The 455,032-nt window shown below is 63.2% G+C and carries 421 protein-coding genes, 2 tRNA genes and 4 pseudogenes (2 of these 427 only partly in view); 231 read left to right on the forward strand and 196 right to left on the reverse strand.

Translation table 11 applies throughout. The features are described from left to right. A protein-coding gene (gene bamE, locus DT070_RS10905) for an outer membrane protein assembly factor BamE (protein WP_122955415.1) crosses the window boundary here: on the forward strand, window positions 1–368 show its 3' portion. 154 nt of this gene lie to the left of the window's left edge; only the last 368 of its 522 coding nucleotides appear in the window; its start codon lies beyond the left edge, outside the window; its stop codon occupies window positions 366–368. Window positions 369–437: 69 nt separating this feature from the next. Here bamE and DT070_RS10910 read toward each other — a convergent pair whose 3' ends face one another. Beyond that, window positions 438–2,108, reverse strand: a complete 1,671-nt coding sequence (locus DT070_RS10910; protein ID WP_122955416.1) for a SulP family inorganic anion transporter — start codon at window positions 2,106–2,108, stop codon at window positions 438–440. Window positions 2,109–2,405: 297 nt separating this feature from the next. Here DT070_RS10910 and DT070_RS10915 point away from each other — a divergent pair, with 297 nt between their 5' ends. Beyond that, window positions 2,406–4,244, forward strand: coding sequence for a 7TM diverse intracellular signaling domain-containing protein (locus DT070_RS10915; RefSeq protein WP_228778519.1), 1,839 nt, complete (start codon window positions 2,406–2,408; stop codon window positions 4,242–4,244). On the opposite strand, the gene metG is transcribed toward DT070_RS10915, so the two are convergent. Next, window positions 4,238–6,331: a methionine--tRNA ligase gene (metG, locus tag DT070_RS10920; RefSeq protein WP_122955418.1), complete on the reverse strand. Its 2,094-nt coding sequence runs from the start codon at window positions 6,329–6,331 to the stop codon at window positions 4,238–4,240. The two genes, DT070_RS10915 and metG, sit on opposite strands and share 7 nt — an antisense overlap. 198 nt (window positions 6,332–6,529) lie before the next feature. Here metG and apbC point away from each other — a divergent pair, with 198 nt between their 5' ends. The 20 genes from apbC (at window position 6,530) to DT070_RS11020 (ending at window position 29,982) form a co-directional block, all read left to right on the forward strand. Further along, window positions 6,530–7,621 (forward strand): iron-sulfur cluster carrier protein ApbC, encoded by a 1,092-nt coding sequence (gene apbC / locus DT070_RS10925; protein ID WP_122955419.1) that lies wholly within the window; start codon window positions 6,530–6,532, stop codon window positions 7,619–7,621. A gap of 12 nt (window positions 7,622–7,633) precedes the next feature. Continuing rightward, window positions 7,634–8,593: a LysR substrate-binding domain-containing protein gene (locus DT070_RS10930; protein ID WP_122955420.1), complete on the forward strand. Its 960-nt coding sequence runs from the start codon at window positions 7,634–7,636 to the stop codon at window positions 8,591–8,593. 112 nt (window positions 8,594–8,705) lie between these two features. Continuing rightward, a complete protein-coding gene (locus DT070_RS10935; protein WP_122955421.1) occupies window positions 8,706–9,176 on the forward strand; it encodes a formate dehydrogenase subunit gamma in 471 nt (156 codons plus the stop codon). Further along, on the forward strand, window positions 9,173–10,735 hold the full coding sequence (locus tag DT070_RS10940) for an NADH-quinone oxidoreductase subunit NuoF (RefSeq protein ID WP_122955422.1): 1,563 nt from the start codon (window positions 9,173–9,175) through the stop codon (window positions 10,733–10,735). The genes DT070_RS10935 and DT070_RS10940 overlap by 4 nt, the downstream gene beginning before the upstream one ends. Window positions 10,736–10,771: 36 nt before the next feature. Further along, the gene (fdhF, locus tag DT070_RS10945; RefSeq protein ID WP_122955423.1) at window positions 10,772–13,672 is read left to right on the forward strand and encodes a formate dehydrogenase subunit alpha; all 2,901 of its coding nucleotides are present in this window, start codon (window positions 10,772–10,774) and stop codon (window positions 13,670–13,672) included. Next, a complete protein-coding gene (gene fdhD / locus DT070_RS10950) occupies window positions 13,659–14,474 on the forward strand; it encodes a formate dehydrogenase accessory sulfurtransferase FdhD (protein WP_122957357.1) in 816 nt (271 codons plus the stop codon). The genes fdhF and fdhD overlap by 14 nt, the downstream gene beginning before the upstream one ends. Beyond that, window positions 14,471–14,695, forward strand: coding sequence for a formate dehydrogenase subunit delta (locus DT070_RS10955; protein ID WP_122955424.1), 225 nt, complete (start codon window positions 14,471–14,473; stop codon window positions 14,693–14,695). Before fdhD ends, DT070_RS10955 begins: the two co-directional genes overlap by 4 nt. Window positions 14,696–14,746: 51 nt before the next feature. After that, on the forward strand, window positions 14,747–15,334 hold the full coding sequence (locus DT070_RS10960; RefSeq protein WP_122955425.1) for a DUF3305 domain-containing protein: 588 nt from the start codon (window positions 14,747–14,749) through the stop codon (window positions 15,332–15,334). Beyond that, the gene (locus DT070_RS10965; RefSeq protein WP_122955426.1) at window positions 15,327–16,064 is read left to right on the forward strand and encodes a DUF3306 domain-containing protein; all 738 of its coding nucleotides are present in this window, start codon (window positions 15,327–15,329) and stop codon (window positions 16,062–16,064) included. Before DT070_RS10960 ends, DT070_RS10965 begins: the two co-directional genes overlap by 8 nt. Further along, window positions 15,994–18,129, forward strand: coding sequence for a 4Fe-4S binding protein (locus tag DT070_RS10970; protein WP_194965929.1), 2,136 nt, complete (start codon window positions 15,994–15,996; stop codon window positions 18,127–18,129). The genes DT070_RS10965 and DT070_RS10970 overlap by 71 nt, the downstream gene beginning before the upstream one ends. A gap of 21 nt (window positions 18,130–18,150) precedes the next feature. Then, window positions 18,151–18,768 carry a molecular chaperone gene (locus tag DT070_RS10975; RefSeq protein ID WP_122955428.1) on the forward strand — a complete coding sequence of 206 codons (618 nt, stop codon included), beginning with the start codon at window positions 18,151–18,153 and terminating at the stop codon, window positions 18,766–18,768. Between the two features lie 241 nt (window positions 18,769–19,009). Continuing rightward, a complete protein-coding gene (locus DT070_RS10980) occupies window positions 19,010–19,219 on the forward strand; it encodes a formate dehydrogenase (RefSeq protein WP_122957358.1) in 210 nt (69 codons plus the stop codon). A gap of 54 nt (window positions 19,220–19,273) precedes the next feature. Beyond that, complete coding sequence (locus tag DT070_RS10985) at window positions 19,274–22,246, forward strand: formate dehydrogenase subunit alpha (protein ID WP_122955429.1); 2,973 nt, start codon at window positions 19,274–19,276, stop codon at window positions 22,244–22,246. A 9-nt stretch (window positions 22,247–22,255) separates the two neighbouring features. Next, a complete protein-coding gene (gene fdh3B / locus DT070_RS10990; RefSeq protein ID WP_122955430.1) occupies window positions 22,256–22,876 on the forward strand; it encodes a formate dehydrogenase FDH3 subunit beta in 621 nt (206 codons plus the stop codon). Beyond that, entirely contained in the window at window positions 22,873–23,106 is a 234-nt protein-coding gene (locus DT070_RS10995; RefSeq protein WP_122955431.1) for a hypothetical protein, read from the forward strand. The genes fdh3B and DT070_RS10995 overlap by 4 nt, the downstream gene beginning before the upstream one ends. Window positions 23,107–23,120: 14 nt before the next feature. Continuing rightward, window positions 23,121–24,335 carry a formate dehydrogenase subunit gamma gene (locus tag DT070_RS11000; protein WP_122955432.1) on the forward strand — a complete coding sequence of 405 codons (1,215 nt, stop codon included), beginning with the start codon at window positions 23,121–23,123 and terminating at the stop codon, window positions 24,333–24,335. Window positions 24,336–24,367: 32 nt separating this feature from the next. Next, window positions 24,368–24,754 carry a hypothetical protein gene (locus DT070_RS11005; protein WP_122955433.1) on the forward strand — a complete coding sequence of 129 codons (387 nt, stop codon included), beginning with the start codon at window positions 24,368–24,370 and terminating at the stop codon, window positions 24,752–24,754. Window positions 24,755–24,829: 75 nt separating this feature from the next. Beyond that, window positions 24,830–25,807 carry a formate dehydrogenase accessory sulfurtransferase FdhD gene (locus DT070_RS11010; RefSeq protein ID WP_122955434.1) on the forward strand — a complete coding sequence of 326 codons (978 nt, stop codon included), beginning with the start codon at window positions 24,830–24,832 and terminating at the stop codon, window positions 25,805–25,807. Continuing rightward, complete coding sequence (locus tag DT070_RS11015) at window positions 25,804–27,342, forward strand: C13 family peptidase (RefSeq protein ID WP_228778518.1); 1,539 nt, start codon at window positions 25,804–25,806, stop codon at window positions 27,340–27,342. Before DT070_RS11010 ends, DT070_RS11015 begins: the two co-directional genes overlap by 4 nt. Window positions 27,343–27,420: 78 nt before the next feature. After that, on the forward strand, window positions 27,421–29,982 hold the full coding sequence (locus DT070_RS11020; protein ID WP_122955435.1) for an ABC transporter permease: 2,562 nt from the start codon (window positions 27,421–27,423) through the stop codon (window positions 29,980–29,982). A gap of 107 nt (window positions 29,983–30,089) precedes the next feature. On the opposite strand, the gene DT070_RS11025 is transcribed toward DT070_RS11020, so the two are convergent. Beyond that, a complete protein-coding gene (locus tag DT070_RS11025; RefSeq protein ID WP_122955436.1) occupies window positions 30,090–31,046 on the reverse strand; it encodes a MurR/RpiR family transcriptional regulator in 957 nt (318 codons plus the stop codon). Between the two features lie 149 nt (window positions 31,047–31,195). Between DT070_RS11025 and DT070_RS11030 the strand changes: the two genes are divergently transcribed. The 6 genes from DT070_RS11030 to DT070_RS11055 all read left to right on the forward strand — a co-directional run bounded on the left by DT070_RS11030 (window position 31,196) and on the right by DT070_RS11055 (window position 35,903). Next, window positions 31,196–31,972 carry a transporter substrate-binding domain-containing protein gene (locus DT070_RS11030; RefSeq protein WP_164483741.1) on the forward strand — a complete coding sequence of 259 codons (777 nt, stop codon included), beginning with the start codon at window positions 31,196–31,198 and terminating at the stop codon, window positions 31,970–31,972. Between the two features lie 66 nt (window positions 31,973–32,038). Beyond that, complete coding sequence (locus DT070_RS11035; protein ID WP_122955438.1) at window positions 32,039–32,728, forward strand: ABC transporter permease; 690 nt, start codon at window positions 32,039–32,041, stop codon at window positions 32,726–32,728. Between the two features lies 1 nt (window position 32,729). Next, window positions 32,730–33,455, forward strand: coding sequence for an ABC transporter permease (locus tag DT070_RS11040; protein WP_122955439.1), 726 nt, complete (start codon window positions 32,730–32,732; stop codon window positions 33,453–33,455). Between the two features lies 1 nt (window position 33,456). After that, complete coding sequence (locus DT070_RS11045; RefSeq protein WP_122955440.1) at window positions 33,457–34,572, forward strand: succinylglutamate desuccinylase/aspartoacylase family protein; 1,116 nt, start codon at window positions 33,457–33,459, stop codon at window positions 34,570–34,572. A 70-nt stretch (window positions 34,573–34,642) separates the two neighbouring features. Next, the gene (locus DT070_RS11050) at window positions 34,643–35,413 is read left to right on the forward strand and encodes an ABC transporter ATP-binding protein (RefSeq protein WP_122955441.1); all 771 of its coding nucleotides are present in this window, start codon (window positions 34,643–34,645) and stop codon (window positions 35,411–35,413) included. A 58-nt stretch (window positions 35,414–35,471) separates the two neighbouring features. Next, window positions 35,472–35,903 (forward strand): group II truncated hemoglobin, encoded by a 432-nt coding sequence (locus DT070_RS11055; RefSeq protein WP_122955442.1) that lies wholly within the window; start codon window positions 35,472–35,474, stop codon window positions 35,901–35,903. A 101-nt stretch (window positions 35,904–36,004) separates the two neighbouring features. On the opposite strand, the gene DT070_RS11060 is transcribed toward DT070_RS11055, so the two are convergent. The 7 genes from DT070_RS11060 to DT070_RS11090 all read right to left on the reverse strand — a co-directional run bounded on the left by DT070_RS11060 (window position 36,005) and on the right by DT070_RS11090 (window position 42,853). Continuing rightward, window positions 36,005–36,451: a nuclear transport factor 2 family protein gene (locus DT070_RS11060; RefSeq protein WP_122955443.1), complete on the reverse strand. Its 447-nt coding sequence runs from the start codon at window positions 36,449–36,451 to the stop codon at window positions 36,005–36,007. Between the two features lie 18 nt (window positions 36,452–36,469). Continuing rightward, window positions 36,470–36,799 (reverse strand): hypothetical protein, encoded by a 330-nt coding sequence (locus DT070_RS11065; protein WP_122955444.1) that lies wholly within the window; start codon window positions 36,797–36,799, stop codon window positions 36,470–36,472. 42 nt (window positions 36,800–36,841) lie between these two features. Continuing rightward, window positions 36,842–37,762, reverse strand: coding sequence for a patatin-like phospholipase family protein (locus tag DT070_RS11070; protein WP_164483742.1), 921 nt, complete (start codon window positions 37,760–37,762; stop codon window positions 36,842–36,844). Then, on the reverse strand, window positions 37,749–38,717 hold the full coding sequence (locus tag DT070_RS11075) for an alpha/beta fold hydrolase (RefSeq protein WP_122955446.1): 969 nt from the start codon (window positions 38,715–38,717) through the stop codon (window positions 37,749–37,751). The genes DT070_RS11070 and DT070_RS11075 overlap by 14 nt, the downstream gene beginning before the upstream one ends. A 103-nt stretch (window positions 38,718–38,820) precedes the next feature. Then, window positions 38,821–40,563, reverse strand: a complete 1,743-nt coding sequence (locus DT070_RS11080) for a hybrid sensor histidine kinase/response regulator (protein WP_122955447.1) — start codon at window positions 40,561–40,563, stop codon at window positions 38,821–38,823. Next, window positions 40,560–41,261: a response regulator transcription factor gene (locus tag DT070_RS11085; RefSeq protein ID WP_164483743.1), complete on the reverse strand. Its 702-nt coding sequence runs from the start codon at window positions 41,259–41,261 to the stop codon at window positions 40,560–40,562. Before DT070_RS11085 ends, DT070_RS11080 begins: the two co-directional genes overlap by 4 nt. Before the next feature lie 266 nt (window positions 41,262–41,527). Further along, a complete protein-coding gene (locus DT070_RS11090) occupies window positions 41,528–42,853 on the reverse strand; it encodes a PLP-dependent aminotransferase family protein (RefSeq protein ID WP_122955449.1) in 1,326 nt (441 codons plus the stop codon). Window positions 42,854–43,109: 256 nt separating this feature from the next. Between DT070_RS11090 and DT070_RS11095 the strand changes: the two genes are divergently transcribed. Next, window positions 43,110–44,039: a hypothetical protein gene (locus DT070_RS11095; protein ID WP_122955450.1), complete on the forward strand. Its 930-nt coding sequence runs from the start codon at window positions 43,110–43,112 to the stop codon at window positions 44,037–44,039. Window positions 44,040–44,103: 64 nt separating this feature from the next. Next, window positions 44,104–44,835, forward strand: a complete 732-nt coding sequence (locus DT070_RS11100) for a hypothetical protein (protein WP_122955451.1) — start codon at window positions 44,104–44,106, stop codon at window positions 44,833–44,835. A gap of 116 nt (window positions 44,836–44,951) precedes the next feature. On the opposite strand, the gene DT070_RS11105 is transcribed toward DT070_RS11100, so the two are convergent. Continuing rightward, window positions 44,952–45,623, reverse strand: coding sequence for a Smr/MutS family protein (locus DT070_RS11105; RefSeq protein ID WP_122955452.1), 672 nt, complete (start codon window positions 45,621–45,623; stop codon window positions 44,952–44,954). A 151-nt stretch (window positions 45,624–45,774) separates the two neighbouring features. Further along, window positions 45,775–46,452 (reverse strand): DNA repair protein RadC, encoded by a 678-nt coding sequence (gene radC / locus DT070_RS11110; RefSeq protein ID WP_122955453.1) that lies wholly within the window; start codon window positions 46,450–46,452, stop codon window positions 45,775–45,777. Window positions 46,453–46,664: 212 nt separating this feature from the next. On the opposite strand from radC, the gene DT070_RS11115 reads away from it, so the two are divergent. The 6 genes from DT070_RS11115 (at window position 46,665) to DT070_RS11145 (ending at window position 52,258) form a co-directional block, all read left to right on the forward strand. Then, entirely contained in the window at window positions 46,665–47,153 is a 489-nt protein-coding gene (locus tag DT070_RS11115; protein WP_122955454.1) for a peptidylprolyl isomerase, read from the forward strand. 89 nt (window positions 47,154–47,242) lie between these two features. After that, a complete protein-coding gene (gene ispH, locus DT070_RS11125) occupies window positions 47,243–48,226 on the forward strand; it encodes a 4-hydroxy-3-methylbut-2-enyl diphosphate reductase (RefSeq protein ID WP_122957360.1) in 984 nt (327 codons plus the stop codon). Window positions 48,227–48,272: 46 nt separating this feature from the next. Continuing rightward, a complete protein-coding gene (locus DT070_RS11130; RefSeq protein WP_122955455.1) occupies window positions 48,273–49,214 on the forward strand; it encodes a threonine/serine dehydratase in 942 nt (313 codons plus the stop codon). A gap of 38 nt (window positions 49,215–49,252) precedes the next feature. Further along, window positions 49,253–50,593, forward strand: a complete 1,341-nt coding sequence (serS, locus tag DT070_RS11135) for a serine--tRNA ligase (RefSeq protein ID WP_122955456.1) — start codon at window positions 49,253–49,255, stop codon at window positions 50,591–50,593. 35 nt (window positions 50,594–50,628) lie between these two features. After that, window positions 50,629–50,716 (forward strand) — tRNA-Ser (locus DT070_RS11140). A gap of 84 nt (window positions 50,717–50,800) precedes the next feature. Continuing rightward, window positions 50,801–52,258, forward strand: a complete 1,458-nt coding sequence (locus DT070_RS11145) for a serine hydrolase (RefSeq protein WP_122955457.1) — start codon at window positions 50,801–50,803, stop codon at window positions 52,256–52,258. 219 nt (window positions 52,259–52,477) lie between these two features. On the opposite strand, the pseudogene DT070_RS11150 reads toward DT070_RS11145, so the two are convergent. Further along, window positions 52,478–52,757 (reverse strand): annotated as a pseudogene (locus DT070_RS11150) (IS21 family transposase); the annotation flags it as partial. A gap of 326 nt (window positions 52,758–53,083) precedes the next feature. Between DT070_RS11150 and DT070_RS11155 the strand changes: the two are divergent. The 3 genes from DT070_RS11155 to DT070_RS11165 all read left to right on the forward strand — a co-directional run bounded on the left by DT070_RS11155 (window position 53,084) and on the right by DT070_RS11165 (window position 57,239). Beyond that, window positions 53,084–54,094, forward strand: a complete 1,011-nt coding sequence (locus DT070_RS11155) for a GlxA family transcriptional regulator (protein ID WP_122955458.1) — start codon at window positions 53,084–53,086, stop codon at window positions 54,092–54,094. A gap of 263 nt (window positions 54,095–54,357) precedes the next feature. Beyond that, window positions 54,358–56,217, forward strand: a complete 1,860-nt coding sequence (locus tag DT070_RS11160; protein WP_122955459.1) for an SLC13 family permease — start codon at window positions 54,358–54,360, stop codon at window positions 56,215–56,217. Further along, complete coding sequence (locus tag DT070_RS11165) at window positions 56,214–57,239, forward strand: ABC transporter substrate-binding protein (RefSeq protein ID WP_122955460.1); 1,026 nt, start codon at window positions 56,214–56,216, stop codon at window positions 57,237–57,239. The genes DT070_RS11160 and DT070_RS11165 overlap by 4 nt, the downstream gene beginning before the upstream one ends. An 18-nt stretch (window positions 57,240–57,257) precedes the next feature. On the opposite strand, the gene DT070_RS11170 is transcribed toward DT070_RS11165, so the two are convergent. Then, on the reverse strand, window positions 57,258–58,094 hold the full coding sequence (locus DT070_RS11170) for a substrate-binding domain-containing protein (protein ID WP_122955461.1): 837 nt from the start codon (window positions 58,092–58,094) through the stop codon (window positions 57,258–57,260). Window positions 58,095–58,226: 132 nt separating this feature from the next. Beyond that, a complete protein-coding gene (locus DT070_RS11175) occupies window positions 58,227–58,604 on the reverse strand; it encodes a helix-turn-helix domain-containing protein (protein WP_164483744.1) in 378 nt (125 codons plus the stop codon). 143 nt (window positions 58,605–58,747) lie between these two features. Between DT070_RS11175 and DT070_RS11180 the strand changes: the two genes are divergently transcribed. Beyond that, complete coding sequence (locus DT070_RS11180) at window positions 58,748–59,599, forward strand: XRE family transcriptional regulator (protein WP_122955463.1); 852 nt, start codon at window positions 58,748–58,750, stop codon at window positions 59,597–59,599. Window positions 59,600–59,670: 71 nt separating this feature from the next. Further along, entirely contained in the window at window positions 59,671–61,035 is a 1,365-nt protein-coding gene (locus tag DT070_RS11185; RefSeq protein ID WP_122955464.1) for a HAMP domain-containing sensor histidine kinase, read from the forward strand. Window positions 61,036–61,334: 299 nt separating this feature from the next. Here the strand turns inward: DT070_RS11185 and DT070_RS11190 are convergent, their stop codons facing one another. From DT070_RS11190 to DT070_RS11215, 6 genes are all read right to left on the reverse strand, one after another. Beyond that, window positions 61,335–61,919, reverse strand: a complete 585-nt coding sequence (locus DT070_RS11190) for a response regulator transcription factor (RefSeq protein WP_122955465.1) — start codon at window positions 61,917–61,919, stop codon at window positions 61,335–61,337. A 128-nt stretch (window positions 61,920–62,047) separates the two neighbouring features. After that, the gene (locus DT070_RS11195) at window positions 62,048–63,361 is read right to left on the reverse strand and encodes a tryptophan--tRNA ligase (protein ID WP_122955466.1); all 1,314 of its coding nucleotides are present in this window, start codon (window positions 63,359–63,361) and stop codon (window positions 62,048–62,050) included. A gap of 36 nt (window positions 63,362–63,397) precedes the next feature. After that, the gene (locus DT070_RS11200; protein ID WP_122955467.1) at window positions 63,398–64,066 is read right to left on the reverse strand and encodes a site-2 protease family protein; all 669 of its coding nucleotides are present in this window, start codon (window positions 64,064–64,066) and stop codon (window positions 63,398–63,400) included. A gap of 263 nt (window positions 64,067–64,329) precedes the next feature. After that, window positions 64,330–64,965: an L-threonylcarbamoyladenylate synthase gene (locus DT070_RS11205; RefSeq protein WP_122955468.1), complete on the reverse strand. Its 636-nt coding sequence runs from the start codon at window positions 64,963–64,965 to the stop codon at window positions 64,330–64,332. 29 nt (window positions 64,966–64,994) lie between these two features. After that, window positions 64,995–65,900 carry a DMT family transporter gene (locus DT070_RS11210; RefSeq protein ID WP_194965928.1) on the reverse strand — a complete coding sequence of 302 codons (906 nt, stop codon included), beginning with the start codon at window positions 65,898–65,900 and terminating at the stop codon, window positions 64,995–64,997. Beyond that, window positions 65,900–66,760, reverse strand: a complete 861-nt coding sequence (locus tag DT070_RS11215; protein ID WP_122955470.1) for a 3',5'-nucleoside bisphosphate phosphatase — start codon at window positions 66,758–66,760, stop codon at window positions 65,900–65,902. The genes DT070_RS11210 and DT070_RS11215 overlap by 1 nt, the downstream gene beginning before the upstream one ends. A 135-nt stretch (window positions 66,761–66,895) precedes the next feature. Here DT070_RS11215 and DT070_RS11220 point away from each other — a divergent pair, with 135 nt between their 5' ends. After that, the gene (locus DT070_RS11220; protein WP_122955471.1) at window positions 66,896–67,564 is read left to right on the forward strand and encodes a glutathione S-transferase; all 669 of its coding nucleotides are present in this window, start codon (window positions 66,896–66,898) and stop codon (window positions 67,562–67,564) included. 174 nt (window positions 67,565–67,738) lie between these two features. Here DT070_RS11220 and recJ read toward each other — a convergent pair whose 3' ends face one another. Both recJ and DT070_RS11230 read right to left on the reverse strand, forming a co-directional pair. Then, complete coding sequence (recJ, locus tag DT070_RS11225) at window positions 67,739–69,463, reverse strand: single-stranded-DNA-specific exonuclease RecJ (RefSeq protein ID WP_122955472.1); 1,725 nt, start codon at window positions 69,461–69,463, stop codon at window positions 67,739–67,741. 17 nt (window positions 69,464–69,480) lie between these two features. Continuing rightward, complete coding sequence (locus tag DT070_RS11230; protein ID WP_122955473.1) at window positions 69,481–70,509, reverse strand: hypothetical protein; 1,029 nt, start codon at window positions 70,507–70,509, stop codon at window positions 69,481–69,483. 89 nt (window positions 70,510–70,598) lie between these two features. Here DT070_RS11230 and DT070_RS11235 point away from each other — a divergent pair, with 89 nt between their 5' ends. Further along, on the forward strand, window positions 70,599–71,852 hold the full coding sequence (locus DT070_RS11235) for a lipoprotein-releasing ABC transporter permease subunit (RefSeq protein ID WP_122955474.1): 1,254 nt from the start codon (window positions 70,599–70,601) through the stop codon (window positions 71,850–71,852). 124 nt (window positions 71,853–71,976) lie between these two features. Then, complete coding sequence (gene lolD / locus DT070_RS11240) at window positions 71,977–72,651, forward strand: lipoprotein-releasing ABC transporter ATP-binding protein LolD (protein ID WP_122955475.1); 675 nt, start codon at window positions 71,977–71,979, stop codon at window positions 72,649–72,651. 494 nt (window positions 72,652–73,145) lie between these two features. Here the strand turns inward: lolD and DT070_RS11245 are convergent, their stop codons facing one another. Continuing rightward, the gene (locus DT070_RS11245) at window positions 73,146–73,985 is read right to left on the reverse strand and encodes a hypothetical protein (protein WP_153976394.1); all 840 of its coding nucleotides are present in this window, start codon (window positions 73,983–73,985) and stop codon (window positions 73,146–73,148) included. A gap of 318 nt (window positions 73,986–74,303) precedes the next feature. On the opposite strand from DT070_RS11245, the gene DT070_RS11250 reads away from it, so the two are divergent. The 7 genes from DT070_RS11250 (at window position 74,304) to DT070_RS11280 (ending at window position 78,737) form a co-directional block, all read left to right on the forward strand. Beyond that, on the forward strand, window positions 74,304–74,579 hold the full coding sequence (locus DT070_RS11250; protein WP_122955477.1) for a DnaJ domain-containing protein: 276 nt from the start codon (window positions 74,304–74,306) through the stop codon (window positions 74,577–74,579). Between the two features lie 44 nt (window positions 74,580–74,623). After that, a complete protein-coding gene (locus tag DT070_RS11255) occupies window positions 74,624–75,211 on the forward strand; it encodes a hypothetical protein (RefSeq protein WP_122955478.1) in 588 nt (195 codons plus the stop codon). Window positions 75,212–75,257: 46 nt separating this feature from the next. Beyond that, window positions 75,258–76,019 (forward strand): hypothetical protein, encoded by a 762-nt coding sequence (locus DT070_RS11260; protein ID WP_122955479.1) that lies wholly within the window; start codon window positions 75,258–75,260, stop codon window positions 76,017–76,019. Window positions 76,020–76,033: 14 nt separating this feature from the next. Further along, window positions 76,034–77,251 carry a hypothetical protein gene (locus DT070_RS11265; protein ID WP_122955480.1) on the forward strand — a complete coding sequence of 406 codons (1,218 nt, stop codon included), beginning with the start codon at window positions 76,034–76,036 and terminating at the stop codon, window positions 77,249–77,251. 202 nt (window positions 77,252–77,453) lie between these two features. After that, window positions 77,454–77,678 carry a DUF2188 domain-containing protein gene (locus tag DT070_RS11270; RefSeq protein ID WP_122955481.1) on the forward strand — a complete coding sequence of 75 codons (225 nt, stop codon included), beginning with the start codon at window positions 77,454–77,456 and terminating at the stop codon, window positions 77,676–77,678. A gap of 104 nt (window positions 77,679–77,782) precedes the next feature. Continuing rightward, window positions 77,783–78,271 (forward strand): VOC family protein, encoded by a 489-nt coding sequence (locus DT070_RS11275; protein WP_122955482.1) that lies wholly within the window; start codon window positions 77,783–77,785, stop codon window positions 78,269–78,271. Window positions 78,272–78,512: 241 nt separating this feature from the next. After that, complete coding sequence (locus DT070_RS11280) at window positions 78,513–78,737, forward strand: glycine zipper 2TM domain-containing protein (RefSeq protein ID WP_122955483.1); 225 nt, start codon at window positions 78,513–78,515, stop codon at window positions 78,735–78,737. 69 nt (window positions 78,738–78,806) lie between these two features. Here DT070_RS11280 and DT070_RS11285 read toward each other — a convergent pair whose 3' ends face one another. The 3 genes from DT070_RS11285 to DT070_RS21330 form a co-directional block, all read right to left on the reverse strand. Then, complete coding sequence (locus DT070_RS11285; protein ID WP_122955484.1) at window positions 78,807–79,511, reverse strand: SDR family oxidoreductase; 705 nt, start codon at window positions 79,509–79,511, stop codon at window positions 78,807–78,809. A 155-nt stretch (window positions 79,512–79,666) separates the two neighbouring features. Continuing rightward, window positions 79,667–80,302 carry a TetR/AcrR family transcriptional regulator gene (locus DT070_RS11290; RefSeq protein WP_122955485.1) on the reverse strand — a complete coding sequence of 212 codons (636 nt, stop codon included), beginning with the start codon at window positions 80,300–80,302 and terminating at the stop codon, window positions 79,667–79,669. 65 nt (window positions 80,303–80,367) lie between these two features. After that, window positions 80,368–80,571, reverse strand: a complete 204-nt coding sequence (locus tag DT070_RS21330; protein ID WP_153976393.1) for a hypothetical protein — start codon at window positions 80,569–80,571, stop codon at window positions 80,368–80,370. Here DT070_RS21330 and DT070_RS11300 point away from each other — a divergent pair. Then, window positions 80,570–80,752 carry a hypothetical protein gene (locus tag DT070_RS11300; RefSeq protein WP_153976392.1) on the forward strand — a complete coding sequence of 61 codons (183 nt, stop codon included), beginning with the start codon at window positions 80,570–80,572 and terminating at the stop codon, window positions 80,750–80,752. The two genes, DT070_RS21330 and DT070_RS11300, sit on opposite strands and share 2 nt — an antisense overlap. 94 nt (window positions 80,753–80,846) lie before the next feature. On the opposite strand, the gene DT070_RS11305 is transcribed toward DT070_RS11300, so the two are convergent. The 8 genes from DT070_RS11305 to DT070_RS11340 all read right to left on the reverse strand — a co-directional run bounded on the left by DT070_RS11305 (window position 80,847) and on the right by DT070_RS11340 (window position 89,052). After that, complete coding sequence (locus DT070_RS11305) at window positions 80,847–81,944, reverse strand: VWA domain-containing protein (RefSeq protein WP_206074041.1); 1,098 nt, start codon at window positions 81,942–81,944, stop codon at window positions 80,847–80,849. Between the two features lie 21 nt (window positions 81,945–81,965). Next, window positions 81,966–82,931, reverse strand: a complete 966-nt coding sequence (locus DT070_RS11310; RefSeq protein WP_122955488.1) for a DUF58 domain-containing protein — start codon at window positions 82,929–82,931, stop codon at window positions 81,966–81,968. Next, window positions 82,912–83,925: a MoxR family ATPase gene (locus tag DT070_RS11315; protein ID WP_122955489.1), complete on the reverse strand. Its 1,014-nt coding sequence runs from the start codon at window positions 83,923–83,925 to the stop codon at window positions 82,912–82,914. Before DT070_RS11315 ends, DT070_RS11310 begins: the two co-directional genes overlap by 20 nt. Window positions 83,926–83,978: 53 nt before the next feature. After that, window positions 83,979–84,923 carry a S1C family serine protease gene (locus tag DT070_RS11320; RefSeq protein WP_122957361.1) on the reverse strand — a complete coding sequence of 315 codons (945 nt, stop codon included), beginning with the start codon at window positions 84,921–84,923 and terminating at the stop codon, window positions 83,979–83,981. Between the two features lie 150 nt (window positions 84,924–85,073). Continuing rightward, window positions 85,074–85,934, reverse strand: a complete 861-nt coding sequence (locus tag DT070_RS11325) for an ABC transporter permease (protein WP_122955490.1) — start codon at window positions 85,932–85,934, stop codon at window positions 85,074–85,076. A 13-nt stretch (window positions 85,935–85,947) separates the two neighbouring features. Next, a complete protein-coding gene (locus tag DT070_RS11330) occupies window positions 85,948–86,847 on the reverse strand; it encodes an ABC transporter permease (RefSeq protein WP_122955491.1) in 900 nt (299 codons plus the stop codon). A gap of 9 nt (window positions 86,848–86,856) precedes the next feature. Next, a complete protein-coding gene (locus tag DT070_RS11335; protein WP_122955492.1) occupies window positions 86,857–87,954 on the reverse strand; it encodes an ABC transporter ATP-binding protein in 1,098 nt (365 codons plus the stop codon). A gap of 21 nt (window positions 87,955–87,975) precedes the next feature. Continuing rightward, window positions 87,976–89,052, reverse strand: a complete 1,077-nt coding sequence (locus tag DT070_RS11340) for an extracellular solute-binding protein (RefSeq protein ID WP_122955493.1) — start codon at window positions 89,050–89,052, stop codon at window positions 87,976–87,978. Window positions 89,053–89,336: 284 nt separating this feature from the next. On the opposite strand from DT070_RS11340, the gene DT070_RS11345 reads away from it, so the two are divergent. From DT070_RS11345 to DT070_RS11385, 9 genes are all read left to right on the forward strand, one after another. After that, on the forward strand, window positions 89,337–90,182 hold the full coding sequence (locus tag DT070_RS11345; RefSeq protein ID WP_122957362.1) for a TatD family hydrolase: 846 nt from the start codon (window positions 89,337–89,339) through the stop codon (window positions 90,180–90,182). Beyond that, a complete protein-coding gene (locus DT070_RS11350; RefSeq protein ID WP_228778516.1) occupies window positions 90,179–90,694 on the forward strand; it encodes a DNA-deoxyinosine glycosylase in 516 nt (171 codons plus the stop codon). Before DT070_RS11345 ends, DT070_RS11350 begins: the two co-directional genes overlap by 4 nt. Continuing rightward, window positions 90,694–91,473: a spermidine synthase gene (locus DT070_RS11355; RefSeq protein ID WP_122955494.1), complete on the forward strand. Its 780-nt coding sequence runs from the start codon at window positions 90,694–90,696 to the stop codon at window positions 91,471–91,473. Before DT070_RS11350 ends, DT070_RS11355 begins: the two co-directional genes overlap by 1 nt. A 55-nt stretch (window positions 91,474–91,528) precedes the next feature. Then, a complete protein-coding gene (locus DT070_RS11360; RefSeq protein WP_122955495.1) occupies window positions 91,529–93,331 on the forward strand; it encodes a GspE/PulE family protein in 1,803 nt (600 codons plus the stop codon). Between the two features lie 158 nt (window positions 93,332–93,489). Further along, window positions 93,490–93,978, forward strand: coding sequence for a tripartite tricarboxylate transporter TctB family protein (locus tag DT070_RS11365; RefSeq protein ID WP_122955496.1), 489 nt, complete (start codon window positions 93,490–93,492; stop codon window positions 93,976–93,978). Between the two features lie 9 nt (window positions 93,979–93,987). Further along, a complete protein-coding gene (locus DT070_RS11370; RefSeq protein WP_122955497.1) occupies window positions 93,988–95,502 on the forward strand; it encodes a tripartite tricarboxylate transporter permease in 1,515 nt (504 codons plus the stop codon). Between the two features lie 108 nt (window positions 95,503–95,610). Continuing rightward, window positions 95,611–96,591, forward strand: a complete 981-nt coding sequence (locus DT070_RS11375) for a tripartite tricarboxylate transporter substrate binding protein (RefSeq protein WP_122955498.1) — start codon at window positions 95,611–95,613, stop codon at window positions 96,589–96,591. 142 nt (window positions 96,592–96,733) lie between these two features. Beyond that, entirely contained in the window at window positions 96,734–98,344 is a 1,611-nt protein-coding gene (locus DT070_RS11380) for a gamma-glutamyltransferase family protein (RefSeq protein WP_122955499.1), read from the forward strand. A gap of 87 nt (window positions 98,345–98,431) precedes the next feature. Then, on the forward strand, window positions 98,432–99,301 hold the full coding sequence (locus tag DT070_RS11385; RefSeq protein ID WP_122957364.1) for a DMT family transporter: 870 nt from the start codon (window positions 98,432–98,434) through the stop codon (window positions 99,299–99,301). A gap of 207 nt (window positions 99,302–99,508) precedes the next feature. Here the strand turns inward: DT070_RS11385 and DT070_RS11390 are convergent, their stop codons facing one another. Together DT070_RS11390 and DT070_RS11395 are read right to left on the reverse strand one after the other, a co-directional pair. Continuing rightward, entirely contained in the window at window positions 99,509–100,555 is a 1,047-nt protein-coding gene (locus tag DT070_RS11390) for a M48 family metalloprotease (protein ID WP_122955500.1), read from the reverse strand. A 51-nt stretch (window positions 100,556–100,606) separates the two neighbouring features. Then, the gene (locus tag DT070_RS11395) at window positions 100,607–101,167 is read right to left on the reverse strand and encodes an SH3 domain-containing protein (protein WP_164483745.1); all 561 of its coding nucleotides are present in this window, start codon (window positions 101,165–101,167) and stop codon (window positions 100,607–100,609) included. Window positions 101,168–101,241: 74 nt separating this feature from the next. On the opposite strand from DT070_RS11395, the gene DT070_RS11400 reads away from it, so the two are divergent. Together DT070_RS11400 and DT070_RS11405 are read left to right on the forward strand one after the other, a co-directional pair. Then, on the forward strand, window positions 101,242–102,036 hold the full coding sequence (locus DT070_RS11400; RefSeq protein WP_122955502.1) for an SDR family oxidoreductase: 795 nt from the start codon (window positions 101,242–101,244) through the stop codon (window positions 102,034–102,036). Further along, complete coding sequence (locus DT070_RS11405) at window positions 102,037–102,423, forward strand: hypothetical protein (RefSeq protein ID WP_369973859.1); 387 nt, start codon at window positions 102,037–102,039, stop codon at window positions 102,421–102,423. It begins immediately after the preceding gene. 15 nt (window positions 102,424–102,438) lie between these two features. Here the strand turns inward: DT070_RS11405 and DT070_RS11410 are convergent, their stop codons facing one another. Further along, window positions 102,439–104,409 (reverse strand): AAA family ATPase, encoded by a 1,971-nt coding sequence (locus tag DT070_RS11410; RefSeq protein ID WP_228778515.1) that lies wholly within the window; start codon window positions 104,407–104,409, stop codon window positions 102,439–102,441. Between the two features lie 21 nt (window positions 104,410–104,430). Then, window positions 104,431–104,667: a hypothetical protein gene (locus DT070_RS11415; protein ID WP_122955505.1), complete on the reverse strand. Its 237-nt coding sequence runs from the start codon at window positions 104,665–104,667 to the stop codon at window positions 104,431–104,433. A 156-nt stretch (window positions 104,668–104,823) separates the two neighbouring features. Here DT070_RS11415 and DT070_RS21335 point away from each other — a divergent pair, with 156 nt between their 5' ends. Beyond that, entirely contained in the window at window positions 104,824–104,970 is a 147-nt protein-coding gene (locus DT070_RS21335) for a hypothetical protein (protein ID WP_153976391.1), read from the forward strand. Between the two features lie 46 nt (window positions 104,971–105,016). On the opposite strand, the gene DT070_RS11420 is transcribed toward DT070_RS21335, so the two are convergent. After that, window positions 105,017–105,916 (reverse strand): DMT family transporter, encoded by a 900-nt coding sequence (locus DT070_RS11420; RefSeq protein WP_122955506.1) that lies wholly within the window; start codon window positions 105,914–105,916, stop codon window positions 105,017–105,019. Window positions 105,917–106,055: 139 nt separating this feature from the next. Between DT070_RS11420 and DT070_RS11425 the strand changes: the two genes are divergently transcribed. The 4 genes from DT070_RS11425 to DT070_RS11440 all read left to right on the forward strand — a co-directional run bounded on the left by DT070_RS11425 (window position 106,056) and on the right by DT070_RS11440 (window position 111,119). Next, on the forward strand, window positions 106,056–107,051 hold the full coding sequence (locus DT070_RS11425) for a quinone oxidoreductase (protein WP_122955507.1): 996 nt from the start codon (window positions 106,056–106,058) through the stop codon (window positions 107,049–107,051). A 125-nt stretch (window positions 107,052–107,176) separates the two neighbouring features. Continuing rightward, window positions 107,177–108,616: a DUF1800 domain-containing protein gene (locus tag DT070_RS11430; RefSeq protein ID WP_122955508.1), complete on the forward strand. Its 1,440-nt coding sequence runs from the start codon at window positions 107,177–107,179 to the stop codon at window positions 108,614–108,616. A 23-nt stretch (window positions 108,617–108,639) separates the two neighbouring features. After that, complete coding sequence (locus DT070_RS11435; protein WP_164483746.1) at window positions 108,640–110,010, forward strand: DUF1501 domain-containing protein; 1,371 nt, start codon at window positions 108,640–108,642, stop codon at window positions 110,008–110,010. 290 nt (window positions 110,011–110,300) lie between these two features. Then, window positions 110,301–111,119, forward strand: coding sequence for an NUDIX domain-containing protein (locus DT070_RS11440; protein ID WP_122955510.1), 819 nt, complete (start codon window positions 110,301–110,303; stop codon window positions 111,117–111,119). On the opposite strand, the gene DT070_RS11445 is transcribed toward DT070_RS11440, so the two are convergent. The 4 genes from DT070_RS11445 to DT070_RS11460 all read right to left on the reverse strand — a co-directional run bounded on the left by DT070_RS11445 (window position 111,116) and on the right by DT070_RS11460 (window position 117,564). After that, entirely contained in the window at window positions 111,116–112,774 is a 1,659-nt protein-coding gene (locus tag DT070_RS11445; protein WP_122955511.1) for a Na/Pi cotransporter family protein, read from the reverse strand. The genes DT070_RS11440 and DT070_RS11445 overlap by 4 nt on opposite strands. A 328-nt stretch (window positions 112,775–113,102) precedes the next feature. After that, on the reverse strand, window positions 113,103–113,603 hold the full coding sequence (gene lspA / locus DT070_RS11450; RefSeq protein ID WP_122955512.1) for a signal peptidase II: 501 nt from the start codon (window positions 113,601–113,603) through the stop codon (window positions 113,103–113,105). Further along, window positions 113,603–116,422, reverse strand: coding sequence for an isoleucine--tRNA ligase (gene ileS, locus DT070_RS11455; protein WP_122955513.1), 2,820 nt, complete (start codon window positions 116,420–116,422; stop codon window positions 113,603–113,605). The genes lspA and ileS overlap by 1 nt, the downstream gene beginning before the upstream one ends. Window positions 116,423–116,553: 131 nt before the next feature. Continuing rightward, complete coding sequence (locus tag DT070_RS11460) at window positions 116,554–117,564, reverse strand: bifunctional riboflavin kinase/FAD synthetase (RefSeq protein WP_122955514.1); 1,011 nt, start codon at window positions 117,562–117,564, stop codon at window positions 116,554–116,556. A gap of 173 nt (window positions 117,565–117,737) precedes the next feature. On the opposite strand from DT070_RS11460, the gene DT070_RS11465 reads away from it, so the two are divergent. Beyond that, complete coding sequence (locus tag DT070_RS11465; protein ID WP_122955515.1) at window positions 117,738–118,295, forward strand: HNH endonuclease; 558 nt, start codon at window positions 117,738–117,740, stop codon at window positions 118,293–118,295. A 15-nt stretch (window positions 118,296–118,310) separates the two neighbouring features. Here the strand turns inward: DT070_RS11465 and DT070_RS11470 are convergent, their stop codons facing one another. Together DT070_RS11470 and DT070_RS11475 are read right to left on the reverse strand one after the other, a co-directional pair. Next, window positions 118,311–119,426: an acyl-CoA dehydrogenase family protein gene (locus DT070_RS11470; RefSeq protein ID WP_122955516.1), complete on the reverse strand. Its 1,116-nt coding sequence runs from the start codon at window positions 119,424–119,426 to the stop codon at window positions 118,311–118,313. A 21-nt stretch (window positions 119,427–119,447) separates the two neighbouring features. Then, on the reverse strand, window positions 119,448–120,629 hold the full coding sequence (locus DT070_RS11475) for an acyl-CoA dehydrogenase family protein (RefSeq protein ID WP_122955517.1): 1,182 nt from the start codon (window positions 120,627–120,629) through the stop codon (window positions 119,448–119,450). A 493-nt stretch (window positions 120,630–121,122) separates the two neighbouring features. Here DT070_RS11475 and purN point away from each other — a divergent pair, with 493 nt between their 5' ends. Next, window positions 121,123–121,719: a phosphoribosylglycinamide formyltransferase gene (gene purN, locus DT070_RS11480; protein ID WP_122955518.1), complete on the forward strand. Its 597-nt coding sequence runs from the start codon at window positions 121,123–121,125 to the stop codon at window positions 121,717–121,719. 210 nt (window positions 121,720–121,929) lie between these two features. After that, window positions 121,930–122,484 carry a fasciclin domain-containing protein gene (locus DT070_RS11485; RefSeq protein ID WP_122955519.1) on the forward strand — a complete coding sequence of 185 codons (555 nt, stop codon included), beginning with the start codon at window positions 121,930–121,932 and terminating at the stop codon, window positions 122,482–122,484. A 75-nt stretch (window positions 122,485–122,559) separates the two neighbouring features. On the opposite strand, the gene aceE is transcribed toward DT070_RS11485, so the two are convergent. Then, window positions 122,560–125,334 (reverse strand): pyruvate dehydrogenase (acetyl-transferring), homodimeric type, encoded by a 2,775-nt coding sequence (gene aceE / locus DT070_RS11490; RefSeq protein WP_122955520.1) that lies wholly within the window; start codon window positions 125,332–125,334, stop codon window positions 122,560–122,562. A 119-nt stretch (window positions 125,335–125,453) separates the two neighbouring features. Here aceE and DT070_RS11495 point away from each other — a divergent pair, with 119 nt between their 5' ends. After that, window positions 125,454–125,921: an Lrp/AsnC family transcriptional regulator gene (locus tag DT070_RS11495; RefSeq protein ID WP_122957365.1), complete on the forward strand. Its 468-nt coding sequence runs from the start codon at window positions 125,454–125,456 to the stop codon at window positions 125,919–125,921. Window positions 125,922–125,930: 9 nt separating this feature from the next. Here the strand turns inward: DT070_RS11495 and DT070_RS11500 are convergent, their stop codons facing one another. Beyond that, window positions 125,931–127,730: a 7TM diverse intracellular signaling domain-containing protein gene (locus DT070_RS11500; protein WP_164483747.1), complete on the reverse strand. Its 1,800-nt coding sequence runs from the start codon at window positions 127,728–127,730 to the stop codon at window positions 125,931–125,933. Between the two features lie 316 nt (window positions 127,731–128,046). On the opposite strand from DT070_RS11500, the gene DT070_RS11505 reads away from it, so the two are divergent. Beyond that, the gene (locus tag DT070_RS11505; protein WP_122955522.1) at window positions 128,047–129,429 is read left to right on the forward strand and encodes an esterase-like activity of phytase family protein; all 1,383 of its coding nucleotides are present in this window, start codon (window positions 128,047–128,049) and stop codon (window positions 129,427–129,429) included. Window positions 129,430–129,539: 110 nt separating this feature from the next. On the opposite strand, the gene DT070_RS11510 is transcribed toward DT070_RS11505, so the two are convergent. Further along, window positions 129,540–131,165 (reverse strand): peptide chain release factor 3, encoded by a 1,626-nt coding sequence (locus DT070_RS11510; RefSeq protein ID WP_122955523.1) that lies wholly within the window; start codon window positions 131,163–131,165, stop codon window positions 129,540–129,542. Between the two features lie 118 nt (window positions 131,166–131,283). Then, the gene (locus DT070_RS11515; RefSeq protein ID WP_122955524.1) at window positions 131,284–131,538 is read right to left on the reverse strand and encodes a DUF1653 domain-containing protein; all 255 of its coding nucleotides are present in this window, start codon (window positions 131,536–131,538) and stop codon (window positions 131,284–131,286) included. Between the two features lie 36 nt (window positions 131,539–131,574). On the opposite strand from DT070_RS11515, the gene DT070_RS11520 reads away from it, so the two are divergent. The 3 genes from DT070_RS11520 (at window position 131,575) to DT070_RS11530 (ending at window position 136,139) form a co-directional block, all read left to right on the forward strand. Beyond that, complete coding sequence (locus DT070_RS11520; protein WP_122955525.1) at window positions 131,575–133,443, forward strand: M48 family metallopeptidase; 1,869 nt, start codon at window positions 131,575–131,577, stop codon at window positions 133,441–133,443. Between the two features lie 44 nt (window positions 133,444–133,487). Next, window positions 133,488–134,741 carry an RsmB/NOP family class I SAM-dependent RNA methyltransferase gene (locus tag DT070_RS11525; RefSeq protein ID WP_122955526.1) on the forward strand — a complete coding sequence of 418 codons (1,254 nt, stop codon included), beginning with the start codon at window positions 133,488–133,490 and terminating at the stop codon, window positions 134,739–134,741. Window positions 134,742–134,939: 198 nt separating this feature from the next. Beyond that, window positions 134,940–136,139: an acyl-CoA desaturase gene (locus DT070_RS11530; RefSeq protein ID WP_122955527.1), complete on the forward strand. Its 1,200-nt coding sequence runs from the start codon at window positions 134,940–134,942 to the stop codon at window positions 136,137–136,139. Window positions 136,140–136,385: 246 nt separating this feature from the next. On the opposite strand, the gene rpmG is transcribed toward DT070_RS11530, so the two are convergent. The 3 genes from rpmG to trxB all read right to left on the reverse strand — a co-directional run bounded on the left by rpmG (window position 136,386) and on the right by trxB (window position 137,918). After that, window positions 136,386–136,553: a 50S ribosomal protein L33 gene (rpmG, locus tag DT070_RS11535; RefSeq protein ID WP_007863188.1), complete on the reverse strand. Its 168-nt coding sequence runs from the start codon at window positions 136,551–136,553 to the stop codon at window positions 136,386–136,388. An 11-nt stretch (window positions 136,554–136,564) separates the two neighbouring features. After that, window positions 136,565–136,798: a 50S ribosomal protein L28 gene (rpmB, locus tag DT070_RS11540; RefSeq protein WP_092128623.1), complete on the reverse strand. Its 234-nt coding sequence runs from the start codon at window positions 136,796–136,798 to the stop codon at window positions 136,565–136,567. 175 nt (window positions 136,799–136,973) lie between these two features. Beyond that, complete coding sequence (gene trxB, locus DT070_RS11545; RefSeq protein ID WP_122955528.1) at window positions 136,974–137,918, reverse strand: thioredoxin-disulfide reductase; 945 nt, start codon at window positions 137,916–137,918, stop codon at window positions 136,974–136,976. Between the two features lie 185 nt (window positions 137,919–138,103). On the opposite strand from trxB, the gene DT070_RS11550 reads away from it, so the two are divergent. The 3 genes from DT070_RS11550 (at window position 138,104) to lolA (ending at window position 141,876) form a co-directional block, all read left to right on the forward strand. Further along, the gene (locus tag DT070_RS11550) at window positions 138,104–138,781 is read left to right on the forward strand and encodes a Crp/Fnr family transcriptional regulator (RefSeq protein WP_122955529.1); all 678 of its coding nucleotides are present in this window, start codon (window positions 138,104–138,106) and stop codon (window positions 138,779–138,781) included. Between the two features lie 93 nt (window positions 138,782–138,874). Beyond that, window positions 138,875–141,226, forward strand: coding sequence for a DNA translocase FtsK (locus DT070_RS11555; RefSeq protein ID WP_122955530.1), 2,352 nt, complete (start codon window positions 138,875–138,877; stop codon window positions 141,224–141,226). A gap of 5 nt (window positions 141,227–141,231) precedes the next feature. After that, a complete protein-coding gene (lolA, locus tag DT070_RS11560) occupies window positions 141,232–141,876 on the forward strand; it encodes an outer membrane lipoprotein chaperone LolA (RefSeq protein ID WP_122955531.1) in 645 nt (214 codons plus the stop codon). 6 nt (window positions 141,877–141,882) lie between these two features. Here lolA and DT070_RS11565 read toward each other — a convergent pair whose 3' ends face one another. Beyond that, on the reverse strand, window positions 141,883–142,263 hold the full coding sequence (locus DT070_RS11565) for a nuclear transport factor 2 family protein (protein WP_122955532.1): 381 nt from the start codon (window positions 142,261–142,263) through the stop codon (window positions 141,883–141,885). A 152-nt stretch (window positions 142,264–142,415) separates the two neighbouring features. On the opposite strand from DT070_RS11565, the gene DT070_RS11570 reads away from it, so the two are divergent. From DT070_RS11570 to DT070_RS11580, 3 genes are all read left to right on the forward strand, one after another. Continuing rightward, window positions 142,416–143,729 (forward strand): replication-associated recombination protein A, encoded by a 1,314-nt coding sequence (locus DT070_RS11570; protein WP_122955533.1) that lies wholly within the window; start codon window positions 142,416–142,418, stop codon window positions 143,727–143,729. Window positions 143,730–143,901: 172 nt separating this feature from the next. Next, window positions 143,902–145,041, forward strand: a complete 1,140-nt coding sequence (locus DT070_RS11575) for a branched-chain amino acid ABC transporter substrate-binding protein (protein ID WP_122955534.1) — start codon at window positions 143,902–143,904, stop codon at window positions 145,039–145,041. A gap of 207 nt (window positions 145,042–145,248) precedes the next feature. Beyond that, complete coding sequence (locus DT070_RS11580; RefSeq protein WP_122955535.1) at window positions 145,249–146,247, forward strand: asparaginase; 999 nt, start codon at window positions 145,249–145,251, stop codon at window positions 146,245–146,247. 15 nt (window positions 146,248–146,262) lie between these two features. On the opposite strand, the gene DT070_RS11585 is transcribed toward DT070_RS11580, so the two are convergent. Further along, window positions 146,263–147,156, reverse strand: coding sequence for a LysR family transcriptional regulator (locus tag DT070_RS11585; RefSeq protein WP_122955536.1), 894 nt, complete (start codon window positions 147,154–147,156; stop codon window positions 146,263–146,265). Window positions 147,157–147,522: 366 nt separating this feature from the next. Here DT070_RS11585 and DT070_RS11590 point away from each other — a divergent pair, with 366 nt between their 5' ends. From DT070_RS11590 to DT070_RS11610, 5 genes are all read left to right on the forward strand, one after another. Continuing rightward, complete coding sequence (locus DT070_RS11590; RefSeq protein WP_122955537.1) at window positions 147,523–148,452, forward strand: branched-chain amino acid ABC transporter permease; 930 nt, start codon at window positions 147,523–147,525, stop codon at window positions 148,450–148,452. Between the two features lie 33 nt (window positions 148,453–148,485). Further along, complete coding sequence (locus DT070_RS11595; protein WP_122955538.1) at window positions 148,486–149,604, forward strand: ABC transporter ATP-binding protein; 1,119 nt, start codon at window positions 148,486–148,488, stop codon at window positions 149,602–149,604. A gap of 11 nt (window positions 149,605–149,615) precedes the next feature. Then, on the forward strand, window positions 149,616–150,383 hold the full coding sequence (locus tag DT070_RS11600) for an ABC transporter ATP-binding protein (protein WP_122955539.1): 768 nt from the start codon (window positions 149,616–149,618) through the stop codon (window positions 150,381–150,383). A 14-nt stretch (window positions 150,384–150,397) separates the two neighbouring features. Then, entirely contained in the window at window positions 150,398–151,117 is a 720-nt protein-coding gene (locus DT070_RS11605) for an ABC transporter ATP-binding protein (protein ID WP_122957366.1), read from the forward strand. 188 nt (window positions 151,118–151,305) lie between these two features. Beyond that, window positions 151,306–151,710, forward strand: coding sequence for a DUF2845 domain-containing protein (locus DT070_RS11610; protein WP_122955540.1), 405 nt, complete (start codon window positions 151,306–151,308; stop codon window positions 151,708–151,710). A 181-nt stretch (window positions 151,711–151,891) separates the two neighbouring features. Here the strand turns inward: DT070_RS11610 and DT070_RS11615 are convergent, their stop codons facing one another. Then, entirely contained in the window at window positions 151,892–152,893 is a 1,002-nt protein-coding gene (locus DT070_RS11615) for a tripartite tricarboxylate transporter substrate binding protein (RefSeq protein ID WP_122955541.1), read from the reverse strand. An 89-nt stretch (window positions 152,894–152,982) separates the two neighbouring features. Beyond that, window positions 152,983–154,023, reverse strand: coding sequence for a CDP-6-deoxy-delta-3,4-glucoseen reductase (locus DT070_RS11620; RefSeq protein WP_122955542.1), 1,041 nt, complete (start codon window positions 154,021–154,023; stop codon window positions 152,983–152,985). A 60-nt stretch (window positions 154,024–154,083) separates the two neighbouring features. Between DT070_RS11620 and DT070_RS11625 the strand changes: the two genes are divergently transcribed. Beyond that, window positions 154,084–155,010 (forward strand): SDR family oxidoreductase, encoded by a 927-nt coding sequence (locus tag DT070_RS11625; protein WP_122955543.1) that lies wholly within the window; start codon window positions 154,084–154,086, stop codon window positions 155,008–155,010. Between the two features lie 72 nt (window positions 155,011–155,082). Here the strand turns inward: DT070_RS11625 and DT070_RS11630 are convergent, their stop codons facing one another. Beyond that, a complete protein-coding gene (locus DT070_RS11630) occupies window positions 155,083–156,126 on the reverse strand; it encodes a S1C family serine protease (RefSeq protein ID WP_122955544.1) in 1,044 nt (347 codons plus the stop codon). Window positions 156,127–156,726: 600 nt separating this feature from the next. Here DT070_RS11630 and DT070_RS11635 point away from each other — a divergent pair. The 8 genes from DT070_RS11635 (at window position 156,727) to DT070_RS11665 (ending at window position 178,737) form a co-directional block, all read left to right on the forward strand. Next, window positions 156,727–158,940 (forward strand): type I secretion system permease/ATPase, encoded by a 2,214-nt coding sequence (locus DT070_RS11635; RefSeq protein WP_304608928.1) that lies wholly within the window; start codon window positions 156,727–156,729, stop codon window positions 158,938–158,940. Then, on the forward strand, window positions 158,937–160,571 hold the full coding sequence (locus DT070_RS11640) for an HlyD family type I secretion periplasmic adaptor subunit (RefSeq protein WP_228778514.1): 1,635 nt from the start codon (window positions 158,937–158,939) through the stop codon (window positions 160,569–160,571). Before DT070_RS11635 ends, DT070_RS11640 begins: the two co-directional genes overlap by 4 nt. Window positions 160,572–160,682: 111 nt before the next feature. Then, window positions 160,683–161,120 carry a hypothetical protein gene (locus tag DT070_RS21340; protein ID WP_153976388.1) on the forward strand — a complete coding sequence of 146 codons (438 nt, stop codon included), beginning with the start codon at window positions 160,683–160,685 and terminating at the stop codon, window positions 161,118–161,120. 2,157 nt (window positions 161,121–163,277) lie between these two features. Beyond that, window positions 163,278–174,545 (forward strand): putative Ig domain-containing protein, encoded by an 11,268-nt coding sequence (locus DT070_RS11645; protein WP_164483748.1) that lies wholly within the window; start codon window positions 163,278–163,280, stop codon window positions 174,543–174,545. A 10-nt stretch (window positions 174,546–174,555) separates the two neighbouring features. Continuing rightward, the gene (locus tag DT070_RS11650) at window positions 174,556–175,569 is read left to right on the forward strand and encodes a hypothetical protein (RefSeq protein WP_122955546.1); all 1,014 of its coding nucleotides are present in this window, start codon (window positions 174,556–174,558) and stop codon (window positions 175,567–175,569) included. Then, entirely contained in the window at window positions 175,566–177,854 is a 2,289-nt protein-coding gene (locus DT070_RS11655; protein WP_122955547.1) for a YcaO-like family protein, read from the forward strand. Before DT070_RS11650 ends, DT070_RS11655 begins: the two co-directional genes overlap by 4 nt. Before the next feature lie 17 nt (window positions 177,855–177,871). After that, a complete protein-coding gene (locus DT070_RS11660) occupies window positions 177,872–178,060 on the forward strand; it encodes a hypothetical protein (protein WP_122955548.1) in 189 nt (62 codons plus the stop codon). Window positions 178,061–178,227: 167 nt separating this feature from the next. Further along, window positions 178,228–178,737, forward strand: coding sequence for a 2OG-Fe(II) oxygenase (locus DT070_RS11665; RefSeq protein WP_164483749.1), 510 nt, complete (start codon window positions 178,228–178,230; stop codon window positions 178,735–178,737). 63 nt (window positions 178,738–178,800) lie between these two features. Here the strand turns inward: DT070_RS11665 and DT070_RS11670 are convergent. After that, window positions 178,801–178,885 (reverse strand) — tRNA-Leu (locus tag DT070_RS11670). A 39-nt stretch (window positions 178,886–178,924) separates the two neighbouring features. Here DT070_RS11670 and cysM point away from each other — a divergent pair. The 3 genes from cysM (at window position 178,925) to DT070_RS11685 (ending at window position 180,782) form a co-directional block, all read left to right on the forward strand. Continuing rightward, window positions 178,925–179,827: a cysteine synthase CysM gene (cysM, locus tag DT070_RS11675; protein WP_122955550.1), complete on the forward strand. Its 903-nt coding sequence runs from the start codon at window positions 178,925–178,927 to the stop codon at window positions 179,825–179,827. Between the two features lie 108 nt (window positions 179,828–179,935). Then, on the forward strand, window positions 179,936–180,469 hold the full coding sequence (locus DT070_RS11680) for an NUDIX domain-containing protein (protein WP_122955551.1): 534 nt from the start codon (window positions 179,936–179,938) through the stop codon (window positions 180,467–180,469). A gap of 85 nt (window positions 180,470–180,554) precedes the next feature. Next, the gene (locus DT070_RS11685) at window positions 180,555–180,782 is read left to right on the forward strand and encodes a sulfurtransferase TusA family protein (protein ID WP_092130867.1); all 228 of its coding nucleotides are present in this window, start codon (window positions 180,555–180,557) and stop codon (window positions 180,780–180,782) included. Window positions 180,783–180,820: 38 nt separating this feature from the next. Here the strand turns inward: DT070_RS11685 and galU are convergent, their stop codons facing one another. Then, window positions 180,821–181,738, reverse strand: coding sequence for a UTP--glucose-1-phosphate uridylyltransferase GalU (galU, locus tag DT070_RS11690; RefSeq protein ID WP_122955552.1), 918 nt, complete (start codon window positions 181,736–181,738; stop codon window positions 180,821–180,823). Window positions 181,739–181,864: 126 nt separating this feature from the next. Here galU and DT070_RS11695 point away from each other — a divergent pair, with 126 nt between their 5' ends. The 3 genes and pseudogenes from DT070_RS11695 to DT070_RS11705 all read left to right on the forward strand — a co-directional run. Continuing rightward, window positions 181,865–182,884 (forward strand): D-isomer specific 2-hydroxyacid dehydrogenase family protein, encoded by a 1,020-nt coding sequence (locus DT070_RS11695; RefSeq protein ID WP_122955553.1) that lies wholly within the window; start codon window positions 181,865–181,867, stop codon window positions 182,882–182,884. 449 nt (window positions 182,885–183,333) lie between these two features. Then, complete coding sequence (locus DT070_RS11700; RefSeq protein ID WP_122955554.1) at window positions 183,334–184,461, forward strand: HNH endonuclease; 1,128 nt, start codon at window positions 183,334–183,336, stop codon at window positions 184,459–184,461. A gap of 243 nt (window positions 184,462–184,704) precedes the next feature. After that, window positions 184,705–184,968: pseudogene (locus DT070_RS11705) on the forward strand (IS21 family transposase); the annotation flags it as partial. Window positions 184,969–185,392: 424 nt separating this feature from the next. Here the strand turns inward: DT070_RS11705 and DT070_RS11710 are convergent. The 3 genes from DT070_RS11710 to DT070_RS11720 form a co-directional block, all read right to left on the reverse strand. Further along, window positions 185,393–188,329 carry a valine--tRNA ligase gene (locus DT070_RS11710; protein ID WP_122955555.1) on the reverse strand — a complete coding sequence of 979 codons (2,937 nt, stop codon included), beginning with the start codon at window positions 188,327–188,329 and terminating at the stop codon, window positions 185,393–185,395. A gap of 114 nt (window positions 188,330–188,443) precedes the next feature. After that, on the reverse strand, window positions 188,444–188,644 hold the full coding sequence (locus tag DT070_RS11715; protein ID WP_122955556.1) for a DUF2783 domain-containing protein: 201 nt from the start codon (window positions 188,642–188,644) through the stop codon (window positions 188,444–188,446). Next, window positions 188,641–190,422, reverse strand: a complete 1,782-nt coding sequence (locus DT070_RS11720) for an FAD-dependent oxidoreductase (RefSeq protein WP_122955557.1) — start codon at window positions 190,420–190,422, stop codon at window positions 188,641–188,643. The genes DT070_RS11715 and DT070_RS11720 overlap by 4 nt, the downstream gene beginning before the upstream one ends. A gap of 389 nt (window positions 190,423–190,811) precedes the next feature. On the opposite strand from DT070_RS11720, the gene DT070_RS11725 reads away from it, so the two are divergent. The 7 genes from DT070_RS11725 (at window position 190,812) to queF (ending at window position 196,886) form a co-directional block, all read left to right on the forward strand. Beyond that, window positions 190,812–191,234 carry a rubrerythrin family protein gene (locus DT070_RS11725; protein WP_074580377.1) on the forward strand — a complete coding sequence of 141 codons (423 nt, stop codon included), beginning with the start codon at window positions 190,812–190,814 and terminating at the stop codon, window positions 191,232–191,234. Window positions 191,235–191,335: 101 nt separating this feature from the next. Next, entirely contained in the window at window positions 191,336–192,685 is a 1,350-nt protein-coding gene (locus DT070_RS11730) for a (Fe-S)-binding protein (RefSeq protein ID WP_122955558.1), read from the forward strand. Window positions 192,686–192,694: 9 nt separating this feature from the next. Then, entirely contained in the window at window positions 192,695–193,285 is a 591-nt protein-coding gene (locus tag DT070_RS11735) for a DUF3501 family protein (protein ID WP_122955559.1), read from the forward strand. 85 nt (window positions 193,286–193,370) lie between these two features. Next, window positions 193,371–194,147, forward strand: a complete 777-nt coding sequence (gene yaaA / locus DT070_RS11740) for a peroxide stress protein YaaA (protein ID WP_122955560.1) — start codon at window positions 193,371–193,373, stop codon at window positions 194,145–194,147. 24 nt (window positions 194,148–194,171) lie between these two features. Continuing rightward, window positions 194,172–195,011, forward strand: a complete 840-nt coding sequence (locus DT070_RS11745; protein ID WP_122955561.1) for a 2OG-Fe(II) oxygenase — start codon at window positions 194,172–194,174, stop codon at window positions 195,009–195,011. Window positions 195,012–195,097: 86 nt separating this feature from the next. Further along, on the forward strand, window positions 195,098–195,988 hold the full coding sequence (locus tag DT070_RS11750) for an alpha/beta fold hydrolase (protein WP_122955562.1): 891 nt from the start codon (window positions 195,098–195,100) through the stop codon (window positions 195,986–195,988). 70 nt (window positions 195,989–196,058) lie between these two features. After that, the gene (queF, locus tag DT070_RS11755) at window positions 196,059–196,886 is read left to right on the forward strand and encodes an NADPH-dependent 7-cyano-7-deazaguanine reductase QueF (protein ID WP_122955563.1); all 828 of its coding nucleotides are present in this window, start codon (window positions 196,059–196,061) and stop codon (window positions 196,884–196,886) included. A gap of 65 nt (window positions 196,887–196,951) precedes the next feature. Here queF and DT070_RS11760 read toward each other — a convergent pair whose 3' ends face one another. From DT070_RS11760 to DT070_RS11790, 7 genes are all read right to left on the reverse strand, one after another. Beyond that, on the reverse strand, window positions 196,952–197,812 hold the full coding sequence (locus DT070_RS11760; protein WP_122955564.1) for an enoyl-CoA hydratase-related protein: 861 nt from the start codon (window positions 197,810–197,812) through the stop codon (window positions 196,952–196,954). Window positions 197,813–197,826: 14 nt separating this feature from the next. Then, window positions 197,827–198,156, reverse strand: coding sequence for a hypothetical protein (locus tag DT070_RS11765; protein ID WP_122955565.1), 330 nt, complete (start codon window positions 198,154–198,156; stop codon window positions 197,827–197,829). Window positions 198,157–198,263: 107 nt separating this feature from the next. Further along, complete coding sequence (locus tag DT070_RS11770; RefSeq protein ID WP_228778512.1) at window positions 198,264–198,872, reverse strand: plastocyanin; 609 nt, start codon at window positions 198,870–198,872, stop codon at window positions 198,264–198,266. A 91-nt stretch (window positions 198,873–198,963) separates the two neighbouring features. After that, on the reverse strand, window positions 198,964–199,341 hold the full coding sequence (locus tag DT070_RS11775; protein WP_122955566.1) for a DUF6632 domain-containing protein: 378 nt from the start codon (window positions 199,339–199,341) through the stop codon (window positions 198,964–198,966). Between the two features lie 111 nt (window positions 199,342–199,452). Then, on the reverse strand, window positions 199,453–199,923 hold the full coding sequence (locus tag DT070_RS11780) for a tetratricopeptide repeat protein (RefSeq protein ID WP_122955567.1): 471 nt from the start codon (window positions 199,921–199,923) through the stop codon (window positions 199,453–199,455). A gap of 126 nt (window positions 199,924–200,049) precedes the next feature. Then, complete coding sequence (locus tag DT070_RS11785) at window positions 200,050–200,793, reverse strand: anti-sigma factor domain-containing protein (RefSeq protein ID WP_122955568.1); 744 nt, start codon at window positions 200,791–200,793, stop codon at window positions 200,050–200,052. Then, entirely contained in the window at window positions 200,790–201,410 is a 621-nt protein-coding gene (locus DT070_RS11790) for an RNA polymerase sigma factor (RefSeq protein WP_122955569.1), read from the reverse strand. The genes DT070_RS11785 and DT070_RS11790 overlap by 4 nt, the downstream gene beginning before the upstream one ends. Window positions 201,411–201,663: 253 nt before the next feature. Between DT070_RS11790 and DT070_RS11795 the strand changes: the two genes are divergently transcribed. Next, the gene (locus DT070_RS11795) at window positions 201,664–202,245 is read left to right on the forward strand and encodes a DUF3455 domain-containing protein (RefSeq protein ID WP_122955570.1); all 582 of its coding nucleotides are present in this window, start codon (window positions 201,664–201,666) and stop codon (window positions 202,243–202,245) included. 11 nt (window positions 202,246–202,256) lie between these two features. Beyond that, window positions 202,257–202,856 (forward strand): hypothetical protein, encoded by a 600-nt coding sequence (locus tag DT070_RS11800; protein WP_122955571.1) that lies wholly within the window; start codon window positions 202,257–202,259, stop codon window positions 202,854–202,856. A gap of 69 nt (window positions 202,857–202,925) precedes the next feature. On the opposite strand, the gene DT070_RS11805 is transcribed toward DT070_RS11800, so the two are convergent. The 6 genes from DT070_RS11805 to DT070_RS11830 all read right to left on the reverse strand — a co-directional run bounded on the left by DT070_RS11805 (window position 202,926) and on the right by DT070_RS11830 (window position 208,912). Beyond that, the gene (locus tag DT070_RS11805) at window positions 202,926–203,285 is read right to left on the reverse strand and encodes a hypothetical protein (RefSeq protein ID WP_122955572.1); all 360 of its coding nucleotides are present in this window, start codon (window positions 203,283–203,285) and stop codon (window positions 202,926–202,928) included. Between the two features lie 83 nt (window positions 203,286–203,368). Beyond that, window positions 203,369–203,749 carry a hypothetical protein gene (locus DT070_RS11810; protein WP_122955573.1) on the reverse strand — a complete coding sequence of 127 codons (381 nt, stop codon included), beginning with the start codon at window positions 203,747–203,749 and terminating at the stop codon, window positions 203,369–203,371. Continuing rightward, window positions 203,746–204,129 (reverse strand): roadblock/LC7 domain-containing protein, encoded by a 384-nt coding sequence (locus DT070_RS11815; RefSeq protein WP_122955574.1) that lies wholly within the window; start codon window positions 204,127–204,129, stop codon window positions 203,746–203,748. The genes DT070_RS11810 and DT070_RS11815 overlap by 4 nt, the downstream gene beginning before the upstream one ends. After that, window positions 204,126–204,665 (reverse strand): ATP/GTP-binding protein, encoded by a 540-nt coding sequence (locus tag DT070_RS11820; RefSeq protein ID WP_164483750.1) that lies wholly within the window; start codon window positions 204,663–204,665, stop codon window positions 204,126–204,128. Before DT070_RS11820 ends, DT070_RS11815 begins: the two co-directional genes overlap by 4 nt. Then, window positions 204,662–205,369 (reverse strand): hypothetical protein, encoded by a 708-nt coding sequence (locus DT070_RS11825; RefSeq protein WP_122955575.1) that lies wholly within the window; start codon window positions 205,367–205,369, stop codon window positions 204,662–204,664. The genes DT070_RS11820 and DT070_RS11825 overlap by 4 nt, the downstream gene beginning before the upstream one ends. A gap of 186 nt (window positions 205,370–205,555) precedes the next feature. Next, entirely contained in the window at window positions 205,556–208,912 is a 3,357-nt protein-coding gene (locus DT070_RS11830; protein WP_122955576.1) for a PAS domain S-box protein, read from the reverse strand. A 138-nt stretch (window positions 208,913–209,050) separates the two neighbouring features. On the opposite strand from DT070_RS11830, the gene DT070_RS11835 reads away from it, so the two are divergent. After that, the gene (locus tag DT070_RS11835; protein ID WP_153976386.1) at window positions 209,051–209,686 is read left to right on the forward strand and encodes a response regulator transcription factor; all 636 of its coding nucleotides are present in this window, start codon (window positions 209,051–209,053) and stop codon (window positions 209,684–209,686) included. A gap of 63 nt (window positions 209,687–209,749) precedes the next feature. Here DT070_RS11835 and DT070_RS11840 read toward each other — a convergent pair whose 3' ends face one another. From DT070_RS11840 to DT070_RS11850, 3 genes are read right to left on the reverse strand one after another with little or no spacing between them, the layout of a single operon-like run. Next, window positions 209,750–210,418, reverse strand: a complete 669-nt coding sequence (locus DT070_RS11840) for a plastocyanin (protein ID WP_369973861.1) — start codon at window positions 210,416–210,418, stop codon at window positions 209,750–209,752. Beyond that, window positions 210,418–210,885 (reverse strand): group 1 truncated hemoglobin, encoded by a 468-nt coding sequence (locus DT070_RS11845; protein ID WP_122955579.1) that lies wholly within the window; start codon window positions 210,883–210,885, stop codon window positions 210,418–210,420. The genes DT070_RS11840 and DT070_RS11845 overlap by 1 nt, the downstream gene beginning before the upstream one ends. Window positions 210,886–210,913: 28 nt before the next feature. Then, on the reverse strand, window positions 210,914–211,834 hold the full coding sequence (locus tag DT070_RS11850) for a DUF3034 family protein (protein WP_122955580.1): 921 nt from the start codon (window positions 211,832–211,834) through the stop codon (window positions 210,914–210,916). Window positions 211,835–212,059: 225 nt separating this feature from the next. Between DT070_RS11850 and DT070_RS11855 the strand changes: the two genes are divergently transcribed. Continuing rightward, window positions 212,060–212,464, forward strand: coding sequence for a c-type cytochrome (locus tag DT070_RS11855; protein WP_240642546.1), 405 nt, complete (start codon window positions 212,060–212,062; stop codon window positions 212,462–212,464). 18 nt (window positions 212,465–212,482) lie between these two features. On the opposite strand, the gene DT070_RS11860 is transcribed toward DT070_RS11855, so the two are convergent. Further along, window positions 212,483–213,694 (reverse strand): DNA topoisomerase IB, encoded by a 1,212-nt coding sequence (locus tag DT070_RS11860; protein WP_122955582.1) that lies wholly within the window; start codon window positions 213,692–213,694, stop codon window positions 212,483–212,485. Window positions 213,695–213,875: 181 nt separating this feature from the next. Here DT070_RS11860 and DT070_RS11865 point away from each other — a divergent pair, with 181 nt between their 5' ends. Further along, the gene (locus DT070_RS11865; protein ID WP_122955583.1) at window positions 213,876–214,394 is read left to right on the forward strand and encodes a DUF1569 domain-containing protein; all 519 of its coding nucleotides are present in this window, start codon (window positions 213,876–213,878) and stop codon (window positions 214,392–214,394) included. Between the two features lie 19 nt (window positions 214,395–214,413). Here the strand turns inward: DT070_RS11865 and DT070_RS11870 are convergent, their stop codons facing one another. Then, entirely contained in the window at window positions 214,414–215,700 is a 1,287-nt protein-coding gene (locus tag DT070_RS11870; RefSeq protein WP_122955584.1) for a DNA polymerase IV, read from the reverse strand. A 196-nt stretch (window positions 215,701–215,896) separates the two neighbouring features. Here DT070_RS11870 and DT070_RS11875 point away from each other — a divergent pair, with 196 nt between their 5' ends. Further along, window positions 215,897–216,796, forward strand: coding sequence for a c-type cytochrome (locus tag DT070_RS11875; protein ID WP_122955585.1), 900 nt, complete (start codon window positions 215,897–215,899; stop codon window positions 216,794–216,796). Window positions 216,797–216,911: 115 nt separating this feature from the next. Here the strand turns inward: DT070_RS11875 and DT070_RS11880 are convergent, their stop codons facing one another. Beyond that, window positions 216,912–217,523 carry an NAD(P)H-dependent oxidoreductase gene (locus DT070_RS11880; protein ID WP_122955586.1) on the reverse strand — a complete coding sequence of 204 codons (612 nt, stop codon included), beginning with the start codon at window positions 217,521–217,523 and terminating at the stop codon, window positions 216,912–216,914. Window positions 217,524–217,614: 91 nt separating this feature from the next. Between DT070_RS11880 and DT070_RS11885 the strand changes: the two genes are divergently transcribed. Then, window positions 217,615–218,241 carry a TetR/AcrR family transcriptional regulator gene (locus DT070_RS11885; protein WP_122955587.1) on the forward strand — a complete coding sequence of 209 codons (627 nt, stop codon included), beginning with the start codon at window positions 217,615–217,617 and terminating at the stop codon, window positions 218,239–218,241. 73 nt (window positions 218,242–218,314) lie between these two features. Here DT070_RS11885 and DT070_RS11890 read toward each other — a convergent pair whose 3' ends face one another. Together DT070_RS11890 and DT070_RS11895 are read right to left on the reverse strand one after the other, a co-directional pair. After that, entirely contained in the window at window positions 218,315–218,806 is a 492-nt protein-coding gene (locus tag DT070_RS11890) for a DUF3455 domain-containing protein (RefSeq protein WP_122955588.1), read from the reverse strand. An 85-nt stretch (window positions 218,807–218,891) separates the two neighbouring features. Continuing rightward, complete coding sequence (locus tag DT070_RS11895) at window positions 218,892–219,734, reverse strand: class I SAM-dependent methyltransferase (protein ID WP_122955589.1); 843 nt, start codon at window positions 219,732–219,734, stop codon at window positions 218,892–218,894. Between the two features lie 113 nt (window positions 219,735–219,847). Between DT070_RS11895 and DT070_RS11900 the strand changes: the two genes are divergently transcribed. Both DT070_RS11900 and DT070_RS11905 read left to right on the forward strand, forming a co-directional pair. Then, a complete protein-coding gene (locus tag DT070_RS11900) occupies window positions 219,848–220,888 on the forward strand; it encodes an AraC family transcriptional regulator (protein WP_228778510.1) in 1,041 nt (346 codons plus the stop codon). A 147-nt stretch (window positions 220,889–221,035) separates the two neighbouring features. Continuing rightward, entirely contained in the window at window positions 221,036–222,175 is a 1,140-nt protein-coding gene (locus tag DT070_RS11905) for a PHB depolymerase family esterase (RefSeq protein ID WP_164483751.1), read from the forward strand. Between the two features lie 54 nt (window positions 222,176–222,229). On the opposite strand, the gene DT070_RS11910 is transcribed toward DT070_RS11905, so the two are convergent. The 4 genes from DT070_RS11910 to DT070_RS11925 all read right to left on the reverse strand — a co-directional run bounded on the left by DT070_RS11910 (window position 222,230) and on the right by DT070_RS11925 (window position 232,968). Continuing rightward, the gene (locus DT070_RS11910; protein WP_122955591.1) at window positions 222,230–223,378 is read right to left on the reverse strand and encodes an alpha-hydroxy acid oxidase; all 1,149 of its coding nucleotides are present in this window, start codon (window positions 223,376–223,378) and stop codon (window positions 222,230–222,232) included. Window positions 223,379–223,496: 118 nt separating this feature from the next. Then, window positions 223,497–224,681: a YgcG family protein gene (locus DT070_RS11915; protein ID WP_164483752.1), complete on the reverse strand. Its 1,185-nt coding sequence runs from the start codon at window positions 224,679–224,681 to the stop codon at window positions 223,497–223,499. A 44-nt stretch (window positions 224,682–224,725) separates the two neighbouring features. Beyond that, complete coding sequence (pbpC, locus tag DT070_RS11920; protein WP_122955593.1) at window positions 224,726–226,993, reverse strand: penicillin-binding protein 1C; 2,268 nt, start codon at window positions 226,991–226,993, stop codon at window positions 224,726–224,728. Continuing rightward, window positions 226,990–232,968: an alpha-2-macroglobulin gene (locus tag DT070_RS11925; protein WP_122955594.1), complete on the reverse strand. Its 5,979-nt coding sequence runs from the start codon at window positions 232,966–232,968 to the stop codon at window positions 226,990–226,992. The genes pbpC and DT070_RS11925 overlap by 4 nt, the downstream gene beginning before the upstream one ends. Window positions 232,969–233,176: 208 nt before the next feature. On the opposite strand from DT070_RS11925, the gene DT070_RS11930 reads away from it, so the two are divergent. Further along, window positions 233,177–233,752, forward strand: a complete 576-nt coding sequence (locus tag DT070_RS11930; RefSeq protein WP_122955595.1) for a hypothetical protein — start codon at window positions 233,177–233,179, stop codon at window positions 233,750–233,752. 503 nt (window positions 233,753–234,255) lie between these two features. After that, window positions 234,256–234,705, forward strand: a complete 450-nt coding sequence (locus DT070_RS11935) for a hypothetical protein (RefSeq protein ID WP_122955596.1) — start codon at window positions 234,256–234,258, stop codon at window positions 234,703–234,705. Window positions 234,706–234,745: 40 nt separating this feature from the next. Here the strand turns inward: DT070_RS11935 and DT070_RS11940 are convergent, their stop codons facing one another. From DT070_RS11940 to DT070_RS11970, 8 genes are all read right to left on the reverse strand, one after another. Next, window positions 234,746–235,306: a hypothetical protein gene (locus DT070_RS11940; protein ID WP_122955597.1), complete on the reverse strand. Its 561-nt coding sequence runs from the start codon at window positions 235,304–235,306 to the stop codon at window positions 234,746–234,748. Window positions 235,307–235,328: 22 nt separating this feature from the next. Then, the gene (locus DT070_RS11945; RefSeq protein ID WP_122955598.1) at window positions 235,329–236,135 is read right to left on the reverse strand and encodes a DUF899 domain-containing protein; all 807 of its coding nucleotides are present in this window, start codon (window positions 236,133–236,135) and stop codon (window positions 235,329–235,331) included. Between the two features lie 35 nt (window positions 236,136–236,170). Further along, a complete protein-coding gene (gstA, locus tag DT070_RS11950; RefSeq protein ID WP_122955599.1) occupies window positions 236,171–236,782 on the reverse strand; it encodes a glutathione transferase GstA in 612 nt (203 codons plus the stop codon). A 162-nt stretch (window positions 236,783–236,944) separates the two neighbouring features. Further along, window positions 236,945–237,613, reverse strand: coding sequence for a hypothetical protein (locus tag DT070_RS11955; protein ID WP_122955600.1), 669 nt, complete (start codon window positions 237,611–237,613; stop codon window positions 236,945–236,947). 43 nt (window positions 237,614–237,656) lie between these two features. Beyond that, window positions 237,657–238,877: a helix-turn-helix domain-containing protein gene (locus DT070_RS11960; protein ID WP_122955601.1), complete on the reverse strand. Its 1,221-nt coding sequence runs from the start codon at window positions 238,875–238,877 to the stop codon at window positions 237,657–237,659. A 9-nt stretch (window positions 238,878–238,886) separates the two neighbouring features. Beyond that, window positions 238,887–239,732, reverse strand: coding sequence for a YhjD/YihY/BrkB family envelope integrity protein (locus tag DT070_RS11965; protein ID WP_122955602.1), 846 nt, complete (start codon window positions 239,730–239,732; stop codon window positions 238,887–238,889). Between the two features lie 46 nt (window positions 239,733–239,778). Beyond that, window positions 239,779–239,919, reverse strand: a complete 141-nt coding sequence (locus DT070_RS21345; RefSeq protein WP_153976383.1) for a hypothetical protein — start codon at window positions 239,917–239,919, stop codon at window positions 239,779–239,781. Between the two features lie 98 nt (window positions 239,920–240,017). Continuing rightward, window positions 240,018–240,608, reverse strand: a complete 591-nt coding sequence (locus DT070_RS11970; protein ID WP_122955603.1) for a flavin reductase family protein — start codon at window positions 240,606–240,608, stop codon at window positions 240,018–240,020. Window positions 240,609–240,730: 122 nt separating this feature from the next. On the opposite strand from DT070_RS11970, the gene DT070_RS11975 reads away from it, so the two are divergent. Both DT070_RS11975 and map read left to right on the forward strand, forming a co-directional pair. Then, window positions 240,731–240,985 carry a ParD-like family protein gene (locus tag DT070_RS11975; protein WP_122955604.1) on the forward strand — a complete coding sequence of 85 codons (255 nt, stop codon included), beginning with the start codon at window positions 240,731–240,733 and terminating at the stop codon, window positions 240,983–240,985. After that, a complete protein-coding gene (gene map / locus DT070_RS11980) occupies window positions 240,985–241,776 on the forward strand; it encodes a type I methionyl aminopeptidase (protein WP_122955605.1) in 792 nt (263 codons plus the stop codon). The genes DT070_RS11975 and map overlap by 1 nt, the downstream gene beginning before the upstream one ends. Before the next feature lie 514 nt (window positions 241,777–242,290). Here map and DT070_RS11990 read toward each other — a convergent pair. The 4 genes from DT070_RS11990 to argH all read right to left on the reverse strand — a co-directional run bounded on the left by DT070_RS11990 (window position 242,291) and on the right by argH (window position 247,745). Next, window positions 242,291–243,847, reverse strand: coding sequence for a DegQ family serine endoprotease (locus DT070_RS11990; protein WP_122955607.1), 1,557 nt, complete (start codon window positions 243,845–243,847; stop codon window positions 242,291–242,293). A 225-nt stretch (window positions 243,848–244,072) separates the two neighbouring features. After that, on the reverse strand, window positions 244,073–245,470 hold the full coding sequence (locus DT070_RS11995; RefSeq protein WP_369973863.1) for an ATP-binding protein: 1,398 nt from the start codon (window positions 245,468–245,470) through the stop codon (window positions 244,073–244,075). Then, on the reverse strand, window positions 245,467–246,126 hold the full coding sequence (locus tag DT070_RS12000) for a response regulator transcription factor (protein ID WP_122955609.1): 660 nt from the start codon (window positions 246,124–246,126) through the stop codon (window positions 245,467–245,469). Before DT070_RS12000 ends, DT070_RS11995 begins: the two co-directional genes overlap by 4 nt. Window positions 246,127–246,335: 209 nt before the next feature. Further along, the gene (gene argH, locus DT070_RS12005) at window positions 246,336–247,745 is read right to left on the reverse strand and encodes an argininosuccinate lyase (protein WP_122955610.1); all 1,410 of its coding nucleotides are present in this window, start codon (window positions 247,743–247,745) and stop codon (window positions 246,336–246,338) included. Between the two features lie 302 nt (window positions 247,746–248,047). On the opposite strand from argH, the gene DT070_RS12010 reads away from it, so the two are divergent. From DT070_RS12010 to DT070_RS12035, 6 genes are all read left to right on the forward strand, one after another. Next, window positions 248,048–249,112 carry a sensor histidine kinase gene (locus tag DT070_RS12010; protein WP_122955611.1) on the forward strand — a complete coding sequence of 355 codons (1,065 nt, stop codon included), beginning with the start codon at window positions 248,048–248,050 and terminating at the stop codon, window positions 249,110–249,112. Continuing rightward, complete coding sequence (locus DT070_RS12015; RefSeq protein WP_122955612.1) at window positions 249,109–249,849, forward strand: LytTR family DNA-binding domain-containing protein; 741 nt, start codon at window positions 249,109–249,111, stop codon at window positions 249,847–249,849. Before DT070_RS12010 ends, DT070_RS12015 begins: the two co-directional genes overlap by 4 nt. A 62-nt stretch (window positions 249,850–249,911) precedes the next feature. Continuing rightward, entirely contained in the window at window positions 249,912–250,655 is a 744-nt protein-coding gene (locus tag DT070_RS12020) for an FkbM family methyltransferase (protein ID WP_122955613.1), read from the forward strand. Then, window positions 250,652–251,815 carry an AI-2E family transporter gene (locus tag DT070_RS12025; protein ID WP_122955614.1) on the forward strand — a complete coding sequence of 388 codons (1,164 nt, stop codon included), beginning with the start codon at window positions 250,652–250,654 and terminating at the stop codon, window positions 251,813–251,815. The genes DT070_RS12020 and DT070_RS12025 overlap by 4 nt, the downstream gene beginning before the upstream one ends. 177 nt (window positions 251,816–251,992) lie before the next feature. Continuing rightward, complete coding sequence (locus DT070_RS12030) at window positions 251,993–252,775, forward strand: TerC family protein (RefSeq protein ID WP_122955615.1); 783 nt, start codon at window positions 251,993–251,995, stop codon at window positions 252,773–252,775. Further along, window positions 252,775–253,374, forward strand: coding sequence for a tRNA-uridine aminocarboxypropyltransferase (locus tag DT070_RS12035; protein ID WP_122955616.1), 600 nt, complete (start codon window positions 252,775–252,777; stop codon window positions 253,372–253,374). The genes DT070_RS12030 and DT070_RS12035 overlap by 1 nt, the downstream gene beginning before the upstream one ends. A gap of 12 nt (window positions 253,375–253,386) precedes the next feature. Here the strand turns inward: DT070_RS12035 and DT070_RS12040 are convergent, their stop codons facing one another. Further along, window positions 253,387–254,004, reverse strand: coding sequence for an ATP-binding cassette domain-containing protein (locus DT070_RS12040; RefSeq protein ID WP_122955617.1), 618 nt, complete (start codon window positions 254,002–254,004; stop codon window positions 253,387–253,389). 124 nt (window positions 254,005–254,128) lie between these two features. Between DT070_RS12040 and DT070_RS12045 the strand changes: the two genes are divergently transcribed. The 3 genes from DT070_RS12045 to DT070_RS12055 all read left to right on the forward strand — a co-directional run bounded on the left by DT070_RS12045 (window position 254,129) and on the right by DT070_RS12055 (window position 255,508). Continuing rightward, window positions 254,129–254,497, forward strand: a complete 369-nt coding sequence (locus DT070_RS12045) for a glyoxalase superfamily protein (RefSeq protein WP_122955618.1) — start codon at window positions 254,129–254,131, stop codon at window positions 254,495–254,497. Window positions 254,498–254,518: 21 nt separating this feature from the next. Continuing rightward, a complete protein-coding gene (locus tag DT070_RS12050; RefSeq protein WP_122955619.1) occupies window positions 254,519–255,004 on the forward strand; it encodes a thioesterase family protein in 486 nt (161 codons plus the stop codon). A gap of 174 nt (window positions 255,005–255,178) precedes the next feature. Further along, window positions 255,179–255,508: a hypothetical protein gene (locus DT070_RS12055; RefSeq protein WP_122955620.1), complete on the forward strand. Its 330-nt coding sequence runs from the start codon at window positions 255,179–255,181 to the stop codon at window positions 255,506–255,508. An 80-nt stretch (window positions 255,509–255,588) separates the two neighbouring features. Here DT070_RS12055 and DT070_RS12060 read toward each other — a convergent pair whose 3' ends face one another. The 3 genes from DT070_RS12060 to DT070_RS12070 all read right to left on the reverse strand — a co-directional run bounded on the left by DT070_RS12060 (window position 255,589) and on the right by DT070_RS12070 (window position 267,106). After that, entirely contained in the window at window positions 255,589–263,742 is an 8,154-nt protein-coding gene (locus tag DT070_RS12060; RefSeq protein WP_122955621.1) for a GH36-type glycosyl hydrolase domain-containing protein, read from the reverse strand. Window positions 263,743–263,746: 4 nt separating this feature from the next. After that, window positions 263,747–263,974, reverse strand: coding sequence for a hypothetical protein (locus DT070_RS12065; RefSeq protein WP_153976381.1), 228 nt, complete (start codon window positions 263,972–263,974; stop codon window positions 263,747–263,749). Between the two features lie 162 nt (window positions 263,975–264,136). Beyond that, window positions 264,137–267,106 carry a phosphoenolpyruvate carboxylase gene (locus DT070_RS12070; RefSeq protein ID WP_228778508.1) on the reverse strand — a complete coding sequence of 990 codons (2,970 nt, stop codon included), beginning with the start codon at window positions 267,104–267,106 and terminating at the stop codon, window positions 264,137–264,139. A gap of 82 nt (window positions 267,107–267,188) precedes the next feature. Between DT070_RS12070 and hemC the strand changes: the two genes are divergently transcribed. The 4 genes from hemC to DT070_RS12090 are packed head-to-tail and all read left to right on the forward strand — an operon-like array spanning window position 267,189 to window position 271,529. Then, window positions 267,189–268,190 (forward strand): hydroxymethylbilane synthase, encoded by a 1,002-nt coding sequence (gene hemC / locus DT070_RS12075; protein WP_122955623.1) that lies wholly within the window; start codon window positions 267,189–267,191, stop codon window positions 268,188–268,190. Then, window positions 268,190–269,068 carry a uroporphyrinogen-III synthase gene (locus DT070_RS12080; RefSeq protein WP_122955624.1) on the forward strand — a complete coding sequence of 293 codons (879 nt, stop codon included), beginning with the start codon at window positions 268,190–268,192 and terminating at the stop codon, window positions 269,066–269,068. Before hemC ends, DT070_RS12080 begins: the two co-directional genes overlap by 1 nt. Next, a complete protein-coding gene (locus tag DT070_RS12085; RefSeq protein ID WP_122955625.1) occupies window positions 269,065–270,219 on the forward strand; it encodes a uroporphyrinogen-III C-methyltransferase in 1,155 nt (384 codons plus the stop codon). Before DT070_RS12080 ends, DT070_RS12085 begins: the two co-directional genes overlap by 4 nt. A gap of 20 nt (window positions 270,220–270,239) precedes the next feature. Then, entirely contained in the window at window positions 270,240–271,529 is a 1,290-nt protein-coding gene (locus tag DT070_RS12090; RefSeq protein ID WP_122955626.1) for a heme biosynthesis HemY N-terminal domain-containing protein, read from the forward strand. Window positions 271,530–271,754: 225 nt separating this feature from the next. Here DT070_RS12090 and DT070_RS12095 read toward each other — a convergent pair whose 3' ends face one another. Then, window positions 271,755–274,934, reverse strand: coding sequence for an Rne/Rng family ribonuclease (locus DT070_RS12095; protein ID WP_122955627.1), 3,180 nt, complete (start codon window positions 274,932–274,934; stop codon window positions 271,755–271,757). Window positions 274,935–275,559: 625 nt separating this feature from the next. Between DT070_RS12095 and DT070_RS12100 the strand changes: the two genes are divergently transcribed. Genes DT070_RS12100 through DT070_RS12115 form a run of 4 tightly spaced genes read left to right on the forward strand, consistent with a single transcriptional unit; the run spans window position 275,560 to window position 278,883 of the window. Continuing rightward, a complete protein-coding gene (locus DT070_RS12100; RefSeq protein WP_369973864.1) occupies window positions 275,560–276,720 on the forward strand; it encodes an RluA family pseudouridine synthase in 1,161 nt (386 codons plus the stop codon). 40 nt (window positions 276,721–276,760) lie between these two features. Beyond that, entirely contained in the window at window positions 276,761–277,420 is a 660-nt protein-coding gene (locus DT070_RS12105) for an HAD family hydrolase (RefSeq protein WP_122955629.1), read from the forward strand. A gap of 17 nt (window positions 277,421–277,437) precedes the next feature. Beyond that, window positions 277,438–277,803: a Rieske 2Fe-2S domain-containing protein gene (locus tag DT070_RS12110; protein ID WP_122955630.1), complete on the forward strand. Its 366-nt coding sequence runs from the start codon at window positions 277,438–277,440 to the stop codon at window positions 277,801–277,803. A 21-nt stretch (window positions 277,804–277,824) separates the two neighbouring features. Then, window positions 277,825–278,883: a S49 family peptidase gene (locus DT070_RS12115; RefSeq protein ID WP_122957373.1), complete on the forward strand. Its 1,059-nt coding sequence runs from the start codon at window positions 277,825–277,827 to the stop codon at window positions 278,881–278,883. Window positions 278,884–278,971: 88 nt separating this feature from the next. On the opposite strand, the gene DT070_RS12120 is transcribed toward DT070_RS12115, so the two are convergent. After that, window positions 278,972–279,739, reverse strand: a complete 768-nt coding sequence (locus DT070_RS12120) for an SAM-dependent methyltransferase (RefSeq protein WP_122955631.1) — start codon at window positions 279,737–279,739, stop codon at window positions 278,972–278,974. Next, window positions 279,736–280,356 carry a Maf family nucleotide pyrophosphatase gene (locus DT070_RS12125; RefSeq protein WP_122955632.1) on the reverse strand — a complete coding sequence of 207 codons (621 nt, stop codon included), beginning with the start codon at window positions 280,354–280,356 and terminating at the stop codon, window positions 279,736–279,738. The genes DT070_RS12120 and DT070_RS12125 overlap by 4 nt, the downstream gene beginning before the upstream one ends. A gap of 25 nt (window positions 280,357–280,381) precedes the next feature. On the opposite strand from DT070_RS12125, the gene DT070_RS12130 reads away from it, so the two are divergent. The 24 genes from DT070_RS12130 (at window position 280,382) to nagZ (ending at window position 302,759) form a co-directional block, all read left to right on the forward strand. Next, window positions 280,382–280,930, forward strand: coding sequence for a DUF177 domain-containing protein (locus DT070_RS12130; RefSeq protein WP_122955633.1), 549 nt, complete (start codon window positions 280,382–280,384; stop codon window positions 280,928–280,930). Window positions 280,931–281,160: 230 nt separating this feature from the next. After that, entirely contained in the window at window positions 281,161–281,343 is a 183-nt protein-coding gene (gene rpmF / locus DT070_RS12135; protein WP_007873878.1) for a 50S ribosomal protein L32, read from the forward strand. A gap of 84 nt (window positions 281,344–281,427) precedes the next feature. Next, complete coding sequence (gene plsX, locus DT070_RS12140; protein ID WP_122955634.1) at window positions 281,428–282,540, forward strand: phosphate acyltransferase PlsX; 1,113 nt, start codon at window positions 281,428–281,430, stop codon at window positions 282,538–282,540. 3 nt (window positions 282,541–282,543) lie between these two features. Next, complete coding sequence (locus DT070_RS12145; protein WP_122955635.1) at window positions 282,544–283,521, forward strand: beta-ketoacyl-ACP synthase III; 978 nt, start codon at window positions 282,544–282,546, stop codon at window positions 283,519–283,521. A 45-nt stretch (window positions 283,522–283,566) separates the two neighbouring features. Beyond that, entirely contained in the window at window positions 283,567–284,934 is a 1,368-nt protein-coding gene (locus tag DT070_RS12150; protein ID WP_228778507.1) for an exo-alpha-sialidase, read from the forward strand. Continuing rightward, window positions 284,915–285,556, forward strand: coding sequence for a hypothetical protein (locus DT070_RS12155; RefSeq protein ID WP_122955636.1), 642 nt, complete (start codon window positions 284,915–284,917; stop codon window positions 285,554–285,556). The genes DT070_RS12150 and DT070_RS12155 overlap by 20 nt, the downstream gene beginning before the upstream one ends. A gap of 109 nt (window positions 285,557–285,665) precedes the next feature. After that, window positions 285,666–286,616 (forward strand): ACP S-malonyltransferase, encoded by a 951-nt coding sequence (fabD, locus tag DT070_RS12160; protein WP_122955637.1) that lies wholly within the window; start codon window positions 285,666–285,668, stop codon window positions 286,614–286,616. Further along, the gene (gene fabG, locus DT070_RS12165; protein ID WP_122955638.1) at window positions 286,613–287,359 is read left to right on the forward strand and encodes a 3-oxoacyl-ACP reductase FabG; all 747 of its coding nucleotides are present in this window, start codon (window positions 286,613–286,615) and stop codon (window positions 287,357–287,359) included. Before fabD ends, fabG begins: the two co-directional genes overlap by 4 nt. A 159-nt stretch (window positions 287,360–287,518) precedes the next feature. Continuing rightward, window positions 287,519–287,758, forward strand: coding sequence for an acyl carrier protein (gene acpP, locus DT070_RS12170; RefSeq protein WP_007873885.1), 240 nt, complete (start codon window positions 287,519–287,521; stop codon window positions 287,756–287,758). 82 nt (window positions 287,759–287,840) lie between these two features. Continuing rightward, entirely contained in the window at window positions 287,841–289,082 is a 1,242-nt protein-coding gene (gene fabF / locus DT070_RS12175) for a beta-ketoacyl-ACP synthase II (protein WP_122955639.1), read from the forward strand. A 35-nt stretch (window positions 289,083–289,117) separates the two neighbouring features. Beyond that, a complete protein-coding gene (locus DT070_RS12180; protein WP_122955640.1) occupies window positions 289,118–289,663 on the forward strand; it encodes a hypothetical protein in 546 nt (181 codons plus the stop codon). Next, window positions 289,660–290,304: an RNA polymerase sigma factor RpoE gene (gene rpoE, locus DT070_RS12185; RefSeq protein WP_122955641.1), complete on the forward strand. Its 645-nt coding sequence runs from the start codon at window positions 289,660–289,662 to the stop codon at window positions 290,302–290,304. The genes DT070_RS12180 and rpoE overlap by 4 nt, the downstream gene beginning before the upstream one ends. A 118-nt stretch (window positions 290,305–290,422) precedes the next feature. Next, a complete protein-coding gene (locus tag DT070_RS12190) occupies window positions 290,423–291,010 on the forward strand; it encodes a sigma-E factor negative regulatory protein (RefSeq protein ID WP_228778505.1) in 588 nt (195 codons plus the stop codon). A 36-nt stretch (window positions 291,011–291,046) separates the two neighbouring features. Beyond that, window positions 291,047–292,084: a MucB/RseB C-terminal domain-containing protein gene (locus DT070_RS12195; RefSeq protein WP_122955642.1), complete on the forward strand. Its 1,038-nt coding sequence runs from the start codon at window positions 291,047–291,049 to the stop codon at window positions 292,082–292,084. A 99-nt stretch (window positions 292,085–292,183) separates the two neighbouring features. Beyond that, window positions 292,184–293,644: a DegQ family serine endoprotease gene (locus DT070_RS12200; RefSeq protein ID WP_122955643.1), complete on the forward strand. Its 1,461-nt coding sequence runs from the start codon at window positions 292,184–292,186 to the stop codon at window positions 293,642–293,644. A 593-nt stretch (window positions 293,645–294,237) separates the two neighbouring features. Further along, a complete protein-coding gene (gene lepA / locus DT070_RS12205) occupies window positions 294,238–296,049 on the forward strand; it encodes a translation elongation factor 4 (protein ID WP_122955644.1) in 1,812 nt (603 codons plus the stop codon). Window positions 296,050–296,060: 11 nt separating this feature from the next. Continuing rightward, window positions 296,061–297,026 carry a signal peptidase I gene (gene lepB / locus DT070_RS12210; protein WP_122957376.1) on the forward strand — a complete coding sequence of 322 codons (966 nt, stop codon included), beginning with the start codon at window positions 296,061–296,063 and terminating at the stop codon, window positions 297,024–297,026. A gap of 287 nt (window positions 297,027–297,313) precedes the next feature. Beyond that, window positions 297,314–297,655 carry a DUF4845 domain-containing protein gene (locus DT070_RS12215; protein WP_122955645.1) on the forward strand — a complete coding sequence of 114 codons (342 nt, stop codon included), beginning with the start codon at window positions 297,314–297,316 and terminating at the stop codon, window positions 297,653–297,655. Continuing rightward, window positions 297,656–298,357, forward strand: coding sequence for a ribonuclease III (gene rnc, locus DT070_RS12220; RefSeq protein ID WP_122955646.1), 702 nt, complete (start codon window positions 297,656–297,658; stop codon window positions 298,355–298,357). A gap of 198 nt (window positions 298,358–298,555) precedes the next feature. Beyond that, window positions 298,556–299,512, forward strand: a complete 957-nt coding sequence (gene era, locus DT070_RS12225) for a GTPase Era (RefSeq protein ID WP_122955647.1) — start codon at window positions 298,556–298,558, stop codon at window positions 299,510–299,512. Window positions 299,513–299,657: 145 nt separating this feature from the next. Continuing rightward, a complete protein-coding gene (recO, locus tag DT070_RS12230) occupies window positions 299,658–300,407 on the forward strand; it encodes a DNA repair protein RecO (protein ID WP_122955648.1) in 750 nt (249 codons plus the stop codon). Between the two features lie 12 nt (window positions 300,408–300,419). After that, window positions 300,420–301,226 carry a pyridoxine 5'-phosphate synthase gene (locus tag DT070_RS12235; RefSeq protein WP_122955649.1) on the forward strand — a complete coding sequence of 269 codons (807 nt, stop codon included), beginning with the start codon at window positions 300,420–300,422 and terminating at the stop codon, window positions 301,224–301,226. Continuing rightward, a complete protein-coding gene (acpS, locus tag DT070_RS12240) occupies window positions 301,223–301,621 on the forward strand; it encodes a holo-ACP synthase (RefSeq protein ID WP_122955650.1) in 399 nt (132 codons plus the stop codon). Before DT070_RS12235 ends, acpS begins: the two co-directional genes overlap by 4 nt. 79 nt (window positions 301,622–301,700) lie before the next feature. After that, on the forward strand, window positions 301,701–302,759 hold the full coding sequence (gene nagZ / locus DT070_RS12245) for a beta-N-acetylhexosaminidase (protein ID WP_122955651.1): 1,059 nt from the start codon (window positions 301,701–301,703) through the stop codon (window positions 302,757–302,759). A gap of 136 nt (window positions 302,760–302,895) precedes the next feature. Here nagZ and DT070_RS12250 read toward each other — a convergent pair whose 3' ends face one another. The 26 genes from DT070_RS12250 to DT070_RS12375 all read right to left on the reverse strand — a co-directional run bounded on the left by DT070_RS12250 (window position 302,896) and on the right by DT070_RS12375 (window position 334,253). Beyond that, window positions 302,896–303,402, reverse strand: coding sequence for a YgjP-like metallopeptidase domain-containing protein (locus DT070_RS12250; protein WP_122955652.1), 507 nt, complete (start codon window positions 303,400–303,402; stop codon window positions 302,896–302,898). 132 nt (window positions 303,403–303,534) lie between these two features. Further along, the gene (lysS, locus tag DT070_RS12255; protein ID WP_122955653.1) at window positions 303,535–305,094 is read right to left on the reverse strand and encodes a lysine--tRNA ligase; all 1,560 of its coding nucleotides are present in this window, start codon (window positions 305,092–305,094) and stop codon (window positions 303,535–303,537) included. A gap of 136 nt (window positions 305,095–305,230) precedes the next feature. Then, window positions 305,231–305,893: an LON peptidase substrate-binding domain-containing protein gene (locus DT070_RS12260; protein ID WP_122955654.1), complete on the reverse strand. Its 663-nt coding sequence runs from the start codon at window positions 305,891–305,893 to the stop codon at window positions 305,231–305,233. A 124-nt stretch (window positions 305,894–306,017) separates the two neighbouring features. Then, on the reverse strand, window positions 306,018–306,890 hold the full coding sequence (gene accD, locus DT070_RS12265) for an acetyl-CoA carboxylase, carboxyltransferase subunit beta (RefSeq protein WP_092131730.1): 873 nt from the start codon (window positions 306,888–306,890) through the stop codon (window positions 306,018–306,020). A gap of 146 nt (window positions 306,891–307,036) precedes the next feature. Further along, window positions 307,037–307,855: a tryptophan synthase subunit alpha gene (gene trpA / locus DT070_RS12270; protein ID WP_122955655.1), complete on the reverse strand. Its 819-nt coding sequence runs from the start codon at window positions 307,853–307,855 to the stop codon at window positions 307,037–307,039. Further along, on the reverse strand, window positions 307,852–309,153 hold the full coding sequence (trpB, locus tag DT070_RS12275) for a tryptophan synthase subunit beta (protein WP_122955656.1): 1,302 nt from the start codon (window positions 309,151–309,153) through the stop codon (window positions 307,852–307,854). The genes trpA and trpB overlap by 4 nt, the downstream gene beginning before the upstream one ends. After that, complete coding sequence (locus DT070_RS12280; RefSeq protein WP_122955657.1) at window positions 309,131–309,856, reverse strand: phosphoribosylanthranilate isomerase; 726 nt, start codon at window positions 309,854–309,856, stop codon at window positions 309,131–309,133. Before DT070_RS12280 ends, trpB begins: the two co-directional genes overlap by 23 nt. A 288-nt stretch (window positions 309,857–310,144) precedes the next feature. Further along, the gene (locus DT070_RS12285) at window positions 310,145–312,934 is read right to left on the reverse strand and encodes a hypothetical protein (protein ID WP_122955658.1); all 2,790 of its coding nucleotides are present in this window, start codon (window positions 312,932–312,934) and stop codon (window positions 310,145–310,147) included. 70 nt (window positions 312,935–313,004) lie between these two features. Continuing rightward, complete coding sequence (locus DT070_RS12290) at window positions 313,005–314,453, reverse strand: hypothetical protein (protein WP_153976377.1); 1,449 nt, start codon at window positions 314,451–314,453, stop codon at window positions 313,005–313,007. Between the two features lie 486 nt (window positions 314,454–314,939). Further along, window positions 314,940–315,734, reverse strand: coding sequence for a tRNA pseudouridine(38-40) synthase TruA (gene truA, locus DT070_RS12295; protein ID WP_122955660.1), 795 nt, complete (start codon window positions 315,732–315,734; stop codon window positions 314,940–314,942). Between the two features lie 48 nt (window positions 315,735–315,782). Further along, window positions 315,783–318,494, reverse strand: a complete 2,712-nt coding sequence (locus DT070_RS12300) for a FimV/HubP family polar landmark protein (RefSeq protein WP_122955661.1) — start codon at window positions 318,492–318,494, stop codon at window positions 315,783–315,785. 253 nt (window positions 318,495–318,747) lie between these two features. After that, window positions 318,748–319,887: an aspartate-semialdehyde dehydrogenase gene (gene asd, locus DT070_RS12305; protein ID WP_122955662.1), complete on the reverse strand. Its 1,140-nt coding sequence runs from the start codon at window positions 319,885–319,887 to the stop codon at window positions 318,748–318,750. 282 nt (window positions 319,888–320,169) lie between these two features. Beyond that, window positions 320,170–321,240, reverse strand: coding sequence for a 3-isopropylmalate dehydrogenase (gene leuB / locus DT070_RS12310; RefSeq protein ID WP_122955663.1), 1,071 nt, complete (start codon window positions 321,238–321,240; stop codon window positions 320,170–320,172). Window positions 321,241–321,264: 24 nt separating this feature from the next. Then, window positions 321,265–322,038: a hypothetical protein gene (locus DT070_RS12315; protein WP_122955664.1), complete on the reverse strand. Its 774-nt coding sequence runs from the start codon at window positions 322,036–322,038 to the stop codon at window positions 321,265–321,267. Between the two features lie 69 nt (window positions 322,039–322,107). Further along, window positions 322,108–322,758: a 3-isopropylmalate dehydratase small subunit gene (leuD, locus tag DT070_RS12320; protein WP_122955665.1), complete on the reverse strand. Its 651-nt coding sequence runs from the start codon at window positions 322,756–322,758 to the stop codon at window positions 322,108–322,110. Window positions 322,759–322,769: 11 nt separating this feature from the next. Continuing rightward, window positions 322,770–324,191, reverse strand: a complete 1,422-nt coding sequence (gene leuC, locus DT070_RS12325) for a 3-isopropylmalate dehydratase large subunit (RefSeq protein ID WP_122955666.1) — start codon at window positions 324,189–324,191, stop codon at window positions 322,770–322,772. 68 nt (window positions 324,192–324,259) lie between these two features. After that, window positions 324,260–325,240 (reverse strand): LysR family transcriptional regulator, encoded by a 981-nt coding sequence (locus tag DT070_RS12330; RefSeq protein ID WP_122957377.1) that lies wholly within the window; start codon window positions 325,238–325,240, stop codon window positions 324,260–324,262. Between the two features lie 212 nt (window positions 325,241–325,452). After that, on the reverse strand, window positions 325,453–326,844 hold the full coding sequence (locus DT070_RS12335) for a tetratricopeptide repeat protein (RefSeq protein WP_122955667.1): 1,392 nt from the start codon (window positions 326,842–326,844) through the stop codon (window positions 325,453–325,455). Between the two features lie 35 nt (window positions 326,845–326,879). Continuing rightward, window positions 326,880–328,124 carry a class I SAM-dependent methyltransferase gene (locus DT070_RS12340; protein ID WP_122955668.1) on the reverse strand — a complete coding sequence of 415 codons (1,245 nt, stop codon included), beginning with the start codon at window positions 328,122–328,124 and terminating at the stop codon, window positions 326,880–326,882. A gap of 69 nt (window positions 328,125–328,193) precedes the next feature. Then, window positions 328,194–329,504, reverse strand: a complete 1,311-nt coding sequence (gene gltA / locus DT070_RS12345) for a citrate synthase (protein ID WP_122955669.1) — start codon at window positions 329,502–329,504, stop codon at window positions 328,194–328,196. Window positions 329,505–329,558: 54 nt separating this feature from the next. Next, complete coding sequence (locus DT070_RS12350) at window positions 329,559–329,867, reverse strand: succinate dehydrogenase assembly factor 2 (protein WP_122955670.1); 309 nt, start codon at window positions 329,865–329,867, stop codon at window positions 329,559–329,561. Between the two features lie 22 nt (window positions 329,868–329,889). Then, complete coding sequence (locus DT070_RS12355) at window positions 329,890–330,594, reverse strand: succinate dehydrogenase iron-sulfur subunit (protein ID WP_122955671.1); 705 nt, start codon at window positions 330,592–330,594, stop codon at window positions 329,890–329,892. 52 nt (window positions 330,595–330,646) lie between these two features. Beyond that, window positions 330,647–332,440: a succinate dehydrogenase flavoprotein subunit gene (gene sdhA, locus DT070_RS12360; RefSeq protein ID WP_122955672.1), complete on the reverse strand. Its 1,794-nt coding sequence runs from the start codon at window positions 332,438–332,440 to the stop codon at window positions 330,647–330,649. A 61-nt stretch (window positions 332,441–332,501) separates the two neighbouring features. Further along, complete coding sequence (gene sdhD / locus DT070_RS12365; protein ID WP_122955673.1) at window positions 332,502–332,867, reverse strand: succinate dehydrogenase, hydrophobic membrane anchor protein; 366 nt, start codon at window positions 332,865–332,867, stop codon at window positions 332,502–332,504. Between the two features lie 21 nt (window positions 332,868–332,888). Then, on the reverse strand, window positions 332,889–333,335 hold the full coding sequence (gene sdhC, locus DT070_RS12370) for a succinate dehydrogenase, cytochrome b556 subunit (protein WP_122955674.1): 447 nt from the start codon (window positions 333,333–333,335) through the stop codon (window positions 332,889–332,891). Window positions 333,336–333,455: 120 nt separating this feature from the next. Beyond that, on the reverse strand, window positions 333,456–334,253 hold the full coding sequence (locus DT070_RS12375) for a GntR family transcriptional regulator (protein ID WP_122955675.1): 798 nt from the start codon (window positions 334,251–334,253) through the stop codon (window positions 333,456–333,458). Between the two features lie 282 nt (window positions 334,254–334,535). On the opposite strand from DT070_RS12375, the gene DT070_RS12380 reads away from it, so the two are divergent. The 7 genes from DT070_RS12380 (at window position 334,536) to DT070_RS21350 (ending at window position 342,005) form a co-directional block, all read left to right on the forward strand. Then, window positions 334,536–335,522: a malate dehydrogenase gene (locus DT070_RS12380; RefSeq protein WP_122955676.1), complete on the forward strand. Its 987-nt coding sequence runs from the start codon at window positions 334,536–334,538 to the stop codon at window positions 335,520–335,522. 212 nt (window positions 335,523–335,734) lie between these two features. Then, window positions 335,735–336,520 (forward strand): trans-aconitate 2-methyltransferase, encoded by a 786-nt coding sequence (gene tam, locus DT070_RS12385; protein ID WP_122955677.1) that lies wholly within the window; start codon window positions 335,735–335,737, stop codon window positions 336,518–336,520. Further along, entirely contained in the window at window positions 336,517–337,518 is a 1,002-nt protein-coding gene (locus tag DT070_RS12390) for a CoA ester lyase (RefSeq protein ID WP_122955678.1), read from the forward strand. Before tam ends, DT070_RS12390 begins: the two co-directional genes overlap by 4 nt. 39 nt (window positions 337,519–337,557) lie before the next feature. Continuing rightward, window positions 337,558–338,235, forward strand: a complete 678-nt coding sequence (locus tag DT070_RS12395) for a hypothetical protein (protein ID WP_122955679.1) — start codon at window positions 337,558–337,560, stop codon at window positions 338,233–338,235. 49 nt (window positions 338,236–338,284) lie between these two features. Beyond that, entirely contained in the window at window positions 338,285–340,900 is a 2,616-nt protein-coding gene (locus tag DT070_RS12400; RefSeq protein ID WP_122955680.1) for a bifunctional aconitate hydratase 2/2-methylisocitrate dehydratase, read from the forward strand. Between the two features lie 55 nt (window positions 340,901–340,955). Then, on the forward strand, window positions 340,956–341,462 hold the full coding sequence (locus tag DT070_RS12405) for a BON domain-containing protein (RefSeq protein ID WP_122955681.1): 507 nt from the start codon (window positions 340,956–340,958) through the stop codon (window positions 341,460–341,462). A 54-nt stretch (window positions 341,463–341,516) separates the two neighbouring features. Continuing rightward, window positions 341,517–342,005 carry a hypothetical protein gene (locus DT070_RS21350; RefSeq protein ID WP_153976376.1) on the forward strand — a complete coding sequence of 163 codons (489 nt, stop codon included), beginning with the start codon at window positions 341,517–341,519 and terminating at the stop codon, window positions 342,003–342,005. 129 nt (window positions 342,006–342,134) lie between these two features. Here DT070_RS21350 and DT070_RS12410 read toward each other — a convergent pair whose 3' ends face one another. Then, window positions 342,135–342,518 carry a hypothetical protein gene (locus DT070_RS12410; RefSeq protein WP_122955682.1) on the reverse strand — a complete coding sequence of 128 codons (384 nt, stop codon included), beginning with the start codon at window positions 342,516–342,518 and terminating at the stop codon, window positions 342,135–342,137. 14 nt (window positions 342,519–342,532) lie between these two features. Then, on the reverse strand, window positions 342,533–343,036 hold the full coding sequence (locus DT070_RS12415; protein WP_122955683.1) for a pyridoxamine 5'-phosphate oxidase family protein: 504 nt from the start codon (window positions 343,034–343,036) through the stop codon (window positions 342,533–342,535). A gap of 246 nt (window positions 343,037–343,282) precedes the next feature. Between DT070_RS12415 and DT070_RS12420 the strand changes: the two genes are divergently transcribed. The 4 genes from DT070_RS12420 to DT070_RS12435 all read left to right on the forward strand — a co-directional run bounded on the left by DT070_RS12420 (window position 343,283) and on the right by DT070_RS12435 (window position 347,694). Continuing rightward, on the forward strand, window positions 343,283–344,308 hold the full coding sequence (locus tag DT070_RS12420) for an iron ABC transporter substrate-binding protein (protein WP_122955684.1): 1,026 nt from the start codon (window positions 343,283–343,285) through the stop codon (window positions 344,306–344,308). Between the two features lie 36 nt (window positions 344,309–344,344). Continuing rightward, complete coding sequence (locus DT070_RS12425; protein WP_122955685.1) at window positions 344,345–345,916, forward strand: iron ABC transporter permease; 1,572 nt, start codon at window positions 344,345–344,347, stop codon at window positions 345,914–345,916. 24 nt (window positions 345,917–345,940) lie between these two features. Next, complete coding sequence (locus DT070_RS12430; protein ID WP_122955686.1) at window positions 345,941–347,032, forward strand: ABC transporter ATP-binding protein; 1,092 nt, start codon at window positions 345,941–345,943, stop codon at window positions 347,030–347,032. Between the two features lie 299 nt (window positions 347,033–347,331). Further along, window positions 347,332–347,694 (forward strand): DUF1428 domain-containing protein, encoded by a 363-nt coding sequence (locus DT070_RS12435; protein ID WP_122955687.1) that lies wholly within the window; start codon window positions 347,332–347,334, stop codon window positions 347,692–347,694. A gap of 4 nt (window positions 347,695–347,698) precedes the next feature. On the opposite strand, the gene DT070_RS12440 is transcribed toward DT070_RS12435, so the two are convergent. Next, entirely contained in the window at window positions 347,699–348,532 is an 834-nt protein-coding gene (locus DT070_RS12440) for a helix-turn-helix domain-containing protein (protein WP_122955688.1), read from the reverse strand. 153 nt (window positions 348,533–348,685) lie between these two features. Here DT070_RS12440 and DT070_RS12445 point away from each other — a divergent pair, with 153 nt between their 5' ends. The 13 genes from DT070_RS12445 (at window position 348,686) to DT070_RS12515 (ending at window position 360,388) form a co-directional block, all read left to right on the forward strand. Then, a complete protein-coding gene (locus tag DT070_RS12445) occupies window positions 348,686–349,099 on the forward strand; it encodes a hypothetical protein (RefSeq protein WP_122955689.1) in 414 nt (137 codons plus the stop codon). A gap of 117 nt (window positions 349,100–349,216) precedes the next feature. Next, complete coding sequence (locus DT070_RS12450; RefSeq protein WP_194965923.1) at window positions 349,217–352,132, forward strand: aconitate hydratase; 2,916 nt, start codon at window positions 349,217–349,219, stop codon at window positions 352,130–352,132. A 102-nt stretch (window positions 352,133–352,234) separates the two neighbouring features. Then, complete coding sequence (locus DT070_RS12455) at window positions 352,235–353,428, forward strand: FAD-dependent monooxygenase (RefSeq protein WP_122957378.1); 1,194 nt, start codon at window positions 352,235–352,237, stop codon at window positions 353,426–353,428. A 761-nt stretch (window positions 353,429–354,189) separates the two neighbouring features. Next, window positions 354,190–354,582, forward strand: coding sequence for a hypothetical protein (locus DT070_RS12460; RefSeq protein WP_122955691.1), 393 nt, complete (start codon window positions 354,190–354,192; stop codon window positions 354,580–354,582). A gap of 531 nt (window positions 354,583–355,113) precedes the next feature. Then, complete coding sequence (locus DT070_RS12470) at window positions 355,114–355,371, forward strand: hypothetical protein (RefSeq protein WP_122955693.1); 258 nt, start codon at window positions 355,114–355,116, stop codon at window positions 355,369–355,371. A gap of 103 nt (window positions 355,372–355,474) precedes the next feature. Continuing rightward, a complete protein-coding gene (locus DT070_RS21355) occupies window positions 355,475–355,756 on the forward strand; it encodes a hypothetical protein (RefSeq protein WP_153976374.1) in 282 nt (93 codons plus the stop codon). A 223-nt stretch (window positions 355,757–355,979) separates the two neighbouring features. After that, a complete protein-coding gene (locus DT070_RS12475) occupies window positions 355,980–356,333 on the forward strand; it encodes an acyl carrier protein (RefSeq protein WP_153976373.1) in 354 nt (117 codons plus the stop codon). Window positions 356,334–356,767: 434 nt separating this feature from the next. Then, window positions 356,768–357,181, forward strand: a complete 414-nt coding sequence (locus DT070_RS12485) for a hypothetical protein (RefSeq protein WP_122955696.1) — start codon at window positions 356,768–356,770, stop codon at window positions 357,179–357,181. 633 nt (window positions 357,182–357,814) lie between these two features. After that, complete coding sequence (locus DT070_RS21360; protein ID WP_153976372.1) at window positions 357,815–358,192, forward strand: hypothetical protein; 378 nt, start codon at window positions 357,815–357,817, stop codon at window positions 358,190–358,192. Window positions 358,193–358,706: 514 nt separating this feature from the next. Beyond that, window positions 358,707–359,069: a hypothetical protein gene (locus DT070_RS21365; RefSeq protein ID WP_164483753.1), complete on the forward strand. Its 363-nt coding sequence runs from the start codon at window positions 358,707–358,709 to the stop codon at window positions 359,067–359,069. Window positions 359,070–359,163: 94 nt separating this feature from the next. Continuing rightward, window positions 359,164–359,553 (forward strand): hypothetical protein, encoded by a 390-nt coding sequence (locus tag DT070_RS12505; RefSeq protein ID WP_122955700.1) that lies wholly within the window; start codon window positions 359,164–359,166, stop codon window positions 359,551–359,553. Between the two features lie 85 nt (window positions 359,554–359,638). Continuing rightward, window positions 359,639–359,980 carry a hypothetical protein gene (locus tag DT070_RS12510; RefSeq protein WP_122955701.1) on the forward strand — a complete coding sequence of 114 codons (342 nt, stop codon included), beginning with the start codon at window positions 359,639–359,641 and terminating at the stop codon, window positions 359,978–359,980. A gap of 72 nt (window positions 359,981–360,052) precedes the next feature. After that, window positions 360,053–360,388 (forward strand): hypothetical protein, encoded by a 336-nt coding sequence (locus DT070_RS12515; protein ID WP_122955702.1) that lies wholly within the window; start codon window positions 360,053–360,055, stop codon window positions 360,386–360,388. 78 nt (window positions 360,389–360,466) lie between these two features. On the opposite strand, the gene DT070_RS12520 is transcribed toward DT070_RS12515, so the two are convergent. From DT070_RS12520 to kynB, 4 genes are all read right to left on the reverse strand, one after another. Further along, window positions 360,467–361,048, reverse strand: coding sequence for a recombinase family protein (locus DT070_RS12520; RefSeq protein WP_122957379.1), 582 nt, complete (start codon window positions 361,046–361,048; stop codon window positions 360,467–360,469). Between the two features lie 164 nt (window positions 361,049–361,212). Further along, a complete protein-coding gene (gene kynA / locus DT070_RS12525; protein ID WP_122955703.1) occupies window positions 361,213–362,073 on the reverse strand; it encodes a tryptophan 2,3-dioxygenase in 861 nt (286 codons plus the stop codon). Then, the gene (gene kynU / locus DT070_RS12530; RefSeq protein ID WP_122955704.1) at window positions 362,073–363,365 is read right to left on the reverse strand and encodes a kynureninase; all 1,293 of its coding nucleotides are present in this window, start codon (window positions 363,363–363,365) and stop codon (window positions 362,073–362,075) included. Before kynU ends, kynA begins: the two co-directional genes overlap by 1 nt. 12 nt (window positions 363,366–363,377) lie before the next feature. After that, on the reverse strand, window positions 363,378–364,025 hold the full coding sequence (gene kynB / locus DT070_RS12535) for an arylformamidase (RefSeq protein ID WP_122955705.1): 648 nt from the start codon (window positions 364,023–364,025) through the stop codon (window positions 363,378–363,380). A 222-nt stretch (window positions 364,026–364,247) separates the two neighbouring features. Between kynB and DT070_RS12540 the strand changes: the two genes are divergently transcribed. Continuing rightward, window positions 364,248–365,012, forward strand: coding sequence for an SDR family oxidoreductase (locus DT070_RS12540; RefSeq protein ID WP_122955706.1), 765 nt, complete (start codon window positions 364,248–364,250; stop codon window positions 365,010–365,012). 40 nt (window positions 365,013–365,052) lie between these two features. On the opposite strand, the gene DT070_RS12545 is transcribed toward DT070_RS12540, so the two are convergent. From DT070_RS12545 to DT070_RS12560, 4 genes are all read right to left on the reverse strand, one after another. Then, complete coding sequence (locus DT070_RS12545) at window positions 365,053–366,495, reverse strand: NCS1 family nucleobase:cation symporter-1 (protein WP_122955707.1); 1,443 nt, start codon at window positions 366,493–366,495, stop codon at window positions 365,053–365,055. A 255-nt stretch (window positions 366,496–366,750) separates the two neighbouring features. Then, window positions 366,751–367,410, reverse strand: coding sequence for a hypothetical protein (locus tag DT070_RS12550; protein WP_122955708.1), 660 nt, complete (start codon window positions 367,408–367,410; stop codon window positions 366,751–366,753). Window positions 367,411–367,419: 9 nt separating this feature from the next. Continuing rightward, complete coding sequence (argF, locus tag DT070_RS12555) at window positions 367,420–368,367, reverse strand: ornithine carbamoyltransferase (RefSeq protein ID WP_122955709.1); 948 nt, start codon at window positions 368,365–368,367, stop codon at window positions 367,420–367,422. Then, a complete protein-coding gene (locus DT070_RS12560) occupies window positions 368,364–369,581 on the reverse strand; it encodes an aspartate aminotransferase family protein (protein ID WP_122955710.1) in 1,218 nt (405 codons plus the stop codon). Before DT070_RS12560 ends, argF begins: the two co-directional genes overlap by 4 nt. Before the next feature lie 271 nt (window positions 369,582–369,852). On the opposite strand from DT070_RS12560, the gene DT070_RS12565 reads away from it, so the two are divergent. After that, window positions 369,853–370,173: a DUF3579 domain-containing protein gene (locus DT070_RS12565; protein WP_122955711.1), complete on the forward strand. Its 321-nt coding sequence runs from the start codon at window positions 369,853–369,855 to the stop codon at window positions 370,171–370,173. A gap of 129 nt (window positions 370,174–370,302) precedes the next feature. On the opposite strand, the gene rpsT is transcribed toward DT070_RS12565, so the two are convergent. Next, on the reverse strand, window positions 370,303–370,617 hold the full coding sequence (gene rpsT, locus DT070_RS12570) for a 30S ribosomal protein S20 (protein WP_122955712.1): 315 nt from the start codon (window positions 370,615–370,617) through the stop codon (window positions 370,303–370,305). Between the two features lie 241 nt (window positions 370,618–370,858). On the opposite strand from rpsT, the gene murJ reads away from it, so the two are divergent. Further along, a complete protein-coding gene (murJ, locus tag DT070_RS12575) occupies window positions 370,859–372,424 on the forward strand; it encodes a murein biosynthesis integral membrane protein MurJ (RefSeq protein WP_122955713.1) in 1,566 nt (521 codons plus the stop codon). Window positions 372,425–372,542: 118 nt separating this feature from the next. Next, on the forward strand, window positions 372,543–373,397 hold the full coding sequence (locus DT070_RS12580; RefSeq protein WP_122955714.1) for a SirB1 family protein: 855 nt from the start codon (window positions 372,543–372,545) through the stop codon (window positions 373,395–373,397). 81 nt (window positions 373,398–373,478) lie between these two features. Here DT070_RS12580 and DT070_RS12585 read toward each other — a convergent pair whose 3' ends face one another. After that, window positions 373,479–374,402 (reverse strand): LysR family transcriptional regulator, encoded by a 924-nt coding sequence (locus DT070_RS12585; RefSeq protein WP_122955715.1) that lies wholly within the window; start codon window positions 374,400–374,402, stop codon window positions 373,479–373,481. 75 nt (window positions 374,403–374,477) lie between these two features. Between DT070_RS12585 and DT070_RS21600 the strand changes: the two are divergent. Next, window positions 374,478–374,924 (forward strand): annotated as a pseudogene (locus DT070_RS21600) (hypothetical protein); the annotation flags it as partial. Window positions 374,925–374,977: 53 nt separating this feature from the next. On the opposite strand, the gene DT070_RS12595 reads toward DT070_RS21600, so the two are convergent. Together DT070_RS12595 and purM are read right to left on the reverse strand one after the other, a co-directional pair. Continuing rightward, the gene (locus DT070_RS12595; RefSeq protein WP_122955716.1) at window positions 374,978–375,952 is read right to left on the reverse strand and encodes a ParA family protein; all 975 of its coding nucleotides are present in this window, start codon (window positions 375,950–375,952) and stop codon (window positions 374,978–374,980) included. Window positions 375,953–376,166: 214 nt separating this feature from the next. Then, a complete protein-coding gene (gene purM, locus DT070_RS12600) occupies window positions 376,167–377,207 on the reverse strand; it encodes a phosphoribosylformylglycinamidine cyclo-ligase (protein ID WP_122955717.1) in 1,041 nt (346 codons plus the stop codon). Window positions 377,208–377,400: 193 nt separating this feature from the next. Here purM and DT070_RS12605 point away from each other — a divergent pair, with 193 nt between their 5' ends. Genes DT070_RS12605 through folK form a run of 5 tightly spaced genes read left to right on the forward strand, consistent with a single transcriptional unit; the run spans window position 377,401 to window position 382,037 of the window. Continuing rightward, window positions 377,401–378,474 (forward strand): AI-2E family transporter, encoded by a 1,074-nt coding sequence (locus DT070_RS12605; RefSeq protein WP_122955718.1) that lies wholly within the window; start codon window positions 377,401–377,403, stop codon window positions 378,472–378,474. A gap of 34 nt (window positions 378,475–378,508) precedes the next feature. After that, on the forward strand, window positions 378,509–379,195 hold the full coding sequence (gene hda, locus DT070_RS12610) for a DnaA regulatory inactivator Hda (RefSeq protein WP_122957380.1): 687 nt from the start codon (window positions 378,509–378,511) through the stop codon (window positions 379,193–379,195). Window positions 379,196–379,212: 17 nt separating this feature from the next. Next, entirely contained in the window at window positions 379,213–379,890 is a 678-nt protein-coding gene (locus DT070_RS12615) for an HAD family phosphatase (protein ID WP_122955719.1), read from the forward strand. 20 nt (window positions 379,891–379,910) lie between these two features. Continuing rightward, window positions 379,911–381,536: a polynucleotide adenylyltransferase PcnB gene (pcnB, locus tag DT070_RS12620; protein ID WP_122955720.1), complete on the forward strand. Its 1,626-nt coding sequence runs from the start codon at window positions 379,911–379,913 to the stop codon at window positions 381,534–381,536. A gap of 6 nt (window positions 381,537–381,542) precedes the next feature. Then, window positions 381,543–382,037, forward strand: a complete 495-nt coding sequence (gene folK / locus DT070_RS12625) for a 2-amino-4-hydroxy-6-hydroxymethyldihydropteridine diphosphokinase (protein WP_122955721.1) — start codon at window positions 381,543–381,545, stop codon at window positions 382,035–382,037. A gap of 6 nt (window positions 382,038–382,043) precedes the next feature. Here the strand turns inward: folK and pdxH are convergent, their stop codons facing one another. Continuing rightward, the gene (pdxH, locus tag DT070_RS12630; RefSeq protein WP_194965922.1) at window positions 382,044–382,703 is read right to left on the reverse strand and encodes a pyridoxamine 5'-phosphate oxidase; all 660 of its coding nucleotides are present in this window, start codon (window positions 382,701–382,703) and stop codon (window positions 382,044–382,046) included. 51 nt (window positions 382,704–382,754) lie between these two features. On the opposite strand from pdxH, the gene DT070_RS12635 reads away from it, so the two are divergent. Beyond that, window positions 382,755–383,312: an NTP transferase domain-containing protein gene (locus tag DT070_RS12635; protein WP_122955722.1), complete on the forward strand. Its 558-nt coding sequence runs from the start codon at window positions 382,755–382,757 to the stop codon at window positions 383,310–383,312. A 20-nt stretch (window positions 383,313–383,332) separates the two neighbouring features. Here the strand turns inward: DT070_RS12635 and DT070_RS12640 are convergent, their stop codons facing one another. Beyond that, entirely contained in the window at window positions 383,333–383,848 is a 516-nt protein-coding gene (locus DT070_RS12640; RefSeq protein ID WP_122955723.1) for a superoxide dismutase family protein, read from the reverse strand. A gap of 103 nt (window positions 383,849–383,951) precedes the next feature. Next, complete coding sequence (locus DT070_RS12645; RefSeq protein ID WP_122957382.1) at window positions 383,952–384,500, reverse strand: gamma-glutamylcyclotransferase; 549 nt, start codon at window positions 384,498–384,500, stop codon at window positions 383,952–383,954. Window positions 384,501–384,621: 121 nt separating this feature from the next. Here DT070_RS12645 and DT070_RS12650 point away from each other — a divergent pair, with 121 nt between their 5' ends. The 3 genes from DT070_RS12650 (at window position 384,622) to eda (ending at window position 387,967) form a co-directional block, all read left to right on the forward strand. Then, window positions 384,622–385,221 (forward strand): OmpA family protein, encoded by a 600-nt coding sequence (locus DT070_RS12650; protein ID WP_122955724.1) that lies wholly within the window; start codon window positions 384,622–384,624, stop codon window positions 385,219–385,221. Window positions 385,222–385,505: 284 nt separating this feature from the next. Beyond that, the gene (gene edd / locus DT070_RS12655; RefSeq protein ID WP_122955725.1) at window positions 385,506–387,323 is read left to right on the forward strand and encodes a phosphogluconate dehydratase; all 1,818 of its coding nucleotides are present in this window, start codon (window positions 385,506–385,508) and stop codon (window positions 387,321–387,323) included. Beyond that, window positions 387,314–387,967: a bifunctional 4-hydroxy-2-oxoglutarate aldolase/2-dehydro-3-deoxy-phosphogluconate aldolase gene (eda, locus tag DT070_RS12660; RefSeq protein ID WP_255416827.1), complete on the forward strand. Its 654-nt coding sequence runs from the start codon at window positions 387,314–387,316 to the stop codon at window positions 387,965–387,967. The genes edd and eda overlap by 10 nt, the downstream gene beginning before the upstream one ends. A gap of 108 nt (window positions 387,968–388,075) precedes the next feature. Here the strand turns inward: eda and gloA are convergent, their stop codons facing one another. Together gloA and DT070_RS12670 are read right to left on the reverse strand one after the other, a co-directional pair. Continuing rightward, window positions 388,076–388,486: a lactoylglutathione lyase gene (gene gloA / locus DT070_RS12665; protein ID WP_122955726.1), complete on the reverse strand. Its 411-nt coding sequence runs from the start codon at window positions 388,484–388,486 to the stop codon at window positions 388,076–388,078. A gap of 812 nt (window positions 388,487–389,298) precedes the next feature. Beyond that, window positions 389,299–389,847, reverse strand: a complete 549-nt coding sequence (locus DT070_RS12670) for a PaaI family thioesterase (protein WP_122957384.1) — start codon at window positions 389,845–389,847, stop codon at window positions 389,299–389,301. 48 nt (window positions 389,848–389,895) lie between these two features. On the opposite strand from DT070_RS12670, the gene DT070_RS12675 reads away from it, so the two are divergent. The 3 genes from DT070_RS12675 to DT070_RS12685 all read left to right on the forward strand — a co-directional run bounded on the left by DT070_RS12675 (window position 389,896) and on the right by DT070_RS12685 (window position 392,720). Continuing rightward, the gene (locus DT070_RS12675) at window positions 389,896–390,375 is read left to right on the forward strand and encodes a MarR family winged helix-turn-helix transcriptional regulator (protein ID WP_122955727.1); all 480 of its coding nucleotides are present in this window, start codon (window positions 389,896–389,898) and stop codon (window positions 390,373–390,375) included. Beyond that, a complete protein-coding gene (locus tag DT070_RS12680) occupies window positions 390,365–391,654 on the forward strand; it encodes an MFS transporter (protein ID WP_369973866.1) in 1,290 nt (429 codons plus the stop codon). Before DT070_RS12675 ends, DT070_RS12680 begins: the two co-directional genes overlap by 11 nt. Before the next feature lie 91 nt (window positions 391,655–391,745). Beyond that, on the forward strand, window positions 391,746–392,720 hold the full coding sequence (locus DT070_RS12685; protein WP_122955728.1) for a magnesium and cobalt transport protein CorA: 975 nt from the start codon (window positions 391,746–391,748) through the stop codon (window positions 392,718–392,720). A 3-nt stretch (window positions 392,721–392,723) separates the two neighbouring features. Here DT070_RS12685 and DT070_RS12690 read toward each other — a convergent pair whose 3' ends face one another. Next, window positions 392,724–393,401 (reverse strand): DNA-3-methyladenine glycosylase I, encoded by a 678-nt coding sequence (locus DT070_RS12690; protein WP_122955729.1) that lies wholly within the window; start codon window positions 393,399–393,401, stop codon window positions 392,724–392,726. An 84-nt stretch (window positions 393,402–393,485) separates the two neighbouring features. On the opposite strand from DT070_RS12690, the gene DT070_RS12695 reads away from it, so the two are divergent. Further along, complete coding sequence (locus tag DT070_RS12695) at window positions 393,486–394,112, forward strand: LysE family translocator (RefSeq protein ID WP_122955730.1); 627 nt, start codon at window positions 393,486–393,488, stop codon at window positions 394,110–394,112. An 88-nt stretch (window positions 394,113–394,200) separates the two neighbouring features. On the opposite strand, the gene DT070_RS12700 is transcribed toward DT070_RS12695, so the two are convergent. The 5 genes from DT070_RS12700 to DT070_RS12720 all read right to left on the reverse strand — a co-directional run bounded on the left by DT070_RS12700 (window position 394,201) and on the right by DT070_RS12720 (window position 399,374). Continuing rightward, window positions 394,201–394,989, reverse strand: coding sequence for an SDR family NAD(P)-dependent oxidoreductase (locus tag DT070_RS12700; RefSeq protein WP_122955731.1), 789 nt, complete (start codon window positions 394,987–394,989; stop codon window positions 394,201–394,203). A 2-nt stretch (window positions 394,990–394,991) separates the two neighbouring features. Beyond that, a complete protein-coding gene (locus tag DT070_RS12705) occupies window positions 394,992–395,630 on the reverse strand; it encodes a 2-dehydro-3-deoxy-6-phosphogalactonate aldolase (RefSeq protein WP_122955732.1) in 639 nt (212 codons plus the stop codon). A 48-nt stretch (window positions 395,631–395,678) separates the two neighbouring features. Beyond that, window positions 395,679–396,560 (reverse strand): 2-dehydro-3-deoxygalactonokinase, encoded by an 882-nt coding sequence (locus tag DT070_RS12710; protein ID WP_122955733.1) that lies wholly within the window; start codon window positions 396,558–396,560, stop codon window positions 395,679–395,681. After that, on the reverse strand, window positions 396,557–397,489 hold the full coding sequence (locus tag DT070_RS12715) for a sugar kinase (RefSeq protein ID WP_122955734.1): 933 nt from the start codon (window positions 397,487–397,489) through the stop codon (window positions 396,557–396,559). The genes DT070_RS12710 and DT070_RS12715 overlap by 4 nt, the downstream gene beginning before the upstream one ends. A gap of 145 nt (window positions 397,490–397,634) precedes the next feature. Continuing rightward, window positions 397,635–399,374, reverse strand: a complete 1,740-nt coding sequence (locus tag DT070_RS12720) for an IlvD/Edd family dehydratase (protein WP_122955735.1) — start codon at window positions 399,372–399,374, stop codon at window positions 397,635–397,637. Window positions 399,375–399,462: 88 nt separating this feature from the next. Between DT070_RS12720 and DT070_RS12725 the strand changes: the two genes are divergently transcribed. The 9 genes from DT070_RS12725 (at window position 399,463) to DT070_RS12770 (ending at window position 407,971) form a co-directional block, all read left to right on the forward strand. Then, entirely contained in the window at window positions 399,463–400,425 is a 963-nt protein-coding gene (locus tag DT070_RS12725; RefSeq protein WP_369973868.1) for a 2-hydroxyacid dehydrogenase, read from the forward strand. A gap of 143 nt (window positions 400,426–400,568) precedes the next feature. Continuing rightward, window positions 400,569–401,945 (forward strand): ABC transporter substrate-binding protein, encoded by a 1,377-nt coding sequence (locus DT070_RS12730; protein WP_122955737.1) that lies wholly within the window; start codon window positions 400,569–400,571, stop codon window positions 401,943–401,945. Between the two features lie 74 nt (window positions 401,946–402,019). Continuing rightward, window positions 402,020–402,892: a carbohydrate ABC transporter permease gene (locus DT070_RS12735; protein ID WP_122955738.1), complete on the forward strand. Its 873-nt coding sequence runs from the start codon at window positions 402,020–402,022 to the stop codon at window positions 402,890–402,892. Further along, window positions 402,889–403,740, forward strand: a complete 852-nt coding sequence (locus tag DT070_RS12740; protein WP_122955739.1) for a carbohydrate ABC transporter permease — start codon at window positions 402,889–402,891, stop codon at window positions 403,738–403,740. Before DT070_RS12735 ends, DT070_RS12740 begins: the two co-directional genes overlap by 4 nt. 122 nt (window positions 403,741–403,862) lie before the next feature. Further along, entirely contained in the window at window positions 403,863–404,933 is a 1,071-nt protein-coding gene (locus DT070_RS12750) for an ABC transporter ATP-binding protein (protein WP_122955740.1), read from the forward strand. Between the two features lie 8 nt (window positions 404,934–404,941). Beyond that, complete coding sequence (locus DT070_RS12755) at window positions 404,942–405,709, forward strand: glucose 1-dehydrogenase (protein WP_122955741.1); 768 nt, start codon at window positions 404,942–404,944, stop codon at window positions 405,707–405,709. 35 nt (window positions 405,710–405,744) lie between these two features. Beyond that, window positions 405,745–406,791 carry an L-idonate 5-dehydrogenase gene (locus DT070_RS12760; RefSeq protein ID WP_122957386.1) on the forward strand — a complete coding sequence of 349 codons (1,047 nt, stop codon included), beginning with the start codon at window positions 405,745–405,747 and terminating at the stop codon, window positions 406,789–406,791. 37 nt (window positions 406,792–406,828) lie between these two features. After that, window positions 406,829–407,212: a hypothetical protein gene (locus DT070_RS12765; protein WP_122955742.1), complete on the forward strand. Its 384-nt coding sequence runs from the start codon at window positions 406,829–406,831 to the stop codon at window positions 407,210–407,212. A 9-nt stretch (window positions 407,213–407,221) separates the two neighbouring features. Next, window positions 407,222–407,971 (forward strand): FadR/GntR family transcriptional regulator, encoded by a 750-nt coding sequence (locus DT070_RS12770; protein ID WP_122955743.1) that lies wholly within the window; start codon window positions 407,222–407,224, stop codon window positions 407,969–407,971. 10 nt (window positions 407,972–407,981) lie between these two features. Here the strand turns inward: DT070_RS12770 and DT070_RS12775 are convergent, their stop codons facing one another. Both DT070_RS12775 and DT070_RS12780 read right to left on the reverse strand, forming a co-directional pair. Continuing rightward, window positions 407,982–408,617, reverse strand: coding sequence for an NAD(P)H-binding protein (locus DT070_RS12775; RefSeq protein ID WP_228778502.1), 636 nt, complete (start codon window positions 408,615–408,617; stop codon window positions 407,982–407,984). Further along, window positions 408,559–410,298, reverse strand: coding sequence for a DEAD/DEAH box helicase (locus DT070_RS12780; RefSeq protein WP_240642547.1), 1,740 nt, complete (start codon window positions 410,296–410,298; stop codon window positions 408,559–408,561). The genes DT070_RS12775 and DT070_RS12780 overlap by 59 nt, the downstream gene beginning before the upstream one ends. A gap of 369 nt (window positions 410,299–410,667) precedes the next feature. Between DT070_RS12780 and ettA the strand changes: the two genes are divergently transcribed. Together ettA and DT070_RS12790 are read left to right on the forward strand one after the other, a co-directional pair. Next, entirely contained in the window at window positions 410,668–412,329 is a 1,662-nt protein-coding gene (ettA, locus tag DT070_RS12785) for an energy-dependent translational throttle protein EttA (protein WP_122955745.1), read from the forward strand. 14 nt (window positions 412,330–412,343) lie between these two features. Beyond that, a complete protein-coding gene (locus DT070_RS12790; protein ID WP_122957387.1) occupies window positions 412,344–412,880 on the forward strand; it encodes a DUF1415 domain-containing protein in 537 nt (178 codons plus the stop codon). Between the two features lie 18 nt (window positions 412,881–412,898). Here DT070_RS12790 and DT070_RS12795 read toward each other — a convergent pair whose 3' ends face one another. The 31 genes and pseudogenes from DT070_RS12795 to DT070_RS12940 form a co-directional block, all read right to left on the reverse strand. Continuing rightward, the gene (locus DT070_RS12795) at window positions 412,899–413,264 is read right to left on the reverse strand and encodes a response regulator transcription factor (RefSeq protein WP_164483754.1); all 366 of its coding nucleotides are present in this window, start codon (window positions 413,262–413,264) and stop codon (window positions 412,899–412,901) included. A 167-nt stretch (window positions 413,265–413,431) separates the two neighbouring features. Continuing rightward, complete coding sequence (locus DT070_RS12800; protein ID WP_122955747.1) at window positions 413,432–415,195, reverse strand: ATP-binding protein; 1,764 nt, start codon at window positions 415,193–415,195, stop codon at window positions 413,432–413,434. A 185-nt stretch (window positions 415,196–415,380) separates the two neighbouring features. Continuing rightward, entirely contained in the window at window positions 415,381–415,452 is a 72-nt protein-coding gene (locus tag DT070_RS21775; protein WP_369973952.1) for a hypothetical protein, read from the reverse strand. Between the two features lie 80 nt (window positions 415,453–415,532). Beyond that, window positions 415,533–416,063, reverse strand: a pseudogene (locus DT070_RS12805) (DUF2817 domain-containing protein); the annotation flags it as partial. 24 nt (window positions 416,064–416,087) lie between these two features. Then, a complete protein-coding gene (locus DT070_RS12810) occupies window positions 416,088–417,296 on the reverse strand; it encodes a M20 aminoacylase family protein (RefSeq protein ID WP_122955748.1) in 1,209 nt (402 codons plus the stop codon). A 56-nt stretch (window positions 417,297–417,352) separates the two neighbouring features. Continuing rightward, a complete protein-coding gene (locus tag DT070_RS12815) occupies window positions 417,353–418,468 on the reverse strand; it encodes an ABC transporter ATP-binding protein (RefSeq protein ID WP_369973870.1) in 1,116 nt (371 codons plus the stop codon). Further along, window positions 418,465–419,442: an ABC transporter ATP-binding protein gene (locus tag DT070_RS12820; protein ID WP_122955750.1), complete on the reverse strand. Its 978-nt coding sequence runs from the start codon at window positions 419,440–419,442 to the stop codon at window positions 418,465–418,467. Before DT070_RS12820 ends, DT070_RS12815 begins: the two co-directional genes overlap by 4 nt. A gap of 14 nt (window positions 419,443–419,456) precedes the next feature. Continuing rightward, complete coding sequence (locus tag DT070_RS12825) at window positions 419,457–420,374, reverse strand: ABC transporter permease (protein WP_122955751.1); 918 nt, start codon at window positions 420,372–420,374, stop codon at window positions 419,457–419,459. A 141-nt stretch (window positions 420,375–420,515) separates the two neighbouring features. Continuing rightward, on the reverse strand, window positions 420,516–422,096 hold the full coding sequence (locus tag DT070_RS12830; RefSeq protein ID WP_122955752.1) for an ABC transporter substrate-binding protein: 1,581 nt from the start codon (window positions 422,094–422,096) through the stop codon (window positions 420,516–420,518). Between the two features lie 83 nt (window positions 422,097–422,179). Further along, window positions 422,180–423,160 carry an ABC transporter permease gene (locus DT070_RS12835; RefSeq protein WP_122955753.1) on the reverse strand — a complete coding sequence of 327 codons (981 nt, stop codon included), beginning with the start codon at window positions 423,158–423,160 and terminating at the stop codon, window positions 422,180–422,182. Window positions 423,161–423,361: 201 nt separating this feature from the next. Beyond that, window positions 423,362–424,753, reverse strand: a complete 1,392-nt coding sequence (locus DT070_RS12840; protein WP_122957388.1) for a TAXI family TRAP transporter solute-binding subunit — start codon at window positions 424,751–424,753, stop codon at window positions 423,362–423,364. 122 nt (window positions 424,754–424,875) lie between these two features. Continuing rightward, window positions 424,876–425,274 carry a hypothetical protein gene (locus DT070_RS12845; RefSeq protein ID WP_122955754.1) on the reverse strand — a complete coding sequence of 133 codons (399 nt, stop codon included), beginning with the start codon at window positions 425,272–425,274 and terminating at the stop codon, window positions 424,876–424,878. Further along, window positions 425,271–425,633, reverse strand: a complete 363-nt coding sequence (locus tag DT070_RS12850; protein ID WP_228778501.1) for a heavy-metal-associated domain-containing protein — start codon at window positions 425,631–425,633, stop codon at window positions 425,271–425,273. Before DT070_RS12850 ends, DT070_RS12845 begins: the two co-directional genes overlap by 4 nt. A 53-nt stretch (window positions 425,634–425,686) precedes the next feature. Next, window positions 425,687–426,295 (reverse strand): hypothetical protein, encoded by a 609-nt coding sequence (locus DT070_RS12855; protein WP_206074042.1) that lies wholly within the window; start codon window positions 426,293–426,295, stop codon window positions 425,687–425,689. A 35-nt stretch (window positions 426,296–426,330) separates the two neighbouring features. After that, window positions 426,331–426,657, reverse strand: coding sequence for a copper-binding protein (locus DT070_RS12860; RefSeq protein WP_122955757.1), 327 nt, complete (start codon window positions 426,655–426,657; stop codon window positions 426,331–426,333). A gap of 87 nt (window positions 426,658–426,744) precedes the next feature. Continuing rightward, a complete protein-coding gene (locus DT070_RS12865; protein WP_122955758.1) occupies window positions 426,745–427,125 on the reverse strand; it encodes a hypothetical protein in 381 nt (126 codons plus the stop codon). A gap of 73 nt (window positions 427,126–427,198) precedes the next feature. Beyond that, entirely contained in the window at window positions 427,199–427,498 is a 300-nt protein-coding gene (locus DT070_RS12870) for a copper-binding protein (protein WP_122955759.1), read from the reverse strand. An 11-nt stretch (window positions 427,499–427,509) separates the two neighbouring features. Beyond that, on the reverse strand, window positions 427,510–427,986 hold the full coding sequence (locus DT070_RS12875; RefSeq protein ID WP_122955760.1) for a DUF411 domain-containing protein: 477 nt from the start codon (window positions 427,984–427,986) through the stop codon (window positions 427,510–427,512). A 27-nt stretch (window positions 427,987–428,013) separates the two neighbouring features. Then, entirely contained in the window at window positions 428,014–428,517 is a 504-nt protein-coding gene (locus DT070_RS12880; RefSeq protein WP_122955761.1) for a plastocyanin/azurin family copper-binding protein, read from the reverse strand. Between the two features lie 43 nt (window positions 428,518–428,560). Then, a complete protein-coding gene (locus DT070_RS12885; protein ID WP_122955762.1) occupies window positions 428,561–429,952 on the reverse strand; it encodes a multicopper oxidase family protein in 1,392 nt (463 codons plus the stop codon). A 35-nt stretch (window positions 429,953–429,987) separates the two neighbouring features. Further along, window positions 429,988–431,142, reverse strand: coding sequence for an RND transporter (locus DT070_RS12890; protein ID WP_122955763.1), 1,155 nt, complete (start codon window positions 431,140–431,142; stop codon window positions 429,988–429,990). A gap of 8 nt (window positions 431,143–431,150) precedes the next feature. Further along, entirely contained in the window at window positions 431,151–431,480 is a 330-nt protein-coding gene (locus DT070_RS12895) for a hypothetical protein (RefSeq protein ID WP_122955764.1), read from the reverse strand. Window positions 431,481–431,603: 123 nt separating this feature from the next. Then, a complete protein-coding gene (locus DT070_RS12900) occupies window positions 431,604–432,047 on the reverse strand; it encodes a hypothetical protein (RefSeq protein WP_122955765.1) in 444 nt (147 codons plus the stop codon). 52 nt (window positions 432,048–432,099) lie between these two features. Next, on the reverse strand, window positions 432,100–432,378 hold the full coding sequence (locus DT070_RS12905; RefSeq protein WP_122955766.1) for a hypothetical protein: 279 nt from the start codon (window positions 432,376–432,378) through the stop codon (window positions 432,100–432,102). 17 nt (window positions 432,379–432,395) lie between these two features. Continuing rightward, entirely contained in the window at window positions 432,396–433,553 is a 1,158-nt protein-coding gene (locus DT070_RS12910; protein WP_122955767.1) for an MFS transporter, read from the reverse strand. Between the two features lie 177 nt (window positions 433,554–433,730). Further along, window positions 433,731–434,375: a DUF1989 domain-containing protein gene (locus DT070_RS12915; RefSeq protein ID WP_206074043.1), complete on the reverse strand. Its 645-nt coding sequence runs from the start codon at window positions 434,373–434,375 to the stop codon at window positions 433,731–433,733. Between the two features lie 44 nt (window positions 434,376–434,419). After that, window positions 434,420–435,184, reverse strand: a complete 765-nt coding sequence (locus DT070_RS12920; RefSeq protein WP_122955769.1) for an amino acid ABC transporter ATP-binding protein — start codon at window positions 435,182–435,184, stop codon at window positions 434,420–434,422. Further along, the gene (locus DT070_RS12925) at window positions 435,174–435,854 is read right to left on the reverse strand and encodes an amino acid ABC transporter permease (RefSeq protein ID WP_122955770.1); all 681 of its coding nucleotides are present in this window, start codon (window positions 435,852–435,854) and stop codon (window positions 435,174–435,176) included. The genes DT070_RS12920 and DT070_RS12925 overlap by 11 nt, the downstream gene beginning before the upstream one ends. A gap of 130 nt (window positions 435,855–435,984) precedes the next feature. After that, window positions 435,985–436,647: an amino acid ABC transporter permease gene (locus DT070_RS12930; protein ID WP_122955771.1), complete on the reverse strand. Its 663-nt coding sequence runs from the start codon at window positions 436,645–436,647 to the stop codon at window positions 435,985–435,987. A gap of 150 nt (window positions 436,648–436,797) precedes the next feature. Continuing rightward, the gene (locus tag DT070_RS12935) at window positions 436,798–437,589 is read right to left on the reverse strand and encodes a transporter substrate-binding domain-containing protein (protein ID WP_122955772.1); all 792 of its coding nucleotides are present in this window, start codon (window positions 437,587–437,589) and stop codon (window positions 436,798–436,800) included. Further along, a complete protein-coding gene (locus DT070_RS12940) occupies window positions 437,586–438,350 on the reverse strand; it encodes a GntR family transcriptional regulator (RefSeq protein ID WP_122955773.1) in 765 nt (254 codons plus the stop codon). Before DT070_RS12940 ends, DT070_RS12935 begins: the two co-directional genes overlap by 4 nt. A gap of 206 nt (window positions 438,351–438,556) precedes the next feature. Here DT070_RS12940 and DT070_RS12945 point away from each other — a divergent pair, with 206 nt between their 5' ends. Further along, window positions 438,557–439,027, forward strand: a complete 471-nt coding sequence (locus DT070_RS12945; RefSeq protein WP_122955774.1) for a hypothetical protein — start codon at window positions 438,557–438,559, stop codon at window positions 439,025–439,027. Between the two features lie 12 nt (window positions 439,028–439,039). Here DT070_RS12945 and DT070_RS12950 read toward each other — a convergent pair whose 3' ends face one another. Then, window positions 439,040–439,993, reverse strand: coding sequence for a tripartite tricarboxylate transporter substrate binding protein (locus tag DT070_RS12950; protein ID WP_122957389.1), 954 nt, complete (start codon window positions 439,991–439,993; stop codon window positions 439,040–439,042). Window positions 439,994–440,282: 289 nt separating this feature from the next. On the opposite strand from DT070_RS12950, the gene DT070_RS12955 reads away from it, so the two are divergent. The 3 genes from DT070_RS12955 (at window position 440,283) to DT070_RS12965 (ending at window position 444,268) form a co-directional block, all read left to right on the forward strand. Continuing rightward, the gene (locus DT070_RS12955) at window positions 440,283–442,019 is read left to right on the forward strand and encodes a long-chain fatty acid--CoA ligase (protein WP_240642549.1); all 1,737 of its coding nucleotides are present in this window, start codon (window positions 440,283–440,285) and stop codon (window positions 442,017–442,019) included. A 55-nt stretch (window positions 442,020–442,074) separates the two neighbouring features. Beyond that, window positions 442,075–443,187, forward strand: a complete 1,113-nt coding sequence (locus tag DT070_RS12960; protein ID WP_122955775.1) for a mandelate racemase/muconate lactonizing enzyme family protein — start codon at window positions 442,075–442,077, stop codon at window positions 443,185–443,187. A 163-nt stretch (window positions 443,188–443,350) separates the two neighbouring features. Further along, the gene (locus tag DT070_RS12965; RefSeq protein ID WP_122955776.1) at window positions 443,351–444,268 is read left to right on the forward strand and encodes an ion transporter; all 918 of its coding nucleotides are present in this window, start codon (window positions 443,351–443,353) and stop codon (window positions 444,266–444,268) included. A gap of 3 nt (window positions 444,269–444,271) precedes the next feature. On the opposite strand, the gene DT070_RS12970 is transcribed toward DT070_RS12965, so the two are convergent. Next, window positions 444,272–444,832, reverse strand: coding sequence for a YaeQ family protein (locus DT070_RS12970; protein WP_122955777.1), 561 nt, complete (start codon window positions 444,830–444,832; stop codon window positions 444,272–444,274). A gap of 127 nt (window positions 444,833–444,959) precedes the next feature. On the opposite strand from DT070_RS12970, the gene DT070_RS12975 reads away from it, so the two are divergent. Next, window positions 444,960–445,958 carry an LLM class flavin-dependent oxidoreductase gene (locus tag DT070_RS12975; RefSeq protein WP_122955778.1) on the forward strand — a complete coding sequence of 333 codons (999 nt, stop codon included), beginning with the start codon at window positions 444,960–444,962 and terminating at the stop codon, window positions 445,956–445,958. Window positions 445,959–446,019: 61 nt separating this feature from the next. Further along, complete coding sequence (locus DT070_RS12980; protein ID WP_122955779.1) at window positions 446,020–447,063, forward strand: methionine synthase; 1,044 nt, start codon at window positions 446,020–446,022, stop codon at window positions 447,061–447,063. 3 nt (window positions 447,064–447,066) lie between these two features. Here the strand turns inward: DT070_RS12980 and DT070_RS12985 are convergent, their stop codons facing one another. Beyond that, window positions 447,067–447,738, reverse strand: a complete 672-nt coding sequence (locus DT070_RS12985; protein WP_122955780.1) for a TetR/AcrR family transcriptional regulator — start codon at window positions 447,736–447,738, stop codon at window positions 447,067–447,069. A gap of 29 nt (window positions 447,739–447,767) precedes the next feature. On the opposite strand from DT070_RS12985, the gene DT070_RS12990 reads away from it, so the two are divergent. The 9 genes from DT070_RS12990 to ppk2 all read left to right on the forward strand — a co-directional run bounded on the left by DT070_RS12990 (window position 447,768) and on the right by ppk2 (window position 454,861). Beyond that, entirely contained in the window at window positions 447,768–448,865 is a 1,098-nt protein-coding gene (locus tag DT070_RS12990; protein WP_122955781.1) for a DUF2855 family protein, read from the forward strand. Window positions 448,866–448,915: 50 nt separating this feature from the next. Further along, window positions 448,916–449,470 carry a cupin domain-containing protein gene (locus DT070_RS12995; RefSeq protein WP_122955782.1) on the forward strand — a complete coding sequence of 185 codons (555 nt, stop codon included), beginning with the start codon at window positions 448,916–448,918 and terminating at the stop codon, window positions 449,468–449,470. 167 nt (window positions 449,471–449,637) lie between these two features. After that, window positions 449,638–450,297 (forward strand): glycine zipper 2TM domain-containing protein, encoded by a 660-nt coding sequence (locus DT070_RS13000; protein ID WP_122955783.1) that lies wholly within the window; start codon window positions 449,638–449,640, stop codon window positions 450,295–450,297. A gap of 307 nt (window positions 450,298–450,604) precedes the next feature. After that, on the forward strand, window positions 450,605–450,886 hold the full coding sequence (locus tag DT070_RS13005; RefSeq protein ID WP_092127063.1) for a DUF427 domain-containing protein: 282 nt from the start codon (window positions 450,605–450,607) through the stop codon (window positions 450,884–450,886). Window positions 450,887–451,044: 158 nt separating this feature from the next. Continuing rightward, a complete protein-coding gene (locus tag DT070_RS13010) occupies window positions 451,045–451,761 on the forward strand; it encodes a class II aldolase/adducin family protein (protein WP_122955784.1) in 717 nt (238 codons plus the stop codon). An 80-nt stretch (window positions 451,762–451,841) separates the two neighbouring features. Then, window positions 451,842–452,816, forward strand: a complete 975-nt coding sequence (locus DT070_RS13015) for a tripartite tricarboxylate transporter substrate binding protein (protein ID WP_122955785.1) — start codon at window positions 451,842–451,844, stop codon at window positions 452,814–452,816. Window positions 452,817–452,993: 177 nt separating this feature from the next. Then, a complete protein-coding gene (locus DT070_RS13020) occupies window positions 452,994–453,431 on the forward strand; it encodes a universal stress protein (RefSeq protein WP_122955786.1) in 438 nt (145 codons plus the stop codon). A gap of 57 nt (window positions 453,432–453,488) precedes the next feature. Continuing rightward, a complete protein-coding gene (locus DT070_RS13025; RefSeq protein ID WP_122955787.1) occupies window positions 453,489–453,728 on the forward strand; it encodes a YdcH family protein in 240 nt (79 codons plus the stop codon). Window positions 453,729–453,958: 230 nt separating this feature from the next. Beyond that, window positions 453,959–454,861 carry a polyphosphate kinase 2 gene (gene ppk2, locus DT070_RS13030; RefSeq protein ID WP_122957391.1) on the forward strand — a complete coding sequence of 301 codons (903 nt, stop codon included), beginning with the start codon at window positions 453,959–453,961 and terminating at the stop codon, window positions 454,859–454,861. Window positions 454,862–454,987: 126 nt separating this feature from the next. Here ppk2 and DT070_RS13035 read toward each other — a convergent pair whose 3' ends face one another. Next, a protein-coding gene (locus DT070_RS13035; RefSeq protein WP_122955788.1) for an SDR family NAD(P)-dependent oxidoreductase crosses the window boundary here: on the reverse strand, window positions 454,988–455,032 show its 3' portion. The gene runs 720 nt beyond the window's last position; only the last 45 of its 765 coding nucleotides appear in the window; the start codon falls outside the window, past its right edge — the gene reads right to left on this strand; it ends in the stop codon at window positions 454,988–454,990.

A 455,032-nucleotide genomic window follows, 5' to 3' on the forward strand; every position in this document is an offset into this window, starting at 1 on the left:
TGCCCGGCGTTGCGGCCGCGCCCGGCGCCCGCACCTTTGAATACAACCGCCAGCCGCAGGGCAACGTCAATTACATGATCACGATTGGCGCCGACGGCAAGATGAGCGCGCTCCGGCAGGTGCTGACGCCGCAGAACTTTGAGAAAGTGCTGCCCGGCATGCGCATGGAGCAGGTGCGCAAGATGTTAGGCAAGCCGATGAAAGTCACGCCTTACGCACTCAAGCAGGAAACGCATTACGACTGGCGCTACCTGAACCCACCGTCAACGGCGCGCATCTTCACGGTGGTGTTTGATGCCGATCTCAAAGTCAAGGGCACGGCGTCGGTCGATGAAGAGAGCGTGAATCCCACCGGCGGCAGCCGGTAGAGCGGCTCTGAATTTTTAAGCAAAATCGGCCTCCAGCCCAATCTGTACCTTGGCTTGATGCTATATTTTTTATAGCGTCTCGATTTTTTCCAGGAACCCGGATCGCTCCATCACGGCCCGCGGCTGGGCGTTGAGCCCCGCCATCACCAGCCGGCCGCCGCGCAGCACGATGGCCTTGTGCAGCTGCTCCAGCACGTCCAGGCCCGAGGTGTCCAGCGACTGCAGCGACTGCACATCCAGCCGCACGACCAGCCCCTGGGGCGCGCTTTCCACCACGTTGAGGATAGGGTCCAGCTTGGCCACCGCGCCGAAAAACAGCGAGCCGTAGAGCTGGAAACTCGCCGCCTCGGCGCTGCGCGACACCTCCACCACCTGGAACAGGCTGCTCATGCGCCGCACGAACAGCACGCAGGCCAGGATCAGGCCGACCTGCAGCGCCACCGTCAAATCAAAAATCACCGTCAGCAAAAACGTGCCCAGCATGATCAGCCGGTAGTGGCTGCTGGCCTGGCGCAGGTTGGCAAATTCGCGCCACTCGCCCATGTTCCAGGCCACATAGAGCAGGATGCCCGACAGCACCGCCAGCGGCACGTGCACGGCCAGCGGCGCCGCCGCCAGCACGATCACCACCAGCGTGAACGCATGCACCAGGCCGGAAACCGGCGAGCTGGCGCCCGAGCGCACGTTGGTCACCGTGCGGGCAATCGTGCCGGTGGCGGGCATGCCGCCGAAAAAGGGCACGACAAAATTGGCCACGCCCTGGGCCATCAGTTCCTGGTTGGGGTCGTGGCGCGGCTGGCCCGAGATCTGGTCGGCCACACGCGCGCACAGCAGCGACTCCACCGCGCCCAGCAGCGCAATCGTGATGGTGGGCGCCACCAGCAGGCGCACCGTTTCCCACGAGAAATCAGGCAGGGCAAACGCCGGCAGCGCCCGCGGGATGCCGCCAAAACGTGTGCCGATGGTTTCCACCGGCAGCGTCAGTAAATAAGCAAAAGCCGTGAGCGTGACAAGCGCCACAATCGGCCCCGGCATGCGCGAGGCCATGCGTGTGGCCCGCTTGAGCTGCACGCCTTCCACCGCCTGCATCATGCGGATCAGGCGTGTGGTGAAGCCGCCGGCGCTGCGTGCTTGCGTATCAAACAGCCTGGGCCAGATAAAAAGGCCCAGCAGGCAGGCCAGGCCCAGCCCCAGCGCGTAAGGGTTAAAGCTGTCGAGATGCCCGCCGATCACCTTGATCTGCGAGAAAAAGTCGGCCGGCATTTTGGGGATCACCAAACCGAGCAGGTCCTTGACTTGCGACAGCACGATCAGCACCGCGATGCCATTGGTAAAACCCACCACGATGCTTACCGGCACATAACGCACCAGCGTGCCCAGCTTGAAGAGGCCCAGCCCAAACAGCAGTACGCCCGCGCAGGCGGTCGAGATCAGCAGGTTGGCCAGGCCGTAGCGCTCAAGGATGCCGTAGACGATGACGATGAAGGCGCCGGCCGGCCCGCCGATCTGCACCGCCGAGCCGCCCAGTGCCGAGATCAACGCGCCGGCGATGATGGCCGTCCAGATGCCGGCCTCGGGTTTGAGGCCGGAGGCGATCGCAAACGCCATGGCCAGCGGCAGCGCCACGATGCCCACCGTGATGCCGGAGGCGGCATCCTTGAAAAACCTCTCGCGCGAGTAGCCCGCCAGGGCTGAAAAAAGGCGTGGCCGGAAGGGTGCGAGATAGCTGGGTCGCTGCATGGGTCCCCGATTGTGGTCCTGTGCGTGGGTGGGCGGCAAATCATCCACGTGACTTTTTTCCATTGTCGTCAATGTAAAGGTTCGTTACATTAAGGGTGAAAATTAGGTCTAATTAGTTACTTTGGTGCTGCTTAGCTGACTTGAAACTTGCGGGTTTTAGGTCAGGATACGCCTCGGCATGTTTGGGGCATGTTTGGGACATGTTTTGGACCCGTTTGGGGGTGATTTCGGTCTGTTTTCCTGGGGAAGTGATTGCCTGCTTTTTCCGTTTGTTCGTGGGGGGTGCTGTTGCGGCGCTTGCCATTTCTTGCTGTCTGCCTGGCCGGCCTGCTGCTGACCCACGTCGTTGCCGTGGCGCAGGAAACGGCCGCTTCCCCGACGCAAACCCCAACGCAAATCACGCTGCAAAACCCGGACGAATCTCCAGCGCCCATGGCCCCGGTGCCTTTCAAGGCCGGGCGCGGTGTCATGGGGGAGGGCGAGGTGCTGGTCGACAGTTCAGGCACCCTGACGTTTGAGCAGGTTCGCAGCAAGTTTGATGCCGGTGAAGGCCAGCCTGTCAGGCCGCAGCGCATCATGCCCACCGGCGGCACGGCCGTGCTCTGGTACCGCCTTGCCTTGCCGGCGGTCAATGAGCCCACCACGCTGATGCTTACCGTGCCGCACCCGAACATGGACAGCGTGGACCTGTACAGCCCCGTGGCTGCGGCCTTCGGCGGCGCGTGGCGGCAACAACGTTCGGGCGACAAGGTTCCCGTGGCGCAGTGGCCGGTGCGCCACCTGACCCCGGCGTTCGAGCTGTCGCTCCAGGCCGGTGAAACCCGGCCGACCTACCTGCGTGTGGCGCATAACTATCCCATCAGCGTGCCCTGGCAGCTGTCCGAGCCGGACAGCTTTCACGAGCAATCCAAGGAGTCGCACCTGCTGCTCGGGGTGTACATCGGGCTGGTGTTGCTGATCGTGGTGTTGAGCGTCCTGCATGCCGTCTCATGGCGCGACGGCATCCACCTTCTTTTTGCCGGCTATGTGCTGGTGGTGGCTGCGGGTCAGCTGGCGCTGACCGGGCTGGCCGGCGAATTCCTCTGGCCCGGCAGCGCGTGGTGGAACGACAGCGCACCGGTCGCCCTGACGCTGGCGACCGCCGCGCTGCTGCACCTCTTTTTGCGGCAGATGGTGGTCGACCGCGACGCGCCCTGGCTGACGCGCGGCCTGCTGGCGATGACGCTGATCGGCGCGGGCATCCTGGCGGCTTTCCTGGTGATCGGCAACAAGTCGTCCTTCAACCTGGCGACGCCTTATTACGTGGGCAGCATGGCGGTCTACCTCAGCGTGGCCGGCTGGTATGTCTGGCGCCGGCCCATGGTCGGGGTCTGGGTGCTGGCCGCCATGGCCTGCCTGACGGTGGGCTCGGTGTTCCCCATCCTGCGCACGCAGGGCCTGCTGCCGCTGGGCGCGGCCACGCAGTACGGCGCCCAGATCGGCGCGGCGCTCGAGATTCCGCTCCTGCTTGTGGCGCTGTACCTGCGCAGCCGCGAAAAGCGCGACAACCAGGCCCGCGTCGGCGCCCTGACGCGCATGGACCCGCTGACGGGTGTGGGCAATCACCGGGTATTGCTGCAGCGGCTGGAAAGCCTGATGCTGCGCCAGCAGCGCGACCCCGGCGCCGGCGCCGTGATGCGTGTGCGGCTCAGCAACGCGATCGAGATTCGCCAGGACTACGGGATGGAAGCGGCGCAAAGTGCCGTCGTGCAGGCCGGCGCCTGCATCACCAGCGTGGCCCAAGAGGGCGACACCGTGGGGCGGCATCGCGACGGGGACTTTGTGCTGATCCTGCAGGGGCACCTCACCCGCGACCAGCTCAGCGGCATCGGCCAGCGCCTGATTGCCCGCGGGCTGTCTGAAAGCCCGGGCCTGCCGCCCAACACCATGCTGCAGCTCAAGGTTGCGGTGGCTGAAGCGCCTTTCCAGATGGTGGACGCCACATTGCTGCTGCAGTCGCTGGGCGCCGTGCTGGGCGAACTGGCGGGCCGCTCAGGCACCGCGATACGGTTTGTCAACGCGGCCGATACGCGCAGCGCCCCGGCCCCGGCCCCTGTCCCGCAGCGCGCTGACGAGGCCGAGACCGTAACTCAGTGAATCCGCATGCCGGGCGTCGCGCCAGGCACGGGCTCCAGCACATAAATCCCCGGCTGCGCTTTTTCATCGGCGTGGCTGGCCGCCAGCACCATGCCTTCGCTGATGCCGAACTTCATTTTGCGCGGCGCCAGGTTGGCCACCAGCACCGTGAGTTTGCCGACCAGGTCTTCAGGCTTGTAGACGGACGCGATGCCGCTGAACACATTGCGCATGCGGCCCTCGCCGGCGTCCAGCGTCAGGCGCAGCAGCTTGGTTGAGCCTTCTACCGCTTCGCAGCTGACGATCTTCGCGATGCGCAGGTCGACCTTGGCGAAGTCGTCAATCGTGATGGCGGGCGCGATGGCCTCGCCGCCGGGTAAAGCACCTTCTGCTATCAAATCAGTAGCAGACTGTCCAGGATCTGTCTGGGCTGGAGGCTCAAACAATGCATCAAGTTGCTTGACGTCGACGCGTTGCATGAGGTGCTTGTAGTCGCCGATCAGGTGGCCGGCGCCCAGGCTTTTGCCGGCATCGGCAAAGGTCAGCGGGGCGACTTTCAGGAATTCTTCCACCTGCGCCGCCAGGGCCGGCAGCACCGGCTTGAGGTAAATCGTGAGCAGGCGGAAAGCCTCGATGCAGACCGTGCAGACATCCTGCAGGCGCGCGTCCATGCCTTGCTGTTTGGCCAGCTCCCAGGGCTTGTTCTGGTCGACGTAGGCGTTCACGCGGTCGGTCAGCAGCATGACTTCGCGCGAAGCCTTGGCGAATTCGCGGCTTTCATACAGCGGCTCAATGGTTTCCTTTGCGGCGCGCAGCGCGTCCAGCAGGGCAGTGCCGTCGGCCGACACCTCACCCAGCTTGCCGGCAAAACGCTTGGCGACAAAGCCGGCGGCGCGGCTGGCGATGTTGATGTACTTGCCCACCAGGTCGCTGTTGACCCGCGCCATGAAATCATCGGCGTTGAAGTCGATGTCTTCATTCTTCGCATTGAGCTTGGCGGCCAGGTAGTAGCGCAGCCATTCGGGGTTCATGCCCAGGCTCAGGTACTTGAGGGGGTCCAGCCCGGTGCCGCGGCTCTTGCTCATCTTCTCGCCGTTGTTCACGGTGAGGAAGCCGTGCACAAAAACGTTGTCGGGCGTCTTGCGGCCGCTGAAGTGCAGCATCGCCGGCCAGAACAGGGTGTGGAAGGTGACGATGTCCTTGCCGATGAAGTGGTACTGCTCCAGGCCCGGTGTGGCCATGTAGGTGTCGTAGTTTTCGCCGCGCTTTTCCAGCAGGTTTTTCAAAGAGGCGAGGTAGCCGACCGGCGCGTCCAGCCAGACATAAAAGTACTTGCCTGGCGCGTCCGGGATCTCGATGCCGAAGTAGGGCGCGTCGCGGCTGATGTCCCAGTCGCCCAGGCCTTCGCTCTGGGTGCCGTCGGGGTTGGTGCGCACGCTGAACCACTCTTTGACCTTGTTGGCGACTTCGGGTTGGAGCTTGCCGTCCTGCGTCCACGTTTCCAGGAAGTCCACGCAGCGCTGGTCGGACAGCTTGAAGAAAAAGTGGTCAGAGCTTTTGAGGACCGGTGTGGCGCCCGACAAGGCCGAATACGGGTTGATCAGGTCGGTGGGCGCGTACACCGCACCGCAGTTTTCGCAGTTGTCGCCGTACTGGTCTTTGGTGCCGCACTTCGGGCAGGTGCCCTTGATGTAGCGGTCCGGCAGGAACATGTTCTTTTCAGGGTCAAAGAACTGCTCGATCGTCTTGGTCTCGATCAGCCCGGCTTTTTTCAGGTCCAGGTAGATCTGCTGCGCCAGCTGGTGGTTTTCCGGCCCGTCGGTCGAGTGCCAGTTGTCAAAGCTGATGTGAAAGCCGTCCAGGTAAGGCTTGCGGCCCGCGGCAATGTCGGCCACAAACTGCTGCGGCGTCTTGCCGGCCTTTTCTGCCGCGATCATGATGGGCGCGCCGTGGGCGTCGTCCGCGCCCACAAAGTTCACCGCGTGGCCCTGCATGCGCTGATACCGCACCCAGATGTCGGCCTGGATGTATTCCATGATGTGGCCGATATGGAAATTGCCGTTGGCATAGGGCAGGGCGGTGGTGACAAACAGGCGGCGCTGGGACATAGGGGTGCTTTTGTGCCTTGAAGGCTTTGGAAAGGGGGAACCCGCGATTTTAAGTCTCCGGGCCGGCGTCCGCCCTGCCAAGCCCCCATGACCCCAAGGCCTGGCTTCGCGGCGTTAGACTTCACGCCAAGCCCCTGCCGCCGCCAAGGCGCCGGCCCACCCAGCCAGATTCAACGAGATTTACCGGAGTATTCCCCCATGTCCCTGGACCAACAGGCCGTCTTGAACGCCGTGCAAACCGTGCTGGACCCCAATACCGGCAAAGACTTCGTCAGCACCAAGGCCCTGAAAAACCTGCAGCTCAGCGGCAGCGACGTCTCGTTTGACGTCGAGCTGGGCTACCCGGCCAAAAGCCAGATCGCCGGCCTGCGCAAAAGCCTGATCGCCGCCGTCAAGGGCGTGCCGGGCGTCGGTAACGTCTCCGTCAACGTGACGTTCAAGATCGCCAGCCACAGCGTGCAGCGCGGTGTGCAGCTGCTGCCCAACGTCAAGAACATCATCGCCGTGGCCTCCGGCAAAGGCGGCGTCGGCAAAAGCACCACCGCCGTCAACCTGGCCCTGGCCCTGGCGGCCGAAGGCGCCACCGTCGGCCTGCTCGACGCCGACATCTACGGCCCCAGCCAGCCCATGATGATGGGCATCGAAGGCCGGCCCGAGAGCGTGGACGGCAAGAACATGGAGCCGATGGAGAACTACGGCATCCAGGTCATGTCCATCGGCTTCCTGGTCGCGCAGGACGAAGCCATGATCTGGCGCGGCCCCATGGCCACCCAGGCGCTCGAGCAACTGCTGCGTCAGACCAACTGGAAAGACCTGGACTACCTCATCGTCGACATGCCGCCAGGCACCGGCGACATCCAGCTCACGCTGTCGCAGCGCGTGCCCATGACGGGCGCCGTCATCGTCACCACGCCGCAAGACATCGCGCTGCTGGACGCCAAAAAAGGCATCAAGATGTTCGAAAAAGTCGGCGTGCCCATCCTGGGCATTGTCGAAAACATGGCGGTGCACATCTGCAGCAACTGCGGCCATGCAGAGCACATCTTCGGTGAAGGCGGCGGCAAAAAAATGGCGGCCGACTACAAGATGGACTACCTGGGCGCGCTGCCGCTGGACATGCAGATCCGCCTGCAGGCCGACAACGGCCGTCCCACCGTGGTGGCCGACCCGGACGGCGACGTCGCCGGCATCTACAAGGCCGTGGCGCGCAAGATGGCGATCACGGTGGCGGCCAAGTCCAAGGATTTTTCCGCCAAGTTCCCGACCATCACGATTTCCAAAAATACCTGAGCTTGCCCGGCCATGAACCTGCTGGCCTCACTGCGTTACCTGGCCGCGCTTGACGAGCACAAGCACTTCGGCCGCGCGGCGCAGGCCTGCAACATCACCCAGCCGGCCTTGTCCAACGCCTTGCGGGCGCTGGAAGACGAGTTCGGCGCCGCCATCGTGGTTCGTGGGCGCAGCTTCGTCGGGTTTACAGAGGAGGGCGAACGCGTCCTCGCCAGCGCCCGGCGCATGCTGCATGAGCGCGAAATCCTCAAGCAGCAGCTCGACAGCTCGGCGGGCAGCCCGCGCGGGCATTTGACGATAGGCGTGGTTCCCACGGCGGTTTCCATCGCCGCACGTTTTGCAGCCATGCTGCATGCCCGGCACCCGGGCATCACGCCGGTGGTGCTGTCGCTCAATTCGCACGACATTGAAACCCGGCTTGAAAACCTGTCGCTGGACATGGCGCTGGGCTACACCGAACGCCTGAGCGCGCGCAACACCCGGCTGACCACACTGCCTCAGTACACCGAGCGCTACTTTCTCGTACGCCGCGCTGCCAAACCCAGCCCGGATTCCCTGCGCTTTGGCAAGCCCATGACCTGGGCCGATGCCGCCAAACTGCCGCTGTGCCTGCTCACCCCTGACATGCACAGCCGTACGCGGGTGGATGCCGCATTTGCCGCTGCCGGCGTAAACGTTGAGCCCGTGATGGAAACCAACTCCATGCTGACGCTGGCCCTGACCGTGGTTGTCGGTGAGGTCTGCAGCGTGCTGGCTGGTGCGCTGGTGTGCGCCGTGCAGGGCTACCGCGAACTCGAAGCCCTGCCCCTGACACCCGATGTGGAAACACCCGTCGGCTTCATGATGCAGGCCACCGACCGGCCCTCCCGCACGCTGGAGGCCGCGATGGCGCTGGCCGCCGAGCCTGCCTGGCTGCGACACGCCGCTGACTACAGCGCCCATCCAGAGAGCACGGGGAAGAAGTCGACCTAGGAAACGGTTTGCATACATTCAATCCTTGAATGGGACAGTGTCCCGATTCAATTGGACGTGGCCTTATCGCTTGCACATACTTTGTGCATAGACAGAGACAAGGGTCCACACGATGAATGAAGTTGCGAGCCAGGCCGTCGAACGCGTCATTGCGTCGACCCGGCAGATGCCAGGCGCCTTGATGCCGATGCTGCACGGCATCCAGGACGCGCTCGGCTACATCCCGTCCGAAGCCGTCCCTCCCATCGCCGAAGCCCTGAACCTTTCGAGGGCTGAGGTGCACGGCGTGGTGACCTACTACCACTACTTCCGCTCCGAGCCGCCCGGCCGCCACGTGGTACAGATCTGCCGCGCCGAAAGCTGCAAGGCCATGGGTTCAGACGCGCTGTGGTCGCATGCCTGCAGCAAGCTGGGCAGCGACGGCCATGGCGTCACGAAAGACGGCGCCTTCACGGTTGAGCCGGTCTACTGCCTGGGCCTGTGTGCGCAATCCCCCGCGATGACGCTGGACGACAAGGTCCATGCCCGCGTCGGGATCGAAAAGTTCGACCGCCTGCTGGCGCAATCCGGGGGCGCCGCATGAGCATCAAAATTTACGTGCCCCGCGACTCTGCTGCGCTGGCAGCGGGCGCTGAGGAGGTGGCAGCCGCTATCACCGCCGAAGCCGCAAAGCGCGGCATCGCTATTGAGCTGGTGCGCAACGGCTCCCGCGGCCTGTTCTGGCTGGAGCCCATGGTCGAGGTGCAAACCGGTGCGGGCCGCATCGCCTACGGGCCGGTGGAGGTGGAGGACGTGGTTGGCCTTTTCGACGCCGGTTTCCAGGTGGGTGGCATGCACGTGCTGCAGCTCGGCCTCACCGAAGAGATTGCCTACCTGAAAAGGCAGGAACGCCTGACCTTTGCCCGCATGGGCGTGACCGATCCGCTGTCGCTGGCGGACTACCAGGCCCACGAAGGTTATGCCGGCTTGCGCCGTGCCTTGGGGCTTCCCGCCACAGAGATCGTGCAGCAGGTGCTGGACGCCGGCCTGCGCGGGCGCGGCGGCGCGGCCTTTCCGGCGGGCATCAAATGGAAAACCGTGGCCGGCCTGAAGGCCACGCAAAAGTATGTGGTTTGCAATGCGGATGAGGGTGATTCGGGCACTTACTCCGACCGCATGACTATGGAGGGCGATCCCTTCATGCTGATCGAAGGCATGACGATTGCCGCGGTCGCCACCGGCGCGACGCAGGGTTATGTCTACATCCGCTCTGAGTATCCCCATGCGGTGGCAACCATGCGCGAGGCCATCCAGGTGGCCGAGGCGGGCGGCTTCCTGGGTGACAACATCCTCGGCTCGGGCCACGGCTTTCACCTGCATGTGCGCAAGGCGGCGGGCGCTTATGTGTGCGGCGAAGAAACCGCCATGCTGGAAAGCATCGAAGGCAAACGCGGCATCGTGCGGGCCAAGCCGCCGATTCCGGCCATCCAGGGCCTGTTCGGCAAACCGAGCGTGATCAACAACGTCATCACCTTTGCCTCGGTACCCATCATCCTGTCGCGCGGCGCCACGTTTTACAAAGACTACGGCGTGGGCCGCTCCAGGGGCGCCCTGCCCATCCAGCTGGCCGGCAACATCCGGTTTGGCGGCCTGGTCGAAAAAGCCTTTGGCGTCACCTTGCGCGAGCTGATGTACGACTACGGCGGCGGTTCGGCCTCGGGCCGGCCCATCAAGGCGGTGCAGGTGGGCGGCCCGCTGGGCGCCTATGTGCCTGAGTCGCAGTGGGACACGCCCCTCGACTACGAAGCCTATGCGGCCGTCGGCGCAGTGGTGGGCCATGGCGGCATCGTCGTGCACGACGACACGGCCGACATGGCCAGCCTGGCGCGCTATGCGATGGAGTTTTGCACGATCGAGTCCTGCGGCAAGTGCACGCCCTGCCGCATCGGCTCCACACGCGGTGTGGAAGTGATAGACCGCATCGCCAGCGGCCCGGGCGAGCAACGCCCGCAGCAGATCAAGCTGTTGCGCGACCTCTGCGACACCATGGTCCACGGCTCGCTGTGCGCCATGGGCGGCATGACGCCTTTCCCGGTGCTCTCGGCACTCGACCATTACCCGCAAGACTTCGGCATGACGGTGCCGGACCGCAAAGCCGCCTGATCGGCAGGCTCACCACAAGACGGACAGGAGACTTTCATGCTCGAACACCTCAAAGAAACCGATTACGGCACCCCCAAACGCGAGTCCACACAGGAGGTCACGCTGGAGATCGACGGCGAAAGCGTCACGGTTCCCGCAGGTACGTCGCTGATGCGCGCGGCCGTCGATGCCGGCATCCAGGTGCCCAAGCTCTGTGCCACCGACAGCCTGGAGCCCTTCGGCTCGTGCCGCCTGTGCATGGTGGAAATCGACGGGCGCAAGGGCTTTCCGGCCTCCTGCACCACCCCGGCCGAAGCCGGCATGAAGGTGCGCACCCAGTCACCGCGCCTGCAAGAGCTGCGCAAGGGCGTGATGGAACTCTATATCTCCGACCACCCGCTGGACTGCCTCACCTGCTCGGCCAATGGCAACTGCGAGCTGCAGGACATGGCCGGCGTGACCGGGCTGCGCGAAGTGCGCTACGGCATGGAAGGCGCCAACCATTTCCGGGGCGAGAGCAAGCCGGCGATCGACAACTCCAACCCCTATTTCAGCTACGACGCGTCCAAATGCATCGTCTGCAACCGCTGCGTGCGCGCCTGCGAAGAAACCCAGGGCACCTTTGCACTCACGATTAGCGGCCGCGGCTTTGAGTCGCGCGTGTCACCCGGGCAAGACCAGCCCTTCATGGAATCCGAATGCGTGAGCTGCGGCGCGTGCGTGGAGGCCTGCCCCACCGCCACGCTGCAGGAAAAAACCGTGATCATGCTGGGCCAGCCCGAGCACAACAAGATCACCACCTGCGCCTACTGCGGTGTGGGCTGCGCCTTCAAGGCCGAGATGAAGGGAAATGAAGTGGTGCGCATGGTGCCGTGGAAAGACGGCAAGGCCAATGAAGGCCACGCCTGCGTGAAGGGCCGTTTTGCCTGGGGCTACGCCACCCACAAGGACCGCATCACCAAGCCGATGATCCGCAAGAACATCAGCGACCCGTGGCAGGAAGTCAGCTGGGACGAAGCCATCCACTACGCCGCCAGCGAGTTCCGCCGCATCCAGGCCCAACACGGCAAGGATTCGATTGGCGGCATCACCTCGTCGCGCTGCACCAACGAAGAAACCTACCTGGTGCAAAAGCTGGTGCGCGCCGCCTTCGGCAACAACAACGTCGACACCTGCGCCCGCGTCTGCCACTCGCCCACCGGTTACGGCCTGAGCCAGACCTACGGCACGTCGGCCGGCACGCAGACCTTCAAGTCGGTGGAGAAAGCCGACGTCATCCTGATCATCGGCGCCAACCCGACCGACGGTCACCCGGTGTTTGCCTCGCGCATGAAAAAGCGCCTGCGTGAAGGCGCCCGCCTGATCGTGGTCGACCCGCGCCAGATCGACATCGTGCGCTCGCCGCACGTGGAGGCCGAGTTCCACCTGCAGTTGCGCCCCGGCACCAATGTGGCCATGATCTCGTCGCTGGCCCACGTGGTGGTGACGGAAGGCCTGCTGGCCGACGACTACATCGCCGAGCGCTGCGACGAAAGGTCTTTCCGCGAATGGCGCGAGTTTGTCGCCCGCCCGGACAACTCACCCGAAGCCATGGAGGCCGTCACCGGCGTGCCGGCAGCAGACGTCCGTGCGGCAGCCCGCCTCTACGCCACCGGCGGCAACGCCGCCATCTATTACGGGCTGGGCGTGACGGAACATGCACAGGGCTCGACCATGGTCATGGGCATTGCCAACCTGGCCATGGCCACCGGCAATGTGGGCCGTGAAGGCGTGGGCGTGAACCCGCTGCGCGGCCAGAACAATGTGCAGGGCGCTTGCGACATGGGCTCCTTTCCGCATGAGCTGTCAGGCTACCGCCATGTGTCCGACAGCACGGTGCGCGCCGAATTCGAAACCGCCTGGGGCGTGACGCTGAATGAAGAGCCTGGCCTGCGCATCCCCAACATGTTTGACGCGGCCGTGGCCGGCAGCTTCCTGGGTCTCTATTGCCAGGGCGAAGACATCGTGCAGTCCGACCCCGACACCCAGCATGTGGCCAAGGCCCTCACGTCGATGGAATGCATCGTGGTGCAGGACATCTTCCTGAACGAAACCGCCAAGTACGCGCATGTGTTCCTGCCGGGCTCGTCCTTCCTCGAAAAAGACGGCACCTTCACCAACGCCGAGCGGCGCATCTCGCGCGTGCGCAAGGTCATGCCGCCCAAGGCCGGCCTGGCTGACTGGGAAGTCACCGTCAAGCTGGCCAATGCGCTGGGCTACCCGATGAAGTACGTGCACCCGCGCGACATCATGGCCGAGATCGCGGCGCTGACGCCGACTTTCCGCGGCGTGACCTTTGCCAAGATCGAAAAGCACGGCAGCGTGCAATGGCCCTGCAATGAAGACACGGCCGAGCTCGGCACCGAGTTCATGCACAAGGACGGTTTTGTGCGTGGCAAGGGCCGCTTCATCATCACGCAGTACGTGGCGACCGACGAGAAGGTCACGCGCAAATTCCCGCTGCTGCTGACCACCGGCCGCATCCTGTCGCAGTACAACGTCGGCGCGCAGACGCGCCGCACCGCCAACAACCAGTGGCACAGCGAGGACCGGCTGGAGATCCATCCGCACGATGCCGAAGACCGCGGCATCAAAAACGACGACTGGGTGGGCATTGAAAGCCGTGCCGGGCAAACCGTGCTGCGCGCGGTGGTGACGGAACGCATGCAGCCGGGCGTGGTCTACACCACCTTCCACTTCCCCGAATCGGGCGCCAACGTCATCACGACCGACAGCTCCGACTGGGCTACCAACTGCCCCGAGTACAAGGTCACGGCGGTGCAGGTGATGCCGGTGGCGCAGCCGTCGGAATGGCAAAAATCCTACTCGCGCTTCAACAGGCAGCAATTGCAGCTGCTGGATGCGGCGTCCCAACCGGCGGGCGGCGCTGCAGCGGAGGCCGCTCATGCAGGTGGTTGAAGCTTGCCGTGAAGCCCCTGTCACCGGGGTACGGGCGCATTGCGCCTTCGACCGCTCGGACTGGGTGGCCGAAGAGGTGCCTGTGGCGCTGGAATACAACGGCATCTCCCACGCCGTGATGCTGGCCAGCCCCTCCGACCTGGAGGACTTTGCCTTTGGCTTTTCCGTCACCGAAGGCATCGTGGACGATTACACCCAGATCCACGACATTGAACAAAGCCGCAGTGAGCAGGGGGAGACGCTGCACCTGAGCATCGCAGCATCGTGCTTTGCGCGGCTGAAAGACCGGCGCCGCAGCATGACGGGCCGCACCGGCTGCGGTTTGTGCGGCACCGAAAGCCTGGCGCATGCGGTGCGCCTGCCGCCGCGCCTGCACGGCGGCGCGGCGTTTGAAGCGGGCGCCATCACGCGTGCCCTGGTCAACCTGCGTGAGCAGCAGTTGCTGCTGAGCGCCACCGGCGCCACGCATGCGGCCGCCTGGTGCAATGCCGGCGGCGACATTGTGGTGCTGCGTGAAGACGTCGGCCGGCACAACGCGCTGGACAAACTGATTGGCGCCTTGCAGCGCCGCCGTGTGAAGGCCCACGAGGGTTTTATCGTCGTCACCAGCCGCGCCAGCTACGAGATGGTGCACAAAACCGCCATGGCCGGCGTGACGCTGCTGGCGGCCGTGTCGGGTGTGACCGGCCTGGCGATTGATGTGGCACAAGCCGCCGGTGTGGCGCTTTTGGGTTTTGTGCGCGGGGAAGACCTTTCCGTGTACAGCCACAAAGCGCGCGTCAACCTGGAGTACATGCTGTGAACAACGACAACCTGGTGCGCATGGTCAACCAGATCGGCGCTTTTTTTGAAACCATGCCCGACCGCACCGAAGCCCTGCAGGAGCTGGCCATGCACCTCAAGAAATTCTGGGACCCGCGCATGCGCAGGGCGCTGCTGGAACTGATCGATAGCAATGGCGGCGACGGGATCAGCGACGTGGTGCGCCGCGCCGCGCTGGAGCACCGGTCCATGCTGGTTTAGGGGTATTCGGGTTATTGGGAGCACCGTATTTGCCCGCCGTACACTGCGGGCATGTCGGATTTCCTGCTGCAGTCCCCTGAAACAGACGCCACGCTGCCCCGGCCGCGCACCGCCGTGGCCGTCGTCATGCGCCGCGAGCGCATCGACAACCGCTGGCAGCCCTGGCGCTGGTCGCTGGATGACATCGTGCGGCACGAAGACGGTTTTGGCGCCACGCCGCGCCTGCTGCTCAAAGACGACAACGAAGAGCGCTGGCTGCACCCCGGCTTCAAGGTCGAGCTGTTCACCGACGACGGCGAAGGCTACTACCTCAACGTGACCACCGCGCAGCCCTGCTTCTGGGTGGTCTGGCGCATGGAAGAAGAAGCGCTGCTGGCCGAAGAACCCATTGCGATTCCGCAAATCGTCACCCTGAGTTACCACGATGCCGGGCGCTGGCTGGACGCGCAGGAAACCGTCGAGCAGGTACCTGCGCCGCCGCAAATCGTGCAGTGGCTCCAGCAGTTCGTCGACCAGCATTACGTGCCCGAGGTCAAGCGCCGGCAACGCCCGCAAAGCTTCAAGACCTTGACGGACCGTTTCGGCAACCCGGCGCGGGTGAGCACCGAAAAGAAAACCGGCGGGGGCCAGCATGGCTGACGAACCGACAGGTTTTCTGGGGCGATGGTCTCGCCGCAAAGTGGATATCGCGCAGGGAAAACCGCTGGAAGAGCCGGTGGTGGCCGCACCGCTGCCGGTGGATGCCAAGGCGCCAGCTGCACAAAGCCAGGCACCACAGGAGCCCATCGAGCCGCCGCCGGAGAAGAAGGCGCTCACACTGGCCGACGCCAAACTGCTCACCAAGGATTCCGACTTCAAGCCCTTCATGGCCGGCGATGTGACGCCCGATGTGCGCAACGCAGCCATGAAGCAGCTCTTTGCCGACCCGCATTTCAATGTGATGGACGGGCTGGATATCTACATCGACGATTACTCGAAGTCCGACCCCATCCCTGAGTCCATGCTGCGGCAGATGACCAGCGCAAAATTTCTCAATCTCTTTGACGATGAAGAAGACAAAGACAAAGACAAAGAGAAAGACAAAGAGAAACAAGCTGAAGCCAAAGCGCAGGCGCCGGGCGAGGCGGCCGCTCCTCAAGACGACCCTGGCAGCCCGCCACGGGAAAGCGCCAATAACCCCACAGGCCAAACCGTGGCACAGTCCTATGAAAATCCCGACATAGCCCCATCGCAAACGCCAGGCGCTTTATCAACCAGCCAATCCCAGCCCGACCCGGCCGGTGCCAGCCAAGAAGACCATGCCCACACTGATTTGCGACTGCAACCAGACCATGCCGCTCCAGACCCAGGCGCTGGGCGCGGCACTTAACGAAACCCTGACGCTGCATTCGGCGCTGTGCCGCCGCGAGGTGGGCGCCTTCCAGAAGGCCGCGCAATCCGGCGACGATGTCGTCGTGGCCTGCACCCAGGAAAAGCGGCTGTTTGCCGAGGTGGGCGAGCAAACCCAGGGCGTCACCTCGGTGGTGAAGTTCGTCAATATCCGCGAAACAGGCGGCTGGAGCAAAGACGCCTCCAGTGCCACCCCCAAAATCGCCGCCTTGCTGGCTGCGGCGCACCTGCCCGATGCCGAGCCGGTGGCCACCGTCACCTACAAAAGCGCCGGGCGCCTGCTGATCGTCGGCGCGCTGGACCAGGCCGAGCAAGTGGCCGCACTGGTAGCCGACACGCTGGACGTCACCATCTTTGCGCAGGGCGTGTCGCTCCAGGCGCAGGGCGGCTTCCCCTCGCAGGAGCGCAAGTACCCTGTGATCAGCGGCGAGCGGTTGGCGCTCAAGGGCTGGCTGGGCGCGTTTGAGGCGAGCTGGGACAAGACCAACGCGATCGACCTGGACCTTTGCACGCGTTGCAATGCCTGCGTTGCGGTATGCCCCGAAGGCGCCATCGACCTGAGCTACCAGGTCGACGCCGCCAAATGCACATCGCACCGCGACTGCGTGGCCGTCTGCAAGGTGGCCGGTGCGATTGATTTCAACCGCGCGCCGCAAAAACTCACCGAAGCGTTTGACCTGGTGCTCGACCTGGGCGTCACGCCCCTGGTCGCGCTGCATGCGCCGCCGCAAGGCTACTTTGCGCTGAATGCCTCCACCGGCCTGGCCTCGCCCGGCTTGCTGCCCACGGTGGTCAAGCTGCGCGACATGGTCGGCGAGTTTGAAAAGCCGAAATTTTTTGCCTACAAACAAAAACTCTGCGCCCACAGCCGCAATGAAACCGTGGGCTGCAATGCCTGCATCGACATCTGCTCGGCCGGCGCCGTCAGCAGCGAGAAAAAGCGCCAGCAGATCGTCGTCAATCCCAACCTGTGTGTGGGTTGCGGCGCCTGCACCACCGTGTGCCCGACAGGCGCGCTGACTTACGCTTACCCGCGCGCCAGTGAGCAGGGCGTTCGCATCAAGACTTTGCTGTCGGCGTATGCCAAAGCCGGCGGCACGCAGCCTGTGCTGCTGTTTCATAGTCAGGACAGCGGCCAGCACGCCATCGAAGCCTTGGGCCGCGCCGCACGGCTGCAAAAAACCGTGCGAGGTGTTCCCGCCAATGTGATCCCGCAGGCGCTGTGGCACACGGCGAGTGTCGGCCTGGACCTGTGGCTCAGTGCCATCGCTTTCGGCGCGTCGCAAGTGGCGGTGCTGGTCACGCGTGAAGAGGCGCCTGCTTACCTTGAAGGCCTGGCTGAGCAGATGCGCGTGGCGCAAACCCTGCTCAATGGACTGGGTTACCCGGGCGTTCACTTCCACCTTGTGCAAGCCGGGGAGGGCGCCGATGCCCTCGCCGGGCTGGACGCCAGCCTGCAAACGCTGGCGCGCGGCAAGCCCGCGGTACCTGCTGTCGCGGCGCGCTTTGCCGTCGCGCAGGAAAAGCGCAGCACGCTCGACATGGCGCTGGACCACCTCATGAGCCAGGCGCCCGCCGCCTTGCCCGAAGCCATCGCCTTGCCTGCCAAAGGCTCGCCCTTCGGCAGCCTCACCGTCAATGCCGACAGTTGCACGCTGTGCCTGAGCTGTGTGAGCGCCTGCCCCGCCAGCGCGCTGCAAGACAACCCGGACCGCCCGCAGCTCAAGTTCATCGAGAAGAACTGTGTGCAGTGCGGCCTGTGCGCCACCACCTGCCCTGAAGACGCGATCACGCTGCAGCCTCGCCTGCTGCTCACGCCGCAGCGCAAAGAGGCGCGCGTGCTCAATGAAAGCCAGCCTTACCAGTGCATACGCTGCGCCAAACCTTTTGGCACCCTGAAAGCCATCGAGTCCATGCTGGGCAAGCTGGCAGGGCACGCGATGTTCCAGGGTGCGGCCGCCGACCGCCTCAAGATGTGCGGCGATTGCCGGGTCATCGACATCTACTCCGCCGAGAACGAACTCAAGATCACCGACATCCGCTGAGCCTCCAAAACCAGACGCACCATGACGCAAGCCCAACTCACCGCCTCCTCCCTGGACGAAGAAACCGCGCGGGCCGAAGTCTACGGGCTGCTGGCCGCGCTGTATTACGCGGCGCCTTCCACAGAGCTGCATGAAAACCTTCGCATCGCGGTGACCGAAGCACCCGCCGCCGGCGGCCTGCTTGAAGCCTCATGGAGCGAACTTGTGGCCGCCGCCCGCGCGCTGAGCCTGGCGGAAATCACCCGCGAACACGATGCCCTGTTCGGCGGCGTCGGCAAGCCTGAGGTCTATCTTTTTGGTTCGCACTACCTGGCCGGCTTCCTGAATGAGAAGCCGCTGGCGGCCTTGCGCACCGACATCGCCGCGCTGGGCCTTGCGCGCGACGAGGCCATGCCCGAAACCGAAGACCACGTGGCCTACCTGTGCGAAGTCATGCGCTACCTGATCGCCGGTGACGATGTGGAGGTGGCCAACCTCACGCGCCAGCGCGAGTTTTTTGCACGGCACGTGCAGCCCTGGGTGCCCCTGATGTGCGACGCGATTGCGGCGCACCCCAAGGCCCGGTTTTATGCAGCGCTGGCAGCTTTCACGCAGACCTTCGTCAGCGTTGAGGCACAGGGCTTTGACATGCTTGCCTGAACGGCGCGGTACAAGCTTGCAGCAGGCTTGCAGACCCCGCCGATGCGGCAGGTTTTTCTCAAATTGAGACAGCATTGGGCGGGCCCAATCAGGTGGGCGTGTCCTTCGCACAATATGATCGCCTATCGTTTTCCCTAGCCTGTGCCATTGAGCGCCGCTAACCATTGTGGTGCACGGCGCTCTGTCGTACAGTCTTATGCAACCGGTTACATAACCAGCAAGCCTTCCCTTGGAGATCACCATGCAGGACAGCCAGCCAAAACCCTCACGCAGGGGATTCTTTTTCGGCGCAGCCGCCACCGGTGCGGCGGCCGCGGCCGTCGTCGCTTTGCCAGGCGCATCGGCGCTGCAGCAAGCCGAACTTCCAGAGCCCAAGCCGGCCCCTGAAAAAGGCGGCGGCTACAGCCTCTCCGAACACGTCAAGCGCTACTACAAGACCACCCGTCTCTAAGCAGCCCGGCCTCCCCCCGAGCCCGACCCGATTTCACCTTCTACGGAGAGCTTCATGCTGCTCACGAAAAAATCTTCCGATGTCCATCCCGTGCACCGCACCGGGTCCGCGCGTTTTGTGCAAAGCCTGTCGCGCGGCCTGTCCAACGCACTGCCCACCATGGATCGCCGCGCCTTCCTGCGCCGCTCCGGCCTGGGTGTCGGCGTCGGCCTGGCCGCCACGCAGCTGACCCTGGTCAAAAAGGCCACGGCCGCTGCGCCGGGCACCACGTCCGACGGCACCGGCAAGATTGAAGTCAAGCGCACCGTCTGCACGCACTGTTCGGTGGGTTGCGCGGTCGATGCGGTGGTTGAGAACGGCGTCTGGGTCCGCCAGGAGCCTGTGTTCGACTCCCCCATCAACCTGGGCGCCCACTGCGCCAAGGGCGCGGCGCTGCGCGAACACGGCCACGGCGAATACCGCCTGCGCTACCCGATGAAGCTGGTCAACGGCAAGTACGAGCGCATCAGCTGGGACACCGCACTCAATGAAATCAGCGCCAGGCTGCTGGAGCTGCGCAAGGAGAGCGGGCCGGACTCGGTGTACTGGGTAGGGTCGTCGAAGCACAACAACGAGCAGGCCTACCTGCTGCGCAAGTTCGTGAGCTTCTGGGGCAGCAACAACTGCGACCACCAGGCCCGCATCTGCCACTCGACCACGGTGGCCGGTGTTGCCAATACCTGGGGCTACGGCGCCATGACCAATTCGTACAACGACATGCAAAACAGCAAGTGCGCGTTGTACATCGGCTCCAACGCCGCCGAAGCCCACCCCGTCAGCCTGCTGCACATGCTGCACTCCAAGGAGGCCGGCTGCAAGATGATCGTGGTCGACCCGCGCTTTACCCGCACGGCGGCCAAGGCCGACGAATACGTCCGCATCCGCTCCGGCTCCGACATTCCCTTCCTCTTTGGTGTGCTGTATCACATCTTCAAGAACGGCTGGGAAGACAAGAAGTACATCAACGACCGCGTCTACGGCATGGACAAGGTCAAAGCCGACGTGATGGCCAAGTGGACGCCGGACAAGGTGCTGGAGGCTTGCGGTGTCGACGAGGCCACCACACTCAAGGTGGCCACCATGATGAGCCAGAACCGTCCCAGCACCATCGTCTGGTGCATGGGCCAGACGCAGCACACCACCGGCAATGCCGTCGTGCGCGCCTCCTGCATCCTGCAGCTGGCGCTGGGCAACATCGGCGTGGCCGGCGGCGGCGCGAATATTTTCCGCGGCCACGACAACGTGCAGGGCGCCACCGACGTCGGCCCCAACCCCGATTCGCTGCCCGGCTACTACGGCCTGGCAGAAGGTTCCTGGAAACACTTTGCCAAGACCTGGGGTGTGGACTTCGACTGGATCAAGGGGCGCTATGCATCGGCCGCCATGATGGGCAAGCCCGGCATCACGGTCTCGCGCTGGATCGACGGCGTGATGGAGAAAAACGAACTCATCGACCAGGATTCCAACCTGCGCGGCGTCTTCTTCTGGGGCCATGCACCCAATTCGCAAACCCGCGGCCTGGAGATGAAGAAGGCCATGGACATGCTGGACCTGCTGGTGGTGGTGGACCCGTACCCGTCGGCCACGGCCGCCATGGCCGCCATGCCCGGCAAGGCGGAAGACCTCAACCCCAAGCGCGCGGTGTACCTGCTGCCGGCTGCCACGCAGTTTGAAACCAGCGGCTCGGTGACGGCCTCCAACCGTTCGCTCCAGTGGCGCGAAAAAGTGATCGAGCCGCTCTGGGAGAGCCGCACCGACCACATGATCATGCACCAGTTCGCCGAAAAACTCGGCTTTGCCAAGGAGCTGTCGAAGAACTACAAGATGCAAAAGGTCAAGGGCATGGACGAGCCGGTGCCGGACGACATCCTGCGCGAGATCAACAAGTGCGTCTGGACCATCGGCTACACCGGCCAGAGCCCGGAGCGCCTGCAGGCCCACATGCGCACGATGCACCTGTTCGACGTCAAGACCCTGAAGTCCAAAGGCGGCAAGGACAAGGTCACCGGCTACGACACGACCGGCGATTACTTCGGCCTGCCCTGGCCATGCTGGGGCAACCCGGAGCTCAAGCACCCCGGCTCGCCCAACCTGTACGACACCTCCAAGCACGTCATGGACGGCGGCGGTAATTTCCGCGCCAACTTCGGCGTTGAAAAAGACGGCGTCAACCTGCTGGCCGAAGACGGTTCGTATTCGCAGGGTGCCGACATCACGACCGGCTATCCCGAGTTCGACCACCTGCTGCTCAAGAAGCTGGGCTGGTGGGCAGACCTGACCGACGCCGAAAAAACCGCAGCCGAAGGCAAGAACTGGAAGACCGATTCATCGGGCGGCATCATCCGCGTCACCATGAAGGTCCACGGCTGCCATGTGTTCGGCAATGCCAAGGCCCGCGCGGTGGTGTGGAACTTCCCCGATGCCATCCCGCAGCACCGCGAGCCGCTCTACGGCACGCGCGCCGACCTGATGGCCAAGTACCCAACGCATGACGACAAGAAAGCGTTCTGGCGCCTGCCCACCCTCTACAAGACGATCCAGCAGAAAAACATTGCGGACAAGGTCGGCGAGAAATACCCGCTCATCCTGACCTCGGGACGGCTGGTCGAATACGAAGGCGGCGGCGAAGAAACCCGCTCCAACCCCTGGCTGGCCGAACTGCAGCAGGAAGCCTTTGTGGAGATCAACCCGAAGACGGCATCGGATCGCGGCATCCGCAACGGCGAGCGCGTCTGGCTGAACAGCCCCACCGGTGCGCGCCTGAACGTGCAAGCGATGCTGACCGAGCGTGTCGGCCCCGATACGGTGTGGATGCCTTTCCACTTCTCGGGCCGCTGGCAAGGCGCCGACATGCTGGCCTACTACCCCAACGGCGCTGCGCCTGTTGTGCGAGGCGAAGCGGTCAATACTGCAACCACGTACGGCTACGACAGCGTGACGATGATGCAAGAGACCAAGACCACCATTTGCAATATTGAGCGAGCTTAAGGAATCACCATGGCAAGAATGAAATTTGTCTGTGACGCGGAACGCTGCATCGAATGCAATGGTTGCGTCACGGCCTGCAAAAACGAAAACGAAGTACCATGGGGCGTGAACCGCCGCCGCGTGGTCACGCTCAACGACGGTGTGCCGGGCGAAAAGTCCATCTCGGTGGCCTGCATGCATTGCAGCGACGCACCCTGCATGGCTGTTTGCCCCGTCAACTGCTTTTACCGTACCGAAGAAGGTGTGGTGCTGCATGACAAGGATGTCTGCATCGGCTGCGGCTACTGCTCGTATGCCTGCCCCTTCGGCGCGCCGCAGTTCCCGGCGTCCGGCACGTTCGGTGTGCGCGGCAAGATGGACAAATGCACCTTCTGCGCCGGTGGCCCTGAGGTCAACGGCAGCCAGGCCGAGTTTGAAAAGTACGGCCGTAACCGCCTGGCCGAAGGCAAGCTGCCGGCCTGTGCCGAAATGTGCTCGACCAAAGCCCTGCTCGCCGGCGACGGCGATGTGGTCGCCGACATCTTCCGTACCCGTGTGGTGCAACGCGGCAAGGGCGCTGAAGTCTGGGGCTGGGGCACCGCCTACGGCTCCAAGCAAGCCGGCCAGCCGCCCGCAGGAGCCAAATCATGATGCGCCTTCTTGTCTTGACCCTCGCGGTAGTGGGCCTCTCGGCCTGCGGAGAAAAACCGCAAACCCTGGGCAGCGGCGTCAAAACCGACGGCGCCGCCTATCAGGGCGTGCAAAACCAGTTCGCCGCGCCCGGCTGGAAGGCCGGCGACAAGACCAGCTGGGAGCAGGGCCTGAAGGCCCGCGCGCAAAACAGCCAGAACGAGTACAACAAGATCGGTAACTCGAAATAGTGACCGGAGGCCTTATGTTTCGTGCACGTTCAGCTATATTTTTGATAGCAGCCGGCCTCGCGGGGTTGACGGGGCTTACTGCCGCGCAGGCGCCAGCCGCCCAGCCGGCCACCACGGCGCAGGCGGCAGGCGGTGTCGCGCCCGCACCTGCAGCGGCTCCCGCAGCCACTGGCGGCATCCAGGGCCAGAATATCTTTGAGGTCAAGCCCGAAGCCAGCGCCGACCCCAACTACGCCAAGCAGACCAACGGCGAACGCGCCAAGGTGCAGCCCGGCAACAATGCGCCCATGTGGCGCCAGGTGGGCGAGGGCGTCACCGGCTACAGCAGCCTGCCCAAAAGCGAAGCGCCGGAAGCCGGCAACCTGATCCAGCCCTTTGTGCAGTACCCCGGCTCACGCCTGACCAACGCCGGCGAAGCCTGGCGCCAGGTGCGCAACAACTGGATCATTCCCTACGGCGGCTCGCTCTTTGTGATCGTGCTGCTGGCCATTGCGATTTTTTACTTCAGCAAGGGTTCCATCAAAACCCACGGTGTCGACACCGGCCGCAAGATCGAGCGCTTCACGCCCTTTGAGCGTGCCGCGCACTGGTCCAACGCGATTGCGTTTTCCGTCCTGGCCATCTCGGGCCTGGTGATGGCCTTCGGCAAATTTTTCCTGCTGCCCGTCATGGGCGGCGCGCTCTTCGGCTGGCTCACCTGGCTGCTCAAGACCGCCCACAACTTTGCCGGCCCGCTGTTCGCGGTGTCGCTGGTGATCGTGTTCTTTACCTTCCTGCGCGACAACTGGCCGCAAAAGGGCGACCTGCACTGGCTGGCCAAAGGCGGTGGACTTGTCACGGGCGACCACGAGCCGCCTTCCAACCGCTTTAACGCCGGCGAAAAGCTCATCTTCTGGGGCGGCGTGTTCTTCCTCGGCATCGTGGTGGTGTCTTCGGGTTTTGTGCTCGACAAACTGCTGCCCGGCCTGATCTACGAGCGCTCCACCATGCAGGTCGCGCACATGGTGCATGCCGTGGCCACCGTGCTCATGATGTGCATGTTCCTGGGCCACATCTACCTCGGCACCATCGGCATGCAGGGCGCCTACAAGGCCATGCGCACCGGTTATGTCGACGAGACCTGGGCCAAAGAGCACCACGAATACTGGTACGACGATGTGAAAGCCGGCAACATCCCGGCCCAGCGCAGCAAGCCTGTCGACCCGCCCGGCCAGATCGTGCAGGCGTGAAGCACAGCACACAGATTGAAGTGAGGACTCCCATGAAAAAACTCCTGATCCTGAGCTTGCTGGCCGCCGCGTCAGCCGCGTCGCTGGCCAAACTGCCGGCGCTGAGCGACGAAGCCAAGGCCAAAGCCGCCGAAGCCGCCGCCAAGACCGCCTGGAGCGGCAAAGTTGATGCCTACCAGCTGTGCAAGTCGCAAGACAAGGTCGCCGCCGCTTATTACAAGTCAGCCAAGGCCGCCGGCAAAGAGACCAAGCCGCCAGTTGCGGCGCCTGCCTGCGCCGATCCGGGCGTGTTCAGCTACACCCCGCCCGAAGCCAAGCCTATCGAAGCCGCCGGCGCCCATTCACCCGCCGGTACGGCCACCAGCCCGCCCAGCACCAAACAGCCCGATGCGGTCGTTAACCCTGCCAAGAAGTCCTGAGCGACGTTCAAACCTGTTCACTTCCCGAAAAGCCGACCCCGCAAGGGGCCGGCTTTTTTGTTGTAGTCTCCTTTCATGCCTGCTTCGACATCGACCCTTCCCCGTCTGACCAACGCCCAGGCGCCATTGACCTGCGAGGTTGATGCCGTCAACGAATACGGCGAAACGCAGAAAGTCGCCATCCCCGCCGAACGCGCGCTCACCGTGTATGTCGACAAACGCGAGCTCGTCACGCTCATGACGCTGGGCGCCAACCCCGAGCTGCTGGTGCTGGGCTACCTGCGCAACCAGCGCCTCGTCAAGGACGTGTCCGACATTGACTCCATCACGGTGGACTGGGACGTGGGCGCGGCCGCCGTCAAGACGCGCCACGGCATTGAAGACATTGAGGAAAAAACGGCGCGCCGTGTGGTCACCACCGGTTGCGGGCAGGGCAGTGTGTTTGGCGGGTTGATGGACGAGGTCGATGAGATCGTGTTGCCCGCCGATGCGCACATGACGCAGGCCCAGCTGTACTCCCTGGTCAACACCATCCGGCTCAAGGAAACGACCTACAAATCGGCCGGTTCCGTCCATGCGTGCGCGCTCTTCGCGATGACGGCGGGCGATCCTGAAATGCTGCTTTTCGTCGAGGATGTGGGCCGCCACAACGCCATAGACACCATCGCCGGCTGGATGTCCATGCACAGTGTGGCCCCCACGCTCGGCACTGACGTGTCCTCGCTGCCCCCCGAGGGGGCTAATTTTCCTAGGGGCGGCCCGTCGGAAAATTCCAATCCTTACGGTGGGATGGCGTTTTATACGACCGGCCGCCTCACCAGCGAAATGGTCATCAAGTCCGCCCAGATGGGTGTGCCTATCGTGGTCTCCCGCAGCGGCATCACACAGATGGGGCACCAGGTCGCGCAGACGGTCGGCTTGTGTGCGATTGGCCGCGCTACCAATAAGCGCTTTGTCTGCTACGCCAACCCGCAGCGGCTCAAGCTGCAACCCGAGCTGGCGGGCGCCAGGCCGGTGCATTCATCCTCTTCCTCCTCCTCGTCCTCGTCATGAGCGACACCGGCATCAGCAGCACCGACGACCAGCCCACCGTGCCCGGCTCAGTGATGGCGCACGGGAGCGCCGCAACACCCTCCACCCACCTTTCCCTGCAGAAATGGTTTGCCGAAGGCTTGCGCGCCGGTGTCTTCCTCGTGCCCCGGGTTGCCGGGCGCAGGCCGACGCCGCTGCAGGCCCTTATCCTCACCGCGCTGGTGGTGGCCATCGAAGTCGCCCTGTTCCGGATCGAGATCGCCGGCCCCGCGCGGCTGGACGTCCAGGCTTGGCTGTCGGCCTGGTGGTCGGCCGGTCTCTTCATCGGGCTGGCGTGGTGGGCCTTTCCGGCAGAGGCGGCAGGGCCGGGCGATGAAGCGCCCCAACGCCCGGTCGGTGTGGGCGCTGCATTTGTGCTGTGGGTGGTCGCCTCGCTTCCCAACACGCTGGTGTACCAGTGCCTGATAGGCGCCGTTGCCCACGGCTGGCTCAGGGGTGCGGTGTTTTCGCAGGACTGGCTGTACTGGGCGTTGTATGCCGTGTTCACCACCTGGTCGCTGGGCGCGGCCATTGTGCTGGTGTTGCGCTTTACCGGCCGTACCGCGCGCGCCGCAGTGTTTGCACTTGCCCTGGCGGCCGTGTCGGGCCTGGGCGCCTGGCAGTTCAATGCGCGCGCCTGGCAGCAAGAGGATGAGCGCGCCGCTGCGGCAGACAACCGGCCGCGCCTTTACCTGAGCCAGCAAACCTTTGAAACCCAGCAGGCGCTGTGGGAAAGCACCATGGCCGCCATCGCCCGCGAGCGCCCCGGCGTGACCGACGTGTACGGCCTGGTGTTTGCGCCTTATGCGGCTGAAGACGTCTTTCTGCGTGAAAGCACCATGGTCAGCCGCGTGCTGGCCGAGCGCTTTGACGCCGAAGGCCGCGTGGTGCATCTGGTCAACCACGCCACCACCCCACAAACCCACCTTTGGGCCACCACGCTGAACCTGCAGCGCGCCATCGACGCCATCGCCCAGCGCATGGACCGCAACAACGACGTGCTGGTGGTCTACATGACCTCGCACGGCGCCAGCGACTTCAAGCTGGCCGCCGCCCACTGGCCGCTGCAGGTGCCGCCGCTCAGCCCGGCAGAGCTGCGCGAGGCGCTGGACAACGCCGGCATACGCCACCGCGTCATCGCCATCTCGGCCTGCTATTCGGGCGGCTGGGTCGAGCCGCTGGCCGGCGACACCACGCTGGTCATGACGGCGGCCGACGCCACCCACACCTCTTACGGCTGCGGGCGCCTGTCCGAGCTCACCTTCTTTGGCCGTGCCCTGTTTGATGAGCAGCTGCGCAAGACGCATTCCTTCGAGCAGGCCTTTGCCCGCGCGGTGCCGCTGATCAAACAGCGCGAGATCGATGCCGGCAAGGACGACGGCTTTTCCAACCCGCAGATCCAGGTCGGCGCCGGCATCAGCCCGGTGCTGCGCGGGCTTGAAAAACGGCTGGACGCCTTGCCTGCTGCAGCCGCGGCCCCCGCGCCTGCACCCGTCGCCAGCGCCGCCCGCCCCTAAGCCGGCGCCCCGGGCTGATAACCCGGCTGCGAACCCGGCCATCGCTCAGGAATACGGACTTTGCGTTATGGTCGCCTCATGAACACCCTTTTCATCAAGCTCGGCTGGAAAACCATGCTGCGCGACCTGCGCGCGGGCGAGCTGCGCCTGCTCATCGTGGCCGTTACCCTGGCCGTTGCGGCGCTGACGGCAGTCGGCTTTTTTGCCGACCGCCTCAAGGGAGGCCTGCAGCGCGACGCCCGCCAGTTGCTGGGCGGCGACGCCGTCATCCGCAGCGACGGTGTCACGCCCGAGGCCTTTATCGCCAAGGCGCAGGCGCTGGGCCTCAAAGGCATCTCCACCGTCACCTTTCCCACCATGGGCCGTGCGCGCGACGAAGACGGCGGCGCCAGCAAGCTGGTCGCTTTCAAGGCCGTGCCCGAAGGTTACCCGCTGCGCGGCAGCCTCAAGGTGGCCGACAGCATGGAGGCCCCGGGCGAGGACACGCGCGATGTGCCGGCCCCCGGCACCGCCTGGGCCGACGCCTCGCTGCTCGATTCGCTGGGCCTCAAGCTCGGCCAGACCCTGCTGATGGGCGACAGCAGCTTCAAGCTCACCCGCGTCATCTTGCAGGAGCCCGACCGCGGCGCCGGCTTCATCAGCTTCTCGCCGCGCGTCATGGTCAATGAAGCCGATGTGAAGGCCACCAACCTGATCCAGCCCGCCAGCCGCACCAACTACCGTTTTGCCGTCGCCGGTACAGACCCCGCCGTGAAGGCCTATGTGAAGTGGGCCACCGACGAGATCAAAAAACCCGGCGCCGAGTCCGGCATACACGGCGTGCGTCTCGAGTCGCTCGAATCGGGCAGCCCCGAGATGCGCCAGACGCTGGACCGCGCCGAGAAATTCCTCAACCTTGTCGCACTGCTCGCGGCCTTGCTCAGCGCCGTGGCCGTCGCCATCGTGGCGCGCGGCTTTGCCACCAAGCACCTGGACGATTGCGCCATGCTGCGTGTGCTGGGTCAACCGCAGCGCACCATTGCGCTGGCGTATGCGTTTGAGTTTGTGCTGGCCGGCCTCTTTGCCAGCGCGCTCGGGGTGCTGATCGGCTTCGGCGTGCATTACGGTTTTGTGCTGCTGCTGGCCGGCCTGGTCGAAACCGTCCTGCCTGCCGCCACCTTCTGGCCCGTGGCATTCGGCATGGGTATGGGCCTGACGCTGCTGCTGGCCTTTGGCCTGCCGCCCGTGCTGCAACTGGCGCAGGTGCCGCCGCTGCGCGTCATCCGTCGCGATGTCGGCAACCTCAAGCCCGCCTCGCTCGCCGTGCTGGGTGTGGGCGTCGCCGGTTTTGCGGCCTTGCTGGTGGCCGCCAGCAGCGATTTGAAACTGGGCCTCATCGCCGTCGGCGGTTTTGCCGGCGCCGTACTGGTGTTTGCCGCGGCCAGTTATGCCGCCGTCAAGCTGCTGCGCGCCAGCGTCAATGAAGCCACCGCCCCGCGCTGGCTGGTGCTGGCCACGCGCCAGCTGTCGGCGCGGCCGGTGTATGCGGTGGTGCAGACCAGCGCGCTGGCCGTGGGCCTGCTGGCCTTGATGCTGCTCGTGCTGCTGCGCACCGACCTCATCAGCAGCTGGCGCAAGGCCACGCCGCCCGATGCGCCCAACCGTTTTGTCATCAACGTGCAGCCCGAGCAGGGCGATGCCTTCCAGCAGGCGTTGCGCGACGGCGGCGTGAAAAAGTTCGACTGGTACCCGATGATCCGCGGGCGACTGGTCGCGGTGAACGGCAAGGCCATCACACCCGACGACTTCCAAGACGACCGCGCCAAGCGCCTGGTTGATCGCGAGTTCAATCTGTCCAACAGTGCCGACATGCCCGGCCATAACCAGGTCACCGGCGGCAAATGGACGAGCGGCGAGAAAGACGCCGTCAGCGTGGAAGACGGCCTGGCCAAGACGCTGGGCCTCAAGCTCGGCGACTCCTTGCGCTTTGACATCGGCGGCCAGCTCAGCGAAGCCAAAATTACCAGCCTGCGCAAGGTGGACTGGGGATCGATGCGCGTCAACTTCTTTGTGATGTACACCGTGGCCAAGCTGCCCGCCGATGTGCCCGTCTCCTTCATCAGCGCCTTCCGCGCGCCCGAGCCGGCTGCGGCCACACCCGGCCAGCCGCGCCCGCAAAGTTTTGACAATACGCTGGTCAAAGCCTTTCCCAATATCACCAATGTCGACATGAGCAGCACGCTGGCGCAGGTGCAGCGCGTGCTCGACCAGGTCATACGCGCCGTCGAGTTTTTGTTCGGCTTCACCCTGGCCGCCGGCCTGGTCGTGCTGTTTGCCGCCATCACCGCGACGCGTGAAGAACGCGCCAAAGAGTTCGCCATCATGCGTGCGGTCGGTGCGCGCGCTTCCTTGCTGCGGCAGGTGCAGCGGGCTGAGTTGGCGGGAGTTGGCCTGCTCGCCGGCTTCCTCGCATCCATCGTCGCGCTGGCGGTAGGGTGGGGCCTGGCGCGCTTTGTGTTTGACTTCAACTGGACCGGGTCGTGGACGGTGCCGCTCTTCGGCAGTCTTGCCGGCGCACTGCTGGCGCTGGCGGCGGGGTGGTGGGGCTTGCGGTCGGTGTTGAATACGCCGGTGGTGGAGACGCTGCGCAGGGCGCAGTAGTGGAGCGGATATCGTCCAGGAACCACCGTCGGTGATGGCGTGAGGCCCCGAAATGCGTCGGCGAAATGCGACGGTTCAGGCAGCCAGGGACCGCTTGCGCAGGGCGACTACAGCCCCCGCGTACTGCGCTGCTTTTTGGGGCTGTAAAGATAGGCGGAAATCGCTTCCGTCAACCGGCCAGCCTGCTGCACATGGCCGTCGTTGCTGATCATCACGCTGGTGACCAAAGCCTCCACCACCAGCAAAGCCGACACTGAGCTGCTCGAAAGAACGGGGTGGGTGCTCGCGGCAATCAGCACCTCGTTGGCGGCAGCCGCCAATGGCGAAGCGAGCGAATCTGTCAATGCCAGTGTCAAGGCGCCGCGGTCCCGGGCGTACTGGGTAAGGCGAATGGCATCGTCCGCATACCGTGGAAACGAAATGGCGAGCAACACGTCGCCCTTGCCGATGTTCATGAGCCGGCCGGCTGCGACTTCCGTGCCGCCAAACTCCACCACATTGATCACCTGCGGGAAAAAGGGCTGCAGGTCCAGTGCCAGTATGCCGGCCAGATGGGCGCTCAGCCCAAACCCCATGACATACACACAGCGCGCCTTGGCCAGCTGAGCCGCAATGCGCGCAAGCTGCGCCGGCTCCAGGCCCTGCGCCGTTGTGCGTGCGTTGGTCAGTGCCATCTCCAGGCTCTCGGACACCACGGACTGGGTGCCGTCCTGCCGCTGGACAACGCCACGCAGTTTTTCCACCGGCTGAAGCACCGATTGCAATACTTCTGCCATTTCGGCGCGCAGTGCACTGAAGCCGGACATGCCCAGCGTCCGCGCAAACCGGCTCAGCGTGGCGGTGGAGGTCTGCGCGTTCGCCGCCAGCTCTTCAATCCCCCAGGCGGTAGCCCTGACCGGGTTGCGCAGCAGGAAGTCAGCCGTTGCCCGGTTGGCGGGGCTTGTGGCCTGGTCGGACAACACGGCGCGCAGCTTGGCGCCCAGGGGCGATTCGGCGAACGCCTGTTCGGGTGATGCCGCAGGCGACAAACTTCTAGGGGTTTGTACTTGGATAGTTTTTTTCATGTATTGATTTTATGAAAATTATGATACAAACCGGTATCGATCACCTGAATGTCCCCGCACAGGATGGTCGATCCGAAAGCCCACGTTTTTCTATAACCTCCCCGCAGGCACCTGTTGTGTCCTTCGGGATTTTGCAGATGGAGAGTTTCATGATTCGCAAATTAACCGCAGCCGTCCTGCTGCTCGTCAGCAGCGCGGCTTTTGCACAGGCTCCAGGCTGGGCCAAGATCCGCATCGGCGTGGAAGCCAACTACCCCCCATTCTCGCAAATGGGCACCGACGGAAAGTTTTCCGGTTTTGACATTGACATCGCCAACGCGCTGTGCGCGGAGATGAAGGCCGAATGCACCATGGTGGCGCAGGAATGGGACGGCATGATGCCGGCGCTGAACGCCAAAAAATTCGACATGATCGTGGCGTCCATGTCGATCACGGAAGAGCGAAAAAAAGCCGCCGACTTCAGCGACTCCTACTACGACATTCCTTCGGCGTGGGTGGCCAAGGCCGGTGCGTTCAAAGAGGTCAATGCCACGACCCTCAAGGGCAAGAAGATCATCGTGACCCGCAACACGCCGCGCGCGGCCTATGTGCAGGCCAACTTCAAGGACAACGACGTGTTGCTGGTCGCCAAGGAAGCGGATGTCACCATGGAGCTGGCTGCCGGCCGCGGTGACATTGGCTTCGGTTCTTCACTGGCTGCAACGGCCGCTTTCCTGAAATCGCCTGAAGGGAAAAACTACACCAAAGTCGGCGCGCCTGTGGTGGTGGGTGGCGCTAAAGACGGCGGCGGTGTCGGCATCGCCATGCGCAAGGGCGAAGAGGCGCTGAAGTCCAAGGTCAACGCTGCTCTTAAAACGATCACGGCCAATGGTGTCTACAAGTCGATCAACGACAAGTACTTCGACGTCAACATCCGCGGCCAGTAATTGTTGAACACGCGACCGGCGCCCATCACGGCATCGGTCGCTTAACGAAACAACCTGCAGTTCTCCATGTTTCTCCACGGCTACCTGCCTGCCATTCTGGAAGGCCTTTCGCTCACGCTGCGCGTCTCGGCGCTGTCGCTGGCGATCGCCTGTGTCTTTGGCATCATCGGCGCGATGGCCAAGCTGTCGCGCTCGCGCGCCGCGCGCTGGACCGCCGAGACCTACACCACCGTCATACGCGGCATGCCGGAGCTGGTGCTCATGCTGCTCATTTTCTACGGCGGCCAAATCGGCCTGAACATGCTGGTGGAGTCGCAAGGCCTGGACTACATCGAAATCCCGCCGTTTGTCGCGGGTGTGCTAACCATCGGCTTCATCTTCGGCGCCTACCTCACGGAAACCTTTCGCGGCGCCATCCTGGCCGTGCCCAAGGGGCAAGCCGAAGCCGCCGCAGCGTTTGCCATGCCGCCCTGGCAAATCATGTGGCGCATCGTGTTGCCGCAGATGGTCCGGCATGCCATCCCCGGTTTTGCCAACAACTGGCTCATCATGATCAAGGCGTCGGCGCTGGTGTCCATCATCGGGCTGGACGACATGGTGCACCGGGCCGGGCTGGCGGCGGCCAGCACCCGCGCACCGTTTACTTTTTACATGGCGGTGGCGGTGATCTACCTGCTGCTCACCAGCGTTTCCATCTTTGTGCTGTCGCGCCTGGAGGCGCGTTACAGCCTGGGCCTCAAGAAAGTGCAGTTCTGACATGGACTGGCAAATCATCACCGGCAGCCTGCCCCTGTACGCTTCCGGCATCAAGACCACGTTGGTGCTGCTGGTTCTCAGCCTGGCCAGCTCCTTTGTTATTTCAGTGCCGCTGGCTGTTGCACGCGTGTCGTCCAAAGCCTGGCTGTCCAGATCGGTGTGGCTCTACACCTACGTGCTGCGCGGCACGCCGCTGCTGGTGCAACTTTTCATTCTTTACCATGGGTTGGCGCAGTTTGAGGCCGTGCGCGAGAGTGCCGCGTGGGTGCTGCTGCGCAATGCCTGGTTCTGCGCCTGGCTGGCCTTCACATTGAACTCAACGGCCTACACCACCGAGATTTTCGCGGGCGCTCTCAAGGCCACGAATCCCGGCGAGATCGAAGCCGCGCGGGCGTATGGCCTGGGGGGCCTCAAGCTCTATACCCGCATCCTGCTGCCCAGCGCATTGCGCCGCGCGCTGCCTCAGTACAGCAACGAGGTCGTCGGCCTGATGCACGCCACCGCGATTGCCAGCACGGTGACGCTGGTCGACATCACACGTGTGGCGCGCGACGTCTATGCCAATCACCTGCTGGTCACCGAGTCTTTCGGTGTGGCGGCTGTCATCTACTTCATCCTGACTTTCACCCTGGTGGGCGGCTTCAAGCTGCTGGAGCGGCACTTCCTGCGCCACCTGCGCAGCGAATCGCGAAAAGCCCTTGAGCCGGCAACCCCTCTTATCGCCTGACATGCAACAACACACCATCCACCTCATGCCCGGCGTGCCGGGCGTTCACCACAGCCTGCAGGTGCTGCGCTTCGGCGCCCAGGGTGCCGGCCCGAAAGCCTATATCCAGGCAGCGCTGCATGCCGACGAGGTACCGGCCATGCTGGTGGCCCAGGCGCTTAAACGCCAACTCACCGCGCTGGAAGAGCAGGGACTTATCCGCGGCGAGATCGTTCTTGTGCCGTTTGCCAATCCCATCGGCCTGTCGCAGCAGATGCTGGGTACACACCAGGGCCGGTTCGACCTGCGCGACGGCGGAAATTTCAATCGCCACTACAGCGACGTCACGCCTGAAGTGCTGCGTCTGGTCAAGGACAGCCTGGGCGAAGACCCCGAGCGAAACATGCGGCTGGTGCGCGACGCCTTGCGCCAGGCCGTCAAGTCATTGCCGGCCGCCACCGTGGTGCAAGACCTGAAAAACCGGTTGCTCCAACTGGCAGTAGACAGCGACATCGTGCTTGACCTGCACTGCGACAACGAAGCCGTCATGCACCTGTATGCCTTGACCCCTCAGGCCAAGCCGGCGGCGGAGCTGGGGGCTTTGCTGGGCGCACGGGCCATCCTGCTGGCAACCGAATCGGGTGATTCGCCGTTTGACGAAGCCTGCAGCCGGCCGTGGTACGCCCTGCAGCGCGAATGTGCTGGCCATCCGATCCCGCTCGGCTGCTTCAGTGCGACGGTGGAATTGCGCGGTGAGTTCGACACCAGCCATGTGCTTGCCGAACAGGACGCTCGGGCGCTGGTGCGGTTTTTGACGCTGAACGGCATTGTCCGGGGCGATATCGGCGAGCTGCCGCAATTGCTCTGCCAGCCTACGCCCCTGGCAGGTTCCGAGCCGCTCACGGCCCGATCGGCCGGTGTGGTGGTCTTTCACCGCGAGCCGGGAGAGACGGTAGAGGCCGGTGACCTGATCGCCGACCTGGTGAACCCGGAAACCGGTGAAATCACCGGCGTGCACTGCGCATCCAGCGGCGTTCTGTACGCCCGCAACGGAGGGCGTTGGGCGATCCCGGGAAAACGGCTGGGCAAGATCGCGGGCACCACCCTGATCCGCACCGGAAAACTCCTCAGCCCCTGACCACCAGAAGCAAAGGCGGCACTGATGGATTTTGATTTGAAGGAAAGGAAGCAAGCCCGTGGCTGAACCGATGATTTTGCAGGCGCTTGACATTCACAAGCGCTTTGGCTCCAACGAAGTGCTCAAGGGCGTGAGCGTGCAGGCACGCGCCGGCGACGTGATCTCCATGATCGGCTCCAGCGGCTCGGGCAAGAGCACCTTCTTGCGCTGCCTGAATTTGCTGGAGCAGCCCAACAGTGGCCGCATCCTGGTCGATGGCGAGGAGCTTGTGCTGGCGCCCGACCCGCGCGACAAGGCGGCAAGCCTGCGCGCCCGGGACGCGCGCCAGCTGCAGCGCCTGCGCTCGCGCGTGGCCATGGTGTTCCAGCACTTCAACCTGTGGGCGCACATGACGGCACTCGAAAACGTCACGGAGGTGCCCGTGCACGTGCTGGGCCTGAGCAAGGCCGAAGCGCTCGAGCGCGCGCAACGGTATCTGGAGAAAGTCGGCGTCTATCACCGCAAAGACGCTTACCCGGCCCACTTGTCGGGCGGTGAGCAGCAGCGCGTGGCAATAGCCAGGGCCCTGGCCATGGAACCCAAGGTCATGCTGTTTGACGAGCCTACCTCGGCGCTGGACCCTGAGCTGGTCGGCGAGGTGTTGCGTGTGATGCGCTCGGTCGCCGAAGAGGGCCGCACCATGATTGTGGTCACGCACGAGATGAGTTTTGCGCGCGAGGTCAGCAACCACGTGGTGTTTTTGCACAAGGGCCAGATTGAAGAGCAGGGCGACCCGCGCGAAGTGCTGGGCCGTCCCGCCACCGAACGCCTTCAGGGATTTTTGGCCAATAGCCTCAAGTAGGCTGGTGCCGCTCTGGCCCGCAGGTGCAGCCGCGCCTGCCCCGGCAGATAATCCATGTATGCAGACAGAAGAGCGCCCTCCCGGAAACCCGCCGTTTGAAACCCCTTACGCCTGGATAGGCGGCGAAGAGCGCATCAAGGCCCTGGTCGAGCGCTTCTACGACCTGATGGACCTGGAGCCCGGCTACAAGGCCCTGCGCGCCGCCCATGGCAGCACGCTGGAAAATGCCCGCCAGCGCCTCTTCTGGTTTCTGTGCGGCTGGATGGGCGGGCCGCAGTACTACACCGACCGCTTCGGCCACCCGCGCCTGCGCATGCGCCACATGCCGCAGCAAACCGGCGGCGGCTCCATCGGCATTGCCGAGCGCGACCAGTGGCTGGCGTGCATGGACCAGGCCATGCGCGAGACGGGGGTGGATGACGATTTGCGCACGCGGCTCAATGCATCGTTCTTTCAAACCGCCGACTGGATGCGCAACCGCGGCGAATAGCAACGCGGTTCAGTGAACATTATGAGTCAAATCGGCCTCTGGCCCAATGACTGCCTTGGCTGTTCGCTCCTGAATTGATAGCAATTGCGACGCGTCGCCGGCTACTGCCGCACGCCGCGCAGGTACTTCACCAGGATGGTTTCATCACGGGGATGGTGTTCACGAGAGACGGGTGTCAGTTGGGCCAGCACACACAGCCATTCATTGCCCACGCGCACATAGGTGTCGGTGTAGCAGGTCATTCCATGTGTCTCTACGCCGCCGATCACGCGGACCCATTGGTTGGTCGCGCCCACGAGCGCGACATCGCCGTACACGTTGATGCGCTGGTCCCTCATGTCCCAGTAGGTGATGACATCAGGATCGAACCCCTTGGCCCAGTGCCCAAGGTAGGTGGCACGGTCAATGTGATTGCCTGCGCTGTAGACAGCCCTGAATCCGGGATGAAGCATGGCGTCGTGGGACGCCACATCATTGGTGACGAAGTTGTGGATGAAGCGCTTGTTGAGGGCGCTCAAGACGTCGAGGTCCTGTAAATTTTTCTGCATGGCATAGAGGGGAATTGCTCAGTCGGCCTGCGGGCCCACCATGTTCATGAGAAAGCTCGCGCCGGTACGGCCGGCCATGGCCGCCTGCATGAACAGTTCACGCGCCTTGGGCACGTTACGCTGCACCTGCTTTCCAAAGACATCCTCGCCGTAGAAGAGCATGAAGCCCGCGCGCTCGGCGGCTTCGGCGTCGCCGGCCTCGGCCAGCTGGCGGTACAGGGTGAGCGAACGACCGTACTGGCCGGTGTAGTACGCCTGATGCGCCTGGGCGAGGGTCACGCTGTCGGCTGCGAGGCTGCTGGTGTGAAGGGTCACGGCCAATGCCGCGAGGGTGAGGGCTTTCAGCATTCGGGTTCCTGGTTGCTGGGGGGGGGTGAACAAAAAAGAAAGTCAGATAGCGAGGGCAAATTGCGCTGCACCCGCGCCCGAAAGTGGCGAGGGGCCGACACAAGCGCCTTCCAGCGCAGCGACGATCTCCGGCAGCTCGCGCTCACACGCCTGCCAGCCGGCATCAAAGAGGTAGGGCATGGCCGATGTGTCCCACAGCCCGACGTGCTGGTCCAGCTGCAGATCGATGCTGATGAGGCGTTGCCCTGAGGCGCGCGCCACGGCGATGCGCGCATCCATCAGGTTGTTGATCAGCGTCGTGCTGGTTTGCGCCACCATGCGCGAGAGCCTGTCGATGCGGCGTGGCATGGCGCCGGCAAAACCCAGCGTGATGACCACGCGCGCATCGGCCGCTGCCGCCAGCGGCAGCGGGTCGGAGATGACGCCGTCCACCAGCCGCCGTCCGTCGATTTCCACACTCGGAAAGATGATGGGCAGCGCCATGCTGGCGCGCACGGCGTGCGCCACACGGCCGGTGGTCAGCACCACCGGCTTGCCATCGGCGGCGTTGGTAGCGGCCACACGCAGCGGCGTTGGCAGCGACTCCAGCCGCGCATCACCGAATGCGGCTTGCACCCGCTGCGCGATCAGCGCGTCATCGCGCATGGCAAAGCCGGTGCCGAAGCCGGCAAGGCTGGGCGCGATTACCTGCAGGTACGAGCGCCAGCGGCGCTGCTGCGTCAGTTCGGGGGACCATAGGGCGGTGGCGGCGCGCAGGGCTTCATCGCCTTCCATGCCCATCGCAATCTGCGCGCCGAACAGCGCGCCCGAACTGCAGCCGGCCACCAGGTCCGGCCGGATGCCTTCACGCGCCAGCCGCCCGGCAATGCCGATGGCGGCGATGCTTCGAACGCCGCCGCTGCCCAGGACCAGCGCCAGCCCGTGCCCGCGGCCCGCATGGGGCAGCGTGTTACCGGGCCGCATGGCCTTGGGCCTTGCCGCTGACAAAGTCCACCACATGCGTGATCACGGCCGCGTTGCGCACCACCAGCTGGTGGCCCAGGCCGCGTGTTCCGCGAAAGCAGGCGCGCGGCGCCGCCCCGGCCACGGCCAGCCCGTGTGCAACGGGAATTTCCTTGTCATCCTGGTCGTGAATCACGAGCAGCTCAAGGCCGGCGTTGCGCGCCATGTCCACGACGGACATGCGGCTCCAGTCCAGCCGGCCCCCGTAGCGCTGCACCTGCATGTCGCGCACGCGCTGCATCACCGCGGGGCTCAGGCCCACCTGATCGGCAAACGCATCCAGAAACCAGTTGAAGTGCTCAAAGGTGCTGATGAGGACCATCTTGCGTGTATCGACACCCCAGTCGCGGGCCGCATAAAGCGCCATCGCGGCGCCGAATGAGTGCGCGACGATGGCGTGCAGCGAACCCGCGTTGGCGGCCACAGCGGCTATCGAGCGCGCGAATTCAACGAGGTCGGTGGTCCGGCCCGACGAGAACCCGTGTGCGGGCGCGTCAAAGGCGATGACGCGGTAGCCTGCATCCACCAGCGGCTGCACCATGCGGCCCATGTGGGTGGCGTGAGAGCCCCAGCCATGCACCAGCAGGATGGCGGGGCCGTGACCCCATTCATACACGGACAGCTCATTGGCGCCGCACGTCAGTTTCCGGTGAAGTGACCGCTTGCGGAGCAGCACATGCCAGTCGCGCACATCGGGGCGGGGTGGGCGTGCCAGCAATCCGAACGCCAGGTGCGCCGCCACCGTGGGGGCGTACTTGCACAGGCCTGCAAAGACGGCCCGCATGGCGCGCGTTTTCCGCGTCTGGGCAAAACGTCCCACGCGCCGCGGTACGGGCGTGGATGCAGATTTGGATGTGGGTGATGCGGCCGCAAGAGCGGCGGGTGTGCCGGTTTCAGGGGAAAGCTCATAGTTCATGTCGTGTCCTTCAATGGGTTCGTGCGCAGGCCGGGGTGTAGGGGTACGGTGAATTTACCGGCGCGAACCCGAAAGTGACATGTGAAATTGGTAATGCCGGCGGCTACAGGCCCTGCAAGGCGGCCAGCAAATGCGTGCTGGACACCGGCTTTGTGAGCAGCGCAAGCTGGTGCTGCTGCGCGGCGGCGCGCAAGGAGGCATTGGTCTCGCCGCTGATCAGCAGAACCTTCTTGCCGAGTTCGCGCATGGCCAGTGCCACGTCCAGCCCCGAGGCGTTGTGGGGAAGCCTGGCGTCGCAGATGGCGACCTCGCCGTAGCCGGCCTGGTTGTGCGCTTCGGCGGCCGTCTCGACATGCTGCACCTGCAGGCCCCACGAGCGCAGCAGCTGCGCTGTGGCGCTGGCCACCAGGGAGTCGTCTTCCACCAGCAGCACCTCGCGCATGGCCAGTTCGGGCAGCGCCGGTGCGGTCATGTCATCGGGCAGCGGCAGGAGCTCTCCGGGCGCCGACTCCAGGTAACGCAGGCCCTCATCAAGGAGCAGGACCGGCTCCGGCGCAGCGGTCTTTTTCAGCTTGACGCTCATGCAGCAACCGCGGCCCAGGGCCGAGCGGACTTCGATATCCGCCTCCATCAGCAAGGTGAAGCGCCTGGCAATCGCCAGGCCCAGCCCCAGGCCTTGCCGGCGGTCGCGCGAGTCATTGCCGATCTGCACGAACTCTTCAAAGATTTTTTTCTGCGCGTCGGCGGCAATGCCGACGCCGGCATCGCGCACCTGCAGCAGCCACTTGTCGCCGCTGCTGCGCACGGCCACCACCACAGATGCGCCCGGCGGTGAAAACTTGATGGCGTTGTCCAGCAGGTTGGACAGCACGCGCATCAGCATCAGGTCGTCGGCCATGGCATGGCAGCCGGGTTTGACCAGCGCGACGATGCGAACGCCCGCCAGCTCGGCCGTGGCGCTGTGCTGCATGACCAGTTTGGAAACCAGGGGCGCGAGCTCGCAGGCCCGCATGTCGGCCTGCACCACGCCCGAATCCATGCGCGTGAGGTCCAGCACCTGGGACAACAGGTCGTCCAGCGCCCGCCATGACTGGCTGATGCCCTCGACCGCCCGCTGGGCCACGATGTCCTGCGACTTCTGGCTGAGCCTGGACAGCGGGTCCAGGTAAAGGCCGATGGCGTGCACGGGCTGGCGCAGGTCGTGGCTCACCGCGGCAAAGAAGCGCGATTTCGTCAAGCCCATGGCGGCCACCGCATCGGTGGCCGCCTCGGCGCGGCGGCGCTGCTCATACTGAAAGCGCACGCTGGCGTCCTGCGCGCGCGACATGAACACCATGGTCACCGCCATCATCATCCCGCCTATCCCCATCAGCATGAGCAGGGTGTTGTCCTGCGCGCCTTCGATGACGAAGCGGATCGATGTGGGGAAGATCGCCAGGAACAGCGCAATGGCCGTGCGCGCCGGGTCACCCGTCAGCCGCACGGTGATCATCGTGCCGTTGCCCAGCAGATAACTCATGAGCACGGCCTGGATCGGCAGGTTGCCGGGCACATATAAAAAGTAGCAGGAGCTGCCGACGAAGGCCATCAACACCCACATGTAGATGCGGTAGACGCGCTTGCGCTGCTCCCGCGGCCGCGCCCTGAACAGCGGCCTCTGCACGTGCCAGTGGCGAACCGCGCTGATGGCGGCGATCACACCAAACCAGGCCACCGCCTGCTGCCACGGCAACACGGTGGAAAACATCACCGCGCACAGGATCTCGCAGCAGCGCAGCGCGACAAGAGAGGTGGTGTGCTGTGCGCTGTCTTCCGGGTCCGGCCGCTCGTCCTGCGGCTGTGTCATAGCCGGTCGGTGTCCAGCTGCGCGGCCTGCGTGCGGTTGGACACCTGCAGGGCCTTGAAGATCTCGCTCATGTGGTTCTTCACGGTGCCTTCGCTGATGCCCAGCGTATTGGCGATCTGCTTGTTGCTCATGCCCTGCTGCACCAGGCGCCGTATTTCTTCCATGCGGGGGGTCAGCGTCACGTCGGGGCGACCGGGGCTGAAGATGGACTGGACATATGGCAGCTTCAAGCCCTGCAGCGCCGCTTCGATGGCTGCGCAGGTATGCGCCTGCGGCGCGCTCTTGGGGATGAACGCATGCACCGTGGGGATGGCCATCGTGCGCCTGACGACCTCGGGCGAGGTGAGTGCCGAGATCACGACCAGCGGCAGCTGCGGCCGCTGCCGCGCCAGCTCGGCAAGCCGGTATCCTTTTTCCATGCCCGGCATGTTCAGGTCCACCAGCGCCAGCTTTGCGCCGGCATGCTGCGCGGCAGCCCGCAATAGCGAGTCGCCGTCATGCGCGTCGACGATCTCTGCGCCATGCAACATGTGGCCGACCAGCAAGCGGATGCCGTCGCGCACCAATGCGTGATCGTCGGCGACGATCACGCAAGGCCGCTGCGAGGGCGCGTCCGCGGGCTGTGCCGTGGAAGGTGAGTGGCTCGATGCGGCGAGCGTCTCGCCGTCCGCGATGTTGTCCTTGAGTTCGTACTGCATGGGATGTGTATCTGTTAGTGCGCACCGGGGGCGCAGGTGCATCGGTGCACCGGGCGTGGAGCTTAGTCGCGCCATGCACAGCACACAAGTTATTGTTCTAGATACAATCCGCCGCCCACCCATCGCTGCCCCTCAGGGCGGGTTGCAGATTCAGGTAAAAAATACCCAAAACCAGATGCGCGGAATCAGGGCAACTGGCGCCCGGATATCTTCATCGCGCCCTGCCGCAGCGCCAGCCGCCGTGCGGGCACAGGGTCCGGTTTAACTCAGTTCGCCGCCGCGCGGCGTACTTTCTCCAGGGCGCCTTTCAGGGTCTCCAGCGGCACCGAGCAGATCATCAGGCGCAAGGCCTGCGGCACATGGCGGGTTGCTGCGAACGGCTCTGCGGTGACCACCAGGACGCCGTCGTCCTTGAGCTGGGCGGCCACCTCATCGGCGCGCAGTCCCTGGGCCAGCGTGATCCAGACAATGTAGGACGACGGGTAGGCGCTGATGTCCAGGCCCCGCAACACACGCCGCGCCAGTTGCTGGCGCTCCCGCGCATCGCGGCGCTTGTCTTCTTCGAGCGCGTCGACCACGCCGGTTTCAATCCAGCGGCAGGCCAGGGTGACGGTGAGTGTGGGGGCGCTCCAGGCCGTCAGGCGGATGGCGCGCTCCAGTTCCGGAACCAGCTCCGGCGGCGCGGCCATGTAGCCGATGCGCAGGCCGGCGGCCACGCTTTTGGAGAGGCCGGTGACGTACACCGTGCGCTCCGGCGCCAGCGTGAAGACAGGCACCGGCGCCGGCTCCACCAGGAAGGCATAGGTGCCGTCCTCGATGATGAGGAAGTCGTGGCGGCGCGCCAGCTCCACCAGGCGCCTGCGGTCCTTGAGCAGCATGACGGAGCCGAGCGGGTTGTGCAGTGTCGGCATCACGTAGGCCGCGCGTACGCGGCGCCGCTTGCACAGGCGCGCCAGCGCGTCCATGTCCATGCAGCCGTCCACCGACGGCACGGGCAGGAGCTCCAGCAGGTACTCCTGCGCCAGGGCCATCATGCTGGAGAAAGTCAGCGCGTCCACGGCCAGCGCGTCGCCCGGTTTGAACAGCGCCATCACGCTGGCCGACAGGCCCTGCTGCGCGCCGCTCACGACCAGAACCTGCTCGGCCGGAACGCGGATGCCCCGGTTGCGCAGGTGCCTGGCCAGCGTGGCACGCTCATGCGGCCTGCCGCCGGGCGTGCCGTAATGGAGCAGTGCGTCGATGTCGCCAGAGGTGGCCAGGCTGCTCAGACCTTCTCGCAGCAGCGGTGCCAGGCCCGGCAGCGAGGGGTAGCCGTAGGTCAGGTCCACCACGGCGGAGGAAGCGTCCTCGACCACCATGCCCGGCGAACGCGGCAGGCTCGCATCACGCACAAACGTGCCACGGCCTGTTTCCCCGACGACGAGACCGCGCAGCTCCAGCTCGGCATACACACGCGAGGCGGTGGCCAGCGCCAGCCCATGCGCCTGCATCAGCGCGCGCACGGTGGGCAGTTGCGTGCCGGGGGTGAGCTTGCCGCACTGGATGTCGGCGGCAATGCCGTCGGCGATGGCGTTATAGCGGGTAGTGGGCATGGCGTGATTCGGGTTCAGGACATTTCATTCTTTGTACCAGACAGGTGGGCCGGTCACGCCTGGGGTATGACCAATTTCACATGGCCGGAAAAGTCGCCTTCACCAATGATGGGCGTCTTTTCTCCTGATGTAAACCATTCATGACCCAACCATGCCCTCTTTTCACCATCCCTTCCCCCCGCTCTTTTACCGGTATGCGGACATCGGGCGGGAGCCGATGAGACCCGCAGCCATCACCACACTTTCAAAATCAAGAATGACCACGACATCCACACCGGCCGACCCCTATGCGAAATGCATTGCAGCGTCCAGACGCATCCGCTGGGACATTGACCGCGACGTGATCCGCGGCCGCGAGTTCGACTTTTCAAAGCGCTTCCTGCCCGACGGGCTGTCGCGCGTCAGCCGGCTCGGCTTTCTGACGCTGCAGGAGGAATTGCGCCTGAGCCAGGTGCAAGGCCGTACCTACGCCAACATGTTTGGACTGGTCGAGCGCTTCATCGCCATCAAGATGCTGGAGGTCAGCCGCCATCACTGGTTCGGCGACCAGGTGGCGCTCGAAGCGCTGGTGCGCTTTACCGACGAAGAGCTCAAACACCAGGAGCTGTTTCGCCGCATCGAGCACCTGGCCGGGGCGGGCATGCCGGGCGGTTACCAGTTCAAGCCCACGGCCAACGACGTGGCCGCGCAGGTACTGCAGGCATCCACCTGGGCCGTGCTGGCGCTCACCTGCCATATCGAGTTGTTCACGCAAGTGCACTACCGCTACAGCATTGACCCGGACGAAGAAATTTCGGAGCTCTACAAGGACGTGTTTCTTTTTCACTGGAAAGAAGAGTCCCAGCACGCGCTGCTGGACGAGCTGGAATGGGAGCGCGAGAACGAGCGCATCTCGCATGTAGAACGGAACAAGGCGGTGGACGACCTGATCGCGCTGGTGCTCGCGGTGGACGGAATTGTGCAACTGCAGTCGCGCGCCGATGCCGACTACTTCATCAGTACCTGCGACCGGTCGCTGACTGCCCACCAGGCCGCAGAGGTAGCCGCCGGCTTGCTGGACGCCTACCGCTGGCAGTACATCGTCTCCGGCATTCAGGACCCGCGCTTTGCCCGCATCCTGGCGCAGATGGTGACCACGGACCAGATGAAGCGCATCGAGTCTGCCCTGCAACCCTTGACGAGGTGAACAGCCCCGGAACATTTCGTTTTTTCTTTCTTTCCTCCTTCTTTTTTTACTTTTTCTTCACCCAATGAAACCCGTACTCAAGCACATCTTCCTGCACAAACGCGACTACGCAAAACTGCCCTTTTTTGAGTTCCTGCGCGACGACAAACTGTCTACGCGCGAACGCCTGGCCTTCTTCCCCTGCATGGCGTCTTTCATCATGAGTTTTGGCGACCTGAACCGCCTGGTCTTGCGCATCGAGCCTACCGACGACCCGTGGCTCAAGATGATCAATGCCCACACCTATGAAGACGACCACCACTGGCCCTGGTACCTGGAAGACTTCACCAAGCTGGGCCATGACGACGCGAAGCAGGCGCCGGGCGACACCCTGCGTTTTCTCTACAGCGACGCCACCATTCAGAACCGCCTGCTGGCCCACCGGCTGGCGCACCTGATCTGGGGCGCCGAGCCCGTGGTCCGGCTGGCCATCATCGAAGCCATTGAAGAAACCGGCAACATCCTGTTTGCGCTGACCTCCAAGATCGCCGCGCAATACCAGCAGGAAACAGGCGTCGAGCTGCGCTACTGCGGCGAGTTCCACTTCAACCTGGAATCGGGCCATGCCATGAACAACGACCATGCCGAGCTGGCTGAAATTACCCTGAGCGCCTCTCAGCAGCAGGACGCGCTGCAGCGCGTGGACCTGGTGTTTGAGTGGTTTGCGCTCTGGACGCATGAGCTGCTGGCGTATGCCAAAAGCGCCGCCCAGGGCGCGACACACAGCGCACAGCCCGAGCTGGAGTTGACCGCCTGATCTTTGGGCGGCGTGGCTTTGGTTGAGAAAGTTTGATCAAATCGGCCTACAGCCCAATAACTATATGGCCAGGAAGCTCCTGAATTGATAGCAATCGGCGCAAGCTCGCGCCGTCTTCAGCTTTGCGTGAGCAGCACCACTAACGCGCCCGCGCCGCCCTCGGCCGGGCGCGCCTGCACAAAAGCCAGCACTTCCTGCTTCTGGATCAGCCAGCTTTGCACCTTTCCCTTGAGCACCGGTGTTTTGCCTGGTGAGCCCAAACCCTTGCCGTGCACCACGCGCACGCAGCGCCAGCCGACCTTGTGCGCATCCTTGATGAAAAGCGCCAGCGCTTCGCGCGCATCTTCGCGGCGCAGGCCGTGCAAGTCGAGCTGGCCCTGGATGCTCCAGCCGCCGCGGCGCAGCTTGCGCACCACGTCAGGCCCCATGCCCGGGCGCCTGAAGCTCAGCGCCTCGTCGGTGTCCAGCAGCGTCTCCACATCAAACTCGTCGGAGATCGCTTCGCGCATCACCGCCAGTTCGTCGCGCTGCTGCTGCACCGGGATGGGCGCGGCCTGCGTGGCCGGCAAGGCGGCCTTGTGGCCGGGCAGGTGTTTGGCGGGCAGGGCCTTGACGGGGCCGACGGCGCGCGAGAACAGTTCTTTCTCGGCTTTGGCCTTGGCGGCGGCTGCAATGCGGGCGGCCTCCTGTTCTTTCTCCAGCCGGGTGCGGGCCTCGATGGCCTGCTTCACGGTCTTGAGGTCTTTGAGGTCCTTGAGTTTTGGCTTGCCGGCCGCCTGGGTGTTCATGAGGCCAATGATAGGGAAGTCTTGCGGGGCGCCGGGCGGCGCCGGCGGTTTTTACCGGATTACAAGCAAAATCGGCCCCCAGCCCAATCGGTGTCTTGGCTTATAGCTATCAAAAACATAGCAAAAGCCGAAACCTCAATCCCCCCAAACCCTACAGCAGCCCCAGCTCGGCCATCGACACCGCCAGGTTGCTGGTCACCACAAAATGGTCCAGCACGCGCACATCGACCAGCGCGAGCGCCGCCTTCAGCGTCTGCGTCAGCGCCTCGTCGGCGCGCGAAGGCTTGGCCGTGCCGCTGGGGTGGTTGTGGGCCAGCACCACGCTGGCGGCGTTCAGGGCCAGTGCGCGCACAACGACTTCGCGCGGGTACACCGAGGTTTGCGTGAGCGTGCCGCGAAACAGCTCTTCCAGCGCAATCAGGCAGTGCTGGCTGTCCAGAAACAGCACGGCAAACACCTCGTGCTGGCGGCTGCCCAGCTGCAGCTGCAAATAGTCGCGCACGGCCCGGGGCGTGTCGAACACCGGTTTTTCCTTCAGCGTTTCAGCCAGCGCGCGGCGCGCCAGCTCCAGCACGGCGATCAGCTGCGCCCGCTTGGCGGTGCCGCCCAGGCCTTTGATGCGCTGCAGGTCGCCGGCCGTGGTGTGCAGCAGCCCGGCCAGGCCGCCAAAGGTGTCCAGCAGCTCCTGGCCCATTTGCAACACGTTTTTGCCGGGCATGCCGGTGCGCAGCAACAGGGCCAGCAGTTCGGCGTCGCTCAGGGCGGCGGGGCCGCGGGCCAGCAGTTTTTCGCGCGGGCGGGCGTTTTCGGGGAGGTCTTTGAGGATCATGGGGCCGCAGGCTAGCGGGGGCCGGGCTACCGAAGCGTTACGGACGGGGCAATGGCGCTATCTATATGAGGGCCGGACCGGCGCCTGGGTTAAAAACCCGGAAAGCCGGGGTTTTGCCCCGTTTTTGGCCCGGCCAGGCGGTACTTTCTACAATAGAGGCTCATTACCCGTTTTACCAACAGGCCTGCCGCCCGGCCGGCCCCGAAAGCCCTATGCCCACCGTGGAACTCTCCGCCGCCCCGCTTGTCCAGCAGGGCTCCTTCCTGACCCTGCATTACCGCATGGCAGGCCCCGCTGTGGATGGAAAACCGGGCGCCGACATCATCAACACCTTTGACGGCAAACCCGCCACGCTGAGCCTGGGCACCGGCGAGCTGTCGCCGGCCATTGAGCAGCGCCTGCTGGGCCTGGCCGAAGGCACACGCACCATGTTTGAGCTGCCCGCCGGCGAGGCCTTTGGCGAGCGCAACCCCGAGCTGGTGCAGTGGGTGGCGCGCAAGCTGCTCAACGAGCTGGGCGACCCGGACGAGCAGTACAAGGTCGGCGATGTGGTGCAGTTCCCCACGCCCGACGGCATGGGCCAGTACGCGGGTGCGGTGCAGCAGATCAAGGAAGGCGGCGATGCCGTTCAGTTCGACTTCAACCACCCGCTGGCCGGCCAGCCCGTGGTGTTTGAAGTGCAAGTGATTGGGGTTCTATGAAAAAGGCCCCCACGCTTGTCGCTTCGCGTACTACGCTGCCCCCCGAGGGGGCTGTTCCGCCTAAGGGCGGCCTGTCGGCGGAACGGTCTGTGCTGCCCCAGGAAATCCTGCTGGCTGAGCCCCGCGGCTTCTGCGCCGGCGTAGACCGCGCGATTGAGATCGTCGAGCGCGCCCTGACGAAATTCGGTGCCCCGATTTACGTGCGCCACGAGATCGTGCACAACACCTACGTCGTCAACGACCTCAAGGAAAAAGGCGCGATCTTTATCGAAGAGCTGGACGACGTGCCCCCCGGCGCTACGCTGGTCTTCAGCGCCCACGGCGTGAGCCAGGCCATCCAGAAAGAAGCCGAGCGCCGCGGCTTCCAGATTTTTGACGCCACCTGCCCGCTGGTGACCAAGGTGCACGTTGAAGTCGCCAAGCTCAACAAAGAGGGCTACGAGTTCATCATGATCGGCCACAAGGGCCACCCCGAAGTCGAAGGCACCATGGGCCAGCTCGACAGCGGCATCCACCTGGTCGAAGACGTGGAAGACGTCTGGCGCATCAGCCCGCGCCAGACCGAGCGCCTGGCCGTCGTCACACAAACCACGCTGAGCGTGGACGATGCGGCCGAGATCAGCGCCGCCGTGAAAAAACGCTTTCCGCAGGTGCGCGAGCCCAAGCAGCAGGACATCTGCTACGCCACACAAAACCGGCAGGACGCCGTCAAGGTGCTGAGCCCGCAGGTTGATATCCTCATCGTGGTCGGCAGCCCGACCAGCTCCAACAGCAACCGGCTGCGCGAGCTGGCCGCCAAGCTGGGCACCGAGGCCTACATGGTCGACGACGCCAGCGAGCTCAAAGAAGAATGGTTTGAAGGCAAGGGCCGCGTAGGCCTGACGGCCGGCGCGTCGGCGCCCGAGATCCTCGTCAAGCAGGTGATAGACCGCATCAAGGCGCTAGGCGCGGTGTCGGTGCGCAAGATGGAAGGCATCGAGGAAACCATCAAGTTCCCGCTGCCCAAGGGCCTCAAGCTGGATGCGCAAGGCCATGTGCTGGAAATGAGCGACAGCCAGCTGCACCAGCTTTGATTCGTCTCGTTAACGTCGCCTTATTTTCCTTTTTCGTTTCCCGGACATGACCAATCGCTATCAAATTGAGAGCTGCCTGCGCACGTTTGATGCGGGCTACAGCCACTTTATTCATAAAACCCCGCTGTGGAAGATGCCCGGCAAGGCGCTGGGCGTGAACTGTGCGGAAGTCTGGCTCAAGCTCGAGCACCTGCAAACCGGCGGCAGCTTCAAGGCGCGCGGCATGCTCAACCGCCTGCTGTCCAACCCGATTCCGGCCAGCGGCGTCATCGTCGCCTCCGGCGGCAACGCCGGCATTGCCACCGCCGCCGCCGCGCGTGAGCTGGGCGTGCGTTGCGAAGTGTTTGTGCCTGAAGTGTCGACCCCGGCCAAACGCGCCAAGCTGGCCGCGCTGGGCGCCGAGGTGGTGGTGACAGGCGCGGCGTACGCTGATGCATTGAAGGCCTGCCTCGCCCGCCAGCAGGAAACCGGCGCGCTGCTGACGCATGCGTATGACCAGCCTGAAGTGCTGGCCGGCGCCGGCACCATGGCCGCAGAGATCGAACAGCAGGGCGGCTTGCCCGATTCCGTGCTCGTCAGCGTGGGCGGCGGCGGCCTGATAGGCGGCGTGGCCAGCTGGTTTGAGCAGCGCTCTAGAGTCGTGGCGCTCGAGCCCGAGCTGGCGCCCACCTTGTACAAAGCCCGCGAGGCCGGTGAGCCGGTCGACGTGGCCGTCAGCGGCATCGCCGCCGACTCGCTCGGCGCCAAACGCATCGGCAGCCTGGCCTGGGACGCCACGCAGGCGCACGTGCGCGACGCGCTGCTGCTCACCGACGAATCCATTCGCGCCGCACAGCTGTGGCTGTGGAAAGAACTGAAACTGGCCGTGGAGCCCGCCGCGGCCCTGCCGCTGGCCGCGCTGCAAAGCGGCCGCTACACGCCGCGTGCCGGCGAAAAAGTCTGCCTCATCATCTGCGGCGCCAACCTGGACCCGGCCAGCCTGAATTGAGCCCCTGAGCCGGTGAGCCCCACAAATACAATCAAGCCATGCTAGACATCAACCTGCTCCGCAAAGACCTGCCCTCAGCCATCGCCCGGCTGGAAACCCGCAAAACCCCTCAAACCTTTCTGGACGTGGGCGCCTTCCAGGGCCTGGAGGCCGAGCGCAAGGCGCTGCAGATCCGCACCGAAGAGCTGCAGAACCAGCGCAACACGCTCTCCAAACAGATCGGCCAGCTCAAGTCCAAAGGCGAAGACGCCAGCGCCGTGATGGCGCAAGTCAGCGCCTCCAAAGCCGAGCTTGAATCGTCCGCCGCCCGCCTCGAGCAGATCCAGGCCGACATGCAAGGCCTGCTGCTGGCCGTGCCCAACCTGCCGCACGAAAGCGTGCCGCAGGGTGCGGGCGAGGCCGGCAACGTTGAAGTGCGCAAATGGAGCCCGGTCGAAGGCCTGGGCGGCGCACCCGCCGCGTTCGCGTTCGAGGTGAAAGACCACGTCGACGTCGGCCAGCCGCTGGGCCTGGACTTTGAACTCGGCACGAAGCTCACCGGCTCGCGCTTTACCGTCATGAAGGGCCCGCTCGCGCGCCTGCACCGCGCGCTCGCGCAGTTCATGCTCGACGTGCAGACGCAAGAGCACGGTTACACCGAGTGCTACACGCCCTACATCGTCAACGGCGATTCTTTGCGCGGCACCGGCCAGTTGCCCAAGTTTGAAGAAGACCTCTTCGCCGCCAAAAAGGGCGGGCAAGAAGGCGCCGCCGAAGCCGAAAGCACCGCGCTGTACTTGATCCCCACCTCGGAAGTGCCGCTGACCAACTTCGTGCGCGACGAGATCGTCGCCGAGGCTGATTTGCCGCTGCAGTTCACCGCCCACACGCCGTGCTTCAGGTCAGAAGCCGGCAGCTACGGCCGCGACACCCGCGGCATGATCCGCCAGCACCAGTTCGACAAGGTCGAGATGGTGCAGATCACCCACCCCGACAAAAGCTACGAGGCCCTGGAAGCCATGACAGGCCACGCCGAAGCCATCCTGCAAAAGCTCGGCTTGCCCTACCGCGTCATGCTGCTGTGCACCGGCGACATGGGCTTTGGCGCCACCAAAACCTATGACCTGGAAGTCTGGCTGCCTGCGCAAAACACGTATCGCGAAATCAGCTCCGTCTCCAACTGCGAAGCCTTCCAGGCCCGCCGCCTGCAAGCCCGCTTCAAAAACGCCCAAGGCAAGAACGAGTTCGTCCACACCCTCAACGGCTCAGGCCTGGCCGTAGGCCGCACCCTGGTCGCGGTGCTGGAGAACTACCAGCTGGCCGACGGCTCCGTCGCCGTGCCGGAAGTGCTGCAGCCGTATATGGGCGGGATCAAGGTCTTGGCCCCGGCCGGAAAGTAGGCCGTCCACAGCTGTTAGAATTGTCAGTCCACACTGGAGAGGTGGCAGAGTGGCCGAATGTACCTGACTCGAAATCAGGCGTACCGCAAGGTACCGTGGGTTCGAATCCCACCCTCTCCGCCAGATACGTGAGGCCCTTAAAGATCTTTGATTTTTAAGGGTTTTTTCGTTTGGCTCATCTGACTTTCACCGCAGGTTGTCGTTCTGATGATCATGCGAACTTCCTCCGCTGAGTCGCAGCCTTCAGAAGCAATAAATATTGGTTTAAGGGGGGCGCCGCTGTGCGTTAGCGAAATGAACCTGAACTATGAACTGATCAACCAATGCAGAACACCAAAGGGCGGTTGGACTAAACGTCAATTAGAGGCCCTCAGAGTTGTTGACCCGTTCGTCGATGACATATGCTTGACAACCTGCTTCTCTCAGCCGAAGCCACCTACTAATGAACAGCCAAGGGAATGGATAGTGAAACGCAGATCATTCAACTCTCTCGCACTTGGCCTCATGTCGGCAGGATCGGCCCCAGCTTTTTCACAGACCAACGACTGGGGAGCGTCTGCTGGGTATCCGACTGGATGGGGCTCGCCCCAGCGCATGTCTTGGCATAAACATACAAGGGTAGGCAACTACTCAGGTGGGTTTGAGGCCATGCTGCCCAATAATAAGATTCAAGCCGGTGCTGAGTCTCCATTGATTGAAGCGACCCGCGACATACGTTACCAATGGGGCCTCAGTAGCAGAGGAGCTGCGGACTATATGGCGGGATGGCCCGTGACTGGGCTGCTAATCGCTCGTCGCGGCAAGGTCTGGTTTGAGCGCTATGGCTACGAGCGCGGCGCTGAAATGCGGATGAATGGCTGGTCAATGTCAAAGGGGGTCACATCCCTTTTGCTGGGCATCGCCCTTGATCAGGGGCGGGTCAAGTCCCTAGAGGATCGAGCTGACATCTACGTTCCGAGTCTGAAAGGGACGCTTCACGGTGAAACGACCCTACGGAATCTGATGAACATGTCCAGTGGTGCCGCAGTGGTTCATGCGGAGGGGAACCAAACAATTTATCCAGATGGTCTCATCCGTAAAGACTCAAGTATTGAGAGCACTGTGAAACTTTGGAACGCCCGCCAAGAGCCGCAAGGCGCACGGTTCAACTACAACGAGTTGTGCCCGCTCACCATTGGGATGGTATTGCGCGCAGCAACAGGGACTAACCTTTCTGAATTCGCTCAAGAGGCACTGTGGAAGCCGATGGGGGCCGAAGGAAACGCAACGTGGCTCACCGATTCGCACAAGAACGAGTTTAATTGCGTGGGCTTCGCTGCTCGCCTTAGAGATTGGGCACGTCTAGGCCAATTAGTTGTACAGCGTGGATATATGAACGGAAAGCAAATCGTTAGCCAATCTTGGATGGAAAGTTACAGCCGCTGGGAGCCGAACGAAGCACAGGTTCGTCCCGGAGGAATGCCCAACAACGGTGGTGGATATAAAGCCTTTCTATGGCATGCAAAACCGGATGGATCCCGTCTCGTTTTCAGTGGCGCCGAGGCCCAGCAAGTTCGTGTCCATATCCCAACGGAAACTGTTTTAGTTCAAACTGCGGTAGACGATGCTGGCCCTTGGCGTAAAGAGCTTGACGCGCTGTTTGAGGCAGCTATAAACGCTTCATAATTCAGCCGTACATCAGGCCGCTACACCGAGCGGCCACAGACAACGACCAGTGCGATGGTATCAATTGGGGACGTAAAGCTTATGAATTCCATTCCTAGTAATCTGATCAGTCTGCATCTGTTGAATTCGACTGAAGTCTGACCCGAGTTTTCCATCGACCTTGACCCACACCCTTTGTGAGCCGAAGGTGCTCACGATGTGGATAAGCTCTTGATCTTCTCCTTTTTGTGTTGAGTCTGTGTGGATCTGCCTCAAAGTGCGCCGCTGTTTCCGCGATTTTTGTTGCCTCGATTCCTAGCCAGGTGGCCAGCTTCTCGGCGTAAGGATCGAGCTTGCTGGAGCTGACCGGCCTTGGGTACTTGGGCTCGCTCTCTTCCGACCGCGGGTGCTTCTTCACTGTGTTGCGAGCCAGGCCTGTACGCCTTGAGATCTCGCGGATGGACATCTGATCCCTCAATGCCCACCGTCTGATGACATTCAATGTCGCCACGTCTATCACTCCTAATTTCCGTCTTCCTTTTAAAACAAGCAGGGTAGTGCCTACGTGGGTCAGCTTTGGATGGAAATTACTGCGCTAAGTGGGTCAGATTTCGACGGAATTCGAGCAGAGCGGCATCCACTGCTTGAACTGGCAAACTGTAGTCATGATCGAAACTGCTGAGTTCACTGGGCAGACCCCCTTGTAGAGACCTCAGGCTTTCGCAACGGGCAGGTGCTCTCAGCATGTCGTTGGAAGGTCATGGACGACCTGAGCAAAGCCGGGATGACTATGGAGGCTGTTAGTGCAGCTGTTTCTATCCCGGTAGCCTTTGCTACCATCCCCCGATGAAAAAAATCTCCGTGGGCATGTTGCTCTTTCCGGGCTTCCAGTTGCTGGATATCGCCGGGCCGCGGGATGCTTTTGCTGAGGTCAAGATTCTCAGCGGCGGGGACTGCCAGTACGAGATCATGACGGTCGGCTCTACTCGCAGCAGCATCTCTTCGTCGAGCGGCATGACGGTGGTGCCTGACCGGACCATCTTTGACCCTTGCCCCAAGTTCGATACGGTGATCGTGCCTGGCGGGCTGGGCATTTTTGAGGTGATGAACGATGTGGCGCTGAGTGCCTGGCTGAAGGAGCAGCGCCGCAGTTGCCGCCGGCTCGCCGCCATCTGCAATGGGGTGTTTGCTTTGGGGGCTGCGGGGCTTCTGGATGGCAAGACGGTGAGCACGCACTGGATGGATGCGGCGCATCTTTCGAAATCGTTTCCGCGCGCGCAGGTGCAGGCGGACCAGATCTACATCAAGGACCAACAGCTCTACACAACGGCCGGTGTCACGGCGGGCATTGATTTGTCGCTGGTGATGGTGGAGGAAGATTTTGGTCGGCCCCTGGCGCTGGGGGTTGCCAAGTTCCTGATTGTGTATTTGCGCCGTTCGGGCGGCCAGTCGCAGTTCAGCCCCTTGCTGAACATGCAGGCTGAGCGGGACACCGATGTTGAAACGGTGCAGCGCTACATCCTTGAAAACCTGCAACTTCCGCACACGCTGAACTCGATTGCCAGCCGCGTGCACATGAGTGTGCGCAATTTGTCGCGGGTGTTTGTGCGTGAGTGCGGCGTCAGCCCGATGGCGTTTTTGAATGACGCACGCATCGATGCGGCGCGCCGCATCCTGGAAAAGACGGACCAGTCGATGAAGGAGATCGCCGCGCATTGCGGCTTTGAGACACCTGAAGCCATGCGCCGCGCTTTCCGCCGGCGGCTTCAGCTGACGCCGCCGGAGTACCGCCGCCGTTTTCATTCGGGCGAGTTATGGCAATCGGAGAAGGCGGCCCTGGGCGGCGAGGAAGACTAGCGTTCCGGTAAACGTGGCCCAAAGCGTGCTTGAGGTGGTGAGGACGCTGCGGGCCGCCATTGCACTCCTGGTTTTCCGGGGCTGACTTTTTGGCTGGAACTGTGTTTAATACTGGTGAAATAGTGCTCTGGCCCAATAAGGACGTGGGCAAGCAGCTATACATTCGATAGCAAACATACAACAGGAGGGCCGTGGATGAGAAGCGCCGGTATGGATGTCTGCGTCAACACGCTGTGCCCGAGGGCGCCTGATTCGCGAATCTCATGGCCCATCCTGTGACATCGGACGCTGAACACGTGGCGCTGTTGCGCCGGGACGCGCTTTTTGCCGACCTCTCCGGCAGCCAGGTGGCGCGGCTGCTGGGCAGCGTGCACACGGTGGAGCTTGCCGCGGGCGACGCGCTGTATCTCAAAGACACGCCGGCGAAATTTCTTTACCTGGTTGAATCGGGTGAGTTGCAACTCACCACGCCGAGCGGGCGAGGCGTCGCGCTCACCAGCCTGCGCTGCGGCGAAGAAGCCGCCAGCGATACCGCCAATTACCTGTGCAGCGTCACGGCCGCCACGCCGGTCAGGGCGCTGCAGATTCCGCGTGACGCCCTGGCCGAGTTGGCCGCGAAAACGCCTTCATTGCGCAGCAAGGCGTTGCTGGCGTTGATGGGCTATGTGAGTGGCGAGACTTTCCTCAAACCTGCCGATACCGGGAAGGACAAAAAGAAGGCCGCCAAGCCGGTATCTACGCGCGAAGTGGTGGGCTGGCTGGGTGTGGTGCTGGTGCCGCCGGCGATCTATTTCCTCTCGAGCATGAACGGGCTGGTGGTGGAGGCGGCGGTGTTCCTGGCCATTTTGTCGGCCACGGTGCTGATGTGGCTGTTCAACCTGGCCGATGAGTTTGTGCCGCCGCTGGTGGCGATCACCGCGGTGCTGATCGTCGGGCTGGTGCCGTCCGAGATTGCGCTGGCCGGGTTTTCGTCGCGCACGCTGACGACGCTGGTGGGGGTGTACGCCCTCGCGGCGGTGATCTCGGCGTCGGGCCTGAGTTACCGCTTCATGCTGTGGCTGCTGATACGCCTGCCCGATACACCGTTCTGGCACCAGACGGCGCTGCTGCTGTCGGGCTACATCCTGTCGCCCATCATGCCGTCGGGCAATGCGCGCCTGTCGCTGGTGCTGCCGTTTTACCGGGACATGATCGACGGCCTGAACCTGCCGGCGCAAAGCAAGCCGGCGACGGCGCTGATGGCCGCGACGTTCTCGGGCGCGATGCTGTTTTCGCCGATGCTGCTGACCAGCAAGTCGTCCAACCTGACGGCGTTCAGCATGCTGCCCGTGCAACTGCAGGACCAGTTCCAGGGGCTGTTCTGGTTGGTGGCGGCCGGCGTGGCGGCGCTGACGGTGACAGCGGCGCATCTGCTGGTGGCGCGGCTGTGTTTTGGGCGCAGCGTGCAGGCGGCCTTGCCCAAGGCGCGCCTTGAGAAGCAGCTGTCGCTGCTGGGCCCCGTCACCAAGCCCGAGAAAGCCGCGTTGACGGGCTTCCTGTTTTTCCTGATGGGGGCGGGCACGGCGGGCTGGCACCAGATTTCGCCCGCCTGGCTGGCGGCGTTTTTGCTGGTGGGGCTGCTGGTGATGGGCTTGCTGAGCAAAAAAGACTTTCAGCAAAAAATCGACTGGCCGATGATTTTCTTTTTGCTCAGCCTGGATGGCCTGAGCCGCGCCATCACTTACCTGGGGCTGGACACGGCGCTGGCGCGGTCGGCGGGCAACCTGTTTGATTTTGTCGATGGCCGCATGGTCTGGTTCATCCCGGTGGCACTGATCGTCACGCTGTTGCTGCGCCTGGTGTTGCCGATCACGGCCGGCATGATTGTGGCGGCGGTCATCCTGATTCCGATCGGGCAGGCGCAGTTCATCAACCCGTGGGTGGTGGTGTTCCTGACGGCCATGTTCAGCGACATCTGGTTCTTGCCGTACCAGAGCTCGCAGTACCTGCAGGTGCAGGGCAGCGGGCTGGACCGCTACTACAAACACACGGATTTCCTGCGATATAACCACTGGATGAATGTGTCGCGGCTGCTGGCCGCCTATCTGTCGATCCCGTATTGGGAATGGTTGGGCCTGGTATGAAAAGCGGAATCCTTGCCGTCCTCACGGGCGCGGCGCTCCTCGTCGCGCTGCTTCTGCTGGGGGCTTTTAACCTGGCCAAGCCGCGCATCCTAGTGCTGCACAGTTCAGACCGCAGCTCCTCCACCGTGATGAGGATGGATGAAGGCATCCGCCAGACGCTGGACAAGAACCGGCAGCCGATGTCTGTGCGCTGGCATTACCTGGGCATCGACGGCATGCCCGACGAAGATCATCGCCAGGATGCGGCGAAGGCGGGGCTGCGCACGATTGAACAGTTCGATCCCGATGTGGTGATCGCGGTGGACGACGAGGCGCAGGAATATGTGATGCGCCGCTTTGCCGGGCTTGAGCGGCCCAGGGTGATCTTTACCGCCATTGATCACGAGTCGAAAGAATATGGCTATGTGGGGGCCGCCAACGTCACGGGTGTTGGCGAGACCCTGCCGCTGGCGGCCATCCGCGACATGCTGCAGTACGTCAGGAAGGGCCAGCCGGTGCGGCTGGCGATTCTGGGTGACGCCGGGCCGACCGGCAAGGGGCAGGTTCAACAGGTAGAGGCCTTTAATTGGGCGCCGCACAGCGTGGTGGGCGTGCATACCCTGGGCGATTTCGCCGCCTGGCAGGCGGCCATCAAAGGCATGGACGGCAAGGCGGATGCGGTGCTGCTGCTGTCGGCGGGCGGGCTGCCGGCCAGCCCCGCAGAGAAGGCCGTGGTGCCGCACCCGGACATCGTCAAATGGATGGAAGCCCACGCCAAACCTTTGCCCATCGGCGCTGACATTGACTATGTCGAGCACGGCGGCGGGCTCAGCGTGGCGCCATCGGCAAAAGCCATGGGGGAAACTGCCGCGGCCGACGCGCTGGCCTGGGTGAAGGCCGCGCCTGCCGGGCCGGCGCCGCCGGCCACCCAGAACACGCGTTACAGCGTTGGCATGCGCGAGGCCGCCCTGCGCGCCCGGGGCATCACCTTGCCGTCGATTTACGTCGAGGCCTCACGGCTGGACCAGCTTTATTACCCGTGATGCGCCCGGCTTCAAGCTTCAAGGGCGCGTGAGGGGCTCCAGCCCCGTCTGGGTGATGACGGGGGCGGCGGCTGCGGATGTGAAAAATCGGATCAAGGCTTTGGCGGCGTCGGGCTGCGCCGCGTCAGCTGCGATGCCGGCTGAAAACACCGTCACGCGCTGCACCTCGGCGGGGAGCGGCCCCACGTAGTCAGCGCCCGGAACCGGAAGCAACTCACTGACCTGCTGAAAACCCAGCTCGGCTTCTCCGCGCGCCACCACCGCAGCAACCCGCTCGCTGAGGATTCGTTTGCTCTTGCCCGAGACCTGCCCGGCGATGCCCAGGCGCTGAAACATCTCGGTGGAGATGTAGACGCCGCTGGCGCTGGCCGAGTAGGCGATGGACTGCGCATTCAGCAGCGTGCGCCGCAGTGCATCGACGCTGCCGATGTCGGGCTTGGGCGCGCCCGAGCGGACGGACATGCCGATCAGCGAGCGCACCAGGTCGACCTGGCTGCCTGGCGCCACTATGCCTTGCTTGACAAGGTCTTCCAGCGCCGGCGCCGCGAGGATCACGACATCGACCCGCTCCTTGCGCGCCAGGCGGTTGGGGATCGCGTCGGGTGCGTTGCCCATCGAAGCGCCGTAGGCGGTGATGACCTTGTGCCCGGTGGCGCGTTCAAACTCCGGGACCAGCTGGTTGTAGGCGGCGGTAAAACCGCCCGAGGTCATGACGTGAATGTCCGCCGCCCATAGCGCCTTGCCTGGCAGTGCAAGGACCACCAACAGCAGCAGGAAAAATCCGAGAGACGGGATCCGCGAAGGGATGAAGGAAGGGTTGAAAAAAGGCCTGAAAGATTTCGTCAGAGCTTGCATGCCGCGCCTTCCTTTCTTGCAATGACTGACTATAAGCCGTCACCCAGGCTGCGCAAGTGCCTGCTCACACTCAAGAGGGAGCAGAGGGAGCGGGAAGGGCCATCTTGCCTTGCCTGCCGGAAAAGCTTTGGCTCACTTCGAGCGACGGGGCGCCGGCTCGGGCGTTGCGCCCGCAGGCGGGACCGGGCGGCTGGCTTGCGCTTCCGGCGGTACATCGCAGGGCGGGGCGCATGGATCGGTCAATACAATACGGCGGGTCTGCCTGAAGGCCAGCCTGCGGTCGTCGGGGTTCACGTAGCGCGAAGGCCACAAGTCTTCGGGGCGTTTGTCCAACGCCTTTGCCACCAGTTGCTCGGCCGCCAGCCAGGGGCTGGTGAGCACCCGCTGTATATGGCTGTAGCCGTTTTCCATGGCGATTTTTCGAAGGCTGGTGCCGCGTTTGCGCAGCGCGGCAATCACATCCGCAGGATGCATATCTTCTTGTAGTGGCGTCGATTTATTTGTGATCATGCCCAATATTTTGAGCGTTGATTTCTCAAAGTCAATTCAAGATGACCTGTTAAATAAGCATAACTCCATGAGAATTAATACTCACCCACGTTTTTTACGCCGTGTGTTTGCTTTTCTGTGTTCATTCGCACAAAATAGTGTTCATGAGCACAAAAGAAACAGCGCCAGATTTGCCGGTTGACGCCCGGGCCTATGCCTTGAGTGCGGCGACGCCCGCCAAAGCCGAAGAGCCGATTGCCTGGTTTCTCCAGCAGTCGGCCACCGTGGCCGACAAGGCCGGCCTGAAGGTGGTGCGAACGCAGGCGCGCACGGCTTTCATGCGCCAGTTTGGCCAGCGCTGCAGGGCGGCGCGGGGCGCCCGTGAGATCAACGACGTCGCGGCCGCTGTCGGCGTTCACCGCAACACCATCTGGAACATGGAGCGGGGCGACAGCCTGCCCGATGCGTTTGAGCTGCTATTGCTCGCCCGGGAATACAACACCACGCCGGCCAGCCTGCTGGGCGAGGGGCTGGCGGGCCCGGCGGGAAGCTCCCCCGTGCCAAAGAGCGTGCGCGCACTGCAGGCGGGCGAGCTGATTCACGTGCCGCTGTTTGATCCGGGGTTCCCGGCCGGGGAGGATGCGTTTGACGACATCGCTTCGGTGCTGGCCATGCGCCCCTTCGACGCGCGGTTCATCCGCCATGAGCTGGGCATTGCCCACAATGACCTGGCGCTGCTGTCGGTGGTGGGGGTGTCGATGGAGCCGTGGCTGCACGCCAGGGACGTCGTGCTGGCGGACTTGAGGGACTGCGACGCGCTCACGGAAGGCGTCCATGTGGTCAGGCTCGACGGCGCCTTGCTGATGAAGAAGCTGCAAAGGCTGCCGGGCAAAGTGCTTCGTGTGAGCAGCCACAACCCGGCGTATGAGCCGTTCGACATCCAGGGGCACGAACCGGCGGACCGGGACTTTGCCGTGCTGGGCCGGGTGCGGTGGGCCGGCGTGACTTTCAGCTGAAGTCAATAGTCTTTGCGCAGCGTTGCCCTGCGGCGCTTGCCCGGGAGGGGTTGCGACGTAAACTCGGCCCCATGGACTCCTTCTCAGCGATCGGGCCTTCCCCCAGCGCGCCAGAGCTGTCGCGTGAGGAGTGGGTGGAAATGCGCCTGACCCATACCTTCATGCGCTATGCCCGCCCGGCCCTGCATGCCGCGCTGGTGCTGGTGTTGACCATGGTGCTGGTGCTTTACCGCCACGTCGATCCGATCCCCCTGGGGCTGTGGGCGACGGCCGCGGCGCTCGTCACCCTGGCGCGCTATCGCGTCATCGGCATCTACCAGCAAACCCTGGTGGGTGTCAGCGGGGCGCCGCTGCGGGCCTTCATGGCGCGCTACAGCTGGACCTGGCCCGTCAGTGCCATCGTCTGGGGCGCGTCCATGTTTGTGTATTTCCTCAAGGCGCCGGTTTACGACCAGTTCCTGTGCATGGTCGTCCTGGTCGGCATGGCCGGTTTTGCGGTGGGCACCTTTTCTTCCAGCCTGTCCTGCTTCAAGGGCTATGTGAACGGCCTCGGCCTGAGTGTCGTCGCCGTGCTGGTCTACCAGCTGGTCCTGGAGCGCGGGCTGCCTTCCACCTTCAACACCTACGCAATGATCGCGCTGGTGCTGATCTACTGGGCCGTCATCCTCGTCTCCGGCCAGCGCTTTCATGAGGTGCAGCGCGTCAACCTCGAGTTGCAGTTCGACAACTCCCAGCTCATCCGGTCGCTGACGGAAACCAACCTTGCCGCCGTGGAGGCCGTGCAAACCAAGAACCGGTTTATCGCCAGCGCGGCGCACGACCTGCGCCAGCCGGTACACGCGCTCGGCCTTTACGCCGACTGGCTGGCGACGGAGCCCGAGTTCGTCGAGCAGATCGCGCCCAAGATCGTGCGCTCCACCAAGGCGGTCAATGATTTGTTCAACTCGCTGTTTGACCTGGCCGGCCTGGAGGCAGACCCCTTGCGGGTCCACCTGCAGGACATCGACCTGGCGGGCCTGATCCAGGACCTGGAAGCGCAGTACACGCCCTTTGCGCGGGAGCGCAACCTGCTGCTGCGCACGCGCGCCGCGCCATGGCACGTCAGGTCCGATCCGGTGCTGCTGCAGCGGCTGGTCGGCAACCTGTTGTCCAATGCCCTGCGCAACACCTACCGCGGCGGCGTGCTGCTGGCCTTGCGCAAACGGCGCGGCGTTCCGTGCATCGAGATATGGGACACCGGCGTGGGCATCGCCAAGGAGCACCAGAAGGCCATCTTCCAGGAGTTTTACCGGGTGCCGCTGCAGGGCACCGAAGAAGGCTTCGGGCTGGGCCTGGCGATTGTTTCGCGCCTCAGTGAAGTGCTGGGCCATCCGGTGGGGTTGGCTTCCCGGGGTGGGCGGGGGAGTGTTTTTTGGGTTGAGTTGCGGCAGGCCTGAGGGGTTGGACTGGGCTTGGATCTGCTGGCCGGGAGTCGCCCGGCATGCGACTCACTTTTTTGCTTCGCCAAAAAGTAAGCAAAAAAGGCGACCCTGCTGGCTGCGTCCCTTCGCTTCGCTACGGGCAACCTGCGGTGCTCGGTCCAGCCGGGGTCAAAAACAACTCGCTTCGCTCGGACAAGTTTTTGCCCTGATCCGTCTGGTCCTCCGCTCCTCGGCGCATCCAGAAGGGGGTGGGGACAGGAATACCGATACTGGGTACCCCCAAAAACAAAGACACGCCTTGGCGTGTCTTGGGGTTAGAGCAGGCCCTGGGTTCGGGCGAGGTGGCTGGCCTGGGAGCGGCTTTTGACGTTCAGGCGCCTGAAGAGGCGCCACAAATGCACTTTCACCGTGTGCTCGCTGATCTGGAGCTCCTCGGCGATGTCGCGGTTGCTCATGCCCTTGTCGAGCATCACCAGCAACTGCTTTTGCCGTTTCGACAGCTTTTCCGTCGGTGTGGAGGGTTCCGGGTCCAGCTCTTCGCTGAGGAAGACCCGCAGCACGTTGGAGATCTCGGTGGCGCCCGCGGACTTCTGGATGTAGGCGTCTGCGCCGGCCTCGATCGAGAGGTCCTCGTAGTCCTGCGCCGGTGCGGCCGACAGCACCACCAGGGGAACGTGGGGAAATTGCTGCTTGAGCTCCCGCACGCCCGAAACACCGTTGGTGTCCGGCAGTTTGAGGTCAAGGCAAATGAGTTCGGGCACGCCCTGAAGTTGCACGGCGGGCATGACAGCGGCCAGCCGGTCGAGCTCGGTCACCGTGGCCTTGCTGCTCAGGCGGCGGATCAACATGACAACCGCTTCCCGCATCAGCGGATGATCATCTATTACAAAAATACTCATTAATTGAAGTCTGAAGTATTGTTCCGATTAGCTATTGAGCATAACTGCTCAATGTCAACTTTGGGGCATAAATAAACTTTGGATTGCGGTATTTTTTAAGATTGCTGATCCAAAAAAACAACAAGCCCTCAGGCAGCAGTGTCGGCGAAAAATTGAAGTGCTGCAGCGACCTCGCCGGGCTCAATTCCGGGCAAAGTTTGAACCTTTGTTTGCAATGTGGCCAGCGCTACTGGCCCGTCTTTTTGCAATGTGGCAATCATCTGCGCGGCATCCCGCGGTGAATCGAAACCTTCGCTTTGCAGCAGCACGCGGGCGTCGGCGTCCTGCAGCTTGAAATAAAAGCGACCGTCTTTTTCGCGGTATTGCTTGAAGGCCGGCGCGGCACTTTTGGATGCTTTGGTTTTCGCCGGCGCGGCGGGCTTGGCCGCCAGGTTACGCAGGCCCACCGCATGGCGCAACTCGGCCATGAAGGGAGTGGCCTCGGCACGGGCTTTTTGCGCGCCCGCCTGCAGGATCGCTTCAATCTTGCCGGGGTCGGAGATCAGGGCGTGGTAGCGCTCGCGCATGGGGGCGACTTCGCGGTCTATGCGTTCAAACAGCAGCTGCTTGGCGTCGCCCCAGGCGATGCCTTCGGCGTAAGCCTTGCGTAACGCCGCCGTTTCATCGGCGCCGGCAAAGGCCTGGTAGATCTGGAACAGCGCCGAGCCTTCGATGTCTTTGGGCTCGCCGGGCGCGCGCGAGTCGGTCACGATGCCGGCGATCAGCTTGCGCATCTGCTCGCGCGGGATGAACAGCGGGATCGTGTTGTCGTAGCTCTTGCTCATCTTGCGCCCGTCCAGGCCGGGCAGCAGGGCGACGGATTCTTCAATCACCGCCTCGGGCAGCACCAGGTGCTCGCCGTAGAGGTGGTTGTAGCGCTGGGCCATGTCGCGCGCCATCTCGATGTGCTGGATCTGGTCACGCCCCACCGGCACCTTGTGGGTCTTGAACATCAGGATGTCCGCGCCCATCAGCACCGGGTACATGAAGAGGCCGGCCGTGACGTCGGCATCCGGGTCGTTGCCGGCGGCTTCGTTCTTGTCGACCGAGGCCTTGTAGGCATGGGCGCGGTTGAGCACGCCCTTGCCCGTCACGCAGGTCAGCAGCCAGGTGAGCTCGGGGATTTCGGGGATGTCGGACTGGCGGTAGAAGGTCACGCGCTCCGGGTTCAGCCCGGCGGCCAGCCAGCTGGCGGCGATCTCCAGCGTGGACTGCTGGATGCGCGCGGGTTCGTCGCACTTGATCAGCGCGTGGTAGTCGGCCAGGAAGTAAAAGCTCAGCACATCGCTGCGAAAACTCGCCTGGACGGATGGCCGGATCGAGCCGACGTAGTTGCCCAGGTGGGGTGTGCCGGTTGTGGTGATGCCGGTAAGGAAGCGGGTGGTGGTGTTGGAAGGCGTCATGGTGTTTCAGGGAGGGAATCGCTGTGTGGCCGGGGCTTAGCGAAGCAAAAGCATGAGGGGTGTCAGCAGCAGGCCGATCACGGCGTAGCCGACGGACATGAGCGGGCGCAACCAGACGGTTCCGACCACCCCGATCACGGCCAGGCCCAGCACGATGAAGAAGCCCCAGGGCTCGACGCGCGAAAGCCACATCGCCTGCTTCATGGGCAAAAACCCCATCAGGATGCGTCCGCCGTCCAGCGGCGGCAAGGGAAAAAGGTTGAACGCCCACATCACCAGGTTGACCTGGACTCCGGCTTGCGCCATCTTGAGGAAGAAAGGCTCTTCAACGCCGAAGGCCCGCATCGCGAGCAGGCTGAGCCCCCAGATAAACGCCTGCGCAAAATTGGACATCGGGCCGGCCAGCGAAATCCAGATCATGTCGCGCTTGGGGTTGCGCAGGCGGCTGAAATCCAGGGGCAAGGCCTTTGCATAGCCGAACAGGAAGGCGCCGCCGGTGGCGAAGTACAACAGCAGCGGTACCGCGATGGTGCCTATCGGGTCGATGTGCTGCAACGGGTTGAGGGTGATCCTTCCCATCTCTTCGGCCGTCGTGTCGCCGAAGTAGCGGGCGGCTTCGCTGCGCGCGACGCCGTACATCGTGATGGCGAACAGCACCGGCAAGGCGTAAATGGCAATGGTTTGAATGATGTTCGCGATGTCCATACACAGATTATCGCCCCCACGCTTTTCACTTCGCCTTCGGCTCCGTGTAATGCGCTGCCCCCCGAGGGGGCCGCCCGCCTGCGGTCTGGCAAAGCCAGTCCCGCGGCTCATGCTGGTTGAAGAGTTCTTTGGGCGCGACCGGCGGGGGTATTTCACCAGCAGGGGCCGCGGAACCGGCTTCGCGGGCCGCAGGCGCCGTCCCCTGCCAGGGGAAAAGGGCTACACGAAGTGAGCCCGATAGGGGTGTGCCAATGTTCCGGCCGCTAAAGCCCCAGCGCAGCCAGCTCACCCCGGCCCTGGCGCACCACGACCGGCTCGCCGCCTTCGCCCATGGCGGTCAGGTCGATCACGGTGGTCGGCTCCTGGTGGCAGGCGCCGGCGTCGATCACGGCGGCCAGTTCGTGCTCCAGCAGTTCGCGGATGTCGTGCGCGTCGTTCAGCGGCTCGGTGCCGTCGCGTGGAATCAGCGTGGTGGCCAGCAGCGGCGCGCCGTGCAGCTCCAGCAGCGCCTGCAAGACCTTGTGCTCGGGCACGCGCAGGCCGATGGTCTTGCGCGACGGGTGGCTCACGCGGCGCGGCACTTCCTTGCTGGCTTCCAGGATGAAGGTGTAGGGCCCGGGCGTCGCGGCCTTCAGGAGCCGGAACTGCTTGTTGTCGACCCGCGCGTAATTGGCCAGCTCGCTCAGGTCGCGGCACAGCAGCGTCAGGTGGTGCTTGTCGTCGACCCCGCGGATGCGGCGCAGGCTGTCGGCTGCGGCCTTGTCATCCAGGTGACAGACCAGCGCGTAGCTCGAGTCCGTCGGCACGGCCGCGATGCCGCCGCGCTCCAGCAGCGCCACGGCCTGCTTGAGCAGCCGGGTGTGTGGGTTCTCGGGGTGGACTTCGAAAAACTGGGCCATGGTGTCAGATGCTTCTTAAAGCGGCAGATTCAAGACTCGACGGGCTCGATGGCGACCCGGCTTTCCCGCACGGCCAGCCAGGCGCCCGCCGCGCCGCAGACGGCGATCATCGCCATGCCCACCATCGACAGGTGGTCCGGAACATGCGAGAACACGATCCAGCCGCCCAGCATCGCAAAGCCGATCTGCGCATACAAAAACGGCGTGAGTGTGGAGACCGGCGCGCGGCCGTAAGCCAGGATCATCATGAAATGGCCGACCGTGCCCATCAGGCCCATCAAGCCCAGGGCGGCCCATAGCGTCCAGGAGTCCAGCCATTGCCAGACAAAAGGCAGGGCCAGCGAAGCGGCGAGCGTGCCCACCCAGCCCGTGTAGAAATGCATGGTGAAGGGGTCTTCCGTGCGCGCCAGCCGGCTGGTGAGGATCTGGAACCAGGCATTGCAAATCACCAGCCCCAGCGGCAGCAACATCGTCAGGTTGAAGTCGTCGCGGCTGGGCCGGATGATGATCAGCGTGCCGGTAAAACCGCCCACCACCAGCACCCAGCGCAGCCACGACACCTTCTCGCCCAGCGACAGCGAGGCCAGCAGCGTGATCACCAGCGGCGTGATCATCACGATGGCGGTGAACTCGCCCACCGGCATGTACTTGAGGCTGAAGAAAGCAAACATGCTGGTGCCCAGCAGCAGCAAGCCGCGCAGCAACTGGTACCGCGGGTGGGCCGTGCGCAGCACCGACAGGCCCCGCGTGGGCAGCACGGCAACCGTGGTGGCAATCGCCTGAAAGGCGTAGCGAAACCACAGCGCCATCAGCACCGGCACGCTGGTCGAGATGAATTTGGTGGTGGTGTCCAGCACCGCAAAGCAGGCAACGGCTGCCACCAAAAGCGCAATGCCGGCCGGAGCGTGGGAGGTGGTTTTAAGCGCCGCCGCCATCACTGGATGCGGTCCGCCAGCAGTTCCCATACGGGCGTCAGCTCGCCCGGCAGGAAGGGCAGGGTGCCCAGGTCGGTGTGGCTCTCGTCGGGGCTGTGAAAGTCGCTGCCGCGCGAGGCGGCGAGGCCGAATTCTTTCGCCGTTTCGGCGTACTTGAGGTATTCCTGCGGCGTGTGGCTGCCGGTGACCACCTCCACGCCCCGCCCGCCGTGGGACTTGAACTCGGTGAACAAGGCATATTCCTCGTTGGGGGTGAACTTGTAGCGGCCCGGGTGGGCGATCACTGCAATGCCCTGGGCCTGGGTGATCCAGGTCACGGCGTCGCGCAGGTTGGCCCAGCGGTGGGGCACGTAGCCTGGCTTGCCTTCCGTCAGGTATTTGCGAAAGACTTCCGGCGTTTCGCGGCACACGCCGGTTTCGACCAGGAAGCGCGCAAAGTGCGTGCGTGAGATCAATTCGGGGTTGCCGACGAACTTCAGCGCGCCTTCATATGCGCCCTTGATGCCCACCTTGGCCAGCGAGTCCGACATTTCCATCGCGCGCTGCTCGCGCCCGCCGCGGGTGTTGCGCAGGCCTTGCTGCATGTCAGGGTTGTCGGCGTCAAAGCCCAGGCCCACGATGTGCACGGTTTGCCCGGCAAAGGTGACGGAGACTTCGGTGCCTGTGAGGTAATGCATGCCCTGGGCCTTGGCGGCGGCTGCGGCGCGGTGCTGGCCGCCGATCTCGTCGTGGTCGGTCAGGGCCCAGAGTTCGACCCCGTTGGCCTTGGCCCGTTCGGCCAGCGCCTCCGGTGTCAGCGTGCCGTCCGACACCACAGAGTGGCAGTGCAAATCGGCATTCAGGATGTTTTTCGGGGTCACAGGGTCATTTTAGGCTTTATGCCTCCCGGCTGCAGTGCGCGCTCACATACCCTGTCCCGGCGGTGTCCATAACAGGGCCCGTGTTGACCTACTATTCGATGGTGACGCCTGATTTCCCCCCCTATGGAGCCGCCCTTGATCACCCTGCACCACCTCAACAACTCCCGCTCGCAACGCATCCTCTGGCTGATGGAGGAGCTCGGTTTGCCCTATGAAATCCAGCGCTACCAGCGCGACCCCAAAACCATGCTCGCGCCGCCTTCGCTGCGCGCGGTGCACCCGCTGGGCAAGTCGCCGGTGATCACCGACGGCGAGCTCACGCTGGCCGAATCGGGCGCCATCATTGAATACCTGGTCGCGCGCTACGGCGCCGGCCGCCTGGCGCCTGAGGCCGGCACGCCGGCCCACCTGCGCTACACCTACTGGATGCATTACGCCGAAGGTTCGGCCATGCCGCCGCTGCTCCTCAAGCTGGTGTTCGACAAGGTCGAGAACTCGCCCATGCCGTTTTTTGTCAAGCCGATCGCGCGTGCGATCGCCGGCAAGGTCAAAAAGACCTTTATCGAGCCGCAACTGCGCCAGCACCTGGACTACCTCGAAATGTCGCTGGGCCCCAGCGGCTGGTTTGCCGGCAGCGAGTTCAGCGGCGCCGACATCCAGATGAGCTTTCCGCTCGAGGCGGCTGCCGCACGCGGCGGGCTTAACGAGAGCCGGCCGAAGTTGATGGATTTCCTGGCACGCATCCACGCGCGGCCTGCGTACCAGCGTGCGCTGGCGCAGGGCGGGGAGTTTGCGCTGCGCTGAGGTTCTTGCTCCTTGCCCCTCTGGGGGAAGGTGCGGTTTAAGGGGCTTGAGCCAGATCGGTGGGGTGGTTTTGGCCAGCGCCTGAACGCCACGCCGAAAACCCTTTTTGCTACCAATTCAATAGCACATACCCAAGGTGCTGATTGGGCTGGAGGCCAATTTGGCTTAAAACCCTCAGATCTCGGCGCCTTCCACCAGAAACCGCACCCGCTTCACCCCCTGCCACTCATCCGCATCCAGCCGGAAGGCCAGTTTCACCCGCGCCGGCAAGGCCTCGGTGTGGCCAAACCAGATGCCGTCCACCGGCTGGCCCTGGTGCTTGAGCTTGAGCGCCAGGTGCTTTTCACCCACCAGGCGCTGCGACACCACCTCCACCTCTTCGCTAAAGGTAGGCGCGGCAAAACCCTGGCCCCAGACCTCCTTGTGCAGCGTGTCGACCAGGTCGGCGCGCCGGTATTCAGGCGCCAGCGGGCCGTCGGTTTCCATGCGGCGCGTCAGCGTGGCGGCATCCAGCCATTCATGCGCCACCTGCTGCAGCGCCTGCTCAAACAGCTCAAAGTTTTCTTCGGCGATGGTGCAACCCGCGGCCATCGCGTGGCCGCCAAAACGCAGCAGCACGCCGGGGTGGCGCTTGGTCACCAGGTCCAGCGCGTCGCGCAGGTGAAAGCCGGGGATGGAGCGGCCCGAGCCCTTGAGCTCATGCTCCTTGCCGTCGGCCTGGCTGGCGGCAAAAACAAAAGTCGGGCGGTGCAGGCGGTCCTTGATGCGTGAGGCCACGATGCCGACCACGCCTTCATGAAACTCCGGGTCAAAGATGGCGATGGCCGGCGGCGGCGCTTCGTCCTCGTCAATCATCGCGTCGGCCGCCAGCTGCGCTTGTTCACGCATGCCGGCCTCGATGTCGCGTCGCTCGCGGTTGATGCCGTCCAGCATCTGCGCCAGCTCGTCGGCGCGCGCGGCGTCGTCCGTCAGCAGGCACTCGATGCCCAGCGTCATGTCGCTGAGGCGCCCGGCGGCATTGATGCGTGGGCCCAGGGCAAAGGCAAAGTCAAACGTCGTCGCCACCGGCGCCTGCCGGCCGGCGGCCTTGAACAAACCCGCCACGCCCGCCGGCATATGGCCCGCCCGAATGCGCTTGAGGCCTTGCGCCACCAGGCGGCGGTTATTGGCGTCCAGCTTCACCACATCGGCTACGGTGCCGAGGGCGACGAGCGGCAGCAGCGCATCCAGCTTGGGTTGGTTGGCTGCGTCAAACGCGCCGCGCGTGCGCAACTCCGCCCGCAGCGCCAGCAGCACATAAAACATCACGCCCACACCGGCAATCGACTTGCTCTCAAAAGTGCAGGCCGGCTGGTTCGGGTTGACGATCACGTCCGCCTCGGGCAACACCACCGCGCCGTCTTTCAGCGCGGGCAGGTGGTGGTCGGTCACCAGCACCTGCATGCCCAGTGCGCGCGCGCGCTCCACGCCGTCGATGCTGGCGATGCCGTTGTCCACCGTCACCAGCACATCGGCGCCGCCGGCTTTCACGCGCTCGGCAATCGGCGGCGTCAGGCCGTAGCCGTCGGTCACGCGGTCGGGCACCAGGTAGCTCACATGCTGCGCGCCCAGCAGCTTGAGGCCGCGCAACGCCACGGCGCAGGCGGTGGCACCGTCACAGTCGTAGTCGGCCACCACGCAGATTTTTTTGCCGGCAGCCATCGCGTCCGCCAGCAACTGCGCTGCGGGCTGCACACCGAGCAGTGAGCCGGGCGGCAGCAGCCTGCCCAGGCCGTCGTCCAGTTCATCGGCCGTGTGCACGCCGCGCGCGGCATAGAGCTGCGCCAGCAGCGGGTGAATGCCGGCCTGCTGCAGCGCCCAGACGCTGCGCGGGGGGACATCGCGTACCTGAATTTTCATGTTGGTTACTATCTTTTTTATAGCTGTATGCCCAGGTACCATGCTGGCTGAGGCACTAAAAGGCTTAAGAATTTGGCGGCGAACCCTTGTGGCGCCGTTTCAAAGGTGGTGGCACCGCGCTCACCGCACAAGGTCAGCCGCACAGCCTCACCCGCCTGCTGGCGTGCCAGCAGCGCGGCGATCTCGCCCGCGTCCAGTGCCGCCCAGGCCTGCGCATAGGCTTCCCAATCATCGGCAAACACGGCTTGCGCCAGGCTGCGCGGCACGCTCGGCGCAGCACTGCCGGCCACATGCCCGCTGGTAAGGGCGCCCGTGCCGCTCAGCCAGAACGAATTCACCGGCAACTGCCGCCGCCCCGCGCGCTCGTCATTCAGCGCGTGGGTGTATAGCAGCATCTGCATCTCGTTCTGCAGCAGCTTCATCTTGCGCGCCGTCGCGTGGGCGTCGTTCTTGTCCTGTTTGGGCAGCCAGGGGTCGACATTGCGGCCCAGCACTCTGTCCAGTGAAGCGGTGGGCAGGTTGCGAAACACCTCACCCTCCGCCAGCCAGCGCGAAGGCCCCAGTGCGGGCACATAGTGAATCGTGATGCCGTCGTCATCAAAGTAAGGCTGCATGGCCGCCAGCAGCGTGCGGGATTCGGCTTCCGTCAGGCCCAGCGCGGCCGGGTCCGTCAGGGTCGCGTGTTCGCGTCCCATCGCCCAGTGGCAGGGCGTGATCCAGGCCCAGGCTTTGCCAGCGGAGGTTTCGGCGGCGGCTTGCAGGTGCTGCGCGGCGTCTCGTGCCGCCCACGGGATCAGGCCGTCAGCCGTCTCGGGGCCCGCAATGCCCAGCGCTTGCGCGAGCGCGCGCTCATGCGGAGGCGACAGCGTGTGGGCGTCCGCCACATCAGTACGCACTGACTTCATGCCCTTAAGCAACTGGCTCAGGTTGCGTGTGCCGCCAGCCGGCAGCGCCTTCATCGTGGGCAGCCAGGCCTCTGCACTGCTGGCTGCAAAGGGAATCACCAGCTGCGGGCCGTTGAAAGGAGTGGGGGAATTGGCTGACATGGGGCTATTGTCCGGGATGCCACAATTGGCGCTGTATAAAAATCGTTCGGGCGGGCCACCGTTGGCCCGCTGCGACTAACAGGTCAAGTATGCAAATCCCTTATGAGCTGATTTTGGGCTGGCGCTACACCCGCGCCGGCCGCGCCACCCGGCGCAACGGCTTTATCTCTTTTATTTCGGGCGTGTCCATGCTGGGCATCGCGTTGGGTGTGGCTGCGCTCATCATCGTGCTGAGCGTGATGAACGGCTTCCAGAAGGAAGTGCGCGACCGCATGCTGGGCGTCATCTCCCACATTGAGGTCTTTGCGCCCGGCGGCGTGGCCCTGCCAGACCCGGCCAAAACGCTGGCTGAAATCAAGGCCAACCCGCAAGTCACCGGCGCCGCCACCTTCATCGCCGCGCAGGCCCTGCTGGCCCGCGGTGAAGACATGAAGGGCACCATCGTGCGCGGCATTGACCCGGCGCTCGAAGGCCAGGTCACCGACCTTGCCGCAACCTCCGCCCCCACACTGGCCAAGCTGGTGCCCGGCAATTTTGGTGTGGTGCTGGGCGGTGAGCTGGCCCGCGCCATGGGCGTGCGTGAAGGCGACACCGTCACCCTCATCGCCCCCAGCGGCCAGGTCACCCCGGCCGGCGTGGTGCCGCGCTTAAAACAAATGACCGTGGTCGGCACCTTTGACTCCGGCCACTTTGAATACGACTCGGCGCTGGTCATGATGCACCAGGAAGACGCCGCGAAAATCTTCCGCCTCGAAGGCCCCACCGGCATCCGCATCAAGCTCAAAGACTTGCACCAGGCACGCGAAGTGGCGTTTGAGCTATCCAGAAGTCTGAGCGGCGACCTGCTGATTCGCGACTGGACCCGCCAGAACAAAACCTGGTTCGCCGCCGTCCAGCTTGAAAAACGCATGATGTTCATCATCCTCACGCTCATCGTTGCGGTCGCGGCCTTCAACCTCGTCAGCACGCTGGTGATGACGGTGACCGACAAGCGCGCCGATATCGCCATCCTGCGCACCCTGGGCGCCAGCCCCAAAAGCATCATGAAAATCTTCATGGTGCAGGGCGCGCTGGTCGGCGTCATCGGCACGTTCTCAGGCCTCCTCCTCGGCCTGGGCATCGCCCTCAACATCGACGTCATCGTGCCCGCCATTGAGCGCGCCCTCAACGCCAGTTTCCTGCCCAAAGATATTTACCTCATCAGCCGCATGCCCAGCGAGCCCCAATACGCCGACATCATGCCCATCGTCGTCATCTCTTTGGTGCTGGCCTTCCTCGCCACCATCTACCCCAGCTGGCGCGCCAGCCGCGTCAACCCCGCGGAGGCACTGCGCTATGAGTGAACTGAAAAAAGATATGACCCCCACGCTCCCGACTTCGTCTGGTTGGCTGCCCCCCGAGGGGGCTGTTCCGCCTAAGGGCGGCCTGTCGGCGGAACGTTCTACTCCTTCTGACGCCGGCAGCGAAGTGGTGCTCAAGGCCAGCGGCCTCACCAAACGCTTCCACGAAGGCATGATCGACCTGACCGTGCTGCACGGCGTAGACCTGCAAGTCCACGCCGGCGAAACCCTCGCCATCGTCGGCGCCTCAGGCTCAGGCAAAAGCACACTGCTGCATTTGATGGGCGGCCTCGACGCCCCCACGAGCGGCCAGGTTGAACTCAAAGGCCAGACGCTGTCAACGCTGTCGCCCCAACAACAAGGCGACCTGCGCAACAAACACCTCGGCTTCGTCTATCAGTTCCACCACCTGCTGCCCGAGTTCAGCGCACTCGACAACGTCGCCATGCCCCTGTGGATTCGCCGCGAATCCCCCGCAGAATGCGCCCGCGTCGCCACAGCCATGCTGGCAGCCGTAGGCCTCAAAGACCGCATCCACCACCGCCCCGCAGAACTCTCAGGCGGTGAGCGCCAGCGTGTCGCGATTGCGCGTGCACTCGTCACGCAACCGGCCTGCGTGCTGGCCGATGAGCCCACCGGCAACCTCGACCGCAGCACGGCCGATGGTGTGTTTGAGTTGATGCTGCAACTTGCACGCGACTTCGGCACAGCCTTTGTGCTGGTCACGCACGATGAAACGCTGGCCTCGCGTTGCGGGCGGCGATTTAGGTTGGTGTCGGGGCGGTTGTCGGAGTGGGGTTAAGCGTCATCACGAATTTGGCGGAAACGGAGGAGTTCGAACCCTGCGGCGCCCCAAAAATAAAACCGGCAAATGCCGGTTTTATTACGCCCTCAACAATAGAGAACTCCATCAATTCAATGCAATTATCTTTTGAGCGTCGCTAATTGCCTGCTGAGAGTCTTCAGCTCCAACCACTTCGCTCAATTCATAGTCTGAACAAATTCGCAGTGCATGTAGCACTTTCAAGACGTACCCACGCTGTTTTGATCGCACCTTGCGATCCGCATGAAGGGTTGCGTCTGGATTTGCAAGCCTATGACACAACTGGGAATGCATCCCGCCCGCGAACTGCGCAGGTAGAAATCCGGGTACAGGCAACTGAGAATGCCACACGTCCGAATCGTGATACGCGGCGTAATAGGCTCGACTCACCGCGCCGCGATAAGAAACCTCTGTAGCATCTGACGCGGCAGCGAGTTGAGCCGCAAGCCCCAGCAAATCAGTAGGAGTGATGCTCAACGCCTGGTACCCACAAAACTGACGAAATACGGTAGTCCGTCTAGATGACGCTCGATCAACTTATCAGCGGTCTCCATAGTCATGTCCGCCGCCTCAGCCGCAGAGACATCCACCCAAAGCCGGACCGCAACGGTTTGCTCTTTTCTATTGACGACATAACGCGGCTCTGACCCTTGCCAAAAGACCCGCCGAGACCGCATCACCTCACCCGCTGCGTCTAAGACTTTCGCGCAATCATCATCGCTGATGCCTTGCATTCCAAGTACAGAAGCAGCTTCAGGAAGGATAGTAGACATGCCCTCTTTCAACAAATCAAGCTTAGCCATCTCGGCTTGCTTAAGAAGATACAAAGAATGTTGGAATCCCCCGCAACTGAGCGCGAGTTGAATATGACTTCCAATGTTCTGATACTTTATATCGATGCCAGCTCTAAAAACTTTTAGGGCCTTCGTCGCAAAAAGCAAGTTACAACACGAAGTTAGCGTGGCATTCACTATTGGTTGCCTAGGAATACCCTTTGCAACAGCGTAGGACAAATGACTTTCAACTGCCTCGATATCACCCATCATGTGATCCAAGTAGGCTGCGCACAAAGCAGCCATACCAGGTTGAGTAATCGACAACTTATCAATTTCCTCTTTCCATCTAAGAACGGTAAACTCATCCGCGCTCAGAAACGCCGTCATCTGCAGAATGCGAACCGACATCTGATCAAAGACGCGGTGAAAGATAGATTCGGGTTGAATTGCCGGCATTTGTATGGTGCCGCCCCCTTGCAGCTTGATCGGGGATTTTAACGACTTATAACAACTAAGGCCCAGTAGAGGTTGTTCCACAAAAACAACACTACCGCAGTGAACTGTGACCGGGTTTAGTAACTCGATAAATCGCGCTTATCACCGCAGATTCGCTGAAACCGTAAATGTTACCTAGTGACTTATACAAATATCACCGTCATCTCGGGCCACCTGCGGCCCTAGCTGCTGACGACAAGAGCCAAGCAAGGTTATTTGCCGGCCGCCAGCCTGCCGGCACCAGACGGGCATAATCCTTGCTCGCTCCGCTACGCGCGCAGGCGCATCCCCCTCAGTACTTGAGCCCTTCAACATGCCGTGCAGCTCCCTGCCTGCGGTCCAGGACACAGCCAGCTTCGCATGACCGATCACTACACCGCCCTCGGGCTGGACAGCGCCGCAACGCTGGCCGATATCAAAAAAGCCTTTCGCCTGAAGGCCTCCTTCTGGCACCCCGACAAAAATGCCAGCCCCGAAGCGCCTGAGCGTTTCAGGGCGGTGCAGCAGGCCTATGAGGTGCTGTCGGATGCGGACAAGCGCCAGGCCTATGACGACAACCGCCGGCGCAGCCTGCTCGACAGCCCGATCGACACGGCGCGTGTCATCTGGGCCGATTATTTCAACCCTCTCCTCTGACCCTGCTGACCGAAAGAACACCACCCCATGAAAAACCCGGCAGCATGAGCGTCTCTCCTTATTTCCTCGACCTGGGCTCGGCCTACCAGTCCGAGATGGACGACCTGCGATTCGACTCCGAGGGGCAGGACGTGTTGCATCAGCGCCTGGCCGGCAAACGGCAGGAGATGGCCTTTCTGGTCCAGATGATGGACACCAGCCCCGAGATGGTGGCGGTGGTGTTTCACCAGGGTTTTGATTTCACGGAAAAAACCGTGATGGAGCACCTGCTCACCCACGATGTCGATGCCGATGGCTTTCCGGCGTGGAGTAGTCTGGCAAATGGCCTGGTGCTGGCGCCCTGGGCGCAGGACCTGGCGCACATCGTTCTGCAGGCGCCCGGCGGGGACAAGTTCCTCACGCTGACGGCGGGGCTGGAATACATGGCGGGTCTGCCGGTGGCCGCGTCCATTGTGAGCGCCGAAGAGGGCGATGACGATGAAGATGAAGATGAAGACCGTGATGAGAACGGCGACAACCCGCTGGTGGTATTTGAGGGCGATGACGAGCGTGAGCAAAGCGGCGATGCCCGGGCGCGCCATGAGGCCGGTTCCGACTGGCTGGTCCAGCAGGGCTTTGACGCCAAAGACTGATGAAAGCAAGCCCCCAAGCAGGCATGAACTGGAAGGTAAAACACTGATGACAACGCATCTCGCCCTGATTGAAAAAACCCAAAGCCTGATTGCGGCCGGCGACATCGTCGGCGCCGAGGCTGCGCTGGTCGGGCTGGCCGACGACGAAGGTGATGCAGCGCTGATGGTGGTGCTGGAGCAGTTGCCGCCCAAGGACGTCCTGGCCGTCATTCGCGAGTACGACAACTCCAAAGCGTCGGTGGTCAGCCTGCTGCTGACGCCCGCGCAGTTTGCCCGCGCCGTGGTGATTGAAAAGCTCTACAAGGACCTGACCCGCACGCACCTGCGCGGCATGGTCAATGCGGTGATCTTCCGCGAGGACGCGGACCCGGTGGAGTTTCTCACCGCCATCGGCGACCTGGAAGGCGGCAGCGAAGCCCTTGCCGATTATTTTTCGGACCAATGGAGCCGTGTCGAGGGCTTTGCACGCAGCGGCAGCTTTGATCCGGCCGACGAGTACGGCAAGATGCTGTCCCAGTCCGCACTGCTGGCCTCGGCCTACGAAAGGCCGCGTGTCCAGCAGGATGAAATCGCCGACAACGACTGGATGCAGCTCGCCTGGCTGCTGCGCTATGAACTGCCCGACCTGTTCATTGAAATGCTGATGGTGCTGCGCGCCAAAGGCACTGCGCACAGGTCTTCCGATGAGGAGGACGAGGACGATGCGCAGGAAGATGTGCAGGACGATAACAAGGTCGAGACCGGCGACACCGATCGCGGCAAGGCCACACCAACGGCGCGCGAGTCCGACGAGGAATCGGCGATCTGAACCTGCAAACGCCTATGTCATCACCTTCCGCCATCTCGCTGTACGATGCGCGTCCTTTTTTCGAGAAGGCGCTGCAGTACGGCGTGCAGCACGGCATCCTCAGTGCCGAAAAAATCGAAGCCATGCGGGCCGATGGACCCAAGGGCATGGTGCAGATCGCGCGTTATTTCGGCAATGAGAATTTGCGCCCGGAGCTTGAAAAAGCCCGTGACCGCATGGTGAACCTGATCAGCCTGTACCTCGAGCATTCCTGCCACGGCGACCTGCAGCAGGCGGCTGAATCGCTGCGCGATTTCTCGCTGCTGTCGCGCTCCAAGGGCGGATCGGACATGCTCAAGGCCCTGATCACCATGCCGCAAAACAGCCACTTCGGCATGAATGAACGCGGCGGCTTCACAGACGGGCACATTCCGCTGCTGGCCAAATGGTCGCTGCGCAACCTGGCCGACTACCAGGCTGAACTTGCCCGGCGCAGCCACGTGGCCCAGGTGATGGATGCGGCCGTCTGGCTGGCCGGCGAGCTTGGCATGGACGCAGAAGAACTCGAAGAAGCAGGCAAGGATGCCGAGGCGGTGATTCGCACCGCCTTGCTGGTGCTGGCGGCGGGCCGCACCGAGGTGCCCGACTGGGTTGCGTTCGAGAAGATGATCGCTGCCTTGCGCAAAAAACACGGGGCTGCATCGTCTGCGGCTGCGCTGCCGCTCGCCGTTCCGAAAAAGCTGCCCGCCCACCTGCGGGAGGTGGTGGAGGCGGTGCGGCTGTCCGTGATGGCCGACGCGCCCAAAATACTTGACTCAGCCCTGCCGCCGCGCCAGCTGTTTGACCGCAGCCCGGCCTTCATGGGCCGGTATTTCTGGGTGGAAGACGGCCTGAACGAAGTCGATCACCATGACCGTCAGGCATCCGCTGTGTGGAGCAAGGTCACCGGCGGCAATGCGGACGATGGTTCGCTGTTAACACTGTTCCTGTGCGTGGCCGCCGGCTCCGCACCCAAAACCCTGCTGACCGAGAAAAGCGCTGGGACCCTGCTGCGCAAGATCCGCAAATCCGGCTTCAAGCCCGCACTGGCCCACGAGTACATCGTGGCCCACGCGCCGGTGCAGCACCAGGACGCCTACGCCAGTTTGTGGGATGACTTTGTGGAAGAGGCGCAGGCCACGCTGCAAAGCGATGCCGTTCATGCGTTCGACGACGCGCTGGCCTTGCTGCGGCGGGAATGCCACGTGCAATAGGCCTGGGCAAATAGGCCCAGCACCAGGCAACAGGCGGTTTGCGCCTGTTCAAGCCGACGGCGGCCGGGCACAGGGCGGTAATACGAGCCGATGGAGAACCTGGTGGCCTCGTTGCTTCCTCCTGGCTCCGGAGCTCCGTAGAAACTGTCCTACAGCGAAGCTTGAAAAGCGGTCAATACGATGTTCTTTTAAAGGAGACCGTATGGACAACTACCACATCAAATCGCACGACGGCCATTGGGACCTGACACGCCAGGGGGCAGACCGCGCCTCCATCAGCAAGCCCACCAAAGCCGAAGTGCTGGAAGCCACGCATCAGTTCATGGCCGGCAAAACCGGCTCGGTGAAAATCCATCGCGCCGACGGGACGATTGAGGAAGAGCGGACGTATCCACGCTCTGCGGACCCGTCCACATCCAAGGGTTAGTTCGACATCCGAGCCTGGATTCAATGAATACGATAGGGCGCTCTTCGCGCCTGCATCCGGGCGGCTGCCGGATGCAGGGCCTTTAACGCTTCAGGAGACATGACATGACCCCAAAAATCAGCAAGAACACCATCTGCCTCTGGTACGAGCGCGATGCCCTCGATGCCGCGACGTTTTATGCCAAAACATTTCCGGACAGCGCCGTCGGCGCCATCTTCCATGCACCGGGCGACTACCCGTCCGGCAAGCAGGGCGATGTGCTGACGGTCGATTTCACGGTTGCAGGCATTCCCTGCATCGGCTTGAACGGCGGGCCGGCCTTCAAGCAAAGCGAAGCCTTCTCTTTCCAGATCGCGACCGACGACCAGGCCGAAACCGACCGCCTGTGGAACGCGGTCGTCAACAACGGCGGCCAGGAAAGCGAATGCGGCTGGTGCAAGGACAAATGGGGCGTGTCATGGCAGATCACGCCGCGCGTGCTGACTGACGGAATTGCCGACCCTGACCCCAAGGTGGCCAGGCGCGTGTTCGACGCGATGATGACTATGAGGAAGATTGACGTGGCAAAGATAGAGGCGGCGCGGCGGGGTTGAGCGCCGTACGAAATTTGACTCGCCCAGATCGGAATGGGTCGTCAGCGATATGGGCCTTAGTCCTACAGATCGGATTATTCAGCTGCCTAGCATGAAGACACCAGCAATGAAAAGCTGTCGCCATGGTCTGCATTCATTGGCACCACGACAGACGGCAATTCATTCTCGTGAAGAAGGGTTGGATGGCGTGATCAAGCGGCATTTGCTCTTCACACCTTCATCAACTTTCTAGGAGATTGACATGATCAGCATCAAACGAAACGCACTTGGCGCAGTGGTTGTCGCAGGCTTCTTGGGCCTGGCCGGTTGTAGCGGTATGTCGGCGCAAGACAAGAGCACCGCCATCGGCGCCGGCGTAGGCGGTCTGGCCGGCTCGGCCCTCACCGGCGGCAGCGCCCTGGGTACCGTGGGCGGCGCCGCGGTCGGCGGCGTGATCGGCCACGAAGTCAACAAGCCGAAACGGTAAGCTGCAAACGCAGCCACGGCTCGAACGGGCCGCCCCGCGCATGCGAGGCGGCCCGTTAACGTTTCAGACTCAAGCTGCCTGCGGGAGGTAGCTGGGCCGCGCGGCCGTCAGCCCGGACTTGACCTGCTGGGTGAGCTCATCGGCCAGCACTTCGTCAGCGCCCGCTTCAAGCCCGTCGAGCGCACGCTTGACGATGTCCTCGGGGCTGGTCTTGGGCACGTCGAAGTCGCGGATCAGGTCGGTGTCGACATAGCCCATGTGCAGGCCCAGCACCTGTGTCTTTTGCGCTGCAAGTTCGTGGCGCAGCGAATTGGTCAGCGACCAGGCGGCCGACTTGCTGGCCGCGTAGGCCGCCAGCTCACCGCCGTTCACCCATGCAACGATCGACAACACATTGAGCAGACCGCCGCCGCCATTGGCCTTGAGGGTCGGCGCAAAAGCCTTGCTCATGCGCAACACGCCGAAGAAGTTGGTCTCCAGCATGCGCTGGGCAACGGCTTCGCTGTCGGTTGCGAGAAAACCGCCTGGCTGGCCAACGCCGGCGTTGTTGATGACGAGCGTCACGTCGGACGCCAGTTTGGCGGCGGCGGCCACTTCTTCGGGCTTGGTGACGTCAAGCTTCAAGGCATGAACGCCGGGCAGGGTGATGGTGGCCGGGTCACGTGCGGCGGCGTAGACCTTGCGAGCGCCGCGGGCGAGCAGTTCACGCGCGAAGGCCAGGCCGATGCCGCGGTTGGCGCCGGTGACGAGGACAACAGAATCTTTGATTTTCATAAGGATCTCCAGGGGTAAGAAACAACAAACAGAAAAACAGGACAACCGGATTCAGGCGAACGCTTCCAGGGGAGTTCCTGCTTTTGCAGATTTCGCATGATGATTGTCATATGTAGGGACGAACGGAAAGATCAAGAGCGTGCGTCTCGATAAATTCAGGCGGCGGTGGAAGGGGCGGCGGCCGGGGCGGGCGCCAGGTGCTTTAACGCGGCCTCGCGCAGGCTGTCGGCGAGTGCGGGCTCGTCGACGGCGCGGGCCAGCAACATGGCGCCCACCATGGTGGCAAGGGTCACCATGGCACGTTCGTGCGCGCCGGGCTGTCCCCAGTCGGGTGACTGGCGGGCGATCAGGTCAATCGTTTCCTTGATGTGCCGGGTGGTCACGCGGCGTATCTCGGGCGACTGGCGTACCGTCTCCGAGCCCAGCGCCACCAGGGGGCAGCCCATTTCGATTTGCTCCACGTGCTCTTGCGAGAGATAGCCGCGAAGCATGGCTTCCAAGGCATGGTCTGCGGGCGCGCCGGCCACAACGCCTGCGGTGAGGGCCGCTGCCTCCGCGCACGCCCGGCTTGCCGCCTCGGCCAGCATGGCCTCGCGCGATGCGAAGTGGGCGTAGAACGCGCCGTGCGTCAGCCCGGCTTCTTTCATGATGTCGGCGACGCCCGTGCCCCCGTAGCCGCTGCGGCGGATCGCCCGCGCGGCGACCGACACGATGCGCTCGTGGGAGGCTTCTTTGGCGGACGTCCTGGCGTTGACTTTGGGGTGGCTTCCGTTTCGCATGATGAATATCATACATCATTGCGTAAAAAAAGCCACTACGGCGGTTTTGGCGATGCCGGCAGCCCGGCCAGAACGCGCTACGGCAGCAAGCCCAGCAGCCGCAATCCCAGCAGGGCGACCTGCCACACCAGGTGCACAGACAGGAGCGCGCCCACGCCCATAAGCAAGCCGAGCAGCAGTTCGCGGGTGCTGGACTCGCGCCCGGCTTCGTTCTGGGCAGGCTCGCTGTCCTCGTCGCTGAGGGGAAGTTCAATCAGGGGAATCTGGATGGAGGTATTCATGCGATCCATCTTGGAAGCGGGCCTACGGAATGATGTCGGCGACAACCTTTTTCTTACTTCGGCGGCCGCCTACAAAAATATCCTGCAAATGAAGGAGGTACCGCTCAAGGAGGGGTCAGGGCAGAAAAATGGCTTTCCGGTGGAGACCGGCAGCCAGATGGGTTTGCTATCAAAAAAGTAGCAATCCGCCCAGGTGCTTATTGGGCTGCAGCCACTTTTTTCTTAAATTCTGGTTGATTCCCCGTCTCGTGCGAGTGTCCGGCGCGGGGGGGGGCTCAAAGAATCCGGTTAAACCACAGCAGCGACAAGCTGGCCGACACCAGCGCCAGCGCGGCGGCGACGAGGGCGAGCAGGCCGGAGATTTCGGTTTCTTTTTTCTCGATAGCCAGGCGTGAGCTGAGGGTTTCGTAGACCTTTTTCAGGTCGGCCGCGGTGCCGGCATAAAAGTACTCGGCCTGGGTGGTGCGGGCGATGCCTTTGAGGGTTTCTTCGTCGAGCTTGACGCGCATGGACCAGCCTTCAAAGCCAATCGTCTCGCCATCGACCGTGCCCACACCGACGGTGTAGACGCGCACACCGCGGTCGGCGGCGGCTTTGGCGGCGTCCAGGGAATCCACGCCGGTGGTGCGCTGGCCGTCGGTGAGCAAAATGATGGCGCCCGAGGTGTAGGAGCCTGGGGCGACGGGGGTGAATTCTTTTTTCGCGCCTTTGTCGGGGTTCAGGGCCTGGTCGATGGAGGTGCCCCGCGGTTTCTCGCGGCCGTACTGCATGGAGGCCAGGTCAATGCCGGCATCAGGGAAGAGTTCAGCGAGCGAGACGACGATGCCGTTGCCGATGGCCGTGCCGCGCTGCAGCTGGAATTTGTCGATCGCGACGACCAGGTCTTCGCGGCTCAACGTGGGTTGCTGCACGACAGACGCGGTGCCGGCAAAGGCGACGACGCCCACGCGCACATTGCGCGGCAAATCGGCCAGGAATGCCTTGGCGGCGTTTTGCGCGGCGACCAGGCGGTTGGGCAGCACGTCGCTGGCGCGCATGCTGCCCGAGACGTCCATGGCCAGGATGATGGTCTCGCGTTGCGACGGCAGGCTGATGACGGCGAAGGGGCGCGCCGCCGCAATCAGCATGGCGGCGATCGACAGCAGGAACAGCAGCGGCGGCACATGCCGGCGAAAACCCTGGCCGCGCCCCATGGCTTCGCGCACGATGGACAGGCTGGCGTAGCGCAGCACGTTTTTCTTCTTGCGGCGCAGCAGCCAGATGTACACCAGCACCAGCAGCGGAATGGCCAGCAGCAGCCATAAAAATTCCGGCCACAGGAAAGTCGGCAAAGGCAGTTTGGACATCGGGGTAGTAAGCCAGCTGAAGTTCATGGTGAAGAGTCCTTGGCAGCGTCAGGCCGCGTGCTTCAGGTGGGCGGGCAGTGCGCTTGCACCGGACGTGCGGCTGCGGCGCTTGCGCAGGTCGGTGAAGCGCATGATGGCGTCGACCAGGTTGTCGTCGGTCGACAGCTCCAGCGTGTCGACGCCGGCGCGCGCCAGCGACTGCCGCAAGTCGGACTCGCGTTGCGCCGCGATGCGGGCAAAACGTTTGCGAAAACCCGCGTCATGCGTGTCAACCAGCAACTGCTCACCGGTTTCCGCATCGCGGATCGGGATCAGGCCGAGGTCGGGCAGGTCCAGCTCCAGCGGGTCGAGCAGGCGCACGGCCACGACTTCGTGGCGGCGGGCGAGCTGGCCCAGCGGCTTTTCCCAGCCGGGCTCGGTGATGAAGTCGGACACCACAAACACGGTGGAGCGCCGGCGCACCAGGTTGGCGGCAGACTCCAGCAGCTCGTGCAGGCGGGTGGGGCGGAGGATGGCGCTTTCAGGCCGGGCCTGCAGGGTGTGCAGCAAATGCAGCACATGGTGGCGGCCGCCGCGCGCAGGGATGACGGCGTCGACGCCGGAGCCATAGAGCATGGCGCCCACCCGGTTGCCGTGGCGCGTGAGCATGCGCGCCAGCACGGCGACAAACTCCGCCGAGACATTGCGCTTGCGTTGCTCGCTGGAGCCGAAGTCCATCGACGGGCTCAAGTCGAGCAAAAACCAGGCGCTCATTTCGCGGTCTTCGGTGAACACGCGCACATGGGGTTGCTGCAGCCGCGCCGTCACGTTCCAGTCGATGTGGCGCACGTCGTCGTGGTGCTGGTATTCGCGCAGGTCGGCCAGGTCCATGCCGGTGCCGCGCAGCAGCGTGCGGTAGTCGCCCTGCAGCAGGCCGTCGAGCCGGCGCAGGACAGTCCACTCCAGCCGGCGCAGCAGTTGCTCTGCGTTGGCGGTGGGCGTTGGCGCTGGGGGGCTAGGCGGCGAGTTTTTCATGTTCCAGCGGTTTGGCCGGGGGTGGAATTTTGGCCATGATCTTTGCCACAAGACCGTCAGCGGTCAGCCCTTCGGACAGCGCCTCATACGACAGCACCAGCCGGTGACGGAACACATCCGGCACCAGGTCCGTCATGTCTTCAGGCAGCGCGTAACTGCGGCCGCGCAGCAAGGCCAGGGCGCGTGCGCCTTCGGTCAAATTGATGGTGGCGCGCGGGCTGGCGCCGAAGGTGATGAAACGCTGCAAGTCTTTCAGCCCATGTTTGGTCGGGTTGCGCGTGGCCGACACCAGGCGCACGGCGTATTGCACGAGGGATGGGTCGACATAAATGCGGCGGCACTCGGCCTGCAGCGCGGCCAGTTGTTCGGTGGTGGCCACGGCGCTGACGGCGACGGCCGGGCCGGTCACGCGCTGCACGATGACGAACTCTTCTTCGTCAGTGGGGTAGTCCACCAGCACCTTCATCATGAAGCGGTCGACCTGGGCCTCGGGCAGCGGGTAGGTGCCCTCGGTTTCAATCGGGTTTTGTGTGGCCATGACGAGAAAGGGCTCGGGCACCTTGTGGGTGGTGCCGGCAATCGTCACCTGCCGCTCCTGCATCACTTCGAGCAAGGCGCTTTGCACCTTGGCCGGTGCACGGTTGATTTCGTCGGCCAGCAGCAAATTGGTGAAGACAGGGCCCAGCGAAGTGCTGAACTCGCCGGTTTTCTGGTTGTAGATGCGTGTGCCCACGAGGTCGGCCGGCACCAGGTCGGGCGTGAACTGGATGCGCTTGAAGTTGCCGCGCACGGTGTTGGCCAGCGTCTTGATGGTCAGCGTCTTGGCCAGGCCCGGCACGCCTTCGACCAGCAGGTGGCCCTGGGCCAGGATGGCGACCATCACGCGTTCCAGAAAACGGTCTTGCCCGACCACCACGCGTTTGACCTCATAGAGGATCTGCTCCATGAGCTGGGCGGTGTCCTGGTTGGCATTTTGGGGCGTGGTCTGTTCCATGCGGCGGGGTCCTTGAAGGGGAAGGTCAGGAGATATTGAACGGTGGAAGGTGTTCAGAACGGCGGCATGCCGGCGGCCGAGGCGGCGTTTTCAATCGGCACCGCAAAGCCGATGCCGACAAAGGTGCGCTGCTGGTTGGGGTTGAAGATGGCGGTCACGATGCCGATGACCTCGCCGTCCATGGTGACCAGCGGGCCGCCCGAGTTGCCGGGGTTGGCGGCGGCGTCGAACTGGATCAGGTTGCTCATCATCTGCTTGCCCTCGGGCGAGCGGAAGTTGCGCTTGAGCCCGGAGATCACGCCGGCCGAGGCCGAGGGCCCGATTCCGAAGGGGTAACCCACGGCCATGACCTGGTCGCCCGGCGCCAGGTCGGCGGTCGAGCGCATGGTGGCGGCGATCAAATCGTCGGGAATCTTGTGGGCCTGCAGCACGGCCAGGTCGTTTTCGGGCTGCACACCGGTGATGCTGGCGGTGGACTCCAGCCCGTCGGCAAAGGTGACCTTGATGGTGGTAGCGTTTTGCACCACATGCAGGTTGGTCAGGATGATGCCCTTGTCGACAATGACCACGCCCGTGCCCACGCTGCGCTCGCCGTCTTCCTTGCCGTCCTTGTCTTTGCCCTGGCCGACGATGCGCACGACAGACGGGATGATGGTGTCGTAGGCCCGCGTGCCGGGCGAGGGCAGGATCGTGGTTTCCAGCGTTTTGAGCACGGCCGCGTTGATGTCTTCCTGCGTCAGCTTGCGGGCCGGGTTGCGCAGCGGCGACGAGAAGCTGATGGCCAGCAGCAGGGCCAGCAGGCCGACGACCGACCAGAGCAGGTAAAGCTGGTTTTTGGCCAGGCGTTTGGCGAGGCGGGAGGCGCGGGGAAAGCGGGGAGGTGGGGTGTCTGGAGCGGCGCCGGCTAGATCGCTGGCTTGCCCGGGCGGCTGCGCGCCGGCATCACCCGCGCCCTGCGCCGGACGGTTTGAACTGCTGTAGAGGGCTGGCCTGCGCATCCGTTCACCTGTGAGGTCAAAGTCAAAACCGGGCTGATACAGCTGCACCGTATCACGATTTCTGACTCCATGCACGCGATTTGGCTATCTGCGCAGAGGGCTTTGTAAAGCGGGCGTTTGATCCCGGTTTTGGGGCGTGGTTCCGGGGCTTTAGCGCTCGTGGCTATCGGTGGGCTTGCGCAGCAGGGTGAGCGCCAGGGCGGCCGACGCCAGCATCAGAAAGAGGCTGACCGCATTGAGCACCGGCGTGGCGCCTTCGCGCATGCGGCCATACATCATCACGGTCAGCGGCGCGTCCGAGCCGACCAGCATCAGCGTGGTGTTGAAGTTCTCAAACGACATCAGGAAGGAGATGGCGGCAGCCCCGACCAGGGCGGGTTTGAGGTAGGGCAGCGTGATGGTGGTGAACACCGCCGCGCGGGAAGCCCCCAGGTTGTAGGCGGCTTCTTCCAGGGTGACGTCAAAACGCTTCAGGCGGGCGGAAATAATGAGCGTGGCAATGGAGACGATGTAGGAAAACTGGCCGATCACCACCAGCGGCAGGCCGGGCCGCAGGAAGTCCAGCTCCAGCCCCCACATATCGTCGGCCAGCTGCGCCAGGCGGCTGGCAAAGGCCAGGATGGAAATCCCCAGGATCACACCCGGAATCACCAGCGGCGCCAGCATCAACATGGAAAGCGCTGCCTTGCCCGGAAAGCGGCTGCGCTCAATCAAAAAGGCGTTGGTGGTGCCGACCAGCACTGCCAGCAAAGTGACCCAGCCAGCCACCACCACGCTGGTCCAGAGGCTGGCCAGCATGGGCCCGTCGGCAAACAGCCCGGTGCGCCCGGCTTTGCTACCGAAGAACCAGTCGAGCGTGAAGCCGCGCCAGGGCGGCGCGGGGTAGGGTGCGTCGTTAAAGGCAAACACCGCCACCACCACCAGCGGGAGGAACAAAAAGGCGAAGAAGGCCAGGGCATAGGCCACTGTGCCGGCGCGCAGCCAGGCGGGGCGGGGCAGGGAGGCGATCATGCGGTGGCTTTCTTCATGAGCGTCGCATGACCTCGCCGAATTTTTGGCCCGTGAGTTTTAGGCCTGCCCACACGATGGCAGTCGACAAACCCAGCAGCAAAAAGCCAAACGCCGCACCCTGCTCCCAGTTAAAGCGCGTGATGAACTGGGTATAGATCTGCTCGGTAAACCACAGCGAGTTTTTGCCGCCCAGCAAGGTGGGTGTGAGGTAGTTGCCCAGTGTCAGCATGAAGACCACGATGCAGCCGGCCAGGATGCCGGGCGCGGCATGCGGGATGACGATCTGCCGCAGGATGGACGGGCCGTTGCCGCCCAGGTCATAAGCGGCTTCAATCAGCGTGTCGTCCAGGCTTTCGAGTGCGCTGATCAACGGCACCACCATGAAGAGCATCGAGGTATAGACCAGGCCGACCAGGATGGTGGCGTCGCGATATAGCAGCTCGACCGGCGCTGCAGTGATGCCCAGTTGCACCAGCACGGCAGGCATCACGCCGGACTCGCGCAGCAAAATCATCCAGCCCAGGGTGCGCACGGTTTCGCTGACCCAGAACGGGATCAGGCACATCACCAGCAGCAGCGACTTGGCGCGGCCGCGCACCAGCTTGGCAATCGTCCAGGCGATGGGAAAGGCCAGCAACAGCGTGATGAAGGTGGCCAGGATGGACATGACGGCCGTGCGCACAAAGGTGTGCCAGTACAGCGGCTCGTCGATAAAGGTGCGGTACTGCGCGATGCTGGGTGCGTACTGCCGGGGCGCGATGCGTTCGCGCAGCGACAGCACGGCCAGGTCGATATGCGGCAGCACGATCAGCCCGACCAGCCAGACGAGCGCCGGCGCCAGCAGCAGGAAGAGGATCAGCCGGGCCTGCGTTGAAGCGGGGCCCGGTGCTGGCAATGCGGCCGCGGCTTGCATGGTGTGCCGCTACGCCGTGCCGAAGCAGACAGCCTGCTCCGGGTCAAAGCTGAAGGCCACCGTTTCACCGATGCGCAGGTCGGCAAAGCGGCCGGTCTGCGGCAGGGCGATGCGGAACTCGGTGCGGCTGGCGGTTTCGCGCAGCAGCACGGCCGAGTTGGCGCCGTCAAACAGCAGGCTTTCGACTTCGCCCGCATACATGGTGTGCATGGCCGGCAGTTCGGTGGCGTCGCGCGCCAGGCTGATGGCCTCGGGCCGCACAAAGGCCTGCACCGCCTGGTTGGCCTGCAGCCGCCCGGCCGCGCGTGCGCGCATGGCCAGGCCCTGGCCGGTCGTTACCGCCGCCACGCTGCCGGCTTCCGCGCCCGTGGCGGCGCTGCCTGCCAGCTTGTTGTTGGCACCCACAAAGCCCGCCACAAACGGCGTTTGCGGCTGGTAATACAAATCCTGCGGCGTGCCGACCTGCTCAAAACTGCCGGCGTTCATCACGGCCACATGGTCGGACAGCACCAGCGCTTCGGACTGGTCGTGCGTGATGTAGACAAAGGTGGTGCCGAAGGCCGCCTGCAGCTGCTTGAGTTCGACCTTCATGTGCTCGCGCAGTTTCAAATCGAGCGCGCCCAGCGGCTCGTCGAGCAGCAACAAAGTGGGCTCCAGCACCAGGCTGCGCGCGATTGCCACGCGCTGGCGCTGGCCGCCCGAGAGCTGGTCGACGCGTTTGTCCTGCATGCCGGGCAGGCTCACGCGTTCAAGCATGGCGCCGACCTTGGTGGCAATGTCGGCGCGAGAAAGGCCGCGCCGCGCCAGGCCGTAACCGACGTTTTCACCGACTGACATCATGGGGAACAGCGCCAGGTGCTGGAACACCATGTTGACGGGCCGCTGGTTGGGCGGCACGCCGTTCATGGGTTTGCCGCCGATGTGGATCTGGCCCGCATCGGGCGTCAGGAAGCCGGCGATCATGCGCAGCAGCGTCGTCTTGCCGCAGCCCGAGGGGCCGAGGATGGAAAAGAAGCTGCCGCGCTCCACGGAAAAGGACAAGTCCTTGACCGCGGGCTGGCCGGCGTAGGTTTTACCGACGTGTTCGGCTTGAAGGTCTGCGTGCACCGGTGATGGGCCGGTTGCTGTTTACTGGGCTGCCTTGACGCGGTCGAGGACGCGGCCTTCGATATCTTCAATGCCGGCGGGCACTGCGGGATACCACTTCACGTTTTTCAGCGCGGCTTCAGGGAAGCTGGCAGCGAACTGGGCCTTCAACTTGGGATCGGCCAATTGATCAGCACCTTTGGACGCGGTGAAGTTGCCGGCGGAGCCTGCGACCTTGGCGGCGATCTCGGGGCGCATGTTGAAGTTGATCCAGGCGTAGGCAGCGGCGTCGTTGCGGCCCTTGGCGGGAATGGCAAAAGTGTCTATCCAGCCGAGCGCGCCCGATTTAGGGGCGATGAACTGGATCTCGGGTTTTTCGGCGTTGAGCTTCCAGCCGCCGGTGTCCCACATCATCGCGCCCACCACTTCACCGGCGCGCATGCCGTTGAGCAGCTGGTCCTTGTTGTCCCAGTAGAACTTGATGTTGCTCTTGCAGGCGATCATGGTCTTGCCGACTTCGTCCATCAGCGCGCCGTAGGCTTTCGGGTCCTTGTACAGGGCAAACGGGTCTTTGCCCGAAGCGAAGGCAAAGGCCAGCAGCGTGGGGCGTTTGAGGCGCACAGCGGTCTTGCCCTTCACGTCGGCTTTGCAAAGGTCAGGGTAGTCGGCCATCTTGGCCAGCTTGGTGTTGACGACCAGGCCGTCGGTGCCCCAGATGTGCGGCAGGCCGTAGACCTTGCCGTCCAGTGTGGTGTTCTTTTTGGTGGCGTCCAGCATCGAGGGGATGAAGAGCTCGGACTTGATCTTGCTCAGGTCCATGGGCTTGTAGATGCCGAACTCCTGCTGTGGACCGGTAATGCGGTCTTGCGAAGGCTGGGCCAGGTCAAAGCCCGCGCCGCCGGTGGCACGCAGCTTGGAAATCATCTCTTCGTTGTTCGAGAGGGTCAGCTCGACATCAATGCCGGTTTCCTTCTTGAACTGCGCCACGACATCGGCCGGTACGTAATCGGCCCAGGTGATCAGGCGCAGCTTGTTGTCTTGCGCCCAGGCAGCGCCGGACAGGCTTGCAGCCACGAGACCGGCGCCGAAAATCTGGCTTATCAGGCGGGATAATTTCATTTGGCTTTCCTTGTTTTTTCAGGTTGACGAGAACTGGCGAGAGAAGGTCCGTTTAAAACGAACCGGAAACGAACAGGGTCAAACGGGGAAACGAAAAACAGGCGGCGAAAATGCAGGCAGCATTTCCCCCCAAAAAAAGCATAGCGTGTCCCGATTTCATTTCTGTGTCAACATCTTCAGCAGGCCTGGCTGGTTTCCGGATGTTCATGCTTTACGCGTGTGCCGGCTTCCTCATTTCTCCTTCTTCCTTTCTGTTCGACTTCTTTCCTGGCGTACTTCACCGCATGACTTTCTGGATAGACACGCATTGCCACCTGGACGCCGGGGAGTTGTCCGCCGATGTGGCCGACGTGCGCGCGCGGGCGCATGCCAACGGCGTGTCGCATATCGTGCTGCCGGCGGTGGGCGTCTTTAATTTCGAGGCGGTGCGGGAGCTGGCGCACCGCTTTTCAGACAGCTATGCGCTGGGCATACACCCGCTGTGTGTGCCCCAGGCACAAGACGGCGACTTGAAGGCGCTGGATGAAGAACTGGCATTGAGGCGTGGCGACCCTCGGCTGGTGGCGGTGGGCGAGATTGGCCTGGACTACTTTGTGCCTGCGCTGCTTGAAAGCCCGATGCGCGAGCGCCAGGAATTTTTCTACCGCGAGCAGCTCAAGCTGGCGCGCAAGCACGGCCTGCCGGTCATCCTGCATGTGCGGCGCTCGGCCGACAAGCTGCTCAAGCATTTGCGAGACCTGGCGCCCGAAGGCGGCTGGCGCGGCATCGGCCATGCCTTTAACGGCAGCGAGCAACAGGCGGCGGAGTTCATCAAGCTGGGCTTCAAGCTGGGCTTTGGCGGCGCGGTCACGTTTGAGCCGGCCCTGCAGCTGCGGCGCCTGGCCGCCGAGTTGCCACTGGATGCGCTGGTGATGGAGACGGATTCGCCGGACATCCCGCCGCACTGGATCTACAAAACCGCGGCGGAGCGCCAAGCGGGCCAGGCGCAAGGCCGCAATGAGCCGGGCGAGTTGCCGCGCATCGCGCAGCAGGTGGCTGAGTTGCGCGGCATGACGCCCGAGGCGCTGGCTGCCGCCACCACGGCCAACGCGCTGCATGCGCTGCCCGGGCTGAAGGCGCTGCTGGCGTGAAGACTGACCCGCTTCTGTTAACGGGTTTGCCGCCGCTGGTGTCCAGCCGCACGCGGCTGCTCATCCTGGGCAGCTTCCCGGGTGTGGCTTCGCTGGCAGCGCAGCAGTACTACGGCCATCCGCAAAATCACTTCTGGAAAATATTACAAGCCATTTGGCCCTCCAGCCCAGGCGATATAAGGACGAGTAGCTATCAAATTCGTAGCGAATGGCTGTTGTCGAAAGGCCTGGGCGTGTGGGATGTGTATGCCGCCTGTGAGCGGGAAGGCAGCCTGGACAGCAAGATCCGCAATGCCGTGGTGAATGATTTCGCCGGGTTGAGGCAGATGTGCCCGAAGCTGGAGGCGATTGCGCACAACGGCGGCGAAAGCTTCAAGCATTCGAAGCACACCTTGCTGCTGGGTTTGCCGGTTTATAAATTACCGTCTACCAGCCCGGCCAATGCTTCGTGGAGCTTTGAGCGCAAACTCGCGGCCTGGCGGGAAGTTTTTGAGAAACACGGATTGGTTTGATGCAAAGAAAAGAAACAGAAAAGGAAATGGCGAAGGCGGCCGCTGAGTTGCCGGAAGTCAATTTCTCCGACTATGGCGATGTGCGCTTTCTGCATTTGGGCACCGAATGGGTGCAAGGCTCGATGCTGCGGGACGCACCGTACGACATCGAACTGGAGTATGTGCAGCGCATGATGGCCGGCCTGCTTTTCATGGACGCTGCGGGCGTGTCGAAAAAGCACGCCATGCAGTTGGGCCTGGGCTCAGCGGCGCTCACCAAGTTTTGCTACAAGAAGCTGCGCATGAAGGCCACGGCGGTCGAGATCAACCCGCAGGTCATCACCGCCTGCCGGCTCTGGTTCAAGCTGCCGCGCGACGACCTGCGCCTGCATGTGATCAACGCCGACGCCGCCGCTGAAATCAAAAAACCGGCGCACCAGGGCACGGTAGATTTGCTGCATGTCGACCTGTACGACCACGAGGCGGCCGCGCCGGTGCTGGACAGTGCGGAGTTTTATGAACACTGCCGCGGGCTGCTGACGGAGGAGGGCGTGATGACGGTGAACCTCTTTGGCCGTGACTCCAGCTACATGCAGTCGCTGACAAAAATCGCGGAAGCCTTTGGCCCCGAGTCGGTCTGGGCGTTCACGCCGACGCGTGAAGGCAATACCGTGGTGCTGGCCCAGCGTGAGCCCACGCGGCCCGAGCGGGCCGAGCTGCTGGCGCAGGCCGGCATCATCGAATCGCGCTGGGACCTGCCGGCCAAAAAGTGGCTTCGGCTCTTCAAACCGGTGGCCTGAGTCCGGCCGCCGCCATGATGGCGAAAGCCATGATGGATGGGGTACAGTGCCACCCATGAGCGCCGTGACCCACCCCAAACCCCACCGCGAATCGCAGCCGAAAAAAGGCCATGCCGGCCCGCTGGACTGGCGTACGTTGGTGGAGTGGCTCAGTGAAGACGGCGTGATCAGCGCCGCCGAGGCCCAGCGCACCATCGCGCGCTGCTCGCAGGTGCAAAGCGCGCAGCCGCCGTTGACCCGCCTGGCCAGCGTCGGCATGAGCCGCGTGGCCGACGGCAAGCCGCTGGACATCGAAACCATGACGCAGTGGCTGGCCGGCCGCGCGAACCTGGGTTATATGCGGATCGACCCGCTCAAGGTCGACGTGGGCAAAGTGGCCGACACCATGTCCGCCATGTATGCGGAGCGGCACAAGGTGCTGCCGGTGCAGGTCACACCGGGCGAAGTGGTGATCGCCACGTCCGAGCCTTTTATTACCGACTGGGTGCAGGAAGTGGAACGCCAGGCCAAGCGCAGCGTGCGCCTTGTCGTGGCGAGCCCGCTTGAAATCACCAAATTCACCGCCGAGTTTTTCGCGCTCGCCAAATCCGTCAAGGCCGCCGTCAAGTCGGGCGGCTCGTCGGGCTCGGCGAGTTTTGAGCAACTGGTTGAACTTAACAAAAGCAACAAGCAGCTGGACGCCAACGACCAGGGTGTGGTGCAGGTGGTCGACTGGCTCTGGCAGTACGCTTTTGACCAGCGCGCCAGCGACATCCACCTGGAGCCCCGGCGCGAGCAGGGCGTGATCCGCTTTCGCATCGACGGCGTGCTGCACCCGGTTTACCAGTTGCCCATGGGCGTGCACAACGCCATGACGGCGCGCATCAAATTGCTGGGCCGCATGGACGTGGTGGAAAAGCGCCGGCCGCAGGACGGCCGCATCAAGACCCGCAACCCGCGCGGCGATGAAATCGAAATGCGGCTGTCGACCCTGCCCACGGCCTTCGGCGAAAAAATGGTCATGCGTATTTTTGACCCCGACACCACGGTCAAGAACCTCGATGCATTGGGTTTCTCGCAGCATGACGCCGACCGCTGGGAGCAGCTCGTCAAACGGCCCTACGGCATCGTCCTGGTGACCGGGCCGACCGGTTCGGGCAAGACCACCACGCTGTATTCCACCCTCAAAAGGCTGGCCACCGAAGAGGTCAACGTCAATACGATTGAAGACCCGATCGAAATGATCGAGCCGGCCTTCAACCAGACGCAGGTGCAGGCGCACCTGGATTTTGATTTCCCCGAAGGCCTGCGCGCACTGATGCGGCAGGATCCGGACATCATCATGGTGGGCGAAATCCGCGACCTGCAAACCGCCGAAATGGCGGTGCAGGCGGCGCTCACGGGCCATCTTGTCTTCAGCACGCTGCACACCAATGACGCACCCTCGGCGGTCTCGCGCCTGATGGAGCTGGGTGTGCCGTCCTACCTGATCAACGCCACGGTGCTGGGCGTGCTGGCCCAGCGGCTGGTGCGCACGCTGTGCAGCAACTGCCGCGAGCCCGACGAAAGCGCCGCGCGCGAAACACTGGCCGATATGGTCAAGCCCTGGCAGATCAGCGGAGGCTACCGGCCCTACAAGCCGATGGGCTGCGTGGATTGCCGCATGACGGGTTTCCGCGGGCGCATGGGCCTTTATGAATTGCTGACCGTGACCGAGGGCTTCAAGGAGAAGGTTTCGAAAGAGCCCAACATTGATGCGCTTCGCCGCCAGGCGGTGACCGAAGGCATGCGGCCGCTGCGGCTGGCCGGCGCCCTCAAGGTGGCCGAGGGACTGACAACGATTGAGGAAATTCTGGCGTCCACCCCGCCGCTGTCCTGAGTCTGCGGGTTTCTACCAAGTTCACGGCGCTTGGGTCTTGCTGTCAGTGACTGGTAAGAAAAAATACAGACGAAAGGTAAGTGAAAGCCACATGCTGAATTCCCATGAATAAATGCACAATCCACCGATTCATTCTTTATGTATAGAGGAGACAAGCCGTGAATATCAAGAGTCAAAAAGACTTCTTCTCCGGCCTCATGTTCATGGGCGTCGGCGGAGCGTTCGCATGGGGGGCAACAACCTATAACGTAGGCGAGGGCGCCCGCATGGGCCCGGGTTATTTCCCGCTCATGCTGGGCATCCTGCTGGCCATTATTGGCGCCGCCATCACCTTCACCGCATTGGTGGTTGAAGCCGAAGGCGGCGGAAAAATCGGCAAATGGGCCTGGAAGCCGCTGTTTTTCATCATCCTGGCCAACGTGGTATTCGGCATTTTGTTGGCAGGCTTGCCCAGCATCAAGCTACCCGCCATGGGCATGATCGTGGCCATTTATGCGTTGACCTTCATCGCCAGCATGGCCGAAGCCGGCTGGAAGTTCAAAACCACGTTGATTCTGGCCACCGTCCTGGCGGCCGGAAGCTACCTCGCTTTTGTGGTGGCGCTCAAGCTGCAGTTCCCGGTGTGGCCTGCCTTCATCACGGGCTAAGGATAAAAAATGGATCTCGTCACTAATTTGTCCCTGGGCTTTAGCGTTGCCTTTACGCCCATCAACCTGCTGTACGCCTTTATCGGCTGCGTGCTGGGCACCCTGATCGGTGTGTTGCCCGGCATCGGCCCGGTTGCCACCATCGCGATGCTGCTGCCGGCCACTTATGCGCTGCCGCCGGTGTCGGCCCTGATCATGCTGGCCGGTATTTATTACGGCGCGCAATACGGCGGCTCGACCACCGCGATTCTGGTGAACCTGCCGGGCGAATCGTCTTCGGTCGTGACCTGTATCGACGGCTACCAGATGGCGCGAAAGGGACGAGCGGGCCCTGCGCTGGCGGCGGCTGGGCTTGGCTCCTTTTTTGCCGGCTGCGTCGGCACGCTGATTCTGGCGGCCTTCGCACCACCCCTGACCGAGCTGGCTTTCAAATTCGGCCCTGCGGAATACTTCGCCCTGATGGTGCTGGGCCTGATCGGCGCCGTGGTGCTGGCTTCCGGTTCGCTGCTCAAGGCTGTTGCCATGATCGTGCTGGGCCTGCTGCTCGGCCTGGTCGGCACCGACGTGAACTCCGGTGTGGCGCGCTTTAGCTTTGACGTGCCCGAACTGACCGACGGCATCGGCTTCGTAGTGATTGCCATGGGTGTGTTCGGTTACGGTGAAATCATCAGCAACCTGGCGCAGCCCGAGCATGAACGCGAAGTGTTTACCGCCAAGGTGACAGGCCTGTTCCCCACCAAGGAAGACTTCAAGAACATGGCGCCTGCCGTGCTGCGCGGTACTGCTTTGGGTTCTGCGCTGGGCATTTTGCCGGGCGGCGGCGCCTTGCTGGCGGCTTTTGCGGCCTACGCGCTGGAAAAGAAAGTCAAGATGAAGCCGGGCGAAGTGCCCTTCGGCAAAGGCAACATCCGCGGTGTGGCGGCGCCTGAGTCGGCCAACAACGCCGGATCGCAGACCTCCTTCATTCCGCTGCTCACGCTGGGTATTCCTCCCAACGCCGTGATGGCCCTGATGGTGGGCGCGATGACGATCCACAACATCCAGCCCGGCCCGCAGGTCATGACCAGCAACCCCGAACTGTTCTGGGGCCTGATCGCCTCGATGTGGATCGGCAATGCGATGCTGGTGATCCTGAACCTGCCGCTGATCGGCATCTGGATCAAGCTGCTGACGATTCCCTACCGTTTGCTGTTCCCCGCGATTGTGTTGTTCTGCGCCATCGGCGTGTACTCGACCAACAACAACACCTGGGACATCTGGATGGTGGCGATTTTCGGCTGCATCGGTTACCTGTTCATCAAGCTGGGCGCCGAACCCGCGCCGCTGCTGCTGGGCTTTATCCTGGGCCCGATGATGGAAGAAAACCTGCGCCGCGCGCTGCTGCTTTCGCGCGGCGACTGGAGCGTGTTTGTCACGCGTCCGCTGTCGGCCGGCCTGCTGGGCGCCGCTGTTCTGTTGCTGGTCATCGTTTTGTTGCCGGCGGTCAAGAACAAGCGGGAAGAAGCCTTCGTCGAGGCTGATTAAGCAGTGAAACCCTGCAAAAAAAGGCACCTTCGGGTGCCTTTTTTTGTTTGGCCTCTTTTGCCTGTTTGCACCATAGTCGGCACCTGAAAATCGTTGCACAATGGCCCAATGAAACGTAAACATATGATTTCTCTGGCCGCAGCTTTGGCTGCCGCTTTTGCCGTGGCGTTTGCCGGGCCTGCCCTGGCCCAAAGCTACCCCACCAAACCCATCCGCATGATCGTGCCCTTCCCGGCGGGCGGCGCGACCGATATCCTGGCGCGCGCCCTGTCGCAAAAGCTCGGTGAAAAAATCGGGCAGACGGTGGTGGTCGACAACCGCCCGGGCGCGGGCGGCACCATAGGCGCCGATGCGGCTTCCAAGTCGCCGGCGGACGGCTACACGCTGCTGCTGGCCACGTCCAGCACACACAGCATCGGGCCGGCCATCAACCCGAAAATCCCGTACAACGCCGAGACCGACTTCACGCCGATTGCCTACGTGGCAAGCTCGCCCAACGTCGTGCTGGTGCCCAACTCGTCGCCGTCCAAAACGATGCGTGAGTTCATCGACTATGCGCGCAAGAACCCGGGCCGCCTGAACTACGCGTCCAGCGGCAACGGCACCATCGTCCACCTGACGAGCGAGTACTTCAAGGCGCAATCGGAGACCTTCATCCTGCACATCCCTTACCGCGGCACCGCGCTGGCCATGCCGGATCTGATCAGCGGCAAGATCGATGTGCTGTTTGACTCCTTTGTCACCGGCATGCCGCATGTGAAAGACGGCAAGCTGCGCGCGCTGGCCGTCACCACCCTCAAACGCACGGCGCTGGCGCCGGACATGCCGACGGTGTCCGAAGTCCTGCCTGGGTTCGAGTCTGTCACCTGGTTTGGCGTGTACGGTCCCAAAGGCATGCCGCAAGACCTGGTGGGCAAGGTCAACCAGGCGATCAACGCCGCGCTGGCCGATGCCGATGTGAAAGACCGCTTCGCCCGGCTGGGCGCAGAGCCCACGGGCGGCACGCCGCCGGCCTTTGCCGCCATGGTCAAGGCCGATACCGCCAAGTGGAAAAAAATCATCGCCGAGCGGAAAATCACGACGGATTGAACATTCTTCGCATGCTGTGACATGCCCTGGCAGCCACGCCGGCGCGTCCTGGCCTAATCCGGGTTAACCCGGCGATTCGTCCGCAGATGGCGCTGGCGCCAGCTCCCTTGTTTTGCCTCGCCTTCAACAGGTAACCCCTTTCATGAACTTCAATTACAGCAACCCCTACACCTCCACCCGCCTGCCGCTGTTTGCCCGCAATGTGGTGTCCACCTCGCACCCGCTGGGCGCACAGGCCGGCCTGCGCATGATGCTCAAGGGCGGCAACGCAGTCGACGCAGCGATTGCCGCCGCCGCGGCCATGACCATCGTCGAGCCCGTCAGCAACGGTTTGGGCAGTGATGCTTTCTGTATCCTGTGGGACGGCAAAGAGTTGCACGGCCTCAATGCATCAGGCCGCGCGCCGCAAAGCTGGACGCCCGACTACTTCAGCCGCAAATACGGCGCCGATGCACAGACACCGCCCAAGCGCGGCATTGATTCCGTTACCGTGCCCGGCGCGGTGGCCAGCTGGGTGGCCATGAGCAAGCGCTTCGGCAAGCTGCCCTTTGCCGACCTGATGGAGCCGGCGATTGAAATTGCCGAGCGCGGCTATTTGCTGCCGCCGGTGGTGCAGCAGAAGTGGGCGGCCGCGACGGCCGAACTGCAATCGCTGCCGGGCTTTGCGAACTCTTTCCTGCCCTGGGGCCGTGCGCCCAATGTGGGTGAACTGTTCCAGTTCAAGGCGGCGGCCAAGGCGCTGCGGGCCATCGCCGAAACCAAAGGCGACGCGTATTACGGCGGCGCCATCGCCCAAGCCATCGAAAAGTTCTCTGCGCAAAACGGCGGCAGCATCACTGCCAAAGACTTTGCCAGCTACCAGCCCGAATGGGTCAAGCCCATCGCCAAGGACTACCGGGGCTACACCCTGCACGAGATCCCGCCCAACGGGCAGGGCATTGCCGCGCTGATCGCGCTGGGCATCCTGGATAAATTCGACGTGGCCGGCCTGCCCGTTGACGGTGTGGATTCGCAGCACCTGCAGATCGAAGCCATGAAGCTTGCCTTTGCCGACATTTACAAATACGTGGCCGAGCCCTCGTCAATGGAGGTGACGGCCGAACAAATGCTCGATGACGCCTACCTCGCATCCCGTGCCAAACTCATAGACATGAAAAAGGCACAGGACTTTGGCGCGGGCAATCCCGTCAAGGGCGGCACCATCTACCTCACGGCGGCCGACGAAGACGGCATGATGGTGAGCTTCATCCAGAGCAACTACATGGGCTTCGGCTCGGGTTGCGTCGAGCCCGAATTCGGCATCAGCCTGCAAAACCGCGGCCACGGCTTCAGCCTGCAGCCGGGCGCCAACCAGGTCGCGCCGGGCAAGCGGCCTTTTCACACCATCATCCCGGCCTTCCTCACCAAAGACGGCCAGCCGGTGATGAGCTACGGCGTGATGGGCGCCAACATGCAGCCGCAGGGCCACATGCAGACGCTGGTGCGCATGCTGGACTACGGGCAGAGCCCGCAGGTGGCGTGCGACGCGCCGCGCTGGCGCTACAACGCCGGCCTTGAGATCAACGTCGAAGCCGCGATGGACCAAGGCACCGTACAAGGGCTGGCAGATCGCGGCCACCGCATGGAAGTCATCAACGACTCCTACCAGGACTTCGGCGCCGGCCAGTTCATCTGGCGCGCCGGCAACCCCAAGACCGAAGGCTACGTGGCCGCCAGCGATGCGCGGCGCGACGGCCAGGCCGTGGGTTTTTAAGAAGCGACCTTGAGCGATACGCCCGAAAAATTTGATCAAAAAAGGCCTCCAGCCCAGACGGAGCCTGGGCAGGCAGCTACAAAAAGCATAGCGTCCGGCCTGTTGCTCGCCACCTTCGGCGCGATTGCCTTCAGCGGCAAGGCGATCATCGTGAAGCTGGCCTACCGCTACGGCGTCGATGCCGTCACGCTGATCATGTACCGCATGCTGTTTGCGCTGCCCATCTTTGCGCTGATGGCCTGGTGGGCCAGCCGCGGCAAGCCGCCGCTCACGCGCAAGGATTGGCTGGGCGTGCTGTGGCTGGGTTTTACCGGTTATTACCTGGCCAGCTTCCTGGACTTCGCGGGCCTGGCCTTTATCAGCGCGTCGCTGGAGCGGCTGATTCTTTACCTCAACCCCACGCTGGTGCTGCTGCTGGGCCTGGTGATGTACAAGCGCCGCGTCAGCGCGCCGCAAATCATCGGCATGGCCATCAGTTATTGCGGCGTGGTGCTGGTGTTCGGCCATGAGATCACATTGCAGGGGGCAGACGCCGCCTGGGGCGCGCTGCTGGTGTTCCTCAGCGCCGTCAGCTATGCGCTTTACCTGGTCTACAGCGGCGAGATGGTCCGGCGGCTGGGATCGCTGCGCCTGGTGGGCCTGGCGACCTCCGTGGCCTGCCTGCTGTGCCTGCTGCAGTTTGTCTTGCTGCGGCCCATGAGCGCCGCCGCCGTCGCGCCTGAAGTGATCTGGCTGTCGCTGCTCAATGCCACGCTGTGCACCGCAGTGCCGGTGCTCATGGTGATGATGGCCATCGAACGCATAGGCGCCGGCATGGCCGCGCAAACCGGCATGGTGGGCCCGATGTCGACCATCCTGATGGGGGTGCTGATTCTGGGGGAGCCGTTCACGGCCTGGGTGGCGGCCGGGACGGTGCTGGTGATTGCTGGGATTTTTGTGTTTACCCGTGGCAGATAAGGGCCCCCACGCTCCCCCACTGCGTGTGGGTCGCTGCCCCCCGAGGGGGCCGCCCGCCTGCGGTCTGGCAAAGCCAGTCCCGCGGCTCATGCTGGGTTAAGGATTCCCGCGTGCACCGAAGTTGCTTTGGCATCAAATCGGCCTCTAGCCCATGCTCAGCATGCACAGACAGCTATCGATTTGATAGCAAATGGCGTTCAGGCGCTGCTACTTCTTGGCTGGCGTACGCCCAGGCGCCTGCGCCGTCGGCCGGCGGTTCGCGCTGCTCATGCGCTGCGCCACCGTCACGGACGGCTGCACCGCATAGGCATCCAGCCGGTTGCCCATCGCCAGCTCGAGCTGGTTCAAGCGCGTCTGTGCCGGCGGGTGGGTGCTGAGCGACAGGGCAAACAAGGCGTCATCCGGCGCTGCGGTGCGCAGCTGCTGCAGCACGGCGACCAGGCCATACGGGTCAAAACCCGCGCGTGCCGCCAGCGCCACGCCGGTGCGGTCGGCGTCAAACTCGTCCTGCTGGTCCAGGCCCTTGGTGTACATGTTTTTGCCCAGCGCCAGCAGTTGCGACGACACCAGGCCGCCCAGGTCGTTCTTCAGCTGCGAGCTGATCACTTGCGTCAAAAGGCCTGCCCGTGCCGCCTTGTTCATGGCGATCAGGTGGTGCTTGGCCGTGACGTGGGTGATTTCATGGGCCAGGATGCCGGCCAGTTCGGCCTCGTCGGTCACGCGGTCCATCAGGCCCTTGGTGACAAAGACATAACCGCCCGGTGTGGCGAAGGCATTGAAGCCGGGGTCGTCGAGGATGGCGAATGTCCAGGGCAGGTCGGGGCGCGACGATTGCAGGCTGATCCAGCGGCCCAGCTGGTTGATGTAGCGCTGCATGGCCACGTCGGGGTAGAGCGGCTTGCTGCCCAGCAGCACGGCGGCCAGTTGCTGGCCGATCTGGATTTCACGCGGCTCGTCGATCTGGTCCAGCGACTGCGAGAGCAGCTGGAACAGGTCGCCGCCTTTGGCCGCCTGCGCGCCCTGCGGCGCGAGGCTGGCGCCCAGCAGCGCGCCGGCCAGGCCGGCCGGTGAATTGGGCTGCTGCGCGGGTTGTGCGGGCTGGTTGGGTTTGATCAGCGACTGGAACAGGCCGCCCAGCGCCTTGCCGGGGTCCTGGGCCTGGGTGGCGAGCGGGCTCAGGCCGGCCATCAGGGCGAGGGCGCAAGCCGCGTGGCGCGCCGGCTGCTGCAGCTTGAAGAGGTGTGGAAAATTCATGGCGTGCCTCGTTGATTTTTCTTGTCGTTGTTGTTGTCGTTGTTGTGGTGCTTAGCGGGTGTATTGGTCCGGTGCGGCGCTGGGGGCAGCGGCCGGCGCCGCGGGCACCGGCAGGGGCTCGACCTGCCGGCTGTTCAGCGAGGCACTGCCCGCGAACTGCCGGGCCTGCGCGGCATTCATGCGGTTGCCGTCGGCCTGCGCCACCGCCGCCAGGTTGGGCAGGGCGTTGGCAAGGTCTTCAGCGCCCAGGCCGCGAATACCGACGGTGGAGGTGGCCACCGTGCTGCCGGGCGCCTGTGCGCTGCCCTTGTTGAAAAAGCTCGAGAGGCTGCGCAGCGCGCCGGCGCCCGAGCCGCCGCTCTGCGCGCTGGCCGAGGTGATGTCAAACATGTGCACCCAGCCGGTGGCGCCGTCGGCCGTGCGGACCTTGATCCACGCGCCCTGGCGATCGCCCAGCCGCGTCACCGGCGTTTGCACCGGCAGCGGCGCCAGGCTGCGGGAGGCATCGCCCGGGGCATCGCGCAACTGCGCCTCGCGTTTGATCAATGCGGCCTCGCCCTGGGGCTGGGCCTGTGCCAGGGGGCTGGACGCCAGTACGGCAGCGATAACCATCCCCGCCTGAAATTTTGATTTACTCAGTATCATGAGCCGCTCTCCCCCTCTGTGGTTGTCATCAAGGAATTATTATGGATTTGGGTATTGCAGGCAAATGGGCGCTGGTGTGCGGTGCGAGCAAGGGTTTGGGCCTGGGCTGCGCCGAGGCGCTGGTGCGTGAAGGCGTCCATGTGCTCATCGTGGCGCGCGGCGCCGAGGTGTTGCAGGCGGCCGCCGCCAAACTGCAGGCCGACCCGGCCCGGCCCGCGAGTGCGAGCGTCCAGTTCGTCGCCGCAGACATTACCACCGCGGAAGGCCGCGCTGCGGTATTCGCGGTGCGCAAGGACTTCGACATCGTGGTGACCAACGCCGGCGGCCCGCCGCCGGGCGACTTCCGCGATTGGGACCGCGACGCCTGGATCAAGGCGGTTGACGCCAACATGCTGACCCCGATCGAGCTCATCAAGGCGACCGTCGACGGCATGGCAGCACGCGGCTTCGGGCGCATCGTCAACATCACGTCCAGCGCCGTCAAGTCGCCCATCGACATCCTGGGCCTGTCCAACGGCGCGCGCAGCGGCCTCACCGGTTTTGTGGCGGGCGTGGCGCGCAGCAAGCTGGCGGCGCAGGGCGTCACCATCAACAACCTGCTGCCCGGCGCCTTCGACACCGACCGCCTGCGCGGCACCATGAGCGGCGCGGCGCAAAAAACCGGCCAACCGATTGAAACCATCATGGACGCACGCCGCAAGAACATCCCGGCCCAGCGCTTCGGCACCTCCGCAGAGTTCGGCGCCATCTGCGCTTTCCTGTGCAGCCAGCATGCCGGCTACATGACGGGGCAGAACGTGCTGGCCGACGGCGGGGCCTACCCGGGCACCTACTGATTGCCCGCGTTCATGGGCCTGCGCTACCTCAACTTCGATCACAGCGAGGACGGCGATGGCGTGGGCACGCTGGAGGCCATGGCCTCCGTCTGGCCTGAGCAGGTGCAGGCCGTGCATGCCGAGGTCGTCCAGGTGCTGGACTGGGTCCATGCGCAATTTCCCGGGCGGCGCGGCCCGCTCGATGAAGGTTTTGACTGGGACTATGACCTGCACGGTGTGCAGGAACTGACGGCACCCGAGGTTTTGCACTACGACGAACAGGCGCGCCGCCTAAGCGTAGAGGCCGGTGCGCCCGGCAAGCCACGGCACACGCTGACACTCTCGCTGAGCGGAACGCCCGCGTTTTGCGAGGCGTTCATCCAGCAATTCGGCTTGAACGCTGACTGAGCCGTACTTGCGGGCTCACGACATCACAGCCTCGCCGCGCACCCGCCGCATCAGCTCGTGCTGCATCCCGAAGACCCGCAGCTGCTCCGCATAGGGCGCGAGCATCTGCTCTTCCTTCGCGATCGCCACGCCCAGCAGGCTGGCCATTTTTTCTTTGCCCACCTGGCCGTGCGCCAGCAGCTCGTCCACGATGCCCAGCAGCAGGGCCGAATCGGCTTTGAGGATTTCCTGCGCGCGCGCGTAGGCCTGCGCCAGCAGGGCCTCGATCTCGGCGTTGGTGGGCTCCACGTCGGTGTTGAGGTTTTCTTCAGTGCTGTCGGTCACGTCGATGCGGCTGAGCCGCTTGCCAAAACCGAAGTGGCGCACAAAACGCGCGGCCAGGGCCGTGGCATTCTTGAAGTCGCTTTCGCTGCCGGTGGTGCAGGCATCGTCGCCGAACACCAGGGCCTCGGCGGCGCGGCCGGCCAGGCTCACGCAGATGCGGTCCAGGCAGCTTTGCCGTGACTCGGCCTTCATGCGCACATAGCTGTTGTAGCCGCCCTCAAACGACGCCACATTGATCTTGACCTCCTGCGGCGCATGGCCGAACAGCCGGCCATAGACCAGGCCGTGGCCGGCTTCATGTACGGCCAGCAGGGCCCGGAAGTCGGGGCTGGCGCGCTGCTTGAGCTGGTTGAGGTCCAGCGGCACAGGGTAGGCGATGCTTGCGCCCCCGTTTTTGCCATGGCTGACGTGCAGGGATTGTGTGGTGGCGTCCAGCCTCACGCGCAGCGTTGCGCCTTCGGCGATGCCGTGCTCAAGGGCCCACAGTGCGGCGTTGACCAGCGGCGCGCTCAGGATGGCGTGGATCGACGAGAACAGCGGGCGCGTCCCCTGGGCGGGGAAAACCGCGTTGGCGTAAATCCCCTGGTACACCGATTCGTGCAGGTCAAAAACCAGCCCGGCGCTCGCCTGCATTTCGTCGACATACCGGGCACAGGTGCTGCGGATCAGCCGCTCATACGTGGACTGGCTCAGCGACGGGTAGATCACGTGGTTGTTCCCCAGCCGGGCGATCTGCTCGGGCTTGAAGCGCTCTCCCAGGGCTTTCTTGACGTCGATCACCGACAGCTTTTTTGTCAGCGCATGAAAGATATCGGCGTCGGTGTCGCAGTCTTCCACGCGTTTGGCGGTGCCTTCGTACATCTCGTCCAGGTTGCCCGAGACGAAGATGAGTAGCCGGCTGTAATCCGTTTCCCACGAGTCGGTCGAGGCCCGGAACGCCAGCATGCGCTCCTGCAGTTGTTGGGGCGTCCAGGTCATCACTTCCTGCAGCGGCTCCTTGAGCTTGAGGCTTTGCCGGAACTCCTGCGCCTGGTAGGGCGAGAGGGCGAATTTCAGTTTTTTGGGCAGTGCGCCGTCTTTCTCAGGCTTTTCATCTGCTTCCTCGCGTTCGTGGTCGTACAGCGAGAAGGCCAGCGACGATTCAAGCTCCTGCAGAAAAGACAGCGACGGCGGCAGGCGCCCGTCGGACAGCAGCTGCCAGACGTCCTGGTAGCGCTTGACCGCCAGGTCGCCGCCTTTTTCGTTGACGGTGCGAAAGCGCTGGAACTCGTCCAGCACCAGCATGCCGGGCTCGCCCTCGGCTACACCGGACTCGGCCAGCATCGCGCTGATGGAGTCGGCGCTGCGCCAGCTGCCGCCGTTGCTGAAGCCGTCCATCTGCACTTCGACAAAGCGGTCGTAAAAGCCCAGCTTTTGCGCCAGGCGGCGCGTGAGCTGGGTCTTGCCGGTGCCGGTCAGGCCCCACAGGCACACAATCACCGGGCGGCGAATGATGTGCGGCAGCACATACCAGGCGCGGATCGACTCGATCACCCGGTCGATGATCCCGTCAATGCCGAACAGCTCGGTCTTCAGCTCGGCCGCGACCAGGGCCAGGTGGGCACTGCGTTCGCGCATGAGCCCGGGCGGCACGCGGGCTGCGGCAGCCGTCTCGGTTGTCATATCGTTTTTCATGTCAGTCAATCAATCAATCAGTTTTTTAAGGGCCTTGTGTAAGGCCACGGTTTCAGCACGGCGATGCGCGCCGGTGCTGCGAATATGTTTGCCCGCGCCGGACGTGATGGCGCGACGGGCCAGCGCCTGCACCACGGGGTTGCGCGGCGCGGGCAGCTGCACGGTCAAGGCAAGCGGCTGCTTCATGCGCCGCAAATGCTTGACCTTGCCTGCGGCAAAGTCACGGGAAAAAGTTTTGGCACTCATGTGCACGCTCCAGAAAGCAAAAAACCCCGGCGAAAAATCAGCCTGGGGTTTGCGGAGCGCGCTTCACACGTGAAGGCGCGGCACCGACTGCCCGCAGGGCTGGGTATGGTGGGCACCACATCCAGCCGGGGGCAGTGGAGGGTGCGTCAGGTGTGAGTGAACAAAGTCATGGGTCTTGGTGGCTTCAAGGGTTGGCTGCGCAAGGTTATTCGTTGCGCAGCGGCTCAAAGCAAGGAACGGATTCTGAAGAGCCCGCGCGGGCTTGGCAAGTTTTATGCGAGGGTTTTTGATGAGGTGTTGTGAAAATCAAACCAACACCGCGCCATGACGCCGGTGTTTGCCAGGCGCCTCAGCGCCGCGACGACACCACGATGCCGCCCACGATCAGCACAAAAGCGACGGCGTGATAAAGATGCGGCAGCTCACCCAGAAACGCCGCCGACAGCAGCGCGGCGAACAGCGGCGTGAGGTTGGAAAAGAAGCCCGCGATCGCCGGCCCGACCCGCTGCACGCCCATGCCCCAGCAGCGATAGGCGATCACCGCGGGCCCGACGGCCACGTACAGCAAGGCCGCAGCCAGCGGCCAGCCCCAACTGATGTGCGCATCGGTCAGCGCCCACTCACCCGCTGCAAAAGCGCCTGACCAGGCCAGGCCGAAGACGATTTGCGCAAGCAAAAAAGCCGCCCAGTCGCGGCGGATTTCGCCGGGCTCTTTGGGTTGCGACAGCAGCCAGCTGTAGAACGCCCAGGACAACGTGGCCAGCAGCACATACAGGTCGCCGGGCACCAGTTGCACCTGCATCAACAACTCCCACTGGCCGCGCGACAGGACCACCAGCACGCCGGCAATCGACAGCACGGCGCCGGCGACCTGGCGACGGGACACGGCCTGGCCGAAGAACAGCGCGCCCACGACCAGCATCCAGATCGGCACGCTGGATGCGACCAGCGTGACGTTGAGCGGCGTGGAAGTTTTCAGTGCCAGGTACTGCAAGGCGTTGTAGCAGCCCACACCCAGCAGGCCCAGCACCGCAAAGCGCTTCCAGTGCGCCCACAGGCCGCTGCCCGGTTTCAACACCTGCCAGGCCAGCGGCAGCAGAATCACAAACGCCAGCGCCCAGCGCAAAAAATTGAGCGTCATGGGCGGCACCAGGCCGGTGACCAGGCGGCCGACGACGGCATTGCCGGCCCAGAGCATGGGAGGGATCACCAGCAGCGTGGCGGTGGCGGGCGTGAGGCGTTGGGTCATGCCAGCGACTTTACCAAGCGGCGCTGTTTTCCGACGAAGGGGACGTGTTCAACCCTCGAGCCGTGCGGCCCATTGGGATTCATGGCACCATGACGGCCGAGCTTCTTTCCCACCCACCGCAACCTTTGCAAGGAACACCATGGCCTCCTACCCCTCCAAAGCCGTCCGCATCGACAAGCACGGCGGCCCCGAAGAACTCAAACTGGTGGACGTGACGGTGGGCGAGCCTGGACCGGGCGAAATACGCATTCGCCACAAGGCCATCGGCCTGAACTACATCGACGTCTACCAGCGCAGCGGCGTCTACCCGTTCACCATGCCGCTGCAACTGGGCATGGAGGCGTCGGGCGTGATCGAGGCTGTGGGCGAAGGCGTCACGCACCTCAAGCCGGGCGACCGCGCCGCCTACGCCAGCCAGCCGCCGGGCAGCTACTGCGAGCTGCGTGTGATGCCGGCCAAGTGTGTGTGCAAGCTGCCCGATGTCATCTCGTTCGAGACCGGCGCGGCCATGATGCTCAAGGGCCTGACCGCGCAGTACCTGCTGCGCCGCACGCAGCCGCAAGGCGGCCTGCAGCCCGGCGACTTTGTGCTGTTTCACGCCGCGGCCGGTGGTGTCGGCCTGATCGCCTGCCAGTGGGCCAGGGCCATGGGACTGCAGCTCATCGGCACGGCGGGTTCCGACGAAAAATGCGCGCTGGCCCTGTCGCAGGGCGCAGCCTTCGCCATCAACTACGCGAAAGAAGACTTTGTGGCCCGCGTCAAAGAGATCACCGGCGGCAAGGGCGTCAAGGTCGTGTACGACTCGGTGGGCAAAGACACCTTCATGAAGTCGCTGGATTGCCTGCGGCCTTTCGGCCTGCTGGCCAACTTCGGCAATGCCTCAGGCAAGACGCCGCCGCTGGACATCGGCCTGCTGGCTTCCAAGGGCTCGCTCTATGTGTCAAGGCCAACGCTCTTCACCCACATCGCCACACGCGAAACCACCCAGGAGATGGCCGATGAACTGTTCGGCATGCTGACCAGCGCCAAGCTCCACATCCCGATCGACCAGCACTTCGCCCTGGCCGACGTGGCAGAGGCGCACCGCGCGCTGGAGGCTCGCAAGACCACCGGCTGCACTGTTCTGACGGTGTAAATGTGCCGGGCAGGCTCGCTGCGCAACGGTAAACCTGTGTAAAGCCGCAGGCTGCGTTCAACGCAAGGTATTGCCTATGCGTTAAAAAGGGCTGGGCCTTGTGAACAGGCCCGAGGAGAACACCCATGCCCTCAGCGACAGTGATCACCCGGGCTAGCGCGCTGGCCTTCCTGGCTTGCCTGGCCGGTCCCGCAGCGTACGCGCAAGCCGACGCCGCACCCCCTTCGGCCAATGCCGCGGCCGCATGGCGCGCGACGTCGCGACTGGGTTATGCGCCCACGCCGGCCTCCGCGCAAGCCGCAGATGCAACGCCACGCGCCTGGGCCTTGCAGCAGATCGACGCGGCCTATGCCGCCAGCCGCCGCCCACCCGCCATACCCGCAGAGCTTGCCGGCATCAACGCCCCGCTGGGTGATATTGCCCGCGGTTTTTACGCGGAGCGGGAGGCGCGCAAAACCCGGCGTGAAGCAAACAAGCCCGGCGCCGTGATGCAAAACGCCAATGCAGGGCCGGAGAAATTCAGCCGTGAGATGGCGCAAGACGCCGCCGCCTGGCGGCTGATGTCCTGCAGCGACCCGGCACTCGAAAACCCGCTGCTGGCCCGCATGACCGAGTTCTGGTTCAATCACCTCAATGTGTTTGTCGGCAAGGGTCCGGTGCGCCCCTTCGTCGGCCACTATGTCGTCAACGTGATTCGCCCCAACGCCCTGGGCCGGTTTGAAGACCTGCTGCTGGCCAGCGCCCGGCACCCGGCCATGCTGCTGTACCTGGACCAGGCGCAAAGCAACAACCGCGGCATCAACGAAAACTACGCGCGCGAGTTGATGGAGCTGCACACCCTGGGCGTGAACAGCGGCTACACGCAGAAAGACGTGCGCGAACTGGCGCGCATCCTCACGGGCTGGACAGTCAACCTGCGCGACGGCGAAGGCTTTCGTTTTGCCGAGCGCCTGCATGACAAGGACGGCAAGGTGCTGCTGGGCCGCACCTTCGGCAGCGAAGGCGTTGCAGAAGGCGAGGAGGCGATTCGTTACCTGGCGCGCCGGCCTGAGACGGCGCGGCGCATATCCACACGGCTGGCCAGCTTCTTCGTGGCCGACAAACCTTCACCCGCGCTGGTTGACCGGCTGGCCGCCACCTTCACCGCCACACAGGGCGACATCCGGGCGGTGATGCGCACACTGGTCGAATCACCGGAGTTCTGGGCCAAAGACAACACGCTCTTTAAAACCCCGCTGGACTTTGCCTGCTCGGCACTCACCGCAGCCGGCGGTGTGAAGGAGCGCCGCGACATCGTGCAGACCCTGGGCTTTTTAGCGCAAGCCGGCCAGCCCATGCACGGCTGGCAAACGCCCGACGGCTATAAGACCGATGCCGGTACCTGGCTGGCACCCGAGGCCTTGACGCGCCGTGCCGACTACGCACTGGCGCTGGCCCAGCGCACGCCGGAGCCTTCCTACCTCAACGCTTTTTTCAGCACTGCGACACGCGAGCGGATTGCTCGCGAGCCGGCGCAGCTGCGGGCCGGCCTGATGCTGGCCAGCCCTGATTTCATGCGCAAATGAGCAAACCTACACAGGAGTTTTTCATGCACTCAAACGCTTCATCGATTCCTGGCCTGTTGCAACGCCGCAGCCTGCTGGGCCTGGGCGCGTTGTCTGCGCTGTCGCTTGCGGCCGGTGTACCTCGCGTGTGGGCGCAGGCCGTCCCTGCGGGCCGGCAAGGCCTGGACAGCGGCCGCCTTGTCATCGTCTTTCTGCGCGGCGCCTACGACGGCCTCTCTGCCTTCGTGCCTTATGTCGACAGCGACTACTACGCCATGCGGCCCAACATCGCCATTGCCGCACCCGATGGCACGGCGCAAACGGCGCTCAAGCTCGACAAGACCTTTGCCCTGCACCCGGCGCTCAGCCTGTTGCTGCCGCTGTGGCAGCAGGGCGTGTTGGGTTTTGTGCCGGCGGCAGGTTTACCTGCGCCCAACCGTTCGCACTTTGATGCGCAGTACCAGATGGAGATCGCGCAAAGCGGCAAGACCAGCAGCTCGCCCGGGTGGCTGAACAACACGGCCGCGCTGGCCAAAACCAGCGCGGGCAATGCCGCTGCACTCGGTGTGGGCGAGGCCAACCCCGCCATCCTGGGTGGGCAGGCCGCCGTGAAGCTGATCCCGCGCGGGCAGTCGGCCGAGCGCACCGGCGTGCTGGCCAACGACAGGACCCGCCAGGCCCTGCTGGATTTGTATGCCGGTGACGACAAGATCAGCGAAGCCTTTCGCCAGGGCGCGGGCAGCCGCATGCAGAGCGCGCAGGAGCTCACGATGCAAAGAACACAAAGAGCTGAAATGGCGGCAGAAAAAATGGCCGGTAAAAGCCTGGACCGCGACGGTACCCCCGCCAGCCCGCAGGCCCAGACCGCGCAGATGCTGGCGGCCAGCAACGGCGCGGCCGACCCGGTGGGCCTGCAGCTCGACGCCCAGCACCTGGGCACGCTGATGCGCAACGACCGCAGGCTGCGCCTCGGCTTCCTGTCAGCCGGCGGCTGGGACACGCATGCCAACCAGGGCGCCGTGAACGGCCAGCTGGCCAATAACTTCGGCAACCTGGCGCGCGGCATTGCGCAGCTGCGGCAAGACTTTTCGGAGCCCGGCGACGTGATCGTGGTGATGAGCGAATTTGGCCGCACCAGCGCTGAAAACGGCACCCGCGGCACCGACCACGGTTTCGGCAACGCGATGTGGCTCATCGGCAACCGCGTGGCGGGCGGGCGCTGGCACGGCCAGTGGACGGGCCTGGCGCGCAGCAACCTCAACGAGGGGCGCGACCTGCCGGCCCACCATGACTACCGGGCGGTGCTGGCGCAGGTGATGCGGGGGACGTTTGCGTTGGGTGACGCGCAGCTGGCGGATGTGCTGCCCGGGGCGAAGTGGGACAAGCGGCTGGACGGCATGTTTCACAAGGCCTGACGTTTCACTTGCTGGGGTGATCCTCCCGCCGGATTGACCCCCCTCCCGTTCGGGCTGATCCTTCGACAGGCTCAGGACAGGGTACACCTGACGGCGTATCGAAGCCCCTGCTTGTTCGGGATACCCAGGTGTTTTGCGCGGAGCGGTCAGCCACCTCTGCAAGCGCATGCACCTGCGGGAGAAAAAACCGGCTTCGATACCTCAGCCCGAACGGTTGAAAAGCAGGGCGCCATAAAACCCGGCGAAGGTAAACTGACATTCGCCCCAGCTCCAGGCCACCCGCAAGTCCCATGACGCCGCTTAGTTACGACCCCCAATGGCTGCAAACCCTGCGCGCCGGCGCCATCGTGCCGCCGCTGCGACCGCGCGTGCCGCTCTGGGCCGGTGAATCCGTCATCGGCTCGGTCGAGCCCGATTTTTTACATCAAATCGCCCTCCAGCCCTTGTTGGCTATGCACCACCCGCTATTAAAAGAGGAGCACCCGGAGCGGCTGGGCTGGCGCCTGATGGGCGATGTGACGACGAGCCTGAACCAGATCGCAGTGGCGCTGCACGACGCCGGCCTGGCCGGCGCCTGGCGCAACGAACAGCTCGCCGTGCCCGACCAGTTCGGCCACCGCAAAGGCACGGTAGAGCGCGCGGCCGTGCGGCCTTTGGGCATCACCACGCTGGCGGTGCACCTGGTGGGCCAGGCGCCTGATGGCCGCTTCTGGGTGCAGCAGCGTGCCTTCAACAAATCCAACGACCCGGGCCTGTGGGACACGCTGATGGGCGGCATGGTGTCGGCCGCGGACACGGTGGACACGGCGCTCACGCGCGAGACCTGGGAAGAAGCCGGTCTGCATGTGGCCGAACTGCAGGGCATGCGCTACGGCGGGCGCCTGACGACGCGGCGCCCGGCCACCGACGGCAACGGCGCGGGCTATGTGGTGGAAGACATCGACTGGTATGTGTGCACCGTGCCCGACGGGCTGGTGCCCGACAACCAGGACGGCGAGGTCGAGCAGTTTCGCCTGATGGGCGCTGAAGACTTGCTGGCGGCGCTGCAGCGGGGCGAGTTCACTACCGAAGCGGCGCTGATCCTTTCGGACGCGATGGTTTTGCCCTAGGCCTGGTCAGTCAGCGCCGGCGAACGCAGCCGGTTGGGCGCCAGCGCCCCGGCCGAATCGAGGATCGGGTAGGCGATCGAGCAGATGTGCGAATTGATGCGCTTGAGCTCACTGATCAGGTCGATGTGCAGCGAACTGGTTTCCAGGCTCTGCACCGTGTTGGCCGACAGCCGGCCCAGGTGGGTGGTGGCATAGGCGCGTTCCAGGTCGCGAAAGCGGGCTTTTTCTTCCAGCAGCTTTTGCGCATCGCGCACCGTGCCGTTCAAAAACACGCTCATGCCCAGGCGCAGGTTGGCCACCAGGCGCTCGTGCAGCTCGACGATCTCGGCCATGCCGGCTTCCGAGAAATTGCGGCCGGGCTTGATCTTCTTGTCTTCGATGTCGATCAGCACGCGCTCGATGATGTCGCCGATCTGCTCCATGTTGATGGTGAAGCTGATGATGTCCGTCCAGCGGCGGCTTTCTTCCTCGGCCAGCGCCTCGCGCGAGATCTTGGTCAGGTAGTACTTGATCGACGAATACAGCTCGTCGACGGCATCGTCCATCTTGCGCAGGTCTTCGGCGAGCTTCAGGTCGTTCTTCTGGATGACCTCCAGCACGCCCATCAGCATGGTCTCCACCACGTCGGCCTGGTGCATGGCCTCACGCGCGGCGCAAGAGATGGCCAAGGACGGCGTGGCCAGGGCCGAAGGATCCAGGTGATGCGGCCGGCCGCGTGCCTGGCTTTTTTCGGGCTTGGGCAGCAGCTTTTCAACCCAGCGCGCAATCACCTGCGTCCAGCCGATGAAGACAGCGCCCACCAGCACGTTGAAAGTCAGGTGGAACAGCACCACCACGGTCGCCGGCTCGCCCAGGTAAGGCCGGACATGGCGCAGCCACAGGCCGATAAAGGGCGCCGCAATCGCAACCCCCAGCAGCTTGAACAGCAGGTTGCCCAGCGGCACCTGCCGCACTTCCACCGTTGAGCGCAGCGTGGTCAGCACCGCCAGCATGCCGCTGCCCAGGTTGGCGCCCAGCACCAGGCCCAGCGCCACGTCGAGCGGAATGACACCTGACGCGGCCAGCGTGGCGGTCAGCAGCACGATGGCAAGGCTGGAGTAGGACACCACGGCCAGGAATGCGCCGGCGGTGATCTCCAGCAGCAGGTCGCTGCTGAGCGAGCCCAGCAGCGCCTTGACGGCCGGCGCCCGTGTCAGCACCTCGGTGGAGTCCGTGACCAGCCGCAGCGCCAGCAGCATCAGGCCCAGGCCGATCAGCACGCGGCCAAAGCGGCCGACATTGCTGTCTTGCCGCGAGATGAACAGCACCACGCCGACAAAGATAAACAGCGGCGAAAGCCAGGAGAGGTCAAAGGAAAACACCACGGCCATCAGGCTGGTGCCGATGTCCGCGCCCAGCATGACGGCCAGCGCCAGCGGCAGCGTGACCAGGCCCTGGCCGACGAAAGAGGAAACGATGAGGGAGGTGGCGGTGCTGGACTGCACCAGGGCGGTGACGCCTATGCCCGAGACGGCGGCGGCGAGCCGGTTGCTGATGCTGACGGCCAGCACGTGGCGCAGATTGGCCCCGAACACCCGAAGGATGCCGGTACGTACAAGGTGGGTGCCCCAGACAAGCAGCGCAATGGCCGCCAAAAGATTCAACAGATGCTTCATAACTTGAGGGGGCCACTATACCCCTGAAGTGGCCCCTAAGAACCCGTCTACGGTCTAAACGGGGCCGCGCAAACACCTTCTCGGGATGGGATGCAAGGCGCGGTGCGACGCTCATAGTTCACCTATGGGCTAGCGCCGCAACGCCGCAGACCGCCCGAGAAGGGACTTGCCCTCCGGGTTGGGGTGAAATCGGGCGATTGAGCCATCCAGGCCCTTGCATGGGAATTAGCCCATGCGGCGTTCCCGGTCGGCCCACTCATCCCGATTGCACCCCAACGCGGCCCCGTTTAGACCGTAGACGGGTTCTAAGCCCCGGGCGCAACCCTGATTACCGCGTGTGGCGCACCCGCAGCAATTCGTCCAGGATCAGGCAGATCGCCCCGATGGTGATGGCGCTGTCGGCGATGTTGAAGGAGGGGAAGTACCAGCCGGCCCAGTGGAACTGCAGGAAATCCACCACATAGCCGTGCAGGGCGCGGTCAATCACGTTGCCCAGCGCGCCGCCCAGAATGCAGGCCAGCGCGAAGGAGAACAGCTTTTGCCCGGAGTGCGAGCGCAGCAGCCAGAGGATGAACAGCGCCGCCGCGATGCCGATGGCGGTGAAGAACCAGCGCTGCCAGCCCGAGGCCGAAGCCAGGAAGGAGAACGCCGCGCCGGTGTTGTGCACCCGCACGACGTTAAAGAAGCTGGTCACATAGGTCGAGTCGCCCAGGCTGTAGTAGCCCAAAATCAGCACCTTGGTGAACTGGTCGGCAATCAGCAGGATCAGCGCCAGGCCCAGCCAGGGCAGCACGGAGTTGGACGATTGGGTGAAAGTCGTTTTTGCCATTACGCGTATTTCCGGTCTTCGCCCGTGCCGAACAGGTTGCTGGTGCAGCGGCCGCAAATCGTCGGGTGGGCCGGGTCGTGGCCCACGTCGGCGCGGTAGTGCCAGCAGCGTTCGCATTTTGTGTCAGAACTGGCTGTAACCCGCGTTGCGCTTGCACTTGAAGCTATTAAATCAATAGCGGACGTGATGAAGACGAACTTCAGGTCTTCGCCCAGAGAGGCCAGCAGCGCGTGGTCTTCGGCCGCCACTTCCAGCGCCACGTTGGCCTGCAGCGACGAGCCCACCTTGCCGTCGGCGCGCAGGGCTTCGATGTCCTTGTTCACCGCATCGCGCACTTCGCGGATGCGCGACCATTTGGCCAGCAGCGCCGCGTTGGGCGCGGGAAAGTCCGAGTAGGTTTCCATGAAGATCGATTCAGACGAGCCGAACACCTTCCAGGCCTCTTCCGCCGTGAAGCTGAGGAAAGGCGCCATCCAGCGCAGCATCGCGTGCGTGATCTGCCAGAGCGCGGTCTGCGCGCTGCGGCGGGCCAGCGATTTGGGGCCGGTGGTGTAGAGCCGGTCTTTCAGGATGTCGAGGTAGAAGGAACCCAGGTCCTCGCTGCAATAGATCTGCAGTTTGGAGACCACCGGGTGGAACTCATACACCTCGTAGTGCGCCAGGATGTCGGCCTGCAGCTGCGACGCGCGGCTCAGCGCGTAGCGGTCGATTTCCAGCATCTGGTCGAACGGCACGGCGTCCTTGGCCGGGTCGAAGTCGCTGACGTTGGCCATCAGGAAGCGCAGCGTGTTGCGGATGCGGCGGTAGGCGTCGACCACCCGGGCCAGGATCTTGTCGTCGATGCCCAGGTCGCCCGAATAGTCGGTCGAGGCACACCAGAGGCGGATGATTTCCGCGCCCAGCTTGTCGCTGACTTCTTGCGGCACCACCACATTGCCTTCGCTCTTGCTCATCTTGCGGCCCTTGCCGTCCACGGTAAAGCCGTGCGTCAGCAGGCCCTTGTAGGGCGCATGGTCGTACATCGCGCAGGCGGTGAGCAGCGACGAGTGGAACCAGCCGCGATGCTGGTCATGGCCTTCCAGGTACAAATCGGCCGGCCAGGTCGATTGCGCGGCGTGGCTGTGGCGCAGCACGTGGTCGTGCGTGGTGCCGGAGTCAAACCAGACGTCGAGGATGTCGGTGCTCTTGATGTAGTCCGGCGCATCGGCGCCGATGATGGATTCGGCCGTGGCCTTGCTCCAGGCCTCGATGCCGCCGGCTTCGACCATGGTTGCGGCCTGCTCCATGATTTCCATCGTGCGCGGGTGCAGCTCGCCCGTGGCGGTGTGGATGAAGAAGGGCAGGGGCACGCCCCAGTTGCGCTGGCGGCTGATGCACCAGTCGGGCCGGCCGGCGATCATGTCGCGCAGGCGGGCCTTGCCGTTTTCGGGGTAGAAGCTGGTTTCCTCGATGGCGGCCAGGGCCAGCTTGCGCAGGGTTTGCGGCGCCTTGTCTTTGGTGAAAACGCCTTCGCCCTCGTCCATGCGCACAAACCACTGGGCTGCCGCGCGGTAGATCACCGGCGTCTTGTGGCGCCAGCAGTGCGGGTAGCTGTGCAGGATGTCTTGCGTGGCAAAGAGGCGGCCGTGCTCGCGCAGCTTGTCGATGACCAGCGGCGCGGCCTTCCAGATATTGAGCCCGCCGAACAGCGGCAGCTCATCCACATAACGGCCGTTGCCCTGCACCGGGTTGAGGATGTCGTCATAGGCAATGCCGTTGGCCACGCAGGAGTTGAAATCCTCTACGCCGTAAGCGGGCGACGAGTGCACGATACCCGTGCCGTCGTCGGCTGTGGCGTAGTCGGCCAGGAACACCGGGCTGAAGCGGCGGTAGCCAGGGTCCACGTCGTAAAACGGATGCTCGAAGTTGATCTTCTCGAGGTTTGCACCCTTGGTGACGGCGATGACGCGTCCTTCCAGCTGGAAACGCTCAAGGCATTTTTCGACCAGCACCGAGGCCAGCACCAGCAAGCCGCGCTCGGTGTCCACCAGCGAATACTCGAGTTCGGGGTTCAGGTTCAGCGCCTGGTTGGCGGGGATGGTCCATGCCGTCGTCGTCCAGATGACGGCAAAGGCGTCCTTCTGCAGCGCAGCCTGGCCGAAAGCCAGCGCCAGCTTTTGCGGCTCGGCGCATTTGAAGCCGACGTCCAGCGTCTGCGATTTTTTGTCGGCATATTCGATCTCGAACTCGGCCAGCGACGAGCCGCAGTCAAAACACCAGTACACCGGCTTCAGGCCGCGGTAGACAAAGCCGCGCTCCATGATGCGTTTGAGCGCGCGGATTTCATTGGCTTCGTTGGCGAAATCCATCGTGCGGTAGGGGTTGTCCCATTCGCCGAGCACGCCCAGGCGCTTGAAGTCGGCCATCTGGCCGGCGATCTGCTCGGTGGCAAAAGCGCGGCTCTTGGCCTGCACTTCGTCGCGTGGCAGGTTGCGGCCGTGCAGTTTTTCGATGGCGTTTTCGATCGGCAGGCCGTGGCAGTCCCAGCCGGGCACGTAGATTGCGTCCAGGCCCTTGAGCTGGCGCGCCTTGACGATCATGTCTTTGAGGACCTTGTTGACGGCGTGGCCGATGTGGATCTTGCCGTTGGCATAAGGCGGGCCGTCGTGCAACACGAACTTCGGCTTGCCGGCGCGCACGTCGCGCAGCTTTTTGTAGATGCCTTTTTCGTCCCACTCTTTGGTCCAGCCGGCTTCGCGCTTGGGCAGGTCGCCGCGCATGGGGAAGGGCGTGTCGGGCAGGTTGAGGGTGCTGCGGTAATCGGTTTTGGTTTCGGACATGGGATGCTCTTGGAATGCTTTTGGAATGCTTTGTGAGGGCAGCCTGAAGAGGCCGGCCCGCCGGAAATACGGTGGGGATAAAGCCGCTCGCCGGGCGGAAGGCAGGGCGAGCGCAGAGGCGACGAGATCGTCTAAATTCGGTCGCGCGTGGTCTGGCGGCTGGTTTCCGTGTGCATGGAGGCAAAAAACGCCCGCGCCTCGTCGCAGTCCTTGGCGATGCCTGCTTTCAGGCTGTCCAGGCTGTCGTACTTCAGTTCGTCGTGCAGTTTATGAAGCAGTTCCACGCGGATGATTTTACCGTATGCCCCCTCGGGCCCAAGGCTGGCGGGCCATTCGAGGCAATGGGTCTCCAGCAGCACCCGCCCGCCATTGACGTCGGCCGGGTCCAGCGAGGGCCGGATGCCCAGGTTGGCCACGCCGGGAAGGGGCTGGCCGGCCAGGCCGTGCACCTGCACTGCAAAAATCCCGCTGGCGGCCGGTTTCCAGTGCGAAAACCGCAAATTGAGGGTGCGAAAGCCCAGGTCGCGCCCCAGTTTGCGGCCGTGCACCACATGCCCGGAGATGCTGTAAGGCCGCCCGAGCAGGGCGGCTACCCGGTCCATCCGGCCTTCGGCCAGCGCCTCCCGCACGGCGGAGCTGGACACCCGAAGCCCGCGCACTTCGTAACTGTTCATGCGGGCGACATCAAAACCCAGGCGGTCGCCGGCGGCGTCCAGCATGGCATAGTCGCCCGCGCGCTTGGCGCCAAAACGGAAATCGTCGCCCACCAGCACGTATTGCACGCCCAGGCCTTTGATCAGTACATCTTCGATAAACGCTTCGGCGGGCTGTGAGGCCAGCGCGGCGTTGAAGGGCAGCACCACACACTGGTCGATGCCGCAGCGCGCCAGCTCGGTGAGCTTGTCGCGCAGCGTGGCGATGCGGGCGGGGGCCAGTTCGGGTTTGTGGGCCACACCGGCAAAGTAGTCGCGCGGATGGGGCTCAAAACTCATCACGCAACTGGGCACGCCGCGGTGCTGGGCTTCGTTCTTCAGCAGGGCCAGCATGGCCTGGTGGCCGCGGTGCACACCGTCGAAGTTGCCGATGGTCAGGGCGCAGTGCGCCGCCAGCTGGGGATGGTGGTAGCCGCGGAAAATTTTCATGGGGCAATTATCGTTTTTGTAGCGCCCGGGCCCGGTCGGCTGGGGCCTGAACGTGGTTAATGCGGGATTTGGGCCGCTTTGTCATCATTTCACTGTATATTGATACACAGTCAGCCCACCCAGTCAGCCGAACGCTGCGTTTCACGCGGCATCCACCATGATGGAGGTTCGTTTTGAAGGTCTTGAAGCTCTCAGCCCAGGGATTGCCGCAATCCTGGATCAGCCTTGAACAAGCCGTGTTGCACTACGCGGCCGACGAGGTTCGCTGGGAGATGGGCGCTCGGGTTGTCACCTTCCATGGCGGCCACAACGCCATCACCGGTGAGCAGTCGATCATCACGGTCAACAGCATCATCGGCACCAAGGGCGTGCCCAACATCAACCCGTTTGACCTGAAACCAGGCCTGACCAACGGCAAGCTGTTCGCCCGCGACCGCAATGTGTGCGCCTACTGCGGCGGGCACTTCCATGAAGAAGACCTGACGCGCGAGCACATCATCCCGTTTGCCCAAAAAGGCATAGACACCTGGATGAACGTGGTGACCGCCTGCCGCGCCTGCAACCACCGCAAAAGCAGCCGCACGCCCGAACAGGCCCACATGCCGCTGCTCTACACCCCTTATGTGCCCAGCCTCTGGGAAGACTTCATCCTGCGCAACCGCCGCATCCTGGCGGACCAGATGGAGTTCTTGATGGCGCATATCCCGAAAACGTCACGCCTGCACGGGTGACGTTTCGGTAACGGTTCAGGCAAAGACGCCAGCGGTCTCCTGCATCCGCTCCGACACCTCGCCCAGGTGGTGCAGCGTATCGCCAAACGTCATTTCCAGCTGCGTCAGCTTCTTGAAGTAGTGGCTCACGATGTATTCATCCGTCACGCCGATGCCGCCGTGCAGCTGCACCGCCTGCTGGCCCACAAAGCGCATGGACACCCCCAGCTGGTACTTGGCGCGCGCCAGCGCACGGGTGCGCTCGTCGGCCGGGGCGTTGAGCTTGAGTGAGGCGTAGTAGCTCATCGAGCGCGCCAGCTCCAGCTGCATCTTCATGTCGGCCACGCGGTGGCGCAGCGCCTGGAAGCTGCTGATGGCCACGCCGAACTGCTTGCGGGTGTTCATGTACTCGACGGTGATGGCCAGCGTCTTGTCCATCACGCCCACGGCTTCGGCGCAGGCGGCGGCGATGCCGATGTCGACGGCGTGCGCCAGGGCCGTCAGGCCGTCCAGCGTGATCAATGCGGCCGGTGCGTCTTTCAGCGTCACTTCCGCGGCGCGGCCGCCGTCTTGTGTGCCGTAGCCGCGGGTCGTCACGCCGGCTGCCGTGCGCTCAACGAGGAAGAGCGCCAGCTTGCCGTTGGCCATGGCCGGCACGATGAAGGCGTCCGCCTGGTCACCCGCCGGCACTATGCTTTTTGTAGCAGTCAGTGCATATGCACCCTGGGCTGCAGCCGCTTTTGCTTCACATTTTTCAAAGTCGTAACGGGCGGCGCGTTCCTGGTAAGCCAACACCACCAGCGCTTCACCCGCGGCGATTTTCGGCAGCCAGGCGGACTTGACGGCCTCCGGTGCGTAGCCGGACAGCACGGCGCCGGCAATCAGCGTTTGCGCAAAAGGTTCCAGCACAATGCCGCGCCCCAGCTCTTCCATCACGACCATGCCCTCTACCGGGCCCATGCCCAGGCCGCCGTCGGCTTCGGGGATGTAGAGGCCGGTCAGGCCCAGTTCGGCGATCTGGCCATAGGCCTCGCGCGAGAAGCCGCCCGCCTTGGCGATGCCGCGGCGGCGTTCAAAGTCGTAGCCCTTGTCGACCCATTTGCGCACGGCGTCGCGCAGTTGTTCCTGGTCGTCGGTGAAATCGAAATCCATGATGCTTTCCTTTAAACCGGTTTAACCGAGAACGACTTGCGAGACGATGTTGCGTTGCACCTCGTTGGAGCCGCCGTAAATCGTGGTCTTGCGCATGTTGAAGTAAGTGGAGGCTAGCGGTGCATCGCCGGGCAGGCCGCCGGGGAAGTCGCCCTGCCAGCCGGCTTCCATGGCTTCTTCGATAAAGGGCAGGCTGAAGGGGCCGGCGGCCAGCATCATCAGCTCGCTGTAGCGCTGCTGGATCTCGCTGCCGCGAATCTTGAGCAGGCCCGCGATGTCCAGCGAGTTCTTGCCTGATTTCTCGGCCGACAGCACGCGAAGCACCAGCATTTCCAGCGCCACGACGTCGACTTCGAGCTTGGCGATTTCGTCGCGAAAGCGTTGGTCGTCGTACACGCCTTCAGCCTTGGCGATGCGCTTGAGGCGCTCGAGCTCGCGCTTGGCGCGGTTCACGTCGGCAATATTGGTGCGCTCGTGGCTCAACAGGTGCTTGGCGTAGGTCCAGCCCTTGTTCTCTTCACCGATCAGGTTTTCGGCCGGCACTTCGACGTTGTCGAACCAGACCTCGTTGACCTCGGCCTCGCCGTCGAGCAGCACGATGGGGCGCACCGTCACGCCGGGCGACTTCATGTCGATCAGCAAAAACGAAATGCCGGTTTGCGGTTTGCCTTCGGTGCTGGTGCGCACCAGGCAGAAAATCCATTCGCCGTACTGGCCCAGCGTGGTCCAGGTTTTCTGGCCGTTGACGATGTATTTGTCGCCCTGGCGTTCAGCCCGGCATTTGACGGACGCGAGGTCAGAGCCCGAACCCGGTTCGCTGTAGCCCTGGCTCCACCAGACTTCGCCGCTGGCGATGCCGGGCAAAAAGCGCTTTTGCTGCTCGGGGCTGCCAAAGGCCATGATCACGGGCGCCACCATCACCGGGCCGAAGGGCACGACGCGCGGCGCGCCGGCCAGCGCGCATTCTTCTTCAAACAAATGCTTTTGCACGGCGTTCCAGCCCGGGCCGCCGAATTCCTTGGGCCAGCCGTGGCCCAGCCAGCCTTTTTTGCCGAGGATCTTGGCCCAGCGCTGCATATCGTCACGCGTCAGCCGCAGGGCGTTGTGCACCTTGTGCGAGATGTCTTTGGGCAGGTTGGCGTGAACCCAGGCGCGTATCTCGTCGCGAAAAGCCTGTTCTTCAGGGGTGAAAGCTAAATCCATGGCGGGTTTGTCTCCAGCGGTTGGCAGGGCCCAGGGCGGGTGGCCTGCAATGTTTTATTTTTAGCACGGTCGTTCGGAATTTTATGTCTCAGGTGGGACATTGGGGTGGGGACCGCCGCAGAAGCCCCGAGTGTCGGTGGCGTTAAGAACCTGCTCACGGTCTAAACGGGGCCGCGTTGGGGTGCAATCGGGATGAGTGGGCCGATCGGGAACGCCGCATGGACTAATGTCCATGCAAGGGCCCGGGTGGCTCAATCGCCCGACCGCCCAGCCGGCCGGCTGGGCGTCGTGCGGCTGCCCCAATGGGGATGCAAACGCGACCGCGTTTGCGTCACCCCAACCCGGAGGGCAAGTGCCTTCTCGGGCGGTCTGCGGCGTTGCGGCGCTAACCCATAGCGGTGCTATGGGCAGCGCGCCGCGCCTTGCACCCCATCCCGAGAAGGCGCTTGCGCGGCCCCGTTTAGGCCGTGAGCAGGTTCTAAACTAGAGGGCTATGCCAAGCGCGAATAAAAACATCGTCATCCTGATCTCGGGCAGCGGCTCCAACATGGCCGTGATCGCCCGGGCCGCCGACAAAGAAGACTGGCGCAGCCGCTGGGGCGTGCAGGTGGCGGCCGTCATCAGCAACAAGCCGGAGGCCGCGGGGCTGGCGCTGGCTAAAAGCCTGGGCATTGCCACCGCGGTGGTGCCGCACACCGCGTTTGACTCGCGCGAGGCCTTTGACGCCGCACTGATGGCGCAGATCGACGTGCACACGCCGGCGCTGGTGGTGCTGGCGGGCTTTATGCGCATCCTGACGCCCGGCTTTGTGCAGCACTATGCGGGGCGGCTGATCAACATCCATCCGTCGCTGCTGCCGGCTTTTACCGGCCTGAACACGCACCAGCGCGCCATCGACGCCCGCTGCACAGTGGCGGGTTGCACAGTGCACCAGGTGACGGCCGAGCTGGACCACGGCCCCACGCTGGCCCAGGCCGTGGTGCCGGTGCTGCCGGGCGACACGGCCCAGACGCTGGCCGCACGCGTACTCACGCAAGAGCATTTGATTTATCCGCAGGCCGTGCGCGCTTTCTTCGAACGCGCCGCCTGAGGTTTTTTCCGCCCGTTCGTGGGCGTTTCTTCGCGCGTGCTTACGCTTTGTTGCCAGCAATGCGCATGCAAAAGTGTTGAGGCTGCATCTGTTTTGAATCCAGCGGGGCTGCACTGCCGTATTCATTACAGCCGCTTGAATCATCCTGATTTCGGCTCACGGCACGACTTCGTTCGGCCTTTTGCTTCAACACGTTTAAAGGAAATTCACATGCAGACAAAACACAAACTCGCGTCCATCGGCGTTGCCATCGCACTGTCGTTCGCGGCCATTCCGTCTTTCGCACAAGTCATGGTGGGCGGTGCGCCCATGCTCGCCAGCAAGGACATCATCGACAACGCCGTCAACTCCAAGGACCACACCACGCTGGTCGCCGCCGTCAAGGCTGCCGGCCTGGTCGACACGCTCAAGGGCCCGGGCCCGTTCACCGTGTTCGCACCGACCAACGCCGCTTTCGCAGCGCTGCCTGCCGGCACGGTCGACACCCTGCTCAAGCCTGAAAACAAGGGCATGCTGACCGGCATCCTCACCTACCACGTGGTGGCCGGCAAGATGGACGCCGCCGCACTGACCAAGGCGATATCCGATGGCAAGGGTTCTGCCTCGCTGAAAACAGTGGCCGGTGGCACGCTGACGGCAAAGGCCATGGGCGGCAAGGTCATGGTGACGGATGAAAAAGGCGGCTCGGCCACCGTGACCATCGCCGACGTCTACCAGTCCAACGGCGTGATCCACGTCGTCGACAAGGTGCTGTTGCCCAAGTAAACAGCGACTGCTTCTTGCCAGGGCCCGTGCGTGGTTTGACCGCGCACGGGCTTTTTGGCGTTTTCGCGTTCTTGCCTACTTTTGATGGAGCATGTGCAGCGCCGCCTTCACGATGCTGTGCGCATCGACGCCGAAAAATTCACGCAGCGCGGCGCGCGTGTCGCTGCGGCCAAAGCCGTCGGTGCCCAGCGTGAGGTAACGCCGGCCTTCGGGCACAAAGGCGCGGATGCTTTCGGGCACCGCGCGCACGTAGTCGGTGGCGGCGATGATGGGGCCGGTGCTGGCTTGCAACTGCTGCGCGATGAAGGGCACGCTTGCCGCGCCGCCGTTGATCGCCTGCTGCTGCTCTGCCGCGCCGTCGCGTGCAAGCTCGCTCCAGCTGGTCACGCTGTACACCGTGGCCTCAATGCCTTGTTCGGCCAGTTGCTGCGCCGCCTTGATCACTTCGGTGAGGATGGCGCCCGAGCCCATCAGCGTCACCGCCAAACCTGATTTTTTAAGCATTTCAGGGCTCTGGCCCTTATCTTGTATGGGCATGTAGCTATTGAATTGATAGCAGCCACGGATAATGTCGGCTTCAACGCCCGCGCGCAAATCAGGCTGCGCGTAGTTCTCGTTCATCAGCGTGACGTAGTAAAAAACGTCTTTCTGCTCAACCATCATTTCCTGCATGCCGCGGTCCAGGATCACGGCCAGCTCACCGGCAAAGGCCGGGTCGTAGGCCTTGCAGTTCGGGATGGTCGCCGCGATCAGATGGCTGGTGCCGTCCTGGTGCTGCAGGCCTTCGCCGCCCAGCGTGGTGCGGCCCGAGGTCGCGCCCAGCAGGAACCCGCGGGCGCGCTGGTCGGCTGCGGCCCAGATCTGGTCGCCCACACGCTGGAAGCCGAACATCGAGTAATAGATATAGAAGGGCAGCATGGCCAGGCCGTGCACGCTGTAGCTGGTGGCCGCGGCCGTCCAGCTGGCCAGTGCGCCGGCTTCGCTGATGCCTTCTTCCAGTATCTGCCCGTCGAGCGCCTCGCGGTAGCTCAGCACTGAGCCGATGTCTTCAGGCGCATAACGCTGGCCCACGCTGGAGTAAATGCCCACCTGCTTGAACAGGTTGGCCATGCCGAAGGTGCGCGCCTCGTCGGCCACGATGGGCACGATCTTCGGGCCCAGCGCCGGGTCTTTCAGCAGGCCGCCCAGCATGCGCACAAAGGCCATGGTGGTGCTCATCTCCTTGCCGTCGGCCGCCAGTGCAAACTGCGCGTAAGACGGCAGGGCCGGGATGTTGACGACCTCGGCCGCCGTCTCGCGCCGCGGCAAATAGCCACCCAGCGCCGCGCGCCTGGCGTGCATGTACTGCATCTCGGCGCTGTCGGCAGCGGGTTTGTAGAAGGCCAGGTTTTTGGCCTGTTCGTCAGACAGCGGCAGGTTAAAGCGGTTGCGAAATTCAATCAGCTCTTCGCCGTCGAATTTCTTCTGCGAATGCGTGGTCATCTTGCCCTGACCCGCGCTGCCCATGCCGTAACCCTTTTTGGTGTGCGCCAGGATCACCGTGGGCTGGCCCTGGTGGTTGGCGGCTGCAGCGTAGGCAGCATGGATCTTCACCAGGTCGTGGCCGCCGCGTTTGAGGCGGTCGATCTGCTCGTCCGTCATGCCCTGGGCCAGGCGCGCGAGTTCTTCGCTCTGGCCGAAGAAGTTGTCGCGGTTAAAGCGCCCGTCTTTGGCGGCAAAGGTCTGCATCTGACCGTCTACCGTCTGCGCAAACGTTTGCGCCAAGGCGCCCGTCAGGTCGCGCGCGAAGAGGCCGTCCCAGTCGCTGCCCCAGACCAGCTTGATGACGTTCCAGCCGGCGCCGGCAAAGAGCTTTTCCAGCTCGTCGATGATGCGGCCGTTGCCGCGCACCGGGCCGTCCAGGCGCTGCAGGTTGCAGTTGACGACCCAGACCATGTTGTCCAGCCCCTCGCGTGCGGCCAGCGTCAATGCGCTCATGGATTCGGGCTCGTCCATCTCGCCGTCGCCGAACACACCCCAGACTTTGCGGCCCGTGCAGTCGAGCAAACGCCGGTGCGTGAGGTAGCGCATGAAGCGCGCGTGGTAGATCGAGCTGATCGGCCCTATGCCCATGGAGCCGGTCGGGAACTGCCAGAAGTCCGGCATCAGATACGGATGCGGGTAGCTGCACAGGCCCTGCGCGCCCTGGCCGGGGGCGGTCAGCTCCTGGCGGTAAAAGCCCAGGTCTTTTTCATTGAGGCGGCCTTCCAGGTAAGCGCGTGCATACACACCGGGCGCGCTGTGCGGCTGGAAGAACACCAGGTCGCCCAGATGTTGCCCCCCACGCTCCTCCACTGCGTGTGAGTCGCTGCCCCCCCGAGGGGGGCTCTCGCCGCTTGGGGCGGCCCGGCGCGGCTCGGCTGGCCCCTTCTGTCGTGCGCGAAAGAAATGGTTAAAGCCGGTTTCAAACAGATCGGCCGCGCTGGCATAACTGGCGATGTGGCCGCCGAGCTCGGCCGAGCCGCCGGTTTCGGCCTGGTTGGCGCGCACCACCATCGCCAGCGCGTTCCAGCGCATCAGCGAGGCCAGGCGCTCTTCCATGGCCAGATCGCCGGGGAAGACGGGCTGCTCGTCGACGCCTATGGTGTTGACGTACGGCGTGGCCAGTTCGGGCTGCCAGCCGATGCGCTGCTTGCGCGCGACGCGGCTCAGCTCATGCAGCATCTCGCGGGCGCGGGCAGGGCCTTGCGTCAGCGCCAGGGCTTCAAACGCCTCGCGCCATTCGGCGGTCTCCTGCGGGTCGGGGTCAGCGGAGGGCGCGGCGTGAGAAGCGGCTTGCATCAGTAAATGGTGGGGTGTGGAGTCGTTCATGGCATCCGTTTGGTGACCGAACCACTGTACGCAGGTTTGCCCGAAAGGTGTAGCTTCAATATCGGGCATAGGCCATATTCAGAAGCATAAAATGCTGTGAATACTGGATTTAAAAGATGATGCAGCTGGATAACCTCGATTTAAAGATTCTGGATGAGTTGCAGCGCGACGGCTCGCTCTCCAATGTGGAGCTCGCGCGGCGCGTGCACCTGAGCCCTTCGCCCTGCCTGGCCCGCGTCAAGGCGCTGGAGGCCGGCGGCGTGATCGACCGCTATGTGGCGATTGCCAATGCGGCGGCGCTGGGCCTGGGCCTGAATGTGTTTATCTCCATCAGCCTGCGCACGCAAAGCAAGGCGTCACTGGCCGACTTCGAGAGCCGCATCGCCGAGCATGACGAGGTGATGGAGTGCTACTTGATGTCGGGCGACAGCGACTACCTGATCCGCGTGGCGGTGGCCGACATCGGCGCGCTGGAAAAATTCATCCTCGAGCAGCTGTCGCCGATTTCAGGGATTGAAAAAATCCGCTCGAGCTTTGCGCTCAAACAGGTGAGATACAAGACAGCGCTGCCGCTGCCGGTGCGCTAACCCTGAACATCAGCGAACGCTTGGCTCGCCGGCCAGCGAGGGATGCGAGGTCTCAATTGCGTTGATCTTGGCCAGCAGGTCTTCACGCCGGCTGCCGTCGCCGCTCGCGGTGCTTGCGGGCTCCAGCGGCGAGTCGACAAACTGCACCGGGCGTTTGGTGCCCGAGGCCATGTGGTGCAGGCGCACGGTGAGCAGGTCCATCACGTCGCCGGCGGCTTGTGTGCCGGGTGTGTCGTGCCAGACGGCGATGTGCAGGTTGAAGGCGCCCGGGTCGCCCAGCTTTTCGCAGGCGCGTATGCAGTCCGCCAGGATTTTGGTGGAGACCTCCGAGAGGGCGGCGCGGCTGATGGGGCCCTCAATCAGCATGAGGAAATGGTTTTCGTCGTGGCGGGCCACCGTGTCCACGTCGCGGGCGGCCCCGCGCAGGATTTCGCCGATGCGGGACAGCGCCGCGCCGCGCTTTTGGTCGCTGGCCTCGTCATGGCTGGGCGCCTGGTTGAGCCAGTGCACCATCAACACGCCGCATTCGATTTTTTGCTTGCGTGCGCGCAGCAGCATTTGCGGCAGCCTGGCTTCCACGATGCGGGGCAGCATCAGGCCGCTGGCCGGGTCGTAGGTCGACAGTGCCGCGCCGCGGTGGTTGGAAAACAGCGCCGCCCGGCTGCGCCAGGCCAGCACGAAGAACACCCAGAGCAGGCCGGCCATCGCCGAGATGACGCCGGCGGCCTGCGCCGATTCGACGTTGAACATCCAGCCCATGTTGTACGAAAGCCGGGCCAGCGCGGCCAGGCCGATCGGCCCCGCGCCCAGCAGCAGCATCAGGTTCCAGGCCTGCCCCCGCACCGAGATCCAGACCAGGCTTCCCAGGATGGCCAGCGTGCTCACTGCCAGCCAGAAATTGCGAAAGCCGCGCGGTACCAAGTCCAGGCTGACGGCCATCGCACAGGCCATCAGCAGGCTCACGCCCGCGACGGTGGCCAGCAGGCGGTGAATGCGCGGGTGGCCGTCCCGGGTGTAGCTGGCCTGGGTGCAGAACCACGCGGCGGCGGCCATGCTGACCGTGGACGAAACCCAGCCCATGACCTGGTTGAGGTGCACGCTGTGCGGCCAGATGCGCCAGCCGCCATAGCCGATCAGCACCAGCTGCGTGAACATCAAGGTCACCACGACGACGCCGAACCACAGGAACACCTTGTTGCGCGCCATCGCGAACGCGCCCAGGCAAAGGCCCGTCAGCAGGGCAAAGATGCCCCACATGAGGCCGATCACCACGCCCACACGCGAGGCGCCGTCGATGTATTCAATCGGCGTGAGCAGCATGGGCCGCTCGGTGATGGGCCGGCGGTTTTCAAACCGCAGGTAGTAGCTTTGTGGGGATTCGCTGTGCGACTGCAGCTCAAAACTGGGGACGCGTGTGCGCAAGTTCCAGTTGGCGGGTGCAATCGCCTCACCCGCAGACTGCACCTGCCAGTTGCCCTGCGCGTCGCGCGCATACAGGCTCACCTTGTAGAGGACCTGGCCCGGCAGGCGGATGTACCAGGTCTGCAGCTTGTCGGTGGCGGGGAGGGCAAAGCGGGCCCAGGCCTCCTGTGTGGCGGAGGTGGGAAGAATGGTGTCGTCCGTGTAGGGCTGGAAGTCCGGCTTTGGCGCCGCACCGGTGGCGGCCGCGCTGAAGGCGTCTGGCGAGGCGATGGAGCCCATCGGCGCCGCCACCCATTCCAGGGGCTGGGCCAGCACAATGCTCAGGCTGTCCGGATAGAGGCGGTCAAAGACCTGGGCATGGCCAACGCCGAAAAAAGCCGAGAGCAAAAGCCCGAAGAAAACGCGCGAACAAGCCTTTTGTAACATTCGTATAGCTTATGGCAAAAGTTCCAGCGTGCGAAGGACAGCGGGAATGAGGGCTACGGTAAAGGCTACGGTAAAGGCGGCGAGGGCATGAGCAGTTTCATGCTGTTTGAGCGTTGTGTGGAGGGAAGGTGGAACCCCACTGTACGGAGTTGAGACATCTTGTAACGGATGGGGGCCGTGTTTTTGTCGGGGTTTTCCGCAACGGGATGAGCAGGCATGTCATCGCCCCGTCACACCGGCTGGCGACCATGCGTCTTCCTTCAACCCCGGATGACACATGCCTTCATTTGACCTGGGCGGCCGCACTGGCCTGCTTTCTTCCTTCACGCTGGCCCTGCTGGCTTGCTCTTTCCCCGCAACGGCACAAACCGCCGCACCCACCGCATTCCCCGCCACGCTGGCCGGCCACGTGGTGATGCCCGCCAGATCATTTATCGCCGCACCCAAGGACGCGCCGCAAGACCTGCAGGTCAGCGGCAAGTTCACCAACGGCAAGCGCACGGAAGCGCTGGGCACGGTGGAAGGCCTGTCTGCCGGCCGGCCCACCGGCGTTTCCGTGCCCTTCAAGGGCCAGCCACTGCAAGGCCACTCCGGTATCAAAAAAATGCCAGACGGCAGCTTCTGGATCCTCACGGACAACGGCTTCGGCGCCAAGGCCAATTCGCCCGACTCGATGCTGTACCTGAACCGCTACAAGGTCGACTTCAAGGGCGGCTCCATGAAGCGGCTGGAGACGGTTTTTCTGCACGACCCCGACCTGAAAGTGCCGTTTCGCATCGTTCATGAAGGCAGCAAAAAACGTTACCTCACCGGCAGCGACTTCGACACCGAGAGCTTCCAGTTTGCCGGTGGCGCGCTCTGGATCGGCGACGAATTCGGCCCCTTCCTGATCAAGGCCGACCTCAAGGGCAAGGTGCTGGCGGTGTTTGAAACCCAGGTGGACGGCAAGGTCGTGCGCTCCCCCGACCATCCGGCCGTCACCACGCCCGGTGCGCCCGGCGGCGCTGTGGACTTCCAGGTCAAGCGCTCCAAGGGCTTCGAAGGCATGGCGTCGTCCAAAGACGGCAGCAAGCTCTACGCCCTGCTCGAAGGCCCGGTGTGGAATGCCGAGGCCAAGGACTACGAACGTGTGGCCGGCAAGGAGGCTTTGCGCGTGCTGGAGTTCGACGTGCAGGCCGGCAAGTGGAGCGGCCGCTCATGGATGTACCCGCTGGAGGCCAACGGCAACGCCATCGGCGACTTCAACATGATCGACGCCACCACCGGCCTCATCATCGAGCGCGACAACGGCGAAGGCACGGCCGACAAGGCCTGCCCCGAAGGCCAGAAGCGCGCCGACTGCTTCCACGACATTGCCAAATTCAAGCGCGTCTACAAGATTGAGATGACGGACGCCAATGTGGGCGGGCCGGTGCGCAAGGTCGGCTACATCGACCTGCTGAACATCGCCGACCCCGCGAAACTCGCCCGCAAGCCGCTGAACGACGGCGTGCTGAAGTTCCCCTTCTTCACGATTGAAAACGTGGACGTCGTGGACGCGACGCACATCGTGGTCGGCAACGACAACAACCTGCCGTTTTCGACCAGCCGCGAGCCGAACAAGGCCGACGACAACGAGCTGATCGTGCTGGAAGTCGGCGATTTCCTGAAATCGAACTGAGCCGCCGGGAAGCGCCGGATGCGCATATCGCTATAAATTTGATAGCGATATGCCCAGGCGCTGATTGGGCTGGAGGCCTAAAACGCTTGAATTTTCGGGCAGGCCTGCGCCTACATCTTTGACTGGAAGACCAGCCCGGCGTGCTCACGCAGCGCATGGAACTTGATCTTGGGCCACTGCTGCTCGACAGCACGCAGGGTGGCGCTGTGGTCGACCAGCAAGGTGGGCGCATCGACGGCGTCCAGCGCCACACGGTGCGCGTTGGCGTCCATGAATTTCTTCAGCTCGTTGGCGTCGTCGCTGGTCACCCAGCGCGCCAGGTTGAAGTTGCTGCCCATGATGCGGGCCTTGACGCCGTACTCGTGTTCAAGGCGGTGAGCCACCACTTCAAACTGCAGCTGGCCGACGGCGCCCAGCAGCAGCAATGAGCCGGCAATCGGCCGGAACACCTGGATCGCGCCTTCTTCACCCAGCTGCGTGAGGCCGGCGCGCAGCTGCTTGCTGCGCAGCGGATCGGCCACTTCGACGGCGCGAAACATTTCAGGCGCAAAGAAGGGCAGGCCGGTGAACTGCAAGGCTTCGCCTTCGGTCAGCGTGTCGCCCAGCTGCAGTACGCCGTGGTTGGGGATGCCGATGATGTCGCCGGCAAAGGCGGTGTCGAGCAGCTCGCGGCGCTGGCTCATGAAGCTCACCACGGTGTTGGGCCGCAGCTCCTTGCCGCTGCGCACGACCTTCAGGCGCATGCCGCGGGTGAACTCGCCGCTGGCCACGCGCAAAAACGCAATGCGGTCCCGGTGGGCGGGGTCCATGTTGGCCTGGATCTTGAAGACCACGCCGGAGAATTTTTTCTCTTCGGGGTGCACCACGCGCTGGATGGCCGGGCGTTCCGCCGGCGCCGGTGCCAGGTCGACCAGCGCGTCCAGTACTTCCTGCACGCCGAAGTTGTTGATGGCCGAGCCGAAGAACATGGGCGTCTGTTTGCCGGCGAGGAATTCCTCGCGATTGAATTCGGGCGTGGCGCCGGCCACGAGCTCGATCTCGCCCTGGGCTTGCGCGTACTCGGCGCCAAAGCGTTTGGCCGCTTCGGCGTTGTCGAGACCCGCCAGGATTTCGTCGTCGCCGCCGGCTTTTTCTTCGCCGGGGCTGAAGACGCGCATGCGGTCTTCGCGGCGGTCATACACGCCGTGAAAGAGCTTGCCCATGCCGACAGGCCAGGTGAAAGGGATGACCGTCATGCCGAGCTCGCGTTCGATCTCGTCCATCACGCTCATCGGGTCCTGCACCTCGCGGTCCATCTTGTTGACGAAGGTCAGGATGGGCGTGTTGCGCGCGCGGCAGACCTGCAACAGGCGGCGGGTTTGCGGCTCGACGCCGTTGGCCGCGTCGATCACCATCAGCGCGGCGTCCACGGCGGTCAGCACGCGGTAGGTGTCTTCCGAGAAGTCCTGGTGGCCCGGTGTGTCGAGCAGGTTGATGACGCAGTCGCGGTATTCCATCTGCATGACCGAGCTGGCCACCGAGATGCCGCGCTGCTTTTCAATCTCCATCCAGTCGGAGGTGGCGTGGCGCGCGGCCTTGCGGGCCTTGACGCTGCCGGCGATCTGGATCGCGCCCGAGAACAGCAGCAGTTTCTCGGTCAGCGTGGTTTTACCCGCGTCGGGGTGGGAGATGATGGCAAACGTGCGGCGGCGTTTGACCTGTTTTTCGATTTCGCTGGAGGCTTGGGTTTCGGACATAACCCACCATTATCGGTGAGATGGCCCCCACGCTCGGCCGCTGCGCGGGTCGCTGCCCCCCCCCGAGGGGCTGGGCTTGCTTGGGGCGGCCCGGCGCTGCGGCCGGTCGCTGTTGGGGCTATGCCTCTTTTTTATCGGGTTGCCGGGCAAACCGCGGCTGCTTTACACCGCCGATCACGACTTCTTCATTGAACATCGCCGCAGGCCGAACCCACAGGCCTTTTTCGCCGTAGAGCGCACGGTACAGCGTCATCGGCTCCAGGCTTTCGCTGTGGCGCACGGTGCCGACCACCTCGTACAACATGCCTTTGTAGTGGCGGTACAGGCCCGTCGGGGTTTCGATCAGGGGCGGCAGATTGGGGTCTTGGCTCATGGGTAAGATTGTCGCCAATAAAAAAAGGGAGGATCGATGGACCGCGCAGATTTCATCCATTTGGTGCGCCTGAGCGAACACGCCAGCGCCGACGACAGCAAAGGCTACCGCCGCAGCGTGGCGGCCTTTGCGGCCCTGGGCTACGCCTGGGTGGTGGGTTGCCTGCTGCTGTCTGCCGGGCTGCTGGTGTGGGTTGTCAGCGCCATGCTCCACGGGCGGTTCAAGGCCGTTTTTATCGGGTTGCTGGTAGCGGCCGGCGGCTTGCTGTGGACCAGCCTCAAGGCGCTCTGGTGCCGCTTTGATGAACCGGAAGGTGTAGAGCTGCAGGCCGGCGACGCGCCTGCGTTGTTTGAATCGCTGGAGCGCATCCGCAAAAAGATCAAGGGCCCGCCCATTCACCGCGTGTTCCTGGATGCGGACTTCAACGCCAGCATCCGGCAGCATCCGCGTTACGGCCTTTTCGGCGGCGGCGTGAATTACCTCAGTATCGGTTTGCCCCTGCTGATGGCGCTGGACCGCCCGCGCTTTCTGGCCGTGCTGGCGCATGAGTACGGTCACCTGCGAGGTGACCACGGCCGCTTTGCCGCCTGGATTTACCGCACGCGCCTGAGCTGGGCCATGCTGAACCACGACCTGCGCCACGACGAAGGGCCGGTCGCTGCGGCCACGCAGGCGTTTCTGCGCTGGTATTTCCCCCGTTTCTCGGCCAAGACTTTTGCGCTGGCGCGCCAGGATGAGTACGAGGCCGACCGCATCGCCGGCAAGCTGCTGGGCAAGGACGTGGCAGCGGCGGCCTTGACGGAAATCGCCGTCAAAAGCGATTGGGTGGCCCGCGAGTTCTGGCCGGATCACTGGAGCGCCGCCTCGGCCCAGGCCTTGCCGGTGGGGCCTTATGTGTCCATGCGCGCCTTGCTCGGCCTGGCGCCCCCGGGGGACTTTGCCCGCGAGTCGCTGCGGCAGGCCCTGCGCCGCCTCAGCGACGTGGATGACACCCACCCCGGCCTGCGCGACCGGCTGGAAGCGCTTGAAGCGGCCAAGAGCCTGCCGGCATGGTCGTCTTCGTCGCGGTCCGCGCTGGACCTGCTGGGCTCCAGCGCTGCGAAATGGATCGCCCATTTCGACAAGCAATGGTGCAAGGACAACGCGAGCGACTGGAAGCAGCACCATGCTTACCTGGGGCGGGTGCGGGCCCGCGCTGCCGAGCTGACTGCCAGCGAAAAACGCAACAACGCCGAAGAGATGGTTGAACTGGGTAACCTGCAACGCCGCCTGAACGCGCGAGCCGACGTCCGCGGCTGTTATGAGCGCGCACTGCAGATCACGCCCGGCCATTCAGGCGCCTTGCGCGGCCTGGTGCAATGCCTGCCACCCGCCGAGCGGGCGTTGCGCCTGGAGTGCCTCGGGAAGTTGTTTGACCAAAGCGCGGCCAACCGCTGGTGGGCCTGCCGGGTGGCCGTCGCCGACATGGAAAAGCCTGCTGCGGACGGCAGCCTCGATGAAAAGTCGCTTGCGCTCTGGCGTGAAAGGCTCAAGCACGCCGACGAGGCGGAGGGACGCGCCTGGGAAGAGCTGACGGAGACGCCGTTCTTCCAGGCCATTGAGCGACACGACCTGAACAATTTTGAAAAAGGCGAACTCCAGGCGCAACTGGCACGCTGCAAACCGGTGGCGCGGGCCTGGCTGGTGCGCAAAACCTTGAAGGAGTTTGCGCACAGGCGTTGCTACCTGCTCTTTGTGGAGCTGCCGGCGCTGGACGACGAATCGCGCTACGACCTGTGCCGGCACCTGGAGCGCTCACTGGACCTGCCTGGCCCGGTGCTGGCCTTGTGGGCCGGGTATTCGCCGACCGTGGCGGATATTCAGCGCAATGCCTTCGAAGCCGTCTACGTTCGCACGGTGACGTGACGTGCCGCGATAAGGGCTGAACGCAAGGGTGGGACAATGGGCCCATGCACCCCAAAGCCTTACTCGACAGTTGTTCCGAGCTTCTCAAGCTGGTCCTTAAATTTGATCACCCCGCCGACATGGTCGTGTCGCGTTATTTCCGCGACTACCGCCTCGGCCCGCGCGAACGCGCCACCGTGGCCGAAACGATTTACGGTGTCCTGCGAAAGAAAAACCTCTACACCTACCTGGCCCAGCACGGCAGTGGCCCGCCCGAGCGGCGCCTGGCCATTCTGGGCTTTGCCGCAGACCGCGACTTCCTGCTGGGCGCGCTGACCGACCAGGAGAAAGACTGGTTGAGCCGATGCGACCAGGTCAAGCCAGCCGACCTGATGGAATTGCACCGCCACAACCTGCCGCAGTGGCTGGTCGAGCCGCTCAAGGAGCAACTCGGTGACGATTTCTGGCCGCTGGTGGAAAGCCTCAATGCCCCGGCGGGGCTCGACTTGCGCGTCAATACCCTTAAGGATAAACGGGCTGAAGTCCAGAAGGAGCTTGGGAAGTTCGCTATCAAAACAGTAGCAACCCCGTACTCGCCCTGGGGTTTGCGTATCGCCGACAAACCCCAGCTGGCCAAGCTGGACGCCTTCACCCGCGGTGCGATTGAAGTGCAGGACGAGGGCTCGCAACTGCTGGCCTTGCTGGTTGACGCCAAGCGCGGCGAAATGGTGGTGGATTTTTGTGCCGGCGCCGGCGGCAAGACCCTGGCCCTCGGTGCCTCGATGCGCAACACCGGCCGGCTGTATGCCTTTGACACCTCGGGCCACAGGCTGGACGCGCTCAAGCCCCGCCTGGCGCGCAGCGGCCTGTCCAACGTCCATCCGGTCGCAATCGCCCATGAGCGGGACGACCGCATCAAGCGCCTGGCCGGCAAGATTGACCGGGTGCTGGTCGATGCGCCGTGCTCCGGCCTGGGCACCCTGAGGCGCAACCCCGACCTGAAATGGCGGCAAAGCCCCAAGGCCATCGAAGAGCTCACGGCCAAGCAAACCGCCATCCTGCAGAGCGCTGCGCGGCTTTTAAAGCCCGGCGGCAGGCTGGTTTATGCCACCTGCAGCGTTTTGCGCGAAGAAAACGAGGCGATTGCAGAAACTTTCAGCGCCGCCAATAAAGAGTTCAACGTCCTTGAAACGGGGCCTTCGTTGACCCATCTAGGGGTTGAACACGCCGAAAAACTCTGCCGGGGACCCTACCTCCGGCTCTGGCCTTACCTGCATCAGACCGACGGTTTTTTCGCGGCAGTATGGCAAAAGTCGTGATATTTTTGACGACAGAAGACGGCAAATAGTCGGAAGTTACATATTTGATCGTGATTTTTCGCACTGATTTAGCCTAAGACCCTGTGCCGAAAGTGACTTGGTGTTTATGGGGGATCGCCTTACAATAAGGGGCTTTTTCTTGCAGCGCCGGAGACACATTGAAATGGGCGACTGCTGCAGACCGTTTAAAGGACTTTTATGATCTTGTTTGATGCCGCCCTCGACTGGCTGGCTAATGGATTGCTCGCCGCCAGCTGGTGGCAGATCGTGCTCTACACGTTGGTGACCACCCACATCACCATCGCCAGCGTGACGATTTACCTGCACCGCCATCAGGCGCACCGCGCCATGGACCTGCATGCAATTCCCTCGCATTTCTTCCGTTTCTGGCTCTGGCTGGGCACGGGCCAGGTGACCAAGGAATGGGTTTCCATTCACCGCAAGCACCACGCCAAATGCGAAACGATTGAAGACCCGCACAGCCCGCAAGCCCACGGCATCAAGAAAGTGTTCTGGCAAGGCGCCGAGTTGTACCGTGCCGAGAGCAAAAACAAGGAAACCATGAGCAAATTCGGCCATGGCACGCCGAACGACTGGATCGAGCGCAACCTGTACACGCGCTACAGCTGGCAGGGCGTGGGCCTGATGATGATCATTGACCTGGCCTTGTTCGGCGTGGCCGGCCTGGCAGTCTGGGCTGTCCAGATGGCGTGGATCCCCGTGACGGCGGCCGGCATCATCAACGGCATCGGTCACTACTGGGGCTACCGCAACTTCGAGGCGCCTGACGCCAGCACCAACATTTCGCCCTGGGGCATCATGATTGGCGGCGAAGAGCTGCATAACAACCACCACACCTACCCCACGTCGGCCAAGTTCTCGGTCAAGCCTTATGAATTCGACATCGGCTGGATCTACATCCGCGCCCTCGAAAAGGTTGGCCTGGCTTCCGTGAAGAAGGTTCCGCCCAAGCTGCAACTCGGTTCCATCCAGCCTGTAGCCGACGAGAAGACGCTGGAAGCCCTGATTGCCCACCGCTACGAAGTGATGGCCGGCTTTGCGCGCGAATTGCGCCGCGCCGGCAAGGCCGAGATCGAAGTATTGAAGGCGAAAAAGGCCGATGTGTCTGTTCTGCGCGCCGCCAACCGCTGGCTGCACCGCGACGACGACAAGGTGCCCGCCGCTGCCAAGCCGCAGATTGCCCAGGCCCGCGCCGAGCACCCGGTGCTGGACAAGATGGTCACCATGCGTGAAGAACTGCGCCAGATGTGGCTGAGCACCTCGGCTTCCCGCGAGCAGCTCGCTTCCGATCTGCAGGGCTGGTGCCATCGCGCAGAAGAAAGCGGCATTGCCGCCCTGCGCGAGTTCTCCATGAAGTTGCGTGCTGCCCGCGCTTGATCTGATCCCTCTCTCTCTCTTTAAAAGCCGCCTCGCGAGCAATCGCCAGGCGGCTTTTTCATGGGCCGTGCAAGAAGAGGGGTGACGGGGCGACGTGGGTCGATACGCTTATCTCTCTCTGCCGCAAGCCGGTGCTAGCTAGCGGCGTCGAAATCGACGCCGGCAGCGATCGGGCATAAAAAAACCCGCTGGGGTACAGCGGGTTTTTTCGCAGCACACGGGGCGCTGCAGGTGTCAAAAACTGAATTACTTCAGCTTGATTTCCTTGTATTCGACATGCTTGCGTGCCTTGGGATCAAACTTCATGATCAGCATCTTGTCGGGCGTGGTCTTCTTGTTCTTGGTGGTCGTGTAGAAGTGACCGGTGCCGGCAGTAGATTCCAGCTTGATTTTTTCGCGTGCGCCTTTAGCCATGATGGTGCTCCTTAAGCTTGGCCGCGTGCGCGCAGGTCTGCGAGCACGGTATCAATGCCCTTCTTGTCGATCAGGCGCAGTGCAGCGCTCGAAACGCGCAGGCGTACCCAGCGGTTTTCGGTCTCGACCCAGAAGCGGCGGTATTGCAGGTTCACGAGGAACCGGCGCTTGGTTTTGTTGTTGGCGTGGGAAACATTGTTGCCCACCATTGGGCCTTTGCCCGTGACTTCACATACGCGTGCCATATTGCACTCCAGTATTTTCAACAGCAGTCATGTCGTGCAGCACTTTCGTGCCTTCGTCATTCCTGCCTCACCTCGCCAGAATAGGGTGGCGGTAACCCGAGACTGCCAAATCGGGCCTTTGGAGGATCCCAAAGGGCAAATTTAGCAAAGCCTTGAATTATAAGGGATTTTTGGCTTACTCTGCCTGCTCTAGAAAACGCTGTGCGTCAAGCGCCGCCATGCACCCTGTTCCGGCACTGGTAATGGCCTGGCGGTAGATATGGTCCTGCACGTCCCCGGCAGCGAAGACGCCCGGCACGCTGGTCATGGTGGCAAAGCCCTGCAGGCCTGTTTTGGTGATGATGTAGCCGTCTTTCATCTCCAGCTGGCCGGCAAAGATGTCGGTGTTGGGCTGGTGGCCGATGGCGATGAAGCAGCCTTTGAGGGTGAGGTCTTGCGTCGCGTCGCTTTGCGTGCTTTTGAGCCGCACGCCCGTCACGCCTGACGCGTCTCCCAGCACCTGGTCCAGGGTATGGTGCAGCTTGAGTTCGATCTTGCCCGCCTTCACTTTGTCGTGCAGCTTGTCGATCAGGATGGCCTCGGCCTTGAACTTGTCGCGGCGGTGCACCAGCGTGACCTTGCTGGCGATGTTGGATAGATACAGCGCTTCTTCGACTGCGGTGTTGCCGCCGCCCACGACACAAACCTCTTGTTCACGGTAGAAGAAACCGTCGCAAGTGGCGCAGCCTGAGACGCCACGGCCCATGAATGCGGTTTCAGATTCCAGTCCCAGGTATTTTGCCGAGGCGCCGGTGGCGATGATCAGCGTGTCGCAGGTGTAGGTGCCGCTGTCGCCGGTGAGGGTGAAGGGGCGCTTGCTGAAGTCGACCTTGTTGATGTGGTCGAAAATAATCTCGGTCTTGAAACGTTCTGCGTGCTCGAGGAAACGCTGCATCAGGTCCGGCCCCTGTACGCCATGCACATCCGCCGGCCAGTTGTCGACTTCGGTGGTCGTCATGAGCTGGCCGCCTTGCGCAATGCCGGTGATCAACACCGGGTTGAGATTGGCGCGCGCCGCATACACGGCGGCGGTGTAGCCGGCAGGCCCTGAACCGAGGATAAGAACTCTGGAATGTTTCATGTTGAAAAAGGGATTGGGAAAGTGTAAGAACTCATGTAGAGTCATGCCGCATAAGCGCAGCGTAAGGTAAAACGGCTCGCCAGTGCTTTTGTTGCATCTATTGCGGCATTTGGTTTTATAAATTACCTGCCATTGTAAGAACTCACGCGACTTGCCGTCGTATGTGAGGTTGGGAGATATCTGATATGACGACGATGGTGTCCAACCTGGAATTGATTCGCCGGGTGCCCCTTTTCTCTGTATTGACAGCCGCCCAGGCTGCCTCCGTTGCCGATACCGTGGTCAAGCGCCGTTTCAAGCGCGGCGAACCGATCGTCGAGCAGGGCAAAAAATCCAATGCCCTGTCCATCATCCTGACGGGACGGGCCCGCGTCGTCACCACCGACTCCCGCGGCCGCGAAGTCATCCTGGCCACCATGCACCCGGGCGACTATGTGGGGGAGATGAGCCTGATCGACAACGAGCCGCATTCAGCCACGGTGCGCGCCGAGATCCAGACCGACGCCCTGATCCTGGGCCGCCTCGAATTCGCACGCTGCCTGCCCGAGAACAGCTCCATGGCGTACGCCGTGCTCAAGGGCCTGGTACAGCGCCTGCGCCACGCAGACCGTCAGATCGAATCGCTGGCGCTGATGGACGTATACGGCCGCGTGGCAAGGGCATTGCTGGAGTTCGCCAATGAAGACGGCAGCGGCAACGCCGTCATCCGCGACAAGGTGTCGCGTCAGGATCTGGCCAAAATGGTCGGCGCTTCACGCGAGATGGTCAGCCGGGTGATGAAAGACCTCGAAGAGCGCGGCTTCATCGAAACCCGCGAGGACGGCTCTGTCCTGGTCAAGGAACGGTTGCATACCCTGGGTTAAACCGCCGCCACTTCAACGACCGCCCGCCACCTGCTGGCGCCCGAGATGCCCTTCGAAGCTCTGCCCAACTGCGGTTAAGCTTAGCGCCGGGCCATGACTTACTCACTCGACACCCTGAACTCCCGAAACACCCCCGCCGCCGGCGCGCCCGGCGGCATCAAACGCTTTGCGCACGAAGTCAGCCTGATTCTGGGCCTGCTTGGCCTGGTTTTCTGGCTGGCCGCCTTGCTCAGTTATTCCCCGCAGGACGCCGCCTGGTCGACTTCCGGCACGGCCGAGGTTGCGGGAGCCGCCCAGGCCGCGGCCCGCAACTGGGGTGGGCGGGTGGGCGCCTGGCTGGCCGATGCGAGTTATTTCCTGCTCGGTTTTTCTGTCTGGTGGGCACTCGCAGCGGGTGTCCAGGTGTGGCTGTCATCGCTGGCGCGCTGGTTGCGCGGCAACCCGCTGGCAGCGGACGACGGTGAAAGGTCTTCGGGCCGTATCCGTTTCTGGCTGAGCCTGCTGCTGCTCTTGGCAGCCAGCGCGGCGCTGGAGTGGTCCCGGCTTTACCGTTTTGAGTTCAGGCTGCCAGGCCACGCCGGCGGCGCACTCGGCTACCTCGTCGGCATGTTTGGCGTGAAGTGGCTGGGCTTTGCCGGCTCGGGCCTGGTGTTCATTGCGCTCGGCGTCATCGCCGTGTCGGCGGTGTTTGGTTTTTCATGGGCGCATGTGGCGTTGCGCGTGGGCGCGTGGATCGACAACCTGATCGATTCGCGCCGTGAAAAACGCGAGATCGCGGAAGACCTCGCCTTCGGCAAGCTGGCCGCGCGGGAGCGTGAAGAAACCCTGATCGACGAACGCATTGAAATAGAAGAGCACCACCCGGTGCCCGTCCTGATCGAGCCCACGCTGGTCGACATTCCCAAAAGCGAACGCGTCGCCAAAGAACGGCAAAAGCCGCTCTTCAGCGAAATGCCCGACTCCAAGCTGCCTCAGGTCGACTTGCTCGACGGCGCGCTGACGCGCCAGGAGACCGTGGCCCCCGAGACGCTGGAGATGACCTCGCGCCTCATCGAGAAAAAGCTCAAGGACTTCGGCGTCGAAGTGCGTGTGGTGGCCGCCGCGCCCGGCCCCGTCATCACCCGCTATGAGATCGAACCCGCCACCGGCGTGAAGGGCTCGCAGGTCGTCAACCTGGCCAAGGACCTTGCCCGTGCCCTGAGCCTGGTCTCCATCCGCGTGATCGAAACCATTCCGGGCAAGAACTACATGGCGCTGGAGCTGCCCAACGCCAAGCGCCAGTCCATCAAGCTCAGCGAAATTCTGGGCTCGCAGGTCTACAACGAGGCCAAGTCGCTCCTCACCATCGGCCTGGGCAAAGACATCGGCGGCAATGCCGTGGTGGCCGACCTCGCCAAGATGCCGCACTGCCTGGTGGCCGGCACGACCGGCTCCGGCAAGTCGGTCGGCATCAACGCCATGATTTTGAGCCTGCTCTACAAGGCCGATGCACGCGACGTACGTTTGCTGCTGATCGACCCCAAGATGCTGGAAATGAGTGTCTACGAAGGCATTCCGCACCTGCTGGCGCCGGTGGTGACCGACATGCGCCAGGCCGCCCATGGCCTGAACTGGTGCGTGGCTGAAATGGAAAAGCGCTACAAGCTCATGAGCAAGCTGGGCGTGCGCAACCTGGCCGGCTACAACGCCAAGATCGACGAGGCCAAGGCCAAGGGCGAATTCATCTACAACCCCTTCAGCCTCACGCCCGAGCAGCCCGAGCCGCTGGAACGCCTGCCCTACATCGTGGTGGTGATCGACGAGCTGGCCGACCTGATGATGGTGGTCGGCAAGAAAATTGAAGAACTCATCGCCCGCCTGGCGCAAAAGGCCCGCGCTGCCGGTATCCACCTGGTGCTGGCCACACAGCGCCCCAGCGTCGATGTGATCACCGGCCTGATCAAGGCCAATATCCCCACCCGGCTGTCCTTCCAGGTCAGCAGCAAGATCGACAGCCGCACCATTCTTGACCAGATGGGCGCCGAGGCTTTGTTGGGAATGGGTGACATGCTTTACATGCCGAGTGGTACAGGCTTTCCAATCCGGGTGCATGGTGCGTTTGTGAGTGATGACGAAGTGCACCGCGTGGTGGCTTACCTCAAGCAGCAAGGCGAACCCAATTACATCGAAGGCGTGCTGGAAGGCGGCACGGTCGATGGCGAAGACGGCGACCTGCTGGGTGATGGTGGTGGTGGTGGCGGCGGGGAAAAAGACCCGATGTACGACCAGGCTGTAGAGGTCGTGCTGAAAAACCGCAAGGCCAGCATTTCACTGGTGCAGCGTCATCTCAAGATCGGCTACAACCGCGCGGCGCGCTTGGTCGAAGACATGGAAAAAGCCGGGCTGGTCAGTGCCATGAGCGGAAGCGGCCAGCGCGAAATCCTGGTGCCCTCACGGGCGGAGTGACGAACATGAAAAAGTATTTTGCTACCCTTTTGATAGCTGCCAGTGCATACCCTGCCTGGGCTGGAGGCCTGGAAAGCCTTGAAACCTTCGTGAAGACGGTGACCAGCGGCCGTGCCGAATTCAGCCAGGTGGTTACCGCCCCGGCCAAAGACGGGCAGGCCGCGCGCAGCAAAACGTCGACGGGCACGTTTGAGTTTTCGCGGCCCAACCGGTTTCGCTTTATCTACAAAAAGCCTTTTGAACAAAGCATCGTGGCCGACGGCCAGACCTTGTGGCTTTACGACACGGACCTGAATCAGGTGACCTCGCGCAAACAATCCAGCGTGCTGGGCTCCACGCCAGCCGCCCTGATTGCCGCTGCGCCGGATTTGCGTGCCCTGCAGGCTGACTTCACGCTGGCCGATGCGCCGGATGCCGGCGGCCTGCAGTGGGTGGTTGCCACGCCCAAGAGCAAAGACGGCCAGTTGCAGACGGTGCGCGTGGGTTTTCGCCCCGGTGAAAAATCTGCAGGCCTGGCTGCGCTTGAAATCGTCGACAGCTTTGGCCAGCGCTCGGTGCTCACCTTCAGCAAGGTCGAAGTGAATCCCAACTTGCCGGCAGACACCTTCCGCTTCACGCCGCCCAAGGGCGCGGACGTGATCCGGCAGTAGCCCGCTTCAGTTCGACGCAGGCTGGGGAACCCGCTGCGCCGGGTCGTAGAAAAACGTTTCCTCGGCGATGCGTTCGCCCTCCCAGCGCTGCCAGGCGAGCTCTTCCATCACGGTGCGGCTGCCGTCCTGCCATTCAAAACGAAAAATCCAGCGGATCACCACGTGGTCACCCTGGAGCAGGGCGGGGCGCACGCAGGTCGATGTCAGCGACTTCGCCCTTTCCATGACCTTCTGCTCACCTTTGACCAGGTTGCTGCGTCCCACACGTGGCGCAGACTGGTTTTCCTGCATGGACGCGTTCTCGGTGTAGAACTCTTCAATGGCTTCGGCATGCGCGTTTTGCTCGACGCGGGCGATGAACCGTTCCAGTGTTTCGGGGCTTGGCATGGGCTTTCCTGTGGAAGTGGGTGGCAGTAAGGGCGGGGGCACCGCTTTCGCGTTGTACACGACTGCCAGAAACCCTGCTGAGGCCGCCGTCGCCGGCCGCGCCCGGCCCGGCGCGAGGCGCCGTCCGATAAACTGGGGCGGCACAAGCATCTATGGCCACTTCGACTTCCACCGCGACATCTTCCCACCAACCGCTCGCCGAACGCCTGCGCCCGCAAAACCTGGGCGAAGTCATCGGCCAGCAGCATTTGCTGGGCGAAGGCATGCCACTGCGCATTGCGTTTGAATCCGGTCAGCCGCACAGCTGCATCCTCTGGGGCCCGCCCGGCGTGGGCAAGACGACGATCGCGCGGCTGATGGCCAGCAGCTTTGACGCGCACTTCATCACCATCTCCGCCGTGCTGGGCGGTGTCAAGGACATCCGCGAAGCCGTGGAGCAGGCCAGTATCTGGCAGGCCCAGAGCGGTCGGCGCACGATTGTTTTTGTCGACGAGGTGCACCGCTTCAACAAAAGCCAGCAGGATGCTTTTCTGCCGCATGTCGAAAGCGGCCTTTTCACCTTCATCGGCGCGACCACGGAAAACCCCTCGTTCGAGGTGAACTCGGCCCTGCTCTCGCGCGCCGTGGTCTATGTGCTGCAACCGCTGGGGGAAGCGGATCTTAAGCAAATCGTCGCCAAAGTCCTTGCGGAGCGTGCACTTCCTGCTATCGAAACCATAGCAAACGATGCCGCCGACCGTCTGGTGGCCTATGCCGACGGCGACGCCCGGCGCCTGCTGAACACGCTGGAATCGCTCAGCGTGGCGGCCAAGGCCGAGAAAGTCACCGAAGTCACCGACGCCTGGCTGCTCAAGGTGCTGGGCGAACGCCTGCGCCGTTACGACAAAGGCGGCGAGCAGTTCTACGACACCATTTCCGCCCTGCACAAGTCGGTGCGCGGCTCCGACCCCGATGCGGCGCTGTACTGGTTCATGCGCATGCTCGACGGCGGCGCCGAGCCGCGCTACATGGCGCGCCGGCTGGTCCGCATGGCCAGCGAAGACATCGGACTGGCCGACCCGCGGGCGCTGCGCATGGCGCTGGACGCCGCCGAGGTCTATGAACGCCTGGGCTCACCCGAGGGCGAGCTGGCGCTGGCCCAGTGCGTGATTTACCTGGCGGTGGCGCCCAAGTCCAATGCCGTCTACAAGGCCTTCAACCAGGCCAAGGCTTTTATCGCCAAAGACGGCACCCGCCCGGTGCCCCTGCATTTGCGCAATGCACCAACAAAGCTCATGAAACAGCTGGATTACGGCAAAAACTACCGCTACGCGCATGACGAGGAAGACGGCTTCGCTGCGGGGGAGAATTACTTTCCCGAGGGCATGGCCGCCCCCGGTTTCTACCGCCCCGTCAATCGGGGCCTGGAAATAAAAATTGCCGAAAAACTCGAGAAGTTGCGGACAAAAAACGAAACGAAAGAATAAGCCCCGTGCAGCCGGCGATGTGCGGATCGTCGCGCACGTGATGCATCAGCCCTGGGCAGGCAAGCCCTGAAACAGCGCATACGCTTTCTGCATGGCATGCCTCGTTTACGCATGCATCAAGGTGCAAACCCCGTTTGATACTACCGACTCATCAATTCACCAGGAGTCAGGTATGTCGTCAGGTTATTGCGTAAAAAGCGTTCTTTCTGTGCTGGCAGTTGTTTCGGCAACCTCGGCGCTGGCTCAGGACAAAGTCAAAATCGGCATCGCCGGCCCGCTGTCCGGCCCGGCGGCGCACTACGGCAAAGACAACGAGCGTGGCGCGCAGCTTGCCATTGAAGACCTCAACGCCAGCCAGTTCAAGATCGGCGGCAAGGCGGTCAGGTTCGAGCTGGTCTCGGAGGACGACCAGGCCGACCCGAAGCAGGGGACAGCCGTTGCGCAAAAACTCGTCGACGACAAGGTCAATGGGGTCGTGGGGCACAACAACAGCGGCACCACCATCCCTGCCGCCCGAATCTACAGCGAAGCAGGCCTTCCGCACATCACGCCGGCAGCTTCCAACCCCAAGCTCACCCAACTGGGCTACAAGACCACGTTCCGCACCATCGCCCACGATGGAATGATCGGCAGCGCGCTGGCTGTGTATGCAGCCACCAAGCTCAAGCTTCGCAATGTCGCGCTGATCGATGACCGCACGGCGTATGGCCAGGGCCTGGCCGACGAGTTTGAAAAGACCTTCAAATCGTTGGGCGGCACTGTTGTCGCACGGGAATTTACCAACGACAAGGCCACTGATTTCTCTCCCATCCTGACGACTATCAAGGGCAAAAGGGCGCAGGCGATCTTTTTCGGCGGCCTTGACGCGCAAGCTGGCGCGATGCTTCGGCAGATGGTTCAGCTGGGCATCGGCCAGCTGCCTTTCATGGGGGGCGACGGCGTTTGCACGGGTGATCTGCCGAAGCTGGGTGCACAGGCGGTCGGTACAAACGTGATTTGCGGTGACGGCGGTGAGGCCTTGATGGACATGAAGGGCGGCCCTGGTTTTGCCCAGCGCTACAAAGCCGCTTACAAAAGCGACGTCGTGGTTTATGCGCCGTACGCCTATGACAACGTCATGATTTTGGCCAATGCCATGCAGGCTGCCGGCTCGGCCGAGCCCGCCAAATACCTGGCCTATGTCGGCAAGACAAAGTATGAAGGCATCACTGGCCTTATTGAGTTTGACGGAACGGGCCAGCGCAAGAAAGCCGCGGTCACCTTGTCTACCTACCCGTCGGGTGTCAAAACCACGCTTGTCACGATGAAGTGATGGCAAGTGGCTGGGCTTCGCGAATCATGTGATTCGCAAAGCCCACAACGCTGCGCCCGGTCCCCCGGCAGGGCCGCAGGCCGCAGGGCAAGCGGCGACACCTGCAGCTGTCGTTCAGGGCCAAGCTGTACTTTGCAGAGGCAGCGGCTCCGCCATCTTTAACGCTTTAACGCCTTTAACGCCTTTAACGCGATTGTTGAAACATTGATGCGAAAAATAAAAATTGCCGTCCTGGGCACCGGCGGCACCATCGCGGGCGAAGCCAGCTCTGCGTCGGATGTGCTCAGCTATCAGGATTCGCAGCTTTCCGCCGCCGACACCTTGATGCCGCTGAAGCCCCATTTGCCCGGGAACGTCGAGTTGCGGGCCGTTCAGATCAGTCAACTGGGCAGCGAAAACTTTTCTACCGATACATGGCTTCACCTGGCTGGCGCGATTGCGCGGCTCGACAAGACCGAAGAGCCGGATGGGTTTGTGCTGACCCAGGGAACCGACACGCTGGAAGAGACGGCTTATTTTTTGCACCTGGCGCTCAAGACGGCCAAGCCGGTCGTGGTGGTGGGCGCCATGCGTCCCGCAACCGCCATCAGCGCCGATGGACCGCTCAATCTTTTGCGGGCGGTGCAGCTGGCCGCAAGCCCGCAGATGTCGGGATTCGGCGTGATGGTTGTTGCCAATGAGCGGATTTTCTCCGCCCGCGAAGTAACCAAATCCCACACTTCGTCGATCGACAGTCTTGCAAGCCCGGAGTTCGGCTGCGTCGGTTACATGCAAAACGGCGAGGTCAAACTTCACCGGATGCCGTCCAGGCACCATACGCTGAATTCGCCTTTTGATGTGTCGGGCCTTCAGGGCCTGCCCAAGGTCGATATTGTGTACGCCTACCCAGGTGCGGGCTGCGAAAGCATCCGGGCATTCCTGGGCGCTGGTGCACGCGGCCTGGTGCACGCGGGCACCGGAAACGGATCGATCTCCAGCATTCACCAGGCGGCCTATCGTGAAGCGATGCTTCGCGGCGTCGCCGTCGTCAGGAGTTCCCGTACCGGAAGCGGGCTGGTGTCGCGCAACGGCGCTGTGAACGATGATGCTTTCGGCAGCATAGGCGCTGACACCCTCAGCCCGCAAAAAGCCCGCGTGCTGCTGTGCCTGGCACTGACCTTGACGCAGGACGCCGGGGAGCTGCAGCGTTACTTCGACACCTACTGAGCGGGATACGCCATGTCAACCAGCGTGAATCAGGCGGGCTTGGGCCGCGAAGTGCTCAATGAATTTCTTTTCGTGCAGCCCGGCCTGATGCGTGACAAGGCGCATCACGGCAACCCGTATGGGTACTTCCGGCGTAAAGGGCAAAACCTGGGCCCCGTGCCCCTTCCCCAATGCGCCTGTCAGGGAGTCCACCAGCGCGACGCCCATTCCCTGCGCAGCCAGGTGCATGGCAACCACGCTGGTTTCGACCGAGACGTTGCGGGTGAGCGCGATGTCCGCCATTCCGTCCGTCTGGGCGATCAGCGAGGCAACCAGGTCATCCTTGCTCAGCCCGATGATGTTGCAGGAGGCAAGATCCCTAATGGAGATGGAAGTTTTGCTTTTCGAGAAATAGCCTGATGTCGATACCGAACAAAAGAAGGCCTGCAGCAGGTCTGTGGTGTCGAGCGCCGCATGCGCCACCGGTTCATAAACGAACCCGATATCGACGTGCCCCGCCAGGAGCGCATCAACAAGCGAGTCGTAGTGATAGGTTTCCAGCGTCAGCTTGCATTTGGGATATTGCTCAATGAACGATTTGACAGCTTTGGGCAGGACGGCTGTGGCCAGCGAAGGGACGGCTGCGATCCTTAACTGCCTGTCGCCGCCGTTGCGCAGCCCTGCCGCCAGCGAAGACGCGTGGCTCATGGATTCCATGATTTTCAGGATCGCCGGGCGTAGCTGCCGGGCTTCGTCAGTGGGTGCCATTCGCCCCTGCTGGCGATCAAACAGGAGGAAACCGAGCTCAGTTTCTGCGCTTGAAATCAGGCGCGAGACGGCCGGCTGTGAAAGATTGAGCATCTTTGCCGCGCCTGTGACGGTGCCGCAAAGAAAAACCGCGTTGATGGCCTCGTATTTATGAAACCGCATATTGCAATCTAAAAACGAATGAACGTCCCGGCATCAGCGGCCGGCCAGGAGCGGCGGCAAGGTGCTGCGGGCTTGTGCATCGCATTAGATGAAATTTTCAAGGTAAAAGAAGTATAAGGAAAGCTAATGAAAAATTAAAGTTCTACGTTTCGGAGAATGTTAAGGGTAAACCCCGCGAAAACCGCCCACTTGGCCCGATTCTCGCTTAAGGCCGATGGCTACAATTTACGGATTAGCTCGCCATCTTCACCAGCCATCCGGCTTTGATAGGCGGGCTTTTTGTTAACTCGCGCCAGCCGCCGGTGATCCCGGCAGCGGGCGGCCGCCAGGCAGGGTTGGCAATTTATTTACACGGGAGAGTGAGTTATGGAAGTATTGCTACAGCAGATCATCAATGGTCTGGTGCTCGGCAGCATGTATGCCCTGATCGCCCTGGGCTACACGATGGTGTACGGCATCATCAACCTGATCAACTTCGCGCACGGCGAAGTCCTGATGGTCGGGGCTTTAACCAGTTGGACCATCATCGGCCTGATGCAGAGCTCCATGCCGGGCACGCCGGGCTGGGTTATTTTGCTGATATCGCTGCTGATCGCCTTTGTCGTTTGCGGGGCCCTCAACTTCGCGATCGAAAAAATCGCCTACCGGCCACTGCGAAACTCCCCCAAACTGGCCCCGCTGATCACCGCCATCGGCATGTCGCTTTTGCTGCAGACGCTGGCCATGATCATCTGGAAGCCCAACTACAAACCCTACCCAACCCTGCTGCCAAGCGAGCCTTTCCAGGTCGGCGGCGCCGTCATCACCGTGACCCAGCTCTTCATCCTGGGCGCCACGGTAGTCTCCCTTTCTGTACTGATGTGGCTGGTTCATTACACCAAGCTGGGCCGTGCCATGCGCGCCACTGCCGAGAACCCGCGCGTCGCCGCCCTGATGGGTGTGCGCCCCGACACCGTCATCTCGGCCACCTTCATCATCGGCGCCGTCCTGGCGGCGCTGGCCGGTGTCATGTACGCCTCCAACTACGGCACGGTGCAGCACACCATGGGCTTCCTGCCGGGCCTGAAAGCCTTTACGGCCGCCGTGTTCGGCGGCATCGGCAACCTGGGCGGTGCGGTGCTCGGCGGCATCCTGCTGGGCCTGATCGAATCCATCGGCGCCGGCTACATCGGCCCGCTGACGGGCGGCGTGCTGGGCAGCCAGTACTCCGACATCTTTGCCTTCATCGTGCTGATTTTTGTGCTCACGCTGCGTCCTTCGGGCCTGCTGGGTGAGCGTGTAGCGGACCGGGCGTGACGCCGCGTCCATCCGGTACACAAGGAGAACCTCATGAATTCCGTTAAATCGAAAAAACTCATTACCTTCCTGATCGTCGCGGCGGCATTGCTGGTGCTGCCCCTGATCCTGCAGCAAGGCGGCAACGCCTGGGTGCGGATTGTCGACATGGCTTTGCTGTATGTGCTGCTGGCCCTGGGCCTGAACATCGTGGTCGGCTACGCCGGCCTGCTGGATTTGGGCTACGTCGCCTTCTTCGCCGTCGGTGCGTATCTTTTCGCGTTGCTCGGCTCGCCGCACCTGGCCGATGCCTTCCCCTGGATTGCGGCGCAGTTCCCGAACGGCCTGCATTTGCCGATCTGGGCCATCATCCCGATGGCCGCGGCGCTGGCCGGCTTCTTCGGCGTGATCCTGGGCGCACCGACCCTCAAGCTGCGCGGCGACTACCTCGCCATCGTGACACTGGGTTTCGGTGAAATCATCCGCGTGTTCCTGAACAACCTGGACCGCCCGATCAACCTGACCAACGGCCCCAAAGGCATCAACCAGATCGACTCGATGAAGTTTTTCGGGTTCGACCTGGGCAAGCCGCATGAGTTTTTCGGCTTCGAGGTCAACTCGGTGTCGATGTACTACTACCTCTTCCTGGTGCTGGTGATCGTTTCGGTCGTGATCTGCCACCGCCTTGAGAACTCCCGCATCGGCCGCGCCTGGATGGCGATCCGTGAAGACGAAATCGCCGCCAAGGCCATGGGCATCAACACCCGCAACCTGAAGCTGCTGGCCTTCGGCATGGGCGCTACGTTCGGCGGCGTGTCCGGCTCCATGTTTGCCGCCTTCCAGGGTTTCGTCTCGCCGGAATCCTTCAGCCTGATGGAGTCGGTCATGATCGTCGCCATGGTGGTGCTGGGCGGCATCGGCCATTTGCCCGGCGTCATTCTGGGCGCCTTGCTGCTCGCCGCCTTGCCTGAGGTGCTGCGCCACGTGGCCGGCCCGCTGCAAGCCATGACAGACGGCCGCCTCGACTCCGCCATCCTGCGCCAGCTGCTGATTGCGCTGGCCATGATCGTCATCATGCTGATGCGTCCCCGCGGCCTGTGGCCAGCGGCTGAGCACGGCAAATCACTGAACAAGGTCCCCGGTAAGGACCCCATTCAGTCAATCAATCCTTAAGGAGAATGGATATGAGCGAAACCATTCTTAAAGTCTCCGGTGTTTCCAAGCGCTTCGGCGGTCTGCAAGCCCTGAGCGATGTTGGCATCCACATCGAACGCGGCCAGGTCTACGGCCTGATCGGCCCCAACGGCGCCGGCAAAACTACTTTCTTCAATGTGCTGACGGGCCTCTACACACCCGACAGCGGCACCTTCGAGCTGGCCGGCAAGCCCTACAAGCCCACGGCCGTGCACGAAGTGGCCAAGGCCGGCATTGCCCGCACCTTCCAGAACATCCGCCTCTTCGCCGACATGACGGCGCTTGAGAACGTGATGGTCGGGCGGCACATCCGCACGGCTTCCGGCTTGATCGGCGCCGTGTTTCGCACGCCTGGCTTCAAGCACGAAGAAGCCGCCATCGCCAAGCGCTCGCAAGAGCTGCTCGACTACGTCGGCATCGGCAAATACGCCGACTTCAAGGCGCGCACGCTGAGCTACGGCGACCAGCGCCGCCTGGAGATTGCCCGGGCGCTGGCCACCGACCCGCAGCTGATCGCACTCGACGAGCCGGCCGCCGGCATGAACGCAACGGAAAAAGTGCAGCTGCGCGAACTGATCGACCGCATCCGCAAGGACAACCGCACCATCTTGCTGATCGAGCACGACGTGAAGCTGGTCATGGGCCTGTGCGACCGCGTGACCGTGCTCGATTACGGCAAGCAAATCGCCGAAGGCGCGCCCGCGGATGTACAAAAAGACGAAAAAGTGATCACGGCCTATCTGGGCACGGGTCATTGAAGGAAAGCAAGAACATGGCAGCAAACACACTCCTGAAGGTGACCGGCCTGAAGGTCGCCTACGGCGGCATCCAGGCGGTCAAGGGCGTTGACTTCGAAGTCAACGACGGCGAACTGGTCACGCTCATCGGCTCCAACGGCGCCGGCAAGACCACCACCATGAAAGCCATCACCGGCACCCTGCCGATGCTGGACGGCGACATCGAATACCTGGGCAAGAGCATCAAGGGCCGCGGCGCCTGGGACCTCGTCAAGGAAGGCCTGGCTATGGTGCCGGAAGGCCGCGGCGTTTTCACCCGCATGACCATCACCGAAAACCTGCAGATGGGCGCTTACATCCGAAGCGACAAGGCGGGCGTTGCCGAAGATATCGAAAAGATGTTTGTGTTGTTCCCGCGCCTGCGTGAACGCAAAGACCAGCTGGCCGGCACCATGTCGGGCGGTGAGCAGCAGATGCTGGCCATGGGCCGCGCGCTGATGAGCCGTCCCAAGGTGCTGCTGCTGGACGAGCCGTCGATGGGCCTGTCGCCCATCATGGTCGACAAGATTTTCGAGGTCGTGAAAGATGTGTCCGCCCGCGGCGTGACGGTGCTGCTGGTCGAGCAAAACGCCAGCCGCGCACTGGGCATCGCCAACCGCGGCTACGTCATGGAATCGGGCAACGTCACCATGAACGGCGACGCGAAAGAGCTGCTCAACGACCCGCGCGTGCGGGCCGCCTACCTGGGCGAATAAACAAAGACGGCGGCGGGGCGCTGCGTGCGCCCGCTGCCGCCGCGCATTTCAGCCGTAACTTTTGCGGCCGGGCGCCGGGGCCTAAAGGCCTTGCGGCGCCATTTTTTTGCGCATAAAGTGCCAGTCAGGAAATGCGCAGTTCGCGCATCCACACGTCCCGCCAACACACCCGAGCAAAGGGAATTTCCATGAGCACCCACCTCGTTCGCACCGCCGCCGTGATCTTCGCCTTCCTGGCTTCGTCCTTTTTCACCGGCGCCTCGGCCCAGTCGCTGCGCTGCAAGGGCGACCTGGCGCAGATCGGCAACTCCAAAGGCACCATCCTGCAAAAGTGCGGTGAGCCCGTCATGAAAGACACGTTCTGCAAACCGGTGCAAAACACCAGCTCGACGACGACGCCCATCGTCACGCCGGCCGCGCCTGTGACCACGACCGGCAACTCCGCCAGCACCACCACCAATGTCACCGTCAACACCTGCCAGCAGGTCGAAGAGTGGACTTACAACCCGGGTTACGGACAGTTCATGACCATGCTGCTGTTTGAAGGTGGCTCGCTGGCCAGCATCCGCTACGGAGACCGCGTGACTCGTTGAGTCTCACAGCCGTTCAACAAAAAAGGCCGGTTCCCGCAAGGGACCGGCCTTTTTCATGGCTTGCCATGGGCGTGGAAGGATGTTGTGATTCAGGGAGGATGCTACATATTTGATAGCTGCTTGCCCATGCCCTTATTGGGCTACAGCCTCAAAACGCTTATAAAAACCGAAACAGCCAGCGTCAGTCAACTCTCGCCCCAGACGCTTTTACGACCTTCTCATACTTCACCAGCTCGCTCTTCATGAAAGCGCCGAACTGCTCAGGCGTGTTGCCTACCGGCTCGGCCATCAGCGTGGCGAAACGGGTTTTGGCTTCGGATGAGTTCAGCGCGGCCACAAAGGCCTGGTTGAGTTTGGCGACCACGTCTTTGGGTGTGGCGGCCGGTGCCACCAGGCCCCACCAGGTGTCGATCTCAAAGCCTTTGAGGGTTTCGGCCACGGCCGGCACGTCGGGCAACAGGGCGCTGCGTTTGGCGGTGGTGACCGCCAGGGCCTTCAGCTTGCCTGCCTTGATGTTGGCCGACGCGGTCGCGAGGTTGTCGAAGTTGAAATCGACCTGGCCGCTGAGCAGCGCCAGCTGCGCAGGGTTGCCGCCGTTGTAGGGAATGTGCAGCGCAAAGATGCCGGCCTGCGCCTTGAACATTTCGCCTGCCAGGTGACCGGCACTGCCGTTGCCGCCGCTGGCGTAATTGAGTTTGGCCGGGTTGGCTTTGGCGTAGCTGATGAGGTCGCCCAGCGAGTTGATGTTCAGGCGCCGCGCGGTGTCGGCGTTCATCACCAGCACATTGGGTACGCGCACCATCTGCGTGATGGGCGCGAAGTCGGTGGCCGCGTTGTACGGCATCTTGCTGTAAAGCCAGGGGTTGATGGCATGCGTGGCCACGGCGGAAATGCCGATCGTGAGGCCGTCGGGCTGCGCCTTGGCGATCGCGTCGACGCCGATATTGCCGCCGCCGCCGGGCTTGTTTTCAATGATGACGGTGCCCAGCGAATCCTTCACGCGTTCGGCCAGCAGGCGTGCGGTCACGTCGATGGGGCCACCGGCCGCGTAGGGCACGATGATGCGCATGACCTTGGGCTGGGCCAGCCCCAGGCTGGAGGAAAGGGCGAGTGCGGCGACGGCAAGCGTTTTTGCCAGGTTTTTCGCCAGGAAGGAGGGTGAGGGGGCGGTTCGGGTGTTCATGCCCCGATTGTTGCAAGAATCGCCGCTTTTGCCCCTAAGGCATTCCATTACCGGAGCGCGTGGCTCCGGCTCTGGTTCAGCGCGCCAGCTCAGGCCGTAGCCTGGGCTTTTTCCTTTTCGGTCACGAACGAGTCGGCATAAAACTCGTCTTCCGGCAGGCCCGCGGCGGTGTACGCCGCCTGGGCTGAGTCCACCACAATCGGCGCGCCGCAGGCATACACCTGGTAGCCCGACAGGTCGGCAAAATCTTCCAGCACCGCCTGGTGGACAAAACCTGTGCGGCCCGTCCAGTTGTCTTCAGGCAGGGCGTTGGAGATGACGGGCACATAACGCAGGCTCGGCATCTCGGCCGTCTTGGCTTTGACCCATTCGTCCATGTACAAATCGGACGGGCGGCGGCCGCCCCAGTACAGCACGGCCGGGCGCGTGATGCCCTTGAACTGCAGGTGCTCAATCAGCGCCTTGATGGGCGCAAAGCCCGTGCCCGAGGCCAGCAGCACCATGGGCTTGTCGCTGTCTTCACGCAGGTAAAAGCTGCCGAAGGGGCCTTCGATGCGCAGGATCTCTTTTTCCTTCATCGGGCCGAACACGTGCTCGGTGAACTTGCCGCCGGGCATGTGGCGGATGTGCAGTTCCACGCCGGGGTTGTCGGCCTGGGTGTGCGGCGCGTTGCCCATTGAATAGGCGCGGCGGTCGCCGTCGCGCAGCAAAAACTCCACATACTGGCCGGCGTGGTACTTGAAGACATCGCTGGCCGGCAGCTGCAGCCGCACCACCATCACGTCGTGCGACGCCTTGGCCAGGCTGTTGATGCGCACCGGCATCTTCTTGATGGGGAAGGCGCTTTCGTCGGTCACGTGGCGCGACTCGATCACGACGTCGGTCTGCGCCTTGGCGCAGCAGGTGAGGATGAAACCGGCGGCTTCTTCTTCAGGCGACAGGGCCTTGACCTGGTGCGTGCCGTGGATCACCGTGCCTTCGAGCTTTTTCGATTTGCAGGAGCCGCAGGCGCCGTCTTTACAGCCATAGGGCAGGCCGATGCCCTGGCGGATGGCGGCGGCCAGCAGGGCTTCGTCCACCTGGGCGACGAAAGTCCGGCCGCTGGGTTGCACGGTCACGTTAAAGCTCATATTCGGTATCCTTGGGGTATCTGTTCTCGACTCGGCCGGTTTCCCCGGCAACCCCCAATTTTGCCCTCAAACACGAACCCCTTAGGCGCGCTGCCTTTTCGCTTCCGCCGCGAGCGGATTTTGATCGTCGGTTGCGGCGATGTAGGCCTGCGCGTGGCCCGGCAGCTGCCGCGCAATGCGCGGGTCATGGCCCTGACGTCGTCAAGCGGCCGCGCGCCCGCCCTGCGGGCCGAAGGCATCACGCCGCTGCAGGGCAACCTGGACAAGGGCGCCAGCCTGCGCCGCCTGGCCGGGCTGGCCACCCGCGTGGTGCACCTGGCGCCGCCGCCCAACGAAAACCCCGACTGGCGCACCGACCCGCGCACGCTGGCGCTGCTGCGCGCCCTGCGCCTGCGCAGCCTGCCGCAGTCGCTGGTGTACGGCTCCACCAGCGGGGTGTATGGCGACTGTGCCGGCGAATGGGTCGGCGAAACGCGCCCGCTCAAGCCCCACACGCCGCGCGCCTGGCGCCGCGTGCATGCCGAAGCGCACCTGCGCCTCTTTGGCCGCGCCACCGGCACGCACGTGCACATCCTGCGCATCCCCGGCATCTACGCGCCCGACCGCGAAGGCGGCACGCCGCGCGGGCGTTTGCTCAAAGGCACGCCCGTGCTGCGCGCCGAAGACGACGTCTACACCAACCACATCCACGCCGACGACCTGGCCCGCGCCTGCCTGGCGGCGTTGTGGCGCGGCAAGCCGCAGCGCTCCAGCAATGCCAGCGACGACACGCAGATGAAGATGGGTGATTACTTTGACCTGGCAGCCGACCTGTATGGCTTGCCGCGCCCGCCGCGCCTGGCGCGCGACTCTGCGAAGGAGGAGCTGCCGCTGATGCTGCTGAGCTTCATGAGCGAGTCGCGGCGCCTGGACAACACGCGCCTGAAGCGCGAGCTGCGCGTGGAACTGCGCTACCCCACCGTGGCCGAGGGGCTGGCGTCACATTAGGTGAATTTGCTATAAAAAGTATAGCTAGAAGCCAATGAACTGCCTGGGATGGAGCCCGATTTCATTCATAAATCAAATGCCGGCGGGTTTCTTCAGCGTCAGCATGCGGTCCTGCGGCTTGAGCACGATGGTCTTGATGTCGGCGCCCTGCAGCACCGTGAGCCGGACTTCCGCATCCGGCGTGGGCCGGTCCCAAAGCTTTTTGTAGAACGCTTCCAGCGTGCCGACTTTGGCGTCGTCCACCGCCAGCACCACGTCACCCGCGCCCAGGCCCGCCAGGTCGGCCGGGCTCTCCTTGCTCACGCGCAGGATCTGTATGCGGCCGCCCTGGTCGTTGGAGGTAATGCCCAGCCAGGGCCGCCGGCTTTGTGCACTGGAGCCCGAGCGCTGCAGCTCCGAAAGAATGGGGCGCAGCAAATCCACCGGCACAAACATATTGCCCGGCAGGCGGCGGTTTTCGCCCGTCGCGTCCGACACGAAGAGTGAGCCAATGCCCATCAACTCGCCCCTCTGGTTAAAGAGCGGTGCCCCGCTGTGGTTGCCGCCGCTGGCCATTACCGGTGGGCTGGTGAAGAGCGCCGATTCGATGTGGTATTCCCAGCTGCCTGAAAACGCGCGCCGGCTGATCAGCCGCGTCATGCTCACGTCGCCGTCATCGTCGGCCTGCGGGCCCGTCATCGCCATCAGCGGCTCGCCGGCTTGTAAATCGCGGCTGCTGCCGAGCGGCGCCACGCCCACACCGCGCAGCGGCAGCAGCGGGCGCAACAGCCCAAAGCCGGTGGCCAGGTCGTAGGCCACAGCGCGCGCCGGCAGCGTGCGGTTGTCCTGGGTCACGACCTCGATCTGCTCGGCTTCGAGCATCAGGTAGCCGATGGTGAGGATCAACCCGTCGGGCGCGATCTGCACGCCTGAGCCGACGCGGTTGAGTCCCAGTGTTTCCGCAGAGCGCGCGCCGTCTGTTGCGGTGACCTTGACGCCGACCACCGCCGTGGTGGCGCGGGTCAATGCATCCATCATGGCCTGCGCTGCGGGTGGCTGCGCAGTGGCCGCGTGGGCGGTGCCGAGCAGCAGCGTGCTTGATAAGAGGAGGCAGAGCCAATGACGCAAGGTGCACATGACGGACTCCAGACGCGGCTGGAAGAACATACACACCCAGCAAGAGCCATCAGCCGCGAATCAAGAATGCGCCTTATTAAATGGCGTTGCAAGCGGCAGGGTCAAAAAACTAGCCGGAACCAACCACGACTAGCCTCGACGAGGTACGACGAAGCACAAATGCATTGAATCCTTTTGTGTGACATTTTGAAAACCAAAAATGCGGAAGCAGCTTTTAGATTTAAATGCCGCTTTTTACGTGACTGTCTTCATCCATTTAGAGGATTTTTCGATGCAAATTTTCGATGCGTCACGTCGAAATTTCAAAGGCCTCTAAGCATATTCCGTATTGCCAAATCAATGCAGAAAATAAGCGCGCTTTCGATAATTTTGAAGACTGAATGAGATACAGTTCGGAACAAATTCAGAGGGATTGCGCCTTGCACTTTAGGCGCTTTTTTGGATGCAAAACAACAGCAACAATTGGGGGGACTTGGTGCGCGGCATGCATGCAGCCGCGTGCGTGCCGTCGGCATCGCCTTCGATGCCGAACCCGGTTGAGCTGCAAGGCCGGAGCTTCAATTGACAGCTGCCGGCGCGGTGCCCCAGGACGTTTCCCCGCTGCTGGCCGCACCTGCGCCGGGAGGCGAGCAGCCTGCCGCCCCTGCCGCACACCATGCGCTGGCGGCCCTGTGCCTGGTGGCGCGCTTTCACCAGGTCGCGGCAGACCCCCAAACACTTGCCCATCAGCTGGGCGTATCGCCCAGTGACAACGTAGACGCGAGCATCCTGCTGCGCGCCGCCAAGCACCTCGGCCTCAAGGCCAAGCTGTCAAAGTCCAAACCTGATCGCTTGAAGCTGGTACCGCTGCCGGCGCTTGCCTTCCTCAAGCCTGCGGACGATGCCGGCGGCGACGCGCAGATGCGCACCGTGATCCTGGCGCAATGCGACGGCCAGCGGGTGCTGTTCCAGGATCCGGCCACACCCTCGAACCGGCCGACGATTGAATCGGTCGATGTGTTTGCCGGCCAATGGACGGGCGAGCTGATCCTCATCACCAGCCACGCCGCCCTCGCGGGTGAGCTGGCCAAGTTCGACTTCTCCTGGTTTGTGCCCAGCCTGGTGAAGCACCGCAAGCTGCTGGGCGAGGTGCTGCTCATCTCTTTCATGCTGCAACTCTTTGCGCTCATCAGCCCGCTGTTCTTTCAGGTCGTGATGGACAAGGTGCTGGTGCATCGCGGCCTCACCACGCTCGATGTGCTGGTCATCGGCCTGGTGGTCGTTGTCATGTTTGAAAGCCTGCTCAACGGCTTGCGCGCCTATGTGTTCAGCCACACCACCAGCCGCATCGACGTAGAACTGGGCGCGCGGCTCTTTCGCCACCTGGTGCAGTTGCCGCTGGCGTACTTTCAGGCGCGGCGCGTGGGGGATTCGGTGGCGCGTGTGCGCGAGCTGGAAAACATCCGCAGCTTCCTCACCGGCAACGCGCTCACCGTCGTGCTCGATGTGTTGTTCTCGGTCATCTTTATCGCGGTGATGCTGTTTTACAGCGTGCCGCTCACGCTGATCGTCATGGTCAGCCTGCCGCTGTACTTTGGCCTCAGCCTGGCGGTGGTGCCCATCCTGCGCCAGCGGCTGGATGTGAAATTTGCGCGCGGCGCCGAGAACCAGTCCATGCTGGTGGAGACCATCACCGGCATCCAGACCGTCAAAGCCAGCGCGCTGGAGCCCAGCTTCGGCAAGCGCTGGGACAACCAGCTCGCCGCGTACGTGAGCGCCAGCTTCAAAACGCAGAATCTCGCCACGTGGGCGCACGAAGGCATCAACCTCATCGGCAAGCTTGTGAACGCCGCCACGCTCTGGTACGGCGCGCACCTGGTGATGAACAACGAGCTCACCGTCGGCCAGTTTGTGGCCTTCAACATGTTTGCCCAGCGCGTGGCCCAGCCCATCATGCGCATGGCCCAGTTGTGGACGGACTTCCAGCAAACCGGCATCTCCGTCGCGCGGCTGGGCGACATCCTCAACACCCGCACCGAAGTGCCGCCCACCAGCGCCGCGCAGCTGCCGCCCGTCAAAGGCCGCATCACGCTGGACAACATCGTCTTCCGCTACCGGCCCGAGGCCCCGCCCGTGCTCCACGGCATCAGCCTGGATGTGAAGCCCGGCGAGATCATCGGCATCGTCGGCCGTTCAGGCTCCGGCAAAAGCACGCTGACCAAGCTGGTGCAGCGCCTTTATTCCCCCGAAGGCGGCCGCCTGCTGGTCGACGGCATCGACATCAGCCTGATCGACGCTGCCCAGCTGCGCCGGCAAGTGGGTGTGGTGCTGCAGGAAAACCTGCTCTTTAACCGCAGCGTGCGCGAGAACATCGCCATCACCGACCCGGCCGCGCCGATTGAAGCCGTGGTGCGCGTGGCGCAGCTGGCCGGTGCGCATGAATTCATCAGCGAGTTGCCCGAAGGCTACGACACGCATGTGGGAGAGCAGGGCTCATCGCTCAGCGGCGGGCAGCGCCAGCGCATCGCCATTGCGCGTGCGTTGTTTACCAACCCGCGCATCCTGATTTTTGACGAAGCCACCAGCGCGCTTGATTACGAGAGCGAAGCCATCATCCAGCGCAACATGGCCCACATCTGCAAGGGCCGCACCGTGCTCATCATTGCCCACCGCCTGAGCGCCGTGCGCCATGCGCACCGCATCATCGTGATGGACAAAGGCAAGATCGTCGAAGCCGGCCCGCACGATGCGTTGATCCAGAAGCCGCAAGGCCTGTACGCCCACCTGTGGCAGATGCAGGACGGCAAGCAACCGACGGAAGGGGCCTCGGCATGAGCCGCCCTGAAGACAACAAGCCGTCCGCACTGGAAGGCGTGCCGGCGACCGTCAGGGCCGAGGCCCCGTCCACGGCCGGTCCCAGCACCCATCAGATGGAGCAGACAGCCGCCAAGGTGGAAGACGTCACCGCCAAAGGCGAAGCGCCCGCAGCCGCACCCGAGGCGGCTGCCGTGCCCGACAAGCCCGTGCATCCCGTCATCGCGCTGCTCGCCCGCTACCGCGCCATCTTCGCCGCTGCCTGGGCGCACCGTGACGAACTGGCCGGCCCGCGCCGCCTGAGCGATGAAGCCGCCTTTTTGCCCGCCGCGCTCAGCCTGCAAGACACGCCGGTGCACCCAGCGCCGCGCCGCCTGGCCTACACCATCATGGCGTTGTTTGTGATTGCGCTGGTCTGGTCCATCTTCGGCAAGATCGACATCGTGGCCGTGGCCCCGGGGCGCGTGGTGGTGAGCGAACGCACCAAACTCATCCAGCCGCTGGAGAACAGCGTGGTCAAGGCCGTGCTCGTTAAAGACGGCGACCATGTGGTGGCCGGCCAGCCCCTGGTGGAGCTGGACCCGACCGCCGCCAGCGCCGACAAAACCACCGCACACGACCAGCAAAAAGCCGCCTTGTCCGAAGTGCTGCGCACCCGCGCCATTCAGCAGGCGCTACAAAATTTGCAGCAGCATACCCAGGCAGGACCTGGGCTGCAGGCCAAATACATGCCTGAGTTTCCCAAAGAATGGTCTGCGGCCGAGACTGCCGCCGCGCAGGCACAGTTGCAAGGCGAATGGGGCGACGTGACCGCCAAGCTCGCCAAACTCTCATCCGAGATCAGCCGCCGCCAGGCCGAGATCGTAACCGCGCAGGCCGTTGTTTCCAAACTCGAAACCACCGTGCCCATGGCCCAGGCGCGTGAGACCGACTTTAAAAAGCTGGTTGACCAGGGCTACATCTCAGGCCACGCCACGCAAGACAAAACCCGCGAACGCGTTGAGCTTGAGCGCGACCTGGCTACCCAGCGCGCCAACCTCCTGCAAACCCAGGCCACCCTGCGCGAAAGCGAAAACAGCCGCGCCGCCTACCTGGCCGAAGTGCGCCGCACACTGTATGAACGTGAAGCCCAGGCCGACCTCAAACGCCAGCAAGCCACACAAGAACAAGCCAAAGCCACCCAGCGCGAAAACCTCACCACCCTGAAAGCGCCCGTCGCCGGCGTGGTGCAGCAGCTAGCCATCCACACGACAGGCGGCGTCGTCACCGAAGCCCAGGCCCTGATGATCATCGTGCCCGAAGCCGCGCAAGTCACCGCCGAAGTCACGCTAGAGAACAAAGACATCGGCTTCGTAAACGCCGGCCAGGACGTCGCCGTCAAGCTCGAGACATTTCCCTTTACCCGCTACGGCACGGTGCCCGCCACGGTAAAGCTGGTGACAGCCGATGCAGTCAACGACGAAAAGCGCGGCGCAATTTTCCCCGTCACGCTGACCCTAAATACCAAACAGATCGACATAGACGGAAAGATGATCCAGCTCGTCCCCGGCATGAACCTGACCGCAGAGATCAAGACCGGGCAGCGGCGCGTGATTGAGTATTTGTTGAGCCCGATTCAGAGGGCTGGTAGTGAGAGTTTGAGGGAGAGATGAGCATGAGTACGGCGATGAAAAACGGCTGTTTCAAGGCAGAGCTTAAAAGGTCTGACCTACGCAGGCGAAGCAGTTTTTCGGTAAATACGTCATCGGTTTTTGGGTAGCTTAATGAAGTTATTTGAAGATATAAAACCGGGGCATGGAAACGGCCTAGATGCAGACCAACTGTTCCGAAAATTTCGCGCAAAAGAAACCGTGGCGCTGCTATGTGGGTGCTTGGTTATATGCGCCGCTGAAGTAATCCACAGAATTTACTTTTCGCAAGCGTTCAGTATTTGGAAGGTGCGGGGTGCTTTCATTCCGCTCATATCGATTCTCTCGATATCAAGCATGCTGATGTCTAGTTCACTGCAAAAAGAGCTGAACAAAAAGAAATTTCCGAATCCAGTAGAGCAACAGGTACTTTGCATCCGTCAGTTAATTGATCGTGACGATCCTGAGGCATGGAGACTTTTTTATCTAATTGCTCGAATGGCCCGGGTGTTCATGTTCAGCTTTGGATTAATCGCAACTATTTGCGTGTTTTCGATATTTTTTTCGTATTAATAGTTAGGAGCGGAAGTGGCTATTCCAATATCTAAGTCTCCCTCGGCGAACGCCGCCAACAATTTCGTGGAGTCCTTTAAGGGCTTCTACGATATTTGGGTAAATCCCAACTCCTCTGCTATCGAGAAGCAAGCTGCAGCAACTGCTCTTGCTAGTTCGTTGGTGGCGGCCGCAGGAGTTGTCAGCAAGCACCCGGCTTTGACCTTTGGCGGGGGGTTTTTAGCGGGCGCTGGTTTGGCGAGCTCCGTTATTCAGCTTCGAGAGGCAATAGATCTTTGGGTGGTGGCCAGAGGAGGCGTTGATCAGGAGGCGCGTGAGAAAGCCTTTATGAATCTGTTGGATAAGAGCGTGGCTACCGTTGGGAGCTTTGGTGGCGCGGTCGCCGCCGTTCCCGGTCTACAGGTTGTGGGATTAACGGTCTGGGGTGTCGCTGTAGTTGGTCAAGAAATTTTGGGCGAAGTGAACGGTACGGGTGGACCCGTCGGAAACGCTGCGAGGGGGATGATGGATTGGGTTGAAAAGCAACTTACATACACCAATCCGTATGATTCTGTTGGGACAATTCCCTATTACGGTCTAGGTGGAGCTGTTGGCGAGGGACTCATTTACAACACCATGACAGCCAGCCAATACATAGCCATGGGCTTGTCTCCTGGGGGGTATCGAATTGAGCCCGGCAAAGCAACGGAGTCTTGGGCTCGCAATGCTGATGGGACTATTGATAAGAACACTCGAATAATTGCCAGCAAAGACGGCAATGGAAATTATGAGACGTGGAGAATTTCGGGAAACCTAGATGCTGGTACGTTTCGCGCGATTAAATTCATTCAGGACGCCAGCGGAAAAGTAATTGATGCCGAAATTCAGTATCAAAAAGTCCCCGGGGGTCAACTAGTCAGTACTGCCAACGTTAGTGGTGCTCCAGTTGCCCCTCCAATACCCGTCAAAACCTATTACATCCAAACTGACCCTGTGCCAGGCATGCAAGGGTGGAGTACCGCAAGTACTCTCGACAACCAGACTGGGGCTTCAACATCGCGTGTGTTGAATGTCTCTGGGGATGTTGTGCTCTCCCAAGGCGTTGGACAAACGTTGGTCCGTGATCCTGCTACCGGTGTGTTTGTATTGACCACCACAAGTACAGGCGCGCAGGAATTCTATGACCCTTTCAGCGGCCAACGTGTCTTTGTGCAGGGTGATGGCTCGGGGATGGTGGTAGGAAAAGGGGTTGATGCCAACGGATATCCGAACGCCGACATATATTTTGGTGCGGGGGAGATGATTAAAAATAGTGACAACAGTGTCACTATTACCCGTGGCGGTGGAAGTGCGACGATCACATTGTTTGCTCCCGATGACACTCGGGCTGTTTCGGCTCTCACCAACAGTGGTGCAGTTGTCACCGAGACATACACCCGTGCAGGAGCCTTGGTCAAAACATCGATACAAGACACGTTCTATGAAAATGACGGAAGTCATTCCACCTCAACAATCGTGGATTTCGCTGGAGGTTTGAGGGTACTTCAGGCGACGATTTATGACAAAAATGGTGCTCAGACAGATTTTCGACAACAGGAAATTGCCGCTCAAAACGCGGCATACACCGCGCAACAACTTCAAGATGCGTTGTATGGTGATGCGGCGAATTTTCTGATTGCACTTCACGCTAAGAACAAGATCGGTGTATTACTTGCGGGCGCCAAGTTGGCCGTGGATTACGGCCGAACAGATCCACAGCAGGCTACAGAGTTCGACAACTTTTTGGGTGGTGTGGGTAGCGCAGTGGGGGTGCTCGGTGCCTTGCGAGGCTTGAAGTCCGACAACGTTCTGACGCAGGTCAACAGTGCTGTCAATCTGCTTAGTAGCGCTAATGCATTGGCCGGGCAATTAGGAGCAACCTACGGCTCAGGTGCTGCCGCTGTTAAAGGCTTTTTGAGCCCAGACTCCCTTCGTTTAATGGGGCAGATCGGTGCCGTGCTGAGCATCGTTAATTTAGTCAACCTGGGTGACATGCTCGAGCATGGTCAGTATGGATCAGCTGGTGCCGCATTAGCTGGTGCCTATAGTGCTCTGGGTTCATTTGGTGGCACCGCTGCAGTGAGTGGAGTCGGTGGAACGCCAGGACTTTTTGGAATTGTTCCGTTTGAGCCCTACACAATGGCAATCATTATTGTTGCGTCCATTGTTATTGACGGACTCCTTGCCGACGACGAAGAGCCGCCTCCGCCGCCGCCCATCGGTGAGGCCGTCTTCAAACGCCTGGCCGATGGCAGCTTGGGCTACGAGATTCTCAACGCCGCCAACGGTGGCGTCGAGATTTTGACGGTCAAAATGGATGCCTTACTGGCCAAGTTGAGCGTGCAGATTGGCCAAGCCAACAACGGTAATACCGATCCCGATCTTGCGCTCGCGTTGATTGCAAGCCGAATGCCCAAGATCAGCATCCAGAGCTGGCCCAGCAAAACCGACAATTTGGTCAGCAACTTCTTCTTTGTGCTGGAGCAGATTCACCCGCAGACGGGTGAAAAAATGTACAGCGGTGTGGCGCGGCAAGATATCGTGGATCACTACGCTGAAGCGCTGGTCACGCCCGAGGCGATTGCCAACCAGTGGCAAATCAACCACCTTACGGCCAAGTTTGGTTCCGACGAAGCCAACTGGAAGACTGAGGGCCAGTGGCTGTCGGCCATGAGCCCCATCGAGCAGCAGCGCCGTGCTCTGCAGCAGGCGCTCTCGGAAGCCAATGCGGCGCTCGAAAGCGCGAAGAAATCCAATCTTGTGCTTGGCAGCTGGGTGTCTCTCGGTGCCGTTACGGGCAATGTGGCAGAGGGCGCAGCCAATCAGCCTGGCGTGGCCAGTGCGGCCGAAGCTGCTCTGGCTGTCGCCATGGCGGCGCTGAAAGCTTTTGAAGTGCAGAACCCGAGCGGCCCGCAACTCGCGGCGCACATTGTGGATGCCGGCATTACTGATCCGGCATTGCGTGCGGCTGCCATTGAAAATGCCTCGCGCCAGTGGCTCAAAGTCATTGCTGTTGACCTTGGCGGTGATGGCGTTACCAAGACGGCGTTGCCCAATGTCGTCAAACAAGACTACGACAGCCTGCAAAGCGACGGCGTGGCGCGCTTTGATGCGGACAACGACGGCTTCCGTGAGGCGACTGAATGGATTGCACCTTCGGAGGCCATGCTGGGCATTGACCGCGACGGTAACGGCTTGATCGACACGGCCAGCGAATTGTTTAACGGTGTGAGCACACCGTTTGACCAGCGCGGCCTGGCCAGCTTGAAGTACTACGACAGCAACAACGACGGCAAGATTGATGCGTCGGACCCGGTGTACAAGCTGCTGCGTTTGTGGATCGACCTGAACGGCGACGGCAGTGCCGGCAGCATGGAAATTTATGACCTGCAGATGCGCCACCCGGGCGTGGACATGGCGGCATTGCGTGCGCGGCTGGATGCGGCGGGGCAGGCTGCCATGGACGCGCTGGCTGGCAGTGCTGTGCAGTCGATTGACCTGACGACCTTCAAGCTGCGTATGGCGGATGGCACCGATGCACAAGCCAACGACGTGGGCCTGCAAGCCCAGACAGAAGGCATTGCAGTGGTGGTGGACCAAGCCACGCAGAACGTCAGCATCCTGCATGAAAACGGCTTGCGTGAAAACTACATCACGCTGGTGCAGGACATGAGCGTGCTGCTGGAGTTGCAGAACGCCAACATCACTGCGGCACGCCGTGCAGAGCTCGAGGCCCTGGCTGTGCGCTACGGGCTCAACACGCAATCGGCTGATTTCATCAATGTGGTGAAGAGCCTGCGCGCGGGCGGCGAGAACATCGGCGCCAGCGGCATGGCGATCTACATTGGCGACAGCGATGTCTGGGTTGACCAGAACGTCCGCCAGCGGCTGGAGCAGATGCGCTTCAGCTTTCATGCGGCTTCGACAGTGGGCGGATCCGACGTGTTTGGCACGGCCCATTTCAGCCCGCCGGTGTGGGCTGGACCGAGCACCGACACGCCTGTCTTTAACGACCAGTGGGCGCTGAGCCATCACGTCACGAGCGGCGAGGTCACCAGCGACACGGCCACCGCAGGCCCACCCACGCCGCCAAACCCCGAGCAATGGGTGCTGCCTACCGACGTCTACACGCTGGACTACGTCGTCAAGGGCGCGCAGCTGGGCGGTTTGGTGACGCAGCAGGCGGTGATTGCCAGCAATGCCGCCACGCCCGGCGCGCCGGCGCAGACCATCCAGGTCTACACCACGGCTGCGCCCACTTCATCCCTGGGTACCGTTACGGTGGCGGGCCGGGAAGACGAGCAATTCGCTTTTGGCTATGAGCAGCTTGAGCAAGAAGCGCGCACGCTGATTGCCGGCGCCACGCCTTACACCACGGTGCGCCTGCTGGGCGTGCGCGAGGTTCGCCACGGCTATGTCGAGGTCGACGACGTAACGGGGCGCATCCGCTTTATTGGCGATGCCAATTACTTCGGCACCGAGGCGGGCTTTAGTTACGCCGTCATGGACGGCCAGGGCCAGGTGATGGAGCGGCGCATCAATTTCAACCTGACCGAAGTTAATGACGCACCGACGCTGCTTGGTGAAACCATCCAGGCGCAAGAAGATGTGCCACTGCTGCTGGATGCAGCCACCTTGCTGGCCAACGATACGGACCTGGAAGGCGACACGCTCACCATCATCGGTATTGGCCGTGTGGGCATGGGCCGCGCCGAGCTGCTGGCCAACGGCCAGATCAGCTACAAGCCGCCCATGGACTTGTATGGCGTTACCGACACCATCGAGTACATCGTGCAAGACTCGCGCGGCGCAAGCGCTGTGGCGGTGATCAAGATCAAGCTGACAGCGGTCAACGATGCGCCCACGGTGGTCAGCGAAGTGATCCGCAATGCCAAGGAAGACACCAACCTGCGCATCGACGCAGCTTTGCTGCTGGCAAACGACTTTGACCCCGATTTCAATGCACAGGCCGGCGCTGCGCCGCTGCGCATTACGGCAGTGGGCAATGCCGTCCATGGCCAGGCCTTTGTCGACAGCAACGGGCAGATCATTTTTGTGCCCGATGAAAACTTCAATGGCACAGCCACGTTTGAATACACAGTGACGGACGATACCGGGCTGTCGACTGTCGGCAAGGCTGAAGTGGAAATCGACGCCGTCAATGACGTGCTGCGGGCCTTTGGGGAAGTCATTGCCAGCAATGAAGACGAGAAGCTCGTCATTGATCCGGATTTGTTGCTGGCCAATGAAGAAGACGCCGACATCCAGCGCGGCGAGCAGCAACGCCTGATGGTGGTGGCGGTCGACCAGGCCGTCAACGGTACGGTGTCGCTCGAAGGCGGGCACATTGTCTTTACGCCCACTTCCAATTTCTCGGGCGAAGCCAGCTTCCGCTATACCGTCAGCGACGGTGCGGGTGGCCTGGCGCAAGCCATAGCCAAGGTCAATATCGCGGCCGTCAACGATGCGCCAACTTTGCTCAACCGTGCCTTCCAGGGCACGGAAGAAACGCCTCTCAATATTACCGTCGACCAGTTGCTCGCGGGTGTGGTGGACGCAGAAGACGGCACAACCGGCCTCAGCTTCGTGGAGGCCCGTAACGTGGTGGGCGGCACGCTGGAGAGGACCGGCGATACCTTCACCTTCACGCCGGGCGCCAACTTCACGGGCGCGGCGCATTTTGACTACGTGGTGCAGGACGCCCAGGGCGCCGAATCCGTGGCGGTCGTGACGATGAGCTTTAACAACGTCAACGACGCACCGGTGTTTGTGGCGGGCAGCCATCTGGCGAAGACTGGCCAGGAGGACCAGGAGGTTCGCATCTCGCTGTCGGCCCTCAAGCAGATGTTTGTGGACGTGGATGGCGATGCCATCACGGTGGACACCGCCAACCTGGTGGCTGTCAACAGCGGCGACACCATCCGCTTTGACGCGCAGACGCAGGAGATCGTGTTCAAGGCCAAGGCGAACGCCAATGGCACGCGCCAGTTTGACGTACGGGTGCAGGACTCGAACGGGGTTTACAGCGCCTACGAGCGGCTGGACATCGGCATTCAGGCCTTGAATGACGCGCCCATCGTCAACGCCGTGGGCTTCCAGATGCTGGAAGACGGTGGTTATAACGACCCCGGCCTGCAGGCCTGGAGCTACATCTCGTACAGCAGCCTGCTCTCGGGCTCCAGCGACGCGGAAGGCGACGTGCTCAGCATCCTGAGTGCCGCCAATGGCCGTACCCTGGACGGCCGCCTGGTGAATATTGTGAACGATGCGGCCAACAACCGTGTAGGCATTCTGGCGCCGCTGAACTACAACGGGGCCATCACCTTCGACTTCGCCGTCAGTGACGGCCACGGTGCGCAGGTGTCCCAGAAGGCTTACGGCAATGTGGTTGCCGTGAATGACTTGCCGACGGCGAGTATTTCCTTTCTGACGAGTGGCGGCTGGACCATTCCATTCGGCCGCGCGTATTACCGTCTTGACACCTACGATGTAGAAGACGGGTATGGCAACTCGGCCGTGACGATTGAGCGCCACCCCTTGTGGGGTAACGTGGCTCAGGGCGTGACGCTGGGTTATCAGGACACGGTGCTGGACGAAAACGGGATGGTGTTGACGGAAGGAGGCTGGATAGAGACGGCGGCCGCCGCCAACTATTTCTCGCTCCCCGCCATCATCGTGGGGCAGAGCCAAAACGATTCGGTCACATTCCGCGTCACGGATTCCCAGGGCGGGTTCAACTTCAGGTCGGTGAGCTTCGCCCTCCAGGGCTACGACCCGGTGGTGATTGACCTGGGTGGGGACGGACTGGAGTTTCTGGACATCGATGAGAGCAATGTCTCCATCACCCGAGACGGCGTCGAAAAAAATGTGGCGTGGATTGGCGCTCAGGAAGGCATCCTGGCCTGGGACCATAACCACGACAACCAGATCAACCAGCCCGACGAAATTGAGTTCTGGTCGCACGTGAATCCGCAGGATCCGGCCCGGACCGATTTGCAAAGCCTGGCAAGGGTGGAGTTCGACGCCAACCAGGATGGGAAGTTTGATGCGTCGGATGCGAAGTGGTCCGAGTTCAAGCTTTGGCGCGACTTGAACGGCAACGGTGTCAGCGATGCAGGCGAGTTGCAAACTTTGGGAGAGGCCGGCGTGAAGGCCTTGTACCTGAACGCGAACGTGCTGAATCGCCGCTATGGTGAAGATGTGCTGGTGCGCGGCTACACCCGGGTTGAGATGACCGACGGCCGCATGTTGCAGGCCGGTGACGTGCAACTGGGCATTGAAGACCCGGACGAGATTTCCGGAACCAACCCGCCCGCGTCGGGGCAGGATGCCGAGGTCATTCCCGTGTCGAACGCGCAGGCCCTGGCGCAACAGCAGCAGCAAGCCCAGGCCGCAGCAATGCGTGCCGGCTCGCCCGAGTTCAGCGGCGCCCTGCATGACCACAAGGTGCTGACCGGCCAGGCCTACCGCTACGTGCTGCCGGAGGCGCTTTTCGCCAACCTGGCTGCCGGTGCGCAATACACCGTCAAGCTCGCCAGTGGCCAGCCGCTGCCGGCCTGGCTGCATTTTGATGCGGCCACGCGCACGCTGAGCGGATCACCCACTGAGGGGCAGCTCGGCGAGTGGACGATCAAGGTTGTCGGAACGGACGCCAGCAATGCCACCAATGCCGGCGTCATGACGCTGGAGGTCGCGCAGTTCAACCAAGCGCCTGTTGAGTACGGCCATGTGCCGACGCAGTATGCCGACGAAGACCAGCCGTTCAGCCTGGAGATTTCTTCCAACTTCTTCATCGACAAGGACGTGCGTGACCAGTTGCGCTTCAGTGCAACGCTGGCAGACGGCTCTGCCTTGCCTTCCTGGTTGCACTTTGATGCGCAGAGCATGCGCTTCTACGGCACGCCCGGTGGCAGCCAGGCCGGCGCCATTGAAATCAAACTGACCGCTGCTGACGAGGCCAATGCCACGGCAAGCACGCTCTTCAAGATCGTGGTCAGCGGTATCAACGATGCGCCCTACCTCGCGGGCACCGTGCCCACCATTGGCCTGACGGCGGGCATCGCCAACAGCTTCGTCCTGCCGCAAGACCTTTTCGCCGACCAGGATCTGGGTGACGTTCTGCAAGTCGCGGTATCCGTTGCCGATGGATCGTCGTTGCCGGCATGGCTGGTCTATGACGCCGCCACAAGAACTTTCTCGGCGAACCCAACCGCGGAGCAGATTTCGGCGCCGCTGCAACTACGCGTGACTGCTACCGATCTGGCGGGCGCAACGACGTCGACTTTGATCACCGTGGCTTCGATGATTCGGGGCACGGGCGGTAATGACGTGCTGGTCGGTTCTGCCTACAGCGAATACGTCTGGGGAGACGACGGCAACGACCTGCTGGACGGTCAGGCCGGCGCCGACCGGCTGATTGGCGGCCTGGGCAATGACAGTTATGTGGTGGATGCGCTCGACACCGTGGTGGAGCGCGCCAACGAAGGTGTCGATACGGTCTTCTCTGCGGGAAGCTGGACTTTGGGCGACAGCCTGGAGAACCTGACCCTGACAGGCAACGCGGCCGTCAATGCGACCGGCAACAGCCTGGCCAATGTGTTGACCGGCAACAGGGCCTCCAATATCCTGGCAGGCGGTGCAGGCGACGACGTCTATATGTTCGGTTTTGGCAGTGGACAGGACACGCTGATTGAGCTTGCCGAAACGGGTGTCAGCAATGACATCGTTCAGTTCACCGCCGGAGTGACGGCCGACAAGGTGTGGGTGAGCGCTGACGCCGACTACGTGTATTTGAATTTGGTGGACGGCACAAACCGCCTGGCCATCCAGCGCGTTGCGGATGGCGGCATCGGGATCGAATCAGTTCGTTTCGTCGACGGTACCCAGTGGGACCAGGCCTCTGTGATGTCCAGGATCGTGCCCAATCCGGCGCCTGTGTCTTCCGCACCCACGCACCAACGGGTGGCAACCGAAGACCTGCTGTTTGAAGACACATCTGCCTGGTTCAGCACCAGCTCGCCAGGCTTGACTTACTGGGCGACGCTGGCCAATGGTGGCGCCCTGCCTGCGTGGCTGGTGCTCGATGCGGCCACCGGAAAATTCAGCGGCCTGCCGCAGAATGCGGACGTAGCGGCCTTCGAGATGCGGCTGTATGCCAAAGATAGCTACGGCGCCGTCAGCAGCACCTTGATCCAGTTCTCGGTCGCCAACGTGAATGACGCACCGACGGCGCAGGCCTTGCTGAATCAGCAGCGTGCAAAGAACCAGGCGTTTACCTACGTGCTGCCAGTCGATACTTTCGTCGACGTGGATGCGGGTGACGTGCTGTCCCTCGAGGCGACTCGGTCCGACGGAACACCCTTGCCGTCATGGCTGGCATTCAATGCCGCAACCCGGACTTTTTCGGGAACACCGCCCGCCAATGCCGACGAGACGATTAAGTTGGTGATCAAGGCGACCGATCTCGCGGGGGCTTCGGTGGCGACAGGTTTGCAGTTCGATATCGGAAACAGCATCGCGGGGACCGCTGCGGCCGAAACACTGACGGGCACCGCAGAGCGCGACCTGATCAACGGTCTGGCCGGAAACGACGTGCTGAATGCCGGGGCAGGGAACGACTTGCTGGATGGCGGTGCCGGTGCGGACACGCTGTATGGCGGCGCGGGCAATGACGTCTATGTGGTCGACAACGCCGGTGACGTGGTGGTGGAAACCACAACGACGACGACCTATGTTGACCAGGGGCAATACGTCACGACCTACGTCGACCATGGCCAATACACCACCACATACGTGCCAACAGGGAGAACTTTGTATGCCGTTTACTACGATGAAAGTGGAACCCCGACTTATTACTATGAGCAGGTACGTGACATAGAAGGAAACCCCATCGGGGTACTCATCGGACCTGAAATGGTTGCACAAACAGTGTGGGTGCCCAATGTAGTGGCGCAAACCGTGTGGGTACCCAACGTGGTGCCGCAGACCACAGTCTCCGACTCCGGGGGTGTGGACACGGTGAACAGCTCGGTGGCCTTCGCTTTGGGCGCTAATCAGGAGAACCTGAACCTGACCGGTGATGCCGCCATCGGCGGCGCGGGCAACGCCCTGAACAATGTGCTGACGGGCAATGCAGCCGGCAATTCGCTGATGGGCTGGGGCGGTGACGACACGCTGGACGGCGGCGCCGGTGACGATGTCCTGGCCGGCGGTTTGGGCAATGACCGCTACATCTTCGGCCGCGGTTATGGGCACGACATCATTTCGGATGTCGACACAACGGCGGGCAATATTGATACGGTGGTGATCAAGCCGGGCATCGCCGCCAGCGAGGTCACGGTGTCGCGCACGGCGACCCAGATGGTGCTGAGCCTGGGCGCCTCCGACCAGTTGTCAATCGACTGGAATGTGGCCACCGGAAACCGTATCGAACGGGTAGAGTTTGCGGACGGAACGGTCTGGACTGCCGACGACCTGCTGCGCATGAGCAACCGCGCACCGACGGTGGGTACGCTGGCCGGCCAGAGTGCAACGGAAGATGCTGCATGGAGCTTCACGGTACCCATGGGCACTTTTGCGGATCTCGATGCGGCCGACGTGCTGAGCTACACCGCAAGCCTGGCCAGCGGCGCTGCCCTTCCGTCATGGCTGTCGTTCAATGCGGCGACCCGCACCTTCAGCGGAACACCTCTGAACGCCAACGTGGGTGTGCTGGCGCTGAAGGTGACGGCGACCGACACGCAGGGGGCTGCGGTCAGCGGCACGTTTGACGTGACAGTGGCCAACACCAACGATGCGCCGACAGTGCTCACCGCTTTGCAGAACCAGCAGGTCAACGAGGACGCCGCCTTCAGCTATGTTGTGCCGGCAGGAACATTTGGCGATGTGGATGCGGGCGATACGCTGAGCTATAGCGCCAGCTTCGCCAATGGTGCCGCACTGCCTTCCTGGTTGGCATTCGACGCGGCGACGCGTACTTTCAGCGGTACGCCGCTGAATGCCCATGTCGGCACGCTGGCGCTCAAGGTGACTGCTACCGATACGGCAGGCGCGACGATCAGCAGCGCATTCAACGTGACGGTGACCAACACCAACGACGCGCCGACGCTGCTCGCCGCTCTGCAAAACCAGCAGGTCAACGAAGACCAGGCCTTCAGCTATGTTGTGCCGGCCGGAACGTTTGGTGATGTGGATGCGGGCGACGTCTTGACATACAGCGCCAGGCTGGCCGATGGCTCCCCACTGCCTTCATGGCTGGCGTTTAACGCGGCGACCCGCACTTTCAGCGGTACGCCGCTGAATGCCCATGTGGGCACCGTGGCGCTTCAGGTGACTGCCACGGACACGGCAGGCGTGGCGGTTAGCAACGCCTTCAACCTGACGGTGGTCAACACCAACGACGCACCGACGGTGCTCGTTCCCTTGCAAAATCAGCAGCTGGCCGAACTGCAGGCCTTCAGCTATGTTGTGCCCGCAGGCACCTTTGGTGATGTGGACTTGGGCGACACCCTGAGCTATAGCGCAACGCTGGCCACCGGATCGGCATTGCCTTCATGGCTGACCTTCAACGCGGCGACGCGAACGCTGTCCGGGACACCACCGGATACGGCGGCAGGCATTCTGGGTGTATCGATCAAAGCAACCGACAGCGCTGGTGCTTCCGTCAGCGCGGGATTGTCATTGGACATCGCCAATGTGATCACCGGGACCGCTTCCGCAGAGACCCTGACCGGCACAACCGGCCGGGATTGGCTCTATGGTCTGGTGGGCAACGACACGCTCAAGGCAGGGGCAGGCAACGATATGCTCGATGGCGGCGTGGGCGCGGACGTGCTCGACGGCGGCTCGGGTGATGACGTGTATGTCGTCGACAACGCGGGGGATTCCGTGGTTGAAACCACGACAACGACGACGTATGTTGACCAGGGGCAATATGTCACCACCTATGTGGATCAAGGCTATTACGTGTACACCGAAAGCGGCTACGACGAAAGCGGACAACCGGTGTATGTGCAGAGCTGGGTCTCCGTCATGGTGCCGCAGACCTACTGGGCGCCCAATGTGGTGGCGCAGACCACGGTGTCCGATTCGGGAGGCATCGATACGGTCAATGCTTCCATCGCGTATGTGCTGGGAACCAACCAGGAGAACCTGACGCTCACGGGAACCACGGCCATCAATGGCACCGGCAACGCGCTGAACAATGTGCTGACCGGCAACGCCGGTGCCAACACGCTGGACGGCGGCGCCGGCGCCGACACGCTGGCAGGTGGCGCGGGCAATGACCTTTATCTCGTCGATGCTTCGGACACCGTTGTCGAAGCGGCCGGCGAAGGCACGGACACCGTCAACGCAAACTTCAGCTACACGCTGGGCGCTAACGTGGAAAACCTGGTGCTCACAGGAACTGCGGCCATCAACGGCACCGGCAACGCCCTGGACAATGTGCTGACCGGCAACTCCGCGGCGAACACGCTGAACGGAGGCGTCGGAGCCGACACGCTGATTGGCGGCGCCGGCAACGACATCTATATCGCCGATGCTTCCGATACGGTGGTCGAAAACGCCAACGAAGGCACTGACACAGTCAATGCCGACACCAGCTTTACGCTGGGTGCCAACCTGGAGAACCTGACACTGACGGGAACGGCCGCCGTTAACGGCACGGGCAACACGCTGAACAATGTGCTGACGGGCAACACTGCCGCCAATGTGCTGGACGGCGGCGCGGGGGCCGACACTCTGGCCGGCGGCGCTGGCAACGACACCTATGTTGTCGATGCTTCGGACACGATTGTCGAAAATGCCAATGAGGGCACGGATACCGTCAACGCAGGCTTCAACTACACGCTGGGTGCAAACCTGGAGAACCTGACGCTGACGGGCAGTGTGGCTGTCAATGGCACGGGCAATGCGCTGAACAACGTGTTAACGGGCAACAGTGGCAACAATAGCCTCAACGGCGGTGCTGGCAACGACACCCTGGACGGCGGCTCGGGCACCGACACGCTCGAAGGCGGTACCGGCAACGACAGCTACCTGCTGGGACGCGGCTCGAACGTGGACACGATCAACGAGAACGACGGCACGGCCGGAAATACCGACTCCGTGACCTTCCTGTCCTCGGTTGCCATCGACCAGATCTGGTTCCGCCAGGTCAATAACGACCTGGAGGCCAGCATTGTGGGCACCGACGATAAATTCGTCATCTCCAACTGGTACCTGGGTGCGCAGTACAGGGTGGAAGAGTTCAAGACTACCGACGGAAGCAAGACGCTGTTGGCCAGCCAGGTGCAGAACCTGGTGAGTGCGATGGCTGCTTTCTCTCCGCCGGCGGCAGGGCAAACAGGCCTGCCTGCCAATTATTCAACCGCGCTCGCGTCGGTGATCGCCACCAACTGGCAGTAATTTCCGACCCATGACTTTTATCTCGATCACCCTCAACCACATGCGGGCTGTCAAAGCCTGGGCAGACAGCTGCGATGCCAGCGTGAACCTTGATCTGCGGTCTTTCCATCTGGAGGTCAAGGCCCGCAACCGTTACTACATCCTCAAGCCCCGGTTTCTGGTGGATGACAAAGGCAAGCTGGCTTACTCGACCCGCCTGGTCAAGGATGTGACGGGTTTTATCGGCTGGCTTCCCTATGACGTCCTTCAGTGGAAGCTCTCCATGGACAAGCTTCTGTTCAAGGCCTTTCTCGAAAAGGCGGGGCTCAGGTCGCCGGCCACATGGAAGTCCGAGGCGGAGGTGAACCATCCTTTCCTTGTCAAACAATCTGCGGGCTCATTTGGCTACAAGATAGGTGGGCCATACCGCAATGCCGGTGAAGTCAAGCCTTCTCAGGACGCGGGTGGAGCGAGCCCGGCTGCGGGGACGGACTTCGCGGAGCAGTTTGTCGTTGGAACCAATCTCAAAGTCTGGTTCTGGGGAGAAAAAGCCATTTATGCGCATGTTCACCCGTATCCCACTCTCGTGGGTGATGGGGTGTCGACGGTGCAGTCGCTTCTTGACGCGCGCTTCAGGCGGCTTGGGAGGCAGGCTGGTGAACAGGCCGACACGGCCAACATCATCTCTTCACTGGCATTCCAGCAGGTCCGGCTGAGCGACATCCTGAAAGCAGGACAAGAGGTGTGGTTCGATTTCCGGTATGGCCGGCTGTATGCGCCTGCTTCGTCGAGTACGGACTCCGACAATGATCTTGACAAGATCAATCCGGCGGTGAGGGCCCAGGTTGACGCTGTCGGCGTCAAGCTTGCAGAGGAATGCCTTAGTCGCTTCAAGGCGCCCGTGCTTTATTCGATGGATGCGGTGGTCGACGATGCGGGTGATGTGTGGTGGCTGGAGGTCAACTCCAACCCCGTCTTGCCGCCCGATGCTTACCCGACGGTGTTTCGTTCGCTTTTCGGTCCACTTGAGGCGCGGGCGAAATGAGCGCTGCGCCGCTCGCTTCCATGAATTCGGTGCTGAACGACAAGACGCCGGAAGACGTGCTGGCCGCTTTTGACGATCCCGGCCGTCTCTCGCCGATGATGGCGGGCGCCAGCCGCCTCGAAGGCTCTCTCCTCGTGGTGCGCACTGCGGCGCAGGATGTGGAGGTGCAGGCACCCGCCAACATGCTCGCGCAGGTGTTCAAGCTTTGCGACGGCACCCGGACCGTCAACGAAGTTCTTCAAGCCCTTCCCCAAAGCTTTGATGCGGGAGAGTTCGGTGACTTCATCGGGTTCCTGTTTGGGCAGGGTGCCTTGATCGACGCCAACCTGGCGAGTGCACATGCGGCGCGCTATGCCTTTCAGGGCAGTCCGTTCGGGCTTTCTTCCCCGTCTGCGGTGACCAACCAGATTTGCCGGCGCTTTCTCTGGAACAAAAAAGGAGCGGCAGCAAAGCCACCGCAAGGCCTGAAGAAGGTGACGGCTGTCCCGCTGAAGGATTTTCTGGCGGAGCGCGTATCCACCTACACATTTGCGGAAACAGGAATTTCCGAGCGCGCCCTGCTTGGCCTGGTGTGGTCTGTCGCCGGCGTCGTCAACCTCAAGCATGAGCGCGTCGGGTACGTCACGCCGAAACGCACCATCGCTTCGGCAGGTGGCATGCAGCTTGTGCAGGTGTTTGTCGCTTTGCAAAAGAAGGTGGGCTCGTATGAGCCCGGCGTCTACCGCGTTCGCTATCCGGATGAACAAGCCGTGGTGCTGGAGTTTCTCGGTGCTGGGCATGAATTGATGCCCAGGGCGTTCGGCAAGCCCTGGGAGGTGACCTACGCGACGGGCGCGATCTTCCTGGCGGCTGATGCCCAGGTCGCGGCGATGCGTTACCGCAACCGCTCGGTGCAGTATTTGTTCATGGAGGCCGGCGCGGCTTTGCACAATGCGGGCCTGAGCGCACCCCGGCTCGGCATGGGTTTCGCGACGATAGGCGGGTACTACGAAACCACCGTCGCCAGGATGTGCAGGCTTGGCGATGAATTGATCCTGGGCTCGGCCATCTTTGGCGCCAAGCCGACGCCGGAGCAGATCAAACTCATTGACCGGTCCCCTGATCTGGACTTCGCCTGGGTAGATTCCGAGGCCGCGCGGTTCTCGATGCCGTTTCACCTGGCGCGTGCCAAAGTCATGACGGCCGACGATGACCGGCCGCACACCTGGGGCCGCGACACCGACCCCTGGCTGGCGTTTCGCAAGGCGGCCGCAGAAGCCATTGAGCGCGAAGGCTTCAGGGAGCCGCGCCGGCTCACGTCGGGCAGCCTGGCCTCCCTGAAAAATGCGATTGATCCTGCGCAGTTCGTGCAGTACAGCGACCGGCAGTATGCGGACCCCGCGTTTCCTTACCAGCGCTTTGATCCCAAGGCGACCCATCTCTGGACGGGCGGGACCGACTTGCTGACAGGGCGTGCGGTCCGCGTGCTGGCGGAGCTGGTCTATCCCCGTTCCAGGCTCGCTGCGCACGGCGCGATGCCGGTGCGGGCTTTTTCGCAAGTGACCTCTTCCGGATGCGCCGCAAGCACATCGGTGGACGACGCGACGCGCAGGGCCCTTCTTGAAGTGATTGAGCGGGATGCTTTCATGCGGCATTGGCTCGCGCAGACGGGTGGTTGCGTGGTGGCGCCGTCCCGTTTCAAGGCGGATATTCGCAGCCGTATCGAGGCGCTCGAGCAAACCGGATGCCGGATCGTTGTCCAGAAGCTGGATTCACCCTGGGCGCAGGTCTGCCTGGTGGCGGCACAGCATGAAGCACAGCACTTCACCACCATGGGAACATCGGCTCACGCAGACTTCAACGTGGCGTTGAGTGGCGCGCTGGATGAAACCGAGGCACGTGTTTATGCCTGGATCCATGGGCACAAGCCGGAGGTCGGCGCGCCCGATGAGGTCGGAACCACCGAACACCACTTTGAGCTCTACGGCCTGAAACGCTATTTCAGGCGCGCGGACCGTGTGTTGTTTCCTGAAGGTGCGCCCAAGGCGCGGCCGCCCCAACTGGCACCGCTGAACGCCGGCACTACGCAAGAGCTGGTCGATCGTTTCGCTTCCGCAGGCCTCCACCCCGTCATGGTGGACATCACACCCAAACTCTGCTTTGTGGACCAGGGCAGAACACGGCTTTCAGTGGTAAAAGCGCTGGTGCCCGGCCTGTTGCCAATTTCTTTCGGTTATCAACGAGAACCTTTGGGAATGGTTCCTCGTGTCCATCCTGGATCAAAATTCCCGCATCCCTTTCCTTAACCCTCAGAGGAGCTTCCATGAAAAAACCCACCACCACCAAACCCCAGACGGCCAAGGGCATGCCTGATCGCGTTCATGACGTTGCCGCTGTGGGCAACCCGCTGAACTCGAACAGCAAATGGAGCGCCGTCCAGCGCGTGCGCCTGCCGCACAAAGTCGGTTTGCCTTTGGGCTCCGGCGGCTGCGGCGATCGCATCGAGCGCTAAGTCAGGCGGCCCGGTGATGGCAGGCTCCGGCTTGCGTCACCGAAGCCCGCAGTTTTGCTTTATTTCAAGGCTTATGTATGTTTTTAGGATCGAATGTCAGGGTCGCTGACGGTCTTTTCCCGGGCGACTTTCAGGACCGGTTGATCGAAACGGTTTCGTGGATGCCCATGCATTTCCTGAATCGCTGGGAGCGTTTCAAGTCGCACGAACTGGACATGCATTGGTATTACCCCATTGCATTTGCCGAAGAGCCTTTCACGGAAGATGTGGAGCCCAAGCTGCTGGCGCTCGACGAGAGCCTGCAGGCCATCACAGAATGCTGGACGCGGATCAAGGAGAACCTGGGGTATCCGGTCCGCCTTTATGAATGCATGCTGAGCGCCAACACCTTCGGCACCGAAGGACGGGTGCATCAGGACATCGCGGAAGAAGACGCCCGCGCCAATCACGTGACCGTGCTGGTGTACTGCAACAGGGAGTGGAATCTTGCCTGGGCCGGGGAAACGGTCTTTTTTGACGACCAGAACGAAATCACAGGAGCTGTCATGCCCAAACCGGGCCGCATTGTGGTTGCCGACGGTGACCCGGCGCATGTGGGGCGGTCCGTCTCGCGGACGTGCCCGACCGACAGGCGGGTGCTGGTGTTCAAGTTGTGGCGGCTCGAATCCGCTGCGTGAGCATTGGCCGACCGGGAACAAAAAAGCCGCCCATGACGAGGTCATGAGGCGGCTTTCGGGATGTGGTGCCCGGGGCCGGAATCGAACCGGCACGCCTTGCGGCGGGGGATTTTGAGTCCCCTGCGTCTACCAATTTCACCACCCGGGCGCAAATGAGCGAAGCCTCAAATTATGGCACAGTGTGACTATGAATTACCCAACCATTGAAGACGCGATCGGCAAAACGCCGCTGGTCGCATTGCAACGCATTTACGCCGCCGAAAACGCCGCCCGCGGCAACGTCATCCTGGGAAAGCTGGAAGGCAACAACCCGGCAGGCTCCGTCAAGGACCGCCCGGCGCTCTCCATGATCAAGCGCGCTGAAGAGCGCGGCGACATCAAGCCGGGCGACACGCTGATTGAAGCAACCTCCGGCAACACGGGCATTGCCCTGGCCATGGCCGCCGCCATCAAGGGCTACAAGATGGTGCTGATCATGCCGGAGGACCTCAGCATCGAACGCGCCCAGACCATGAAGGCGTTTGGCGCCGAATTGATCCTGACGCCCAAAAGCGCCGGCATCGAATATTCGCGCGACCTGGCCGACCAGATGCAAAAAGAGGGCAAAGGCCGGGTGCTTGACCAGTTCGCCAACCCGGACAATCCGCGCATCCATTACGAGACCACCGGGCCCGAAATATGGACAGATACGTCAGGCAAGGTGACACATTTTGTCAGTGCGATGGGCACAACCGGCACGATTACCGGCGTTTCGCGCTATTTGAAAGAGAAAAACCCGGCCATCAAGGTCATCGGCGCCCAGCCCAGCGAGGGTTCGCGCATCCCGGGCATCCGCAAATGGCCGCAAGAGTACTTGCCCAAGATTTATGACGCCAGCCAGGTCGATGAGCTGGTGCTGGTAAGCCAGGCCGACGCGGAAGACATGTGCCGCCGCCTGGCGTGCGAGGAAGGCATTTTTGCCGGTATCTCGGCTGCCGGTGCGCTCTGGGTGGCGCAGGAAATCGCCAAAACCGTGAAAGACGCGGTGATTGTGTTTGTCGTCTGCGACCGCGGCGACCGCTACCTGTCGACGGGCGTGTTTCCGGCCTGACGATTTTCTTAAGCCAAATCGGGCTGTAGCCAGCATGGTACATGCACATGCCGCTATAAAAAATATAGCAAACTGGCCTGGCTCACGTCCTCCCCCTCTATCTCCACCATGACCCACGAATTCCGGTTTTGCCCGAACTGCGCCACGCCCCTGGCTTTGGTGTCCCAGATGGAAGACGGGGGCGAAAAGGCCCGGCTGCGCTGCCCGGCCTGCGGCTTTACCCACTGGAACAACCCCACGCCTGTGCTGGCGGCGGTGATCGAATACCACGGCCAGGTCTTGCTGGCCCGCAATGCCGCCTGGCCGGGCAAGATGTATGCGCTGATCACCGGCTTCATGGAAGCGGGCGAAACGCCGCAGGGCGGGATCGAGCGCGAAATCAAGGAAGAAACCAACCTGGAGACCAGCTCGCTGGACCTGATCGGCGTTTATGACTTCCAGCGCATGAACCAGATCATCATTGCCTATCACGCGGTCTGCACGGGCGAGGTGAAGTTGTCACCTGAGCTGGTGGACTACCGGCTCTATGACCTGGACAAACTCAAATGCTGGCCCGCCGGCACTGGTTACGCGCTGGCCGACTGGCTGCGCACGCGCGGGCATGAGCCGGAGTTTGTGGAATGGGCCAAGCAGACGGAATGAGTCGGGCCGGCCCCGGCTCACTGGGGTAGAGCCGGATGGAGGGGCTTTGCGCTTTGCTTAAAATCGCAACAACCCAAGGATTTTCATGAACATCGACAAAGAACTCGACACCCGCGGCCTGAACTGCCCGCTGCCTATCTTGAAGGCCAAAAAAGCGCTGACCGAAATGCTCAGCGGCCAGCTGCTTCGTGTGGTGTCGACCGATTCAGGCTCCACCCGCGACTTCCAGGCGTTTGCCAAACAAACCGGCAATGAACTGGTTGAGCAGCAAGTCGCCGGCAGCGACTTCATTCACGTGCTCAAGCGCAGGTAATGCCTGCCGGCCCGCCGCCAGTGCGGGCCATCAAGCCTTTACGCCTGCTTGCGGCGTTCCCGGCCCGACCAGCCGATCTGCAGGTTTTCAAGGTAATTCCTGAAATGAGCGCCCACTTCGGGGTGGTCCAGCGCAAGCTCCACGGTCGCCTCCAGAAAGCCTTCCTTGCTGCCGCAGTCGTAGCGTTTGCCTTCGTACTGGAAGGCATACACCGCTTCTTTGCCCAGCAGGCTTGAAATGCCGTCGGTGAGTTGCAGCTCGCCGCCCACGCCCGCCTTCTGCTGGCGGATGTGCTCAAAAATCGCCGGCGTCAGGATGTAACGCCCGGCCACGCCCATGCGCGAAGGGGCCACTTCAGGCGCCGGTTTTTCCACGATTTTTTTGACTTTCATCAGACCCGTGCTGGCGCCGTCGGTGGCAACGATGCCGTAGCGTTTGGTCTGGTCTTGCGGCACTTCCTGCACGGCCAGGATGGATTGCTGCACTTCTGCGAATTGCTCCGCCATCTGGGCCAGCACCGGCTTTCCGCCCTTCAGTCCCACCATCAAGTCGTCGGCCAACAAGACCGCGAAGGCCTCCTGGCCGACCAGGTGTTCGGCGCAAAGCACCGCATGGCCCAAACCCAGGGAGCGGGGCTGGCGGACATAGGAAAAGTTCATGTCGTCAGGCTGAACGGAGCGCACCAGCTCAAGCAGGGCATGCTTTTGAGCTACTTCCAGCTCGTTCTCAAGTTCGTAAGCAGTATCAAAGTGGTCTTCTATGGCCCGTTTATTGCGTCCAGTGACGAAAATCATGTGCCGGATACCAGCCGCATAGGCTTCTTCCACCGCATATTGGATCAGCGGCTTGTCGACAACGGGGAGCATTTCCTTGGGCTGGGCCTTGGTGGCCGGTAGAAACCGGGTGCCAAGACCGGCAACCGGAAAGACAGCTTTATTTAATGTAAATTTTTGCATCGACTTTAATCGGAGAAAAGGCTAAAGTGTTGCGTTGTTGAGACAGCGCGCGAGTGGGACAAAGGCTCGAATTGATGTGCGCAAATCACGCAATCTAAGTGGTCTGCAGGAAAAAGGACTGACTGGGTGGATATCTTACTTCTTGACGCGCTGGTGCCGGAGGCAATGACCTGGCTCGAAAGCAGGCATAGCGTGGGATACCATCCCGAGTTCGCCGACGACCTGACTTCCTTGCGCAAGGCCGCCTACAAGACCAAAGGCATCGTCTTTCCACGTCAAACCGTGGTCACACGCGAATTCCTCGACTTCCTGCCCAAACTCAAGGCCGTGGGCCGCCTGCATGTCGGCACCGACAACACCGACCTGGAAGCCTGCAAAGAGCGCGACATCAAGGTCGTGCACGCCAGCAGCGCCAATGTGCGCTCCAACGCTGAATACCTTTTAAGCAGCCTGCTGCTGCTGTATCGCCGCGGCCTCGTGTCTGCGCTGATGGGCCGCCGCCACCCCACCACGCAAATGGGCCGCGAGCTGCACGGCAGTACGGTCGGCATCCTGGGCCTGGCCCCGACGGCGCATACGCTGGCCGGCATGCTGAGCGGTCTCGGCGTGCGCCTGATCGGCTACGACCCCGCGGTTCACCACACCGCCCCCATCTGGGAGCGCCTGCGCATCCAGCCCGTTTCGTTGCCCGAACTGATGAGCCAGGCCGACGCGGTGTCGGTGCAAATGTTGTACGCCACGCGCTTTCGCGGTTTCGTGAATGAAAAACTGCTGGCCGCCTGCAAACGCAACCAGTTGTGGGTAGGCATCAGCCGCAGTGAGCTGTTTGACGAGGGCGCGCTGGCTGCAGCGCTATGCGACGGCCGTATCGAAGCCTGCATCCTGGACGGCGCCGAAGCCAGCTTCCTGGGCGACACCTCGCCGCTCAAGGGCCTGAAGAACCTGTTTGTCACGCCTCGCCTGGGTTCGCATACGCGTGAGGCGCGCCTGCGTTCGAGCTGGTATGTGGCGCACCGCATGCACGAAGCCATCGGCACTGCGCAGCACAGCGGCATGGACCAATTGCCGAGTGCGCCCATGGACCTGGAGTTGCCGGGCGCGGTGTCTCCGTCGCAGTGGTCCGAACCCGAGTTCATGATCCGATGAGTGGAGCCCCCACGGTCGCTCACTTCGTGTAGCTTCCTGCCCCCCGAGGGGGCCGCCCGCCTGCGGTCTGGCAAAGCCAGTCCCGCGGCTCATGCTTGAAGGGAGTCTTCGGCGACAAGCATAAAAAAAGCCCCGTTCAACGCGAGACGTTCAACTAAAGTGTTGAAACCCAAGACCCCTCTGGAATTCCAGGGGGGTTTTCTTTTGTCACTCGGTCAAGTGACTTGCTGAGTGACATCAGGCATTAATTGACAACTGGACTCGTGCGCCTGCGGGCTCGAACTGTTAGGCGAGGGATATACGGTTGCCGCGGCACGGAATAGCCATGAGACCGATGCCGCGTGTCTGTTAATCCATAAATTATTTTGAGTTTTGCTTTATTTTTTGTCCGCTTGCACCTATATAGAAGGTGGGTAGCGATAGGCGCCGCCCCGCCAACGGAGCCTTTCATGGAACTCAAAAAATGCATTCTCACCGGTGAGGACATCACCGCGGCCAACGATTCGCGTGGGCACGTCATCCCCAGCTCGCTGGGCGGCCGTCTCAAGCCCAAGGGCCTCGTCACCAAAGAAGCCAACACCACACTCAATGACCGTCTCGATGCGCCGATGGTGCGCGCGCTGACACCTTTCATGGCCCTGCTGGGGGGGAGTCGCGACGGCGGCACCACGGCACCGATCGAGATGACCGATGCGGATGGGGTGGCATACCGGGTCTCAGCGGGCAAGCCGATGACGCTCGCCCGGCCAGGTTACGACGAAACACCACTTGGCGAGGGCACGCGGGTCGAGATTCGCGCTCGGACCATGCCGGAAGCGCGGCACCTGCTGCAGCGGGCGAAAAGCGCGTTCCCACAGGTCGACGTGGACGCGGCCATGAACCACGCGAAGATGGGAAGCCGTTACCTGCAGGACATGCTCCGCCATCAGGTCGAGCTTGGGCCAAATCGGCTTTTTCCAGGGACCTTTGGTATTGCCAACCTCTATGCTGCACACCTTGGCCAGCCGACGCATCCCGATTTCAAGTCCTATGTGGAGACAGTCCCGCCCAGGACCGGTGCCACCAGCGACCACATTTCAGTGCCGATGCCTCCTGACACCTTCTACTGGATCCCGGGGCAGCTACCGGTCGTAGCGCCCGCCGGCATCCACCACCAGCTGGTCTATGTGTCCGATCGAGCGAATCGGCGCGCGTTGGTCTACGTGTCACTTTTTAACCTGCCAGCGATCGCGGTCACGCTTCCTTTTAATGGCAATCAGGACGTTGAGGCGCATTACGCAGTCGACATCCTGAGTGGCGAGCCACTGACCTTGGCTGTGGACGCACCAAGTATTCGGGCGATCCCATGGAAAAGCAGCCATGAGGACACGCGGGTCTACATTGACCTAGTGCCGGCGGCCGTGGGGAGGATCCTCGAGGTCGCGGTGAAGAAAAGCCAGGATCTGGAATTGGAACGCATCATCACCGAGGAGTTGGGTGATGCGCCCGTCATTGACGCTGCGGCGATCGGTCGCATCAGCACGCGCGTTGCTCATATGCTCGCGGCACAGATCCTGACAAGACACCGACAGCGATAGGAGCGGCGTTCGCAGCGCGCTTGGCTTTTACCAAGCTACGTACTCAATCGCAAATGATTTCCCATGTCTTGCGCCTTCTTGGAGGTACCTAGAGGCTCTCATCGGGCGACTCGATTTTTTCAAACGAGTACTGCCCGTGTTGAATGCCGTCGAAATCTGACCCGGTTAGAGCAGTAATTTCCATCGAAACCTGACCCACGTAGGCACTACTCTGCTTGTTTTAAAAGCAGAGGGAAATTAGGAGTGATAGACGTGGCGACATTGAATGTCATCAGGCGGTGGGCATTGAGAGATCAGTTGTCCATCCGCGAGATTGCAAGGCGTACAGGCCTGGCTCGCAACACAGTAAAGAAGTACCTTCGGTCCGATGAGGCTGAGCCCAGGTACGCAAGGCGGGTCAGCTCAAGCAAGCTCGATCCCTACGCTGAGAAGCTGGCCACCTGGCTGGGAATCGAGGCAACAAAATCGCGGAAACAGCGGCGCACTTTGAGGCAGATCCACACAGATCAAGAACTTATCCACACCGTGAGCACTCTCTGCTCACAAAGAGTGTGGGTCAAGATTTGATGGAAAGATCGGGTCAGGCTTCAGCGGAACTCAACAACGCTGGCCCACGTTTTCAGCGCCAAGCTGTGGATGTTCCTGCTGTGGCCCCTGCGGATGCCCGTCTTGCTGTTTAAGCTGACGGTAAATAGTTCGCTCTAGAGCGAACTGCCCGCGTTGCGCCCTGCGGCCTGCACCGCCACGGGCGAGGCCGTAGCGGTGCTGAGCCGCGGGACATTTATGCTCCCAGGAAACTCTGGGCGACTGCTACTGAAAAGCGCTTGGAAACAAAAAAGCCCTCCCGTTTGCGGGAGGGCTTTTTAAAGATTCAACACTTTAGTTGAACGTCTCGCGTTCAACGGGGCTTTTTTGTGGGCGACGGTTTTCGTTATTTCAACCGGGCCAGCTGCTCGCGGATCTTGCTCAGGGCCGCCTGGTTGTCGGTCAGGCGCTTGCGTTCCTGCTCCAGCACGGCCGGCGGCACCTTGCTGACGAAGGCTTCATTGGCGAGCTTGGTCTCGGACTTGGTGATCTCTCCGGCAAGGCGTGCCTCTTCCTTTTGCAGGCGAATCTTTTCGGCCGCCAGATCGACTTCCATGTAAAGGCACAGGCGCGCTTCGCCGACGATGGCGACAGGTGCGGACTGCGCTGCAGCAGCCCAACTGGCCTGGTCGTCAAACACTTTCACTTCGCTGAGCTTGGCCAGCGACTTGAGCACCGGCGAAACGTCTGTCATAAAGGCACTGTCGCCGACGACAAAAAGCGGCAGGCGCGTGGCCGGCGACACTTTCATCTCGCCGCGCAGGTTGCGGCAGGCATCGACCAGCGTCTTGAGTTTGGCGACATGCGCTTCGGCTTTCTCGTCAATCTTCTCGGGCTGGCTTTGCGGGTAGGGCGCCACGCCGATGAACTTGCCCGTCTTGCCGGCGATGGGGGCTACGGTCTGCCAGAGTTCCTCGGTGATGAAAGGAATCACCGGATGCGCCAGGCGCAGGATGGCCTCGAGCGTGCGAATCAGTGTGCGGCGCGTGGCGCGCTTTTGCGCGTCGGTGCCGGTCTGGATCTGCACCTTGGCAATCTCCAGGTACCAGTCGCAGAACTCGTCCCAGACAAACTGGTAGATGCTGCCGGCCACGTTGTCCAGGCGGTACTCGGCAAAGCCCTTGGCCACATCGGCTTCCACGCGCTGCATGGTCGATGAGATCCAGCGGTCGGCCTGCGAGAAGCTCAGGTAGTTGTGGAATTCGCCGCCGGGCGCGCATTGTTCCTTGGTGTGCTCTTCCAGGCCGCAGTCCTGGCCTTCGCAATTCATCAGCGTGAAGCGCGTCGCGTTCCAGAGCTTGTTGCAGAAGTTGCGATAGCCCTCGCAACGTTTGCTGTCGAAGTTGATGCTGCGGCCCAGGCTGGCCAGCGCTGCAAAAGTAAATCGCAGCGCATCGGCCCCGTAGCCCGGAATGCCGGCCGGGAATTCTTTTTCGGTGTTCTTGCGAACCTGCGGCGCGGTCTCGGGCTTGCGCAGGCCTTGCGAGCGTTTTTCCAGCAAAGGCGCCAGCTCAATGCCGTCGATGAGGTCGACCGGGTCCAGCACATTGCCTTCGGACTTGCTCATCTTCTTGCCTTGCGCGTCTTTCACCAGGCCGTGGATGTACACGTGCTTGAACGGCACCTGGCCGGTGAAGTGCGTCGTCATCATGATCATCCGGGCGACCCAGAAGAAGATGATGTCGTAGCCGGTGACCAGCACGCTCGAGGGTAAAAAGAGGTCGAGTTCTTTGGTCTTCTCGGGCCAACCGAGTGACGAGAAAGGAACGAGCGCCGACGAGTACCAGGTGTCCAGCACGTCTTCGTCACGCGTGAGCTTTTTGCCCGGCGCCTGCTTCTGCGCTTCTTCTTCGCTGGTGGCGACATAGACCTTGCCGTCTTCGTCATACCAGGCCGGGATCTGGTGGCCCCACCAGAGCTGGCGCGAGATGCACCAGTCCTGGATGTTGTTCATCCACTGGTTGTAGGTGTTCACCCATTGCTCAGGCACAAACTTCACGTCGCCGCTGCTGACGGCATCGCGCGCTTTTTGCGAAATCGATTTGCCGGTGGGGTCCTTCTCGCTCACCTTGCTCAGCGCCACAAACCACTGGTCGGTCAGCATGGGCTCGACCACCGCGCCGGTGCGCGCGCACACCGGCACCATGTTTTTGTGCGGCACGGCTTTTTCGAGGAAGCCTTGCTCTTCGAGGTCTTTCAGCACCGCCTTGCGGCAGTCGTACCGGTCCAGGCCCTGGTACTGCTTGGGCCCGTTTTCGTTGATGTGCGCGTCCAGGGTGAAGATGGTGATCAGCGGCAGATCATGGCGCAGGGCGACCTGGTAATCGTTGAAGTCGTGCGCGCCGGTGATCTTCACCACGCCGCTGCCGAACTCGGGGTCCACGTAGGTGTCGGCGATCACCGGGATCTTGCGGTCGCACAGCGGCAAGTCGACCATCTTGCCGAGCAGGTGTTTGTAGCGTTCGTCGTCGGGGTGCACTGCCAGTGCGCCGTCGGCCAGCATGGTTTCGGGCCGCGTGGTGGCAATGTGCAGGCCGCGCAGCGGCGAGCCGTCAGCGGCTTTTTGCGGGCCGTCGCTGAAGGGGTACTCGATGTGCCACATGAAGCTGTCGCGCTCTTCGTTCTCGACTTCCAGGTCGGACACGGCGGACTTCAGGATCGGGTCCCAGTTCACCAGGCGCTTGCCGCGGTAGATCAGGCCCTGCTCATACAGCTGCACAAAGGTCGAGGTCACCACCGTCGACATCTTCGGGTCCATGGTGAAGTACTCGTGCTTCCAGGCCACCGAGTCGCCCATGCGGCGCATCTGGCGCGTGATCGTCGTGCCGGACTCTTCCTTCCACTCCCACACTTTGGAGACGAAATTTTTGCGGCCCAGGTCGTGGCGGCTTTTGCCTTCGCCCTGCAGCTTGCGCTCCACCACGATCTGCGTGGCGATGCCGGCGTGGTCGGTACCGGGCACCCACAGCGTGTTGTGGCCGCGCATGCGGTGGTAACGCGTGAGCGAATCCATGATGGTCTGGTTGAAGGCGTGGCCCATGTGCAGCGTTCCCGTCACGTTGGGCGGCGGCAGCTGGATGGAAAACGAGGGCTTGGCCGCGTCCAGCGTGGGCTCGTACTGGCCGCTTTGCTCCCACTCGGGGCCCCAGCGGCTTTCAATCGCGGCCGGCTCGAAGGACTTGGCCAGGCTGTCCAGCCCCGGCGTGGCGACTTTTACGGCCTCAGGAGCGGTGTTGGCGGCGTCGGAAGCGTTGGAAGGGGCAGGGGCGGCAGCGTTGGTCATGGGGCAATGAAAAACGGCATCGAAGGGATGCCGCCTTGGGTTGGGTGAAACACCCCCGATTTTATTCGACTGGGCGGCTGCCAGCCCCCGGCGCCCCGGGAAGCCCGCCCAGGCTCAGGCTTTGCGCGCCGCCGCCACGCACGCCTTCAGCACCGCGGTGTCGCCCAGCTGGTTGGCCATCAGCAGGATCAGCCGGGCGTTCAGCAGCTCGGATTCCTCCCGGCTGAGGCCCTGGTGCGCGTCCAGCAGGCACTCGTAAAACGCGTCCGCGTCCTGGAAATGCAGGCGTGACATCAAGGGGGTGTCGGGTTTCATACGGTGCCCTTTGCGATCTGTGTGCCCAGCGCGGCCGCCACCGCATGGACCACCGAGGCGTCCACGCTTTCGCCAGTGGCCGCGACATGGCCGTCGGGCCGCAGCAGCGCCCAGGCATGGCCGAAGACATGGCACGTCGCCTGCAGGTGGCCGTCCCGGTCCACCACGTGTTCCACCGCTGCGGTGCGCTCGTCGGGCCCCAGCACCTGCACGCAGCGGATGCCGGCCTCTTTCGACAGCGCCGCCAGCCGCGCCAGCCCGGCGCCGGAGACATCGCCAAACACCAGCAACAGCAGCCGCCCGTGCGCCCAGGCCAACAAGTCCAGCAGCTCGCCGGGGCTGCCGTCGGTCCAGGCAAAGCCCACGTTCTGCGTGGCCCGCCCGCCGGCCGGCCCGCAAATGCCTGAGCGTGTGTAATGGTTGGGCGCCGACATGCGCCCGGTGTTGACGAGCTGGCGCGCAAACAGGTGCTCACGCGCCAGGCCCAGCGCCGCCGTGCGGAACAGCCGCTCCGCACCATCGGCCGGCCGCAAAAAACGCGCAGTGCGGTTGGTCACCAGCACGTTGTGTTTCGCCGCCTCGTGCCTTTCTTGGTGATAGCTGTCCAGCAGGGCGGGTGCGGCGCGCCCCTGCAGCACCGCCGCCAGCTTCCAGGCCAGGTTGTCGGCGTCCTGCACGCCCGAGTTACCCCCGCGCGCGCCGAAGGGGCTCATCACATGCGCCGCGTCACCGGCAAAAAACACCCGGCCGTGGCGCAGGCTGTCCAGGCATTCGCTGCGGTAGGCGTAGGGGCCGACCCAGACGATCTCGTAGTCGGCGTCGTCCAGATCGTGGCCCGCCTGGCTTTTGAACTGCGCCTTCAGCCGGGCGCGCACCACCTCTTCGCGGCTGACTTCTTCGGGGTTGGCGTGCGGCGGCATCTGGTAGTCGATGCGCCACACGCCGTCGGCCATCAGGTGCTGCCACACGGCGCGCCCTTCGTTGAAGGGCGCCTCTATCCAGGTGTGGCGCTCCACTGGCGGCGGGTTTTTAAAGCGCACATCGGCAATGCACCAGCGGTCGTCGCCTTTTTGCGCGGTGACACTCGCGCCGCACCAGGCGCGAAACGGGCTGCGCGAGCCGCTGCAGTCGATGACATGCTCGGCCTGCAGGGTGTAGTTGCCGGCAGGCGTCTCCAGCTGCAGCGTGGCGAACTCGCCGTTTTGCGCCAACGCCGTGACGCGGTGGCTCCAGCGGATGTCGACGAGGCGGTCTTCGGGTGCGGGCTGGTAGAGCTGCTCGACCAGAAAGCCCTCGACATAGAACTGCTGGATGTTGATGAAGGGCGGCTGCTTGCTCAATGAATGCGTCTGCTGCTGGCGCAAGTCAAAGGCATACACCTCGTCGGCGCCGGCAAAGGTGCGGCCCACGCTCCACTGCACGCCTTTGGCGGCGATGCGTTCGTAAATGCCCAGGCGTTTGAAGATCTCCAGCGTCTTTTGCGCGTAGCAAATGCCGCGCGACGACGCGCCCTTGACGCCCACCGTGTTGTCTTCGTCCAGCAGCATGGCCTTGATGCCGTAGTCTGCCAGCGCACAGGCCAGCGTCAGGCCGGTGATGCCGCCGCCCACGATGACGACGGGGTGGCGTTTGATTTCGCCGGTGCGCAGCTCCGGCGGCGCCACAAACGGGTATTCGGGCAGGGTGTAGCCCGTGCCCTGGGCGAACTCGTAGCCGTTGGTAAAGGCGGTGCTCAGCGCGGCCGGCGCTGCGCCCCGAATCGTGTTTGTCTCCAGCATGGTGTTCCTGCGGGTTTAAGCATGTTTTGGCCTCTAGCCCATATGCTGTCTTGGTATGTTGCTATTAAAAATATAGCAATTTGGCATGGGCATCAGAGATTGTCATTCACCTATTCGTAATGAATTTACCATAACGTAATGATGGAACGACGCCTGATCCGTGGCTTTGCGTCTCTGAAAGCTATGACAGCCCCGCGCTCAATTGAGAATGGTTATCAACTAGGTCAATTAAATAGCTTTTGTTAATTCAGTGCATTGATTCCAGCAATTAGACGTAGCCGCCCAACAGGTCTATCGTCTTTGAGTCTTCAGTCCTCGCGCTGGACATCTGCGGCTTGGCTTGAAGCATTGGCGATTTGTTCGTTCATCAACCCACGAAGGAGATTTCCATGGCTGCTCTCAAAGGCTCCAGGACGGAAGAGAACCTGAAAGCCGCATTTGCCGGCGAATCACAGGCCAACCGCCGCTACCTCTATTTCGCGAACAAGGCTGACGTTGAAGGCCAGCCCGATGTCGCAGCGCTGTTCCGCTCCACGGCGGAAGGTGAAACCGGCCATGCCCACGGCCACCTCGAATGGCTGGAGCAGTGCGGTGACCCCGCCACCGGCCTGCCGTTTGGCGGTACGCGCGACAACCTCAAGTCCGCCGTCGCCGGCGAAACCCATGAGTACACCGACATGTACCCCGGCATGGCCAAAACTGCCCGCGACGAAGGCCACGACGAAGTGGCCGACTGGTTTGAAACCCTGGCCAAAGCCGAGCGCTCGCATGCCAATCGCTATTCGAAAGCATTGGCTGAGTTGGTCGACTGATCCATCCCTCGCCGCGCCGCAAGGCACGGCGGGTTTCGGAAAAGATTCCGCACGAGAGTCTTTTCTCAAACCCCACGTGAGATTCACAAGAAGAGGCAAGCATGGCCACAGAAGGCAACCTCCAGGCGCCCACGCGCCACGCGATCGACTGGAAAAACCCCGACTTCTACAACGAAGAGGCTGCCGTCCACGAGATGGAGCGCATCTTCGACATCTGCCACGGCTGCCGCCGCTGTGTAAGTTTGTGCGGCGCCTTCCCCACGCTGTTTGACCTGGTCGACGAAAGCAAGACCGGCGAAGTCGACGGCGTGGACAAAAAGGACTACATGAAAGTGGTCGACCAGTGCTACATGTGCGACCTTTGCTACATGACCAAGTGCCCCTATGTGCCGCCGCATGAGTTCAACCTCGACTTTCCCCACACCATGCTGCGCGCCAAGGCCATCAAGTTCAGGAAGGGCGAAGTCGGCGCGGGCGAAAAGTTTTTGTCGTCCACCGACGTACACGGCCAGTTCGCCGGCATTCCCATCGTGGTCCAGGTGGCCAATGCCGTTAACAAGACCAAGCCGGCGCGCGCCATGATGCAAAAGGTGCTGGGCGTCGACAAAAACGCCTGGCTGCCAGACCTGGCCACAAAAAAATTCCGCTCCGGCGCACCCGAGTCGCCGCCACATGCAGTCAAAGACGGCGCCAAGACGCCCGGCAAGGTGGTGATTTTTTCCACCTGCTACATCAACTACAACGAGCCCGGCATAGGCCACGATTTGCTAAAGGTGCTGGACCACAACGAAGTGCCTTATGTATTGGTCGAAAAAGAAAAATGCTGCGGCATGCCCAAGCTGGAGCTGGGCGACCTCGCTTCGGTCAACACCAGCAAAGAGGCCAACATCCCCGTATTGCTGAAGTACGCCAGAGACGGCTACGCCATCCTCAGCGCCGTGCCCAGCTGCACGTTGATGTTCAAGCAGGAGCTGCCGCTGATGTACCCCGACGACGCCGACGTGCAGCTCGTCAAGGAGCACATGTGGGACCCGTTTGAATACCTGATGGCCCGCAAACGCGACGGCTTGCTCAAGACCGAATTCCCCACACCGCTGGGCAAGATCAGCTACCAGATCCCCTGTCATGGCCGTGTACAGAATATCGGCAAAAAAACCGAGGAAATGCTCAAGATGGTTCCCGGCACCAGTGTGCACACGCACGAGCGCTGCTCGGGCCACGCCGGCACCTTCGGCGTGAAGGTGCCCTACCACCAGCAGGCGATGAAGATCGGCAAGCCGCTTTTCAAAGCCATGGCCAATCACAAGGACGGCGGCCTGCCCGATGTGATCAGCAGCGACTGTCCGCTCGGCGGCCACCACATCGCGCAGGGCTTTGACGTCAACAGCCTGGGCGCGCCGCCGCAACAGCACCCGCTCACGCTGATACGCACGGCCTACGGACTGAAATGAGGCCACACCATGAAGACCACCGGAAAGATCACCCGCGAATCCTTGATGACGCTGGAGGCCTACAGCAAGTACCGCAAGGAAAACAAGCCCGCCATCATCGCCCACCGCAAGCTGCGCAGCGTACGCCTGGGCGAACACATCAACCTGCAGTTTGAAAGCGAAACCAGCCTCCGCTACCAGATCCAGGAGATGCTGCGCATCGAGAAGATTTTTGAAGAAGAAGGCATTGAACAGGAAATCGAAGCCTATGCGCCGCTGATGCCCGACGGCAGCAACTGGAAGGGCACATTGATGCTCGAGTACCCCGACGTCAACGAACGCAAGCGTGAACTGGCCCGGCTCATCGGTGTGGAAGACCGCATGTTTGTCGAGGTTGAAGGCCACGAGCGTGTTTACGCCATTGCCGACGAAGACATGGACCGCGAGAACGACGAAAAAACCTCGGCCGTGCACTTTGTGCGTTTCGAGCTGGACCCGGCCATGTGCGCGGCCGTCAAGGCCGGCGCGAGCGTCAAGCTCGGCTGCGACCACACGCATTACCCGGCCCACACCACGATTGCGGCCGAAACGCTGGCCTCCCTGGCCAGCGATCTGCACTGAGCCGGGGCTTTGCGGGCATGCACGCCGTGGCGGCACGCGCCTGTCGTAAAGTGGGGGTTTCGCCTTCCTCCCATCACACCCATCCATGCTGTTCCTTATCTCGCCGGCCAAGTCGCTGGACTACGACACGCCGCCGCACGTCGCTACCCACACCCAACCCCTTTTCACCCGCCAGTCGGCCGAATTGATTGACGTGCTCAAAACCCAAACGCCGCAGCAGATCAGCGAGTTGATGAAGCTGTCGGACGCGCTCGCCGGCCTGAACGTGGCGCGCTACCAGGCCTGGTCGCCCAAATTCACCGCGAAGAATTCCAAACAGGCCGCGTTGGCCTTTGACGGCGATGTGTATGGCGGGCTCAATGCCAGCACGTTGAGCGAAGCACAACTCAATTGGGCGCAGCAGCACCTCTGCATCCTGAGCGGCCTCTACGGCGTGCTGCGCCCGCTGGACCGCATGCAACCTTACCGGCTTGAAATGGGCACGCCGCTGGCCACGCCCCAGGGCAAAAACCTCTACCAGTTCTGGGGCTCGCAAATCTCGGCCTACCTCAACGAACGCGCCGCTGCCGACACCACCCCCGTCATCGTCAACCTCGCCAGCGAGGAATACTTCAAGGCCGTGGACCGCAAGGCGCTCAAGCCGCGTGTGGTGAGCTGCGTGTTTGAGGAATACAAAGCCGGCAAGTACAAGGTCATCAGCTTTTTTGCCAAGCGCGCCCGCGGGCTGATGGCGCGGTATGCGATTGAAAAGAAGATTGCCACGGTGAAAAAACTCGAGGGCTTTGACGCCGAAGGTTACCGCTTCGATGCGAAGGTGTCTGAACCCGACCGGCTCGTGTTCCGGCGCAAGCAGGCTGCCTGAGCGCTGACCTGGCAGGACGATCTGATGAAGCCCGGCGCTGCGCAAAAAAACCAGGTCCCGGGCCAGGCCATCACCCGCGAGATGCAGGTCTGGGTTTCAGCGCAGCTTGCCGCCGGGCAAAGACCGGAAGAAATATTCAAGGCGCTGCTGGAGGCCGGCTGGCAGGCGGCCACCGCAAGCCAGGCGCTGGCCGTACCTGCGGCCGCGCCGGCTGTGCCTGTGGTGAAGGCCGATGCATCGGGCACCATGGTCGACGCCGGCGACAAATGGGTGGAGGTGCGCGAACACCGTGATGCGCCCGACCTGTGGGTGTTCAGCAACCTGCTCAGTCCAGCGGAATGCACGGCGCTCATGGATGCCGCCGCGCCGCGCCTGGCGCGCTCACGCACCGTAGACACCCGCACCGGCGGCGAAGAACTCAACCACGACCGCACCAGCCACGGCATGTTTTACGCACGCGGTGAAACGGGGGTGGTGCGCCGCATCGAGGCCCGCATCGCCAGGCTGCTGAACTGGCCGGTGCAAAACGGCGAGGGGCTGCAGGTGCTGCGCTACCGGCCCGGCGCCGAATACAAACCCCACTATGACTACTTCGACCCCAACGAGCCCGGCACGCCGAAGATATTGAAGCGGGGCGGCCAGCGCGTGGGCAGCCTCATCATGTACCTGCAGGAGCCCGAAGAGGGCGGCGCCACGGTGTTTCCGGACATCGGCCTGAAGGTGCGGCCACAGCGCGGCAGTGCGGTGTTTTTCAGCTACCCCCGGGCGCATCCTTCAAGCCTGACGCTGCATGGTGGTGAGCCTGTGACGGCCGGCGAAAAATGGATTGCCACCAAGTGGCTACGTGAAAAAGAGTTTGTGTAACCCCCTGTCTAGACGCACGAATGCATCGTGACGCATGGGCGACGCTGTGATTGACCCGCTTCAGAGGGCGCGGACCATAATGGTTTATGAAGATCAAAGCCAACCACATTGACATCGAAGTTGAAGACACCCATCCCGGCGACGCAACCGGCCGGCCGGTGGTCTTGCTCATCATGGGCCTGGGCATGCAGCTCATTGCCTGGCCGCCGGCCATGGTGCAGGCGATTGCCGATGCGGGCTTTCGCGTCGTGCGTTTTGACAACCGCGACATTGGCCTGTCTCAATTCTTTGACCACCTCGGCTCGCCCAGCCTGCTCTGGGAGGGGCTGAAGTTCCGCCTGGGCTGGCGCATCCGCCCGCCCTACAGCCTGGAAGACATGGCGGCCGACACCGTGGGCGTGCTGGATGCGCTGAAGATCGCCAAAGCGCATGTGGTCGGCGTCAGCATGGGCGGCATGGTGGCGCAGCGCGTGGCGGTGCTGGCGCCTTCGCGGGTGATCAGCCTGACCAGCATCATGAGCTCCAGCGGCGCGCGCGGCCTGCCTGAGGCCAGCCCGGCCGTCACGCGGGTGCTGCTCAGCCGGCCCGGCAAGGGCGTGCAGGCGGCGGTGGACCACACCGCGCGGCTGCTCAAGGCCATCGGCAGCCCGGGCTTTCCGACGCCGGACGCCGAGCTGCGCGAGAAAGTTGCCGCCGCGGCGCAGCGCAGCTTTCATCCGCAAGGCGTTGTGCGCCAGATGGTGGCGATTGCCGCCGACAGCGCGCGCGCCGCAGCGCTGGCCAAGGTCACTTCGCCCACGCTGGTGCTGCATGGCCGGGCCGACCCGCTTGTACCCATGCCCTGCGGGCAGGACACCGCCAAACGCATTCCTGGCGCGCGTTTTGAAAGCATTGAAGGCATGGGGCACGATTTGCCGCCGGGTGTCGTTGATCGCTTGCTGGCGTTCATGATTCCTCACTTCAAGGCTCACGCTTAAAACCCCTACCGGTAGGGCGTCGCTTGCTCGGGGCGGCCCTCCGCAAGACGTTAGCTGCGAAAATGGGTGCATGAACACCCCAGAACAATCCCAGCTCGGCAAGCAGTCGGCCTACATCGACCAGTACGACGCCTCGCTGCTTTTCCCCATCCCGCGCGAAGGCAAGCGCGCCGAAATCGGCGTGACGGGCACACCGCCGTTTTTCGGCGCGGACATGTGGACGGCGTTTGAGCTCAGCTGGCTCAACATGCGCGGCAAGCCGCAGGTGGCGCTGGCGCACATCACCGTGCCTTGCGAATCACCCAACATCGTCGAGAGCAAGTCCTTCAAGCTCTACCTCAACAGCTTTAACAACACGCGTTTTGCCGACGCGCGCGATGTGCGTGAGCGCATACGCGCCGACCTCAATGCCGTGGTCGGCATGGGCGTGGGCATCAAGACGCTGGGCCCCGAGCTGTTTGATCGCGAGCCGGTGCATGAGCTGGACGGCCTCAACCTGGACCGGCTGGACGTGGAGTGCATCCACTTCCAGCCCGCGCCCGAGCTGCTGTTTGCCGAGTTCGATGAGCCGCCGGTCGAAGAGACGCTGACCAGCAACCTGCTCAAAAGCAACTGCCTGGTCACAGGCCAGCCCGACTGGGGCAGCGTGCAGATCCGCTACGCCGGCCCGCAGATCAACCAGGAAGGCCTGCTGCAATACCTGGTGAGCTTTCGCAACCACAACGAGTTCCATGAGCAATGCGTCGAGCGCATCTTCATGGACATCTGGACGCGCTGCAAACCGTTCAAGCTGTCGGTGTATGCGCGCTACACACGCCGCGGCGGGCTGGACATCAACCCGTTTCGCACCAGCCACCCGCAGGCGCTGCCGGTGTCGGTGCGTACGGCGCGCCAGTAAGGCCGCCTCGCCATCTACGCTTTTTGCTATTAAATCAATAGCGATAGGCCAAGATGGGGATTGGGTTAGAGCCCGAATTCATTAAAATTTCTGATCGATGAAAGCGAAGGGAATTGCGCCGCGCGCTTTTCCTTCATCGCCGTCACCGACTCGCGCACATGCGCGTTGCTCCAGATCGCGCCCTGCAGCCAGCCCATCTGTTTGAGCGCGTCGTCCACCGAATGGTCGCGTGCGTAGTGAATCGCCTGCTTGGTGCCCCAGATGGCCACCGGCGGCTTGCTGGCGATTTCGCCGGCGCATTGCATGGCGGCTGCCAGCATGGCCTCGGCGGAGTCAAACACCTCGTTGACCAGGCCGTAGCCCAGCGCCTTGGCTGCCGGCAGGCGGCGCCCGGTGTAGGCCAGCTCTTTGACGACGGCCAGCGGCACCAGCTTTGGCAGGCGCTGCAAGGTGCCCACGTCGGCCACCATGCCTATGTTGATTTCCTGGATGCAAAAGAAGGCGTCTGCCGTGGCATAGCGCAGGCAGCAGGCCGTCACCATGTCCACCGCGCCGCCTATGCAGCCACCCTGGATGGCCGCGATCACCGGGATGCGCAGCGTCTCCAGTTTGGTGAAGGTGGCCTGCATGTCGCCCAGCATGTCAAAGATGGCGGCGCGGCCTTCGGGGCTGCTGTCGTCCAGCGCGATCTCGCTGCCGAAGGTCTCCAGCGCCATGCCGGCGCTGAAATGTTTGCCGGTGCTGGAGATCACCAGCGCGCGCGCCTCACCGGTTTTGTGAATGTGCGTCAGCACCGCGTCCAGCTCGCGCCAGAAGGTCGGGTGCATCGTGTTCATCGCCTCGGGGCGGCTGAGCACGAGGTGGGCGACGTGGCCGGTGGTGGTGAGGGTGAAGCAGGTGAGGGAGGGTGGGGTGGTGGCGTTCATCCCGCCACTCTAAGTCAGGCTACCAGTTCAAGCCAGTCACACCTGAGACGCCCCGCCGCATGCGCCCATGCCCGCGCATATACATACAGACGCGGCGCCAGGATGCCCAGCAGGCACAGCGGGTAGGCCCACACCGCCTCAAAGGTGTAGGCAGGCAGGCAGCCGGCCCAGCCCATCAGCCACGCCGTCAACACCGCTTCCCAGATCTGGCATTCAAGGGGGTGCGCCGCCCGGTGCGCCTCGCGCCAGTCCTTGATGCGCTGCAATTGCGCCAGTGTGATGTGGTGCCAGTGCGGCGACCGGGCCGATGTTGAAGGGCTGGAAGGGTCAGAGGGGTCAAACATAAAGCCTCCGTGCGGAAGCTTCAATGTAAGTTTCGTGAAAGCTTCTGTCAACGCCCGAAGTTGCCCTCGAAACGTGAAAGAAGCGTCAAACCGTCAGGTAGCCGGGTTCAAATCCGGCGGCGGCGCGGCACCACGCTCAGTTGCAGCGTCAGCTTGCCGGGCGCGGCGGTCACGGTATAGGCCTGTGGCGCGATGTCGATCAGCTGGTCGGCATGCCAGACCCTGATCTGCGCCGCGCCCTCGGGCAATTGCTCAAGCTGCGCAACACCGTCGGCGCCCGTCAGCACGGCCCAGGGCGACTCGCTCACGTACACATGCCCGCGCATGGAGCCGTGGATGTGGCAGCCCAGCAGCACGGCGCCGGCCTTGGTGAAGGTGGCATCGGCAGTTTTGGCCGGCTTGCCTTCAGGCTTGCCGTCCAGGCGCAACTCAAAGCCTTCGCCCGCCGCCGCATTGAACTGCGCTACGCCGGCCGCCGATGCGCGCACATGGTGCTCCCACGGGTCGTTGTTCACAAACTGGGCCTTGGCGCCCACCGCCACCACACTCACGGCCGGCACAAAGCGCATCTTTTCCTGGTAAATCGTCACCTGGGTCGGCAGCGGATTTTTGGGCGCACCGGTCTTGCTGGAGGGCACGACCACCACCACCGCGTCGGGCGCCGGTTTGCCTTCCTTGTCGAGCACCTGTATTGAGAGATTTCCGGCTGCAGCCAAGGTGGATATTGAGCCGATTGCTATCAAAAACAGAGCAGATTGCCAAAACCTCGAAGCGGCGTGTGTCGGGGTGGTCATGGGATTTTCTTTCTCAGGTTTCACGCGGTGTCAGGAAAGCCAGCACCGCCGCCACAACGAACAGCGCCAGCACATCGCCCCAGAGGTGGCCCATGTTGTGGTGGCCCTGAAACGACTGCACGGCCATCACCCCGCCGTGCACGATGCTGGACCAGACGACGAACCAGATGAGGCTCAAGTGTGCGATGGGGTTGCGGGATGCCAGCAAGAGGAAGACGCCGAGCGTGGCGTACAGCGCGAGGATCATCTCAAGGTAATACGAGCGCCCCTCCGTGTGCCACGACCAGCCGGAAGGCCAGACGACGGTGAGCGGGTAGAGGGCAAAAACGAAAATCAGCCCGACCGCCATGAGGGCGATGCGCAGGTATTTGATGCGGCTTGATGCAGTCATGGTTGTTGTCCTTGGAGTCATCCGGGGTCGCGCATGGCGGGCCTGGCGGCCTGTAACGGCAATCGCACAACCATTGCAGCGCACAGCGCCGCAATGGAAGCCGGTCACTGCTTACTTGGCGGCCGGTTTGTACTCAGCCACGGCCTTGGCCAGGTCGCGGGTTTCTTCGCAGGTCGCGCAGATGGACTGCAGCTTGGCCAGCTGGGCGTCGGCTTTGGCTTTCTGGTTGGTCTTCAGGTAGGCGACACCCGAATACTCCAGCGCACCCTTGTGTTTGGGGTCCAGCGCCAGCGCCTTGTCGTAGGCGGCAAAGGCTTCGTCGTACTTGCCCAGCCAGCGGTTGGAGTAACCGAGGTAGTTGTAGGCGTCGGCATTTTTCGGGTTCTTGGCCACGACCTTGTTGAAGCTGCTCACGGCTTCAGACCAGTTCTTGGCGTCAATGGCCTTTTTGCCGGCGGCGAAGTCGTCGATCTGGGCGTTTTGCACCGGCGTGGTCTGGATGTCGGCCGCGATGGCTGCACCGGCCAGGGCCAGGGCGATCACGGGCAATGCGATGAAATTGCGGATGGAAAACGTCGTCATGTCGGGCTCCTTGAATGTTTGCTTGGGTTAAATGCGCTGTAGATCAGCACCTTAGACAAACGGCGTGACAGGGAAATTGGATGCGGAGAATTCGTATTTATTTGTAATACGGCCACGCTGGCCCGTTCACCACAGCTTGGCGCAGTTGCCGCTGAACACGACCGTCTCGCCGGGCTTGGCCGGGTTGGCGTCTGTCTCCAGCGTCACCACCAGCTTGCTGACTTTGGACAACAGCTTTTCCGAGGTGTCAGGCAGCATGGACACCGCCGAGCCGCTGGTCGGCACCGCGCCCAGGGAGAACGCCGGGCCGCTGGCCGGCACCGCCCACAGCACCAGGCGGCCGGTGGCCGGCGGCGTGATCGGGCCTATGACCTTGACCGTCATGGTCTTGCCGTGACGCAGCGAGCTCACCAGCAACTTGCCGTTGCCCTGCGCGTCAGTCAGCAGGCCCACATAACTTTGCGGCAGCCGCTCGCCTGAACGCATGGCGAGCTGGTCGCTGGTCATGAACAAGGTGGGCATGGCGACAAAAAAGGCGCTTGCCGCAATCACGCCCGCTGCCAGGCCGCCAAAACCGAAACCTGCCGGCTTCACCCAACCCGTCCTGCCCAGCCAGGAGGTTCTGGCTTCGACGGGTTTCGCGGGCTGCGTGCGCGCCGCAATCGCGGCCCACACTTTGGGCGAGGGCGTGTGGGCCGGCACGGACACCGCCAGCTGGCCCAGCCGCGCCTCCCACTGCGTGACCAGCACGCGCACATCGGCGCGGTCGCGCTGCAGGCGTTCAAAGCGGCGGCGCGCGCCGTGGGCCAGCGTGCCCAGCACATAGCCCGATGCGAGATGCTCCAGAACGACAGGGTTGGTGTATCTCATGCGACCACCCCTTGCGCCGCCAGGCAGCCCTTGAGCTTCTCCAGCCCGCGCCGTATCCAGGCTTTGACCGAACCGAGCGGCGCGCCCATTTGCGCGGCCACCTCGGTGTGCGACAGGCCCTGGTAATAGGCCAGCGCCAGGCTTTGCCGGTGGCTGCCTTCCAGCGCGTTCATGCAGCCTTCTATATGCAGCGCCTGGGTGGCCTGCTCAAACAGCTGCGCGGCGCTGGGGGCGGGCGTGGCCGTGGTTTCGGTGTCTTCTTCGTCGACTTCGCCGATCTCACCTGAATTGGGCAACCCGGTTTCTTTTCGGCGCGCGCGTGAGCGCCAGGCGTCAAGCGCCTTGTTGCGGACGATGGCGATCAGCCACGTCATGGGTTGAATGGTTTGGCCGTCTACTTCGCTGCGGTAGCCGGCTGCGCTTTTCCAGATACTCACATACGCCTCTTGCAGCACATCTTCGGCCGCCTGTCCTTGTCCCAATATACGAACGGCAACGCCAAACAGATGCGTGTGGGTGCGCTCATAAATACGGGCGAAAGCGGCGTGGTCGCCCCGGGCCGCGCCGGCGATCAGCGCCTGCAGGCTGAGGGTGTCTGCGTCTGGGTCCGGTTTCATGCGGCTGAGTATAGGGAGTTTAGGGAGTTCGGCTTGTACGGCCTGTGCCGGGCCGGCAGAGACTTTTTTTGCGAAAACCTGCATCCGGTTTGTCCCGGCCGGCGTTTGTCCCCGGTAGGCCGCACCCGTATCCGTACAGGCACCGGCCCGCACCCCCTTCCGTCCATCGGATGGCGGTTTTTTTCCGTCTTTTTTACTTTTTTTTAACCCGGAGACCTGTCAGTATTGACAGCGCTCCTCCCAGGAGATCGCCATGACATCGATTCAAACTGTCGCCCAACCCAAGCTCACCAGGCTCAATGCCGGCCTGCTGGCCGCCCTGCTGTGCACGGGCTTGCTGGGCGCCTGCGCCACCGGCCCGGCCGCCGATGCCGGCAAGCCGGCGCCCGCCGCGCTCAAGCCTGCCGACAACGAACGCGCCGCCTTCACCTGGCATGCGGTGGGCTCGCAGATTTATGAATGCCGCGCCAACGACAAGGGCGGCTGGGCCTGGGTGTTTGTCGCACCCGAGGCAGACCTCTTCAACCAGAAAGACGAAAAGGTCGGCACGCACGGCGCCGGCCCGCACTGGACGGCGCTGGACGGCAGCAAGACCGTGGGCACCGTGAAGGCCCGCGCAGACGCCGAACGTCCTGCCGACATCCCGCTGCTGTTGCTGACGGCCAAATCGGCCGGCACGCCCGGCAAGATGGCCAGTGTCACCAGCGTGCAGCGCCTGAACACCGAGGGCGGCAACGCCCCGGCCAAAGGTTGCGCCGCACAAGCCGATGCAGGCAAACGCGTCAAGGAAGGCTATACCGCCGACTACGTGTTTTTTACCGCCAAAAACACCTGAGCGAGTCCATCATGTCCGTCCTCAAAAACCTCTTCAGCGCCAGCAAAAGCCCCCCGCATGCACCCAGCGGGCCTGAAACCGGCCCGGTCAAGATGAACCTTGACGAGCGCATGGAGTTCAGGCGCGAGATGTTGTATGAGGCGATACGGGTGACGATGCAGGCCCACGGGATTTTGTCGGCAAGCTACAAGTTTCGCGTGGTGCGAAACGACAAGCGGGGCCACCAGTACATCGTGCTGGTGGACCTTTCCACCGACTTCCTGCACAACCGCGAGGGCAGCCCCGAGCGGCTGGTGGCGGTGGGCGCGGCCATCGTCAAAAATGCCGCCGCGCGTTACCACCTGCTGGTCAGCGGCGTGTACTGGCAGGTCAATGAGCAGATCCAGGGCTTTGAGGCCAGCCGCCCGGGCGCGCTGCGTGGCGGGCAAGACCCCGCTGGGCCCGCGGTGCCGCCGCAGCCGCAGCGCCGCGAGCGGGCGACTGCGGAAGAACTCGCCGCCTTTGAAGCTGCCTGGGAACAGGGGCGGGCGATGCAAATCGGTGACCGCGTCTATTCGTCCGACCTGGCGCCGCTGGAGCCGGACCCGCACAAGGACGACAGCCGGCGATAAGCCGGCCCGGAGCGTGCATGTCAGGGCAGCCACCGCAGGATGCTGGTCCTGCCGTGGCCTGAGCCGCCATCACACCACCAGGTCTTTTTCGACTTCCTGGGCCTTGCGGCGGGCCATTGCCAGGTTGGACTTGCCCTTGTCCAGCACCAGGTAGATGAACAGGCCTTCCTTGCGCGCCATCGGGCGGATGATGTGGTAATGCTTGCCCAGCGTGATCAGGATGTCCTCGATCACGTCGTTCAGGCCCAGCGCCCTCATCGTTTTGATCTTGGCGCGTACCACCTCGGTGTTGCCCGCAGCCGCAACTTCCATGTCCACACCCGTGCCGATCTGTCCCAGGATCATTCCACTGGATGAGTCCACCAGTGCGGCGCAAAGCGCGCCGTCGCAGACCATCAACTCGTCCATTCCCTGTTTGATATTTGCCATTTGCCTTGCCTCTCTGCTGACGCCGGATGAAAGGCCTTGCTGCCGCGGCGTCAGAAGCGGCAACTGCCTGGAAAAAATAGCCTTTACGGCCCGCTGACGACCTCGCTCGCCAGTACCTTTTTTAATGTCAGCGCGCTTTCGCCCCAGTGCGCCCAATCCACCCCCTGCCTGGAGGCGATGCAAACCAGCACCAGGGGACTGGGAAGACAGGGAAACAGCGCAATCGTGCCGCTGACAAATGCGCAGGCCGCAGAGCGAAGGGCGCCCAGCGTCGCAAAGTGGGACGAGAGCCTGGACTGGACACGCCAGAACTCGACAGCCGCCTCGCCGGTTCGCTCGATGTCGGGTAGCTCGCCTGCGTGGTACCAGACCATGCCGGTGTCCGGATCCACCAGCGCGCAGCCCTGCACGCCGGGCTGGCTGGCCAATATGCCTAGCAGGCGGTTGATTTCCACCTGGCTCATGCCTGCTCCAGTGCACGGGTGGCCTGGGTCGCAAAATACAGAATCTGTCCCATGATGGCGTCCTGGCCCGCCACCACGCTGAGCACGAGCGAGATGTCGGCACGCTGGGCCTGCACCATGACAATGTGGCCGCCCGCGGCTTCGATGATGACTTTCTGGCATGCGCCCAGCCGTCCTTCTTCTCCCACGATGGCGCCCAAGGCCGCCATGGAGCTGGCCAGCGCCGAGAGCCTGGCAATCTCCGTGGTGTTTTCGATGCGTGAGGCGACTTCGAAGCCGTCCTCCGTCGATACCACGGCGGCCCTGGCGCCTTTGACCTGGTCCATCACCTCGTTGACCGCCGTCAGCGCGGCGTTCTTCACTGCGGGTTCCACGTTCATGACAAAGCTCCGGTTTTTGTTTCGAGTTGAAGCAGGAGCAGTTCGAGCAGCTGGATCACCTCTACCGGCTGCCGTACGTCCGTTTTCAGGACGGGGCAGAGCACATCCCGCGATTCCAGATGTTTGGCATAGGCCTCCATATCGGGTTTGGGATGGGTGTCGGTGCGGCCCACCGCCACCACGCAGCCGGCGTCACTGATGAGCTGCGCGAAGCCGGTCAGGTAGATGTCCAGTTCGGCGAGCGGATCCGGCCCGCTGTTGTCGATCAGGATGATCAGCCCGAGTGCGCCGCGCGAGAGGACCTTCCACATGAAGTCAAAGCGTTTCTGGCCCGGCGTGCCGTACAGCCGCAGCTTTTCCCCGTTGTCCAGCGTCAGCTCGCCATAGTCCAGGCCTGCCGTGGTCAGCGCCTTGGATACATTCGGGTCGGTATTGCGCACGTCCGTACGGATAGGCGGGACTTCGCTGACCACGCCGATGGCGGTGGTCTTGCCCGCACCGGTGGTGCCGGTAAAAAGTATCTTGTGTTCGATCACGTGCGCCCCGCGGAAAACAGGCCGAGCCGGCTGCGTATGCGGGATATCAGCCCGGGCTCGATATGGGCTGACTGCACGCAATGCGTGTCCTTCACGACGGTGTCGTGAGCCGCATGGGCGTCAGAAGAAATCGGTGCGTGTGCGGCTTGTGTGGCCGCTGCGAGCAGGGCCGCGTGCTGCAGGTCGGCGACAAACTGCAGGCAGACCTGCATCGGAACACCCGAGCGCTGGTGCAGGTCGGCCAGTGTGGTCCATTTGCCGGTCATCAGGGCCGCGAGGCGCATATGGTCAGAAGACGTCAGCAGGTTGGCGGGCGGCCAGCGCAGCAGGCGAAACTGGGCGGCCTGCGCGTGGACTGCCGGGCTGCTCACCCTGAGATGCTTTTCGGCTGCGACGCAGGTCCCGAGCTGGTTGAGAACCTGTTCCAGCGCATCCGCATGAAAAGGCATGTGGACGAAATGCGTTTCGCCCTGATGGACACCGCCGACAACAAGGGTTTTCCGGTCGGCAGGCATGTTGTGCGCGGCGTCCTGCGCGGCCACGCAGATGTCGGCGTCCTGGGGTGCGAAGGACCATTGCTGAAGGGTGCGGTGCGCCAGCAGCCTGACGAACGATTTGAAGAGGGTTTCGTCGCGCGCCGACAAGCCGTTCAGGCTGAAAGTCAGGGCCTGCCGGTCATTGCCCGTCACGATGGGCGTTGTCATCGCACGCCCTCCCTGCAGCAGAAACCGCCTGCGGCGACGGTACCCGCTGCGGGGCGCTCCTGCGGCGTCAGCCCTTTGCCGATTTCAGTGGCCGCCGGTGGGTGGTTTGCTTTGCACATGGGCCCACGATATGGCCTGTGTCCGCTCCCGCCTATCCGTGATGTATGCAGGTATCGCTAGGTATGATTACGTAACAAGTCGTAAATTTGCGTGTTTGTCCTGACGGGCGACCGGCCACTGGATGGTCAAGCGGGTGCCGCGCTCACGCAGCGTGTCAAAGCGGAGCGTGCCTCCGATGAATTTCGTGCGTGCGGTCATGGAACGCAGGCCCAGGCCGTTGCTGCCGGCATTGGTTTGCCCTTTGAAGCCGCTGCCGTTGTCGCTGATGGACATCGCATAAAAGTCCTCATGTTTGAGAAGTACTACTTCCAGTTGCGTCGCCTTGCCGTGGCGCACGGCATTGGCCAGCGCCTCCTGCGCGATCCGGTAAAGATGGTTGCCCACGCTGACCGGGATCGCATCGACCTCTCCCCCGGTGCTGAAATTGCACATGACGCCCTTGATGACTCGGTAATCTTCCGTGAGGCGCTCCAGGGCGCGCCAGAGCCCGCCAGGCGTTTCGCTCACGGGTGTCAGTCCGCGCGCCAGCCCGCGCGTGACGTCGACCGCTGTCTTCACCTGCTCCAGGGCGATGTCGAGTTGACGTGTGACGTCGGGCTCCCGGTCCGCCGCGGTCCTGGCACCGCCCAGCACCAGCGCAAGCCCTGCCAGCTCGGAGCCCAGCGAATCGTGCAGTTCACGTGCGATGTGCGACTGCTGCGCTTCCAGTTCGCTGATGAGCACCCGCTCAAAACGGCTCTGGCTGGCGCGTATCTGCGCCTCGAACATTTCCTGCTCCGACAGGGGGGTGCCCGTGGTGATGTAGTGCGGCCGCCCGTTCCACATCACCATGGACGTGTTCATCATCGTGCGCAGCGTGCCGCCGTCCTTTTGCCGCAGGTCAGACAGCGTCACGGGCACCGCAATCCCTTGTTGCAGGGAGTTGCGCCGCAGCATTTTTTGCGCGTAACTCTCCGCTGTGTAAAGGTCGCTAACCAGTGTGCCGTGCAGGCTCTGCGCGGCATGCCCGAGCATGCGGTGAAGGCTGGCATTCATGTAGATGATGTGCTCGTCGTCGGAAATCAGCACACCGATGTCTATGTTCTCCACCATGGCCTGCAGGAAGTTGTGCTGGTCCTGCATGACCTGTCTTGCATCCATCTGCGCGGAGATATCCATCACCACACCGGCATATTGCAAGGACTCACCCTGGGACGCATTGCTGACCATGCGTCCCCGGCTGCGCACCCACACCCAGCTGCCGTCAGCCTTGCGCATCCGGTATTCGGCTTCGTCGAAATCCGAGGCGCCGGCGAAATAGCGGTCCATGGTGGCCAGCGTCGCCTCAAGGTCGTCCGGGTGGATCAGCGATTTCCACTCCTCAAAGTTGGCCGGAGGCGCTGCATATCCAAACATCTCCCAGCGCTGGGCATGTGTGACGCGGCCCGTCGGCACATCCAGAACCCACAGCGCGAGCTCCGCCCCGCGCAGCGCCAGGCTGAGCCTTTCGGATGTCCGCCGCTGAAGCGTCCAGGTCAGCCGCTGCGCCTGCTGGGCCGTTTTTTGCAGCGTAATGTCCCGCACGATCGCCGTGCGTTTGACCAGCACATCGCCTTGCATGACCAGGCTGCTCTTGGAATGCACCCAGAAGCGGCGGCCACGGGCAGTGACCATGACCAGTTCGAGGTCATGCGAGAGGCCTTCGCGCTCTTCTTTTTCCAGCGCCTCTTTCATGATGGCGGTGTACTCCGGCGCCACGAACTGGAGCGCGCTGCCGCGGTCGGGGGTGTAGGTGGCCGGTTGCACGTCGAGCAGCCGGTACATCTGTTCTGTCCAGTAGACGCGGCTGCCGGATGCGAGGTCCTCTTCCCAACCGCCTATGCAAGCGAGTGACTGGGTGGCGTCGAGGAGCTTCTTTGAGCGCAGAGATTCCCTTTGCGCTTTCTGCCAGGGGCTGAGGTCGCGCAAAAAGGCGGCAAAAAAGCGCACCTTGCCGATGCTGACTTCCGTGAACGAAATTTCAAGCGGAAACTCCGTGCCGTCGCGATGCAGACCTGTGGTCTGGACCCGTCGCCAGTCGATGGATTTCACCGAACTGGAGATGTAGCGTGCAAACCCCTGGGCGTGTGCCGCCCGCAGAGCTTGAGGCTGCAGTATCTCAATCGTCTGCCCCGCCAGCTCGGCCGGCGTGTAACCAAAGACCTGTGCCAGAGCCGGGTTGGCAAAACTGATACGCCCATGCTCGTCCAACACCACAATCACGTCGCTCGCGGCCTCAAAAATAGCGCTGCGCAATTCCTCGCTGAGCTTCCATGCCCGCTCAGCGCGAATTTCCTTGGTGATGTCGGTGAGGGCGCCGCTGAAGCGGAGCACAGAGGCATCGTCCAGGTGGCTGAAGCGGCCGCGCGCGTGGAACCACCGGTACTCGCCGTTGACGTTGAGCCGGCATTTTTCGCTGAAGCTGCCTGCACGTCCGGCCAGGTGGTCGCGAAATGCCTTTCTTATCCGGCCGAGATCGCGCTGATGCGTCCTTTCCCATACCTGCGCCAACCGGCTGATGGTTTCGCCCTCCGCCAGGCCCAGCTGGCGTCTGAGCTGGGGCGACATCAGCAGCTCGCCACCGGTCATGTTCCAGTCCCACAGGCCGTCACTGGAACCCTCGTTGGCCAGTTGCAGCCTGCGGCTGGCTTCTCCCAGTTTTTGCGATGCCGCGAAGGACTGTGCCACCACGCGGCGGGATATCCGCCTGCCGATCCAAAGGAGTGCCAGTGCAACCAATGCCTGAAAGCCGAAGATGATGGAGGAGACTTCACGCGCCGCGTCTGAAATGGTGGAAGAAAATGCGTTTTCCAGCGGCGTCAGGCTGCTGTTGAGCGCCAGTATCTTTTTTCGGTAGACCTCGTCGCCGTAATTTCCCGGTGCGGCCGTGTACTTGCTTTGCAATTCGTTGGCAACTTGCTGCAGCTTTGCGATCTGGACGTCGCCTTCAGCCCAGAAACTGATGGCTTTTGCAAAATTGGGGTAACCGCGAAACCACCGATACAGAGCGATCAGCCCGCCAATGTCCGAAGGATGATTGCCGCCCGCCAGGAAGCCTGCGCGGGCCAGATCCGCGTCGGGCCTTTTCGCATCCAGCGCCAGGCGTGCCTGTTTGTCCCCAAGGGTGATATTGATGGACGACTGGAAACGCGCGAAGTGCTCCGGGTCGCCGTTGTCTACATACTGAAGCAACTCGATGACGGCATCTTTTTGCGCCTTGGACCATATCCCTTCGCCGGCCACATACGCCCTGACCCCGGAGAGCAGCCAGATGCTCAGCGCGCCCAGAAGCAGCAGCACCGCACAGGCTGCCAGCTGCGGCCAGATGACCGACGCCAGGTTAAGGCGCGGGACCTGATCAGGCAATTGCTCCGGACGCTCTTCATCGTATGCAGAAGCTCCCATGCGTGACACCCCCTTGTTCGGCCGGTGCGCTGGCTAGGTAGAGATACCTAGCCAGTGCGTCTGTGGCGTTTTGATTTACCGGCGCTCTGTTGCTATGCTGTCCTGGCTGCACATCTTGTTTTGTATTGGCTGCCCGACATGAAATCAGTTTATATCCTCGATGACCATGACATCATCCGTTTTGGCCTTGAGACATTGATATCGGCAAGCCCGCACTTCCGCCTGTTGGGTTCTTCACGAAATCTTGCGGACGGCCTGGTGCAGATCGCCGCGCTCAAGCCGGACATCCTCATCAGCGACATGTCCATGGACGATTCGAAGGGGCTGGACACCATCCGGGCCGTGGTGCAGGCGCAAGCAGAGCGCGCGGTGCTCGTCGTGTCGATGCACGACGAGATGCTTTACGGCGAGCAGGTGCTTGCCTTGGGGGCGCGTGGTTATGTCATGAAGGAAAGCGCTCACGCCAACGTGGTGCCTGCCGCCCTGGAGATCGCCGAAGGCCGCACCTGGGTCAGCCCCGGTCTTCGCGAGCGGCTGCTCGGCAGGTTGCGCGGCCAGGGCGCCAGGCCGCAGCCGGATTCGTCAGACGCCGTCCTGACCCAGCGCGAGATACAGGTGATGGAGCGATTGGGAAGAGGCCAGAACACCAAGCAGATTGCGTCCGAGCTGGACCTCAGCGTGCGTACGGTGGATATCTACCGCGCCAACCTCAAGCGCAAGCTCGGCCTTAGAACAGGAGCGCAGTTGATCGCTTTTTCACTGTCGCGCACCTAGCGGCCGTGATCGGGCTCGCGGCCGGTCTGGCGTGGCGCAGGCGGCCAAAGTCATCGCAAGGTGTCAGGACCTGCGCCGCCGCGGCACCACGGTGAGCTGCATCACGTTTTTGGCCAGCACTGCGCCCACTGTGACCTGCTGCGGTGCGATGTCCACCAGCTGGTCGGCATGCCAGACTTTCAGCTGCGCCGTGCCTTCGGGCAAGTCCTCAAAGGTGGCGATCCCGTCGGCACTGGTTTTGGCCGCCCAGGGCGATTCGCTCGCATAGATATAACCGCGCATCGAGCCGTGGATAAAGCAGCCCAGCAGCGTGGCGCCGACCACGCCGGCCTTGTCCAGCGTGACCTCTGTCGACTTGGCCGGCTTGCCATCGCTCTTGCCTTCCAGCCGCAGCTCAAAGCCCGCGTTCGTCGCGCTGAACTGGCCCATGCCGGCCGGCGAGCTGCGCACATGGTGGTCCCACGGGTCGTTGTTGACGAAGCTCACCTTCGCGCCCACGGGCACCACGGTGACCGCCGGGATGAACTGCATCTTTTCCTGGTTGACGGTGGCCTGCGTGGCCATGGGCGTTTTGGGCAGTGCGCTTTTGTTGGCGGGCACGACCACGACCACGGCGTCCTGCACCGGCTTGCCGTCCCTGTCGAGCACCGACACCACCAGGTTGCCCGCGCAGGCCGCTGCGCCCCACACCAGGAGCGTTGAGGCCGCTGCGAGTTGTGTCAGTGTTTTCATCATTTGGCGGCCGTGTCGGGCGGTGTGATGATGTCGCGGTTCATGGGCGCCAGCAGGGCCAGCATCTCGTTTTGGCGGCGAAACGGGATGCCTTTGGCGTCCATGCTTTGCTGCAGCACCTCTACCAGCGCATGGAAGTCGGATTTTTTGATGTCCAGGTTGGCGTGCGAGCTTTTCATGTCTGCGCCCTTGTACACGCAGGGGCCTCCGCTCAGCGCGCAGAGCTGGTCGACGAGCTGCTCTTTGACGCGCTGCTGGTTGGCGGGCTTGAAATGCGGGCCGGTGCGCGGGTCGGCCAGCAGCCGCACCATGAAGTCGTCCATCAGCGCGACCAGGCCGGTCTTTTCACCAAAGGCTTTGTAGAGCTGGTCGTTTTGCGGGGCGGTTTGTGCTGCGGCCGGAATTTGCGCCAGCGAGGCGCAGGCCGCGAAGGCGATCGAAGCGAGGCGGGTCAGTGTTTTGTTCATGACGGTTTCCTGGAATTGATGGGGGGTTTTAGAAAGCGACCTGGGCCGAGACGTAGTAGCCGGTCTGCTTGCGGTTGACGGTGGTCGCCGGAACGATCACGCCCAGGTCCACATAGGCCAGCGTGAGCGAGAAGTTTTTCGTCGGCGCCCAGGCGATGAAGATGTCCTTCCAGTCTTCCGAGCGCAGGCCGTTGCCCAGCCCGGCTGCGCGGCCCGCGCCTTCCAGCTTGTTGCGCATGAAGCGGTATTCGGCGCCGATGGCAATGTTCTTGCTCACCAGGTAGGCGATCGAGAACTCGGGCTGCAGCGAGTATTTGTCTTCCTTGCCGCCCAGCGTGGCGCCGTAACCCAGCAGGCCGTTCTGGTTGGCCTTGGTCGCGCGCAGTGTGCCGTTGAGCAGCAGGCTCTGGCCCAGGAAGAGTTTGGTCGCGCTGACATACACGTCCACGCCGTGGCGTTTGGCGCCCAGTGCATCCAGCGTAGGGTTCAGCCCGGTAGAGCCCAGGGTTTTGTACTGCACACCCACCGCGACCTGCGGCATCAGGGTGTCGCTGTCCAGGATGGCGTCTCCCAGCACACGCACCTTGGCGCCCACGATGGTCTGCTTCAGGTGCAAGCCCGGCAGGCCCAGCGCCACGCCGGTGCCGCGGGTGTTGAAGTCCTGCTGCGCGATCGACAGCTCATAGCGGTCGTGGATGCCGACGGCAGCGCCATACACATTGAGGCCGTAGTCGTTGGTCCCGGCATGGGTGAGGTAGGCCGAACCGCCGATTTCGTCTGCCGTGGCATTGCTGCCGATGACCGCCCAGGGCGTGAGGCCACCGCCGGCCGCGCCTTCGATGGTGCTGACGCCGCCGGTCAGGAGGAGTTTGCCGGTGTCGGCCTGGGCGCCTGCCGCCAGGAAGAGGCTGGCCAGCAGGGAGAGGGGGTAGAGGAGGGTGTTGCGCATGGTTTGGGTGGGTTGAAGGTTTTTGGAGGGGGGTAAAAATGTAAACAAATGTGTGCTTATCAGTTTGGAATACGGTGCCTGGAGCGGACTGGATTCAACTTTCTTTGTACAAAGCGAAATACAGGACGCGCTGAATCCGGGCCCTGACCTGCCGCGTATCAACCCCATGCGCGCCGAGCCTCGCTGTGCGGCGCATTCTCAATACCCCAACAGCGAGACGGATCCATGCCTCTTTTCTCTTGGCCCGCCATGTGGCTCCTGTGTGCAGGCGCCGCCGTCACTTCGGCCAACGCGCAACAAGCCCCTCCCCGCGAATGGCTGACACCGCCGCCCGGCGATGTGGCGCGCGGCATGGCGCTGTACCAGGAGCGCTGCACCGCCTGCCACGCCGTCGACAGCAACAAGATAGGCCCCGCCCACCGCGGCGTGATGGGCCGGCGTGTGGGCGGCTTGCCGGGCTACAAGTATTCAGACGAGGTGGCGCGCTCACGGCTGCGCTGGACGCCGCAAACCCTCAATGCCTGGCTGGAAGACCCCGAGCAACTGGTGGCCGGGCAGCGCATGGGTTTCCAGGTCGAAAGTGCTCAGGAGCGTGCCGACCTGATTGCCTACCTGGCGACGTTGAAGTAAATAGGAGGTGCAGCAGGGTTAGCCGGCGGGTTTCGATTTCTTCGGCGCCTTGCCCGAAGCCTTGCCGGCCGCCCGCGCCTGGGTTTTCAGTGCGCGCTGGTGTTTGTCAAGAAAGCCCATCAGCCGGTGTTCGGCCGCATACAGCCGGCGCAGCTTCTTGCCGGACTCCAGCTGCGGCCACAGCTCGCCCATCGCGCCCGCGTCCTGCGCCAGGCTGCCGCCCAGCGCCATCACGGCCGGGTGGATGTAGGACTTCTTGCAGACGGCCGGGGTGTTGCCGAGCAGGCGGGCGACTTCCTGCAGCACCGCCTTGGCGCTGTAGCCGCCGGCCTTGGGGTCGTCGCTGGTGCTGCAAGCCAGCCGCGTCAATTCCAGCGCCTGCACGGTGCCGTGCCAGGTGCGGAAATCCTTGGCGGTGAAGTGATCGCTGCTGTCAGGGCTGGCGTTTTTGCTCCGGGTGATTTCCGCGAGGTAGTCGTTGACGTCGCTCGAACCGACGGCACGGAGTTCGGTGGCTTCGCCTTCCACGCTCTCATACTGAAACAGCAACTGCCCCGGCAACTGCTGGCAGCGCCGCACCACGGCCGCGACTTTTGGGTCGTCCACCTTCAGGTCTTGCATCACGCCGCTTTTGCCACGAAAGCGCAGCTGCAGCGTTTTGCCGCGCACGCCGGCGTGCGGGTTGCGCAAGGTGGTCAGGCCGTAGGAGCCGTTCTCGCGCGCGTACTCGTCGTTGCCGACGCGCACAAAGGTGGTGTCCAGCAGGCGCACCAGCGTGGCCAGCACCAGGCTGCGGCTCACCGGTGCATTGCGGCGCGGCGCCAGGTCGCGTGCCACACGGGCGCGTATGCGCGGCAGGGCATGGCCAAAGGCCTGCAGCCGCTCAAACTTGCTGTCGTTGCGTCTTTCCTGCCAGTCGGCGTGGTAGCGGTATTGCTTGCGGCCGCGCGCGTCGTAGCCGGTGGCCTGCAGGTGGCCGTTTGGCTTGGGGCAGATCCACACGCGCGTATAGGCCGGCGGAATCGCCAGCTTCTGGATGCGGCGGATCTCGTCCGGGTCCCTGATCGCCTGGCCGCCGGCGTTGCGGTAACGAAAGCCCTTGCCGCTTTTAAGCCGGGTCAGCCCGGGCATGTCGTCGCTCACATACACAAGGCCGCTGCCCTGCAGGATGGGCGGTGCTTTGGTGGAAAAAACTTTGGCAGAAGACGAAGTGGTGCGTGCGCCTGGCATGGGGGAGGGGGCTTGTGGTGCTGTATTGAAGGGTGACTGTGGACGCGCCATTGTGGAGACGCCCGCAGCACAGGGCCTGTAGGACTCAACCTTTTGATGACCCTGCCCGGGTTCTGATCTTCACCTTGCGGCCGGTGCGCAGGCCGGTGCTTCATGAGGCGCCGCTGCTACCATCGCAGCCATGAAACGCCGCGACTTTCTTGCCGCCACCACGCTGGTTCTGACCGGCGGTTTTGCCATGGCCGATGTGCCCAAAGTCCAGTCGCTGGATGACGCGCTGCGCTGGCTGGACAGGCTGGACCAGGCCGCCGGCGCCAAAACCACCGGCCAATGGCCCCTGGTGTCGGTGCTGGAGCACATGGCGCAGAGCGTCGAGATGAGCCTGGACGGGTTTCCGCAGCCGAAAAGCGCGATGTTCCAGAACACAGCCGGTGCGGCGGCGTTTGCTTTTTTCAAATGGCGCGGGCAGATGAGCCACAGCCTGAGCGAGCCCATCCCGGGCGCGGCGGCGCTCAGCCGTGACGGCGACTGGCATGCCGCATCGGCGCGCTTGCGCGCTGCCATCGCGCGTTTCACCGCGCACCAGGGGCCGCTGAAGCCGCACTTTGCTTATGGCGCGCTCAGCAAGGCTGATTTTTCACGGGCCCACACTTTTCACATCGCCAATCACCAGGATGAAATTGTCCTCGTGGCGCGTTAAGTGGCGCGGTCATGATGCGCTAGAACAGCTGGTCAGTTGCTATCGTTTCAGGAGCGCCTTGCCCAGGCGCCATCTGGGCCGCAGGCACTTTTTGTTCATAAACGCCTTCTTCGCCGGCTCGCGCCAGCGTTGAGGCCCGCACCCCCAGCAAACGCAGCTTTTTCTCCAGCGGCACACGCTTGAGGCAAAGACCCGCGATCTTGCGGATGGTCGGGCCGTCCGAGGTGTAGGTCTCCGCGGTCTGGTCGCGTGTGGCGATCTTGAAATCGTCATAACGCAGCTTGATGCCGATGGTTTTGGCGACATAACCTTTGCGCTGCAGGTCGTCGCCCAGGCGCAGGCACAGGTCGGTGAAGATGGCGCCCAGCGCGGCCTTGTCGCGCACCGCATGCAGGTCGCGGTCGAAGGTGGTTTCGCGGCTCATGCTGACCGGCTCGCTCTCCGTCACCACCGGGCGGTCGTCGCGGCCCCAGGCGGCCTCGTGCATCCAGGCGCCGGTGGCCTTGCCGAAGTTGTCGACCAGCCAGCCCGGGTCTTGCGCGGCCAGCTCGCCAATGGTGTGCACATGCAGTTTGGCCAGCTTCTCGCCGGCCTTGGGGCCGATGCCGTTGATTTTTCGCACATGCAGCGGCCAGATTTTTTCCTGCAGGTCCGACTCGTAAATGATGGAGATGCCGTTGGGCTTGTTGAACTCGCTCGCCATCTTGGCCAGCAGTTTGTTGGGCGCCACGCCGACCGAGCAGGTCAGGCCGGTGACGTCAAAAATCGCTTTCTGGATCAACCGCGCCAGCACGCGCCCGCCTTCGCGCTGGCCGCCGGGCACGTCGGTGAAGTCGATGTAGACCTCGTCCACGCCGCGGTCCTGCATCAACGGTGCGATGCCGGTGATGGTGGATTTGAAGAGCTGCGAGTACTTGCGGATCTCCGCAAAATCCACCGGCAGCACGATGGCCTGCGGGCAGAGTTTGGCGGCCTTCATCATGCCCATGGCCGAGCCCACGCCGAACTGCCGCGCCGCATAGGTGGCCGTGGTGATGACGCCGCGGCCCACATAGTCCTTGAGCAGCGGAAAGTTTTCGACCGGGATAAAACGCAACGCCCGCTCGCCCTGTGCGGCGAGCAGTTCTTCATCGACCCTGCGCCGCCCGCCGCCTATCACCACCGGCAGGCCCTTTAACTGCGGATAGCGCAGCAGCTCGACGGACGCAAAAAAAGCGTCCATGTCGAGGTGGGCAATGCGGCGGATTTTGGGTGGGGTGGAAGGGGGCGGGGCACTCACCCGGCAAGCATAGCAATTCGAGCTCATTGGCACTGCAGGCCCGACACGATTTGGCCCTATTTGGTGCCCTCTCCCTCGCTCGCCCAGGCAAATATTTCCGCTGTCATTTTCTTGGGGGGCTTCTAAAATCCCGCCTTTGCCAAAAAACAGCACAAGCGTGCGAATGTGATGCGGGGCTTCGGCATGCAGGCCCGCACTCCATAACAAGACAAGGAAAGATGCGATGAAGCGATGGATCAAATGGACCGCGGGCCTGGTGAGTGCGGCGGTGGTGCTGGTGGCCGGCGTGGCCGTGGTCGGCAGCCAGATGGCCGAGAGCAAAAGCCAGCGGCAGATCAAGGTAAGCGTGTTGCCGGTGGCCATCCCGGCCACGGCCCAGGCGCTGGAGCGCGGCGCCTATCTCTACAACTCGCGCGGTTGCGCCGATTGCCACGGCGCGGCCGGCGCCGGCCGTGAATTCATGAACGACGGCAAGATGCGCCTGGCCGGCCCCAACATCACACCGGGCGAAGGCAATGTGGTGGCGCGCTACACGCCTGAAGACTGGGTGCGCACCGTGCGCCATGGCGTCAAGCCCGACGGCCGTCCGGTCTTTGTCATGCCCAGTGAGGACTACAACCGCCTGACCGATGAAGACCTGGGCGCGTTGGTGGCGTACGTGAAAAGCCTGCCGCCCAAGATGGGCGGGGCCGCCGTCATGGACTTGCCCCTGCCGGTGCGCGTGCTCTACGCCTTTGACGCGATCAAGGACGCCGCGCAAAAAATCGACCACACGCTACCGCCGGCCAAGCCGATTGCCGAAGGCGTGACGGCGGCGCACGGCGCTTATGTGGCCAATATGTGCATCGGCTGCCACGGCGCCACGCTGGCCGGCGGCAAGATCCCCGGCGGCCCGCCCGACTGGGCGCCCGCCGCCAACCTGACGCCCGGCGAAGGCAGCGTGATGCCGCGCTACAAGGACGCCGACGCCTTTGTCGCCATGCTGCGCAACGGCAAACGCCCCGACGGCACGGTGATCACCGTGATGCCGTTTGAGTCGCTGCGTGCGCTCAACGATGTGGACGCGCAGGCGCTGTATGCGTATTTGAAGACGGTGCCGGCCAAGCCGTTTGGGCAGCGATAAAGTAGGGATGAAGAAGGGCCGTGGTAATAGTCAAATTGGCCTCCAGCCCTTTATCCGCATGGACGGTTAGCTATTAAAACCATAGCAATAGCCGGGTGAAGGCCGGCGCCACCGTCTAGGCTGCCACTTCAACCTTGCTGGATTCGAAAATTTCCCGGCCAACATTCCGCGCGGTTTCCAGGTCAGCAGCCCGTGCTGAATCGTCCAGGCCGATCAGAAGCGTCGATGTCAGCACCTTGGCGCCGCAGTAGTCGAAGATTCCTTCGTCGATCTGTTTCTTCATCGCATCCTGGTAGCCGTACTTCTGGTAGGTTTTCAGATCGGCCGCGCCGTGGGCGACCAGGTGAACAGGCAGGCGCCGCAGCTTCTTTACCACCCGGAGGTCTGCGCCATAGTCGTACGCCCAGCCGTTGGTGAGCACGCGGTCTATCCAGCCCTTGAGGAGCCCGGGCATGGACCACCAGTACACCGGGTAGACCAGCACCAGCGAGTCTGCGCGGTCAACCCTTTTCTGCTCGGCAATGACGTCATCGGCCGGCAGCGCCTCCTTGTTGCTCACGTCAACGTCGTTGCGGGTAAAGCGCGGGTCAAAACCCTCCGCGGCGAGGTCGGCGATCTCGGCCGTGTGGCCGCTGTCATTCATCGCCACGCCTTGCGCGACCTGCGCGGCAATGCCGTGGCTGAAAGACTGGGGATTGGGATGTGAGAGGACAATCAGCGCGTGCATACAAAAAGCTCCTTGATCGAGAATGGTGAAATGAAAGTGGCGAGACGATGAATCCGGGATGCCTTTCTTTATATACCTTTAGTACATAACCATGTCGACGAGCAGGAAATCCGATGCAGGCGCGGCCGCGCCACAGCGCCGCCGCCTTTTGCGCGACGACCGTTACCGCCAGCTGATAGACGTGGCCTGGCAGCTTGTGCGCCAGGAGGGCACCGACGCGCTGACGCTGGGCCGCCTGGCCGAGAGCGCCGGCGTTACCAAGCCGGTGGTGTACGACCATTTCGCCACGCGCAACGGCCTGCTGGCCGCGCTCTACCGCGAGTTTGACGACCGCCAGACTGCCCTCATCGACGTTGCCCTGGAGGCGAGCGAGAAGACTTTGGCGGGGCGTGCCATGGTGATTGCCGAGTCTTATGTGAACTGCGTGGTCGCGCAGGGGCGCGAGCTGCCGGGCGTGATCTCGGCGCTGGCCAGTTCACCGGAGCTTCAGCTGGTCAAAAGCGAATGCGAAGCGGCCTTTATGGAAAAGTGCCGCGCGGTGCTGGCGCCTTTTGCCGAACAGGGCCAGGTCGGCTTTGCCGGGCTCAGGGCCATGCTGGGCGCGGCCGAAGCGCTGTCGTTTTCAGCCACCGCAAATGAGATCAGCGCCGAGGAGGCCAAGGACGAGTTGTCACGGACCATTGTTGACATGGTGTCGCGGCCCAAGGTAGGGCGCTGAGAAGGGACCACGCCCCATCTCGGTGATGCAGGCCTGACTGCAATTCACTGCATGCCGTGCAGTGAAAACCTCCTTAAAGACGGGGTACGTGCAAAACGTAATCAGCCCGGTACGCGATGTTCACGCGCTGGCCCAACGCGCCAGCACTGCAGCCATCGGCCGGCGGCTGCCCGCCCACGGTCTCAATCCGCTGCACGCTGCTGACGCGTGCGAACGCGCCGGCAGGGCCGTCGTTCTTCGCCGTCAGCAGCAGCCAAGGGATGGCCCCGGCTCGCGGCGAATCCATCCGGCTGCGCACGGTGCCGGTAAAGCGGCTGCCGTCTTCATGCTGCCAGAAGGGGCCGGCGCCGTGTTTGCCGATGCGGCGTCCGGTGCCGTCAAACAGGTCGGCCTCGGGTGCGACAAAGGCCCACGCCGGTGCAGCACCCTGCGCGGCGCGGCACTCATAGATCTGCACGCCGTGGGCGGCGAGCGTCATCAGCGGCACTTCATCGGCAGGCGTCAGCGCGGAGGTACTGGCGCAGCCTGTGGCGGCTGCAGCCAGGGCCGAGGCGATGAGCGCCATGAAGGTGCGAGGGAGCCGTGCAAAACGCCCGAAACGCGCACCACGGCTAACGGTAGGAATTTTTCTCATCATTGGATTCACCCCATCAGCCCACGGTGATCACGGTTTCAGCGTATTCGCTGGGCACCACCAGGCCGCGGCCCTTGCCGACATCCAGCTCGTTGAGCAGTGCCAGGATGTCGCGCTCCAGCGCTGCCTGCCCGCCCGCATCCAGCGCGCCGAAGGCCTTGTGCGTCGGGCCGTAGTAGTCGCGAAAGATCTGCACAAAGTGCGCGGCCGAGCGGTAGCGGAAGTGGAACATCTTGCGCTTGACCTGGATGTCTTTGGCGCGCGGGCCGAACAGCGAAACGAGATGCGCCTCGGTGCCCCAGAGCGCCGGCGAGCGCACGCCTGCGGGCGGCGCCACGTGCGTGCCGATGATCTTGAACAGGCGGCCGATAAATCCCTCAGGCGTCCAGTTGGCCATGCCAATGCGGCCGCCGGGGCGCACCACACGGATCAGCTCGCGCGCGGCGCTGGCGTGGTCGGGCGCGAACATCACGCCGAAGGTCGACAGCGCTATGTCGAAGCTGCCCGCCTCATAGGGCAGCGCTTCGGCGTCGGCGACTTCGAAGTGCACGTCCAGGCCTTCGGCCCTGGCGCGGCCGCGGCCCTTGTCCAGCAGGGCCTGCACATAGTCGGTCGAGGTCACGTCGGCAAAGCGGCGCGCCGCGGCCAGCGTGGCGTTGCCGTTGCCGGCGGCCACGTCGAGCACGCGCTCACCGGATCGCACGTCGACGGCTTCAGCGAGTGTCTCGCCCACGATTTGCAGCGTGGTGCCGACGATGGTGTAATCCCCGCTGGCCCAGGTGGCCTGCTGGCGCTGCTTGATGGCGGCGTAGTCCGGCGCAGCGGCCGTTTTTTCGGGGGTGGCAGTGATGGATGTCATGTTGAGTACCTTTGGATTTAAGTCTGAATGGAATGAATGCCGGCATATCGTTTGCCGGTATGCCAATGATCGGCAGCAGCGCCTTTTGCCGCTTCACCCGTTGTCGCCGCGGCTTGACCGAAAGTCCGCCGCCGGGCGGTATTAATGCCATGAGCGAGCTGGACCCGCTTTCCGACGTGCTGCGCAGCGTGCGACTGCGCGGCTCGGTTTTCTTCCACGTCAGCTGCCGCGACCAGTGGTCGGCCTACGCGCCCCATTCAAACGAGATGGCCCCCATCTTGATGCCCGGGGCCGAGCACGTCATCGAGTACCACCTCTTCGTCAAGGGCGAGGGCTGGGTGGCCGTGGACGGCGAGCCCCCGCTGCGCATGCGGGAAGGAGACATCGTGATGCTGCCGCACGGCAATGCGCATGTGGTCTCCAGCGCGCCCGGCGTGGAGCCGGCGCCTGAAGGCGACTGGCTCTTCAGGATGCGCGACGACCCGAAACCCATTCCCATCACCTACCGCGGCGGCATGTTCGAGGCAGGCACCGGGCTGCCGCCCGATGATGCGAGTACGGTCATCCTGTGTGGCTTTATCGCGTGCGACCTGAAGCCCTTTAACCCGCTGATCAATGCCTTGCCCAAGCTGCTGCACCTGTCCGCTGAAGCCGTTGGCGACTGGGTGGCGCCCATGCTTCAACAGGCTGCCTCCGAATCCCTTGAGCGCCGCCCCGGCCGCGCGGCGCTGTTGCAGCGCGTCAGCGAGATGGTGTTTGTCGACGGCGCCCGGCGCTACCTGGACTCGCTGCCGGAGGAGGCACAAGGCTGGCTGGGTGCCCTGCGCGACCGCCAGGTCGGCCGCGCCATCACGCTGATGCACAGCCACCCCGCCGAGCCCTGGACGCTGGAAGAACTCGGCCAGCGCGCCGGCATCTCGCGCTCAGCCCTGCACGAACGCTTTGTTGCACTGACGGGCCTGGCGCCCATGCAGTACCTGACCAACTGGCGCATGCAATGCGGCGCACGCCTGCTGCGCGAAGGCCATGCCAGCGTTGCCGCGGTGGCGCTTGAAGTGGGGTATGACTCGGAGGCGGCGTTCTCACGCGCTTTCAAGCGCGCGACGGAGATGCCGCCCGGGGCATGGCGGCGGGCGCAGCTGCAGACGGCGTGATCGCCGTGACCGGCGCCAAAGGCAGGCGCTCCATGCGGCCTTGTGCAGGCTGATGGGTTGGTTCAGGGGTACAAAGTTACGTTTCGCCCCCATTGCTAAAGCGGTACCGTGCCCAATATGCTGCAATGCAACATAAATGGAGCATTGATGGCACTCTTTCCTGACTTTCTGGCCAAAGCCAAAGCCCTGACGACCCAGGGCAAATTGATGGAGGCGACGCGCGCCATCCAGCAAGGCCTGGGCTTTCGCCCCCAGACCAGTCCTCGCCCGGCGCAAGCCGCTGTCTATCGTGAGACGCTTGAATCACCCGTGCAAACCCCGCGCGTGTTCACGCCGGCGCATGCCGATGAAAACGCCACTGACGTGGCGTTTCGCGAGACGGTGCGCCACACGCCGGAAACCGAGGCACCCACCCGGCCTTCACGTGGCCCGTCCTCATTTGACCTTCACGTTTTTGAACAGGGGCAGACCCGGTACGCCTACCGCCTGTTTGTTCCTGCAAGGGTCGACGACTCCCCCATCCCCCTGGTGGTGATGCTTCATGGGTGCAAACAGGATTCGGCAGATTTCGCCAACGGGACAGCGATGAACGAAATCGCTGAACGCGAAAAATTCATGGTCCTGTATCCGGAGCAGCCCCGCACGGCCAACAGCATGGGGTGCTGGAACTGGTTTGATCCCGCCCATCAGTCCCGGGGCCAGGGTGAGCCCGCCATGATTGCTGCGCTGACAAGGCAGGTGGCTTCTACCCACGGCGTGGACCCGGCAAGAATCTACGTTGCCGGGTTGTCCGCCGGCGCCGCGATGGCCGCTCTCATGGGGCAGCTCTATCCGGAGATTTACGCGGCGGTCGGCGTCCACTCCGGTCTGGCCCCGGGCGCTGCGCACAGCGTTGCGTCCGCTTTCTCCGCCATGTCGAAAGGCCCGGGGCCTCGCGCAAAAACGGCGGCCATCGGTATCCCCGTGATCATCTTCCAGGGCTCGGGCGATTCCACCGTAGCGCAGTCGAATGCAGACGCCATCATTCAATCCGAACTCGCGGCGTGGTCATCGAAAGGATCTGCGTTGGCCCAAAACGAGAAGGCCATAGAGGCCGCGGGCCAGCGGCTGTCAACCGCCACCGTATGGTCAGACGGGACAGGAAAACCCATCGTCGAGTCCTGGGCGATTGACGCCGGGCCTCATGCCTGGGCGGGTGGCCATGCCAGCGGGTCGTTCACGGACCCCAAGGGCCCGAACGCCTCGCGCGCGATGGTGGCGTTTTTCCAAAGGCACACCAAGGCGTAAGCGCGGAGTCTGGCTGTGATTGCCGCAGCGCGTCCTGCTGCAGGACGGCCAGGCTCAGTAAGTCCCCGGCACAAAAATGCTGGTGTCCACCGACTTGATGTCGGTGCGCCCGCAAAAGGCCATGGTCAGGTCCAGTTCTTTGTGGATGATCTCCAGCGCTTTGGTGACGCCTTCTTCGCCCATGGCGCCCAGGCCGTAGAGGAAAGCGCGGCCGATGTAAGTGCCTTTGGCGCCGAGGGCGATCGCTTTGAGTGCGTCCTGGCCGGAGCGGATGCCGCCGTCCATGTGGACTTCGATCTGGTTGCCGACGGCGGCCACGATTTCGGGCAGGCACGAGATGGAGGACATTGCGCCGTCGAGCTGGCGGCCGCCGTGGTTGGAAACGACCAGCGCATCCGCGCCTGAGTTGACGGCGAGTTTGGCGTCTTCCACGTCCTGGATGCCCTTGAGGATCAGCTTGCCGCCCCAGCGCTTCTTGATCCATTCCACGTCACCCCAGTTCAGGGCCGGGTCAAACTGCTTGGCTGTCCACTGTGACAGCGAGCCCATGTTTTCGACGCCCTTGACGTGGCCGACGATGTTGCCGAAGCCGTGGCGTTGGGTGCCCAGCATGCCCAGGCCCCAGCGCGGTTTGGTCATCAGGTTGAGGATGGTTGAAAGGGTGGGCTTGGGCGGCGCGCTCAGGCCGTTCTTCAAATCCTTGTGGCGCTGGCCGAGGATCTGCAAATCGAGCGTGAGCACCAGCGCCGAGCAGTTGGCGGCCTTGGCGCGGTCGATCAGCGCTTCGATAAAGGCGCGGTCTTTCATCACGTAAAGCTGGAACCAGAAGGGGTGGCGGTCGGTGCCGGCGGCCACGTCTTCGATGGAGCAGATGCTCATGGTCGACAGCGTGAAGGGGATGCCGAATTTTTTGGCTGCGCGTGCGCCCAAAATTTCGCCGTCGGCGTGTTGCATGCCCGTCAGGCCCGTGGGTGCGATCGCCACCGGCATGGCCACCGGCTGGCCGATCATGGTGGTGGCCGTGCTGCGGTTTTCCATGTTGACGGCCACGCGCTGGCGCAGCTTGATCTTCTGGAAATCGCTTTCGTTGGCGCGGTAGGTGCTTTCCGTCCACGAGCCGGAGTCGGCGTAGTCGTAAAACATGCGGGGCACCCGCTTTTTGGCCAGAACGCGCAGGTCTTCGATATTGGTGATCACGGGCACGGTGCTTGTCTCCTAGGTTCCCAATCCTAAGGGTTTGGGCTAGCCGGCGATTGAATAAATTTTGGCGGGCCACAAATTATTTCAATCTGGCCGCTGCGGCCACGGCACGGCTCGACTCCTACCAACTGCCTGAAGAGCCGCCGCCGCTGCTGGAGCCGCCCGACGAACTGCGGCTGCTGTAACTGGAGCTTGAGCTGGAACTGCTGCCCGATGAGCTGCTACCGCCGCGCCCGCTGCTGCCGCTGACGCCGCCCGGGAAGAAGCCGAACAGCATCGCCAGCCCGAATGCCAGGCCTGTCGGCAGCCAGGATTCCCAGTCAGTGAAAAGCAGGTCTGGCGGGTTTTGAAACGCCACATACCCCACGACGCCGGCCACCAGTGCGCTGCGCACGCCGAGCTCCACCAGGCTTCGTTGGCCGGCCATGCGGATCCCCATGCCAATCAGGCCGAGCAGCAGGCAGGCGATGCCGCCCCCTGCGGCGTAGAGCAAGCCCAGGCCGACCTTCTCGGCGCCCACCTCATACGCAATGCCGACCAGAAGAGCGACCACAACCACAAAACCCGCCGTAGCAAGCCGCACCGAGCGAAAGCGGCCACAGCAGAAGCCCCACGCAAACATCAACGGAGCCGGGAAAGAAAATAGAACCAACCCCATGACAGGGTCCCTCAGGACAATCCCAGCCACTATAGGCATGGCGGCGAGCACGCCCACCGTCACCGGCCACTTCCAGGGGTAGCGCGCGCGAAGTACGCCCACCCCAAAACCCCACAGCATCGCAGCAAAAAACGCCCAGCCAAAAGCCGTGACGTAGCCATTGCGCGGCTCGATCGGTGGCACATCGCCACGCACCAGGGCGCCGATGCGGCTGATAGCCGCTTCCAGCCCGCCGGCATAGTCCTTGGCCTGAAAGCGCGGCTTCATGTCCTGGTCAATGATGCGGCCCGCCAGCACGTCGGGCACGGTGCCTTCCAGGCCCTGGCCCACTTCGATGCGCATGCGCTTGTCCTCCAGCGCCACCAGGATCAGGATGCCGTCGTCGCGCTGGCTGTCGCCGGGTTTCCATTTCTCGAACACGCGCGTGGCGTATTCCTCGATGGCGTCTTCGCCGGTGGTCGGCAGCATGAAGACGGCCACCGCCGTGCGCGTGTCGGCCTCGAGTGCCAGGATCTGTTCGTTCAAGGCTGCGGCCTGTGCTGCGCTCAGTGTGCCGGTGGTGTCGAGCACGCGCGCGCTGTAGGGCGGCACGGGCACGGGTGCGGCCATCGCAGCGCTCGCCAGCACGCACAGCGCGGCCCCTAGCAAAGCCAGAGTCCTGAAAAGGCGCTGTATGGTCGGGCTTGTGCAGGTCAACGGACGGCCGCTCCGCTGCCACGCACACTGGCCTCCCGCACACCGGCGCCGCGCACTTCCAGCTTGATCTCGTCGGCCACCTTGCCACCGGCATCGACCAGTTGCACCACATGCCGGCCCGGCCAGGGCATCCACTGCGCCTGCGGGCCGCGGGCAAACTCCTTGCCGTCCATCAGCCAGCGGGTGCCGCGGCCCTCAGCGCTGAAGCTCACGCGCTGGTGTTTGGGCGGGATGTCCGGGTCCAGCGCAATGATGGTGCCCGAGGCGGGGGCGGTGATGCGGGGCGGGGCGTCGGGCTCGGCAGCCGGTTTTCTTGAGGATTTTTGGCCTCTAGCCAAGGTGGCGCCTTGGGTTTCTGCTCCTGAATTGATAGCAAAAACCGTTTGCTCGGTGCCCTGCAGGAACCACTCGCTGCGCGCCGCCTCGAGCGGCTGGGCGCCCTGGTTGCCGAATTGCGTGCGGCTTTGCACCAGGCCGGCGGGCGGCGCGGGCGCGCGGCTGCGTTCGGTTTTGTGGAGGTAATTCATCACGGCTGCCCAGATGGGCGCTGCGCCGCTGGTGCCGCTCACGTCCCACATCGGCGCGCCGCTGGCGTTACCCACCCACACGCCCACGGTGTAGCGCTGTGAGAAACCCATGGCCCAGTTGTCGCGCATGTCTTTGCTGGTGCCGGTTTTCACGGCCGTCCAGAAGCGGGTCGCCAGGATGCTGTCGGTGCCGAAGGTGCGGGCGCGCGCCATCGGGTCGGCCATGATGTCGGTGGCGATAAAGGCGGCGCGCGCATCCAGCGCCGGCGTGAAGACAGGTTTCGGGTTCTTCGCCAGCGAAGGCGCGCTGTAGCGCCCGCCGTTGGCCAGCGTGCGGTAGGCGTTGGCCAGCGACAGCAAGGACACCTCACTGCTGCCCAGCGCCAGGCTGTAGCCGTAGTAGTCGCCCGACTCCTTCAGCGGCAGGCCGACGGCCTTGAGCTGGCGGTGGAACGCGTCGGGCGACACCATTACCAGCGTGCGTACGGCGGGCACGTTAAGCGAAGCGCCCAGTGCGGTGCGCGCCGACACCAGGCCCTTGAACTGCCGGTCGTAGTTTTGCGGAATGTAGAGGCCACCGGCCGTCTGGATCTGCGACGAAGAGTCTTCCAGCAAAGAGGCGGCGGTGATGCGCTTTTCGGCAATCGCCTGGGCGTACAAAAAGGGTTTGAGCGTAGAGCCCGGCTGGCGCAGCGCCATCACGCCGTCGACCTCGGCTGCGCCGCTGAGTTCGCCTGACGAGCCGACCCAGGCGAGTACCTCGCCGGTGGCGTTGTCCAGCACCACGACGGCGCCGTCTTCGACGTGGCGGCCGCGCAGTTCGCGCAGTTGCTGCTGTAGCGTTTGTACGGCGAAGCGTTGCAGCGGCGCACGTGCGGTGGATGTGAGGGTACGCGGTGCGTTGGGGCCGCCTTTGGTTCCTGCAGTCTGTGCTGTTTGCGCTGCCACCAGCCTGCGCGCCAAATGCGGTGCCACCCCTTCACTCGCATCAAAGGCCCTGCGCTGCAACGCGGCCGCTGCATACAAATCCAGCCCCTCGCAATCGGCCTTGGCCGGTGCCTGCATGGTTTTGAGCACACCGCAAGCCCGCTGTGATACCTGCGCGGCCTTGGCGTTGGGCGCTCGCACCAGCGCCGCCGCAATCGCCGCCTCGCGCTCGTCCAGCCCGTGCGCGGCCTTGCCAAACAGCGTGCGGCTCAGCGCATCAATGCCCACCATCTCGCCGCGAAACGGCACGAGGTTGAGATACGCCTCCAGAATCTGGTCCTTGCGCCAGCGCGCTTCCAGCACCTGGGCCGACACGGTCTGGCCGACCTTCTGCACAATGCTGCGACCACCCGCGCCCGCACGCCAGTCTTCATCGAGCAAACCGGCCAATTGCATGCTCAGGGTCGAGGCGCCACGGGTTTTGGTGTTCCACAAATTGCCCCAAGCCGCGGCCGACACAGCCCGCCAGTCCACGCCACTGTGTTCGTAAAAACGTTTGTCTTCACTCAGCACCAGCGCCGTGCGCAGGGCAGGCGAGACATCCGGCAGCGCCACCCATTGGCCACGCCGCACGGCGCTGTCGGTGCGCAGGCGCTGGATGACTTCGCCGCTGCGGTCGAGGACGAGGGTGTCGGAGGGGCGGTAGTCGCGTTTTACTTCATCAAAAGTGGCTACAGCCCAGGCAGGACGTGCGCAAGCAGCTATCAAAAATATAGCGAAAAGGCTTGTCCTGGCAAGGCGTACTCTCACTTCGCCGCCTCCACCTTCACCCGCGCATTCGGCGCCTCGCCAAACATCTCGGGCGCGTACATCGCCTCCACCCGGCTGGGCGGCAGCGCGAAGTCGCCGACGTTGTTCAGGCGCACGGTGTATTCCATCTTCACCACGCCTTTGGGCAGGTATTCGTAATAGCTGCGGAAGGCTTCGAAGCTGCGTTCTTCAAACGCGGGCCAGCCCGTGCCGGTTTTCTTTTCGCCGCTGGTGGCGATTTCGGAGTCACGGCCCAGGCCGCCGCCCAGGATGGTGGCGCCGCCGGGCACCGGGTCGCTGATGACGACCCAGGTCATGTCGGCGCTGGCATTCACTTCCAGCGAGATGCGAATCACATCGCCGCGCGTGTAGATGCCTTTGACGGCCTGCTCCACCGGCGTGATGGTCTTCTTGATCTGGTAGCCGGCGTTGAACGGTGCCTTCAGCTGGATCGCCGCGATGGACTGCAGCGTGAGCCAGGGTTTGCCAGCACCTTGATGCGTCACTGTCAGCGTGTCTTTGGCCGCGCTTCCCCAAGGCAGGAACATGCTGTTGTTGCGCAGGTTGCCGGGCGAGGCTGGTGCGCCAAAGAAGGTGGTCTGGTTGGGGGCGCCGGCTGCGTCGGTGGTTTTGACGCGGTCGACTTTGGCCCAGTCCACGCTTGCCACACTGGCGGCAGCGGCGGCCAGCGTTGCCTTGGTCACGCCGGCGACGGGCGTGGCTTCAAACTTGGCGGAGAACTTGTCCAGCGCCAGGCCGCCCCACAGGTTGGCGGTGGTGGTGTGCCACGCGCCCTTTTGCTGGCGTGCGATAAAGCCGTTGGCGAGGCGCCCCATGTCGTCCTTCCAGGCCGGGTCGTCCATCACGGCCAGCATCAGGCGCGCGGTGTTGACGTCGCCATTGGTCATCAGCCACCACCAGTAATCATCCTTCTCGGTGCTGAAGATCAGCTTGGTGCCCTGAAAGGACAGGCGTGAACGCAGCACCTGGTTGGCTTCGGCGATGCGCTGCTCGCGCTGCGGCACGTCGGCCACGCGTTTGAGGATGTTGAGCCAGTCGATCACCGCGTGCGTGGGCCATTGGTTGGGCGCGATCGTGATGCTGCCCAGCATGCGGCCTTGCGCCTTGCCGTAGCGCGAGAGCGCCTCCAGCGCGGCCAGCTTGCGCACGTCCAGGTCTTTGCGCGGGCTCCAGAACTCGCGCTGGATGCGGCCTTCCACAAACGCGATCAGGCCGCGCTCCATGGGCGCGCGTGCATCGTCGGGCAGGGCAAAGGCCGGGTTGATGCCCGAGGCCTCATGCGTGGCGGCCAGCAGGTAGGCCGTCAATGCATCGCTGCCGCGGCTGGCTTCACCGTCGCGCGGCGGGAAGTAGTTGGCCAGGCCGTCGCTATCAAGGTAGCTGGGCAGTTGCGCCAGCACGTTTTGCCACAGTTTGCCGTCCCGCAGGCCAACGGATTTGCTGGTCTTTTGTTCCAGGCAGATAAAGGGGTAGTTGGCAAACCAGTCGCGCACGCCGTCCATGCCTTCGGCCAGCTTGGGCTGCAGCGACATCTTCAGGCCACCACGGCCAGGCAGGGCGTCGGCCGGCGGGTTCACGTCGATCGTGAAAGTGCCGTCGACTTGCATCAGCGTGGCCTGCTGCACCGTCAGGGGCACAGCCGGGATGATGCGCTGGCGGGCTTTCAGGCCGTCGCGCGCGCCGCTGATGGTGTCTTTGGCTTCGATCTCCCACAGGATGGCCTCGGCACGCGTCAGTGCAAGTTGCGCCGGTGCCGTGACCATCCAGGCCACTTCGCGTGCTTCACCGGCAGGGATGTCCACCGTTTGCGGCTTCAAATCGAGCAGCGTGGCGCGCGGGCTCACTTCCACTTTCATCGCGGCCTTGGTGGTGTTGCGTACCGTGATCTGCGCGCGGAACTGGTCGTCCTCGCGCACCAGCGGCGGCAGGCCGCTGATGATCTGCAGGTCTTGCGTGGCCTTGATGCTGGTCTGGCCGGTGCCGAAGAGGTTGGTGCCGCTGTCGGCCACTGCCACGATCTTGAAGGTGGTCAGTGCGTCATTGAGCGGCACCGTCACCACCGCCTGGCCGTTGGCGTCCAGCACGATGTTGGGGTTCCACAGCAGCAGGGTTTCGAGCAGCTCACGCGTGTTGCTGCGCCCGCCGCCGCCGCCGGCCGCCACGGCCTTGCGGCCATAGTGCCTGCGGCCGATGATTTCCATCTGCGCGGTCGAAGTTTCCACACCCCATGACCGGCGCCGCAGCATGGCGTCCAGCAAATTCCAGCTGTCGTTGGGCATCAGCTCCAGCAGGGCCTGGTCCACGGCAGCCAGCGCCACTTCCGCATTGGCGGCAGGCTGGCCGTTGGGCAGCCTGGCGGTGATGGTCACCTTGGCCTGGCCGCGCACGGCGTAGCTTTCTTTGTCGGCCTTCACGCTCACGTCGAGCTGGTGTGCCTTGGTGCCCACGCGGATTTCGGCCAGGCCCAGGCGGAAGGCGGGTTTGCTCAAGTCCACCAGCGCGGTGGGCGCCACGTATTCGCGGCCTTCGTACCAGAAGGAGGTCCACCATTCACGCGGCGCCTTGTAGCCCCAGGTGAAGAAGCTGTACCAGGGCACTTCACGCAGGCGGCCGCGCAGGGCCAGCACGCTGACATACACGTTCGGGCCCCAGCCTTCCTTGATTTGCAGGTTGATGGTCGGGTCCTGGCCGTTGAGCTGCACCACCTGCGTTTCGATGATGCCTTCGCGTTCAATCGCCACCAGCGCGGTGGCAAAACGGAAGGGCATGCGCACCTGGAACTTGGCCATCTCGCCGGGCTGGTAGCTCTTCTTTTCAGGCAGCACGTCCATGCGGTCATGGTCTTCACCGCCGAACCAGAGCTCGCCCTGGCGCGTGACGTACACATTGCCGGCGGCCTGGATGGTGTTGCCGTCCTTGTCTTTGGCCGTCACGATCAGTTCGACCTCGCCCGGCTCGCCGAGCTTGGTTTCGCACAGCAGCAGGCCGCGCGAGTCGCTCTTGCCGCTGCAGACGCTGCCGAGGTCTTTGGTCTCGGTCTTGTTGTCGTAGGTGTAGAAGCCGCCCACCATGCGCTTGCGGCTGGTGGTGGTGATGCGCGCCACGGCCTTCACCTCGAGCGATACGCCTGGGGCGATCTTGCCCGTCAGGTCCAGCGCCAGCGCCTGGAACTTGATCTTCTGGCTGCTCGACACCCAGCCTTCGGTCTTGATGCCGGCCACCACAGCGGCCGGCCAGACGGTCGAGACACTGCGGATGGTCTGTACCTCGCCGTTCGGGTCGGCGTAGGTGGCTTCCATCAGCAGCTCTTGCGGCTGCTTGTGTACGGGGATGTCGTTGATGGTGAGCTTGCCCGCGCCGTTGCGGTCCAGCGTCAGCGGCAGCTTGTCGGCGATGACGCGCTGGTCTTGCGAGGAAGTGGCCTCTTCATCGTCTGATCGGGCCGCCTGGTCGCGGTTGATGCGCGGCGGATTGAAGTTGAATTCCTCGAAGTCGCTGTAGCTCAGGTTTTTGGCGCGCACCAGGGCCGACACGCGTACCGGCAGGTTGACGGCGCCGCCGCCCGAGACGTAGTTGATCTGCACGTCAGTGGGCACAGCCTGCACATTGACCAGGGCTTTTTTCTCGGACGGGCTGATGCGGCCTTCGAGCACCGGCAGGCGGAACTCTTCGACGCGGAACTGCCCGCTGGCAAAGCTGCGGTTGCGGCCGCCCCGGCCCTCATTGCCGCTGTCGCCGCCGCCTTTGAGCTGCACCTCATACACGCCCAGCTTGGCCGCCGGCGGAATGGCAAAAGTGTTCTCGGCGCTTTGCCCGCCGGTGGCCGTCTTGCGCCAGGCGATGGGCTGGGTGTATTGCTGGCCGCTGCCCACGTGGGTGACGACGAAGGTGGCAGGTGCGACGTCCGGCAGGCCAAAGCCCTTGCTGGTCTCGGTGCGCAGCAGGTGTTTCATCGACACGGTTTCGCCGGCGCGGAACAGTGTGCGGTCAAAAATCGTGTGGGCTACGGCGTCGGGCATGGCGTCGCGGCTGGTCGGCACATTAAAGCGCCAGGGCTCAATGCCCTTGTGCCAGTCGCTCCAGGAGAAGGCCAGGTCTTCTACCCCGGCCACGGTGCTGCGTGCACTGACAAAGTAGGCGTTGCGGTAGTCCTCGCCCGAGCAGCGCGGCGGCTCTGACGACAGGCCGGCGAAGTTGGCAATGCCCTGTGCGTTGGTCACGGCCTTGGCCACCTCGGCGCCGCTGCAGCTGGAAACACGCACCGTGGCGCCCGCCACCGGCGTGCCTTTGTCCAGCGTGGTGACCCAGGCCAGCGAGTTCTCGCGGCCCAGCTTGAAGTGCACGCCGATGTTGGTGACCAGCGCCGAGGTGCGCACATACATGGTCCGGCTGTTGCCGTGGCGCTCATCGAGCAGCGAGCCGCCGAGTTTTTGTGAAGCGATTTCGACCACATGAAAGCCGGGCGCCAGCGGAATGCCGACAACCTCAAACGGCCGCGGGTCATTGCTCACCGGTTTGGGCAAGTCCAGCGTCTTCACGCCGGGCTGGCCGCCCAGCAGCGACACCATGCGCGACTGCACATAGTCCTTGTCCTGGTCCAGCGGCTTTGGCAAGGGGCCTTTCACGTCGGCTGCGGCCGCCTTACGGGAGACCTGGTACTCGTCATAACGCTGCACCTTGCGGAACCAGGCAATGATGTCGGCGTCGGTGCGGGGCTGCAGGTCGCTGACCTTGCCGGCCGGGGCGGCGCCGGGCAAACCAGGTGTAAGGCCCTTGATCGGCAATTGGGCTTCCACATTGCGCAGGGTGACGGGCAGCAGGGCCGGGTCGCCCGGCTTGGTGTTGGGCTCGGCATAGCGCTCAACGATGCCGAAGGGCGAGGCAGCGAACTTGGCCAGCGGCGGCATCGCGCCCGTGGCCACCTTCAGCGGAAAGTTCTCGGCGTTGCGCAGCGTGCGGCCCGAGGCATCCTTGAAGTCCCTGGGCAGCTCGATCGTGAATTGGGCTTGTTCGGGGAAGATGGGTTTGAAGGTCACACCGGTGACCACGTTGTCGCCGTCGGCGCTGCCTTCTTCAAACGTTGGTTTGAGCGTGTCTTTGTCACCCTTGAGGCGGATCGCCTCGGCCACCTTGCGCGGCACGGGCGCGTTGAAGTTCAGGCTCATGGGGCGCATCGGCAGGCAGGCGGCCTGGGCGTTTTCACGTTCGCAGTTAAAGCTGGCAGAGAACGGCTCGCGCACCTGGAAGTTGTAGCGCTTCTCGACCGAATTGGCGATGCCGCTGGGCGTGGCCACGCCCTTGCCGTACACCAGTTGCACCTTGGCTGCGGACGTCAGGCGGCGGTTGCAGGTCAGCGTGACATAACGCAGCGGGTCTTTGGCTGCGGCCTTGTCCAGGTTTTGGGACTTGAGCAGCTCGTCACGCTCCTTGCCCTCAATCAGCTTGACGGGCACGCGCTCGCCCAGGCCTTCGACATTGCACCAGACGTTTTCGCGGATGCTTTGCGCCGTGGCCGCGCCGTTGAGCTGCAGCAGGAAATACTGATCTTCGTCAATGCGCTGGTAGCTGCCCGGGCGCACGTTCTGGACAAAGGGGCCGCCGGTGTTGAACTTGTAGCTGGCCTTGCCGCTGACGGGCTGGCTTTTGGGCGACTGGAAGGTGCTGACCACATTGACCGTGCAGCTCACGCCGGGCGGCAGGTCGTTTTCAAATTCAAAAGCCCATTCGCGCTCGCTGATCCAGCGGCCCGAACCCTTGGTGGCTTGCGCGTCGCTGCAACTCAGCGAGAGTGGGGCGGGCGCTTTGGGGTCGCCGAAATTGACGGCACCCTCATCGAACTTGGCCACCAGCTGCCGCACACGGGCGATTTCGCCCTGCGGCGAGAGACTGATGATTTGCAGTGCATGGGCGTGCAGCGAGACCGCCGCGATCAGTGCCAGAGCGGCTTTTTTCATGTTGTGGCTCACGTTTCCTTCTCCTTGGGAAGGGCAAGGGTAGCCGATTTATATGTAACAAAATAGCTGCGACCCGGGGAAAAATCTCCCAACCAAGGGCCTGGGGCTTTAGTTGACGGCCGAATGGTTTTCCGGCTTTCATTTCATTGATTACGATGCCCTTGCCGTTTGGCTCAAACATCAGGCTCTCAAGGCCGTGGAGTGATTCATGAAAATCGTCAAGGCGAGCCTTTTGCTGCTGCTTGCTGTCCTCAACTTCGCCTGCTCACCCGGCAAGCCGACCTTGGTCACCTATGAAAAAAGCGGAGTTTCGTTCGCGCATCTTTCAAACTGGAAGGTCACGAGCGATACCACCAGCCAGGAAGGCACCGGATTTCGGACTATCGACCTGGAAGGCCCGCATTCGGCGCTTGTGTCGGTCTTGCTTTTGCCGGCATCCACCGGCTTGACACTCGACGCTTTTGCGGCCTCGATAGAACGTGAACGCGCCAGCGCCGTCAAGGAAAGCCTGTCTGTTGGTTCTTTCAGTGCGGCCAAGGTCAGCCCCGGGTCGTCACAGGCGATCACTGGTGAGGTGGGAGGGCAGAACCAGAATGGCATACAGCAGAAGTTCAGCGTCCACTTGCTGGGCCAGGAGGTCCCGCACGAGGCCAGGTTCTTTCTGGTGTCAGATCAACACAAAAAGGCGTTCATCCTGGCGCAGGTGGCTAGTGAGCATGTCAACCAGGTGGCGCCGGATTTCTCTGCCGTGCTCAGTTCGTTTCGACTTGCGAACCCAGGATGAGCGCTTGTTCGTCAACCTGCCGCCACTTGTTCAGTGCGGCGCGTGCAGGGCTCTGCAGGTCGGTCGCTACCGCGGCGAAGCGAATGGGAAACTGCTCGATGGATACGTCGCCCGTCAAATTTGAGCAAATTCTGAAATAGATCGAGGCAGTACTTTTTGCTTCAACTCGCGGAGTGCCGGGCATTCCCGCCGCAATGCGTCCACCGGCGATCAGGACCGACTGGCCTGGCGCATCTGCCTCTTGCAGCGCATATGCAGCGATGTCATTTCTCCCGGGGCCAGGCAGCCCACGCTGTGTGCGCTCTCATGACCGCTGAGCGTTGAAGCCGCTAACTTTCTTCTACATACGCAATCGATACACCGCTTCACGCGCCCGCCCGACTGTGTCCCAGCGAACAGACCCGAGGCCACAACTCACCTACAACCAACGCGGGTGGATCACGGGCCAGGGCCGCCGGTCCAACGGATCGACTCAACCTGCTCGTTGTCACAAGGCTTTGGTCATGACCCAAATTGCTCCCCATAGATCACACAAGATCAACCTATTGGCGCATACAGCCTTGGCTTTGCTGGACTCAGCCGACCCCATCCAGCGGCCGCTGAATCCGATTTCTGAAGCCAGCAGGGCCGCACTGAGGGTTCTGGAAATCGTGGCCTGGGAGCAAGAGCACAGGCCGCACCATGACAATCCCCTGGAAGTGGAAATTGAAGACTGGGACGTCTTGTTCTGCGCGGTGAAGTACCGCTTGCTCGTTGCCATAGACGCACAGCTGTCCACACCCACAGCCCGGGCGCCAGATGCCGCAGAACGCACAAAGGCCATCGTTCGGGAATGCGTCGCGGCACTTCAGCAGCTTCACCGGGCGCTGACTCTGGAGCGGCCGGAGTCCTGCCGGATCCCACTGGCCGGCCTGGGCACGCACGTGACACTGCGGGCGCCTGGCTACGACTGACGGCCGTATAACGTCATGCTGGTGAGCATTGTTGAGAGCTCTATTGCTTCATGCCAAAACGGCCGCAGGCTTTCAAGCCACGGCAAACTCCGCTGGCGATGAGGCCGGTGACAAAGAGCATTGCCGCCGTGTGAACGCCTAGCGCTGCGATTGCAGTTGCCAACGGTGCCGATCCAGTTATTTCCAGAGCTGATCCATCCCCCGCGCAAAGCGGAACCAGCGCCGGCACCAGCATCAGGCCCGCACCATGCGCGGTGGACATCATGAAAGACCATAGCGCCAGGCCGGCGTGCCCTGCAGGTACGCGCACCGCATGGGGCAGGCGACCAGACAGGTGAGCGATGACGGCAACGGCAAACAGCCCACCTGCCAGCGCCTGCAGCCATGTGCGGTCCATGGCCAGGCCCAACGTCACCGCACCGGCCACCAGCGCGACCGATGCAAGATGCCCCACGGCGATAGGCAGCAAAGCTCGCATCGCCTGTGCCCTGTCACCCGAGCGTACGCCCCAGGCGGTGGCCCAGATCCAGCCGGTGGCAGGGTTCAACCCGTGAAGGGCGCCCAGCCCTGCCACCACCAGCCATGGCCAAAGGTCCGACATGATGTTCGTCTGCTCAGGCCGGTCAGGCCTTGTCGCTGCAGCACGAGTGGGCTGAAGGGGCGGAGTGGGCGACAGGCGCGGGGGTGAATACCGCCTGGGTCTCGTAGCGGTCGTGGTGGCGCATCCACTCCATCTTGTAGAACACGTCGCGCTCGTCGCGGCCTTTGGGTGCGAGGTCGAGCATGTGGTACGTGCCGATCATCACCTCCACGCCGCGCCCGTAGGTGGAGTAGGTGTGAAAGACCTGGCCTGCGCTGTCTTTGTAGAACAGGCTGATGCCGGGCGCCTCGTCGGCCGGGAACTGCTGCAGGGTGTAGTTGTAGGGAACATCGCCCCTGGCGCGTTCTTCCGGCGTAAAGCTGACGTGGAAGTCGTAGTTGAAATCGTTGGCGTTGGATGACACCCACTTGAACTGCCAGCCCATGCGCTGGCGGAAGTGTTCTATCTCCGGCAGTGTGGCGCGTGAAACGGCGACGAATGTGATGTCGCGATGCTCCAGGTGAATCTTCATGCCGTCGGTGTGGTCGGCCATGAAGGAGCAACTCGGGCAACCCTGTTCCCAGCCGGGGCCAAACATGAAGTGCTGCACCATCAGCTGGCGGCGGCCTTCAAACAAATCGGCCAGCGAGCGCTTGCCTTCGGGGGTGTCGAACACATAGTTCTTGTCAACATGAACCCAGGGCAGGGCGCGGCGCTGGCGGGCGATCTGGTCGCGCAGGCGTGTCAGTTCTTTCTCCTGCGCCAGCAGCGTCTTGCGCTCGGCCAGCCATGTGTCTCTGGGTACGACGGGGTGGTTCAGGGTGGATGCTTCGGTCATGGTGGTGGTCATGGTGTTCTCCTGGGTGGGTGACGGAAAGTTTTTGCTCAGGCGCTTGCAGGCTGTTCGCGGCGCAGCGCCGCCTGCACGGCCGGCCGTGCAGCGATGCGCGCCTGGAAGGCCAGCAGCCTGGGGAAGGCCGACAGGTCGAGCTTGACGAACTCGGCCCAGCGCGTGACCACAAACAGGTAGGCGTCGGCCACTGTGAAGCGGTCGCCCAGCAAAAATGGTGTGCGGCCCAGAGCGGCTTCTATCAGGCCGTAGTGTTTGTGCAGGTAGGCCATGCGGGCGCTGCGAACCTCGTCGCTGCAGGCCGGGTTGAAGAGCGGCATGTAACTTTGGTGCAGCTCTGAATTGATGTAGCCCAGCATCTCCTGCAGGCGGTAGCGCGCCATGCTGCCGTTGGCGGGCGCCAGCTGTGCGTCAGGTTTCAGGTCAGCGAGGTATTGGAGGACGGCAGGACCCTCCGTCAGCACAGTGCCGTCGTCCAGTCTGAGCGCGGGAACCAGTCCCTTGGGGTTGATGGCGAAATAGTCCTCCCCGTGTTCGGTGCGTTTGGTGGGCACATCGAGTTTTACGAGTTCAATGGACAAGCCCAGCTCATGGGCGGCAATGTGCGATGCCAGCGAGCAGGCGGACGGACTGTAATAAAGCTTCATGGTTTTCTCCTTGGTTCGATGGTCTTTTGGGCGATTTGCCTGGGTTTGTCTTGCGAGAGTCAAAGCGCTGCCCGACCTGTGCTGGAAACAGGCGCGCTCGTTAACGGTCCTATGACCGAATGGGGTGGTCAGCGCAAGGGCGTCATGCCTTGCGCGCGAGGGTTAGCTGGCCTTGGGACGCCGCACGGCGCGGACTTTGCCGCTCTTGCCGCCGCCTGCATAAAAGAGGTCCGCGCCGTCGGACTCCAGCCCGCTGACGCCGGCGCCTTGCGGCATTTCGAGCCGCTCGATCACGGCGCCGTTCTTCGGGTCGATGCGCCGGATTTCGCTCTGGTCGCCCTCCCAGGTGCCGTGCCACAGCTCGCCATCCACCCAGGTCACACCGGTGACGAAACGGTTGGATTCAATCGTGCGCTGGATGGCGCCTGTCTTGGGGTCGACCTGGTGAATCCGGCGGTCGCGGTACTGGCCTACCCACAGGCTGCCTTCGGCCCAGGTCAGGCCCGAGTCGCTGCCGCTGCCGGGCGCCGGGATGGACGCCACGACCTTGCCGGTGGCGGGGTCGATTTTGTCGATGCGTGTCTCGGCGATCTGGTAGAGGTGCTTGCCGTCAAAGGCGGTGCCGGCGTCGCAGGCGCGCTCCAGTGTGCGCGTTTGTTCGCCGCTGGCGGGATCAAAGGCAATCAGTTTGGCGCCGGTGGCCGCCCAGACGCGCTGGCCGTCGTGGGTCACGCCAGCGATGTCGTCAACGCCGGGGAAGCTGTATTCGCGCACGATCTCGGCAGGGCGTGCCTTGGGCTCGGAGGTTTTCTTGAGGACCTTGCTTGTCATTGCTGCTCCTGTTGCACCGTGAATCGATGCGATGGAGTCAACTCTATCCAATCGGCAGCGAAGCGGGGAGTAACAAGATCGTCGTGAATCCGGCCAGCGGCGGCGCCAGCCAGCGCTGCGCACGCGCCTTGCCGATGGAGCGCACCCGCCCTTCGGCCTCCAGGTCGGCCAGCGCCCGCTGCACGGTACGCTGGCTTGCGCCCAGGGCCAGCGCCAGGGCGGAGGTGGACCAGGCCGCGCCGTCCGACAGCAGCGCCACCAGCGAAGCCTGCTCGCCGTCAATCGGTGGCGCCAGCACGGCTACATCTCGGCCGGCCAGCGGCTTCAGGATGAAACCCCGCTCGGTCGCCTCGATGGCCGCGAGCGGTTTGACCAGCGCGCGCAGGCGGCCGATCTCCACCCGCAGGCGTGCCCTGTGCGTTTCGTCGGGGTGCCGGGTGCGAAAGGCGGTTTCGATCAAGGCTTCGCGGCTGGTATCGCCCGGCCATGCTTCGGCCAGCGAACGCGCCAGCGTAAACAGCACAGGCCGGCGCGCCAGCGGCCGCCACTGGTCAGCGGCACCCAGCCCGCGGCGGCAGGCGTCGACCACCAGCGCGTCCGAAGCCAGCAGCGCTGACACCTCATCAAGGCGCAGAGCGTGCTCACGGCCGACGGCAAGGCGCCGGGCGGCCGGTCTGTCGAGGGCCGCACGCGCTTCCGTCACCTCGGCCAGCAGCGCCGGCACTTGCGCACGTTCGGCCGCCGCGTGTGCACGCGCCAGCGCCATGCGTGCCTCGCCCACGCGCAGCGATCGCAAGGCCAGCTCGGCTGAGGTCAGTTCGGCCACGGCTCGCAGCGAAGGCGGCAGGCCGCGCGCATCCAGCTTTGCGAGTGCTGCCGCCGCTTCATCCAGCCGGCCCAGCAGCAACTGCCTGCGCGCCGTGATGAGCCAGGCCTGCAGCGCGTTGGCCGTGTCGGCATGTGCTTCCAGCGTCGCCGCCGCCGCTGCCAGTGCGCGGGGCGAACCGGCAAAGTCACGCATGGCCATGGCCACTTCGGCTTCTGCCACTACGCAGCGCGCACGCGCCAGCGCTTCATGGGCGCCAAAGCCGCGCGCCGCGCGTTTGAGGAGTTCACGGGCGCGCGGGTGTTCACCCAATTGGGCCATGGCGATGCCGCGCAAGGCCAGCGCGGGCGGGTCGTCACGCAGGGCGACAAGTTTGAGGGCGCCCAGTGCATCGCCCGCAGCCAGCGCACGGGCGGAGGCGGCAATCAGCGAGTCCATGGCCTCAGCTTAGGCCCGCGACAAACGCCGCGCCGGCTGCGACCCGCCACGCGGCAAGCTGGCGCTGACCAGCGCCGCAGCCAGCGTGACCAGCCACGAGTAATACACCCACACGAGGAAGGCCAGCAACGGCGCGAAGGAGCCGTAGATCGTGCGGTAGGTGGGCACATTGGCCAGGTAAATCGCAAAGCCGTATTTGCCCAGCTCGAATGCGATGCCGGCCAGCAGGCCGCCGGTGATCGCATGACGCCAGCGCACGCAGGTGTTGGGCACAAAGCGGAACAGGCAAGTGAAGCCGATGGCGCTCAGAATGGCCGGCCCCAGGTTGATGGCATGCGGCACCCAGTCCGACCGTGCGCCCACCAATCCGTTGGAGGCGGCCACCAGATATGACGCAGCCCACAGGCTTGCGCCTATGAGCACCGGGCCGGTAAGCAGCATGCCGGCGTACAAGGCCAGGCGGCGCAACACCGGGCGCGATTTTTTCACCTGCCAGATGCGGTTCAGCGTGTTCTCCATGCTCAACAGCAGCGTCAGCGCCGACACCATCAGCACCGCAAAGCCCACCAGCGTGAGCCCGTTGGCATTGCCTGCGAACTGCGCCAGGTGTTTGAGCACGGTTTTGGCGATGCCCGCCGGCAGCAGCCCGCGCAGCAGGTGTTCGCGAATCGCGTCACCGGTGGCGTGCAGGGCCGGCGTGCGCGAGAACAGCGCAAAACTGACCGCCAGCATCGGCACCATGGACATCACCATCGTGAAGGTGAGCCCGCCCGCTGCCTGCGCCAGGCGTTCTTCACGGCCGCGTTGAACGAGGCGGGTGATCAGGTTGCCCTGGTTTCGGCTGGTGGTGGCCATGGGGTCGGAACGCTCGCGTCGCGCTTGTCAGGAGGTACTGCTGCGCTCAGCCCAGCAGGCGAAACAGGCCATAGAGGGACAGCAGTGCGGATGCCACGAAGAGCGCGGTCCGCGCCGCGCGCGCACCGACCAGTGCGCCGATGATGCTGCAAGCCAGGATGGCGCCGAGGATGTAGGTTGTTTTCATGGCCGCAATGGTAAAGCTTTGGACGGTCCCGCCGATGCTGTGCGACGAAGCTTGTGGAGTGATTGTGGGGCGAAACCAACTCCTGGTTGACGATAGCCTCAGGACGTATTTTTCGCCGCATCACCGGCATAAAACATTCCCGCCGGGCGCACGAAGTTGCCACCGCCCAGATGGTGAATCGTCTGCAAATCGACGTTGTCGTCAGTGAAACGCCAATGCCCGTTCTGGAACACACGCTCATCGGCAGCAGCGGCAACCACTTCCGCAAAGCAGGTGTCGTAAGCGTCCTCGGTGTGCGGCTCGCTGAGGAGCCGGCACTCCAGCCATGCCGCACAACCTTCTTCCAGCAAGGGCATGCCGAGCACCGGCCCGGTGCGGGCCTTCAACCCGTACTGTGCAAACTTGTCGACGGTGCGGCCCGATTCACTCCCGACGGCATGCGTGACACCGGCCAGCGTGGTGCAGGGAAGGCAGATACCGAACCCGCCGCTGGCGGCGATGAGCTCCCGGGTGTAGGTTTTCTTGTCAATCACGATGGCAATACGCGGCGGGGTGAACTCCACCGGCATCGACCAGGCAGCGGCCATCACGTTGCGCGCCGCGCCGTGCGCACTGGTCACCAACACCGTTGGCCCATGGTTGATCAGGCGGCTGGCGTGCGCGAGAGCGACTTCCTTGAAGTGGGTCATGTCGTGACTTTCCTAGGGATGGCGATGGTGCCGATTATGTCGAGGTCAATGCAGCTGCATGAAAAATATCGGGCCATATGATGTATATATAATTCATATACATTACGTATAGAAGGCCAGCCATGGGTATTGTCAAAATTTCAGACCTGATGCATGAGAACCTGCGGGTCGCGGGCAACGCCCTGAGCCGCTCCATCAATGCGCAGGCCGAGCACTGGATGCGGGTCGGCATGTTGACCGAGATGCACCCGGATCTGGACCACCGGGAGATCTGCCAGCTCCTGGTGCGGGCTGAACTTGCGGGAGGGCTGGACATCACCGTGGCTGCTGCCGCCCAGGCGGCCAAGCCTCGCACGAGCGCGGCTGGAAAACGCTGATGGCCCGCACCGTTACCCTCAAGTCCCCCGGCGACATCGAGATGGCGCGGCGCGCCGGCCAGCTTGCGGCGGAGGTTCTCGCCATGATCGGGCCGCACGTCGTTCCGGGCGTCAGCACCGATGCGTTGGACCAGATCTGCAACGACCACATCGTGAAGGTGCAGGGCGCCATCCCGGCCAACGTGGGCTATCTCGGCTATCCAAAGACCATCCTCACCTCCGTCAACCAGGTGGTATGCCACGGCATTCCTTCGCCCGACAAGATTTTGAAAAAAGGCGACATCGTCAACATTGATGTCGCGGTGATCAAGGACGGCTGGTTCGGTGACACCAGCCGCATGTTCTTCGTCGGGGAGCCCAGCGTGCTGGCGCGCCGCCTGGTGGAGACGACGTACGAAGCCATGCTGGCCGGCATCCGCCAGGTCAAACCCGGCGCCACGCTCGGCGATATCGGCCACGCCATCCAGTCGGTCGCTCATCGCGAGCATTTCAGCGTGGTGCGTGAATACTGCGGGCATGGCATCGGGCAGGTCTACCACGAGAAGCCGGACGTGCTGCACTACGGCCAGCGCGGCGAAGGGCTCAAGCTTGAGGTGGGCATGGTCTTCACCATCGAGCCGATGATCAACGCCGGCAAACGCGACACCCGGCAGTTGGCCGATGGCTGGACGGTGGTGACCAAGGACAGATCCTTGTCTGCCCAGTGGGAACACATGGTGGCGGTGACGCCCGAGGGCTATGAGGTGCTGACGGCCTGGCCGGGCGGCACGGGGGCTTACGCGCCGGTTTGATCTCTTGTCAGATTTACTTGATGGCCTGGTGAATGTTGATTGGCCAACGAAAGCGGGCCTGAACCAGCCATGGGCCGGAGCGGCCCTTGCTCAAACCATTGCGGATGGGCCGACCTTCCTGCTCCATCGCACATTAAGAAGGGGCAAGTACACCTCCGCAATGTTCTTGTTGGCCTTGAACTCTTCGATCTGACGGCATTCCAGAAGGTACTGGGCCCAGAAAGCGTCCCACTTTCGCTTTTTGCGGGGCGCCGGTACGTGAAGTTTCCACGGCACACAAATGCTTTCCACTTTGCAAACAGGGCAGAAGAAGTGCTCCGTCAGCTGGTTTCTTCGCTGGAGTTTTCTGCATCCAAGACAGGCAAATGTTCGATTGCTCATGGGGTTCCGGATTAATGTTCACGGCTGGTTGTCAGCTGTCATCGTACCGGACGCATCCGTGAAACTCCACCCAACAAAAACGGCCTCCGGCAAGAAGCCGGAGGCCGCGTGTTGGACGGACTTGCCTAAGTGATCAACCCAGATTCACCGGCACAAAAATCTTGCTGTCCCCACGCTGGATCAGCAGCGCCACAGATTTCTCCGCCTTGGCCACGGTCGCCCGCACCTGGTCGATGTTTTTCACCGGCACGCCATTGATGGACAGCAGCACGTCGCCGGGCTCTACGCCGGCCAGGGCTGCGGGGCCGGTGGCTTGTTGCACGACCAGGCCGTTGTCGACACCGGCTTCCTGCTTTTCATCCGGTTGCATCGGGCGCAGGGCCAGGCCCAGCTTCCCCTGGCTGGCGGCGTCTTTTTTGCCGGCTTCTGCCTTGGCCGATTTCTCGTCGGCGCTGCCCAGCCTGGCGGTGACTTCTTTGGCTGCACCCTGGCGCCACACGTCGAGCTTGACGCTGTCGCCGGGCGCTGCCAGGCCGATGATGGCGGGCAGGTCGCCTGAGGAGACGATGCGCTGGCCGTTGACGCTGCGGATCACGTCGCCGGACTGCAGGCCGGCCTTCTCGCCGGGGCCGCCTTTCTCCACCATGGACACCAGCGCGCCCTCGGGCTTGTCGAGCTTGAAGGAGTCGGCAAAAGCCTGGTTGACTTCCTGCACCGCCACGCCCAGGCGCGCGTGCTCGACCTTGCCGGTGGCGACCAGCTGGTTCTTGATGCGGGCCGCCACGTCGATCGGGATGGCGAACGAGACGCCCTGGTAGCCGCCGCTGCGGCTGTAGATCTGCGAGTTGATACCGACCACTTCGCCGCGGGTGTTAAACAGCGGGCCGCCGGAGTTGCCGGGGTTGACGGCCACGTCGGTCTGGATGAAAGGCACGGCGCTGTCGTCGGGCAGCGAGCGGCCCTTGGCGCTGACGACGCCGGCGGTCACGGTGTTTTCAAAACCGAAGGGCGAGCCGATGGCCAGCACCCATTCGCCGACTTTCAGGTCGGCGACTTTGCCGAGCGTGACGACGGGCAGGTTTTTGGCGTCGATGCGCAGCACGGCGACATCGGTCTTGGGGTCGGCGCCCAGCACCTTGGCGCGGTATTCACGCCGGTCGGTCAGCTTGACGGTGACTTCCTTGGCGTCTCGTACCACGTGGGCATTGGTCAGGATGATGCCGTCGGAGCTGACGATAAAACCCGAGCCCTGGCCGCGTGTGGGCATTTCCTGTGCATTGCCGCGGCCCCCGGGGCGGCCCTGGCCTTGCTGGAAGCGTTTGAAGAATTCAAAGAAGGGGTCGCCCGACGGTGTGCCGTCGTTGTCGTCATCGTCACCCTGGGCCATGGGCGAGTCGTTGCGCACCTTGGTCGTGCCGGTCACGCTGATGTTGACGACGGCCGGGCCGTAGCGCTCGGTGATCTGCGAGAAGTCGGGCAGGGCGACCGGCACGCCGGGGAGGGGCGCCAGCGTGCCTGCGCCGGCGCCCGCGTTGGCCGTGATGGCGGCAGGAGAGGCGGCGGTGGCGGCGGTGGCGGCGGTGGCGACGGAGTGCGCGGCGTTGAAGGCGCTGACTCCCGCGCCGCCGACGGCGCCCGCGGCCAGCAGCGCAAGAACCAACTGGGTGTTTTTCAGTGCAGCGAATTTCATGGGTTGCTTCCTTCGGTTAGGGCACACCAGTGGTGCCGTTACCCACAACTATGAGGATGCTGTCTTAGGCTGGGCTTAAAGGATGCCTGCATTTCGCCCGGATCCGGATGCCTGGTATTTATGCGTCAAATAGGGCTATAGCCCAGGCGTAGCATGGATGTATTGCTATCAATTAAATAGCAATCCGCGAAAGAGAAGCGGGCAGGCAGGAGGACGACGGAAAACTCAGGCAGCGGCCGGGGCCGCGGGAAACCGCACCTCGACCTTGAGCCCGCCCAGGCGCTCCGACGTGCCCAGTTGCAGCGTCGCGCCGTGCCGTTCGGCAATCGTGTTCACAATGGCCAGCCCCAGGCCGCTGCCGAAGGTGGGGGCATCTGCGGATTCGCCGGCCTGGCCGGTGGCGCCAGTCGCGCCGCTCGCGCGGAAGAAACGGTCGAACACGCGGCCTCGGTCTTCCTGTGCAATGCCGGGGCCACTGTCTTGCACCACCAGCACCGGCAAGCCGTCTTGCGCCTCAAGCGAGACATCCACGCGCCCTGCTGCCGGTGTGTACTTCACGGCGTTGTCCAGCAGGTTGCGCAGCAGGATGCGCAAGGCTTCTTCGTGGCCGCTGACCTGCACCGGCCCTTCAGGCAAGCCGCCCGCCACGCCCAGGTCGATCTCCTTGTGGTGCGCGTGCGGCAACACGTCGGCGACTGCCAGCTTCACGATGTCCCGCAGGTCCACCGGCATGGCGGCGCCTGCGGCCGGGCCTTCCTTGGCTTCTTCCCGCGCCAGCACCAGCAGTTGCTCGACCAGCCGTATCGCCCGGTCAATGCCCTGGTTGAGCCGGGCGATATTGGCTTCCCGCTCTGCAGGGGATTCATCGCTGCGGCGCAGGGCCTGCGCCTGCAGCTTGAGCGCCGTCAACGGCGAGCGCAGCTCGTGCGCCGCATCGGCCACAAAATGCCGCTGCGCTTCAAAGGCGGTGCGCACGCGGCCAAACAGCAGGTTGAGTTCGTCCACCAGCGGGCGCACCTCGTCGGGCAGCCCGGTGTCGGCCAGGGGCGACAAATCGTCGGCCCGGCGGCCGGCCACCTGGCGGCGCGCGCGCTCAATCGGCGCGAGTGAGCGGCTGATGACCCACCACACCGCCAGCATCAGCAGCGGCGTCAGCAGCAAAAAGGGCAGCACCGCGCGCAGCGCCAGCGCCCGCGCGCGCGCCGAGCGGGCGTCCAGGTCCTGCGCGATCTGCACCGTTTGCAGCGCGGTCTGCAGGGTGTAGACGCGGTAGCGGTTGCCGTGGGCTTCCACATCTGAAAACCCCAGCACCGCGCGCGGCGGCAGCGCCGAGCGCGTCGAGCGGAAGATCTGCGTGCCGTCCTGGCCCCAGATCTGCACATAGACCTCAAAGCGGTCGTCGCTGTCGGCTTCGTCCAGCGGCGAATTGAGCGGGACGCCGCTGCGCAGCGAACGCGCCATTTGCTGCAGGTGCTCGTCGAACATTGCGTCGGCCTGCTGCAAGGCGCCGCGATAGGCTGTGGCGGCCTGCATCAAGGCGGCAAGGAAGATCGCGGCCAATATGAACCACAGCAGGCGTCCGCGCAATGAGTGGGTGGCTGGGTACTTGACGTTGGCCATCATTGTTTAGGTACCAGATAACCCAGCCCACGCACGGTCTGGATGATGTCGTTTCCGAGCTTTTTACGCACGCCGTGGATATAGACCTCGACCGCGTTGCTGCTCACGTCGTCTTTCCAGCTGAAGAGTTTTTCTTCAAGCTGTGCACGCGACAGCACCACGCCCGGGCGGGCAAGCAGGGGTTCGAGCACCGCCCATTCACGTGCCGACAGCGACACCGGCTGGCCGTTCAGGCTGGCCTCGCGGGTGGCGGGGTTCAGGCTCACGCCCTTGTGTTCAAACGCCGGCTCGGCCCGGCCCGCGCTGCGGCGTATCAGCGCGCGTATGCGGGCCAGCAGCTCGTCGGTGTCATAGGGTTTGACGACGTAATCGTCGGCACCGGCGTCCAGCCCGGCGATGCGGTCGCCCACCGCGTCACGCGCTGTGGCCACCATCACCGGCGTGGTGTTGCGGCGCGCGCGCAAGGCCCGCAGCACGTCCAGGCCGTCGCGCTTGGGCAGGCCCAGGTCCAGCAGCACCAGGTCGTACTGCGCACTGCGCAGGGCCTCGTCGGCCATGCTGCCGTCGCGCACCCAGTCGACGGCATAGTGCTCGGCGCGCAGCACCCGCAGCACGGTCTCGCCGATCATGGCGTCGTCTTCAACCAATAACAGGCGCATTAGTTGAGCCCCCACGGTCGCTCACTGCGTGTAGCTCCCTGCCCCCCGAGGGGGCCACCCGCCTGCGGCCCGGCAAAGCCGGTTCCGCGGCTCATGCTGGGTTGAAGAGCCCCAGCGGCCTCTGCGGGTGTGGGGCTGCTAATTGGCGGTAGTTGCATTGCTGAGTCCGTCGCAGTTACTGACTCTACAAAGCACACCTTAGCGGGGGCTTAACCCAGCCGCGCGCGGTGCCGCGCGATCTGCGCCTTCACCTGGGCCGGTGCGGTGCCGCCCAGGATGTTGCGGGCGTTGAGGGAGCCGCGCAGGCTCAGGCAGTCGTACACGTCTTTTTCGATATTCGGATTGAATTCCTGCAGCACGGACAGTGGCAGCTCCGACAGGTCGACCGCGTGCGAAGTGGCGGCCTTGACGGCGTGGGCCACGGTTTCATGGGCGTCGCGGAAAGGCAGGCCTTTTTTCACCAGGTAGTCGGCCAGGTCGGTGGCGGTGGCGTAGCCGCGCAGCGCGGCCTTTTCCATGGCCTCGGGCTTGACGGTGATGCCGGCCACCATCTCGGCAAAGATTCGCAGCGTGTCTTTGAGCGTGTCGACGGTGTCGAACAGCGGCTCCTTGTCTTCCTGGTTGTCCTTGTTGTAGGCCAGGGGCTGGCCCTTCATCAGGGTGATCAGGCCCATCAGGTGGCCGACCACCCGGCCGGTCTTGCCGCGGGCCAATTCAGGCACATCGGGGTTTTTCTTCTGCGGCATGATGGACGAGCCGGTGGTGAAGCGGTCGGGGATGTGGATGAAACCGAAGTTCTGGCTCATCCACAGGATCAGCTCTTCGCTCATGCGGCTGATGTGCACCATCGAAAGCGACGCCGCCGCCGTGAACTCGATCGCAAAGTCGCGGTCGCTCACCGCGTCCAGACTGTTCTGGCAGACCTGCGGCTTGCCGGCTTCGTCGACCATGCCCAGGGTTTTGGCCACACGTTCGCGGTCCAGCGGGTAGCTGGTGCCGGCCAGCGCGGCGGCGCCCAGCGGCAGGCGGTTCACGCGTTTCCTGATTTCCTGCATGCGCTCGGCGTCGCGGCTGAACATCTCGACGTAAGCCAGCATGTGGTGGCCAAAGCTCACCGGCTGGGCCACCTGCAGGTGGGTAAAGCCCGGCAGGATGACCTCGGCGTTGGTCTCGGCGATGTCGACCAGGGCCTGTTGCAGGTCGGTCAGCAGTCCGGCGATCAGGTCGATCTCGCTGCGCAGCCACAGGCGCACATCGGTGGCGACCTGGTCGTTGCGGCTGCGGCCGGTGTGCAGGCGTTTGCCGGCGTCGCCCACCAGCTGGGTCAGGCGCGCCTCAATGTTGAAGTGCACGTCTTCCAGGTCCAGCTTCCATTCAAAGGCGCCGGACTCGATTTCGCTGGTGATCTGGGCCATGCCCTTCTGGATGTCGGCAAAGTCGGCTGCCGGGATGATTTTTTGCGCGGCCAGCATCTCGGCGTGGGCCAGTGAGCCGGCGATGTCGGCCTGCCACAGGCGTTTGTCAAAAAACACGCTGGACGTATAGCGTTTGACCAGGTCGCTCATGGGCTCGGAAAAGAGGGCGGACCAGGCTTGGGATTTTTTGTCGAATTGGTTCACGTCAGGCTTTCTTGTCGGGCAGGTGCTGGCCGGGATTCAGGGGGCCAGATGCGCTGTTTCGGGCGGATCTGCGGCCTCAGGGAGCTGTTTGGCTCACAAACCGCTTCCGGGAGGCTGAAATAGTGTTTCAAGTCATGGCCGAATGGCAGTGACCGGTGCAATACTCTTCCCTGCGATTTTATCTGCGCGCAGGGCTGGCCCGGAAATCCGGGCCGAAGCGCCGGGCCCGGCCCGCCTTTGGATCGCCAGCAGGTTCCAGACCACCATGACCCGAGCATGACCGAACAACTTCCGATCTGCGTATGAAACCCATGCCTGTTCCGCAAAATTTCGGCGAATCCACGCTGCTCGGCAGCCAGAGCCCGGTGGAGGACGAGGCCGCACCGCACCGCGCACCGCGCGCCAGCGTGTTTGACACCTGCCAGGTCGGGGTGATCCTGCGCGTGGTGCTGTTCATCGAAACCGTGGCCGGCGTGGGCGCCATGTTTGAAGCGCGCGCGCCGCTGGACTGGATGCTCCGGTTTTCGCTGCTGACGGGGGGTGTGCTGCCCGCCACGCTGGTCTGGCTGGTGGTGGTGTGCTCGCTGAAGGCGCGCCTGAACCGGCTGGCGGCGTCGCGCCAGTGGTTGTCGGGCCTCTTGCTGGGCGCTGCCGCCGGGCTTTACGGCTGCGGTCTGCTGGCCATGATGGGGCTGCTCCAGCCGGCGCCCTGGTGGGCCAGTGCGGCCGCGGGCACATTGCTTTCGGGCGTGGTGCTGGCGGGGCTTTTCTGGCGCGCCAAAGCACGCACGCCGGCCGCCACGGCAGCCCGGCTGGCCGAGCTGCAGTCGCGCATCCGGCCCCACTTTTTGTTCAACACGCTCAACAGCGCCATCGCGCTGGTGCGCGCCGAGCCGGCCAAGGCCGAGGCGGTGCTGGAAGACCTGAGCGAGCTGTTTCGCCACGCGCTGGCCGACCCGGCGGAATCGGTCACCCTGGGCCAGGAAATCGCGCTGGCCCAGCATTACCTGGCCATCGAGCAGGTGCGTTTTGGCGAGCGCCTGCAGGTGCAGTGGAGCCTGGATGAGGGCGCGAACGAGGCCAAGCTGCCGCCGCTGCTGCTGCAGCCCCTGGTGGAAAACGCCGTCAAGCACGGGGTGGAGCCCAGCGCCAGCGGCGCGCAGGTCAAGATATCGACCCTGAGGCGCGGCAGCACGGTGGTGGTCAAGGTGACCAATTCCACGCCCGCCGGCGTGGGCGAGCGCGGTAACGGCCTGGCGCTGGCCAATGTGCGTGAGCGCCTGGTGTTGCTGCATGATGTCGAGGCGAAATTCAAGACTGTGTACAAGGACGGCGTGTTTCAGGTCCGGCTGGAGATTCCCGCATGAAGCTCAAAATACTGGTGGTTGACGATGAAGCGCTGGCGCGGTCCCGCCTGCGCACCCTGGTGGGTGACTGCACGGCGCCTGCCGCGGTGGTGGCGGCCGAGGCGGCAGACGCGGCCGAGGCCACCACGGCTTTGCAGCGCGAAGCGTTTGACGCGGTGCTGCTCGACATCCGCATGCCGGGCGCCGACGGCCTGGCGCTGGCTGCCACCATTGCCGCGCTGCCGCAGCCGCCTGCCGTGGTGTTTGTGACGGCTCACTCCGAGCATGCCGTGCAGGCTTTCGAGCTGGAAGCGGTTGACTACCTGACCAAACCCGTGCGCCTGGAGCGCCTGCAGCAGGCGCTACAAAAAGTAGAGCGCCTGGCCAAGAAAACACGCGGGCTGCAGGCCAATTCGACTGAAGAAATGCTGATCATCCAGGATCGCGGCCGGACCGAGCGCGTGCCGTTGGCCGAGGTGCTGTACTTCAAGGCCGAACTCAAATACATCACGGTGCGCACTATCCAGCGCAGCTACATCCTGGACGGCTCGCTCAGCGAGCTTGAGGAGCGCCATGCCCCGCAGTTCATGCGTATCCACCGCAACGCGCTGATTGCGCGGCGCGCGGTGCGCGCGCTTGAAAAGCATTTCGACCCCGAAGAAGGTGAAGGCTGGGCCGTCCGCCTCAACGGGGTGGACGAGCTGTTGGCCGTGTCGCGGCGCCAGCTCAGCGCCGTGCGAGAAGCGATTTCCGGCTGACCCATCCTTTCAAAATTCCTGCTCATTCCTGCTCATTCCTGCTCAATTCAATAACTGCCTCCATGCCCAAACACGCCGACTTCACGCAACGCCACGTCAACCGTTTCAGCAATGAACCCGCCGTCGAGCGCCAGATGGTGCAGGAATTCTTCGGCCCGAAGCCGGGCTTTTATGTCGATGTGGGCGCCAACGACCCGGTGCTGGACTCCCAGTCGCAGCACCTTGAGGTGCTGGGATGGACGGGGCTGCTGGTGGAGCCCGACCCGGACTGCTGCGAGTTGCTGCGCCAAAGCCGCAAGGGCGTGGTGATCGAGATGGCCTGCTCCAGCCCCGAAAACGCCGGCAAGCAGCTGCAGCTCAACCGTGCCGGGCCGCATTCGACGCTGGAGGACCGGCCCATCGCGCTCGGCGCCGTAGTGCGCTCTACCGTGGCGGTGCGCTGCGAGACGCTGGATGCCATGCTGCGCCAGCACAACGCACCGGTGGGGTTTGATTTGCTCTCCATCGACATCGAGGGGCATGAGCTGGTGGCGCTGTCGGGTTTTGACTTCGGCTATTGGCAACCCCGCCTGGTGCTGATCGAGGACCACGTCACCCATCACCACAAGCATGCCCTGATGCGCAAGAGCGGTTACCAGCTCATTTTGCGAACCGGCCTGAACAGCTGGTACGTTCCGGCGAAAGCGTCCTACACCTTTTCCTGGGCGGCGCGGTTTGAATATCTACGTAAGTACTATCTGGGGCTTCCGACACGCAAGCTCCGCTATTCGCGGCCGGCAGCAACCATTCAAACGCAAAACACATGACACAAGAAGAAGCAGTTTCTGCGCCGCCCGCAGAGCCCGTCCAGGCCGCGGATGCACAGCGCGTGCTGCTTCACATGCCGGTCGACATCCGCAGCATGTCACTGGTCGTGCTGGCCGGCCTGGCCTTTTTGTTTGTGCTGCATTGGGCCAAGGCGGTTTTTATTCCGGTGATGGTGGGCGTGCTGTTCAGCTATGCGTTGTCGCCCGTGGTCAACTGGCTGGAATGCAAGCGCGTGCCGCGCTGGCTGGGTTCGGCGGTGCTGCTGCTGGCCATCCTCGGCAGCCTCGGCACGACCGCCTATGCGCTCAGCGATGAGGCGGCGGACTTCGTGGAGGCCTTGCCGGCGGCGGCGCAGAAGTTCCGCCAGGCCGTGAAGGCGCGCAGCGGCCGCTCCGACAGCGCGCTGGATACCGTGCAGAAAGCGGCCGCGCAAATCGAGCAGGCCACACAGGACAGCGGCGTGCCCAGCACCTCGCGCGGGGCGATGCGTGTCGTGATCGAGCCTTCGCACTTCAACATCAAGAACTACCTGTGGTCGGGCACTATTGGCCTCATCGCCCTGATCGGCCAGGCCACGGTGGTGGTTTTCCTGACCTATTTCCTGATGCTCTCTGGCGATACCTTCCGGCGCAAACTGATCAAACTGGCGGGCGACAGCCTCAGCAGCAAAAAGATCACGCTGCAGGCGCTCAATGAAATCACCGACCAGATCCAGCGCTACCTGCAGGTGCAGCTGCTCACCAGCGCGCTGGTGGGTGTGCTGACCTGGCTGGCCTTTATGGCCCTCGGCCTGGACAACGCCGCCGTGTGGGGTATTTTTGCCGCCGTGCTCAACCTGGTGCCCTATGTCGGTTCGCTGGTGACCGCGGGGGGCGCGGCGCTGGTCGCCTTCATGCAATTCGGCTCGCTCAACATGGCGCTGGCCGCGGGCGGGGCTTCGATGTTCATCCACACCATCATCGGCAACCTGCTCACGCCCTGGCTCACCAGCCGCGCCAGCCGCATGAACCCGGTGGCGGTGTTTGTCGGGCTGCTGGCCTGGGGCTGGCTGTGGGGCGTGTGGGGCTTGCTGCTGGGTATTCCCATCCTCATGATGGTCAAATCGATTTGTGACCGGGTGGATGACCTGAAACCCATCGGTGAGTTTTTAGGAAGTTGAGCCCTCACGCTTCCCCCACTGCGTGTGGGTCGCTGCCCCCCGAGGGGGCCGCCCGCCTGTGGCCCGGCCCTTCGACAGGCTCAGGACAGGCCAAGGCCGGTTTCACGGCTCATGCTGGTATAAAACCCCAGCGATCGTTTCTGATTTCGCCGTGTTTAAAAAGATGAGGAAAAAGCCATGATGGAACTGCTGACCGACCCGCAAATGTGGATCGCCTTTGCCACGCTGACCGCGCTGGAACTGGTGCTGGGCATCGACAACATCATCTTCATCTCCATCCTGGTCGACAAGCTGCCCAAGGAGAAGCAGGAGTTGGCGCGGCGGCTGGGGCTGTTTATGGCGATGTTCATGCGCATCGGCCTGCTGTTTGTGCTGTCATGGATCATCGGGCTGGTGGAGCCGCTCTTCACCGTCTTCAAGGAAGAAATCTCCGGGCGCGACCTGATCCTGATCGCCGGGGGCCTGTTCCTGATCTGGAAAAGCACCGGTGAAATCCACCAGTCGATGGAAGGCGAAGAAGGCCACGCCTCCAGCGCCGTCAAGGCTACGTTCGCCGCCGTGATCGTCCAGATCATGATTGTGGACATGGTGTTCTCGCTCGACTCCATCATCACCGCTGTCGGCATGGTCGACAGCCTGCCGGTCATGATTGCCGCCGTCATCGCCTCGGTGGGCTTGATGATGCTGTTTGCACCGGCCATAGGCCGTTTCGTGTCCGACCACCCGACCATCAAGATGCTGGCCTTGTCCTTCCTCGTCGTGGTGGGTGTGGTGCTGATCGCCGAGGGCCTGGACCACCATGTGCCCAAGGGCTATGTGTACTTTGCGATGGCGTTTTCTGTGGCGGTGGAGATGCTCAACATCCGCATGCGGCGCAAGACGGCCAAACCGGTGCAGTTGAGAACCGCTTACAAGAATGGCGACCACGACGGCAAGGCCGACGCAAGCCATAAGCCCTGATCGGGTTGCCGCCCGTGACGCGCCCGCGCTGCGCCGCGTGCCTCAGGCCGCAGAGTGTCTGTATCTGCGCGTGGGTTACGCCCATCGCGCATAAGGCCGACGTATTGATACTCCAGCACCCGCTGGAGGTCGACCACGCCAAAAACAGCGCCCGCCTGCTGCACCTGAGCCTGCCGCGCAGCCGAGTGCTGACGGGTGAGGCCTTTGACGAAGGCATCTTGCGTGATGCGTTGGCGGGGCCGAAGTACACCGTGCTCCTGTACCCGCAAACGCCGGAAGACGAGGCACCCGTTCCGGATACCGCACAACTCAAGGACCCGTCACGCGTACGGCTCGTCGTGCTGGACGGCACCTGGCGCAAAAGCCGCAAGATGCTGCACCTGAGCCCGCTGCTGCGGCAGCTGCCGCGCTTGTCGCTCGACGATGCGCCGGCGTCGAACTACCTGATCCGCAAGGCCCACAAGCCAGGGCAGCTCTCAACGCTGGAGGCGACCTGCGCGGCGCTGGCGCAGCTGGAAGGTGATCCTGAAAGATACCAACCCTTGCTCAAGGCCTTTGACGGCTTTGTCGCGCAGCAACTGGCCTTTGTGCCGAAGTAGCCAGGCTTCAGTTCAATCGCCCAGGTCGATCACACCGGCCAGTGGCACCCCGCTGGGCGCCGCATAGTCCGCAATCACCGCCGCGCGCCCCGCATGCGCGGAGATGCCCTGAAGCTGCGCTTTGACAAACGCAATCGAAGGCGCATCCAGCGCGGCAAAAGGCTCATCGAGCAACAACAGCGCCGCGCCAGACGCAAACGCCGCCGTCAACCAGACCTTGCGCTTTGAGCCGGTAGAGAGCATGAACAGCTGCTTTCCCATGTGCGGTTCCAGCCCCAGGCCTTCGACCAGCGGGGCGATCAAACCCGCATCAAAGCCTGGGTAGCGATCACCGACGGTTTTGAAAAACTGCGCCGGCGTGAGCTGGTCAAACGTGTCGGTACGCGGTTCCATCCAGAACAGCTGCCGGCGGTAGGCGTCGGGCTCTGCCTTGAGCGAGATACCGTTAAGCCGCAATTGCCCTTGGTCTGCGGGCAAGGCGCCCGCCAGCAAACGCAGCAGCGTGCTCTTGCCGCGCCCGTCACCGCCTTGCACCAGCGTGACACCCGGCAGGATCTCACCCGACCAGTTGGCGAGGATTTCGACCTGGGGGTTGGGGTAGCGGAACCACAGATTTTCAATGGTGAGCATGGCGGGGTGTTTGATGGATGACCTGATGGTCGCAGAGGTAAATGCCAGAGTCTGGCCAAATGTTAATCTGCAATTTTGGGTCTTGGGCCGGTCCACTGTTCAATTCGACAAGGAGCTTGTATTTATGAGTTTTGGAAAAACCACTCCCATCCTCCGCATCTTTGACGAAGCCAAAGCACGCGAGTTCTACATCGACTTCCTCGGCTTCAAGGTCGATTGGGAGCATCGTTTTGAACCCGGCCTGCCGCTCTACCTGCAAATCTCCAGGGGCGGCTGCGTGCTGCATTTGTCGGAGCACCATGGGGATTGCAGCCCGGGCGCGGCGATGCGGATTGAAACGGATGAGCTGGATGCGTTCCACCAGCAGCTCCTGGCGAAGAATTACAAACACGCCCGGCCCGGGATTGAAGACACGCCGTGGGAAAGCCGGGACATGTCGGTGCACGACCCGTTCGGCAACCGGCTCACATTCACCAATGCGATCAGCACCTGAGAGGGCCCTGCCGTGTCCGGCATGATCCGAAACCTGTTCACGCTGCTGTGGGCAATCTTCAGGGGCGCTGTCGACCCGGCTTCACGCGTCGCCGCTCATTTCTGGATCACCCCTTTCGACGCGGGCATCCAGGTCCTGAAGAGTGACAAATACCTGCAGCTGGCGGAAGCGGCCCAGCTGGACTACCTGATCCGAACCCGGCTGATGGGGACTTTGCTCAGCCGCCGTCTGAGCTTCGTGAATGCGTCCCAGCTGGTCAAGTTCGCCCGGCCCATCCCGATGTTCCGGCGCGTGCGTGTGGAGACCGCCATCGTCTTTGCGGATGCGAAGTGCGCGTACTTTTCGCACACGTTGTTTCTGGGCGGCCAGCAGCATGCCGAGGTGCTGGTGAAGATGAAGTTCAAGAAGGGCTCGCTCACGGTGCCGCCTGGCGAGGTCATTGCACAACGCTTTACCGTGAAGCCGCCCCACCTGGAAGCCTGGGACAGGGCGCTGGACGCGATGTGAGGTGGTTCCGGCAGAGCCCGGCACTTTGCCTTTGTTCACGAATCGCCGCGCCAAATGCCCAAAACTTGACCGCCGTCAAGATTGCACCGTCAGGTGGAGGTTTGCTCTTGACCTTCGTCAATGGCGACCGGGGGATCACAGGTTCACCATGGGTGCTGCCCGAAGGAGACACCCATGACCTCGCCCACGCTCCCAAGCCTCGCCTCACGCTGCTACCGGCTGACCGCCCGGGGCCGTGCCTGTGTGGACCTTGTCAATACCCAGGCACAAACCGCAGGCTCGCTCTCGCGTTACCTGCACGATGTGCTGGAGATGTGCGGCACAGGGGTGTGGTTTGAGCAGTTGCAGCAGTTCATGCCGCCACGCTCGCTTGATGAATCCCTGCGATCGCTGCTGGAGCTCGGTTTGATTGAAACCGTGGAGGGAATTGAGGCGCCGGTTTACCTGCTCCCTGCGACTCGGCGTCGCACGCCGTCGAGGTTCGGGGAGCTGACCAGGGTATAAGGCTGGGTTTTAAGTAAAAAAGGCCTTCAGCCCATATTCTGCCTAGGTAGGATGCTATCAATTAAATAGCAAAACGTGCTTCAGGCTGCGGCACCCTGCACCAGCAACGCCGCCTGCACCGGCAGCTCAGCCAGCGCCACCACTTGCCCCGGCGTGATCACCTGATCGGGCTTGAAGCCATCTTCCAGAGTCAGCCCCGCACGTTGCCAGCGCAGCGTCACCACACGCTCCTGCAAACGCAACGTAATCCCAAACGATGGCCAGTGCGCGGGCACGCAGGGAGAAAGCGACAGCGCGCCTTGCTCGATCTTCAGGCCCAAAATGTTTTCGATCGCCGCGCGGTGCAGCCAGGCGGCAGAGCCGGTGTACCAGCTCCAGCCGCCGCGGCCCACATAGGGTGCAGCGCCGTAGATGTCGCCGGCCATCACATAGGGCTCCAGCTCGTACACCGGCCCGCGCACCGGGTGGTCGCTGCGGTGGGCGGGGCTGAGCGCCTTGAAGCTTTCCCAGGCCGCTTCGGCGTCGCCGGTGGCGGCCTGGGCCATCATGGCCCAGACGGCGGCGTGGGAGTATTGGCCGCCGTTTTCGCGCACGCCGGCCGGGTAGGCCTGGATGTAGCCGGGGTTGTTGGGCGATGCCTGCAGCGGCGGGGTGAGCAGGCGCAGCAGGCCGGCTTCATGGTCAATCAACTGCTCGGTCATGGCCTGCAGCGCGGGGCCGGTGAACTCAGCCGTGGACGCACCCGACAGCACCGACCAGGCCTGCGCGATCAGGTCGATGCGGCATTCGACATTGCTTGCGGAACCCAGCGGTTCGCCGTTGTCAAAAAACGCGCGGCGGAACCAGGCGCCGTCCCAGCCGTCTTTGTGCAGCGCGCTGATCCAGCCTTCCCGTGCGGCAAGCCATTTGCCGGCGCGCGCGGATTCGTTGCGGGCGCGCGCCAGCGGTTCGAAGTCCTGCACCACGCGGCACAAAAACCAGGCCAGCCAGACCGATTCGCCCCGGCCTTCGTGGCCCACGCGGTTCATGCCGTCGTTCCAGTCGCCGGTGCCCATCAGGGGCAGGCCGTGGCTGCCGGTGGGCAGGCTTTTGTCCAGCGTGCGGGCGCAGTGTTCAAACAGCGTGGCGGTCTGCGTGCTGGTTTGTGGCGCGTAGTAGGCGTCTTCCGCGCCTTCCGGAATCGGCGGGCCGTCGATGAAGGCGACCTGCTCGTCCAGGATGCTGCCGTCGCCAGTGACCTGCACGTAGTACGCACAGGCATACGGCAACCACAGCAGGTCGTCGGAGAAATGCGTGCGCACGCCTTCACCGCCGGGGGCGTGCCACCAATGCTGCACGTCGCCTTCAGGAAACTGGCGCGAGGCGTTCAACAGAATTTGCCGGCGCAAGCGGTCGGGCTCGATGACGGCAAAAGCCATGGCGTCCTGCAACTGGTCTCTAAAACCAAAGGCGCCGCCGGCCTGGTAGAAGCCGGCTTTGGACCACAGGCGTGAGGCCAGCGTCTGGTAGAGCAGCCAGCGGTTGACCAGCGCATCGAAGAGCGGGTCGGGCGTGCGCACCTGCAGCTTGCCCAGCAGGCCGGTCCAGTAAGTCTTGACCTGCTCCAGCGTTTGCGCGGCATCGCGCGCCTGCCAGCTGCGGGCCAATTGCTCGGCAGCTTGCGGATCGGCGGCGTGGCCGAGCATGAAGGTCAGCGAGGCGCTCTGGCCGGGGGCAAGTGTGAAGTCACCGGCCAGCGCGGCGCAGGGGTCCGCGCCGCCGGTGGCGCTTTGGCCCAGCTGGGCGGGAATCACGAGCTGGCCCGCGCTGTCAAAAAATTCGCTCCGGTCGCAGGTCCACTGCAGCGGGCCCGTTAAACCAGCGACTGACAGGAAGGCCGTATTGCCGCCGAAACCGGCGCGGCTTTCACGTTGTTTGGCAAACACGGCTTTGACGGCAGCGTCGTCGGCTTTCCAGGCGCGCACGGTGCGGCGCTCGTGGCGCCCACCGCCCAGTTGCCACTCGACCATGGCGAGCGCGCGCAACTGGCGTTCTTCAGTGCCGCGGTTATGCAACTGCAAGTGCACCAACTTGACGGGCTCGTTGATGTCGGCGAAATACGTGGTCTCTACTTTGAGCGCGCCGTGCAGGGACTCAAACGCGCTGTAGCCCTGGCCGTGGCGCACGCGGCACGATGCGCCGCTGTCGGCGGCGGCGCCCAGGGGAAGCAGTGTTTGCGTGTCCAGGTCCTGCAGCAGGTAATGCTCAAAGCAGGGGTCTGTCACCGGGTCGTTGGACCAGGGGGTGACCTGGTGCATCCGGCTGTTGACGGCCCAGGTGTAGCCGGCGCCGGCCTCAGAAACCTGAAAGCCGAAGCCGGCATTGGCGATCACGTTCACCCACGGGCGCGGCGGGCGATGGGCTGCGTCGACCACAAACTGGAACTCGCCGGTGGCGACATCGAAGTGGCCCTGCGGCGGCTGCGTAGCCCCGGCCGGGTGGGGTGCAGGCAGCAGCGGCCTCGCAGGCGTGCCGGCGCGCTGCGGGCTGACGATGGCCTGCAGTGCCGCGGCTTGCACCTCCAGCGGGCGGCCGTCGGCTGCCAGGATGACGCGCGCCAGGCCGGTGAGCGCGGCTTTTTCGGAAGGCACGATCTCCTGCTCGCGCAGCAGGAAAAAGCCACCGGCGTCGCGGCCAGGAAAGCTGTTGGCGGCCTGCTGCAGCGTGCGGTCGCGCAGCGCCAGGATGTCGCGCTGCAGCGGCATCAGGTAGGAGTTGACCTCGCTGTTGAGGATCACCACGTCGGCGGCCAGGCCGCAAAAACTCCACCACGGCTGCGCCTGCAGCAGCGAATGCACCAGCGCCATGCCGTTGCTCGTGTGGATGAGCACCAGCACGATGGGCTTGTCGCCCGAGATGCCGAAACGCCAGAGCTGGCGCTGGTCCACCAGGCCGCGCTCGCCCACGGGGCGGGTGCAGCTGTACATCAGCGCGGTGTTGAGGTCTTGCAGCGCGGCGTTTTCTTCCGGGTTCACGCCCAGGTCACGCAGGCGCACCTGGGCCAGCGTGGCGGCCATGCGGGTGGCGCGCTCCACATGCATGGGCTGCAGGTATTTGTCGATGCGTGCGGCCAGCTCGTCAACATGGGCAGCCGCAGCGGTGGCAAAGCTGAGCCTGGCCATGCCGCCGGCCGGGATGCGTATGCGCACGCGCAGGCCGGCCACCGGATCCAGCCCGTTGATGGGTGTGCCGCCTTCGGCGCGGGCTTCGGCCTGCAGCGCGGGTTCTGCGGCGCTGCGGTTGCGCCCGAGGAAGCTGCGGCGGTCGGCGATGAAGTCGATGGACCGCACATTGGCCTCGGAATCGGCCAGGAAGTGCGCCACCGCCATGGCCGGGTCGCCGTGCAGCCGGGCCTTGCGCGACAGCAGCAGGGCGCGCCACTCGGCATGCCACTGCGTATCGATAAACAAATTGGAGAAAGCCGGGTGCGCCTCGTCGGCGCGCGGGTCGGTCAGCACTGCCTCAAAACACGACACGACATCGAGCGTGATCTCGGCGCTGGAGATGTTGTGCAGCGTGACGGTGCGAATCTCGGTGTCGTCTTCGGGGCTGACGAGGACGGTGGTGCTGGCTTCGAGCTGCTCCGATGTGGCGTCGAATTGCACGCGGTCGGCCAGGAAGGTGGCCTTGTAGCGCCAGTCGGGGTGCGGCGCGGGGTGCAGCGTGAGGGACGAGAGCCGGTCTTGCCCCGTGGGGCGCACATAGAGGAAGGTTCCGCAGGCATCGCGCAGCAGGTCGTCGCGCCAGCGGGTGATGTTCCATGTCTTGTCGCCGCTGCGCCAGCGGCTGACGCCGGCGCCGTTGGCGCGCAGCGCCACGCTGTAGCGCCCGTTGGACAGCAGCTGGGTGGGTTGCCAGCCGGGCGCGGCGGGGTCGAGCTCACGTGAGTGGTAAAGCCGGGCCTGGGTCGCGTCGTCCGGCTCGGGCAGGGCGCGGGGATCGGCGCTTTCGATGATCTGGCGCGGAGTTTTTTCATGCAGCAGCGATTCAAAGGCCTGCATCAGCGGCGCCGACGAGAACCAGCGCCGCGGCGCCTCATCGCACAGCACATTGCACAGCGCCACCAGCGACATGCCCTGGTGGTGCGCCATGAAGGTGTTGACCAGGCTCAGCGCCTGCGCGCCGGGCTGCCGCGCGACGGTGAAGTCCAGGGCATCGGCAAAACCGTATTCGCCGCGTGCGCCCCATTGCTCGAGCTGGCGCAGGTTGGCCATGGCCGGCTGCGGGTCAAACTGCGTCGCCATGATGGTGGCGTAGGGTGCGACCACGCGGTCGGTGGGCGGTGTGCGGCGCAGGGCCAGCCGGGGCACGCCGAAGGGCGAGTACTGGTAGGCCAGTGTGTGGTCCTGCGCAAAATAGGCCGACTCCGAAACGCCCCAGGGCAGGCCTTGCGCCTCGCCATAGGCTTGCTGCTCTTTGACCGCCGCCAGGCCCGAGACATGCAGCAGGCCTTCGTCGGGTTCCATCATGACCAGCGAAGGCATGAGGTACTCAAACATCGAGCCGGACCAGGATTTGAGGCCCGGTGTGACGCCCACCGTGAGGAATGAGCGGCCCAGCGCCTGCCAGTGGCGCCGCGGCACATCGCCTTTGGCAATCGCCAGAAAGCTGGTGAGGCGCGACTCTGATGCCATCAGGTCGTAAAAACTCGCGTCCAGCGCCTGCTCATGCACGCGCAGGCCGATGTGAAAGAGGTGGCGCTTGCTGCTGTACAGGCCGCTGAAGTCCATGGCCATGCAGAGTTTTTCGCAGCGCTCGCCGAGCGCCAGCAGGTGGCTGACCTCGGCCGGCGTGGTGCCCGGCTGCGCCGCCAGCTGGCGAAGCGACTGCGCCACTGCCAGCAGGTGGCCGGCGAGGTTGCCGCTGTCGACCGTCGAGACATAGGCCGGCAGCAGCACCTGCAGCGTGCGCGTTTCATACCAGTTGAGCAGGTGGCCGTTGTGCTTGGGCAGGGCTTCCACGGTGTCCAGCGTGGCGGCGATGCGCCTGGCCATTTCGGTGCCGGTGATCCAGCCGAATTCACGCGCGCAGGCCACGGCCAGCAGATACAGGCCGATGTTGGTGGGCGAGGTGCGGTGCGCCAGCGTAGGCTCGGGCTCCATCTGCAGGTTGTCGGGCGGCAGGTAGTTGTCTTCAGGGCCGACGCAACGCTCAAAGAAATTCCAGGTCTGGCGCGCCAGCTTCAGCAGGTAGTCGCGGTCGCCGGCGTTCAGTGCACTGTGAGGCGCGCGCACGGCCGGCTTGCTGCCCCACCAGGCGATCACCGGCGCCAGCGCCCACAGCAGGAAGAGCGCGGGTCCGGCCACGGGATGGGGGCTCCAGAGGGCGGCCACGGCCAGCAGGACGCCTGCGGCGGAAACGGTGGCATGGCTGCGCAAAAAGGTGTCGAGCGTGTATTGGGCGGCGGCTTGCGCCTGGGCGGCGGTGGTCCACTGCAGCAGGCCGCGGCGGCTGATGGCCATGCGCCAAAGGGCGCGTGTGATGGCGTCCGCCATGAGCGCGGCCTGCACCGCCAGCTGGCTGAATTGCCAGGCCGCCTGCGCCAGGCTGCGCCCCACATCGCGCATGCCGACATCAAAAAAGTGCAGCCAGGCAATGCCGCGGCGTGTGGGAATCAGTCCGGCCAAGGCGCCCATCAGCGGCCCGGCCAGAAACGCCATGAAGGTGAACGCCACGGCCGTTGAAAGCGGCAAGGCGCCGGTAAACACCACCCAGGCCAGCAGGGCGAAGCCGGCGGGTGCAATCAATGAACGGCGCAGGTTGTCTGCCATGCGCCACAGGCCCAGGGCGTCGATGCCGAAGCGCCCGGGGCGCAGCATGAGCGCAAGCAACTGCCAGTCGCCGCGCGCCCAGCGGTGCACGCGCGATGCGGCCACACCGGCGTGATGCGGGTGGTCTTCCATCAACACCACATCGCCCACATAACCGCAACGCGCGACGCTGCCTTCCAGCAGGTCGTGGCTCAGGATGGCGCCTTCGGGCAGGCGGCGGTCCAGCACGGCGTGCACGGCTTCGACATGCAGCAGGCCCTTGCCGGTGAAGCTTCCCATGCCGAACACATCCTGGTAGAGGTCGGAGGTGCCGCTGCTGTACGGGTCCAGCCCGCGCTGGCCGGCAAAGAGGGTATGGAATATCGATCGCTCGTGGTGTGCCGACAGCGGCGTGGCCACGCGCGGCTGCAGGATGCCGTAACCGGCCGTCACGCGCCGGCTGGCGCGGTCGACATGCGGGGTGTTGAGCGGGTGCGCGGCAATCGACACGAGCTCGCGCAGTGAGCCTGCGGGCAAGGTGGTGTCGCTGTCCAGCGTGACGACGTAGCGTGTGCCTTCGGCCAGTTTCATGTCGGCGCCGACGGGCAGGAAGCCGGGCGCGGTGCGTTCGGCCAGGTGGCGCAGCAGCATCTCGAGCTTGCCGCGTTTGCGCTCCCAGCCTATCCAGCGGCGCTCGCTGGCCGACCAGGTGCGCGGGCGGTGCAGCAGCACAAAGCGCGCGGGCGCGCCGTGGGCCACGGGGTAGGCCGCGTTCAATGCGCGCAACCGGGCCAGTGCATCGTCCAGCAGCGCCTGGTCGTTGGGGGTGCTCTCGGTGTCAGCGTCGGACCAGTCGGTGAGCAGGGCGAATTGCGCGTTGGCTTCGCGGCTGGCCAGCCAGTGCAAATGCAGGCGGTGCGCCAGTTCGCTGTTGGCTTCGACCGACGACAGCATGGAGGGAATCACCACCAGCACGCGGTGCTCGGGCGGAATGCCGGCGTTGAAGTCCAGGCGTGCCAGCGGCTGTATGCGGGTGGATTCGGCAATCAGCCGGTGGATCAGCGCGACGACGGCTTCCGACGCAGGCCAGGCCATGAGAAAAAAGCCGACCCAAGCCTGCCAGGTCAATGCGGTCAGCGGATGCAGGCCCCACGTCAGCAGCGCGGCGGTGCCGGCAGCCCAGGCTGCGGCAAACAGAGGCAAGCGCCAGCTGCGCGGCGTTTCGGTGGCGGGCAAAGCCCGGCGTGCGCCCGTCGAGGGGCGCAGCGCGGCCTCGAGCAGCGGGCGGCCGGGGCCTATCAGGTAGTAGCCCGCGGTGCGCGCGACCATGGCATTGTTGGGCTGGCGCGCGGCAGCCAGCACGGCTTCGGCGACGGCGCGCTCGGATTTGCCGGTCTGCTGGGCCAGCCTTTCCATGGCGCGCGTGATCTGCTGGCGCGTCATCTCGCTTTCACGCGAGAAGCTCGGCAGGCGGCGCAGCACCTGCAGGGAATGGCTGACGGGCTCAATCAGCTCGACCCATTCCACCTGGCCGATCAGCCGCAAGGTGGTGATGATGTTGCTGACGGTCAGGTTGGCGGCCACCTGCACGGTCTGGCCTTCGCCGATCATGCCCAGCGCGTCGGTGCAGTGCTGCGCCGTCCAGCGTGTCAACAGCAGGGCAGGGTGCAGGTCGGGTTCCGTGCTCTCCACGGGCATGCGCTGCCACAGTTGCGTGAGGTAGCTGCGTTCCAGGCCGTGCGCCTGCATCAGGGCGAACAACTCGTCGAGGTCGCGCAGGCTGAGTGCGTCGGCCTTGTCCCAGGCGGCATGGGCCACTTCACGCGCGACCTTGTTCCAGGCGATGCGGTCGGCCATGCGGCGCAGGTTTTCAAGCAGCACCACACGCAAGGTGGTGGGCAGGGCCCAGAGTTCGCCCAGGTTGAGTTCGCTCACCTCCTGGTAGGCATGCAGGAAGGCGGTGAAGAGAACTGGGTCCAGCACGCTGTCGGTGTGCGCCACATAAGCCCAAGCGATGCCGTAAACGCGCGGCAGGCCCTGCAGCGGTTTGTCGGCCAGCTTGGGCAGGTCGGCGTAGTAGCGGTGGGGCACGCCCTCTTCGATCTGCTGGAGCTGCGCTTCGACCAGGTGGAAGTTATCGAGCAGCCATTCGGCCGCGGGCGTGACGTAGTGGCCGCTGAGCGAGGTCAGCGCAATGTAGTCGTAGGCCAGGCGGATGGCGGCGATGTTTTCCTGGACACGCGGGAAAAAGGGTGGGCCGCTGTCGGCGCTGTCGGCGGCGCGCACGGCCTGCGCGGCGGCCAGGCTGCGGCCGTGTTCTTCAAAGCGCTGGGCGCCAAACAGTTCGGCGCGTATGGGCTGCTGTATGTCGCTGCGGCGCGTGGCAAGAAGTTGCCGGGCGTAGTCGCTTAACGTGTCCAGCCGGTCGATGACGCCGGTAGTCACCCGATCAGGCTACCGCGAGAAGGCAAAGGCAAATAGCCACAATGGCGGCGACCGTGACGATGCGCGGCGACATCACGGAGTGCGCGGACTGCAAGCCCGTCTGCAGGCCGAAAAACCGGCCGCGCGAATGCGCGCACTGGTCCATGTGCGACGCCAGTTCGGCGGCGTCGGTAGAAACAAAATCGTCGTGAATGGCCGACGGTCTGTCGGCCATGATCTCCATAGTGGTCATGATTTTGCGCTCCGGGGTAGCTGGTTTGGGCGGTGCGATGCGTGGCTTTGGCCTGCATCGCTGCCTATGTAAACCATGCTACGCACCGACAGCTGCCGGTGCCATCAGAAGACGCTGGAGTTTGTCTAGGACACCGCCTACAGCAGCGCCCTCCGTTGGCCGTCAGCCCGTATTGCGCAAGCCCGCGGCAATGCCGTTGATCGAGATATGGATACCTGTCTGCACCTTCTGGTCGGACTGGCCGGCGCGGTAACGCCGAACCAGCTCGACCTGCAGGTGGTGCAACGGGTCGATGTAGGGAAAACGGTGGCGGATGGAGCGCTGCAGCGCGGCGTTGCCGGCCAGGCGCTGCTTCTCGCCGGTGATCAGGCTCAGCGCCTCGGCGGTGCGGTGCCATTCGGCCTCGATGGCGGTAAATATTTTCTTGCGCAGGCGCACGTCGCCCACCAGCTCGGAGTAGCGCGAGGCCAGCGCCAGGTCGCTCTTGGCCAGCACCATGTCCATATTGCTCAGCAGGGTGCGAAAGAACGGCCACTGCTTGTACATCTTTTGCAGCAGGGCCAGCGCCTCTTTGCGGCTGGCGCTGGTGCCGCCCTGGGCCAGGATCTGCTCGATGGCTGAACCAAAGCCGTACCAGCCGGGCAGCGTGAGGCGGCACTGGCCCCAGCTGAAACCCCAGGGGATGGCGCGCAGGTCTTCGATTTTTTGCGAGGCCTTGCGCGATGCCGGACGTGAGCCGATGTTGAGCTCGGCAATTTCGCGGATGGGGGTGGCGCCGAAGAAGTATTCGGTGAAGCCGGGGGTTTCGTACACCAGCGCGCGGTAGGCGGCCATGCTGGCTTCCGACAGCTCGGCGGCGGCTTGCAAAAAGGCTTTGGTCGCGGGCTTGGTGGGCTGCAGCAGCGTGGCTTCGAGTGTGGCGGCCACTAAAGTTTCGAGGTTGCGCCGGCCGATTTCGGGGTTGGCGTATTTGGAGCCGATCACCTCGCCTTGCTCGGTCAGGCGGATCTGGCCGCGCACCGTGCCCGGCGGCTGGGCCAGGATGGCCTGGTAGCTCGGGCCGCCGCCGCGGCCGACGGTGCCGCCGCGGCCGTGGAACATGCGCAGTTGAATATTGTGCGTTTCACGAGCCCCCACGCTTTTCACTGCGTGTAATGCGCTGCCCCCCGGGGGGGCTGCCTGGTCTTGGGGCGGCCCGGCGACCCGGCCGGCCATCACGTCGAACAGTTCGACCAGCGCGATCTCGGCGCGGTAGAGCTCCCAGTTGCTGGTGAAGATGCCGCCGTCCTTGTTGCTGTCGGAGTAGCCGAGCATGATGTCCTGCTCGGCGCCGCTGCGCTTGACCAGCTGGGCGATGCCGGGCAGGGCGTAGAACTCGCGCATGATGGGCGCGGCATTGCGCAGGTCTTCGATGGTTTCAAACAGCGGCACGACGATCAGGTCGTTGGTGGCGTGGCTGTCCAGCGTGCCGTGCATGAGGCCGACTTCTTTTTGCAGCAGCAGCACCTCGAGCAAGTCGCTCACGGTTTCGGTGTGGCTGATGATGTAGTGGCGGATCGCCTCTTTGCCGAAGCGGGCGCGCGCCGTGCGGGCGGCTTCAAAAATCGCCAGCTCGCCGCGTGCGTGGGCCGAATACGCGGTGCCGACCACACGCAGCGGCCTTGCGTCGTTGAGCAGGCCGACTAGCAGCGTGCGTTTGGCGGCTTCGTCCAGGCTGGCGTAGTTGGCTTCGATGCGCGCAACGGCCAGCAACTCGGCCACCACTTCTTCGTGTTTGTCGGAGCTCTGGCGCAAGTCGACCGTGGCGAGGTGAAAACCGAACACTTCGACCGCGCGGATCAGCGGGTGCAGGCGCTGGGCAATCAGCGCTTCGCCGTGGTTGGCCTTGAGCGAGGCCTCGATGGTGCGCAAATCAAACAGGAAGTCTTCTGATTTGAGGTAGGCGTTTTGCGGCGCCACGGCATGCCGCGCGGCTTCGCCGCCGGTCAGGTCTTTGAGTGTGGCGGCCAGGCGGGCATACACGCCGGTAAGGGCGCGGCGGTAGGGCTCGTCCTTGCGATGTTCACTGGTGTCGGGCGAGCTTTCGGCGAGCAGCCGCATCTCGGGGCTGAAGTCGACCAGCATGGCCGAGAGCGAGAGCTCGCCGCCCAGGAAGTGCACCTCGGTAAGGTAATGGCGCAGCGCCACTTCGGCCTGCCGGCCGAGCGCGTAATTGAGGGTGTCGGCGCTGACATTCGGGTTGCCGTCGCGGTCGCCGCCTATCCACTGGCCCATGCGCAAAAAGCTGTGCACCGGCTGGTTGCCGAGTTCTCGCTCCAGGTTGGCATAGAGCTTGGGAATTTCGCGCAGGAAGGTGGCTTCGTAGTAACTCAGCGCGTTTTCAATCTCGTCGGCCACGGTGAGCTTGGAAAAACGCAGCAAACGGGTTTGCCACAGCTGCATGACGCGGGCGCGCAACTGCGCCTCGTTGGCGGCCAGCTCGCGTGGCGTGATGGCGTCCTTGGCGGCGTTGTGGGCCAGCGCCAGCGCCTTGATGTCGTCGCGCGCTGTGAGCAGCTGGGCGATGTCGCGTTCGGCGTCCAGGATGCTTTTGCGCTGCACTTCCGTCGGGTGGGCGGTGAGCACCGGCGAGACAAAGCTGTGCGCCAGCGTGTTGGAGATGGTGCGGGTCGAGATGCCGGCCCAGCGCAGGCGGGCCAGCGCCACGTCGATGCTGCCTTCCTGCGTGTCGCCCGCGCGCTCGTGCACGGCGCGGCGGCGGATGTGGTGGCGGTCTTCGGCCAGGTTGGCCAGGTGGCTGAAATAGGTGAAGGCGCGGATCACGCTCACCGTCTGGTCGCCCGACAGGCCCTTGAGCAGCTTCTTGAGGGCCTTGTCGGCCTCCTGGTCGGCGTCACGCCGGAAGGTGACGGAGAGCTTGCGCACCTGCTCGATCAATTCATAGGCGGCAACGCCTTCCTGTTCGCGGATCACGTCGCCCAGGATGCGGCCGAGCAGGCGGATGTCTTCCACCAGCGGGCGTTCGTTGTCCCGCGAACGGGTTGAGGCTTTGGCAGTACCCGCCGCGGCAGCGTCTTTGGCGCCTTCGTTGACGTTGTGTTTGACCTTCTTGGCGCGCGCGGAAGTGACCATTTCTACCCTCTAGTTCTGGAGTCTTGTCTTGAGCCTTGCATGCTAGCATTCACTTCCCCCAAGTATTACGAACAGGTTACGAGTGTCAGCATCGTTTCAGCCAACCAGTCCCCCTGATGTCAAGAAGGTGGTCATCGCCACCCGCGAGAGCCGCCTCGCCATGTGGCAGGCCGAGCATGTCAAGGCACTGCTCGAGTCGCGCCTGGGCTGGCGGGTCGAACTGCTGGGCATGACGACCCAGGGCGACCAGATCCTGGACCGCTCGCTGAGCAAGGTCGGCGGCAAGGGCCTGTTCGTCAAGGAACTCGAGGTGGCGCTCAGCGAAGGGCGGGCCGACCTGGCCGTGCATTCGCTCAAAGATGTGCCCATGGACTTGCCCGAAGGCTTTGCGCTGGCCTGCGTGCTGGAGCGCGAAGACCCGCGCGATGCTTTTGTCTCTAACCAATTTGCCTCGCTGGCCGCGCTGCCGCAGGGCGCGATTGTGGGCACGTCCAGCCTGCGCCGGCTGGTGCTGATCAAGGCCTTGCGGCCCGACCTGGTCATCCACCCATTGCGCGGCAACCTCGACACACGTTTGCGCAAGCTTGACGAAGGCCAGTACCACGCCATCGTGCTGGCGGCTGCGGGCCTGAAACGACTGGGGCTGGAGTCGCGCATCCGCGCCACCTTTGAGCCTGGAGAAATGCTGCCGGCGGCCGGCCAGGGCGCGTTGGGGATTGAAGTGCGTGCCGACCGCGCCGACCTGATAACCGCGCTGGCCGGGCTGGCGCACCAGCCGACCTGGCTGGCGGTGACGGCCGAGCGCACGGTGTCGCGCGCGATGGGCGGCAGCTGCTCGATGCCTTTGGCGGCCTTTACGCAAGGGCCGAAAGGCGAGGCGCCGATGCAGCTCAACGCCGCCTGGGGCGACCCGGCGACGGCCGAAACGCCCTCCGCCGCTGCCAGTGCGCTGGCGCCGCTGGTGCAAGTCCACCAGAGTGCCATGGTGCGCAACTTTGCCGAAGCAGAAGCCTTGGGCGAAGCCGTGGCGGCGCAATTGCGCGCCGGCGGCGCCGTGTGGGCCGGCAAGGCCCCGGACGCCTGATGCCGCAACTGCCGGTGCCTTCGCCTGGCGCCGCGGCCCGCGTCATCGTGACGCGGCCCCTGCAAGACGCGCAGCACTGGGTGCAGCAGCTGCAGCAGGGTGGTTTTGCGGCCGAAGCCCTTCCGCTGATTGATATTGCGCCTGCTTCGGACCTTGAAGCCGCCGGACGCGCCTGGAATGCGCTGGGCGACTACGCGGCCTGCATGTTTGTCAGCGGCAATGCCGTCGATTATTTTTTTAAACAAAAAGTGCCCGCGGCCCAGGCGGTACATACGCCTGCAGCTATCAAAAAAATAGCAAATGATGGTCGCAGCCTGCCGCCGGCGCTGCGCCTGATGGCGCCCGGGCCGGGCACGGTGGCGGCTTTGCTGGCTGCCGGTGTTCCCGCCGGGCAGATCGATGCGCCGCCAGCCGATGCCGCGCAGTTTGATTCCGAGGCCTTATGGGCCGTGGTGGGCCGGCGCGACTGGCAAGGCCGGCGCGTGCTGGTGGTCCGGGGTGAAGGCCAGGAGTCGGGCGGCGTGTCTTCGGGCCGCGACTGGATGGCCCGCCAATGGAAAGCCGCGGGTGCGCAGGTGGATTTTGTGGGGGTTTACCAGCGCCGCGCGCCGGTGTTCACCGCCGCGCAACTGGAGCGGGCACGCGCCGCCAGCGCCGATGGATCGGTGTGGCTCTTCAGCAGCTCGGAGGCGGTGGCTAACCTCGTGGGCTTGCCTGCTTTGGCCGGGGTGGATTGGCGCCGCGCCCGCGCGATCGCCACGCACCCGCGCATCGAGGAAGCCGTGCGTGCCGCGGGCTGGGGTGTTGTTGTGGCGTCACGGCCTGCCCTGAAGGACATCAGGGACACATTGGCCTCGATAGAATCTCTTTATCCATGAGTGACAGCCCCAACGCCCAGCCCCCATCCCCCACGCCTGACAACGAGCCGGTGCTGGAGCGCGCGCTGGTGCCGGTTTCCACGCAACTCCCTCACGCAGACGCCTGGCTTGTGCCCCGCAAATGGGCCTTGCTGGTGGCCGCGCTGGCGGCCGGCGGTTTGCTGGTGAGCGGCCTGCTGTGGCAAAAGCTCGGCAATATCCAGGAAGAACTCGCCCGCCGCAGCATTGATTCGGGCGCGCAGGCGATTGAAGCGCGCACGCTGGCCCGCCAGGCGCAGGAAGGCACGCGTGAGCTGTCGGCGCGGCTGGCCATCCAGGAAACCCGCATCAGCGAAGTCAGCCTGCAACGCACCCAGCTTGAAGAACTCATGCAGAGCCTGTCGCGCTCACGCGATGAAAACCTGGTGGTCGATGTCGAGTCGGCCCTGCGGCTGGCCCAGCAGCAGGCCCAGCTCACCGGCAGCGCCGAGCCCTTGCTGGCCGCCCTCAAGTCGGCCGACCAGCGCCTGTCGCGCGCCGCCCAGCCGCGGCTGAACCCGCTGCAGCGCGCCATCGCCAAAGACATGGACCGCATCAAGGCCGCCACGCTCACCGACGTGCCGGTGCTGATGCTCAAGATAGACGAGCTGGCCCGCCTGGCCGACGAGCTGCCGGTAGGCAACGCCATGGTGGCCAACAATGCCACCCGTGTTGTGCAGCCCGCCCCCGCCCCCGCACCTGCCCGCACCAGCAGCGCGCCGGCCGCCGACAAGCCCTCCATGCTGGTGTTCGACAAACTCTCGCTCAGCGCCTGGTCGCAGCGCACGATGGACAACCTGCGCGAAGAAGCGCGCAAGCTGCTGCGCGTAAGCCGCATCGACCAGCCCGAGGCGGCGCTGCTGTCGCCCGAGCAATCCTTCTTCCTGCGCGAGAACTTCAAGCTGCGCCTGCTCAATGCACGCCTGGCCCTGCTGTCGCGCCAGACCGATTCGGTGCGGGCCGACCTTGCCAGCGCCAACGCCTGGCTGGTCAAGTACTTTGATCCGTCTTCGCGCAAGACGCAGGCCGCCGCGCAGCTGCTGGCCCAGGTGCAAAGCCAGCTCAAAACCAGCGAGCTGCCGCGCCTTGATGAAACCATGGCCGCACTGGCCACGGCGGCCGCGGGCCGCTGAGCAAAAAGCAGGACACACGCATGCGCGCCGCTCTCTGGCTGTTGGCCCTTTTTGGCGTGGCGGTGGCCGTGGCCCTGTTTGCGGGCAACAACCAGGCCGTGGTCACCGTCTTCTGGCCGCCGCACCGCGTCGACATTTCCTTCAACCTGACGGTGCTGCTGCTGGCGGGGCTTTTTATGGTTTTGTACCTGGCGCTGCGCGCGGTCTCGGCCGTGTTCTCGCTGCCGGCTGAAGCCCGCCGCTGGCGCGCCCAGCAAAAAGAGCGCGCCATGTACGGCGCCCTGATGGACTCGCTGGCGCACCTGCTGGCCGGGCGCTACATCCGCTCCACCAAGTCGGCGCAAAACGCGCTGGCGCAGGAAAAAAGCCTGGGCCTGCTGGCCGACCAGACCGGCCACGTGACCGGCCACAGCGCCAGCCGCGGCAACCAGCTGCGCTCGCTCGCCCACCTGCTGGTGGCGGAAGCTGCGCAGTCGCTGCAAAACAAAACCCTGCGCGACCAGCACCTGCAGCTGTCGCTGCAAAGCTCGGCGCCGCGCCATGCACAGGAAGTGCGCGAGGGCGTGCAGTTCCGCGCTGCACGCTGGGCGCTGGACGACCGCGACGCCGGCGCCGCACTCGAATGGCTGGCCCAGCTGCCGCAAGGCGCATCACGCCGCACGCTGGCCCTGCGCATGAAGTTGCGCGCCTCGCGCCAGGCGCGCCAGACATCGCAGGCGCTGGAAACCGCGCGCCTGCTGGCCAAGCACCGCGCGTTTTCGCAAGCCGCAGCGCAAAGCATTGTGCGAGGCCTGGCGCTGGAGCTGCTCAACGACGCGCACGACCCCGCGCAGTTGCAGCAAGCCTGGTTTTCACTCGACGAAAGCGAACGCGCCATGCCCGAACTGGTGGTGCATGCCGCATCCCGGCTGATGGCTCTGCATGGCGATGCCGAACTGGCGCGCAGCTGGCTGCTGCAGGTCTGGGACCGCATGATGCAGCCGCGCTCGGACCTGGGCGACAACCTGCGCATCAAGCTGATCACCGTGCTGGAAGCCGGCCTCGACTCGATCGACGCCGCCTGGCTCGCCCGCATCGAGACGGCGCAACTGAGCCGCCCCCGCGACGCCAACCTGCAGTACCTGGCCGGCATGGCCTGCCTGAGCCGCCAGCTTTGGGGTAAATCGCGCCAGCTGCTGACGCAGGCGGCCCCGGCCCTGCAAGACGTGACCTTGCACCGCAACGCCTGGCGCGCCCTGGCGCTGCTGGCCGAGCAGCGTGAAGACGAGGCTGCCGCGGCGCAGGCTTACAAGCGCGCTGCGCAGCTTTAACCAAGCAGCCAGGCGCCGGGCCATCACAGGCCCATCGCCCATTTGCTATATTTTTTATAGCTGCCGGCCAAGGCGATGATTGGGCTGGAGCCACTTTTCTTATAAATCTCCCCGAGTCCTCGCGCCAGCAGTGTGGACTTTCGTTCAGGCCAAGAAAAAGGCCCGCATCTGCGGGCCTTTTTGATGGCTTGCCGCTGGTGCGGCAGAGCTTGGGGCTTACCAGGCTTACTGGCCGGTCGATTGCTCGAAAGGCAGCTTCACGGCGCCGAGGTCGCGCTTGGTCTCGACCAGCACCAGCGGGCCTTCGTCGTCGACCACCAGCGCTGGGCGCTCGCGCGGCACGTGGGCCGGCTTGACTTCAGCGGCGATGGCGGCCTGGGCTTCGGCGATCTTGGCGGCGTCGGAGTTGACCCACTGCAAACCCGAAGACTGGGCAACCTGAACCAGGTCTTGCAGCGGCAAGTCATAGGACTGAACCTTGGGCAGGCTGGCCGCGGCCGGCGCAGCGGCCGCAGCGGCTTGGACCGGTGCGGGTGCTGGCGCTGCAACCGGTGCGGCCACAGCGACAGGTGCCACATAGGCGGGAGCCGGCGCCGCGACAGGCGCGGGAGCCGGCGCTGCCGCAGCCGTGTCTGCTACAAATTCAGGAGCAGCATGTGCATGCTGTTCCTGGGCTTGCGGCTGATTTGGCTCAAAAAACTCGCCTTGGGGAGCGGGTGCGCCGGCTTCTGGAGCCTGCTCGTTGCGCTCACCGTTTTCACCGCGTTCGCGGCGGTCACGGCCATAGCGGTCGCGGCTGCGGCGTTCGCGCGGCTGGCGTTGTTCGTCGCCGCCCTGGCCGTTCTGCACGGGGGCGATCACATTGCCGGCGTCGTCCAGCACCGGGGCGGCTGCCGCTTCAGGGTTGAAGCCTGCTGCGCCTTCAGCGCCAGCGTTCTGGCCTTCTGCTGCGCCTTCAGGGCGGTCGCCACGGCGGTCATTACGGCGGCCGTTGCGGTCGCCGCGGTCACGGCGGCCCTCACCACGCTCTGCGCGTTCGCCACGCGGCTCACGGTTGCCTTGTGGGCGTTCGCCGTCTTGCGGCGCGCGTTCCTGGCGCGGCTCACCGGCGTCGCCACCCATGGCGGCTGCCATCGCGGCCTGGTTGGCCAGTGCAAGGTCCTGCTCGACGGCATCGCGCTGGATGCGCTCGCCGCCGCGCTCACCACCACGCTCGCCACGTTCACCGCGCTCGCGGCGGCCGCGGCCTTCGCGGCCGGCGTTTTCGCTGCGGGGCTGGCCGTCGCCGGCGTTGTCGGGACGGGCTTCGCCGCGGGTTTCACCGGCGGGGCGCTCCTGGCGGCCGCCTTCGTTGCGGCCTTCAGGGTTGCGTTCGCGGCGCTCGCCGCCACGGCCTTCACCGCGGCCGGGGGCTTGCCCTTCCGGGCGTGGTTCGCGCGGTTCGCGGCCTTCGCGGTTCTCGCCGCGGCCTTCACCGCCGCGTCCTTCGCTGCGGCCACGGCCACCACGGCGGCCGTCACGGCCTCCGCGTTCACCGCCGCGCTCCGAACGTTCACCGCGTTCGCCGCCGCGGCCTTCACCGCCACGGCCTTCACGACGACCTTCGCCGCGCTCGTCTTTTTTCACTTCTTTGGCAACAGGCGCCGGGGCCGGGGCTTCCGCGCCGCCGAACAGGCTCTTGATCCAGCCGAAGAAGCCTTTTTCAGCAGGCGCTGCGGCAACGGCCGGTGCGGTGCGGGCTTGCGGCTTGGGTGCTGCTGCCTGCGGAGCAGGTTCCGGCTTGGGCGGGGCCACAGGCGCGGGTGCATCGGGCAGCACGCCCTTGATGATGGGCTCCTGCTTGTTGTGCTTTTCCTGGCTGCGGCGCGTGACGGTGGTCGGGTCCTCGATTTCGTCGGCCATCTTGTAGCTGGCGGCGATGTTGTCCAGGCGCGGGTCGTCGTGCTTCAGGCGTTCCAGGCGGTAGTTGGGGGTTTCCAGCGTCTTGTTGGGCACCAGCAGCACGTTGATGCGCTGCTTGACTTCGATCTTGGCGATTTCGGAGCGCTTTTCGTTCAGCAGGAAAGACGCCACGTCGACCGGGACCTGGCACAGCACCGAGGCCGTGCTGTCCTTGAGGGACTCTTCCTGGATGATGCGCAGGATCTGCAGCGCCGAGCTTTCGGTGTCGCGGATGTGGCCGGAGCCGCCGCAACGCGGGCAGGGGATGGACGCGCCTTCGCTCAGGGCGGGGCGCAGGCGCTGGCGGCTCATTTCCATGAGGCCGAACTTGCTGATGGTGCCGAACTGCACGCGGGCGCGGTCTTGGCGCAGCGCGTCGCGCAGGCGGTTTTCGACGTCGCGGCGGTTGCGCGACTCTTCCATGTCGATAAAGTCGATGACGATCAGGCCGCCCAGGTCGCGCAAACGCATCTGGCGCGCGACTTCGTCGGCGGCTTCGAGGTTGGTGCGGGTCGCGGTTTCTTCGATGTCGCCGCCCTTGATGGCGCGGGCCGAGTTGACGTCGACCGACACCAGGGCTTCGGTGTGGTCAATCACGATGGCGCCGCCGGAGGGTAACTGCACGGTGCGCGCGTAGGCCGACTCGATCTGGTGCTCGATCTGGAAGCGGCTGAACAGCGGCGCGTCGTCGCGGTAGCGCTTGACGCGGTGCTCGTGCTCGGGCATCACGTGGGCCATGAACTGCTTGGCCTGTTCGTAGACGTCGTCGGTGTCGAACAGGATGTCGCCGATGTCGCTGTTGAAGTAGTCGCGGATCGCGCGGATCACGAGGCTGGATTCCTGGTAAATCAGGTAAGCGCCCTTGCCGCCCTTGCCGGCGCCGTCGATGGCGGTCCAGAGCTTGAGCAGGTAGTTCAGGTCCCACTGCAGCTCAGGCGCGCTGCGGCCGATGCCGGCGGTGCGCGCGATGATGGACATCCCGTTGGGGTACTCCAGCTGGTCCATGTTTTCCTTGAGCTCGGCCCGGTCTTCGCCCTCGATGCGGCGGCTGACGCCACCGCCGCGCGGGTTGTTGGGCATCAGGACCACATAGCGGCCTGCCAGGGAGACGAAGGTGGTGAGGGCTGCGCCCTTGTTGCCGCGTTCTTCTTTTTCGACCTGGACCAGCAGTTCCTGGCCTTCTTTAATGACGTCGTTGATGCGCGCCTGGCTGACCGGCACGCCCTGGGCAAAGTATTGTTTGGAGATTTCCTTGAACGGCAAAAAGCCGTGGCGGTCTTCACCGTAGTCGACGAAGCAGGCTTCCAGCGAAGGCTCGACGCGCGTGACGACGGCCTTGTAGATGTTGCCTTTGCGCTGCTCGCGCCCTTCGATTTCAATTTCGTAGTCGAGGAGTTTTTGTCCATCGACGATCGCCAGGCGGCGTTCTTCAGCCTGTGTGGCGTTTACCAGCATCCGTTTCATGGGTAGCCTTCCTTATCGTTCTTCGTTCTTGGTGTTGTCTCAAACACCAATCAACATGCCCAAAATGGGCTAACGACGCCGGAGGGACGCAGTGCGAACGTGGAGGAATTGCCGGAGAGCTTTTGACAGCGCGCGGCCGACCGAAATGAATCGGTCAGCGACGTGGTCTGGGCGTAGGCGCGTGGATGGAGCGAGCAGGGGTCAAACGGGTGGGTGCTACAAAAAATATAGCTGCTTGCGCCCACTGCACAAGGGCTGGCGGCTGATTTATGCCAAAAACAGGGCTCACGAAGGCCGTGAGGCGCTGCAGGCACATATAAATCAGACTGACCAGTGTTGTCGTCAATGGGCTACCCGTTAAAGGACTTGATCTCGGCTGGATCCGCGTGCAGCCTTTTGTTCGTGACTTGGGCTGCACACATGGTATTCCGTAGTGTTGTTCGCAAAACGTCGACTCGTCTACCGTGCAAAGAGGCTCGCCGCGAGGTGCCTGGCACTCGTCGCTTGCGGGCAATTGCCGGCGTGGGCATCGACCTTCCAGCGAGACTGCTTGCTTGCCTTTTGGGGGCCGGGGACTTGTGTGGACTAAACTCCAGACAAATCAACCACTTACAGCGCATCGCTAGTGAAACACATTATAGGGTCAGTGAAGGGCTTGGCAAGGAAACCCGGGAAAACACCGGTACGGCCACCTGCGGCCAGGCCGGAGCCCGTGCGCGCAACCCCCGCGCAGCCTGTGGCGGCCGCGCCGGCGCCCCAGGCCACTTTGGTGACGGTGGATGAGGACTACGCCGGTCAGCGGCTGGACAATTTCCTGATCCGCCAGCTCAAGGGCGTGCCCAAAACCCATGTCTACCGCATCATCCGCAGCGGCGAAGTGAGGGTGAACAAAGGCCGGGCGCAGGCCGATACGCGGGTGGAAACGGGCGACATCGTGCGCCTGCCGCCGGTGCGCACCTCTGAACGGGCCGGGCAAAAGGCCGAAGCCATGGCCCAGGAAATCGCCCGGCACGGCGCCAGCTCGACCACCGGCGGCTACGCGCCGTCGCGCGAATTCCCCATCCTGTTTGAAGACGACTTTGTGCTGGCCATCGACAAACCGGCCGGCGTGGCCGTGCACGGCGGCAGCGGCGTGAGTTTTGGCGTCATCGAGCAGCTGCGCATGGCGCGGCCTGAGGCCGACTTCCTCGAGCTGGTGCACCGGCTGGACCGGGAAACCAGCGGCATCCTGCTGATCGCCAAGCGGCGCATGGCGCTCAAGCTGCTGCAGGAGCAGTTCCGGGAGCGTGAAACCGACAAGGTTTACCTGGCGCTGGTGGGCGGCGACTGGCCGGCCAACCACCGCGTGATCGACAAGGCGCTGCACAAGTATTTGCTGCCGGACGGCGAGCGGCGCGTGAAAGTGGTGCCCAACGAGCATCCCGACGGCATGCGTTCGGTGACGCTGGTCAAGGTGAAGTCGGCCTTTCCCGCCAGCCCGCTGGCGCCCGCGACGCCTTTTACCTTGCTCGAAGTCACCATCAAGACGGGCCGCACCCACCAGATCCGCGTGCACCTGTCCAACGAAGGCCACCCGATTGCCGGGGACGACAAATACGGTGACTTCGAACTGAACAAGGCGCTGCAAAAATCCGCCGCCGGCGCGGTATCGCTCAAGCGCATGTTCCTGCATGCCTGGAGCCTGAAGTTCAACCATCCCAAACTGCGCAAGGTCGTGCACCTGCAGGCGCCCTTGCCACCCGAGTTGCAGCAATTCCTGCCTGCGACATCTGAGGACATCGCTTAGCGCCACTGCAGGTGATGCCACCCCCAGCGACAATAGGCCGATGCAAACCCGAAATTTTGATCTGATTGCCTTCGACTGGGACGGCACGCTGTTTGATTCGACCAAAATCATCGTGCGCTGCATCCAGGCCGCGGTGCGCGACGTGGGCGGCACGGTGCCGACCGACAAGGAAGCCGGCTACGTCATCGGCCTGGGGCTCATGCAGGCGCTGGCCCACGCCGCGCCGGACGTCCCGCCTGAAAAATACCCACAGCTCGGTGAGCGCTATCGTCATCACTACACGGCGCACTTCAACGATCTCAGCCTTTTTGAGGGGGTGTTGCCCTTGCTCGATGCCCTGAAAGCGCGCGGCCACCTTTTGGCGGTGGCCACCGGCAAGTCGCGCCGCGGGCTCGACGAAGTGCTGCGCACAGTCGAGCTCAAAGGCGTGTTCGACGGCTCCCGCACCGCCGACGAAACGGCCGGCAAGCCCGACCCGCTGATGCTGCGCGAATTGATGGCCGAGTTTGATGTGGCCCCCGCGCGGGTGCTGATGGTGGGTGATACCACGCATGACCTGCAGATGGCCGTCAACGCCGGATGCCCCAGCGTAGGCGTGAGTTACGGCGCGCACGAGCCCGACGCATTCGCTGTGCTGTCGCCGCGCCATGTCGCGCATTCGGTGCAGGAGCTGCACGACTGGCTGCTGGCCAACGGCTAAGCCCTGGCGATCAAGGCATGGACGAACGGCAAGCCCTGTGCAACACCCGCGACCTGCTCGAAGGCGGGCTGGCGGTGCCGTTCGACGTGGTCTACGCCGGGCAGACATGCCGGGCATTTGCCGTTCGTTACGAAGGCGCCGTCCATGCGTACCTCAACCGTTGCACCCATGTTGCGATGGAGCTGGACTGGCAACCCAACCGGGTGTTTGACGACCAGGGGCGGTGGCTGCTGTGCGCCAGCCACGGCGCCGCCTACCGCCCTGATACCGGCCAATGCGCTGGTGGGCCATGCCAGGGCGGCTTGATCAAAATTGAACTTTCGGAAGCCGGGGGGGTTGTTTATTGGCATTCTGCTTACAACCTGAAGCCGCTACAGTTCTAATACCTCTCTAAACTAGTGAACATGAACGATCCTCACCGCCCCGACCCCCCGATGGACCCAGATTTGTTGCGCGAGTCGGACTTTCGGCCCAACCAGCCTGAATCCCTTCCCCCTCACACCTCCTCGAAAAAATCCGCCGCAGATCCGACCGGCGCCCCCGGCTGGGAGCGCGCCACGCTCGAGAAGCTGGCATTTGCATCATTGAACGAGCAGAAGGCCACGCGCCGCTGGAAGACTTTTGTGCGGCTGGCCTGGCTGGCATTTTTTGTGGCGCTGGTCTGGATGGCGCTGCACCGCGGCACGCCCGCCAGTGACGCGACCGTGCCGCACACCGCCGTGGTGGAGATCAAGGGCGAGATCGCCGCAGGGGCGGACGCCAGCGCCGAGTTCGTCAATGCGGCGCTGCGCGCGGCCTTTGAAGACGACGGCGCCAAGGCGGTGGTGCTGCTCATCAATTCCCCCGGCGGCAGCCCTGTGCAGGCCGGCATGATGAACGACGAAATCCTGCGCCTGAAGGCCAAGCACAAAAAACCTGTTTACGCCGTGGTGGAAGAAACCTGCGCATCGGCGGCGTATTACATCGCCGTGTCGGCCGACAAGATTTATGTCGACAAGGCCAGCATTGTGGGCAGCATCGGCGTGCTGATGGACGGCTTCGGCTTTACCGGCCTGATGGACAAGCTGGGCGTGGAGCGCCGCTTGCTCACGGCCGGCGAAAACAAGGGCTTCCTCGATCCGTTCAGCCCGCAAAACGACAAGCAGCGTGTGTTTGCGCAGGCCATGCTCGACCAGATCCACCAGCAGTTCATCACGGTGGTGAAAGCCGGCCGCGGCAAGCGCCTGAAAGAAACGCCCGAGATGTTCAGCGGCCTGTTCTGGAGCGGCCAGCAGGCGGTGGAACTCGGCCTGGCCGACCAGCTCGGCAACCTCGACTACGTCGCCCGCGAAGTGGTCAAGACCGACGAAATCATCGACTACACCCGCCGCGACAACGTGGCAGAACGCCTGGCCAAGAAGTTTGGCGCAGCCATGGGGGAGGGCGCGATGAAGGCCTTCAAGTCGATTCCCGCGCTTCGCTAGGCGATGGATGGCCGGCCTAGATGGCCGATGAAAAAAGCCCGCAGCAAGCGGGCTTTTTTGTGGGCGTTTTCTGCGCTGTTCTGGGCTTCTAGCGGCCGATGCAAAAGACGGTCGGCAAATCCAGCGGTGCCTGGAGTTTGTCCCGCTTCCACGTGCTGACCTGCGCACTGCGCGACCAGCCTGTGTTCATCGTCAGGCCGCAGCTCAGCGCCAGCCGGGTGTTGCCCTGAAGTGTTTGCAGCAGCGATTGAAGCAGGGCCGCATTGCGATACGGCGTTTCAATGAAGAGCTGGGTCTGCCCGGATTTGAGCGCCAGGGATTCGAGTTCGCGGATGCGTTGCACCCGCTCGGCCGGTGTCTGGGGCAGATAGCCGGCAAAGGCAAAACTCTGGCCGTTGAGCCCGCTGGCGGCCAGCGCCAGCATCAGCGACATCGGGCCCGTCAGCGGCACCACTTCCAGGCCCAGGTCGTGCGCCGCGCGCACCACGGAAGACCCCGGGTCGGCAATGGCAGGCATGCCGGCTTCGCTGACCAGGCCCATGTCGTGGCCCTCGAGAGCCGCTTTCAGCAAAGGCCGAGCATCGAAGTTGCCCGTGTGGTCGCCCTTCTTGTGAACCTCACGCGGCAGCTCCTGGATTTGCTGCGACTGCAGCGTTGCGCTCAAGGGTTGTAGCGCGTCAATCCGCTTCAGGTAGGCGCGTGTGCTTTTGGCGTTCTCGCAGATCCATTGCGACAGCCGCGAGGCGACTTGCAGTGTCTGCAGGGGCATGACGTCCTGCAGCGGCGCCTGGACGTCGCAGCCAAAGTCCAGCGGCGCGGGTACGAGGTAGAGCTTGCCCTTTGCTGCGGCGTTCATGGCCGGCCTCCGGACAGCAGCTTCACGCCCGCCGCCTGAATCATCCGGCAGGTGCGGATCAGCGGCAGGCCGACCAGTGCGGTTGGATCATCGTTCTCTATCGATTCCAGCAGCGCGATGCCCAGGCCTTCGCTTTTGGCGCTGCCGGCACAGTCGTAAGGTTGTTCGACGCGCAGATAGTGTTCGATTTCGGCGTCGCTCAGGTCGCGGAACTTCACCTTCACGGGCGCCAGGCTTTGCGCTTCAAACCCGGTCTCGAGGCACACCACGGCCACGGCGGTCTGGAAGATGACGGTGTGCCCGCGCATCTGGCGCAACTGGGCGACGGCCTTGTCGTGGGTGCCGGGCTTTCCCAACGGCAGGCCGTCCAGGTCGGCCACCTGGTCGGAGCCGATCACGACTGCGCCGGGAAATTTCGCGGCAACAGCCCGGGCCTTGGCCAGGGCCAGGCGTTCGGCGAGCGCCTGGGGCAGTTCGCCCGGTTGTGGGGTTTCATCCACATCGGGGGCAGCCACTTCGAAAGGGATGTGCAGCCGTTCCAGCAATTCGCGGCGGTAGCGTGAGGTCGAGCCCAATACGAGAGGGCGGCTGGCGGCGGAGTCGGGGGCAAGGGTCATCCCCCGATTCTCTTACACTGCATTCATGTCCAGACCCCTTCAAGCCAAGCGGCTCAACATGAAAGCGTTCGCCCAGGATGGCGTGGCGCTCACCGAAACCACTTTGCTACAAAATATGGAGCGCCTGGCCCAGGAAACACAAGGGCTGCAGCCCGATTCGGCTGTGAAATGGCAAGCCAGCGCCGAGCTCCGTCCGCGTGCCGGAGTGGAAGACGACGTGTGGCTGCACCTGGCCGCCCAGGCCACCGTGCCTTTGACCTGCCAGCGCTGTATGGGGGTGGTTGAAACCCCCGTCGAAGTGGACCAGTGGTACCGCTTTGTGGCCAGCGAAGACATCGCCATGGCGGAAGACGACCAGTCCGAAGAGGATTTGCTGGTGATGGAGCCCCAGTTTGATTTACTGGCGGTGCTGGAGGACGAACTGCTGATGGCCTTGCCCCTGGTGCCCATGCACGAGCAATGCCCGGTGGCGCCCACGCTGCAGGTGGGCGAGGTCGACGCGGCCGGCGAGCCCGATGCCGGCAAAAAACCCAATCCGTTTGCCGTTCTTGCGCAGCTCAAGGTCAAAAAGTAGTAATTTAGAATTACTTTTCTTGGTAATAAGCGTGCAGATTTGCCGACATTTGGGCCCCTGAGACTGAGGGGGTGAAAATGATTCCGCATCAAGCTATAATCAAAGGCTTCGCGTACCAATGCGGTGATACGGCTTATAGGATTGCTATGGCCCGATATCCAGGTCCAGCTATCTGAACTCAAGAATTTGGTGCGTAATTTACCAACCTCACACCCCATCAGGAGCGGATCATGGCCGTCCAGCAGAACAAAAAGTCACCTTCGAAGCGCGGTATGCACCGCTCGCACAACGCACTCACCGTGCCAGGCATCGCCGTGGAATCCACCACCGGTGAAACCCACCTGCGCCACCACATCAGCCCCACCGGTTTCTACCGTGGTCGCAAGGTGTTGAAAACCAAATCCGAAGCGTAATTCACGCTTTAAGCACTGGCCCGCACTCATCCTGCGGGCCTTTCTTTTGCCTGAATTTCACACTTTGACTGCACCGGTCGCCTCATGATCAGGATCGCTGTCGATGCCATGGGCGGGGATATCGGCCCTGCCGTCACCGTTCCCGCCAGCCTGGCTTTCCTGGAAGGCCATCCGGGCGCCTCCGTGGTGCTGGTCGGCCAGCCCGAAGTGCTCGCGGCGCAGCCGCTGTTTGCCCGGCTTCAATCACATGAACGCTGCCTGGTCGTTCCGGCCAGCGAGATCGTCACCATGGACGATCCCATCGAAATTGCCCTGCGGCGCAAAAAGAATTCCTCGATGCGGGTGGCGATGAACCAGGTCAAGGACGGTGTGGCCCAGGCGGCCGTATCGGCCGGCAATACCGGTGCGCTGATGGCGATTGCCCGTTATGTGCTCAAAACCCTTGAAGGCATAGACCGCCCGGCGATTGCCACCCAGCTGCCCAATGCCCTGGGTGGCGCCACCACAGTGCTGGACCTGGGCGCCAACGTCGATTGCACCGAAGATCACCTGCTGCAGTTTGCCGTGATGGGCTCTGCCCTGGTGGCCGCCATTACCGACAATCCTGCGCCCAGCGTCGGCCTTCTCAATATTGGGGAAGAAGCGATAAAAGGCAGTGAAATTATCAAAAAAGCAGGCGAATTGTTGCGATCTGCCTCTAACTCCGGTGATTTGAATTTTTACGGAAATGTCGAGGGAAACGATATTTTCAAAGGGACAACCGATATCGTCGTATGCGACGGCTTCGTCGGCAATGTTGCCTTGAAGGCCAGCGAGGGCTTGGCCAGCATGATTGGCGGCTTTATCAAGGCCGAATTCTCCCGCAATATTTTCACAAAAATTGCCGCCATCATTGCTTATCCGGTGTTAACTGCATTTAAAAACCGCGTTGATCACAGGCGGTACAACGGTGCAGCCCTTCTTGGCCTGCAGGGTCTGGTCTTCAAGAGCCACGGTTCGGCAGACGCCTTTGCTTTTGAGAGGGCGCTCAATCGGGCTTATGATGCGGCTCGGAACAATTTGCTTGAGAGAGTCCGCGAACGCATTGCCCATGCGGCCCCCTTGCTGGTTGCGGCGCAGGCCGCACCACTTGCCGATGCACCGGCCGAGGCCTCCTCAATGCCAGTTGACTCAATCGTTTCAACACCGGCACACTAATTAATGACCCGTTATTCACGCATCACCGGCACCGGCAGCTATTTGCCGCCGCGCCGACTGACCAACGCTGACCTGGCTGCCGAACTGGCCACCCGAGGTGTTGAAACTTCCGACGAATGGATTGTGGAGCGCACCGGCATCCGCGCCCGCCACTTTGCCGCTCCAGACGTGACCAGCAGCGACCTGGGCGTCGAGGCCGCCAAAAACGCCTTGCAGGCCGCGGGCCTGCAGGCGAGTGATATCGACCTCATCATTGTGGCGACCTCTACGCCGGACATGGTGTTTCCCTCGGCTGCCTGCATTTTGCAAAACAAGCTGGGCATTGCCGGCTGTGCGGCCTTTGATGTGCAGGCGGTGTGCAGCGGATTTGTTTACGCGCTGACTGTGGCCGATGCGATGATCCGCACCGGTTCGGCCAGCAAGGCGCTGGTGATTGGTGCAGAGGTGTTCTCCCGCATCCTGGATTTTTCGGATCGAACGACCTGCGTGCTTTTTGGCGATGGCGCCGGCGCAGTGGTGCTCGAAGCTTCGGACACGCCCGGCATCCTTGCCAGTGACCTGCATGCCGACGGCAAGCACGTCGGCATCCTGTGTGTGCCCGGCAATGTGTCGGGTGGTCAGGTCCTGGGGGACCCCCTGCTCAAGATGGATGGCCAAGCCGTTTTCAAGCTGGCTGTGGGCGTGCTCGAAAGCGCCGCCCGCGCCACGCTGGCAAAAGCCAATCTGACGGACTCCGACATTGACTGGCTGATTCCGCACCAGGCCAACATCCGCATCATGCAGAGCACGGCGAAAAAATTGAAGATGCCGCTCGAGAAGCTGATCGTCACAGTGGATCAGCACGGCAACACCTCCGCTGCGTCCATCCCGTTGGCGCTGGATGCGGCGGTGCGCGGCGGCAAGATCAAGAAGGGGGACACCCTGATGCTCGAAGGCGTGGGCGGCGGATTCACTTGGGGTGCGGTGCTTCTCAAGTACTGAGATGGCTCGTACCCATCTGCCAGGCTTTCACAGACAGGTGGGCATTTGAACTTCAAACCGTCCGGCACATTCGACCGACTTGCAGCTGTCCTGCTGGTGCTGGCCTTTGCCGCGGGTGGGTGGAAAATTCTTTCGCGCGATCCTGCAGCCTCCTTTGCAGTGCCACAGCCGGCCGCACCTTCGGCGGAATCCCTCAAGCCCCGGCCGGGCGCGGGCCTTGCCTCCCAACAACTTTCGCCCGATGGCCGGTTCCGGTTTGACGCGCAGTTTGTTTCTTCTTCCCCCGGGCAAGCTGTGCACGCCGCTTCCGTGGTCGAGCTTCTCGACGGGCGCTTGCGGGCGGTCTGGTTTTCAGGTTCGCGCGAAGGCGCCCGGGACGTCACCATTCAGACTGCCGTCATGGATCCCGCCAGTTTGCGCTGGAGCGAAGAAAGCACGCTGTTTGGACGGCAACAACTCCAGCAAGGGCTTTGGCGCTACGTCAAGAAGCTCGGCAACCCGGTCATCGCTCGCGCGCCAGATGGAAGCCTTTGCATCTGGATGGTCAACGTGTCGCTGGGCGGCTGGGCCGGAAGCGCCATTAGCTGGGCCCGTTCCACCGATGAAGGCGCAACCTGGAGTGCGCCTCGCCGGCTGGTGACCTCGCCTTTCCTGAATATCAGCACCCTGGTGAAAGGGGCTCCGGTGAGTTTCCAGGATGGACAGATTGGCTTGCCGGTCTATCACGAGTTCATCACGAAATTCGGGGAGATGCTTCGAATCAACACCCTGGGCCAGGTGGTCGACAAGGTTCGCATTCCAGGCAGCCAGACCAGTCTTCAGCCGGTCGTGCTGGTGACCGGGCCTGAGAAAGCGGACGTCTACATGCGCTCAGGGAATGCCACTGCGCTCATGGCCTCCCAGACCAGCGACGCGGGCAAGACGTGGTCTGCCACCCATGCCGGCAGCTGGCCCAATCCCGATTCCGCACTGGCCGGCGCTGTGACGCATGCGGGGGTTCGCTGGCTGGCTTTGAATCCGGCGCCCCGAAACCGTGAAGTGCTGGCATTGCTTCAGGCAGACTCTGCCGGATCTTTTGACGGCGTCACGCCGTGGGTCGTGGAGTCTTCTGCCACCCCCCAGACGCGCACGTCCCTTCAAGACTACGAGCGCTTGCTGACGCAGGAACTTAAGGCGCGCGGCGCCAGTGAAGACCAGGCCCGCGCCTACGTGGCCAGTGCCCGGCGCCAACTGTGCGGCGAGCAAAGCTGCTCCCAGGAGTTTTCCTATCCGTACTTGCTGCAAAGCCGTGACGGCTACCTTCACCTTGTCTATACCTGGCACCGAACGCGGATCAAGCACGTTCGTCTCGACCCCCTTCAACCTTTTCAGGCCGCGCAAGCGGTAACAAGCCGTGTTGCCCCCGCTCCATGATCTGATCGCCTTGCTATGCATCGCGCTGGTGTTGTCGGCCGGCTGCTTGCGGCTGCTGAGCTGGCGGTATGGTGTAACGCTGTGGGTGAAATGCATGACCGCAGCCGTTTTTGTGCTGTTGTGGTGCCCGGCCGGGGATGCCCAATTGCCGCTTGTGGCCTATGTGCGGGGAATCAGCTCCGACTTGAGTATTTCATTGGTGGCCATCGCGTGCCTTGGCATGTATCAACGCTTGTCGGGCGCTCGTCTGATCGATGCACGCGAGCGTCATGCGGCGAGCTTGGCGTTTGCCGCCTTCGCCGTGTTTCTGTATCCCCTGGCGCTGGGTTGGGGCGACTGGGATTCTTATCGCCTGGGCTGGGGCTCGCCTGGCCTTTGGGTGGCCCTGTTGGTGCTGTCGCTGGCCTGCTGGGGCCGCGGTTTGCGGTTGTTGCCGGTGCTGATTGCCCTCGGGTTGTTCGCTTGGGCAATCGGCGTGCTGGAGTCAACCAATCTTTGGGACTACCTGATTGACCCATGGCTTGCCGTGGGGGCGATTTTTCAGTGTTTGAAAGTCGCCGCAAGCCTGCTTGTGGCGCGATGCAAGCCTGCACGCGGCGGTGCTGCCAATCTGCCGTCGTGACTTGCGGCAATTGAGGGCAAAAAGCGGCAGCTCATGTTCTTAAAATGGCGCCAGATCTAAATGAAGATGCTTTTCAAGACCTGAAGAGCCGGACCTATGGAGTAATCGTTTGAAATCGTTCGCTTTTGTTTTTCCCGGCCAGGGCTCGCAGTCCGTCGGCATGCTGGACGCCTGGGGCGACCATCCGGTGATTGCGCAGTCGCTGGCGGAAGCCTCGGACGCGCTGGGCCAGGATGTCGGCCAACTGATCAAGGAAGGGCCTAAAGAAGCGCTGGCGCTGACCACCAACACGCAACCCGTCATGCTGGTGGCCGGTGTTGCCGCCTACCGTGCCTGGATCGCTGAAACCGGCGCCGCGCCGGCCGCTGTGGCGGGCCACTCCCTGGGTGAATATTCTGCGTTGGTGGCTTCGGGCGTGCTCACCTTGGCGCAGGCTGCGCCGCTGGTGCGTTTTCGGGCGCAGGCCATGCAGGATGCCGTGCCTGTCGGCGTCGGCGCGATGGCTGCCATTTTGGGCATGGACGCGGCCCGGGTGATTGAAGGCTGCGCCGAAGCGGCGCGCACGTTCGGGCCGAATACGCTTGAAGTTGTTGAAGCGGTCAACTTCAACGATCCCATGCAGACCGTCATCGCGGGCAGCAAGGCAGCGGTTGAAAAGGCCTGCGAGGTGCTCAAGGCCAACGGTGCCAAGCGCGCGTTGCCCCTGCCGGTGTCCGCTCCCTTTCACTCCAGCCTGATGAAGCCTGCCGCCGAGAAGCTGCGTGAAAGACTCGCCGCTGTCGACTTTGCAGCTCCGAAGATCCCGGTCATCAACAACATTGAGGTTGCCGTCGAGACCGACGCCGATCGTATCCGGGCGGCGCTGTACGAACAGGCTTTTGGCCCTGTGCGCTGGGTGGAGTGCATTCAGGCGATCAAGGCGCGAGGCCTGACGACGCTTGTTGAATGCGGCCCCGGCAAGGTGCTGGCCGGCATGGTGAAACGCATTGATCCCGAACTGACGGGTGTTCCCTTGTTTGATCCCGCCTCGCTGGCGGAAGTGAAGGAGTTGCTGGCATGAGCGAAGTAAAGTTTGAAGGCCAGGTCGCCCTGGTCACCGGCGCGTCGCGCGGGATTGGCGCAGCTATCGCACTGGAGCTCGCCCACAAAGGCCTGAAGGTCATCGGCACCGCCACCAGCGATGAAGGTGCGGCAAAAATCAGCCAGGCGCTCTCGGCGTTTCCCGGTTGCAGCGGAAAAAACCTGAATGTGAACGATGTGACGGCCGCGGAATCGCTGATTGACGGCATCGTCAAGGAGCATGGCGGGCTGCAGGTGCTGGTCAACAATGCGGGCATCACGCGCGACATGCTGGCCATGCGCCTGAAGGACGACGACTGGGATGCGGTGCTGGACACCAACCTGAAGGCGGTATTCCGCATGAGCCGTGCGGTGATGCGCACCATGATGAAGCAGCGCTACGGCCGGATCATCAGCATCACTTCGGTGGTCGGTGCGTCGGGCAATGCGGGTCAGTCCAATTACGCGGCGGCCAAGGCCGGTGTAGCCGGCATGACGCGCGCGCTGGCGCGCGAGCTGGGCTCGCGCAACATCACGGTCAATTGCGTGGCGCCGGGCTTTATCGAGACCGACATGACGGCCGGATTGCCCGAAGAGCAGCAAAAAGCACTTTTGGGGCAAATTCCGCTGGGGCACCTCGGCAAACCGCAAGACATTGCGCATGCCGTAGCTTTTGTGGCCAGCCCACAGGCCGCGTATATCACCGGCCAGGAGATTCACGTCAACGGCGGCATGTATATGTAAGCCAGGGTGCCGTTAACCTGACGGTTTCATGAAACCGCAGGTTGACAGTGGTAAAACACGGGAAATCGAAGCCGGTTTTTATCCGTCCGGCGCGGTGCTTAGGGAAACGACTCTAACGCGGTAAAATCACGGATTAATTTACAACCCTCAGAGGGAACTATGAGCGATATCGAAGCACGTGTTAAGAAAATCATTGCCGAGCAACTTGGCGTGGAAGAAGGCCAAGTCACCAATGAAAAAGCCTTTGTGGCCGATCTGGGCGCTGACTCGCTTGACACCGTAGAACTGGTTATGGCTCTGGAAGACGAGTTTGGCATTGAGATTCCCGACGAAGACGCCGAGAAAATCACGACCGTCCAGAACGCGATTGACTACGCAAACACCCATCAAAAGGCCTGAGGCCAGGTTTTTACCTGTCTCAGCCGTCATCAAGCCTGGAAACCCGCTCAGGGCTTTTCAGGTTTCTTCTCAGGATTTCTGAATGAGCCGTCGTCGTGTCGTCGTGACAGGTCTGGGCTGCGTCAGCCCGGTAGGTAATACCGTGGCCGAATCGTGGTCCAACCTCGTTGCCGGGGTGCCTGGCATCGATCTGATCACGCAATTTGATGCGGGCAACTTTGCCTGCAAGTTTGCCGGTGAGGTCAAGGGTTTCAATATCGGGGATTACATTCCTGAAAAGGAAGCCCGGCATATGGATCGATTCATCCATCTGGGCCTGGCGGCCGCCTTCCAGGCGGTCGCCGACAGCGGCCTGCCGACCGGTGACGCGCTGGGTGAGATGGCGACGCGCATCGGTTGCAATATCGGTTCGGGTATCGGCGGCTTGCCGATGATCGAAGACATGCACTCAGAGCTGGTCAACCGCGGCCCGCGCCGGGTTTCCCCGTTCTTTGTGCCTGCATCGATCATCAACATGATCTCCGGTCATGTCTCCATCAAGTTCGGTTTCAAGGGCCCCAATATTGCCGTCGTGACGGCGTGCACCACCGGCCTCCATGCGATCGGCCTGTCGGCGCGCATGATCGAGTACGGCGATTGCGACGTGATGATTGCCGGCGGCGCAGAGTCCTGCGTTTCTCCTTTGGGCATTGGCGGCTTCGCAGCGGCCCGTGCGTTGTCTACCCGCAATGAAGACCCCAAAACGGCGTCCCGTCCCTGGGACAAGGACCGTGACGGCTTTGTGCTGGGTGAGGGCGGCGGTGTGCTGGTGCTCGAAGAGTACGAACACGCCAAGGCGCGCGGTGCCAAAATTTACGCCGAAGTGGTCGGGTTTGGCATGAGCGCCGACGCGTACCACATGACCGCTCCTGACGTCGACGGCCCGCGCCGCTCGATGGCCATGGCGCTGAAGAATGCCGGTGTCAATGCCGATCAAGTCCAGTACCTCAACGCGCACGGCACCTCCACGCCGCTGGGCGACCTGAACGAAACGAATGCCATCAAGGCGGCATTCGGCGATCACGCCAAAGACCTGGTCGTGAGCTCCACCAAGTCCATGACCGGGCATTTGCTGGGTGGCGCCGGCGGGATCGAGTCGGTGTTTACCGTGCTAGCGCTGCATCACCAGCAAATTCCTCCCACCATCAACATCTTTAACCAGGATCCGGAATGCGACCTGGATTACTGCGCGAACACTGCGCGTGATGCGAAGATCGAGTTTGCCGTCAAGAACAACTTCGGATTCGGCGGCACCAACGGCTCGCTGGTGTTCAAGCGCGCCTGATTTCCCGCCTTTACCCCGCTCACGCACAGACTGCCTTGACCTCGCACAACGCCCCACCGGTTGTTTATCCGTTGGGGCGTTCGCGTTTTCTGGGTGCGCTGTTGCTGGGCCTATGGCTTTGTGGCCTGCTTGCCGTCGTGCTTTGGCATGTTCAAGGCACCGGGCAATTCGATTGGCGCTTTACTTTCATGGCGGGATCGGTGTTGGGAGCGGGCGTGGCCGCTGGACTGGGATGGCGAAATACCCTGATGGGCCGGCTGGCCTGGGACGGCCAGGCCTGGCGCCTGGAAAGCCCGGGCTACCAGGCCGGCGCTGTTGAGTACGAGCTCTGCGTCCTCGCCGATTTCCAGCATGTGCTGCTGCTTCGGCTCGAAGGCCCCGGCCGTGCGCGCTTGTGGCTCTGGGTGGAAAGGCATGCCATGCCTGAGCGCTGGCTGGATGTGCGCCGGGCGGTTTACTCACCGCGCAAATCGCCGTTTTCGCCATGGCAGCATGACTCGCAGCACCGGGAGCCGTTGCCGGCTGTGGCAGTATCGGGGGCTATGCAGCCTGTAGATACCGCCACGCACAAAATTCCATGAGCGCCGATCTGCCCCCTTTTTCTGCCGAAAAAGCGACCGACAGCGACGCCATGCTGGTCGAGCGCACGGTGGCGGGCGACCAGAAGGCCTATGAACTGCTGGTGATCAAGTACCAGCGGCGCATACAGCGGCTGATAGGGCGCATGGTCCGCGATGTCGACCTCGTGGAAGACATCGCGCAAGAGACTTTTATCCGGGCCTACAGGGCGCTGGCGCAGTTCCGGGGTGAGGCCCAGTTTTATACCTGGCTCTACAGGATTGCGGTGAACACAGCCAAAAAGGCGTTGATGGACCTCAAGCGGGATCCGACCGTCTCTGAAAATGCCTTTAAATCCGGCCAAAGCGACGAAAACGATGAAACTTCCCCGCTGGAAAACGAACTAACAAGCTCGGAAACGCCGGATGCCGTGCTGGCGAGCAAGGAAATCGCCGAAATTATCAATGCCGCCATGGAAGCTTTGCCGGAGGAGCTTCGCCAGGCCATCACCCTGCGTGAAATAGAGGGTTTGAGCTATGAAGAGATTTCGGAAGCCATGGATTGCCCAATAGGCACGGTGCGGTCCCGGATTTTCAGGGCGCGCGAGGCAATTTCCCAGAAGGTCAAGCCCTTGCTGGAAAACCAGAGTGGCAAACGCTGGTAAGCGGCGCCCCCAGAAGCCCAGGAGCCCAGGAGCCATTCATGAACCCACGAGTCCGACCCGGTATTTTCAGCCCCCTTCAACCACAGCCTTGCCGCCCACGAACATCATGAAACCGTCCATGCAAACCAGCGAACTCATGTCTGCCCTGACCGATGGCCAATTGGGCGGAGAAGACTTTGCGGCCGCGCTCCAGGCTTGCCGGCAGGATGACTCAGCCGCCGCCAGCTGGGATACCTATCACCTGATCGGTGAAGCCTTGCGCGCTCCTGCGTTACCCGCGCTGGGTGCGGACATGGCATTTGTGGCGCGCCTGAACCATCGCCTAGCCGGGGAATCGCTGGCCGGCCCCGCTGCCGGCCTTACCCATGTTCCGGCGCCGGATGTGCCCCGACACCACGCGGCGGCCGCCAACGACAGCGATTTCCGCTGGAAGCTGGTCGCGGGCATTGCTTCGCTGGCCGCCGTATCTGCCATCGCATGGAATGCCGCCGGCCTGCTGCAACCCGCCGCAGCGCCGCAACTGGCCCAGGCGCCGGTTTCCCAGCAGGTGTTGGTCGCTTCGCCGCAGGGCCCGGTGGTGCGCGATGCGCGGCTTGAAGAACTGCTGGCCGCGCACAAGCAACTGGGCGGCACCTCGGCCTTGCAGGAGCCGTCGGGGTTTTTGCGCAATGCCACCTTTGAACCCCCCCGCAATGCCGGGCGCTAAAAGGGCGACAGACCGCACACGGTGCTTCGCAATACCATGAGTTTCAAGCCTTTTCGCCTTCTAGCCCTTGCTGCATATGCGCTTACTGCTATTAATTATGTAGCAGCACAGGCGTCGCCACCCGCTGCTGCCGCGACACCGGCGGAGTCCCGCAGCATCAACGACTGGCTGGTGCGCATGCATGAGGCCTCCCGCAAACGCTCTTATATCGGCACCTTTGTGGTCTCGTCGGGCGGCGCCATGTCCAGCGCCAAGATCTGGCATGTCTGCGAGGGCGACCAGCAGATCGAACGGGTCGAGACGCTCACCGGCGCGCCGCGCTCCATCTTCCGCCACAACGACCAGGTCGTCACCTTCATGCCCGACCACAAGGTGGTGCGCAGCGAGAAACGCGAATCGCTGGGCATGTTCCCCCAATTGCTGCAGTCCACCGACAGCCGCATCGCCGATTACTACAAAGTCCGGCAAGAGGGCACCGAGCGGGTGGCCGGCGTCGAGGCCGACATCGTGGTGCTGGTTCCCAAGGACAGCATGCGTTTCGGCTATCGCGTCTGGACCGAGCAGAAAAAAGGGCTGGTCGTGAAGCTGCAGACGCTGGACACGGACGGCAAGGTGCTCGAGCAGGCGGCGTTCTCCGAGCTGCAGCTCGATGCGCCGGTGAAGATGGACAAGCTCCTTCACATGATGGGCAAAGTGGACGGCTATCGCGTCGAAAAACCCGTCCTGGTCAAAACCACGGCGAGCGCCGAAGGCTGGGTGCTCAAGGCGCCCGTCGCCGGCTTCAAGCCCATGAGTTGCTACAAGCGGCCTGTTTCCGCGGCGGCCCCGTCCGGCCCTGCAGGGGCTGTAGCCGGTGAGGAACCGCTGCAATGGATCTTCACGGACGGGCTGGCATCGGTCTCCATCTTTGTCGAGCCTTTCGACCGGCAGCGCCACGACAAGGAATCCAGCCTGTCGATGGGGGCCACACAGACGATTACCCGCCAGCTGGATGCTTATTGGGTGACCGTCATGGGCGAAGTCCCCATGGCGACCCTGAAGCTCTTCGCCAACGGCCTGGAGCGCAAGAAATAATACGCAACCGGAATGCGCAGGCACTGCAGGTGCGGCAATCCCTGCAGTGACAGCGAGCCTGATTGCCTGACGACCCACATTTTTATGACGAGGCTGACGATGCTTGAATTGAACTGGAAACCCCTGCGCTCCTGCCTGACTGCGGCGTTGGTGGCCGCTGCTGCCGTCTCCACGCTGGTGCCGGTGGCGCCTGCCTGGGCGCAGAACCGCACCCTGCCGGACTTCACCGACCTGGTCGAGCAGGTCGGGCCGTCGGTGGTCAATATCCGCACGCTTGAGAAAGTGAAGGCTGCGGCCTCCGGCAGCGCCGACGAGCAGATGCTGGAGTTCTTCAAGCGCTTTGGCATTCCGGTCCCGCCCAATATGCCCCGCGCGCCCCGCCCTGATCGCGGCGCCCAACCCGACGAAGACCAGCCTCGCGGCGTAGGGTCCGGCTTCATCCTGACGGCAGACGGATTTGTCATGACCAACGCCCACGTGGTGGACGGCGCAGATGAAGTCATCGTCACCTTGACCGACAAGCGCGAATTCAAGGCCAAGATCATCGGCGCCGACAAACGCAGCGACGTCGCTGTCGTCAAGATCGAGGCCACGGGCCTGCCGGCCGTGAAGATCGGCGACATCAACCGCCTCAAGGTCGGCGAGTGGGTGATGGCCATCGGTTCGCCATTCGGGCTTGAAAACACCGTGACCGCGGGCATCGTGAGCGCCAAGCAGCGCGATACCGGCGACTACCTGCCTTTCATCCAGACCGACGTGGCCATCAACCCCGGCAATTCGGGCGGGCCGCTCATCAACATGCGCGGCGAGGTCGTGGGCATCAACAGCCAGATCTACTCGCGCTCCGGCGGCTTCCAGGGCATCTCTTTTTCGATCCCCATTGACGAGGCTGCCCGCGTATCCGACCAGCTGCGCAGCACCGGCAAAGTCACCCGGGGGCGCATTGGCGTCCAGATCGACCAGGTGACCAAAGAGGTGGCCGAGTCCATCGGCCTGGGCAAGGCGCAGGGCGCGCTGGTCAGGGGCGTGGAAAGCGGCGCACCCGCCGAAAAGGCCGGCATAGAGGCCGGCGACATCATCATCAAGTTCGACGGCAAGGCGATCGAAAAATCCAGCGATCTTCCGCGCATGGTGGGCAATGTGAAGCCGGGCACAAAGGCAGTGGTGACCGTGTTCAGGCGCGGCGCCAGTAAAGACCTCTCCGTCACCATCGGTGAGGTGGAGCCTGAAAAGCCAGCGCGCAAGGCTTCGGGGCCCGAGCCCAAGCCGCCGGTGGCCGGTGCCGCCCAGGCGCTGGGCCTTGTGGTTGGCGAAGTGACCGATGCGCAGAAGAAAGAGCTCAAGATCAAGGGCGGCGTCAAAGTCGAAACGGCGGATGCGGCGGCTGCACGCGCCGGCCTTCGCGAGGGCGACGTGATCGTGGCGATCGCCAACGCCGAAGTCGGCAGCGTCAAGGAGTTCGAAGCGGCCCTGGCAAAAATCGACAAGTCCAAGCCCATCAATGTGCTGTTCCGCCGCGGCGAATGGGCGCAGTACGCCCTGATACGCCCATCGCGTTAAACAGAAAAGAGCGCCCTGGGCTCAGCCTCTGGCTTACAGGGGTGATACCCGAGCGGGCCCTCCCATGGGACTTTTGCCATTCAAGGCCCCCATACCCTGCCGGATTTGGGGGCTTTTGGCAAATTGGGTCTGATTTTGTATCCACGCAAAAATATATTTTGAGGCGGATCCAGCGCCTCATTTGTTAGTGACTGCTCACAAAAAAACGGACCAATAACAGATTTCGGTAGAATGGGGGCTCGCCTCTGTGCCTTTTGGATATATCGGGATACATAAAGTCCCGCTTTCGATCTTAATTTTGGGTAATACCCATCGATCCACAGATCACCCACAAGTTGTCCAGAGACAAGCAGTTTAAAATTGTGAATAAGTTGTGTATAAGATTCTTGTTGCTAGGCTGCAACGACAAAAATATGGCCATTTTGGGACTGTTCGGCTCTGGCTTTTTGCCTACAATGAAGTTCCAACTATCGCAGTTGCCATAGATTGTTGGTTCAGGGCGCGTCGCTACTCGACGCGCCCTTTTTTATGGTCCCTTGCGAATTGAGTCCAACCTCTTCGCAATACTTTCAAGTACTTAGGCGTTCTCGTTGATGAATCACATCAGAAATTTTTCGATCATTGCGCACATTGATCACGGCAAATCCACGCTTGCTGATCGGCTCATCCAGCGCTGCGGCGGTTTGCAGGACAGAGAGATGAGTGCGCAGGTTCTGGATTCGATGGATATCGAAAAAGAGCGTGGGATAACCATCAAGGCGCAGACCGCTGCGCTCAAATACAAGGCACTCAACGGCGAGGTCTACAACCTCAATCTGATCGACACGCCGGGCCACGTCGACTTTTCCTATGAGGTGAGCCGCTCGCTGTCCGCATGCGAAGGCGCGTTGCTGGTGGTCGATGCCAGCCAGGGTGTGGAAGCGCAGACCGTTGCCAACTGCTACACCGCGCTGGATCTCGGCGTCGAGGTCGTGCCGGTGCTCAACAAGATGGATCTGCCGCAGGCCGACCCGGAAAACGCCAAGCAGGAAATCGAAGAAGTGATCGGCATCGATGCGACCGATGCGATTCCGTGCAGCGCCAAGACCGGCATGGGCATCGACGAAATCCTCGAGGCCATCGTCGCCAAAATCCCGTCGCCCAAAGGCAACCCGGACGGCCCGCTGCGCGCCATGATCATCGACAGCTGGTACGACGCCTATGTGGGCGTGGTCATGCTGGTGCGCGTGGTCGACGGCCGGATCGCCAAGGGCGACCGCATCAAGCTGATGGCCAGCGAGGCGACGTACAACGCCGAACAGCTGGGCGTCTTCACGCCGCACACCGAGCCGCGCCAGGCACTGGAGCCCGGTGAGGTGGGCTTTGTGATCGCCGGCATCAAGGAGCTGCAGGCCGCCCGTGTGGGCGACACGATCACATTGATCAAGCCCGGTACCGGCGGCGCGGCGTTTACCGCCACGGAGGCGCTGCCCGGCTTCAAGGAAATCCAGCCGGCCGTGTTTGCCGGCCTTTATCCGTCCGAGGCCAGCGAGTACGAGTCCCTGCGGGATGCGCTGGAAAAGCTCAAACTCAACGATGCGTCACTGCATTACGAGCCGGAAGTCAGCGAAGCGCTGGGATTTGGCTTTCGCTGCGGCTTCCTGGGCCTGCTGCACATGGAGATCGTCCAGGAGCGGCTGGAGCGCGAGTTCGACCAGGACCTGATCACCACGGCGCCTAGCGTGGTGTATGAAGTGCTGAGGACTGACGGCGAAACCATCAAGGTCGAGAATCCGTCCAAAATCCCGGACGGCGGGAAAGTCAACGAGATCCGCGAACCCATCGTGACCGTGCACTTGTATATGCCGCAGGATTATGTGGGCGCCGTCATGACGCTGGCCAACCAGAAGCGCGGCATCCAGCTGAACATGGCCTACCACGGCAAACAGGTAATGCTGACCTACGAAATGCCGCTGGGCGAGATCGTGCTGGACTTCTTCGACAAGCTCAAGTCCGTTTCACGCGGCTACGCGTCCATGGACTACGAATTCAAGGAATTCCGGGCCTCCGACGTGGTGAAGGTCGACATTTTGCTCAACGGCGAGAAGGTGGACGCACTGTCCATCATCGTCCACCGCAGCCAGTCGGCCTACCGTGGGCGGGCGGTGGTGGCCAAAATGCGCGAGATCATCTCCCGCCAGCAGTTCGACGTGGCGATCCAGGCGGCCATCGGGGCCAACATCATTGCGCGTGAGACAATCAAGGCACTTCGCAAAAACGTGATCGCCAAGTGCTACGGCGGCGACATTTCACGCAAGCGCAAGCTCCTTGAAAAACAAAAAGCGGGTAAAAAACGCATGAAACAAATCGGTTCCGTGGAAGTGCCCCAAGAGGCTTTCCTGGCCATCTTGCAGGTAGAAGACTGATGCGCGGTGCAATGAGCTCAATCACGGCGGCGGTGCTGGCGGCCTTTGTCGGCTACGGTGCCGCCTGGTACTTCGGCATCGTCGAAGGCAACTTCTCACTGCTGCTGTTCCTGGCATCCGTGGTCACCGGCATTTACTGGCTGGCCGAGCGGTTCTACTTTTTGCCCCAGCGCCACCAGGCCGTCGCGGCACTTGAAGAAGCCACCGCCAAACGCCGCGCGGAACTGGCGGAAAAGGGAATCAGCCAGGTCGACAACAATCTTGATGAAGCCAAAACCCGGCTCATCATGCAGCCGTGGTGGCTGGATTGGACTGCCGGCCTCTTCCCGGTGATCGTGGTGGTCTTCCTGCTGCGCTCCTTCCTGTTCGAGCCCTTCAAGATTCCATCGGGCTCCATGATCCCGACCCTGCTCATCAACGACCTGATCCTGGTCAACAAATTCCACTATGGCGTACGCCTGCCGGTGCTCAACATCAAGGTGCTGGACAACAACAGCCCGCAGCGCGGCGATGTGATGGTGTTTCGCTACCCGCCCAAGCCAAGCCTGGATTACATCAAGCGTGTGGTGGGCGTGCCGGGCGATGAAGTGGCCTACCTGAACAAGAAGTTGACGATCAATGGACAGCCCGTGAGCAAGACGGCCTTGCCGGACTTCTTTGATACGGACACGCTGAGCTACTCCAAGCAGTTTGAAGAGGCGCTCGGCAGCAAGACGCACCGCATACTTAACTATGCCAATGCAGCGCCCTTCATCAACTCCACCTACGACTTTCCATTCAAGACCAACTGCCGCTACAGCATCGAGGGTGTGGTCTGCAAGGTGCCGGAAGGCCAGTATTTCATGATGGGCGACAACCGGGACAACTCCGAGGATTCCCGGTATTGGGGCTTTGTGCCAGAGAAAAATATCGTGGGCAAAGCCTTTTTTGTCTGGATGAATTTCGGCAACCTCAAGCGCATCGGTTCATTTAACTAGAACAACGAACCGGGGCAGGGCCGGGATAGCCGGCTGGCCGGATTCACGCACAAGGCAATGAAAGCATCGCCCGCCCGGTCAGGACGGGGCCTTTTGCTCTTCCGTTCCTGGTGCGGGCGCTTTCCATTCAGGCTTAATTGCCGTTACAGTAGCGGGGGCGTTGTGGGAAGGCGTGTGCTTCGCGTACATGTGGGAACCCCACCCATTAATTTTTCCGGATGGCCGTCTGCGCAATCTCCATTGTGAGTCGCGGGCCGAGGGCTTATTTTGTTAGTGCAGGAGTAAAAATGAAACATCAGCAACGTGGCATTTCCTTCATCGGTCTTCTGTTTGTGTGCGTCGTCCTTGTATGCGCCGGCATTTTGGCCGCCCAAGTGTTTCCGACACTCGTGGAGTTCCAGGCCATCACCAAGGCCGTCGCCAAGGCCAGGGAAGGTAATACCGTGGCGGAAGTGCGGGCCATTTTTGACAAGGCTGCCGCCATTGACGACATCAAGTCGATCCAGGGCAAAGACCTGGAAGTGACCAAAGAGGGTGACAAAACCGTGGTTTCGTTTGCCTACAACAAGGAAATCCATATGGCCGGCCCCGCTTTTTTGCTGCTGAAGTACACCAATAAATCCAAATAAGTGCGAACCGGCGCTACATCCAACCCGGGTCTGCCGGCGCTGCAAAAGCGCCTGGAGCATGAGTTCTCCAATCCCAAGCTGCTGCAGCAGGCACTGACGCACCGCAGCTTTTCCGCAGACCACAACGAGCGCATCGAGTTTCTGGGCGACTCCGTCCTGAATCTGGCGGTTGCCGGCCTGCTTTATGAGCAATTGAGCGAACTGCCTGAAGGCGACCTGTCGCGCGTGCGCGCCAACCTGGTCAAGCAGGACACGCTGCACAAGCTGGCCGTGGTGCTGGGCCTGCCCGACATGGTGCGGCTCGGAGAGGGCGAGGCCAAATCGGGCGGCCACAAGCGCCCGTCCATCCTGGCCGATGCGCTGGAGGCCGTGATCGGCGCGGTTTACCTGGATGCGGGTTTTGAAACCGCCAACCAGCTGGTGCGCCGCCTCTTCAAGGACGTTGAAATCAACCCCCAGATGCAGGCCATCGGCAAGGATCCGAAGACCGAATTGCAGGAGTGGTTGCAAGGGCGCAAAATGAACCTGCCCATCTACCGGGTGGTAGGCACCATGGGCGCCGCCCACAAGCAGACATTCGACGTGGAATGCGAAATCGCCGAGTACGGCCGGGCCGAGCGCGGCATCGGCGGCTCGCGCCGCGCCGGGGAGCAAGCCGCTGCGGCGGCCATGCTGATGTTTGTCAAAACGCTGGATTCCTGACTCCGCGCCGGTGCAGCCGCCCTACGGCTTGCAGGCCAACACACCAAGATTATGAGTACAGGTAAAAAAGACCCCCAGGCGCCGAAAAAACCGGCCGCCGCCCCCGCCGCCAAACCACAGGCCAGGCCCGCTGCCAAGCCCAAAGCGGGGCCGGCGAAAGCTCTGGATGCCGCCCAGCCGCCCGATGCGCTGGAAGCCATGCTGGCGCAGGCCCTGTCTTCGCGCGGTGCGGCCGTGCCTGCCGCAGCCGGTGCTGCGTCGGCGCCCCCGGTGGGCGAGCAGCGCTGCGGCCTGATCGCCATCGTCGGCAAGCCCAATGTGGGCAAATCCACCCTGCTCAATGCCCTGGTGGGGCAAAAGATCAGCATCACCTCGCGCAAGGCCCAGACCACGCGTCACCGCATCACCGGCATGCGCACTGTCGAGGCGACGCAGTATGTGTTTGTCGACACGCCGGGCTTCCAGACCCGGCACGGCAATGCGCTGAACCGCTCGCTGAACCGCACGGTGGTGGGCGCCGTCAACGACGTGGACCTGATCGTTTTTGTGGTGGAAGCCGGCCAGTTCAACCAGGCCGACGCCAAGGTGCTGGCCCTGCTGCCCGAGAAAACGCCTGCGATTTTGCTGGCCAACAAGTTCGACCTGATCCACCGCCGCGCCGAGATCGCGCCCTGGCTCAGGGAAATGCAGGAACGCCACAACTTTGCCGAGTTCGTGCCGATGTCGGCCAACAACGCCAAGGACATCGAACGCCTGTTCGGCATCTGCGAAAAATACCTGCCGGTCCAGCCCTGGATGTACGGCGCCGACGAGCTGACCGACCGCAGCGACCGCTTCATGGCCGCCGAGATCATTCGCGAAAAACTGTTTCGCCTGACCGGCGACGAGTTGCCCTACACCTCGACCGTCATCATCGACCAGTACGAGGAAGAGGGCGCCTTGCGCAAGATCGCGGCCACCATCGTGGTCGAGCGCGACGGCCACAAGGGCATGATCATTGGCGAGAAGGGTGAAAAGCTCAAACGCATAGGCACCGAAGCCCGCCATGAACTCGAGACGCTGACCGGCGGCAAAGTGTTCCTGGAGATCTGGGTCAAGGTCCGCTCCGGCTGGGCCGACGACGAAGCCAGAGTGAAAACGTTCGGCTACGAGTGATGTCGCCCCCACGGTCGCTCACTTCGTGTAGCTTCCTGCCCCCCGAGGGGGCCGCTCGCCCTGCGGCCCGGCAAAGCCGGTTCCGCGGCTCATGCTGGGTTGAAGAACCCCGCAGTTCCCGCTGTGGCTCCATTCCCTGACGCCCATGGCCAACAAACGCATAGGCGATGAGCCGGCCTACGTCCTGCATCGCTACGACTGGAGCGAATCCAGCCTGATCCTGGAAGTGTTCACGCGCAAGTACGGGCGGGTGGCGCTGGTGGCGCGGGGGGCTAAAAAGCCCAGTTCCAGTTTCCGGCCTATCCTGCTGCCTTTGCAGCCGCTGCACATCGCCTTTGGCGGCGACGCCGAAATCCGCACGCTCAAGAGCGCCGAATGGCAGGGCGGCCACGTCATGCCCACAGGGGATGCGCTGCTGTCGGGTTACTACCTCAATGAGCTGTTGATGCGCCTGATGGCCCGCGATGATCCGCATCCGGTGCTGTTTGACGCCTACGCCGCCACGGTGCAGCTGCTCGCGGCGCAAAGCGCGGAAACCCTGCAGCTGGCGCTGCGCGCGTTTGAGCTCCGGCTGCTGCGCGATATCGGCTTTTTGCCGCTGCTCGATGTTGAAACCGCCACCCTGGCGCCGTTGGATCCGGACACGCGTTACGTGCTGGTGCCCGAGGCCGGCCTCAGGCAGGCGCACGACGACGACCGCGTCAGCCTGCCCGGCGGGCAGTGGCAGGCGCTGCAGCAGGCGCTGGGCGAAGAGGCCCTGTTTTCCGACACGGTGCGGGCCTGTATCCCCGGCTTCAATGAGCTCAAGACCCAGTTGCGAGGCCTGCTGCACTACCATTGCGGCGTCAAGGTCCTGAAAACCCGGCAGATGATGATGGACCTGCAAGCTTTCTAACGAGCCACCGCCATGAAAATCCTTTCTCCCGCTCCTCTGGTGTCCCATGTGTATGACAAGACCGCGCTGTCGGTCAACGTCAACAAGGTCGCCTTGCTGCGCAATTCGCGCCACCTGGACATCCCCAGCGTGCGCCGCGCCGCCGAGCTGTGCCTGGAGGCCGGCGCCCAGGGCATCACGGTGCACCCGCGCCCCGACGAGCGCCACATCCGCCCCGACGACGTCTTTGAACTTGCCGCGCTGATGAAAGACTGGCCCGATCGCGAGTTCAACATCGAAGGCAACCCCTTCCAGAACCTGATGGGTTTTGTGCACGACCTCGCCGCCCGCGGCCTGCCGCTGCACCAGTGCACCTTTGTGCCCGACAGCGAAGACCAGTTCACCAGCGACCACGGCTGGAATTTCCCCGAAGACGCCGAGCGCCTGGCGCCGCTGATTCAAGAGGTGCATGACCGCCGCGTGCGCGTCAGCCTTTTCATGGACCCGGTGCCCGAAGCCATGGCCGCCGCCAAAGCCGTGGGCGCCGACCGCGTGGAGTTCTACACCGAGACCTATGCGCGCGCCTGGGGCACGCCTGAAAAGGCTGAAGTCCTGGCCCGCTTTACCCGCGCAGGCCAGGCCGCCGCGGCAGCCGGCCTGGGCATCAACGCCGGCCACGACCTGAACCGCGACAACCTCACCGAGTTTGTGCGTGAGGTGCCCAATGTGCTCGAGGTGTCGATAGGCCACGCTTTTGTGGCCGACGCGCTGGAGCTGGGTTACGCCGCCACCACCCGCCGTTACCTACTTAGCATTGCTCAAGCTTTTGCCCCGGCATGATTTACGGTATCGGCACTGATATCTGCGACGTGCGCCGCATCCGCGCCAGCCTTGAACGGCATGGCGAGCGCTTTGCCCGCAAGATTCTCGCCGACGGCGAACTCGCCACCTGGAAGGACCGCAGCGCGCGCTGGCCGGATCGCGGCGTGGCCTACCTGGCCACCCGGTTTTCCGCCAAAGAGGCCTTCAGCAAGGCCATAGGCACCGGCATGCGCATGCCCATGACCTGGCGCTCCTGCGAGATCGCCAAGGCCCCCAGCGGCAAACCTGAAATCGTTTTGCATGGCGCTCTCAAGACCTGGTTCGAGGCGCGCCAGCTCACCGCGCATGTCACCGTGACCGACGAAACCGACTACGCCGCCAGTTTCTGCGTTGTAGAGAAAATGGGGCTGTAGCCCTTATCTTTACTGCACATGTAGCTATCAATTTAATAGTAAACAGCCCCAGGCCAAGAGCAACTCCCGGATTCCTTTTATGACCCAGCACGCCCCCCTCATTATCGACATCGCCGGCACCGCACTCACCAAGGCCGACCGCCGGCGCCTGAAACACCCGCTCACCGGCGGCATTATTTTGTTCGGCCGCAACTGGAAAGACCGGCGCGAACTCAGCGAACTGTGCCTGGAGATCAAAGACATCCGTGAAGACCTGCTGATCTGCGTCGACCACGAAGGCGGCCGTGTGCAGCGCTTCAGGACCGACGGCTTCACCCACCTGCCGCCCATGCGCGAACTCGGCAACTTGTGGATGAAAGACCAGCTGGCGGCCACCAATGCCGCCACCGCCTGCGGTTATGTGCTGGGCGCCGAGCTGCGCGCCTCGGGCGTCGACTTCAGCTTCACGCCTGTGCTCGACCTGGATTACGGCGAAAGCGGCGTCATCGGCGACCGCGCTTTCGGGCGCGACCCGCGCGTCGTCACCTTGCTGGCCAAAAGCCTGATGCATGGCTTGCTGCAAGCCGGCATGGCCAATTGCGGCAAACACTTTCCCGGCCACGGTTTCGTCAAGGCCGACTCCCACACCGACATCCCCGTGGACAAACGCAGCCTCAAAGCCATCCTGGCCGACGACGCCGCGCCTTACGAATGGCTCAACACCACGCTCAGCAGCGTGATGCCCGCCCACGTGATCTATCCCAAGGTAGACGCCCGCCCGGCCGGCTTTTCAAGCCAGTGGCTGAACTTCATCCTGCGCAGCCAGCTCGGTTTTGGCGGCGCGATTTTCAGCGACGACCTCAGCATGGCCGGCGCCCGGCTGATCGACGGCAAAGAGGTGAGCTACACCGAAGCGGCCGTGACGGCGTTGACCGCCGGCTGCGACATGGTGCTGCTGTGCAACCAGTCGGTCGGCGATGGCCAGCCGGTGGACGAGCTGCTCGACGGCATGGCCGAGGCGCTGCTCAAAGGCCAGTGGGAGGCGATGGAAGCCAGCGAGCTGCGGCGGCTGGCCTTGCTGCCGCAGGGCAGGGCGTTCGGCTGGGACGAGCTGATGGTGCAGCCGGCGTACATGCATGCGCTGGGGCTGGTTCCCTGAGTCCCTTAGATTCGAGTTAAGAGTGTTTTGGGCCTCCAGCCCATATCCCAACTTGGTTTGTAGCTCCTGAATTGATAGCAAAATATCCGGGTTTTCATCTGAGTAAATCTGCGTAATCTGCGGATAAATTCAGATCCTATGCCCCGGGCCACGCCAGCTTCCCCACCTCATCCAGGTGCGTGAGGTACACCCGCAAATCAAACTCATACTGGTGATACTGCGGCTCCATGTAGGTGCACAGCTGGTAGAAGGCCTTGTCATGCGCCTTCTCCTTGATGTGCGCCAGTTCGTGCACCGCAATCATCCGCAAAAACTCCACCGGTACGTCCTTGAACAGCGTGGCCACGCGAATCTCGCGTTTGGCTTTGAGTTTGCTCCCCTGCACGCGTGACACGGTGGTGTGCGTGCCCAGCGCGTGGGCGATCACGTGGAGCTTGCTGTCGAACGCAACCTTGGAGAGGGGCTCCGAGTTGCGCAGGAAGTCGTTCTTCAGGCCCATCACGTAGTCGTACAAGGCCTTGTCCGTCCGCACGCCGTGGGCCTGCGGGTATTTGGCGAGCAGCACCTCGCCCAGCCGGCCTTGCGTGAGCAACTGCTGCACCTGTGCGGTGAGATTTTCCGGGTAACCGGCAAGGTACTTCAATACCACCCCCGTCCAGGCTCACTGCGTGTAGCCTGTTCCCCCCTCAAGGGGACGGCGCCAGCGGTCTGGCAAAGCCAGTCCCGCGGCCCCTGCTGGTGTGGAATCGGGGATGGCGAAGCGCCCGGTCGTGGGCTAAACCTCACGTCGCAATGCAGGAAAGAGAATCACGTCGCGAATGCTGGCGCTGTCCGTCAACAGCATCATCAGGCGGTCAATCCCCACGCCGCAGCCGCCGGTGGGCGGCATGCCGTATTCGAGGGCGCGCACAAAGTCGTGGTCATAGAACATGGCTTCGTCGTCGCCGCTGTCTTTGGCGGCCACCTGGGCGTTGAAGCGGGCGGCCTGCTCTTCGGCGTCGTTCAGCTCGCTGAAGCCGTTGCCGAATTCGCGGCCGGTGATGTACAGCTCAAAGCGCTCGGTCACTTCGGGGCGTGTGTCGTTGGCACGCGCCAGCGGCGAAATCTCCGTCGGGTGCTCCATGATGAAGGTCGGCTGCCAGAGCTTTTCCTCGACCAGCTCTTCAAAATACAGCACCTGCAGGCTGGCCAGCGAGCGGGTTGAGAGGCGGTCTTTTTCCTCGTTCATGCCCAGCTTGCGCAGCGCATTCGTCAGCCAGGCGGCGTCGTCGACATGCTCGCCGGCTTCGGTGTGCTTGAGGATGGCTTCGCGGATCGTCAGGCGGGCAAAGGGTTTGGCGAGGTCGACCTTTTCTTCCTTGCCGCCGTAGCTCAACTGCAGCGTGCCCACAGCCTTTTGCGCGGCGTCGCGGATCAATGCCTCGGTGAAGTCCATCAGGTCGTTGTAGTCCCAGTACGCCGCATAGAACTCCATCATGGTGAATTCGGGGTTGTGCCGCACCGAGATGCCCTCGTTGCGGTAGCTGCGGTTGATCTCGAAGACGCGGTCAAAACCGCCAACGATCAGGCGCTTGAGGTAGAGCTCCGGCGCGATGCGCAAAAACATCTCCTGGTCCAGCGCGTTGTGGTGCGTCTTGAAGGGCTTGGCATTGGCGCCGCCCGGGATGGGGTGCAGCATCGGCGTTTCGACTTCGAGGAAGTCGTGGGCGACCATGAATTCGCGGATCGAGCTGACGGCCTTGCTGCGCGCGGTGAAGCGCTTGCGGGCCTGCTCGTCGGTGATCAGGTCGACATAACGCTGGCGGTATTTTTGTTCCTGGTCGGCCATGCCGTAAAAATCGCCGGGCAGGGGGCGCAGGCTCTTCGTCAACAGGCGCACGCTGGTCGCGTGGATGGACAGCTCGCCGGTCTTGGTCTTGAAGACCTTGCCCTCGGCCGCGATGATGTCGCCCAGATCCCAGTGCTTGAAGGCGGCGTAGAGCTCTTCGCCGATTTCGTCGCGCGTGAGGAAAATCTGGATACGCCCGGTGCTGTCTTGCAGGGTCGCAAAACTCGCCTTGCCCATCACGCGCTTGAGCATCATGCGGCCGGCAATCTTGGCGGGAATCGCTTCCGCGGCCAGCGCTTCGCCATCCTTGTCGCCGTGGGCGGCGTGCAGCTTGCCGGCGTGGTCGGCGGGCTTGAAGTCGTTGGGAAAGGCCACGCCTTTGCCGTCTGCCTGGTTCTGGCGCAAGACCTTGAGCTTTTCGCGGCGCTCGACGATCAGCTTGTTGTCGTCCTGCGGGGCGGGGGCGGTGTTGCTTGCGGCAGTGGGCGGAGTCGGCTGGTTGGACATAAGGTCAGGGTTCCGGAAAGGGTCGAAAAGGTGTCGGGCGCCGCGCCCACGAGAGGTGGGCCTGAAAAGCGCCGAATTGCCGATTTTAAGTGACGCGGGCGTTGTGCCGCAGGTGCCTGAAAAGGCGTATTTGGCGTCAGAGCGCGATGCCGGTGCGCTCGAGGATATCGCTCACCAGCTCCAGCCGCGCCAGGGGGTTGTCCAGCGCCATCAGGCGTTGCTTGAGCTCCAGCGGGATCGGCAGCAGCTCGCACCAGCGATTGGACACCCAGCCGCAATCGTCCAGCCGGTAGGGCGCCAGCAGCGGCATCTGGGCCTGCGGTATGTCGCGCACCTGCAGGCTTTTGATCAGCCTGCCCAGGGCGTCGGCTGTGCCCTGCAGGTCGGGCGGAACAGCGACGGACTGGTCGTCTTCGAGCCGGGTGACATCGGCGATCCACAAGCCGTGCTTGAGTTTTTCACGGCGGGATATTTCAAAGCGCTGCGCACCGGTGCAGCGGATGACCATCAGGCCCGGCTGGGGAATGGAGAATTCGGTGATGGTGGCAAGGGTGCCCACGGTGCTGAAAACTTCGTTCGCAAAGCCGTCACCCGTGGGGGAGCCGGCGTCTGCCGGCCGGCGCACCTCGGAGCCTTCGGTGAGCGACACCACGCCGAAAGGCGCGCCGGCCTTGTGGCATTTGCCGATCATGTCGAGGTAGCGGACCTCGAAGATGCGCAGCGGCAGCAAGCCGCCGGGATACAACACCGCGCCCAGCGGAAAGAGGGGAAGGGAGCTCAGCGTCAAGGCTTCTGGCATGGTCTCATCGTGCTTTGGAGTGCCGTGAACCACATCATCCCATGTGACCCGAGCGGTGAAATTTTCGGGCGGCTAATACGCTTTGCTTCAGGGGCTTTTCGGGTTTTCAGACCTTGCCGGCTTTTCAGCTGACGGCATCGGCCGGCTGGCGCAGCAGCATGGCCAGCGAGTTGGCCACGGTCTTGCGCAGTTCCCGGCGGTCGCAAATCAGGTCGACAGCGCCCTTGGTCTGCAGGAACTCGGCACGCTGGAAGCCTTCCGGCAGCGTCACGCGCACGGTGGACTCAATCACACGCGGGCCGGCAAAGCCGATCAGGGCCTTGGGCTCGGCAATCACAATGTCGCCTACGAAGGCAAAGCCGGCGCTCACACCGCCCATGGTCGGGTCGGTCAGCACGCTGATGTAGGGCAGGCCTTTTTTGGCCAGGCGGGTCAGGGCGGCGTTGGTTTTGGCCATCTGCATCAGGCTCAAAAGGCCTTCCTGCATGCGCGCGCCGCCGGTGGCGGTAAAGCAGATAAAAGGCACTTTTTGCTCGATGGCCGCGTGCACGCCGCGCACAAAGCGCTCGCCCACCACGCTGCCCATGCTGCCGCCCATGAAGTCGAATTCAAAACAGGCCACCACCACGCCGATGCTGTGCACCGCGCCGCCCATGACCACGAGTGCGTCGGTCTCCTGGGTGTTTTCGAGGGCTTCTTTCAGGCGCTCGGGGTACTTGCGGCTGTCCTTGAATTTGAGGGCGTCGACGGGCAGAACTTCCTGCCCCAGCTCATAACGGCCTTCCGGGTCCAGAAAAGCATCCAGCCGGGCGCGTGCGCCTATGCGGTGGTGATGGCTGCACTGCGGGCAGACGTTCTGGTTTTTTTCCAGGTCGGTCTTGTAGAGCACGGCCTCGCAGCTCGGGCATTTGATCCACAGGCCTTCGGGCACGCTGCGGCGCTCGGTCGGGTCGGTGGGGCTGATTTTGGGCGGGAGGAGTTTTTCTAACCAAGACATGTGTGTCAGTCCTTATGGTGTCGGGCGGCGCCTGGGCGCTTTTCAGCTTTTGGCCTTTTGGGCCTTCGGGCTCTTTGCCGGGCGAAAAGCGCAATTATGCGCCGGGTTCAAGCCCTTATTTTGCCCAGCAAAAGAGGCCTCCAAAGTCAGTCCAAAGCAGTACGGATTTCCTTCAAAAAGTCATGCGCAACCGCGGCAACCTTGTCCCGCGGCTGGTTTTCAATCAGCTGGATGATCTTGCTGCCGATCACCACCGCGTCGGCCACCTTGCCGATAGCCTTGGCCGTGGCGGCATCGCGAATGCCGAAGCCGACGCCCACGGGCACGTTCACATGCTTGCGGATGCGCGGCAGCATGGCTTCCACGGCGTCCACGTCCAGCGTGCCGGCGCCTGTCACGCCCTTGAGCGAGACGTAGTACACATAACCGCTGGCCACTTCGGCCACCTGGGCCATGCGGGTGTCGGTGCTGGTGGGGGCCAGCAGGAAGATCAGGTCCATGCCATGGGCACGCAGCCGGGCGGCGAATTCCACGCATTCTTCCGGCGGGTAGTCGACGATCAGCACGCCGTCCACGCCGGCCTGTGCGGCGTCGCGGATGAAGGCGCTTTCGGTTTTGCTGCCGCCGTGTTTGATGTCGTAGCGCTCGACCGGGTTGGCGTAGCCCATCAGAACGATGGGCATAGTGCTGTTTTTGGTGCGGAACTGGCGCACCATCTCCAGTACCTGCGCCAGGCCAATGCCCAGCGACAAGGCTTTTTCACCGGCCTTCTGGATCACGGGACCGTCGGCACTCGGGTCGGAAAACGGCACGCCCAGTTCGATCACGTCGGCGCCACCGGCTACCATCGCGTGCATCAGCTCGGGGGTGACGTCGGCAAACGGGTAGCCCGCCGTGACGTAGGGAATCAAGGCCTTGCGGCCCTGGCTTTTGAGCGTGGAGAAGGTGGTCGCAATGCGGCTCATGACTGCACCCCGCTGCCCTTGGCGCCGCTGGCGTCGAAGGAGGCCGCGGATGCCGGGCCGCCCTTGACGGAGAGGCCGCGCATCGAAGGCCGGTCGTAAAACTCGGCACCGGACAGGTCGGCCACCGTGCCGATGTCCTTGTCGCCCCGGCCTGACAGGTTGACGAGCAGGCTTTGGTCGGGGCGCATGGTACGCGCCATCTTCATGGCGCAGGCCACGGCGTGGCTGGATTCCAGCGCCGGGATGATGCCTTCGGTGCGGCACAGGTAGTGAAAGGCCTCCAGCGCCTCGGTGTCGGTGATGCCGACGTATTCGGCGCGGCCTATGTCTTTGAGGAAGGCGTGCTCGGGGCCCACGCCGGGATAGTCGAGACCCGCGCTGATGCTGTGCGTTTCGGTGACCTGGCCATCGTCATTTTGCAGCACATAGGTGCGGTTGCCGTGCAGCACGCCCGGCAGGCCGCGCTGCAGCGACGCCGAGTGCTTGCCGCTGTCCAGGCCCTCGCCGGCCGCCTCGACGCCGATCAGGCGGGTTTTGGCGTGCTGGATATAAGGGTGGAAGATGCCCATGGCGTTGCTTCCGCCGCCCACGCAGGCGATCACCGCGTCAGGTTGCTTCGTGCCGATGAACTCCGGCATCTGCTGCAGGCATTCGGTGCCGATCACGCTCTGGAAGTCACGGACCATCATCGGGTAGGGGTGCGGGCCCGCCACCGTGCCGATGATGTAGAAAGTGTTGTCCACATTGGCAACCCAGTCGCGCATGGCTTCGTTGAGCGCGTCTTTCAATGTCTTGCTGCCGCTTTCAACCGGCACCACCGTGGCGCCGAGCAAATTCATGCGGTAGACATTGGGGCTTTGGCGCTTGACGTCTTCGCTGCCCATATAGACCACACATTCCAGGCCGTAACGCGCGCAGATGGTGGCTGTGGCCACGCCGTGCTGGCCTGCACCGGTTTCGGCAATGACACGCGGCTTGCCCATGCGGCGTGCCAGCATGGCCTGGCCAATGGTGTTGTTGATCTTGTGCGCGCCGGTGTGGTTGAGGTCTTCGCGCTTGAGGTAAATCTGCGCGCCGCCCTGCTCACGGCTCATGCGTGCGGCGTGGTAGATCGGGGAAGGGCGGCCTACAAAATGCGCCAGCTCAGAGTGGAATTCAGCGATGAACTCCGGGTCGTGCTGGTATTTGGCGTAAGCGTCTTTGAGCTCGTTGATGGCGTGCGTCAGGGTTTCTGAAACAAAACTGCCGCCGTAAATTCCGAAATGGCCTGAAACGTCAGGCTGGTGGTACTCGTACATGGTTGGGACTCTTTGCAAGTAGTTCGTCGGCGGCGCGAACGGCCGCTACAAACTGGTTGATCTTGTCGGCGCTTTTGATTCCTTTGGAAATCTCGACGCCCGAACTGACATCAACGGCCAGCGTTGTGCAACGCGGCCTGACTTGCAAAATGCCATCGATCACATTTGCAGGCGTCAATCCACCAGACAAAACGAGGTGAGCGCTGACGTTTGGAGGAAGAAGTGACCAATTGAATGTTTTCCCGCCGCCGCCATAACCTTCGACATGAGCGTCGAGCAGGATGGCTTGTGCGGCCTTGAAGTCTTGCGCGTATTTTACGAGATCGAAGCCGGCAGGCGTTCCCGGCGTGTTTTCAGTGGTTTTTCCACCTAATGGAATGCGTGCGGCGCGCATGAAAGGCCGGCCGGCCTCCAGGCAGGCTTCCGGCGTTTCATCACCATGAAATTGCACTAAAGCCGTTGGTATGTCTGTACAGGCAGCTATGATTTTTGTAGCAGGCGCATTCACGAAAAGCAGCACCGGGGTGACAAAAGGCGGCAGTCGGCGGGCCAGCTCGGCGGCGCGTTCGGCGCTGACGTAACGCGGGCTGGCCTCATACATCACAAAACCGACCGCATCGGCCCCCGCAGCCACGGCCGCATCCACATCTTCCTCACGGGTGAGGCCGCAGATCTTGATTCGGGTGCGGGTGGCGGGTGTCATGGAAACCAATCATAGGCGACCGGGGGAACCGGTTGGCCGTAGTGGTTTTCGTCCATGGAAACTGAAAGTACGGGCCATTCGACGAAAAATCGGCGCGGACACCCCGACGCCGCGCTGCGCGATCACGCTCTGTGGCGTTTCGGGGTAACGGGACACTGCCGGGCGAGCCAATGGTCAGCCTAATCCGTTTTCGGGGTGCCGATCCGGAGCGATTTCCCCGAGGAGCTGAGCTTCATTGCGCACCCATCGGGGCCCCCAGGCGGGAGCCCCGGGGTCACACAGCGATCGTTACTGTGCGCAGCCAGGTGTGTAGTCAATGCCCGTGATGTGAAATGCGTTTGGCACTGTTACAGGCGCCGCTGCCAGGTAGTCGGCCGACTCTGCCTGCTGTACCGTCAGCGAAAAATCGGCGCCTAGAAGATTCTTCCCGGCATAGTGATTGGGATGGGCGCCGTATAGGCTGGCCTGGTCGTAAGCGGCCCCCGTGCCAAAGGTCATCAGGAAGGGATTGCTGAACGAGTAAGTGATGGCACCGTCGCTAGTGGAGCTCAGTTCAGCGGTGCTGACCACGGCCGCGCCTGGGACAGACGTTATCCGTAACCCTTCATTGAGCCGCGGCATACGCACTGCCAATGTGTCGTTGGCGCACGCATTTTGCTGCAGCTGCGCGGGCGTTGTGCTGGCGTAGGACAGAGTCGGCAACGCTTTGTTCACCGTGATGGTGGTGGTAGCTGTGCTTGTACCTTGCTTCACGGTCAACGTTGTTACGCCGGCGTGCAGGATCCCGATGCGAATCTTGTCGCCTTCTACCACGGCGGACGCGACCGCACCCTTGGAACTGGGTGTGATGTCGTTGAAGCTGAACGTGATGGTTCCACCCACAACCTGATCCGGGTTGAATCCAATTGTTGGCAGGGGCATCAGAACGTCAACTTCGCCGTAGGTCCGCGTGATATTGGGCAGGAAAGCGGTGATAGGCGGGGCACCGGCGTTAACCGTGATAGAAATCGATGTCGAGCCTTCCGCGTAGTTGCCAGTTGCCGCCTGGGTGATGGTGAGGGTGGTTGTGCCTGCGGTGCCTACGGGTTCGATGTAATACCTTCCCGCCTCGGTCACCACACGTGCAATGGTGCTGCCGCTGCCGGCAATCTGGTAGGTGAAGGTCGCTGTGCCGGGGCGTGAAGATTGGGGCGGAAGCACTTCCACGCGTCTAGAGTCTGTTGCCAGCGTAAGAGGCTGCAACGCGCTCAGCGTCGTCGCTGCCGGCTGCACTTTCACGACGGTGCTCGTCTGGCGGTCCTTGTTGGCCCCGTCCCTGATCGAGCCCTTGAGCGTGTACTCACCGACGCCGACAGGGACAAGCTTGTAAGTCTCGCTGGTTTGGGTGGCCGTCACAAACTCCAACTGAGCGATATCGGTTCTCACTGTGCTGTCGTCGATACGGAACCCGGAGGGTAAGACGGAGTCGCTGAGAGACGGCGAAGTACCGTAGGTGAGGACATAAGGGTTTCTGGCGCCAGGGAACGCGTCGAGGAACGAGATTTCCGGGCCACTTATCACACGACTCAGAGAGGTCTCCCCAAGAGGCCACTGAAACTCGGGCTGCTCGATAAAGCCCGGATAGCTCCAATACTGGGGCGCGGCCAGCAGGGGCTGCACGCGAATGTCTGTGTTGTTGGGGTTGTTAAATGTGACCACATACACGTCTTCAATGTTCGGCCCGCGCGCGGAAGGCGCTGATGAGGGTACTTCTCTCCAGTAAGCGGGTGTCTCCATAAACTGCTGGTAATCCAAGTTAAACATTCCCAGCGGCAGCCTTTCCGGAGAGTTGGTCAGCACCCTGATTGTGTATTCCTGGTCGCGTAGCACCGTGCCGGGTAGTTGCTGCTTGACCTCCACCCACGGCAGTGCTTGTCCATTAATGTTGAGTGTCAGCTCGGCAGTCGCTGCTTCGTGGTTGGCATCTGCAACCTGCGTGGCGGTGAATTTCACTGTACCGCCTTGGGCGATCCACACGGTCTTCCCGTCACCGAGAAGCTTGATCGCGTTGGTGTTGGTGGTGGAGGTCACAGCGTAAGTCACGGAGGCGGTACGGGAAAGGCCGGTGGCGAGGTCGACCGACCCAGCCTGGAGTTCAAACGGCTTGTCGTTGACGGTTTTGGTGAGCGTCGACGATGAAAAACTGAGCGTGGGCTTGCCTATTCTCACTGTCACGGAGCCTCTGCTCACATCGACACCGTTCTGCATCGCGAACAGTGTGGTGGTGCCCACGCCTGTGGCCTTGATAGTGAGGCCGTTGACTGTGGCTACAGCGGTGTTTTCAACCCGGTAAGTTACAGGGCCGGCTGCGCCGGACACAGTCGATCCCAGCGTCTGACTTGCGCCGTAGGTAAATTCCACCGCGGGAACTGTGTTGGGCAATGCGCTGATGGTCAATGTAGATTCAGTGCTGCCAGCCGCGAACTGCGGGGTGGCGGCCTGCTCAGCCACCAAAATGATCGTGCCCGTGTTGAGGGGCTTCACGGTTGTGACGTTGTCCAGCGTGGTGACAGTGGCGATGGTCGCCATGGCTGGGTCTTTCAAACGATAGGTGATGGCCCCATTGCTATTGAGTGACTGCGCCGCCGGCAGATCGTTGCCGATGACATAGGCGGCTCCTGCGACATAGGTTTTAGAACCCAGTGTCCAGGTCTGGAAGACCGGGACCTCGCCAGTCAGCTGTACCTTGTACTCGGCGGTGGCGGCAGCGAAGGGCGTTGCGGCTTGCTGGGTCGCCACGATGCGGGTTTCGCCCACCTTCTTGGGTGTCACCTCGCCTGTGCTGGCATTGACACTGGCTACGTCGGGTTGGGTGCTGCTGTAGCTGATGGCGCCTCTGCTATAGGGGCTGGTGGCCGTTTGCGTGAAGGGCGTCACGTTGGTGGCCAGCCGCTGTATCTGCGCCTGGGCAAACTTCAATTGAGGCACGGTGGTGACGGACAAGCCCTGGATGGAGGGGGAAATGGCCCAAATCAAAAGGGGCGCCGCGCATAGCAGCAGCACGAGCAGATTGCGGACTCGGGTAAACAGTGTCTTCATGGGGGACGGCCCTTTCGCGGTGAAGGGGTAGGTAAAGGGATATGGAAGGGCTTTGTGGCGGCGCAGAAATTTATCGGCCGACCACGTTAAAGGTGATGACTGACGTTTGACCCGGCTGGACCACGACCGCTTCGACGGGCTGGGTGACCCCGGCGCCCGGATTGGCGAAGGCCCGTATCGCGATGCGTACGCGGCCATCAGGCGTGACGGACACCAGCCGCTCGCCGTTCAGGCCGGTGGCGTCGGGGCCCACCGGTACGCCGTTGATGGAGAGCGAGAACAAGGCCAATGCCTGCGGGCCGGACAGTGTGACCAGCAGCCCGTCTGGCGTAGCGCTCACCTGCGCGCCGTTGAGTGCAGTTTTGTCGATGCTGGCGAGCAGGTAGGGCTTGGCTGTCATGTCCACGCGTGCGAGCACGGTGGTGGGCAGCTCTATCGGCCGGCGGAAGACCTCGTCAAGCCGGTTGATGCCCCGGCCCGTGGCCGTTTGGGCCGGTGCACATGATGACGGCGAACGGCCGCCGAGTGGGACGGAGTAGGCCATCACGATCTGTGTGCTGCTGGGCGCGCTGTCGCGGCCGTTGTTGCGGGTCAATCCGACGGACCAGGGGCCGCGGCCCACGGCGAGCTGAAATCTTTCGCCGCTTACGCCGATGTTGAAGCCAGCGTCGAGGCGCCAGCAACCGGACAGCTGTTGCTGCAGGTCGGCGCTGATGTTCGCGCGGCGGTCGCGCGAGGAACTGCCGTCTTGAAAGTTATAGCGAACGGACTCGGAACCCAGGCCGAGCTTGAGCCGGGAATTGGCCCAGGGCTGCAGGCCCAGTGACACGCCCATCCCCATGAGCTGGCCGGGTGCGATGCGCCGTGGATCGATCAGGAAGCGAAGCTCGGTCGCCGTGTCCTCGGTCATCATTTTTTGGCTCATCTCCGGTGCCCGGGCCCGTGCCGTGTAGAGCCGCACCCCGGCATCGGTGATGGCGCCCATGTCCTGGAAGTCGCGTTGCAGGTTGATCCGGAAACTGCCCTGACTGACTGTGGCCTTGTCGGGACCCGAATAGAACGCGTAGGTGTCGGTGCGGCGCAGGTAACCTGCGGACACGCCGAGGTACCAGGGCTTGGGCAGTGAATACAGGCTGTTGACCACGATATCGAGCTGGTCCGAGCCCTTGACGGCGTTGATGCCCCAGGCCCAGTTTTCGTCGATCACGCGGGCGTAGTCGACGCCCACGTTGCCGCCGGTCTGGCTGTCTACGCCCAAGCGCACATCCATGCGTTCTTCGGTGTTGTCCCGGCGATACCGGATCTCGCGCTCGCCAACTGCCACGTTGCCGATCTGCAAGCTCGGCAAAGCCGGCCGGGGCCGGCTGTTGGGAAACGATGGGCCGCCATCCGCAGGCACTTCGGGCCTGCCGGCAACGGAGGCCGGAGACCGTGTGGCGGAGGTGGTTTGGGCAAGGGCAACTGGAAGTTGCGCTGCGCTGCAGGCAAGTGCCCAGCAGAAGACGGGAATGGGTCGCATGGATCGCTGTAGGCCGGAGGTTTCTATCCACAGCAGACTAAAACAGGGGCTGTTACCAATGCGTTACGCATGTAATGTGCATGTTCCCTTTCGACGTAGCGTGAGGTTTTTTCAGCTTGCGCGCCGCCTTGCACGTGCCCAAACCAGCTTCGGTCTGGCCTGGTTGGCGAAGCGCATATCGCCAGGCCCGTCGATTTGACGCTGCGTCTTCACCCAGGGCGGCTTGGAGCTCACGCCTTGATGGTCATTCGCAGGCCGTTTCAGCTGCGGCTGATTTCACGATCGGGTGAGGCGGATTACTAGCATGAAGTTGGCCTGCAACCGTTGACCTGCTTGAACATGTAGCTATGATTTTTATAGCAAGGCGTTCGAGCCATGTGCAGAGTGCTTGGCCTCGTACATCACGAAACCGACGCATCTGCTCTTGCGGCCACCCCATCCTCGCGGATGAGGCCGCGCATTTTTAGGGGAGTGCGGTGGTGAGTGTCATGGCAGCCAGTCGTAGGCTGCAGTGCGGGTGGGCAAGCCGTAGCGGGCTTCGTAGACAGGGCCCAGAAAGTACAGGCCATCCGGTGAAAAGGTGGGTGCGGCGGCATCGCGGCTGCGCGCGTCCCTCACCTCGGCCAGCCAGCCAGGCGGGTAATTGCCCTGGCCGACGGCTACCAGGCAACCCATGATGTTGCGGATCATGTGGTGCAAAAAAGCGTTGGCCTCGAACTCGAAGCGCCAGTACTTTGAGCCTGTTCCGGCGCGCTCGGAAATGTCGATCCGGCTGATGGTTTTGACGGGAGACTTGGCCTGGCACTGCGCGGCCCGGAAAGAGCTGAAGTCGTGTTCGCCGATGAGGTGCGTGATCGCCTCGCGCATGGCGGCGCCGTCCAGCGGCCGGTAGACCCAGCCGACACGCCCGGCTTCGACGCTGGGGCGCACCGGCGATTCCAGCACGACATACGCGTACCGTCGTGCGATGGCGCTGCCGCGGCAATGAAACTCGTCGGGGACTTCCCGCGCCCATTGGACGGCGATGTCTGAAGGCAGGAAGGTGTTTGTGCCGCGCACCCATGAAGCGATATCGCGCTGCAGGGGGGTGTCGAAGTGCACGACCTGCATCAGCGCATGCACGCCGGCGTCGGTGCGGCCGCAGCAGAGGGTACGGATCGGCTGGGCGGCAAATTTTGCGAGGGCGAGCTCCAGCTTGTCTTGTACGGTGTTGCCCGAGAGCTGGCTTTGCCAGCCCTCGTAAGCACTACCGCTGTAGCTGACGCCGAGTGCAATCCTCACGGTTGGACCCTGCTGGCGCGCAGTGAACGCAGTGCGTTCAGGCTGCGCTCAAGACAAGGCGTTCAGGAACGCCTGCGCCTTGACTTTCAGGGGACCGCTGGCTTCGGCCAGCACTTCCTCTGCCAGCGACCTGGCGCCATCCGTGTCGCCCAGCGAGCGGAACTCTTCAGCCAGCAGGAACTTGGTTTCCAGCGGGCTGTCGGAAGAGGCTTCCATCGCCACCGGTGCCGGGCTTTCAGTCGTGGGGCCGTTCAGGTCGAGCGACAGCGAGCCGAGGTCGAACTCCAGCATGCCGCTGTCGGCAACTGCAGGCGCAGGTGCCGGGGCGGGCGCCGCCTTGGCGGCTGCAACCGGCTTGGGTGCAGGCGTGAAAGGTTCGGGTGTGAAGTTCAGGCCTTCGGACAGGAACGAAGCGTCGGGTTCCGGTGCTTCGGGAGCTTTGGCCGCTGCCGCTGCCGGCAGTGCGACGGTGGCGCTTCCAAAGTCCATGTCCATTGACGGCTCAGGCTGGGGCTTCATGGCAACCGTAGGCTCAGGTGGCCGGGGAGCGGGTGCAGGGGGAGGGGCTGAAATCGCCACCGGGGCCACTTCAGGCTCGTCGCCAAGCGAAAAGTCCAGGTCGAGGTCCACATCCACAGAAGGCGCCGGCGGTGGCGCCGATGGCGTGATGGGAGCCGGCTGGGTCGCCATGGACAGGGTGCCACCGGGGTTGAACGATGCGCCGCCGGGCTGGCCGCCTGGCTGGTACATCGGGTTGGCGGGATCCAGCTCGCGGCCCATCTCGGTGATGTAAGCCCATTCAGGGCCGTTGCCATGGGTGAGGTTGAAGGCTTCGACGGCTACCGTTTCAAACGCCTTACTGTCCCGGCGTTTGGCATAGATTTCCATCAACTTGGCATGGATGGCCACGCGCATCGGGCTGGTGCGCATCGCTTCCTTGAGGATTTCTTCGGCTTGCAAGTCACGGCCGTAGGCCAGGTACACATCGGCTTCGGCTACCGGGTCGACGTCGCCAGCGGCGTCAAGCTGGCTAGGCGAATACACCAGTGAAGAGCCCGTGACGTTGCTCTCATTGGTGTCTATGCGCTGGCCGCCGCTGGCGCCGAAAAAAGAATCCGGCTGCAATCTGCTTTCGAGGAAAGAACTGTCAACCTGGGCCGAACTGCCGCGCTGGCGATAGCGGTAGAAACCGAATCCGGCCAGCAGCAGCAAGAGGCCGCCTGCAATGGGAAGCGTCAGCGGGTTCTCGAGCAACTCGTCAACCAGGCTGAGCTCCGGAGGAGGCGGCGGCGGGGTGACGGGTTTTTTCTTGACGACCGGTGGAGCGGCGACAACGGGTGCCGCCTCGCTGGCTGCGGCAGCGGGCTGGGATGCGGCTGCAAGCGGCGCAACACTTGAGGGTGCCGCAAGTTCAGGGGCTGCGGCGGCTGGTACGCTGCTGCTGGCGGCTTGCACAGCGGGAACCGCTGCTGTTGCCGCTGGCGCTGCGGGTGCTGTAACGGGTGCGGGGCTGGCCGGTGTCGCGGGGGCAACAGGCGCGGCGACGCTGGAAGGCGCTGTCACGGCCACGCCCGGTGCCTTGGTGGTGCCGGTTCCTGCTGCGGGTGCCGCGGCGGCGGGCGATGCAGGCGCTCCGCTCAGCTTGTTGAGGTCGCTGATGTTTTTGGACAGTTCGGCCACCCGTGTGGAGGCTTCCTTGGCTTGCCGTTCCTTGGCAATCTTGTCTTCGGCAGCCGTCGCCGGCTTGCCTTGCACTGCGCCTTTGGAGAGCGTCAGCTTGTCGGGGGTGGTGCTGGCGGGTGCGCGGTCTTCGACCTTGGCTTGCACCTTGCCGCCGGCCTGGCGGTCGGCGCCGGCCATTTGCGTTGCCGGCACGCCTTCGGCGAGTTTGCGGCGGAAAGCGTTGAAATCCTTGCTTTGCGCGACGATGGTCTGGCTGGCTTCGCTGGCGGAAATGGCGCTTGCCGTTTCGGCGCTCGGAATGTCCAGCACCGCGCCGGACTTGACCCGGTTGACGTTGCCGCCGATGAAGGCGTCAGGATTGCTTCTGAGCAGGGCGACCAGCATCTGGTCCAGCGATACGCTGGCGGGCTTGTTCTGGGCGGCGATTTTGCCGGCGGTGTCACCCGCTTTGACGGTGACCTGCTTGTCGCCGCCTGCAGGCACTTTTTCAAGGCTTGCCGCGGGCGCCTTGGCCACAGGGGCTGGGCGGGCGGGTGCGCCGGAAGAGGCGCTGGGGGAATAAGGAATGGAGGCGATGCCTTTGGCCGGCGGTGCGACAGGCAGGGGCCTGGACAGGATGGGCGCTGTCGGGGCTACGGCCGAACCCGCACCGCTGGATCGCAGCGCCGGCGGGTCAAACAGCATGGTGTAGTCGCGTGTGATGCGTCCGTTGGCCCAGTTGGCCTCAAGAATCAGGTCGACAAACGGTTCGGTGACAGGCCGGCTGCTGCTCAGGCGCAGGTAGGACCGGCCGTCGGCGCGGCGTTGCAGGCTGACCTCGACGCCGGCCACGACTGAGCCGTATTCGAGCCCTGCCGCCTTGAAGACGGCGGCGGGTGCCACGCCGGCCTTGAGGCTGGAGGCCTCATCGGGTTTGATGTCTGCGATGTCAATTTCCGCACGAAGGGGCTCGCCCAGTGCCGATTGAACCGTAATCCGGCCCAGCGCTAGCGCGTGGGCCTCCAGACTTGCCAGGCTGCCCAGAAGTGCAATGGCACTCGCCAGGGCGCCGATACGCCAACGACCGCGATTATTCATGGGGTTGTGAGCCTCCAGTGCTCGGTCTGCATGTAACTTTATTCTGCTTAAGCGCACAAAAACCTCGATGCGAATTTTCGAAAAACAACCTTAACATCAAGGCATTAGGCTGACAAGCTAAGACACCACTTAAGTTTTGACACAGCGAGTTAGCGTCAACTTACAAGTTTCGGATGTTGTCTGACGACAACGTCTTGTCACAAGTGGTTACGGGTGAGCGGCTACATGTTGGCAGCCACTCACCTCAATTAATTCAGGCTTGCAGCAGGATGCGCAGCATGCGGCGCAGCGGTTCGGCCGCGCCCCACAGCAACTGGTCGCCCACGGTGAAGCCGCCCAGGTAGTCGGGGCCCATGGCCAGCTTGCGAAGGCGGCCCACCGGGATTTGCATGGTGCCCGTCACTGCCACGGGAGTCAGATCCTTGATGGAGGCTTCACGCGTGTTGGGCACGACTTTGACCCATTCGTTGTCGGCGGCGATCATCGCCTCGATATCGGACAGGGGCACGTCCTTCTTCAGCTTGAAGGTCAGCGCCTGGCTGTGGCAGCGCATGGCGCCTATGCGTACGCAGAAGCCGTCGACAGGGGTTTCGGCCGTGCCGAAGCTGGCGCCCTGGCCGAGGATCTTGTTGGTTTCCGCGCCGCCTTTCCACTCTTCCTTGCTCATGCCGTTGCCGAGGTCCTTGTCGATCCAGGGGATCAGCGAGCCGCCCAGCGGCACGCCGAAGTTGGCGGTCTCGTCGCCGGTCAGGGATTGCTGCCTGGCAAGCACGCGGCGGTCAATTTCCAGGATGGCCGATTTGGGGTCGTCCAGCAGGGCGCGGACTTCGCTGTTCAGGGTTCCGTACTGGGTGAGCAGCTCGCGCATGTGCTGCGCGCCGCCGCCTGACGCGGCCTGGTAGGTCATGCTGGTCATCCATTCGACCAGGCCGGCCTTGTACAGCGCACCCACGCCCATCAGCATGCAACTGACGGTGCAGTTGCCGCCTATCCAGTTCTTGCCGCCCTTGGCCATGGCGTTCTGGATGACCGGCAGGTTGACCGGGTCCAGGATGATGATGGCGTCGTCGTTCATGCGCAGGGTGGAGGCCGCGTCAATCCAGTGGCCCGTCCAGCCGGCTGCGCGCAGTTTGGGAAAGACTTCAGAGGTGTAGTCGCCGCCTTGCGCCGTGATGATGATGTCGCATTTTTTCAGCGCTTCAATGTCAAAGGCGTCTTTCAGCGTGGTTTCGTTCTTCGCCTGGGCGGGGGCTTTGCCGCCGGCGTTGGAGGTCGAGAAGAAAACCGGCTCGATCAGGTCGAAGTCGCCTTCGGCCTGCATGCGGTCGATCAGGACCGAGCCGACCATGCCGCGCCAGCCGACGAGTCCCGTGAGATTGCCTTTGAGTTTCATTGCGTTGCCCTTCAAAAAGTCAAAAATAAAGCTTTTTGGCCCGGCTCATCGAGCCGGCAGGGCACGACGAACCAGGCTTGCTAGCCTTTAATGGTGGTCGTTTTGGTGATCTGGGCAAAAACCGGCGCAGCGCTGATCGCGCGCGAAGCGGCGATGAAGCGGGTGAGTGCGGGATTCTTGCGCATGGTCTTGATTGTAGCCAGACCAGCCTTTACCGGGGCTGACAGCTGCCAAAACCGCCGGCAAAGCGCCGGTTTTGGACGGTTTTGCGGCGAAAAAACGTCAGCTTAAAGCCTTCACTACGGCGTTGCCCATCTCCACCGTGCCGACTTTTGTCGTGCCCTCGCTGTAGATATCCGGCGTGCGCAAACCCTGGCTCAGCACGGCATCCACGGCTTTTTCGATGCGGGCGGCGGCTTCGGGCTGGTTCAGGCTGAAGCGCAGCATCATGGCCGCGCTCAAAATCGTTGCCAGCGGATTCGCCACGCCTTTGCCGGCAATGTCGGGTGCGCTGCCGTGGCTGGGTTCGTACAGGCCCTGGTTTTTGTCGTTCAGGCTGGCTGAGGGCAGCATGCCGATGGAGCCGGTCAGCATGGCCGCGGCGTCGGACAGGATGTCGCCGAACATGTTGCCGGTGACGACCACGTCAAACTTCTTGGGCGCTTTCACCAGCTGCATGGCGGCGTTGTCCACATACATATGGTCCAGCGCGACGTCGGGGTATTCCTTGCCGACTTCGGTGACCACGTCTTTCCAGAGCTGGAAGGTTTCCAGCACGTTGGCTTTGTCGACGCTGGTGACGCGCTTGTCGCGTTTGCGGGCCGCCTGGAAGGCGACATGGGCGATGCGCTCGATTTCAGGGCGCGAATAACGCATGGTGTCAAAGGCTTCTTCCGAGCCGGGGAAGTGGCCGTCGGGCGAGACGCGCCGGCCGCGCGGCTGGCCGAAGTAGATGTCGCCGGTCAGCTCGCGGATGATGAGGATGTCCAGGCCGGACACCAGCTCGCGTTTCAGGCTGGAGGCGTCCACCAGCTGCGCATAACAAATCGCCGGACGGAAGTTGGCAAAAAGGCCGAGGTTTTTGCGCAGGCCGAGGATGGCCTGCTCCGGGCGCAGCGGGCGGTCGAGCTTGTCGTACTTCCAGTCGCCGACGGCGCCGAACAGCACGGCGTCGGCGTCTTTGGCGAGCTTGAGTGTGGACTCGGGCAGCGGGTGCCCATGGGCCTCATAGGCGGCGCCGCCGACCAGTGCGCTTTCGGTCTCAAATTGGAGGTCGAGCGCCTTCAGTACCTTGACGGCTTCCGCGACGATTTCGGTGCCGATGCCGTCACCCGGGAGAATTGCGATTTTCATGAGATTGCCTAAAGGAGTTAAGGGTCAGAAATTGAGCTGCTTCCTGATGTCCAGGTACATGCGATCTTCGGGTGTGGTTTCCCAGTCGTAGTGTTTCCCCGAACAGGACAGGTTTAGATTGAAATAGGAAGATGCCCAGGAAACAACGATGGGCCGTGCTGCGGGCTGATCGAGCATTCGGGAGGCCAATTCGAGGGTTTCCTGCTCATGCCAAGTCGCCAGCCAGTCAGCGCGTTCCATTACGGATTCTTCAAATGCCTTTGTTCCCGGCGCGGCCAGGTTGCCCAAAGGTGCCCCGCCATCGATTTGCGCAGCCAGCGTGGCCTTGTTCTGCAGGTATTTTTCTGAACCCCAATATTCCGGAGAGCGCGGCACTTCGTGACATTTCCAGATGGCGACGCCGAAGTGACGCAAATAGGCTTTGTGGACGTCCTGGTGCATTTCGATTTTTTTCGCAAGTTCCATTCGCTTGGCCCAGGTTGGATCAAGTCGATGCCGTTCGTTTCTCTCGAGGACATTTCTCTCATGGAGAGCTTTCGCATCGGCCCTGACTGACTCCGAGAAAGCGCGGGCCGCCGCCGCGCGTGCATCCACCGGCTCCTGCGCCGACGCAAACAGAGCCTGCAACGCAAGACCACAAAACAAGGCGTTTCGCCCCAGAGCAGAAAAGTTGTAATCCGTGCCCGGCCATGAACCACGAATAGTGCGGTTGAACCATGACTTGAGCCCCGGCAGCCTGAGTTCGAAAATCTTGAATTTGTCGTCGGTGCTGTCACCCGGGAAAGTTGCGACTCTCATTTACTATCTTTTTTATAGCGGCTAGCCAAGGTGGTTATTGGGCTGGAGCACGATTTTGTTGTTAATCAGTCAGCCGGCCACGGTGTGGTTCAGCCACGGTTTGGTCGCCAGGCGCTCGGCCTCAAAGGCCTTGATCTTGTCGCTGTTGCGCAAGGTCAGGCCGATGTCGTCCAGGCCGTTGAGCAGGCAGTACTTGCGAAACGCCTGCACGTCGAAGGGGAGCTCTTCGCCTTGCGGCTTGACGATGACTTGCCGCTCCAGGTCGACCGTGAGCTGGTAGCCGGGGAAGGCCAGCGCTTCGTCAAACAGCTGGGCGACTTGTGCTTCAGGCAGCACGATGGGCAGGAGGCCGTTCTTGAAGCTGTTGTTGAAGAAGATGTCGGCGTAGCTGGGCGCGATGATGGCGCGAAAGCCGAACTGGTCGAGCGCCCAGGGCGCGTGCTCGCGCGAAGAGCCGCAGCCGAAGTTCTTGCGCGCCAGCAGGATGGAGGCGCCGGCGTAGCGCGGCTGGTTGAGCACGAAGTCGGGATTGGGTTTGCGGCTGGCCGGGTCCTGGCCGGGAAAGCCCGGGTCCAGGTAGCGCCATTCGTCAAACAGGTTGGGGCCGAAGCCGGTCTTGCGGATGGACTTGAGGAACTGCTTGGGGATGATGGCGTCGGTGTCGACGTTCTCGCGGTCCATCGGGGCGACGAGGCCCTTGTGTACGGTGAATTTCTGCATGGTGCGGCTCTTTAGGAGAATTTTCTGATGTCGACAAAGTGGCCGTGTACCGCCGCGGCTGCGGCCATGGCAGGGCTCACCAGGTGCGTACGGCCACCGGCGCCCTGGCGGCCTTCAAAGTTGCGGTTGCTGGTCGAGGCGCAGCGCTCACCCGGCTCCAGCCGGTCGGCGTTCATGGCCAGGCACATCGAGCAGCCTGGCTCACGCCATTCAAAGCCGGCGGCCACGAAGATCTTGTCCAGGCCTTCACGTTCGGCCTGTTCTTTCACCAGGCCGGAGCCCGGCACGACCATCGCCAGTTTCACGTTTTTGGCGACCTTCTGGCCGATCTTCTTGACGATGGCGGCCGCTTCGCGAATGTCTTCGATGCGGCTGTTGGTGCAGGAGCCGATGAACACCTTGTCGACATACAGGTCGTTGAGCGCCTTGCCCGGCTGCAGGCCCATGTAGGTGAGTGCGCGCTCAATGGCGCCGCGCTTGTTGGCGTCTTTTTCCTTGTCGGGGTCAGGCACGCGGTCGTTGATGGACAGCACCATCTCGGGCGAGGTGCCCCAGGTGACCTGCGGCAGGATCTGGCTCGCGTCAAGCTCGACCACGGCGTCGAATTTTGCGTCGGCGTCGGAGTGCAGCGTGTTCCAGTACTTGACGGCCATGTCCCATTCAACGCCGGTGGGCGAGAGCAGGCGGCCTTTGACGTAGTCGATGGTCTTCTGGTCGACGGCGACGAGGCCCGCGCGTGCGCCGCCTTCGATCGCCATGTTGCAGACCGTCATGCGGCCTTCCATGCTGAGCGCGCGGATGGCCGCGCCGGCAAATTCGATCGTGTAGCCGGTGCCGCCGGCCGTGCCGATCTTGCCGATGATGGCCAGCACGATGTCTTTGGCGGTGAGGCCGGGCGCCAGCTTGCCTTCGACCTTCACGAGCATGTTTTTGGCTTTTTTGGCCAGCAGGGTTTGGGTGGCCATCACGTGCTCGACCTCGCTGGTGCCGATGCCGTGCGCCAGTGCACCGAAAGCGCCGTGGGTGGAGGTGTGCGAGTCGCCGCAGACGACCGTCATGCCGGGCAGCGTGGCGCCGTTTTCAGGGCCGATGACATGCACGATGCCCTGGCGCTTGGACATGAAAGGAAAGAAGGCCGCAGCGCCGAATTCCTTGATGTTGCTGTCCAGCGTGGTGATCTGCTCTTTGCTCACCAGGTCGGTGATGCCGTCGTAGCCGAGCTCCCAGCCGGTGGTGGGCGTGTTGTGGTCGGCGGTGGCGACGATGGAGCTGATGCGCCAGACCTTGCGGCCGGCCTCGCGCAGGCCTTCAAACGCCTGCGGGCTGGTGACTTCGTGCACCAGGTGGCGGTCGATGTAGAGGATGGAGGTGCCGTCTTCTTCGGTATGAACGACGTGCTCGTCCCAGATTTTGTCGTAGAGGGTGCGTCCCATGGTTTTCCTTCGTGGTCTCTTGTTGTGGCTGTCGTTGTGTCGTTGGCAGCGTGTCGCGGTGGGTGATTCTAGGCGGCTGCCCCGGCGGGGGCGGCTGCGTTTTTGGCGGGTTTGGCGGCGGCGATGGCTGCCTGCGCCGTGGGCAGCGTCAGGTGTTCGACCAGCAGCCGGGCCGTCAGCGGCAGGGTGGAAAAGTCGCGCGCCACCAGCTGGATCTGGCGCTCGGCCCAGGCGTCGAGCAGCGGAACGGATTCGAGCTCGCCGACGCCATGCATGAGCTCAAAGGCGCGCTGCGGCATTACGCCTACGCCCAGGCCGTTGTGGATCATGCGGCACATGGCGTCCAGGCCGGTGACGTGGATACGCAGCTTGATGGTGCGGCCCAGCCGCGCGGCGGCTTCGCGCATGGCCAGGTAGATGGAGCTGTTGGAATGCAGGCCGACCTGGTCGTAGTCCAGGGCTGCTTCAAATTTGATAGCGCCCTGTGCACACAGCGCGTGGCCCCTGGGCACAATCAGCACCAATTTGTCATTGCGGTAGGGCAGCACCTGCAAATCACCCGCGCCGTCGGCGGTGTTGCAGATGCCCAGGTCGGCCGCGCCTTCCTGCACTGCGCGCACGACCTCGGTGCTCAGGTGCTCTTCCAGGTCGATCTTGATGCCGGAATGCTCGCGGGTGAAGGCGCCCAGGTCTTCGGGCAAAAACTGCACGATGGCCGAAATGCTGGCGTGCACGCGCACATGGCCGCGCACGCCGTCGGCGTATTCGCTGAGCTCGCTCTGCATTTTCTCGAGGCTGAACAGCACCGAGCGTGCATGGTGCAGCAGGCTCTCGCCGGCGGGCGTCAGGTCGACGCCGCGGGTGTGGCGGTACAGCAGCGGCGTGTCCAGCGTGGCTTCGAGGTCGCTGAGGCGCTTGCTCACGGCCGAGGCGGCGATGAACTCGCGCTCGGCCGCCTTGCCGATGCTGCCCAGCTCGCACACGGCCACAAAGAGCTGAAGCGAGGTCAGGTCAATGCGGCGGGCGAAATTGCGTTCGGAGCTTTTGATGGACATGGTGGGCCGGTCATCGCCTTTGACGACGGTGAATACCGATTTTGCTACGATAAATTGAGATTTGCCATCGCAATACGCGATGACTGACTTGCCGGAATGGGGGCTGGGGTGCAGCTTTGCACCGGCGCCGGTTTAACCCTGTTTTAGGGCTCCAGCCCAATCTACACCTTGGGTATGCGCTATCAAAAAAATAGCAAAACCCCGGCTTAAACCCTTTTGGGCAGGCGCTGCAGGTCTGCCGCGACGCGCGCCAGGACTTCCGCCCAGTCGCCCAGCGCCTTTTGTCGGTACAGGCGCATGCCGGCGTACCAGGGCGTGGTCTCGCCCGCCACGCCCCAGCGCCAGTCGGCCGCGGCGCTCAAAAGCAGCCAGGTCGGCACGCCCAGGCTGGCCGCCAGGTGCGCCGGCAGGCTGTCGACGCTGATGACCAGGTCCAGCTCGGCCATCAGGGCGGCGGTGGCCTGCAGGTCGGTGAACGACGCGCTGTAGTCGAACACGGCCGGCAGCGCGAAGGCCTGCAGTTCCGCGTTGCGCTCGTTCTTCTGCACGACGTACCAGTCCACGTCCGGCAATTGCTGCAGCAGGGGCAGCAGGACCGGGGTGGCGATGGAGCGGTTGTGCTCATAGAGGTTGTTGGCATCGCCGCTCCAGGCCAGGCCAACTTTTTTGCGCGCGTCGCCGGCGGGCAGCCGCGCCTTCCAGCCGGCCCGGAGCTTTTCATCGGCCGAAAAGTAGGCGCCGCTGGAGGCCAGCTCGGCCGGCTCGAGGCCGAGAACCGCCGGCAGGGCGGCGGCCGGCACCCAGGCGTCATGCCGCGCAAGCAGGTCAAAAAAACCGGTTGCGCCTTCATGGGAAAACGCCGGGTAAGCCCAGCGGTTGCCGCTGAAAAACGCCGCGTGGTGGAAGGCGTGCAGGGCGACTTCTTTGGCGCCGCGCCGCGTCAGCTGTTCCATCAGCCTGGCGAACATGATGAGGTCTCCCGTGCCGCCCCAGCCCGTCACCAGGATGGACTTGCCCTCCACAGGGTCGCCCTTTTTCAGCAGGGGCCGGGCGGTGGCCAGGGCCCAGGGCGAGTGCGTTTCCAGGCCTTGCGGGCTCCAGTACCAGCTCAGTTCCTGCCAGCCCTCGTGCCAGTGGCCCAGGCGCAGCAAGGCATAACCCAGGTGGATATGAAAATCCAGGTCGTCCGGCTTCAGGGCGGCGGCTTGGCGGTAGTGCGGCAGCGCGCGGTCAAACTGCCCCAGCCGGTCCAGCACCTCGGCCAGGTTGAAGTGGTGGCCTGCGTTGCCGCTGTCGGCGGCCAGCAGCTTTTCGCGCGATGCCAGTGCGACCTCATGCAAGCCCAGCTGCTGTGCGACGGTGGCGATGTTGAAGTGCACGGCCATGTCGTGCGGCGCCAGCGCGGCAGCCTGGAAGCTGGCGTCCAGCGACGCCTGCCTGGCGCCCAGAATGTAATGCACGTTGGAAAGCTCCAGCCACGCCTGCAGGCTGCCGGGGTCGCGTTGCACGCAGGTCTCGAGCACGGCGCGCGCCAGCGCGGGCTCACCCTGCGACAGCAGCTCACGGGCAACGGCAAGGAGTGCGGGGAGTTTTTCCATGCGCAGGTTTCAAGCGCCGTGCCTGTGCGCCGGCATCAAAGCTTTTTCAGGACGAACTCGATGCCGCATTCGGAGAAGGCGGTGCGTGTCTGATCAAAGCGAACATAGCCGGGCAGAAAGGTGTGGTTGAGCTGCTCGATTTTTTCGATGCCGACTTCGGTGTCGAAGGATTGCAGCAGCTCCAGCATGTTGATCGAGACGGGCGACCAGCTATGGCGTTTGAAAATGGTGAAGCTGTGCTTGTGGTCGTCGTTGAAGCTTGAGGGCCACACGCCCTGCTCGTACAGGTCTTCGTCGGGAACGGTGACCACCATGTAGCCGCCCGGCTTGAGCACGCGCAGCCAGTGCCGCAGGGCGATGCGCGGGTCCACCACGTGCTCCAGGCAGTGGGCCGAGTAGACGAAGTCGAAGCTGGCGTCGCGCACATTGGCCAGGTACTGGGCGTCGCCCTGCGCCCAGTCATAGACCGTGACGCCCAACATGCGCGGAAAGAGGCCCCTGTACAAACCGATGCTGTCGGGCCCGCCGCCAATATCGATGCCGTGGCCCACCAGCCAGCGATTGCCGAAACGCGCGTCCTGCAGGCGCCGGTTGAGGGAGGTGGACGTGGTGCCGGGCACGCCAAGCTGGAGCTCCTGAGCGCCGGTCTGGTCGCCGGGAAGCACCCACGGGTGCAGGTCGTAAGCGCCCCATGCCAGCGGCCAAAGCACCGCGTAGCCGGTGTCGTCGCCGTACCAGTGCAGGCTGTGGGTGGCCGAAAAGCTTTCGAGCAAGGCCACAAAGGCGGCCTCCTGGTCCCAGGCGTTTTCAGCCCAGTCGGGGTTGGCCCCTTGGGCCACCTTGAAATCACGCCGGTAGATGCGCACGTCGTCGACGACGACAAGGGCGTTGGCCGCCTGGCCGCGGATCGCGGCGATCTCGGCCATCAGCGGCAGGCGCTCCTGGGGCGGCCGCGTGGTGTCGCGGTAACTTTGCCCGCCATGGTCGGCGCCGGGGTAATGGGCATCCAGGAACACCAGGCAGCGGTGGGACTGCAGGGCGGCTGCGGTGCTGTCTGCCTGCAAAAAACCGAGGCTGTCTGCCAGCATCACCTGCAGCTGCGGGCCCTGCACGGCGCGTGCGTGCAAGGGCGCAAAGATCTCGCAGGACAAAGCCTGCTGAAAGCCCGCGGCCAGCGCGGCCCTGCAGGAGCCGCCCTCGCCATAGCCTGTCTCGATCAAATGGGTGACCTGGTGGTCAGCCACCAGGCGGTCCAGCCGGAAGCGGTTTAACGCTCCCATGCGGGTTGAAAAGACGCAACAACGGGAAAGCCCATACTGGCGCTTTTCAATCCAGCTGCGGGGTGGCGCTTAGCGCTTGGCCAGCGGCGTGACCTGGCGGGTCGTCGAGCCGGTGAACAGCTGACGCGGACGGCCGATCTTGTACTCGGGGTCGCCGATCATTTCATTGAGCTGGGCGATCCAGCCGACGGTGCGGGCCAGGGCGAACACAGCGGTAAACAGCGGCACGGGGATGCCGATGGCGCGCTGCACGATGCCGGAGTAGAAGTCCACGTTAGGGTAGAGCTTGCGCGAGACGAAATAGTCGTCTTCGAGGGCGATCTTTTCCAGGGCCATGGCCAGCTTGAAGAGCGGGTCGTTTTCCAGGCCCATTTCTTTCAGCACTTCCTTGCAGGTTTCCTGCATGAGCTTGGCGCGCGGGTCGTAGTTTTTGTAGACGCGGTGACCAAAGCCCATCAGCTTGACGCCGGAGCTCTTGTCCTTGACCTGCTTGATGAACTCGCCGATTTTCTCAACGCCGCCCTGCTTCTGGATGTCGCCCAGCATGTTGAGGGCTGCTTCGTTGGCGCCGCCGTGGGCCGGGCCCCAGAGGCAGGCCACACCGGCTGCAATCGCGGCAAACGGGTTGGTGCCGGACGAACCGCACAGGCGCACGGTAGAGGTCGAGGCGTTCTGCTCGTGGTCTGCGTGCAGCATGAAGATGCGGTCCAGGGCGCGCTCGAGTACGGGGTTGACCTTGTACTCTTCGCACGGCGTGGCGAACATCATGTGCAGGAAGTTGCCGGCGTAGCTCAGGTTGTTCTTGGGGTACATGTAGGGCTGGCCCACGGTGTACTTGTATGCCATGGCGACCAGCGTCGGCATTTTGGCGATCAGGCGGATGGCCGAGATGTCGCGATGCTCAGGGTTCGTGATGTCGGTGCTGTCGTGGTAGAAGGCCGACAGGGCGCCGACCAGGCCGGTCATGATGGCCATCGGGTGCGCATCACGGCGGAAGCCGCGCAGGAAAAACTGCATCTGCTCGTTAACCATGGTGTGGTTGGTCACGCGGCTGACGAAGTCCGTTTTCTGGGCGGCGTTGGGCAGCTCTCCGTACAGCAACAGGTGGCAGGTTTCCATGTAGTCGCAGTTGGTGGCCAGCTGCTCGATGGGGTAGCCGCGGTACAGCAGTTCGCCCTTGTCGCCGTCGATGTAGGTGATAGCCGACTGGCAGGAGGCTGTGGACAGGAAACCGGGGTCATACGTGAACATGCCGGTCTGGCCGTAGAGCTTGCGGATGTCGACGACGTCCGGGCCGACATTGCCCTGGTACACCGGCAATTCGATGCTGGGGCTGCCGTTGCTGAAGGACAGGGTGGCTTTGTTGTCAGCTAGCTTCATTTCTTGCTTCTTTCTTTCGTATCAGTGTCGATGGGTGACGGGCTCGTAATCAAGTCAGGGAGCCGGCGCTGCGGGCTGCAGCAACTTTAAAACCTCATGGGCCTCAGAAGTAGAGGCACTTGCCTTGGCCGCTTCATCGGGTAGCTGGCCGGCGACTTTTCTTTTTAACAGCAGGTCCAGCAAATCGTTGTCGGACAACTCCATTAAATCATTCAACCCTTTAGCCTGCCTGACGGTGAGCGTGGCTTCATGGCCCTGGAAGAAGCGCTCTATCAGAAGGTCGTTTTCGAGCAGGCCGCGCCGGCAACGCCACTTGAGCTTGCTCAGGGCACGCTCGTCGAGCAGGGCGTCGGCGGTTTCCATATCGTCGTGAGTCAGGGAACGGTCAGACCGTCCTGAGGACCATCATTTCCTTGATCTTGCCAATTGCCTTGGTCGGGTTCAGACCCTTGGGGCAAACGTCGACGCAATTCATGATGGTGTGGCAGCGGAACAGGCGGTACGGGTCTTCCAGGTTGTCCAGGCGCTCGGCCGTGGCTTCGTCGCGGCTGTCGGCGATGAAGCGGTAGGCCTGCAGCAGGCCGGCCGGGCCGACGAACTTGTCCGGGTTCCACCAGAAGCTGGGGCAGGACGTGGAGCAGCTGGCGCACAAAATGCACTCGTAGAGGCCGTTGAGCTCATCGCGCTCCTCGGGGCTCTGCAGGCGCTCTTTTTCGGGCGGCACGTTGTCGTTGATCAGGTAAGGCTTGATCGAGTTGTACTGCTTGAAAAACTGCGTCATGTCGACGATCAGGTCGCGCACCACGGGCAGGCCGGGCAGCGGCTTGAGGATGATGACTTCGGGCAGCGTGCGCATATTGGTCAGGCAGGCCAGGCCGTTCTTGCCGTTGATGTTCATCGCGTCGGAGCCGCAGACGCCTTCGCGGCACGAGCGGCGAAAGCTGATGGTCGGGTCCTGCGCCTTGAGCTTCATCAGGGCGTCCAGCAGCATGCGCTCGTGGCCGTCAAGCTCCACCTCGATGGTCTGCATGTAAGGCTTGGCATCGGTGTCGGGGTCGTAGCGGTAGATCTTGAAGGTGCGTTTGGTCATGGGGTTCTCGCTTCTTGTGGGGTCGCAGGGCCGTCTGTCGTGTTCGTCTTTTTTAGAACGTGCGGGTCTTCAGCGGCACGGACTCGACGGTCAGGGGTTTCATCTGCACGGGCTTGTAAGCCAGGCGGCTGCCTTCGCTGTACCACAGCGTGTGCTTGTGCCAGTCGGTGTCGTTGCGGCCGTTCGGGTGTTCGGGCGTGTCGCCGTAGTCGTCGACCGAGTGCGCGCCGCGGCTTTCCTTGCGGGCGGCGGCCGACACGATGGTGGCCTGCGCGGCTTCGATCAGGTTTTCGACTTCGAGCGCTTCGATGCGCGCGGTGTTGAAGATCTTCGACTTGTCTTTGAGGCCGATGCTGTTGACGCGATCACGCAGGGCGGCGATCTTGGCGACGCCTTCGTCCATGATGGCCTGCGTGCGGAACACGCCGGCGTGCTGCTGCATGGCGGCGCGCAGGTCGTTGGCCACGTCTTGCGCGTATTCGCCGTCGGTCGCGTTGTCCAGGCGCGCGATACGGGCCAGGGTTTTGTCGGCGGCGTCAAGCGGCAGCGGCTTGTGGGTGGTGGTCTTGGCGAATTCGACGATGTGGTTGCCGGCAGCCTTGCCGAATACCAGCAGGTCGAGCAGCGAGTTGGTGCCCAGGCGGTTGGCGCCGTGCACGCTCACGCAGGAGCACTCGCCCACCGCGTACAGGCCGTTGACGACCTGGCTGTGGTTGTTGGCGTCTTGCGTGACCACCTGGCCGTGGATGTTGGTCGGGATGCCGCCCATCTGGTAGTGGATGGTGGGCACCACGGGAATCGGTTCCTTGGTGATGTCGACGTTGGCAAAGTTGTGGCCGATCTCGAACACCGAGGGCAGGCGCTTCATGATGGCGTCCACGCCCAGGTGGGTCATGTCCAGCAGGATGTAGTCCTTGTTGGGGCCGCAGCCGCGGCCTTCCTTGATTTCCTGGTCCATGGAGCGCGAGACGAAGTCGCGCGGTGCGAGGTCTTTCAGCGTGGGCGCATAGCGCTCCATGAAACGCTCGCCGTTGCTGTTGCGCAAGATGGCGCCTTCGCCGCGGCAGCCTTCGGTCAGCAGCACGCCGGCGCCGGCCACGCCGGTCGGGTGGAACTGCCAGAACTCCATGTCTTCAAGCGGGATGCCGGCGCGCGCCGCCATGCCCAGGCCGTCGCCGGTGTTGATGAAGGCGTTGGTCGATGCGGCAAAAATGCGGCCCGCACCGCCGGTGGCCAGCAGCGTCGTCTTGGCTTCAAAAATGTGCACGTCGCCGGTTTCCATTTCGAGGGCGGTCACGCCCACGACATCACCGGCGGCGTCGCGGATCAAATCCAGCGCCATCCACTCGACGAAGAAGCTGGTTTTTTCCTTGACGTTTTGCTGGTACAGCGTGTGCAGCATGGCGTGGCCGGTGCGGTCGGCCGCGGCGCAGGCGCGCTGCACGGGTTTTTCGCCGTAGTTGGCGGTATGGCCGCCGAAGGGGCGCTGGTAAATCGTGCCGTCGGGGTTGCGGTCAAACGGCATGCCCATGTGCTCGAGGTCGTACACGACCTTGGGCGCTTCGCGGCACATGTATTCGATCGCGTCCTGGTCGCCGAGCCAGTCGGAGCCCTTGACGGTGTCGTAGAAGTGGTAGTGCCAGTTGTCTTCGCTCATGTTGCCGAGCGAGGCGCCGATGCCGCCCTGGGCCGCGACGGTGTGCGAGCGGGTGGGGAACACTTTGGAGAGTACGGCCACGTTGAGGCCGGCGCGCGCCAGCTGCAGCGATGCGCGCATGCCGGAGCCGCCGGCACCGACGATGACGACGTCAAATTTGCGCTTGGGGAGTTTGGATGTTGCTGTCATGATTTTGTGTGGGGTGTCGGTCTTCTTGTCGGGTCTTCAGGTGTGGCGGTGGCTTAAAGGCTCAAAGCCGCCACAGGACCTGGATGCCCCATCCGGCGCAGGCCACCAGCCAGACAATGGTGAAAACATTCAGAACGAGCTTGATGGAGGCGGGCTTGATGTAGTCCATCCAGATGTCGCGCATGCCGACCCACACGTGGTAGAGCAGGGCGACGATGACCACAAACGTCAGCGTCTTCATCCACTGGGACGAGAAGATGCCAGCCCATTTGTCGTAACCGATGGGGCCCTTGCTGAAGATGACCTGGGCCAGCAACAGCACGGTGAAGAGCGCCATCAGGGCGGCGGTGATGCGCTGCGCGAGCCAGTCGCGCAAACCGTAGTGGGCACCGACAACGATGCGCTTGGAGCCGTAGTTAACTGCCATTTTTTTGTGCTTCCATTGTGATCAGTAGAGGCCGAACAGCTTGGCGCCGAGGACGAGCGTGAGGACGATGCTCAGGGCCAGCGTGACGAGGGCGGAAGATTTGCCGAATTCCTTGCTGACGGCGGCATGGCTGACGTCCATCCACAGGTGGCGCAGGCCGGCGATGAAGTGGTGCAGGTAAGCCCAGATCAGGGCCAGCGCCGCCAGCTTCCAGAGGAAACCCGGGAGGCCGAGCATGCCGACATTGAAGGCGGCCTTGAATTTTTCGAAGGAGATTTCCGAGGAGATCGAGGTGTCGAACATCCAGATGATGAAGGGCATCAGCAAAAACATGATGAAGCCGCTGATCCGGTGAAGGATGGAAACCCAGCCAGCAGGTGGCAAACGGTAGGTGGGGAGGTCGGTGAGCGCGTTGATGTTGCGGTACTCGGGCCGCTGGGGACGCTGTTTGGATGCCAGCTCTGTCATTTTTAGCTTTCGTGGGATGTAACTCGGTGGTAACCAGGGATGCAATTACAGCTGAGACTCAAATTCTATTGCAATGCAGCAAATAAGCTTACAACCGCTTGCAGCTTCCGATGAATCCCGTCAACTAAGGTCGTTTTTGTAGTGGTGGGTATCGGTGCGGTACAGCCCGCGGCGCAATTCCATGGGCAGGTCGTTATAGGTATAGGCAGTGCGCTCCACGCTCAGCAAGGGCTCACCCACCGGCACATCGAGCAGGCCGGCCGACGCAGTATCGGCCGCAATGGCACGGATTTTTTCTTCGGCGCGCACCATGTGCACGGCAAATTCGGTTTCAAACAGCGCATACATGGGGCCGCGGTAGTCGGCCAGGCGCTCGGCCGTCAGGCCCTTGAACGGGCCGCCGGGCAGCCACACGTCTTCCAGAATGGTGGGCGTGCCCTGAAAGGCCAGCACGCGGCGAAGCTGCAGCACTGCATCCCCGGTGCGCAGCGACAGCGCGCGGGCGATGTCGGCCGGCGCGCGCAGGCGCTTGCAGTCGATGATCTGCCGCTCGGCCGGGCCTTCGCTGGTGGTGTCGCCGCTGTCGGGTATCAACCGCAGAAAACGGTATTGCACATGCTGCTCGGCATGCGTGGCCACAAACGTGCCTTTGCCCTGGCGGCGCATCACCAGGTTCTCGGCGGCCAGCTCGTCGATCGCCTTGCGCACCGTGCCCTGGCTGACGCGAAAGCGCGCGGCCAGGTCCATCTCGCTGGGAATGGCCTCACCCGGTTTCCATTCGCCGGCCTGCAGGCTTTGCAGGATCAGCACCTTGATCTGCTGGTACAGCGGGCTGAACGCCGGCGCAACGCCTGAACCCGCCAATGCATCGTGGGTGGGCGCGGCTGTGTCGGTCAGTGATGAAGGGGTGATGGCCATGGGGCAGCAGGTTAAAACGGCGCCGCGGCACGCATGCGGCCTTCCGGAAAACCAGTCCGAATAAAGTCTGAATCATATCTTATATAAGACATAAGACAAATTGACGCCAGTCGCTTTTCAAGCGTAAAATCTTGGGCTGAGCCAGTGCATGGCCTGCTGTTTTGCGGTGATTTTGAGGGGCGAAAACCCGTCCTGGCCACCCTGAATATCCCAGGCTCACGCCGGACATCTCACATCACACCCCTCATTCACCCGATTTTCAACTTCCTGGAGCCCTCCATCATGAGCAAAAAACCCGTCCGCGTTGCAGTTACCGGTGCAGCAGGCCAAATCGGTTACGCACTGCTGTTTCGCATCGCCTCCGGCGAGATGCTCGGCAAGGACCAGCCTGTCATTTTGCAACTGCTCGAAGTGCCTGTTGAGGGCCCGCAAAAAGCGCTCAAGGGCGTGATGATGGAACTCGACGACTGCGCCTTCCCGCTGCTCGTCGGCATGGAAGCCCACAGCGACCCGATGACCGCCTTCAAGGACGCCGACTACGCGTTGCTGGTCGGTTCGCGCCCACGCGGCCCCGGCATGGAGCGTGCCGAACTGCTGGCCGTCAACGGCGCCATCTTCACGGCGCAGGGCAAGGCGCTCAACGCCGTCGCCAGCCGCAACGTCAAGGTGCTGGTGGTCGGCAACCCCGCCAACACCAATGCCTACATCGCCATGAAGAGCGCGCCTGACCTGCCGCGCAAGAACTTCACCGCCATGCTGCGCCTGGACCACAACCGCGCTGCCAGCCAGATCGCCGCCAAGACCGGCAAGGCCGTGGCCGACATCGAAAAACTCACCGTCTGGGGCAACCACTCGCCCACGATGTACGCCGACTACCGCTTTGCCACCATCAAGGGCGAAAGCGTCGCCAAGATGATCAACGACCAGGAATGGAACGCCAACGTGTTCCTGCCCACCGTCGGCAAGCGCGGCGCCGCCATCATTGAAGCCCGCGGCCTGTCCTCGGCTGCCTCGGCCGCCAACGCCGCCATCGACCACATGCGCGACTGGGCCCTGGGCACCAACGGCAAGTGGGTCACCATGGGCATCCCGTCCGACGGCCAGTATGGCATCCCGAAGGACGTCATGTTCGGCTTCCCCGTGACCTGCGAAAACGGCGAATACAAACTGGTCGAAGGCCTGGAGATCGACGCTTTCAGCCAGGAACGCATCAACAAGACCCTGGACGAGCTCAAGGGTGAGCAGGACGGCGTCAAGCACCTGCTGTAATCCTGTACTAGTACTGCAACCCGAAAGTATCGAAACATGAAAGCGCGTCTTCGCACCCATGGCGGCGTTGCAATCCTTGCGAAGGCGTTCGGCCTTCGCTGCGGCTCGCGCCTTGCCCTGGGCGCGAATCCATCACTTTCATTTTGTTTCGCTACTTCCAGCTTGCAGTACTAGAGGCCCCAAAACACCTTGCCCGCACACCACCGCCCCTCATGAGCGACTGGAACCCCGCCCTCTACAGCCGCTATGAGGACGAGCGCACGCGCCCGGCCCAGGAGCTGCTGGCGCGGGTTCCGCTGGTGAAGGCGGCCAGGGTGTTTGACCTCGGTTGCGGCCCCGGCAATTCCACTGAATTGCTGGCCCGCCGCTTCCCCGATGCGGCAGTCACCGGCACCGACAACTCCGAAGCCATGCTGGCCAGTGCGCGCAAGCGCCTGCCGGCGGCGGCGTTCGAGCTCAGCGATATCGCCAGCTGGCAACCCGGCACGGGCGATGCCGCCCCCGAGCTGATTTATGCCAATGCTGCCCTGCAATGGGTGCCCGACCACGCGGTCCTGATCCCGCGGCTCTTCGCCGCGCTGGCGCCCGGCGGCGTGCTGGCCGTGCAGATGCCGGACAACCGCGACGAGCCCACGCACCGCCTGATGCGCGAGCTGGCTTCCGAGGCGCCCTGGAAAGACGCCATCGGCGATTACTCCAAACTGCGCACCGAGCTTTTTTCCATAGACCGTTACTACGACCTGCTGGCCGACAAGGCCGCGCATGTCGACGTCTGGCGCACCGCTTACCAGCACCCGATGGATTCGGCCGCGGCGATTGTCGAGTGGGTGCGGGCCACAGGCCTCAAGCCTTTTGTCGACCGGCTTCCGCCCGAATTGCAGGCGAGTTACCTCGCCGAGTACGAGCGGCGTGTCGCCAAGGCCTACCCGGTGCGCACCGACGGCAAATTGCTGCTGGCCTTCCCGCGCATGTTCATCGTGGCGCAGCGCAAGCCATGAGTACCACCGCCGTTCATCCCGCGCAAGTGCTGCTCGGCGCCCAGGCCGGCGCCATGCTGCTGCCCGTCTGCGACCACTACAGCGGCGTCGAAGCGCGCATGCGCAAAAGCCTGCAGCTGCAGGCCGAGATGATCGAAGAATTCGGCGCCTGCGTGTTTGACGTCACGCTGGACTGCGAAGACGGTGCACCCGTGGGCGGCGAGGCCGAGCATGCCGCCATGGTGGTGGCGCTGGCGGCTTTGGCCAGCGACAAGGCCCGCGTCGCGGTGCGCGTGCACGCCGTTGATCACCCCGCGTTCGATGCCGACATGGCGGTGATCGCCGGCAAGCTGGCGCGCCACCTGTCGCACATCATGATTCCCAAGGTCGAGTCGGTGGCCGACGTCGTGCGTGCCGAGAAGGCGCTGCTTGCCGCTTCGGCCGGCGATTTGCCGCTGCATGTGCTGATCGAGTCTCCGCTGGCGGTGCGCAACGCCTTTGAGATCGCCGCGCACCCGCGCGTGCAGTCGCTCAGCTTTGGCCTGATGGATTTTGTCTCGGCCCATGCCGGCGCCATTCCGGCCGACGGCATGAGCAGCCGCGGCCAGTTCACCCACCCGCTGGTGGTGCGCGCCAAGCTTGAAATCGCCTCGGCCTGCCACGCGTACGGCAAGGTGCCTGCGCACTGTGTTGTCACAGAATTCAATGACACTGCGGCCATGACCACTGCCGCCCGCCATGCCGCCCGCGAACTGGGCTACACCCGCATGTGGAGCATCCACCCCAACCAGATCCGGCCCATCCTGGAGGCCTTTGCCCCCAGCGGTGAAGAGATCGAGGATGCTACAAAAATCATAGCGGCAGCCCAAGGTGCAGATTGGGCTCCCATCAGTTTTGATGGGAAACTCCACGACCGCGCGAGCTACCGTTACTTCTGGCAGGTGCTGGAGCGTGCACACCGCACCGGCCGCCCGCTGCCGCCCGAGGCGCAAACTTATTTCCAGACCGCGCTCCACTGAGCGCCAAAACTTTTTACCGCACCACTGCACGAAAGCCCCATGAAAAACTCCTTCACTTCTCTTGCTGCCGCCCTGGGCGCCGTCACATTGCTGGCCGCCACCAGCCTGGCCACGGCGCAAACCGCGCCAGCCAAGCCCGCCGCAAAGCCCGCGGCGGCTGCCGCAAAACCCGCTGCCGCCAAACCTGCCGTCAAAAAGCAGCCCACCATCAACCCGTCCAGCCGCACCAACCTCAAGAGCGCCGCCAAGAACGTCGCCGCCGGTATTGAAGCCGCCGAGGCCGCGCTGTCGCCCGCCGAGCTGGCCATTGCCGAGCGCGTGCACCTGGGCAACCTGCCGTGTGAGCTCGGCGCTTCCGTCAACCTGACCGCCGACACCAAGAACCCCGGTTACTTCGACGTGCAGGGCAAGAACTTCAAGTACCGCATGTTCCCCGTGGCCACCACCACCGGCGCGATTCGCCTGGAAGACCAAAAGGCCGGCGCCGTCTGGCTGCAACTGGCCAACAAATCCATGCTGATGAACCAGAAGCTGGGCATCCGCCTGGCCGACGAATGCATGAGCGCCGACCAGATGAAAGTGGCCGAAGCCATCAAGCTGGCCCCGCCTGTCAGCGTGCTGGACGCGCCCAAGCCCGTGGCTGCCGCGTCCGCCCCGGTGGCCGCAGCGCCTGACGCCGCACCGGCTGGCGCGCAACCTGCTTCAGCAGCAAAGTAATACCCGCATATTTTTAGCCCCACGATTTTTGAATACAGGAGTAACCAGCATGTCATCCGAGTTCTTGCAAACCTACCGCAACCACGTCGCCGAGCGCGCTGTCATCGGCATCCCGCCGCTGCCGCTGTCGGCCAAGCAGACGGGTGAGGTCATCGAGCTGCTGAAGAACCCGCCCAAGGGCGAAGAAGCCTTCCTGGTCGAGCTGATCACCCACCGCGTTCCCGCCGGTGTGGACGACGCCGCCAAGGTCAAGGCCAGCTACCTGGCGGCCGTGGCCCACGGCACCGAAAAGTGCTCGCTGATCTCGCGCGAAAAAGCCACGCAGTTGCTGGGCACCATGCTGGGCGGCTACAACATCAGCCCCATGGTCGAGCTGCTCGACGACGCTGAAGACAGCGTGGCCACGCAGGCGGCCAACGGCCTGAAGCACACGCTGCTGATGTTCGACCAGTTCCATGACGTGCAGGAAAAGGCCGGCAAGGGCAACAAATACGCCAAGGCCGTGCTGCAAAGCTGGGCCGATGCCGAATGGTTCACCAGCCGCCCTGAAGTGCCCCAGTCCATCCAGCTCACCATCTTCAAGGTCGCCGGCGAAATCAACACCGACGACCTCTCGCCCGCGCCTGACGCCTGGAGCCGCCCCGACATCCCGCTGCACGCCATTGCGATGCACAAGAACGCACGCCCCGGCGTCACGCCGGAAGAAGACGGCAAGCGCGGCCCGGTCAAGTTCATTGAAGACCTCAAGTCCAAGGGCAACCTCGTGGCTTATGTGGGCGACGTGGTCGGCACCGGTTCCTCACGCAAGTCGGCCACCAACTCCGTGCTGTGGTGGACGGGTGAAGACATTCCTTACGTGCCGAACAAGCGCTTCGGCGGCGTCTGCCTGGGCGGCAAGATCGCCCCGATCTTCTACAACACCATGGAAGACTCCGGCGCGCTGCCGATCGAGCTCGACGTGAGCCAGATGGCCATGGGCGACGTGATCGAGCTGCGCCCCTACGACGGCAAGGCCCTCAAAGACGGCAAGGTGATCGCCGAGTTCAAGCTCAAGAGCGACGTGCTGTTTGACGAAGTGCGCGCCGGCGGCCGCATTCCGCTGATCGTCGGCCGCGGCCTCACGGCCAAGGCACGCTTTGCGCTGGGCCTGCCGCTGTCCACCCAGTTCCGCCTGCCCGTCAGCCCTGAAGACAACGGCCGCGGCTTCACGCTGGCGCAAAAAATGGTCGGCCGCGCCGTCGGCCTGCCGGAAGGCCAGGGCGTGCGCCCCGGCACGTATTGCGAACCCAAGATGACCTCGGTCGGCTCGCAAGACACCACCGGCCCGATGACGCGCGACGAGCTGAAAGACCTGGCCTGCCTGGGCTTCAGCTCCGACCTGGTCATGCAGTCCTTCTGCCACACCGCGGCTTACCCCAAGCCCGTCGACGTGAAGATGCACCACGAGCTGCCGGACTTCATCAGCACGCGCGGCGGCATCTCGCTGCGCCCGGGCGACGGCATCATCCACAGCTGGCTTAACCGCATGCTGCTGCCTGACACCGTCGGCACAGGCGGCGACAGCCACACCCGTTTCCCCATCGGCATCAGCTTCCCCGCAGGCTCCGGCCTGGTGGCTTTCGGCGCCGCCACCGGCGTCATGCCGCTGGACATGCCGGAGTCCGTGCTGGTGCGCTTCAAGGGCGAAATGCAGCCCGGCATCACGCTGCGTGACCTGGTCAACGCGATCCCGCTGTACGCCATCAAGGCCGGCCTGCTGACGGTCGCCAAGCAGGGCAAGAAGAACATCTTCTCGGGCCGCATCCTGGAGATCGAAGGCTTGCCTGACCTGAAGGTCGAGCAGGCGTTCGAGCTCTCCGACGCGTCCGCAGAGCGCTCTGCCGGCGGCTGCACGGTGCACCTGAACAAGGAACCCATCATCGAGTACATCAACAGCAACATCACGATGCTGAAGTGGATGATCGCCACGGGTTACTCGGACGTGCGCACCATCAAGCGCCGCATCCAGGCGATGGAAGCCTGGCTGGCCGACCCGCAATTGCTCAAGGCCGACGCCGATGCCGAATACGCTGCCGTCATCGAGATCGACCTGGCCGACATCCACGAGCCTATCGTCGCCTGCCCGAACGACCCGGACGACGTGAAGACGCTGGCCGAAGTCGCCGGCAGCAAGATCGACGAAGTGTTCATCGGCAGCTGCATGACCAACATCGGCCACTTCCGCGCGGCCTCCAAGCTGCTTGAAAACAAGCGCGACATCCCCGTCAAGCTGTGGATGGCGCCGCCCACCAAGATGGACGCCAAGCAACTGACCGAAGAAGGCCACTACGGCGTGCTCGGCTCGGCCGGCGCCCGCATGGAAATGCCGGGTTGCAGCCTGTGCATGGGCAACCAGGCGCAGGTGAAAGAGGGCGCCACGGTGTTCTCGACCTCCACCCGCAACTTCCCCAACCGCCTGGGCAAGAACTCCAACGTCTACCTCGGCTCCGCCGAGCTGGCCGCGATCTGCTCCAAGCTGGGCCGCATCCCCACCAAGGCCGAATACATGGCCGACATGGGCGTGCTGACCGCTGCCAGCGCGCAGGTCTACCAGTACCTCAACTTCGACCAGGTCAAGGACTACACCGACATGGCCGACACCGTGAAGGACGGCGTGACCGCTTAAGTGGACAGCCTGCCTGCGGCTTGACAGCCGCAAGCTGAAATGGAAGGATGAAGTGATGAAGCAACCGTCACTTTTTTCCTTCCTTTTTTTTGGCCTGTTTTCGGCAGCAGCTACTGGTGCCAGCGCCCAGGAGGCCCGCACCAACGCCTTCAACGACCCCTTCCTGCAGGTCACGTCGGCCATCAACCCGTGCCCTGTGCCCGAGGGGCCGCTCTACACCGAGCAAGAGGTGCGCGATGTGGCCCATGTCCGCGCGCAGCACGGCGGCAGCTGCTACCGCGTGGGGCGTTGCCGCCTGGCCAACTCCTATTGGTATGACCAGGAGATCATTCCACGCGTGTCGCAGTACATCAAGCTGGACGGCCGCTTTGACGACACCAGCGTCTGGGTGCAGGGCGAGCGGCGGCTGGTGTTTCTCAAGGGTTGTGTCAAGACACGCGAGCAGTCGGAGGCGCTGGAAAAAGCCGTCTGGCTGGTCGATGACGTGATGGGCGTGGTGAACTATTTGCGGGTGGGTGACGAGCCCGTGCGTTATGTGCCGGCGCAGGCTGAAAAGAAATAACTCGATTCACTCAAACTTCACTCATCGCCAATTGCTTTATTGGAAATTCTTTGCATGAGTTCGCATCACACAATCAGTCTGAATTTGAGTATTAAAAATGAGTTGAGTGAGCTGGAGCACGGCATTTTGAATTACGTGGTAAACGGCCGCGGTTCTTCTCCATCGTCATGGCCTGCTCACAGCTATTTCTCGACCCGCATCAAAGTTGAGTCTTTGATAAATATGTACCGTGATTTTGTGGCCGATGGGCAATTCGTCTCGCGCTTCTGGTGCAACGATCGATTGGCCAGCGGTCGTGTCAATGGAGTGACTTTGCTGCTTCCATCGATCACAAGTCCCTATAACTGGGAAATGTTGGCGTTTATTGACTGGATGGCTTCTCTAAGCGATGCCAATGGATTTGTTGGAGCCATGGTGGATGACCTTCCAAGCCAAACTATCACTCTTCTGAGCGTATTTGAAAAAAAGCTGTTTATTGGCAATGCAAAGAATATTGAAGTCGGCGCTTACAGTACCAACGAGAAACGGACAGCAGGCTATTGATCTCAGGGCGGCCCTCAATTGTCCTTGGTTGGTAATTGCAGATGTTCAAACATTCTTCCAGCGTAAAAAAGCCCCGCAAGAGGCTGCAGGGCTTTTTGTTGAAGGATGCTGAACGGTATCGAAGGGCCGCTACAGCCCCGACGGCAGTGGATCCATTACCCGAAGTTCCGATCCGTCGACAAACTTCAGGTACCAGAACTCCGGCGACAGCGGCAGGTTGGGCCGGATGTAGCTGATGTTGGCCGGCAGCACGTAGACGGTGCTGGCGCCATCGTCGGGCGGGGGCGCCAGGTAGTGGCGTTTGACGGCCACCAGGCCACCGATGGACGACACCACCGTGCCGATCGTTTCGGTAACGGCATTCACCATGCTGCCTTGGCCGAGCATGTGGATGGTGGTTTGCCCGACCAGGTCGGGCCGTGAAGCTTCCACATACAGCACGCTTGCGGTGTTGATGCGCAGGTCGTCCGGTGCGGCCGGGTCGGTCGCTTTGTTGAAGGAAATAAAGGGCATGGAGCTGGCCCTGTTCAGGACAGGTTCAGTTCTTTGTGCTCGCCCAGCCGGGGCGGCGTGTCGCCGGTCAGTGCGGCCTTGGCCATCTTGGCCAGCTGCACCATCTTGCTTTCCTTCACGTCCCAGTATTCGGCGTGGTGGATGTGCACTTGCAGCAGGGCCAGGTCGGGGTCGTTCACGCCGGCCGGAAACCAGGCGCGTGCAATCTGCGACCAGAGTTCTTCTTTCTTGGCCTGGTCTTCCGAAATCGTGGCCTGGCCCGACAGCGACACATAGCTGTCGTCGCCCGGGTCTGCATAGGACACATTGACATTGCCGTCCTTCATCAGGCTGTGGGCCAGCTCGCTCTTGCGCGAGATGAAGAAATACAGCTGCGAGCCTTCGTCGATGGACTGGTTCTGGGTCGTCAGCGGGTGGGCGTGCATCATGCCGTTGGCATGGCGGTGCGTCAGCATGCCGTACTTGATGTCCTTGATCAACGCCCAGAGGGTGTCGTGGTCTGATTTGGCTGCGCTCATGAAAACTCCGTTGTGTGGTTGATGTTTCAAGCCTAAGCAATGGGCCACAAAGAGCTCATCAGCGGGCGGCGCGGCCAGCTGTCAGCAAGTGCCGACAGCGCCGGCTGGTCACAGGCCTGTGTAAATCGTCGCGATGCAGGGGAACTAATGGCGCGGGCGGTTACCATATAGATGAGAGTAATTCGCATTTGCATGACGGGTTTCTTACAGCCTGCCTGCGTGTCCGTTCCCTTGTAAAGGTGTTCCATGAAACTGTTGTCCTTCTCCCTGGCCGGCGCCGCGCTGGCCGCCGGCCTGCTGGCCGCGCCCCTGGCTTCCACTGCCCAAACCGTCAAACCCAGCGCCGAAGGCATCGTGGTCTACAACGCCCAGCACGCCAGCCTGACCAAAGCCTGGGCCGATGCGTTCAGCAAGGAGACCGGCATCAAGGTCACGCTGCGCAACGGCAGCGACACCGAGCTGGGCAACCAGATCGTGCAGGAAGGGAAGGCTTCGCCTGCCGATGTGTTCCTGACGGAGAATTCGCCCGCCATGGCGCTGGTCGACACGGCCGGGCTGTTTGCCCCGCTGGACGCGGCCACGCTGGCTGAAGTGCCTGCCAACTTCCGCCCCGCGCACGGCCGCTGGACGGGCATCGCCGCGCGCAGCACGGTGTTTGTCTATAACAAGGCCAAGCTCACGCCGGAGCAGTTGCCCAAGTCCATGCTGGACCTGGCCACGCCTGCGTGGAAAGGCCGCTGGGCCGCGTCGCCCTCCGGCGCCGACTTCCAGGCCATCGTGAGCGCGCTGCTTGAACTGAAGGGCGAGGCCGCCACTGCCGCCTGGCTCAAGGCCATGAAGGAAAACGCCACGCCTTACAAAGGCAACGGCACGGTGCTCAAGGCCGTCAACGCCGGCCAGATCGAGGGCGGCATCATCTATCACTATTATTACTACGGCGACCAGGCCAAGACCGGCGAGAACAGCAACAACGCCCAGTTGCACTACTTCCGCAACCAGGACCCGGGCGCGTTTGTCAGCATCTCCGGCGGCGGTGTGCTGGCCTCCAGCAAGCACCAGCCCGAAGCCCAGGCGTTTGTGAAATGGATCGCCGGCAAGGGCGGCCAGGACATCCTGAAGACCGGCGACGCGTATGAGTACGCCGTCGGTACGGGCGTGGCCTCCAACCCCAAACTGGTGCCGCTGGCGGAGCTGCAGGCGCCCAAGGTGCAGCCCTCCAAACTCAACAGCAAAAAAGTCAGCGACCTGATGACCCAGGCCGGCCTGCTGTAAACGTTCGCCGTTGTCAGATTTGCGGACCGACTTCTCTTGACTGCCTTGCCCCTTGAAGCCGGCGCCGCCGTGCGATTGACGCCGGCGGCGCGCAGCGGCTGGCGCCTGTCGTGGGTGGCCGGCGCAGCGCTGGTCGTCTCGCTGCTGGCCTTGCTGCCGCTGGGCTTTGTCTTGTGGGTTGGCGTGCAAACCGGCTGGGACACGGCCTCGGCCCTGATCTTCCGGCCGCGCGTCGGCGAGCTGCTGGTCAACACCGCGCTGCTGGTGGTGCTGACAGTGCCGCTGTGCGCGGTGCTGGCCGTGGCGCTGGCCTGGCTCACCGAGCGCAGCGACCTGCCCGGCGCGCGCACCTGGGCCTGGCTGTTGGTGGCGCCGCTGGCGGTGCCGGCCTTTGTGCACAGCTACGCATGGATGACGGTCGCGCCCGGCCTGCACGGACTGCCCGCCGGCGTGATGGTCTCGGTGATTGCCTACTTTCCGTTTTTGTATTTGCCGGTGGCCGCAGCCTTGCGCCGGCTGGACCCGGGCATGGAAGACAGCGCCGCTTCACTGGGGCTTGGCCCCTGGGCGGTGTTCTTTCGCGTGGTGTTGCCGCAGCTGCGGCTGGCGGTGTGCGGCGGCTCGCTGCTGGTGGGGCTTCACTTGCTGGCCGAATACGGCCTGTACGTGATGATCCGCTTCGACACCTTCACCACCGCCATCGTCGACCAGTTCCAGTCCACCTACAACGGGCCCGCGGCCAACATGCTCTCGGGCGTGCTGGTGGTGTGCTGTTTTGCGCTGCTGGGGCTGGAGGCGGCCGCGCGCGGCAAAGAGCGCTATGCGCGTGTCGGCTCCGGCGCGGCGCGCATGCCTTTCAAACGCCAGCTGGGCGAGCTCAGCGGGCCGTGCCTCCTGCTGCCCGCGCTGCTTTGTGTGCTGGCGCTGGGGGTGCCGCTCGTCACGCTGGCGCGCTGGTTGTGGGCCGGCGGCGCGTCGGTCTGGCGCTTCGATGAAATCGGCCCGTCGCTTTTTCAAACCCTGGGCCTGGCCGCGGCCGGCGCGGTGCTGACCACCGTGGCCGCTGTGCCCATGGCCTGGCTGTCGATCCGCTCGCCGGGCCGGCTTCAGCGTGTGCTGGAGGCCTGCAACTACATGGTGGGCTCGCTGCCCGGTGTGGTGGTGGCGCTGGCGCTGGTCACGGTCACGGTGCGTTTGCCGATTTACCAGACGGCCATCACGGTGCTGCTGGCCTATCTGCTGATGTTTTTGCCGCGCGCCCTCATCAGCCTGCGCGCCGGCATCGCGCAGGCGCCGGTTGAGCTCGAGCAGGCCGCGCGCAGCCTGGGCCGTACGCCCGCACAGGCGCTGTGGGCCATCACGATGCGGCTGGCCGCGCCGAGTGCGGCGGCTGGTGCGGCGCTGGTGGGCCTGGGCATCACCAATGAACTCACGGCTACCTTGATGCTCGCGCCCAACGGCACGCGCACGCTGGCCACTTCTTTCTGGGCCTACAGCAGCGAGATCGACTACGCCGCTGCCGCGCCTTACGCGCTCATCATGGTGCTGCTCTCGCTGCCCATGACCTGGCTGCTTTACCAACAATCCAGACGCACGGCGGGACGATGACGCCATGACGATTGATGCCGACTTATGACCACCTCTCTTGAACTGCAGGCCATCCGCAAACACTATGGCGCCGTAGCGGCGCTGGGCGGCGTCGATTTGAGCGTCGCGCCCGGCAGCCGCACCGCCATCGTGGGCCCCTCGGGCTCGGGCAAGACCACGCTGCTGCGCATCATTGCCGGCTTTGAGGCGCCAGACGCCGGCCGCGTCACCCTGGGCGGGCGGCAATTGGCCGACGGGCCCGATGCTGTGCCCGCGCACGAGCGCGGCATCGGTTATGTGCCGCAAGACGGCGCGCTTTTTCCGCACCTCACGATTGAAGGCAACGTCGGCTTTGGCCTGCCGCGCAATACGCCCCAGCGCGCCGAACGCATCGCCGAGCTGATGGATATGGTCGCGCTGGACACCGCGATGCTGGCGCGCCGCCCGCATGAGCTCTCAGGCGGGCAGCAGCAGCGCGTGGCGCTGGCGCGCGCACTGGCCCAGCGGCCCAGGCTGATGCTGCTGGACGAGCCCTTTTCAGCGCTGGACACCGGCCTGCGCGCCAGTACCCGCAAGGCGGTGGCGCAGTTGCTGGGCGCGGCCGGCATCACCACCATCCTCGTCACGCACGACCAGGCCGAGGCCTTGTCGTTTGCCGACCAGGTCGCCGTGATGCGCGGCGGGCTGCTGGTGCAGGCCGGCCGCCCGCTGGATGTGTATTTGCGCCCGCGCGATGCGGCCGTGGCCGGCTTTCTGGGCGACAGCATCGTCTTGCCCGCTCAGTTGGCCGGCGGCTGGGCCGACTGCGCGCTGGGGCGCATTGCCGTCAACGACAGCGCGCGCCAGGGCGCGGCGCACATCATGCTGCGGCCCGAGCAGTTGCAGGTGGCTGAGGTGCCGGCCGAAATGGCGGTGCGGGGCGCTCAGACAGACGCCTGCTACGGCGCGGTGACTGACACCGACTTCGGCGGCTCGGTGTGCGTCCTGTCGGTGCGGCTGGTGCGTGGGGCAGGGCAGGCGCCTTTAACCGGCGGGGATGAACCCCTGCTGGTGCACAGCACAGGCATGCATGCGCCGGCGCCGGGCGCCATGGTGCGCATCACTGTGGCCGGCCAGGCGCATGTGCTGGTCGCCTGAAGTTCGCGCCCGGCTGCGGATTTTTTAAGGAAAAAGTGCCTGCAGCCCAGGCGCTGTCTGGGCCACCCGCTCCTGAAAAGATAGCAAACCGGTGCTTCGTCAGCGCGCAGGGTTTTGCCGCCACCTCGGCGGAAGAAGCTTTGTTACGTCTTTTCAGCGACATCACTGTCTTTTTTCCGGGATATTGTGTACGCTGTACACAAGCTGCCAGACACCTTCAAAAAAACCCACAGCAGCTGTTCCCCTCCTGCCGTCATCCCGGCTTTTTTGATTGACTCACCTCGCAAGGAGATTTCCCCATGGCCCGTTATGTAGATGGATTCATCGTCGCCGTTCCCGCCAAAAAAGTAGAGGACTACCGCAAGCTCTCCCGCAAGGCCGGCAAGCTCTGGAAGGAGTACGGTGCGCTCGAGTACACCGAATGCGTTGCCGACGACGTGAAACCGGGCAAGGTCACGTCCTTCCCGCAAAGCGTCAAGCTCAAGGCCGATGAGGTGGTGGTGTTCTCCTGGATCACCTACAAGTCGCGCAAACAGCGCGACAGCATCAACAAAAAAGTCATGTCCGACCCGCGCCTGGAAGCGATGATGGACCCGAAGAATCTGCCCTTCGATGGCAAGCGGATGATCTTTGGCGGCTTTAAAACAATCGTAGAACTTTGAGTGCCTAACCCTGCGCCGCCAGCGCATGCAGCGCCTGGCGCGTGAAATCATCGGCCGGGAAAAACGTCTCCATCGCCAGCTCCTGCAGCGTCACATCCACCGGCGAGCCGAAGATCGTGGTGGTGCTGATAAAGCTCAAAACGCCTGAGGGCGTGTTGAACTTGAAGGGCATCACCACGCCCGGGTGCTCGCCTTCCAGATTCGGGCCTTTGGCTTCTTCTGGCACCGGGTAAGCCTTCAGCTCTTCCAGCAGGGCGACCAGCGCCGGGTCGGCCGTGGCGGTGATCTGCTGGCGCAGGCGCTCAAACAAATGGTCGCGCCACTGCAGCAGGTTGGCGATGCGCGGCGCCAGGCCCTTGGGGTGCAGGCTCAGGCGCAGCACATTGACGGGCGCCTCCAGCAGTGACGCATCGGCGCCCGCCAGCAGGTGCGGCACCATGCGGTTGGTGGCCACGATGTTCCAGTGGCGGTCCAGCGCCAGCGCGGGGTAGGGCTCATGGCTTTTGAGCAGCAGCTCCACCGCCTGGCGGGCCGAGGCCAGCGCCGGGTCATTCAGCGGCCGCTCGCGGTACATGGGCGCGTAGCCGGCCGCCACCAGCAGCGCATTGCGTTCGCGCAGCGGAATGTCCAGCCGCTCCGACAGCCGCAGCACCATCTCGCGGCTGGGCACCGAGCGGCCGGTTTCCACAAAACTCAAATGCCGCGTCGAGATGTCGGCCTCCTGGGCCAAATCGAGTTGGCTCAGGCGCCGGTGCTGGCGCCAGTGGCGCAGGTGGTCACCAAAGGGTTGCTGTGCGCGCGGCGCGGGGCGGCTGGGGGGGTGAATGCTGGCGGTCATGGCGCCATCGTAAAGGGCTCGGGCCAGTTTTCCATTACCTGCCAGGTTATCGACGGGCCGCCACTGCGCAGGAATGATGAGCCCCCATGCGCACCGACCCGGCAGCCCGGCGCGCTGACCCACATTCCGGCTGCCGCTTTCAGGAGTTTTGCCATGTCTTCGAGTTCCATCCTCTCGTCCCCCAGCTTCCTGCGCCATGTGCTGCGTGTGGACGCGCTGTCGTGCATTGCCTGCGGCGCGCTGCAGGTCGCCTTTCCGGCCGCGATGGCCCGCCTGCTCAACCTGCCCGAAGCACTCATCGCCTATACCGGCGAGTTCCTGCTGGTCTACGCGGCCGTCGTTGCGTTTGTTTCAACGCGTAATCCCTTGCCGCGGCCCATCGTCTGGGCGCTGGTGGCGGGCAATATTGGCTGGGCGCTGGCCTGTGTGGCGCTGCTCGTCAGCGGCAGCGTGTCGCCGTCCATGCTGGGCGTGGCCTATGTGGTGGTGCAGGCGCTGACGGTGGCGGTGCTGGCCGAGCTGCAGTACTTCGGCCTGCGCCGCGCGGCGCCCCAGCCGGCCTGGTGAGCGCGCACCAGACTGGGCACAAGACTCGGTAGAGGGGCAGGGTATGCGGGCGCGGCCTCCCACAGGGCCGCTGTGCCTGCCAGAATGGGGGCTGCCGTCAATAAAAAGGAGTCCGCCATGGCCAAACCGCCTCCCCACGCTTTTTCCTCCACGCTCAAAAGCTTCAAGACCGCCTCCGGCAAAACGGGCAAGTTCTACTCCCTGCCCGAGCTCGCCAAACAATTCCCCAAAATCTCTCGCCTGCCGGTGTCCATGCGGATCGTGCTGGAGTCGGTGCTGCGCAACTGCGACGGCAAAAAAGTCACGGCCGAACACGTGGCGCAACTGGCCAACTGGCTGCCACAGGCTGAGCGCAGCGATGAGATCCCCTTTGTCGTCTCACGCGTGGTGCTGCAGGATTTCACCGGTGTGCCGCTGCTGGCCGACCTGGCCGCCATGCGCAGCGTCGCGCTCAAGCTCGGCAAGAACCCCAAGGCCATCGAGCCGCTGGTGCCGGTCGACCTGGTGGTCGACCACTCCATCATGGTCGACTACTACGGCAAGAAGAATTCGCTGGACCTCAACATGAAGCTCGAGTTCCAGCGCAACCGGGAGCGTTACGAATTTATGAAATGGGGCATGCAGGCCTTCGACACCTTTGGCGTCGTGCCCCCGGGCTTCGGCATCGTGCACCAGGTCAATCTTGAATACCTCTCGCGCGGCGTGCACAAAAGCAAGGACGGCGTGTACTACCCCGACTCGCTGGTGGGCACCGACAGCCACACCACCATGATCAACGGCATCGGCGTGGTCGCCTGGGGCTGCGGCGGCATCGAGGCCGAGGCCGCCATGCTGGGCCAGCCGGTCTACTTCCTCACGCCCGACGTGGTGGGCTTTGAGCTGACCGGCCGCCTGCGCGAAGGCGTGACCGCCACCGACCTGGTGCTGCGCGTGACCGAGCAATTGCGCAAGGAAAAAGTCGTCGGCAAGTTTGTCGAATTTTTCGGCGAAGGCACGCGCACGCTGGCCTTGCCGGACCGCGCCACCATCGGCAACATGGCGCCTGAATACGGCGCCACCATGGGCTTCTTCCCGGTCGATGAAAAGACGATTGACTACTTCAAGGGCACCGGCCGCACCAAGGAAGAGATCGAAGCCTTCGAGGCCTACTTCAAGGCGCAGGGCCTGTTCGGCGTGGCCAAGCCCGGCGAGATTGATTACTCGCACGTCGTCAGGCTCGACCTGGGCGACGTCACGCCCAGCCTGGCCGGCCCCAAGCGCCCGCAAGACCGCATCGAGCTGGGCAATGTCGCCGGCCAGTTCAAGTCGCTGTACAGCAAGCCGATTGCCGAGAACGGGTTTAACCAGCCTGCCGGCATGCTCAACACCCGCCACCTGGTGCGCCGCACCGACGAAGGCCGGCTGGACACGCTGCCCTCCGCACCGCCCACACCGGCGGGCGCTGCACGCCCCGTGATGGAGATGGAGGGCAACCGCCCCACGCTGGCCCACGCCCGCGCCAGCAACACCACCGATGCACCCGCCAAATCGCATACCGAAGTGGTTCACTCCGCCCCCGGCATCACCGTGGGCAACGGCGACGTGCTGATCGCCGCCATCACCAGCTGCACCAACACCTCCAACCCCAGCGTGCTGCTGGCCGCGGGCCTGCTGGCCAAGAAGGCGGTCGAAGCGGGCCTGAAGGTGCAGCCGCACATCAAGACCTCGCTGGCGCCCGGCTCGCGCATCGTGACCGAGTACCTCACCGAAACCGGCTTGCTGCCTTACCTGGAGAAGCTCGGCTTTGCGCTGGCCGGCTACGGCTGCACCACCTGCATCGGCAACGCCGGCGACTTGACGCCCGAGCTGAACGAAGCCATCAGCAAGAGCGACCTGGTCTGCGCGGCCGTGCTGTCGGGCAACCGCAACTTCGAGGCGCGCATCCATCCCAACCTCAAGGCCAACTTTTTGGCCAGCCCGCCGCTGGTGGTGGCGTATGCCATTGCCGGTACGGTCATGCGCGACCTGATGACCGAGCCTGTCGGCAAAGGCAAGGGCGGCAAGGACGTCTACCTGGGCGACATCTGGCCGACCAGCGACGAGATCTACAAGCTCATGAAGTACGCCATGAACGGCAAGGCCTTCCGCGCCAACTACGCCAAGGTCAAGACCGAGCCCGGCAAACTCTGGGAAAACATCAAGGGCGTCAAAGGCACGTCTTACACCTGGCCTGCCAGCACCTACATTGCCGAGCCGCCGTTCTTTAAAGACTTCACCATGAAGGCGGGCGAGGCCGGCAGCGTCGACGTCAAGGGCGCGCGCATCATGGCGCTGTTTGGCGACTCCATCACCACCGACCACATCTCGCCGGCCGGCTCCATCAAGGCCAGCTCGCCCGCAGGCCTGTGGCTGCAGGAAAACGGCGTGCAGAAGGCCGACTTCAACAGCTACGGCGCACGCCGCGGCAACCACGACGTGATGATGCGCGGCACCTTTGCCAATGTGCGCATCAAGAATTTGATGATCCCTCCGGATGCCGAAGGCTCGCGCGAAGAGGGCGGCGTCACCTTGTTCCAGCCTAAAGCTGGAACCAGCAGCGCAAGCGCAGCTGGCGAGAAGATGTTCATCTACGACGCCGCGATGAAGTACATGGCCGAGGGCACGCCCACCGTGATCTTTGCCGGCGAGGAATACGGCACCGGCTCATCACGCGACTGGGCCGCCAAAGGCACGCAACTGCTCGGCATCAAGGCCGTGGTGGCGCGCAGCTTTGAACGCATCCACCGCAGCAACCTGGTGGGCATGGGCGTGTTGCCCCTGCAGTTCAAGCCGGGCGATTCGTGGCAGACCCTCAAGCTCACCGGCAACGAAGTCATTGATGTGATTCCGCACCCCGAGCTCAAGCCGCAAAGCGAAGCCAAACTGGTCATCACGCGCGCTGATGGTTCGCGTGAAGAAGTCACTGTGATCCTGCGCGTGGATACGCCGATTGAGGTCGATTACTACCGCAATGGCGGGATCCTGCCGTTCGTGCTGCGGCAGTTGCTCGCTTGATGCGCGGCAGCGGATCAATTTCCCGCCGGGCTGCCCCAAGGGAAATTAGCCCCCTCAGGGGGCAGGGAGCTACACGCAGTGAGTGAGCGTGGGGGCCATGCTATTCGGCAGGCTCTGATAGCCGGCGGCGGCATCGGCGGTCTGGCCGCTGCGTTGGCTGCAACGCGTGCCGGTTGGGATGTGCGTCTGTTCGAACGTGCGAACGCGTTCAGTGAAGTCGGCGCCGGTATCCAGCTCGGACCCAATGTCGTCAAGGTGCTGCATGGCTGGGGCCTGGCTGATGCGCTGAAGACCGTGGCCGCGTTTCCCGAGCGCCTGCAGGTGCGCAGCGCCGTCTCGGGCCAGGTGCTGGGCGAGTTGCCGCTGGGCGCCACCATCGCCCAGCGTTATGGCGCGCCCTATGCCACCTTGCACCGCGCGGATCTGCACCGCCTGCTGCTTGAAGCCGTGCAACAGCATGCCGACGTCAAGCTGCACCTGAGCCGCCCGCTGCAGTCCTTCAGCCAGACCGCGCAAGCCGTCATGGTGCAGGCAGAAGACGGCCCCGGCATTGAGGGCGATGCGCTCATAGGCGCCGACGGTCTGTGGAGCATGGTGCGCCAGCAACTGCTGGGCGACGGCCTGCCGCGGCGCACCGGCCACCTGGCCTACCGCGCGCTGGTGCGTCAGTCCGATTTACCCCAACTGCTCAGGACCCAGCACGTCACCGCCTGGCTGGGGCCGCGCATGCATGTGGTGCAGTACCCGGTGCGCGGCGGTGAATGGCTCAACGTGGTGGCTATCGTGCAAGGCGAGGCGGCCGCCGAAGCCGACCTGTGGGACCACAGCGCCAATGCCGCCGATCTGGCCGCCGCCACGGCCGGCTGCTCAGCGGCGCTGCGCGAGGTACTTGAGGCCGTCGAAGGCTGGCGCCTGTGGGTGCTGCACGACCGCCCGCCCATGCAAGGCGCCCACCAGCACGCCGTCGGCCGCGTGGCTTTATTGGGCGATGCCGCCCACCCGATGCGGCCCTACCTCGCACAAGGCGCCGGCATGGCGATCGAAGACGCCGCCGAACTCGGCCACGCTTTAGCGCAAGCGCTGGACCCGGCCTTTGACGTGCCCACCATGCTGCAGCGCTACGCGCTCAACCGCTGGCAACGCAATGCACGCGTGCAGGCGCGCGCGCTGCGCAACGGGCAGATCTTTCATGCCGACGGCCTGCTGCGGTGGGGGCGTGATGCGTCCATGAAGCTGTTGGGCGAGAGGCTGCTGGATATGCCCTGGCTCTATGGCGTCACGCCAAAAATATCCTGACGTGGTCCTCGATGTAGCTGCTTTGCTACAAAAATAATAGCTGTAAGCCCATGTTCTATATGGGCTGTGGCTATTATTTTCTTAAATTTCTTATGTTTCCGTCTCCGCCAAGACTACCGACTCTCTCCGCAAGGGGGGGGCGGTTTTTCATACGAAACGCAGCAATAGGGGAAACGGTCTCGGTAGCAACAGCAGTCATATGAATCTCCAAAGGAAGTTGATGAAGGAGGGAAGTTAAAAAACATCCTCTCGCTCGGGCTTCCTCGTTCCCCCGAGTAGGGGGCGGAGGGGGGTGCTGGTAGTTCAACAAGAAAAAACCGGGATGACCCGGTTGCCGCTGTATTAAAAATCCCCCCACAAGTGCCCCTCACACCGGGACGGGGTCTTGTGGGGGGATTCAGCTGCTAACGGGGCAGCCCGGTTTTTTCACAGCGGTAGGCCTGGCGCCCGCAGCCGACGTGACACAAAGCGCAGCGACTGGCTCCAAAGGGTGCAGCCGGGCCGGGTTATAGGGAGCGATGGTCAAACGCAACGGAATCGGCTGTTTGGGCTGCGCTCGTCCATATTGAGGCGGCGGTAACTACACTGTCCACCTAGAATCACTTGCGGGGTTTGGTCCCTTTTTTATCGACCTGAGTGAAACTCAAAATGAGCAATAAGTCTTTTAATAACAAGCACTTGGCTGGGTTTTCAGCGACCGCGTTATACCGCAGGCCCGATGTTATACCGCAGACCTTGCGGTATACATTACGTTAGACCTCATGAATACCGCTCTGCCAGATCAGGAGAAGGCGTTTCAGACAGCGCTCTCGCTGGACGAAGAGGGACGCTCGTCCGAGGCGTTGAAGGTTCTGGAGCCGCTCGCACTTCGCCGCGACAATCCGCGCTACCTCCTTGCCTACGCGCAGTGCCTAGTTCGCTCAGGCGCCGATTGGAAGGCCGCTGTAGATTGTTTGCGCGTGGCGCTCTCAATCGAACCCAAGTACCTTGAAGGCCCGTCGCGGCTTTTCCTTGCGGACCTTCTCGTTCAGAATGGGCGCAAGAAGGAGGCCCTTGAGCAATGGCGAATCGTCGCAAAGATGCCACCGGACGGGACTGGGTATGCGGCTGTACCCGACGAGGCGATCATTCGGTTGCGCGAACATGAGGTCTAACAGGTCGTTCGACTCGGACACGCACCGGCATTGCGCCGCGAAGCGTGCTGGTGAGCTTACGCCTCGCGGCGCAATGCCGGTGCGCGCCGGTCAACTCCGACGTTATGCAGCACCCTAAAGTGTCTCGGTTTCTGTACACCGCCTGGTTTCAGGACGCTCTCGTTGAACCAGACGACGAGGATTTCGAATGGCCGGCATGTTTTCTGGTGACGGCATCTTCGATGGAAGCCGCGCAACACTGGGGAGACCACCTGTCGGATTCGTTCAGTCGGCGCCGCGAAAGCGAGAGGTTCCTTCGGTCGAGCGTCGAGATTGCGACTGCGAGCACGCAAGATCTACCGGTAGTGGTCGATGGCTATGAGGCGACTGACGGAGAAATCGGGTGGTAGTCGCAGGTCCCAGCCACTCTCTGGCTGCGTTAGTGGCGGAATGGCATAACATGTCGCTCGACACGGAAACACACCCACAGAATGCGGCTTCGCCGCAATGTGTTGTGGCCCGGTCATCTTCACGTTAGACCGCACAAGAGCCATGTCCATTTCGCTCCTTCTTGCCATAGCCGGAACGCTCTGCGGGTTCTACTACTTCGGCCTGGGAATCGCCGCGGGAGGCCACTTACTCGATAAGGAGCGAAGTAAGTCGCCCGGCGAGCGGCTGCTCCTGACGACTTTCTTGTGGTCGATGACGCCTAGCGAGTTTTCGGATGAGGGTAAGAAAATATGCGTGCGCGCCAATTTCGTTCTCGTGGCGGCCTTGGCATGCTGGGTTGCGTGGGCGGTGTTCAAATGAGGAGCCGGCCTAACTGGTCGGTCAACGCGGACCCGCAGCTGAAGTTCGCGGCTTCGCCGCTTATGTTGCGGTCCGGTTACCTCCAACGTTAGAAGCATCGAGTATGGTTGCTGAAATCGCAGTATTTCTTCAGTGCTTAGCGCGTGTCGCGATGGTATTTTTGGCGGCGTTCCTGGCTACTTCTTTATTAGGAGCGGATGTTGGAACAGTTTCTATAGTTATCGCATTAACCTTATCAGTCGCAGTTGTGTTCTTAACCATCAAAACCAAGCTGCCAATCTACCGTCAATTTGAACCTCATCGGGCGAGGCGCCTACTTATCTTTTGTACGGTTAGCGCTGTTGGTTGGGGGGTCTTTTTTGTGAAAGCCACGGGATGGTTCTAACATGCCAATCGACACGGACCCACAACGCAATGAAGGCGGCTTCGCCGCGCATATTGTGGTCCGGTCATCTTCACGTTAGATTGCACGTATGAGCATGGCGTTAGTCGTCCTTGGCTTGGTGGCGTGCGTTGCGGCCGTGGCTTTCGTTCGCCGTAGCAACCGGGCTAAGATTTTGCGGTACTTACGTGGGCGTGAGCCGTTGACGAATGAGCAGTTCGCTTCGATGTTTGCTTCCGCCCTCGAAGGCGAAGTGGGTGTCTCGCTACGTCGGCTCCTGGCGCCGTGGGTTAGCTTCGATGTTGCGCTGGTGCGGCCCTCGGATAGGTTTTGCGCCGACTTACTGCTTGCGGTGGAAGATGGAATGGACTCGAACGAGTATGTCGCATCCGTCGAGAAAGAATGGCGGATCGAACTGCCGGACGAAGAGGCCGCGAAGTTGCTCACCATTGAGCAACTTGCGAACGCAGTAGCTCGCCGCCTGAGTGGCCTGCAATCTAACTTGTCGCTCAACGCGGACCCGCAATTGAAGAAGGCGGCTCCGCCGCTCCAGTTGCGGGCCGGTTATCTTCAACGTTAGGTCTCCTATGTCAGCGATCTCTATGCGCCGTGTCCTGACCGTTACGGGCCCCATCGTGTTTGGGATGTGCATGGCCGGCCTTTCGTTCGTCGTCGCTACTTCGGAGTTGGAGGCGAGCACGGCGGATAAAGCAAAGCTCGTTCTGATTGGGAGCTCCTGCATCACTGTGTTTCTGCTGGCGTGTGTCATTGCCGTGTGGGCCTTTGCACGTATGTTCTCTGGGTTGGCGGCTGAAGACTGGACGCGGCTGCGTGAGGGAGGTGCCAGCTCACAGCCCAAAATCAGCGGGAGAATCCTTGCTGATGGAGCGCTCTTTGTCGCGGCCTGTCTCGCTGGGATAGTGGCCTTTGAGGTGCTTAAACGTGCAACGTAGACCTAACAGGCCGCTGCATCCGACCGCCTACGGCGTCGGCTGAGCGTCGGCGTTATATCTCATGAAGATCGCAGCGCACGGTTTGGGGCTTGAGCTCAGTCCGGTGAACGCCTTGGACGGAGAAGACTGGTGCTGCGTTCGTGTTCTCGCCGAGGTCGCCGGCTTTGAAGCAGACTTCGTGGCCTATCTGCAGGGAGCAGATCTAGTCAGATTCCGGGACAGCATCAATGCGGTGTACGAAGCGGTAGGGCAACCCGGTGAAGCAGTCCTTGGTAGTGCAGAGCCTGGGGTTTTGATCGTTCTTTCCATGGCGCGCCTCGGTGGTATCAGTGGCAAGTACAAGTTCGAGGGCGAATTCGTCGAAGGCGGCGCGCCGACCTTAATGGGTGGTTTTGAAATGGACCAAAGCTACTTGCCCGCTCTGTCGGATGGCATAGACCGCCTACTCGCGGAGTTGAAAGGCCATGAGACATAACATGTCAATCGACACGGATCCACAGCAGCACAAGGCGGCTTCGCCGCAATGTGTTGTGGCCCGGTCATCTTCACGTTATCCAGCAAAGGATGCGCTGTGCTGAGTGGCTGGCTCCGTAATTTGCACGCGGCACTCCGAGGTGGCACCCCGGGATTCAGCGCTGCCGAGAGCAGAGTTCTTACCTTCGTCTTGGATCGTTTGGCCGAGCCAGATCGTTCCACCCTCGCGGCCCAAATTGGCGCGGTAGCTTTGGTTCAACGGCAGCACCCCGGTCGATTGGTTGTCGTGTACTACCGTCGCTCCAACACTGTTCCCACGCTTCCTTATCCTGGGTATGAGTACTGCCTTGCGAAGGTGAAGTACATGTCACGCGGCCGATCGCGCATCACTTCGCTCGTCCTGCATGATGGAAGGTTCATGACCTTCGAGCGAAATGTTCCTGAACTAGAAAGCGACATCGAATCTCTTGTTGCAGTCGAAATACATCCTGGAATCCAGCCCTCTGTGGCGGAGGAAATTGATCATGCGGAGCATGCGAGCACTGCCGGATAACATGTCAATCGACACGGAGCCACAACAGAAGGCGGCTTCGCCGCAAGGTGTTGCGACCCGGTCATCTTTACGTTAAAGAGCATGACAGACCCATTTCTCGTTAATCGACCGTTTCTTACTGACGTCTGCCCAGCCTTCGCGCGCGCGGTGGCGAATGGCTGCAGGGTGATCGGTCGATCGGACCTTGCGGAGGAAATAGTGCGCGTGGTCCTCCCACCTCAGCTGATTGCGGGAGCTCCAGATTCCTATTCTTTTCTGGCGTATCCTGTTCCTCGTCTTACGCTTGAGCAGCGCCAACTTCTCGAAGTCCGAGACTTCGAACGTATTCAAGTGCCGGTCGGAGCAGGCACAGTCAGCCTAGAGCTTGATGTTTTCGGAAAGATCGGATGGTTCTACGTAGACATGCTCTCAGAGCATTACGAGGCCGTTGCAAGTGGAGCGCAGCAGCATGCACTTTAACCCGTCGGCCCACACGGACAAGCAACTTCAGGTTGCCACTTCGCGGCGGGTGTTGCTTGCCGTTGGCCTCCAACGTTAAACCGCGATGAGAACGAGCACTGCACGCAAGCCAAGTACCGGGAGGTGGATCGCGGCGTTCGTTGCGCTAGTCGCCTTTGCGCTCGTGCCCTCGAAGGCGTGCGCCTGCCTTGAGACATACCAAATTTCACAGCTGCGCATCGTGCTTTCGGTCTTATTGCTTTTGATACTCGCGGTAGTTGCACTTTCCCCGCCTGGACGGAGCGCAGTCTGGGGTGCGGGAGCTGGCCTCGTAGCGTGTGTCTCAAGCGCTGTAGCCTTGGCCATTGGCTCCTATAGCCTGCCGATTGCAGCCGTAGTTCTTGTGTTGCCGCTTCTGGCTGTGGTCTTGTTCGCCGCGTGGCATCGGCTTCGAGCTGGGAGGAGTGCGAGGGTGGTTTAACATGTCATTCGAACGGACCAACAACGGCGTTCGCCCACTTTCACATTAACCATTATGAAGCGCTGCCCCGAGGTCGATCAGCTCAATGGGTTCTTTGGAGGTACACACGTTCAGGTGTACCCAGATGCGCCGGAAGAGTACAACACCCACCGTTTTGAGCGCGTTGCAGGCAATGAGCGGATAGTCTGTGAGGTACTTCCGGCGGAATACGAACTTCGGTTCATGTGGTGGGTGTCTGGCCGCCTCACCCTTGACCTTAAACTTCAAGGCGTGCAGTCCTTAGACATTTCGCGTTCTGCTGGAGATGAGACACTTATTGGGAGCGTTGATGCTGATGGTTTGCGTCAACTATTCAAACTTCAGGTGAGTCCAACTGTATGCCTTCAATGGTCGTCCTCTTCCTACTTCGGCCAATGATGGTTAACAGGTTTCTCGTCACGGACAAGCAGCACCAAAATACCGCTTCGCTGCCAATGCTGCCTGCCGGACAGCGCCAACGTTAGAGATCAGGATGCAGCGCTACACGAAAGCCGCGCTTGCCCTTCTGGGCCTCTTGGTTCTCGGCTGGGGCGCAGTAAAGCTTGTCTATGAGCCTTTCATGACCAGGCAGCTGATTGCCCTAATGGCGGAGGAATCGCGCAAGATCGAGGCCTTCAACGCGGTTGGAAGGCTTGAGACCTACGATTCATTAAGCACTCTTCTTCAAAAGGGGTGTTTACGCGAAGCGGCGCAGCTCATCGAGATTCAGCAGAGCCTCCTTTTGACGGGTATCGCGCACGACATGGAACAAAGCCCGGAGGTGTCCAAGGTTGTTTCCGGCCGAAATGCGCAAGTAGCCGAACGCGCGCGTGCTGAGGCTACCAACCGAAACCCACCCCGGGGGTACACGCCATGCCGCTGATCTCTAGCTTGGCAGTCGATGCGGACGTCCTCGCTGCGCGCTTTCGCGCGCCATCGGCCCGCCGGTCACTTCTACGTTTGACCTCATGATCTTTGCCGTTGCCACCGATGAATGCACGCTAACCGCCTTCGAAAGCGAGGCCGCCGCGGTCGTCGCGTGCGAAGGCCTCGACGTTGAAGCTGCAGACTGGCTCTTTTGGGACGACTGTGGCAGGCCGCTTGAGCCACTGTTCTCCATCCCAAACAAACGAGGATTTTTCATGGTGCAGAACGGCGTCTACTCCCTTGTGCCGGCCACGCCAAATCACCACGCAGATCTCGACGAAGCGCTAGACGAAGTGCGCAATTTCGAGTCACCCGCACCATTCAACAGTGCCGAAGGTGTGCGCGCATACCTCGCCCGCAAAGGAGGCAGCAATGAGGTCTAACAGGTCGTTCGACGCGGACACGCAGCAGCATCGCGCCGGTCAACTCCAACGTTAGGCGCCAGGGCCTCGCTTATGTTCGAAGTCATCGCGTACATAGCCATCCTTGTGGGGTTGGCGGCTGGCTTCCTGTGGGGCATTGAGCGCATTGCTAAGCGCATCGGCGGCCGCAATACATGGTTGCTGTTTCTTGTCGGCCTTCCTCTCGTTGCAGGTGTGATGGTCGCATGGCTCAACAGAACTGAGTTGGCCTGGTGGCAGTTAGTTCTGTACCCACTGGTGGCGCCATTCGTTGCCTCAGCTGTTCTGCTATTGGCATACGCTGCTGTCAATCCGTACGCGCTCATCGCCTTGGTCGGGGCGTTGTGCCGGCGCGCACGCGAACGAATCTTTCACGCGGGTAAACGGTAGCATGGCGCCTAGCATGTTGGTCAACCGAACACGCTCTGGTCGGCCTCGCCTCCTGGCGCGTGCCGATTACCGCCAACGTTAGTGCTCTGAAAAGATCTCGCATTGTCCGTTGGCTCTATGCAAGGCACGTTTAATGCTGCTTATGTGAGTTCCAAAGCGCCGCGCGACTGCAGACTTCGTGGCTTGTCCGCTTAGAACCAAACGCACAGCCTCACTTTCTTCCGCTGGCGCCATAGCCCTAGGCCTGCCGGGCTTAGAGCCTCGTCGCATCGCCGCGTGGAGTCCGGCCCTTGTGCGTTCACGAATCATTTCCAGTTCGAACTCGGCGAAGGCGCCAACGATCTGCATCATCATCCGACCCGCTGCGGTGCTGGTATCGATGGTTTCGGTAAGACTGCGAAACTGGGCGCCTTGGGCATTTATCCGGTCGAGAATGATCAGTAGATGTTTTAGAGACCGTGCAAGGCGGTCCAACTTGTAGACAACCAAGATATCTCCGGGTCGAAGTAGCGTTAGCAGTTTCTCTAACTCAGCGCACTTGGTGTCGCCCCCTGATCGTTTCTCTTCAAAAATATGTTGAACCCCCGCTTTTCGCAAAGCGTCATATTGGGTGTGGAGTTCTTGTTCTTGCGTGCTAACACGCGCATATCCGTAAATCAATCTCTCCCTCTCAGACATTTTTTATTTGCCTACAAACTGTAGAGAGATGCCGCCTAGGCAGGCTTTAACCCCTGTAAAACCTGACAGGGATGAAAAGCGTGTGGGCGAAAAAAAACCGGCATTTGCCGGCTGCGATGGCATCTGAGGTCGGTCGGAAACGTCCGTTACAGATCCGTGCGCAGCTTCCATATCTCCGGAAACAGCACCACATCCAGCATCTTGCGCAAATAACTCACGCCACCAGTGCCGCCGGTGCCGCGCTTGAAGCCGATCACGCGTTCCACGGTCGTCACGTGACGAAAGCGCCAAAGCCGGAAGGCATCTTCCAGGTCGGTGAGTTCTTCGCCGAGCTGGTACAGGTCCCAGTACTTCTTGGGGTCGCGGTAGACCACCAGCCAGGCCTGCTCGACGGCGTCGCTTTCTTCATAGCCTTGGGTCCAGTCGCGCTGCGTGTGGCTGGCGGGTACGGCCAGGCCGCGGCGGGCCAGCAGGCGCAGGGCTTCGTCATAGAGTGATGGCGCTTCGTATGCGGCTTGCACCTGCGCGAGCAGGTCGGGCCTGTGCGCGTGGGGTTTGAGCATGGAGGCGTTTTTGTTGCCGAGTGCAAATTCAATGCAGCGGTACTGTGCGCTTTGAAAGCCGCTGGAGTTGGCGAGGTAGGGGCGGATGGCGCTGTATTCGGGCGGCGTCATGGTGGCCAGCACGTCCCAGGCGTGCACCAGCTGCTCCATGATGCGGCTCACACGGGCCAGCATCTTGAAGGCGCCGCCGAGCTCGTCTTTCGCCACGTTGGCAATCGCGCCGCGCAACTCGTGCAGCATCAGCTTCATCCAGAGTTCACTGGTCTGGTGCTGGATGATGAAGAGCATCTCGTTGTGGTCGGGCGAGAGCGGCTTTTGGGCGCTGAGGATGGCGTCGAGCTGCAGGTAGTCGCCATAGCTCATGGACTTGCTGAAGTCGAGCTGCGCTTTTTCATCGCGCACGATGTCTGCGGGCGCTTGGGGTTTGTTGTTGTCGTTGTTCATCAGGTGACCGCGTGCTTCTGGTTGAATTCGGGTTTTTTCCATTCGGCGGTTTCAAGCACCTGCTTTAATTGTTCGACGGCGTTCCAGACGTCTTCAAAACCGATGTAGAGCGGCGTGAAGCCGAAGCGCAGGATGTCGGGCATACCCGTTCGTCCTGAGCCTGTCGAAGGATCACCCGCGCGGAAGTCGCCGATCACGCCGCGTGCGATCAGCGCCTGCACGATGGCGTAGGCGCCTTCGGTTCTCGTTAAGCAGACCTGCGAGCCGCGTTGGGCGTGTTCGCGCGGTGTCGCCAGGCCCAGGCCGTGGCCCGCGCAGCGTTCTTCGACGAGCTGGATAAACAGGTCGGTGAGCGCCAGCGATTTTTTGCGCAGGGCCTGCATGCCGCCCAGCGGCTCTGCGGCCAGCACGGTGTCCAGCCCGCACTCCAGCGCCGTCATGCTCAGGATGGGCTGGGTGCCGCAGAGATAACGTGAGATGCCGGCTGCGGGCTTGTAGTCGGGCGTGAATTCAAATGGCGCGGCATGGCCCCACCAGCCGGCCAGCGGTTGCCAGAAGCGGTCGGCGTGTTTGGGGTTGACCCAGACAAAGGCCGGCGCGCCGGGGCCGCCGTTGAGGTATTTGTAGCCGCAGCCGATGGAGAAATCCGCCTTGGCGGCGTTCAGCGCCACCGGCACGGCGCCTGCGCTGTGGGCCAGGTCCCAGACGGTGAGTGCGCCGGCTGCGTGGGCTGCGGCGGTGACGGCGGCCATGTCGTGCATGGCGCCGGTGCGGTAGTTCACGTGGGTCAGCATCAGCACGGCGACCTCGGCGGTGAGCGCCGCGGTAATCCCTTCGGGCTCGACGAGCTGCAGGCGATAACCGCGCTCGCGGCACAGCGCTTCGGCGATGTAGAGATCGGTCGGGAAGTTGCTGCGTTCGCTGACGATGATTTTGCGCGCGGGTGCGTCCTGCGCGGCGATGTGCAGTGCGGCGCTCAGCACCTTGTAGAGGTTGATGGAGGTGCTGTCGGTCGCCACCACTTCGCCGGGGGCTGCGCCTATCAGCTGCGCGATCTTGTTGCCCAGACGCTGCGGCAGCTCAAACCAGCCGGCGCTGTTCCACGAACGGATCAGGCCCTGGCCCCATTCGGCCGTGACCGCCTCGGCGACGCGGGCGGCGGCGGTGGTGGGCAGCACGCCCAGCGAGTTGCCGTCAAGGTAGATCACGCCTTCGGGCAGGGTGAATTGCTGGCGCAGCGCGCGCAGCGGGTCTTGCGCATCCAGGGCGCGGCAGTCTTGCAAAGTGGTCATGGGTTTTTGTCTTCAGGAAAGTTCGCGCAGGATGGCGCGCACGGGGGAGGCGTCTGCACGCATGAGCTTGAGCGGCAGGGCAATGAGTTCGTAGTCGCCTTCGGGTACCTCGTCGAGCACCAGGTTTTCGAGCACGCGCAGGCCGTGCGCCAGCAACTGGTGGTGGCTGGGCAAGTCCTGGCTGGTGGCCGGGTCCACGCTGGGGGTGTCTATGCCGATCAATGCTATGTTTTTTGTAGCTAGAAGTGCAAGCGTATCCTGGGCTACAGCCGTAAATGACTCCCAACTCTGGCTGGCGGTATGGGAGGTGCGCAGCAGCACGCGCGGCGGCAGGTCGTCGAGCGCATGGGCAATGTGTTCGGGCAACACCAGCGGGCCGCAGTCCATGCAATGGATCACGCGGCAAGGCCCCAGGTAGGCGGGCAGATCCACCTCGCCGATGCTGGCCTCGCCATTGGCGTAGTGCAGCGGGGCGTCGGCATGCGCGCCGGTGTGCGGCGACAGCGTGATGGCGTTGACGTTGACCGGGCAGCCCGGCTCCAGTGAGAAATGCAGTTGCTGCGAGTAGGCGGTGTCGCCGGGAAACACGGCGGCGTTTTCGTCGACCGGCGGCGAGATGTCCCAGAGCTTGCGCGGTGTTGAGGGGGTGGAGGCAGGCATGGGTGCAAAGGTAGCACCGGCAAAAAAGCCGTGGTGTCGGTTATTTCCAACAATCCGAAAAATTGTTGAAACCTAAAGTACCTGATGAAAGCGCGAAGCAGGCGCGTCAGGATCTCCCTGTGCAAATCGCCAGCCTGGGGCACAATTCGCGCTTGTGGCGCTTATCGCTGCATCGATTTACCAACCCTCCAAAAAACCTTCCATCAGAGACAAAGGCACACCATGAATTCCGAGAACAAGTCCAACGGCAAAGTCGCACTCGTCACCGGCGCGGGCACCGGCATCGGCAAGGCGGTGGCGCTGGCCCTGCTGCGTGAAGGCTATAGCGTCGCGCTGGTGGGCCGCCGTGCTGAGCCGCTGAATGACGTCGCCAAAGAGTCGGGCACCGACCGCGCGCTGGCCGTGCCGACCGACGTGAGCCAGCCCGAATCGGTGGCGGCGGCGTTCGCGAAAGTGAAGGAAAAGTTCGGCCGGCTCGATTTGCTGTTCAACAACGCCGGTGTGGGCGCGCCGCCGATCAACCTCGAAGACATCAGCTTTGAGCAGTGGACCAATGTGGTGAACATCAACCTGACCGGTTCTTTCCTCTGCGCGCAGGCGGCCATCCGGCTGATGAAAGACCAGACTCCACAGGGCGGCCGCATCATCAACAACGGCTCGATTTCGGCCCACGCGCCGCGGCCCAACTCGGCGCCTTACACCGCTACCAAACACGCCATCACGGGTTTGACGAAATCCATCTCGCTGGATGGCCGCAAGTACAACATCGCCTGCGGCCAGATCGACATCGGCAACGCCATGACGGAGCTGGCCGCGCGCATGGCCAAGGGCGTGCCGCAAGCCAACGGCGAGATCGCCATTGAGCCGATGATGGACGCGAAGGAAGTGGCCGAGGCGGTGGTGCACATGGCTTCGCTGCCACTGTCGACCAATGTGCAGTTCATGACCATCATGGCCACGAAGATGCCGTTTGTGGGGCGCGGTTAAGCGGTTAAGCGGTTAAGCGCTGCTGCGGCCCCGCACCGCGTCACACGGCCTTGCGGGGCCTCATCATCGCCAGCACGTAATACACACCGCCCCCGATCGCCACGCCGAAGAACCAGCCGTAAATGCCCCACCACGAGGGCAACAGGCTGGTGAAGTTGGGCAGGATGCTGGAGAAAAGGGCGCCGATGGCGGTGGCGATCAGCGCGTTGGCGTTCCAGCCGCCCTGGTAGCGGTATTCGCCGTCCTCGTGGTAGAGCGCCTCGACGTTCACTTCACCCTTGGCGATCAGGTAGTAGTCGACCAGGATGATGCCCAGCAGCGGCCCCATGGTGGCGCCTATGGCACCTACGAAAGTCGCCGCATTGCCTTCCCACGGCGCGAAGGGATACAGCACCAGCGCGATGCCGGCGGCGATGTAGCCACCGGTCTTGAAGCTGACCTTGCGCGGGAACACGTTGGCAAAGTCAAAGGCGGGGGATACGAAGTTGGCCACCACGTTGATGCCCAGTGTGGCGACCGCGAAGGTGAGCGCGGCCAGCAAGGCGAGGAACCAGCTGTCGAACTTGGCGGAGATCTGCTCGGGGTGCAGCAGCACCTCACCGTAGACCTTGAAGGCGGCGATGGTGGTGACGCCGGCCACCAGCGAGAACAGCACCAGGTTGATCGGCAGGCCCCAGAGGTTGCCTTTGCGCACGGTGGCCTTGTCTTTGGCGTAGCGCGAGAAGTCGCAGAAGTTGAGGTACAGCGCCGCGAAGTAGGTGATCCACGTCGCGCCCACGGCCATCAACGCCCAGAACGAGCCGGGCTCGCCTGGCACACCCGCGTCTTTGGTCTTGGCCAGCAGCACGTCTTGCGGGATGCCGTGATCGAACGAAAAACCGCCGGCCTTCACGCACAGGCCCACGGCCAGCACCAGCATGGCGATCCAGACAGCGGGGCCGGCCCAGTCCTGGAATTTGCGCACCGTTTCCATGCCGTTCTGGATGATCAGCAGCTGCAGCGCCCACACCACGACAAAACAGATCACCTCCAGGCCCGAGTGGCCCAGCAGGTGCGTCGATTTGTGGAAAGCCATGATGGCGTCGGAGCGCGTGAGCAGCGCCACGATGGCGCCCGAGGCGGCGGCCGTTTGTGCGCCATACCAGAAGCAGGCCACCACCGCGCGCACCAGCGCCGGCAGGTTGGCGCCCCAGATGCCGAAGGAGGCGCGCGCCAGCACGGGGTAGGGCACGCCGGTTTTCACGCCCGCGTAGCCAACCAGGTTCATCAGCAGAAAGATCACCATGGAGCTCAGCCCGATGGCGATGAGGAAGTTGGTGAAGCTGCCGCACAGCAAAAACAGGCTGGCCGCGAGGTAGTAGCCCCAGAGGCTGTGCACGTCGGAAGTCCAGACGTTGAAGATGCTGAAGGTGCCCCAGTTGCGCTCTTTGGCGGGCGCCAGGTCTTCGTTGTACAGATCGGGCGACGGGTTGCGAATGTCCACGTGTGATCTCCGGTTGATGGGCGTTGCCCCTGGCCAGGACTCCATCAGGATGGCTTCAATCGCATGGCCTGATGGAGTGTTCAGTTTTGTATACAGGAACTGTACTCACCGACGCGGAATTCAATTTGCGGGTTTACCCTTGCCTCGCTGGCTTGGGTCGAACGGCTTTGAATCCTGTTGTTGTGAGCACCGTCGGGGTGCGGGTTGCAGGTTTCGTGCCATTGGCGGGGCCACGGCGCCGCTGTGGCTGCACGTTCAATAGAGCTGATTGCGCGACAGTGCGCCCAGCGCGGCCTGGAGGTTGCTCCGGGCGCCGGCCTCATAGCGCTCAAAAAACCAGGGCGTGCTGTAGATGCGGGGGCGGTCCAGAAACGACTGCAGCACCGCGCTGCGCCCCGCAACGTAGCGCGGCCAGCGCACCCAGCGGTATTCGCTGCGTACGTCGCGCTCAAACTGCCGGTAAACCGCCTCGCGCTGCCCGAGGATGGCCAGGTCGATGTCGACCACCCACTGTGCGTCGCCCGGCGAGGGCACCGCCTGGTGGCGGGTGTCCAGGATGTGGCGGCTGACGGTGGCGACCAGCGTGGCGTTCAGGCCGGCCGTGCGCAGAAAGCGTTCGGCCCAGAGCGCACTCTTTTCTTCATTGAGCGGCCGCCAGGGCCAGTAAATGGCATCGTGAAACCACAGCGCAAGTTCAACCGCGACGGCATCCTCCAGCTGGCTGCGCACATCATCAAAGTGGCGCAGGCAGGCCAGCAGGTGCGGTGTGTTGTGATAGCGGCGCGGCCAGCGCCCCCAGCTGCGGATCAGGCGCTTGCCTTCACGGCGCCAGGCGGCGCCGCTTTGATGGAGTTGCGCGCCGAGGGCTTCCCAGCGCGCGAGCAGTTCGTCGTAGTGGGCCGGGGCGAACCACATCGGCGCAGGTCAGGCGCCGAGCTGGCCCAGCAGAAGAAACTCCATCAACGCCTTTTGCGCGTGCATCCGATTCTCTGCTTCATCCCAGACCACTGACTGCGGACCGTCAATCACATCGGCTTCAACCTCTTCACCGCGGTGCGCCGGCAGGCAGTGCATGAAAAGGGCGTCGGGCTTGGCCGCAGCCATCATCTCGGTGTCCACGCACCAGTCGGCAAAGGCTTTTTTGCGTGCTTCGTTTTCGGCTTCGTAGCCCATGCTGGTCCACACATCGGTGGTGACCAGGTCGGCGCCGGCGCAGGCCTGCATCGGGTCTTTGAAGACCTTGTAGCTTTCGGCCGAGCGGATGCCGGCGATGGACTGGTCGACTTCGTAGCCGCCCGGCGTGCTCAGGTGCACCTTGAAGCCGAGGATCTCGCTGGCCTGCAGCCAGGTGTTGGCCATGTTGTTGCCGTCGCCCACCCAGGCCACCGTCTTGCCCTTGATGGAACCGCGGTGCTCGATGTAAGTGAAGATGTCAGCCAGGATCTGGCAGGGGTGGAATTCGTTGGTCAGGCCGTTGATGACGGGCACGCGCGAGTGCTCGGCGAAGCGGTCTATCTTGGTCTGCTCAAAGGTGCGGATCATCACCAGGTCGACCATGCGGCTGATGACCTTGGCGCTGTCTTCAATCGGCTCGGCGCGGCCCAGCTGGCTGTCGCCGGTGGTCAGGTGCACCACGCTGCCGCCCAGTTGGTACATGCCGGCTTCAAAGCTCACGCGCGTGCGCGTCGAGGCTTTCTCGAAAATCATCGCCAGCGTGCGATCGACCAGCGGCTGGTGTTTTTCGTAGGTCTTGAATTTTTTCTTGATGATGGCGGCGCGCTCGAACAGGTAGGCGTATTCGGCCGCGTTCAGGTCGCTGAATTGCAGGTAATGCCGCACCGGGGCGGGCGTGGAGGGGATCGCAGTGGTCACGCGTTTTTCTCTTTCAACAGCTGTTTGATCAGCGGCACCAGGATGGCCACCGCTTCGTCGGCCTCGGCCGTCGTCATGATGAGCGAGGGCACCATGCGGATCACGGTGTCGGCGGTCACGCTCAGCAGCAGGCCATTTTCGGCGGCGCGGCCCAGCAGCTCGCCGCAAGGCACCGTCAGCTCAATGCCCAGCATCAGGCCGCGGCCGCGGATTTCTTTCAGGCCCTTGACGCCTGCCAGTTCGCGCGTGAGCGCCGCGCGCAGATGGTCACCCACCTTCACCGCGTTGGCCAGCAGGCCTTCTTCTTCCATGATGCGCAGGGTTTCGACACCGGCGCGCATGGCCAGCGGGTTGCCGCCGAAGGTGGTGCCGTGGTTGCCGGGGCCAAAGATGTGCGCGGCCTTGGGGCCTGCAACCACGGCGCCGATCGGCACGCCCGAGCCCAGGCCCTTGGCCAGCGGCATCACGTCGGGCTTGATCCCGGCCCACTGGTGCGCAAACCATTTGCCGGTTCGGCCCATGCCGCATTGCACTTCGTCGATCATCAAGAGCCAGTCGCGCTCGTCGCACAGCGCGCGCACGTCGCGCAGGTAGTCGTCTTTCATGCTGTTGATGCCGCCTTCGCCCTGGATGGCTTCAAAAAACACTGCGACCACATTGGGGTTGTTGGCGGTGGCGGCTTTCAGCGCGTCGATGTTGTTCAGCGGCACGCGGATAAAACCTTCAACGAGCGGGCCGAAGCCGGCCTGCACCTTGGGGTTGCCGGTGGCGCTCAGCGTGGCGATGCTGCGGCCGTGGAAGGCTTTTTCGTAAACCACGATTTCCGGGCGCTCAATGCCTTTGTCATGGCCGAACTTGCGCGCCAGCTTGAGCGCGGCTTCGTTGGCTTCGAGGCCGGTGGAGCAGAAAAACACGTTTTCCAGGCCCGACAGCTCTACCAGCTTCGCGGCCAGGGTTTCCTGCAGCGGCACATGGTAGTAATTGGAGCTGTGGATGAGCTTGCCGATCTGCTCTTGCAGGGCGGGCACCAGCTTGGGGTGGTTGTGGCCCAGGGTGTTGACGGCGATGCCGCCCAGCGCGTCGAGGTAAGACTTGCCGTTGACGTCCCAGACGCGGCAGCCCTGGCCGTGGTCCAGCGCGATGGGCAGGCGGCCATAGGTGTTCATCACGTGAGGGGAGGCGGCTTCGATGTGCTTGGGCAGGGCTGCGGTCATGGGGGAACTCCGGACAAGGGATGTAACAGGGCTGAAAATCGCAGGCCCGCAGCGGTTGATGCGGGCCTGAAGTGATTTTAGGCGCAGACTTTGCGGCCTTTTGTGACGATCCTGCATCACTGCAATGAGGGCGCCAGGGGCTCACCGTTGTTGAAAATCGGGCAGCAAGTCTTATATAAGAGTCACAAATAAGATAGAATTGTTGTGCGGTGCAGCATGGGGTGAATACGATCCCTTTCCCACGTCAGGCGCCGCAAAAACCCTCCATCCGATGGTCTCCAACTCCGCCAAAGAAGTCTTTATTCAGGGTATTACCCGCGACGGCAAAACCTTCCGGCCCAGCGACTGGGCCGACAGGCTGTGCGGTGTGATGAGCCATTTCCGCCCCGGCGGCCCCCAGCCCGGCAGCCACCTGACGTACTCGCCGTGGTGCGTGCCCACCGTCATCAACGGCGTCAAATGCGTGGTCGTCAACGCCGAATTGCGCGAGGCCGAACCCATGGCCTGGGATTTCGCCATCAACTTCGCCAAGGACAACGATCTGCAGATGGCTGAAGCCTGCTTGATCCCCGACCCGCCCCGAAAAGACTGAAGTCACCGACATTTTTGAAGCGCCAACAAAAAAGCCGTCTTTCGACGGCTTTTTTGCTTTGCTGCAGCGCACCCTACAAAACGGCGGACGGTATTTTCAAAATGCCGTCCGGGCGATTTGCCTAATTGCTTAGGCGGCGGCCTTTGCGGGGGCCAGTGCCAGGGCTTTCACCTTGGCGGACAGGCGGCTCTTGTCGCGCGCTGCCTTGTTCTTGTGGAAGATGCCCTTGTCGGCAACCGTGTCCACAATGCTTTGGGCCTTGGCGAACAGGTCCTTGGCTTTGTCTTTGTCACCGGCTGCAACGGCTTTTTCGACGTTCTTCACAGCGGTGCGGTATTTGGAGCGCAGCGAGGTGTTCGCAGCGTTGAGTTTGACGTCCTGGCGGACGCGTTTGCGGCCCGACGCGAGGCGGGGGTTCTTTTTCTTGGGTTTGGCGGTAGCCATATATAAATTCCTTTAATCCTGGGGAGGAGTCTGTGGATGTTGCAGCAAAGCCCATGATTATATACCCCCACGGTCGCTCACTGGGTGTAGCTCCCTGCCCCCCGAGGGGGCCGCCCGTCTGCGGCCCGGCAAAGCCGGTTCCGCGCCTCTAATTTGGTTTTTAGGGCTCGCTTCGCATCGCGGGGTCTAACTGGCTGCAACTTTACGAGGGGCGTCCTCTTTACCCGAATAAACTCCGAGGGTGTCACTTTTCAAAGCCGCCTCCACCGTTTCCCTTTTGACGCTTGTCTCCCGAATCACCGGTTTGGTGCGGGAACTGCTGATTGCCTCGACTTTTGGCGCCAGCGCCATGACGGATGCCTTCAATGTGGCGTTTCGCATTCCCAACCTGTTCCGGCGGCTGTTTGCGGAAGGCGCTTTCAGCCAGGCTTTTGTGCCGGTTTTGGCGGCCAGCAAGGCGCAACACGGGGAGGAGCAGACCAAACTCCTGATTGACCGCGTGGCCACGCTGCTGGCCTGGGCGCTGCTGTTGACCTGTGTGGCCGGTGTGGCGGCGGCGCCGGTGCTGGTGTGGGCGATGGCCAGCGGGCTGAAGCAGGATCCGCGCGGCTTTGAGGCCGCGGTCTTCATGACGCGCTGGATGTTTCCGTACATCGGCTTCATGTCGCTGGTGGCGTTGTCGTCGGGCGTGCTCAACACCTGGCGGCGTTTTGCCGTGCCGGCTGCCACGCCGGTGCTGCTCAACCTTTCCATGATCCTGGCGGCCTGGCTGGGCGCGCCCTGGTTCAAGACGCAAGGAATTGAGCCGGTCTATGCGTTGGGCGGGGGTGTCATGCTGGGAGGCATTTTGCAGCTGGCGGTGCAGGTGCCGGCGCTGTGGCGGCTGGGCCTGTTGCCGCGCATCGGCCTGGGCTGGGGCTCGATCAAGGCCGCCTGGGCCGACCCGGCCACCCAGAACATCGCCAGGCTGATGGTGCCGGCCCTGCTGGGCGTCAGCGTGGCGCAGATATCGCTGCTGATCAACACCCAGATCGCCTCGCACCTCACACCCGGCAGCGTCAGCTGGTTGACGTATGCCGACCGGCTGATGGAGTTCCCGACCGCCATGCTGGGCGTGGCCATCGGCGTGGTGCTGATGCCGCAACTCTCCGCGGCCAAGGCCGCCGGCGATTCCGCCAAATACTCGGCCATGCTGGACTGGGGCCTGCGCCTGGTCGTGCTGCTGGCCGTGCCTTGCGGCGTGGCGCTGCTCACCTTTGCCCAGCCGCTGGTGGCCACGCTCTACCACTACGGCGCCTTTACCGACCGCGACGTGCAGCAGACCACCACGGCGCTCATGGGCTACGGCGCGGGCCTGCTCGGGCTGGTGGCCATCAAGGTGCTGGCCCCGGGTTTTTACGCCAGCCAGGACATCAAGACCCCGGTGCGCATCGCGATCGTGGTGCTGGTCGTTACGCAGTTGCTTAACCTGGCTTTCGTGCCCTTTCTGCAGCATGCCGGGCTGGCGCTGGCCATCGGCATCGGCGCGCTGATCAATGCGCTGTGGCTGTTGATCGGCCTCAAGCGCCGCGGCAGCTACACGCCCGCACCCGGCTGGGGCGTGTTTGCGCTGCAGGTGGTGGCGGCCAGCGCCTTGCTGGCGGTGTTTTTGCTGTGGGCTGCCGGGGCTGTGAACTGGATCGCCCTCAAAGGCCACTCTCTTGAACGAATTGGGCTGCTGGCCCTTGTCCTGCTTGCATCGGCTGCTCTTTATTTTGTAGCGCTATGGGTGTCGGGTTTAAAGGTCAGAAAACTTCTGAAACATTGAGTTGCCAGGATCAGCCACGTTGGGTTGTGGCTTTTTTCAGACTCATGCAGACTCATTCAGACTCATCAAGGGCAATCCTTGATTCCCTTTTTTCGGCGGTTTATGAGAAAGTAGCGTCATGCAATTAAATCTGACCGTGCCGTCACCGTTGCAGTACTTTTCCAGCCTGGTGGAAAGCGACGAACACTTTCCCCTCCTGGAAGCTGCGATCAGCCTGGCGCAGGACGAATACCCCGACCTGGATGTGCAGCAGGTGCTGGGCGATGTCGACCAGTTGCTCGCCCGCCTCAAGCGTCGCCTGCCGGCCGATGCCCCCGCGCTGCAGCGCCTGCGGGCGCTCAACCAGTTCTTCTTCCATGACCTGAACTTCGGCGGCAACGTCAACGACTACTACGACCCCGACAACAGCTACCTGAACGCCGTACTGCGCACGCGCCGCGGCATCCCGATCACGCTGGCCGTGCTGTGGCTGGAGCTGGCCCTGGGCCTTGGGCTGAATGCGCGCGGTGTGGCGTTTCCGGGCCACTTCATGGTCAAGGTCAACCTGCCCAAGGGCCAGGTGGTGATCGATCCTTTCAGCGGCCAGTCGCTGAGCCGTGAAGAGCTTTCGGAGCGGCTGGAGCCTTTCCGCCAACGCGGCGGTAGTGTGGGCGATGAGTTTGAGGTGCCCATGGGCCTGTACCTGCAGTCGGCGGCGCCGCGCGAGATCATCAACCGCATGCTGCGCAACCTGAAAGAAATCCACAAGACCCAGGAAGACTGGCAGCGCCTGATCCCGGTGCAAGACCGCCTGATCGTGCTGCAGCCCGAAGCCTGGACGGAGTACCGCGACCGCGGCCTGGCCTGGGCCGCCCATGGCGAGCCAGAGCGTGCGGTGGCCGACCTCGAGATTTACCTGGCCAACGCCGAAGACGCGCTTGACATCGACGCGATGGCTGAGCGCTTGGCCCAGCTGCGCCAGAGCCGCCATTGATCTTTCGGGGCTGGGCGACCTTCTGCTATCAATTCAATAGCTATCAGCCCAGGTAGGTCATGGGCTGGAGGCCTGTTTTGCTTATAAAAGCTCAATCTCGCTGAGTGTTAAAAAGCAGCTCTCGCGCGTGATCGCCACAAAGTCCGCCAGCCAGGGCCGGGCTGATGTGGCCTCGGTGCAGGCCACATACAGGCGGCCCGTCAAACCCTTTTTGCCCACCGGCCGCGCCGTGACGTAACCCCGGTCCAGGTAGCTTTGCACCGCCCACTTGGGCAGTGTGGCGACGCCGCGTCCGCTGGCCACCAGTTGCAGCATCGCAATCGTCAGCTCGGTGGTGCGGCGCGCGGGCCGCACGCCGGCCGGCTCCAGCACCTGGCGCACCACATCCAGCATCTCGTCGGGCACCGGGTAGGTGATGAGGGTTTCGTTGGCGAAATCCCTGGCGGTGAGGTGCGTCCTGGCCGTCAGCGCATGGTCGTTGGCCAGCAGCGCCATGATTTCAAAACGGAACAGCGGATGGAAGTCGACCGCTTCTTCGGCATCGGCCTCCGACACCACCGCGATGTCGGCGCGGTCTTGCAGCACCAGCGCGATCGGGTCCGGGTGAAAGCCCGAGACGATGTCGAGTTCCACCTCGGGCCAGCGTGTGCGAAAAGAGTCCATCGCCGGCATCAGCCAGTCAAAGCAGGTGTGGCACTCGACCGCGATGCGCAACTGGCCGGTTTTCCCGGTGGCCAGGCGCGCCACGTCGCGCTCGGCTTCTTCCACCTGCGGCAGCACCGCATCGGCCAGCGCCAGCAGCCGCAGGCCCGTGGTGCTGAACTGCGGCGGCACGGATTTGCGTTCAAACAGCGGCGTGGCGTAGCGCTCTTCCAGCAGCTTGACCTGGTGCGACAGCGCCGACTGCGTGAGGTTGAGCAATTGCGCCGCGCGCACCAGGCTCCCGCTGTCGCGCAGGGCCGTCAGCGTGCGCAGGTGGCGCAGTTCAAGGATGGAGGGGTTCATGGCGTGATAAAGGATCTTGTGTGTGAATCAATTATTTTCATGTTAGAAGAAAATATCTTTCGTTTGAATAATAGTCCTTGCCAGGAATGGGCGACGCGCGCCTTTCGCATCAGCGCCAGCGGCGTGGCCGACGAAACGCAGATCCACACCCACATGTGCTATTCGGAGTTCAACGACATCCTGCCGGAGATCGCCGCCATGGATGCCGATGTGATCGCCATCGAAACCAGCCGCTCCGGCATGGCGCTGCTGCGCGGCTTTGGCGACTTCAAGTACCCGAACGAGATGGGCCCCGGTGTGTACGACATCCATTCGCCGCGCGCGCCCTCGGTGGACGAGAGGGTGCGGCTGCTGCGCAGGGCGGCTGCGGCTGGGCAATATGGCGCAGGCCGCGCGGGAAGTGCGTGGGGGAACTGGCGGCCTGAAGACGGCCTGAATGAGGTCCAAGGCCGGCGGCCCTGGCTTTCGGCGGTCGGCAACCGCCACTGGTTTGCTATTGTGTTAGGAGCTGCTGGCGTATGACTCGCCTGGGCTGGAGCCCATTTTGGTCATCAACCCTCGGGCGGCGGCGCGTTTCAGGTCGCGCGTTTGAGGAACTGCGGTATCCGCAGGTCGTCGGTTCGCGCCAGTGTGGGGGCGCTGCTGGCCGGTGCGGGCCGGGCCGTTGCGCGTGCCGCGCTGTGGGCGGTCAGGCGCGAGCCGTGCACCATCGATTCCTGCGCAGGCATCAGGCTGCTGGACAGCGAGCTGCCCACCCGCGGCGTGGCGCTGGCCGGAGCCGGGTTGAGCGGGCGGGCGCCCAGCGTTGCGGCGGTGGAGGGCAGGGGCGCGATCGCCCTTGCAGGCGTCTTGGCCAGTGTTTTAGCCGCCGCCGGCGCTTGCCCTTTCTCAGCGGGGGCGTCATTGGCCGCTTGCGGCGGGTACAGCGTGGGCCTGAGCCAGTCGAGGATGGGTTGCCACTGCTGCAGGTCTTGGGCGGCGGTGCTGGCCGGCAAATCAAACATGGTCATGCCGCGCTCCAGGCTGCGCACGTAAAGCTGGGTTTCGCGCAGGGCGCCCAAAAAAGGCATGCCCAGGCCTTCAGACCATTCCGCCAGGGTTTTGGCGGCGCTGGTGCGCCCATCGATGCGCATGCCCACCGTTGCCAGGCGGCAGCGGCCGCTGGCCACGCGCGGCAGCGCCATCAGCTCGACCTGGCATTGCGCGGCCGATTCGCGGTCAAACATCGAATTGCACACGGGCATGATGATGGCGTCGGCAAACATCACGACGCGGGCCAGTTCAAAGCCGTGCATGCCGCCGGGGGTGTCAAGCACCACATGGGTGATGCCGGTGGGCACGCGCAGCATGTTTTTCTGGTCGACGGCCCAGGGGGCTATCGCGGGGAGTTCAGCGGCGCGGCGCTTGAGCCAGCTGCGCGCCGATTGCTGCCGGTCCACGTCGCCCAGCATGACGGAGCTGCCATTGCGGGCACACCAGGCGGCGATGTGCGCGGCCAGCGTGCTCTTGCCACTGCCTCCCTTGCGGTTGACGACTGCGATAACCGGCATGACTGCTCCAAAGACGGGTCGATGGAACAGTTTGATACATAAATAAGCAAAAGTCCAGTCGCCCCAAGCGCCATGGGCGCAGGCAGCTAGGGTTTTTGTAGCAAAACCACTTCAACAGGGTAGAAGCAGTCGCCTTGGCAATCGGTTATCAATCGGTTGCCGGCAATGGCTTAGGAGCGGCGTGAGTGTTTGGCTTGCCGCACCTGCCGGACGCTTAGCTGACGGTGACGGCCGCGCCGTCGCCTTTGGAGGCGATCATGCCGATCTCGTAGACCTGCTCACCTGCGTCGCGCAGGGTTTTGGCCGTGGCCTGGGCGTTGGCGGCGTCTACCACCACCACCATGCCGATGCCGTTGTTGAAGGTGCGGTTCATCTCGAAGTCGTCGATGCCGGCGGTTTCTTGCAGCCAGGCGAACAGCTCGGTTTGCGGCCAGCTGCCCTTTTTGAGGTGGGCGGCCGTGCCTTCGGGCAGTACGCGGGGGATGTTTTCGAGCAGGCCGCCGCCGGTGATGTGGGCCAGCGCCTTGATCGGGTGGGCAGCCAGCGCGGCCAGCACGTTCTTGACGTACAGGCGGGTGGGCTCCATCAGGGCTTGTTTGAAGGGTTTGCCGTCCAGCGTGGCGGGGGCGTTGCCGGCCGCGCGTTCGATGCATTTGCGCACCAGGCTGAAACCGTTGGAATGCACGCCGCTGCTGGCCAGGCCCAGCACCACGTCGCCGGGTTTCACGTCCTTGCCGGTCAGGATCTTGGATTTTTCAACGGCGCCGACGGCAAAGCCCGCCAGGTCGTATTCGCCGGCCGGGTACATGCCGGGCATCTCAGCGGTTTCGCCGCCGATCAGCGCGCAGCCGCTGAGCTCGCAACCCCTGGCGATGCCGCCGACCACGGCCGCTGCCGTGTCCACGTCCAGCTTGCCGCAGGCGAAATAGTCAAGGAAGAAAAGCGGCTCGGCGCCCTGCACCAGCACGTCGTTAACGCTCATGGCCACCAGGTCGATGCCGACGGTGTCGTGCATCTGCCATTCAAACGCCAGCTTGAGCTTGGTGCCCACGCCGTCGGTGCCGCTGACCAGCACGGGCTCTTTGTAGCGCTTGGGCACTTCAAACAGGGCGCCAAAGCCGCCGATGCCCGCCAGCACGCCCTCGCGCATGGTTTTTTTGGCCAGCGGCTTGATGCGTTCGACCAGCGCGTCGCCCGCGTCGATGTCGACGCCCGCGTCTTTGTAGCTCAGGGGGGAGGGGGAAGAGGTGGTCATGTGGTGTCGGCTTTGCTGCGGGTAGGGCGGATGAAGGTCTGGGAAGCGGGTTTGTAGCCCGGAAGGGGCCTGCAAGCCCGATAGAATTCAGCCTGAGATTCTAAAGGGTACCCATTCGGGCCCTGTTCGGCCCTCTTCAGGCCTTCTGCAGGCCCTGAGGGGGCTTCTTCCGGCAAGCTCAACCCAAGGCTTTATGCAATTCACCACCACCCAAAAACGCGCCGCCGCCTGGTGCCTGATTGCTGCGTTGATCGTTCTGGCGCTGTGGCTGCTGGGGCCGGTGCTGGCGCCCTTTGTCATCGCCGCCGTGCTGGCCTATGCGCTGACGCCGCTGGTCAACCGGCTCGACCGCATGGGCAAGGGCCGCCTGCCGCGCGTGGTGGCGGTGGTGCTGGTGGAATTTCTCTTCATCGTGGTGCTGCTCAGCCTCTTTTTGCTGATCGTGCCCATCATGGCCAAGGAACTGCCGGTGCTGCGCGAGCAGGTGCCGCTGCTGGCCGACAGGCTTAACACCAGCCTGGCGCCGTGGCTGGCGCAATTCGGCATCCATGTCGCTCTGGACGTGGCCAGCATCAAGGCCTTTGTCCTCAAGTACCTCAACGCCAATTTTGAAGACCTGTTCGGCTCCCTGATGTCCTCGCTCAAGCTGGGCGGCAGCGTGGCGCTGGCCGTCATCGGCAATGCGGTGCTGATCCCGGTCGCGCTGTTTTACCTGCTGATGGACTGGGACAAGTTTGTCGCCCGTGTGCTCGAGCTGGTGCCGCCGCACCTGCGCGCCGGTTTTGACAGCTTCACTGAAGAGGCCGACTCCGTGCTGGGCCAGTACCTGCGCGGCCAGTTGCTGGTCATGCTGATCATGGCGGTGTTTTATGCGGTGGGCCTGGCGCTGTTTGGGCTGGACCTGGCCTTGCCCATCGGTGTCTTCACCGGCCTGGCGATGTTCATCCCCTATCTTGGTTTTGGCCTGGGCCTGATGCTGGCCGTGCTGGCCGGCCTGCTCGAATTTGCCTCGCTCAAGGCCCTTGTCATGGTGGCCGTGGTCTACGGCGTGGGGCAACTGGTGGAAAGCCTGTACCTCACGCCGCGCCTGGTCGGCGAGCGCATCGGCCTGCACCCGCTGGCGGTGATTTTTGCCTTGCTGGCTTTCGGCCAGATGTTCGGTTTTGTCGGCGTGCTGGTGGCGCTGCCGGCCAGCGCGGTGCTGCTGGTGGGCATACGCCGCATCAAGGCCAGCTACATGGCCAGCCGGCTGTACAAGGCCGGATAAGACTGAGCAAGGCCGGAACAGACATATGGCGGGCATGAAACAGATTGCGCTGGACATCGGGCTGGCTTCCGCCCCGTCGTTCGCCAATTTTTTTGGCGGGCCCAACGAAGCCGCGCTCAAACACCTGGAGCTGTGGGCCGGCAACACGCTGCGCTCGCCCGTGCCCACTTACCTCTGGGGAGAAGCCGCCAGCGGCAAAACCCATTTGCTCAAGGCGGTACGCGAAACGCTGCGCGAGCAGGGCGCTGCGAGCGGCTGGATGGACGCCTCCTTGCTCGAGCCGCCCGAGTTCAACGAATCCTGGGCCGCCGTCATCCTGGACGACTGCCATCTCTACACCGCGGTGCAGCAGCAGGCGGCCTTCAACTGGTTTGTGAACGCCCTCAGCGCACCGGACGGCCGCCCGCGCTGGGTGCTGGCCGCCGGCCAGATGCCGCCGGCCGACCTGGCGCTGCGTGAAGACCTGCGCACCCGCCTGGGCTGGGGACATGTGTTTGCCCTGCAGGCCCTGACCGAACCCGAGCGCCGCGCTGTGCTGCGGCGCGAGGCCGATGCCCGCGGCGTGTTTTTGAGCGATGAGGCCATGGACTTCATGCTGACCCGCTTTTCGCGCGACCTGGGCAGCCTCATGCAACTGCTGGACCAATTGGACGCCTATGCCTTGCAAACCAAACGCGCCATCACGATTCCCCTGATCAAGTCGATGATGGAGAGCGAATAAGTGACTGCGACTGCGAAATGACTGTCCCCCAAAAGATTGCGCTTTTTGACCTGGATCACACGCTGATCCCCATCGATTCCGACTACGAATGGGGCGAATTCACCATCGCGCTGGGGTGGTGCGACAGCACCGAGTTCAAGCGCCGCAATGCCGAGTTTTTTGAGCATTACCGCGCCGGCACGCTCGACATCCACGAATATGTGCGCTTTGCCACCGAAGCCATCCGCAAGCAGGGCGCTATCAATTCAGGAGCGGGTCATGCACGTTTCATGCGGGACGTGGTGCAAAAGGCTATTACAAAGCAGGCGCTGGCGCTGGTCGACGGCCACCGTGCCGCGGGCGATGAGCTGGTCATCGTCACCGCCACCAACGAGTTCGTGACGCGGCCGATTGCCGAGGCATTCGGCGTCAAAGAGCTGATCGCCGTCGAGCTGGAGCGCGACGCCCAGGGTTGGCTGACCGGCGAAATCCAGGGCACGCCCTCGGCCCGCGAGGGCAAGGTCACCCGCGTGGAACAATGGCTGGCGGCCCGAAACCTCGGCTGGAGCGACGTGGAAACCACGTTCTACACCGACTCCATGAACGATATTGCCTTGCTGGAGAAGGCCACCCACCCCGTTGCGACCAACCCGGACGCGCGCCTGCGCGCCCTGGCGGCAGAGCGCGGATGGCGCATACTTGACCTGTTTATCTAGGGCAGCAGACCCAACTTTTCATGATCAAAAAATTTATCGACAAGCTGTTCGGCAAATCAGACAGCACGGAGCCCGGCGCCAAGCGGGTCAAAAAATCACCTTTCGGCCAGCGCCAGGATGTCACCGTCAAGGAACACGGCATTGACGTCTCATTGGTGGACGACCGCGCCATGGACGTGGTGCGCACCCTGAAAGACGCCGGCTACGAGGCTTATATCGTCGGCGGCGCGGTGCGCGACCTGCTGGTCGGCCTGCGCCCCAAGGATTTTGACGTCGCCACCGACGCCACGCCCGAGCAGGTCAAGTCGCTGTTCCGCCGCGCCTTCATCATCGGCCGGCGCTTTCGCATCGTGCACGTCATCTACGGCCGCGGCCGCGAACATGAAGTGATCGAAGTTTCGACCTTCCGCGCCCACCTCGACAGCAGCCTGGCCGAGCAGGTCGGCGGCAACGAGCGCACCAGCAAGAGCGAACTGGCCGGCATGAAGCATGCGGTCGATGCCTCCGGCCGTGTGCTGCGCGACAACGTCTGGGGCCCGATCGAGCAGGACGCCGCGCGCCGCGACTTCACTATCAACGCGATGTACTACGACCCCGAGACGCAGGTCGTGGTCGACTATCACAACGGCATCAAGGACGCCAAGAAAAAGATCATCCGCATGATCGGCGACCCGGCCGTGCGCTACCGCGAAGACCCGGTGCGCATCATCCGCGCCGTGCGTTTTGCCGCCAAGCTCAGCGCGCTCGGCTTCAAGTTTGAAGACAAGACCGTGGCGCCGCTGCGCGAGATGAAGGGCCTGTTGGCCGACGTGCCGCAGTCGCGCCTCTTTGACGAAATGCTCAAGCTGCTGCAGACCGGCCATGCGCTGGCCAGCATCGCGCAGCTCAAGTTCCTCGGCCTGGGCACCGGCATCTATCCGCTTCTGGATGTGGTGGTGGAAAACGCCGACGAGCCCTTCCTGAAGCTGGCCTTGCAAGACACCGACCGACGCGTCGGCGAAGGCAAGCCGGTGGCGCCCAGCTTTTTGCTGTCGTGCGTGCTGTGGTTTGACGTGCGCGAAGGCTGGGAGCGACGCAAGAAGCGTGGCGAGCACCTCATGCCCGCGCTGCAGGACGCGATCGACGACGCCTTCAACGCCAAGATCGGCGACGTGTCGGGCCGCGGCAAGCTCGGCACCGACATGCGGGAGATCTGGACCATGCAGCCGCGCTTTGAAAAACGCGTGGGTAGCGCGCCGTATTCCCTGCTCGACCAGCCCCGCTTTCGCGCGGGCTTTGACTTCCTGCGCCTGCGCGCGCAGACCGGCGAGATCGAGATGGAACTCGCCGAGTGGTGGGAAAAGTTCAGCACGGCCTATGACGACGAGCGCCACGCCATGATTGAAGAGGCGCGCCAGGCCCAGCAGAACAAACCGCAGGCGCCGCGGGTTCGCGTCAAGCGCCCGGATGCCGAGCCAGGTTCAGCGAATGCCGAACGCACCACGCCCGATGCGGCGGATGCGTCCGGCGAGCAGGGCGATGCCGCCCCCGCCAAAAAACGCCGTCGCCGCCGCAAGCCGGCCAATCGCGGTGGCGCAGGTGGTGCCGAAGGCGCGGGTGGCGAGGCTGCAGCTTCGCCTTCATCGGACAGCACTCACAACTCCTGAGGGCGTATGGTTTGCGCCTACGTTGCCCTGGGCGCCAACCTCGGCGATGCCGCGGCAGCATTGCGGCAGGCCGTTCAGGCGATAGGCCAGTTGCCGCTCACGCAGGTCCGCCACTCTTCCAGCCTCTATCAAACAGCACCGCTGGACACCGATGCCGGCCAGGAATCTGCGGCCCCCGGCAACGACTACCTCAACGCCGTCATCGAACTCGAAACCGGTTTGACCGCCCCGGGCTTGCTGGATTATTTGCAACAGATCGAGCAACAGGCCGGCCGCGAAAGACCCTACCGCAACGCCCCGCGCACCCTGGACCTGGACTTGCTGCTCTACGGCAGCGCCCGCATCGAATCAGAACGCCTCACAGTGCCGCATCCTCGCATGATGCAGCGGGCGTTTGTGCTGGTGCCGCTGGCGGAGATTGCGCCGAACTTCGTCAGCGCAAAGCAGCTTGAGGCCGTCGCGCACCAGCCGATTGAGCGGCTGGCCAAGCTGGTTGGCTAGCGGTTTCTAGGGCGCAAGCCGCTCACGCAACCACTCACTATCCCCCTGCAGCGTATACCGCAGCCGGTCGTGCAGCCGGCTCTTGCGCCCCTGCCAGAACTGCCAGTTGTCGGGCTTGAGGCGGTAGCCGCCCCAGTGCGGCGGGCGGGGCGGTTGCAGCAAAAACTTGGCGCCGTATTTGGCGGCGTTGGCCACCAGCACGCTGCGCCCTGAAATCACTTCGCTTTGCGGGCTGGCCCAGGCGCCAATGCGTGAATCGAGGGGGCGGCTGTTGAAGTAGGCGTCGCTTTCTTCGGCTGAGACTTTTTCCACCACGCCTTCGATGCGCACCACGCGCTCCAGCTCGACCCAATGGAACTGCAGCGCCGCGTACGGGTTGCCGGCCAGCTCTTGCCCCTTGCGGCTGTCGTAGTTGGTGAACCAGGTGATGCCGCGTTCGTCATATCCCTTGATCAGCACGATGCGGGTGGAGGGGCGCAGGTTGCTGGCGACGGTGGCCAGGGTCATCGCATTGGGCTCGGGCACTTCGGCGGCGATGGCTTCTTTGAGCCACTGGTCGAACTGTTTCAGCGGGTCGGCTTGGGACGCGTCTTCGTTGAGTTCGGCGCGTTCGTAGCTTTTGCGCAGGTCGGCGATGGACAGTTTGGAGGGGGTGGGCTCTGACATACTGCCAGTATAAAGAGCACGCCGTTTTCAAGCCCCTGGATGCCATATCGCATGTCCCTGTCCGGTCTTCCTGTTGTGATTGTCCTGGCCGCCGGCCGGGGAGAGCGCTTTGCGGCGTCGGGCGGGCAAGTGCACAAGCTTCAGGCCCTGCTGGCCGGCAAGCCGGTGCTGGACCATGTGCTGCACGCCGTTCAAGCCAGCGGCCTGCCGCATCACGTGGTGCGGGCGGATGCGTCCCGCCCAGGCATGGGCGACTCCATCGCGGCGGGCGTGCGGGCCATGCCCGAGGCTGCGGGCTGGCTGGTCCTGCCGGGCGATTTGCCGCTGGTGCAGCCCGCCACGCTGCGCGCGGTGGCCCATGCGCTGGCGCAGCATGCGGTGGTGGTGCCGATGTTCAAGGGCGCGCGCGGGCATCCGGTGGGTTTTTCGGCCGGGTGCCGTGACGCCTTGCTGGATTTAAAGGGAAATCAGGGCGCAGCCCAGGTGGTGCATGCACATGTTGCTATCAATTCTGCAGCGTACCTGGATGTGACTGATGAAGGCATCGTCACCGACATCGACGCGCTGGACGATCTGCGCCGCGCTGAAGAATTGTTCAGGCGGCGCTGAATTTCGCTGAGCGCTTTCTCTCAAGCCCGCGCGATCACTGCGCAGGCCAGCCGCGGCCCGGCGTTGCCGGTCGGCTGGGTTTTGTAGTCGTCCGGGTCGCGGTGAACGATCAGCCCCTTGCCCACAATGTCGGTCGCGCCGCTGCCGACCGTGATGGTTGTTGATTCAAAGCTGAACTTCGCATTGCCGCTGGCGTCGGCCTTCAGGCTGGGCAGGTCGCCGGTGTGGTGCGTCATGTCGGCGTGGTTGCCGTGCGGCTGGCCGGTGGGGTTGAAATGGCCGCCGGCGCTCATGCCGTCGCCGCTGGAGCAGTCGCCTTTTTCATGCACATGAAAGCCGTGCTCGGCGCCGGGCTTGAGGCCGCGTATCTCGCCCGAGACGAGTACCTTGCCTGCGCCCTGCACAAAGCTGACGGTGCCGCTGGCGGTATTGCCGGTGGTGCTTTGCAGCTGGGCGACGGCGCGCGGGCCGCTGGGCGTGGATGCGCAAGCCGCCAGGACAAGTGTTGCGGCAAGCGGGGCCAGAAAGTGGTTCATGGTGCGGTCTCCGGATGTGTTGGTTGGGATGAAAGGGAAGGCCCACTGTAGGCCGCACGGCGCCTGCTGGCAAGGCCGGCAGGGGAAGATATGTAAGCGTCTCTTATCGGCTGACCAACGCCAGCAGCTTGCCCAGCGCCCGGTCATGAATGCCCAGCGTGCGCAGCTTGTCGTAAGTCAGTTGTGCGTACTCGCGCGTCGTGCCGTAGCGCCCGCACGAATCTGAAAATATCTGCCGGTAAACGTCTTCACTCAGCACGCCGGTGTGGCTGGGGCTGCGTTTGGAGAGCGTGAAGGCCAGCGCCCGCACTTCTCCTTTGTCGGTCTGGCATTGCAGCCACTTGGGGTCGTACACGCCGTTGGGCATTTCACGCTCCCACAGCGCGGGCAGCGCGCTGGCGACCTGCGCGCGCGGGATGCGAAAGACCATGCCCTTGCAGCTGCCGCCATGCAGCAGGCCGAACACCAGGCCCGGGCAGTCCGGCGTGCCGCGGTTCAGGCGGCTCCACATCTTCAATGCGCGGTGGTAACCGTGGATGGTGGCAAAACGTTCCTCGGCGTGCTCAAACTCCGGCCGCCAGATGAGGGAGGCGTAGGCAAAGACCCAGAGGTCACTTTTGCCGCCCCATTCGCGGATGACGGTTTCCAGCATGTGCGCCGGATTGCGCGAAACGATGACGCCGGAGCCGGCGAGTTGTTTGGCTGAATTTTCCACAGCCGCACTTTACAATGGGCCGAGGTTTTGTGACGGCTTATGTGATGGGAGTGGGGCAATGTTTTCTCAGGACGATGAGGGCCAGCAGGGCCTGGTGTTGGCGGTCGTTCTTGGTCTGATCGCTTTTGTCGTGACCTTGGTCATCGGCATCAGCTTGCACCGGCTTCACCGCGGCCAGCCACCTGCGCCGCCGGCCCCTCTTGCCACTGCCACCGGTACCGCCGTTGCGGCTCCGGCGCCTGCGCCTGCGCCCATCGATTCTGCGCCGCTGCCTGCCGCTGCGGAACCCCCGGCCAACCTTCTGAGCACCCGCCAAGCCGCGACCGATGCCGCAACCGTGACGGTCGAGCAGGGTGTGGTCCGGTTTTATTTCGCGTCCGGCAAAGCCGACCTGGCGGCCGGCGCCGGTGACGCGCTGGGCGATGTGGTGAAGGCCGCCAAGGCGGGCCGTACGCTGGTGATCTCGGGCTTTCATGATGCCACCGGCGATGCGGCAAAAAACGCGGCGCTGGCCAAGCAGCGCGCCGTCGCCGTGAAAGACGCGTTGAAGGCCGCAGGTGTTCCCGAGCGGCAGATCGAGCTGAAAAAGCCCGAGCAGCTGGCCGCCGGCGCGGGCAGCGACGCCGAGGCGCGGCGCGTCGAAATCACGCTGCAGTAAAAAGCGCCGCGCTGACAGCGGCAGGGGCGCTGCGCCGACGCCGGCCGAACTGCGCTTCTTGGAGACTCGTTCCCTGGATTGCGCCGGGCAAGTTTGGTAACCAGCCCGTAACCACAATGGCGTGAAATGTGCCGGTAACCCGTTACCATAGAGTCAGTAATAAAGTTACATTACGCGCATGGCGTGAGTAGCAAATAGCGAACGCCGGACAGCCTGAAATCCAGCCACGCAATCCCCCGCCAATCTGTACCCAGATTCAAAGCCACCCGACCTAAAGCTCCACCATGGCCCTCCATTCCAAAGTTTCAGACATCACGGCCCGCATCACCGAGCGCAGCCGCCCGTCGCGCGATGCCTACCTGGCCCACTTGCGTGCCGCGTCGACGCGCGAGCCCGGCCTGGACCGCATGGGTTGCGCCAATGTGGCCCATGCCTTTGCCGGCATGCCGCTGGACGACCGCTTCAAGGTCGTCACCGAGCGCAAGCCCAACATCGGCATCGTCACCGCCTACAACGACATGCTGTCGGCGCACACCCCGCTGCAGGCCTATCCGGCCTTCATCAAGGACGAGGCCCGCAAGCTGGGCGCCACGGCGCAGGTGGCCGGCGGCGTGCCCGCGATGTGCGACGGCGTGACGCAAGGCACCAGCGGCATGGAGCTCAGCCTCTTCAGCCGCGACGTGATCGCCATGAGCACGGCTGTCGCGCTGTCGCACGACATGTTCGACGCCGCGCTGATGCTGGGCGTGTGCGACAAGATCGTGCCGGGCCTCTTGATCGGCGCGTTGCAGTTCGGGCACTTGCCCACCGTGTTTGTGCCCGCCGGGCCCATGCCCTCGGGCATCCCGAACAAGGAAAAAGCCCTGGTGCGCGAGCAGGCCGCGCAGGGCCTGGTCGGCCGCGACGCCTTGCTGGAGTCGGAGTTCAAGTCCTATCACAGCCCCGGCACCTGCACCTTCTACGGCACGGCCAACAGCAATCAGTTGCTGCTTGAAGCCATGGGCTTGCATGTGCCCGGCACCGCCTTTGTGAACCCCGGCAATGCCCTGCGTGAAGAACTCACGCGCGAGGCGGCGCGCACCGTGCTGGGCATCATCAAGGCCAGGCGCTTTGCACCCATCGGGCAAATCGTCGATGAGCGCGCCATCGTCAACGCGATGGTTGCCTTGTTGGCTACGGGCGGCTCCACCAACCACCTGATCCACTGGGTGGCGGTGGCGCATTCGGCCGGCATCGTGATCGACTGGAATGATTTTTCCGACCTCTCCGATGTGGTGCCGACGCTGGCCCATGTCTACCCCAACGGCAGCGCCGACGTGAACCAGTTCCAGGCGGCAGGCGGTCCGGGCTTCATCATTCGCGAGCTGCTGGACGCGGGCTTTATGCATGAAGACGTGCTCACGGTGCGCGCAGGCGGCATCCGCGAATACACGCGCGAGCCCGCGCTGGCCGGCACGGCGCTGGCCTGGCACGACGTGGGCGCCTCCAAAGACGAAGCCATCGTGCGCACGCCTGCCAAGCCCTTCAGCGCCACCGGCGGGCTCAAGCTGCTGCAGGGCAACCTGGGCCGCAGCGTGATCAAGGTCTCGGCCGTGCCCGACGACCGCCATGTCATCGAAGCGCCTGCGCGGGTCTTTGATTCGCAGGAGGCCTTGCACATCGCCTTCAACGCCGGCGAACTCCATCGCGACGTGGTGTGCGTGGTGCGCTGGCAAGGCCCGCAAGCCAACGGCATGCCCGAGCTGCACAAGCTCACGCCGCCGCTGGCCGTGCTGCAGGGCAAGGGTTTTAAAGTGGCGCTGGTCACCGACGGCCGCATGAGCGGCGCCTCCGGCAAGGTGCCGGCCGCCATCCATGTGTCGCCCGAAGCGGCCGCCGGCGGTGCGCTGGCCAAGGTGCGCGACGGCGACGTGATCCGTGTGGACGCCGTCACCGGCGAGTTGAAAGTTTTGGTGGCCGATGCAGAATGGGCCGCGCGGCCCGTTGATGCCATGCCTGCCGACCTGCGCGCCGCCAACGGCATCGGCATGGGCCGTGAATTGTTTGCCGGTATGCGCCGCCACGCGCTGACGGCTGAAGAAGGAGCTTTATCGTGGATGTGAACTTGAATGTCAGCGGCAAGCTGACGGCACTGCAGGTCATGCAGGATGCGCCGGTGATTCCCGTCATCGTTTTGAGCGACGTGAAGCAGGCTGTGTTGCTGGCGCGCGCGCTGGTGGCCGGCGGCATCCGCATGCTGGAAGTGACGCTGCGCACGCCGCAGGCGCTGGCCTGCATCGAGGCGATCGCACGCGACGTGCCCGAGGCCGTTACCGGCGCAGGCACCGTGCGCAGCGCCGCCGACGCCCAGGCCTGCGCCATGGCCGGCGCGCGTTTTGCCGTGAGCCCGGGCTACACCCACGCCGTCGGACAAGCTTGCCGCGATGCCGGCTTGCCGCTGTTGCCCGGCGTGGCCACCGGCAGCGAAATCATGATGGCGCAGGAAGACGGCCTGACCGAACTCAAATTTTTCCCCGCGATGCAGGCGGGCGGCCCGGCCATGCTCAAGGCCTGGAGCGGCCCGTTTGGCGATGTGCGGTTTTGCCCCACGGGTGGAGTCTCCACCGCCAACGCCGCGGAGTTTCTAAGTTTGCCCAACGTGGTGTGTGTGGGCGGCTCGTGGCTCACGCCCGCTGATGCCGTGGCGCGCGGCGATTGGGCGCAGATCACGGCGCTGGCGCAGCAGGCTTGCCAGCTGGCGCGTTGAGCTGCCTGGGCAGGCCGGCGCAATTTTTTAAGCGAAATCGGCCTCCAGCCCAATCACTGCCTTGGCAGTGTGCTCCTGAAAAGATAGCAGGCCGAAGGCTCGGCCGGGTTATCGCAAGCCCGCGCCGCCGCCGCTTTCATCACGCTGGATCAGCTCGATCTTGTAGCCGTCCGGGTCCGTCACAAAAGCGATCACGGTGGTGCCGCCCTTGACCGGGCCGGCCTCGCGCGTGACATTGCCGCCAGCCGCCTTGATCTTGTCGCAGGCTGCGTAGGCATCAGGCACGCCCAACGCGATGTGGCCGAAGGCGGTGCCCATGTCGTAGCTCTCGGTACCCCAGTTGTAGGTCAACTCAATCTCGGCCTGCGCCGGGTTGCCTTCATAGCCGACAAAGGCCAGGCTGTATTTGTACTCAGGGTTTTCCGACGTGCGCAGCAACTTCATGCCGAGCACCTGGGTGTAAAAATCAATGGAGCGCTGGAGATTGCCAACGCGCAGCATGGTGTGTAGGAGTCGCATGGGCGGATTATCGTGCGGGTGGGGAAAGTTTGCAGGCCAGCGGTGCTCCCTAGACCTGGTGTGCATGGACTAAGTTGCCTAAGAGGGCGGGGTGGAGATAGGTAGTCTCATTTACTGGGATGGAAATTGGAGAAATTGTGGGCGCTAGCTTGATACCTACGTTCATACGCCAGTGTGTGAGGCCTTCGACGAAATCTTTCCATTTGTGCGGTGGCTCCGCCTTGTGAGGAAATACAAGGAAAAACCAATAGCAGTTAATCGCAACCATGCGAACCACAAAGCGGCGCGACAGCGGACCATCGTATGGAATTTCAGCGCATCGTAGGTGTTTTGGCTCTAAAAGCTTCTCTGTTTTTTCGTCCAGATTGATTGCCCTCGACGCTGTTACTACTTGGAGACGAAGTTGAATCGGTGGGCAATAGCCGCCGTGAAGAATGAAATTGATAGAACTTTCATGCGCTTTCACAACCTTTTCGGGAGCGTCTACTCTGGCCGAGTTGTAGGAGATTTTCAGAAGCGCCCTAAGTAGTATCTGGTAGTCATATGCGATGCTTGTTTGCTCTCCAGGAAGCAGGATTCTCTCGAGGTGCGCGTCGTAAAGAGAAGAAAGATAGGAGTCGAGTTTGCTTAGAAGAACGTTGTTGCAGGGGCCACAAACGTCTTTGATCGTCGGGTCCCCCTTATAGAGCTTGGCTGCTCTCTTCGAGTACGTGAGCAAGCTCTCATACTTTTCAATTAAGCAGTTGGGCCAAATATGTTCTCGCGTAAGCGGAGCACTTTTGCGGCAGTATGAACAGGTGTTCATTTGCAGGCTACTTCTGCGCAGGCACCTCAAACACCAGACAAGTCGTTGTCGCATGCGCATACAGCTTCCCATCAGGCCCCACGATGCGGCCTTCAGCGGTGGCCAGCTGGCGGCCGCAGTGGATGACGGTGCCGATGGCGCGCAAGGGCCCGGTCTTGTGTGAGGCGGCACGCACGATGTTGATGCTGAGTTCAGCCGTGGTGTAGGCCCGGCCCACCGGCATCATGGTGTGCACGGCGCAGCCCACGGCCGAGTCGAGCAGCGTGGCGTACCAGCCGCCGTGCACGGTGCCCAGCGGGTTGTAGTGCTTGAGCTGGGGTGTGCCCTGGAAGATGGCCTTGCCGGGCTCGACTTCAACCAGGGCGAAGTCCAATGTTTCTGCAATGTGGGGGTAGGGCAGCTCGCCCGCCAGCATGGCCTGCATCACTTCCAGGCCGGTTTTGTTGGCCACGTCCTCGGGCCGTGCCAGCCCGGGTTTGCCGCCGCCGTCCGTCATGCGGGCGCGCACCGCGGCGCTTTGTTCCATCCATTGCGTCAATGTGTCTTGTGGGGTCATGGCATCCATAAATGTTGCATATACAATAGTTGTAGGTACAATTAAATTATGAACGAGAAAACCCGCCTGTCAACCCAGGCTGAACTCAAAGTGCAGGGCTGCACCAACCTCAAGCTGCGCCAGCTGATGCGCCGCGTTGCCCATCACTACGACCTGGAGATGGCGAAGGTGGGGCTGAAGACCACGCAATACTCCTTGCTGACCTATGTGCTCAAGATGGGTCCCATGCGCCCTGGCGAGCTGGCGCGCGGCATGAAGGTCAGCGCATCGACCCTCACACGCAACCTCAAGCCCTTGATCGATGCCGGCTGGATTGAGCTCACCGCAGGCAGCGACGCGCGCAGCCGCACCGTGGTGTTGACCGACGCGGGCCGCGCCAAGCGCGAAGAGGCCCGCTCGCGCTGGAGGGCGGCACAAGAGCAGCTCAACGCGTTGCTGGGTAACGGGCGTGTGCTGGCCCTGCACAACCTGATCAATGAGTCCTTGGCGCTTTTGTCCCCCATCGAATCCGGAGTTGATGATGAGTAATCCCGAGCCTTCCCCATCCCCTTCCAGTGCTGCGTCTTCCGCCGCGTTGCCTGTGCACCGCATCGCGATGTGGCTGGTGCTGCTGGCCGCCGGCGGCACCTTTGCCCTCACCATGGGCGTGCGCCAGACCATGGGCCTGTTCCTGTCGGCGCTCAATACGTCCACCGCACTGGGCATCGGCAGCATCAGCCTGGCGTTTGCGTTTGGCCAGCTCTGGTGGGGGCTGACGCAGCCTTTTGCCGGCGCGGTGGCCGACCGCATCGGCACCGGCCGTGTGATCTTTCTGGGAGTGGTGCTGGTGGCGATCGGCACCATCATCACGCCGCTCATGACCAGCACGGCCGGCCTGATCTTTGCCATCGGTGTGCTGGCCGCGGGCGGCGCCGGCATGGCCGGGCCTTCGGTGCTGATGGCCGCCAGCACGCGCCTGGTGCCGCCGGAAAAGCGCGGCCTGGCCACCGGCATCGTCAATGCCGGCGGCTCTTTCGGCCAGTTCGCGATGGCGCCGATTGCCATCGGCCTGACGGCCGCTGTCGGCTGGGCCAGCGCCATGCAGTGGCTGGGCGCGCTGGTGTTGCTGGCCGTGCCGGCGGTGCTGGTGCTCAAGGGCAACTCCAAGGCGCTGGCGGCGCAGGCGGCCGCCGCGTCGGGCACCAAAGCGCTCAGCGCGCGCCAGGCGATCAGCCAGGCCATCGCAACGCCGAGCTACCGTTACCTCGCTGCGGGCTTCCTGGTGTGCGGTTTTCACGTGGCGTTTTTGGCGACTCATCTTCCGGGCGTGGTGGCGGCCTGCGGTTTGCCGCCTGAGATCGGCGGCTGGGCGCTGGCGATGATCGGCCTCTTCAACATCGTCGGCAGCCTGGCCATGGGCTGGGCGGTGGGCCGCTGGCGCATGAAGTCCTTGCTGGCCTTGCTGTATGCGACGCGCGGCTTGGCGGTGCTGATCTTTCTGCTGGCGCCCAAGACACCGGCGGTAATGCTGATCTTCGCCGCCGTCATGGGCGTGACCTTCCTGTCGACCGTTCCGCCCACGGTGGGGCTGGTCGCCAAGATGTTCGGCACGGCCAATATGGCCATGTTGTTCGGCGTGGTGATGTTGTCGCACCAGGTGGGCGGCTTCCTCGGCGCCTACCTGGGGGGTTATGTTTTCCAGGCCACCGGCAGCTACGACTGGGTCTGGTACATCGACATTGTGCTGGCGGTCGGCGCTGCGCTGGTGAACCTGCCCATCCGCGAGGCGCTGCTGCCGCGGCAGGTGGCCGCCAAGGCCGCGGCCTGAGTGCTCACCAGGCGAGGGAAATCCGCGCCGTACTCCCTGAGGGCTGCTGTGCCAGAATCCCTGCAAGCAGCCAACTTGCGGGATACATCAGATGCTTATCAATTGTGTGGTCTACCAAAACGGCACCAAGCTTGCCGACATCCCGGTCACCGAGATCAGCGACTACATTTGCCGGCCTGACGCGTTTGTCTGGGTGGCGCTGCAAGACGCCACAGCGGAAGAGCTTGAGGAAATGCGGCATGAGTTCGGCCTGCATGAGCTGGCGGTCGAAGATGCCCGGCACGGCCACCAGCGGCCCAAGATCGAGGAGTACGGTGCCTCGCTGTTCTCCGTGCTGCACCTGATCGAGCCCTCTACCGACAAGCCGGGCGAACTCAATGTCGGCGAGGTGGATGTGTTCACCGGCAAGAACTATGTGCTCTCGGTGCGCAACCGCAGCCAGAAAGGTTTTCTGGGCGTGCGTGACCGCTGTGAGCAGGAGCCCGAGTTGCTGCGCCACGGTTCGGGGTTTGTGCTGTACGCCCTGATGGACGCGGTGGTCGACCGTTACTTTCCCATCCTTGACGATCTTGAGACCGAGCTGGAGCTGATCGAGAAAGAAATCTTCACACCCGGCGCCGCGCGCAAAAACATCGAGCGTCTGTATGAGCTCAAGGGCAGCGTCATGGTGCTCAAGCATGCGGTGGCGCCGCTGCTGGAAGGCGCCAGCAAACTGTATGGCGGCCGGGTCCCGCAGATCTGCAACGGCGTTCAGGACTATTTCCGCGACGTGGTCGACCATTTGTCGCGCATCAACGCCTTGATCGAGAACATGCGCGACACGATCGGTACGGCCATCCAGGTGAACCTGGCGATGGTGACGATCGAGGAGAGCGAGGTGACCAAAAAGCTCGCGGCCTGGGCCAGTATCTTTGCGGTCTGCACCGCCTTTGCCGGCATCTGGGGCATGAACTTTGAAGCCATGCCCGAACTGAAATGGCGCTACGGCTACCTGATGGCCATCAGCATGATTGTGGTGGCGTGCTCGCTGCTGTACTGGCGCTTCAGGCGCGCCAAATGGGTCTGACGCTCAGGGGCGCGGCGGGGTAAACGCCTTGCGCGCTGCCAGCGCCTTCTTGCGGCTGGCGCAACCCTCAATGTGGTCGTTCACCAGGCCCATGGCCTGCATAAAGGCGTACATCGTCGTCGGGCCCACAAACGTCCAGCCGCGTTTCTTGAGGTCTTTGGACAGGGCAATGGAGGCAGGCGAAGTCGGCATGGCCTTGACGGCCTCGTGCGTGATGCGCGCCGGCCGGCTCTTGGCGTCGGGCTCCAGCCGCCAGACAAAGGCCCCGAGTGAACCGAATTCCTTGCGCAGCTCGATCACCCGCTGTGCGTTGTTGATGGTCGAGGCGATCTTGCCCGCGTGCCGCACGATGCCTGCGTCGGCCACAAGGCGCTTGACATCACGCGCGCCAAAGCGGGCTACCTGCTCGGCGTCGAAGTTGGCAAAAGCGCTGCGAAAGGATTCGCGCTTGTTCAGGATGGTCAGCCAGCTCAGGCCTGCCTGAAAGCCTTCGAGACAGATCTTTTCGAACAGGCGGCGTTCGTCGTCCACCGGAAAACCCCATTCCGTGTCGTGGTAGTGGCGGTAGAACGGCGTGGCCTGGCACCAGGCGCAGCGCGTGGTGTGGGTGTCGTCAATGAAAAGGCCGGCAGCGGGCGATGCCGCAGCGGTGGGTGGTTGGCGTGGGGTGGCGGAAGGCATGGGCGATTTTAGGCAGAGGAGGGCAGGCGACGCTATCATGAAGCACGACGTTCTCACCGGCCCACCACTTCGGAAACACGCACCATGTCCATCCAGCTTTGGCTCGCTTTTGTCGCCGCAACCGCCGTCTTGCTCATCATTCCCGGCCCCACCATCCTCACTGTCATCAGCTACTCGATGGCGCATGGCAAGCGTGCCAACGTTCCGCTGGTGGCGGCCGTGGCGTTGGGGGATTCCACGGCACTGGTCGTGTCGCTCTTCGGCCTGGGCGCGCTGTTGGCAACTTCGGCTTTCTGGTTCACGGTGGTCAAATGGGCGGGCGGCCTGTACTTGCTGTACCTGGGCATCAAGCTGTTGCGCGCCGGCATTTCACCCCTGCAGGCGGCTGCGCCCGATGCGCCCGGCTCCTTGTGGAAATTGTTCGGCAATACCTACCTGGTCACCGCCCTCAACCCCAAGGGCATCGTGTTTTTTGTGGCCTTCCTGCCTCAATTTATCAACCCGAGCGCCGACGTGACGCGCCAGCTCTGGGTGCTGGCGGTGACCTTTGTGGTGATGGCCAGCCTGAACGCCACGCTGTACGCGGTGTTTGCCGCATCGGCCCGCACGTTGCTGGCCTCGCCGCGTGCGCAGCGGCGCTTTAATTTTGCGGGCGGGTCGCTGCTGTCGGCGGCCGGTGTGTGGGCGCTGCTGGCCAAGCGCCCTGCTTAGGCCAAAATTTCGTCGATGAGGGCCTGGTCCACGTCATGAATCCAGCATTCTGAAAGCTGGCCGTCCCTCACGATGCAGCGCAGCAGTGTTAAACCGGAACCGTGTAATTCAGCGTCATGCGCCCGCCATCGACCACCACGATTTCACCGGTGATGTAGCTGGCCGCATCGCTGGCCAGGTAGGCCACCGTGTCGGCGATCTCGGAAGGCTCGCCCAGGCGCTTCATGGGCGTGCGGCTCATGATTTTGGCTTTGGCTTCGTCGCTGGTGAGCACGGCCTTGGCCGCCAGCTCGGTGGCGATGGTGCCGGGCGCAACCGCATTGACGCGCACGCCCTGGCCGGCGAGCGACAGGGCCATCACGCGCGTGAGCTGGTTGATGCCGCCTTTGCTGACGTTGTAGCTGGCGATGGTGGGAATGGCGAGCACGCCGTTGACCGAGCTCATGTTGACGATGCTGCCCTTGCCGGCGGCGGCCATCACGCGTGCCACGGCCTGGCCGGCCAGGAAGGAGCCTTTGAGGTTGATGCGCAGCACGGCGTCAAAGTCGGCTTCCGTCACCTCCAGGAATTCGGCGGCCTTGAAGATGCCGGCGTTGTTGACCAGCACGTCGATGCGGCCATGCGCAGCCATGACCTGGGCGACCAGCGCATCGACCTGGGCCTTGTTGCCGACGTCGCAATGCACGTAGAGGCCGCCCAGCTCGGCGGCGAGCGCGCCGCCGCGCGCGTCGTCAATGTCGGCGATCACCACTTTGGCGCCTTCACGCGCAAAGCGGCGCACGCAAGCCTCACCGATGCCCTGGGCGCCGCCCGTGACGATGCAGACGCGGCCGGCGAGGCCAAATGAAACCGTCGAGGAGTTTGAGGATGAAATCATGCTTAAGTCCTTATGGTTCCTTGGTATGCAGCTATAAATTTCATAGCGCTTTCGGCAACGTTGGCTGCCGTCATGCCGGGCTTGTACAGCGCCGAGCCGATGCCAAAACCGCTGGCGCCGGCTGCCAGGTACGCGCCCATGTTGTCCGGCGTGACACCGCCCACCGGCATCACCACGGTGGAGGCGGGCAGCACGGCGCGCAAGGCTTTCACCACGGCGGGTGTGATCATCTCAGCCGGGAAAATCTTCAGGCCGGTGGCGCCTGCGTCCAGTGCGCCGAAGGCTTCGCTGGCGGTCATCACGCCGGGCAGGCAGATCAGGCCGAGGCGCGCGGCTTCGCGCACCACCGCAGGGTTGAAGTTGGGCGACACGATCAGCTGGCCGCCGGCGGCCTGCACATTGCGCACATCTTCGGGAGTCAGCACGGTGCCTGCGCCTATCAGGGCTTGCGGGTAGGCGCCGGCCATGGCGGCGATGCTGTCCAGCGGCTGCGGGGAGTTCAGCGGAATTTCAATCAGCGTCCAGCCGGTGGAAACGAGCGCCTGACCGACAGGCAGCGCCTCGGCGGGCGACAGCCCGCGCAAGATGGCCACCAGCGGAAGGGTGGTGAGGGCGTTGGAGAATTTTTGGTGTGCGTTCATGGTGTGGGGTTCATGGGAGTGCGCGGCGGTGCGCACGGTTAGCCCAGGTCAATTGAGGGTATCGGCAATGGCGCGCAAACCGCGCCAGGTGGCGCCCGCGCCTACGCGCTGCACGGGCACCCCGAGCTGCGCAAGCGCCTGTTCGTAGCGGGCGGTGAGCGCTTCGGCGCCCATCACCACCACGGCTTCGCCGCGCGGAAGTTGTTGGGACTTGAGCTCTTCGCCGATGACCAGGCCCGACAGGTAGCTGGGCAGGGCTTCGGCGGCCATGCGCTTGAACAGCGAAAGTGTGCGGGTGCTGAAGGCGGTGTTGAGCAGGCCCGGGCCCGCCAGCGCATGGGCCACGCCCTGGTCAAAGGCGGCTGCGTCGTGTGCCGGGTCGGCTTCGGGCATCATGCGCGCCAGCAGGGAGTGCCGGCGCAGCAGGGCATAAAATTCGCCGGTCATCCAGGTCGAGAAATCGGTGACCCTGGCGTCCGTCACGGTGACCCATTTGCTGTGCGTGCCGGGCAGCACCAGGCGGGCGCTGTCCAGGCCCAGCAACTGCAGGGCGCCAAAGATCTGGGTTTCCTCGCCGCGCATCACGTCGGGCACGCCGCCGCGCTCAATGCTGAGGCCGGGCACGATGGCAATGCGGCCCGCTTCCACCCATTCCAGCTGGGCCGCAATGGCGTCAAAGCCCGCCGGGCAGGCGCAGTAGGGAGCCTCGCGCCAGCCTTGCTTGCTGCCGGCCATCCCCGAAATCAGGCACAGCGTGCCGGGCGTCATCCAGTCGCCAAAGCACGCCTGGAAAGCTTCGGGAAACCCACCTGCGGGCACCGTGAGAATGCCGCGCGCAAAAGAGCGCTCTTCCAGCACCGCACCATCGCTGCCCAGCAGCGCACCTCGCAGGGAAGACGTTCCCCAGTCAACCGCAACGATGCGGCTCACAGCAAGGCCCTGACCTGCTCGGGACGCGGCAGCGGCGCCACGGCGCCGTAGCCCTGCACGGTGAGGGCGGCCGCCGCATTGGCATAGCGCGTGGCGTCAAACACCGTGTCGCCTTTGGCGATGCGGGCCAGCAGGTTGCCGCAAAAGCAGTCGCCGGCGCCGGTGGCGTCAACCAATTTGACGCGGTGCACCGGCACGCGTTCGCGCCGGGTGCCGTCACTGACCAGCGCGCCGTCGCCGCCGAGCTTGAGCACGACGGTTTTGGCGCCCAGGGCATGGCCCCAGTCCACCACTTCGTCAGGGTCCGTCATGCCGTTGAGGGCGGTGATGTCCTCCAGGCTGGGCAGGAAAATGTCGCACAGTGAAATTGCATGGCGGGTGCAGGCCAGGGCCCGGTCCAGCGGCCAGAGCTTGAGCCGCAGGTTGGAATCAAAAGACACCAGGGTGCCGGCTTCTTTGGCCAGCTTCATCGCGGCAAAAGCGGTGTCGCAGGCGCCGGCGGAAATGGCCAGTGAAATACCCGATACGTGCAGGACCTTGGCCTGGCGCACGGCATCTGCCGCACCGGCTTGTTGCAGCCAGGCGGGGGTCATGCGGCTGGCCGCGGAGCCTGCGCGCAGGTAGCTGAACTCGTGCCCTTTGGGGCCGTGCGTGACGAAGTAAAGGCCGGTGCTGGCTTCCGGGTCTTGTTGCACGGCTGCCGTAGAGACGTCTTCGGCGGCCCACAAGGCCATCAGCGCCTGGCCGAAGGTGTCGCCGCCCAGGCGTGTCAGGTAGGCGGTGCTGGCGCCGGCGCGCGCGGCGGCGATCACGGCATTGCTGGTGTCGCCGCCGAAGCCTTGCAGGTAGTTGGGTTGGCCGGCGGCGGTCTGGTTGAACTCCACCATGGCTTCGCCAAGTGCGACGACATCGAATTTTCTGGCTTGCATTGGATTTCCTGGCTGCTTCGGGCGTCCCGGCGTGGGCCTTTCCGAAAGAGGAAAACCAGGGAAAACACGCCGCGCCTCAAGCCCTCAATGGTACCCCCCGCCGGGGCGGGGCTTCGTACCCGGGCTGTACCCCGGCATATCCGGCTCAGTGGTTGTCGCGCGGCACAAAAGAGCCGCGTTTGCCCACCAGAAAATCCAGGTCCGCACCTTCGTCGGCCTGCAGCACGTGGTCGATGTAAAGCTTCCAGTAGCCCGACGACAACGGCGGCTGCGGCGCCGTCCAGCCGGCCATGCGTTTGGCCAGCTCCTCGTCGCTCACATGCAGGTGCAGGCGGCGATTAGGCACATCGAGTTCAATGATGTCGCCGTTTTGCACCAGCGCCAGGGGGCCGCCAGCCGCCGCTTCAGGTGCGGTGTGCAGCACCACGGTGCCGTAAGCGGTGCCGCTCATGCGCGCGTCGCTGATGCGCACCATGTCGGTGATGCCTTTTCGCAGCACCTTGGGCGGCAGCGGCATGTTGCCGACTTCGGCCATGCCGGGGTAGCCTTTGGGCCCGCAATTCTTCAGCACCATCACGCAGTTTTCGTCGATGTCCAGGTTTTCGTCGTCGATGCGCGCGTGGAAGTCTTCAATGGTTTCAAACACCACGGCCCGGCCCTTGTGCACCATGAGTGCGGGCGTGGCAGCGCTGGGCTTGATGACGGCGCCGCGCGGCGAGAGGTTTCCGCGCAGCACGGCGATGCCGGCCTTGTCCTTGAACGGCGCGCTGAGCGGCTTGATCACATCGGTGTTGTAGTTCTCCGCATCGGCGATGTTCTCGCCAATGGTTTTGCCGTTGGCGGTGATGGCGCCGGTATGCAGGTGCTGCGCAATTTCTTTCATGACCACCGGCAAGCCGCCGGCGTAGCAGAAGTCTTCCATCAGGTATTTGCCTGAGGGTTGCAGGTTGACGAGGCAGGGTAGTTCGCTCGCCAGCCGATCAAAGTCGTCCACGTTCAGCTTAACGCCGATGCGCCCGGCGATGGCAATCAGGTGAATGACGGCGTTGGTGGAGCCGCCGATTGCGGCCAGTGTCTTGATGGCGTTCTCGAAGGCTTCGCGTGTGAGGATTTTTGACAGCGTGAGGTCTTCATGCACCATCTCGACGGCGCGGCGGCCGGCCATGCGAGCCAACACATTGCGCCGCCCGTCCACCGCAGGATAAGCCGCGTTGCCGGGCAGGCCTATACCCAGCGCTTCGACCATGCTGGCCATCGTTGAAGCCGTGCCCATGGTCATGCAGTGGCCGTGGCTGCGGTGCATGCAGCTTTCGGCTTCAAAAAAGTCCTGCAGTTTTAACGTGCCCGCGCGCACCTGCTCACTCATGCTCCACACGCCGGTGCCCGAGCCCAGCTCCTGGCCGCGCCATTTGCCGCTCAGCATGGGTCCGCCGCTGACGCCCACCGTGGGCAGGTCGACGCTCGATGCGCCCATCACCAGGGCCGGTGTGGTTTTGTCGCAGCCCATCAGCAGCACTACGCCGTCGATAGGGTTGCCGCGAATGCTTTCTTCTACATCCATGCTGGCGAGGTTGCGGTAGAGCATGGCTGTCGGGCGCAACAGGGTTTCGCCCAGCGACATCACCGGGAACTCGAGCGGGAAGCCGCCCGCTTCGTAAACGCCTATCTTGACCTGCTCGGCAATCGTGCGGAAATGCGAGTTGCAGGGCGTCAGTTCGCTGAAGGTGTTGCAGATGCCGATGACCGGCCGGCCGTCGAACTGGTCGTGCGGAACGCCCTTGCCCTTGACCCAGCTGCGGTAGGCAAAGCCGTCACGGTCCTGGCGGCCGAACCATTGCTGGCTGCGGAGCTCATGGGCGGGTTTCTTCTTGGGAGGTGTGCTCATGCGGGAAAGTCCTTAATTCTTCAAACATATTATCGTCATACCATTGGAATCAATATCTCAGTGAAAACCATGACCCCAGGAGTTGCCCTTGTCCAGCCAGCCGCCGCGCCCCCACATCCTTGCCGTTGCCAGGCTCCCGCCGTTTTTGATGGAGCCGCTCCAGGCCACTTTTGAAGTCCATGACCGGCTCCATGAAAGCGACCCGGCGGCGTTTGCCAAAGTGGCTCCGCTGATTCGCGGCATCGCCGGGGGCGGGGAGTCCAAAGTGCCGCGCGCGCTGATGGACCAGTTGCCGGCGCTGGAGGTCGTTTCCATCATGGGTGTGGGCTATGACGGCGTGGATGTGGCCGCGGCACTGGAGCGGCGAATCCCCGTGACGCACACGCCCGGTGTTCTGAATGACGAGGTGGCGGACCTGGCCATCGGGCTCATGCTGTCTGTGGCCCGCCGCATCCCGCTGGCTGACCGCTATGTGCGCGCCGGGCGTTGGGCCAAGGAGGGCCCCATGCCGCTGGCGCGCAAAGTTTCCGGCGCGCGCCTGGGCATCGTCGGGCTGGGCCGTATCGGCCAGGCCATTGCCGACCGGGCCGAAGCCTTCGGCATGTCGGTCGCCTATACCGCCCGCAACGCCAAGGCGGAGCTTGCTTACACCTTTTACCCCTCGGCACAGGCGCTGGCCGCGCAGGTGGATTTCCTGGTCGTGATCACGCCCGGCGGCGCCGGCACACGCCATTTGATCAATGCCGATGTCTTCAAGGCCCTGGGCTCTTCGGGCTACCTCATCAACGTCGCGCGAGGCTCGGTGGTGGATGAAGCGGCGCTGGTTGATGCGTTGCAGCAAGGGGTGATCGCCGGTGCGGCGCTGGATGTGTTTGAGCAGGAGCCGCATCCGGCCGAGGCCTTGTGGTCCATGGACAACGTCGTGCTGACGCCGCATATGGCCAGCGCCACCGTGCAAACGCGCCATGCCATGGCCAACCTGGCGGTGAACAATTTGCGGGCCCATTTCGCCGGTCAGCCCCTCTTTACGCCGGTGCCGGAATGGCATTGAATCGGGGCGGATTCAGGCCTTTGCGCTTCGGGTTTTCCATAGAAAGCCTGAAATTTAATCATCATATGATAACAACGCGTTAAGGAACGCGGACTCCGAGTTTGTGCCAGTTCAACAATCAACCCGTAGAGGAGACAAGCCAAATGAGACTCAAGACAATCCTGGCCGCCGCGATGGTCGCGGCAGGCCTCATAGCGACCGGGCAGGCCGCCGCGCAGGAAAAACTCACCGTCTGGTGGGTCAAGGGCTTTTACAAAGCCGAAGACGACGCGCTGTTTGCCGCGATCAAAAAGTACGAGGAAAAACACAAGGGCGTGAAGATCGACCTGTCGCAGTATCCCGTGCAGGACATGATTCCGAAAACCGTTGCGGCGCTCGACTCCGGCAATCCGCCCGACGTGGCCTATGCGGACGTCTATGACTTCCAGGTAACCGGCAAGTGGGCTTTCGACGGCAAGCTTGAAGACCTGAGCAGCGTCATCAATCCGATGCGCGCCCGCTTTGCGCCGAACACGGTGGAAACCGCTTTCCTGTACAACGACGCGGCCAAGACGCGTGCCTATTACGCGTTTCCGATCAAGCAGCAGACCATGCACATCCAGTACTGGGTGGACATGCTGAACGAGGCCGGTTTCAAGGAGTCCGACATCCCGACCGGCTGGAAAGACTACTGGTCCTTCTGGTGCGACAAGGTGCAGCCGGCCCATCGGCAGAAAACCGGCAACCGCACTTTCGGCATCGGCCAGCCTTTGGGCGTGGATTCCAGCGACGCGTTCTATTCCTTCCTGACCTTCATGGACGCCTACAACGTCAAACTGGTGAACGACAGCGGCAAGCTGCTGGTCGATGATCCGCAGGTGCGTGCGGGCCTCATCGGCGCGCTGACGGACTACACCCAGCCGTATGTGAAGGGTTGCTCGCCACCGTCTTCCACCAGCTGGAAAGACCCGGACAACAACGTCGCCTTTCACAACAAGACGACCGTCCTGACCCACAACGCGACGATTTCGCTTCCCGCCAAATGGCTGGACGACATGAACAATCAGGCCCTGAAGCCGGAAGAGCGCGAAACGGCCAGGAAGAACTACACCGAGCGCATTCGCACGGCCGGTTTCCCGAACAAACCCGACGGCGGCAAGATGGTTTACCGCGCAGCGGTTAAAACCGGCGTGGTGTTCAGCCAGGCCAAGAACAAGGCGCGCGCCAAGGAGTTCGTCGCCTTCCTGCTGCAGGAGGAAAACCTCACGCCTTATGTGGAAGGCTCGCTGGGCCGCTGGTTCCCGGTCACCAAGGCCGGGCAGCAACGTCCGTTCTGGAAAGCCGATGCGCACAGGCAGTCGGTCTACAACCAGTTCACCGCCGGAACCGTCAACTTCGAGTTCACCAAGAACTACAAGTTCACCATCCTGAACAACGAGAACGTCTGGGCCAAGGCGGCTAACCGCGTGATCAATGAAAAGATCCCGGTGGACAAGGCGGTTGACGAAATGATCGCCCGTATCAAGACCGTGGCGAATTGAGCGAGTACTGACTGAAGAAAGCCGCGCCGCCAGTCGCAATCCCGGACGGGCGGCGCGCGTCAACAAAGCAAAGCATGAGCACTGCAACCATTGACCAACCCGGTCCTTCCGTGCGTGCCGAGCGCGCCGCCATGACTTCGTGGGAGAAGTGGGGGCTCGCGCTGGTCGTTCCCTATTTGCTGATTTTTGTGGTGTTCGTCATCTACCCCGTGGGCTACGGCCTGTGGCTGGCGCGGCACCCGGAAAGTTACGTCAGGCTGTTTGCCGACCCGATTTTTTTCCGCACGCTGATCAACACGGTGGTGTTCATCGTCGTGGCGGTCAACGTCAAGATGGTGATCGCGCTGTTTCTGTCGGGCTTTTTCCTGAACACGCGCTGGTGGATCAAGGCGCTGTCGGTGGTTTTTATCCTCCCATGGGCGGTGCCTTCCATTCCGACCATTTTGTCGATGCGCTTCATGCTCAATCCCGAGTGGGGCGTCATCAACACCCTGATTTTCAAGATGACAGGCGTTGATGGGCCCAACTGGCTCAATGACCCGACACTCGCCCTGTCTTTCTCCATGCTGGCCCATATCTGGAAGTCGCTGCCGTTCTGGACGCTGATCCTGCTGGCCGGGCGCATGGCAATCCCCGCCGAGCAATACGAGGCCGCATCCGTGGACGGCGCGACCATCTGGCAGAAGTTCCGCTTCATCACCTGGCCGTCGATGCGCTCGCTCTATCTAACCTCAACCATCCTGTCGATGATCTGGACCCTGGGCGACTTCAACAGTGTCTACCTGCTAACGGGCGGCGGGCCTGCCGACCTGACACATGTGCTGGCCACGCTGGGGATCCGCTATTTGCGGCTGGACCAGGTGGACCTGTCGCTGGCGTCCATCGTCGTGGCCTTGCCGCTGGTATTGCCGCTGGTGTATTTCATGATGAAAAGGTTGTCCAAATGAGCCGGATCACACTGCGCACGGTGAGCCGCGAAGCCCGGCTGCTGTTGATCGGCATCCCGGTCCTGCTGTGGACATTGATCCCGATTTACCACATGGTGCTGTTCGCGATTTCACCGCGGAACGAAGCGACTACCGGCCGGCTGTGGCCCAAAAAGCCCACGCTCGACAACTTCGAGACGGTGTTCTGGCAAAAGCATTTCTACCTCGACCACTTCTGGGTGCAATTGGGCAATTCGCTGGTGATCGCGCTGTCGGTAGGCGTGCTGACGCTGGTGGTGTCCACCACGGCCGCATTTGCCATCAGCCGCCTCAAGGTACGCGGCGGCCGCACGGTGATGAACCTGGCGCTCTTTACCTATTTCATTCCGGCCGCTTTCCTGGCCGTTCCCATGTACAAGACCATGGGTAACTACGGCATGCTGAACCACCAGTGGTCCTTAATCCTGGCCATGGTGACCATCGCTTCGCCTTACTGCATCTGGGTGCTCAAGCAGGCTTCCGACAAGCTGCCTTATGAGCTGGACGAAGCGGCCCGCATGGACGGCGCGACAGCCATGCAACTGTTCAGGCTGGTCTACCTGCCGCTGATGGTGCCTTCGCTGGTGGCGGTCGGCACGTATGCCTTGCTGCTGGCCTGGAACGAGTACCTCTATGCCTTCCTGCTGCTCTCCAAGGACACCAGCGTGACCCTGGCCGTGGCGCTGGGCAACTTCCTGGCGGCTGACGATTCACCGTGGGAACTGCTGATGACCACCGGCCTGATTTACGCGCTGCCTCCGGCGGCAATCTATTACGCATTCAAGCGCTACATGGTGTCGGGCCTGACGGCCGGCGCCGTCAAGAGCTAAAAATATGGCCCCCACGCTTGTCACTTCGTGTAATGCGCTGCCCCCTGAGGGGGCCGCAGCCGGCTTGGGGCGGCCCGGCGCCGGCTGGGGTTCGGTCTTTATCAGGAAATAACGGGAATCTCATGGCTTCTGTATCGTTTCGCAATATTGAGAAGGCCTTCGGCAAGGTCAAGATCATTCACGGCATCAGTTTTGACATCTCGGACGGCGAGTTCGTCGTGCTGGTGGGGCCTTCAGGCTGCGGCAAGTCCACCTTGCTGCGCATGCTCGCCGGGCTCGAGGAAATCAGCGGCGGCGAAATGTCGATCGACGGCAAGGTCATCAACGACCTGGATTCCAAGGACCGAGACATTGCGATGGTGTTCCAGAGCTATGCGCTTTATCCGCACATGACGGTGCGCGACAACATGGCCTTCAGCCTGAAGCTGCGCAAGGCGCCCGCCGAGCTCACCGACAAGCGCGTGGGCGACGCCGCCCGCATCCTGAACCTGGACCCGCTGCTGGACCGCTTCCCGCGTGAACTTTCGGGCGGGCAGCGCCAGCGCGTGGCCATGGGGCGGGCCATTGTGCGTGACCCCAAAGTCTTCCTGTTCGACGAGCCTCTGTCCAACCTGGACGCCAAGCTGCGCGTGGCCATGCGCGCCGAAATCAAGGCCCTGCATCAGCGCCTGAAAACCACCACGGTCTACGTCACGCACGACCAGATCGAGGCCATGACCATGGCCGACCGCATTGTGGTGATGCACGACGGCATCATCGAACAGATCGGCACACCGCTGGAACTGTTTGACCGGCCCGGCAACCTGTTTGTGGCGCAGTTCATCGGCTCGCCGGCCATGAATGTTTTCAAGGGCACCTTGCGGCAGGACGGTGGCAAGGCCTGGGTTGAAGCACAGGGGCACCAGTGGCCGATCGGTGCGATTGCGCAGGCGAAGGACGGCCAGCCGGTGCACTACGGCGTGCGCCCCGGCGACTTGTCCTTGTCGGCGACGGGGCAGGGCATTCCGGCCAAGGTCATTGTGGTGGAGCCCACCGGGGCCGAGACCGAACTGCTGCTCGACGTGGGCGGTGCAAAGGTGATCGTGGTGATGCACGGCCGCACGGCGGTGCGCCCCGACGACATCGTCCACCTGGAAATCGCGGCCGGAAAAACCCATGTGTTTGACGATGCCAGCGGCGCACGGCTGGATTGAGGCCGCCCATGGTTGTGGATACTTTCAGGCTCGACGGGCGTCTGGCGCTGGTGACGGGCTCTTCGGGCGGCATTGGTTTTGCACTGGCGCGCGGCCTGGGGCAAGCGGGCGCCGCCCTGGTGCTCAACGGCCGTGAAAAGGTGCGGCTTGAGCAGGCGGCCGGTGTATTGCGGGCAGAAGGTCTCACAGTCCACACCCGCTGCTTTGACGTCACCGACGCAACTGCAGTGCAGGCAGCTGTCGAGGACATTGAGTCAACACTCGGCAGCATCGACATCCTCGTCAACAACGCCGGCATGCAGCGCCGCATGGCCTTGCAGGATTTTCCCGCGCAAGACTGGCACGAGCTCATGCGCACCAATGTCGACAGCGTTTTTTTCACCGGGCAGGCCGTCGCGCGGAAAATGATTGAACGCCGCAGGGGAAAGATCATCAACATCTGCTCGGTGCAGAGTGAGCTGGGGCGCCCCAACATTGCCCCCTATATGGCCAGCAAAGGCGCGGTGAAGATGCTCACCAAGGGAATGGCGATTGACTGGGGGCCTTACGGCATCCAGGTCAACGGCCTGGGCCCGGGTTACTTCAAGACCGAATTGACCGAAAAACTGGTGGCGGACGAGCAGTTCAGCGCCTGGTTGACGGGACGCACGCCGAGCAGGCGCTGGGGCGATGTAGCCGAGCTGGCCGGCGCGGCCGTGTTCCTGGCCAGCGATGCCTCCAGTTTTGTCAATGGCCATGTTTTATATGTCGATGGCGGGGTGACGGCGACTCTGTGAAGCCGCCGCTGGACCTGCGCAACAAGGAGAACATCATGCGTGGACTGGTTTGTCATGCGCCACTCGATTTGCGCCTTGACGCCCTGGATGTCGAACGCCTGGGCCCGCAGCAGTTGCGGGTGCGGGTGGCCTTCGGGGGTATTTGCGGCTCAGACCTGCACTACTTTCAGCACGGCGGCTTCGGCACGGTGCGCATCAAGGAGCCCATGGTGCTGGGCCATGAGGTGTCGGGCGTGGTGGAGGCCGTGGGCAGCGAGGTCAACGGTATTCGCGCTGGCCAGCGCATCGCGATTTCGCCGTCTCGGCCTTGCGGTGTTTGCCGCTTTTGCCAGCAAGGCCTGCAGAACCACTGCATGGACATGCGGTTTTACGGCAGTGCGATGCGCTTTCCGCACATACAGGGCGCTTTTCGCGAGACCCTGGTCATCGATGCGGCGCAGGCGCATCCCGTGGCTGATGGCCTGCCGCTGTCCGAGGCCGCGCTGGCCGAACCCTTGTCGGTGGGCCTGCACGCCATCGCGCGCGCCGGCTCGGTGTTCGGCAAACAGGTGCTGGTCACCGGCTGCGGCCCCATTGGCGCCTTGCTGATCGCCGGCCTGCGCCGGGCGGGTGCGGCCCGCATCGTCGCCGCCGATATTGCCGATTTGCCGCTGGCCTGCGCCAAACAAATGGGAGCAGACCAGACCATCAACCTGGCGCAGGAGCCCGACGGCCTGGCGGCGTTTGCCGCGGGCAAGGGGCAGTTCGACGTAATGTTCGAAGCATCGGGCAACGAAAAAGCCCTGGTCGCCGGCCTGGACGTGGTGGCGCCGCGCGGCATTATCGTGACGGTGGGCCTGGGCGGCAATGTTGCGCTGCCGCTCAACACCCTGGTCGCCAAGGAGCTTGAGCTGCGCGGCACCTTCCGTTTTCATTCCGAGTTTTCGGTGGCGGTGGTATTCCTGAACCAGCGGCTGATCGATGGCCGGCCTGTCATCACCGACATCGTCGCCTTCGACCAGGCTGCGCATGCCTTTACACTCGCCGGCGACAAACGCCAATCCATGAAGGTGCAAATTGCCTTTGGCGGCGAAGCCTCATGATGCAGCTGATTCTCCCTTTCAATAACCGGAGTCCCTTGTGACCGTTTTTTCCAAAGTCATTCTTTACACCGATACCGACGGCCGCGCGAAATTCCGGGAGGAAGAGATCGCGCTGGGTGAGGGCTCGCCGCAGAGCATGCTGTCGGAGTTGTTCGCCTCGGGCGGCTACCAGCTGCGGCACAGCCCGGTGGGCTTTCGCAGCCAGTTCCATTGCACGCCGAATCCGCAGTGGGTGTTCATCCTGGGCGGTGAAATGGAAATTGGCCTGCAGGGCGGCGTCTCCCGTGTTTTCAAGCCGGGCCAGCATTTTTATTCGGCCGACGTGCTGCCGGCCGGCGCCACTTTTGATCCGGCCTTGCACGGCCACTGGAGCCGCCAGGTGGGGCCGGATCCGCTGGTCACGCTGTTTGTGCGAGGCTGAAAGCGCGCCATGGCCACCATGAAAAACGTCCACGGCAACACGGTTGACCATATTGGGGAAGCCATCGTCGCTGGCCGTTATGCCGCCGGCATGTCCATGCCGCCGGAACCGGTGCTCTGCGAGGAATTGGGCGTGAGCCGCACCGTGGTGCGCGAAGCGGTCAAGTCGCTGATCGCCAAAGGCCTGGTCACCACCGGCCCCAAGGTGGGCACGCGCGTGTTGACAGAGGAGCACTGGAACTGGTTTGATCCCGACGTCATCGCCTGGAAGGCCAAGGCCGGCATCACGCCCGAATTTTTGCGCGACCTGCTGGAGTTGCGGCGCCTGGTAGAGCCCGCTGCCGTGCGCATGGCGGCCGAACGGGCTACGGCCGAAGAGATCGCTGAAATCGAGGATGCTTATGCGGGCATGAAGCGGGCAGTGGAAGGCGGCGGCGATTACGTCACCTACGACCTGCGCTTTCACCAGGGACTGCTGCGCGCGGCGCACAACCGCATGCTGATCCAGATGAACAAGGCGTTGAGCGCCTTGCTGCGTACCAGTTTTGAAATCTCCACCAGCCGCAAGGACGGCCCCAAGCGCTCGTTGCCGCTGCACCGGGCGGTGCTTGACGCGGTGATTGCCCGCAATCCGGTCAAGGCCGAAAAAGCGATTCTGGTCTTGATTGACGGCGCGCGCGAGGATATCGAACTGGTGCTCGGCTCGCGGCGGCGGTTGCCGAAACTGAGCGAGCCGGCCAAGCAGCTCAAGGCTGCCTGATCGCGATTGCTTAAAGCGCCTCCCGGCGCTGCATCTCGCCGGACAGGATCACGTGATGGCCGTGGCGGACCGCCATTTCTTCCACCAGCGTTTGCGCGACGCGTTCTGCCGAAATCGACTGGTAGTTGGCCGGTATCAGGCCGCCGAGCAGCCTGCTGACGCCCAGCGCCAGTTTTTCCCCGGCGCGCGGCGGCTGGCCCAGGGATTCCCGTTCGCCTGAAAGGAATGAAGGGCGCACCACCACCAGCGTGGAAAACCCCAGGTGAGAAAGCGCCTCTTCGGCTTCGCCTTTGACCCGGGTGTAGAAGAGGGCGGAATGGGCGTCCGCGCCCATGGCGCTGACCAGGCCAAGGCGCGTGGCGCCGGCGATGCGGGCGCTGCGGGCGACGGCCAGCACGGCATCAAAATCCACCGCCCTGAATGCCTCACGGCTGCCCGCGGTCTTGATGGTTGTGCCAAGGGCGATAAAGACATCGTCCACGGGCGGCGCCTTGAAGTCGGCGAAGGAGCCGGCCAGGTGCACGGTCAGCCGGGCATCCCGCTGGGCCGGTGTGCGGCGGCCCACGCAGTGGACCGCCGAATAGCTTTTATCGGCCAGTAAACGGGCCAGGACCGCCCGGCCGACGAGGCCCGTTGCCCCGGCCACCAGCGCCACCCGAGCCGCCGCCACCGGAGCGGTTGCCGCGGTAGTTGCCCCGGTTGCCGCCTGTGGGCTGGCCGGAGGAGGGGAAGCCTGAGGAGGCATGGCTGGCGGGTTGCTGGTTGTCGAAGTCATTGCGTGGCTCCCTGGACTCGTTGCGGGGTGCGCGGGGCTGCTGGTCGTCGCGGTGGCGCGGCGCCTGGGCTTGCCGTGGCGGCTGGCCGTTCTGCGAATAACCGGAATTCTGGCGTGGCTGGCCTGGGTTGGGCGTACGGGGACCGCGTCCGCTGCCGCCGCCATTGCCGCCACCGCCACCGTTGCCGCCACCGGCCGGGCCGCGCCCGCGGGCGCCGCCATTGCCACCGCCGTTACCGCCACCTGCGCCACGCGCGGGCTGTGCGCCCTTGGTGTCGCGGATGCGCTGCATCATCTCGGTGCGGGCGGCCTTGGCCGCTGCCTGCATCACGTCGCGGCTCGGGGGCTTGCCCAGGCCGCCCCAGATGGTCTGGCGGCCCATGGCAAGGGGCTCGGCGCGCTCACCGGGTTCGGCTTCAAAACCGGGGACGGTAACTTTTTCGATGTTCTGCTTGGTGAAGCGTTCGATGTCCTGCATGAAGCCTTCTTCATCCAGGCAAACCAGGCTGACGGCTTCGCCGCTGTTGCCCGCGCGGCCGGTGCGGCCGATGCGGTGCACATAGTCTTCGCTGACATTCGGGATTTCGTAATTCACCACGTGCGGCAGTTCGTCGATGTCGATGCCGCGGGCAGCGATGTCGGTGGCCACCAGCGCGCGGATGGTGCCGCTTTTGAAGTCGGCCAGTGCCTGGGTGCGTGCAGTCTGGCTCTTGTTGCCGTGCAGCGCCATCGCGGGGATGCCGTTTTTGGTCAGGTGCTCGGCCACGTTGTTGGCGCCGAACTTGGTGCGGGTGAACACCAGCACCTGGCTCCAGTTGTGTTCGTTGATGATGTGGGTCAGCAGCGCTTTCTTTTTGCTGCGGCCCACGGGGTGGATGGTCTGCGTGATGCGCTGCACCGTGGTGTTGCGCGGTGTGACCTGGATCGATTCGGGGTTCTTCAGCAGGCCGTTGGCCAGTTCGCGGATTTCGTCGCTGAAAGTCGCGCTGAACAGCAGCGATTGCTTCTGCTTTGGCACCAGGGCCAGCACCTTCTTGATGTCGTGGATGAAGCCCATGTCCAGCATGCGGTCGGCTTCGTCCAGCACCAGTATCTGGACCTGGCTCAGGTCCAGCGTGCCCTGGCTCGCGTGGTCCAGCAGGCGGCCGGGGGTGGCGACCAGGATGTCCACGCCGCGGCGCAGTTTTTCAATCTGGGAGCCCATGCCGACGCCGCCGAACATCACCATGGAAGTGAGGTCGGTGTATTTGCCGTAGGTGCGGACGCTTTCTTCGACCTGCGCCGCGAGTTCGCGGGTGGGGGTCATGATGAGGGCGCGCACGGCGTTGACGCCGCGGCGGTTTGTCAGGCGCGCTTCAGTGGAAAGACGCTGCAGCAGGGGCAGCGTGAAGGCTGCGGTCTTGCCGGTGCCGGTCTGGGCGCCGCCCAGCAGGTCAATGCCCTTGAGTACGGCGGGGATGGCCTGGGCCTGGATGGGGGTGGGAGTGTCGTAGCCCTGCTCAAGCACGGCCTTAAGAATGGCCGGAGCCAAATTCAATTCTTCAAATGTCATGATGGTGCGCCGCTTGGGCGCTTTAGATCGGCCTGTTGGGCGCCTTGATTGAAGGCAACCCGCCAGTCAAAGGCAGATGGGATCAGAAAGTGGGCCGAAAACATCGTAAGCAGCCGCTTGTTGCGGTACCTGGATGTGCCCAAATGTTGAAGGCAACTGGAGCCAGCAACCCCTGTATTGTCGCACAGCAACGATAATGGGGCATTCACGCAGAAAAGCACGCTTTGTCAAAAAGCGTTTGCGCCCCGGGCGCGGCGTGTCGTTCCAGCCCGCAAGAAAGCCTGCAGATAGCCTGTAAAAATAGCATTTACAGGCGGCAAGCAGCCCGTTTTCCTGCATTGTTTTTTCATTTTTACCAAAGTAATCCTGATGGCTCAGTACGTTTTCACCATGAACAAGGTCGGCAAAATCGTGCCGCCCAAGCGCCATATCCTCAAAGAGGTGTCGCTCAGTTTTTTCCCGGGCGCCAAGATCGGCGTGCTGGGCACCAACGGCTCCGGCAAGTCCACCCTGCTCAAGATCATGGCCGGCCTGGACACGGAAATCGAAGGTGAAGCCACCCCCATGCCGGGCCTGAACATCGGCTACCTGCCGCAGGAACCCAAGCTGGATCCCGAGCACACCGTGCGCGAAAGCGTGGAAGCCGGCATGGGCGCGGTGTTCGCCGCCAAGGCCCAGCTCGAAGCCGTGTACACGGCCTATGGCGAGCCCGATGCCGACTTTGACGCGCTGGCTGCCGAGCAGGCCCGCCTGGAGGCCATCATCGCCACCGCCGGCACCGATTCCGAGCACCAGCTTGAAATCGCTGCCGACGCGCTGCGCCTGCCGCCCTGGGATGCCAAGATCGGCGTGCTGTCGGGCGGTGAAAAGCGCCGTGTGGCGCTGTGCGCCTTGCTGCTGTCCAAGCCCGACATGCTGCTGCTCGACGAACCCACCAATCACCTGGATGCTGAATCCGTCGACTGGCTGGAGCAGTTCCTGCAGCGCTTTGGCGGCACTGTCGTCGCCATCACCCATGACCGCTACTTTTTGGACAACGCCGCCGAATGGATCCTGGAGCTCGACCGCGGCCACGGCATCCCCTGGAAAGGCAACTACAGCAGCTGGCTGGACCAGAAGGGCGAGCGCCTGGCGCAGGAGCAAAAGGGCGAGGAAGCCCGCGCCAAGGCACTGAAGAAAGAACTGGAATGGTCGCGCCAGAACCCGAAAGCGCGCCAGGCCAAGAGCAAATCACGCCTGGCCCGTTTTGAGGAACTCTCCGACTACGAATACCAGCAGCGCAACGAAACCCAGGAAATCTTCATCCCCGTGGCCGAGCGCTTGGGCAATGAAGTCATTGAGTTCAAGAACGTCAGCAAGTCATTTGGCGACCGCCTCCTGATCGACAACCTGAGCTTCCAGGTGCCGGCCGGCGCCATCGTCGGCATCATCGGCCCCAACGGCGCGGGTAAATCCACGCTGTTCAAGCTGATCGCCGGCAAGGAAACGCCGGACAGCGGCGAAGTCGCGATCGGCAAGACCGCACGCATGGCCTTTGTTGACCAGCACCGCGACGACCTGGCCAATGAAAAAACCGTCTGGGAAGACATCTCGGGCGGCCTGGACATGCTGACCGTCGGCAAGTTCACCATGCCCAGCCGCGCCTATGCCGGCCGCTTCAACTTCAACGGCGCCGACCAGCAAAAGCGCGTCGGCATGCTGTCCGGCGGCGAGCGCGGGCGCCTGCACCTGGCCAAGACCCTGATCGCCGGCGGCAACGTGCTGATGCTCGATGAACCCTCGAACGACCTGGACGTGGAAACCCTGCGTGCGCTTGAAGACGCGCTGCTGGAGTTCGCCGGCTCGGTGCTGGTGATCAGCCATGACCGCTGGTTCCTGGACCGCATCGCCACCCACATCCTGGCCGCCGAAGGCGACAGCCAGTGGACCTTCTTCAACGGCAACTACCAGGAGTACGAAGCCGACAAGAAGAAGCGCCTGGGTGAAGAAGGCGCCAAGCCCAAGCGCGTCCGATTCAAGGCATTGCACTAGGCTTGGGCACTGTCATGACAGACCAGGAGGTTCTGGACAAAACCCGCTTGTGGCTCGAAAAAGCCGTGATCGGGCTCAACCTGTGCCCGTTTGCCAAGGCGGTCTACGTCAAGAACCAGGTGCGCCTGGTGGTCAGCCAGGCCAAACATGCGGATGGCCTGCTCGAGGAGCTTGACCGGGAACTGGATTTGCTGGCGGCGACGCCGGCCGATGAGATCGACACCACGCTGCTGATCCATCCCACGCTGTTCGACGACTTCCTGGACTTCAATGATTTCCTCGAAATCGCTGAAGGCGTGGTGGATGAGCATGGGCTCGAGGGCGTGATCCAGCTGGCCAGCTTTCACCCGCAGTTCCAGTTTGACGGCACCGGGCCGGACGACATCGGCAATTACACCAACCGCGCGCCGTTTTCCATCCTGCATTTGCTGCGCGAAGAAAGCGTGGAGCGGGCCGTTGAAGCCTTCCCGGAGGCCGAGGCGATCTTCGAGCAGAACATTCAGACGCTCGAAAAACTCGGCCACGCGGGCTGGAAGGCGCTGGGCCTGTAACGTTGCGGCGCAGCGGCCTTATTTGGGCAGGTGCTGCTTGAGCACCGCCTGCAACTGCGCGAAATTAAAAGGCTTGGTCACATAGCCGCTGGCGCCCAGGCGCAGCGCCTCCTCGAGCCGCTCGGACTCCGCGCTGGCAGACAGGAAAACCAGCGGGACATGCTTGAGGGCGGGCTCGGCCTGCAGTGCCGCCAGCACTTCCATGCCGTTCATCTGCGGCATCATCACGTCGCAAAAAATCAGGTCCGGTTGCTGTTCGCGGGCCACTTGCAGGCCGGCGTTGCCGTCAGACGCTGACAGGCCCTCGTGGCCCTCCAGCCGGACAAAGCGCAGCAGGTTGTCCCGGATATGGGTCTCGTCTTCAATCACCAGAATGCGCGCCATTTTTCTTTCGCAGTGAGCCCCTGTTTTCATGTTGGCGGGGCGGACATCCCTGAACCCCCGGCAGCGGACTGCGCCGCTGTTCCGGCCTGGTGGCCCATCTTATAGCCTTGCCCCGTTTTCCCCAACCCGCTGCCGTGCCGCGCCGGCGTAAAGCAGGTTTTCGGGGCTCAGATTCTGACGGTAAAGCGGGTGCCCTGGCCCACGGTGCTGGCGACTTCGATGTGGCCGCCGTGCAGGTCGATGGAGTTTTTGACGATCGCCAGTCCCAGGCCCGTTCCCTGGATCTCGCCGACGTTGCTGGCCCGGTGGAACCATTCGAACAGGTGAGGGAGTTCTTCGGCCGGGATACCAATGCCCTGGTCGGCCACTTCAAAGGCCACCCGCCCGTCCAGCGAAGAGACGCGAAACAGGACTTTTCCGCCCTGTGGCGAATACTTGATGGCATTGGACAGCAGGTTGCCGAAAATGTGCCGCAGCAGCTTTTCGTCGAAGAGCCCCACCGCCGGCCGGGCCTCGAACTCCAGGGCCAGCTCGCACCCTGTCTGCGAATGCTGGATGCGGGCGTCTTCCACCAGGTTCTGGCAAAGCGTTTGCAGGTTGATCTGCTCCGGCTTGAACTCCAGCATCTGCGCTTCGACCTTGCCCAGCAGAAGGACGCGGTCCAGCATCTGGGTCATGCGCTGCACGCCGGTTTCTATGGTGTTGATCACCTCGGCTTTTTCGGGCTCCGGCAGGCGGTCCCCGTAATGCTTGAGCAACTCCGCCGAAGACAGGATAAAGGCCAGCGGCGTGCGGAATTCGTGGGAGGCCACCGAGATGAAGCGAGATTTCATGTCGTTGAGTTCGGTCTGCCGCTGCAGGGTCTGGCGCTGTGTCAGCTCGGCCTGCAGCCGTGCCGTGGCATCGACCACGAAGATCAGCGTTGCTTCCCGCTTGCTCCATTCGATCTGGACGGCGGAAAGCTCCAGCGAACGCACTTCGCCGGCCTGGGTCACGACGCGAAAGCCGTACATCGATTCCACCTCGTCACCACGCTGCCGGCGCTCATGGCGCTCGCGCATGACCGGCAGGTCGTCCGGGTGGACCGTCGCGGTGTAGGGTTGTGACAGCAGGTACTCCCGCGGGTGGCCCACGATGCGCTCCAGGCTGGGATTGACGAACACCATGCGCCCGTCCTGCACTACCACCACGCCGACACCGACGTTTTCAATCACCGTGCGGTAACGCTCTTCCGATTTGCGCAGCTCGTCGAGCGCCTGGTAACGTTCGATGGCGCTGCTGACATGGTTGGCCACAAACGAAAGGATGTCGGCATCCGCCGCGCTGTATTGCACGCCAGGCTCATACCCCTGCACCGCCAGCACGCCGCCTATGTCGCCACGGATGTGCATGGGTACGCCCAGCCAGGAACTGAAGGTCATGTCACCGCTACCCTCCGTCACCAGGCCTGCCGTTTCCAGGTCCTTGAGGCGCGCGGCATCGATGATCTGCGGCCGGCCCGTGTTCAGCACAAACTCCGTGAGGCCCCGCCGGTAGGGAACGTTGCTGCGCTGCAGCGCGTTGCCGTCGCGCTCGTCCACGTAATAGGGGAAGTCCTTGCGCTGCTTTTGCGCGTCGTAAAGGCACACATAGCAGTTCTTCGCATACAGCAGTTCGCCCAGCAGGCCGTGCACCGACTGCAGGAAATCGTAGAAAGAAAGATCTGCCGCTGCACGTTCGGCGATGCGGTAGAAAACCCGCTGCAGGGTCTCGGCCTTTTTCTGCTCCCGCGCCTCGGCCTGGAGTTCGCGGGTGCGTTGCTCCAGCCACAGGTTGGCGGATGTCTCCTGCTTTTGTTTTTCAAGCTGCAGGTCCCGGTAGTCGGCCTGCAGCGCCTGGTGCTGTTGTTGCAGCTGCTTGAGCTGGGCATGCAGGTCGGCGTCAGAAGGCATGGCGCGGCTTTCGTGCTCGGGAGTTTGGGAAAGGGCTGCCGAAACGGCGCCCTCAAGCCATTATGCGGCCTTGGGCTGCCCGCCTGAACGCCGATAAGGTGGCGGTTTCCCTTGGTTCAGGGGGTGTTCAGCCCGTCCGCCGTCTGGAACATGGCCTCGCGCGCCTGCGCCACGACCTGCGTGCGTCACTCGTCGGTGTCGACGTAAAACGCGTCCATCATCTGGCGCCTGACCATCGCCCGCTGCTCAGCCGGCACCCCGGGGTGCTTGTGCTGCCAGTGGTCGGCGCGCAGCCGCCAAAGAACATGCCGTCGGCGTACTCATGCTGCCCTTGCGACACGGCCGCCTGGTAGCGTGCCACGCCATGAGTGTCTATGTAGGCCGCGATAGCCGCTTCGTTTGCGGCCGTGGGGGGCCACTGCGCCGGCAACAGCAGGTCGTGAATCTCCCGGTAGACCTCATTGACGGGCAGGGGCTGGCTGAAGTCATGAAAATTGCGGTTCAGGTCCACATTCTCGTGCGTGGTGCGCCTTGCGTGGGAGAACCCGTAGGGATTGAGCGCATGAATGTAGAGCACCGCGACGCCGCTCGCGCGGGCCTTGGCGCGCCATTCGGCGTCGTGTGCGGCATGCACCTGCACACCCGAGCCGCAATAGCCCTCCACGCCGTGGCAGGCGCTGCTGACGATGAAAAGCTTTTCAGCGTCGGGCGGGCCGTCCAGCGCCGCGTCCATGGCCAGCGTCTCGCCGTCGCGGCCCTTGAGCGGATGCTCGTAGCAGCGCAGGGTCATGCCGGCGGCGACGGCCGCTTCAAGAAATTTCGCGCGCGCAACCGCATAGCTGGCCGAAAAAGCCGCGTGTGTATTCATGGTGTTTTTTTGATACGTTGACGCTCAGGCCTTGGCCTTGGTTCCCAGCCAGCGTGTGGCCAGCTGCACCCAGTAGGTGCCGCCCAGGGGAATCAGGTCGTCGTTGAAGTCGTAACTCGGGTTGTGCAGCGTGCAAGGCCCCCCGCCGTGGCCCATCTCACGGTGCGCACCGTCCCCGTTGGAGATAAAGCAGTAGGCGCCCGGCTTGGCCTGCAACATGTAGGCGAAGTCTTCAGCGCCCATGGTGGGCTCCTGCGCCAGCACGTTGCCCTCACCCACGATGTCGCTCATCACCTGCCGCGCAAACTCGGCCTCGGCGGCGCTGTTGACGGTAGGCGGGTAGTTGCGCGTGAACTCGAACTCGCAGCGTGCTTCAAAAGCCGCGCAGGTGTGTTCGGCCACTTCTTTCATGCGCTTTTCAATCATGTCCAGCACTTCAATGCTGAAGGTGCGCACCGTGCCCTGCAACTCGCAGAAGTCGGGCACCACATTGGTCGCCTCTCCGGCGTGGATCATGGTCACCGAGATCACGCCCGCATCGACCGGTTTTTTGTTGCGGCTGATAATGTTTTGAAACGCCTGCACCATCTGGCAGGCAATGGGCACCGGGTCGATGCCGTTGTGCGGCATGGCGGCGTGGCTGCCCTTGCCGCGTATTGTGATTTTGAATTCGTTGCTCGAAGCCATCACAGGGCCCGCACTGACGGCGAAGGTGCCGACGGGCGCACCGGGCCAGTTGTGCATGCCGAAGACGGCCTCCACCGGGAATTTCTCAAAGAGCCCGTCCTTGATCATCTCGCGCGCACCGCCGCCGCCTTCTTCGGCCGGCTGGAAGATCAGGTAGACGGTGCCGTCAAAGTCGCGGTTCTTTGCAAGGTGGTGCGCCGCCGCCAGCAGCATCGCGGTGTGGCCATCGTGGCCGCAGGCGTGCATCTTGCCGGGGTGGGTGCTGGCATGCGCAAATTGGTTGAACTCCTGCATCGGCAGGGCGTCCATGTCGGCGCGCAGGCCGACGGCGCGGCCGCTGGCGCCGCCGTCGCGCCCGTGCACGATGCCCACCACGCCGGTGGTGCCCATGCCGCGGTCCACGGGGATGCCCCAGGACGCCAGTTTTTTGGCCACCACGTCGGCGGTGCGCACTTCCTGGAAGCACAGTTCCGGGTGGGCGTGGATGTCGCGGCGCACGGCCGCGATTTCGGCAGTTTCTGCCAGGATGGAGTCAATGATTTTCACGGTGTTCTCCGGTAAAAGTTCATGTTAACCAAGCACGCGCGGGTTTGCAGCGGGCCCTAAATCCGACCCTCTTGAACCGCATGGCAGGCCACGCGAACGCCGGCCAGTTGCAGGAATTGCGGCCTTTCGCTCTCGCAGCGCGCGTTGGCGTGCGGGCAGCGCGGGTGGAAGGTGCAGCCGCCCGGCGGATTGAGCGGGTTGGGCACTTCCCCCGACACCGGGGTGCGCGCCTTGCCGGTGTCGTGCATCTTGGGGATGGCATCCAGCAGCATGCGGGTGTAAGGGTGGCGTGGTGTATCAAACAGTGTGCGTTTGTCGGCCAGTTCGACCAGCCGGCCCAGGTACATCACGCCGACCTGGTCGCTCACGTGGCGCACCACTGCGAGGTTGTGCGAGATAAAGAGGTAAGTCAGCCCCTGCTTGCGCTGCAGGTCTTTCATGATGTTGAGCACCTGCGCCTGCACACTCACGTCCAGCGCTGACGTGGGCTCATCGCAGACCAGGAACTCGGGCTCCGTGGCCAATGCGCGTGCAATGGAGATGCGCTGGCGCTGCCCGCCCGAGAACTGGTGCGGGTATTTGGGCATGTCCAGCGGCGACAGGCCGACCGACTGGAGCAATTCGCCCACGCGTTCCTTGAGGGCGGCGCCATCGCTCAGGATGCCGTGCTCGCGCAGCGGCTCGGCAATGATGTCTTCGATCGTCCAGCGCGGGTTCAGGCTGGCATACGGATCCTGGAAGATCATCTGGATGCGGCTGCGCAATTGCTGCCCGGCCGGCGTCTTGAACACCGCATGGGCGTTCTGGCCGTCAAAGGTCAGGCCGCCGCGGGTCGGCTCATAGAGACCCACCAGCAGCCGCGCCACCGTGCTTTTGCCGCAGCCTGATTCACCCACCAGCGCCAGCGTCTTGCCTTTTTCAATCTCAAAGCTCACGCCGTCAACCGCCTTGAGCAACTGCCGGGGCTTACGTTCGAGCACGCGGTTGAGCCAGGGCGGCGACACGTCGAAAGTTTTTGCCAGGTCATGGGCCTGAACCAGCGGAGTTAACTGAGCCCCCACGCTCGTCACTTCATGTACTTCGTTGCCCCCCGAGGGGGCTGATTTTCCTTGGGGCGGCCCGGCGGGAAATTCTTCCGCCTTCGCTTGAGATGCACGTGGTTTGTCGCTCATGTTACGACCCCCGCATGCGCATCGTGCAGCCAGCAGGCGGCCCGCGTGGCGCCGGCCGGCATCAGGTCAGGCCTGTCCTGCCGGCAGCGGTCAAAGGCCTTGGGGCAGCGCGGGTTGAAGGCACAGCCCTGCGGGATGGCGTTCAGGCGCGGCATGGCGCCGTCGATCTGGTAGAGGCGCTCGCGCTCTACGGTGATGTCGGGAATCGCGGCCATCAGGCCTGCGGTGTACGGGTGCGATGGCTGGTTGATCACCTGGTGCACCGGCCCGATCTCGGCGATGCGCCCAGCGTACATCACGGCCACACGGTCGCAGGTTTCGGCGATCACGCCCATGTCGTGGGTGATCAGCATGACCGCGGCGCCGCGGTCCCTGCAGATGGTTTTGAGCAGCGTGATGATTTGCGCCTGGATGGACACGTCCAGTGCCGTCGTCGGCTCGTCCGCCACGATCAGCTTGGGTTCCGCCGCCAGCGCCAGGGCGATTACCACCCGTTGGCGCATTCCGCCTGAAAACTGGTGCGGGTAATGGTCGATGCGCTGCGCCGCCGCCGGTATGCCGGTGTCGTTCAGCAAATCGATCGCTCGCCGCCTGGCCTCTTGCGCCGTCACCGGCAGGTGGGCCTGGATGGTTTCCACCAGCTGCCGGCCTATGGTGTAGAGCGGGTTGAGTGAGGTCAGCGGGTCCTGAAAAATCGCGCCGATTTTGCGTCCGCGGATATGGCGCATGCGCCCATAGGGCAGGTTGTCGATGCGCTCACCCTCCAGCAGGATCTGCCCACCCGCGACGCGGCCCGGCGGCTCCAGCAGGCCGATGATGGCCGCGCCGGTGAGCGATTTACCCGCGCCCGATTCACCCACCACACCCAGGATTTCACCGGGCGCGATGTCAAACGAGATGTCGTCCAGCGCGCGCAGCGTGCCGCGCCGGCCGGGGAACTCCACGACGAGATTCTTGATTTGGAGAAGACTCATGTTCGGATTCACTGTTACCGCAGCCGCGGATTCAAGGCATCACGCAGCCAGTCGCCCAGCAGGTTGACGCTCAGCGCAATCAACACCAGCATCAGGCCCGGAAACACCGTGATCCACCACTCGCCGGAAAACAGGTAGTCGTTGCCCACGCGGATCAGCGTGCCCAGCGACGGCGAGGTGGGCGGCACACCGACCCCCAGGAAAGACAGCGTGGCTTCGGTGATGATGGCGGTCGCCACCTGGATGGTCGCCAGCACCAGCACCGGCCCCATCACATTGGGCAGAACGTGGCTGCGCATGATGCGCAGGGGCGCCACGCCTGTGACGCGTGCGGCCTGCACGTACTCCTTGCCGCGCTCCACCATCGTGGAGCCGCGCACCGTGCGCGCATATTGCACCCAGCCCGACTGGCCCATGGAGATCGACAATATCAGCACGCCCATCGCCAGCAGCTGGCTGGCATCCGGAAACACCGCGCGGCCGACACCGGCGATCAGCAGCGCGACCAGGATGGGCGGAAATGACGACATCACGTCGCACACACGCATCAGGGCCGCGTCGATCCAGCCGCCGCGAAACCCCGCCAGCAGGCCCAGCGACACGCCCACCAGCGTGGAGAGGATGACAGACGCCACCCCCACCACCAGTGAAATGCGGGCGCCATACATCAGCGCCGACAAGATGTCGCGCCCCTGGTCATCGGTGCCCAGCAGGTATTTGCTGCTGCCCTGCGCGTTCCACGCCGGCGGCAGGCGCGCATCGCCCAGTTCCAGCGTGGCCAGGTTGAAGGGGTCATGCGGCGCCACCCAGCCGGCAAACACCGAACAGAAAATGCAGACCAGCGCAATCGCAGCCGCCACCATCGCCACCGGCGAGGTGCGAAAGCTATGGCCCACATCACTGTCAAGCCAGCGTACAAGAATCTTTTTCATCAATGAACTAACGGTGGGGTTTTCCTCAGCAAGCGCAGCGAAGCTTGTTCCAGCAAACAGCGCGGAACTGGCTTTGCCATGCCGCTGCTGTTGTCCCCTTTAGGGGAGGGGCCGCTACGCGAAGCGAGAAGGCAGCAGGGGTTATTTAATAACCACCCACTTGAAGAACATGAAGTTGTCGGCGAGCTGAACCACGTCGACCTTCTTGCTCGTGCCCCAGGCCAGCGACTGCTGGTGCAGCGGCAGGGTGCCGATGTCTGCGCCGTGGATGTCGAAGGCTTCCTTGATCAGCGCGTTGCGCTTGGTCTTGTCGGTTTCCGACTGGATCTTCTTGGTCAGCTCGTCGACCTTGGGGTTGCAGTAAGCGCCCAGGTTGAACTGGCCGGCGCCCTTGTCGTCCACGCAGGCGATCAGCGCATTGAGGGCGTTGTGCGCGTCATACGTGGCCGGCGTCCAGCCCAGCATGTAAAAGCTCGTGTCGCGGCGAAGGATCTTGGGGAAGTAGGTGCCCTTGGTTTCGGCCTGCAGGTTGATCTTCACGTTGATGCGCGACAGGTTGGCGGCCACGGCCTGGCAGATGCGGCTGTCGTTCACATAGCGGTCGTTCGGGCAGTTCATCGAGACTTCAAAGCCGTTCGGGTAGCCGGCTTCCGTCATGAGTTTTTTGGCGGCTTCCGGGTCGTAGGGCAGGCGTTTGTTCTGCTCCTGTTGAAAGCCATTGATGCCGGGGCCGATCAGCAGGGCCGTTGGGCTCGAGGCGCCGCGCATCACCGTCTTTTTGATGCCTTCAATGTCGATGGCCTGGTAGAAGGCCTGGCGCACGCGCTTGTCCTTGAACGGGTTCTTGCCCTTGATGTTCGAGTACTGCAGTTCGTCGCGCTTCTGGTCCATGCCCAGGAAGATGGTGCGCAGCTCGGGGCCGACCAGCACCTTGGTGGCCGCGTTGGCGTTGACGCGGTCGATGTCCTGCACCGGCACGGGTTCCATGATGTCGACCTCACCCGACAGCAATGCCGCGACGCGGGTTGCGTCGTTGCCGATCGGCGTGTAGATCACTTCCTGGACGTTGCCCTCGATCTTGCCCCAGTAGCTGCCGTTGCGGACAAAGGTGGTGCGCACGTTGGGCTGGCGCTCGCGCACGCGGTAGGGTCCGGTGCCGTTGGCGCGGAAGGAGGCGGCGTTTTCAATGCCTTTGCGGCGGTCCACCGGGCGGGTGGCCTGGTTGGTTTCGCACCACTTCTTGCTCATCATGTAGACCAGCGAAATCACGTCGGGCAGGATGGGGAAGGGCGTCTTGGTTTCGATCTCGACCACATGGTCGTTGATCTTGCGCACTTCCTTGAAGTCGTTGGTGTAGCTCTTCATGTCCGAGCCGTCGGCCTGCGTGCGGTTGAAACTGAACACCACGTCGTCGGCCGTGAACGGCGTGCCGTCATGGAACAGCACGCCCTTGCGCAGCTCAAAGCGCCAGACGGTGGGCGAGGTCTGCTTCCAGGAGGTGGCCAGGCCCGGCGCCAGGCTCAGGTCCTTGTTGCGGATGACCAGGCCTTCGTAGGCGTTGCCCGTCACGCTGAGCTGCAGCGATTCGTTGAGCGAGTGCGGGTCCATCGACAGCGAATCGCCCTGGTTGGCGACGCGCAGCGTTTGCGCGGATGCTACAAAACTTGTAGCGGCTAGTGCACACACCACGCCGGCTGCGAGCAGATTAGGCTTGAATTTCATCAGGAACTCCTTAGGGAAGCTGTGGACGTTATGGGAAAAGGCTGGGGACTTGGCTTGCGGGTAAAAAAAGGCTTGGCGGCGGCTCAATGGCCGGCCGCGCTCGTCATGCGCAGCCGGGGGTCGACCGCGAAGTACAGCAGGTCGACAACCAGGTTGATGACCACAAAGATCAGCGCGATCAGGCAGAGGTAGGCCGCCATGACCGGGATGTCGGCAAAAGTCACGGCCTGGATGAACAGCAGGCCCATGCCGGGCCACTGGAACACCGTCTCGGTGATGATGGCAAAGGCGATCAGCCCGCCCAGCTGCAGGCCGGTGATGGTCATCACCGGCACCAGCGTGTTGCGCAGCGCATGGCCGAAATGGATGACCCGGTTGGGCAGGCCGCGGGCGCGGGCGAACTTGATGTAGTCGGTGCGCAGCACTTCCAGCATTTCGGCGCGCACCAGCCGCATGATCAGCGTGAGCTGGAAAATCGCCAGCGTGGTGGCCGGCAGCACGATGTGGTGCCAGCCTTTGGCCTTGAGCAGGCCGGTGGTCCACCAGCCGATCTGCACCGTCTCGCCGCGGCCGAAGCTCGGGAACCAGCCCAGGCCCACGGCAAACACGAGGATCAGCAGGATGCCGATGAGAAAAGTCGGCAGCGACACGCCCAGCAGGGAAACCGTCATGAACACCTGGCTCAGAAACGAGCCGCGGCGCAGCGCTGAATAAACCCCCATCGGGATGCCGATCAACAGCGCCATCAGGGCCGCCACCGCCGCCAGTTCAAGCGTGGCCGGAAAGCGTTCGGCAATAAGACGTGAAACCTTCGCGCCCTGACGGAGGGACAGGCCGAATTCGCCCTGGGCGGCGTTCATCAGAAAGTGCCAGAACTGCACGATGAAAGGCCGGTCCAGGCCCAGGTCGGCGCGCAGCTGCGTGATTTGCGCGGGCGTCGCGTCCTGTCCCAGCAGGAACACCACTGGGTCGCCGACATACTGAAACAGCATGAAGGCAATCAGGGCGACCACGACCATGACGATCGCGGCCTGGATCAGGCGGCGCAAAACAAAAGCAAGCATTTCGCTTCTTAGAAGTCAAGGAAAAAAGTATCGGGCCATGCTAGCAGAGCAATTGCCGTGCCGACACAGGGTTTACTTCAGGGTTAAAGAAACCCGGTGCCGAGGGTATTTTTCCCCTGGGCCGACCGCGCACGCCCCAAGCCGGAGCCTTTCAGCCTTTTTCAGTGCGGGAAGCGGCGGCCGCGTTGCCGCGCCAACCCGTCAAAGCCGCAGCAGCTTTTTGCGCACCAGGTTGATGTTGGCGCGCAGCGCATAGAGCTCATCGGTGTACGACAGCGGCACGGTGATCTTCTCGGCCCGGTTCTCCAGGTTGTTGAGTTCCTCCAGCAGCTCCTTGTTCGCGCTGCTGCTGTCGCCGCTGCTGTCCACGCGGTTTTCAATGTCGCGCAGCTGGCCGTACCAGCGAAAGATGCGCGAGCGCACACGAAAGGCATACAGCGGCGGGATGATGCGCGACAGCGGCAGCATCACCGCGATGATGATGCCCATCACCAGCCACATGCGCTCGACCAGGTTGGCCACCCAGAAATTCAGGTAGCGCTGCAGCACCGGCGTGCCGTTCTTGATGGCGCGCTCGGCCTCTTTGCCGATGGGCAGTTCGCTGTTGTCGCGGTTGGGGAATTCGCGGGCGCTTTTGAACCAGCCGGCGCCGCCATGGATGTCGTTGCCGGCCTGGGCCAGCAACTGCTGCAGCGCAGGGTGCGTCGTGGTGCGCGTGATGAGGGAGGTGGTGGGCGCCACCAGCTGCACGTCGTCGGGCGGGATGTTGGCCGCCAGGTCGACCACGCCGCGCGGCAGCCGGGTGGGCGTGAGGAAGGCAAAGCGCCTGGAGTACGCCTCGCTCTGGGAAAAGTTCATCAGCTTCACGCCGGGCGTCTGCAGCAGCATCTGCACCATCAGCGATTCAGGCGCCGAGGCAAACACGATGGCGTCGAGCTCGCCGCCCAGAAAGGCCACCGTGGCGGGCGTCTGCTCCAGCTGCGAGACCTTCAGCGATGCCGGGTCAATGCGGTTGCTCTCGAGCAGCTTGCCCATCAGGCTGGGCACCCCGCTGCCGGGCGTGCCGAAGTTGACGCGCAGGCCCTGCAACTGCGTGAGCGCGCTGAGGCTGGCGTCTTCCGCTGGGTCGGTTTTGCCAGCGGTGCGTGCGCCGGGCGCCTTGGCCGCGCGCGCGGCGGCAGCCACCTTGCGCGCGGCGTCTTCCCGGTAAAACAGCCACAGCGGCTCCACAAACAGGCTGCCCAGCGAGGCCAGGTCTTCCTCGTCCTGGCCGGTGTAGTCGCTGGTGCCGCCTTGCACAAAACCCACGTCAACCTTGCCTTCGCGCAGCAGTTGCAGGTTGGCGGCCGAGCCTTCCGAGGGTTTCAGGACGACTTCGATGCCCTCGACCGCCAGCGCCTTGGCGTAACGTTTGCCGAACTCCTCATAAGCGCTTTGGGCCGGGCCGGTGGCCAGCGTCACGCGCTTGGGCGGGTTCGGGTCCAGCCACCAGTAGGCCAGCGCCAGCAGGGCGACGGCCAGCAGGATGAAAGGCCCGGCGGAGACCCACAGATCGCGCAGCGACAGCAAGGTGTAGCGTATGGTTTTTGGCATGCGCTGAACCATAGCATGCGGCCATGAAGGCTGGAGCTGTAAAGCTTTTCTATTGGTAAAAATGGCCTCCAGCCCAATCGTTACCTGGGCTGGAAGCTATCAAAACCATAGCAAACAGGTTCTTACAGCCAGGGCTGCACAAAGGCAAACCAGCCACCGATCGCATAGACCGCCAGGCTGGCCAGGTAAATCCGGGCCGAGGCCTTGCGGGTACGAAGGCAGGCATCGCGCAGGGCAGGGTCGACCGGGCAGGGCGCAAAGCGGTTTCGCCACTGCAGCGTGCCGCTGGCCGCGAGCATGAGGCCGGCAAACACAAAAACTTCCGCCTTGTATTCGCTGACCCACACAAGCCCCGGCACGGCCGACACCAGGCCGGCCAGGGCCGCGCCGGCGCCAAGCGCCACCAGCAGGGCCGGCAGCGCGCAGCAGATCAGCGTGCCGGAGCTGGCAAAGAGCGCCAGCCAGGATGACCACGCTGCCCAGAACCCCGCGCGTTGGCCGTCCCCGGGCACCCCGCTCATTTGGCCGCCTTCACGCCCGCTTTGATCTCGGCGACCGACTGTTGCACCGTTTCCAGCTTGACCACGTCATAGCCTGCATCGGTGATCTCGGCCGTGATGGTTTTGCCGTCCAGCGTCTGGCCTTCTTTAGCTTCGACAGCCACGACTTTTTTCTTCAGGTCCACAAACACCGCCTGTGTGGCGGGCAACTTTGACAGGCGTTTTTCAATGCCCTGCGCGCAAAAGGCGCAGACCATGCCGTTGACGGTGACCTTGACGCTTTCAGCCGCCCATGCAGAAGAAAAAAGGGCCGTAGCCATTGTGATGCTTGCGCTGATAGCTATTAATTTGAGAGCAGATGGGGAGGTGAGTGGTTTCATGGTGAAGTTCCCTGCGGTAGATAGGTGTTGATGTAAATGACGGCGCGGCATCTTCAAAAGATGTACATGAAGTTCAAACGGCCCTGCTTCATGTTGTTGATGCCCAACTCGACGAAATAGCGGTTGTGGATGAGCCGCAGCATCGGTGTGATTTCGGTTTTCCCAGACAGCCCGCGCATGCGCCGCGCCTCAACAATCAGCCAGGGCTGGGTTTCGTCGTAGTCGACCTCGTAAAACGAAAAGCCGGTACGCACCGACGCATAGTCGTGGTTGATGCCCGGCGCGCGGTATAGCCGCACCGAGCCCGACGCGTAAAAGCGCGTGGTCTCATAGTCGACCGAGACGCCCGGCGCCAGCATCGTCTTGCTGCCGCCAAAGTCGTTGCCACGCAAATTGCCGGCGCCGCCCACAAACCAGAAGTTGGCCTGCGAATGCTCCCCGTTGATGCGGTGCAGCAGCCGGGTGTAGGTCAGCTCCGCGAACTCGCGCGTCAGCTTTTTGTCGTCCGAGCGCATGTACAGCCCGCCGGCGCCCAGGGCGTCGCGCGGCGTCAGCGCATGGTTGACCCAGGCTTCACGCCAGTTGGGGCTGAAGTCGCCCATGGCCATGGTGCTGTCCTTGAAACCCATGGGGCCGGCATATGCCAGCGACGCTGCGGCCATGAAGACGGTCGCCAATATTAAGCGCAGCCGGTGCTTCATTTCGCCACCTGAATGCGGGTGACCACCAGCTCGTCGTCCACAGTGGCCACCGAGAAAGTGACCTTGTCGCCGGCCTTGATCGCTTCAAGCAAAGCTGCGTCTTTCACCTTGAAGGGCATGGTCATCGCTTCCATCCCGATGCTCTTGATGGGCGCGTGCCTGAGTGTCACTTTGCCTCGGCCCGCGTCCACTTTCACGACTTGGGCCTTGACGACTTCAGTCTTGCTGTCTGCCGGGTTTGCGGCATGTGTGTTTGCCGTCAGGCCCAGCAGGGCGGCCATAAAAACGGCGACATGGAGCCGCGCTGATAAAGAATTCCTCATTTCGATCTCCAGAAGGCGGGCGGCACAAGGGCTGCCCCGATTCAAAGCGCCTGCCGGCAAGCGGCAGACGCACCTTGGGCGTGGAGATCAGAAAATGGGTGGTTTGAAGCTGGAGGTGCGCTCGGCGCTGGTGAAAAGCGTGCCGCCGGCCAAAGGCTCGGCATGCGGTATGAAGCCGGCTGGCTGAAGGCCGGGCCAGGTAAAAGAAGCGAGGGCCAGGCACAGCTCGCAGGTGTTGCAGCCATTGCAGTGGGCGACGTCTGCCGCGGGCGTTTCTGCCTTGCTCGCCTGTGCAAACATGGGGCAGTCTTCCGGCATGGCCGATGCCTCGGCGCCGGCTTCGGCGACAAGGGCGGCCTGCGGAGCCATCGCCACCTGCTGCGCGGCCATGTCCACCGCCATGGCATTGCCCACCCAGCCGCGCACCGGCAGCAGGGCGATCATGAGGGCAAGGAGTAAAACGCGCATCAGTGAATGATAAGTTGGCGTACGGAAAGTTCCATGCTTTCCGTTGGGAGATACATGGAACCGGCCGGGCCGGCTATTTTCGCGGCTCTATGGTCAGCACCGTGTAGGCGCCGTTGACCTTGTCCGCCGTGAAGCTGACCGGGTCGCCGGCCTCGACCTTGTCCAGCAGGGCACGGTCTTTCACCTGGAACACCATGGTCATGCCCGGCATGTCCAGGTTCTTGATCTCGCCGTGCTTGAGCGTGACTTTGCCGGCCTCCTTGTCGACCTTGCGGACTTCGCCTTCGGTGGGCGGCAGGGTTGCTTGCGCGAGCGCCAGCGAAGTTGCCAGTGCGGCCAGGAGGATTGCCAGGATGTGGTTGATGCGTTTCATGGTGAATCCTTTCAGCCGCGGTGGTAGCTTTGGTAAACGCGGCTGCCGCCGTCCTGAAGGACGAGCAGCACGTCATACGGGTCCTTGCGCCCGCCATAAACCGGCGCGTCCATGCCCGGCGAGCCGACCGGCATGCCGGGCACGGCCAGGCCAATAGCCTGCGGGCGCTCCTTCAGCAGGCGGCGGATCTCGCGGGCCGGCACATGGCCTTCCAGCGCATAACGCTTGCCCTGCACGCCGACTTCCGCGGTGTGGCAAGAACCGAGCTTTTGCGGAATGCCCAGGCGGGTGCGGGCCGCCGTGTTGCCGCTGTCGTGCACGCGTACCTGAAAGCCGTTGGCCTCCAGGTGCGCCACCCAGTCCTTGCAGCAGCCGCAGTCGGGGTCTTTCCAGACTTCGACGGGCACTTTGGTTTGGGCCCACAGTGCGGGGGCGACGGCTGTGCCTGCCAGAGCGGCCATTGCCTGCATGAGTTGTCGTCTTTGCATCAAGTGTTCTCCTTGTACGGTATGAAATCAGCGCGCCGCGACGGTGATCTTGCCCACCATCCCCGCCTGGTAGTGGCCGGCGATCAGGCAGGCAAAGTCAAAATCGCCCGCGCGGTTGAAAGTCCAGACCAGTCCGCCTGACTTGCCGGCAGGCACGTGGGCCATATACGGCTCGTCATGCTCCATGCCCGGAAATTTCACCATCATCGCTGCATGCGCGTCGAGCTCCGCTTTCGTGCCTATCACCAGCTCGTGCAACAGCTTGCCCTGGTTCTGGATCACAAAGCGCACCGTCTCGCCCTGCTTGAAAGAGAGTTTGTCGGATGAAAAGCGCATGTTGTCCGTCATCGACAGCGTCACGGTGCGCGTGACCGCTTTGGCATCGCCGGCAATGCCCCAGGGCTTTTGTTCCTTCTTGACGGCGGCGGGCGCTTTTGCTGGGCGGGCCCCATCTCCATGAGAAAAAGCGGCTGCAGCCCATATGGATATTGTGCAGGCAGCTATCAATTTAAGAGCAGATTGAAATTTCATGATGTTCCTTGATCGGTGATAAACGCAGGGGAGATGAACCGGGTCAATGGCTGCCATGGCCTGAAGGCTTGCGGATTTGTACTTCGGCCGCCGGTGCGGCTGCGGCGCCGCCCGCCTTCGCGCGCTCCGGCTCCGGCAAGCCGCCTTTCCATTCAAAGGCCTGCGTGCCGGGCGGTTGCCGGTACCAGCCGGGGTTGCTGTAGTCGCCGGGCTTCTGGTCTTTGCGCACCTTGAGCATGCTGAACATGCCGCCCATCTCGACGCCGCCGTAGGGGCCTGTGCCCGTCATCATGGGCGCGGTGTTGTCGGGGATTTGCATCTGCATCTCGCCCATGTCGGCCATGCCGCGCTCGCCCATCACCATGTAGTCGGGCGCGGATTTCTGGATCTGCCTGATCAGGCCGCGGTGGTCCACACCGATCATCGTAGGCACGTTGTGGCCCATGGCGTTCATGGTGTGGTGGCTCTTGTGGCAATGAAACGCCCAGTCGCCTTCTTCGTCGGCCAGGAACTCAAGCTGCCGCATCTGGCCCACCGCCACATCGGCCGTCACCTCGGGCCAGCGCGACACCCGGGGTGTGGGGCCGCCGTCGGTGCCGGTCACGGTGAACTCGTGGCCGTGCAGGTGGATGGGGTGATTGGTCATGGTGAGGTTGCCCACGCGAATGCGCACCTTGTCATTTTTACGCACCACCAGCGGGTCTATGCCCGGGAAGATGCGGCTGTTCCAGCTCCATAAATTGAAGTCCAGCATGGTCATGATTTTGGGCGTCATGCTGCCGGGCTCGATATCGTAGGCGTTGAGCAGAAACACAAAGTCGCGGTCCACCTCGTCAATCAGCGGGTGTTTTTCTTTGGGGTGCGTCACCCAGAAGCCCATCATGCCCATGGCCATCTGCGTCATCTCGTCGGCATGCGGGTGGTACATGAATGTGCCCGGGCGCCGGGCGGTGAACTCATAGACAAAGGTTTTGCCCACCGGGATCGCCGGCTGGTTCAAACCCGCCACGCCGTCCATGCCATTGGGCAGGCGCTGGCCGTGCCAGTGGATGGTGGTGTGCTCGGGCAGCTTGTTGGTGACGAAGATGCGCACGCTGTCGCCTTCCACCACCTCGAAGGTGGGGCCGGGGCTCTGGCCGTTGTAGCCCCACATATTGGCCTTGAAGCCAGGCGCCATTTCGCGCACCACCGGCTCGGCCACCAGGTGAAACTCCTTGACGCCCTTGTTCATGCGCCAGGGCAGGGTCCAGCCGTTAAGCGTCACCACCGGGTTGTAGGGGCGGCCGTTGGGCGGAACCAGCGGCGCGGCGGTGTTGGCATGTGTCATGGCGGCCGGCTCGGGCAGGGCAGCCATCGCCACCTTGCTGACGGATGCCGCCGCAACGGCGCTTATGCCCGCCGCTGTCGCCCGGTTGAAAAAATGTCGTCGATTCATGGGAAGTCCTTGGGATTCGTGGGTGAGGGCGCGCATCAGTGCGCGGCTGCGCCGGAAGCGCGTTGTGCCGAGGCACCGGAGGCAGCGCCTGAAGCGGCCTCCAAAGGCGCGCCGGCCAGCACGGTTTGAAGGTCTGCGTCGGCCAGCCAGAAGTCGCGCTGGGCTTCGACCGCGCTGCCGGCGGCCTGCGCCTGCGCGCGCGCCTCGGCCAGCAGTTCAAAGACGCTGGCCAGCATGCCGTTGTAGCGCAGCAAGGTCTCGTCGTTGACGAACTGGTAGAGCGGCAGCACCTCGGCCTGGTAGTGCCTGGCCAGGTCGTAGCTTGAGCGATAGGTGTTGTAAGCCTCGCGTGCTTGGCTGCGCGCCTTCACGGCCAGTTCGCGCACCCGGGCCGCGTCGCGCATCGCGTCCCACAGCGCGTCGGCGCCGGGTTCGCGCCTGGCGGCGCGTTGCCCGGCCCATTGCGCGTTGGCCAGTTGCAGGTCCAGCCGCTGCTGCAGCACGCGGCTTTCCACGTCGGGCAATTCTTGCGGCTGAGTGGGCAAGTCGGGCAGGCGCTCCGGCAGCGTGAAGCCGGTTTGCGCGCCCCACAAGCCCATGGCCACGATGAGCTTTTCGCGTTCGCTGAAAGCCGTTTGCTGAGCCCGCGCCAGCTGCGCCGCCGCGTCGGCCAGCAGCAGTTGCTCGCGCGCTTGCTGCAGCTTGCTCCAGTTGCCGGCGCGCGCCATGCGGCGGGCCAGCTCGCCGCCGGCTTCGGCGCTTTCTTTGGCTGCTGCCAGGTGGCGGGCGATTTGCGCGGCCGCCACGGCGCGCGTCCAGGCCTTGCGCACCTGGGCCGACAGCACCGTGATGTCCTGGCTGGCCTGGCGTTTGGCCGGGTTGCGGGCCGCCACCGCGTCCGAGACGTTCACGCCTTCGCTGGCCAGTGAAAGTTGCAGGCCGGGGTTGTTAAGCAAGGCGATGCGCACAGCCGCATCGGCGCTGAGCGGGCCCGCTGCCAGCAGGGGCGCGATGGCCGCATCGGAATCTACCCCCGGCCGCGCGATGGCGATGGGGATGGTCGCCTGGCCCTGGGCCAGGCCTTGCAGGCCGCTCACGCCGCCGTCGGGCGGCGTGGCCGCGCCGGCTGTGAGGGTGATGAGCAGCAGCGCCAGCGCGCCAGCCTGGTGAGGAATCAAAGAGTGGTTCATCGCCGGCCTCATGGTTTCGAAGCGGCCGGTGCCGCTGGCTGGGCGCCCTGGGACTGTTCCCACTTCAAAAGATCGGCATGGCCTCTTTTGAACTGGCCGGCGTCGGCATTCGATTTCTTCCAGTCGATGTTCGCCTGTTCGACACCGGCGGGCAGGCCTGCAAATGCTGAGCGGTACAAGGCGGCGGGGACGGGCGTCGCCGGATTCGCCGCCTGCTCGGTGGGGCGCGGGTCAGGCTGGGGGTAGGGGCTGGCCTGCGCAAAGGCGGCGGCTGAACCCATCGAAAGCAGCACGGCCACCGGCCATGCGCGCGGGTTGGAAATGACGCGAGTGTTCACAAAAATCTCCTGAAATACATGCGGGTGCGATGGCGGGCATCGCGTGATCCGGCGCTGTCAGCCGCCAAAAAGACGGCTTAAGACGAACCGGGGGCAAGTACAGACCCACTACGGGCCTGGAGATCAGGAAATGGGTGGTTTTTGGCGCAGTGCGGCGTCGGCACTGGCAAAGTGGTCCGCTGCCGGCAGGGGCAGGGCCAGGGACTTGAAGACGGGGCTCAGGTCTGGCCCCGCCAGCGACAGCGCCACCGTGTTGCAGGCCTGGCAAGCCGCGCAGGATTCGCAGTGGCCGTCGGCCGTGTGGGTGCTTTCGCCGCTGCTGCGGCCTGCGCAGTCCGGCTCGGCTGCCGGTTGCGCCTGTGCCATATCTTCATGGTCAAAATGGGCTGCAGCCAAGGTGTGGTCTTGGTGTTCAGCTATCGTTTTGGTAGCGCCGTGGTGCTCGCCGGGCTGTTGGGACTGCGCGTGCTGTACCTGCCCGGCCGCCATCTGCGTGGCCATCGCATCGCCCACCCAGCCGCGCAAAGGCAGCAGGGCGATCAAAAGGGCGAGGAGCAAGTGGCGCATGGTGATGATGGAGGCGCGTGGGGCTGAAAAGTTCCTGGGCTGCCGGTCCCGCTCAGCCCTTTTGCAACTGCAGCCCGGCCTTGTCAATCCACAGCTGCAGGCTGTCCAGCAACTCCGTCTGGCTGAACGAGCAGCTTTCTTCGGTGAACAACGCGCTGGACTCCAGGCCGTTCAGCAACTGCGACAACACGTCATTAAAGCGCCCGGGCAGGGCAGCCGCCAGGCTTTGCTGCTGCGCCGCCAGTTGCGAAAACGCGGCGGCGCCGAGCTGGCCGCTGCGCAGTTGTTGCAAGGAGGTGTGTATGGCGTCGAGTTGCTGTTGAGGTGTCATGGCCCTATTGTAAAAACTTAAGCCGCCGCCGAAGCCGGCACACGCGCCGGCTCGCGTTCAAACACCAGCGTCAGCATGGCCATCAGGCCAAACGGCACGCCGACCCAGCCCAGCCGTGCAAAGCCCACTTCGCCCAGCAGCGAGCCGCTGATCACCGCCCCCAGCGCCGTGCCCACGTACAGCATCGAGCCATTGAGGCTGAGCAGCAGCGGCGCCTGCGCGGGTGACAGCATGGCTAGCCGGCTTTGCTGCGGCGCCATCAGCCCGAAGCCGGCGATGCCCCAGGCCACCAGCACGGCCAGGGTGGCAGGCACATTGCCGCCGGTGAGCGGCAGCAGACACATCATGGTGATCAGCACCGCCAGCTGCACCCGCATGGACCGCAGCGCGCCAAAGCGGTCGGTGGCCCAGCCGCCCACCAGCGTGCCGGCCACGCCAGCCAGGCCAAAGACGGCCAGCGTGATGGACAGCTGGGTCGACGTCATCGGGTTCAGCGCGTGCAGCACCGGGCCCACATAGGCGAACACGCTGAAGATGGCGATGAAGTACAGCAACGTGCGGCCCCACACGCGCAGCACGGCAGGCTGGCGCGCGGCGCTGCGAAAACCCGCAAAGCTGGTGCCGGCGCTGGCCATGTTGGCCGGGATCAGCCAGCTGGCGGCCACCAGCGCGGCGACGCTCGCTGCTGCCGAGAGCCACACCGGCACACGCCAGCCAAACTCAAAACCCAGCCACGCGCCAATCGGCAGGCCGACGGCGTAGCTGATGCTCATGCCCAGGAAGGTGATGGACAGCGCCCGGCCGCGCTGCGCCGGCGCCACCATGCTGACGGCCAGTGCCGACGCGGCGGCGGTAAACATCGCACCCGCGCCCATCAGCACGCGGCCGAGCAGCAGCAAGGTGAAGTTGGGCGCCAGCGCGCAGACCAGGCAGCCCAGCGCAAACAGCGAAAGCGCCAGCTGCACCGCCCGCTTGCGCGGCCATTTGGCCGTGACGATGATGAGCACCGGCGCGAGCACGGCTGTGGCGATGGCGTAAGCCGTCATGGCCTGCCCGGCGGCCGCCACGCTGATGCCCAGCGACACACTCATGGGCTGCAGGATGCCGCCGAGCACAAAAGCGCCGCTGCCGATCACGAGGTTGCACAGGGCGAAGAAATACAGAATGGGCGGCATGGTGTTGTGAAATGACAGGGCAGGGGCAGTTGATGCCCAAATAGACCTCCAGCCCAATAAGCACATGGGCAGCCAGCTATCAAAATGAGAGCAAGCGGAGGCGCGTCCCTGTCATTGTGCGGGAAGCCGCCCAACCCCTGCCGGGCTGGGGGGAACGGCGGGGCGCGCGGCTGGGCGTCAGGCCTGCGGAACCCAGGGCCCGTTGACCGGCAGGCCGGGGGCGCTGCTCAAAATTTCCAGGTCGGCCGGCTTGGGCGTGTTGTCGCCCGCACCCTGGATTTTCACGATGTCTTGCGGGCAGGCGGAAAACGCCACAAAACAATCCATCTCGGCGCGCAGCGTGATCGAGTCGCCCGCCTTGGTCACCGTGGGCAGCGTTTTGAGCGTGATGCCGTCGGGCTGCACCTGGATGTTCATGAAGATGTTGAAGGAGGCGAGGATGGCGCGCGGCGGCGTCAGGCCCAGCGCGAACATGCCTTCAAACATGTTGTCGCAGCAGTTGCGGTGGTAGCCCTTCACGCCCAGCAGCTCATAACGGCGGCGGTCGCAGGCGGCCATGAAGGTGTCGTGCACGCCGGGTGAGGTGTCTTCGACCACGGTGAGGATGGGGTGGCGCTGGTTGGTGACGAAGGAGTCGCCGACGAGGGGGTTCAGGCGCTGGTTCCACACGCGGGTGGTTTCCATGCACATGAATTCATTCAGGTCATAGGCGTTGAAGGCCCAGCAATCGACCACCTGCGTGCCATGGGTGTTGACCACCTTCACGGCCTGGCCGGCCTGGAGGCGCACGGCCTTGCCGTGGCCGGCGGGAATGTGGAGCATGCGGTTCGAAACAGTTGCGGTCATGGCGTCACGAGCTAAGGGGCTTACTGGATCATGCCGAGGAACTGCTTGAGCTCGGCGGTTTGCGGGTTGGAAAACACTTCATCGGGCGGCCCGATCTCATGCACACGGCCCTGGTGCATAAAGACCACGCGGTCGCAGACCTTGCGCGCAAAGTTCATCTCGTGCGTCACCATCAAGAGCGTCATGCCTTCGGCCGCCAGGCTTTCGACCACCTGCAGCACTTCGCCCACCAGCTCCGGGTCCAGCGCAGACGTGATCTCGTCGCACAGCAGCACCGAAGGCTGCATGGCCAGTGCGCGCGCGATGGCCACACGCTGTTGCTGCCCGCCCGAGAGCTGGTCGGGCCAGGATTCGAATTTCTCGGCCAGGCCCACGCGCTGCAGCAGGGCGCGCGCATGTTCGGCCGCGGGAGCGCCGGCCGTTTTTTTCACCAGCGTGGGCGCCAGCATGATGTTCTTGCCGACGGTGAGGTGCGGAAAGAGGTTAAAGCTCTGGAAGATCATGCCCACGCGCTGGCGCAGCTCGCGCATGACCTGCGGGTTGTCGTGCAGCAGGTGTTTGCCGTCCACGCGCAGTGTGCCGCTTTGAAAGACTTCCAGCCCGTTGATGCAGCGCAGCAGCGTGCTTTTGCCTGAGCCGCTTTTGCCGATGATGGCGATCACTTCGCCGGCCTTGACTTCAAGGTCTATGCCTTTGAGAACTTCGTTTGTCCCAAAGCTTTTACGCAGCTGGTTGATTTCGACAAGCGTGCGGTCAGAAACGGTTGTTGCGGCATTAGCGTCCATGGCGGGCTTTCCTCTCAAGCTTGCGTGCATACAGGGAGACGGGGAAACACAGGGCGAAGTACATCAGCGCGACGCAGCTGTACACCAGGAAAGGCTTGAAGGTGGCGTTGGTGATCATGGTGCCGGCCTTGGTCAGCTCGATAAAACCGATCACCGAAGCCAGCGCCGTGCCCTTGATGACCTGCACCAGGAAGCCCACCGTGGGCGGCACGGCAATCCGCACGGCTTGCGGCAGCACGATGTACTTCAGCTGCTCGCCGAAGTTGAGCGCCAGGCTTTGCGCGGCTTCCCATTGGCCTTTGGGAATGGCGTCGACGCAGCCGCGCCAGATTTCGGCCAGGTAGGCGCTGGTGTAAAGCGTCAGCGCCACTGCGGCCGCCACCCACGCCGGCACATTGATGCCAAAAAGCGCCAGGCCGAAGTAGGCCAGGAAGAGCTGCATCAGCAAGGGCGTGCCCTGGAACAGCAGCACATAAGCGTCGAGTGCGCGGCGCGATATGCGCGCCGCCTTCTGCGCGCCCGGCACCGCGCGGGTGGCGGACAGCCGGCCCACCAGCAGCAACATGCCGACAATGCCGCCGCCTATGAAGGCGACGAGCGAGAGCACGACCGTCCAGCGTGCTGCCAGCAGCAGGTTGCGGAAGATGTCCCAGACGGAAAATTCAATCATGGCGATTCCTTTTCGAACGTTGAGATCTTCATGCCAGCATGAGCCGCGGAACCGGCTTTGCCGGGCCGCAGGCGGGCGGCCCCCTCGGGGGGCAGAGAGCTACACGAAGTGAGCGAACGTGGGGGCATATTTATCGCCCGAACAGGAACTTGGGCCCCATCCAGTTGAGTAACTTGCGCACCGCGATCGACAGCACCAGGTAAATCAGCGTGGCGATGATGAAGGCCTCAAACGCCCGGAAGTTGCGTCCCTGGATCAGGTTGGCGGCGTATGACAGCTCCTGCGTCGAGATCTGCCCGCAAACCGCCGAGCCCAGCATCACGATGATGATCTGGCTCACCATGGCAGGCCAGACTTTCTTGAGCGCCGGCGGCAGTACCACGCGGGTGTAGATCTGCACCCGGTTCAGCGCCAGGCTTTCGGCCGCTTCAATCTGGCCGCGCGGCGTGGCTTCAACACCCGCGCGAATGATTTCGGTCGCGTAGGCCGAGAGGTTGATCACCATCGCCAGCACCGAGGCCGTCTCGGGCGAGAGCTTGAAGCCCGCAGCCGGCAGGCCAAAGAAGATAAAAAACAGCTGCACGATAAAAGGCGTGTTGCGGATCAGCTCCACATAGGTGCCCACCACCCAGCGCAGCCACGTCGGCCCACTCGCGCGCGCCCAGGCAAAGGCCATGCCCATGAACATGCCCAGCACCGACGAAATCGCTGTCAGGCCCAGCGTCCAGGCGACGCCAGTGGCCAGCAAAGGCCATTGTGACAACACCGCCATAAAGTCGAGTTCAATGCGCATAGATATTCACACCCCTGTTGCGGTTCGCTTCGCGTAACCGCCTCTCCCCTTGCAGGGGACGCCGCTGGCGGCCCGGCGAAGCCGGTTCCGCTGCGGCCTTGCAAGGATGGAGAAAGCGGTCACGGCCTATGCCTTGCTTGGTCTACGCGATCACTGGGGGAGATTCCCTGCCGGACGACCTAACCACTTGACGGCCATCTTGTCCAGGTCGCCATTCTTCTTGGCCTCGGCAATCACTTCATTGACCTTCAGGCGCAGCTTGTCTTCACCCTTGGCCACGCCAATGAAGTTGGGGCTGTCGCTGAGCAGCAGCTTGTATTCGGTGTTCAGCTGCGGGTTCTTGGCCATCATGTTGCCGGCCACGGAGGCGCCGGTGGCGATCAGCTGCACCTGGCCGGCGGTGTAGGCCGACACGGTGGTGTTGTTGTCTTCAAAGCGTTTGATGTCGGCGCCGCTGGGCGCGACTTTGGTCAGTTCCTGGTCTTCCAGGGCGGCACGTGTCACGCTGATGGTTTTGCCGCTGAGGTCGGCAAAGGATTTGATGCTCAGGCTCTTGGGGCCGAACACCGCCTGGAAGAAAGGCGAATAGGCGGCGGTGAAGTCGATGACTTTTTCACGGTCGGGGTTTTTGCCCAGCGTGGAGATCACCAGGTCGGCCTTTTTGGTCTGCAGGTAGGCGATGCGGTTGGCGCTGGTCACGGGCACCAGCTCAACTTTTACGCCGAGCTTTTGTGCGATGTAGCCGGCCATTTCCACATCCAGTCCCTGGGGCTTCAAGTCAGTGCCGACCATGCCGTAAGGCGGAAAGTCGGTCGGGATGGCGATCTTGATTTCCTTGGCCTTCATGATGTCGTCCAGCGCGGTTTGCGCATGGGCACCGGTGGCGCCCAGCACCGCGGCTGCGGCAAGGGCTAAAGAGAAAACGCGTTTGCTGGACTTCATAGCAGGGCTCCAAGGTAGGTTGAGGAATCTTCAGGTGGTTTGGCCGAAGCACGGCCGGCTTTGCGAACACGGGCGGGGGAATCTTTGGACGCCGCGAGCGGGCTCAAGGCGCTGCGCAGGTGCGACAACGGGTCGCCCGCGCTGGTCTGCAGCTTGAGCGCGGCCTGCACACTGCCGATATGCGCCTGCATGAGTTTTTCGGCTTTGTTGAGGTCGCCTTTTTCCAGCGCCTGCACGATCTGCACATGCTCTTCACACGACTGCGCCGCGTCGTGCGACGACTGGTAGAGCATGGCGATAAGGGTGGTGCGCGCGGTGAAGTCGCGCAGCGTGTCGGCCAGCAGGCTGTTGCCCAGGCATTCGGCCAGGCACACATGAAAGTCGCCCAGCAAGAAACTGCGCAGGCCCACGTCGTCGCCCTTCACGGCGGCTTTCTCGCGCGTCAGGTGGCTTTTGAGTTGTTTGATGGCGGCCTTGCTCACGTCGCCGGTGCAGCGGATCAGGCCCATCTCGATCACCCGGCGCGCCTCAAAGGCCTCACGTGCTTCTTCCTGCGAAGGCTCAATCACATACCAGCCGCGCCGGCTGCTGACGGTCACGATGCCGCGCACTGCCAGCCGCGTCAGGGCCTCGCGCACGATGGTGCGGCTGCAGTCAAACAGCATGGCCAGCTGCTGCTCGCCCAGGCGCGCGCCGGGCGCAAGCTTTTGCGCCATCACGGCTTCAATGATGCGGTTGCTGATATCTGCTGCGGTGGCCATGCACCCGGTAGTGCATAAGCCGTGCCAGCCTGGCTAACTGGTTTAACCAGCTGGTATACAAGTTTTGCGCACCTTGGCGGTGTGCCGGTGCATCAATTTGCGGCTTTGCGTTTCGCATGCACCAAACGCAGGCGCACTGCCGGGAGGCCCGGTGGAGATAATCCCCTCGGCGCTACAAACATCGAATTAATTTCCGGGAGGCCGAAATGAGGGAGAAAAGCTTGATCCTGTTGTTGGCGGGGGTGTTCACCGGGCTTCTGGCGGGCTGCGCTGCCGGACCGAAATATCCTCCCTATGCCGGCAAGGATGCGGCTTGCGTCAGGGATGACGTCAGGTTCACGAATACCTTCAGCCCGACCAAGGCGCAGGTCACCATTAAAGAGATCGATGGCGTACCGACGGACGGCCCCAGGGATGAGCCTTACTGCATGCCTGGCGGCAAGCACCGCTTCGGCGTCAGGGCATCCACCGACTTTTACGAGAGCCAGGATTACGTCGATATAGAGCTGGCACCCGGCCGTAGCTACCAGCTGAGGGCCAACATCCGGGGCATTTCCCATGTTTTCGAACTGATGGACGTGACTGAAAAAACCGAGGTGAAGGCGTTCGAGTTTTCGTTAAAAGCGCAGTCCGGCGGGCAACAATTGATGGTGCCCATTTTTGTTCCCCGCAGGTAAGGGTGCTTTCTTTCAGTCCAGCTTGGCGCCCGAAGCCTTGACGGCTTGAGCCCAGCGGGGCAGTTCTGCCGCCAGGAACTGCGCGAACTCGTCGCTACCCATAAAGGCCGGGTCCGCTCCTTGCGTGACCATGCGGTTGCGGATGTCCGGGCTGGTCATCACTTGCTTGAAGGCGTCGCTGAGCTTGGCGGTCACGTCCTTGGGCAGGCCGGCGGGTGCGAGGAAGCCGTAAAAGCCCACTACCTCAAATCCCTTGATGCCCGATTCAATGACGGTCGGGATGTCGGGCAGGGCCGGGTTGCGCTCTTTGCTGGTCACGGCCAGGGCGCGCACCTTGCCCTGCTTGTGATAGCTGGCGGCCTGTGGAATCGACTCGCCCATGAACTGCACCTGGCCGCCCATCAGGTCGGTGAAGGCCGGCGCGCTGCCGCGGTAGGGGATGTGCACCATGTAGAGCCCGGCAGCATTTTTAAACATCTCGGGCACGAGGTGGCTGATGCCGCCGTTGCCGGCCGATCCGTAATTGACCTGGCCGGGCCGGGCCTTGGCATAGGCGATGAATTCCTTGAGGTTGTTCACCGGCAGCTTGGGGTTGACCAGCAGCGCCAGCGGCTGCATCGCGGTGCGGGCAATCGGGGTGAAGTCTTTGAGCGTGTTGTAGGGCAGCTTGCTGTAGAGCGCGGGGTTGATCACCATCACGCCGGTGTTGGCCAGCATCAGTGTGTAGCCGTCGGGTGCGGCTTTCATCACGTCTTGCGCGCCCACGGTGCCGCCGGCGCCGGATTTGTAGTCGATCACGATGGGCTGGCCCAGCACGGCCTGCAGGCGCTCTGTCAGCAGGCGGGCATGCTGGTCCAGCGGGCCGCCGGCCGGGAAGCCAATCACCACGCGGATCGGCTTGTCGGGAAAGGCCGCGAAAGCGGAGGTCGAGGCCAGTGCGGTGAAGGCCAGCGCGCAGGCCGACATCAGGGTTTTGCGGCGAAGGTTGAAAGAAGTGAACGAAGGGGTCATGCTGTCTCCTGGAGGTGTCCTGTTTTTGTTTCGGCGTGTAAGCGGTAAGGGGGCAATGATTCCGCCATGAAAGAGGAATGCATGCGCTCTCACGCGGGCTGCCGGGCGGGTGCAGCTTCATCATAGTGAGCGCGGGTCGCTCAAGTGACAGTGTTTTATCGGGAGCTTCCCGGATGTGAGCCCTTCGATCTCAGGGTAGGCTGTGCCGGAGTTTGTCATTGCCTCGCGCCTCCTGGAGTCCTTCTTGTCTACTGTTCCCACAGTTTCCCCTGCCGCTCCCACGCCGCACAACCTGCACCACCAGGTCTGGCCCAAGCGCCTGCCCTACAGCATCACGCCGCCGGCCACGTCGCTGTGGCACAACCTGGCGGTCAGCGCACTGCGCTTTCCGGACAAGCCCGCGCTGGTCTTCTTCAACCGCGTGCTGAGCTATGCCGAAGTGATGCGGCAAGCCGAGCGCCTGGCGGCCACACTGCATCGCCTGGGCGTGCGCCAGGGCGACCGCGTGGTGCTCAACATGCAGAACTGCCCGCAGTGGGTGATCGCGCACTTTGCCATCTTGCGGGCCAACGCGGTGGTGGTGCCGGTCAACCCGATGAACCGGGCCGAAGAACTCAAGCACTACATCACCGACCCGGACGCCAAGGTCGCCATCACCACGGCCGACCTGGCGCCCGAACTGGCCAGGGCCAATGCGCAACTGGCGCCGGCCGACCGGCTGGCGCATATGGTGGTGACGCATTACAGCGACGCCTTTGACCTGGCCGGCGATGCGGCGATGCCCGAAGCCTGGCGCGATTGGCTGGGTACGCGCCACGCGCTGCCCGTGCTGGAAGGCGGCACGGTGACGAGCTGGGAGGACGCGATCGCAAGCGGGCAAGCGGACGGGCTGCCCCCACACACCGCCACACCGCAAGACCTGGCCGTGCTGCCCTACACCAGCGGCACCACCGGCCTGCCCAAGGGCTGCATGCACACGCACGCCAGCATCATGCACAACGCGGTGGCCAGCTGCCTGTGGGGCAACAGCACGTTTGAGAACGTCACGCTGTCGGTGGTGCCGATGTTCCACATCACCGGCATGGTGTCGGTCATGCATGCGTCGATTTACGGCAGCGCGACGCTGGTCATCATGCCGCGCTGGGACCGCGAACTGGCCGGCAAGCTGATCTCGCACTGGGGCGTGACGCACTGGACCAACATCCCGACCATGGTGATCGACCTGCTGGGAAGTCCCAACTTCGCAAATTTCGATTTGAGCAGCCTGGTCTACATCGGCGGCGGCGGCGCGGCCATGCCGCAGGCCGTGGCCCAGCGCCTGTGGGAGCAATACGGCCTGCGTTTTGCCGAAGGCTACGGCCTCACGGAAACCGCGGCGCCCTCGCACAGCAACCCCTATGACGCCACCAAGCAGCAATGCCTGGGCGTGCCCTTCATGAGTTGCGACGCGCGCATCATCGACCCGATCACGCTCAAGGAAGTGCCGCAGGGCGAGCAGGGCGAAATCATCATGAGCGGGCCGCAAGTCTTCCAGGGTTACTGGAAACGCCCCGACGCGACGGCTGAAGCTTTTATCGAACTCGACGGCAAACGCTTTTTCCGCTCCGGCGACCTGGGCCGCATGGACGAGCAAGGCTATTTCTTCATCACCGACCGGCTCAAACGCATGATCAATGCCTCGGGCTTCAAGGTGTGGCCGGCCGAGGTCGAGGCGCTGATGTTCAAACACCCGGCCATCCAGGAGGCCTGCATCATCAGTACCCAAGACGCCTACCGCGGCGAGACCGTCAAGGCTGTGGTGGTGCTGCGCGCCGCGGCCAAAGGCCAGACGACGGAAGACGACATCATCAGCTGGTGCAAGGACAACATGGCGGCCTACAAGTACCCGCGCGTGGTGCAGTTTGTCGACGCGCTGCCCAAGAGCGGATCGGGCAAGGTGATGTGGCGCGCGCTGCAAGAGGCGGAGCAGGGCAAGAAGTGACGTGTTCTGGCACGATGGCGGTTCTGAGCCTTCTGAGTGCCACCCGGAGACAAGCTTGAAAATCGCCTCGGTCAAACCCTTCATCCTGCATGTGCCCGTCACCGGCTCGCAGATTGCCGACAGCACCCACACCATTTCGCACTGGGGCGTGGTGGGCGCGCAAATCGACACCGACACGGGCCTCTCGGGCTACGGCTTTACCGGCACGCATGCCCACCTGCCGAGCGACCAGCTGATCACGCGCTGCATTGAAACCTGCCACGCGCCGCTGTTGATCGGCGAAGACGCGGCGGACATCAACCGCCTGTGGCTCAAGCTCGCGCGCAACCCCGCGCTGCAATGGGTAGGGCGCGCCGGCATCACCACGCTGTCGCAGGCGGCCATCGACATCGCGCTGTGGGACCTGAAGGCCAAGGCCGCCGGCGTACCGCTGTGGAAGCTGCTGGGCGGCCAGGTGCGTGAGAAAGTGCGCGCCTACAACACCGACATCGGCTGGCTCAGCATCCCGGATGACCAACTGGTGGCCGGCGCGAAGCGCGCGGTCGATGAAGGTTTTACCGGCATCAAGGTCAAGGTCGGCTCCAGCGTCGACCGCGACCTCAAGCGTTTGGAGGCCGTGCGCCGCGCCATCGGCCCCGCCATCACCATGGCAACCGACGGCAACGGCAAATGGGACTTGCCCACCTGCCAGCGCTTTTGCCGCGCGGCCGAGGCGTTTGACCTCTACTGGATTGAGGAGCCGCTTTGGTATGACGACGTGAAAGGCCACGCGCAACTGGCGCGCAGCACCAGCATCCCGGTCGCGCTGGGTGAGCAGCTCTACACGCACGATGCGTTTGCCGAGTTCTTCCACCAGGAGGCCATCCACTGGGTGCAGCCCGACGTGACGCGCATGGGCGGCATCACCGAAGTGCTGCGGGTGTGCGACACGGCCCACTCCTTCCGGCTGCCGGTGGCGCCGCATGCGGGCGACATGAGCCAGGTGCATGTGCACCTGAACCACGCGCACCCGGCCTGTACGGTGCTGGAATACATCCCCTGGATCAAGGACTGCTTCCTGGAGCCCGCGCAGGTGGTGGACGGCCACTTCAGCCTGCCGCAGCAGCCGGGCGCCAGCACCACACCGACGGACGCTGCCTGGGAGAAGTTTCGTCAGGCGACATCCTGAAGGCTTAAGGAATGCTTCATCTTTCTTAAGGAAAAAAGGCCTCTAGCCCAATCACCCTATAGGCCTATAGCTATCAAAAAAATAGCAAATCCTTGAAGCAACGCCGCAGGCGCCCCAAGTCGGTTATCGTGCGGGACTACTCGCCACACGCATTCTTTTACCCATGGCCAAACCCGCTCCCCCCACGCTGCAAGACTTTGGCGACAAACCGCTGGCCGGCTGGCGGCTGCGCCTGTACACCATCATCTTTGAAGCCGACACGCGCGCCGGCCGGCTTTTTGACAAAGCGCTGATCGTCCTCATCCTGGTCAGCATCGCGGTGGTGATGGCCGACAGCGTGCAGGCGATCCATGCCTCGCACGGCCGGGCGTTCGCGGTGGTCGAATGGATTTTCACGCTGCTGTTTACCGCCGAATACATTGCGCGACTGGTCTGCGTGAGGAGGCCGCTGCAGTACGCGACCAGCTTCTTCGGCATCATTGACCTGATCGCCGTGCTGCCGACTTACCTGGCGCTCTTTTTCCCGGAGCTGCATGCGCTCATCGACGTTCGCGTGCTGCGCCTCTTGCGGGTGTTCCGGATTTTCAAGCTGGCCGCGTACGTGGCCGAATACCAGTCGCTGGGCCGCGCGCTGGCCGCCAGCGGCCGCAAGATCCTGGTGTTCCTGTCGGCCGTGGTGATGATGGTGCTGGTGATGGGCACCGTGATGTATGTGGTCGAAGGCCCGTCCAACGGCTTTACCAGCATCCCGACTTCGGTCTACTGGGCTATCAGCACCGTCACCACCGTGGGCTTTGGCGACATCACCCCCAAGACCGACCTGGGCCGGCTGATCTCGTCATTCATGATGCTGCTGGGCTGGGGCATCCTGGCGGTGCCCACCGGCATCGTCACCGCCGAGATGGCGGCCGAGCGGCGCATGCAGCGCCTGCCGCGGCCGACCACACGCACCTGCCATGAGTGCCTGACGGAAGGCCATCTGCCCGAGGCGGATTTTTGCTATCACTGCGGGGCGGAGCTGCCGGAGTATCAGCACCAGGAGCCCAAGGACACCAAGGATGCGCCTTCCCAGGCGCCCTGATTTTTAAGACTCTGGCGCCGTCAACCGCCGCGGCGTGATCTCCACCGAGCCCAGCGCCGTGCTCATCCACACGGTACCGTCCTGCACCGTCACCTGCAACTGCATGCTGCGCTCGGCGAGTTTGGCCAGGGCCTGGCTTTCGGCGGCGTCGATTTGCCAGACCACCAGGTTGGACGCGCGCGTCAGTTTGGTCTCAATGTTTTTCCACCAGACCGGGGTGCTGCTGGCAAAGCTGTAGACGCTGACTTTTTCGGCTCGTCCCGCAGCCTTCATCAGGCGTTTGTCGTCGGGCTGGCCGACGTCGATCCAGTGCAGGATCTGCTCGGTGTAGTCCTTGTGCCAGAGCGCGGCTTCGTCCACGTCCCACAGGTCTTTGGCGAAATCGAGATTGCCCTTTTTGTCGTCAGCCGGCACGTTGAGCGCAAAGGCCAGCAGGCGGATCATCATGCGTTCGTCGGCCTCCGACGGGTGGCGCGCAATGGTTACGCTGTGGTCGGCATAGATGCTGCGGTCCATGTCGGACAACGCAAGCTGGGCTTTGTAAATGGTGGCTTTCAGTGCCATGTTGTGTACTTCTTTATCTCGGATCTGGACGGGAGCGAACCCTGTATTGGAACAGAGCGGGAACACAGCCGCCCGGGGTAACCCCCGCCAAGCGGGATTTAAGCCGTCTGGCTATAGTGATCCGACCATGCAACTCTCCGTTCTCGACCAGTCCGTCGCCGTCACCGGCCGCACGGAAGACGCCTCCATCCGCGAAACCCTGCAACTGGCGCGCCACTGCGAGGCGCTGGGCTACAAGCGCTTTTGGGTGAGCGAGCACCACAGCCACCCCAGCATCGTCGGATCCGCACCCGAGGTGCTGATGGCCGCGATTGCCGCCACCACGAGCCGCATCCGCGTGGGCAGCGCCGGCGTCATGCTGCCGCACTATGCGGCGCTCAAGGTGGCCGAGCAGTTTCGGGTGCTCGAAGCCATCGCACCGGGCCGCATTGACCTGGGCGTGGGCCGCGCGCCGGGCTCGGACATGCGCACGGCGCGTTTGCTGAGCAGCGACCCGCGCCAGTCGGCCGAGAACTTTCCCATCCAGGTGCGTGAGCTGCAGGCCTGGCTGGCTGGCATTGATTTGCCGGAAGGTCACCCGGGCCGCGGCGTCACGGCCAACCCCATGGGCCCGACCACGCCAGAGATGTGGATGCTGGGCAGTTCTGACTATGGCGCGCAGCTGGCCGCGCATTATGGCTTGCCGTATGCGTTTGCCTGGTTCATCACCGACGGGCAGGGCGCTGAGCAGGCGCTGGATATTTACCGCTCTACCTATCGGCCCAGCCCGCGCCACCCTAATCCGCAGGCGGTGCTCTGCGTCTGGGCGCTGGCGGCCGACACCGAGGCCGAGGCCTGGCACCACTTCTCAGGCCGAGAGCGCTGGAAGATAGACCGCAACCGTGGCGCGCTCGCGGCTTTGCCGTCGCCCGAAGAAGTCGCGCTGCGGCCCTACACCGCAGCTGAGCAGGTAGAGGCCGACAGGCTGCGGGCCAACGCATTGGTCGGCAGCGGCCCGCAAGTGGCCGCCAAATTACGGGCGTTGGCTCATACACTAGGCGTTGACGAACTGGTCGTGATCACCTGGACGCACGACCCCGCTGCCCGCAGGCGCTCGTATGAGTTGCTGGCGCGGGAATTTTTCTGAATGTAAGAACAGGTTCTAAGAGCCGGCTACCCACAACAATCACTGAGACAAGGACTCCACCATGCAAACCCCTCCCGCCACACCGCTTTTCAGCGCCGTCATCGCCGGCAGCCTGCCCAAACCCGGCTGGCTGTCTGAAACCCAGAAGCTCTGGCCGCAATGGAAGAGCGAAGGCGACGAACTCAAGCAGGCCAAGGCCGACGCCACGCTGCTGTGGATGAAGATGCAGGAAGACGCGGGCCTGGATGTGATCGGCGACGGTGAGCAGTCGCGCCAGCACTTTGTGCACGGCTTTCTGGAGCAGGTCGAGGGCATCGACTTCGAGCACAAGGTCAAGATGGGCATACGCGACAACCGCTACGACGCCATGGTGCCGCAGGTGGTGGCCCAGCTCAAGCTCAAGGGCCGTGTGCATGCCGCTGAAGCCCGCCTGCTGCGCGCCCACACCACCAAAAAGATCAAGTTCACCTTGCCCGGCCCGATGACGATTGTCGACACCGTGGCTGACCAGTTTTACGGCGACAAGGTCAAGCTGGCCATGGCCTTTGCCGAACTGCTGAACCAGGAAGCCCTCGCCCTTCAGGCCGACGGCGTGGACATCATCCAGTTCGACGAGCCCGCCTTCAATGTCTATATGAAGGATGCCGCCGACTGGGGTGTGAAAGCGCTGGAGCGCGCCGCGCAAGACCTGACCTGCACCACCGCCGTGCACATCTGCTACGGCTACGGCATCAAGGCCAACACCGACTGGAAGGAAACCCTGGGCGAGGAATGGCGGCAGTATGAAACCGTGTTTCCGGCGCTGGCCAAAAGCACCATCCGCCAGGTCAGCCTGGAGTGTTACCACTCGCATGTGCCGCCGCACCTGATGGCGCTGCTGGAAGGCAAGGACGTGATGGTCGGCGTGATCGACGTGGCCAGCGACGAAATTGAAACGCCCGAGCAGGTGGCCGACACCATCGGCAAGGCGCTGAAATACGTGCCCAAGAACCGCCTGTTCCCCTGCACCAACTGCGGCCTCGCGCCCATGGACCGTGAGGTGGCGCTGAAGAAGCTGCAGGCCCTGGGGGCCGGTGCGGCGCTGGCGCGTGAGCGCTACAAATAAGGCCTATTCAGTCTTGAGCAGCGCCAGGCACATGCGCTCCGTCTGGCGTGCCCAGCCGGCGCTTTCGGCTTCGTTCAGGCCAATCAGCAAGCCATAGCGGCGCCCACCCCATACCGCCAGGTGCATGGCCTGGATCGCTTCTGGGCATGGCCGCCGCGGCAGGTCGGTGCAGGCATCGAGCACGCGGGTCCACGCCGCCAGCAGTTCTTCATGCACGCGACGGTGGTGTTTGCCTTCTGCGATGTCTGACTCCAGCGCCAGCATGCCGGCGTCAAACCAGGGCAGCTCGGGTGTATCGACGCCGCAGGCCAGGCGTATGAGCGTGCGCAGCCTGTGTTCGGCGCCAAGCCCGGTGGGCGCCACCGCTTGTTGCTCAATGGCCTGCAGCAGTTGCTCCATGCAATGCCGGACATAGCCCGACAGCAGCGCGGCCTTGTTCGGGAAGTAGTCATACAGCGTGCCGACCGAGATGCCGGTCTCCAGCGCCACCGCGCGCGTGCTCACGCCCGCCCAGCCGTCACGCCGCCAAATCCGAACAAAGGCGTCGTAAATCGCCTGCACGGTGAACACCGCCCGCGCCTGGGTGGGGCGTTTAAGGGGCTTGGCGGTAGCCTTCGCTGGCGCTGCGGCGGCTTGCGGTTTTCCGAACCCGGGAGGCGGTTGGCGGCTATACATTGGTTGCTACTTGTTCGAAGGAAAACACCATGCTGACACGACTGCTCACACGCAAAAATGCATTGAATCACACCAGAGTGGACGAACTGAAGCCCCAAAGCGACACGACGGGTGCGCAAGGTGAGGCGGTCCTGAAGATCCGCCGCGTGGCCGTGACCACCAACAACATCACCTACGCCGCTTTCGGCGACGCCATGCAGTACTGGGACTTCTTCCCGACGGGCGAGGCTGACTGGGGCCATATGCCGGTCTGGGGCTTTGCCGATGTCGAAAGCTCCAGCGTACCGGGGGTTGAGGTGGGTGAACGCTTTTACGGCTACTTTCCCGTCGCCAGCCATTTGCGCGTGCAGCCCGAGCGCGTGACGGAGCGCGGCTTTTACGACGGCGCTGCGCACCGCAAGGTGTTGACCTCGGCCTACAACCAGTACATGCGCTGCAGCGCCGACGCCGCCTACCGGGCAGAAGACGAGAACTACCAGATGCTGGTGCGGCCGCTCTTCATCACGTCTTTCATGCTGGCTGATTTTCTGCAGGACAACGCGTTTTTTGGTGCGGTGCAGATGGTGGTGTCCAGCGCGTCGAGCAAAACCGCTTACGGAACGGCGTTTTGCCTGGAGGCTTATCCGCACGTCAAGCGGATTGCGCTGACCTCGGCGCGCAACAAGGGCTTTGTTGAAGGGTTGGGCTGCTACGCAGAGGTGGTGGGCTACGAGGACTTGCAGCACATTGATCGCAGCAAGCCCACGCTGTACGTCGATTTCTCAGGCGACGAAGGCCTGCGCATGGCGGTGCACAAACACTTCGGCGAATCGCTGGTGTATGACTGCTATGCCGGCTCGGCGCAGAACACGCAGTTCTTGCGGCCGCAGGATATGCCCGGCCCCGAGGCGACGTTTTACTTTGCACCGGTGCAGATCAAAAAGCGCAATGCCGAATGGGGCCATGCCGTGGTCAACCAGCGGTTTAACGAAGCGCAGCTGGCTTTCATCCGCCGCGTGAGCGATGCCAAAGACCCATGGATGCGGGTGCGTGAGCATCGCGGCTTTGGGGCGGCGCAAACGCTGATCGACGACGTGCACGGCGGACGCATCGACCCGCAGCAGGGGCATGTGGTGGTGCTGGACTGAGTCTGGACTGAGTCTGGACGGAACATGCTGCGCTGGTGTACGCTGCCGGCATGAGTAAAGACCCCACGCTTCCCCATCACCCGCACGACCACGACCATTCCCACGGGCCAGGGCACGCGCATTCGCATGCGCAAGGCAAGCAAGACCCGCCGTGGAAGCATGACGGCGTGCGTGTGGTCCCCGGCAACCAGCTGGACGGCAACACGGCACAAACGCCCGGCATGGACAGGCGCGCCGCCATCAACTTTGCCCGCGTGGGTGCGCAAAAGCTGTGGGCCGGCACGGTGACCATTCACGCCGACGCCAAGACCGGCGCCCACCACCATGGCCACCTGGAAAGTGTGATCTATGTGATCCGCGGGAGGGCCCGCATGCGCTGGGGCGAACACCTTGAGTTCACCGCCGAGGCGGGGCCGGGCGACTTTATCTATGTGCCGCCTTATGTACCCCACCAGGAAATCAACGCCAGCCCGACCGAGGTGCTGGAGTGCGTGCTGTGCCGCAGCGACGGCGAGGCGGTGGCCGTCAACCTGGACATCGAGCCGGTCGAAAAGCCCGATACCGTGCTCTGGGTGGACCCGACGCACCCGCACGGGGGTGTGTAAACCCTCGGTCAAGGCCGTGTGAGTGGCGGGTGAAGGCCCTCGCAAGCGAGAAAAACCACACGGTTTTCACCGTTTGAGGAAAGCTTTCCTTACGAATGTCACGTCGTCCTACACCATGTATCGGATGGCTTGGTTACAACTGGGGCTCACATAGAAGGAGTTCCAACATGGACACCAATAATCAAGTTCCCAATCCATCCCCTGCCCAGCCTGGCTTTGGCCAACGCCTGCAGCACAGCAAGGCACTCGTCGCCATCGTGGCAGTGCTCGGCGTGACCGTACTGGCACTGGCCGCGGCGCTCGTTGTCAACACCTCCGGCGCGCAACCCGGCTCACCCGAGCAGCTCGCCGCAGCGGAAAAAACCTCGCAAACTTCCAAACTGGCTGCGGACACATCCAAAAAGCCCGTGACCACCACCACTAAAACCACGACCACCCACCCTGTCGTGGCGCAATCAAACCGCACCAACGTTTGCGCGACCTGCGGCACGGTTGAGGCCGTCACGCCTGTGCAGCGCCAGGGCCAGGTCAACGGCGTGGCCGTTGGCAACCAGACCATAGGCCTGGGCACCGTGGCCGGCGGTGTGGTGGGCGGCCTGCTGGGCAACCAGATGGGCGGCGGCGACGGCAAGACGGCGATGACCGTACTCGGTGTGGCAGGCGGCGCGTTTGCCGGCAACCAGATCGAAAAGAACATGAAGAAGGTCACCGTGTATGAAATCCGCGTCCGCATGGACGACGGCTCAACGCGCAACATGGAGCTGTCGAGCTCGGTGCCTGTGGGCTCCAAGGTGATTGTTGAAGGCAAGAACCTCCGCTTGGCCTGAACGTAGCCCCCACGGTCGCTCACTTCGTGTAGCTTCGTGCCCCCCGAGGGGCCGCCCGCCCTACGGCCCAAAGCCGGTTCCGGGGCTCATGCTGGCATGAAGATGGGCCTTACTAAAAAAGCGCTGGTGTTTGTCACTGGCGCTTTTTTTTGGCCGTCACTCTTGTCGGGCAAACTTCATAAATCCCCGGGCCGGCCAGGGCCTGTGTGGAGGGTTAGCATGGAGTCCTGTTTCTTCCGAATTCCCGATCAACCGATCGATTTCCACATCCCGCCTCAACATCAACATCGAGCAGAAAGAAAGACCCATGAAAGCCATCTGGAACGGCGCAGTGATTGCGCAAAGCGACGACACCGTGGTGGTGGAAGGCAACCACTACTTTCCTGAGAGTTCGCTCAACCGCGACTACGTGACCTTCAGCAACCACCACACCATGTGCTCCTGGAAGGGGCAAGCCAGCTACTACTCGCTGCTGGTCAACGGCGAGATGAACACCGACGCCGCCTGGTATTACCCCGACCCCAAACCCGAAGCCGACAACATCAAGGGCCATATCGCGTTCTGGAAGGGCGTGAAGATCGAGCCGTGAGGCGGGGCCGGAAACCGGTGTCGGCCGGATTTCCGCGAGAGGCGGGTTTACCCTTTGGTTTTGCGAAGAGGGTGTCTGGCAAATGCCATAAGTGATATGTATACTTACTAAAAATAGCCGACCCCGGCGCCCCTGAAAAAAGACAAACAGGAAACACCATGACACTTGCCGCCGCCGACCCATCCCTTGTTGAAAAACTGGTGATTGCCAACCGCATCCTGTACGACCAGGGTGTTGTCGACGGTTTCGGCCATGTGAGCGTGCGCCATGACAAATCGCCTGATCACTTCCTGCTGTCGTGCAACCGCGCGCCGGGCCTGGTCAAGAAGGCCGACATCCTCACCTACGACCTCAACGGCGACCTGGTGGGTGAGTCCACGCTGCGTTCCTATCTGGAGCGCTTCATCCACGGCGAGATTTACCGCGCGCGGCCCGACGTGATGGCGGTGGTGCACAGCCATTCGCCCAGCGTGATTCCTTTCGGCGTGACCGGGCAGCGCCTGCGCCCGATCTTTCACATGAGCGGTTTCCTGGGCAGCGGCTCCTCGCTCTATGAAATCCGCGAAAACAGCGGCAACACCGATTTGTTGATCCGCGACATGGGCCTGGGCAAGGACCTGGCCAAGGCGCTGGGCCAGCACACCTGCGTGCTGATGCGCGGCCACGGCTCGACCGTGGTGGCGCCTTCGCTGGAGCGTGCTGTGTACCGCGCCGTCTATGCCGAAGAAAACGCCAAGCTGCAACTCACTGCCAACGCGCTGGGCCCCATCGAGTTCCTCACAAAAGAAGAAGCCGACCTGGCCATGAACACCAATGAAGGCCAGGTGATGCGTCCCTGGGAGCTCTGGAGCCGCAGCATCGGGGCGGTGGAGTAAGCGCTTCATTCCCGTCACGTCCTTCACTCTTGTCACCCTCGTCACCCTCGTCACTCTTGTCATTACCGAAGAGGCAACCCATGAAATTCCCCAAACTCCTAGCCCTGGCGGCCGTGATGTCCCTGAGCTGCCTGACCGCCACGCAGGCCCTGGCGCAGGCCTATCCTTCGCGCGCCGTGCGCATCATCGTGCCTTACGGCACGGGCGGCGGCTCCGACATCCTGGCGCGCCAGATCGGCGCGCGCCTGCAGGCCATCTGGGGGCAGGGTGTTGCGGTTGATAACCGCGCCGGCGCCTCCGGCAACATCGGCACCGAAGCCGTGGTGCACGCCCCGGCCGACGGCTATACGCTGCTGCTGCAAAACAGCACCATGGTGGTCAACCCGGCCGTCAACGGCAAGCTCAACTACGACCCCGAAAAAGACCTGACGCCCATCATGCTGCTGGGCCTCACGCCGATCGCGCTGGTGTCGCACCAGAGCACCAACCTCAAGACGCTCAAGGAGGTGGTCGAGTATTCCAAGGCCAACCCGACGGCGCTGAACTACGGCTCCTGCGGTGTCGGCACACCCCAGCATTTCGTGATGGAGCTGGTCAAGCAGAAGTCCGGCATCAACGCCACCAACGTGGGCTACAAGGGCTGCGCGCCGGCCCTGACCGACGTGGTGGGCGGCCAGGTGCAGCTCGCCATCCTGAGCGCCAACCTTGCCGCGCCGCACCTCAAGACCGGCAAGCTCAACGCCATCGGCGTGTCCACTGCCACGCGTTACCAGCTGATGCCGCAAGTGCCGACGTTTGAAGAGCAGGGCCTGAAGCCGCTGGATTTTTCGATCTGGTATGCGCTGATGGGCCCGGCCAAGATGAAGCCGGAAGTGGTCGCCAAAATTTACGCCGATGTGCAAAAAGTGCTGGCCGAACCCGCCGTGAAAGAAAACCTTTCCGGCGCGGGTGTCGAGCCTTTGTCCGGCAATGGCGCGGCGCTTTCCAGGCTGATCCAGGTCGACCTGGTGCGCTACGCCCAGCTGGCGAAGTCGGCCAATATCAAGGCCGAGTAATTCGACCCGGCAGGCGCCGGGCCTTTTCCTCGGCGCCTTGTCTGACGCGCGCCCAAGGCGCAATCTTTTATAAATGATGCATGGTGACGCCCCACCCCCGGGCTGCCATGGCCGGCATTTGACCCGTCGAGGGCTGGTGCCGCAGAATCTGTCCATGGCTTTCAAGGAGATTCCATCATGTACAAACACATCCTGGTTCCGGTAGACGGCTCTGTCACATCGCAAAAGGCCATGGGCAATGCGGTGGCGATCGCACAGGCCTTCAAAAGCGAGGTGACGGTCATCTACGTCATTGACCCTTACGCCTTTACCGGGGTGGGCACCGACTTTGCCTATGGCCAGGCCGAATACCTGGGCGCCGCCACGGCCGAAGCCAATGAAGCCATCAAGGCCGCCAAAGAGGCTTTCCAGGGCGTGGGCATCACCGTGACCGGCTCGGTCGTCGAAGGTCACGCCATCTACCGCGGCATTCTCGACACCGCCGAATCCATCAACGCCGACCTCATCGTCATGGGCTCGCACGGCCGCCGCGGGCTGGAGAAGCTGGTGCTGGGCAGCGTCACCGCGCAGGTGCTGTCGCACGCCCACTTGCCGGTGCTGGTGGTTCGGGACTAAGCTGTTCTTTCGCCGCGGAGTTTTCGCGGTGTTGACCGGCCATACAAGGAGCTTCCCATGGACTTGCTGAATCACGACCTGGCGCACGAGTTTCCGCAATACCTGCAGAAAATGCGCAGCCTCAAGGTGTCCGATCCGCACTTTGCATCTCTCTTTGCCCAGTACGACGCGGACAACCACGCCATCATCAAATACGAGCAGGGCGTGGGCGCCATCACCGACGAGGCGCTGGAAGACCTGAAAAAAAGGCGGCTCAAGGTCAAGGACGAGATCTACCAGCTGCTCAAGAAAGCTTGATGCCGCTGCGGAGAAATTTAAGTAAAAAAGGCTTGCAGCCCATTATTGGCTTTGGTCTTTAGCTATCAAAAATATAGCGAACCAATTGCCGGAAAGATGCGGGCACCCAGCACCCATGCGGGCTGGCGGGGCTTTTTTCATCAAACTGCCATGTGGGTGGCGTAGGCTGCACGTAGACCGGCTTTCGGTTCCTGCAGGAGAGACCCTTGGATTCAAGCGACGAAGAACTGATGCGGCGTATCCGCAATGACCTGATCGACAGCTACGACGAAGAGCTGGAGATGGAGCTCGAAGACCGCACCGTGGCCGAGCTGACCGGCGAGGGCGACGGCCGCAGCCCCGAAGATGCGGTGAATGAAAAAGAATACCGCCGCCAGTACTTCCGCGAGTTGTTCCGGCTGCAGGCCGAACTGGTGAAGCTGCAGGACTGGGTGGTCGCCACCGGCCACAAGGTCGTCATTTTGTTCGAAGGCCGCGACGCCGCGGGCAAGGGCGGCGTCATCAAGCGCATCACCCAGCGCCTCAACCCGCGCGTGTGCCGCGTGGCCGCGCTGCCGGCGCCCAACGACCGCGAACGCACGCAGTGGTACTTCCAGCGTTATGTGTCGCACCTTCCTGCCGCCGGCGAGATCGTGCTGTTCGACCGCAGCTGGTACAACCGCGCTGGCGTCGAACGCGTCATGGGCTTTTGCACCGACGAGCAGTACGAAGAGTTTTTCCGCACCGTGCCAGAGTTTGAAAAGATGCTGGGTCGCTCCGGCATCCAGCTCATCAAGTACTGGTTCTCGATTTCCGACGAAGAGCAGCACCTGCGCTTCCTCGGCCGCATCCACGACCCGCTCAAGCAGTGGAAGCTCAGCCCTATGGACCTCGAGTCACGCCGGCGCTGGGAGGAATACACCAAGGCCAAGGAAATCATGCTGGAACGCACGCATATTCCCGAAGCGCCCTGGTGGGTGGTGCAGGCCGTCGACAAGAAGAAGGCGCGCCTTAATTGCATCCACCACTTGCTCGAACAGATGCCGTACCAGGAAACCGAGCATCCGGCCATCGTGTTGCCCGACCGTGTCCGCCACGAAGACTACGTGCGCAACCCCGTGCCGCAGAACATCGTTGTCCCGGAGATTTATTGAACATCCCACTGGTTAGGCCAGTGAGCTCTTCATGCCAGCATGAGCCGTGGAACCCGCTTTGCCGGGCCACAGGCGGGCGGCCCCCTCGGGGGGCAGCGACCCACACGAAGTGGGGGAGCGTGGGGGCTAGTCTCTGACGTCAGCAACTGGGTTCGTTCCAAAATCTGGCCG

The sequence above is a fragment of the Polaromonas sp. SP1 genome (genome assembly GCF_003711205.1).
Classification (GTDB): Bacteria; Pseudomonadota; Gammaproteobacteria; order Burkholderiales; family Burkholderiaceae_C; genus Polaromonas.

Excerpts from the sequence above, each read along its gene's own strand:
- DT070_RS11050 (WP_122955441.1), top strand. The coding sequence starts at position 34,643 with ATGATTTTGCAGGCGCTTGACATTCACAAGCGCTTTGGCTCCAACGAA.
- fabG (WP_122955638.1), top strand. The coding sequence starts at position 286,613 with ATGAGCGAAGTAAAGTTTGAAGGCCAGGTCGCCCTGGTCACCGGCGCG.
- DT070_RS12145 (WP_122955635.1), top strand. The coding sequence starts at position 282,544 with ATGACCCGTTATTCACGCATCACCGGCACCGGCAGCTATTTGCCGCCG.
- DT070_RS21350 (WP_153976376.1), top strand. The coding sequence starts at position 341,517 with ATGAGTTCGCATCACACAATCAGTCTGAATTTGAGTATTAAAAATGAG.
- DT070_RS12460 (WP_122955691.1), top strand. The coding sequence starts at position 354,190 with ATGAATACCGCTCTGCCAGATCAGGAGAAGGCGTTTCAGACAGCGCTC.
- DT070_RS12485 (WP_122955696.1), top strand. The coding sequence starts at position 356,768 with ATGAAGATCGCAGCGCACGGTTTGGGGCTTGAGCTCAGTCCGGTGAAC.
- fdhD (WP_122957357.1), top strand. The coding sequence starts at position 13,659 with ATGCAGGTGGTTGAAGCTTGCCGTGAAGCCCCTGTCACCGGGGTACGG.
- DT070_RS11955 (WP_122955600.1), bottom strand. The coding sequence starts at position 237,613 with ATGACAAGCAAGGTCCTCAAGAAAACCTCCGAGCCCAAGGCACGCCCT.
- DT070_RS11710 (WP_122955555.1), bottom strand. The coding sequence starts at position 188,329 with ATGACCAACGCTGCCGCCCCTGCCCCTTCCAACGCTTCCGACGCCGCC.
- metG (WP_122955418.1), bottom strand. The coding sequence starts at position 6,331 with ATGTCCCAGCGCCGCCTGTTTGTCACCACCGCCCTGCCCTATGCCAAC.
- DT070_RS11995 (WP_369973863.1), bottom strand. The coding sequence starts at position 245,470 with ATGATGGCCAACGTCAAGTACCCAGCCACCCACTCATTGCGCGGACGC.
- DT070_RS12795 (WP_164483754.1), bottom strand. The coding sequence starts at position 413,264 with ATGGCGCGCATTCTGGTGATTGAAGACGAGACCCATATCCGGGACAAC.
- DT070_RS11315 (WP_122955489.1), bottom strand. The coding sequence starts at position 83,925 with ATGGAACAGACCACGCCCCAAAATGCCAACCAGGACACCGCCCAGCTC.
- DT070_RS12650 (WP_122955724.1), top strand. The coding sequence starts at position 384,622 with ATGTTTTCTCAGGACGATGAGGGCCAGCAGGGCCTGGTGTTGGCGGTC.
- DT070_RS12915 (WP_206074043.1), bottom strand. The coding sequence starts at position 434,375 with ATGCTCCACATTCCCGCCGGCCACGGCAAGGCCGTGCGCCTCCAGGCC.
- DT070_RS12855 (WP_206074042.1), bottom strand. The coding sequence starts at position 426,295 with ATGGCCGCAGCGTCGCTGGCATATGCCGGCCCCATGGGTTTCAAGGAC.
- DT070_RS12685 (WP_122955728.1), top strand. The coding sequence starts at position 391,746 with ATGCTTATCAATTGTGTGGTCTACCAAAACGGCACCAAGCTTGCCGAC.
- DT070_RS13015 (WP_122955785.1), top strand. The coding sequence starts at position 451,842 with ATGAAATTCCCCAAACTCCTAGCCCTGGCGGCCGTGATGTCCCTGAGC.
- DT070_RS12380 (WP_122955676.1), top strand. The coding sequence starts at position 334,536 with ATGAGCAAAAAACCCGTCCGCGTTGCAGTTACCGGTGCAGCAGGCCAA.
- DT070_RS12015 (WP_122955612.1), top strand. The coding sequence starts at position 249,109 with ATGAAGCTCAAAATACTGGTGGTTGACGATGAAGCGCTGGCGCGGTCC.
- DT070_RS12790 (WP_122957387.1), top strand. The coding sequence starts at position 412,344 with ATGACAGACCAGGAGGTTCTGGACAAAACCCGCTTGTGGCTCGAAAAA.
- DT070_RS11230 (WP_122955473.1), bottom strand. The coding sequence starts at position 70,509 with ATGTCAGCCAATTCCCCCACTCCTTTCAACGGCCCGCAGCTGGTGATT.
- DT070_RS11205 (WP_122955468.1), bottom strand. The coding sequence starts at position 64,965 with ATGGCCCAGTTTTTCGAAGTCCACCCCGAGAACCCACACACCCGGCTG.
- DT070_RS12415 (WP_122955683.1), bottom strand. The coding sequence starts at position 343,036 with ATGAGCGCAGCCAAATCAGACCACGACACCCTCTGGGCGTTGATCAAG.
- kynU (WP_122955704.1), bottom strand. The coding sequence starts at position 363,365 with ATGACCACTTTGCAAGACTGCCGCGCCCTGGATGCGCAAGACCCGCTG.
- DT070_RS12315 (WP_122955664.1), bottom strand. The coding sequence starts at position 322,038 with ATGAGAGTCGCAACTTTCCCGGGTGACAGCACCGACGACAAATTCAAG.
- DT070_RS11370 (WP_122955497.1), top strand. The coding sequence starts at position 93,988 with ATGGATCTCGTCACTAATTTGTCCCTGGGCTTTAGCGTTGCCTTTACG.
- DT070_RS11290 (WP_122955485.1), bottom strand. The coding sequence starts at position 80,302 with ATGATATTCATCATGCGAAACGGAAGCCACCCCAAAGTCAACGCCAGG.
- DT070_RS12375 (WP_122955675.1), bottom strand. The coding sequence starts at position 334,253 with ATGGCCATCACCCCTTCATCACTGACCGACACAGCCGCGCCCACCCAC.
- DT070_RS12090 (WP_122955626.1), top strand. The coding sequence starts at position 270,240 with ATGCGCGCCGCTCTCTGGCTGTTGGCCCTTTTTGGCGTGGCGGTGGCC.
- DT070_RS11070 (WP_164483742.1), bottom strand. The coding sequence starts at position 37,762 with ATGCGGCCCGGTAACACGCTGCCCCATGCGGGCCGCGGGCACGGGCTG.
- DT070_RS11360 (WP_122955495.1), top strand. The coding sequence starts at position 91,529 with ATGAGCGCCGTGACCCACCCCAAACCCCACCGCGAATCGCAGCCGAAA.
- DT070_RS12025 (WP_122955614.1), top strand. The coding sequence starts at position 250,652 with ATGACACAAGAAGAAGCAGTTTCTGCGCCGCCCGCAGAGCCCGTCCAG.
- DT070_RS12635 (WP_122955722.1), top strand. The coding sequence starts at position 382,755 with ATGTCCCTGTCCGGTCTTCCTGTTGTGATTGTCCTGGCCGCCGGCCGG.
- DT070_RS12515 (WP_122955702.1), top strand. The coding sequence starts at position 360,053 with ATGTTCGAAGTCATCGCGTACATAGCCATCCTTGTGGGGTTGGCGGCT.
- DT070_RS12215 (WP_122955645.1), top strand. The coding sequence starts at position 297,314 with ATGAAACATCAGCAACGTGGCATTTCCTTCATCGGTCTTCTGTTTGTG.
- DT070_RS12605 (WP_122955718.1), top strand. The coding sequence starts at position 377,401 with ATGCAATTCACCACCACCCAAAAACGCGCCGCCGCCTGGTGCCTGATT.
- fdh3B (WP_122955430.1), top strand. The coding sequence starts at position 22,256 with ATGGCAAGAATGAAATTTGTCTGTGACGCGGAACGCTGCATCGAATGC.
- DT070_RS11160 (WP_122955459.1), top strand. The coding sequence starts at position 54,358 with ATGGCCCATCCTGTGACATCGGACGCTGAACACGTGGCGCTGTTGCGC.
- DT070_RS12235 (WP_122955649.1), top strand. The coding sequence starts at position 300,420 with ATGAAAATCCTTTCTCCCGCTCCTCTGGTGTCCCATGTGTATGACAAG.
- galU (WP_122955552.1), bottom strand. The coding sequence starts at position 181,738 with ATGCAAAAATTTACATTAAATAAAGCTGTCTTTCCGGTTGCCGGTCTT.
- DT070_RS21340 (WP_153976388.1), top strand. The coding sequence starts at position 160,683 with ATGAAGTTATTTGAAGATATAAAACCGGGGCATGGAAACGGCCTAGAT.
- DT070_RS11890 (WP_122955588.1), bottom strand. The coding sequence starts at position 218,806 with ATGGCGCTCATCGCCTCGGCCCTGGCTGCAGCCGCCACAGGCTGCGCC.
- DT070_RS12930 (WP_122955771.1), bottom strand. The coding sequence starts at position 436,647 with ATGCGCATTGAACTCGACTTTATGGCGGTGTTGTCACAATGGCCTTTG.
- DT070_RS10910 (WP_122955416.1), bottom strand. The coding sequence starts at position 2,108 with ATGCAGCGACCCAGCTATCTCGCACCCTTCCGGCCACGCCTTTTTTCA.
- DT070_RS12980 (WP_122955779.1), top strand. The coding sequence starts at position 446,020 with ATGCAAACCCCTCCCGCCACACCGCTTTTCAGCGCCGTCATCGCCGGC.
- DT070_RS12435 (WP_122955687.1), top strand. The coding sequence starts at position 347,332 with ATGGCCCGTTATGTAGATGGATTCATCGTCGCCGTTCCCGCCAAAAAA.
- sdhD (WP_122955673.1), bottom strand. The coding sequence starts at position 332,867 with ATGGCAGTTAACTACGGCTCCAAGCGCATCGTTGTCGGTGCCCACTAC.
- DT070_RS12335 (WP_122955667.1), bottom strand. The coding sequence starts at position 326,844 with ATGGAAAAACTCCCCGCACTCCTTGCCGTTGCCCGTGAGCTGCTGTCG.
- DT070_RS11660 (WP_122955548.1), top strand. The coding sequence starts at position 177,872 with ATGAAAAAACCCACCACCACCAAACCCCAGACGGCCAAGGGCATGCCT.
- leuB (WP_122955663.1), bottom strand. The coding sequence starts at position 321,240 with ATGAAAATCGCAATTCTCCCGGGTGACGGCATCGGCACCGAAATCGTC.
- DT070_RS12800 (WP_122955747.1), bottom strand. The coding sequence starts at position 415,195 with ATGCCTTCTGACGCCGACCTGCATGCCCAGCTCAAGCAGCTGCAACAA.
- DT070_RS13025 (WP_122955787.1), top strand. The coding sequence starts at position 453,489 with ATGGACTTGCTGAATCACGACCTGGCGCACGAGTTTCCGCAATACCTG.
- DT070_RS12680 (WP_369973866.1), top strand. The coding sequence starts at position 390,365 with ATGATGAGTAATCCCGAGCCTTCCCCATCCCCTTCCAGTGCTGCGTCT.
- purM (WP_122955717.1), bottom strand. The coding sequence starts at position 377,207 with ATGACCACCTCTTCCCCCTCCCCCCTGAGCTACAAAGACGCGGGCGTC.
- apbC (WP_122955419.1), top strand. The coding sequence starts at position 6,530 with ATGTCCCTGGACCAACAGGCCGTCTTGAACGCCGTGCAAACCGTGCTG.
- DT070_RS12985 (WP_122955780.1), bottom strand. The coding sequence starts at position 447,738 with ATGTATAGCCGCCAACCGCCTCCCGGGTTCGGAAAACCGCAAGCCGCC.
- DT070_RS11605 (WP_122957366.1), top strand. The coding sequence starts at position 150,398 with ATGGCAGCAAACACACTCCTGAAGGTGACCGGCCTGAAGGTCGCCTAC.
- DT070_RS11435 (WP_164483746.1), top strand. The coding sequence starts at position 108,640 with ATGCACTCAAACGCTTCATCGATTCCTGGCCTGTTGCAACGCCGCAGC.
- DT070_RS12065 (WP_153976381.1), bottom strand. The coding sequence starts at position 263,974 with ATGACCACTATGGAGATCATGGCCGACAGACCGTCGGCCATTCACGAC.
- ileS (WP_122955513.1), bottom strand. The coding sequence starts at position 116,422 with ATGTCCGAAACCAAAACCGATTACCGCAGCACCCTCAACCTGCCCGAC.
- DT070_RS12860 (WP_122955757.1), bottom strand. The coding sequence starts at position 426,657 with ATGAGGAATTCTTTATCAGCGCGGCTCCATGTCGCCGTTTTTATGGCC.
- DT070_RS12865 (WP_122955758.1), bottom strand. The coding sequence starts at position 427,125 with ATGCGCGTTTTACTCCTTGCCCTCATGATCGCCCTGCTGCCGGTGCGC.
- DT070_RS11025 (WP_122955436.1), bottom strand. The coding sequence starts at position 31,046 with ATGAAAAAAACTATCCAAGTACAAACCCCTAGAAGTTTGTCGCCTGCG.
- DT070_RS11235 (WP_122955474.1), top strand. The coding sequence starts at position 70,599 with ATGCAAATCCCTTATGAGCTGATTTTGGGCTGGCGCTACACCCGCGCC.
- acpS (WP_122955650.1), top strand. The coding sequence starts at position 301,223 with ATGATTTACGGTATCGGCACTGATATCTGCGACGTGCGCCGCATCCGC.
- DT070_RS11280 (WP_122955483.1), top strand. The coding sequence starts at position 78,513 with ATGATCAGCATCAAACGAAACGCACTTGGCGCAGTGGTTGTCGCAGGC.
- DT070_RS11085 (WP_164483743.1), bottom strand. The coding sequence starts at position 41,261 with ATGCAGTACGAACTCAAGGACAACATCGCGGACGGCGAGACGCTCGCC.
- DT070_RS11575 (WP_122955534.1), top strand. The coding sequence starts at position 143,902 with ATGTCGTCAGGTTATTGCGTAAAAAGCGTTCTTTCTGTGCTGGCAGTT.
- DT070_RS11630 (WP_122955544.1), bottom strand. The coding sequence starts at position 156,126 with ATGTGCACCTTGCGTCATTGGCTCTGCCTCCTCTTATCAAGCACGCTG.
- DT070_RS11775 (WP_122955566.1), bottom strand. The coding sequence starts at position 199,341 with ATGACTGCATCAAGCCGCATCAAATACCTGCGCATCGCCCTCATGGCG.
- DT070_RS11645 (WP_164483748.1), top strand. The coding sequence starts at position 163,278 with ATGGCAATCATTATTGTTGCGTCCATTGTTATTGACGGACTCCTTGCC.
- acpP (WP_007873885.1), top strand. The coding sequence starts at position 287,519 with ATGAGCGATATCGAAGCACGTGTTAAGAAAATCATTGCCGAGCAACTT.
- DT070_RS12900 (WP_122955765.1), bottom strand. The coding sequence starts at position 432,047 with ATGCGCCACTTGCTCCTCGCCCTTTTGATCGCCCTGCTGCCTTTGCGC.
- DT070_RS12705 (WP_122955732.1), bottom strand. The coding sequence starts at position 395,630 with ATGAACGCACACCAAAAATTCTCCAACGCCCTCACCACCCTTCCGCTG.
- DT070_RS11045 (WP_122955440.1), top strand. The coding sequence starts at position 33,457 with ATGCAACAACACACCATCCACCTCATGCCCGGCGTGCCGGGCGTTCAC.
- DT070_RS12510 (WP_122955701.1), top strand. The coding sequence starts at position 359,639 with ATGATCTTTGCCGTTGCCACCGATGAATGCACGCTAACCGCCTTCGAA.
- DT070_RS11265 (WP_122955480.1), top strand. The coding sequence starts at position 76,034 with ATGTCATCACCTTCCGCCATCTCGCTGTACGATGCGCGTCCTTTTTTC.
- DT070_RS21360 (WP_153976372.1), top strand. The coding sequence starts at position 357,815 with ATGACAGACCCATTTCTCGTTAATCGACCGTTTCTTACTGACGTCTGC.
- DT070_RS12690 (WP_122955729.1), bottom strand. The coding sequence starts at position 393,401 with ATGCCTTCCGCCACCCCACGCCAACCACCCACCGCTGCGGCATCGCCC.
- lspA (WP_122955512.1), bottom strand. The coding sequence starts at position 113,603 with ATGGCAAAAACGACTTTCACCCAATCGTCCAACTCCGTGCTGCCCTGG.
- lepA (WP_122955644.1), top strand. The coding sequence starts at position 294,238 with ATGAATCACATCAGAAATTTTTCGATCATTGCGCACATTGATCACGGC.
- DT070_RS11805 (WP_122955572.1), bottom strand. The coding sequence starts at position 203,285 with ATGGCAAATATCAAACAGGGAATGGACGAGTTGATGGTCTGCGACGGC.
- trpB (WP_122955656.1), bottom strand. The coding sequence starts at position 309,153 with ATGTACGAGTACCACCAGCCTGACGTTTCAGGCCATTTCGGAATTTAC.
- DT070_RS11325 (WP_122955490.1), bottom strand. The coding sequence starts at position 85,934 with ATGATCGCCTCCCTGCCCCGCCCCGCCTGGCTGCGCGCCGGCACAGTG.
- DT070_RS11725 (WP_074580377.1), top strand. The coding sequence starts at position 190,812 with ATGGCTGCTCTCAAAGGCTCCAGGACGGAAGAGAACCTGAAAGCCGCA.
- DT070_RS11810 (WP_122955573.1), bottom strand. The coding sequence starts at position 203,749 with ATGAGCCAGGTGGAAATCAACCGCCTGCTAGGCATATTGGCCAGCCAG.
- DT070_RS11445 (WP_122955511.1), bottom strand. The coding sequence starts at position 112,774 with ATGAAGCATCTGTTGAATCTTTTGGCGGCCATTGCGCTGCTTGTCTGG.
- DT070_RS11550 (WP_122955529.1), top strand. The coding sequence starts at position 138,104 with ATGACGACGATGGTGTCCAACCTGGAATTGATTCGCCGGGTGCCCCTT.
- DT070_RS12440 (WP_122955688.1), bottom strand. The coding sequence starts at position 348,532 with ATGACCGCCAGCATTCACCCCCCCAGCCGCCCCGCGCCGCGCGCACAG.
- DT070_RS21355 (WP_153976374.1), top strand. The coding sequence starts at position 355,475 with ATGGTTGCTGAAATCGCAGTATTTCTTCAGTGCTTAGCGCGTGTCGCG.
- DT070_RS12045 (WP_122955618.1), top strand. The coding sequence starts at position 254,129 with ATGAGTTTTGGAAAAACCACTCCCATCCTCCGCATCTTTGACGAAGCC.
- DT070_RS12750 (WP_122955740.1), top strand. The coding sequence starts at position 403,863 with ATGGCTTCTGTATCGTTTCGCAATATTGAGAAGGCCTTCGGCAAGGTC.
- DT070_RS11340 (WP_122955493.1), bottom strand. The coding sequence starts at position 89,052 with ATGAAATTATCCCGCCTGATAAGCCAGATTTTCGGCGCCGGTCTCGTG.
- DT070_RS12995 (WP_122955782.1), top strand. The coding sequence starts at position 448,916 with ATGAGTAAAGACCCCACGCTTCCCCATCACCCGCACGACCACGACCAT.
- DT070_RS11460 (WP_122955514.1), bottom strand. The coding sequence starts at position 117,564 with ATGAAAATTTTCCGCGGCTACCACCATCCCCAGCTGGCGGCGCACTGC.
- DT070_RS12565 (WP_122955711.1), top strand. The coding sequence starts at position 369,853 with ATGGTCTCCAACTCCGCCAAAGAAGTCTTTATTCAGGGTATTACCCGC.
- DT070_RS12830 (WP_122955752.1), bottom strand. The coding sequence starts at position 422,096 with ATGAAATTCAAGCCTAATCTGCTCGCAGCCGGCGTGGTGTGTGCACTA.
- DT070_RS12285 (WP_122955658.1), bottom strand. The coding sequence starts at position 312,934 with ATGAAGACACTGTTTACCCGAGTCCGCAATCTGCTCGTGCTGCTGCTA.
- DT070_RS12580 (WP_122955714.1), top strand. The coding sequence starts at position 372,543 with ATGCAATTAAATCTGACCGTGCCGTCACCGTTGCAGTACTTTTCCAGC.
- DT070_RS12880 (WP_122955761.1), bottom strand. The coding sequence starts at position 428,517 with ATGAAATTTCAATCTGCTCTTAAATTGATAGCTGCCTGCACAATATCC.
- DT070_RS11270 (WP_122955481.1), top strand. The coding sequence starts at position 77,454 with ATGGACAACTACCACATCAAATCGCACGACGGCCATTGGGACCTGACA.
- recO (WP_122955648.1), top strand. The coding sequence starts at position 299,658 with ATGGCCAACAAACGCATAGGCGATGAGCCGGCCTACGTCCTGCATCGC.
- DT070_RS11020 (WP_122955435.1), top strand. The coding sequence starts at position 27,421 with ATGAACACCCTTTTCATCAAGCTCGGCTGGAAAACCATGCTGCGCGAC.
- DT070_RS12430 (WP_122955686.1), top strand. The coding sequence starts at position 345,941 with ATGACCACCTCTCTTGAACTGCAGGCCATCCGCAAACACTATGGCGCC.
- DT070_RS11155 (WP_122955458.1), top strand. The coding sequence starts at position 53,084 with ATGAAAAAAATCTCCGTGGGCATGTTGCTCTTTCCGGGCTTCCAGTTG.
- DT070_RS12585 (WP_122955715.1), bottom strand. The coding sequence starts at position 374,402 with ATGAACCCCTCCATCCTTGAACTGCGCCACCTGCGCACGCTGACGGCC.
- DT070_RS11300 (WP_153976392.1), top strand. The coding sequence starts at position 80,570 with ATGCGATCCATCTTGGAAGCGGGCCTACGGAATGATGTCGGCGACAAC.
- DT070_RS11330 (WP_122955491.1), bottom strand. The coding sequence starts at position 86,847 with ATGCAAGCCGCGGCCGCATTGCCAGCACCGGGCCCCGCTTCAACGCAG.
- fabF (WP_122955639.1), top strand. The coding sequence starts at position 287,841 with ATGAGCCGTCGTCGTGTCGTCGTGACAGGTCTGGGCTGCGTCAGCCCG.
- DT070_RS11715 (WP_122955556.1), bottom strand. The coding sequence starts at position 188,644 with ATGAAACCCGACACCCCCTTGATGTCACGCCTGCATTTCCAGGACGCG.
- aceE (WP_122955520.1), bottom strand. The coding sequence starts at position 125,334 with ATGAACGACTCCACACCCCACCATTTACTGATGCAAGCCGCTTCTCAC.
- DT070_RS10975 (WP_122955428.1), top strand. The coding sequence starts at position 18,151 with ATGACGCAAGCCCAACTCACCGCCTCCTCCCTGGACGAAGAAACCGCG.
- accD (WP_092131730.1), bottom strand. The coding sequence starts at position 306,890 with ATGTCTTGGTTAGAAAAACTCCTCCCGCCCAAAATCAGCCCCACCGAC.
- DT070_RS11075 (WP_122955446.1), bottom strand. The coding sequence starts at position 38,717 with ATGAACTATGAGCTTTCCCCTGAAACCGGCACACCCGCCGCTCTTGCG.
- DT070_RS12050 (WP_122955619.1), top strand. The coding sequence starts at position 254,519 with ATGATCCGAAACCTGTTCACGCTGCTGTGGGCAATCTTCAGGGGCGCT.
- radC (WP_122955453.1), bottom strand. The coding sequence starts at position 46,452 with ATGATCCTCAAAGACCTCCCCGAAAACGCCCGCCCGCGCGAAAAACTG.
- DT070_RS11665 (WP_164483749.1), top strand. The coding sequence starts at position 178,228 with ATGCATTTCCTGAATCGCTGGGAGCGTTTCAAGTCGCACGAACTGGAC.
- DT070_RS11745 (WP_122955561.1), top strand. The coding sequence starts at position 194,172 with ATGAAGCCCGGCGCTGCGCAAAAAAACCAGGTCCCGGGCCAGGCCATC.
- DT070_RS11530 (WP_122955527.1), top strand. The coding sequence starts at position 134,940 with ATGATCTTGTTTGATGCCGCCCTCGACTGGCTGGCTAATGGATTGCTC.
- DT070_RS11065 (WP_122955444.1), bottom strand. The coding sequence starts at position 36,799 with ATGCTGAAAGCCCTCACCCTCGCGGCATTGGCCGTGACCCTTCACACC.
- DT070_RS11040 (WP_122955439.1), top strand. The coding sequence starts at position 32,730 with ATGGACTGGCAAATCATCACCGGCAGCCTGCCCCTGTACGCTTCCGGC.
- DT070_RS11790 (WP_122955569.1), bottom strand. The coding sequence starts at position 201,410 with ATGAAACCGGACCCAGACGCAGACACCCTCAGCCTGCAGGCGCTGATC.
- DT070_RS12990 (WP_122955781.1), top strand. The coding sequence starts at position 447,768 with ATGCTGACACGACTGCTCACACGCAAAAATGCATTGAATCACACCAGA.
- DT070_RS11580 (WP_122955535.1), top strand. The coding sequence starts at position 145,249 with ATGCGAAAAATAAAAATTGCCGTCCTGGGCACCGGCGGCACCATCGCG.
- DT070_RS12560 (WP_122955710.1), bottom strand. The coding sequence starts at position 369,581 with ATGACCGCAGCCCTGCCCAAGCACATCGAAGCCGCCTCCCCTCACGTG.
- DT070_RS12825 (WP_122955751.1), bottom strand. The coding sequence starts at position 420,374 with ATGAAAAAGATTCTTGTACGCTGGCTTGACAGTGATGTGGGCCATAGC.
- DT070_RS12290 (WP_153976377.1), bottom strand. The coding sequence starts at position 314,453 with ATGCGACCCATTCCCGTCTTCTGCTGGGCACTTGCCTGCAGCGCAGCG.
- DT070_RS12350 (WP_122955670.1), bottom strand. The coding sequence starts at position 329,867 with ATGGAAACCGCCGACGCCCTGCTCGACGAGCGTGCCCTGAGCAAGCTC.
- DT070_RS12020 (WP_122955613.1), top strand. The coding sequence starts at position 249,912 with ATGCCCAAACACGCCGACTTCACGCAACGCCACGTCAACCGTTTCAGC.
- DT070_RS12390 (WP_122955678.1), top strand. The coding sequence starts at position 336,517 with ATGAGTACCACCGCCGTTCATCCCGCGCAAGTGCTGCTCGGCGCCCAG.
- serS (WP_122955456.1), top strand. The coding sequence starts at position 49,253 with ATGCTAGACATCAACCTGCTCCGCAAAGACCTGCCCTCAGCCATCGCC.
- DT070_RS12925 (WP_122955770.1), bottom strand. The coding sequence starts at position 435,854 with ATGATTGAATTTTCCGTCTGGGACATCTTCCGCAACCTGCTGCTGGCA.
- DT070_RS11870 (WP_122955584.1), bottom strand. The coding sequence starts at position 215,700 with ATGAGCTCGAATTGCTATGCTTGCCGGGTGAGTGCCCCGCCCCCTTCC.
- DT070_RS11380 (WP_122955499.1), top strand. The coding sequence starts at position 96,734 with ATGAACTTCAATTACAGCAACCCCTACACCTCCACCCGCCTGCCGCTG.
- DT070_RS12965 (WP_122955776.1), top strand. The coding sequence starts at position 443,351 with ATGGCCAAACCCGCTCCCCCCACGCTGCAAGACTTTGGCGACAAACCG.
- DT070_RS11865 (WP_122955583.1), top strand. The coding sequence starts at position 213,876 with ATGAAACGCCGCGACTTTCTTGCCGCCACCACGCTGGTTCTGACCGGC.
- DT070_RS11250 (WP_122955477.1), top strand. The coding sequence starts at position 74,304 with ATGACCGATCACTACACCGCCCTCGGGCTGGACAGCGCCGCAACGCTG.
- DT070_RS11355 (WP_122955494.1), top strand. The coding sequence starts at position 90,694 with ATGCAAAGAAAAGAAACAGAAAAGGAAATGGCGAAGGCGGCCGCTGAG.
- DT070_RS11585 (WP_122955536.1), bottom strand. The coding sequence starts at position 147,156 with ATGCGGTTTCATAAATACGAGGCCATCAACGCGGTTTTTCTTTGCGGC.
- DT070_RS11945 (WP_122955598.1), bottom strand. The coding sequence starts at position 236,135 with ATGACCACCACCATGACCGAAGCATCCACCCTGAACCACCCCGTCGTA.
- DT070_RS12400 (WP_122955680.1), top strand. The coding sequence starts at position 338,285 with ATGTCATCCGAGTTCTTGCAAACCTACCGCAACCACGTCGCCGAGCGC.
- DT070_RS11510 (WP_122955523.1), bottom strand. The coding sequence starts at position 131,165 with ATGTCCGAAACCCAAGCCTCCAGCGAAATCGAAAAACAGGTCAAACGC.
- DT070_RS11620 (WP_122955542.1), bottom strand. The coding sequence starts at position 154,023 with ATGAGCTTTAACGTGACCGTGCAACCCAGCGGCCGGACTTTCGTCGCC.
- DT070_RS12000 (WP_122955609.1), bottom strand. The coding sequence starts at position 246,126 with ATGCGCCTGTTATTGGTTGAAGACGACGCCATGATCGGCGAGACCGTG.
- DT070_RS12715 (WP_122955734.1), bottom strand. The coding sequence starts at position 397,489 with ATGCAAGCCAGAAAATTCGATGTCGTCGCACTTGGCGAAGCCATGGTG.
- DT070_RS11175 (WP_164483744.1), bottom strand. The coding sequence starts at position 58,604 with ATGATCACAAATAAATCGACGCCACTACAAGAAGATATGCATCCTGCG.
- DT070_RS12340 (WP_122955668.1), bottom strand. The coding sequence starts at position 328,124 with ATGGGAGCGTTAAACCGCTTCCGGCTGGACCGCCTGGTGGCTGACCAC.
- queF (WP_122955563.1), top strand. The coding sequence starts at position 196,059 with ATGAACACCCCAGAACAATCCCAGCTCGGCAAGCAGTCGGCCTACATC.
- DT070_RS12920 (WP_122955769.1), bottom strand. The coding sequence starts at position 435,184 with ATGGACGCTAATGCCGCAACAACCGTTTCTGACCGCACGCTTGTCGAA.
- rpsT (WP_122955712.1), bottom strand. The coding sequence starts at position 370,617 with ATGGCTACCGCCAAACCCAAGAAAAAGAACCCCCGCCTCGCGTCGGGC.
- DT070_RS11305 (WP_206074041.1), bottom strand. The coding sequence starts at position 81,944 with ATGAACTTCAGCTGGCTTACTACCCCGATGTCCAAACTGCCTTTGCCG.
- DT070_RS12820 (WP_122955750.1), bottom strand. The coding sequence starts at position 419,442 with ATGAGTCTTCTCCAAATCAAGAATCTCGTCGTGGAGTTCCCCGGCCGG.
- DT070_RS11475 (WP_122955517.1), bottom strand. The coding sequence starts at position 120,629 with ATGGATTTAGCTTTCACCCCTGAAGAACAGGCTTTTCGCGACGAGATA.
- DT070_RS12845 (WP_122955754.1), bottom strand. The coding sequence starts at position 425,274 with ATGAGCGGGGTGCCCGGGGACGGCCAACGCGCGGGGTTCTGGGCAGCG.
- DT070_RS11885 (WP_122955587.1), top strand. The coding sequence starts at position 217,615 with ATGTCGACGAGCAGGAAATCCGATGCAGGCGCGGCCGCGCCACAGCGC.
- DT070_RS11850 (WP_122955580.1), bottom strand. The coding sequence starts at position 211,834 with ATGCGCAACACCCTCCTCTACCCCCTCTCCCTGCTGGCCAGCCTCTTC.
- DT070_RS12475 (WP_153976373.1), top strand. The coding sequence starts at position 355,980 with ATGTTTGCTTCCGCCCTCGAAGGCGAAGTGGGTGTCTCGCTACGTCGG.
- DT070_RS12280 (WP_122955657.1), bottom strand. The coding sequence starts at position 309,856 with ATGACACCCGCCACCCGCACCCGAATCAAGATCTGCGGCCTCACCCGT.
- DT070_RS11830 (WP_122955576.1), bottom strand. The coding sequence starts at position 208,912 with ATGGGAGCTTCTGCATACGATGAAGAGCGTCCGGAGCAATTGCCTGAT.
- DT070_RS12110 (WP_122955630.1), top strand. The coding sequence starts at position 277,438 with ATGGACGAACGGCAAGCCCTGTGCAACACCCGCGACCTGCTCGAAGGC.
- DT070_RS11195 (WP_122955466.1), bottom strand. The coding sequence starts at position 63,361 with ATGACGCCTTCCAACACCACCACCCGCTTCCTTACCGGCATCACCACA.
- DT070_RS11260 (WP_122955479.1), top strand. The coding sequence starts at position 75,258 with ATGACAACGCATCTCGCCCTGATTGAAAAAACCCAAAGCCTGATTGCG.
- DT070_RS11875 (WP_122955585.1), top strand. The coding sequence starts at position 215,897 with ATGAAGCGATGGATCAAATGGACCGCGGGCCTGGTGAGTGCGGCGGTG.
- DT070_RS12905 (WP_122955766.1), bottom strand. The coding sequence starts at position 432,378 with ATGACACCTCAACAGCAACTCGACGCCATACACACCTCCTTGCAACAA.
- DT070_RS11520 (WP_122955525.1), top strand. The coding sequence starts at position 131,575 with ATGGACCGCGCAGATTTCATCCATTTGGTGCGCCTGAGCGAACACGCC.
- DT070_RS12080 (WP_122955624.1), top strand. The coding sequence starts at position 268,190 with ATGCCGCAACTGCCGGTGCCTTCGCCTGGCGCCGCGGCCCGCGTCATC.
- DT070_RS12195 (WP_122955642.1), top strand. The coding sequence starts at position 291,047 with ATGAGTTTCAAGCCTTTTCGCCTTCTAGCCCTTGCTGCATATGCGCTT.
- DT070_RS11935 (WP_122955596.1), top strand. The coding sequence starts at position 234,256 with ATGACCCAAATTGCTCCCCATAGATCACACAAGATCAACCTATTGGCG.
- DT070_RS12780 (WP_240642547.1), bottom strand. The coding sequence starts at position 410,298 with ATGACATTTGAAGAATTGAATTTGGCTCCGGCCATTCTTAAGGCCGTG.
- pdxH (WP_194965922.1), bottom strand. The coding sequence starts at position 382,703 with ATGTCAGAGCCCACCCCCTCCAAACTGTCCATCGCCGACCTGCGCAAA.
- DT070_RS12835 (WP_122955753.1), bottom strand. The coding sequence starts at position 423,160 with ATGCTTGCTTTTGTTTTGCGCCGCCTGATCCAGGCCGCGATCGTCATG.
- DT070_RS12085 (WP_122955625.1), top strand. The coding sequence starts at position 269,065 with ATGAGTGACAGCCCCAACGCCCAGCCCCCATCCCCCACGCCTGACAAC.
- DT070_RS11975 (WP_122955604.1), top strand. The coding sequence starts at position 240,731 with ATGGGTATTGTCAAAATTTCAGACCTGATGCATGAGAACCTGCGGGTC.
- DT070_RS13010 (WP_122955784.1), top strand. The coding sequence starts at position 451,045 with ATGACACTTGCCGCCGCCGACCCATCCCTTGTTGAAAAACTGGTGATT.
- DT070_RS12760 (WP_122957386.1), top strand. The coding sequence starts at position 405,745 with ATGCGTGGACTGGTTTGTCATGCGCCACTCGATTTGCGCCTTGACGCC.
- DT070_RS12735 (WP_122955738.1), top strand. The coding sequence starts at position 402,020 with ATGAGCACTGCAACCATTGACCAACCCGGTCCTTCCGTGCGTGCCGAG.
- DT070_RS12445 (WP_122955689.1), top strand. The coding sequence starts at position 348,686 with ATGTCTTCGAGTTCCATCCTCTCGTCCCCCAGCTTCCTGCGCCATGTG.
- DT070_RS11555 (WP_122955530.1), top strand. The coding sequence starts at position 138,875 with ATGACTTACTCACTCGACACCCTGAACTCCCGAAACACCCCCGCCGCC.
- DT070_RS12405 (WP_122955681.1), top strand. The coding sequence starts at position 340,956 with ATGAAGCAACCGTCACTTTTTTCCTTCCTTTTTTTTGGCCTGTTTTCG.
- lolA (WP_122955531.1), top strand. The coding sequence starts at position 141,232 with ATGAAAAAGTATTTTGCTACCCTTTTGATAGCTGCCAGTGCATACCCT.
- DT070_RS11055 (WP_122955442.1), top strand. The coding sequence starts at position 35,472 with ATGCAGACAGAAGAGCGCCCTCCCGGAAACCCGCCGTTTGAAACCCCT.
- DT070_RS12115 (WP_122957373.1), top strand. The coding sequence starts at position 277,825 with ATGAACGATCCTCACCGCCCCGACCCCCCGATGGACCCAGATTTGTTG.
- DT070_RS12355 (WP_122955671.1), bottom strand. The coding sequence starts at position 330,594 with ATGACCAAACGCACCTTCAAGATCTACCGCTACGACCCCGACACCGAT.
- DT070_RS11700 (WP_122955554.1), top strand. The coding sequence starts at position 183,334 with ATGGAACTCAAAAAATGCATTCTCACCGGTGAGGACATCACCGCGGCC.
- DT070_RS11780 (WP_122955567.1), bottom strand. The coding sequence starts at position 199,923 with ATGACGACGTTTTCCATCCGCAATTTCATCGCATTGCCCGTGATCGCC.
- DT070_RS11180 (WP_122955463.1), top strand. The coding sequence starts at position 58,748 with ATGAGCACAAAAGAAACAGCGCCAGATTTGCCGGTTGACGCCCGGGCC.
- DT070_RS10980 (WP_122957358.1), top strand. The coding sequence starts at position 19,010 with ATGCAGGACAGCCAGCCAAAACCCTCACGCAGGGGATTCTTTTTCGGC.
- DT070_RS11855 (WP_240642546.1), top strand. The coding sequence starts at position 212,060 with ATGCCTCTTTTCTCTTGGCCCGCCATGTGGCTCCTGTGTGCAGGCGCC.
- DT070_RS21345 (WP_153976383.1), bottom strand. The coding sequence starts at position 239,919 with ATGAAAACAACCTACATCCTCGGCGCCATCCTGGCTTGCAGCATCATC.
- DT070_RS12890 (WP_122955763.1), bottom strand. The coding sequence starts at position 431,142 with ATGAACCACTCTTTGATTCCTCACCAGGCTGGCGCGCTGGCGCTGCTG.
- DT070_RS12730 (WP_122955737.1), top strand. The coding sequence starts at position 400,569 with ATGAGACTCAAGACAATCCTGGCCGCCGCGATGGTCGCGGCAGGCCTC.
- DT070_RS12770 (WP_122955743.1), top strand. The coding sequence starts at position 407,222 with ATGGCCACCATGAAAAACGTCCACGGCAACACGGTTGACCATATTGGG.
- rpmF (WP_007873878.1), top strand. The coding sequence starts at position 281,161 with ATGGCCGTCCAGCAGAACAAAAAGTCACCTTCGAAGCGCGGTATGCAC.
- DT070_RS12815 (WP_369973870.1), bottom strand. The coding sequence starts at position 418,468 with ATGAGCGACAAACCACGTGCATCTCAAGCGAAGGCGGAAGAATTTCCC.
- DT070_RS11425 (WP_122955507.1), top strand. The coding sequence starts at position 106,056 with ATGGCCTCCTACCCCTCCAAAGCCGTCCGCATCGACAAGCACGGCGGC.
- DT070_RS12935 (WP_122955772.1), bottom strand. The coding sequence starts at position 437,589 with ATGAAGTCCAGCAAACGCGTTTTCTCTTTAGCCCTTGCCGCAGCCGCG.
- DT070_RS12070 (WP_228778508.1), bottom strand. The coding sequence starts at position 267,106 with ATGGTCACTTCCGCGCGCGCCAAGAAGGTCAAACACAACGTCAACGAA.
- DT070_RS12645 (WP_122957382.1), bottom strand. The coding sequence starts at position 384,500 with ATGCTGGAAACCGTCATCCGCGAATGGGGCGGCAAAAGTGACCTCTGG.
- DT070_RS11730 (WP_122955558.1), top strand. The coding sequence starts at position 191,336 with ATGGCCACAGAAGGCAACCTCCAGGCGCCCACGCGCCACGCGATCGAC.
- DT070_RS12970 (WP_122955777.1), bottom strand. The coding sequence starts at position 444,832 with ATGGCACTGAAAGCCACCATTTACAAAGCCCAGCTTGCGTTGTCCGAC.
- DT070_RS12975 (WP_122955778.1), top strand. The coding sequence starts at position 444,960 with ATGCAACTCTCCGTTCTCGACCAGTCCGTCGCCGTCACCGGCCGCACG.
- DT070_RS10995 (WP_122955431.1), top strand. The coding sequence starts at position 22,873 with ATGATGCGCCTTCTTGTCTTGACCCTCGCGGTAGTGGGCCTCTCGGCC.
- DT070_RS12670 (WP_122957384.1), bottom strand. The coding sequence starts at position 389,847 with ATGACCCCACAAGACACATTGACGCAATGGATGGAACAAAGCGCCGCG.
- DT070_RS10960 (WP_122955425.1), top strand. The coding sequence starts at position 14,747 with ATGTCGGATTTCCTGCTGCAGTCCCCTGAAACAGACGCCACGCTGCCC.
- DT070_RS12130 (WP_122955633.1), top strand. The coding sequence starts at position 280,382 with ATGTCCAGACCCCTTCAAGCCAAGCGGCTCAACATGAAAGCGTTCGCC.
- DT070_RS11800 (WP_122955571.1), top strand. The coding sequence starts at position 202,257 with ATGTCCGTCCTCAAAAACCTCTTCAGCGCCAGCAAAAGCCCCCCGCAT.
- recJ (WP_122955472.1), bottom strand. The coding sequence starts at position 69,463 with ATGAAAATTCAGGTACGCGATGTCCCCCCGCGCAGCGTCTGGGCGCTG.
- DT070_RS11640 (WP_228778514.1), top strand. The coding sequence starts at position 158,937 with ATGAGCCGCCCTGAAGACAACAAGCCGTCCGCACTGGAAGGCGTGCCG.
- DT070_RS11470 (WP_122955516.1), bottom strand. The coding sequence starts at position 119,426 with ATGGATTTCGATTTCACCGACGACCAGGAACAACTGCGCGACGCCGTG.
- DT070_RS11080 (WP_122955447.1), bottom strand. The coding sequence starts at position 40,563 with ATGACACAGCCGCAGGACGAGCGGCCGGACCCGGAAGACAGCGCACAG.
- DT070_RS11650 (WP_122955546.1), top strand. The coding sequence starts at position 174,556 with ATGACTTTTATCTCGATCACCCTCAACCACATGCGGGCTGTCAAAGCC.
- DT070_RS12640 (WP_122955723.1), bottom strand. The coding sequence starts at position 383,848 with ATGAACCACTTTCTGGCCCCGCTTGCCGCAACACTTGTCCTGGCGGCT.
- DT070_RS12695 (WP_122955730.1), top strand. The coding sequence starts at position 393,486 with ATGTCCATCCAGCTTTGGCTCGCTTTTGTCGCCGCAACCGCCGTCTTG.
- DT070_RS11925 (WP_122955594.1), bottom strand. The coding sequence starts at position 232,968 with ATGAAAAAAGCCGCTCTGGCACTGATCGCGGCGGTCTCGCTGCACGCC.
- DT070_RS21365 (WP_164483753.1), top strand. The coding sequence starts at position 358,707 with ATGAAGCGCTGCCCCGAGGTCGATCAGCTCAATGGGTTCTTTGGAGGT.
- trxB (WP_122955528.1), bottom strand. The coding sequence starts at position 137,918 with ATGAAACATTCCAGAGTTCTTATCCTCGGTTCAGGGCCTGCCGGCTAC.
- DT070_RS11720 (WP_122955557.1), bottom strand. The coding sequence starts at position 190,422 with ATGCTGGAGACAAACACGATTCGGGGCGCAGCGCCGGCCGCGCTGAGC.
- DT070_RS12055 (WP_122955620.1), top strand. The coding sequence starts at position 255,179 with ATGACCTCGCCCACGCTCCCAAGCCTCGCCTCACGCTGCTACCGGCTG.
- DT070_RS12885 (WP_122955762.1), bottom strand. The coding sequence starts at position 429,952 with ATGAATCGACGACATTTTTTCAACCGGGCGACAGCGGCGGGCATAAGC.
- DT070_RS11090 (WP_122955449.1), bottom strand. The coding sequence starts at position 42,853 with ATGCCCACTACCCGCTATAACGCCATCGCCGACGGCATTGCCGCCGAC.
- fdhF (WP_122955423.1), top strand. The coding sequence starts at position 10,772 with ATGCTCGAACACCTCAAAGAAACCGATTACGGCACCCCCAAACGCGAG.
- DT070_RS11680 (WP_122955551.1), top strand. The coding sequence starts at position 179,936 with ATGACCCACGAATTCCGGTTTTGCCCGAACTGCGCCACGCCCCTGGCT.
- nagZ (WP_122955651.1), top strand. The coding sequence starts at position 301,701 with ATGACCCAGCACGCCCCCCTCATTATCGACATCGCCGGCACCGCACTC.
- DT070_RS12850 (WP_228778501.1), bottom strand. The coding sequence starts at position 425,633 with ATGAAACCACTCACCTCCCCATCTGCTCTCAAATTAATAGCTATCAGC.
- DT070_RS11735 (WP_122955559.1), top strand. The coding sequence starts at position 192,695 with ATGAAGACCACCGGAAAGATCACCCGCGAATCCTTGATGACGCTGGAG.
- DT070_RS12615 (WP_122955719.1), top strand. The coding sequence starts at position 379,213 with ATGACTGTCCCCCAAAAGATTGCGCTTTTTGACCTGGATCACACGCTG.
- DT070_RS11015 (WP_228778518.1), top strand. The coding sequence starts at position 25,804 with ATGAGCGACACCGGCATCAGCAGCACCGACGACCAGCCCACCGTGCCC.
- DT070_RS11765 (WP_122955565.1), bottom strand. The coding sequence starts at position 198,156 with ATGTTTGACCCCTCTGACCCTTCCAGCCCTTCAACATCGGCCCGGTCG.
- DT070_RS11275 (WP_122955482.1), top strand. The coding sequence starts at position 77,783 with ATGACCCCAAAAATCAGCAAGAACACCATCTGCCTCTGGTACGAGCGC.
- trpA (WP_122955655.1), bottom strand. The coding sequence starts at position 307,855 with ATGAGCCGCATTGCGACCACCTTCTCCACGCTCAAAAGCCAGGGCCGC.
- DT070_RS11130 (WP_122955455.1), top strand. The coding sequence starts at position 48,273 with ATGACCAATCGCTATCAAATTGAGAGCTGCCTGCGCACGTTTGATGCG.
- DT070_RS12875 (WP_122955760.1), bottom strand. The coding sequence starts at position 427,986 with ATGCAAAGACGACAACTCATGCAGGCAATGGCCGCTCTGGCAGGCACA.
- DT070_RS11860 (WP_122955582.1), bottom strand. The coding sequence starts at position 213,694 with ATGCCAGGCGCACGCACCACTTCGTCTTCTGCCAAAGTTTTTTCCACC.
- gltA (WP_122955669.1), bottom strand. The coding sequence starts at position 329,504 with ATGAAGCTAGCTGACAACAAAGCCACCCTGTCCTTCAGCAACGGCAGC.
- DT070_RS11525 (WP_122955526.1), top strand. The coding sequence starts at position 133,488 with ATGCACCCCAAAGCCTTACTCGACAGTTGTTCCGAGCTTCTCAAGCTG.
- DT070_RS11795 (WP_122955570.1), top strand. The coding sequence starts at position 201,664 with ATGACATCGATTCAAACTGTCGCCCAACCCAAGCTCACCAGGCTCAAT.
- DT070_RS11000 (WP_122955432.1), top strand. The coding sequence starts at position 23,121 with ATGTTTCGTGCACGTTCAGCTATATTTTTGATAGCAGCCGGCCTCGCG.
- DT070_RS12125 (WP_122955632.1), bottom strand. The coding sequence starts at position 280,356 with ATGACCCTTGCCCCCGACTCCGCCGCCAGCCGCCCTCTCGTATTGGGC.
- DT070_RS12540 (WP_122955706.1), top strand. The coding sequence starts at position 364,248 with ATGAATTCCGAGAACAAGTCCAACGGCAAAGTCGCACTCGTCACCGGC.
- DT070_RS11905 (WP_164483751.1), top strand. The coding sequence starts at position 221,036 with ATGGCACTCTTTCCTGACTTTCTGGCCAAAGCCAAAGCCCTGACGACC.
- DT070_RS12595 (WP_122955716.1), bottom strand. The coding sequence starts at position 375,952 with ATGCCGGTTATCGCAGTCGTCAACCGCAAGGGAGGCAGTGGCAAGAGC.
- DT070_RS11440 (WP_122955510.1), top strand. The coding sequence starts at position 110,301 with ATGACGCCGCTTAGTTACGACCCCCAATGGCTGCAAACCCTGCGCGCC.
- DT070_RS11145 (WP_122955457.1), top strand. The coding sequence starts at position 50,801 with ATGATCATGCGAACTTCCTCCGCTGAGTCGCAGCCTTCAGAAGCAATA.
- folK (WP_122955721.1), top strand. The coding sequence starts at position 381,543 with ATGGTTTGCGCCTACGTTGCCCTGGGCGCCAACCTCGGCGATGCCGCG.
- DT070_RS12030 (WP_122955615.1), top strand. The coding sequence starts at position 251,993 with ATGATGGAACTGCTGACCGACCCGCAAATGTGGATCGCCTTTGCCACG.
- DT070_RS11105 (WP_122955452.1), bottom strand. The coding sequence starts at position 45,623 with ATGAACACCCAGGCGGCCGGCAAGCCAAAACTCAAGGACCTCAAAGAC.
- DT070_RS11395 (WP_164483745.1), bottom strand. The coding sequence starts at position 101,167 with ATGGTTATCGCTGCCGTACTGGCGTCCAGCCCCCTGGCACAGGCCCAG.
- DT070_RS11485 (WP_122955519.1), top strand. The coding sequence starts at position 121,930 with ATGCAGACAAAACACAAACTCGCGTCCATCGGCGTTGCCATCGCACTG.
- DT070_RS11965 (WP_122955602.1), bottom strand. The coding sequence starts at position 239,732 with ATGGCCACCACCAGCCGAAACCAGGGCAACCTGATCACCCGCCTCGTT.
- DT070_RS13000 (WP_122955783.1), top strand. The coding sequence starts at position 449,638 with ATGGACACCAATAATCAAGTTCCCAATCCATCCCCTGCCCAGCCTGGC.
- leuD (WP_122955665.1), bottom strand. The coding sequence starts at position 322,758 with ATGCAGAAATTCACCGTACACAAGGGCCTCGTCGCCCCGATGGACCGC.
- DT070_RS12940 (WP_122955773.1), bottom strand. The coding sequence starts at position 438,350 with ATGGCCACCGCAGCAGATATCAGCAACCGCATCATTGAAGCCGTGATG.
- DT070_RS12740 (WP_122955739.1), top strand. The coding sequence starts at position 402,889 with ATGAGCCGGATCACACTGCGCACGGTGAGCCGCGAAGCCCGGCTGCTG.
- DT070_RS12675 (WP_122955727.1), top strand. The coding sequence starts at position 389,896 with ATGAACGAGAAAACCCGCCTGTCAACCCAGGCTGAACTCAAAGTGCAG.
- DT070_RS21330 (WP_153976393.1), bottom strand. The coding sequence starts at position 80,571 with ATGAATACCTCCATCCAGATTCCCCTGATTGAACTTCCCCTCAGCGAC.
- DT070_RS12840 (WP_122957388.1), bottom strand. The coding sequence starts at position 424,753 with ATGCCAAAAACCATACGCTACACCTTGCTGTCGCTGCGCGATCTGTGG.
- leuC (WP_122955666.1), bottom strand. The coding sequence starts at position 324,191 with ATGGGACGCACCCTCTACGACAAAATCTGGGACGAGCACGTCGTTCAT.
- DT070_RS11970 (WP_122955603.1), bottom strand. The coding sequence starts at position 240,608 with ATGACCCACTTCAAGGAAGTCGCTCTCGCGCACGCCAGCCGCCTGATC.
- DT070_RS12950 (WP_122957389.1), bottom strand. The coding sequence starts at position 439,993 with ATGTCGGCCTGCGCGCTGGCCTTCACCGCACTGGCCTCGACCTCCGCT.
- DT070_RS11565 (WP_122955532.1), bottom strand. The coding sequence starts at position 142,263 with ATGCCAAGCCCCGAAACACTGGAACGGTTCATCGCCCGCGTCGAGCAA.
- DT070_RS11615 (WP_122955541.1), bottom strand. The coding sequence starts at position 152,893 with ATGAACACCCGAACCGCCCCCTCACCCTCCTTCCTGGCGAAAAACCTG.
- lepB (WP_122957376.1), top strand. The coding sequence starts at position 296,061 with ATGAGCTCAATCACGGCGGCGGTGCTGGCGGCCTTTGTCGGCTACGGT.
- DT070_RS11320 (WP_122957361.1), bottom strand. The coding sequence starts at position 84,923 with ATGCGCAGGCCAGCCCTCTACAGCAGTTCAAACCGTCCGGCGCAGGGC.
- edd (WP_122955725.1), top strand. The coding sequence starts at position 385,506 with ATGGCCCTCCATTCCAAAGTTTCAGACATCACGGCCCGCATCACCGAG.
- DT070_RS12420 (WP_122955684.1), top strand. The coding sequence starts at position 343,283 with ATGAAACTGTTGTCCTTCTCCCTGGCCGGCGCCGCGCTGGCCGCCGGC.
- DT070_RS11515 (WP_122955524.1), bottom strand. The coding sequence starts at position 131,538 with ATGAGCCAAGACCCCAATCTGCCGCCCCTGATCGAAACCCCGACGGGC.
- DT070_RS11185 (WP_122955464.1), top strand. The coding sequence starts at position 59,671 with ATGGACTCCTTCTCAGCGATCGGGCCTTCCCCCAGCGCGCCAGAGCTG.
- DT070_RS12720 (WP_122955735.1), bottom strand. The coding sequence starts at position 399,374 with ATGAGCACACCTCCCAAGAAGAAACCCGCCCATGAGCTCCGCAGCCAG.
- DT070_RS11750 (WP_122955562.1), top strand. The coding sequence starts at position 195,098 with ATGAAGATCAAAGCCAACCACATTGACATCGAAGTTGAAGACACCCAT.
- rpmB (WP_092128623.1), bottom strand. The coding sequence starts at position 136,798 with ATGGCACGCGTATGTGAAGTCACGGGCAAAGGCCCAATGGTGGGCAAC.
- DT070_RS11840 (WP_369973861.1), bottom strand. The coding sequence starts at position 210,418 with ATGAAAACACTGACACAACTCGCAGCGGCCTCAACGCTCCTGGTGTGG.
- DT070_RS12040 (WP_122955617.1), bottom strand. The coding sequence starts at position 254,004 with ATGCTCACCATTGAAAATCTGTGGTTCCGCTACCCCAACCCCCAGGTC.
- DT070_RS11825 (WP_122955575.1), bottom strand. The coding sequence starts at position 205,369 with ATGACAACGCCCATCGTGACGGGCAATGACCGGCAGGCCCTGACTTTC.
- DT070_RS12095 (WP_122955627.1), bottom strand. The coding sequence starts at position 274,934 with ATGAAACGGATGCTGGTAAACGCCACACAGGCTGAAGAACGCCGCCTG.
- kynA (WP_122955703.1), bottom strand. The coding sequence starts at position 362,073 with ATGAACAACGACAACAACAAACCCCAAGCGCCCGCAGACATCGTGCGC.
- sdhC (WP_122955674.1), bottom strand. The coding sequence starts at position 333,335 with ATGACAGAGCTGGCATCCAAACAGCGTCCCCAGCGGCCCGAGTACCGC.
- DT070_RS11655 (WP_122955547.1), top strand. The coding sequence starts at position 175,566 with ATGAGCGCTGCGCCGCTCGCTTCCATGAATTCGGTGCTGAACGACAAG.
- DT070_RS11960 (WP_122955601.1), bottom strand. The coding sequence starts at position 238,877 with ATGGACTCGCTGATTGCCGCCTCCGCCCGTGCGCTGGCTGCGGGCGAT.
- DT070_RS11210 (WP_194965928.1), bottom strand. The coding sequence starts at position 65,900 with ATGGCGGCGGCGCTTAAAACCACCTCCCACGCTCCGGCCGGCATTGCG.
- DT070_RS12505 (WP_122955700.1), top strand. The coding sequence starts at position 359,164 with ATGCAGCGCTACACGAAAGCCGCGCTTGCCCTTCTGGGCCTCTTGGTT.
- DT070_RS12300 (WP_122955661.1), bottom strand. The coding sequence starts at position 318,494 with ATGAATAATCGCGGTCGTTGGCGTATCGGCGCCCTGGCGAGTGCCATT.
- DT070_RS11420 (WP_122955506.1), bottom strand. The coding sequence starts at position 105,916 with ATGACCCAACGCCTCACGCCCGCCACCGCCACGCTGCTGGTGATCCCT.
- DT070_RS11345 (WP_122957362.1), top strand. The coding sequence starts at position 89,337 with ATGACTTTCTGGATAGACACGCATTGCCACCTGGACGCCGGGGAGTTG.
- DT070_RS12910 (WP_122955767.1), bottom strand. The coding sequence starts at position 433,553 with ATGCCGCCCATTCTGTATTTCTTCGCCCTGTGCAACCTCGTGATCGGC.
- cysM (WP_122955550.1), top strand. The coding sequence starts at position 178,925 with ATGAATTACCCAACCATTGAAGACGCGATCGGCAAAACGCCGCTGGTC.
- ppk2 (WP_122957391.1), top strand. The coding sequence starts at position 453,959 with ATGCGGCGTATCCGCAATGACCTGATCGACAGCTACGACGAAGAGCTG.
- DT070_RS12945 (WP_122955774.1), top strand. The coding sequence starts at position 438,557 with ATGAGGGAGAAAAGCTTGATCCTGTTGTTGGCGGGGGTGTTCACCGGG.
- DT070_RS11170 (WP_122955461.1), bottom strand. The coding sequence starts at position 58,094 with ATGCAAGCTCTGACGAAATCTTTCAGGCCTTTTTTCAACCCTTCCTTC.
- DT070_RS12010 (WP_122955611.1), top strand. The coding sequence starts at position 248,048 with ATGAAACCCATGCCTGTTCCGCAAAATTTCGGCGAATCCACGCTGCTC.
- era (WP_122955647.1), top strand. The coding sequence starts at position 298,556 with ATGCTGGCGCAGGCCCTGTCTTCGCGCGGTGCGGCCGTGCCTGCCGCA.
- plsX (WP_122955634.1), top strand. The coding sequence starts at position 281,428 with ATGATCAGGATCGCTGTCGATGCCATGGGCGGGGATATCGGCCCTGCC.
- hda (WP_122957380.1), top strand. The coding sequence starts at position 378,509 with ATGAAACAGATTGCGCTGGACATCGGGCTGGCTTCCGCCCCGTCGTTC.
- DT070_RS11835 (WP_153976386.1), top strand. The coding sequence starts at position 209,051 with ATGAAATCAGTTTATATCCTCGATGACCATGACATCATCCGTTTTGGC.
- DT070_RS11505 (WP_122955522.1), top strand. The coding sequence starts at position 128,047 with ATGCCTTCATTTGACCTGGGCGGCCGCACTGGCCTGCTTTCTTCCTTC.
- DT070_RS11610 (WP_122955540.1), top strand. The coding sequence starts at position 151,306 with ATGAGCACCCACCTCGTTCGCACCGCCGCCGTGATCTTCGCCTTCCTG.
- map (WP_122955605.1), top strand. The coding sequence starts at position 240,985 with ATGGCCCGCACCGTTACCCTCAAGTCCCCCGGCGACATCGAGATGGCG.
- DT070_RS11940 (WP_122955597.1), bottom strand. The coding sequence starts at position 235,306 with ATGTCGGACCTTTGGCCATGGCTGGTGGTGGCAGGGCTGGGCGCCCTT.
- DT070_RS11165 (WP_122955460.1), top strand. The coding sequence starts at position 56,214 with ATGAAAAGCGGAATCCTTGCCGTCCTCACGGGCGCGGCGCTCCTCGTC.
- DT070_RS10970 (WP_194965929.1), top strand. The coding sequence starts at position 15,994 with ATGCCCACACTGATTTGCGACTGCAACCAGACCATGCCGCTCCAGACC.
- gstA (WP_122955599.1), bottom strand. The coding sequence starts at position 236,782 with ATGAAGCTTTATTACAGTCCGTCCGCCTGCTCGCTGGCATCGCACATT.
- DT070_RS10935 (WP_122955421.1), top strand. The coding sequence starts at position 8,706 with ATGAATGAAGTTGCGAGCCAGGCCGTCGAACGCGTCATTGCGTCGACC.
- DT070_RS11095 (WP_122955450.1), top strand. The coding sequence starts at position 43,110 with ATGACCACGACATCCACACCGGCCGACCCCTATGCGAAATGCATTGCA.
- DT070_RS12260 (WP_122955654.1), bottom strand. The coding sequence starts at position 305,893 with ATGCCAGAAGCCTTGACGCTGAGCTCCCTTCCCCTCTTTCCGCTGGGC.
- DT070_RS11880 (WP_122955586.1), bottom strand. The coding sequence starts at position 217,523 with ATGCACGCGCTGATTGTCCTCTCACATCCCAATCCCCAGTCTTTCAGC.
- DT070_RS12200 (WP_122955643.1), top strand. The coding sequence starts at position 292,184 with ATGCTTGAATTGAACTGGAAACCCCTGCGCTCCTGCCTGACTGCGGCG.
- DT070_RS11310 (WP_122955488.1), bottom strand. The coding sequence starts at position 82,931 with ATGAAAAACTCGCCGCCTAGCCCCCCAGCGCCAACGCCCACCGCCAAC.
- DT070_RS11495 (WP_122957365.1), top strand. The coding sequence starts at position 125,454 with ATGCAGCTGGATAACCTCGATTTAAAGATTCTGGATGAGTTGCAGCGC.
- DT070_RS11595 (WP_122955538.1), top strand. The coding sequence starts at position 148,486 with ATGAATTCCGTTAAATCGAAAAAACTCATTACCTTCCTGATCGTCGCG.
- asd (WP_122955662.1), bottom strand. The coding sequence starts at position 319,887 with ATGAAACTCAAAGGCAATCTCACGGGACTCGTCGGCTGGCGCGGCATG.
- DT070_RS11845 (WP_122955579.1), bottom strand. The coding sequence starts at position 210,885 with ATGAACAAAACACTGACCCGCCTCGCTTCGATCGCCTTCGCGGCCTGC.
- DT070_RS11115 (WP_122955454.1), top strand. The coding sequence starts at position 46,665 with ATGCCCACCGTGGAACTCTCCGCCGCCCCGCTTGTCCAGCAGGGCTCC.
- DT070_RS11375 (WP_122955498.1), top strand. The coding sequence starts at position 95,611 with ATGAAACGTAAACATATGATTTCTCTGGCCGCAGCTTTGGCTGCCGCT.
- tam (WP_122955677.1), top strand. The coding sequence starts at position 335,735 with ATGAGCGACTGGAACCCCGCCCTCTACAGCCGCTATGAGGACGAGCGC.
- DT070_RS11255 (WP_122955478.1), top strand. The coding sequence starts at position 74,624 with ATGAGCGTCTCTCCTTATTTCCTCGACCTGGGCTCGGCCTACCAGTCC.
- lysS (WP_122955653.1), bottom strand. The coding sequence starts at position 305,094 with ATGTCCAACCAGCCGACTCCGCCCACTGCCGCAAGCAACACCGCCCCC.
- purN (WP_122955518.1), top strand. The coding sequence starts at position 121,123 with ATGCCAAGCGCGAATAAAAACATCGTCATCCTGATCTCGGGCAGCGGC.
- rpmG (WP_007863188.1), bottom strand. The coding sequence starts at position 136,553 with ATGGCTAAAGGCGCACGCGAAAAAATCAAGCTGGAATCTACTGCCGGC.
- sdhA (WP_122955672.1), bottom strand. The coding sequence starts at position 332,440 with ATGACAGCAACATCCAAACTCCCCAAGCGCAAATTTGACGTCGTCATC.
- ettA (WP_122955745.1), top strand. The coding sequence starts at position 410,668 with ATGGCTCAGTACGTTTTCACCATGAACAAGGTCGGCAAAATCGTGCCG.
- DT070_RS11285 (WP_122955484.1), bottom strand. The coding sequence starts at position 79,511 with ATGAAAATCAAAGATTCTGTTGTCCTCGTCACCGGCGCCAACCGCGGC.
- DT070_RS12120 (WP_122955631.1), bottom strand. The coding sequence starts at position 279,739 with ATGAACGCCGCAGCAAAGGGCAAGCTCTACCTCGTACCCGCGCCGCTG.
- DT070_RS11100 (WP_122955451.1), top strand. The coding sequence starts at position 44,104 with ATGAAACCCGTACTCAAGCACATCTTCCTGCACAAACGCGACTACGCA.
- DT070_RS11785 (WP_122955568.1), bottom strand. The coding sequence starts at position 200,793 with ATGAGATACACCAACCCTGTCGTTCTGGAGCATCTCGCATCGGGCTAT.
- DT070_RS13020 (WP_122955786.1), top strand. The coding sequence starts at position 452,994 with ATGTACAAACACATCCTGGTTCCGGTAGACGGCTCTGTCACATCGCAA.
- DT070_RS12470 (WP_122955693.1), top strand. The coding sequence starts at position 355,114 with ATGTCCATTTCGCTCCTTCTTGCCATAGCCGGAACGCTCTGCGGGTTC.
- DT070_RS11415 (WP_122955505.1), bottom strand. The coding sequence starts at position 104,667 with ATGAGTGCCAAAACTTTTTCCCGTGACTTTGCCGCAGGCAAGGTCAAG.
- DT070_RS11200 (WP_122955467.1), bottom strand. The coding sequence starts at position 64,066 with ATGGACATCGCGAACATCATTCAAACCATTGCCATTTACGCCTTGCCG.
- DT070_RS12105 (WP_122955629.1), top strand. The coding sequence starts at position 276,761 with ATGCAAACCCGAAATTTTGATCTGATTGCCTTCGACTGGGACGGCACG.
- DT070_RS12395 (WP_122955679.1), top strand. The coding sequence starts at position 337,558 with ATGAAAAACTCCTTCACTTCTCTTGCTGCCGCCCTGGGCGCCGTCACA.
- yaaA (WP_122955560.1), top strand. The coding sequence starts at position 193,371 with ATGCTGTTCCTTATCTCGCCGGCCAAGTCGCTGGACTACGACACGCCG.
- DT070_RS10985 (WP_122955429.1), top strand. The coding sequence starts at position 19,274 with ATGCTGCTCACGAAAAAATCTTCCGATGTCCATCCCGTGCACCGCACC.
- DT070_RS11570 (WP_122955533.1), top strand. The coding sequence starts at position 142,416 with ATGGCCACTTCGACTTCCACCGCGACATCTTCCCACCAACCGCTCGCC.
- DT070_RS10940 (WP_122955422.1), top strand. The coding sequence starts at position 9,173 with ATGAGCATCAAAATTTACGTGCCCCGCGACTCTGCTGCGCTGGCAGCG.
- DT070_RS10930 (WP_122955420.1), top strand. The coding sequence starts at position 7,634 with ATGAACCTGCTGGCCTCACTGCGTTACCTGGCCGCGCTTGACGAGCAC.
- DT070_RS11190 (WP_122955465.1), bottom strand. The coding sequence starts at position 61,919 with ATGAGTATTTTTGTAATAGATGATCATCCGCTGATGCGGGAAGCGGTT.
- DT070_RS11390 (WP_122955500.1), bottom strand. The coding sequence starts at position 100,555 with ATGAATTTTCCACACCTCTTCAAGCTGCAGCAGCCGGCGCGCCACGCG.
- DT070_RS12190 (WP_228778505.1), top strand. The coding sequence starts at position 290,423 with ATGCAAACCAGCGAACTCATGTCTGCCCTGACCGATGGCCAATTGGGC.
- DT070_RS11990 (WP_122955607.1), bottom strand. The coding sequence starts at position 243,847 with ATGAAATTCGCTGCACTGAAAAACACCCAGTTGGTTCTTGCGCTGCTG.
- DT070_RS11035 (WP_122955438.1), top strand. The coding sequence starts at position 32,039 with ATGTTTCTCCACGGCTACCTGCCTGCCATTCTGGAAGGCCTTTCGCTC.
- DT070_RS11815 (WP_122955574.1), bottom strand. The coding sequence starts at position 204,129 with ATGAACGTGGAACCCGCAGTGAAGAACGCCGCGCTGACGGCGGTCAAC.
- DT070_RS11930 (WP_122955595.1), top strand. The coding sequence starts at position 233,177 with ATGAAAATCGTCAAGGCGAGCCTTTTGCTGCTGCTTGCTGTCCTCAAC.
- DT070_RS12450 (WP_194965923.1), top strand. The coding sequence starts at position 349,217 with ATGGCCAAACCGCCTCCCCACGCTTTTTCCTCCACGCTCAAAAGCTTC.
- DT070_RS12700 (WP_122955731.1), bottom strand. The coding sequence starts at position 394,989 with ATGATTTCATCCTCAAACTCCTCGACGGTTTCATTTGGCCTCGCCGGC.
- DT070_RS11010 (WP_122955434.1), top strand. The coding sequence starts at position 24,830 with ATGCCTGCTTCGACATCGACCCTTCCCCGTCTGACCAACGCCCAGGCG.
- pcnB (WP_122955720.1), top strand. The coding sequence starts at position 379,911 with ATGATCAAAAAATTTATCGACAAGCTGTTCGGCAAATCAGACAGCACG.
- gloA (WP_122955726.1), bottom strand. The coding sequence starts at position 388,486 with ATGCGACTCCTACACACCATGCTGCGCGTTGGCAATCTCCAGCGCTCC.
- DT070_RS11410 (WP_228778515.1), bottom strand. The coding sequence starts at position 104,409 with ATGACAACCGAGACGGCTGCCGCAGCCCGCGTGCCGCCCGGGCTCATG.
- DT070_RS11430 (WP_122955508.1), top strand. The coding sequence starts at position 107,177 with ATGCCCTCAGCGACAGTGATCACCCGGGCTAGCGCGCTGGCCTTCCTG.
- DT070_RS11060 (WP_122955443.1), bottom strand. The coding sequence starts at position 36,451 with ATGCAGAAAAATTTACAGGACCTCGACGTCTTGAGCGCCCTCAACAAG.
- DT070_RS10965 (WP_122955426.1), top strand. The coding sequence starts at position 15,327 with ATGGCTGACGAACCGACAGGTTTTCTGGGGCGATGGTCTCGCCGCAAA.
- DT070_RS11600 (WP_122955539.1), top strand. The coding sequence starts at position 149,616 with ATGAGCGAAACCATTCTTAAAGTCTCCGGTGTTTCCAAGCGCTTCGGC.
- kynB (WP_122955705.1), bottom strand. The coding sequence starts at position 364,025 with ATGCCTGCCTCCACCCCCTCAACACCGCGCAAGCTCTGGGACATCTCG.
- DT070_RS11005 (WP_122955433.1), top strand. The coding sequence starts at position 24,368 with ATGAAAAAACTCCTGATCCTGAGCTTGCTGGCCGCCGCGTCAGCCGCG.
- rpoE (WP_122955641.1), top strand. The coding sequence starts at position 289,660 with ATGAGCGCCGATCTGCCCCCTTTTTCTGCCGAAAAAGCGACCGACAGC.
- DT070_RS13005 (WP_092127063.1), top strand. The coding sequence starts at position 450,605 with ATGAAAGCCATCTGGAACGGCGCAGTGATTGCGCAAAGCGACGACACC.
- DT070_RS11760 (WP_122955564.1), bottom strand. The coding sequence starts at position 197,812 with ATGAACGCCACCACCCCACCCTCCCTCACCTGCTTCACCCTCACCACC.
- DT070_RS11400 (WP_122955502.1), top strand. The coding sequence starts at position 101,242 with ATGGATTTGGGTATTGCAGGCAAATGGGCGCTGGTGTGCGGTGCGAGC.
- DT070_RS12410 (WP_122955682.1), bottom strand. The coding sequence starts at position 342,518 with ATGCCCTTTATTTCCTTCAACAAAGCGACCGACCCGGCCGCACCGGAC.
- DT070_RS12550 (WP_122955708.1), bottom strand. The coding sequence starts at position 367,410 with ATGTGGTTCGCCCCGGCCCACTACGACGAACTGCTCGCGCGCTGGGAA.
- DT070_RS11030 (WP_164483741.1), top strand. The coding sequence starts at position 31,196 with ATGATTCGCAAATTAACCGCAGCCGTCCTGCTGCTCGTCAGCAGCGCG.
- DT070_RS11685 (WP_092130867.1), top strand. The coding sequence starts at position 180,555 with ATGAACATCGACAAAGAACTCGACACCCGCGGCCTGAACTGCCCGCTG.
- DT070_RS11895 (WP_122955589.1), bottom strand. The coding sequence starts at position 219,734 with ATGACATCCATCACTGCCACCCCCGAAAAAACGGCCGCTGCGCCGGAC.
- DT070_RS12870 (WP_122955759.1), bottom strand. The coding sequence starts at position 427,498 with ATGAAACGCATCAACCACATCCTGGCAATCCTCCTGGCCGCACTGGCA.
- DT070_RS11590 (WP_122955537.1), top strand. The coding sequence starts at position 147,523 with ATGGAAGTATTGCTACAGCAGATCATCAATGGTCTGGTGCTCGGCAGC.
- DT070_RS12755 (WP_122955741.1), top strand. The coding sequence starts at position 404,942 with ATGGTTGTGGATACTTTCAGGCTCGACGGGCGTCTGGCGCTGGTGACG.